At 69.3% G+C, this 458,596-nt stretch carries 411 protein-coding genes, 4 tRNA genes, 21 pseudogenes and 1 riboswitch (2 of these 437 running past the window's edge); of the genes and pseudogenes, 237 read left to right on the top strand and 199 right to left on the bottom strand.

Translation table 11 applies throughout. The features are described 5' to 3' along the window. A protein-coding gene (locus OHT21_RS23775; RefSeq protein WP_328774199.1) for an ABC transporter ATP-binding protein crosses the window boundary here: on the bottom strand, nt 1–212 show its 5' portion. 763 nt of this gene lie to the left of the window's left edge; 212 of the gene's 975 nt are visible here — the first part of the coding sequence; it begins with the start codon at nt 210–212; its stop codon lies off the left edge, out of view. Between the two features lie 378 nt (nt 213–590). Here OHT21_RS23775 and OHT21_RS23770 point away from each other — a divergent pair, with 378 nt between their 5' ends. Then, a complete protein-coding gene (locus OHT21_RS23770) occupies nt 591–1,166 on the top strand; it encodes an RNA 2'-phosphotransferase (RefSeq protein ID WP_328770368.1) in 576 nt (191 codons plus the stop codon). A 70-nt stretch (nt 1,167–1,236) separates the two neighbouring features. Continuing rightward, entirely contained in the window at nt 1,237–2,121 is an 885-nt protein-coding gene (locus tag OHT21_RS23765) for a Cof-type HAD-IIB family hydrolase (protein WP_328774198.1), read from the top strand. 23 nt (nt 2,122–2,144) lie between these two features. Here OHT21_RS23765 and OHT21_RS23760 read toward each other — a convergent pair whose 3' ends face one another. The 5 genes from OHT21_RS23760 to hisC form a co-directional block, all read right to left on the bottom strand. Then, complete coding sequence (locus OHT21_RS23760; RefSeq protein ID WP_328770366.1) at nt 2,145–3,194, bottom strand: M23 family metallopeptidase; 1,050 nt, start codon at nt 3,192–3,194, stop codon at nt 2,145–2,147. 162 nt (nt 3,195–3,356) lie between these two features. Beyond that, entirely contained in the window at nt 3,357–6,854 is a 3,498-nt protein-coding gene (gene cydD / locus OHT21_RS23755; RefSeq protein WP_328770365.1) for a thiol reductant ABC exporter subunit CydD, read from the bottom strand. A gap of 108 nt (nt 6,855–6,962) precedes the next feature. Then, entirely contained in the window at nt 6,963–7,967 is a 1,005-nt protein-coding gene (gene cydB / locus OHT21_RS23750) for a cytochrome d ubiquinol oxidase subunit II (protein WP_328770364.1), read from the bottom strand. Nucleotides 7,968–7,987: 20 nt separating this feature from the next. Then, nucleotides 7,988–9,496, bottom strand: a complete 1,509-nt coding sequence (locus OHT21_RS23745) for a cytochrome ubiquinol oxidase subunit I (protein WP_328770363.1) — start codon at nt 9,494–9,496, stop codon at nt 7,988–7,990. 277 nt (nt 9,497–9,773) lie between these two features. Continuing rightward, complete coding sequence (hisC, locus tag OHT21_RS23740) at nt 9,774–10,853, bottom strand: histidinol-phosphate transaminase (RefSeq protein WP_328770362.1); 1,080 nt, start codon at nt 10,851–10,853, stop codon at nt 9,774–9,776. A 395-nt stretch (nt 10,854–11,248) separates the two neighbouring features. On the opposite strand from hisC, the gene OHT21_RS23735 reads away from it, so the two are divergent. The 3 genes from OHT21_RS23735 (at nt 11,249) to OHT21_RS23725 (ending at nt 14,739) form a co-directional block, all read left to right on the top strand. After that, nucleotides 11,249–12,361 carry a LacI family DNA-binding transcriptional regulator gene (locus OHT21_RS23735; RefSeq protein ID WP_328770361.1) on the top strand — a complete coding sequence of 371 codons (1,113 nt, stop codon included), beginning with the start codon at nt 11,249–11,251 and terminating at the stop codon, nt 12,359–12,361. 188 nt (nt 12,362–12,549) lie between these two features. Then, nucleotides 12,550–13,689, top strand: coding sequence for a metallophosphoesterase (locus OHT21_RS23730; RefSeq protein ID WP_443050654.1), 1,140 nt, complete (start codon nt 12,550–12,552; stop codon nt 13,687–13,689). A gap of 183 nt (nt 13,690–13,872) precedes the next feature. Beyond that, complete coding sequence (locus OHT21_RS23725; RefSeq protein WP_328770359.1) at nt 13,873–14,739, top strand: hypothetical protein; 867 nt, start codon at nt 13,873–13,875, stop codon at nt 14,737–14,739. Between the two features lie 145 nt (nt 14,740–14,884). On the opposite strand, the gene thiC is transcribed toward OHT21_RS23725, so the two are convergent. Beyond that, a complete protein-coding gene (gene thiC / locus OHT21_RS23720) occupies nt 14,885–16,687 on the bottom strand; it encodes a phosphomethylpyrimidine synthase ThiC (RefSeq protein ID WP_328770358.1) in 1,803 nt (600 codons plus the stop codon). Nucleotides 16,688–16,908: 221 nt separating this feature from the next. Here thiC and OHT21_RS23715 point away from each other — a divergent pair, with 221 nt between their 5' ends. Next, a complete protein-coding gene (locus tag OHT21_RS23715; RefSeq protein WP_328770357.1) occupies nt 16,909–18,339 on the top strand; it encodes a YibE/F family protein in 1,431 nt (476 codons plus the stop codon). Between the two features lie 30 nt (nt 18,340–18,369). Here the strand turns inward: OHT21_RS23715 and OHT21_RS23710 are convergent, their stop codons facing one another. The 4 genes from OHT21_RS23710 to OHT21_RS23695 all read right to left on the bottom strand — a co-directional run bounded on the left by OHT21_RS23710 (nt 18,370) and on the right by OHT21_RS23695 (nt 20,669). Beyond that, the gene (locus OHT21_RS23710; RefSeq protein WP_328770356.1) at nt 18,370–18,810 is read right to left on the bottom strand and encodes an SsgA family sporulation/cell division regulator; all 441 of its coding nucleotides are present in this window, start codon (nt 18,808–18,810) and stop codon (nt 18,370–18,372) included. 99 nt (nt 18,811–18,909) lie between these two features. Further along, entirely contained in the window at nt 18,910–19,623 is a 714-nt protein-coding gene (locus OHT21_RS23705; RefSeq protein WP_443050653.1) for an IclR family transcriptional regulator, read from the bottom strand. A 355-nt stretch (nt 19,624–19,978) separates the two neighbouring features. Next, complete coding sequence (locus OHT21_RS23700) at nt 19,979–20,191, bottom strand: DUF5326 family protein (RefSeq protein WP_328770354.1); 213 nt, start codon at nt 20,189–20,191, stop codon at nt 19,979–19,981. 160 nt (nt 20,192–20,351) lie between these two features. Next, nucleotides 20,352–20,669 (bottom strand): cupin domain-containing protein, encoded by a 318-nt coding sequence (locus tag OHT21_RS23695; RefSeq protein ID WP_033321271.1) that lies wholly within the window; start codon nt 20,667–20,669, stop codon nt 20,352–20,354. Between the two features lie 48 nt (nt 20,670–20,717). On the opposite strand from OHT21_RS23695, the gene OHT21_RS23690 reads away from it, so the two are divergent. The 5 genes from OHT21_RS23690 (at nt 20,718) to OHT21_RS23670 (ending at nt 24,428) form a co-directional block, all read left to right on the top strand. Next, nucleotides 20,718–21,095 (top strand): phage holin family protein, encoded by a 378-nt coding sequence (locus tag OHT21_RS23690; protein WP_328770353.1) that lies wholly within the window; start codon nt 20,718–20,720, stop codon nt 21,093–21,095. A 9-nt stretch (nt 21,096–21,104) separates the two neighbouring features. After that, nucleotides 21,105–21,641 (top strand): low molecular weight protein-tyrosine-phosphatase, encoded by a 537-nt coding sequence (locus OHT21_RS23685; RefSeq protein ID WP_328774197.1) that lies wholly within the window; start codon nt 21,105–21,107, stop codon nt 21,639–21,641. After that, nucleotides 21,638–22,780 carry a cystathionine gamma-lyase gene (locus OHT21_RS23680; RefSeq protein WP_328770352.1) on the top strand — a complete coding sequence of 381 codons (1,143 nt, stop codon included), beginning with the start codon at nt 21,638–21,640 and terminating at the stop codon, nt 22,778–22,780. Before OHT21_RS23685 ends, OHT21_RS23680 begins: the two co-directional genes overlap by 4 nt. Before the next feature lie 217 nt (nt 22,781–22,997). Then, nucleotides 22,998–23,903 carry a LysR family transcriptional regulator gene (locus OHT21_RS23675; RefSeq protein WP_328770351.1) on the top strand — a complete coding sequence of 302 codons (906 nt, stop codon included), beginning with the start codon at nt 22,998–23,000 and terminating at the stop codon, nt 23,901–23,903. Nucleotides 23,904–23,945: 42 nt separating this feature from the next. After that, nucleotides 23,946–24,428 carry an NUDIX hydrolase gene (locus OHT21_RS23670; RefSeq protein ID WP_328770350.1) on the top strand — a complete coding sequence of 161 codons (483 nt, stop codon included), beginning with the start codon at nt 23,946–23,948 and terminating at the stop codon, nt 24,426–24,428. A gap of 23 nt (nt 24,429–24,451) precedes the next feature. Here OHT21_RS23670 and OHT21_RS23665 read toward each other — a convergent pair whose 3' ends face one another. Continuing rightward, nucleotides 24,452–25,927 carry a globin domain-containing protein gene (locus OHT21_RS23665; protein ID WP_328770349.1) on the bottom strand — a complete coding sequence of 492 codons (1,476 nt, stop codon included), beginning with the start codon at nt 25,925–25,927 and terminating at the stop codon, nt 24,452–24,454. Nucleotides 25,928–26,550: 623 nt separating this feature from the next. Between OHT21_RS23665 and OHT21_RS23660 the strand changes: the two genes are divergently transcribed. The 3 genes from OHT21_RS23660 to OHT21_RS23650 all read left to right on the top strand — a co-directional run bounded on the left by OHT21_RS23660 (nt 26,551) and on the right by OHT21_RS23650 (nt 28,518). After that, nucleotides 26,551–27,087: a DUF2269 family protein gene (locus OHT21_RS23660; RefSeq protein WP_328770348.1), complete on the top strand. Its 537-nt coding sequence runs from the start codon at nt 26,551–26,553 to the stop codon at nt 27,085–27,087. Nucleotides 27,088–27,092: 5 nt separating this feature from the next. Next, nucleotides 27,093–27,959, top strand: a complete 867-nt coding sequence (locus OHT21_RS23655; RefSeq protein ID WP_328770347.1) for a GNAT family N-acetyltransferase — start codon at nt 27,093–27,095, stop codon at nt 27,957–27,959. Between the two features lie 106 nt (nt 27,960–28,065). Next, nucleotides 28,066–28,518 (top strand): GNAT family N-acetyltransferase, encoded by a 453-nt coding sequence (locus OHT21_RS23650; RefSeq protein ID WP_328770346.1) that lies wholly within the window; start codon nt 28,066–28,068, stop codon nt 28,516–28,518. Nucleotides 28,519–28,636: 118 nt separating this feature from the next. Here the strand turns inward: OHT21_RS23650 and OHT21_RS23645 are convergent, their stop codons facing one another. Both OHT21_RS23645 and dnaB read right to left on the bottom strand, forming a co-directional pair. Next, entirely contained in the window at nt 28,637–30,022 is a 1,386-nt protein-coding gene (locus tag OHT21_RS23645) for a serine hydrolase domain-containing protein (RefSeq protein ID WP_328770345.1), read from the bottom strand. 92 nt (nt 30,023–30,114) lie between these two features. Further along, nucleotides 30,115–31,587: a replicative DNA helicase gene (dnaB, locus tag OHT21_RS23640; RefSeq protein ID WP_328770344.1), complete on the bottom strand. Its 1,473-nt coding sequence runs from the start codon at nt 31,585–31,587 to the stop codon at nt 30,115–30,117. A gap of 459 nt (nt 31,588–32,046) precedes the next feature. Between dnaB and OHT21_RS23635 the strand changes: the two genes are divergently transcribed. Beyond that, entirely contained in the window at nt 32,047–33,384 is a 1,338-nt protein-coding gene (locus OHT21_RS23635; RefSeq protein WP_328770343.1) for an MATE family efflux transporter, read from the top strand. Between the two features lie 239 nt (nt 33,385–33,623). Here OHT21_RS23635 and rplI read toward each other — a convergent pair whose 3' ends face one another. The 4 genes from rplI to rpsF form a co-directional block, all read right to left on the bottom strand. Then, complete coding sequence (rplI, locus tag OHT21_RS23630; RefSeq protein ID WP_033321283.1) at nt 33,624–34,070, bottom strand: 50S ribosomal protein L9; 447 nt, start codon at nt 34,068–34,070, stop codon at nt 33,624–33,626. An 18-nt stretch (nt 34,071–34,088) separates the two neighbouring features. Next, nucleotides 34,089–34,325, bottom strand: coding sequence for a 30S ribosomal protein S18 (rpsR, locus tag OHT21_RS23625; RefSeq protein ID WP_003949403.1), 237 nt, complete (start codon nt 34,323–34,325; stop codon nt 34,089–34,091). A 45-nt stretch (nt 34,326–34,370) separates the two neighbouring features. Next, nucleotides 34,371–34,964: a single-stranded DNA-binding protein gene (locus OHT21_RS23620; protein WP_328770342.1), complete on the bottom strand. Its 594-nt coding sequence runs from the start codon at nt 34,962–34,964 to the stop codon at nt 34,371–34,373. 78 nt (nt 34,965–35,042) lie between these two features. Next, nucleotides 35,043–35,333 (bottom strand): 30S ribosomal protein S6, encoded by a 291-nt coding sequence (rpsF, locus tag OHT21_RS23615; protein WP_033321285.1) that lies wholly within the window; start codon nt 35,331–35,333, stop codon nt 35,043–35,045. 275 nt (nt 35,334–35,608) lie between these two features. Here rpsF and OHT21_RS23610 point away from each other — a divergent pair, with 275 nt between their 5' ends. The 3 genes from OHT21_RS23610 (at nt 35,609) to OHT21_RS23600 (ending at nt 38,354) form a co-directional block, all read left to right on the top strand. Continuing rightward, nucleotides 35,609–35,911, top strand: coding sequence for a hypothetical protein (locus tag OHT21_RS23610; protein WP_328770341.1), 303 nt, complete (start codon nt 35,609–35,611; stop codon nt 35,909–35,911). Nucleotides 35,912–36,135: 224 nt separating this feature from the next. Next, entirely contained in the window at nt 36,136–37,257 is a 1,122-nt protein-coding gene (gene femX, locus OHT21_RS23605; protein WP_328770340.1) for a peptidoglycan bridge formation glycyltransferase FemX, read from the top strand. A gap of 65 nt (nt 37,258–37,322) precedes the next feature. Beyond that, nucleotides 37,323–38,354 (top strand): alanine racemase, encoded by a 1,032-nt coding sequence (locus OHT21_RS23600; protein WP_328770339.1) that lies wholly within the window; start codon nt 37,323–37,325, stop codon nt 38,352–38,354. A gap of 78 nt (nt 38,355–38,432) precedes the next feature. Here OHT21_RS23600 and OHT21_RS23595 read toward each other — a convergent pair whose 3' ends face one another. Together OHT21_RS23595 and OHT21_RS23590 are read right to left on the bottom strand one after the other, a co-directional pair. Beyond that, the gene (locus tag OHT21_RS23595) at nt 38,433–39,947 is read right to left on the bottom strand and encodes a glycosyltransferase family 87 protein (RefSeq protein ID WP_328770338.1); all 1,515 of its coding nucleotides are present in this window, start codon (nt 39,945–39,947) and stop codon (nt 38,433–38,435) included. Nucleotides 39,948–40,142: 195 nt separating this feature from the next. Beyond that, nucleotides 40,143–42,851: a transglycosylase domain-containing protein gene (locus OHT21_RS23590; RefSeq protein ID WP_328770337.1), complete on the bottom strand. Its 2,709-nt coding sequence runs from the start codon at nt 42,849–42,851 to the stop codon at nt 40,143–40,145. A gap of 374 nt (nt 42,852–43,225) precedes the next feature. On the opposite strand from OHT21_RS23590, the gene OHT21_RS23585 reads away from it, so the two are divergent. The 4 genes from OHT21_RS23585 (at nt 43,226) to OHT21_RS23570 (ending at nt 46,988) form a co-directional block, all read left to right on the top strand. Beyond that, the gene (locus tag OHT21_RS23585) at nt 43,226–43,909 is read left to right on the top strand and encodes a PadR family transcriptional regulator (protein WP_328770336.1); all 684 of its coding nucleotides are present in this window, start codon (nt 43,226–43,228) and stop codon (nt 43,907–43,909) included. A gap of 45 nt (nt 43,910–43,954) precedes the next feature. Next, on the top strand, nt 43,955–45,037 hold the full coding sequence (locus OHT21_RS23580; RefSeq protein WP_328770335.1) for an inositol-3-phosphate synthase: 1,083 nt from the start codon (nt 43,955–43,957) through the stop codon (nt 45,035–45,037). Between the two features lie 77 nt (nt 45,038–45,114). Continuing rightward, nucleotides 45,115–46,395: an MFS transporter gene (locus OHT21_RS23575; protein WP_328770334.1), complete on the top strand. Its 1,281-nt coding sequence runs from the start codon at nt 45,115–45,117 to the stop codon at nt 46,393–46,395. 101 nt (nt 46,396–46,496) lie between these two features. After that, nucleotides 46,497–46,988 (top strand): LppU/SCO3897 family protein, encoded by a 492-nt coding sequence (locus tag OHT21_RS23570; RefSeq protein WP_328770333.1) that lies wholly within the window; start codon nt 46,497–46,499, stop codon nt 46,986–46,988. A 114-nt stretch (nt 46,989–47,102) separates the two neighbouring features. On the opposite strand, the gene OHT21_RS23565 is transcribed toward OHT21_RS23570, so the two are convergent. Further along, a complete protein-coding gene (locus OHT21_RS23565; protein ID WP_328770332.1) occupies nt 47,103–48,569 on the bottom strand; it encodes a CCA tRNA nucleotidyltransferase in 1,467 nt (488 codons plus the stop codon). A 231-nt stretch (nt 48,570–48,800) separates the two neighbouring features. On the opposite strand from OHT21_RS23565, the gene OHT21_RS23560 reads away from it, so the two are divergent. The 7 genes from OHT21_RS23560 to trxA all read left to right on the top strand — a co-directional run bounded on the left by OHT21_RS23560 (nt 48,801) and on the right by trxA (nt 58,515). Next, nucleotides 48,801–51,209, top strand: coding sequence for a DUF6049 family protein (locus tag OHT21_RS23560; protein ID WP_328770331.1), 2,409 nt, complete (start codon nt 48,801–48,803; stop codon nt 51,207–51,209). A 46-nt stretch (nt 51,210–51,255) separates the two neighbouring features. Further along, entirely contained in the window at nt 51,256–53,502 is a 2,247-nt protein-coding gene (gene murJ, locus OHT21_RS23555; protein ID WP_328770330.1) for a murein biosynthesis integral membrane protein MurJ, read from the top strand. A 117-nt stretch (nt 53,503–53,619) separates the two neighbouring features. Then, a complete protein-coding gene (locus OHT21_RS23550; RefSeq protein ID WP_328770329.1) occupies nt 53,620–55,320 on the top strand; it encodes a protein kinase family protein in 1,701 nt (566 codons plus the stop codon). 20 nt (nt 55,321–55,340) lie between these two features. Then, nucleotides 55,341–56,057: an RNA polymerase sigma factor SigM gene (sigM, locus tag OHT21_RS23545; protein ID WP_328770328.1), complete on the top strand. Its 717-nt coding sequence runs from the start codon at nt 55,341–55,343 to the stop codon at nt 56,055–56,057. Beyond that, nucleotides 56,054–56,983: a hypothetical protein gene (locus OHT21_RS23540; RefSeq protein WP_328770327.1), complete on the top strand. Its 930-nt coding sequence runs from the start codon at nt 56,054–56,056 to the stop codon at nt 56,981–56,983. The genes sigM and OHT21_RS23540 overlap by 4 nt, the downstream gene beginning before the upstream one ends. Nucleotides 56,984–57,167: 184 nt before the next feature. Continuing rightward, the gene (gene trxB / locus OHT21_RS23535; RefSeq protein ID WP_328770326.1) at nt 57,168–58,139 is read left to right on the top strand and encodes a thioredoxin-disulfide reductase; all 972 of its coding nucleotides are present in this window, start codon (nt 57,168–57,170) and stop codon (nt 58,137–58,139) included. Nucleotides 58,140–58,182: 43 nt separating this feature from the next. Next, on the top strand, nt 58,183–58,515 hold the full coding sequence (trxA, locus tag OHT21_RS23530; protein ID WP_033321301.1) for a thioredoxin: 333 nt from the start codon (nt 58,183–58,185) through the stop codon (nt 58,513–58,515). 88 nt (nt 58,516–58,603) lie between these two features. Here the strand turns inward: trxA and OHT21_RS23525 are convergent, their stop codons facing one another. The 9 genes from OHT21_RS23525 to rpmH form a co-directional block, all read right to left on the bottom strand. Next, nucleotides 58,604–59,221, bottom strand: coding sequence for a GNAT family N-acetyltransferase (locus tag OHT21_RS23525; RefSeq protein WP_328770325.1), 618 nt, complete (start codon nt 59,219–59,221; stop codon nt 58,604–58,606). A 325-nt stretch (nt 59,222–59,546) separates the two neighbouring features. Beyond that, entirely contained in the window at nt 59,547–60,650 is a 1,104-nt protein-coding gene (locus tag OHT21_RS23520) for a ParB/RepB/Spo0J family partition protein (RefSeq protein ID WP_328770324.1), read from the bottom strand. Beyond that, nucleotides 60,647–61,720 (bottom strand): ParA family protein, encoded by a 1,074-nt coding sequence (locus OHT21_RS23515; protein WP_328770323.1) that lies wholly within the window; start codon nt 61,718–61,720, stop codon nt 60,647–60,649. Before OHT21_RS23515 ends, OHT21_RS23520 begins: the two co-directional genes overlap by 4 nt. A gap of 301 nt (nt 61,721–62,021) precedes the next feature. Further along, nucleotides 62,022–62,738, bottom strand: coding sequence for a 16S rRNA (guanine(527)-N(7))-methyltransferase RsmG (rsmG, locus tag OHT21_RS23510; protein WP_328770322.1), 717 nt, complete (start codon nt 62,736–62,738; stop codon nt 62,022–62,024). A gap of 139 nt (nt 62,739–62,877) precedes the next feature. After that, a complete protein-coding gene (locus tag OHT21_RS23505) occupies nt 62,878–63,390 on the bottom strand; it encodes a Jag family protein (protein WP_328770321.1) in 513 nt (170 codons plus the stop codon). Nucleotides 63,391–63,405: 15 nt separating this feature from the next. Beyond that, on the bottom strand, nt 63,406–64,719 hold the full coding sequence (yidC, locus tag OHT21_RS23500; RefSeq protein WP_328770320.1) for a membrane protein insertase YidC: 1,314 nt from the start codon (nt 64,717–64,719) through the stop codon (nt 63,406–63,408). Nucleotides 64,720–64,722: 3 nt separating this feature from the next. Next, on the bottom strand, nt 64,723–65,088 hold the full coding sequence (gene yidD, locus OHT21_RS23495) for a membrane protein insertion efficiency factor YidD (protein WP_328770319.1): 366 nt from the start codon (nt 65,086–65,088) through the stop codon (nt 64,723–64,725). Beyond that, on the bottom strand, nt 65,085–65,456 hold the full coding sequence (gene rnpA, locus OHT21_RS23490; RefSeq protein WP_078491857.1) for a ribonuclease P protein component: 372 nt from the start codon (nt 65,454–65,456) through the stop codon (nt 65,085–65,087). The genes yidD and rnpA overlap by 4 nt, the downstream gene beginning before the upstream one ends. 19 nt (nt 65,457–65,475) lie before the next feature. Beyond that, entirely contained in the window at nt 65,476–65,613 is a 138-nt protein-coding gene (gene rpmH / locus OHT21_RS23485; RefSeq protein WP_003949374.1) for a 50S ribosomal protein L34, read from the bottom strand. Between the two features lie 418 nt (nt 65,614–66,031). Between rpmH and dnaA the strand changes: the two genes are divergently transcribed. The 9 genes from dnaA to OHT21_RS23440 all read left to right on the top strand — a co-directional run bounded on the left by dnaA (nt 66,032) and on the right by OHT21_RS23440 (nt 78,928). Then, on the top strand, nt 66,032–68,005 hold the full coding sequence (dnaA, locus tag OHT21_RS23480; protein WP_328770318.1) for a chromosomal replication initiator protein DnaA: 1,974 nt from the start codon (nt 66,032–66,034) through the stop codon (nt 68,003–68,005). Nucleotides 68,006–68,951: 946 nt separating this feature from the next. After that, complete coding sequence (gene dnaN / locus OHT21_RS23475) at nt 68,952–70,082, top strand: DNA polymerase III subunit beta (protein WP_033321309.1); 1,131 nt, start codon at nt 68,952–68,954, stop codon at nt 70,080–70,082. A 138-nt stretch (nt 70,083–70,220) separates the two neighbouring features. After that, the gene (gene gnd, locus OHT21_RS23470; RefSeq protein ID WP_328770317.1) at nt 70,221–71,096 is read left to right on the top strand and encodes a phosphogluconate dehydrogenase (NAD(+)-dependent, decarboxylating); all 876 of its coding nucleotides are present in this window, start codon (nt 70,221–70,223) and stop codon (nt 71,094–71,096) included. 106 nt (nt 71,097–71,202) lie between these two features. Further along, on the top strand, nt 71,203–72,327 hold the full coding sequence (gene recF / locus OHT21_RS23465; RefSeq protein ID WP_328770316.1) for a DNA replication/repair protein RecF: 1,125 nt from the start codon (nt 71,203–71,205) through the stop codon (nt 72,325–72,327). Beyond that, nucleotides 72,324–72,866 (top strand): DUF721 domain-containing protein, encoded by a 543-nt coding sequence (locus tag OHT21_RS23460; RefSeq protein ID WP_328770315.1) that lies wholly within the window; start codon nt 72,324–72,326, stop codon nt 72,864–72,866. The genes recF and OHT21_RS23460 overlap by 4 nt, the downstream gene beginning before the upstream one ends. A gap of 390 nt (nt 72,867–73,256) precedes the next feature. After that, complete coding sequence (gene gyrB / locus OHT21_RS23455) at nt 73,257–75,323, top strand: DNA topoisomerase (ATP-hydrolyzing) subunit B (RefSeq protein ID WP_328770314.1); 2,067 nt, start codon at nt 73,257–73,259, stop codon at nt 75,321–75,323. 42 nt (nt 75,324–75,365) lie between these two features. After that, nucleotides 75,366–77,957 carry a DNA gyrase subunit A gene (gene gyrA, locus OHT21_RS23450; protein WP_328770313.1) on the top strand — a complete coding sequence of 864 codons (2,592 nt, stop codon included), beginning with the start codon at nt 75,366–75,368 and terminating at the stop codon, nt 77,955–77,957. A gap of 18 nt (nt 77,958–77,975) precedes the next feature. Then, entirely contained in the window at nt 77,976–78,689 is a 714-nt protein-coding gene (locus OHT21_RS23445) for a DUF3566 domain-containing protein (protein ID WP_328770312.1), read from the top strand. Nucleotides 78,690–78,854: 165 nt separating this feature from the next. After that, a tRNA-Ile gene (locus OHT21_RS23440) sits at nt 78,855–78,928 on the top strand. Between the two features lie 115 nt (nt 78,929–79,043). On the opposite strand, the gene OHT21_RS23435 is transcribed toward OHT21_RS23440, so the two are convergent. Then, nucleotides 79,044–79,373, bottom strand: coding sequence for a DUF6344 domain-containing protein (locus OHT21_RS23435; RefSeq protein WP_328770311.1), 330 nt, complete (start codon nt 79,371–79,373; stop codon nt 79,044–79,046). Nucleotides 79,374–79,699: 326 nt separating this feature from the next. On the opposite strand from OHT21_RS23435, the gene OHT21_RS23430 reads away from it, so the two are divergent. Together OHT21_RS23430 and OHT21_RS23425 are read left to right on the top strand one after the other, a co-directional pair. Continuing rightward, the gene (locus OHT21_RS23430; protein WP_003999697.1) at nt 79,700–79,828 is read left to right on the top strand and encodes a DLW-39 family protein; all 129 of its coding nucleotides are present in this window, start codon (nt 79,700–79,702) and stop codon (nt 79,826–79,828) included. A 235-nt stretch (nt 79,829–80,063) separates the two neighbouring features. After that, on the top strand, nt 80,064–81,491 hold the full coding sequence (locus OHT21_RS23425; protein ID WP_328770310.1) for a hypothetical protein: 1,428 nt from the start codon (nt 80,064–80,066) through the stop codon (nt 81,489–81,491). 82 nt (nt 81,492–81,573) lie between these two features. Here the strand turns inward: OHT21_RS23425 and OHT21_RS23420 are convergent, their stop codons facing one another. Continuing rightward, complete coding sequence (locus tag OHT21_RS23420; RefSeq protein WP_328770309.1) at nt 81,574–83,238, bottom strand: serine/threonine-protein kinase; 1,665 nt, start codon at nt 83,236–83,238, stop codon at nt 81,574–81,576. Nucleotides 83,239–83,369: 131 nt separating this feature from the next. After that, nucleotides 83,370–83,918: a helix-turn-helix domain-containing protein gene (locus OHT21_RS23415; RefSeq protein ID WP_328770308.1), complete on the bottom strand. Its 549-nt coding sequence runs from the start codon at nt 83,916–83,918 to the stop codon at nt 83,370–83,372. A gap of 177 nt (nt 83,919–84,095) precedes the next feature. Here OHT21_RS23415 and OHT21_RS23410 point away from each other — a divergent pair. Continuing rightward, nucleotides 84,096–84,168, top strand: a tRNA-Ala gene (locus tag OHT21_RS23410). Between the two features lie 243 nt (nt 84,169–84,411). Here the strand turns inward: OHT21_RS23410 and OHT21_RS23405 are convergent. Next, nucleotides 84,412–85,125: a DUF5324 family protein gene (locus tag OHT21_RS23405; RefSeq protein ID WP_328770307.1), complete on the bottom strand. Its 714-nt coding sequence runs from the start codon at nt 85,123–85,125 to the stop codon at nt 84,412–84,414. A 331-nt stretch (nt 85,126–85,456) separates the two neighbouring features. On the opposite strand from OHT21_RS23405, the gene OHT21_RS23400 reads away from it, so the two are divergent. Both OHT21_RS23400 and OHT21_RS23395 read left to right on the top strand, forming a co-directional pair. Beyond that, nucleotides 85,457–85,984 (top strand): peptidylprolyl isomerase, encoded by a 528-nt coding sequence (locus tag OHT21_RS23400; RefSeq protein WP_328770306.1) that lies wholly within the window; start codon nt 85,457–85,459, stop codon nt 85,982–85,984. Nucleotides 85,985–86,128: 144 nt separating this feature from the next. Next, nucleotides 86,129–87,022: a rhomboid family intramembrane serine protease gene (locus OHT21_RS23395; RefSeq protein WP_328770305.1), complete on the top strand. Its 894-nt coding sequence runs from the start codon at nt 86,129–86,131 to the stop codon at nt 87,020–87,022. Between the two features lie 283 nt (nt 87,023–87,305). Here the strand turns inward: OHT21_RS23395 and crgA are convergent, their stop codons facing one another. After that, on the bottom strand, nt 87,306–87,560 hold the full coding sequence (crgA, locus tag OHT21_RS23390) for a cell division protein CrgA (protein WP_165338852.1): 255 nt from the start codon (nt 87,558–87,560) through the stop codon (nt 87,306–87,308). Between the two features lie 142 nt (nt 87,561–87,702). Here crgA and OHT21_RS23385 point away from each other — a divergent pair, with 142 nt between their 5' ends. From OHT21_RS23385 to OHT21_RS23360, 6 genes are read left to right on the top strand one after another with little or no spacing between them, the layout of a single operon-like run. Beyond that, the gene (locus tag OHT21_RS23385) at nt 87,703–88,482 is read left to right on the top strand and encodes a DUF881 domain-containing protein (RefSeq protein ID WP_328770304.1); all 780 of its coding nucleotides are present in this window, start codon (nt 87,703–87,705) and stop codon (nt 88,480–88,482) included. A gap of 18 nt (nt 88,483–88,500) precedes the next feature. Beyond that, nucleotides 88,501–89,196 carry a class E sortase gene (locus OHT21_RS23380; RefSeq protein ID WP_328770303.1) on the top strand — a complete coding sequence of 232 codons (696 nt, stop codon included), beginning with the start codon at nt 88,501–88,503 and terminating at the stop codon, nt 89,194–89,196. 31 nt (nt 89,197–89,227) lie between these two features. After that, complete coding sequence (locus OHT21_RS23375) at nt 89,228–89,389, top strand: hypothetical protein (protein WP_328770302.1); 162 nt, start codon at nt 89,228–89,230, stop codon at nt 89,387–89,389. Beyond that, nucleotides 89,386–90,024, top strand: a complete 639-nt coding sequence (locus OHT21_RS23370; protein WP_328770301.1) for an aminodeoxychorismate/anthranilate synthase component II — start codon at nt 89,386–89,388, stop codon at nt 90,022–90,024. The genes OHT21_RS23375 and OHT21_RS23370 overlap by 4 nt, the downstream gene beginning before the upstream one ends. After that, nucleotides 90,021–91,262 carry a class E sortase gene (locus OHT21_RS23365; RefSeq protein ID WP_328770300.1) on the top strand — a complete coding sequence of 414 codons (1,242 nt, stop codon included), beginning with the start codon at nt 90,021–90,023 and terminating at the stop codon, nt 91,260–91,262. The genes OHT21_RS23370 and OHT21_RS23365 overlap by 4 nt, the downstream gene beginning before the upstream one ends. Before the next feature lie 13 nt (nt 91,263–91,275). Next, on the top strand, nt 91,276–92,016 hold the full coding sequence (locus tag OHT21_RS23360) for a class E sortase (protein WP_328770299.1): 741 nt from the start codon (nt 91,276–91,278) through the stop codon (nt 92,014–92,016). Between the two features lie 123 nt (nt 92,017–92,139). Here the strand turns inward: OHT21_RS23360 and pknB are convergent, their stop codons facing one another. From pknB to OHT21_RS23330, 6 genes are all read right to left on the bottom strand, one after another. Continuing rightward, the gene (pknB, locus tag OHT21_RS23355; RefSeq protein ID WP_328770298.1) at nt 92,140–94,173 is read right to left on the bottom strand and encodes a Stk1 family PASTA domain-containing Ser/Thr kinase; all 2,034 of its coding nucleotides are present in this window, start codon (nt 94,171–94,173) and stop codon (nt 92,140–92,142) included. A gap of 172 nt (nt 94,174–94,345) precedes the next feature. After that, the gene (locus tag OHT21_RS23350) at nt 94,346–95,815 is read right to left on the bottom strand and encodes a peptidoglycan D,D-transpeptidase FtsI family protein (RefSeq protein ID WP_328770297.1); all 1,470 of its coding nucleotides are present in this window, start codon (nt 95,813–95,815) and stop codon (nt 94,346–94,348) included. After that, entirely contained in the window at nt 95,812–97,260 is a 1,449-nt protein-coding gene (locus OHT21_RS23345) for an FtsW/RodA/SpoVE family cell cycle protein (protein ID WP_328770296.1), read from the bottom strand. Before OHT21_RS23345 ends, OHT21_RS23350 begins: the two co-directional genes overlap by 4 nt. Before the next feature lie 32 nt (nt 97,261–97,292). After that, complete coding sequence (locus OHT21_RS23340) at nt 97,293–98,837, bottom strand: Stp1/IreP family PP2C-type Ser/Thr phosphatase (RefSeq protein ID WP_328770295.1); 1,545 nt, start codon at nt 98,835–98,837, stop codon at nt 97,293–97,295. 120 nt (nt 98,838–98,957) lie between these two features. Beyond that, nucleotides 98,958–99,476, bottom strand: coding sequence for an FHA domain-containing protein FhaB/FipA (locus OHT21_RS23335; protein ID WP_328770294.1), 519 nt, complete (start codon nt 99,474–99,476; stop codon nt 98,958–98,960). 10 nt (nt 99,477–99,486) lie between these two features. Then, on the bottom strand, nt 99,487–100,341 hold the full coding sequence (locus tag OHT21_RS23330; protein WP_328770293.1) for a DUF3662 and FHA domain-containing protein: 855 nt from the start codon (nt 100,339–100,341) through the stop codon (nt 99,487–99,489). 490 nt (nt 100,342–100,831) lie between these two features. On the opposite strand from OHT21_RS23330, the gene OHT21_RS23325 reads away from it, so the two are divergent. The 4 genes from OHT21_RS23325 (at nt 100,832) to OHT21_RS23310 (ending at nt 104,145) form a co-directional block, all read left to right on the top strand. Next, nucleotides 100,832–100,915 (top strand) — tRNA-Leu (locus OHT21_RS23325). A 244-nt stretch (nt 100,916–101,159) separates the two neighbouring features. Next, on the top strand, nt 101,160–102,602 hold the full coding sequence (locus tag OHT21_RS23320) for a DUF2252 domain-containing protein (protein ID WP_443050421.1): 1,443 nt from the start codon (nt 101,160–101,162) through the stop codon (nt 102,600–102,602). 102 nt (nt 102,603–102,704) lie between these two features. Further along, the gene (locus OHT21_RS23315; RefSeq protein ID WP_443050420.1) at nt 102,705–103,715 is read left to right on the top strand and encodes a J domain-containing protein; all 1,011 of its coding nucleotides are present in this window, start codon (nt 102,705–102,707) and stop codon (nt 103,713–103,715) included. A gap of 100 nt (nt 103,716–103,815) precedes the next feature. Continuing rightward, a complete protein-coding gene (locus tag OHT21_RS23310) occupies nt 103,816–104,145 on the top strand; it encodes a rhodanese-like domain-containing protein (RefSeq protein ID WP_328774195.1) in 330 nt (109 codons plus the stop codon). Between the two features lie 25 nt (nt 104,146–104,170). On the opposite strand, the gene OHT21_RS23305 is transcribed toward OHT21_RS23310, so the two are convergent. The 6 genes from OHT21_RS23305 to paaA all read right to left on the bottom strand — a co-directional run bounded on the left by OHT21_RS23305 (nt 104,171) and on the right by paaA (nt 109,176). Then, complete coding sequence (locus OHT21_RS23305; protein WP_328774194.1) at nt 104,171–105,307, bottom strand: acyl-CoA dehydrogenase family protein; 1,137 nt, start codon at nt 105,305–105,307, stop codon at nt 104,171–104,173. 198 nt (nt 105,308–105,505) lie between these two features. Continuing rightward, on the bottom strand, nt 105,506–106,579 hold the full coding sequence (locus tag OHT21_RS23300) for a 2Fe-2S iron-sulfur cluster-binding protein (protein ID WP_328770291.1): 1,074 nt from the start codon (nt 106,577–106,579) through the stop codon (nt 105,506–105,508). After that, a complete protein-coding gene (gene paaD, locus OHT21_RS23295) occupies nt 106,579–107,172 on the bottom strand; it encodes a 1,2-phenylacetyl-CoA epoxidase subunit PaaD (protein WP_328770290.1) in 594 nt (197 codons plus the stop codon). Before paaD ends, OHT21_RS23300 begins: the two co-directional genes overlap by 1 nt. Then, entirely contained in the window at nt 107,166–107,885 is a 720-nt protein-coding gene (gene paaC, locus OHT21_RS23290; RefSeq protein ID WP_328770289.1) for a 1,2-phenylacetyl-CoA epoxidase subunit PaaC, read from the bottom strand. The genes paaD and paaC overlap by 7 nt, the downstream gene beginning before the upstream one ends. After that, nucleotides 107,882–108,169 carry a 1,2-phenylacetyl-CoA epoxidase subunit PaaB gene (gene paaB, locus OHT21_RS23285; protein WP_165338871.1) on the bottom strand — a complete coding sequence of 96 codons (288 nt, stop codon included), beginning with the start codon at nt 108,167–108,169 and terminating at the stop codon, nt 107,882–107,884. The genes paaC and paaB overlap by 4 nt, the downstream gene beginning before the upstream one ends. Next, the gene (paaA, locus tag OHT21_RS23280) at nt 108,166–109,176 is read right to left on the bottom strand and encodes a 1,2-phenylacetyl-CoA epoxidase subunit PaaA (protein WP_328770288.1); all 1,011 of its coding nucleotides are present in this window, start codon (nt 109,174–109,176) and stop codon (nt 108,166–108,168) included. The genes paaB and paaA overlap by 4 nt, the downstream gene beginning before the upstream one ends. 270 nt (nt 109,177–109,446) lie before the next feature. Between paaA and OHT21_RS23275 the strand changes: the two genes are divergently transcribed. From OHT21_RS23275 to OHT21_RS23265, 3 genes are read left to right on the top strand one after another with little or no spacing between them, the layout of a single operon-like run. Then, on the top strand, nt 109,447–110,313 hold the full coding sequence (locus tag OHT21_RS23275; RefSeq protein ID WP_328770287.1) for a DUF5819 family protein: 867 nt from the start codon (nt 109,447–109,449) through the stop codon (nt 110,311–110,313). Beyond that, complete coding sequence (locus tag OHT21_RS23270) at nt 110,310–111,581, top strand: HTTM domain-containing protein (protein ID WP_328770286.1); 1,272 nt, start codon at nt 110,310–110,312, stop codon at nt 111,579–111,581. The genes OHT21_RS23275 and OHT21_RS23270 overlap by 4 nt, the downstream gene beginning before the upstream one ends. After that, entirely contained in the window at nt 111,578–112,375 is a 798-nt protein-coding gene (locus OHT21_RS23265) for a TrmH family RNA methyltransferase (protein WP_328770285.1), read from the top strand. The genes OHT21_RS23270 and OHT21_RS23265 overlap by 4 nt, the downstream gene beginning before the upstream one ends. 18 nt (nt 112,376–112,393) lie before the next feature. Here the strand turns inward: OHT21_RS23265 and paaN are convergent, their stop codons facing one another. Further along, nucleotides 112,394–114,088, bottom strand: a complete 1,695-nt coding sequence (gene paaN, locus OHT21_RS23260; RefSeq protein WP_328770284.1) for a phenylacetic acid degradation protein PaaN — start codon at nt 114,086–114,088, stop codon at nt 112,394–112,396. A gap of 201 nt (nt 114,089–114,289) precedes the next feature. On the opposite strand from paaN, the gene OHT21_RS23255 reads away from it, so the two are divergent. Continuing rightward, nucleotides 114,290–115,804, top strand: coding sequence for a 3-hydroxyacyl-CoA dehydrogenase (locus OHT21_RS23255; protein WP_328770283.1), 1,515 nt, complete (start codon nt 114,290–114,292; stop codon nt 115,802–115,804). Continuing rightward, a complete protein-coding gene (locus tag OHT21_RS23250; RefSeq protein ID WP_189322030.1) occupies nt 115,801–116,391 on the top strand; it encodes a TetR/AcrR family transcriptional regulator in 591 nt (196 codons plus the stop codon). The genes OHT21_RS23255 and OHT21_RS23250 overlap by 4 nt, the downstream gene beginning before the upstream one ends. A gap of 46 nt (nt 116,392–116,437) precedes the next feature. Here the strand turns inward: OHT21_RS23250 and OHT21_RS23245 are convergent, their stop codons facing one another. Then, entirely contained in the window at nt 116,438–116,923 is a 486-nt protein-coding gene (locus OHT21_RS23245) for an Lrp/AsnC family transcriptional regulator (RefSeq protein WP_328774193.1), read from the bottom strand. A gap of 187 nt (nt 116,924–117,110) precedes the next feature. On the opposite strand from OHT21_RS23245, the gene pdhA (OHT21_RS23240) reads away from it, so the two are divergent. Genes pdhA (OHT21_RS23240) through OHT21_RS23210 form a run of 7 tightly spaced genes read left to right on the top strand, consistent with a single transcriptional unit; the run spans nt 117,111 to nt 125,303 of the window. Next, a complete protein-coding gene (gene pdhA, locus OHT21_RS23240; protein WP_328770282.1) occupies nt 117,111–118,262 on the top strand; it encodes a pyruvate dehydrogenase (acetyl-transferring) E1 component subunit alpha in 1,152 nt (383 codons plus the stop codon). After that, nucleotides 118,259–119,263 carry an alpha-ketoacid dehydrogenase subunit beta gene (locus OHT21_RS23235; RefSeq protein WP_328770281.1) on the top strand — a complete coding sequence of 335 codons (1,005 nt, stop codon included), beginning with the start codon at nt 118,259–118,261 and terminating at the stop codon, nt 119,261–119,263. The genes pdhA (OHT21_RS23240) and OHT21_RS23235 overlap by 4 nt, the downstream gene beginning before the upstream one ends. Further along, entirely contained in the window at nt 119,263–120,840 is a 1,578-nt protein-coding gene (locus OHT21_RS23230) for a dihydrolipoamide acetyltransferase family protein (RefSeq protein WP_328770280.1), read from the top strand. Before OHT21_RS23235 ends, OHT21_RS23230 begins: the two co-directional genes overlap by 1 nt. Before the next feature lie 42 nt (nt 120,841–120,882). Beyond that, on the top strand, nt 120,883–121,842 hold the full coding sequence (locus OHT21_RS23225; protein ID WP_328770279.1) for an NTP transferase domain-containing protein: 960 nt from the start codon (nt 120,883–120,885) through the stop codon (nt 121,840–121,842). Then, nucleotides 121,839–123,122, top strand: a complete 1,284-nt coding sequence (locus tag OHT21_RS23220; RefSeq protein WP_328770278.1) for a molybdopterin molybdotransferase MoeA — start codon at nt 121,839–121,841, stop codon at nt 123,120–123,122. The genes OHT21_RS23225 and OHT21_RS23220 overlap by 4 nt, the downstream gene beginning before the upstream one ends. Nucleotides 123,123–123,161: 39 nt before the next feature. After that, on the top strand, nt 123,162–124,313 hold the full coding sequence (locus OHT21_RS23215) for a potassium channel family protein (RefSeq protein ID WP_328770277.1): 1,152 nt from the start codon (nt 123,162–123,164) through the stop codon (nt 124,311–124,313). Between the two features lie 9 nt (nt 124,314–124,322). Continuing rightward, nucleotides 124,323–125,303 carry an NAD(P)H-quinone oxidoreductase gene (locus OHT21_RS23210; RefSeq protein ID WP_328770276.1) on the top strand — a complete coding sequence of 327 codons (981 nt, stop codon included), beginning with the start codon at nt 124,323–124,325 and terminating at the stop codon, nt 125,301–125,303. 30 nt (nt 125,304–125,333) lie between these two features. Here OHT21_RS23210 and OHT21_RS23205 read toward each other — a convergent pair whose 3' ends face one another. Continuing rightward, entirely contained in the window at nt 125,334–125,810 is a 477-nt protein-coding gene (locus OHT21_RS23205; protein WP_328770275.1) for a hypothetical protein, read from the bottom strand. A 150-nt stretch (nt 125,811–125,960) separates the two neighbouring features. On the opposite strand from OHT21_RS23205, the gene OHT21_RS23200 reads away from it, so the two are divergent. Then, a complete protein-coding gene (locus OHT21_RS23200) occupies nt 125,961–126,500 on the top strand; it encodes a bacterial proteasome activator family protein (RefSeq protein ID WP_328774192.1) in 540 nt (179 codons plus the stop codon). Nucleotides 126,501–126,665: 165 nt separating this feature from the next. Here OHT21_RS23200 and OHT21_RS23195 read toward each other — a convergent pair whose 3' ends face one another. Continuing rightward, nucleotides 126,666–128,327: a protein kinase domain-containing protein gene (locus OHT21_RS23195; protein ID WP_328770274.1), complete on the bottom strand. Its 1,662-nt coding sequence runs from the start codon at nt 128,325–128,327 to the stop codon at nt 126,666–126,668. Nucleotides 128,328–128,662: 335 nt separating this feature from the next. Here OHT21_RS23195 and OHT21_RS23190 point away from each other — a divergent pair, with 335 nt between their 5' ends. From OHT21_RS23190 to OHT21_RS23170, 5 genes are all read left to right on the top strand, one after another. Then, nucleotides 128,663–130,237, top strand: a complete 1,575-nt coding sequence (locus OHT21_RS23190) for a protein kinase domain-containing protein (RefSeq protein WP_328770273.1) — start codon at nt 128,663–128,665, stop codon at nt 130,235–130,237. 484 nt (nt 130,238–130,721) lie between these two features. Continuing rightward, complete coding sequence (gene pdhA / locus OHT21_RS23185) at nt 130,722–131,888, top strand: pyruvate dehydrogenase (acetyl-transferring) E1 component subunit alpha (protein WP_328770272.1); 1,167 nt, start codon at nt 130,722–130,724, stop codon at nt 131,886–131,888. A gap of 2 nt (nt 131,889–131,890) precedes the next feature. Further along, complete coding sequence (locus OHT21_RS23180; RefSeq protein WP_328770271.1) at nt 131,891–132,871, top strand: alpha-ketoacid dehydrogenase subunit beta; 981 nt, start codon at nt 131,891–131,893, stop codon at nt 132,869–132,871. A 10-nt stretch (nt 132,872–132,881) separates the two neighbouring features. Continuing rightward, complete coding sequence (locus OHT21_RS23175) at nt 132,882–134,381, top strand: dihydrolipoamide acetyltransferase family protein (RefSeq protein WP_328770270.1); 1,500 nt, start codon at nt 132,882–132,884, stop codon at nt 134,379–134,381. A gap of 163 nt (nt 134,382–134,544) precedes the next feature. Then, a complete protein-coding gene (locus OHT21_RS23170) occupies nt 134,545–134,925 on the top strand; it encodes a YciI family protein (RefSeq protein WP_328774191.1) in 381 nt (126 codons plus the stop codon). A gap of 152 nt (nt 134,926–135,077) precedes the next feature. Here OHT21_RS23170 and OHT21_RS23165 read toward each other — a convergent pair whose 3' ends face one another. Then, nucleotides 135,078–135,911, bottom strand: a complete 834-nt coding sequence (locus tag OHT21_RS23165; RefSeq protein WP_328774189.1) for a D-alanyl-D-alanine carboxypeptidase family protein — start codon at nt 135,909–135,911, stop codon at nt 135,078–135,080. 279 nt (nt 135,912–136,190) lie between these two features. On the opposite strand from OHT21_RS23165, the gene OHT21_RS23160 reads away from it, so the two are divergent. The 3 genes from OHT21_RS23160 to OHT21_RS23150 all read left to right on the top strand — a co-directional run bounded on the left by OHT21_RS23160 (nt 136,191) and on the right by OHT21_RS23150 (nt 139,256). Continuing rightward, nucleotides 136,191–136,901 carry a GntR family transcriptional regulator gene (locus OHT21_RS23160; protein WP_328770269.1) on the top strand — a complete coding sequence of 237 codons (711 nt, stop codon included), beginning with the start codon at nt 136,191–136,193 and terminating at the stop codon, nt 136,899–136,901. After that, on the top strand, nt 136,898–138,211 hold the full coding sequence (locus OHT21_RS23155) for an MFS transporter (protein ID WP_328770268.1): 1,314 nt from the start codon (nt 136,898–136,900) through the stop codon (nt 138,209–138,211). Before OHT21_RS23160 ends, OHT21_RS23155 begins: the two co-directional genes overlap by 4 nt. A 265-nt stretch (nt 138,212–138,476) precedes the next feature. Continuing rightward, complete coding sequence (locus OHT21_RS23150) at nt 138,477–139,256, top strand: hypothetical protein (RefSeq protein ID WP_328770267.1); 780 nt, start codon at nt 138,477–138,479, stop codon at nt 139,254–139,256. Between the two features lie 187 nt (nt 139,257–139,443). On the opposite strand, the gene OHT21_RS23145 is transcribed toward OHT21_RS23150, so the two are convergent. Then, nucleotides 139,444–140,268, bottom strand: a complete 825-nt coding sequence (locus tag OHT21_RS23145; protein ID WP_328770266.1) for a maleylpyruvate isomerase family mycothiol-dependent enzyme — start codon at nt 140,266–140,268, stop codon at nt 139,444–139,446. Nucleotides 140,269–140,405: 137 nt separating this feature from the next. Between OHT21_RS23145 and OHT21_RS23140 the strand changes: the two genes are divergently transcribed. Further along, a complete protein-coding gene (locus tag OHT21_RS23140; RefSeq protein WP_328770265.1) occupies nt 140,406–141,215 on the top strand; it encodes a carbon-nitrogen family hydrolase in 810 nt (269 codons plus the stop codon). Here OHT21_RS23140 and OHT21_RS23135 read toward each other — a convergent pair. The 5 genes from OHT21_RS23135 to OHT21_RS23115 all read right to left on the bottom strand — a co-directional run bounded on the left by OHT21_RS23135 (nt 141,155) and on the right by OHT21_RS23115 (nt 148,179). Beyond that, nucleotides 141,155–141,496, bottom strand: a complete 342-nt coding sequence (locus OHT21_RS23135) for a hypothetical protein (protein WP_328770264.1) — start codon at nt 141,494–141,496, stop codon at nt 141,155–141,157. The two genes, OHT21_RS23140 and OHT21_RS23135, sit on opposite strands and share 61 nt — an antisense overlap. 130 nt (nt 141,497–141,626) lie before the next feature. After that, a complete protein-coding gene (locus OHT21_RS23130) occupies nt 141,627–144,296 on the bottom strand; it encodes a SpoIIE family protein phosphatase (RefSeq protein ID WP_328770263.1) in 2,670 nt (889 codons plus the stop codon). Nucleotides 144,297–144,491: 195 nt separating this feature from the next. Next, nucleotides 144,492–144,746 carry a DUF6458 family protein gene (locus OHT21_RS23125; RefSeq protein WP_328770262.1) on the bottom strand — a complete coding sequence of 85 codons (255 nt, stop codon included), beginning with the start codon at nt 144,744–144,746 and terminating at the stop codon, nt 144,492–144,494. A 133-nt stretch (nt 144,747–144,879) separates the two neighbouring features. Then, the gene (locus OHT21_RS23120; RefSeq protein WP_328770261.1) at nt 144,880–146,178 is read right to left on the bottom strand and encodes a M18 family aminopeptidase; all 1,299 of its coding nucleotides are present in this window, start codon (nt 146,176–146,178) and stop codon (nt 144,880–144,882) included. A 174-nt stretch (nt 146,179–146,352) separates the two neighbouring features. Then, nucleotides 146,353–148,179, bottom strand: a complete 1,827-nt coding sequence (locus tag OHT21_RS23115; protein ID WP_328770259.1) for an acyl-CoA dehydrogenase — start codon at nt 148,177–148,179, stop codon at nt 146,353–146,355. Nucleotides 148,180–148,385: 206 nt separating this feature from the next. On the opposite strand from OHT21_RS23115, the gene OHT21_RS23110 reads away from it, so the two are divergent. The 3 genes from OHT21_RS23110 (at nt 148,386) to OHT21_RS23100 (ending at nt 150,267) form a co-directional block, all read left to right on the top strand. Further along, nucleotides 148,386–148,859, top strand: coding sequence for an SseB family protein (locus OHT21_RS23110; RefSeq protein WP_033320399.1), 474 nt, complete (start codon nt 148,386–148,388; stop codon nt 148,857–148,859). A gap of 111 nt (nt 148,860–148,970) precedes the next feature. Next, nucleotides 148,971–149,942 (top strand): pirin family protein, encoded by a 972-nt coding sequence (locus OHT21_RS23105; RefSeq protein ID WP_328770258.1) that lies wholly within the window; start codon nt 148,971–148,973, stop codon nt 149,940–149,942. A 58-nt stretch (nt 149,943–150,000) separates the two neighbouring features. Continuing rightward, entirely contained in the window at nt 150,001–150,267 is a 267-nt protein-coding gene (locus tag OHT21_RS23100; RefSeq protein ID WP_328770257.1) for a hypothetical protein, read from the top strand. Between the two features lie 14 nt (nt 150,268–150,281). Here OHT21_RS23100 and OHT21_RS23095 read toward each other — a convergent pair whose 3' ends face one another. Beyond that, nucleotides 150,282–152,501, bottom strand: coding sequence for a SpoIIE family protein phosphatase (locus tag OHT21_RS23095; protein ID WP_328770256.1), 2,220 nt, complete (start codon nt 152,499–152,501; stop codon nt 150,282–150,284). Nucleotides 152,502–152,772: 271 nt separating this feature from the next. Between OHT21_RS23095 and aspS the strand changes: the two genes are divergently transcribed. Both aspS and OHT21_RS23085 read left to right on the top strand, forming a co-directional pair. Beyond that, on the top strand, nt 152,773–154,536 hold the full coding sequence (gene aspS, locus OHT21_RS23090) for an aspartate--tRNA ligase (protein WP_328770255.1): 1,764 nt from the start codon (nt 152,773–152,775) through the stop codon (nt 154,534–154,536). A gap of 132 nt (nt 154,537–154,668) precedes the next feature. After that, nucleotides 154,669–154,905 (top strand): annotated as a pseudogene (locus OHT21_RS23085) (dioxygenase); the annotation flags it as partial. Between the two features lie 39 nt (nt 154,906–154,944). Here the strand turns inward: OHT21_RS23085 and OHT21_RS23080 are convergent. Together OHT21_RS23080 and OHT21_RS23075 are read right to left on the bottom strand one after the other, a co-directional pair. Beyond that, on the bottom strand, nt 154,945–156,396 hold the full coding sequence (locus OHT21_RS23080) for an ATP-binding protein (protein WP_328770254.1): 1,452 nt from the start codon (nt 156,394–156,396) through the stop codon (nt 154,945–154,947). Nucleotides 156,397–156,587: 191 nt separating this feature from the next. After that, nucleotides 156,588–157,337 (bottom strand): aminoglycoside 3'-phosphotransferase, encoded by a 750-nt coding sequence (locus OHT21_RS23075; protein ID WP_328770253.1) that lies wholly within the window; start codon nt 157,335–157,337, stop codon nt 156,588–156,590. Nucleotides 157,338–157,555: 218 nt separating this feature from the next. On the opposite strand from OHT21_RS23075, the gene OHT21_RS23070 reads away from it, so the two are divergent. The 5 genes from OHT21_RS23070 (at nt 157,556) to OHT21_RS23050 (ending at nt 163,287) form a co-directional block, all read left to right on the top strand. Further along, nucleotides 157,556–158,158: a DUF4956 domain-containing protein gene (locus OHT21_RS23070; RefSeq protein ID WP_328770252.1), complete on the top strand. Its 603-nt coding sequence runs from the start codon at nt 157,556–157,558 to the stop codon at nt 158,156–158,158. Beyond that, entirely contained in the window at nt 158,155–158,952 is a 798-nt protein-coding gene (locus tag OHT21_RS23065; protein WP_328770251.1) for a polyphosphate polymerase domain-containing protein, read from the top strand. Before OHT21_RS23070 ends, OHT21_RS23065 begins: the two co-directional genes overlap by 4 nt. Next, complete coding sequence (locus OHT21_RS23060; RefSeq protein ID WP_328770250.1) at nt 158,949–160,811, top strand: carbohydrate-binding domain-containing protein; 1,863 nt, start codon at nt 158,949–158,951, stop codon at nt 160,809–160,811. Before OHT21_RS23065 ends, OHT21_RS23060 begins: the two co-directional genes overlap by 4 nt. A gap of 189 nt (nt 160,812–161,000) precedes the next feature. Further along, the gene (locus tag OHT21_RS23055) at nt 161,001–162,335 is read left to right on the top strand and encodes a pectate lyase family protein (protein WP_328770249.1); all 1,335 of its coding nucleotides are present in this window, start codon (nt 161,001–161,003) and stop codon (nt 162,333–162,335) included. A gap of 235 nt (nt 162,336–162,570) precedes the next feature. Continuing rightward, the gene (locus tag OHT21_RS23050; RefSeq protein ID WP_328770248.1) at nt 162,571–163,287 is read left to right on the top strand and encodes a class E sortase; all 717 of its coding nucleotides are present in this window, start codon (nt 162,571–162,573) and stop codon (nt 163,285–163,287) included. A gap of 20 nt (nt 163,288–163,307) precedes the next feature. On the opposite strand, the gene OHT21_RS23045 is transcribed toward OHT21_RS23050, so the two are convergent. The 5 genes from OHT21_RS23045 to OHT21_RS23025 all read right to left on the bottom strand — a co-directional run bounded on the left by OHT21_RS23045 (nt 163,308) and on the right by OHT21_RS23025 (nt 166,869). Beyond that, on the bottom strand, nt 163,308–163,592 hold the full coding sequence (locus OHT21_RS23045; RefSeq protein ID WP_328770247.1) for a hypothetical protein: 285 nt from the start codon (nt 163,590–163,592) through the stop codon (nt 163,308–163,310). Between the two features lie 89 nt (nt 163,593–163,681). Then, the gene (locus OHT21_RS23040) at nt 163,682–164,611 is read right to left on the bottom strand and encodes a hypothetical protein (protein ID WP_328770246.1); all 930 of its coding nucleotides are present in this window, start codon (nt 164,609–164,611) and stop codon (nt 163,682–163,684) included. Beyond that, nucleotides 164,608–165,192, bottom strand: coding sequence for a DUF6932 family protein (locus OHT21_RS23035; RefSeq protein WP_443050419.1), 585 nt, complete (start codon nt 165,190–165,192; stop codon nt 164,608–164,610). Before OHT21_RS23035 ends, OHT21_RS23040 begins: the two co-directional genes overlap by 4 nt. Nucleotides 165,193–165,252: 60 nt before the next feature. Further along, nucleotides 165,253–166,170 (bottom strand): helix-turn-helix domain-containing protein, encoded by a 918-nt coding sequence (locus tag OHT21_RS23030; protein ID WP_328774187.1) that lies wholly within the window; start codon nt 166,168–166,170, stop codon nt 165,253–165,255. A 138-nt stretch (nt 166,171–166,308) separates the two neighbouring features. Beyond that, entirely contained in the window at nt 166,309–166,869 is a 561-nt protein-coding gene (locus tag OHT21_RS23025; RefSeq protein ID WP_328770244.1) for an ATP-binding protein, read from the bottom strand. 154 nt (nt 166,870–167,023) lie between these two features. Between OHT21_RS23025 and OHT21_RS23020 the strand changes: the two genes are divergently transcribed. Both OHT21_RS23020 and OHT21_RS23015 read left to right on the top strand, forming a co-directional pair. Further along, nucleotides 167,024–167,899, top strand: coding sequence for a helix-turn-helix domain-containing protein (locus tag OHT21_RS23020; protein ID WP_328770243.1), 876 nt, complete (start codon nt 167,024–167,026; stop codon nt 167,897–167,899). Further along, complete coding sequence (locus tag OHT21_RS23015; protein WP_328770242.1) at nt 167,896–168,168, top strand: DUF397 domain-containing protein; 273 nt, start codon at nt 167,896–167,898, stop codon at nt 168,166–168,168. Before OHT21_RS23020 ends, OHT21_RS23015 begins: the two co-directional genes overlap by 4 nt. A 55-nt stretch (nt 168,169–168,223) precedes the next feature. Here the strand turns inward: OHT21_RS23015 and metG are convergent, their stop codons facing one another. Next, nucleotides 168,224–169,840, bottom strand: coding sequence for a methionine--tRNA ligase (gene metG, locus OHT21_RS23010; RefSeq protein ID WP_328770241.1), 1,617 nt, complete (start codon nt 169,838–169,840; stop codon nt 168,224–168,226). 127 nt (nt 169,841–169,967) lie between these two features. Next, complete coding sequence (locus OHT21_RS23005; RefSeq protein WP_443050418.1) at nt 169,968–171,782, bottom strand: VWA domain-containing protein; 1,815 nt, start codon at nt 171,780–171,782, stop codon at nt 169,968–169,970. Nucleotides 171,783–172,058: 276 nt separating this feature from the next. Between OHT21_RS23005 and OHT21_RS23000 the strand changes: the two genes are divergently transcribed. Continuing rightward, the gene (locus OHT21_RS23000) at nt 172,059–174,137 is read left to right on the top strand and encodes a PhoX family protein (RefSeq protein ID WP_328770239.1); all 2,079 of its coding nucleotides are present in this window, start codon (nt 172,059–172,061) and stop codon (nt 174,135–174,137) included. A 3-nt stretch (nt 174,138–174,140) separates the two neighbouring features. Here the strand turns inward: OHT21_RS23000 and OHT21_RS22995 are convergent. Next, nucleotides 174,141–174,656 (bottom strand): annotated as a pseudogene (locus tag OHT21_RS22995) (LysR substrate-binding domain-containing protein); the annotation flags it as partial. Between OHT21_RS22995 and OHT21_RS22990 the strand changes: the two are divergent. Further along, a pseudogene (locus tag OHT21_RS22990) lies at nt 174,633–174,872 on the top strand (snapalysin family zinc-dependent metalloprotease); the annotation flags it as partial. The pseudogenes OHT21_RS22995 and OHT21_RS22990 overlap by 24 nt on opposite strands. A gap of 144 nt (nt 174,873–175,016) precedes the next feature. Here OHT21_RS22990 and OHT21_RS22985 read toward each other — a convergent pair. Both OHT21_RS22985 and OHT21_RS22980 read right to left on the bottom strand, forming a co-directional pair. After that, nucleotides 175,017–176,042, bottom strand: coding sequence for an endonuclease/exonuclease/phosphatase family protein (locus OHT21_RS22985; protein ID WP_328770238.1), 1,026 nt, complete (start codon nt 176,040–176,042; stop codon nt 175,017–175,019). A 396-nt stretch (nt 176,043–176,438) separates the two neighbouring features. Next, nucleotides 176,439–177,227, bottom strand: coding sequence for an alpha/beta fold hydrolase (locus tag OHT21_RS22980; RefSeq protein WP_328770237.1), 789 nt, complete (start codon nt 177,225–177,227; stop codon nt 176,439–176,441). A gap of 87 nt (nt 177,228–177,314) precedes the next feature. Here OHT21_RS22980 and OHT21_RS22975 point away from each other — a divergent pair, with 87 nt between their 5' ends. Then, on the top strand, nt 177,315–178,760 hold the full coding sequence (locus tag OHT21_RS22975) for an aminotransferase-like domain-containing protein (RefSeq protein WP_328770236.1): 1,446 nt from the start codon (nt 177,315–177,317) through the stop codon (nt 178,758–178,760). Here the strand turns inward: OHT21_RS22975 and OHT21_RS22970 are convergent. From OHT21_RS22970 to OHT21_RS22945, 6 genes are all read right to left on the bottom strand, one after another. Continuing rightward, entirely contained in the window at nt 178,675–179,511 is an 837-nt protein-coding gene (locus OHT21_RS22970) for a hypothetical protein (RefSeq protein WP_328770235.1), read from the bottom strand. The genes OHT21_RS22975 and OHT21_RS22970 overlap by 86 nt on opposite strands. Before the next feature lie 212 nt (nt 179,512–179,723). Then, the gene (locus tag OHT21_RS22965; protein ID WP_328770234.1) at nt 179,724–180,575 is read right to left on the bottom strand and encodes an ABC transporter permease; all 852 of its coding nucleotides are present in this window, start codon (nt 180,573–180,575) and stop codon (nt 179,724–179,726) included. After that, nucleotides 180,572–181,600: an ATP-binding cassette domain-containing protein gene (locus OHT21_RS22960; RefSeq protein WP_328770233.1), complete on the bottom strand. Its 1,029-nt coding sequence runs from the start codon at nt 181,598–181,600 to the stop codon at nt 180,572–180,574. Before OHT21_RS22960 ends, OHT21_RS22965 begins: the two co-directional genes overlap by 4 nt. A gap of 172 nt (nt 181,601–181,772) precedes the next feature. Then, nucleotides 181,773–182,165: a hypothetical protein gene (locus tag OHT21_RS22955; protein WP_328770232.1), complete on the bottom strand. Its 393-nt coding sequence runs from the start codon at nt 182,163–182,165 to the stop codon at nt 181,773–181,775. A 210-nt stretch (nt 182,166–182,375) separates the two neighbouring features. Beyond that, a complete protein-coding gene (locus OHT21_RS22950; RefSeq protein ID WP_328770231.1) occupies nt 182,376–182,897 on the bottom strand; it encodes a hypothetical protein in 522 nt (173 codons plus the stop codon). A gap of 214 nt (nt 182,898–183,111) precedes the next feature. Then, the gene (locus OHT21_RS22945) at nt 183,112–184,446 is read right to left on the bottom strand and encodes a hypothetical protein (RefSeq protein ID WP_328774186.1); all 1,335 of its coding nucleotides are present in this window, start codon (nt 184,444–184,446) and stop codon (nt 183,112–183,114) included. Between the two features lie 423 nt (nt 184,447–184,869). Between OHT21_RS22945 and OHT21_RS22940 the strand changes: the two genes are divergently transcribed. Continuing rightward, entirely contained in the window at nt 184,870–186,123 is a 1,254-nt protein-coding gene (locus OHT21_RS22940) for a molybdopterin-dependent oxidoreductase (protein WP_328770230.1), read from the top strand. A 382-nt stretch (nt 186,124–186,505) separates the two neighbouring features. On the opposite strand, the gene OHT21_RS22935 is transcribed toward OHT21_RS22940, so the two are convergent. The 3 genes and pseudogenes from OHT21_RS22935 to OHT21_RS22925 form a co-directional block, all read right to left on the bottom strand. Continuing rightward, nucleotides 186,506–187,318, bottom strand: a complete 813-nt coding sequence (locus OHT21_RS22935; protein WP_328770229.1) for a class I SAM-dependent methyltransferase — start codon at nt 187,316–187,318, stop codon at nt 186,506–186,508. Then, on the bottom strand, nt 187,315–188,055 hold the full coding sequence (locus tag OHT21_RS22930) for a TIGR04282 family arsenosugar biosynthesis glycosyltransferase (protein ID WP_328770228.1): 741 nt from the start codon (nt 188,053–188,055) through the stop codon (nt 187,315–187,317). The genes OHT21_RS22935 and OHT21_RS22930 overlap by 4 nt, the downstream gene beginning before the upstream one ends. Before the next feature lie 226 nt (nt 188,056–188,281). Beyond that, a pseudogene (locus tag OHT21_RS22925) lies at nt 188,282–188,975 on the bottom strand (glycosyltransferase family 2 protein); the annotation flags it as partial. 374 nt (nt 188,976–189,349) lie between these two features. Between OHT21_RS22925 and OHT21_RS22920 the strand changes: the two are divergent. Next, nucleotides 189,350–190,111 (top strand): response regulator transcription factor, encoded by a 762-nt coding sequence (locus tag OHT21_RS22920; protein ID WP_328770227.1) that lies wholly within the window; start codon nt 189,350–189,352, stop codon nt 190,109–190,111. Nucleotides 190,112–190,134: 23 nt separating this feature from the next. Continuing rightward, entirely contained in the window at nt 190,135–191,247 is a 1,113-nt protein-coding gene (locus tag OHT21_RS22915; protein WP_328774185.1) for a sensor histidine kinase, read from the top strand. Between the two features lie 234 nt (nt 191,248–191,481). On the opposite strand, the gene OHT21_RS22910 is transcribed toward OHT21_RS22915, so the two are convergent. Further along, nucleotides 191,482–192,096, bottom strand: a complete 615-nt coding sequence (locus tag OHT21_RS22910; RefSeq protein ID WP_328770226.1) for a hypothetical protein — start codon at nt 192,094–192,096, stop codon at nt 191,482–191,484. A 167-nt stretch (nt 192,097–192,263) separates the two neighbouring features. After that, on the bottom strand, nt 192,264–193,010 hold the full coding sequence (locus OHT21_RS22905) for a response regulator transcription factor (RefSeq protein ID WP_328770225.1): 747 nt from the start codon (nt 193,008–193,010) through the stop codon (nt 192,264–192,266). A 225-nt stretch (nt 193,011–193,235) separates the two neighbouring features. Here OHT21_RS22905 and OHT21_RS22900 point away from each other — a divergent pair. Beyond that, nucleotides 193,236–194,024, top strand: a pseudogene (locus OHT21_RS22900) (hypothetical protein); the annotation flags it as partial. 1,345 nt (nt 194,025–195,369) lie between these two features. On the opposite strand, the gene OHT21_RS22890 reads toward OHT21_RS22900, so the two are convergent. Further along, a complete protein-coding gene (locus OHT21_RS22890) occupies nt 195,370–196,374 on the bottom strand; it encodes an NAD-dependent epimerase/dehydratase family protein (protein ID WP_328770224.1) in 1,005 nt (334 codons plus the stop codon). 147 nt (nt 196,375–196,521) lie between these two features. Here OHT21_RS22890 and OHT21_RS22885 point away from each other — a divergent pair, with 147 nt between their 5' ends. Next, nucleotides 196,522–198,447, top strand: coding sequence for a TerD family protein (locus tag OHT21_RS22885; RefSeq protein ID WP_328770223.1), 1,926 nt, complete (start codon nt 196,522–196,524; stop codon nt 198,445–198,447). 177 nt (nt 198,448–198,624) lie between these two features. Here OHT21_RS22885 and OHT21_RS22880 read toward each other — a convergent pair whose 3' ends face one another. The 3 genes from OHT21_RS22880 to OHT21_RS22870 form a co-directional block, all read right to left on the bottom strand. Next, nucleotides 198,625–199,623 carry an RNA polymerase subunit sigma-70 gene (locus OHT21_RS22880; RefSeq protein ID WP_328770222.1) on the bottom strand — a complete coding sequence of 333 codons (999 nt, stop codon included), beginning with the start codon at nt 199,621–199,623 and terminating at the stop codon, nt 198,625–198,627. Nucleotides 199,624–199,738: 115 nt separating this feature from the next. Further along, nucleotides 199,739–200,983: an amidohydrolase gene (locus OHT21_RS22875; RefSeq protein ID WP_328770221.1), complete on the bottom strand. Its 1,245-nt coding sequence runs from the start codon at nt 200,981–200,983 to the stop codon at nt 199,739–199,741. 202 nt (nt 200,984–201,185) lie between these two features. Beyond that, nucleotides 201,186–201,359 (bottom strand): ATP-binding protein, encoded by a 174-nt coding sequence (locus tag OHT21_RS22870; protein WP_328770220.1) that lies wholly within the window; start codon nt 201,357–201,359, stop codon nt 201,186–201,188. A gap of 347 nt (nt 201,360–201,706) precedes the next feature. On the opposite strand from OHT21_RS22870, the gene OHT21_RS22865 reads away from it, so the two are divergent. Then, complete coding sequence (locus OHT21_RS22865; RefSeq protein ID WP_328770219.1) at nt 201,707–202,555, top strand: helix-turn-helix domain-containing protein; 849 nt, start codon at nt 201,707–201,709, stop codon at nt 202,553–202,555. Then, nucleotides 202,533–202,703: a DUF397 domain-containing protein gene (locus OHT21_RS22860; protein ID WP_328770218.1), complete on the top strand. Its 171-nt coding sequence runs from the start codon at nt 202,533–202,535 to the stop codon at nt 202,701–202,703. The genes OHT21_RS22865 and OHT21_RS22860 overlap by 23 nt, the downstream gene beginning before the upstream one ends. An 88-nt stretch (nt 202,704–202,791) precedes the next feature. On the opposite strand, the gene OHT21_RS22855 is transcribed toward OHT21_RS22860, so the two are convergent. Then, on the bottom strand, nt 202,792–203,403 hold the full coding sequence (locus OHT21_RS22855) for a dihydrofolate reductase family protein (protein WP_328770217.1): 612 nt from the start codon (nt 203,401–203,403) through the stop codon (nt 202,792–202,794). Between the two features lie 176 nt (nt 203,404–203,579). Further along, nucleotides 203,580–203,744, bottom strand: a complete 165-nt coding sequence (locus OHT21_RS22850) for a hypothetical protein (RefSeq protein ID WP_328770216.1) — start codon at nt 203,742–203,744, stop codon at nt 203,580–203,582. Between the two features lie 211 nt (nt 203,745–203,955). Here OHT21_RS22850 and OHT21_RS22845 point away from each other — a divergent pair, with 211 nt between their 5' ends. From OHT21_RS22845 to OHT21_RS22835, 3 genes are all read left to right on the top strand, one after another. Next, entirely contained in the window at nt 203,956–205,299 is a 1,344-nt protein-coding gene (locus OHT21_RS22845) for a helix-turn-helix domain-containing protein (protein WP_328770215.1), read from the top strand. A gap of 101 nt (nt 205,300–205,400) precedes the next feature. After that, entirely contained in the window at nt 205,401–206,453 is a 1,053-nt protein-coding gene (locus OHT21_RS22840; RefSeq protein ID WP_328770214.1) for an ABC transporter substrate-binding protein, read from the top strand. Nucleotides 206,454–206,541: 88 nt separating this feature from the next. Beyond that, complete coding sequence (locus tag OHT21_RS22835) at nt 206,542–206,994, top strand: luciferase domain-containing protein (RefSeq protein WP_328770213.1); 453 nt, start codon at nt 206,542–206,544, stop codon at nt 206,992–206,994. A gap of 96 nt (nt 206,995–207,090) precedes the next feature. Here OHT21_RS22835 and OHT21_RS22830 read toward each other — a convergent pair whose 3' ends face one another. The 5 genes from OHT21_RS22830 to OHT21_RS22810 form a co-directional block, all read right to left on the bottom strand. Next, nucleotides 207,091–207,828, bottom strand: coding sequence for a L,D-transpeptidase (locus OHT21_RS22830; protein ID WP_328770212.1), 738 nt, complete (start codon nt 207,826–207,828; stop codon nt 207,091–207,093). Continuing rightward, the gene (locus OHT21_RS22825; RefSeq protein ID WP_328770211.1) at nt 207,818–208,327 is read right to left on the bottom strand and encodes a SigE family RNA polymerase sigma factor; all 510 of its coding nucleotides are present in this window, start codon (nt 208,325–208,327) and stop codon (nt 207,818–207,820) included. The genes OHT21_RS22830 and OHT21_RS22825 overlap by 11 nt, the downstream gene beginning before the upstream one ends. Nucleotides 208,328–208,531: 204 nt before the next feature. After that, nucleotides 208,532–209,308 carry a TIGR03943 family putative permease subunit gene (locus tag OHT21_RS22820; protein WP_328770210.1) on the bottom strand — a complete coding sequence of 259 codons (777 nt, stop codon included), beginning with the start codon at nt 209,306–209,308 and terminating at the stop codon, nt 208,532–208,534. Next, nucleotides 209,305–210,330 (bottom strand): permease, encoded by a 1,026-nt coding sequence (locus OHT21_RS22815; RefSeq protein WP_443050417.1) that lies wholly within the window; start codon nt 210,328–210,330, stop codon nt 209,305–209,307. The genes OHT21_RS22820 and OHT21_RS22815 overlap by 4 nt, the downstream gene beginning before the upstream one ends. A gap of 107 nt (nt 210,331–210,437) precedes the next feature. Beyond that, nucleotides 210,438–211,103 (bottom strand): TetR/AcrR family transcriptional regulator, encoded by a 666-nt coding sequence (locus OHT21_RS22810; protein WP_328770209.1) that lies wholly within the window; start codon nt 211,101–211,103, stop codon nt 210,438–210,440. A 94-nt stretch (nt 211,104–211,197) separates the two neighbouring features. On the opposite strand from OHT21_RS22810, the gene OHT21_RS22805 reads away from it, so the two are divergent. After that, a complete protein-coding gene (locus OHT21_RS22805) occupies nt 211,198–212,091 on the top strand; it encodes an SDR family NAD(P)-dependent oxidoreductase (RefSeq protein ID WP_328770208.1) in 894 nt (297 codons plus the stop codon). Between the two features lie 57 nt (nt 212,092–212,148). Here the strand turns inward: OHT21_RS22805 and OHT21_RS22800 are convergent, their stop codons facing one another. The 3 genes from OHT21_RS22800 to OHT21_RS22790 form a co-directional block, all read right to left on the bottom strand. Further along, nucleotides 212,149–213,093, bottom strand: coding sequence for a C45 family peptidase (locus tag OHT21_RS22800; RefSeq protein ID WP_328770207.1), 945 nt, complete (start codon nt 213,091–213,093; stop codon nt 212,149–212,151). 634 nt (nt 213,094–213,727) lie between these two features. Then, complete coding sequence (locus tag OHT21_RS22795; RefSeq protein ID WP_328770206.1) at nt 213,728–214,438, bottom strand: response regulator transcription factor; 711 nt, start codon at nt 214,436–214,438, stop codon at nt 213,728–213,730. Nucleotides 214,439–214,688: 250 nt separating this feature from the next. Next, a complete protein-coding gene (locus OHT21_RS22790) occupies nt 214,689–215,750 on the bottom strand; it encodes a PucR family transcriptional regulator (protein ID WP_328774183.1) in 1,062 nt (353 codons plus the stop codon). A gap of 423 nt (nt 215,751–216,173) precedes the next feature. On the opposite strand from OHT21_RS22790, the gene OHT21_RS22785 reads away from it, so the two are divergent. From OHT21_RS22785 to OHT21_RS22765, 5 genes are all read left to right on the top strand, one after another. Next, the gene (locus tag OHT21_RS22785; RefSeq protein ID WP_328770205.1) at nt 216,174–216,689 is read left to right on the top strand and encodes a hypothetical protein; all 516 of its coding nucleotides are present in this window, start codon (nt 216,174–216,176) and stop codon (nt 216,687–216,689) included. Nucleotides 216,690–216,792: 103 nt separating this feature from the next. Further along, entirely contained in the window at nt 216,793–218,211 is a 1,419-nt protein-coding gene (locus tag OHT21_RS22780; RefSeq protein WP_328770204.1) for a flotillin family protein, read from the top strand. 141 nt (nt 218,212–218,352) lie between these two features. Next, nucleotides 218,353–218,838 (top strand): cation:proton antiporter regulatory subunit, encoded by a 486-nt coding sequence (locus OHT21_RS22775; protein WP_328770203.1) that lies wholly within the window; start codon nt 218,353–218,355, stop codon nt 218,836–218,838. A 7-nt stretch (nt 218,839–218,845) separates the two neighbouring features. Beyond that, nucleotides 218,846–220,078, top strand: coding sequence for a cation:proton antiporter (locus OHT21_RS22770; RefSeq protein ID WP_328770202.1), 1,233 nt, complete (start codon nt 218,846–218,848; stop codon nt 220,076–220,078). A 197-nt stretch (nt 220,079–220,275) separates the two neighbouring features. Continuing rightward, the gene (locus tag OHT21_RS22765; protein WP_328770201.1) at nt 220,276–221,295 is read left to right on the top strand and encodes an FkbM family methyltransferase; all 1,020 of its coding nucleotides are present in this window, start codon (nt 220,276–220,278) and stop codon (nt 221,293–221,295) included. Between the two features lie 268 nt (nt 221,296–221,563). Here OHT21_RS22765 and OHT21_RS22760 read toward each other — a convergent pair whose 3' ends face one another. Further along, the gene (locus tag OHT21_RS22760) at nt 221,564–222,763 is read right to left on the bottom strand and encodes a CaiB/BaiF CoA transferase family protein (RefSeq protein ID WP_328770200.1); all 1,200 of its coding nucleotides are present in this window, start codon (nt 222,761–222,763) and stop codon (nt 221,564–221,566) included. After that, nucleotides 222,760–223,317 carry a MarR family winged helix-turn-helix transcriptional regulator gene (locus OHT21_RS22755; RefSeq protein ID WP_328770199.1) on the bottom strand — a complete coding sequence of 186 codons (558 nt, stop codon included), beginning with the start codon at nt 223,315–223,317 and terminating at the stop codon, nt 222,760–222,762. Before OHT21_RS22755 ends, OHT21_RS22760 begins: the two co-directional genes overlap by 4 nt. Nucleotides 223,318–223,435: 118 nt before the next feature. Here OHT21_RS22755 and OHT21_RS22750 point away from each other — a divergent pair, with 118 nt between their 5' ends. Continuing rightward, the gene (locus OHT21_RS22750; RefSeq protein WP_328770198.1) at nt 223,436–223,951 is read left to right on the top strand and encodes a YceI family protein; all 516 of its coding nucleotides are present in this window, start codon (nt 223,436–223,438) and stop codon (nt 223,949–223,951) included. Nucleotides 223,952–224,044: 93 nt separating this feature from the next. Continuing rightward, nucleotides 224,045–224,887, top strand: a complete 843-nt coding sequence (locus OHT21_RS22745) for a hypothetical protein (protein WP_328770197.1) — start codon at nt 224,045–224,047, stop codon at nt 224,885–224,887. Between the two features lie 19 nt (nt 224,888–224,906). On the opposite strand, the gene OHT21_RS22740 is transcribed toward OHT21_RS22745, so the two are convergent. Further along, a complete protein-coding gene (locus OHT21_RS22740) occupies nt 224,907–225,482 on the bottom strand; it encodes a TetR/AcrR family transcriptional regulator (RefSeq protein WP_328770196.1) in 576 nt (191 codons plus the stop codon). Nucleotides 225,483–225,650: 168 nt separating this feature from the next. Here OHT21_RS22740 and OHT21_RS22735 point away from each other — a divergent pair, with 168 nt between their 5' ends. Both OHT21_RS22735 and OHT21_RS22730 read left to right on the top strand, forming a co-directional pair. Further along, the gene (locus OHT21_RS22735; RefSeq protein WP_443050652.1) at nt 225,651–227,522 is read left to right on the top strand and encodes an ABC transporter ATP-binding protein; all 1,872 of its coding nucleotides are present in this window, start codon (nt 225,651–225,653) and stop codon (nt 227,520–227,522) included. Nucleotides 227,523–227,575: 53 nt separating this feature from the next. Further along, nucleotides 227,576–227,818, top strand: a complete 243-nt coding sequence (locus tag OHT21_RS22730; protein ID WP_187823539.1) for a type II toxin-antitoxin system Phd/YefM family antitoxin — start codon at nt 227,576–227,578, stop codon at nt 227,816–227,818. 229 nt (nt 227,819–228,047) lie between these two features. On the opposite strand, the gene OHT21_RS22725 is transcribed toward OHT21_RS22730, so the two are convergent. The 3 genes from OHT21_RS22725 to OHT21_RS22715 all read right to left on the bottom strand — a co-directional run bounded on the left by OHT21_RS22725 (nt 228,048) and on the right by OHT21_RS22715 (nt 230,683). Next, nucleotides 228,048–229,553 (bottom strand): MFS transporter, encoded by a 1,506-nt coding sequence (locus OHT21_RS22725; RefSeq protein WP_328770194.1) that lies wholly within the window; start codon nt 229,551–229,553, stop codon nt 228,048–228,050. Nucleotides 229,554–229,798: 245 nt separating this feature from the next. After that, the gene (locus OHT21_RS22720) at nt 229,799–230,257 is read right to left on the bottom strand and encodes a peptidase M23 (protein WP_328770193.1); all 459 of its coding nucleotides are present in this window, start codon (nt 230,255–230,257) and stop codon (nt 229,799–229,801) included. Nucleotides 230,258–230,296: 39 nt separating this feature from the next. After that, complete coding sequence (locus OHT21_RS22715) at nt 230,297–230,683, bottom strand: hypothetical protein (RefSeq protein ID WP_328770192.1); 387 nt, start codon at nt 230,681–230,683, stop codon at nt 230,297–230,299. 422 nt (nt 230,684–231,105) lie between these two features. Between OHT21_RS22715 and OHT21_RS22710 the strand changes: the two genes are divergently transcribed. Beyond that, nucleotides 231,106–232,005 carry a helix-turn-helix transcriptional regulator gene (locus tag OHT21_RS22710; protein WP_328770191.1) on the top strand — a complete coding sequence of 300 codons (900 nt, stop codon included), beginning with the start codon at nt 231,106–231,108 and terminating at the stop codon, nt 232,003–232,005. Nucleotides 232,006–232,025: 20 nt separating this feature from the next. Here OHT21_RS22710 and OHT21_RS22705 read toward each other — a convergent pair whose 3' ends face one another. Continuing rightward, nucleotides 232,026–232,580, bottom strand: coding sequence for an AAA family ATPase (locus OHT21_RS22705; RefSeq protein WP_328770190.1), 555 nt, complete (start codon nt 232,578–232,580; stop codon nt 232,026–232,028). Between the two features lie 86 nt (nt 232,581–232,666). After that, nucleotides 232,667–233,320, bottom strand: a complete 654-nt coding sequence (locus OHT21_RS22700; RefSeq protein WP_328770189.1) for a TetR/AcrR family transcriptional regulator — start codon at nt 233,318–233,320, stop codon at nt 232,667–232,669. Nucleotides 233,321–233,400: 80 nt separating this feature from the next. Between OHT21_RS22700 and OHT21_RS22695 the strand changes: the two genes are divergently transcribed. Together OHT21_RS22695 and OHT21_RS22690 are read left to right on the top strand one after the other, a co-directional pair. After that, the gene (locus OHT21_RS22695; RefSeq protein WP_328770188.1) at nt 233,401–233,808 is read left to right on the top strand and encodes a RidA family protein; all 408 of its coding nucleotides are present in this window, start codon (nt 233,401–233,403) and stop codon (nt 233,806–233,808) included. 217 nt (nt 233,809–234,025) lie between these two features. Next, the gene (locus tag OHT21_RS22690) at nt 234,026–234,976 is read left to right on the top strand and encodes an SMP-30/gluconolactonase/LRE family protein (RefSeq protein WP_328770187.1); all 951 of its coding nucleotides are present in this window, start codon (nt 234,026–234,028) and stop codon (nt 234,974–234,976) included. 186 nt (nt 234,977–235,162) lie between these two features. Here the strand turns inward: OHT21_RS22690 and OHT21_RS22685 are convergent, their stop codons facing one another. Together OHT21_RS22685 and OHT21_RS22680 are read right to left on the bottom strand one after the other, a co-directional pair. Then, complete coding sequence (locus OHT21_RS22685) at nt 235,163–235,822, bottom strand: response regulator transcription factor (RefSeq protein ID WP_328770186.1); 660 nt, start codon at nt 235,820–235,822, stop codon at nt 235,163–235,165. Continuing rightward, nucleotides 235,810–237,084, bottom strand: a complete 1,275-nt coding sequence (locus tag OHT21_RS22680) for a sensor histidine kinase (RefSeq protein ID WP_328770185.1) — start codon at nt 237,082–237,084, stop codon at nt 235,810–235,812. Before OHT21_RS22680 ends, OHT21_RS22685 begins: the two co-directional genes overlap by 13 nt. A 204-nt stretch (nt 237,085–237,288) precedes the next feature. On the opposite strand from OHT21_RS22680, the gene OHT21_RS22675 reads away from it, so the two are divergent. From OHT21_RS22675 to OHT21_RS22650, 6 genes and pseudogenes are all read left to right on the top strand, one after another. Further along, complete coding sequence (locus OHT21_RS22675; RefSeq protein ID WP_328770184.1) at nt 237,289–237,639, top strand: hypothetical protein; 351 nt, start codon at nt 237,289–237,291, stop codon at nt 237,637–237,639. Then, nucleotides 237,636–238,409, top strand: a complete 774-nt coding sequence (locus OHT21_RS22670; protein WP_328770183.1) for an ABC transporter ATP-binding protein — start codon at nt 237,636–237,638, stop codon at nt 238,407–238,409. The genes OHT21_RS22675 and OHT21_RS22670 overlap by 4 nt, the downstream gene beginning before the upstream one ends. Nucleotides 238,410–238,611: 202 nt before the next feature. Next, nucleotides 238,612–238,779, top strand: coding sequence for a hypothetical protein (locus tag OHT21_RS22665; protein WP_328770182.1), 168 nt, complete (start codon nt 238,612–238,614; stop codon nt 238,777–238,779). A 5-nt stretch (nt 238,780–238,784) separates the two neighbouring features. Beyond that, entirely contained in the window at nt 238,785–241,328 is a 2,544-nt protein-coding gene (locus OHT21_RS22660; protein ID WP_328770181.1) for an ABC transporter permease, read from the top strand. A gap of 39 nt (nt 241,329–241,367) precedes the next feature. Then, on the top strand, nt 241,368–243,116 hold the full coding sequence (polX, locus tag OHT21_RS22655; RefSeq protein WP_328770180.1) for a DNA polymerase/3'-5' exonuclease PolX: 1,749 nt from the start codon (nt 241,368–241,370) through the stop codon (nt 243,114–243,116). 265 nt (nt 243,117–243,381) lie between these two features. After that, nucleotides 243,382–243,792: pseudogene (locus OHT21_RS22650) on the top strand (GtrA family protein); the annotation flags it as partial. Here the strand turns inward: OHT21_RS22650 and OHT21_RS22645 are convergent. Then, on the bottom strand, nt 243,790–245,439 hold the full coding sequence (locus tag OHT21_RS22645; protein ID WP_328774182.1) for a serine/threonine-protein kinase: 1,650 nt from the start codon (nt 245,437–245,439) through the stop codon (nt 243,790–243,792). The pseudogene OHT21_RS22650 and the gene OHT21_RS22645 overlap by 3 nt on opposite strands. A gap of 358 nt (nt 245,440–245,797) precedes the next feature. Here OHT21_RS22645 and OHT21_RS22640 point away from each other — a divergent pair, with 358 nt between their 5' ends. From OHT21_RS22640 to OHT21_RS22610, 7 genes are all read left to right on the top strand, one after another. Next, nucleotides 245,798–246,166 (top strand): hypothetical protein, encoded by a 369-nt coding sequence (locus tag OHT21_RS22640; protein ID WP_328770179.1) that lies wholly within the window; start codon nt 245,798–245,800, stop codon nt 246,164–246,166. A gap of 90 nt (nt 246,167–246,256) precedes the next feature. Beyond that, on the top strand, nt 246,257–246,940 hold the full coding sequence (locus OHT21_RS22635) for an ABC transporter ATP-binding protein (RefSeq protein WP_328770178.1): 684 nt from the start codon (nt 246,257–246,259) through the stop codon (nt 246,938–246,940). A gap of 68 nt (nt 246,941–247,008) precedes the next feature. After that, nucleotides 247,009–249,024: an FtsX-like permease family protein gene (locus OHT21_RS22630; RefSeq protein WP_328770177.1), complete on the top strand. Its 2,016-nt coding sequence runs from the start codon at nt 247,009–247,011 to the stop codon at nt 249,022–249,024. Nucleotides 249,025–249,216: 192 nt separating this feature from the next. Continuing rightward, nucleotides 249,217–250,041, top strand: coding sequence for an SAM-dependent methyltransferase (locus tag OHT21_RS22625; protein ID WP_328770176.1), 825 nt, complete (start codon nt 249,217–249,219; stop codon nt 250,039–250,041). Continuing rightward, nucleotides 250,038–250,433, top strand: coding sequence for a GNAT family N-acetyltransferase (locus OHT21_RS22620; protein ID WP_328770175.1), 396 nt, complete (start codon nt 250,038–250,040; stop codon nt 250,431–250,433). The genes OHT21_RS22625 and OHT21_RS22620 overlap by 4 nt, the downstream gene beginning before the upstream one ends. Before the next feature lie 343 nt (nt 250,434–250,776). Then, the gene (locus tag OHT21_RS22615; protein WP_328770174.1) at nt 250,777–251,133 is read left to right on the top strand and encodes a DoxX family protein; all 357 of its coding nucleotides are present in this window, start codon (nt 250,777–250,779) and stop codon (nt 251,131–251,133) included. A 230-nt stretch (nt 251,134–251,363) separates the two neighbouring features. Continuing rightward, on the top strand, nt 251,364–253,412 hold the full coding sequence (locus OHT21_RS22610) for a flavin monoamine oxidase family protein (protein WP_328770173.1): 2,049 nt from the start codon (nt 251,364–251,366) through the stop codon (nt 253,410–253,412). Nucleotides 253,413–253,515: 103 nt separating this feature from the next. On the opposite strand, the gene OHT21_RS22605 is transcribed toward OHT21_RS22610, so the two are convergent. Continuing rightward, nucleotides 253,516–254,196: a class I SAM-dependent methyltransferase gene (locus OHT21_RS22605; protein ID WP_328770172.1), complete on the bottom strand. Its 681-nt coding sequence runs from the start codon at nt 254,194–254,196 to the stop codon at nt 253,516–253,518. A gap of 113 nt (nt 254,197–254,309) precedes the next feature. On the opposite strand from OHT21_RS22605, the gene OHT21_RS22600 reads away from it, so the two are divergent. From OHT21_RS22600 to OHT21_RS22570, 7 genes are all read left to right on the top strand, one after another. Further along, on the top strand, nt 254,310–255,434 hold the full coding sequence (locus tag OHT21_RS22600; protein WP_328770171.1) for a radical SAM protein: 1,125 nt from the start codon (nt 254,310–254,312) through the stop codon (nt 255,432–255,434). Beyond that, nucleotides 255,427–256,353, top strand: a complete 927-nt coding sequence (locus tag OHT21_RS22595; RefSeq protein ID WP_328770170.1) for an Rv1678 family membrane protein — start codon at nt 255,427–255,429, stop codon at nt 256,351–256,353. The genes OHT21_RS22600 and OHT21_RS22595 overlap by 8 nt, the downstream gene beginning before the upstream one ends. A gap of 46 nt (nt 256,354–256,399) precedes the next feature. Further along, on the top strand, nt 256,400–257,332 hold the full coding sequence (locus OHT21_RS22590) for a putative selenate ABC transporter substrate-binding protein (protein WP_328770169.1): 933 nt from the start codon (nt 256,400–256,402) through the stop codon (nt 257,330–257,332). Then, on the top strand, nt 257,329–258,087 hold the full coding sequence (locus OHT21_RS22585) for a phosphonate ABC transporter ATP-binding protein (RefSeq protein WP_328770168.1): 759 nt from the start codon (nt 257,329–257,331) through the stop codon (nt 258,085–258,087). Before OHT21_RS22590 ends, OHT21_RS22585 begins: the two co-directional genes overlap by 4 nt. 65 nt (nt 258,088–258,152) lie before the next feature. Next, nucleotides 258,153–260,384, top strand: a complete 2,232-nt coding sequence (locus tag OHT21_RS22580; protein ID WP_328770167.1) for an ABC transporter permease subunit — start codon at nt 258,153–258,155, stop codon at nt 260,382–260,384. Between the two features lie 284 nt (nt 260,385–260,668). Next, complete coding sequence (gene putP / locus OHT21_RS22575) at nt 260,669–262,375, top strand: sodium/proline symporter PutP (protein WP_328770166.1); 1,707 nt, start codon at nt 260,669–260,671, stop codon at nt 262,373–262,375. Nucleotides 262,376–262,468: 93 nt separating this feature from the next. Next, nucleotides 262,469–262,696: a hypothetical protein gene (locus OHT21_RS22570; protein ID WP_328770165.1), complete on the top strand. Its 228-nt coding sequence runs from the start codon at nt 262,469–262,471 to the stop codon at nt 262,694–262,696. Between the two features lie 54 nt (nt 262,697–262,750). Here the strand turns inward: OHT21_RS22570 and OHT21_RS22565 are convergent, their stop codons facing one another. Beyond that, nucleotides 262,751–263,614 (bottom strand): helix-turn-helix domain-containing protein, encoded by an 864-nt coding sequence (locus OHT21_RS22565; protein WP_328770164.1) that lies wholly within the window; start codon nt 263,612–263,614, stop codon nt 262,751–262,753. Continuing rightward, a complete protein-coding gene (locus OHT21_RS22560) occupies nt 263,611–264,408 on the bottom strand; it encodes a peptidoglycan-binding protein (protein WP_328770163.1) in 798 nt (265 codons plus the stop codon). Before OHT21_RS22560 ends, OHT21_RS22565 begins: the two co-directional genes overlap by 4 nt. Before the next feature lie 368 nt (nt 264,409–264,776). Between OHT21_RS22560 and OHT21_RS22555 the strand changes: the two genes are divergently transcribed. Together OHT21_RS22555 and OHT21_RS22550 are read left to right on the top strand one after the other, a co-directional pair. Further along, nucleotides 264,777–265,229, top strand: a complete 453-nt coding sequence (locus tag OHT21_RS22555) for a peptidoglycan-binding domain-containing protein (RefSeq protein WP_328770162.1) — start codon at nt 264,777–264,779, stop codon at nt 265,227–265,229. 254 nt (nt 265,230–265,483) lie between these two features. Next, complete coding sequence (locus OHT21_RS22550; RefSeq protein ID WP_328770161.1) at nt 265,484–266,584, top strand: peptidoglycan-binding domain-containing protein; 1,101 nt, start codon at nt 265,484–265,486, stop codon at nt 266,582–266,584. Between the two features lie 207 nt (nt 266,585–266,791). On the opposite strand, the gene OHT21_RS22545 is transcribed toward OHT21_RS22550, so the two are convergent. Then, nucleotides 266,792–267,772, bottom strand: coding sequence for a CPBP family intramembrane glutamic endopeptidase (locus OHT21_RS22545; protein WP_328770160.1), 981 nt, complete (start codon nt 267,770–267,772; stop codon nt 266,792–266,794). 319 nt (nt 267,773–268,091) lie between these two features. Between OHT21_RS22545 and OHT21_RS22540 the strand changes: the two genes are divergently transcribed. Next, nucleotides 268,092–269,408 (top strand): MFS transporter, encoded by a 1,317-nt coding sequence (locus OHT21_RS22540; RefSeq protein WP_328770159.1) that lies wholly within the window; start codon nt 268,092–268,094, stop codon nt 269,406–269,408. Between the two features lie 73 nt (nt 269,409–269,481). Here OHT21_RS22540 and OHT21_RS22535 read toward each other — a convergent pair whose 3' ends face one another. Beyond that, nucleotides 269,482–270,207, bottom strand: coding sequence for an alpha/beta fold hydrolase (locus OHT21_RS22535; protein WP_328770158.1), 726 nt, complete (start codon nt 270,205–270,207; stop codon nt 269,482–269,484). A 135-nt stretch (nt 270,208–270,342) separates the two neighbouring features. Here OHT21_RS22535 and OHT21_RS22530 point away from each other — a divergent pair, with 135 nt between their 5' ends. The 7 genes from OHT21_RS22530 (at nt 270,343) to OHT21_RS22500 (ending at nt 279,798) form a co-directional block, all read left to right on the top strand. Then, nucleotides 270,343–271,149, top strand: a complete 807-nt coding sequence (locus OHT21_RS22530) for a PaaX family transcriptional regulator (protein WP_328770157.1) — start codon at nt 270,343–270,345, stop codon at nt 271,147–271,149. Between the two features lie 179 nt (nt 271,150–271,328). After that, nucleotides 271,329–272,396: a cupin domain-containing protein gene (locus OHT21_RS22525; protein ID WP_328770156.1), complete on the top strand. Its 1,068-nt coding sequence runs from the start codon at nt 271,329–271,331 to the stop codon at nt 272,394–272,396. After that, complete coding sequence (locus OHT21_RS22520; protein ID WP_328770155.1) at nt 272,393–273,229, top strand: fumarylacetoacetate hydrolase family protein; 837 nt, start codon at nt 272,393–272,395, stop codon at nt 273,227–273,229. Before OHT21_RS22525 ends, OHT21_RS22520 begins: the two co-directional genes overlap by 4 nt. A 2-nt stretch (nt 273,230–273,231) precedes the next feature. Continuing rightward, entirely contained in the window at nt 273,232–274,833 is a 1,602-nt protein-coding gene (locus OHT21_RS22515) for an FAD-dependent monooxygenase (protein ID WP_328770154.1), read from the top strand. A gap of 89 nt (nt 274,834–274,922) precedes the next feature. Then, on the top strand, nt 274,923–277,358 hold the full coding sequence (locus OHT21_RS22510) for an acetate--CoA ligase family protein (RefSeq protein ID WP_328770153.1): 2,436 nt from the start codon (nt 274,923–274,925) through the stop codon (nt 277,356–277,358). Then, nucleotides 277,358–279,040 carry a (2,3-dihydroxybenzoyl)adenylate synthase gene (locus tag OHT21_RS22505; protein ID WP_328770152.1) on the top strand — a complete coding sequence of 561 codons (1,683 nt, stop codon included), beginning with the start codon at nt 277,358–277,360 and terminating at the stop codon, nt 279,038–279,040. Before OHT21_RS22510 ends, OHT21_RS22505 begins: the two co-directional genes overlap by 1 nt. Then, a complete protein-coding gene (locus OHT21_RS22500) occupies nt 279,037–279,798 on the top strand; it encodes a maleylpyruvate isomerase family mycothiol-dependent enzyme (RefSeq protein WP_328770151.1) in 762 nt (253 codons plus the stop codon). Before OHT21_RS22505 ends, OHT21_RS22500 begins: the two co-directional genes overlap by 4 nt. 31 nt (nt 279,799–279,829) lie before the next feature. On the opposite strand, the gene OHT21_RS22495 is transcribed toward OHT21_RS22500, so the two are convergent. Next, complete coding sequence (locus OHT21_RS22495; RefSeq protein ID WP_165343202.1) at nt 279,830–280,381, bottom strand: tellurite resistance TerB family protein; 552 nt, start codon at nt 280,379–280,381, stop codon at nt 279,830–279,832. A 323-nt stretch (nt 280,382–280,704) separates the two neighbouring features. Between OHT21_RS22495 and OHT21_RS22490 the strand changes: the two genes are divergently transcribed. Together OHT21_RS22490 and OHT21_RS22485 are read left to right on the top strand one after the other, a co-directional pair. Beyond that, the gene (locus OHT21_RS22490) at nt 280,705–282,228 is read left to right on the top strand and encodes an ABC transporter substrate-binding protein (protein ID WP_328770150.1); all 1,524 of its coding nucleotides are present in this window, start codon (nt 280,705–280,707) and stop codon (nt 282,226–282,228) included. Nucleotides 282,229–282,238: 10 nt separating this feature from the next. Then, complete coding sequence (locus OHT21_RS22485) at nt 282,239–284,089, top strand: ABC transporter permease subunit (protein ID WP_328770149.1); 1,851 nt, start codon at nt 282,239–282,241, stop codon at nt 284,087–284,089. 108 nt (nt 284,090–284,197) lie between these two features. On the opposite strand, the pseudogene OHT21_RS22480 reads toward OHT21_RS22485, so the two are convergent. The 4 genes and pseudogenes from OHT21_RS22480 to OHT21_RS22465 all read right to left on the bottom strand — a co-directional run. Further along, a pseudogene (locus OHT21_RS22480) lies at nt 284,198–284,329 on the bottom strand (LuxR C-terminal-related transcriptional regulator); the annotation flags it as partial. Nucleotides 284,330–284,337: 8 nt separating this feature from the next. Next, a complete protein-coding gene (locus tag OHT21_RS22475; RefSeq protein WP_328770148.1) occupies nt 284,338–284,553 on the bottom strand; it encodes a type II toxin-antitoxin system VapB family antitoxin in 216 nt (71 codons plus the stop codon). A gap of 3 nt (nt 284,554–284,556) precedes the next feature. Then, the gene (locus tag OHT21_RS22470; RefSeq protein WP_328770147.1) at nt 284,557–285,168 is read right to left on the bottom strand and encodes a PIN domain-containing protein; all 612 of its coding nucleotides are present in this window, start codon (nt 285,166–285,168) and stop codon (nt 284,557–284,559) included. A gap of 3 nt (nt 285,169–285,171) precedes the next feature. Next, nucleotides 285,172–285,630, bottom strand: a complete 459-nt coding sequence (locus OHT21_RS22465; protein WP_328770146.1) for a helix-turn-helix domain-containing protein — start codon at nt 285,628–285,630, stop codon at nt 285,172–285,174. A gap of 173 nt (nt 285,631–285,803) precedes the next feature. Here OHT21_RS22465 and OHT21_RS22460 point away from each other — a divergent pair, with 173 nt between their 5' ends. From OHT21_RS22460 to OHT21_RS22435, 6 genes and pseudogenes are all read left to right on the top strand, one after another. After that, nucleotides 285,804–286,259: a GNAT family N-acetyltransferase gene (locus OHT21_RS22460; protein WP_328770145.1), complete on the top strand. Its 456-nt coding sequence runs from the start codon at nt 285,804–285,806 to the stop codon at nt 286,257–286,259. Nucleotides 286,260–286,378: 119 nt separating this feature from the next. After that, a pseudogene (locus tag OHT21_RS22455) lies at nt 286,379–286,516 on the top strand (isopenicillin N synthase family dioxygenase); the annotation flags it as partial. Between the two features lie 225 nt (nt 286,517–286,741). Further along, complete coding sequence (locus OHT21_RS22450; RefSeq protein ID WP_328770144.1) at nt 286,742–287,536, top strand: hypothetical protein; 795 nt, start codon at nt 286,742–286,744, stop codon at nt 287,534–287,536. Continuing rightward, the gene (locus tag OHT21_RS22445) at nt 287,529–287,933 is read left to right on the top strand and encodes a GntR family transcriptional regulator (RefSeq protein WP_328770143.1); all 405 of its coding nucleotides are present in this window, start codon (nt 287,529–287,531) and stop codon (nt 287,931–287,933) included. Before OHT21_RS22450 ends, OHT21_RS22445 begins: the two co-directional genes overlap by 8 nt. Before the next feature lie 7 nt (nt 287,934–287,940). Beyond that, nucleotides 287,941–288,777, top strand: a pseudogene (locus OHT21_RS44730) (IS5 family transposase); the annotation flags it as partial. Nucleotides 288,778–288,867: 90 nt separating this feature from the next. After that, complete coding sequence (locus OHT21_RS22435) at nt 288,868–289,419, top strand: GNAT family N-acetyltransferase (protein WP_328774181.1); 552 nt, start codon at nt 288,868–288,870, stop codon at nt 289,417–289,419. Between the two features lie 254 nt (nt 289,420–289,673). Here OHT21_RS22435 and OHT21_RS22430 read toward each other — a convergent pair whose 3' ends face one another. Continuing rightward, complete coding sequence (locus tag OHT21_RS22430) at nt 289,674–291,200, bottom strand: transcriptional regulator (RefSeq protein ID WP_328770142.1); 1,527 nt, start codon at nt 291,198–291,200, stop codon at nt 289,674–289,676. Between the two features lie 211 nt (nt 291,201–291,411). Here OHT21_RS22430 and OHT21_RS22425 point away from each other — a divergent pair, with 211 nt between their 5' ends. Then, nucleotides 291,412–292,185, top strand: a complete 774-nt coding sequence (locus OHT21_RS22425) for a DUF4232 domain-containing protein (protein WP_328770141.1) — start codon at nt 291,412–291,414, stop codon at nt 292,183–292,185. A 112-nt stretch (nt 292,186–292,297) separates the two neighbouring features. Here OHT21_RS22425 and OHT21_RS22420 read toward each other — a convergent pair whose 3' ends face one another. From OHT21_RS22420 to OHT21_RS22400, 5 genes are all read right to left on the bottom strand, one after another. Beyond that, a complete protein-coding gene (locus OHT21_RS22420) occupies nt 292,298–293,068 on the bottom strand; it encodes a DUF3105 domain-containing protein (protein ID WP_328770140.1) in 771 nt (256 codons plus the stop codon). Nucleotides 293,069–293,135: 67 nt separating this feature from the next. Next, complete coding sequence (locus tag OHT21_RS22415; RefSeq protein ID WP_328770139.1) at nt 293,136–293,660, bottom strand: hypothetical protein; 525 nt, start codon at nt 293,658–293,660, stop codon at nt 293,136–293,138. A gap of 126 nt (nt 293,661–293,786) precedes the next feature. Then, nucleotides 293,787–294,842 (bottom strand): ABC transporter ATP-binding protein, encoded by a 1,056-nt coding sequence (locus OHT21_RS22410; RefSeq protein WP_328770138.1) that lies wholly within the window; start codon nt 294,840–294,842, stop codon nt 293,787–293,789. A 4-nt stretch (nt 294,843–294,846) separates the two neighbouring features. Then, complete coding sequence (locus OHT21_RS22405; RefSeq protein ID WP_328770137.1) at nt 294,847–296,370, bottom strand: ABC transporter permease; 1,524 nt, start codon at nt 296,368–296,370, stop codon at nt 294,847–294,849. 41 nt (nt 296,371–296,411) lie between these two features. Beyond that, nucleotides 296,412–297,467 carry an iron ABC transporter substrate-binding protein gene (locus OHT21_RS22400; RefSeq protein ID WP_328770136.1) on the bottom strand — a complete coding sequence of 352 codons (1,056 nt, stop codon included), beginning with the start codon at nt 297,465–297,467 and terminating at the stop codon, nt 296,412–296,414. A gap of 231 nt (nt 297,468–297,698) precedes the next feature. On the opposite strand from OHT21_RS22400, the gene OHT21_RS22395 reads away from it, so the two are divergent. The 7 genes from OHT21_RS22395 to OHT21_RS22365 all read left to right on the top strand — a co-directional run bounded on the left by OHT21_RS22395 (nt 297,699) and on the right by OHT21_RS22365 (nt 305,765). Beyond that, nucleotides 297,699–298,946: an AAA family ATPase gene (locus tag OHT21_RS22395; protein WP_328770135.1), complete on the top strand. Its 1,248-nt coding sequence runs from the start codon at nt 297,699–297,701 to the stop codon at nt 298,944–298,946. Nucleotides 298,947–299,395: 449 nt separating this feature from the next. After that, nucleotides 299,396–301,024: a VWA domain-containing protein gene (locus tag OHT21_RS22390; RefSeq protein ID WP_328770134.1), complete on the top strand. Its 1,629-nt coding sequence runs from the start codon at nt 299,396–299,398 to the stop codon at nt 301,022–301,024. 125 nt (nt 301,025–301,149) lie between these two features. Continuing rightward, on the top strand, nt 301,150–301,710 hold the full coding sequence (locus tag OHT21_RS22385; protein ID WP_328770133.1) for an RNA polymerase sigma factor: 561 nt from the start codon (nt 301,150–301,152) through the stop codon (nt 301,708–301,710). Beyond that, on the top strand, nt 301,707–302,525 hold the full coding sequence (locus OHT21_RS22380; protein WP_328770132.1) for a zf-HC2 domain-containing protein: 819 nt from the start codon (nt 301,707–301,709) through the stop codon (nt 302,523–302,525). Before OHT21_RS22385 ends, OHT21_RS22380 begins: the two co-directional genes overlap by 4 nt. 464 nt (nt 302,526–302,989) lie before the next feature. Further along, a complete protein-coding gene (locus OHT21_RS22375; protein ID WP_328770131.1) occupies nt 302,990–303,799 on the top strand; it encodes an ABC transporter ATP-binding protein in 810 nt (269 codons plus the stop codon). Further along, nucleotides 303,796–305,193, top strand: coding sequence for a hypothetical protein (locus tag OHT21_RS22370; protein ID WP_328770130.1), 1,398 nt, complete (start codon nt 303,796–303,798; stop codon nt 305,191–305,193). The genes OHT21_RS22375 and OHT21_RS22370 overlap by 4 nt, the downstream gene beginning before the upstream one ends. After that, the gene (locus OHT21_RS22365) at nt 305,190–305,765 is read left to right on the top strand and encodes a hypothetical protein (RefSeq protein ID WP_328770129.1); all 576 of its coding nucleotides are present in this window, start codon (nt 305,190–305,192) and stop codon (nt 305,763–305,765) included. The genes OHT21_RS22370 and OHT21_RS22365 overlap by 4 nt, the downstream gene beginning before the upstream one ends. A 134-nt stretch (nt 305,766–305,899) precedes the next feature. On the opposite strand, the gene OHT21_RS22360 is transcribed toward OHT21_RS22365, so the two are convergent. Then, nucleotides 305,900–306,469: a TetR/AcrR family transcriptional regulator gene (locus OHT21_RS22360; protein WP_328770128.1), complete on the bottom strand. Its 570-nt coding sequence runs from the start codon at nt 306,467–306,469 to the stop codon at nt 305,900–305,902. 85 nt (nt 306,470–306,554) lie between these two features. Further along, nucleotides 306,555–307,664 (bottom strand): 4Fe-4S binding protein, encoded by a 1,110-nt coding sequence (locus OHT21_RS22355; protein ID WP_328770127.1) that lies wholly within the window; start codon nt 307,662–307,664, stop codon nt 306,555–306,557. Between the two features lie 283 nt (nt 307,665–307,947). Between OHT21_RS22355 and OHT21_RS22350 the strand changes: the two genes are divergently transcribed. The 3 genes from OHT21_RS22350 to OHT21_RS22340 all read left to right on the top strand — a co-directional run bounded on the left by OHT21_RS22350 (nt 307,948) and on the right by OHT21_RS22340 (nt 310,239). Continuing rightward, entirely contained in the window at nt 307,948–308,649 is a 702-nt protein-coding gene (locus OHT21_RS22350) for an SDR family oxidoreductase (RefSeq protein WP_328770126.1), read from the top strand. A gap of 28 nt (nt 308,650–308,677) precedes the next feature. Then, nucleotides 308,678–309,556 carry an alpha/beta fold hydrolase gene (locus OHT21_RS22345; protein ID WP_328770125.1) on the top strand — a complete coding sequence of 293 codons (879 nt, stop codon included), beginning with the start codon at nt 308,678–308,680 and terminating at the stop codon, nt 309,554–309,556. A gap of 143 nt (nt 309,557–309,699) precedes the next feature. Then, a complete protein-coding gene (locus OHT21_RS22340) occupies nt 309,700–310,239 on the top strand; it encodes a GNAT family N-acetyltransferase (RefSeq protein WP_328770124.1) in 540 nt (179 codons plus the stop codon). 859 nt (nt 310,240–311,098) lie between these two features. Here the strand turns inward: OHT21_RS22340 and OHT21_RS44725 are convergent. After that, the gene (locus OHT21_RS44725) at nt 311,099–311,401 is read right to left on the bottom strand and encodes a transposase (RefSeq protein ID WP_443050416.1); all 303 of its coding nucleotides are present in this window, start codon (nt 311,399–311,401) and stop codon (nt 311,099–311,101) included. 62 nt (nt 311,402–311,463) lie between these two features. Between OHT21_RS44725 and OHT21_RS22330 the strand changes: the two genes are divergently transcribed. Further along, nucleotides 311,464–311,931, top strand: a complete 468-nt coding sequence (locus tag OHT21_RS22330; RefSeq protein WP_328770123.1) for a MarR family winged helix-turn-helix transcriptional regulator — start codon at nt 311,464–311,466, stop codon at nt 311,929–311,931. A gap of 315 nt (nt 311,932–312,246) precedes the next feature. Here OHT21_RS22330 and OHT21_RS22325 read toward each other — a convergent pair. Then, nucleotides 312,247–312,435: pseudogene (locus OHT21_RS22325) on the bottom strand (hypothetical protein); the annotation flags it as partial. Between the two features lie 68 nt (nt 312,436–312,503). Here OHT21_RS22325 and OHT21_RS22320 point away from each other — a divergent pair. Further along, the gene (locus OHT21_RS22320) at nt 312,504–312,707 is read left to right on the top strand and encodes a hypothetical protein (RefSeq protein WP_328770122.1); all 204 of its coding nucleotides are present in this window, start codon (nt 312,504–312,506) and stop codon (nt 312,705–312,707) included. Between the two features lie 164 nt (nt 312,708–312,871). Here OHT21_RS22320 and OHT21_RS22315 read toward each other — a convergent pair whose 3' ends face one another. Both OHT21_RS22315 and OHT21_RS22310 read right to left on the bottom strand, forming a co-directional pair. Next, on the bottom strand, nt 312,872–313,417 hold the full coding sequence (locus tag OHT21_RS22315) for an AAA family ATPase (RefSeq protein WP_328770121.1): 546 nt from the start codon (nt 313,415–313,417) through the stop codon (nt 312,872–312,874). A gap of 105 nt (nt 313,418–313,522) precedes the next feature. Beyond that, nucleotides 313,523–314,314, bottom strand: a complete 792-nt coding sequence (locus OHT21_RS22310; RefSeq protein WP_328770120.1) for a CAP domain-containing protein — start codon at nt 314,312–314,314, stop codon at nt 313,523–313,525. A 549-nt stretch (nt 314,315–314,863) separates the two neighbouring features. On the opposite strand from OHT21_RS22310, the gene OHT21_RS22305 reads away from it, so the two are divergent. The 6 genes from OHT21_RS22305 (at nt 314,864) to OHT21_RS22280 (ending at nt 318,762) form a co-directional block, all read left to right on the top strand. Next, nucleotides 314,864–315,223, top strand: a complete 360-nt coding sequence (locus OHT21_RS22305; RefSeq protein ID WP_328770119.1) for a PadR family transcriptional regulator — start codon at nt 314,864–314,866, stop codon at nt 315,221–315,223. A gap of 83 nt (nt 315,224–315,306) precedes the next feature. Then, a complete protein-coding gene (locus OHT21_RS22300; RefSeq protein WP_328770118.1) occupies nt 315,307–315,885 on the top strand; it encodes a hypothetical protein in 579 nt (192 codons plus the stop codon). A 149-nt stretch (nt 315,886–316,034) separates the two neighbouring features. Then, nucleotides 316,035–316,526, top strand: a complete 492-nt coding sequence (locus OHT21_RS22295; RefSeq protein WP_328770117.1) for a hypothetical protein — start codon at nt 316,035–316,037, stop codon at nt 316,524–316,526. After that, complete coding sequence (locus OHT21_RS22290; protein WP_328770116.1) at nt 316,523–316,843, top strand: transcriptional regulator; 321 nt, start codon at nt 316,523–316,525, stop codon at nt 316,841–316,843. The genes OHT21_RS22295 and OHT21_RS22290 overlap by 4 nt, the downstream gene beginning before the upstream one ends. A 261-nt stretch (nt 316,844–317,104) precedes the next feature. Continuing rightward, on the top strand, nt 317,105–318,004 hold the full coding sequence (locus tag OHT21_RS22285; RefSeq protein ID WP_328770115.1) for a hypothetical protein: 900 nt from the start codon (nt 317,105–317,107) through the stop codon (nt 318,002–318,004). Nucleotides 318,005–318,138: 134 nt separating this feature from the next. Further along, nucleotides 318,139–318,762: a TetR/AcrR family transcriptional regulator gene (locus OHT21_RS22280; RefSeq protein WP_328770114.1), complete on the top strand. Its 624-nt coding sequence runs from the start codon at nt 318,139–318,141 to the stop codon at nt 318,760–318,762. A 241-nt stretch (nt 318,763–319,003) separates the two neighbouring features. Here OHT21_RS22280 and OHT21_RS22275 read toward each other — a convergent pair. After that, a pseudogene (locus tag OHT21_RS22275) lies at nt 319,004–319,273 on the bottom strand (hypothetical protein); the annotation flags it as partial. A gap of 233 nt (nt 319,274–319,506) precedes the next feature. After that, nucleotides 319,507–319,845, bottom strand: coding sequence for a helix-turn-helix domain-containing protein (locus OHT21_RS22270; protein WP_328770113.1), 339 nt, complete (start codon nt 319,843–319,845; stop codon nt 319,507–319,509). Between the two features lie 748 nt (nt 319,846–320,593). Here OHT21_RS22270 and OHT21_RS22265 point away from each other — a divergent pair. Further along, a complete protein-coding gene (locus tag OHT21_RS22265; protein WP_328770112.1) occupies nt 320,594–320,968 on the top strand; it encodes a hypothetical protein in 375 nt (124 codons plus the stop codon). 88 nt (nt 320,969–321,056) lie between these two features. Here OHT21_RS22265 and OHT21_RS22260 read toward each other — a convergent pair whose 3' ends face one another. The 4 genes from OHT21_RS22260 to OHT21_RS22245 form a co-directional block, all read right to left on the bottom strand. Next, nucleotides 321,057–321,365 (bottom strand): SCO5918 family protein, encoded by a 309-nt coding sequence (locus tag OHT21_RS22260; protein WP_328770111.1) that lies wholly within the window; start codon nt 321,363–321,365, stop codon nt 321,057–321,059. A gap of 152 nt (nt 321,366–321,517) precedes the next feature. Next, complete coding sequence (locus tag OHT21_RS22255) at nt 321,518–323,059, bottom strand: DEAD/DEAH box helicase (protein WP_328770110.1); 1,542 nt, start codon at nt 323,057–323,059, stop codon at nt 321,518–321,520. Nucleotides 323,060–323,450: 391 nt separating this feature from the next. Next, entirely contained in the window at nt 323,451–323,654 is a 204-nt protein-coding gene (locus OHT21_RS22250; RefSeq protein WP_006136369.1) for a cold-shock protein, read from the bottom strand. A gap of 258 nt (nt 323,655–323,912) precedes the next feature. Next, on the bottom strand, nt 323,913–325,466 hold the full coding sequence (locus OHT21_RS22245) for a serine hydrolase domain-containing protein (RefSeq protein ID WP_328770109.1): 1,554 nt from the start codon (nt 325,464–325,466) through the stop codon (nt 323,913–323,915). Between the two features lie 109 nt (nt 325,467–325,575). Here OHT21_RS22245 and OHT21_RS22240 point away from each other — a divergent pair, with 109 nt between their 5' ends. From OHT21_RS22240 to OHT21_RS22230, 3 genes are all read left to right on the top strand, one after another. Then, nucleotides 325,576–326,796: a sensor histidine kinase gene (locus OHT21_RS22240; protein ID WP_328770108.1), complete on the top strand. Its 1,221-nt coding sequence runs from the start codon at nt 325,576–325,578 to the stop codon at nt 326,794–326,796. Next, complete coding sequence (locus OHT21_RS22235) at nt 326,787–327,434, top strand: response regulator transcription factor (protein WP_328770107.1); 648 nt, start codon at nt 326,787–326,789, stop codon at nt 327,432–327,434. Before OHT21_RS22240 ends, OHT21_RS22235 begins: the two co-directional genes overlap by 10 nt. Nucleotides 327,435–327,582: 148 nt before the next feature. Then, nucleotides 327,583–328,023 carry a VOC family protein gene (locus tag OHT21_RS22230; RefSeq protein WP_328770106.1) on the top strand — a complete coding sequence of 147 codons (441 nt, stop codon included), beginning with the start codon at nt 327,583–327,585 and terminating at the stop codon, nt 328,021–328,023. A 246-nt stretch (nt 328,024–328,269) separates the two neighbouring features. Here OHT21_RS22230 and OHT21_RS22225 read toward each other — a convergent pair whose 3' ends face one another. Then, nucleotides 328,270–329,961, bottom strand: a complete 1,692-nt coding sequence (locus OHT21_RS22225) for a lysyl oxidase family protein (RefSeq protein ID WP_328770105.1) — start codon at nt 329,959–329,961, stop codon at nt 328,270–328,272. A 258-nt stretch (nt 329,962–330,219) separates the two neighbouring features. Here OHT21_RS22225 and OHT21_RS22220 point away from each other — a divergent pair. Then, nucleotides 330,220–330,765, top strand: a pseudogene (locus OHT21_RS22220) (L-tyrosine/L-tryptophan isonitrile synthase family protein); the annotation flags it as partial. 156 nt (nt 330,766–330,921) lie between these two features. Continuing rightward, on the top strand, nt 330,922–331,317 hold the full coding sequence (locus OHT21_RS22215; RefSeq protein ID WP_328770104.1) for a nuclear transport factor 2 family protein: 396 nt from the start codon (nt 330,922–330,924) through the stop codon (nt 331,315–331,317). Between the two features lie 31 nt (nt 331,318–331,348). Here OHT21_RS22215 and OHT21_RS22210 read toward each other — a convergent pair whose 3' ends face one another. Further along, entirely contained in the window at nt 331,349–331,723 is a 375-nt protein-coding gene (locus OHT21_RS22210; RefSeq protein WP_328770103.1) for a winged helix-turn-helix transcriptional regulator, read from the bottom strand. A 156-nt stretch (nt 331,724–331,879) separates the two neighbouring features. Further along, nucleotides 331,880–334,561: an RICIN domain-containing protein gene (locus OHT21_RS22205; RefSeq protein WP_328770102.1), complete on the bottom strand. Its 2,682-nt coding sequence runs from the start codon at nt 334,559–334,561 to the stop codon at nt 331,880–331,882. Nucleotides 334,562–334,844: 283 nt separating this feature from the next. On the opposite strand from OHT21_RS22205, the gene OHT21_RS22200 reads away from it, so the two are divergent. The 3 genes and pseudogenes from OHT21_RS22200 to OHT21_RS22190 form a co-directional block, all read left to right on the top strand. Next, nucleotides 334,845–336,218: a DUF418 domain-containing protein gene (locus tag OHT21_RS22200; protein ID WP_443050415.1), complete on the top strand. Its 1,374-nt coding sequence runs from the start codon at nt 334,845–334,847 to the stop codon at nt 336,216–336,218. 310 nt (nt 336,219–336,528) lie between these two features. Then, complete coding sequence (locus OHT21_RS22195) at nt 336,529–336,816, top strand: transposase (protein ID WP_328770101.1); 288 nt, start codon at nt 336,529–336,531, stop codon at nt 336,814–336,816. Next, nucleotides 336,804–337,589, top strand: a pseudogene (locus OHT21_RS22190) (IS3 family transposase); the annotation flags it as partial. The gene OHT21_RS22195 and the pseudogene OHT21_RS22190, both read left to right, overlap by 13 nt. A 206-nt stretch (nt 337,590–337,795) precedes the next feature. Here the strand turns inward: OHT21_RS22190 and OHT21_RS44720 are convergent. Beyond that, nucleotides 337,796–337,893, bottom strand: a pseudogene (locus OHT21_RS44720) (IS5/IS1182 family transposase); the annotation flags it as partial. A 100-nt stretch (nt 337,894–337,993) separates the two neighbouring features. Here OHT21_RS44720 and OHT21_RS22185 point away from each other — a divergent pair. Continuing rightward, a complete protein-coding gene (locus OHT21_RS22185; protein WP_328770099.1) occupies nt 337,994–340,297 on the top strand; it encodes an ATP-binding protein in 2,304 nt (767 codons plus the stop codon). A gap of 75 nt (nt 340,298–340,372) precedes the next feature. Here the strand turns inward: OHT21_RS22185 and OHT21_RS22180 are convergent. Then, nucleotides 340,373–340,785, bottom strand: a pseudogene (locus tag OHT21_RS22180) (DUF1152 domain-containing protein); the annotation flags it as partial. A 26-nt stretch (nt 340,786–340,811) separates the two neighbouring features. On the opposite strand from OHT21_RS22180, the gene OHT21_RS22175 reads away from it, so the two are divergent. After that, nucleotides 340,812–341,228: a hypothetical protein gene (locus tag OHT21_RS22175; RefSeq protein ID WP_328770098.1), complete on the top strand. Its 417-nt coding sequence runs from the start codon at nt 340,812–340,814 to the stop codon at nt 341,226–341,228. Between the two features lie 250 nt (nt 341,229–341,478). Here the strand turns inward: OHT21_RS22175 and OHT21_RS22170 are convergent, their stop codons facing one another. Next, on the bottom strand, nt 341,479–341,889 hold the full coding sequence (locus OHT21_RS22170) for a DUF6069 family protein (RefSeq protein ID WP_328770097.1): 411 nt from the start codon (nt 341,887–341,889) through the stop codon (nt 341,479–341,481). Then, nucleotides 341,886–342,497 carry a TetR/AcrR family transcriptional regulator gene (locus OHT21_RS22165; RefSeq protein WP_328770096.1) on the bottom strand — a complete coding sequence of 204 codons (612 nt, stop codon included), beginning with the start codon at nt 342,495–342,497 and terminating at the stop codon, nt 341,886–341,888. The genes OHT21_RS22170 and OHT21_RS22165 overlap by 4 nt, the downstream gene beginning before the upstream one ends. Before the next feature lie 328 nt (nt 342,498–342,825). Here OHT21_RS22165 and OHT21_RS22160 point away from each other — a divergent pair, with 328 nt between their 5' ends. The 6 genes from OHT21_RS22160 (at nt 342,826) to OHT21_RS22135 (ending at nt 348,460) form a co-directional block, all read left to right on the top strand. Further along, nucleotides 342,826–343,869 (top strand): alpha/beta fold hydrolase, encoded by a 1,044-nt coding sequence (locus tag OHT21_RS22160; RefSeq protein ID WP_328770095.1) that lies wholly within the window; start codon nt 342,826–342,828, stop codon nt 343,867–343,869. A gap of 182 nt (nt 343,870–344,051) precedes the next feature. Continuing rightward, a riboswitch (cobalamin riboswitch) is annotated at nt 344,052–344,240 on the top strand. A 38-nt stretch (nt 344,241–344,278) separates the two neighbouring features. Further along, nucleotides 344,279–344,698 carry a (2Fe-2S) ferredoxin domain-containing protein gene (locus OHT21_RS22155; protein ID WP_328770094.1) on the top strand — a complete coding sequence of 140 codons (420 nt, stop codon included), beginning with the start codon at nt 344,279–344,281 and terminating at the stop codon, nt 344,696–344,698. 69 nt (nt 344,699–344,767) lie between these two features. Continuing rightward, nucleotides 344,768–345,757 carry an ABC transporter substrate-binding protein gene (locus OHT21_RS22150; protein WP_328770093.1) on the top strand — a complete coding sequence of 330 codons (990 nt, stop codon included), beginning with the start codon at nt 344,768–344,770 and terminating at the stop codon, nt 345,755–345,757. Nucleotides 345,758–345,816: 59 nt separating this feature from the next. Continuing rightward, the gene (locus OHT21_RS22145) at nt 345,817–346,908 is read left to right on the top strand and encodes a FecCD family ABC transporter permease (RefSeq protein ID WP_443050651.1); all 1,092 of its coding nucleotides are present in this window, start codon (nt 345,817–345,819) and stop codon (nt 346,906–346,908) included. After that, a complete protein-coding gene (locus tag OHT21_RS22140) occupies nt 346,905–347,762 on the top strand; it encodes an ABC transporter ATP-binding protein (RefSeq protein ID WP_328770091.1) in 858 nt (285 codons plus the stop codon). Before OHT21_RS22145 ends, OHT21_RS22140 begins: the two co-directional genes overlap by 4 nt. Further along, on the top strand, nt 347,759–348,460 hold the full coding sequence (locus OHT21_RS22135) for a (2Fe-2S)-binding protein (protein ID WP_328770090.1): 702 nt from the start codon (nt 347,759–347,761) through the stop codon (nt 348,458–348,460). Before OHT21_RS22140 ends, OHT21_RS22135 begins: the two co-directional genes overlap by 4 nt. Nucleotides 348,461–348,608: 148 nt before the next feature. Here the strand turns inward: OHT21_RS22135 and OHT21_RS22130 are convergent, their stop codons facing one another. From OHT21_RS22130 to OHT21_RS22115, 4 genes are all read right to left on the bottom strand, one after another. Then, nucleotides 348,609–350,729 (bottom strand): MMPL family transporter, encoded by a 2,121-nt coding sequence (locus OHT21_RS22130; RefSeq protein ID WP_328770089.1) that lies wholly within the window; start codon nt 350,727–350,729, stop codon nt 348,609–348,611. A 188-nt stretch (nt 350,730–350,917) separates the two neighbouring features. Continuing rightward, nucleotides 350,918–351,232: a hypothetical protein gene (locus OHT21_RS22125; RefSeq protein ID WP_165338678.1), complete on the bottom strand. Its 315-nt coding sequence runs from the start codon at nt 351,230–351,232 to the stop codon at nt 350,918–350,920. Further along, nucleotides 351,229–351,600 carry an ArsR/SmtB family transcription factor gene (locus OHT21_RS22120; RefSeq protein ID WP_328770088.1) on the bottom strand — a complete coding sequence of 124 codons (372 nt, stop codon included), beginning with the start codon at nt 351,598–351,600 and terminating at the stop codon, nt 351,229–351,231. The genes OHT21_RS22125 and OHT21_RS22120 overlap by 4 nt, the downstream gene beginning before the upstream one ends. Before the next feature lie 270 nt (nt 351,601–351,870). After that, nucleotides 351,871–352,098, bottom strand: a complete 228-nt coding sequence (locus OHT21_RS22115) for a hypothetical protein (RefSeq protein WP_328770087.1) — start codon at nt 352,096–352,098, stop codon at nt 351,871–351,873. A gap of 164 nt (nt 352,099–352,262) precedes the next feature. Here OHT21_RS22115 and OHT21_RS22105 point away from each other — a divergent pair, with 164 nt between their 5' ends. Both OHT21_RS22105 and OHT21_RS22100 read left to right on the top strand, forming a co-directional pair. Beyond that, nucleotides 352,263–352,673 (top strand): sensor histidine kinase, encoded by a 411-nt coding sequence (locus OHT21_RS22105; protein ID WP_328770086.1) that lies wholly within the window; start codon nt 352,263–352,265, stop codon nt 352,671–352,673. Beyond that, nucleotides 352,670–352,843 (top strand): annotated as a pseudogene (locus OHT21_RS22100) (response regulator transcription factor); the annotation flags it as partial. The gene OHT21_RS22105 and the pseudogene OHT21_RS22100, both read left to right, overlap by 4 nt. A gap of 269 nt (nt 352,844–353,112) precedes the next feature. Here the strand turns inward: OHT21_RS22100 and OHT21_RS22095 are convergent. From OHT21_RS22095 to OHT21_RS44715, 4 genes are all read right to left on the bottom strand, one after another. Further along, nucleotides 353,113–353,391: a twin-arginine translocase TatA/TatE family subunit gene (locus OHT21_RS22095; RefSeq protein ID WP_328770085.1), complete on the bottom strand. Its 279-nt coding sequence runs from the start codon at nt 353,389–353,391 to the stop codon at nt 353,113–353,115. Nucleotides 353,392–353,468: 77 nt separating this feature from the next. Then, nucleotides 353,469–354,053, bottom strand: a complete 585-nt coding sequence (locus OHT21_RS22090) for a TerD family protein (protein ID WP_328770084.1) — start codon at nt 354,051–354,053, stop codon at nt 353,469–353,471. Nucleotides 354,054–354,243: 190 nt separating this feature from the next. Next, entirely contained in the window at nt 354,244–354,819 is a 576-nt protein-coding gene (locus OHT21_RS22085; protein ID WP_328770083.1) for a TerD family protein, read from the bottom strand. A 179-nt stretch (nt 354,820–354,998) separates the two neighbouring features. Continuing rightward, the gene (locus OHT21_RS44715; RefSeq protein WP_443050414.1) at nt 354,999–355,154 is read right to left on the bottom strand and encodes a hypothetical protein; all 156 of its coding nucleotides are present in this window, start codon (nt 355,152–355,154) and stop codon (nt 354,999–355,001) included. A gap of 114 nt (nt 355,155–355,268) precedes the next feature. Between OHT21_RS44715 and OHT21_RS22075 the strand changes: the two genes are divergently transcribed. Continuing rightward, nucleotides 355,269–355,658, top strand: a complete 390-nt coding sequence (locus OHT21_RS22075) for a BlaI/MecI/CopY family transcriptional regulator (protein ID WP_328770082.1) — start codon at nt 355,269–355,271, stop codon at nt 355,656–355,658. 6 nt (nt 355,659–355,664) lie between these two features. Next, nucleotides 355,665–356,597, top strand: a complete 933-nt coding sequence (locus OHT21_RS22070) for a M56 family metallopeptidase (RefSeq protein ID WP_328770081.1) — start codon at nt 355,665–355,667, stop codon at nt 356,595–356,597. 192 nt (nt 356,598–356,789) lie between these two features. On the opposite strand, the gene OHT21_RS22065 is transcribed toward OHT21_RS22070, so the two are convergent. After that, nucleotides 356,790–357,245: a tellurite resistance TerB family protein gene (locus OHT21_RS22065; protein ID WP_151484836.1), complete on the bottom strand. Its 456-nt coding sequence runs from the start codon at nt 357,243–357,245 to the stop codon at nt 356,790–356,792. Nucleotides 357,246–357,386: 141 nt separating this feature from the next. Then, entirely contained in the window at nt 357,387–358,370 is a 984-nt protein-coding gene (locus OHT21_RS22060) for a sporulation protein (RefSeq protein ID WP_328770080.1), read from the bottom strand. A gap of 392 nt (nt 358,371–358,762) precedes the next feature. Here OHT21_RS22060 and OHT21_RS22055 point away from each other — a divergent pair, with 392 nt between their 5' ends. Next, entirely contained in the window at nt 358,763–360,100 is a 1,338-nt protein-coding gene (locus OHT21_RS22055; protein WP_328770079.1) for a hemolysin family protein, read from the top strand. Continuing rightward, nucleotides 360,097–361,119 carry a hemolysin family protein gene (locus OHT21_RS22050; protein ID WP_328770078.1) on the top strand — a complete coding sequence of 341 codons (1,023 nt, stop codon included), beginning with the start codon at nt 360,097–360,099 and terminating at the stop codon, nt 361,117–361,119. The genes OHT21_RS22055 and OHT21_RS22050 overlap by 4 nt, the downstream gene beginning before the upstream one ends. A gap of 127 nt (nt 361,120–361,246) precedes the next feature. On the opposite strand, the gene OHT21_RS22045 is transcribed toward OHT21_RS22050, so the two are convergent. After that, a complete protein-coding gene (locus OHT21_RS22045) occupies nt 361,247–362,500 on the bottom strand; it encodes an alpha/beta hydrolase family protein (RefSeq protein WP_328770077.1) in 1,254 nt (417 codons plus the stop codon). Nucleotides 362,501–362,682: 182 nt separating this feature from the next. Between OHT21_RS22045 and OHT21_RS22040 the strand changes: the two genes are divergently transcribed. From OHT21_RS22040 to OHT21_RS22020, 5 genes are all read left to right on the top strand, one after another. Next, nucleotides 362,683–363,309 carry a TetR/AcrR family transcriptional regulator gene (locus OHT21_RS22040; RefSeq protein WP_328770076.1) on the top strand — a complete coding sequence of 209 codons (627 nt, stop codon included), beginning with the start codon at nt 362,683–362,685 and terminating at the stop codon, nt 363,307–363,309. A gap of 232 nt (nt 363,310–363,541) precedes the next feature. Then, entirely contained in the window at nt 363,542–364,903 is a 1,362-nt protein-coding gene (locus tag OHT21_RS22035; protein WP_328770075.1) for a hemolysin family protein, read from the top strand. Further along, entirely contained in the window at nt 364,900–365,910 is a 1,011-nt protein-coding gene (locus OHT21_RS22030; RefSeq protein WP_328770074.1) for a hemolysin family protein, read from the top strand. The genes OHT21_RS22035 and OHT21_RS22030 overlap by 4 nt, the downstream gene beginning before the upstream one ends. Before the next feature lie 140 nt (nt 365,911–366,050). Next, complete coding sequence (locus OHT21_RS22025; RefSeq protein WP_328770073.1) at nt 366,051–366,665, top strand: TetR/AcrR family transcriptional regulator; 615 nt, start codon at nt 366,051–366,053, stop codon at nt 366,663–366,665. A 40-nt stretch (nt 366,666–366,705) separates the two neighbouring features. Then, on the top strand, nt 366,706–367,926 hold the full coding sequence (locus OHT21_RS22020) for an acyltransferase family protein (protein ID WP_328770072.1): 1,221 nt from the start codon (nt 366,706–366,708) through the stop codon (nt 367,924–367,926). Nucleotides 367,927–368,561: 635 nt separating this feature from the next. Here the strand turns inward: OHT21_RS22020 and OHT21_RS22015 are convergent. From OHT21_RS22015 to OHT21_RS22005, 3 genes are all read right to left on the bottom strand, one after another. Next, nucleotides 368,562–369,617: a carbohydrate kinase family protein gene (locus OHT21_RS22015; protein ID WP_328770071.1), complete on the bottom strand. Its 1,056-nt coding sequence runs from the start codon at nt 369,615–369,617 to the stop codon at nt 368,562–368,564. A 1-nt stretch (nt 369,618) separates the two neighbouring features. Next, complete coding sequence (locus OHT21_RS22010; protein ID WP_328770070.1) at nt 369,619–370,539, bottom strand: SAM-dependent methyltransferase; 921 nt, start codon at nt 370,537–370,539, stop codon at nt 369,619–369,621. A 75-nt stretch (nt 370,540–370,614) separates the two neighbouring features. Then, nucleotides 370,615–371,829 carry an FAD-dependent oxidoreductase gene (locus tag OHT21_RS22005; protein WP_328770069.1) on the bottom strand — a complete coding sequence of 405 codons (1,215 nt, stop codon included), beginning with the start codon at nt 371,827–371,829 and terminating at the stop codon, nt 370,615–370,617. 388 nt (nt 371,830–372,217) lie between these two features. On the opposite strand from OHT21_RS22005, the gene OHT21_RS22000 reads away from it, so the two are divergent. Genes OHT21_RS22000 through OHT21_RS21970 form a run of 7 tightly spaced genes read left to right on the top strand, consistent with a single transcriptional unit; the run spans nt 372,218 to nt 377,381 of the window. Further along, a complete protein-coding gene (locus tag OHT21_RS22000) occupies nt 372,218–372,577 on the top strand; it encodes a SchA/CurD-like domain-containing protein (RefSeq protein ID WP_328770068.1) in 360 nt (119 codons plus the stop codon). Beyond that, nucleotides 372,574–373,329, top strand: a complete 756-nt coding sequence (locus tag OHT21_RS21995; RefSeq protein WP_328770067.1) for an SDR family oxidoreductase — start codon at nt 372,574–372,576, stop codon at nt 373,327–373,329. Before OHT21_RS22000 ends, OHT21_RS21995 begins: the two co-directional genes overlap by 4 nt. Continuing rightward, complete coding sequence (locus OHT21_RS21990) at nt 373,326–373,706, top strand: antibiotic biosynthesis monooxygenase family protein (protein WP_328770066.1); 381 nt, start codon at nt 373,326–373,328, stop codon at nt 373,704–373,706. Before OHT21_RS21995 ends, OHT21_RS21990 begins: the two co-directional genes overlap by 4 nt. Continuing rightward, complete coding sequence (locus OHT21_RS21985) at nt 373,703–373,954, top strand: acyl carrier protein (RefSeq protein WP_328770065.1); 252 nt, start codon at nt 373,703–373,705, stop codon at nt 373,952–373,954. Before OHT21_RS21990 ends, OHT21_RS21985 begins: the two co-directional genes overlap by 4 nt. A 15-nt stretch (nt 373,955–373,969) precedes the next feature. After that, nucleotides 373,970–374,854, top strand: coding sequence for a cupin domain-containing protein (locus tag OHT21_RS21980; protein WP_328770064.1), 885 nt, complete (start codon nt 373,970–373,972; stop codon nt 374,852–374,854). Continuing rightward, the gene (locus OHT21_RS21975; protein WP_328774179.1) at nt 374,854–376,137 is read left to right on the top strand and encodes a beta-ketoacyl-[acyl-carrier-protein] synthase family protein; all 1,284 of its coding nucleotides are present in this window, start codon (nt 374,854–374,856) and stop codon (nt 376,135–376,137) included. The genes OHT21_RS21980 and OHT21_RS21975 overlap by 1 nt, the downstream gene beginning before the upstream one ends. Continuing rightward, nucleotides 376,134–377,381 carry a beta-ketoacyl synthase N-terminal-like domain-containing protein gene (locus OHT21_RS21970; RefSeq protein WP_328770063.1) on the top strand — a complete coding sequence of 416 codons (1,248 nt, stop codon included), beginning with the start codon at nt 376,134–376,136 and terminating at the stop codon, nt 377,379–377,381. The genes OHT21_RS21975 and OHT21_RS21970 overlap by 4 nt, the downstream gene beginning before the upstream one ends. Nucleotides 377,382–377,753: 372 nt before the next feature. On the opposite strand, the gene OHT21_RS21960 is transcribed toward OHT21_RS21970, so the two are convergent. Together OHT21_RS21960 and OHT21_RS21955 are read right to left on the bottom strand one after the other, a co-directional pair. Further along, nucleotides 377,754–379,220, bottom strand: coding sequence for a sensor histidine kinase (locus OHT21_RS21960; protein ID WP_328770062.1), 1,467 nt, complete (start codon nt 379,218–379,220; stop codon nt 377,754–377,756). Continuing rightward, nucleotides 379,217–379,990: a response regulator transcription factor gene (locus OHT21_RS21955; RefSeq protein ID WP_443050413.1), complete on the bottom strand. Its 774-nt coding sequence runs from the start codon at nt 379,988–379,990 to the stop codon at nt 379,217–379,219. The genes OHT21_RS21960 and OHT21_RS21955 overlap by 4 nt, the downstream gene beginning before the upstream one ends. 77 nt (nt 379,991–380,067) lie before the next feature. On the opposite strand from OHT21_RS21955, the gene OHT21_RS21950 reads away from it, so the two are divergent. Next, nucleotides 380,068–382,290 carry an MMPL family transporter gene (locus OHT21_RS21950; RefSeq protein WP_328770060.1) on the top strand — a complete coding sequence of 741 codons (2,223 nt, stop codon included), beginning with the start codon at nt 380,068–380,070 and terminating at the stop codon, nt 382,288–382,290. A 61-nt stretch (nt 382,291–382,351) separates the two neighbouring features. Here the strand turns inward: OHT21_RS21950 and OHT21_RS21945 are convergent, their stop codons facing one another. From OHT21_RS21945 to OHT21_RS21900, 10 genes are all read right to left on the bottom strand, one after another. After that, entirely contained in the window at nt 382,352–382,699 is a 348-nt protein-coding gene (locus OHT21_RS21945) for a TcmI family type II polyketide cyclase (RefSeq protein WP_328770059.1), read from the bottom strand. Between the two features lie 145 nt (nt 382,700–382,844). Continuing rightward, complete coding sequence (locus OHT21_RS21940) at nt 382,845–383,504, bottom strand: response regulator transcription factor (protein ID WP_328770058.1); 660 nt, start codon at nt 383,502–383,504, stop codon at nt 382,845–382,847. A 131-nt stretch (nt 383,505–383,635) separates the two neighbouring features. After that, nucleotides 383,636–384,235: a sensor histidine kinase gene (locus tag OHT21_RS21935; RefSeq protein WP_328770057.1), complete on the bottom strand. Its 600-nt coding sequence runs from the start codon at nt 384,233–384,235 to the stop codon at nt 383,636–383,638. 1,022 nt (nt 384,236–385,257) lie between these two features. Continuing rightward, nucleotides 385,258–385,848, bottom strand: coding sequence for a GTP-binding protein (locus OHT21_RS21930; RefSeq protein WP_328770056.1), 591 nt, complete (start codon nt 385,846–385,848; stop codon nt 385,258–385,260). After that, the gene (locus OHT21_RS21925; RefSeq protein ID WP_328770055.1) at nt 385,829–386,215 is read right to left on the bottom strand and encodes a DUF742 domain-containing protein; all 387 of its coding nucleotides are present in this window, start codon (nt 386,213–386,215) and stop codon (nt 385,829–385,831) included. Before OHT21_RS21925 ends, OHT21_RS21930 begins: the two co-directional genes overlap by 20 nt. Before the next feature lie 8 nt (nt 386,216–386,223). Then, a complete protein-coding gene (locus OHT21_RS21920; protein ID WP_033320527.1) occupies nt 386,224–386,658 on the bottom strand; it encodes a roadblock/LC7 domain-containing protein in 435 nt (144 codons plus the stop codon). Nucleotides 386,659–386,660: 2 nt separating this feature from the next. Continuing rightward, the gene (locus OHT21_RS21915) at nt 386,661–389,063 is read right to left on the bottom strand and encodes a sensor histidine kinase (protein ID WP_328770054.1); all 2,403 of its coding nucleotides are present in this window, start codon (nt 389,061–389,063) and stop codon (nt 386,661–386,663) included. Between the two features lie 547 nt (nt 389,064–389,610). Beyond that, complete coding sequence (locus OHT21_RS21910; RefSeq protein WP_328770053.1) at nt 389,611–391,041, bottom strand: phytoene desaturase family protein; 1,431 nt, start codon at nt 391,039–391,041, stop codon at nt 389,611–389,613. Then, nucleotides 391,038–392,801, bottom strand: coding sequence for a DUF3556 domain-containing protein (locus OHT21_RS21905; RefSeq protein ID WP_328770052.1), 1,764 nt, complete (start codon nt 392,799–392,801; stop codon nt 391,038–391,040). The genes OHT21_RS21910 and OHT21_RS21905 overlap by 4 nt, the downstream gene beginning before the upstream one ends. Before the next feature lie 114 nt (nt 392,802–392,915). Beyond that, nucleotides 392,916–394,427: a class I adenylate-forming enzyme family protein gene (locus OHT21_RS21900; RefSeq protein ID WP_328770051.1), complete on the bottom strand. Its 1,512-nt coding sequence runs from the start codon at nt 394,425–394,427 to the stop codon at nt 392,916–392,918. A 145-nt stretch (nt 394,428–394,572) separates the two neighbouring features. Between OHT21_RS21900 and OHT21_RS21895 the strand changes: the two genes are divergently transcribed. The 3 genes from OHT21_RS21895 (at nt 394,573) to OHT21_RS21885 (ending at nt 398,913) form a co-directional block, all read left to right on the top strand. Continuing rightward, nucleotides 394,573–395,829 carry a PucR family transcriptional regulator gene (locus OHT21_RS21895; protein ID WP_328770050.1) on the top strand — a complete coding sequence of 419 codons (1,257 nt, stop codon included), beginning with the start codon at nt 394,573–394,575 and terminating at the stop codon, nt 395,827–395,829. Between the two features lie 520 nt (nt 395,830–396,349). Continuing rightward, entirely contained in the window at nt 396,350–398,035 is a 1,686-nt protein-coding gene (locus OHT21_RS21890) for a serine/threonine-protein kinase (protein WP_328770049.1), read from the top strand. Beyond that, complete coding sequence (locus OHT21_RS21885; protein ID WP_328770048.1) at nt 398,032–398,913, top strand: hypothetical protein; 882 nt, start codon at nt 398,032–398,034, stop codon at nt 398,911–398,913. Before OHT21_RS21890 ends, OHT21_RS21885 begins: the two co-directional genes overlap by 4 nt. Before the next feature lie 412 nt (nt 398,914–399,325). Here the strand turns inward: OHT21_RS21885 and OHT21_RS21880 are convergent, their stop codons facing one another. Next, nucleotides 399,326–400,492: an FAD-dependent monooxygenase gene (locus tag OHT21_RS21880; RefSeq protein ID WP_328770047.1), complete on the bottom strand. Its 1,167-nt coding sequence runs from the start codon at nt 400,490–400,492 to the stop codon at nt 399,326–399,328. Further along, nucleotides 400,492–401,076 carry a TetR/AcrR family transcriptional regulator gene (locus OHT21_RS21875; protein WP_328770046.1) on the bottom strand — a complete coding sequence of 195 codons (585 nt, stop codon included), beginning with the start codon at nt 401,074–401,076 and terminating at the stop codon, nt 400,492–400,494. The genes OHT21_RS21880 and OHT21_RS21875 overlap by 1 nt, the downstream gene beginning before the upstream one ends. Before the next feature lie 184 nt (nt 401,077–401,260). Here OHT21_RS21875 and OHT21_RS21870 point away from each other — a divergent pair, with 184 nt between their 5' ends. The 4 genes and pseudogenes from OHT21_RS21870 (at nt 401,261) to OHT21_RS21855 (ending at nt 403,844) form a co-directional block, all read left to right on the top strand. Next, on the top strand, nt 401,261–401,629 hold the full coding sequence (locus OHT21_RS21870) for a poly-gamma-glutamate hydrolase family protein (protein WP_443050412.1): 369 nt from the start codon (nt 401,261–401,263) through the stop codon (nt 401,627–401,629). A gap of 215 nt (nt 401,630–401,844) precedes the next feature. Beyond that, nucleotides 401,845–401,919: a hypothetical protein gene (locus OHT21_RS21865; protein WP_328774178.1), complete on the top strand. Its 75-nt coding sequence runs from the start codon at nt 401,845–401,847 to the stop codon at nt 401,917–401,919. Nucleotides 401,920–401,961: 42 nt separating this feature from the next. Beyond that, nucleotides 401,962–402,042: pseudogene (locus OHT21_RS21860) on the top strand (VapC toxin family PIN domain ribonuclease); the annotation flags it as partial. Nucleotides 402,043–402,389: 347 nt separating this feature from the next. Continuing rightward, a complete protein-coding gene (locus OHT21_RS21855; RefSeq protein WP_328770044.1) occupies nt 402,390–403,844 on the top strand; it encodes an FG-GAP repeat protein in 1,455 nt (484 codons plus the stop codon). Nucleotides 403,845–403,983: 139 nt separating this feature from the next. Here the strand turns inward: OHT21_RS21855 and OHT21_RS21850 are convergent, their stop codons facing one another. The 6 genes and pseudogenes from OHT21_RS21850 to OHT21_RS21825 all read right to left on the bottom strand — a co-directional run bounded on the left by OHT21_RS21850 (nt 403,984) and on the right by OHT21_RS21825 (nt 409,589). Next, nucleotides 403,984–404,145, bottom strand: a complete 162-nt coding sequence (locus tag OHT21_RS21850) for a hypothetical protein (RefSeq protein ID WP_328770043.1) — start codon at nt 404,143–404,145, stop codon at nt 403,984–403,986. 203 nt (nt 404,146–404,348) lie between these two features. Further along, nucleotides 404,349–405,182 (bottom strand): PIG-L family deacetylase, encoded by an 834-nt coding sequence (locus tag OHT21_RS21845; protein ID WP_328770042.1) that lies wholly within the window; start codon nt 405,180–405,182, stop codon nt 404,349–404,351. An 846-nt stretch (nt 405,183–406,028) separates the two neighbouring features. Further along, on the bottom strand, nt 406,029–407,084 hold the full coding sequence (locus OHT21_RS21840; protein ID WP_328770041.1) for a fatty acid desaturase family protein: 1,056 nt from the start codon (nt 407,082–407,084) through the stop codon (nt 406,029–406,031). An 87-nt stretch (nt 407,085–407,171) separates the two neighbouring features. Then, the gene (locus OHT21_RS21835) at nt 407,172–408,266 is read right to left on the bottom strand and encodes a ferredoxin reductase (RefSeq protein ID WP_328770040.1); all 1,095 of its coding nucleotides are present in this window, start codon (nt 408,264–408,266) and stop codon (nt 407,172–407,174) included. Nucleotides 408,267–408,938: 672 nt separating this feature from the next. Further along, a pseudogene (locus tag OHT21_RS21830) lies at nt 408,939–409,121 on the bottom strand (PRC-barrel domain containing protein); the annotation flags it as partial. A gap of 194 nt (nt 409,122–409,315) precedes the next feature. Continuing rightward, nucleotides 409,316–409,589: pseudogene (locus tag OHT21_RS21825) on the bottom strand (hypothetical protein). Nucleotides 409,590–409,862: 273 nt separating this feature from the next. On the opposite strand from OHT21_RS21825, the gene OHT21_RS21820 reads away from it, so the two are divergent. The 3 genes from OHT21_RS21820 to OHT21_RS21810 all read left to right on the top strand — a co-directional run bounded on the left by OHT21_RS21820 (nt 409,863) and on the right by OHT21_RS21810 (nt 411,561). Beyond that, nucleotides 409,863–410,360, top strand: coding sequence for a DUF5994 family protein (locus tag OHT21_RS21820; protein WP_328770039.1), 498 nt, complete (start codon nt 409,863–409,865; stop codon nt 410,358–410,360). A 211-nt stretch (nt 410,361–410,571) separates the two neighbouring features. Continuing rightward, nucleotides 410,572–410,778 (top strand): hypothetical protein, encoded by a 207-nt coding sequence (locus tag OHT21_RS21815; protein ID WP_328770038.1) that lies wholly within the window; start codon nt 410,572–410,574, stop codon nt 410,776–410,778. A 381-nt stretch (nt 410,779–411,159) separates the two neighbouring features. Next, a complete protein-coding gene (locus OHT21_RS21810; RefSeq protein ID WP_328770037.1) occupies nt 411,160–411,561 on the top strand; it encodes a DUF5994 family protein in 402 nt (133 codons plus the stop codon). A 256-nt stretch (nt 411,562–411,817) separates the two neighbouring features. Here the strand turns inward: OHT21_RS21810 and OHT21_RS21805 are convergent, their stop codons facing one another. Further along, a complete protein-coding gene (locus tag OHT21_RS21805) occupies nt 411,818–412,396 on the bottom strand; it encodes a DUF5994 family protein (protein ID WP_328770036.1) in 579 nt (192 codons plus the stop codon). A 486-nt stretch (nt 412,397–412,882) separates the two neighbouring features. On the opposite strand from OHT21_RS21805, the gene OHT21_RS21800 reads away from it, so the two are divergent. Together OHT21_RS21800 and OHT21_RS21795 are read left to right on the top strand one after the other, a co-directional pair. Next, the gene (locus OHT21_RS21800; protein WP_328770035.1) at nt 412,883–414,025 is read left to right on the top strand and encodes a hypothetical protein; all 1,143 of its coding nucleotides are present in this window, start codon (nt 412,883–412,885) and stop codon (nt 414,023–414,025) included. After that, on the top strand, nt 414,026–414,178 hold the full coding sequence (locus OHT21_RS21795) for a hypothetical protein (protein WP_319125193.1): 153 nt from the start codon (nt 414,026–414,028) through the stop codon (nt 414,176–414,178). It begins immediately after the preceding gene. 299 nt (nt 414,179–414,477) lie between these two features. On the opposite strand, the gene OHT21_RS21790 is transcribed toward OHT21_RS21795, so the two are convergent. Further along, entirely contained in the window at nt 414,478–414,834 is a 357-nt protein-coding gene (locus OHT21_RS21790) for a carboxymuconolactone decarboxylase family protein (protein WP_328770034.1), read from the bottom strand. 445 nt (nt 414,835–415,279) lie between these two features. On the opposite strand from OHT21_RS21790, the gene OHT21_RS21785 reads away from it, so the two are divergent. From OHT21_RS21785 to OHT21_RS21775, 3 genes and pseudogenes are all read left to right on the top strand, one after another. Beyond that, complete coding sequence (locus OHT21_RS21785) at nt 415,280–415,540, top strand: hypothetical protein (protein ID WP_328770033.1); 261 nt, start codon at nt 415,280–415,282, stop codon at nt 415,538–415,540. Continuing rightward, nucleotides 415,540–415,785 (top strand): annotated as a pseudogene (locus OHT21_RS21780) (DUF2637 domain-containing protein); the annotation flags it as partial. The gene OHT21_RS21785 and the pseudogene OHT21_RS21780, both read left to right, overlap by 1 nt. Before the next feature lies 1 nt (nt 415,786). Further along, nucleotides 415,787–416,518: pseudogene (locus tag OHT21_RS21775) on the top strand (tyrosine-type recombinase/integrase); the annotation flags it as partial. A 422-nt stretch (nt 416,519–416,940) separates the two neighbouring features. Here OHT21_RS21775 and OHT21_RS21770 read toward each other — a convergent pair. Beyond that, nucleotides 416,941–418,497: a PH domain-containing protein gene (locus OHT21_RS21770; RefSeq protein ID WP_328770032.1), complete on the bottom strand. Its 1,557-nt coding sequence runs from the start codon at nt 418,495–418,497 to the stop codon at nt 416,941–416,943. Between the two features lie 316 nt (nt 418,498–418,813). Between OHT21_RS21770 and OHT21_RS21765 the strand changes: the two genes are divergently transcribed. After that, nucleotides 418,814–420,220 (top strand): APC family permease, encoded by a 1,407-nt coding sequence (locus tag OHT21_RS21765; RefSeq protein ID WP_328770031.1) that lies wholly within the window; start codon nt 418,814–418,816, stop codon nt 420,218–420,220. A gap of 525 nt (nt 420,221–420,745) precedes the next feature. Continuing rightward, nucleotides 420,746–421,054, top strand: a complete 309-nt coding sequence (locus OHT21_RS21760) for a hypothetical protein (RefSeq protein WP_328770030.1) — start codon at nt 420,746–420,748, stop codon at nt 421,052–421,054. Between the two features lie 449 nt (nt 421,055–421,503). Here the strand turns inward: OHT21_RS21760 and OHT21_RS21755 are convergent, their stop codons facing one another. Next, nucleotides 421,504–421,881: a hypothetical protein gene (locus tag OHT21_RS21755; protein WP_328770029.1), complete on the bottom strand. Its 378-nt coding sequence runs from the start codon at nt 421,879–421,881 to the stop codon at nt 421,504–421,506. 381 nt (nt 421,882–422,262) lie between these two features. On the opposite strand from OHT21_RS21755, the gene OHT21_RS21750 reads away from it, so the two are divergent. Then, the gene (locus tag OHT21_RS21750; RefSeq protein WP_328770028.1) at nt 422,263–422,724 is read left to right on the top strand and encodes a hypothetical protein; all 462 of its coding nucleotides are present in this window, start codon (nt 422,263–422,265) and stop codon (nt 422,722–422,724) included. 49 nt (nt 422,725–422,773) lie between these two features. Here the strand turns inward: OHT21_RS21750 and OHT21_RS21745 are convergent. After that, nucleotides 422,774–422,847 (bottom strand) — tRNA-Gly (locus OHT21_RS21745). Between the two features lie 561 nt (nt 422,848–423,408). Between OHT21_RS21745 and dcd the strand changes: the two genes are divergently transcribed. Next, nucleotides 423,409–423,984 carry a dCTP deaminase gene (dcd, locus tag OHT21_RS21740; protein WP_328770027.1) on the top strand — a complete coding sequence of 192 codons (576 nt, stop codon included), beginning with the start codon at nt 423,409–423,411 and terminating at the stop codon, nt 423,982–423,984. A gap of 42 nt (nt 423,985–424,026) precedes the next feature. Here the strand turns inward: dcd and OHT21_RS21735 are convergent, their stop codons facing one another. The 7 genes from OHT21_RS21735 to OHT21_RS21705 all read right to left on the bottom strand — a co-directional run bounded on the left by OHT21_RS21735 (nt 424,027) and on the right by OHT21_RS21705 (nt 428,817). Beyond that, on the bottom strand, nt 424,027–424,269 hold the full coding sequence (locus OHT21_RS21735; protein ID WP_328770026.1) for a DUF5988 family protein: 243 nt from the start codon (nt 424,267–424,269) through the stop codon (nt 424,027–424,029). A gap of 33 nt (nt 424,270–424,302) precedes the next feature. Then, complete coding sequence (locus tag OHT21_RS21730; protein ID WP_328770025.1) at nt 424,303–425,625, bottom strand: sulfite oxidase; 1,323 nt, start codon at nt 425,623–425,625, stop codon at nt 424,303–424,305. Nucleotides 425,626–425,806: 181 nt separating this feature from the next. Next, nucleotides 425,807–426,709: a Yip1 family protein gene (locus OHT21_RS21725; protein WP_328770024.1), complete on the bottom strand. Its 903-nt coding sequence runs from the start codon at nt 426,707–426,709 to the stop codon at nt 425,807–425,809. A 222-nt stretch (nt 426,710–426,931) separates the two neighbouring features. Next, nucleotides 426,932–427,327 (bottom strand): nuclear transport factor 2 family protein, encoded by a 396-nt coding sequence (locus OHT21_RS21720; protein ID WP_328770023.1) that lies wholly within the window; start codon nt 427,325–427,327, stop codon nt 426,932–426,934. A gap of 139 nt (nt 427,328–427,466) precedes the next feature. Then, entirely contained in the window at nt 427,467–427,817 is a 351-nt protein-coding gene (locus OHT21_RS21715; protein WP_189325573.1) for a hypothetical protein, read from the bottom strand. Next, nucleotides 427,814–428,299, bottom strand: a complete 486-nt coding sequence (locus OHT21_RS21710; RefSeq protein WP_328770022.1) for a prevent-host-death family protein — start codon at nt 428,297–428,299, stop codon at nt 427,814–427,816. Before OHT21_RS21710 ends, OHT21_RS21715 begins: the two co-directional genes overlap by 4 nt. A 119-nt stretch (nt 428,300–428,418) precedes the next feature. Further along, on the bottom strand, nt 428,419–428,817 hold the full coding sequence (locus tag OHT21_RS21705) for an ATP-binding protein (RefSeq protein ID WP_328770021.1): 399 nt from the start codon (nt 428,815–428,817) through the stop codon (nt 428,419–428,421). Nucleotides 428,818–429,054: 237 nt separating this feature from the next. On the opposite strand from OHT21_RS21705, the gene OHT21_RS21700 reads away from it, so the two are divergent. Continuing rightward, nucleotides 429,055–429,900 (top strand): helix-turn-helix domain-containing protein, encoded by an 846-nt coding sequence (locus OHT21_RS21700; protein WP_328770020.1) that lies wholly within the window; start codon nt 429,055–429,057, stop codon nt 429,898–429,900. A 10-nt stretch (nt 429,901–429,910) separates the two neighbouring features. After that, complete coding sequence (locus OHT21_RS21695; protein ID WP_328770019.1) at nt 429,911–430,093, top strand: DUF397 domain-containing protein; 183 nt, start codon at nt 429,911–429,913, stop codon at nt 430,091–430,093. Between the two features lie 85 nt (nt 430,094–430,178). Here OHT21_RS21695 and OHT21_RS21690 read toward each other — a convergent pair whose 3' ends face one another. Then, a complete protein-coding gene (locus OHT21_RS21690) occupies nt 430,179–430,763 on the bottom strand; it encodes a hypothetical protein (RefSeq protein WP_328770018.1) in 585 nt (194 codons plus the stop codon). Nucleotides 430,764–431,117: 354 nt separating this feature from the next. On the opposite strand from OHT21_RS21690, the gene OHT21_RS21685 reads away from it, so the two are divergent. Both OHT21_RS21685 and OHT21_RS21680 read left to right on the top strand, forming a co-directional pair. Continuing rightward, nucleotides 431,118–432,686 carry an alpha/beta hydrolase gene (locus tag OHT21_RS21685; RefSeq protein WP_328770017.1) on the top strand — a complete coding sequence of 523 codons (1,569 nt, stop codon included), beginning with the start codon at nt 431,118–431,120 and terminating at the stop codon, nt 432,684–432,686. A 61-nt stretch (nt 432,687–432,747) separates the two neighbouring features. Then, entirely contained in the window at nt 432,748–433,095 is a 348-nt protein-coding gene (locus OHT21_RS21680; protein ID WP_328770016.1) for a hypothetical protein, read from the top strand. Between the two features lie 213 nt (nt 433,096–433,308). Here OHT21_RS21680 and OHT21_RS21675 read toward each other — a convergent pair whose 3' ends face one another. The 5 genes from OHT21_RS21675 to OHT21_RS21655 form a co-directional block, all read right to left on the bottom strand. Continuing rightward, the gene (locus OHT21_RS21675) at nt 433,309–433,692 is read right to left on the bottom strand and encodes a hypothetical protein (RefSeq protein WP_328770015.1); all 384 of its coding nucleotides are present in this window, start codon (nt 433,690–433,692) and stop codon (nt 433,309–433,311) included. A gap of 56 nt (nt 433,693–433,748) precedes the next feature. Then, nucleotides 433,749–434,234 (bottom strand): hypothetical protein, encoded by a 486-nt coding sequence (locus tag OHT21_RS21670; RefSeq protein ID WP_328770014.1) that lies wholly within the window; start codon nt 434,232–434,234, stop codon nt 433,749–433,751. Further along, the gene (locus OHT21_RS21665) at nt 434,234–434,563 is read right to left on the bottom strand and encodes a hypothetical protein (RefSeq protein ID WP_328770013.1); all 330 of its coding nucleotides are present in this window, start codon (nt 434,561–434,563) and stop codon (nt 434,234–434,236) included. The genes OHT21_RS21670 and OHT21_RS21665 overlap by 1 nt, the downstream gene beginning before the upstream one ends. 85 nt (nt 434,564–434,648) lie before the next feature. Further along, nucleotides 434,649–435,026: a hypothetical protein gene (locus tag OHT21_RS21660; protein ID WP_328770012.1), complete on the bottom strand. Its 378-nt coding sequence runs from the start codon at nt 435,024–435,026 to the stop codon at nt 434,649–434,651. A 131-nt stretch (nt 435,027–435,157) separates the two neighbouring features. After that, nucleotides 435,158–438,517 (bottom strand): hypothetical protein, encoded by a 3,360-nt coding sequence (locus tag OHT21_RS21655; RefSeq protein WP_328770011.1) that lies wholly within the window; start codon nt 438,515–438,517, stop codon nt 435,158–435,160. Between the two features lie 546 nt (nt 438,518–439,063). Between OHT21_RS21655 and OHT21_RS21650 the strand changes: the two genes are divergently transcribed. Beyond that, complete coding sequence (locus tag OHT21_RS21650; RefSeq protein WP_328770010.1) at nt 439,064–439,564, top strand: hypothetical protein; 501 nt, start codon at nt 439,064–439,066, stop codon at nt 439,562–439,564. A 48-nt stretch (nt 439,565–439,612) separates the two neighbouring features. Continuing rightward, nucleotides 439,613–441,829: a S1 family peptidase gene (locus OHT21_RS21645; RefSeq protein WP_328770009.1), complete on the top strand. Its 2,217-nt coding sequence runs from the start codon at nt 439,613–439,615 to the stop codon at nt 441,827–441,829. Between the two features lie 182 nt (nt 441,830–442,011). Here OHT21_RS21645 and OHT21_RS21640 read toward each other — a convergent pair whose 3' ends face one another. From OHT21_RS21640 to OHT21_RS21630, 3 genes are all read right to left on the bottom strand, one after another. Beyond that, nucleotides 442,012–442,413: a hypothetical protein gene (locus tag OHT21_RS21640; RefSeq protein ID WP_328770008.1), complete on the bottom strand. Its 402-nt coding sequence runs from the start codon at nt 442,411–442,413 to the stop codon at nt 442,012–442,014. A 39-nt stretch (nt 442,414–442,452) separates the two neighbouring features. Beyond that, nucleotides 442,453–442,866 (bottom strand): hypothetical protein, encoded by a 414-nt coding sequence (locus tag OHT21_RS21635; RefSeq protein WP_328770007.1) that lies wholly within the window; start codon nt 442,864–442,866, stop codon nt 442,453–442,455. Nucleotides 442,867–442,928: 62 nt separating this feature from the next. Further along, nucleotides 442,929–446,192 (bottom strand): ALF repeat-containing protein, encoded by a 3,264-nt coding sequence (locus OHT21_RS21630; protein ID WP_328770006.1) that lies wholly within the window; start codon nt 446,190–446,192, stop codon nt 442,929–442,931. Between the two features lie 658 nt (nt 446,193–446,850). On the opposite strand from OHT21_RS21630, the gene OHT21_RS21625 reads away from it, so the two are divergent. Together OHT21_RS21625 and OHT21_RS21620 are read left to right on the top strand one after the other, a co-directional pair. Further along, nucleotides 446,851–447,348, top strand: coding sequence for a hypothetical protein (locus OHT21_RS21625; RefSeq protein WP_443050411.1), 498 nt, complete (start codon nt 446,851–446,853; stop codon nt 447,346–447,348). A gap of 82 nt (nt 447,349–447,430) precedes the next feature. After that, nucleotides 447,431–449,623 (top strand): trypsin-like serine protease, encoded by a 2,193-nt coding sequence (locus OHT21_RS21620; RefSeq protein WP_328774176.1) that lies wholly within the window; start codon nt 447,431–447,433, stop codon nt 449,621–449,623. A 147-nt stretch (nt 449,624–449,770) separates the two neighbouring features. Here the strand turns inward: OHT21_RS21620 and OHT21_RS21615 are convergent, their stop codons facing one another. Together OHT21_RS21615 and OHT21_RS21610 are read right to left on the bottom strand one after the other, a co-directional pair. After that, nucleotides 449,771–451,273 carry an FG-GAP repeat domain-containing protein gene (locus OHT21_RS21615; RefSeq protein ID WP_328770005.1) on the bottom strand — a complete coding sequence of 501 codons (1,503 nt, stop codon included), beginning with the start codon at nt 451,271–451,273 and terminating at the stop codon, nt 449,771–449,773. A gap of 134 nt (nt 451,274–451,407) precedes the next feature. Then, a complete protein-coding gene (locus tag OHT21_RS21610; protein WP_328770004.1) occupies nt 451,408–453,687 on the bottom strand; it encodes a (Fe-S)-binding protein in 2,280 nt (759 codons plus the stop codon). A 622-nt stretch (nt 453,688–454,309) separates the two neighbouring features. Here OHT21_RS21610 and dnaK point away from each other — a divergent pair. The 4 genes from dnaK to OHT21_RS21590 all read left to right on the top strand — a co-directional run. Next, nucleotides 454,310–456,187, top strand: coding sequence for a molecular chaperone DnaK (dnaK, locus tag OHT21_RS21605; RefSeq protein WP_328770003.1), 1,878 nt, complete (start codon nt 454,310–454,312; stop codon nt 456,185–456,187). Beyond that, nucleotides 456,184–456,891, top strand: coding sequence for a nucleotide exchange factor GrpE (grpE, locus tag OHT21_RS21600; RefSeq protein ID WP_328770002.1), 708 nt, complete (start codon nt 456,184–456,186; stop codon nt 456,889–456,891). Before dnaK ends, grpE begins: the two co-directional genes overlap by 4 nt. 75 nt (nt 456,892–456,966) lie before the next feature. Next, complete coding sequence (dnaJ, locus tag OHT21_RS21595; protein WP_328770001.1) at nt 456,967–458,163, top strand: molecular chaperone DnaJ; 1,197 nt, start codon at nt 456,967–456,969, stop codon at nt 458,161–458,163. A gap of 7 nt (nt 458,164–458,170) precedes the next feature. Continuing rightward, nucleotides 458,171–458,596: the 5' portion of a heat shock protein transcriptional repressor HspR gene (locus tag OHT21_RS21590; protein WP_328770000.1), read on the top strand. It continues 24 nt past the right edge of the window; only the first 426 of its 450 coding nucleotides appear in the window; it begins with the start codon at nt 458,171–458,173; its stop codon lies beyond the right edge, outside the window.

Below are 458,596 nucleotides of genomic sequence, written 5' to 3'. Positions count from 1 at the left end.
ATGTCGCCGCCCTTGGTGGCGACATCGAGGCCGAGCACTTCGGCGCGGCCCTCGGTGGCGGGGGACAGACCCAGCAGGATCTTGATCAGTGTGGACTTGCCGGCTCCGTTGGCTCCGACGAGTCCCGTCACACCGGGCCCGACGTCCACGGAGAGCCGGTCAAGCGCGGTTACCCTCGGGAACCGCTTGCTCAGGCTTTCGGTCGCGATCACAGTCACGATTCGAAGGTAGTGGCGCAGGCCACAGCAGGACGTCACCCCAGGGAGCTGTATCCGTGTCACTCTCCGGTATTACGGGCCCGTAAGGGTCCCCCTGAGGTCGAACAACCGACGGCAGTTGTCCCGTGGTGCCTGTGACTCCCGAGGCCCGTGGGGCCCACCTCATGGCCCGCTTCGTCCCCAGGGCACTGCGCCCGATCGGACGGATGGAGCCACCGCCGTGAGGAGAGGGCTGAGGAAAACACGGAAAGCGACGGAGAGTTGTCCACAGGTAACACCAACTTGCCCTGTGGATAACGCACTTGGCTGTGGATCAAACCTCCGCACGCAAATAAAATGCGTGATCAGCGTCTCGCCAGGCACCCTGGCGCCATGAACGAATCCGAGACCGAAGGCGAGATCGATGAACGCCGCACCGTGAAGGTGTCGAAGTACCTCTCCAAACACCTGCGGCATCAACCCGACCGGATCGGGCTCACCCTCGACGAAGGCGGCTGGGTCGAGATCGAGACGCTGATGGCCGCGGCGGCAGCGCACGGCTTCCGGTTCACGCGGGCCGAGCTCGACCACGTGGTGGCCACCAACGACAAGCGGCGCTTCGCGATCGAGGGCATCCGGATCCGCGCCAGCCAGGGCCACTCCATCGAGATGGACCTCGGTCTGCCCCCGGCGACACCACCCGCGTACCTCTACCACGGGACCGTCGCCCGCAACCTGGACGCGATCCGTGCCGAGGGCCTGAGGCCCATGAACCGGCACGACGTGCACCTCTCCCCGGATCGCGAGACCGCGACCCGCGTCGGCGCCCGCCGCGGCCGCCCCGTCGTGCTCTCCATGGACGCCGCCGCCATGCACCGCGACGGCCATATCTTCCGGGTCAGCGCCAACGGCGTCTGGCTCACGACCGCCGTTCCCCCACGCTACCTGCGGTTTCCCGAGCGGCACTGACCTGCCGCATCGGCAGCCCGCTGGGCGGCGTGGGCCGTAAGTGCGGTCCGTCGCACGGTCGTGCGGGCATCTGCGGGACAATGGCGGCGTGACCTCAGCGACCCGCCGGCCCCAGACTCCGGCCCCCACCGTTCCACCCCGGCTGATCGCAACGGATCTGGACGGCACCCTGCTGCGCGACGACCACTCCGTCTCGCAGCGCACGGTCGCCGCTCTGGCCGCCGCCGAAGAGGCCGGCATCGAGGTCTTCTTCGTGACCGGCCGCCCCGCCCGGTGGATGGATGTCGTCAGCGACCATGTCCACGGTCACGGCCTCGCCATCTGCGGGAACGGCGCCGCCGTGGTCGACCTGCACGGCGGCGCCGGCAACCACCGCTTCGTCAAGATCCGCGAGTTGGCACGGGACAACGCACTCGATGCCGTACGACTGCTCCGCGAGGCCGCGCCAGGAACGGTGTTCGCCATCGAGCAGACATACGGCTTCCACCAGGAGCCGTCGTACCCGAAGCTGCACATGGAGATCCCGGACAACCTCGCGCCCGCTGAGAAACTCCTGGCGCCGGACGGTCCCGGCGCCGACGAACCGGTACTCAAGATTCTCGCGTACCACCACGAGATCGACCCCGACGACTTCCTGATGACCGCCCGCCTGGCCATCGCCGACCGTGCGGGCGTGACCCGTTCCAGCCCCAGCGCCCTGCTGGAGATCAGCGGCCCCGGCGTCTCCAAGGCCAGCACGCTCGCGCTGTGCTGCGCCGAGCGCGGCATCTCGCACGAGGAGGTCGTCGCCTTCGGGGACATGCCGAACGACGTGGAAATGCTCACCTGGGCAGGCACGTCGTACGCGATGGGCAACGCACATCCCGACGTGATCGCCGCGGCCTCCGGACGCACGGTCGCCAACAACGAGGATGGGGTGGCCGTAGTGATCGAGCGGATGCTGGGTCTCTCCTAGTCGAGAGATGCCGGCTCTCGCTCTTAGTAGAGCTGCACCCCGCGCTCGGCCAGCCACCCCACCGGGTCGACACCCGAGCCGTGATACGGCGTCAGGCGCACCTCGAAGTGGAGATGCGGGCCGGTCGAGTTGCCGCTGGTGCCCGACTGGCCGATCCACTGCCCGGTTGCCACCCGCTCCCCCTGGTCGACGGCGACCGTCGCGAGGTGCGCGTACTGCGTGTAGTAGCCCCCGGCGTGCCGCACCACGGCCTCGATGCCGAACGGGCCGCCGCACGAAACCTTGACCACGCGCCCCTCACCCACCGACCGCACCGGCGTGCCGATGTCCACCGCGAAGTCCTGCCCCGTGTGCCGGCTCGCCCAGTGCTCACCACCGCTGCCGAAGCCCGCGGAGAGTTCGTACGTCTCCAATGGCGCGACCCACTGCGTCGTGAGGCCCGTCTCCGGCTGGTCGAGCCGGACGGCGCCCCGGCACGCACCCGCCGCGACCGAGGCGTCCGCCTGCCCTTGAAGCGTCGACTGCGCCGCCTCGAGCTTCTGCTCGATCCTCTGCTTCATCTCGGCGAGCCGTGTATTCCGCCGTTCCAGCGCCAGCCAGGCCTTTGCGGCCTTCGCCTCGTCGGCGGCGAGCCGTGCCTCGGCGCGGCGGCTCTTGGTGACGGCGTGGTTGACCGCCAGGTCCGCCTGCCACACGGCACGCTGACCACGCATCAACTCCTCAGGGCTGTCCGCGAGCAACAACTGCACGGTGTACGGAAGCCCCCCGCCGTTGCGGTACTGCTCGCGCGCGATCCGGCCGAGGTCCCCGTGCAGTACGGCGATGTTCCGCCGCTCCCGCGCGAGAAGCCGCTCCAGCCGCTGCGCCCGGGCCCGCTGCACCTCGGCCTCCCTGCGCCCTGCCTCGTACCGCCGCGTCGCAGCGGACGCCTCTTCGAAGAGCCGTACCACCTCGGTGCTGAGGCCCTCCGGATCACCGGAGTCGCCCTTGGCCGCCGTGGGCCCGGCTGCCAGAAGGGCCAGCGCGCACAGCAGCGCCGGTAGGAGCAGGGGATGGCGGCGAGATGGGCGCATGCAACGGATCGTGTCCCGCGCCGGAGCCGCGGTCCTGTTCAAGTCGTACACCTGAGGGACCGAATGCCACGGACGGACCACTCAGCTGCTCCGAACAGCGGCCTGGTTCATGGCACTTGAGTGGCCCGTCAGCGGGGCGGTACGTACGGCGGCTGCACCGCCTCAACGAACCGCCACCAGCAGCTCCGATGCCTCCTCCCGCTCCCGCATCTCCCGCAGCGGACCGTCCACGGCGGCCAGTTCCTCGTACGGGCCCCGCTGCACCACACGCCCGTCCGCCAGCACGATCACCTCGTCCACGGCCTCCAGACCCGCCAGCCGGTGGGTGATCAGCAGTGTCGTACTGCCCTCGGTCGCGGCGAGCAGATCTGCGGTCAGCGCGTCGGCCGTCGGAAGGTCGAGGTGCTCCGCTGGCTCGTCGAGGACGAGGACCGGGAAGTCGGCGAGCAGTGCACGGGCCAGCGCCAGCCGCTGCCGCTGCCCACCGGACAGCCGCGCCCCGTGCTCGCCGATCAGGGTGTCGAGCCCCTCCGGCAGACCGTCGGCCCAGTCGAGCAGCCGGGCCCGCCCGAGTGCGTCACGCAGGTCTTCCTCGGTCGCGTCCTTCCGGGCAAGCAGCAGATTCTCGCGCACCGAGCTGTCGAAGAGGTGCGCGTCCTGCGCACACAGCCCGACCAGGCGTCGTACGTCGTCACCGCCCAGGTCGTACGCGTCCATGCCGCCCAGTGTGTACGTCCCCGCGCCCGCGTCCAGCAACCGCAGCAGCACCTGCGCGAGGGTCGTCTTGCCGGACCCGGACTGCCCGACGACGGCGATCCTCTGCCCTTGGGCGAGCGTCAGGTCGAGCCCGGCCAGCGCGTCCCGGTCCTGCCCGTGGTGGCGGGCGGACAGTTCCTGGAGGACGAGCGGGAACGGCGACGCCGGTGCCTCTCGCGGCCTCTCCGGTTCGCGTACGGGATCGGGGGCGTCCAGGACCTCGTACACGCGCTCCGCGCTCTTGCGCACCCGCTGCCGGTACTGGACCGCGAGCGGCAGGCTCAGGACGGCCTCGAACGCGGCGAGCGGGGTGAGGACGACGACGGCCATCAGCACTCCGCTGAGGCGTCCGTCGGCGACCGCTTGGGCGCCGACGAGCGCGGTGGCCGCCACGGTGAGTCCGGAGACGAGCGCGATGAGGCCGTCGCCGAGCGCGGTGGCGGTCGCGGTGCGCGACGCGATGCGGGTCAGCGCGGCATCGGCCCGCCGCGCTTCGGCGGTGCGTGCGGGCAGCGCCCCGGCGACCGTCAACTCGGCCGTCCCCGTGAGGAGATCGGCAACGCGGGTAGCCAGGACGCCGCGGGCGGGGGCCAGCCTGCGCTCGGCGCGGCGCGCGACGGCACCGGTCACCAGTGGGACGCCGGCTCCGGCGGCAAGCAGTCCGAGGGCGAGGGCGGCACCGGCCTCGGGCAGTAGCCAGGCCGTGAATCCCACGGATGCGGCCGACACGACGACCGCTGCCGATGCGGGCAGCAGCCAGCGCAGCCAGTAGTCCTGCAGCGCGTCGACGTCGGCGACCAGCCGAGAAAGCAGGTCACCACGCCGGGTGGTCCGCAGCCCGGCGGGAGCGAGCCGCTCGAGCCGCCGGTACACGGCGACGCGGGTGTCGGCCAGCATCCGCAGCACGGCATCGTGCGACACCAGCCGCTCGGCGTACCGGAACACGGCCCGCCCGATCCCGAACGCCCGCGTGGCCGTGACGGCGACCATCAGATACAGCACGGGAGGCTGCTGAGAGGCCCGCGAGATCAGCCACCCAGAGGTGGCCATCAGCCCCACGGCACTGCCGAGCGCGAGGCTGCCGAGCACAAGAGCGAGCGCGAGCCGGCCGCGCCTGGGTCCGGCCATGGCGCGGACGCGGCCGAGGACGCCACCCCGGTCCTCAGTGGTGAGCGGCGGTTCGTCCTGGTCGACCGTGGAGACTGCCACCGCTCCGGTGCGGCGCGCCTCCGTACCGCCGGTGTGTGTAGGTCCGGCTCCCGCGTCTGGCACTGCGGACTCCAGCCGCACCACCCGATCCGCCACCCGCAGCAACGCCGGCCGATGCACCACGAGCAGCACCGTCCGCCCCACCGCCAAGCGCCGGACGGCTTCTACCACCTCGCCCTCGGTCTCCCCGTCCAGCGAAGCCGTCGGCTCGTCGAGCAGCAGCACGGGCCGGTCCGCGAGAAACGCCCGGGCCAGCGCGAGCCGTTGCCGCTGTCCCGCGGAGAGCCCGGCTCCGTCCTCGCCCAGTTCGGTCCGTATCCCGTCGGGCAGCGCGTCCACGAACTCGAGCGCGCCAGCGTCACCCAGCGCCCTGGTCACTTCGGCATCGTCCGCGTCCGGACGCGCCAGCCGTACGTTCTCGGCGATGGCCCCCGCGTACAGATGGGGCCGCTGCGGCACCCAGGCCACCTGCGAACGCCACGTGGCCAAGTCGGCCTCGGCCAGATCGACTCCCCCGATCCGCACCCGGCCCGCGGTCGGCTTCACGAACCCCAGCAGCGCATTCAGCAGCGTCGACTTGCCCATGCCACTGGGCCCGACGAGCGCCACCGTCTCGCCAGGTTCGACCGTGAACGACACATCCGACACGGCATCGGACGACCGCTCCGGGTACCGGACCGTCACCCCCTCGAAGCGAATCCCGCCGGAGGCGGGCACGACCGCGGTCCCGGAGTCCGGCACCGGCGTCTCCAGCACAGAGAAGATCTCCTCGGCGGCGGCCAGCCCTTCCGCCGCCGCGTGGTACTGCGCCCCCACCTGCCGCAGCGGCAGGTACGCCTCGGGCGCGAGAACGAGGATGACCAGCCCCACGTACAGATCCATCTCGCCATGGACGAGCCGCATCCCGATGGTCACCGCGACCAGGGCGACCGAGATCGTGGCCAGCAGTTCCAGCGCGAAGGACGAGATGAAGGCGATCCGCAGGGTCCGCATGGTCGCCCGCCGGTAGTCGCCGGTGATCCGCCGGATCGACTCGGCCTGTGCCTTCGCCCGCCCGAACACTTTGAGCGTCGGCAGACCGGCGACCACGTCCAGGAAGTGCCCCGACAGCCGTGACAGCAGCCGCCATTGACGATCCATCCGGGACTGCGTGGCCCAGCCGATGAGCACCATGAAGACGGGGATGAGGGGCAGCGTGCCGGCGATGATCGCCGCCGACACCCAGTCCTCCGTGACGATCCGCGCCAGCACCGCCACGGGCACGACCACCGCGAGCCCCAACTGCGGGAGGTAGCGCGAGAAATAGTCGTCGAGCGCATCGACTCCGCGGGTGGCGAGCGCGACCAGCGACCCCGTCCGCTGCCCGCCCAGCCAACCCGGTCCTAGCGCGCCAGCACGCTCAAGCAGCCGCCCCCGCAGCTCCGACTTGACCGCCGCACCAGCCCGGTGCGCGGCGAGTTCCGTAAGCCATGAGACGAGCGCCCGACCACCTGCGACCGCCACCAACAGCAGGAGTGGGGTACGGAGTTCGGCGACCTCCAGCCCGTGCTGGAAGGCCCCGACCACTATCTCGGCGATGAGCATGGCCTGGGCAATGACCAACGCCGCCCCGGCAACGCCCAGCACTACGACCGCCACCAGGAAGAGGCGAGTGGCGCGGGCGTACCGGAGCAGTCGCGGGTCGATCGGTTTCACGTGAAACACACCCTCGGGTCAAGCAGGTGTGTTTCACGTGAAACACACCTTCTCCTCGACAGGCACGTTTCACGTGAAACATGCCCCTGGATTCAGTGGCGAGCGAGCTCAGTGCGCGGCCTCAGCGATGTGCTGCGTACCGATCCGCTTCCGGAACACCCAGTACGTCCACGCCTGGTAGACCATCACGACCGGCGTCGCGATCACTGCACACCAGGTCATGATCTTCAGCGTGTACGGGCTGGACGAGGCATTGGTGACCGTCAGGCTCCAGTCGTCATTGAGTGAGGACGGCATGACGTTCGGGAAGAGGGTCAGGAAGAGCATCGCCACGGCGGTCACGATGGTGATACCGGACAAGGTGAACGCCCAGCCCTCGCGCCCCGCCTGGTTCGCCCCGATCGCCGCGACCAGCGCGACCACCGCCACGATCAACGCGACCAAGCTCGTACTGTCGCCCTTGTCGGCCTGAGTCCAGCCCAGGAAGACCAGCGCGAGCACAGCCGTCACCACACCGAGCCGCAGCGCCAGTTTCCGCGCCCGCTCCCTGATATCGCCCAGCGTCTTGAGCGCGGCGAACACCGCCCCATGGAAGGTGAACAGCGTCAGCGTGACCAGGCCGCCCAGGATGGCGTACGGGTTGAGCAGGTCCCAGAGGTTGCCGACGTACTCCATGTCCTGGTCGATCTTCACGCCCCGCACAATGTTGCCGAAGGCCACACCCCACAGGAACGCGGGGATCAGCGAGCTCCAGAAGATCGCGCTCTCCCAGTTGCGCTGCCAGCTTTCCTCGGGCCGCTTCGCCCGGTACTCGAAGGCGACTCCCCGGACGATCAGGCAGACCAGGATCAGCAGCAGCGGCAGATAGAAGCCGGAGAAGAGCGTGGCGTACCAATCGGGGAAGGCTGCGAAGGTCGCACCGCCCGCGGAGAGCAGCCAGACCTCGTTGCCGTCCCAGACCGGCCCGATGGTGTTGATCAGCACCCGCTTCTCGGCCCGGTCACGGGCGAGCAGCCGGGTGAGGACGCCGATCCCGAAGTCGAAGCCCTCCAGGAAGAAGTAGCCGATCCACAGGACGGCGATGAGGACGAACCAGACGTCGTGAAGTTCCATGACTCTGCAGCTCCCTGGGCCTAGTAGGAGAAGGCCATCGGCTTGTCGGCGTCACGGGAGTCGCCGCCGATCTTGGTGGGCGGATTGAGGTCGGCCTCGGTGAGTTCGGGCGGTCCGGCCTTGACGTACTTCACGAGCAGCTTCACCTCGATGACGGCGAGGATCGCGTAGAGAGTCGTGAAGACGATCATCGAGGTGAGGATCTCGCCCTGGGATACGCCGGGGGAGACCGCGTCGCGGGTTTGCAGTACGCCGTACACGACCCACGGCTGGCGGCCCATCTCGGTGAAGATCCAGCCCCAGGAGTTGGCGATCAGCGGGAAGCCCAGGGTCAGGATCGCGATGCGCCAGTACCACTTGGTGAGCGTCGGGCCGAGTGCCTTCTTGGGCAGCAGCACGAGATGCGGCACCTCGTCGTCCCCTATGCGCAGGTGCTGTGGCAGCAAGAACTTCTTCCGTGTCAGCCAGAGCCCGACCAGACCGATGGTCAAGGACGTCATACCGAAGCCGATCATCCAGCGGAAGCCCCAGTACGCGACCGGGATGTTGGGGCGGTAGTCGCCCGGGCCGTATCGCTCCTGTTCGGCCTTGTTGACGTCGTTGATGCCGGGGACGTACGAACTGAAGTCGTCCTTGGCGAGGAAGGACAGCAGTCCCGGAATCTCGACGGCCACCTTGTTGTGGCCCTTGTCGACGTCCCCGTAGGCGAAGACCGAGAAGGGCGCGGGCGCCTCGCCGTCCCACAGTGCCTCGGCCGCCGCCATCTTCATCGGCTGCTGCTCGTACATGATCTTGCCGAGGACATCTCCGCTGATCGCGGTGAACATGCCGCCGATGACCACGGTGACCAGGCCGAGCCGCAGCGAGGTCTTCATCACGGGGATGTGCTTCTTGCGGGTCAGATGGAAGGCGGCGATGCCGACCATGAAGGCGCCACCGGTGAGGAAGGCCGCGGAGAGAGTGTGGAAGGCCTGGGCGAGCGCGGTGTTCTGAGTCAGGACCAACCAGAAGTCGGTGAGTTCGGCACGGCCCCGCTGTTCGTTGATCCGGTAGCCGACGGGGTGCTGCATCCAGGAGTTGGCGGCGAGGATGAAGTACGCCGACAGGATCGTGCCGATCGAGACCATCCACATGCACGCGAGGTGGATCTTCTTCGGCAGCTTGTCCCAGCCGAAGATCCACAGACCGATGAACGTGGACTCGAAGAAGAACGCGATCAGCGCCTCGAAGGCGAGCGGGGCACCGAAGACGTCACCGACGAAGCGCGAGTAGTCGGACCAGTTCATGCCGAACTGGAACTCCTGCACTATGCCTGTCACGACACCCATCGCGATGTTGATCAGGAAGAGCTTCCCCCAGAACTTCGTCGCCCTGAGGTACTTCTCGTTTCCCGTACGCACCCAGGCGGTCTCCAGCCCGGCGGTGAGCGCGGCGAGCGAGATGGTCAGAGGCACGAAGAGGAAGTGGTAGACGGTGGTGATGCCGAACTGCCATCGCGCCAGGGTCTCCGGCGCCAGAGCCAAGTCCACGTCGTCAGTCTCCTTACGTCGCCGTGGTCACAGCGGCAGTTTGACCCGCTTGTCACACACATCACGGGATCAACCGGGCATGCTTGTGAACGCGTTCACATTCACAAGCAATTATGACGCATGGCTGTTCGGAGCGTGAGGGGTGGGGGGTCCCTAAGCATGGACCATCCGGGCCCTGCCACGAAGGCGCAGGTCAGAGCGTAGTGACACGGAAGATAGGGGACGCAGACCACCGGCAGAGCCCCGTCCACGACGGAACCCTGCCGACCGCCAGAGGCTAGAGCTCCTTGCGGAACCCCTCCGTCGTCTTCAGGAAGATGTCGTTCGCCTCGGTCTCGCCGATCGTCACGCGCACGCCCTCCCCCGGGAACGGCCGCACAACGACTCCGGCCTGCTCACAGGCCGCCGCGAAGTCGACCGTGCGCTCGCCGAGCCGCAGCCAGACGAAGTTCGCCTGCGTCTCGGGCACTGTCCAGCCCTGCCCCCGCAAGGCCTCGACGACGCGCGTGCGCTCGCACACCAGCGAGCCCACCCGGCCGAGGAGCGCGTCCTCGGCGCGCAGCGAGGCGACCGCCGCGTCCTGCGCGAGCTGGCTCACACCGAAGGGCACGGCGGTCTTGCGCAGTGCCGCCGCCACCGGCTCATGGGCGATCGCGAAGCCGACCCGAAGCCCGGCGAGTCCGTACGCCTTGGAGAACGTACGCAGTACGCAGACGTTCGGCCGCTCGCGGTAGATCTCGACACCGTCCGGCACCTGGGGGTCGCGGATGAACTCCCGGTACGCCTCGTCGAGGACCACCAGGACGTCGCTCGGCACCCGGTCGAGGAAGCGCTCCAGCTCGGACCGGCGCACCACGGTTCCGGTGGGGTTGTTGGGGTTGCAGACGAAGATCAGCCGCGTCCGTTCGGTGACCGCGTGCGCCATCGCGTCGAGGTCGTGCACATCCCCCGGCGTCAGCGGCACCTGCACCGACGTCGCCCCGCTGATCTGCGTGATGATCGGGTACGCCTCGAAGGACCGCCAGGCGTATATGACCTCGTCACCGGGACCGCTCGTGGCCTGCACCAGCTGCTGGGCGACGCCGACCGAGCCCGTTCCGGTGGACAGATGCGTGAGCGGCACCGCGAACCGGTCCGCCAGCTCACTCATCAGCCCCGTGCACGCCATATCCGGGTACCGGTTGAAGGACCCCGCCGCCGCGGCCACGGTCTCCATCACCCCGGGCAGCGGCGGATACGGGTTCTCGTTGGAGGACAGCTTGTACGCCACCCGCCCGGCTGCCGCGGCGGGCTTGCCCGGCTTGTACGTGGGGATACCCTCCAGCACGGCACGCAGCTTGGGGCTCGTCTCGCTCACCGCAGTCCTCCTCATGACCACCACCGGCTTCCAATACTCCTCACCTTAAGAGGATTCGGCGCCGCTGCGTATGGCTCAGGACCGACCACATAGACGGCCCGTCGGGCGTCGGCCCACGGAGGCGTACGAAGAGGGGGGCGCGCCGCTGTCCGGTTCAAGCGCCGGTGGCTCACGCCGTGGCGCGCATCCCCCGTGCAGGTGAGTTGAGACCTCTTCGAAACATGACCCCTTCGGCAGGCTCATACGCCCCGACAAGTGACGTACTGTCATTGAATCGCTCAACTACCTTCCGTTCCAAGCCAATTGAGTGTGGTCGACCTTGCAGAAACGTGCCTGTCAACGAGTGCATATGCGTCCGCACTACCCCACCGCATGAGCCCTACTATCGGCTCGCCATGACAGCAGCAGGGAAGCACCAGGTGAGCCGGGCGGAGACCTCCCGTCGAAGCAGCCGGCCGGGCCGGGCAGGCATCAGAGACGTGGCCGCCGCCGCCGGGGTCTCCATCACGACCGTGTCCGACGCACTCAACGGCAAGGGCCGGCTCCCGGACGCCACCCGACGCCATGTCCGCGAGGTCGCCGACCGGCTGGGCTATCGCCCCTCCGCCGCGGCCCGCACGCTCCGTACCGGAAAGTCCGGCCTCATCGGCCTGACCGTCACGACCTACGGGGATGAACCTTTCACCTTCACGGAGTTCGCGTACTTCGCGGAGATGGCCAGAGCCGCCACCTCGGCAGCGCTCGCCCGGGGCTACGCCCTGGTCATCCTCCCCGCCACCTCGCGCCACGACGTGTGGTCGAACGTGGCCCTGGACGGAACCGTGGTCATCGACCCCTCCGACCAGGACCCCGTCGTCAGCGAACTGGTCCGGCAGGGTTTACCGGTGGTCTCCGACGGCCGCCCCGCCGGCTCGCTGCCGGTGACCGCCTGGGTGGACAACGACCACGAGGCCGCGGTCCTCGGCATCCTCGACCACCTGGCCGACGCGGGCGCCCGCCGGATCGGCCTGCTCACCGGGACCTCGACCGATACCTACACGCATCTGTCGACGACCGCGTACCTGCACTGGTGCGAGCGCGTCGGCCAGGATCCGGTGTACGAGGCCTACCCCGCGCACGATCCCTGCGCAGGGTCCGCCGCCGCCGACCGACTGCTCGCCCGCCCCGACCGGCCCGACGCCGTGTACGGGCTCTTCGACCCGAACGGCACCGACCTCCTCGCGGCCGCCCGCCGCTACGGTCTGCGCGTACCGGAGGATCTGCTGCTCGTGTGCTGCAGCGAGTCCGCCGTATACGCCAACACCGAGCCTCCCCTCACCACCCTTTCACTCAAGCCGCGCCACATCGGCACGGCCGTGGTCCAGCTCCTCATCGACGCCATCGAAGGGGTCGAATCGGACCAACCGGTCCAGCAAGTGATACCCACGGAGTTGATCGTGCGGTCCTCCTCCGATCGACGGCCGCCGCGTACGACCGTCAGCCCGCCCCGATCACCGGAGGAGAGATGACCTCAGGCGGTGACATCCGGTGAGAACGCCCCTCCCAATTCGGGAGAAAACCACGGTGAACTGCGGTCCTGCCCCGATTCACCACCCCTGGGTCATCACATGGCGCGATCCGCATTCCTATGATGGGCGCACGACACCGCGGGCCGCTGCGACCAGGCAGTCCAATGCGGTGCAGATGCGGCGCGATGGTGGTGGAGGGGTCGATGACTCAGGGGGCCGGTCAGGGACCCGAGGTGCGAACGCCGACGGTGCGCGACTTCCGCGTGCCCGCGTACGTCCACGAAGCCGATCCGTATGCGCAGCCCTCCGGCCCGTACGCCCAGCCCGGACCTCGTCCGCAACTGGTGCCTCATGTGCAGCAGATGCTTCCCGGTGAGGGCACCAGACCGGTAGAGGACGCCGAGGGCTACACGCCGACGCAGCGCGATCTGCCCGTCATCAACCGCGGTGACACCCTTCAGGTGCCGGTCAGCCCCGAAGCCGCGACCGTCCCGCAGTCCACCGCCGGGCCGGGCCCGCTGTACGTCGTCGGCGACGTACACGGCTACCTCGACGAACTCGTTGCCGCCCTGCGCGAGAAGGGCCTCATCGACATCGACGGAAATTGGTCGGCGGGCACCGCACGGCTGTGGTTCCTCGGAGACTTCACCGACCGAGGGCCCGACGGCATCGGCGTCATCGACCTCGTGATGCGGCTGTCCGCCGAGGCCGCCGCGGCCGGCGGCTACTGCAAGGCGCTGATGGGCAATCACGAACTGCTGCTCCTCGGCGCCAAGCGATTCGGCGACACCCCCGTCAACTCCGGTGCCGGTACGGCTACTTTCCAGGCCGCCTGGCTGCTCAACGGCGGCCAGAAGACCGACATGGAACGCCTCGAAGATCACCATCTGCAGTGGATGGCCCGTCTCGACGCGATGGAGCTGGCGGACGATCACCTGCTCGTGCACTCCGACACCACCGCCTATCTCGACTACGGCGACTCCATCGAGGCCGTCAACGACACCGTCCGCGAAGCCCTCACGCGCAACGACGCAGATGAATGCTGGGACCTCTTCCGCAAGTTCACCAAGCGCTTCGCCTTCCGCGACGACGGGGGCGCGCAGGCCGTGCGCGAACTCCTCGACATGTACGGCGGCTCCCGAATCGTCCACGGTCACAGCCCCATTCCGTATCTTCTCGGCGAGGTCGGCTCGGAGGACGACGACGATTCCGCGGGCCCGGTGGTCGAAGGACCGCATGTGTACGCGGACGGGCTGGCCATCGCCATGGACGGCGGCGTGACCATGGCCGGAAAGCTACTGGTCCAGCAACTGCCCCTGGATAGCTGACCCCTTTCCGGGCAGGCGTTCTTCCATCCAGTACGGGGCGTACCTAGGGGCAATTTCTGGAAACCCCCTGTCACCTCGTGCCGTCTCCGCTCTACCATCGGCTTATCCGTAGCAGGCTCCCCTCCGTTTCTGCCCGACGGCTCGTCAGCATGCCGAGCCCCAAGCCCTACGGAGCATCGGGGGATGCACATGAACAGCGTTCCGCAGCACCTGCTGAGCGAGGACCGCCAAGAGTACGAGCGGATCCTCGATGAGGCGCTGCGCTCCGCACCCAACCGTCCGGAACTCGCCGCTGTCGGCCAGCGCCTCAACCCTGAACAACTGCGCACCATGGCGCTCAACGCATCCGCTCTCATCACGGCGGCCGCGGCGACCGAATATCAGCACTACGTGAAGGTCCGCGAGGAACTGCGCCAGCCGGCGCCCACTCCACGCGTCCACGAGGAATCCAGCTCCACGGACCCAGGCACGGGCGCGGTAGGGCTCACCGCCACGGTGGAGGAGGCCGCCGAGACCTCCGGGGCGGGCGCCGTCGCCGTCGCCGCGGTGCTCACTCCCGTCCTCGCCGGCACCGCCTCGGCGATCTTCCTGCTCGTCGGCTACCTCCTGAAGATGCTCAACCCGGAGCCGGCATTCGCCCAGACCCTGCTCAACACCGGGTGGGTTTTCGGCGCGGTGACCGCGGCCGCGATCCTGATCGCCGCGGTCGGTCTGCTACTCACCGCCCTGCGCAACGGAGAGAGTTCGCTGCAGGCCGCCGCGCGGGGTGAGGGCAGCGAGGAGCTGACCCGGGCCAGGGAAGCCTGGCGCGAGGCCCTTCTGGAGCGCGGCATCATGCCGTTCCTCCGAGAGGCACTCGCCGACCCGGGCTCAGCGGCCCTCGGCCGTACGACACCGCCGCAGCCGACCAGCCGAATCCCCCACCTCGGCTACAACCGCCCGGGCTTCAGCAGCCCCGACGGCGGCCCCGCGGCAGGCCCCCGCCCCACCTACTCGAGCCCGGACTTCTCAAGCCCGGACTTCGGCGGCCCGGAGCATCAACCGGAGTAGGTACGGCCAGGGCAAGACCAGAGGCAGCCGAACCGGGACCCCGAACTCCCGGCCAGAGACAAGCCGCACGGTCGCTCCGGCCCACGACCACGAAGTCGAGGGCCGGAGCCCGGAGCGGTCTGCCGCCACCGTGCCCGGACCAGGTTCAGTCCGCGAGCGGCAGATACACCCGGTTCCCGCTGGCCGCGAACTCCTTCGACTTCTGCGCCATACCTTCCTCGATCTCTGTCTGCGTACCACCGTGCTCGCGGCGGATGTCCTGGGAGATCTTCATCGAGCAGAACTTCGGCCCGCACATCGAGCAGAAGTGAGCCGTCTTTGCGGGCTCGGCCGGGAGAGTTTCGTCGTGGAACTCCCGGGCCGTGTCGGGGTCGAGGGCCAGGTTGAACTGGTCCTCCCAGCGGAACTCGAAGCGGGCGTCGGACAGCGCGTCGTCCCATTCCTGCGCACCTGGGTGCCCCTTGGCGAGGTCGGCTGCGTGGGCGGCGATCTTGTAGGTGATGACGCCGGTCTTGACGTCGTCACGGTTGGGCAGGCCCAGGTGTTCCTTGGGCGTGACATAGCAGAGCATGGCCGTGCCCCACCAGGCGATCATCGCGGCACCGATGCCGGAGGTGATGTGGTCGTACGCCGGCGCGACGTCCGTCGTCAGCGGGCCGAGCGTATAGAACGGAGCTTCATCACAGATCTCCTGCTGAAGGTCGATGTTCTCCTTGATCTTGTGCATCGGGATATGTCCCGGGCCCTCGATCATGGTCTGTACGTTGAAACGCTTGGCGATCGTGTTGAGTTCCCCGAGCGTCCTCAACTCCGCGAACTGGGCTGCGTCGTTGGCATCCGCGATCGAGCCGGGCCGCAGCCCGTCGCCGAGCGAGTACGTGACGTCGTAGGCGGCCAGGATCTCGCACAGCTCTTCGAAGTTCTCGTAGAGGAACGACTCCTTGTGGTGCGCCAGGCACCAGGCCGCCATGATCGAGCCGCCGCGCGAGACGATGCCGGTCTTGCGGTTCGCGGTGAGCGGTACGTACGGCAGGCGCACGCCCGCGTGCACGGTCATGTAGTCCACGCCCTGTTCGGCCTGCTCGATGACCGTGTCCTTGTAGATCTCCCAGGTCAGCTCCTCGGCGCGACCGTCGACCTTCTCCAGCGCCTGGTAGAGCGGAACCGTACCGATGGGGACGGGGGAGTTGCGCAGCACCCACTCGCGGGTGGTGTGGATATTGCGTCCGGTGGACAGGTCCATGACCGTGTCGGCGCCCCATCGGGTCGCCCAGGTCATCTTCTCTACCTCCTCCTCGATGGAGGAAGTCACCGCCGAATTGCCGATGTTGGCGTTGACCTTCACCAGGAACCGCTTGCCGATGATCATCGGCTCGATCTCCGGGTGGTTGACGTTCGCCGGCAGGACGGCCCGTCCCGCAGCGATCTCTTCGCGTACGACCTCGGGGTCGACGTTCTCGCGGACCGCCACGAATTCCATTTCCGGTGTGATCTCGCCACGTCGTGCGTACGCGAGTTGTGTGACGGCCGTACCGCTGCGGCCCCAGCGCGGCTGGCGCGGACGCCCAGGGAAGACAGCGTCGAGGTTACGCAGTCCGCCACGTGGCGAGGTGTGCTTGATCCCGTCGTCCTCGGGGCGGATGGGACGGCCCGCATACTCCTCGGTGTCGCCACGGGCGATGATCCAGTTCTCGCGCAGCGGCGCCAGGCCCCTGCGAACATCGGTCTCGACGGTCGGATCGGTGTATGGGCCGGAGGTGTCGTACAGGGTGACTGACTGCCCGTTGGTGAGGTGCACCTGACGGACCGGCACCCGTAGGTCGGGGCGCGAGCCCTCGACATACGCCTTGTGCCAGCCGATGGACTTCCTGGCCTCGCCGTTCCCGGACGAGGCAGAGTCCCCGTCCGTCTGACTGGAGGCAGGCGTGCGTACGTCCTTGTTGGTCATAAGACCTACTCCCTACGCCGGCATTACCCGGTAACAGGTTCAGCGGTCGACGCAGCGGTTTCCGTACGGCGATGTTCCACGTGAAACATCGCTGGGACGGAGGTCAGCGCCCTCTCAGCCCGGTGCTCCGAGCTCCCGCGTGTGCAAAAGGTCCCTCCACGCTAGCGTCATATTGGGCGCGCTGAACAGTGGGCCCCTTCCGTTCTTGCGATGATCGGTCGGTGACTACAACGCATCAACCCCCGCTTCCCCCGTCCGAACCGCCTCACGGGCCCGGCCCCGGCGACAACCACGGCTCCGGTGACGGTCATGGCCACAACCATGCGCACAGCCATGGCCATGGCCCTCCAGCCCCCGTCTCCAAACACCTGCGCAAGGTCATCGCCGCAGTGCTGATTCCCTTCGCCACGGCGGTCATCGTGGGCCTAGGCGTGCTGTGGCCAGGCGGTGCCCCACCCCACGAACGCACCGGCGTCGGTTTCGACCGGCAGACCCAGCAGGCCACGGTGACCAAGGTCGACGAGGTGGACTGCAAGTCCGTCAACGCCTCGGGTGGCACGCCGACCGGCGACACCTCGACCGCCGAGGGGTCCTCCGCTCAGCAGCAGGCGAACGGCGTCTGCAAGAAGGCGACGGTCCGGGTCGACACCGGCAAGGACAAGGGCCGTACCTTCACGGAGATCGTCCAGCCGGACTCGTCTCGGCAGCTGAGCCAGGGGCAGGAGGTGATCGTGGCGTATGCGCCCGACGCCCCCAGGGACCTCCAGTACTCGGTCACCGACGTGAACCGTAGGCTTCCGATGGCCCTGCTTGCAGGGATCTTCGCGCTCGCCGTGGTCGTGGTGGGTCGGATGCGCGGCGTCATGGCGCTGATCTCGCTGGCCGTCAGCTTCCTTCTTCTGACGTTCTTCATCCTGCCCGCGATACTTCAGGGCTCGAATCCCCTGGTAGTGGCGGTCGTCGGGGCCAGCGCGATCATGCTGATCGCGCTCTACGCCTGCCATGGGCTCTCCGCCCGGACATCGGTCGCGGTGCTCGGAACCCTGCTCTCTCTCCTGCTGATCGGGATTCTCGGGTCACTGTTCATCGGCTGGTCCGCGCTCACCGGCAATACGGACGACAACACCGGTCTGATCCATGGTCTGTATCCGACCATCGACATGAGCGGTCTGCTGCTCGCGGGCGTCATCATCGGTTCGCTCGGTGTACTCGACGATGTGACGGTGACGCAGACGTCGGCGGTCTGGGAGCTGCACGCGGCCAATCCGTCGATGGGCCGGCGCGGGCTGTACCGCGCGGGCATCCGTATCGGCCGGGACCACATCGCGTCCGTGGTCAACACGCTCGTCCTCGCGTATGCGGGCGCCGCGCTTCCCCTGTTGTTGCTGTTCTCGATCGCGCAGAGCAGTGTGGGGACGGTGGCCAACAGTGAGCTGGTCGCCGAGGAGATTGTGCGCACGCTCGTCGGCTCGATCGGCCTGGTCGCCTCCGTGCCGGTCACTACGGCCCTGGCCGCTCTCGTGGTCTCGGCGGACCGCCCCGGCTCTGCGTCTGAGGCGCAGACGCCTACGCCAGCACGACCGCCGGAGCAGGCACAGGCGGGCGTCAGGACGCCGGTACTCGGGGGGAAGGGCCGCCGCCGCAAGCGCTGAAGCGTTACGGCACCCTGTGCACCGTACGATTCAGCCCGTGCTCTGTTCCTCCGCCAGGATGCGGTCCAGGGCCTCATCGAGATGTGTGTCGAAGTCGGCGAGGGAGTGCTCCTGGCCCAGTGGCACCAGCTTGTCCGTGCGGTCGAGGAACGCCACGAGCGGCACCGCACCGCAGCGGAACAGCGCCTGATCGGCGCCCACTTGGAGCCGGATCAGCACATCACCGAATCCCTCGGAGCCGGCGGGCGCAATGTGCACATCACCGACCCCACACGGTCGCCCCACTCCGTCGATCAGCAGCTCCCGGCCGAACGCCCAGGTCACCGGAGCATCGCCGGGCAGGTGGAAGGTCAGCCGCACGGCGTAGGGATCACAGGTCTCGTATCGAAGCTCCACCGGAATGCGGAAGGAGAGCTCCTCCGACACGAGAAAGCTCATCATGATCTCTGCCTGCACTACTGACTCGCGCATCGCCTACCCCGCCGTCTGACGTCGACTGGCCAGGAACCATCCACCTGACACTGCTGGCATCTTGCTGAACGTACACATCAGATCACAAGGAGTGAGTTTTCAGATGCTGATAGAGAGGGCGAGCGTCCCTGGCAGCCTGCCGATCTCGCTCTGCAACTGACGTGCCGCGGGCAGAAGTCGGTCCGCCTGGTGGGCGGGCAGGGAGATGGCCATCGAGCCGACTGTGGTGCCCGCGATGATCGGAATCGCGGCGCAGACCGTTCCCAACGCGTATTCCTGACGCTCGATCACGGGCTGCATGCGTTTGGTCCCGTCCAGGCGCCGCAACAGGATGCGATCGTCACGCACTGTGTACGGAGTGATCGACTGCACGGGATACCGGTCGAGGTGGTCGCGACGGGCCTCCTCGTCGAGCTGGGACAGCAGACACTGGCCGATCGCGTGGGCATGCCCGGTCTCGCGGAAGTCGGCCCATTCCTCGACCGCCGGATTGGCCGGGGTGTCGGCGACACACTGGACGTCGATCTCGCCCTCTCGGTAGACCGCGTAGTACACGGGCACCCCGATCGAATCGCGCCACTGCGCGAGCGCCTCGACAACCGTGCTGCGACGTTTCTGCCGGGCGGCGCTGCTGCTGAGCCGCTCGGCCGCCTCACCGAGGAAGAACAGACCCTTGTCGCGGCGTAGATACCCTTCGTGCGCCAGGGTGCGCAGCAGGTGGTACGCCGTGGGCAGCGCGAGGTGGGCCTCGCGGGCCAGTTGCTTGGCGGGGGCCCCGTGTTCGTGCTGGGCGGCGGATTCCAGGAGGCGCATCGCACGCTGCACGGATCCGATGAGTGTCGTGGGGTTCGGCTCGGTGGAGGGGGCGTTCGGTCCTGGGGATGCGGTGTCAGTAGTGGCCAAGGGTCACTCCCTACGCGCGAGGGGGCCACCCGTGCGGGGTGTCACGGGAGGGGGCTGTGCGCCGCCCGCGGGGATCAACCCCGCGTCGAATTCCGGACTTTAACCGTCCGCCACCGCTCGCGGACGGCCTGGCCCGAAACTTCCCTCCCCCGAGGGAATCGTTGATTCCTGTTATTGCCGACCGGTTGTCGGCAACCCCTGCGGAAGCCCCGCCGCCCGCTTCCGCCACACCCGACCTACTGCACGACCTGCTCCACCAGGCGCTCTACCAGTCGCTTCGTGATGAGGAGCTCGTCATGAACTTCCGTACGACGTACATGACTCCGCCGACCAGTGCCACGAACACCAGCACTTTGAAGAGCAGGCCGATCACGAACCCGACGACGCTCGCTATCACTCCGCCGAACACGACCAGAGCGATGACCGGCACCACGACCCACTTCACCCACCACGGCATCCCCGCGAAGATTTCACGCATCGCCCTTGTTCCTTGTCTCTCTGCCCGCCGCCCCCTGCTGAGGGGGCGACGAGTCTCGAATGTCCTGCCTTCGATGCTAGGCGCGGCAGGGGTGCCGGCGGAGGCTCGGCATCCCTTGTCCTCCCCTGATCGTTCCCCTAGGGAACCCTGAGACGGGACCTCAGCTCTCGGGCGGAGAGAAGACCACCAGAACCCGCAGATCCTCGCTGATGTGGTGGAACTTGTGGGCCACCCCCGCGGGCACATAGACGACGCTGCCGCGCGCCACCTGCGTCGTCTCCATGCCCACCGTGATCGCGGCACGGCCGCTGACGACGAAGTACACCTCGTCCTGGCGGTGGGGCTGCTGCGGGTCCTGCGTGCCCGCGTTCAGCGCGTACAGGCCGACCGACATGTTCTTCTCGCGTAGAAACTGGAGATACGCACCGTCGTTGGCGGCGCGCTCCGCCTCCAGTTCGTCCAGCCGGAATGCCTTCATCGCCCTCGTCCGCACTCGTTACCGATCTCGTCTGCCACGATCAGACACATGATGAATTTCGTAGTCAAGACGATCGCCAACGCGGGCGCTCTCGCCGTCGCCGTTTGGCTTCTCGACAAAATCACCCTGACCGGCGACAGCACGGGCAAGGAGATCGGCACTCTGCTCCTTGTGGCGCTGATCTTCGGCGTGGTGAACTTCCTGGTCAAGCCCATCGTGAAGGTGCTGACCTTCCCGCTGTTCATCCTCACGCTCGGTCTGATCACCCTGGTGATCAACGCCCTGATGCTGCTGCTCACCTCATGGCTCGCGGACAAACTCGACCTGAGCTTCCATGTCGAGGGATTCTGGACCGCCGTCCTGGGCGGCCTGATCATCTCCATCATCTCCTGGGCGCTGAATGTCGTCCTCCCCGACAAGGACTGAGCGATCGTGATGCCCTATCGCGTGTGCTTTGTCTGCACCGGCAACATCTGCCGCTCTCCGATGGCCGAATCCGTCTTCCGCGCGCGTGTGGCGGAGGCCGGGCTCGACGGACTGGTCGAGGTGGACAGCGCCGGCACCAGCGGCTGGCACGAGGGTGACGGCGCCGACCCGCGTACAGTCTCCGTTCTGGAGGCGAGCGGCTACGACTGCGACCACACTGCCCGCCAGTTCCGGGCGTCGTGGTTCGCCTGGCTCGACCTGGTCATCGCGCTCGACACTGGCCATCTGGAGGCCCTGCGACGCCTCGCGCCGACCTCGGCGGACGCGGAGAAGGTCCGGTTGCTGCGCTCGTACGCCCGCCCGTCGCCCGACCACGTCCCCGGTGCTTCGAACGCCCCCTCTGATTCCGCAGGCCACGACCTCGACGTACCGGACCCCTACTACGGCGGCATGGACGGCTTCGAGGAGTGCCTTGAGATGGTGGAGGCGGCGAGTGTGGGACTGCTCGCCGCGGTTCAGGAGCAGGTGGAGGGACGGGCGGCATGACGGATCTCGGTACTGGGGTGGGTGACGGCACGCGCGCGGTGCGGGCCGGGCTGCCCGACCCCGTCAAGCACGAACCGGCTCTCCCGGGGCCGGTCTTCGCCGCCCACTACCACCTGCCGGGCGAGGCCACGGGCCCGTACACGTACGGCCGCGACGAGAACCCGACCTGGAACGACCTTGAGCGCGCCATCGGCGAGCTGGAGGCGCCTGGACAGGACGGCGTCGAAACGCTTGTCTTCGCCTCGGGTATGGCGGCCATCTCGGCGGTCCTCTTCTCGCAGTTGCGCGCGGGCGACGCGGTCGTGCTGCCCAGCGACGGTTACCAGGTGCTGCCGCTCATACGCGCGCAGCTCGAGGCGTACGGCATCGAGGTGCGCACCGCGTCGACCAGCGGCGACGCCCAGCTCGAGGTTCTCGACGGCGCGAAGCTGCTGTGGCTCGAGACCCCGTCGAACCCAGGGCTCGATGTGTGCGACATCCGGCGGCTGTCCGAGGCGGCACGCGCGCGTGGCTGCCTGGTCGCTGTCGACAACACCCTCGCGACCCCACTCGGGCAACGCCCACTGGAGCTCGGCGCCGACTTCGCGGTGGCCAGCGGCACCAAGCAGCTCACCGGGCACGGGGACATCCTTCTGGGGTACGTCACCGGTGGCGACGCCTCGGCCATGACCGCCGTACGGCGCTGGCGCAAGATCGCCGGAGCGATTCCGGGGCCGATGGAGGCCTGGCTCGCACACCGCTCCATCGCCACGCTCCAGCTGCGCGTCGACCGGCAGAACGCGACCGCCCTGGCACTGGCCGAGGCGCTGCGCGGCCGGGACGAGGTGGTGACGGGGCTGCGCTATCCGGGGCTGCCCGACGATCCCTCGTACAAGATCGCCTCACAGCAGATGCGGCGCTACGGGTGTGTGGTGTCGTTTTCGTTGCCCACGCGCGCGCGTGCCGAGCGTTTCCTCGAGGCGCTGCGACTGGTGGACGATGCCACGAGCTTCGGCGGGGTGCGGTCCACGGCCGAGCGGCGCGGCCGCTGGGGCGGGGACGCGGTCGGGGAGGGCTTCATCCGGTTCTCGGTCGGCGCTGAGGATCCCGGTGACCTGGTGGCGGATGTGCTGCGCGCCCTCGACGAATCGGCGCGGTGAAGGACTCCGGAGCGACCGGTCAGTAACACGGATGTGGACAGCGGACGGTCCGAGCCTCCCCCCTCGTGGCTCGGACCGTCCCGGTTCTGCGCGCGAAGAACCGCGCGAACAAGGCTAGTTGACTCTGTGTCAGTGTCCAATCACAGTAGCGACAGAGACCTATCGACTTATTTATAGTTGAGCGCTGCCGTGGGGCTGGAGAGAGGGGCAACACACCATGGATCTGGCCTTGCTACGGACCTTCGTGACCGTGCACCGGGCCGGCTCCTTCACCCGCGCCGCCGCGCTGCTCGGCCTCTCGCAGCCGGCCGTCACCTCCCAAATCCGCACCCTCGAACGTCAACTGGGACGGCCTCTCTTTCTGCGCCAGGCCCGCGGCGTGACCCCTACGACCATCGGCGACGAACTCGCCCACAAGGCCGCCCCGCATCTGGACGCTCTTGTGGAGATCGCCGAGACCGGAGTCGACGAAGCCTCGTCCGTACGCACCCTTCACCTGGCCGGGCCACCGGAGTTCACCGCCGAGCGCGCCCTGCCCGCGTTGACCGAGCTGACCGGAGACGACGGCCAGGGCCTCGCTTTGCGGGCCTCCTTCGGCAATGCGGAGGAGACATTGGAAGGGCTCGCCGCCGGACACCACGATCTGGCCATCAGTACGGCCCGTCCCCGCGGCGCCCTGCTCACGGCGACTCCGCTCTGCGACGAGGAGCACGTCCTGGTCGCCTCGCCGCGCTGGGAGGCCCGTATCGGCTCCGACAAGCTGCTCTGCGAGGGCGCGCCCGCGCTGGAGAACTTCCCCGTGGTGGAGGTGCACGAGTCGCTGCCGTTCGTCGCCCGCTACTGGGCCGCCGTCTTCGACTCCCGCCCTGCAGCGTCGGGCACGATCATCGTCCCAGACCTGCGCGCGGTCCTAGCCTGCGCGATCACCGGCGCGGGGCTCGCGGTGTTGCCCCGCTATCTGTGCGCATCGGCGCTGGAGTCCGGCGACGTGGTGGCACTGCTCGAGCCCGCGGTGCCCCCGCTGCGTACGTACTTCCTGGTGGTACGCACCGGCACGCTCGCCATGCCGCATATCGCGCGGGCGCACGAATGGTTGCTGGAGGCCGCCACTGACTGGTCCTGAGGGCGATGTTTCACGTGGAACCAGCCGGGCCACATTCCTTCCATGACCGTCCGACCCGTGGTCAAGCGCACCGCCCGCGCCGTCCTGCTGGACGGCGATGACCTGATCCTGATCAAGCGCACCAAGCCCGGCGTGGATCCCTACTGGCTGACGCCCGGCGGCGGGGTCGAGCCGGAGGACACATCCGTCGTCGACGCGCTCCACCGTGAAGTCCACGAAGAGCTCGGCGCCAAGATCACCGACGTGGTGCCCTGCTTCGTCGACACTGTCGAGCACATCGGTGCGGACGCCAGCACCACTGGCGTGAAAGTCCAGCACTTCTTCGTGTGCCGGCTGGAGTCGATGGACCCCGCCCAGCGCCATGGCCCCGAGATCGACGAGCCCAGCGGCGAGTACGAGATCGTACGCATTCCCTTCACCCGTGTCGGGATCGCCTCCGTCCATCTCGTACCGCTGTCGCTGCGGCACTATCTGGACGGCAACATCGAGGGCGTACGGGCACTGCAGGCGCCTGACCTGGGCTGACACCCCGCTACTCAGGCAGCGGGTCAGTCCACGGCCGCGACGAGTTCCTCGACCGAGTCGTGGCGTATCCGCTCGGACGGGATTCCGATGTCTCTCAGCGTGTGCACACCGCTGCGGATCATGCCGGGCGGGCCCGAGAGATATGCGTCGAACTCGTTCCAGGGCCCGTACTCCCGTATGGCGTCGGGGAGCTGGACATGCGCCTGCTGGTCGACGACCGGGCGGACCGCGAGCCAGGGGTGGATCTGCTGGAGCCGCAGCATCGTGTCGATGTCATACAGGTCGTGATCGGTTCGGGCACCGTAGAAAACTTCGACCGGACGCCGCTCGCCATGCTCGGCGACGTCCTCGACGAGTGCTTTGATCGGGGCGATCCCGGTGCCGCCGCCCAAGCAGAGCAGCCCGCTGTCGGTGGTGTGATCGACGGTCATCGAGCCGGCCGGCGGGCCGAGCCGGATGATGTCGCCGGGCCGGGCATGGTGCACGAGCGCATTGGAGACCCAGCCTGCCGGGACCGCCTTCACATGGAAGGACAGCAGGCCGTCGGAGCGGGCTGCCGAGGCGAAGGAGTAGTGCCGCCAGATCCGCGGCCACCAGGGAGTCTCCAGGCTGGTGTACTGCCCGGCGAGGAAGGGGTACGGCTGGTCGGGGCGGACGGTGATGACGGCGACGTCGGGGGTTCTGAGGTCGTGCGAGACGACCTCGGCGTGCCACCAGGCCGGAGCCAGCAACTCGTCCGCGGCCGCGGCATCGATCATGACCTGCGAGATCGTCGTATACGTCCGGATCCACGCCGCCTCGGTCTCCTCGTCCCAGACCGCCGAGGCGTACCGGCTCAGGGAGCCGATGAGGCACTCACCGACAGCCGGGTAGTGCTCAGGACGGGTGCCGTACTTGCGGTGTCCGCGACCGAGGTTCTGCAGATACGCGACCAGGACCTCGGTGTTGTCGATGTGTTCGGCCGCGGTCAGCAGCGCCTTGAGCAGCCGGTCCCGCTGGGTGTCCATCGCGGCCGGGAACAGCGGGCGCAGATCGGGGTAGCGCACGAAGAGCAGGGCGTAGAAGTACGAGGTGACCTTGTCGGCAATGGGGGCCACCTCGGCCATGGTGCGTCGGACACGGACTGCGTCGGGGGATGCAGGGCGGGAGGGGGCTGACCTCTGTTCGGGGACGCGGGGTTGAGGGTCTGGCTGGGCTGGAGTGCGGGGCTCGCCGGGGGGCTCGGCAGGGGAGGCGTTGGAGGTGCCGGCTCTGGCTTCGGTGGCACCGGCGTCGGCTGGAGCGGCTTCCGCGAGGGGAGTTATTCGTTTCTGCGCTGCCTCGCCGTGGTCCGTCGCGGGCCTGCCCACGGGGCGCAACGCGGCCAGGCGGCTGCCCTCGGTCGTCTCCTGCTCGCCGCCCGCGGGCGGCTCCGGCTGCCTGCGCGGCGTGAACCAGCCGCCCTCGCCGCTGCCCCCTGAAGTGCCGTTGTCGGCCGACGTGGTGGTCGGAGCGTCCATGGTGTGCCTCGCCTCGAACATCTTTCGGTCGGTCTGCGCACTTCCTCGATCGGAAGATGCCTGCTTTCCCCCGCAGACGGCTTGTTTTTCCGTTCTGTCCCGCTGGCCAATTCGGGCACATTCAAACCCGAAATCCCGCCCTCTACGGACAAGTAAGGCAAGAGTGTGACAATGGCCGCAGTACCGCCATGGCAGCGTCCCACCCTTCACCAACACCCTGGCCGCATTACGGAGAATGCGGGTCTTCGATCTCTCCGTCCCGTTAGGCTGCATTGACCTGCGCTCGTTCCCTGCGGGATCTGCACGCGAGACGCGCACACATCACACCGGAACCGGAGTCGACCCTACCGGTCCCGGTCCGCCGCACAAGTCCCCAGTTCCTTGCGCCCAGAATTGCGCGGGGCGAACCATCAATTCCTTCAATTACCGGGAATGCCGGACCAGTTGATAGGCATCCACCAGATCACGCGCCCCACAGAGGAGTGCGTGGTCAAACCCGTCAGATGCTGATCCGCATTGACGGATCGAAGAGATGAAGTCCCGCTTTGTACGCCGAGGCTAGTACGTGGAGTTACTCCCGCTGTCAGACGTCCTCGACGCTCGCGCCCGGCACGGTGTTTCACGTGAAACTAACCCGCCCCGCACGCCGGGCCACCCTCGTTGTCCATGTAGCCGCCTCAGCATGCTGGCTCGGGCTCACGCTCGGCCTGCTCGCGCTCGGAATCACCGCGACCACCACCGGTTCCGCAGTGACCGTGGAGGCTTCCGTCCGCGCCATGAAGCTCTTCGCCGACTGGCTCCTGCTCCCCCTCGCGTTCCTTACGTTCCTCAGCGGTCTGGTGCTGGCTCTGGGCACTCCGTGGGGTCTGGCGAAGCACCGATGGGTCTACACGAAGTTCTGGCTGACTCTGGCCACGATGACCGCCACGTTGTTCGCGCTGCGCCCTGGGGTCAACTCCGCGGTCGCCGCCGTCTCAGCGGGAGGCCCCCTGCCCGACGTCAGCGAGGTACTGGCCGGGCCGATCGTGTCGCTGTCCGCCTATGTCTTCATGACGGTGATCTCGGTCCTCAAGCCCTGGGGACTGACTCGGCGTGGTCAAAAACTACGTATGGCTGCCCGGAAATCGGTGGACGCCGAGCGCGCCCGTCAGACAGCCTGACCAACGTGCCGAGTCCTTCCCTTGCCGACCTGCCCATCCGCCGTCTGACGCCCCGTGACCTCGCCGCCTGCGCCGACTTGTCCGAGGACGTGGGCTGGCCCCGTGAAGAGCACAAGTGGGGTCTGCTCCTGGCGGCGGGCAGGGGTTACGGCATCGACGACCCGGACGGCGGTCTCGTCAGTGCCTGCGTCGTGACCTCCTACGGACCGCGGGAGCGTCCCGAGCTGGCCGCGATCGGCATGGTGCTGGTCGCCCAACGACACGCACGGCAAGGCGTCGGCCGCCGCCTGATGCGTCATGTTGTCGCTGAACAGGGCACCACCGCGCTGACCCTGCATGCGACGCCGTACGGCCGCCCGCTCTACGAGGAGTTGGGCTTCAAGACCACTGGCCGAGCCGAGATGGTCCGCGGACATTTCACGCTCGGCGGTCCGGAGCCGGAGGCCACCACGCGCACGGCCACGGCCGAGGATCTTCCCGCAATCCTCCGGCTCGACCAAGAGGTCTTCGGCACCGACCGCACGCACATGATCACGCGACTGCCGGCCTTCGCCGACCAACTTCGCGTCGCCGAGGAAGACGGGCAGATCACCGGGTACGCGGCCGCCTGGCCCAATCTCGACAACCATGTCGTCGGTCCGCTGATCGCCCAGGACACGGAGACGGCGAAGGCGCTTATCGCCTCGCTGGCAGCCCACACCTCCCGGGTACTGCGCACCGATATCGACGTACGGCACGAGGAACTGCTGGCGTGGGTCAAGGCACACGGCCTTGCCTCTGTCAGCTTCAACACGGTAATGACGTACGGCATCCCGGACCTCCCCGGCGACTGGACGCGCAGGTTCGCTCCAGTGACAGTGGCGGCGGGCTGAGTCGCCCCTGTAAGAGACCGCCTGGGCAGCGGACCCGTGGTGGACGGCCATGCCCACGCCCGCCTCGGACACGTCTGCGCAGGACGTGCCCACATAGGCTGCCCCCATGGGAGACCTTGAGATACGACCCGCTGATGCGGACGACATCCCGGTCATCGTCGCCATGCTTGCCGACGACCCGCTGGGTGCCCAGCGCGAGTCACCGGACGACCTGGCTCCGTACCTGACCGCGCTGAAACGCCTGAGCGGTGACCCGAACCAGCACTTAGTCGTCGCCGAACGCGAAGGCCGCGTCGTCGGCACTCTCCAGCTCACGATCGTTCCTGGCCTGTCCCGTAAAGGAGCGACCCGCTCGATCATCGAAGGCGTTCGCGTTCACGCCGACGAGCGCGGCAGCGGCCTGGGCTCCCAGCTCATCGAATGGGCCATCGACCAATCCCGGCGCGAGGGCTGCCAGTTGGTCCAACTGACCTCCGACGCCACCCGCACCGACGCCCACCGGTTCTACGAACGGCTCGGGTTCACGGCCTCCCATGTGGGGTTCAAGCTTCCTCTCTGAAGCGGTATATGCATCCTGCCGCCGCGTCGTGTTTCACGTGAAACACGACGCCCCCGTGTGGAACGCTCTCGGTCGGGACGCCCTTGTCGCGCACCACGCTGCTCGTCCGATGCCGCGGCTACCGAATCCCGCGCCACCCCTCCGGATCCACCCCGCCCGGCACCGGCGCCCCCTCGTCGTACGGCTGCCGCGTGAAGACGAACGACCCCAGGTCCAGATGACTCACCGATCCGTCGGGGCGCCGCACGGCCCGCAGAAGTTCCCCCGCGTAGTAGCCGTCGAGCCCCGTCCACGTCCCGTCGCCATTGGCCCGGAAGCGCGAGCGACGGCCATTGCCGGACAGGGGTCCGAGCGAGACGCCTCCATCGGCGGTGAGACGCAGTGCGGAGGCCTGCGTGCCCCAGTACCACGGCCCCGCCAACTCCAGTACGGATGCGTCGACTTCCGGCAACGGCCGCCACGGCTCGGGGCCCCGGGGTTCGGCCTCGGCGACGATTCGCACGAGGTCCGCGGCAACCGTCATCACCAACGGGCCCGAGGTGCAGTTGGCGAGCACGACCGAGGCCAGATCGTCCTCGACGCTGATCACAAGACCGGCGAGGAAGCCCGGCAGGGATCCCGAATGCCCCACAAGGATCCGCCCGTCCCGGTGCAGAATCTGCATGCCGAGGCCATAGGCCGCGCCGGCCGCCACCTCATCGGCCTCAGGCGGCGCCGCGGGCGTACGCATCTCCTGCACCGACCGTGCACTCAGCACACGATCGTCCCCCTCGGCCAGGAAGGCGGCGAAGCGCGCCAGATCGCCTGTGGTCGACCAGAGCTGACCGGCCGGCGCCATCCGCCCAAGGTCCTCAGCAGGCTCCGGCAGCATCACATCCGCCCAGGGATGCACGGCCCAGCCGCCCGCGTGCGGTGCCTGTGGGCGGCTGCTCGTACGGTGCAGTCCCAAGGGCTCGAGGACCTCACGCCGCAGGACCTCCTCCCAAGGCGCGCCCCTCAGCTCCTCGACCAACGCGCCCAGCAACGTATAACCGGGGTTCGAGTAATGGTGCCGCCGCCCCACGGGATGCCGGTGCGGCTGTTCGCCCAGCACATCGGCGAGCTCCGGGCGCAGCGAGCCCGGCGTACGCTCCCACCAGGGCGCGGGCGACTCGGCCGCCAACCCACCCGTATGCGCGAGCAGTTCGGCGATCGTCGCCTCCCCCGCTCCGGTGCCCGGCAGATACTTCTCCAGCGGATCACCGAGGCCCAGTACTCCCTCGTCCCGCAACCGCATCATCAGCACCGCGGTGAACGTCTTGGTGATCGACCCGATCCGGTACTGCACGTTCTCGTCCGGCCCATGCCCGTCCACCGAGGTACGCGCCCCGTGCCACACCGCCTCCCCGCCCCGCACGACCACCGCCACCATCGACGGCGCCCGGCCCTCGGCCTGAGCGGTGGCAATACGGTGCAGCAGGGCCCGGCGCGTTCCGAGCAGCAGCTCTTCCTGAGATGTCGTCATGAGCCCAGTCCACCTGGTCGGAGGCCCGGCGTCGAGCGCCGACAGGAGCACGACCGGACCGAAAGCAAGACGCAGCGACAACAGCTGAAGACTCAGGCCTGCATATCCACAAAGCGCGAGTAGTGGCCCTGGAAGGCGACCGTGATCGTCGCCGTCGGACCGTTACGGTGCTTGCCGACGATGATGTCCGCCTCACCGGCGCGCGGCGACTCCTTCTCGTACGCATCCTCGCGGTGCAGCAGGATCACCATGTCCGCGTCCTGCTCGATCGACCCGGATTCACGCAGGTCGGAGACCATGGGCTTCTTGTCCGTACGCTGCTCGGGGCCACGGTTCAGCTGCGACAGCGCGATGACCGGAAGCTCCAGCTCCTTGGCCAGAAGCTTCAGATTCCGCGACATGTCGGAGACCTCCTGCTGGCGGCTCTCGGCCCGCTTGGAACCGCCCGACTGCATCAGCTGCAGATAGTCGATGACCACGAGCTTCAGGTCGCTGCGCTGCTTGAGTCGACGGCACTTGGCGCGGATCTCCATCATCGACAGGTTCGGGGAGTCGTCGATGTAGAGGGGAGCGGCCGAAACATCCGGCATCCGGCGCGCGAGACGGGTCCAGTCCTCGTCCGTCATAGTGCCCGAACGCATGTGATGCAGAGCCACCCGCGCCTCCGCCGACAGCAGACGCATCGCGATCTCATTGCGGCCCATTTCCAGCGAAAAGATCACACTCGGCATGTTGTGCTTGATCGAGCACGTCCGCGCGAAGTCCAGCGCCAGCGTGGACTTACCCATGGCAGGTCGCGCGGCGATGATGATCATCTGGCCGGGGTGCAGACCATTCGTGAGCTGGTCGAGATCGGTGAAGCCAGTCGGCACACCGGTCATCTCCCCCGAACGCGAACCGATCGCCTCGATCTCGTCGAGCGCACCCTCCATGATGTCGCCGAGCGGCAGATAGTCCTCCGTGGTGCGCTGCTCGGTCACCGCGTAGATCTCTGCCTGGGCGCTGTTGACGATCTCGTCGACGTCACCGTCGGCCGCGTACCCCATCTGCGTGATGCGCGTACCAGCCTCCACGAGGCGGCGCAGCACCGCACGTTCGTGGACGATCTCCGCGTAGTACTCGGCGTTGGCCGCCGTCGGCACCGTCTGAACGAGGCCGTGCAGATACGAGACGCCGCCGACCTTACTGATCTCACCGCGCTTGGTGAGCTCGGCGGCGATCGTGATCGGGTCGGCCGGCTCGCCCTTCGCGTAGAGGTCGAGGATCGCGCTGTAGATGGTCTCGTGCGCCGGCCGGTAGAAGTCATGGCCCTTGAGCAACTCGACGACATCGGCAATGGCGTCCTTGGACAGCAGCATGCCGCCGAGGACGGACTGCTCAGCGTCCAGATCCTGGGGCGGCACACGCTCGAAGGACGAACCTCCGCCGTCCCAGACGCCGTTGTCCCGTCCACGATCGTGTTGCTCGTCGCGCCCCCTGCCACCATCACGCCGACGGGAGGCGGGCAGACGATCACTGGGACCGCTGTCGGCCCACGGATCGTCCAAGGGCTCGGAAATACTCACCGAGCCACCTCCTCCCGTCCGCCGAGCGGACCTAGCCGTGCCTCATCTTTCTACGGCACGGCACTGACAAATGAGAGGCCCAACTCCGGTTCTCACCCGTCGCTTTTGCGAGGTTTCCGAGGACGGAAGAGGAGCAGGGCGCCGGACCACGTTAGGCCTGCGGGCACCGTCCGCCAATCTGGTTATCCACAGGCCATGTGGACGACCGCCCGGATGCTGTGGAGAACCTCGCAAAACCTGTGCACGACCCGGTGGACAGACCTGTGAACAAGCCTTGGCCTCCTCCTCCAAACAAGCCATGACCTGCAAATATCCCGTCCACCGGCTGTGCAGAAGAAAAACTTCCACAGCAGAATCAAGATCGTTACGAACGCCCCGCAACGGCACTTCACACAAGAAGAGACGTAAGGGCCTATCAAGCATTGCATCTCTTACCTGTGGAAGATTAGATTGATGTGCATGACACAGGCCTCAGCGGAGCCCAAGGCTGCCCGGCGCCGGCACGACCGAGAGATCGTCTCACTGGCCGTCCCGGCCTTCGGCGCACTTGTCGTCGAGCCCCTCTTCCTCATGGCCGACAGCGCCATCGTCGGCCATCTCGGCACTCCGCAACTCGCCGGTCTCGGTGTCGCCTCCGCCCTCCTCACCACAGCCGTCAGCATCTTCGTGTTCCTGGCGTACGCCACCACAGCCGCCGTCGCGCGCCGGGTCGGCGCGGGCGATCTGCAAGCAGCGATCCGTCAGGGCATGGACGGCATCTGGCTCGCGCTCCTGCTGGGGGCAGCCATCATCGCCATCGTCGTGCCGATGGCCCCCGCCATGGTGGAGCTCTTCGGCGCCTCGGACACCGCCGCCCCCTACGCCACCACGTATCTGCGGATCTCGGCGCTCGGCATCCCCGCGATGCTCGTCGTTCTCGCCGCCACTGGAGTCCTGCGCGGACTGCAGGACACCAAGACACCGCTGTACGTCGCCATCGCGGGCTTCATCGCCAACGGTGCCCTCAACGTCGGCCTCGTCTACGGCGCGGACCTCGGCATCGCCGGCTCTGCCTGGGGCACTGTCATCGCCCAGTGCGGTATGGCCGCGGTGTATCTCGCCGTCGTCGTTCGTGGAGCACGTAAGCACGGTGCCTCGCTGCGGCCGGATGCCGCCGGGATACGCGCCTGCGCCCAGGCCGGAGCGCCTCTGCTGATCCGTACACTCTCGCTGCGGGCCATCCTGTTGATCGCCACCGGCGTGGCGGCGCGACTTGGCGACGCGGACATCGCCGCGCACCAGATCATCCTGGGGCTGTGGAGTCTGCTCGCCTTCGCCCTGGACGCGATCGCCATCGCCGGTCAGGCGATCATCGGTCGCTACCTAGGCGCCGGTGACGCCCAACGCGCCCGTGAGGCCTGCCGCCGCATGGTGCAGTGGGGCATCGCGGTCGGCGTCGTACTCGGTGTGCTGGTGATCGTCACCCGGCCGCTCTTCGTCCCGCTGTTTACCAGTGACTCGATGGTCAAGGACGCGGCGCTGCCCGCTCTCGTCGTGGTGGCCCTGTCCCAGCCGATCTGCGGCATCGTCTACGTCCTCGACGGCGTTCTGATGGGCGCCGGGGACGGCCCGTACTTGGCACGGGCGATGCTCGTGACACTCGCCATCTTCACTCCCGTCGCCCTGCTCGTACCTGTTCTCGGCGGCGGCCTGACAGCGCTGTGGGGAGCGATGACCCTGATGATGGCTCTGCGAATGCTGACCTTGTGGCTGCGCTCCCGCTCGGGTCGCTGGATCGTCACTGGCGCCACGCGCTGAGAAAAGCCGATCCAGCACCAGGTGAAGCAGAATCGCCCCCAAGCTCGCTCGGTTTCACGTGAAACGGCGGACCAACTCGAGGACTGATGCACGCCGTTTCACGTGAAACATGCTCTCCATGCCTCCCCGCCACCGACACGTCAGCCGCCAAGGGACCCACCAGCCAACAGTCGACGGGCAAGCATGTGGGGCCGCACCCCGAAAGGCACGGCCCCACACTGCTTCAGCGATCGCAGCACTCAGGCAGCGACGACCTCGATGTTGACCTTGGCGGCAACCTCGGGGTGCAGACGCACGGACGTCTCGTGAGCGCCCAGCGTCTTGATCGGCGAGCCCAGCTCGATACGGCGCTTGTCGACCTCGGGGCCACCGGAAGCCTTGATCGCCGAGGCGATGTCGGCCGGGGTGACAGAACCGAAGAGCCGACCGGCGTCGCCGGAGCGGACGGCCAGGCGGACCTTGACGCCTTCGAGGCGGGCCTTGATCTCGTTGGCCTGCTCGATGGTCTGGATCTCATGGATCTTGCGAGCACGACGGATCTGCTCGACGTCCTTCTCGCCGCCCTTGGTCCAGCGGATCGCGAAATTCCGCGGGATCAGGTAGTTGCGAGCGTAACCGTCCTTGACGTCAACGACGTCGCCCGCGGCGCCGAGGCCGGAGACCTCGTGGGTGAGGATGATCTTCATGTGTCGGTCACCCTTCCCTTATCGCGCGGTGGAGGTGTAGGGCAGCAGCGCCATCTCACGGCTGTTCTTGACGGCCGTGGCGACGTCACGCTGATGCTGCGTGCAGTTGCCGGTCACGCGGCGGGCACGGATCTTGCCGCGGTCGGAAATGAACTTCCGCAGCATGTTCGTGTCCTTGTAGTCCACGTACGTGACCTTGTCCTTGCAGAAAGCGCAGACCTTCTTCTTCGGCTTGCGCACAGGCGGCTTCGCCATGGTGTATCTCCTGTGTGATCAAGAAGTGTGGGTGCGAACCCGCCCTTAGAAGGGGGGCTCGTCCGAGTAGCCGCCGCCGGAGCCGCCGGAGCTTCCGCCCCAGCCGCCACCGCCGCCACCCTGCTGGCCGCCGCCGGCCGGCGCACCGGTCGCCCAGGGATCGTCGGCGGGAGCGCCGCCGCCCTGCTGCTGACCGCCACCGGGGCCTGAGCCCCAGCCGCCGCCCTGCTGGCCGCCTCCGCCACCGCCGCTGTAACCACCCTGGCCGCCTCGGCCGGTGGTCTTGGTGACCTTGGCCGTGGCGTTGCGCAGGCTCGCGCCGACCTCGTCGACGTCGAGTTCGTAGACCGTGCGCTTGACGCCCTCACGGTCCTCGTAGGACCGCTGCTTCAGCCGACCCTGCACGATGACGCGCATGCCTCGCTGGAGCGACTCGGCGACGTTCTCCGCCGCCTGACGCCAGACCGAGCACGTCAGGAACAGGCTCTCGCCGTCCTTCCATTCATTGGTCTGACGGTCGAAGGTGCGGGGAGTGGACGCGACACGGAACTTCGCGACCGCCGCACCGGAAGGGGTGAAGCGCAGCTCGGGGTCGTCGACAAGATTGCCGACGACCGTGATGACGGTCTCGCCTGCCATTGGGGGAACCTCTCGGCGGGTTTGCTGCTGGCTGCTTGTGCTGCTACTCGATGCCCGAGATCAACTGAGCGGGAGAGCTCAGTGCATCTCGGGGCGAAGGACCTTGGTCCGGAGGACCGACTCGTTCAGGTTCATCTGGCGGTCGAGCTCCTTGACGACCGCAGGCTCGGCCTGCAGGTCGATGACCGAGTAGATGCCCTCGGGCTTCTTCTTGATCTCGTACGCGAGACGACGACGGCCCCAGGTGTCGACCTTCTCCACCTTTCCGTTGCCCTCACGGACAACGGAGAGGAAGTTCTCGATCAGCGGGGAGACAGCGCGCTCCTCGAGATCGGGGTCGAGGATGACCATCACCTCGTAGTGACGCATGTGGAACCCACCTCCTTTGGACTCGGCGGCCACGGTCGTTCCGTGGCAGGAGGGTTGTGATGCGTACGCAACGGTATCGGCCACCACTGACAATCGGACCCGCCACTCAGTGAACTGAGTGGGAGCCGCGTCATGGCCTGGACAGACACCGGTGCAGACGGTACAGACTACCCGGACACCGGCTTCCGGTTGAAATCCGGGGGTGGAGGCCGCCAATCTGTACACATCGGGTGTGCAAGGCGCTACGATGCGCCGCTTTCCGCAGGAGGTGCCCTATGGCACAGACATTGCGACCCAACATCGCCGGATCCCTGTTCGCCACCGACCACAAGCCCCACCCGCTCCAGGACACGCTGCTGGCCGTGACGCTGGTGCTCGGGGCGACGGCCTTCACCACGGGGCTGTTCGACGACCTCCATCTGGTCAGCTCATGGACGGGTCTGGTGGGAATCATCACCGGGGCAAGCGGGCAGTTCGTCTCCGAGACGACACGGCAGCGCTTCGGGCTGGTGCTGGGTCTCGGTGCGGCGGGGGTCGGCTTCTTCCTCGGCATGGCACATGGGGGCCTTTTCGGCTGAGCGACTCCCCGGCGCGTCCGGACTGGCGCGGCGACCACAGGCCCACGACCTTCCCAACACCCGGTCCTACAGCCGGATAACACCTCAAGACGCTCCGGCCGCGTATCGGTCGGGGCCCAGGTTCCGTACGGCCAGACGGGGCGCTCGCAGGGCGCAGTAGGCTTCGGCGCGAGAGCCGGAGCCCCTGTACCCATGGGGACACACCAGCCCGAGGAGCGCCCCGTATGAGCCTGACCCTGAGGACCATCAGTCGAGAGCAGCATCTGGCGTACATCCAGAGCCTGCCCGCGGCGAGCCACATGCAGGTCCCGGCCTGGGCAGACGTCAAGGCGGAGTGGCGCGCCGAGAATCTCGGATGGTTCGACGACAGGACAGGCGAGATGGTCGGGGCGGGCCTTGTGCTGTACCGGCAGCTGCCCAAGATCAAGCGCTACCTCGCCTATCTGCCCGAGGGCCCGGTCATCAACTGGTTCGCGCCAAATCTGACCGAGTGGCTGGATCCGATGCTCGCGCATCTCAAGCAGCAGGGCGCCTTCTCCGTGAAGATGGGCCCGCCGGTCATCATCCGGCGCTGGGAGGCCGCTTCGATCAAGAAGGGCATCCAGGATCCGGATGTGAAGCGGCTGCGCGACATCGAGGCCGACTTCATCGAGCCGCGCGCCTTCGAGGTCGCCGACCGGCTGCGTCGCATGGGCTGGCAGCAGGGCGAGGACGGCGGGGCCGGCTTCGGCGACGTACAACCCCGCTATGTCTTTCAAGTGCCGCTGGCCAACCGGTCGTTGGAGGACGTCCACAAGGGCTTCAACCAGCTGTGGCGGCGCAACATCAAGAAGGCCGAGAAGGCGGGCGTCGAGGTCGTCCAGGGCGGTTACCAGGACCTTGAGGAGTGGCAGCGTCTCTACGAGATCACGGCCGTACGCGACCACTTCCGGCCCCGCCCGCTCTCGTACTTCCAGCGCATGTGGACGGCCCTCAACAACGAGGACCCCAACCGCATGCGGCTGTACTTCGCCCGGCACAACGGTGTGAACCTGTCCGCCGCGACGATGCTGGTCGTGGGCGGGCATGTCTGGTACTCGTACGGCGCCTCGGACAACATCGGGCGTGAGGTCCGGCCCTCGAACGCGATGCAGTGGCGCATGCTGCGCGACGCCTACGCGCTCGGTGCCACGGTCTATGACCTGCGGGGCATCTCCGACTCGCTCGATGAGACCGACCACCTCTTCGGCCTCATCCAGTTCAAGGTGGGCACGGGCGGCCAGGCCGCCGAATACCTCGGCGAGTGGGACTTCCCGCTCAACAAGCTGCTCCACAAGGCGCTCGACATCTACATGTCGCGCCGCTGACGCATCAGAATTTGCCTTCATACCTCTGATACACCGCAGCCACGAGAAAGGTTCCAGGTCCGGCCATGGCGCTCACGCTCTACGTCGACACCGCACGCTGGCGGGCGCACCACAAGCAGGTGTCCGAGCAGTTCCCCGGACTCGTCCCTGTGTGCAAGGGCAATGGCTACGGCTTCGGCCATGAGCGGCTGGCGGACGAGGCCACTCGGCTGGGCTCGGACATCCTCGCCGTCGGCACAACGTACGAAGCCGCCCGGGTCAAGGACTGGTTCGGCGGTGACCTGCTGGTGCTGACGCCGTTCCGGCGGGGCGAGGAACCCGTGCCGCTGCCCGATCGCGTGATCCGCTCCGTGTCGTCGATCGACGGGGTCTACGGCCTCGTGGGCGCCCGCGTCGTCATCGAGGTCATGTCCTCGATGAAACGGCACGGTGTGAACGAGCACGACCTGCCCCAACTCCACGCCGCCATAGAGAACGTACGGCTGGAGGGCTTCGCGATCCATCTGCCGCTGGACCGCACCGACGGCTCGGACGCCGTCGAGGAGGTCATCGGCTGGATGGACCGGCTGCGCGCGGCCCGGCTGCCGCTGCACACCATGTTCGTCAGCCACCTCAAGGCCGAGGAACTCGCCCGGCTGCAGCAGCAGTTCCCGCGGACCCGCTTCCGCGCCCGCATCGGTACGCGGCTGTGGCTGGGAGACCACGAGGCGACCGAGTACCGCGGAGCCGTCCTGGACGTCACTCCCGTCGCCAAGGGCGACCGCTTCGGCTATCGCCAGCAGAAGGCCGCCTCTGACGGCTGGCTGGTGGTCGTGGCGGGCGGTACGTCGCACGGGGTGGGCCTGGAGGCCCCTAAGGCCCTGCACGGCGTCATGCCGCGCGCCAAGGGCGTCGCCCGGGCAGGCCTCGCCACGGTCAACCGGAACCTCTCGCCGTTCGTCTGGGGCGGCAAGCAGCGCTGGTTCGCGGAACCTCCGCACATGCAGGTCTCGATCCTGTTCGTGCCCTCGGACGCCCCGGAACCGAAAGTCGGCGAGGAACTCGTTGCCCATCTGCGCCACACCACCACGCAGTTCGACCGGGTCGTCGAGCGCTGACCACCCGAACCTCAGTGGAAAGGCCGTACACGGAATCCGTGTACGGCCTTCTCTGTGGTTCCCCTACACCCTGTTCGCTCAGGGCGAACCGCCGCCGGCCGACGGCCCGTGGTGACCCCACTCCACCTGCGGCCTGTCGAAGTGCGCTGCATGCTGCGGCGGATGGGCCGCGGCTCCCAGTACGAAGCGGTCCTCCGCGCCATCCAGTACGCCACCCGTCGGGTCGTCGTCCCCGGCCCGGCGTACCACGTCCTGTTCCGGCATGAGGATGTCGCGTACGACGACCGCACACAGGTAGAGCGTCCCCAACAGGTGGATGACGATGGCGACGTGATAGCCGTCGGTCGGCAGTCCCTTGTGGGCGTCTCCGCTGGTCGTGTACGCGAGGTACATCCAGATCCCTAGGAAGTAGGCGACCTCGCACGCCTGCCAGATCAGGAAGTCCCGCCATTTGGGGCGGGCCAGCGCGGCGAGGGGGATCAGCCACAGCACGTACTGGGGTGAATAGACCTTGTTGGTGAGGATGAAGGCCGCGACGATCAGAAAGGCGAGTTGGGCGAAGCGCGGCCTGCGCGGGGCGGTCAGCGCGAGTCCCGCCACACCCAGGCAGGAGACCAGCATCAGCACTAGGGCGAGCGTGTTGACGGTGTCCGTGGTGGGCGGGCTGTCCATGCGATGGGACAGGACGAGCCAGAACGAACCGAAGTCGACGCCGCGCTCCTGGCTGAATGTGTAGAACTTCGACCAGCCCTCGGGGGCGAGCAGCATCACGGGGAGGTTCACGACCAGCCAGGCGCCCCCCGCCCCGCGCAACGCGGTGCCGAACTCCCGCCACCGGCCCGCGCGCCAGCACAGCACGAGCAGTGGCCCGAGGATCAGGAAAGGATAGAGCTTGGCGGCGGTGGCAAGCCCCAGGAGGACGCCGAAGGCGAACGGGCGGTTCCGCGCCCACATCAGCATCGCGGCGGCAGTCAGGGCGACGGCCAGCAGGTCCCAGTTGACGGTGGCCGTGAGCGCGAAGGCGGGTGCGAGGGCGACCAGCAGACCGTCCCAGGGCCGCCGGCGGTGGGTGCGGGTGACGCAGACGGCGATGATCGCCGCACACGCCATCAGCATCCCGCAGTTGACCATCCAGTAGACCTTTGCCTGTTCCTGGATGCTGCCGCTGCCCGGTGTCAGCCAGGAGGCGACCTCCATGAACACGCCGGTCAGGACCGGGTATTCGAGGTACTCCATATCGCCGCTGAGCTTGTCGAAGTACGGCACGAGCCCCTCGGCGAAGCCGCGGCCCTGGTAGAGATGCGGGATGTCTGAGTAGCACGCGTGCGTGTACTGCGAGCTGGCCCCGAAGAACCAGGCGCCGTCGTAGCACGGCAGCTTCTGCACCATGCCAAGGGCGAACATGCCGATCGCGACGAGCGCGATGACACGTACAGGGGTCCACCAAGACGTGCCGAGCAGCGCGCGGCGTCCGATGGGGCCACCGATCAGCTCGCTGCCGGTTGCGGCGACCGCGTCCTCCTTGGTCGGCCGTACCGTGTCCGGCTCGTACGAGCTGGCTCGCTTCGTCTCTGCGCTGGGCATGCTGACCATCCTGCCGTACGTAGCTGAGAGTGTGCTGGGTCGTCGAGTCGCTGTGGCCGGTCGCATGGCTGAAGGCGCTGCCCCCGTCTACGACAAGCGGCCGCTACAACAAGGGCCGCCGCACCCTGTCGGTGCGGCGGCCCTTGTTTCACGTGAAACAGCGTGTTTCACGTGAAACACACACAGTGACGGCTACTGCGTGTCCTACCCGAAGATGCCCCCATTGTTGTTATCGCCGTTGTTCCCGGGCGGATCGGACTCCGTCGGTGAAGCGCTGACACCTCCGTCAACTCCGCCGTTGTCAGCACCACCGTTGTCCTCTCCGCCGGTGTTGTTGCACTCGAAGTCGAAGGGTTCGCAGGTGTTGCTCGGCGAGGGCGTGGGACTCGTCGTCGGCTCGCTGGGCGTCGGGCTCGGCGTCGGGGTGTCATCCTCGGGCTCGGGCTCAGGGGCGGAGGGCGTCGGAGTCGGAACCGGGATGTCGTTGACGACCTCACCGATGGGCTCGGGCGTCGGGAACTCCTTCGCGGGCTTGCCCTTGAGCGCGTCATCCATGTAGTCGTGCCAGATCTCGGCCGGGAACGAGGCACCGTGGATCTTCTTCTGGCCACCCGTCCCGAACATCTCCAGGAACTCGCGCTTCTTGCTGTTCTCGTCGTCATCCATGCGGTACATGGAGATCGCGGTCGAGAGCTGCGGGGTGTAGCCGACGAACCAGGCGGACTTGTTGCCGTCGGTGGTACCGGTCTTGCCCGCCACCTCACGGTCACCGAGCGCCGCCGCGGTACCAGTGCCGTCTTCCACGACAGTCTTCAGAACGTCGGTCACGTTGTCGGCGACCTGGGAGGTGAAGGCCGTTTCAGGATTGGCGACGTCCGCGTGCCTGAATACCGTTCCGTCCTTGTCTTCGATCTCCTTGACCGAGTATGGATCGTTCTGCTGGCCGCTGGCCGCGAAGGTGGCGTACGCGCCTGCCATACGGATCGCGCTGGGGTCGGATGTGCCGAGCGAGAAGGACGGGTAGTTCGCGCTGGCCAGACTGCCCTCCAGGACGCCCGCGCTGACCGCTGCCTCCTTGACCTTGTCCAGTCCTACGTCCATGCCGAGCTGCACATAGGCGGAGTTCGCCGAGACTCTCATCGCTTCACGGAGGTCGATCCGGTAGCTCGGGGCGTTGTACGACTCATCGCCGTCGTTCCTCTGCAGCCACACCTTGCCCTTGTTGTCCTGCCAGACGGTGCCGTCGTAGTCCTCGATCTTGAGCTTGTTCTTGCCGCTGTAGAAGCTCTCGGGCGAGACGATCGTCCGCTCGTCCTGCGCCTGGATCGGGTCGCCATCGGGGTTGCGCGCACCCCACTGCATCGCGGACGCCAACACGAACGGCTTGAACGTCGACCCGACCTGGGCGCCGGTCTGGTCAGCGTTGTTGGTGAAGTGCTTCGTCGCGTCCTCGCCACCGTAGATGGCCTTGATCGCGCCGTCCTTCGGGTCCACCGAGGCGCCGCCGAACTGGACGTGCGTGTCCGTGTCGGGACGCTCCTTCGGCTTGATGTTCTCCTTCTGGACCTTCTTCACCGCGTCTTCGAGCTGGTTGACCATCTTCTTGTCGAAGGTCGTGTGGATCTCGAGTCCGCCTTGCTGAAGCCTGTCGGCCGTGATCCCGGTCTTCTCGCTGTTGTTGACGATGTACGACTTGGCGAGGTCGACGAGGTAGCCGGTCTGCCCGCTCAGCTGGGCATTCGACCGCGGGTTCTCGGTCTTGGGGAGCTTCGTGTACTTCGCTCGCTCCGTTGCCGACAGGTGACCGTACTCGACCATCTTGCTGAGCGTGTCCTGCATCTGCCCGAGGGCCCGCTTCTTGTTAGCGTCGGGCGTGGCGGCCGGGTCGATGGAGGTCGAACCCGCTGGATCGTAGTAGGTGGCGCCCTTGAGGGTCGCCGACAGGAAGGCGCATTCGCCCGCATTCAGGTCGACGGCATCCTTGTTGAAGTAAGCACGTGCCGCTGCCTGAATTCCGTAGGCTCCGCGACCGTAGTAACCGGTGTTCAGGTAGCCCTCGAGGATCGTGTCCTTGGGTTCGGTGGTACCCACCTTGACAGAGACGAAGATCTCTTTGAACTTCCGCGAGAGCGTCTGCGACTGGTCATTCAGCATCGCGTTCTTCACGTACTGCTGGGTGATCGTGGAACCGCCCTGCGTCTCACCGCCCCGGGCCATGGTGAGTACGGCGCGGGTGATGCCCTTCGGGTCGATGCCGCTGTCGTCGTAGAAGGTCTTGTTCTCCTGGGAGATGACGGCGTTCTGCATCGCCTTGGGAATCTGCGAGAGGTTGATGATCTGGCGGTTCGTCTCACCACCCGTGGCGACCATCTCGGTGCCGTCAGACCAGTAGTAGACGTTGTTCTGCGCCGTCGCGGCCTCGGCGACGTTCGGAACGCTCACCATGGCGTACCCGATGCCCGCAACGGCCACCAGGCTGCCGAGGAAGCCGATGCACAGCCCAGAGACAAGCCTCCACGAGGGCACCCAGCGCGCAGCGCCGTACTTGCCCGCGCGCGGATAGTCGATGAGGCGCTTCCTGGGCGGCTCGGCCCCGCGGCCCCTGCCACGCCCGGGCCCGTTCGGCCCGACGGGACCGCCTCCGCGGCCGCCACCACCGTGGCCGCCGCGTCCCGCGCCGTCGGCCGCTCTGCGCCGGCCACCGCCGCTCGTACTTCTCTGGGCGGCCCTTCGGGCCTCTGCGCGGCCACCGTACGGCCGTTCCTCGCCTCCCGAGCCGTAGGAGGCGGAAGGAGACCCGGTGGCGCCTCGCGGTGCCGCGCGGCGACCGGAGGACGAGCTGGTAAGGCCGCGTCGGGCCGCGGCACGTCCGCCGCCTTGCGGCTGCGGCGGTTTGCGACGGTGCTCGCTCATCGAACGGTTACTCCTCGGGCAGGCGCACCTTTGCGCGCCTGGAAACGGCGGCTGGTTTCCCGGTCCCCCCGAAGTACGGATGCGGTCGTTCTGTCATTCACCCGTACCGCACCGAGGACGAGGACGTCCCCAAACGTCACTTGGTTCCCGGTGATGTGCATGGCGCACAGACTACGCACCGGCAAAACCCCCTGAGGGCCGAAGGTCACCCCAAAACAGGCAACTTGCTTCCCACGAATCGGTGATGTGACGCCGTTCACCGTGCTCCCTCTTGTCGCGTACGGATGGCCGTTCTATCGTGCTGATGTATCGAGTCGATACATCAGCTCGGCATAACGACCGTCACGGCAAGACTCTGCTGAGAGGAGGCGACCATGAGCCGGCGCTCCGGGATCCTCGAGTTCGCCGTACTCGGCCTGCTCCGCGAGTCCCCGATGCACGGCTATGAGCTGCGTAAACGTCTCAATACCTCACTGGGGGTGTTCCGTGCGTTCAGCTACGGGACGCTCTACCCCTGCCTCAAGACGCTGGTCGCGAACGGCTGGTTGATCGAGGAATCGGGGGGTGCCCGCGATGAAGCACCTGCCGCTCCACTCGCAGGGCGCCGCGCCAAAATCGTCTATCGGTTGACGGCGGAAGGTAAGGAGCACTTCGAGGAGCTGCTCTCGCAGACGGGTCCCGACGCGTACGAGGACGAGCACTTCGCCGCTCGCTTCGCCTTCTTCGGACAGACGTCGCGGGATGTACGTATGCGGGTCCTCGAAGGCCGCCGCAGTCGTCTCGAGGAGCGCCTGGAGAAGATGCGCGCCTCCCTGGCACGCACCCGGGAGCGCCTCGACGACTACACCCTTGAGCTCCAGCGGCACGGGATGGAGTCCGTGGAGCGCGAAGTGCGCTGGCTGAACGAGCTCATCGAGAGCGAGCGGGCCGGACGGGACCAGCGGCGTCCCGCCGCGGACGGCTCCGCTCAGCACGACAGCACATCTGGAGAGTCGGGCGGCCTGCCCCGGCACGGGGACACCTCCCGGCCGGATCCGTCCGACGACACCGACACGTGAAGTCCGCTCAGGACTTTCACCGAGAACACACAGGGAGCAACCGGAATGGGTTCGGTTCGCGTAGCCATCGTCGGCGTGGGCAACTGCGCCGCCTCGCTGGTCCAGGGCGTCGAGTACTACAAGGACGCCGACCCGGCGGGCAAGGTGCCGGGTCTGATGCACGTCCAGTTCGGCGACTACCACGTCCGTGACATCGAGTTCGTGGCCGCCTTCGACGTCGACGCGAAGAAGGTAGGCCTCGACCTCGCGGACGCCATCGGTGCCAGCGAGAACAACACCATCAAGATCTGCGACGTCCCGAACTCCGGTGTGCCCGTGCAGCGCGGCCACACACTGGACGGGCTCGGCAGGTACTACCGCGAGACCATCGAGGAGTCGGCCGAGGCCCCGGTCGACGTCGTCAAGGTCCTCAAGGACCAGCGGGTCGATGTCCTCGTCTGCTACCTCCCGGTGGGCTCCGAGGACGCGGCGAAGTTCTACGCCCAGTGCGCCATCGACGCCAAGGTCGCCTTCGTCAACGCCCTTCCGGTCTTCATCGCCGGCACGAAGGAGTGGGCGGACAAGTTCACCGAGGCCGGCGTCCCGATCGTGGGCGACGACATCAAGTCGCAGGTCGGCGCGACGATCACGCACCGCGTCATGGCGAAGCTGTTCGAGGACCGGGGCGTCGTCCTGGACCGCACGATGCAGCTGAACGTCGGCGGCAACATGGACTTCAAGAACATGCTCGAGCGGGACCGCCTGGAGTCGAAGAAGATCTCCAAGACCCAGGCCGTCACCTCCCAGATCCGCGACCGCGACATGGGCGCGGACAACGTCCACATCGGCCCGTCCGACTACGTGGCCTGGCTGGACGACCGCAAGTGGGCGTACGTCCGTCTCGAGGGCCGCGCTTTCGGTGACGTCCCGCTGAACCTGGAGTACAAGCTCGAGGTCTGGGACTCCCCGAACTCCGCGGGTGTCATCATCGACGCCCTGCGCGCCGCGAAGATCGCCAAGGACCGCGGCATCGGCGGCCCGATCCTCTCGGCGTCGAGCTACTTCATGAAGTCCCCGCCGGTCCAGTACTTCGACGACGAGGCCCGGGACAACGTCGAGAAGTTCATCAAGGGCGAGGTCGAGCGCTAAGAGCTTCGCTCAGACGACTGTTGAGGGTCTCCGGGGCGTACGCCCGGGGACCCTCCTCGTATGTGAGGCTGTGCCCCATGGCTGTCGTACGTGACCTGCGCGTACTCCTGCGCGTCCGGAACTTCCGGCGCCTGCTCGCCGTACGGCTGCTGTCCCAGGGCGCCGACGGTGTCTACCAGGTCGCGCTCGCCACGTACGTCGTCTTCTCGCCGGAGCGGCAGACCTCGCCTGCTGCGATCGCCTCGGCGATGGCGGTGCTCCTCCTCCCGTACTCGCTCGTCGGCCCCTTCGCGGGCGTGCTGCTGGACCGCTGGCGACGTCGGCAGGTTTTTCTGTACGGGAACCTCCTGCGGGCGTTGCTGGCCTCTCTGACGGCCGTGCTGATCGTGAGCGGTGTCCCGGACTGGCTCTTCTACGCCTCCGCGCTGAGCGTCACCGCGGTCAACCGCTTCGTCCTGGCGGGTCTGTCCGCCGCGCTGCCGCGTGTCGTCGACTCCGAGCGCCTGGTGATGGCCAACTCCCTGTCGCCCACGGCCGGGACGCTCGCCGCGACCGCGGGCGGCGGCATCGCCTTCGTCGTACGTCTCGTCATCTCGGACTCCGACGCCGCGGTCGTCCTCGTCGGAGCGGCGCTCTATCTGTGCGCGGCACTCGCCTCGCTGCGTATGGCGCGAGAACTGCTGGGTCCCGACCAGGAGTTGGTGCAGCCGCATCTGAAGGCGGCCCTGGCGGGTACGGCACGTGGCCTGGTGGCCGGTGTGCGCCATCTGGCCGAGCCCGCACGCCGTGAGGCCGCCTGGGCGCTGACCGCGATGACGCTGATGCGGTTCTGTTTCGGCGCCCTGACGGTCATGGTGCTGATGCTCTGCCGGTACGCCTGGTCGTCCGGCTCGGACGACGACGGACTCGCCCTCCTGGGCCTTGCCGTGGGGATCTCCGGGGCCGGCTTCTTCGTGGCGGCGGTGGTGACCCCGACGGCGGCCGGGCGGCTCGGGCCGGGCGGCTGGATCGTCGTCTGCGCCGGTTCAGCCGCGGTCCTGGAACCCGCGCTCGGTCTGTCGTTCACCGAAGTGCCCGTACTGATCTCAGCCTTCGTCCTCGGCCTCACCACCCAGGGCGCGAAGATCGCCACCGACACCGTGGTCCAGTCGTCCGTCGACGACGGCTTCCGCGGCCGGATCTTCTCCGTGTACGACGTGCTGTTCAACGTCGCGTTCGTCGGCGCCGCCGGGGTGGCCGCCCTGATGCTGCCTCCTGACGGCCGCTCAGTCCACCTGGTGGTCACAGTGGCCGTTGTCTACGCGGCAGTTGCTGCGTCTATGGCCCGCTTTGAACGGCGTCGAGTGTCACATCAGTGACACAGAGCGTCTCCGGTGCACTGAGTTGCCAGTGGGGGCCGATAACTTACGTGGGTCTTATTTCGCGCTTCGCGCTCCCAACGTTCCAGGGGGACCCACAAGTGACCACTCCGCCGCCCCAAGGCCAGAACCCGTACGCTCAGGGGCAGCCGCCTCAGGGCCAGAATCCGTTCGCCCAGGGCCAGACGGCACCTCAGGGCCAGCCTCAGTTTCCCGGCCAGCCCGGCTACCCGCAGCAGCCGAACGCGCCGTACGCCCCGGTCCCGCCCCAGCAGCGGAAGCGCGGAGTCAAGTTCTACCTGCGCATCGCGGTCGTCGTTGCCGCCGTCATCGCGGCGGGCATCGGCTTCATCGCGAGCCGGGACGACGCCGCCACCGCCGAGGTCGGCGACTGCATGAGCGTCGGCAACCCGAATAGCACCACCGATCCGGAGCTCGAGGTCGTGGACTGCGGCGACTCCAAGGCCGCGTACAAGGTCGAGCAAAAGAAGACCGACGACTCCAGCTGCGACCGCACCAAGTACGCCCAGTACACCGAGACCGGTAGCAGCAGCGAGTTCACCCTCTGCCTGTCGGAGTACCCCGCCAAGTAGAAGCTCATCTGACGCGCGAGGGCCGTTGTTTCACGTGAAACAACGGCCCTCGGCGTATCCGGATCCAGTCGTGTCGGGCCATGTTTCACGTGAAACATGGCCCCGTTTCACGACTCAGCTCTGCGCGGCCCACCACTCCTTGAGGGCCGACACCGCCGCATCGTGCTCCATCGGCCCGTTCTCCAGGCGCAGCTCCAGCAGGAACTTGTACGCCTGGCCGATGACTGGGCCGGGGCCGACACCGAGGACCTCCATGATCTGGTTGCCGTCGAGGTCGGGCCGGATGGCGTCCAGTTCCTCCTGCTCCTGGAGCTGGGCGATGCGCTCCTCCAGGCCGTCGTACGCGCGGGAGAGCGCCGCGGCCTTGCGCTTGTTGCGCGTGGTGCAGTCGGAGCGGGTCAGCTTGTGGAGGCGGTCGAGGAGCGGGCCTGCGTCCCGTACGTAACGGCGGACCGCCGAGTCCGTCCACTCCCCGGTGCCGTAGCCGTGGAAACGCAGGTGCAGCTCGACTAGTCGCGAGACGTCCTTCACGAGATCGTTGGAGTACTTGAGGGCCGTCATGCGCTTCTTGGTCATCTTGGCGCCCACCACCTCGTGGTGGTGGAACGAGACCCGGCCGTCCTTCTCGAAGCGGCGCGTGCGCGGCTTGCCGATGTCATGCAGGAGCGCGGCGAGTCGGAGGGTGAGGTCGGGACCGTCCTCCTCCAGCTCAATCGCCTGCTCGAGGACGATCAGCGAGTGGTCGTAGACGTCCTTGTGCCGGTGGTGCTCGTCACGCTCCAGACGCAGCGCGGGCAGCTCGGGCAGCACATGCGCGGCGAGACCGGTGTCGACGAGCAGCGTCAGTCCCTTGCGTGGATGCGCGGAGAGGATCAGCTTGTTCAGCTCGTCCCGGGCGCGCTCGGCGGAGACGATCTCGATGCGCTCGGCCATGGCCTTCATCGCGGCGACAACCTCCGGTGCCACCTCGAAGTCGAGCTGCGCGGCGAAGCGGGCGGCCCGCATCATCCGTAGCGGATCGTCGGAGAAGGACGCCTCGGGAGTACCCGGGGTACGCAGCACACGCTCTGCCAGGTCCCGCAGCCCGTCGTGCGGGTCGATGAACTCCTTCTCCGGAAGAGCCACAGCCATCGCGTTGACCGTGAAGTCGCGGCGCACCAGGTCTTCCTCGATGGAGTCGCCGTACGAGACCTCGGGCTTGCGCGAGGTCCGGTCGTACGCCTCCGAGCGGTACGTCGTCACCTCGATGTCGAAACGCTGAACAGCGTCCCCGACACGGGCTTCCTTCTGCGCCCCGACCGTCCCGAAGGCGATCCCGACCTCCCATACGGCGTCCGCCCAGGGCCGCACGATCTTCAGTACGTCCTCGGGACGGGCGTCGGTCGTGAAGTCCAGGTCGTTTCCGAGCCTGCCCAACAGGGCGTCCCGGACCGAGCCGCCGACCAGGGCGAGGGAGAACCCGGCCTCCTGGAAACGGCGGGCGAGATCGTCGGCGACGGGGGACACTCGCAGCAGTTCACTCACCGCGCGGTGCTGCACCTGGCTCAGGGCGTTGGGATTGTCTTCGTTGGCGTTCGGCACAACAGAAAAGGGTACGTGGCGCGGGCGACGGTGAGCGCCTCCATTAAGTGTGCAGGCGCTTACCCGATCCCAGTTGGGGCGCCTCCCTCAATACGTGCACATAGGCGACAGCCCGGCCCGGCCCCCCGATCTTGTGGGGCGGACCGCGGCACTTCCCCTCAGCGCGCATCGTTACCATGCGTGGACGCACATTCCGACGACCACTGACGACGACGAGGGACGGACGAGCGCGTGGCCCAGGCGGCAGACTTCCAGGGGACGAGTGCCTCACCTGCCCGCCGGTGGCTGCGGCGCACCGGAGTACTGCTCGCCGGAGCGCCTCTGCTGGCCGGCCTTCTCCAGCTGCCCGCCTCGCCGTCCGCGGACGCCGCCGAGCGCACCGCCGTGGCCGCCGCCACGGGCTCCAAAACGGTTGACATCTCCCTGCACTCACTCAGCCCGAGCGTTCCCTCGGACGGCGACACGCTCACCGTCTCGGGCCGGATCACGAACAACGGCAAGCAGTCGGTCACGGACGCCCAGCTCGGTCTGCGCGTGGGACCGACGATGAACGGCCGCTCGTCGATCGACACGGCCGCGAAGAACAACCCTTATGCGGGCACCGAGGTCGACGGCTCATACGTGCAGGATTTCGCCAAGCTGGCGCCGGGCGTCCCGCAAGGCTTCAGCCTCTCCGTCCCTGTGGACGAGCTGGAACTCGGTGCCGACGGCGTCTACCAGCTCGGGGTCACGCTCACCGGGGAGACCGCCGCCCAGCCGTACGAGCGGATTCTCGGTATCGAGCGGACCTTCCTGCCCTGGCAGCCTGACGCTGCGGAGAGGAAGAGCAGGACGACGTACCTCTGGCCCCTGATCTCCACCCCCCATATGACGGCCGAGACGGGTTCGAACGAGCAGCAGACTCCCGTCTTCAAGGACGACGACCTGGCCGCGGAGCTCGCGCCCGGCGGTCGGCTGCAGCAGCTCGTCACGCTCGGCAAGGAGCTGGACGTCACGTGGGTGATCGATCCGGACCTCTTGGCCTCCGTGGTCGCGATGGTGGGCGGCTACGAGATCCGGACCGGCACCGACACCACCACAGCGGGCACCCACAAGGAGGTCGCCAAGCAGTGGCTCGCCGAGCTGGAGAAGGCGGTCGAGGGCAAGGAAGTCGTCGCCCTCCCCTTCGCCGACCCAGATCTGGCGTCGTTGGCTCACAAGGGCACGAAGATCGCCGGGTCGCTGAGCCACCTCAAGGACGCCACAGAGGTGGCCGCCACCACGGTGGAGTCGATCCTCCATGTAACGCCGAGCACGGACTACGCCTGGCCCGCGAATGGAGCGATCGACCCGTCGATCGTCAAGGTCGCCACCTCCGCCGGCGCCGACAAGGTGATCTCCCGCAGTGACAGCCTCCAGGAGACCGGCGGTCTGTCGTACACCCCCAGTGCTGCCCGGCCCATCGGCGGCGGCACGACGGCGGTGGTCGCGGACGCCCGCCTGTCGACGGCGTTCCAGGGCGACATGGCGGTGGCCGGCAACTCCACGCTCGCCGTGCAGGAATTCCTCGCCCAGACCTTGATGATCAACCTGCAGCAGCCTGGGAAGCAGCGCAGCATCGTGGTCGCCCCGCAGCGCATGCCGTCAGCCAGCCAAGCCCAGGAGATGGCGCAGGCGCTCACAGCCCTCCAGGGCGCGAACTGGTCGGAGTCGGCGGAGCTGTCCGCGGCCACCGAGGCCAAGCCCGACCCCGGCGCCACCACGCGGGTCCCCTCGGAGTCGGAGTACCCCTCCTCGCTCAGCAAGCAGGAACTGCCGCCGAAAACCTTCGAGCATGTCGAGGAGATTCAGCGGAAGATCAACAAATTCCGGGTGATCCTCACCGAGGAGGACCGGGTGATCACCCCCTTCGGGCGTGCCCTGAACCGGGCGATGTCCACGTCCTGGCGCGGTCATGAAGCCGAGGAAGTCGTGTACCGCTATGGCGTGGATGCGTATATCGACGAGCTCACCGAGCAGGTCGCACTGATCAAAAAGTCCGAGGCGAAGCTGTCGGGCCGCAGCGCCACGATTCCGATCACCGTGCAGAACAACCTCGTCCAGGGCGTCGACCATCTGGTGCTTCGCCTGACGTCGAAGCATCCGTCGCGCCTGAGCATCGGTGAGCGTGAGCGTGCCTACTGGGAACAGCGGGTGGAGGTGTCGGGCGGGCACAGCGAGTCGGTTAAGTTCACCGCCAACGGCCGGGCCAACGGCCGGTACGCGGTGACCGCCCAGCTCTACACGGAGGACGGCCAACCGTATGGCGAGGAAATCACGTTCGACGTGAGCGTCACCGAGATCACCCCCACAGTGATGCTCGTCATCGCCGGCGGTGTGCTGCTGCTCGTGCTCGCCGGGTTCCGGATGTACACCCAGCGCAAGCGCGCGGCCGCCAGGCGGGCCGAGGAGGGGCCGGACGACGGCGCTGAGGACGACGCCGAGGCTGGTCGTGAAGCGGCGTTCCACCCGGAGTCGGGGCCGAGGTCCGATGCGGAATCCGCGTTGGCGTCGCCAGTGGGATCCAGGGAAGACGACCCGGAGCAGCCGAGTGACCCTTCACCGGACACCGCACCGGAAAGCACCGACCCGTCCGGCACGGGTGAGAGAGTGGACCGTTGAGCGAAGTCGTGGCCGGTGGGCCCGGGGACGATGAGGTGGGGTAACCATGAACGCGCCGTACGACGGTGACCGCGGTCAGGGCGCGGGGGGCTCCGGCTACCCCGACGACCCGCCGCAGGGACCGCCGGAGCCCGGACAGGTGCCGCCACAGCCCCCCGCCGACGCGTACCTCCAGGACGCCTACGGACAGGATCCCTACGGGGTTCGGGATCGCGCCACCCAGGATCCGGTCGACGAGGCGTTGTACGACCGCGCCGCGCATCCCCCGCCACCGCCCGGCACATACCCCCCGCCGCAGCAGCTCTACGCCCAGCCGCCGCAGCCGCCGCACGCTCCCGATCCACGTGTATGGGCGCAGACCCCGGCGCCCGAGCCAGACGGCCTGACGCAGCACCTTCCCTACGGTGACGACGCCCGTACGACCCAGTTCGTGGGCGTGGACGACCTGGTGACCCAGGCCGGCGAGCAGCGCCACGAGCCTGATGCCTTCGCGTATCTCTTCCGTGACCAGCAGCAGGGCGGCGCGTATCCCCCTGCGGGTTCGCCCGGTGTGTCTTCTCCGCCTGGTGTGCCGTCCCCCACGCCCGAGCCGGCTCCCGCGGCCCCTCAGTCTCCGCCGCCTGCGCCCGCGTCGGCGCCCACGGCCGCGCCGCAGAAGTCTGCGGGCCGCGCGTCGAGTCTGCTGAAGTCGAGCGCGGTCATGGCGGCGGGCACGATGGTGTCCCGCCTCACGGGCTTCATCCGGTCCGCGCTGATCGTCGCCGCACTGGGCACCGCCCTCCTGGGCGACACCTTCCAGGTCACGTACCAGCTGCCGACGATGATCTACATCCTGACGGTGGGAGGCGGCCTCAACTCCGTCTTCGTACCGCAGCTCGTGCGCGCCATGAAGGAGGACGACGACGGGGGTGAGGCCTATGCGAACCGTCTGCTGACCCTTGTCATGGTGGCGCTCGGCGCGCTGACCCTGCTCGCGATGTTCGCCGCACCGCTCCTGGTCAGCATGCTGTCGGTGCCGGTGGCCAATGACGCCGCAGCCAACGAGGTTGGCATCACCTTCACCCGCTACTTCCTGCCCTCGATCTTCTTCATGGGCATCCATGTGGTGATGGGCCAGATCCTCAACGCCCGCGGCAAGTTCGGCGCGATGATGTGGACTCCGGTCCTCAACAACATCGTCATCATCGTGACGCTCGGCATGTTCCTCTGGGTGTACGGTACGTCGGCGAACTCCGGGATGACCGCGGGGAACATCCCGCCGGAGGGCCAGCGGCTGCTCGGTATCGGTGTCCTGCTCGGCCTTGTCGTCCAGGCCCTGGCGATGATCCCGTACCTGCGCGAAACTGGGTTCCGGCTGCGGCTGCGCTTCGACTGGAAGGGCAACGGCCTCGGCAAGACGGCGATGCTCGCCAAGTGGACGATCCTGTTCGTCCTCGCCAACCAGGCGGGCGTCCTTGTCGTCACCCAGCTGGCCACCGCTGCGGTCACGGACACGGGAACCCCCGGAACGGGCTACAGCGCCTACGCCAACGCTCAGCTCATCTGGGGACTCCCGCAGGCCATCATCACCGTCTCGCTGATGGCTGCCCTGTTGCCGAGACTCTCGCGTTCGGCCGCCGAAAGCGATGCGGGTGCCGTCCGCGACGACATCTCCCAGGGCCTGCGCACCACGGCCGTCGCGATCGTGCCGATCGCCTTCGGCTTCGTCGCACTCGGCGTCCCGATGTGCACCCTGATCTTCGGCTCCTCCGGCACCGACGCGGCCACGAAGATGGGTTACATGCTGATGGCCTTCGGGCTCGGCCTCATCCCGTACTCCGTGCAATACGTCGTGCTACGCGCCTTCTACGCGTACGAGGACACCCGGACTCCCTTCTACAACACGGTCATTGTGGCCGCCGTCAACGCGAGCGCCTCGGCGCTCTGCTACATCCTTCTGCCGCCCCTCTGGGCGGTGGCGGGCATGGCCGCGTCCTACGGTCTCGCGTACGCGATCGGCGTGGGCGTGGCCTGGCAGAGGCTGCGCAAGAGGCTGGGCGGTGACTTGGACGGAGCTCGCGTCCTGCGTACGTACGCCCGGCTCGGCATCGCCTCGGTACCGGCGGCGCTGCTGGCCGCCGCGGCCTGTTACGGAATCACCCAGGGGCTGGGGCAGGGTGTCCTCGGCTCCCTGGCCGCCCTCCTCGGCGGGGGCATCGCCCTGCTCGGCGTCTTCTTCGTCGCGGCTCGGCGTATGCGCATCGAGGAACTGAACGGAATGGTCGGCATGGTCCGCGGGCGCCTCGGGCGCTGAAGCGGGGTACGCGCACAACCATCGTCCGGGACCGTGTGTCGTGCATAGCGGTGGACTGTGGGCACAATTGGCTTTGGCGTCGGACAGCGGGCAACGGATGGGGAGGCAGGAACGACGGTGGCGGAACGGAGCACGGCTGCCGTCGACGTGGCAGACAACAGCGGTGATGAGCCGCTGACCGCCAAGGCGGACCAGTCCACGGCCGACGGGGTGGCCCAGAACCGGGAGCGGGACACGGAAATCTCGGAGAGCGAAGAGGCACAGGGGAGCGGCGGGGACGAGAGCCCCGACAGGACCTCACCGCCCGAGTTGCACAGCGGCCACAAGCTCGCCAGACGCTACCGGCTCGAAGAATGCGTCACCCGTCTGGACGGTTTCAGTAGTTGGCGTGCCGTGGACGAGAAGCTGCGTCGTGCCGTCGGCGTGCACCTACTGCCCGCAGACCATCCGCGAGCGCGCTCCGTCCTGGCGGCGGCCCGTTCCGCCGCCCTCCTGGGCGATCCCCGCTTCGTCCAAGTGCTGGACGCGGTCGAGGAGAACGACCTGGTCTACGTGGTGCAGGAATGGCTGCCCGACTCCACAGAACTGACGACGCTTCTAGCCGCCGGCCCGCTGGAGGTGCACGACGCGTATCAGATGGTCAGTCAGGTCTCCCAGGCGATGGCGGCCGCGCACCGCGAAGGGCTGGCGCATCTGCGGCTGACCCCGGGCGCGGTGCTGCGCTCCTCGTCCGGTCAGTGGCGTATCCGCGGGCTCGCCGTGAACGCCGCGCTGCGCGGCATCAGCTCCGACACCCCCCAGCGCACCGACACTGAAGGGATCGGCGCGCTGCTGTACGCCGCCCTCACCCAGCGGTGGCCGTATGAGAACGACGCATACGGCCTCTCCGGGCTGCCGAAGGGCGTCGGGCTCATCGCGCCCGACCAGGTGCGCGCCGGAGTGCACCGTGGTCTGGCGGAACTCGCGATGCGCGCACTCGTCAACGACGGTGCTACGGCCTCCCGCCAGGAACCGCCGTGCACCACGCCGGAAGAGCTGGTGAAGGCGATCGGCGAGATGCCGCGCATCCGCCCGCCCGAGCCCGCGTTCACCGGGCCGCCGGACTACCAGCGCACCACGTACCAGCAAGGCTCGTACGGGCGTCAGGCACCGGGGTCCGGCGTCACGCAGCCGGTGCCGTCGCCTCCGCCCCCGTTGCAGAGCCGTACCGGCAAGGCCCTCAAGTGGGGTGTGTCCGCGTTGCTCATCGCCGCGCTGGGCCTTGGCAGTTGGCAGTTGGCAGACGCCCTCATGGAGCGTGGGAAGTCCGACGACACCGACAAGACGCAGACGACGGACGACAACGACAAGGGTGCGAAGAAGCCGGCCAGCAAGCCGATCGCCATCCAGGGTGCCCGCGCCTTCGACCCGTTCGGCGCCGACGGATCCGAGAATCCGGAGGACATAGAGAAGGCCCACGACAGCAGTCCGGGCACGTACTGGGAGACGAGCTTCTACACGAGCGCCGACTTCGGTCGTCTGAAGTCGGGCGTGGGCGTCATTCTCGACCTCGGCAAGGTCCAGCAGGTCGGGAAGGTGACCGTCTCCTTTGTGGGCGACACGTCCGTCGAGCTCCGAGCCGCCTCCGGCGAAGCGGGCGCGGAGCCCCCATCCTTTAATGCCTTCTCCAAGGTCGCCCAAGGATCCGGTACGACCGGAGTGCTCAAGCCCGACGAGTCCGTCGAGACCCGCTATCTCTTGATCTGGCTGACCGAACTGCCGCTGACCGACGAGGGTAACTACCGTGGCCGAGTAGCGGACATCAAGGTGACCAGCTGAAGCCGAGGGGAGGGGGTCCGATGGCAGACGATGCCGGATACGACGGGACGAGCGATCAGGATCTCCTCGCCCGCCATGTCGAGGGTGACCCCGACGCCTTCGGTGAGCTTGTGCGGCGCCACCGCGACCGGCTCTGGGCAGTGGCCCTGCGGACTCTGGGAGACCGTGAGGAGGCCGCTGACGCGGTCCAGGACGCCCTCGTCTCCGCTTATCGCGCCGCCCACACCTTCCGCGGCCAGTCGGCCGTCACCACGTGGCTGCACCGCATCACGGTGAACGCCTGCCTCGACCGCGCACGCAAGGCGGCCTCCCGCAAGACGTCTCCCGTCGATGACACGGAGCGCCTAGAGCAGCTACTGGAGCCGCATGAGTCGGCGTCCGCGCCGGCCGAGCGCAACGATCTGCACCGCGAGCTCCTCGAAGCCCTCGGCACCCTGCCGCCCGATCAGCGCGCCGCCCTCGTCCTGGTGGACATGCAGGGCTACCCCGTGGCGGAGGCCGCCCGCGCGCTCGACGTGCCGACCGGCACAGTCAAGAGCCGTTGCGCACGTGGCAGAGCCCGGCTCCTCCCGCTGCTCAGACACCTGCGTACGGACGCCGGAGGTGGCGAGGACAGCAAGAAGTCGGGCGAAGAACGGAACCGCACGCAGGGGACACCCGTCCCACCCGCAGCGGGAGTACCGGATGCAGGGCCAAGTGATTCAACTGCTGTGAAGGGCGGAGGTGGGCGAGCGTGACATCGACCGACACGGCCGGGCACCCGGAAGTCACGGAGATCTCCGACCTCACCGAAGGTCTGCTCCCGCCTTCCCGTACGGCAGATGTGCGCCGGCATCTGGAGGATTGCGTTCTCTGTGCCGACGTGTACGCATCGCTGGAAGAGATCCGAGGCATGCTCGGCACACTGCCGGGCCCCTCGCGCATGCCTACCGACGTCGCGGAGCGCATCGATGCCGCTCTCGCCGCGGAGGCACTCCTGAATGCCAGGGAGCCGGACGCGGATACTGCGGACGGCCGGGAGCCCGTGGGCGCCTCCCGTCTCATGGCAGGCGAGAGCGACGGCGCGCGTGTTTCACGTGAAACATCGACCGCGGCCGACCGTCCCGCAGGACGCCCTCGCGCTGCCACCGGACCGGGACGTACTACGAAGCGCACGCGGCGAGGCCGTCGCGGCGCGGTCGTCCTCAGCGCCATGTTCACGGCCGCAGCGCTCGGGTTGGGCGGCCTTCTTCTCCAGTCGATGGGCGACGACACTCCGGGCACCACTCCAGAGCAGGAGCGCGCCGACGCCGCGAACACCTTCACCGAGGGGAAGCTGGAGAGTCAGGTCACGGAGCTCCTCGCCGACAGCGAGGGCGAGGACGGCGGCAGTCGAAAAGAGCAGTCACCCTGGGGTTCCGCGTCCGACTCTGACGAGCCGAGCACTCTGCGGGAGCCCAAAGTCGCGGTGCCCAAATGCATCCAGCAGGGCATCGGTCGTGACGAAGCCGCCCTCGCCTACAGGACAGGCACCTACGAAAGCACGAAGGTCTATCTCGTGGTGCTGCCTGACGCCTCCAACGCGACGCGGGTCACCGCTTATGTTGTCGACTCCGCCTGCATCGCCAAGTCCCCGGACTCGGCTGGCAAGGTGCTGCTGCGGCAGTCCTACGAGCGACGCTGAGCGAGCTTCACTCCGGTACTCCGGTCCATGGCATCCATGCTGTCGCCGTGCGGACATCCCGCCGCCGTGTGCCCGGACACAGTCGGGAATGCACGCCCCGTAGGATCCGTTGGGTGGGGTGAGAGTTGTGAGACAGGCTCCCACCGGTCGTACGAAGCAGTCGTCAGAGACGAGGAATCAAGCCGTGAGCGACGTCCGTAACGTGATCATCATCGGCTCCGGGCCCGCCGGCTATACGGCGGCGCTCTACACCGCCCGCGCGTCGCTCAAGCCACTGGTGTTCGAGGGCGCCGTCACCGCAGGTGGCGCGCTGATGACCACCACCGAGGTGGAGAACTTCCCCGGCTTCCAGGACGGCATCATGGGCCCCGAGCTCATGGACAACATGCGGGGCCAGGCCGAGCGCTTCGGTGCCGAGCTCGTTCCGGACGACATTGTCGCGGTCGACCTCACCGGTGAGATCAAGACGGTCACGGACACGGCTGGCACCGTGCACCGCGCCAAGGCCGTCATCATCGCCACGGGCTCCCAGCACCGCAAGCTTGGTCTGCCCAACGAGGACGCGCTCTCCGGACGCGGCGTCTCCTGGTGCGCGACCTGTGACGGCTTCTTCTTCAAGGACCAGGACATCGCTGTGATCGGCGGCGGTGACACCGCGATGGAGGAGGCCACCTTCCTCTCCCGGTTCGCCAGGTCCGTGACGGTCGTCCACCGCCGTGACACTCTGCGCGCCTCGAAGGCGATGCAGGAGCGCGCGTTCGCCGACTCGAAGATCAAGTTCGTCTGGGACAGCGAGGTCGCCGAGATCCAGGGTGACCAGAAGCTCTCCGGCTTGAAGCTGCGCAATGTGAAGACGGGGGAGCTCTCCGAACTGCCGGTGACGGGTCTGTTCATCGCGATCGGCCACGACCCGCGCACGGAGCTGTTCAAGAGCCAGCTCGACTTGGACGACGAGGGCTATCTCAAGGTCGACGCGCCCTCGACCAGGACGAAAATCCAGGGTGTCTTCGCCTGCGGCGACGTGGTGGACCACACCTACCGCCAGGCGATCACCGCGGCCGGCACCGGCTGCTCCGCCGCCCTCGACGCCGAGCGCTTCCTCGCGGCCCTCGCGGATGACGAATCCGCGGCCGAGCCCGAGAAGACCACCGTCTGACCCCCCAACCACCCCACCGCACCAACCAGTTAAGGAGCCCGCAGTGGCCGGCACCCTGAAGCATGTGACCGACGACTCCTTCGAACAGGATGTCCTCAAGAGCGACAAGCCCGTCCTGGTGGACTTCTGGGCCGCCTGGTGCGGTCCGTGCCGTCAGATCGCGCCCTCGCTCGAGGCGATCGCCGCCGAGTACGGCGACAAGATCGAGGTCGTCAAGCTCAACATCGACGAGAACCCGGGTACGGCCGCCAAGTACGGCGTCATGTCCATCCCCACCCTGAACGTCTACCAGGGCGGCGAAGTAGCCAAGACCATCGTCGGTGCCAAGCCGAAGGCCGCAATCGTCCGGGACCTGGAAGACTTCATTACCGAGTAGTCGGCTGTGGCGCTGCACGGACGCGGCGTTGTTTCACGTGAAACACGAATGGGCCAACCCGGAGGGGATGGCCCATTCGCATGAGCGCCTATAGCGGCCGCAGGGCCGGCTCCTTCTGTACGGCCCCCAAAAGCCGGTCGAGCGCGAGCTCCACGTCCTCCTTCCAGGAGAGCGTGGTGCGCAGCTCCAGCCGCAGTCTCGGGTACGTCGGATGGGGCCGGACCGTCTTGAAGCCCACCGCGGTCAGATGGTCGGCGGGCAGGACACAGGCCGGTTCCTTCCACCGGGCGTCTCCGAAGGCCTCGATCGCCTTGAAGTCCCGCCGCAGCAGGTCCTTGGCGACCGTCTGGACCATCACACGTCCGAGTCCCTGTCCCTGATAGCCCGGCATGATGAAGGCCGTCATCAACTGGACCGCGTCAGGGGAGACCGGGCTCGTGGGAAACGCCGTGGAGCGCGGCACGTAGGCGGGCGGCGCGTAGAGGACGAAGCCCACCGGCACCTCGTCCACATAGACGACCCGGCCACAGGATCCCCACTCCAGCAGGACGGCGGAGATCCACGCTTCCTTCTCCAGCTCTGGTGTGCCTGCCTTTACCGCGGCCTGACCGCTGACTGGGTCCAACTCCCAGAAAACGCACGTGCGGCAGCGCTTGGGAAGGTCCTGGAGGTTGTCCAGCGTGAGCGGTACGAGCCGACGCCCCATGAAGGCAGTTCCTCGCTTCCTTCGCCCGCGGCATCACGAGCGGCAGTCAGAGCGCTCCTTTCCCTGAGCAGGCTGCCGACGAAGCCGCCGACCGCGCCAAGCCCCAGGCCCGCGCTCACCAGTCCGGTGCGGTTCATCGCCCGCATGGCTTCCGCCTCCCCACAGAAGGTGCTGCCAGGTGGATGCGCCATACTCGATCGCATCGTATCCACGATGCGATTCCATCGATACCGCCAGAAAGCAAAGAGCGGGCCGTGTTCCGGTACACACCGGACACGGCCCGCTCTGATGGTCGGCCGAAAGGAATCGTGACCACCCCTGAGGCTCAGGCTTCGGAGCCCTCGGCGTCGTCGTCCAAGAGGCTCTTCTGGAGGACCGGCCCTTCACCCGGCGCCAGCTGGCCGAGGATTCGTTCCAGATCATCTATTGAGGCGAACTCAACGGTGATCTTTCCCTTCTTCTGGCCGAGGTCGACTTTCACGCGGGTCTCGAAGCGGTCCGAGAGGCGCGTGGCGAGGTCGGTCAGCGCCGGAGAGACCCGTGTGCCGGCCCGCGGCCCCTTGGAGCGCGGAGTGGACTTGGGGCGCGATCCCATAAGGGTGACAATTTCCTCGACCGCCCGCACCGAGAGTCCCTCGGCCACGATGCGGTGAGCCAGACGGTCCTGCTCCTCCGAGTCGTCGACAGAGAGCAGGGCCCGCGCATGGCCTGCAGAGAGCACTCCGGCGGCGACACGACGCTGGACCGCGGGCGACAGCTTCAGCAGACGCAGCGTGTTGGAGACCTGCGGACGCGAGCGGCCGATCCTGTCTGCCAACTGGTCGTGCGTGCAGTTGAAGTCCTTCAGCAGCTGATCGTAGGCAGCCGCCTCTTCCAGCGGGTTCAGCTGAGCGCGGTGCAGGTTCTCCAGGAGCGCGTCCAGGAGAAGCTTTTCGTCCTCCGTGGCCCGCACAATCGCCGGGATGGCCTCGAGCCCTGCCTCACGGCAAGCCCGCCAGCGCCGTTCGCCCATGATCAGCTCGTAGCGGTCTGGGCCCAACTGCCGTACGACGACGGGTTGGAGAAGCCCGACCTCCTTGATGGAGGTGACGAGTTCGGCGAGAGCGTCCTCGTCGAACACCTCGCGAGGCTGGCGTGGATTCGGCGAAATGGAGTCGAGGGGCAGCTCGGCGAAGTGCGCCCCGACGGGAGCCGCGGGCGCTTCCGCGAAACCGTTCGCCGAAGGCTCCGCTGTTTCATGTGAAACATTGCCCGGCGGAAGCGTGGCGACCTTCGCCGCCGCCACTCCGCGCTCCGCGGTGAGTACGGGCACTGCGGCCGGAGAGGTAGATGCTCCCCCCGCCGCCGGAGGCGCCGTCTTCTCCCCTGCCGGGGCCGCCGGGATCAGTGCGCCGAGACCACGGCCCAACCCCCTCCGTCGCTCGCTCACTGGATCCCCTCCACCATGCTCTGATCGTTGTGTGCGCCCAAGTGGGCATGCTGCGCGTCATACGTCACGCCGACGCCGCGCAACGCGAGTTCCCGTGCCGCCTCAAGATAGGAGAGGGCACCGCTCGACCCCGGGTCGTAGGTCAGCACTGTCTGCCCGTAGCTCGGCGCCTCGGAGATGCGGACCGAGCGCGGAATGCTCGTCCGCAGCACCTCCTCGCCGAAGTGGCTGCGCACCTCGTCCGCGACCTGGGACGCCAGTCGCGTCCGGCCGTCGTACATGGTGAGCAGAATCGTCGAGACATGCAGCGCGGGGTTGAGATGCCCTCGCACCAGGTCGACGTTCCGCAGCAGCTGACCCAGACCCTCCAGCGCGTAGTACTCGCACTGAATCGGGATCAAGACCTCCGCACCGGCGACCAGTGCGTTGACCGTCAGCAGGCCCAGCGACGGCGGGCAGTCGATGAGGATGTAGTCCAGCGGCTGCTCGTACGACTGGATCGCTCGTTGCAGACGGCTCTCCCGTGCCACCAGAGAGACCAGCTCGATCTCCGCACCGGCGAGATCGATCGTGGCAGGTGCACAGAAAAGACCCTCGACATCGGGGACCGGCTGGACGACCTCGGAGAGCGGCTTGCTCTCGACCAAGACGTCGTAGACGGACGGGACTTCGGCGTGATGGTCGATGCCCAGCGCAGTGGACGCATTGCCCTGAGGGTCGAGGTCAATCACCAGGACCCGCCCGCCGTGCAAGGCAAGCGACGCGGCGAGGTTGACCGTCGTCGTGGTCTTGCCCACCCCGCCCTTCTGATTGGCAACCACCATCACACGGGTCTGCTCAGGCCGTGGCAGGCCCTCGCCGGCGCGGCCTAGAGCCTCCACCGCCAGTTGGGCAGCACGACCGATGGGAGTGTCGTCCATCGGGGGCGGTGTTTCACGTGAAACATCGTCCCCCATCGACTCGGTACGGGGACCGGGGACCGGATCGGTCATCGGTCCCGCGATGTTGGCGTCGGACCGCAAGGATTCACTCTCCTCGACTTCAGGCTCGCAATGAACAGAGCCTCCCATGCCTTCGGGGTCGTGAACCAGCGAGGCCCGTGCTTCTGTGGAGAAATCCACCTCTGTGGACAACTCCGCACCCTCTCCGGGGGAGCTGTTGCTGCTCGGAGAAGGTCTCCCCTTGAGGGATCCGAGGGGATTGCGGTCGCGGGGTTCGGCCGCAGCGCGGCCGCGACTGATGATGCCATGCAGGAGTGAGCGACGTTTCACGTGAAACACGATGCACAGCGCCCGAGACAGCGCCTGCGCGACACTCCGACATGCGTAGTTTTGCCAGCTTGTGTGGAGTACGTCTCGTCGTCAGGACGGATCAGCGACGACGACGCGCCCGTCCGATCCGAGCAGCCTTGGCACGCTTGGCCGCGAAGCGCACACCCCCTGGGCTTTCCCCGACCTCCACCCGCACCACAGTAGCGAGCGGACTCACCACACCCTCACCGACGTGGAGCACGGAGGTCTCCACGGCACCGAGCTTGCTCAGCGCGGCCCCGGCACCCTTGACCTCTTCCTCCGCGGTGTCGCCCTTGAGTAGAAGCATCTCTCCGTACGGACGCAGGAGCGGCACTCCCCATGCTGCGAGGCGGTCCAAGGGCGCCACGGCCCGCGCCGTCACCACATGGACGGGAGGCAGCTTGCCCAGGACCTCCTCGGCACGGCCGCGGACCACGGTCACATGGTCGAGGCCGAGCAGCTCTACGACCTCGGTGAGGAAGTTCGTACGCCGCAGCAGCGGTTCGAGCAGCGTGATCTTCAGGTCCGGGCGGACCAGGGCCAGTGGGATGCCGGGCAGCCCGGCGCCGGAGCCGACGTCACACACGGTCACACCCTCAGGCACGACTTCCGAGAGCACCGCGCAGTTCAGCAAGTGCCGCTCCCACAGGCGAGGCACTTCGCGGGGACCGATCAGTCCGCGCTGTACTCCTGCGTCCGCCAGCAGTTCCGTGTACCGAACCGCGTTTGCGAAGCGATCGCCGAATACCGCCCGGGCCTGCTCAGGCGCAGGGGGGAGCTCCGCTGCCTCCGTCACGGGGAACCGTCCTTCCGTACCGCACAAGCGCACTGGGCGCTGATCACCAGGGCCACAAGGAACCAACAGGCACTACCAGGCTGACAAAGCTCGGCCCCGCCTGCGCAACAGACGGGGCCGGAGGAACGTACGTACCGATTCAAGCGGGAAGCACGACGACGAAGCGCTGCGGCTCCTCGCCCTCGGACTCGCTGCGCAGACCCGCGGCCTTGATCGCGTCATGCACCACTTTGCGCTCGAAGGGCGTCATCGGCTTCAGCTTCACTGCCTCGCCAGAGCTCTTGACCTCGGCGGCGGCCTTGGCGCCCAGCTCGGACAGCTCCTCCCGCTTCCTGGCGCGGTAGCCCGCGATGTCCAGCATCAGCCGGCTACGGTCCCCGGTCTCCCGGTGAACGGCCAGCCGCGTGAGCTCCTGAAGAGCCTCGAGCACCTCGCCGTCACGGCCGACCAGTTTCTGCAGGTCACGGCTGCCCGTGTCGCTGATGATCGAGACAGCGGCGCGGTCGGCCTCGACGTCCATGTCGATGTCGCCGTCGAGATCCGCGATGTCCAGCAGACCCTCGAGGTAGTCCGCCGCGATTTCACCCTCCTGCTCAAGGCGGGTCAGGGTGTCGCCACCCTCGGTGGCGGCGGAGGTGGTGCCTTCCGTCACGGGATGGACTCCTTCTTACTTCTTGGAGGGGGACTTGGGCCGCTGCGGACCCTTGCGTCCGGACTGGGCCTTGCTGCGTGTGCCACCGGAAGTGGACTTGCCACCCGAGGCAGGCTTACCGCCGGAGGCGGGCTTGCCCCCCGTCGGCTTGGCGTCCTGTGGCCCGTCGGACTTGCTCAGGGAGGTCTTCGCCCCGGAGTCATCCGTCGTCTTGGCGCCACCGGCACCGCCATGGCTGGCGCCCGACTGACGCCGGGACTTGCTCTGGCGCTTGGGCTGCTGACGCTTGGGGGTGCTGGTCGCCGGGGTGCCGTCCTCGGTCTCGGCGACGGTCGTGACCTCGCTCTTCACCACCGTGCCATCGGCCTGGGCCGCGAGGCCCGCCTTGATCAGACCGTTGATGAACTTGCGCTCGTACTCATTGCGGTCACGGCCCTTGGCGACAATGGCCTTGACGATGGCCTTCTCACCGCGGCCGCGCGTCTTGCCGTGGTGCGTGACGCGCTTGTACAGACGCTCCAGGTAGGAGGCCTGAGCCTTGGAACCCGGGGTCGGGTTGTTGTGGATCACGTACATCTGCTGGCCCATGGTCCACACGTTGGTGGTCAGCCAGTAGACGAGGACACCGACGGGGAAGTTGATGCCGAAGACGGCGAACATGATGGGGAAGACGTACATCAGCATCTTCTGCTGCTGCATGAACGGTGTCTTCACCGTGGTGTCGACGTTCTTCGTCATCAGCTGGCGCTGCGTGTAGAACTGCGACGCCGACATCAGGAGGATCATGACCGCGGTGACGATGCGGACGGTGGTCAGCGAGGCGTCGAGCGCGGCGACATCCGACGAGCTGTCGGTGAACTTCGCGGCAAGCGGCGCACCGAAGATATGCGCCTGCTGGGCACTCTCCAGCAGACGATCGTTGATCACACCGACGGTGTCGTTGTTCGCGATGCTGTTGAGCACGTGATACAGGGCGAAGAAGAACGGGGACTGCGCCAGGATGGGAAGGCACGAGGAAAGCGGGTTGGTGCCCGTCTCCTTGTACAGCTTCATCATCTCTTCGGACTGACGCTGCTTGTCGTTCTTGTAGCGCTCCTGGATCTTCTTCATCTCGGGCTGGAGCGTCTGCATGGCCCGGGTCGCCTTGATCTGCTTCACGAAGAGCGGGATCAGGCAGATTCGGATCAGGATCACCAGGGACACGATGGAAAGGCCCCAGGCCCAGCCGGTGTCATCGCCGAAGAGGGCGCCGTACACCGTGTGGAACTGGACGATGACCCAGGAAACGGGTGTCGTGATGAAGCTGAAGAGACTGGCAATCGTGTCCACTAATCAGGCTCCTTGAGCATGGGACGGGGTCTCGGCGGCCGGGCTCGAGGGCTGGTCGGACATACCGTGCCCTCCGGTGGCCGGTTCGGCGGCGGAGTTCCCGCCCTTGCGTGCGCTCCAGGTGTGACGAAGCATTTCGTGCCACCGCGGACGCTTGCGCGGCGGTACGTGATCCACGCCGCCCAGCGACCACGGATTGCACCGCAGGATGCGCCAGGCAGTGAGCGCCGTTCCCTTGATCGCGCCATGACGGTCGATGGCCTGGTACCCGTAGTGGGAGCACGACGGGTAGTACTTGCACACCGGCCCGAGCAGCGGGCTGATGGTCCACTGGTACAGCTTGATGAGAGCCAGCAGTGGGTACTTCATCGCGCGCCCCCTCCCAGTAGCCGCCGCAGAGCGGCATCCAGGTCTTGGGCCAGCTGTGCATGGTCGGCGTCACCCGCACCGGGCAGCGCTCGTACGACTACCAGGCTACCGGGGGGCAGCAGGGCCACTCGATCGCGCATCAGATGACGAAGTCTGCGCTTCACCTTGTTGCGAACGACCGCGCCCCCCACCGCCTTGCTGACAACGAAACCCGCACGCGACGGGGGAGCGCTCTCCCCAGGCGCGTGCGGGTCCATTGCACCACTACGCAGGTGGACGACGAGAAGCGGGCGTCCGGCCCGGCGCCCCCGGCGTACCGCGGTCGCGAAGTCCTCGCGCCGCCTCAGCCGATTCTCGGTAGGCAGCACGTCATGACCTGTACTGCGATCAGGCGGACAGGCGGGCGCGACCCTTGCCACGGCGGGACGCGAGAATCGCGCGGCCGGCACGGGTGCGCATGCGCAGCCGGAAGCCGTGGGTCTTCGCGCGACGACGGTTGTTCGGCTGGAAGGTGCGCTTGCTCACTCGGGGGCTCCAGAAAGAATCGGTAGATGGCGGGGTGCCGTCATGGCTGTCACCGTGCGCCCACGAGTAGCTCGCTTACGCCCGAGTGCACCGCTTCCCGATCACTCGTACGTGATCTATGCCCATCGGAGGCAGGCGGCAGCAACCATCGACAACTCGACCTGGCAACGGTACGCGCGGCTACGCCATCCGGTCAAACCAGCGGCGACAGGAGACACTATCCACAGGCTGGGGACAACAACTTGAACCGCAGCGGTCGCCCTGACTACCGTGGCTGGACTTCGATTCGTTCCCTTCTCCTGACCCATCCGATTCGTTCGCCCCGCCCCAACCGCCTCGTTCCACCCGCCCACCCGAGTGACAACCCGACCCGTCCCGCGAACCACACGTTCGAGGGACCCGTGAGAGAGCGTGCCCTGTGGCTGACGTACCTGCCGATCTTGCCGCAGTGTGGCCACGCGTACTGGAGGAACTCCTCGGTGAAGGGCGAGGGCAGGGCGTCGAGGCGAAGGACGAGCACTGGATCAAGCGCTGCCAGCCGCTGGCACTGGTCGCGGACACCGCGCTGCTCGCGGTCCCTAACGAATTCGCGAAAGGTGTGCTCGAGGGCCGCCTGGCGCCGATCGTCAGTGACACGCTGAGCCGCGAGTGCGGCCGACCGATCCGTATCGCGATCACCGTCGACGACTCCGCCGGCGAACCCCCGCCGACGCCCCCCGCCCAGCGCCGACCCCGCTATGAGGAGACCGAACTCCCGTCCGCGCAGAGCGGCAGGGACGGATACGAGGGACGAGACGGAAGAGACGCGTACGAGGGGCGCGACGGATACGACGGGTACGGCCGCCACCGCGACGACGACCGACCGCGCGAACGCAACCACGACCAGGGCCGTCCCGACCAGCTTCCCGCTGCCCGCGCCGACCAACTCCCCTCCCCCCGCGCGGATCAGCTTCCCACCGCCCGCGCGGATCAGCTTCCCACCGCCCGCCCTGCGTATCCCGACTACCAGCCGCGCCCCGAGCAGGGCAGCTGGCCACGGCCCTCGCAGGGCGACGACTACGGCTGGCAGCAGCAACGGCTCGGCTTCCCGGAGCGGGACCCCTATGCCACGCCTCAGCAGGACTACCGGCCACAGTCCCTGGAGCGCTCCCGCTACGAGCAGCAGAGGGCCGACTACGACCAGCCGCGCTCCGACTACGACCAGCGGCCGGACCGCCGCCAACTGCCCGAGCAGCCGTCGCCGTCCGGCAGCGGTCACGTCCACCGCGGCGGCCCCGTCGGCTCGACCCTGCCCGCCCCCAGCGGCGCACCCGGCCCGCTGGCCGCGCAGCCGGCCCCCGCGACAGGTCCGGGCGAGCCAACCGCCCGCCTGAATCCGAAGTACCTCTTCGACACGTTCGTCATCGGAGCCTCGAACCGTTTCGCGCACGCGGCCGCGGTCGCCGTCGCCGAGGCACCAGCGAAGGCGTACAACCCCCTCTTCATCTACGGGGAGTCGGGACTCGGCAAGACACACCTGCTGCACGCGATCGGCCACTACGCCCGCAGCCTCTACCCGGGCACGCGCGTCCGGTATGTGAGCTCGGAGGAGTTCACCAACGAGTTCATCAACTCCATCCGCGACGGCAAGGGCGACAGTTTCCGCAAGCGCTACCGCGAGATGGACATCCTTCTTGTCGACGACATCCAGTTCCTCGCGGACAAGGAGTCGACGCAGGAGGAGTTCTTCCACACCTTCAACACGCTCCACAACGCGAACAAGCAGATCGTGCTGTCCTCGGACCGGCCGCCCAAGCAGCTGGTGACCCTGGAGGACCGGCTGCGGAACCGTTTCGAGTGGGGGCTGATCACCGATGTCCAGCCGCCCGAGCTGGAGACGCGTATCGCCATCCTTCGTAAGAAGGCGGTGCAGGAGCAGCTCAACGCCCCTCCGGAGGTACTGGAGTTCATCGCCTCGCGGATCTCGCGGAACATCCGCGAGCTGGAGGGCGCGCTGATCCGCGTCACGGCGTTCGCCTCGCTCAACCGGCAGCCGGTCGACCTCGGCCTCACGGAGATCGTCCTCAAGGACCTGATCCCGGGCGGCGAGAACGCGGCTCCTGAGATCACGGCGACGGCCATCATGGCCGCGACCGCCGACTACTTCGGCCACACCGTGGAGGACCTGTGCGGAGCTTCGCGCAGCCGCATCCTGGTGACGGCCCGGCAGATCGCCATGTACCTGTGCCGGGAACTCACCGACCTGTCGCTCCCGAAGATCGGCGCACAGTTCGGCAACCGTGACCACACGACCGTCATGCACGCCGACCGCAAGATCCGCGCCCTGATGGCCGAGCGCCGCTCCATCTACAACCAGGTCACCGAGCTCACGAACCGCATCAAGAACAGCTGACAGCTCTTTCCATACGTCACTGAGGGCGCCCCGGGGCACGTCCCCGAGGGCGCCTTTCGCTGCTCTCGTACGGCTCCGGCCGGGTTCTCGTACGCATTCTGCGGTCGTCCTCCGCCGATGCGGGCCGTGTTTTGCATCGAACCGCGGTCACCCGAGGAGCACCCGCTGTTCGAATACGCGCCGCGTTACGGCCACCCTCCACAGATTCCGGTATTTTCTCGAGTCCACACCCTGGGGACCGGGAAGTTGTCCAGAACGTGTCCACAGGGTGCACTGCTAAAAGAGGATCAAGCCAGGTCAGCCGACTGTGGATTCGTGGACAGACGATCTCCACAGTCTGTGGACGACGAGAAGATCCACAGGCTGTGGGGAAAGTTGTCCACCGGTGGCCCACAGGCTGAGGCCGGTTGTCCCCAGCGATCTCCGGTTTCTCCACATCACTGTCCACTGTTCGGCAACCTGACGTGCTCATTCACCGCCCTGAGTGAACCGCGTCACACCAAGGTGTCCGGTTGGGCTGTGGGGAACCTGGGTAAACCTGGGGACGCCGCTGGGGAGAACTGCCCCGATCCTGTGCATCGGGTGTGCAGAACTTTTCCCCGTCCACAGCGAACCCCGGTTGTCCACCGCCTCCACCCACAGGGCCAGTGGACAAAAAACCGGCGCTGACCTGCGTATACGAGGTTATCCACGGTATCCACAGCCCCTACTACTACTCCCAACTAGAGAGAGCTGGGAATTCGTTTCGAAGAGGGGGCTGTGCACAACTCGCGTTCGGCGCCTCAGGTGCCGCTCGGAACGACTTGACCCCGAGGGGCACCGACTGTCAGTGCTGTGCGTCAGACTGGTCCCCGGTGTCCTTCCCCTGAGCGGACCGAGCGACACCGAGTCAGACGACGAACGCGAAGCAGGGCGAGAGCGCCGGCAACAGACGGAGGCGGCAACGGTGAAGATCCGGGTGGAACGCGACGTACTCGCGGAGGCAGTGGCCTGGGCGGCACGCAGCCTCCCGGCACGACCGCCGGCGCCTGTGCTCGCCGGCCTTCTGCTGAAGGCCGAGGAGGGCGCGCTGAGCCTGTCCAGCTTCGACTACGAGGTCTCGGCTCGCGTCTCTGTCGACGCCGAGGTCGACGAGGAAGGCACGGTGCTCGTCTCCGGCCGCCTGCTCGCCGACATCTGCCGCGCCCTGCCCAACCGGCCGGTGGAGATTTCCACAGACGGTGTACGGGCGACGGTGGTCTGCGGTTCCTCGCGCTTCACGCTCCACACCCTGCCTGTGGAGGAGTACCCCGCGCTGCCGCAGATGCCGTCGGCCACGGGCACCGTCCCCGGTGAGGTCTTCGCCTCCGCCGCCGCCCAGGTGGCCATCGCCGCCGGCCGCGACGACACGCTGCCCGTCCTCACCGGCGTACGCATCGAGATCGAGGGCGACACGGTCACGCTGGCGTCCACCGACCGCTACCGCTTCGCGGTACGCGAGTTCCTGTGGAAGCCGGAGAACCCGGAGGCGTCCGCGGTCGCCCTGGTGCCCGCCAAGACGCTCCTGGACACCGCCAAGGCGCTCACGAGCGGTGACAGCGTGATCCTGGCGCTGTCCGGTTCGGGCGCGGGCGAGGGCCTGATCGGCTTCGAGGGCGCGGGCCGGCGTACGACCACGCGCCTGCTGGAGGGCGACCTCCCGAAGTACCGCTCGCTGTTCCCGACAGAGTTCAACTCGATCGCCGTCATCGAGACCGCCCCCTTCGTGGAGGCCGTCAAGCGCGTGGCCCTGGTCGCCGAGCGGAACACGCCGGTGCGGCTCAGCTTCGAGCAGGGTGTGCTGATCCTGGAGGCCGGCTCCAGTGACGACGCACAGGCTGTGGAAAGGGTCGACGCCCAGCTGGAGGGCGACGACGTCTCGATCGCCTTCAACCCGACGTTCCTCCTCGACGGCCTGAGCGCCATCGACTCCCCGGTGGCCCAGCTCTCCTTCACGACGTCCACCAAGCCGGCGCTCCTCAGCGGCAAGCCGGCCGTGGACGCGGAGGCGGACGAGGCGTACAAGTACCTGATCATGCCGGTGCGGCTGAGCGGCTGAGCTACTGACGAGAGTCCGCAGGTGAGGGCGTACGTCTGAGCGGCTATGCCCACAGATGTGCGGGAGCGTCCGGGTTTAGGCTCGGACGCAGGTACGAAAGTGCCCCTCACGCCACGTCGTCAGTGAAGGAACACCCTGATGGAGCTCGGTCTCGTCGGTCTCGGCAAGATGGGCGGCAATATGCGCGAGCGCATACGCCGCGCAGGCCACACCGTCTTCGGATACGACCGCAATCCGGACCTCGCCGATGTCCACAGCCTTGAGGAGCTTGTGGGCAAGCTCGATGCTCCGCGCGTGGTGTGGGTGATGGTCCCGGCCGGGGCGGCGACCCAGTCCACCATCGATGAGCTCGCCGATCTCCTGGAGCCCGGCGACGTCGTCGTGGACGGCGGCAACTCGCGCTGGACGGATGACGAGCGGCACGCCGAGGAGCTGGCGGCCAAGGGCATCGGCTTCGTCGACTGCGGTGTCTCGGGCGGCGTCTGGGGCCTGGAGTACGGCTACGCGCTGATGTACGGCGGCGACGCCGAGAACGTAGCCAAGGTGCGCCCGGTCTTCGACGCGCTCAAGCCGGAGGGTGACGCGGGCGCCGTACACGCGGGCAAGGTCGGCGCCGGGCACTTCGCGAAGATGGTCCACAACGGTATCGAGTACGCGATGATGCAGGCCTACGCCGAGGGCTGGGAGCTCCTGCAGGCCGTCGACTCCGTCACCGACGTACGCGAGGTCTTCCGCTCCTGGCAGGAGGGCACGGTCATCCGCTCCTGGCTGCTCGACCTGGCGGTCAGCGCCCTCGACGAGGACGAGCACCTGGAGCAGCTCAAGGGTTATGCACAGGATTCCGGAGAGGGCCGCTGGACTGTGGAGGCCGCCATCGACAACGCGGTTCCGCTGCCGGCGATCACCGCGTCGCTCTTCGCGCGCTTCTCCTCCCGGCAGGACGATTCGCCGCAGATGAAGATGATCGCGGCGCTGCGGAACCAGTTTGGCGGCCACGCGGTCGAGAAGAAGTAATCCACGTCCCAGGTTCTCCACACCTGGGGTGACCTGGTTGTCCACAAGCAGGGGACAGGCCGGGGACAACCGGAAGCAACACGTTGGGGGAGGTCGGCGAACGACCATGCACGTCACGCATCTGTCGCTGGCCGACTTCCGCTCGTACGCCCGGGTCGAGGTCGCGCTCGATCCGGGCGTCACCGCCTTCGTGGGCCCCAACGGGCAGGGCAAGACGAACCTTGTCGAGGCGGTCGGCTATCTGGCGACCCTCGGAAGCCACCGCGTCTCCTCCGATGCGCCTCTGGTGCGGGTGGGCGCGGACCGAGCGATCATCCGGGCGCAAGTACGGCAGGGCGAGCGCCAGCAGCTCGTCGAGCTGGAGCTGAACCCCGGGAAGGCGAACCGCGCCCGTATCAACAGGTCGTCGCAGGTCAGACCCCGTGACGTACTCGGCATCGTACGGACCGTGCTGTTCGCGCCCGAGGATCTCGCACTCGTCAAGGGCGACCCGGGCGAGCGTCGGCGCTTCCTGGACGAGCTGATCACCGCGCGCGCCCCGCGCATGGCGGGCGTGCGCTCCGATTACGAGCGCGTGCTCAAGCAGCGCAACACCCTCCTCAAGTCGGCGGCGCTGGCCCGTCGCCACGGCGGCCGCTCCATGGACCTGTCCACGCTCGACGTATGGGACCAGCATCTCGCGCGCGTGGGCGCCGAGTTGCTCGCGCAGCGGCTCGATCTGATCGCCGCGCTCCAGCCGCTGGCCGACAAGACGTACGAGCAGCTGGCGCCCGGCGGCGGCCCCGTGGCCCTGGAGTACAAGCCCTCCTCGCCCGAAATCGTCGGCCACGCGCGCGAGGAGCTGCACGAGCAGCTGATGGCGGCTCTGGCGGAATCCCGCAAGCAGGAGATCGAGCGGGGCGTCACCCTGGTCGGCCCGCACAGGGACGAACTACTGCTGAAGCTTGGCCAGATGCCCGCAAAGGGATACGCGTCACACGGCGAGTCCTGGTCGTACGCGCTGGCGCTGCGTCTGGCCTCGTACGACCTGCTGCGGGCCGAGGGCAACGAGCCGGTGCTGGTCCTCGACGACGTGTTCGCCGAGCTGGACACCCGGCGCCGCGAACGTCTCGCCGAGCTGGTCGCGCCGGGTGAGCAGGTCCTGGTGACGGCGGCGGTCGACGACGATGTACCGGCCGTACTGACGGGCACGCGGTACGTGGTGGCGGAGGGCGCGGTGGAGCGCGTATGAGCAAAAACACACCCGAACCGGAGAAGACCCCCAAGTCTCCCGAACCGTCCGGCGTCGACCTCGCGCGCGTGGCCCTGCGCGCGGCGAAAGAACAGGCACGCGCGCGTGGAGACGCGGCACAGCAGAAGAAGCAGGCGCGGCGCGGTGGTCTGCGCTCCGGCGCGCGCGCCGACGGCCGCGATCCGATGGCGCTGGGCGCCGCCATCAACCGGCTTATCAACGAACGGGGTTGGGAGACCCCGGCCGCCGTGGGCGGCGTGATGGGCCGGTGGCCGGAGATCGTCGGCGAGAAGCTGGCCCAGCACTGCGTGCCGCAGGGGTACGACGAGGACGAACGCGTGCTGACCGTGCAGTGCGACTCCACGGTCTGGGCGACGGAGCTGCGCCGTCTCACTCCGGCTCTGGTCGCGCGCCTCAACGAGGACCTGGGCCATGGCACCGTGCGGATGATCAAGGTGCTCAATCCCGCCGGCCCCTCCCGTCGCTACGGCCCCCTGCGCGCCCCGGGCAGCACCGGGCCCGGCGACACCTACGGGTGACCGGAGCGGACCCCGTAATCCACAGGTGACTGACATCACATCAGCAGCCGCCAAGGGCCCTTTCGTGGCGTCGGCGCACCACCCGTCGTAGCACCGGACGCGGTTGCGAATCGCGACATGACTCCGAAGTAGCCATGGGTTGACGGCTCGAAGCGCTGAGTGGCGTTGTGAGCCTCCTGGAGCCCCCATCCGCATATCGGGAGTCGGCCGATGATGGTTCAGGGCGGCACATGCGTACTCAGGTACCGGCAAACGCCCATCACTGTCGGCGCTACCGGTAGACTGGAGGCTAATCCCGCCCCACTTGTGGGACACACCGAGCAACGCTGACTAAGGCTTACCAACGCAACACGCCGCAGCCGCTCCGGCCATCCGCTGAGAGCTTGGCCTGTGCTGTGCCAGAAAGGGCGCTTCGTGGCCGATTCCGGCAACCCCAACGAGAACATCCCGTCCACCGACGCCGGCGCGAACGGCGAGGTCACAGCCTCGTTGTACGACGCCAGTGCCATCACCGTCCTCGAGGGTCTGGACGCGGTCCGCAAGCGACCCGGCATGTACATCGGCTCGACCGGTGAGCGCGGACTGCACCACCTCGTACAAGAGGTCGTCGACAACTCCGTCGACGAGGCGCTGGCCGGCCACGCGGACACCATCGACGTCACGATCCTCGCCGACGGCGGCGTGCGGGTTGTGGACAACGGTCGTGGCATCCCGGTCGGCATCATCCCCTCCGAGGGCAAGCCGGCCGTCGAGGTCGTGCTGACGGTGCTGCACGCGGGCGGAAAGTTCGGCGGCGGCGGCTACGCGGTCTCCGGCGGTCTGCACGGCGTGGGTGTCTCCGTCGTGAACGCCCTGTCGACCAAGGTCTCCGTCGAGATCAAGACCGACGGCTATCGCTGGACGCAGGACTACAAGTTGGGGGTCCCGACGGCCCCGCTCGCCAAGCACGAGGCCACGGACGAGCACGGCACCTCGGTCACCTTCTGGGCCGACCCGGACATCTTCGAGAGCACCGAGTACTCCTTCGAGACGCTCTCGCGGCGTTTCCAGGAGATGGCGTTCCTCAACAAGGGGCTGAGGATCAACCTCACCGACGAGCGCGAGTCGGCGAAGGCCACGGCCGGGGCGGACGAGGCGGGCGAGGACGAGAAGCACGAGGTCAAGAGCGTCTCGTACCACTACGAGGGCGGCATCGTCGATTTCGTGAAGTACCTCAACTCCCGTAAGGGAGACGTGGTGCATCCCACCGTGATCGACCTGGAGGCCGAGGACAAGGACAAGAGCCTTTCCCTCGAACTCGCCATGCAGTGGAACAGCGGTTACAGCGAGGGTGTGTACTCCTTCGCCAACATCATCCACACGCATGAGGGCGGTACGCACGAAGAGGGTTTCCGTGCTGCGCTGACGAACCTGGTCAACAAGTACGCGCGCGACAAGAAGCTGCTGCGTGAGAAGGACGACAACCTCACGGGCGACGACATCCGCGAGGGTCTGACCGCGATCATCTCGGTCAAGCTGAGCGAGCCCCAGTTCGAGGGCCAGACCAAGACCAAGCTGGGCAACACCGAGGTGAAGACCTTCGTCCAGAAGGTCGTCTACGAGCACCTCAACGACTGGCTGGACCGCAACCCGACCGAGGCCGCGGACATCATCCGCAAGGGCATCCAGGCGGCCACCGCGCGCGTGGCGGCCCGTAAGGCGCGGGACCTCACCAGGCGCAAGGGCCTCCTTGAGACGGCGTCCCTGCCGGGCAAGCTCTCCGACTGCCAGTCGAACGACCCCACCAAGTGCGAGATCTTCATCGTCGAGGGTGACTCCGCCGGCGGCTCGGCCAAGTCCGGCCGCAACCCGGAGTACCAGGCGATCCTCCCGATCCGAGGCAAGATCCTCAACGTCGAGAAGGCGCGGATCGACAAGATCCTGCAGAACCAGGAAATCCAGGCGCTGATCTCGGCCTTCGGCACCGGAGTCCACGAGGACTTCGACATCGCAAGGCTCCGCTATCACAAGATCATTCTGATGGCGGACGCCGATGTCGACGGCCAGCACATCAACACCTTGCTGCTGACGTTCCTGTTCCGCTTCATGCGGCCGCTGGTCGAGGCGGGCCACGTTTTCCTGTCGCGTCCCCCGCTCTACAAGATCAAGTGGGGCCGGGACGACTTCGAGTACGCGTACTCCGACCGCGAGCGCGACGCGCTGATCGAGCTGGGCCGCCAGAACGGCAAGCGCATTCGCGAGGACTCGGTCCAGCGCTTCAAGGGTCTCGGTGAGATGAACGCCGAGGAGCTGCGCATCACGACCATGGACCAGGAGCACCGCGTTCTCGGCCAGGTCACGCTCGACGACGCCGCCCAGGCCGACGACCTGTTCTCGGTCCTGATGGGCGAGGACGTCGAGGCGCGCCGCCAGTTCATCCAGCGCAACGCCAAGGACGTCCGGTTCCTCGACATCTGAGTCGGTCTCAGCTGACCGCACCAGAAAGGATCTTCACCAGCAATGACCGACGAGAACATTCCAGTCACGCCTGAGGAAGAGGGCCTTGCCCTGCGCGTCGAGCCCGTCGGGCTCGAGACGGAGATGCAGCGCTCGTACCTCGACTACGCGATGTCCGTCATCGTGTCGCGCGCCCTGCCGGACGTACGGGACGGTCTCAAGCCCGTCCACCGCCGCGTCCTGTACGCCATGTACGACGGCGGCTACCGGCCCGAGAAGGGCTTCTACAAGTGCGCCCGCGTCGTCGGCGACGTCATGGGCAACTACCACCCGCACGGCGACTCCTCGATCTACGACGCGCTGGTCCGCCTCGCGCAGCCGTGGTCGATGCGGATGCCGCTGGTGGACTCCAACGGCAACTTCGGCTCTCCGGGCAACGACCCGGCGGCGGCCATGCGGTACACCGAGTGCAAGATGGCGCCGCTGTCCATGGAGATGGTCCGCGACATCGACGAGGAGACCGTCGATTTCACGGACAACTACGACGGCCGCTCCCAGGAGCCGACCGTCCTGCCGTCCCGCTTCCCGAACCTGCTGGTCAACGGCTCGGCGGGGATCGCGGTCGGCATGGCCACCAACATCCCGCCGCACAACCTGCGCGAGGTCGCGGCCGGCGCCCAGTGGTACCTGGAGAATCCCGACGCCTCCCACGAAGAACTGCTCGACGCCTTGATCGAGCGCATCAAGGGCCCCGATTTCCCGAGCGGCGCCCTAGTAGTGGGTCGAAAAGGCATCGAGGAGGCCTACCGCACGGGCCGCGGCTCCATCACGATGCGCGCGGTCGTCGAGGTCGAGGAGATCCAGAACCGCCAGTGCCTGGTGGTCACCGAACTCCCCTACCAGGTCAACCCGGACAACCTCGCGCAGAAGATCGCCGACCTGGTGAAGGACGGCAAGATCGGCGGCATCGCGGACGTACGCGACGAGACCTCGTCCCGTACCGGCCAGCGCCTGGTCATCGTCCTGAAGCGCGACGCGGTCGCCAAGGTCGTACTGAACAACCTGTACAAGCACACCGATCTGCAGACGAACTTCGGCGCCAACATGCTGGCGCTGGTGGACGGTGTGCCGCGCACGCTGTCGCTCGACGCGTTCATCCGGCACTGGGTGGCGCACCAGATCGAGGTCATCGTCCGGCGTACGAAGTTCCGGCTGCGCAAGGCCGAGGAGCGCGCGCACATCCTGCGCGGCCTTCTGAAGGCCCTGGACGCCATCGATGACGTCATCGCACTGATCCGGCGCAGCGACACCGTCGAGATCGCGCGAGAGGGCCTGATGGGCCTCCTGGAGATCGACGAGATCCAGGCCAACGCCATCCTCGAGATGCAGCTGCGGCGCCTCGCCGCCCTGGAGCGTCAGAAGATCGTCCAGGAGCACGACGAACTCCAGGCGAAGATCACCGAGTACAACGCGATCCTCGCCTCGCCGGTCCGCCAGCGCGGCATCATCAGCGCGGAACTCACCGCGATCGTCGAGAAGTTCGCCGACGACCGCCGCTCCAAGCTGGTGCCCTTCGACGGTGACATGTCCATCGAGGACCTCATCGCAGAAGAGGACATCGTCGTCACCATCTCGCGCGGCGGCTACGTCAAGCGCACAAAAACCGACGACTACCGATCCCAGAAGCGCGGTGGCAAGGGCGTACGCGGCACAAAGCTCAAGGAAGACGACATCGTCGACCACTTCTTCGTGTCGACGACGCACCACTGGCTGCTGTTCTTCACCAACAAGGGCCGCGTCTACCGGGCCAAGGCGTACGAACTGCCGGACGCCGGCCGGGACGCGCGCGGCCAGCATGTCGCGAACCTGCTGGCCTTCCAGCCGGACGAGGCGATCGCCGAGATCCTCGCGATCCGCGACTACGAAGCGGCGCCTTATCTCGTACTGGCCACCAAGGGCGGCCTGGTGAAGAAGACGCCTCTCAAGGATTACGATTCCCCGCGTTCCGGCGGCGTCATTGCGATCAACCTCCGTGAAACGGAGGACGGTTCCGACGATGAACTGATCGGTGCCGAGCTGGTTTCAGCAGAGGACGATCTGCTTCTGATCAGCAAGAAGGCGCAATCGATCAGGTTCACGGCGACGGATGACGCACTGCGCCCCATGGGCCGCGCGACCTCGGGTGTCAAGGGCATGAGCTTCCGTCAGGGAGACGAGCTGCTCTCGATGAATGTTGTTCGAACCGGTACGTTTGTGTTCACTGCCACCGACGGTGGGTACGCGAAGCGGACACCCGTCGACGAGTACCGCGTCCAGGGTCGCGGTGGCCTCGGCATCAAGGCCGCCAAGATCGTGGAGGACCGCGGATCGCTCGTCGGCGCGCTGGTGGTCGAGGAGACGGACGAGATCCTCGCCATCACGCTGTCGGGCGGTGTGATTCGTACGCGAGTCAACGAAGTCAGGGAGACGGGCCGTGACACCATGGGCGTCCAACTGATCAATCTGGGCAAGCGCGATGCCGTCGTCGGTATCGCTCGGAACGCCGAGGCCGGTCGCGAGGCCGAGGAGGTCGACGCTGTGGACGTCGACGAATCGGACGAAGCCGACACGGTCGTCGGCACGACGGACGGGGGCGACGAGTCCACGGCCGAGTAGCGCGAGGAGTGAGTCATCGTGAGCGGAGCCACGGGCGCCGGATCGACCGGTACGGAGACGGACGGCGGCCGTGGCCCCGCCAAGGACGCGAAGGACTCCCAAGCGCCCAATGACTCTCAGGGACCCCAGGGGGGAACTGTGACGGACACCCGAGGCGCGCAGACGCCGCAGTACGCGGCGGGCGCGGCGCCGGGCAGCGCGCCGGCGCCTCCGGCCTCCGGTTCGCCGTTGCCCGGCGAGCGGCAGCCCCAGCAGCCCGCACAGCCGTACCACCCGCCGCAGGCGTACCCGACACAGCCGCCGCCACCGCCCGCGGCCGGCGCCGTCCGCCGGCCGCGCACCGGAGCGAGTACGACACCTCGCACCCGCAAGGCGCGCCTTCGGGTGGCCAAGGCCGACCCTTGGTCGGTGATGAAGGTCAGCTTCCTGCTCTCCATCGCGCTCGGCATCTGCACGATCGTCGCGGCCGCGGTGCTGTGGATGGTCATGGACGCCATGGGCGTCTTCTCCACGGTGGGCGGCACGATCTCCGAGGCCACGGGCTCGAACGAGTCCAACGGCTTCGATCTGCAGTCCTTCCTGTCGCTGCCGCGCGTGCTCATCTTCACGTCGATCATCGCGGTCATCGACGTCGTCCTCGCCACCGCGCTCGCCACCCTCGGCGCGTTCATCTACAACCTCTCGGCTGGATTCGTCGGCGGCATCGAACTGACGCTCGCGGAAGACGAGTAACCGTCTTCAACGCCTCTTGACGATGTGAGCGCATCCTTGTCAGGGATGCGCTCGAACGCCGTCCGGGCAGGCAAGAGGCCACCTCGGATATCGATTTTGGGACTGACCCGGAGGTGCGCTAATCTTCAGAGGTCAGCGCGCGGGACGTACACCGCAGAGCGCGGCGGGGCTATAGCTCAGTTGGTTAGAGCGCATCCCTGATAAGGATGAGGCCACAGGTTCAAATCCTGTTAGCCCCACACTACGAAGACCCCCAACCAGTTGCGGTTGGGGGTTTTCCGTGTCCGGCGGCGCACGCAAGTTCGCCCGGCTGTGATCGTCATCGAGGGGTAGTCGGCGGCTGCGTCGTCTATGTCAGGTCGTGCACGGAGTGGCGGAGTCGGCCTCCTCCCCGTCCTGGGAGGCTGTGTCGTCCGTCGGTGGGCGGTGGCGGCAGCTGGGTGAGGAGCCGTGGGCCTCGGCGTGGATGCGTTGCTTCATCGTGGGAGGCAGGGTGTGGCTGAAGGACAGGGCCCAGGGGGACATCGCGGGGGCCGTGACCGTGGGGCTCGCCTTGCGGGCGGGCTCGGTCTGGGGTACCGGGGTGGCCGCGGCGGCTGTCGTGACCAGTCCGAGTGTCGTGCACAGTGCGATGAAGGCGGTGATGACGGCGGTCCACAGCTTCATGACCTTGTTCCTGACCATGGTCCCTCACTTTCGGGTTGGGCGATTTGCGTACTTTCCTCATGATGTGTATGAGGGCCGCGAAGTGGTGGACCGACGCTCGCGGGGCGTCGCTCTTCAGATGAACACCACCCGGATGGACCCAAGAGATCCGTAAAGTGGAAGAAGGTGCCGAAAACTGCAGAATCCAGTGAGTTGTCACTCTGCGGTCGGAGCCGTGGCATCCGCTTCTACGGCTGTGTGCCGGGCGGGAGTTGAGGGCCGACGCAGGTCACCGATCGGTATCGGTCGGTGTGTATAGTCGGGCGCCAGAGGTCCCCTACGTCAAGGAAAGACGAGGTCGCGCGGTGAAGAAGCTTCTCCTGGTCGCACTGGCCGCCATCGGCGGGCTCCTCGTGTACCGCCAGATCCAGGCGGATCGCGCCGAGCAGGATCTGTGGACGGAGGCGACTGACTCCGTGCCCACGGGTTCGTGAGTAGCGACGACAGTCTCAGTACAGACCCCGACCGCCCTCGCGGTCGGGGTTTTTTGTTGGCTCCAGGGCCGTTTCCAAGTCTGTGGCCATGTCTTCGCGCCCCGTCTTTGTGGCGCCATGCACAGGAAGCGCTTGTGTCGCTGAAGCAGGGATGGCGCGGCGGCGGGCGGGGCAGGATGGTCGGGGCTTCGCGGTGTTCGGGGCGGGATGATGCCGGTTCGCGACAGCCCGAAGAGTGACGATCCGGGGCTACGACGAGGGGTGGCGCGTGATGGGGCGGCGCACGGAGTGGTGGTGCGGCCGTACGGTCATGACCTGCATGGCAGCGCTGTGCGCGGTCGCGGTGCTGCCCGGGCCGGCGCGAGCACAAGCGCGCGAGCAGGGGATGGCGGCCGGTTCCCCTGTTCCGTACGCCTTTGCCGACGACGCCCGGCAGGTCGAGGGCGCGTCGAACAGGACCGAGGCCGTACAGCTCGCCCCGGGCGGGACCTACCGGAGCTCCCTCCAGAACAACGAGAAGGCCTACTACCGACTCCGGCTCGACAGCGCCTCCAACGCGTACGTCTCGGCCACCGCAGTCCCTAGGGCGGGGACGACGGTCGCCTCCTCGGACGGCATCAAGGTCTCCCTCCAGGACTCCGCCGGCCGCACCTGCTTCTCCGGAGACGCCGATGAAGCCCGGTTCGGGCCTACCGGGAGCCCGCGCCCCCTCACCGCCTGGGCGTCACGCAGGGCCGGCCCCGACGGCTTGGCCTGTCAGACGGCAGGGACGTACTACGTGGCCGTGGAACGCACCAGCCGAGCAGATTCCTCGCCGGACGACTGGAGTCTGGAGCTTCAGTACGTGTCCGAGCCCGCCCTCGAGAAGACCGGCCCTACGACGGCCCCCGAGACCTGGAACTCCGCCTCCCCAGAGCCCGTCAGCGGCACGGCGCAGCCCCGCAGGGGCGGTACGAGCTTCAACGATGCGCGCGCCCTCGAGGAGGGCGTCTGGAAAGGCGGCATCAGGGCTGGGCAGACGCTCTACTACCGGGTCCCGGTCGACTGGGGGCAACAGCTCTACGCCACCGCCGAACTGGGCGCGGCCGACGGCGATGGCTTCCTTGGCACCGCCCTCGTCATGTCGCTCCACAACCCCGTACGCGCCTTCGTGGGCAACGCTCGCACCGAATACGACGGCACGCCGAGGGCGGCTGTCCTGGAGCCGTTGCCCGCGGTCGCGTACGAGAACCGGTACACCGTCGACGACCAGGTCGGTGGGATGCGGTTCGCCGGCTGGTACTACCTTGCCGCGCATCTCGCCGCCGAGACGGCCGACAAGTTCGGCGACGGGGCGATCGAGCTGCTACTGAGCGTGCGGGTGAGCGGTGCGCCGGGCGCCGAGCCGGCGTACGCGGGAGCGGCCGAGCCGCGCGGTGTGTTCGAGGTCACCGAGGAGGATACGGACGCGGCGGCAAGCGGTGCCACGGCAGCGAGCGGGCGCGAGGGTGGTGACAGCGACGCCACGATGAAGCTCGTGGCCGCTGGCGGGATCGGTGCGGGGAGCGTGCTCGTGCTGGGGCTCGGGGTGTGGACCGTGGTCGCCCGGAGGCGGGCGGGGGGTTCGTCGGCGATGGCTAGCGGTGCGGTCGCGCGGGGATACGAGCCGCCGCGGGCACCGTAGGCGGCTGACCCAGGCCAGGGCTCACAGGCTGGGGTTCGGGCGCCACGGGGGCTCTCGTGCTTTCAGTTGTCGGGCTCTTGGCTCAGATCTGAGTCAGGGCCCAGAACCCGACCGCGAAGCAGACCAACGCCAGCAGCAGCACCGGAATCGCCACCTGCGCGGGCGGCCCGGGGCGCCGGAGCGCGCGCCTGCCGCGGCGCCGCGCAATTGGCTGTGGCTGAGGGGGAACCTGGACGTCGCGAGCGGTGTATGAAGCAGTAGAGGCAAATGCGTACGGCTGCGACGCGGGGGCCGCGACCTGGGGGGAGGGCACATGGGCGGGTCCGTACGACGGAGCGTGGGCGGGAGCCGGGAGCGCGAACGAGTTGGGGGGAGTGGGGGCTTGCTCGGGCTGGGGCTGAGCGGGCTGCTGGGGCTGTGGGGCGCGCTGTGGGTGTGCCTGCTGGTGCCGCTGCGTGTAGGAGGTGGCCGTCCGGGGTTGAGGCGGAGGCGGGAGGTGGAAGCTGCCGGTGTCCGACATCGTGGACGCCGGGGAGGGCTGTGGGGTTACGGCATCGGGGGCGGGCGGAGGCGGTACGGCGTCGGACGTGGGGGAGCCGACAGGGGGTACGGCCGTGGAGGTGCCGTCAGAGGGTGCGGCGCCCGCGTCGGCCGGGGACGAGACGGCACCCGTCTGCGGATGCGGCGGCGCAGTGCCCGCGCTGGGGTGGTCAGCCGAGCTGTCGTGGCCCGGGTTGGGGTGCTGGGGAGCGCTGTTGTGCCCCCGGCCAGGAGCGGGAGGGAGTGGTGCGTTTGGGCCGGAGCCCGTCTGCAGCCTGTCGTCCGGGCCGGACCCTGGCGGCGGTCTGTCCGGTTCGAACCCCGCTGGGAGCGGACCCTCCGGGCCGAACCCCGCCGGGAGTGGGCCGAGTTGGTCGAAGATTTCGATCACTTCGTCGTCGGGGCCCGGGTCCGGCAGGAGCTCCCTGGCCGCGCCAAGGGCCTTGCGCGCCCCCGTGGCGGTGCGGAACCGCGCTTGTGGGTCCGGCTGCACCAAGGCGGCCACGACCTGCCACAGCGGCTCGGGAACGCCCTTGGGAGCACCCGGAGTGCCATGAGCCGCGAAGTGCTCGATGAGTGCCCTGGCGTCGGGCTTGGCGCCTTCCAGCAGATAGAGGGCGACCAGACCCACGGCAAACAGGTCGGCGGGGAAGTCCGGCTCCTCGCCGAGCAGTTGCTCGGGTGCGAGGTAACCGGGCGTACCCACAACGTAGTTGGTCTCCGTCAGCCGCGGCTCGCCCAGACGCATCGCGATGCCGAAGTCGGACAGCCGCAGCCGCGGACGGGCCGTTCCGGTCGCCTCCAGCAGGATGTTGGCAGGCTTGATGTCGCGGTGCACGACCCCCTCCGCGTGCACCGCGGCGAGCCCCGACAGCAGCTGGTCGAGCAGGGTGCAGACGAACACCGGCGGCAAGGGACCGTAGTCCCCGATCAGATGGACCAGCGAGCCTCCGCCCACCAGGTCCATGGTGAACAAAACCTTGTCGTCGTCGGCCGCCCAGCTGGCCGGAGCGAGCACATGCGGGTGATCGATCCGCAGCGCCTGCTCCCGCACAAAGCGCAACAGCGCGTGCGCGTCGCTCTGTTGCAGGACCTTGGCGGCCACATACCGGCGCCGCCGGTGGTCCCAGGCGCGCCAGACCGCACCGACTCCCCCGCGCCCGATCGGATCGGCCAGTTCGTACCGGCCGGCGAAGACCTCACCCATGGTCGTGCGTCGCTCCCCCTTCGGCAGTCGGTACGGCGGCCTCATCGAGAGGCCCGGCTGCCTCGCTCCCCGCAACCAGCAGGCTCAACAGACCTGCGGAGTACGGGAGGTTCAGCGGCCGGGCGGTGGGCTCAGCTCTGGTGGGACTGGTAGTGCGCGACCGCGTCAGAGGTGCGGCCCGCTCCGTAGACCCGGAGGAACTCTGCCAGTTCCGGGTGGCTCGGGGCGAGGGTGTCCGCCGCCTCGATGATGTCCCCCGCGGCCGCCACGGAGCGGAGCAGCGACTGTATCTCGCGTACCACCCGCTTGACCGTGGGAGCACCCGAACTGCTCGTCGACTGCGTGCTGTTGCTGAGCACCGAGCCCCCCTGCGACTTCTTTATCTCGTCCATGCGCTCGGTGGCCTCGGCGGCGCTCACGCTGCCGTCGGCGACCTGACCGGCGAGGTCCTGCAGCAACTGCACTCGCTGCACCACCGCCGGGTTACCGATTTTGGCGCGCTGACCACTCATCAGCTGCGACAACATCGGTGCGGACAGTCCCAATACCCCCGCCAGACGAGCCTGGTTGAGCCCCAGGTCGTCTATGAGCCTACGGAAGAGCGCCCCCAGCGGCTCTCCGTACCAATTCCGCTGAAGCTCCCGCGCTCTTGCGGTTGCTTCCTGCTGTGCGGCGTCCATTCGCGTCTCCCCATCGCTACGTACCGCGGTTCGCTGAAGCGAACCACGTCGAGCATCTTATGGAGAGTGGTCGTTCGCCGGGACCCCAATCCTTTTGCAGGATCCTGGGGGTAACCCGGTACTCTGGGCTGCGACGCTCTTCCGGGAGAAGATTCTCACGGCGGACGCTTCCCATCCGGGGCCTTAGCTCAGTTGGTAGAGCGCTGTCTTTGCATGGCAGATGTCAGGGGTTCGACTCCCCTAGGCTCCACACCCGGAAGGCCCCTCCGACCTGCGGAAACGCGGTGGGAGGGGCCTTTCTGTACCGGCTTTGCCTGATCCATGCGCCTCGGTCGCCTCGGCTGTTTCCACAGGCCCTCGGTTCCACGTGAAACATCGCTGTGGGCCGGAGACCTCAGGCCTCCGGCCCACAGCGATATTGAAACCAAGCGACGTTGAATCCAGTCGATGAAGGCCGCCACGAACCGCGGCGAACTGACATGAACCAGCTACGTCAGCCGCGTTCGTCGCGCTCCGCCGCCTCCGCCTCGGCCTGCTTCGCCTGGACCTCCGGGTCGAGCGCGTCCTGGCCGCTGCCGTCGACCGAAGTCAGCTGACCGGTGTCCGGCACCTCCGTGGCGGCCGGCGGCTCCACCAGCCAGTCGGGGTTGGCCTGCTTGTCCCACCACTTCCAGGCGGCGAAGGCACCGCCCGCCAGGACGCCCAGAACGGCCAGTCCCTTCGCGAGGCGTCCGACCCTGGCCCGCCGCTGATGCTTACGGGCCAGCTTCTCGATCTCCTTCGGCGAGACCTGGCCGCGCAGCGCCGCCAGAGCCGCCGTGCTACGGGCCGCGGCCTCCTCGCGGACCGGCCCGGCCGCCGCCCTGGCCTGATCGATCCTCGGCCGGGAGTACTCGGCGGCCTGCCGGGCGGCGACGCGGGCGCGCAGCGCAGCCTCGTGGGCGGCGTAGTCGACCTTCGGCGGCACATGAGTGCGTGCCTGCTCCAGCCGCGGTGCGAGATGGGCGTCGTACTGCGTACGAGCCTGATCGGCGGCCTGGTGAGCGGCTGCCGACACCTTCGGCGCGAGCCGTACGCGTGCTTCATGCGCGTAGTGCGCGGCCCGGTCCTTGGCCGTGTCGGCGTAAGGCGCCACCGCTTCCGCGGCGTGCAGCACGCTGCCCTTCGCCGAGCCGGTCGCGGCGCGCACGCTGTCGATGCGGGTCACGGGAATCCTCCTCCTCGGTGGCGTACGGGGGGAAGTGCGGAGATCCCCCAGAAAGACACAGTTCACCTTTCCACCCTTATGGGGATCATGCCTGTCGGAGCGCTCCGGGGCATTCGCGAGCGAGCATCCGGGTCATGCGAACCGACTGCATGCGCACGCGGGGCAATAACTGATCAATACGGTGCAACAAGGGCTTGTCGACGACAATGCCACGGATTCACCGGCCATGCCCCCCTTAGGTACGAAGCAGCTCAGAACGGTGGCGACGCACGACGGGCAGCGCCGACCGTGCGAGGATCGAGACGTCACAAAGGACAACGGAAGGCAGATCGTGGCTGAGCAGCTCTACGCCACCCTGAAGACCAACCAAGGCGATATCGAAGTCCGGCTCCTGCCGAACCACGCGCCCAAGACGGTCCGGAACTTCGTCGAGCTCGCCAAGGGCGAGCGTGAGTGGACCAACCCCGAGACCGGGGAGAAGACCACGGACAGGCTCTACGACGGCACGGTCTTCCACCGGGTGATCAGCGGATTCATGATCCAGGGCGGTGACCCCCTGGGCAACGGCACAGGCGGCCCCGGCTACCAGTTCGAGGACGAGTTCCACCCCGACCTCGCCTTCGACAGGCCGTACCTGCTGGCCATGGCGAACGCCGGCCCGGGCACCAACGGCTCACAGTTCTTCATCACCGTCTCCCCGACGGCCTGGCTGACCCGGAAGCACACCATCTTCGGCGAGGTCACCGACGCGGCCAGCCAGAAGGTCGTCGACGCCATCGCCTCGATGCAGACCAACCCTCGCACCGACCGCCCCGTCAACGACGTGGTCATCGAGTCGGTCGTCGTCGAGACCCGCTGAGACCCGAACCTCCGCTCACAACCGCCAAGGCCAGGGAACCAATGTGCCCCGCCCGTCCGTAGAAGGAAGGGCGGGGCGGTGCATTGGGGTACGCGTCCCAGGGACACCGCCGTGTGCCCGTCGTACGGAGAATGAGGGGACCCCATGGACCAGGTGCCAGGCAGCCCGCAGGGACCGCAGGACGCCCAGAGCCTGCCCACCTGCTACCGGCACCCCGACCGGGAGACCGGCATCAGCTGCACCCGCTGCGAGCGCTCCATCTGCCCCGAGTGCATGATCAGCGCCTCGGTCGGCTTCCAGTGCCCCGAGTGCGTACGAAGCGGATCCGGCACAGGCCACTCACCGACCGCCAGCCAGCCGCGCACCCTCGCAGGCGGCACGCTCACCGAAGACCCGAGGCTCGTCACCAAGATCCTCCTCGGCCTCAACCTCGCGCTCTTCCTCGTGCAGCTCTCCATCGGCGACCGCTTCACCGACAGCTTCGACCTCATCGGCCGCGCCCTCGTGCCGGGCCTCGGCCTCGAAGGCGTCGCCGAAGGACAGTGGTACCGCCTCGTCACGGCCATGTTCCTGCACGGCAGCGTCATCCACATCGCCTTCAACATGCTCAGCCTGTGGTGGATCGGCGGCCCCCTCGAAGCAGCCCTCGGCCGCGCCCGCTACATCGCCCTCTACGCAATCTCCGGCCTCGCAGGCAGCGCCCTCACTTACCTCCTCGCCGAACCCAACCAGCCCTCGCTCGGCGCCTCCGGCGCCATCTTCGGCCTCTTCGGCGCCACCGCCATACTCATGCGGCGCCTCAACTACGACATGCGCCCCGTCATCGCCCTCCTCGTGATCAACCTGATCTTCACCTTCGGGTGGAGCAACATCGCCTGGGAAGCCCACATCGGCGGCCTCGTCGGCGGCGTAGTCATCGGCTACGCGATGGTCCACGCACCCCGTGGACGGCGGGCTCTGATCCAGTACGGCGTCTGCGCACTGGTGCTGATCGCGGTTGTGGTCATGACACTCGTCAGGACCGGTCAGCTCACCTGAGGGACGGCGTTGTCCACAGACTGTGCCGGATCTTGTGCATGCTGTGTGGGAACAGGTGTGCCCCTTGTCGCTGACCTGCGTTTTCCCAGGCAGGACAAGGGGCGAACAGACTTCTGGGTCCCAGTGGGCCAGTCACACCGGTGTCAACTCCCGATGGGTTATCCACAGATCTTCGGATGTTTTCCACCGCCCCACTGTGGACGGTTGTGGATGGCTGTGGATAACTCTCATGGGCAGGGAGAGCCAGCACTTGCGTACAGCTCCCCGACACCTTGGGGCCGCGTTACTTCCACTGCGTAGAAACGGCGAATCCCGCGGCGATGAACCCGAAGCCGACCACGATGTTCCAGTTGCCGAACGCGTCGATCGGCAGTGAGCCGTCCGTCACATAGAAAACGACGATCCAGGCCAGGCCGATGAGGAACATGGCCAGCATGACCGGAGCGACCCAGCTGCGGCTGGTCAGCTTGATATTGGTTGCCTGCTTCGCCGGGGGCGGCGTGTAGTCGGCCTTCTTGCGGATACGTGACTTCGGCACGAGGGTCTCTCCTGTCGATGCGCTGCGTGGCCGCGCAGGGAACGTTGGCTGGCTCCGGGGCAGCGTACAAGGGGACTCTTAGCGCTCCCCCGGGCGTCCGTTAGCGTAGTGCTTCCGCGGCGCCGAAGGAGATAAGGGTACGTTGAGCAATTCTGCCGACTCGTCCCAGGCGAGTTCCAGCCCTGTGCGTATGCGGCGATTTCGGCCGGTGCGTGTGCTGACGGCGGCTGTGTTCGCGCTCGCCGGGTTGATCTTCTTCACCAGTTTCAATACGGCCAAGGGCACCAATATCCGGACGGATGCCTCGTTGCTGAAGCTCTCCGATCTCATTCACGAGCGCAGTCACAAGAACGGCCGGCTCGACGAGAGCAACGCGACCTTGCGTGAGGACGTCGAGGCGCTGGCCGACCGTGATGACGGCAGTACGAAGGCGGAGGACGACAGGCTCGCGGCTCTGGAGAAGAACGCGGGTACGCAGAAGCTCAAGGGCGAGGCGCTCACGGTCACGTTGAACGATGCTCCGCCGAACGCCACGGCCAAGCTTCCCGGTTATCCCGAGCCGCAGCCGGACTACCTGGTCATTCACCAGCAGGATCTGCAGGCCGTGGTCAACGCCATGTGGCAGGGCGGTGCCAAGGGGATCAAGGTCATGGATCAGCGGTTGATCTCCACCAGTGCCGTTCGCTGCGTGGGCAACACCCTGATCCTTCAGGGCCGGGTCTACTCGCCCCCGTACAAGATCACGGCGGTCGGTGACCCGGAGAAACTGCAGAGGGCCCTGACCGCGTCGCCCGCTATCCAGAACTACATGGTGTACGTCAACGTCTATGGGCTCGGCTGGAAAGTCGAGGAGGAAGGGCCAGTGACTCTTCCCGGCTACTCGGGCACAGTGGATCTCCACTACGCGAAGCCTGTGGAGTAAGCGCGCCGGGAGCCGCCGATGCGAGTGATCATCAGGACGTTGAGCGAACTGTGTATCACCGGTGGCAGCGTGATCGTGCTGTTTGTCGCCTACGTGCTCTTATGGACGGGCGTGAAGGCCGACAGTGCGATGGACGACCAGATCGCCAGCCTCCAGGACCGGTGGTCGAAGGGGACGGTCGCGGCCGAGTCCGAGGCGTCTGGGGCCCCTACTCCCGAGAATCCCGAGCCGCCGGCGCCGTACGAGGACGGCGATCCCTTCGCCGTCATGTACATCCCGAGGCTCGGTTTCACGTGGAACAAGCCCGTCCTCGAAGGCACGAAGACCGACACCCTCAAGAAGGGCCTCGGCCACTACGCGAGCACCGCGCAGCTCGGCCAGGAGGGCAACTTCGCCGTCGCGGGCCATCGCCGCACCTACGGGGACCCGTTCAAGGACTTCCCCAAGCTGCGCGCCGGCGACGCGGTGGTGCTGACCGACGGCACGACATGGTTCACGTACCGGATCGACAAGGGGCCCTACAAAACAGTGCCCACGGACATCGCCGTGATCGACCCTGTGCCACCCAAGTCCGGATACACCCGCGAGGGCCGCTATCTGACGCTGACGACCTGTGAACCGGAATGGGGCCGCAGCCACCGGCTGATCGTGTGGGCGCACCTTGATGCCACACAGCCCGTGGAGGCTGGGAAACCTGAGGCGCTGCGCCGTTAGTCTGGTGTGGTACGGCGACGGAAGGGACGGCATGTACGGCTGGATCTGGCGGCATCTGCCGGGAAACACCTTGATGCGGGCGCTGATTTCGCTCGTGCTTGTGCTCGCGGTGGTCTATGTGCTGTTCCAGTACGTCTTCCCGTGGGCCGAACCGCTGCTTCCCTTCAACGATGTGACGGTGGACAACCAGTGAGCGCGCGGATTCTCGTCGTCGACAATTACGACAGCTTCGTCTTCAACCTGGTCCAGTACCTGTATCAGCTGGGCGCCGAGTGCGAGGTGCTGCGCAACGACGAGGTGTCGACGGCGCATGCCCAGGACGGCTTCGCGGGTGTGCTGCTGTCGCCCGGGCCCGGCACTCCGGAAGAGGCCGGTGTCTGCGTCGACATGGTGCGGCACTGTGCGGCGACCGGTGTCCCCGTCTTCGGGGTCTGCCTGGGCATGCAGTCGATGCAGGTGGCGTACGGCGGCGTGGTGGACCGAGCGCCCGAACTGCTGCACGGCAAGACCTCCCTCGTCGAGCACGCGGAGCGGGGTGTCTTCGCGGGGCTGCCGTCGCCCTTCACGGCGACGCGTTACCACTCGCTGGCCGCCGAGCCGGGCACCGTTCCGGCTGAGCTGGAGGTCACGGCCCGTACGCATGACGGGATCATCATGGGGCTGCGGCATCGTGAACTGCCCGTCGAGGGTGTGCAGTTCCATCCCGAGTCGGTGCTGACCGAGCACGGTCACCGCATGCTGGCCAACTGGCTGGCCGAGTGCGGTGACCCGGAGGCCGTGGCCAGGTCGACGGGGCTTGCCCCGGTGGTGGGCAGGGCCACGGCGTGACCGCCCTGCGCCCCGAGCGCGACAGTGCCGCCCCGTACGGTGAGGACACCGTGTACGGGGCCGCTGCCGCGTATGGCGGCGCTGCAGGGCCGGAGCAGGAGTGGTACGACCCGCAGGGGTATGCGCGGGACTGGTACGGGGAGCAGACGGCTTCGTCGTACGCGGAGCCGCAGTCTTCACCGTCGAACGAGCCCTCGCACGAGCCTTCGTACGACGAACCCTCCCCGAGGCCGAGGCTCGATCACGGGGAGCCGTCGTACGGAGAGGCGTGGCAGGAGGAGGCGTACTCCCAGCCGTACGTGCCCGCTTCGTCGCCCCCTCCGATGCCCCCGATCGATGAAGAGACCGTCGCGCTGCGGGTACCGGACAGCGAGTCCATGCGGGCTGCCAGGTCTGCCACGCACGCCCGTTCCCATGCCCCGGATGCCGGTGGCCGTGCGGCCCGCCGTAAGGCCGCCAAGCGGCATGGGCGGCATGGCGGGCCGACGCACGAGCAGTCGGCGGAGGAGCACGGCGCGACGCCGCGCTCGCGCGTGGAGGCGCGGCGGGCGGCTCGGGCGCAGAAGCCCGGAATGGCGGTGATGGCCAGCCGGGCGATCGGTGAGGTGTTCATCACCACGGGCGTGCTGATGCTGCTGTTCGTGACGTATCAGCTGTGGTGGACGAACATCCGGGCGGAGGCCCAGGCGGGCAGTGCGGCGAGCAGTCTGCAGAACGACTGGGCGGCCGGCAAGCGGAAGCCGGGGGCGTTCGAGCCGGGGCAGGGCTTCGCCCTTCTGCACATTCCGAAGCTGGATGTGGTCGTGCCGATCGCCGAGGGCATCGACAAGAAGCGGGTGCTGGACCGCGGCATGGTCGGTCACTACGCGGAGGACGATCTGAAGACGGCGATGCCGGACGCGAAGACGGGCAACTTCGGGCTTGCCGGGCATCGCAACACGCATGGCGAGCCGTTCCGGTACATCAACCGGCTCCAGCCGGGCGATCCGATCGTCGTGGAGACGCAGGACCAGTACTTCGTCTACACGATGGCGTCGATCCTGCCGGTGACGGCGCCGAGCAATACGGCCGTCCTGGACGCGATTCCCAAGGGGTCGGGTTTCACCACGGCGGGCCGCTACATCACTTTGACGACCTGCACTCCCGAGTTCACCAGCAAGTACCGGATGATCGTCTGGGGCAAGATGGTCGAGGAACGGCCGCGCAGCAAGGGCAAGCCGGATGCGCTCGTCAGTTAAGGACAGATGAAGAGTGGCAGCGACGACCGACCACGAAGAGCAGACCGCGGCATCGGCGCATTCGCCCGCACCGCGCCGTCGCGGCCCCGGCCGGATCGCGATGGCCGTCAGCGTCTTCGGTGAACTGCTCATCACGGCGGGCCTGATCCTCGGCCTGTTCGTGGCCTACTCGCTGTGGTGGACGAACGTCGTCGCGGACCGCAAGGCCGACAAGCAGGGCGACAAGGTGCGCGACCACTGGGCCGAGGACCGCGGTCCGATCGGCCTGGACACCAAGGACGGCATCGGCTTTCTGCACGTACCCGCGATGAAGAACGGCGAGGTACTGGTCAAGAAGGGCACCGCCGCCAAGTCCCTCAACGACGGCACCGCCGGCTACTACACCGACCCGATCAAGTCCGCGCTCCCGCAGGACAAGAAGGGCAACTTCTCGCTGGCCGCGCACCGCGACGGGCACGGCGCGAAGTTCCACAACATCGACAAGCTGAAGAAGGGCGACCCGATCGTCTTCGAGACCAAGGACGAGTGGTACGTCTACAAGGTCTACGAGACCCTCCCCGAGACCTCCAAGTACAACGTCGATGTCCTCGCCCCCGTCCCCAAGGAATCCGGCAAGAAGAAGCCGGGCCGCTACATCACGCTGACGACCTGCACCCCGGTCTTCACCTCCACGTACCGGTACGTGGTGTGGGGCGAGCTGGACCGGGTGGAGAAGGTGGACGACGAGCGGACGCCGCCGGAGGAGCTGCGCTGATGTGACTGGGGTCCTGTGGGACTCAGTCGTAGTACTCGTGAAAGAGGTCCGGCACCCTTCGTACGAAGGGTGCCGGACCTCTTTCACGAGCCGTATGCGGGCCCTATGAGGACGGGGTGGGTGTCAGTCCTCGGTGCGGGCGGAGGCGCCGTTGACGCCGCCGAATATGCCGCCGCCTCCGTTGTCTCCGCCGCCGTTGTTGTTGCCGCCGTTGTTGTTGAAGCCGATGGTGTTGAGGGTGATCGTTGTGCCGGCCGGGTCGTCGACCTGCTGGCCCGGGTCCGGGTCCTGGTCCTGGACGAGCGCGGTGTCGCTCTGGTCGGCGCCCGGCTGGAACTGGATGTTCGTGAAGCCGGCCTGGTTCAGGATCTGCTTGGCCTGGCCCACGGTCCGGCCGACCACCTGCGGGACCTGGACCTTCTCCTCGTCCTCGGCTTCCTTGCCGATCTGGATGTTCACCGTGGAGTTCGGATCGGCCTGGGAGTTGGCCTCGGGGTCGGTGGCGATGACCTTGCCGACCAGGTTGTCGTCGTCCGTCTCCACGTCGACGCAGACGCCGGTGAGGTTGTTGGCCTCCATCTGGGCCTTGGCCTCGTCACAGGTCCTGCCCGTGACGTCCGGAACGGTTTCCTGCTCCTGCTCCTTGGCGACGGTCAGGGTGACGGTCGAGCCCTTCTCCTCCTCCGAGCCGCCTTCCGGATCCTGGGCGAGGACGATGCCGGCAGTCCGGTCCGACTCCTCGGTCTTCCTCTGGACATCGAAGCCCTTCTCCGTGAGCGTGGCCTCAGCCTTCTCGAAGGGCAGATTCTTGACGTCCGGCACAGCGATCTTCGGCGCCCCCGTCGACACCGTCAGCGTGACCGTGTCGCCCTTGTTGACCGGGTCCTTCGCCTTCGGGGTCTGGTCGCAGACACTGCCCTTCGGGGTGTCATCGCAAGGCTGTTCCTTCGTCGCGACCTTCAAGTCGACGTTCTTCGCCATGTCTCTGGCGTCCGGCAAGGTCCGGTTGACGAAGTTGGGTGCCGGGAACGACTCGTCGCCCGCACCGCCCGTCGAGCTGAACACCCACCGGCCGATCAGGACCGCGCCGACCAGGACCAGGATGCCCGCGACGACCAGGAGGATCGTAGAGGCGTTGCTCTTCTTCGGGCGGCGGCGGTCGCCTCCGTCGAAGCCGTAGCCGCCGTCGTCCGGGTTCATCGGGGGGAGCATGGACGTCTGCTGGCCGCCGGGGGTGGGGCGCAGGGCGGTGGTCGGCTTGTCGTCGGGGTAGCCGCCGTAGCCGACGGAGCCCATAGCCGCGGTGGCCGCGACGGGCTGGCCGTCGAGGCAGGCCTCGATGTCGACGCGCATCTCGTCGGCGGACTGGTAGCGGTAGTCCGGGTCCTTGACCAGGGCCTTCAGGACGATGGCGTCCATCTCGGGCGTGATCTCGGGGTCGAAGTTGCTCGGCGGCTGCGGCTCCTCGCGTACGTGCTGGTACGCGACGGAGACCGGGGAGTCGCCCACGAAGGGCGGCCGGACCGTCAGCAGCTCGTAGAGCAGGCAGCCGGTGGAGTACAGGTCGGACCGGGCGTCGACCTGCTCGCCCTTGGCCTGCTCCGGTGAGAGGTACTGGGCGGTGCCGATGACCGCGGCGGTCTGCGTCATCGTCATGCCGGAGTCGCCCATGGCGCGGGCGATGCCGAAGTCCATGACCTTGACCTGGCCGTTGCGCGTCAGCATGACGTTCGCCGGCTTGATGTCGCGGTGGACGATCTGGTTGCGGTGTGAGTACTCGAGGGCCTGGAGGATGCCGATGGTCATCTCCATGGCGCGCTCGGGCAGCAGTTTGCGCCCGGAGTGCAGCAGCTCGCGCAGCGTGGACCCGTCGACGTACTCCATCACGATGTACGGGATGGAGATGCCCTCGATGTAGTCCTCACCCGTGTCGTACACGGCGACGATCGCGGGATGGTTGAGCGAGGCGGCCGACTGGGCCTCCCGGCGGAACCGGGCCTGGAAGGACGGGTCGCGCGCGAGGTCCGCGCGCAGCGTCTTCACCGCCACGGTGCGGCCGAGCCGTGTGTCATGGGCGAGATGTACCTCCGCCATGCCACCACGGCCGAGCACCTGGCCCAGCTCGTACCGGCCGCCGAGGCGACGCGGCTCTTCCATAGCTACCTACCAGCCCTCTCCGTCGGTTCCGACCGCACCCAGTTGTGTGGTCCGGCGGTGTGCTGTCCGGGCATACCGTACCCGGCTCGCCTTTACTGACCTGGCCACAACCGTCACCCGATACAGGACCGGTATCGCAACGTGCACCGATGTGAAGGGGACGTGAGCGGGGTCACTTGCTGTCGAGTACTGCCTTCATCACGTCCTTCGCGATCGGTGCGGCGAGACCGCCGCCGGAGATGTCGTCACGTTCGGCCTGGCTGTCCTCGACGACGACGGCGACGGCGACAGGCGAGCTGCCGTCGTCGGCCTTCGCGTACGAGATGAACCAGGCGTACGGCGCCAGCTCGTTCTTGACGCCGTGCTGGGCGGTACCGGTCTTGCCGCCGACCTTGACGTTCGGGATCTGCGCCTTGGTGCCGGTGCCCTCGTCGACGACGGTCTCCATCATCGACTGGAGTTTCTGGGCGTTGTCCGGGGAGAGCGGCTTGCTCATCTCCTTCGGTTCGGTCTGCTCGACGACGTCCACGTTCTGGCCCATCAGCCGGTCGACCATGTACGGCTTCATGAGGGTGCCGTCGTTGGCGATGGCCGAGGCCACCATGGCCATTTGGAGCGGGGTGGTGGCGGTGTCGAACTGGCCGATGGAACTGAGCGCGGTCTGCGGCCTGTCCATGGCGGTGGGGAAGACGGAGGCGCTGGCGCGGACCGGTACGAACTGCTCCTCGTTGAAGCCGAACTTCTTGGCGGTCTCCAGCATCTTGTCCTTGCCGAGGTCGGAGCCGACCTTGCCGAACACGGTGTTGCAGGAGAACTTCAGGGCGTTGCGAAGTGACGCGTCCTTACACGGGATGTTGCCCTCGTTCGGCAGCTCGGTGGTGGTGTCCGGCATGGTCCACGGGTCCGGCGAATCGGTCTTCGCGTCGGGGTCCTCGACGAGGCCGTGCTCCAGGGCCGCGGCCGCGGTGACCGCCTTGAAGGTGGAGCCGGGCGGGTAGGTCTCGCGCAGCGCCCGGTTGAGCATCGGGTCGTCGGGGTTCTGCTTCTTCTGGAGTTTGGTCCAGGCCTTGGTGTCGGTGTCCGTGGAGTTCCCGGCGAACGTCGACGGGTCGTACGACGGCGTTGAGGCGAGCGCCAGGATCGCACCGGTGGATGGGTCGATGGCGGCGACGGCGCCCTTCTTGTCACCGAGGCCCTCGAAGGCCGCCTTCTGGGCGGCGCCGCTGAGGGTGGTGACGACGTTGCCGCCCTTCTGCTTCTTGCCGGTGATCATGTCGAGGGTGCGGCGGAAGAACAGCCGGTCGTCGTTGCCGGTGAGGATGCCGTCCTCGATGGATTCCAGCTGCGTCGCGCCGAAGGCCTGCGAGGCGTAGCCCGTGACGGGGGCCCACATCTCGCCGTCCTTGTAGGTGCGCTTCCACTTGTAGTCGCCGCTCGAGGTCTCGGTGGAGCCGGTGATCGGCTTGCCGTCGACGATGATGTCGCCGCGCGGCTGGGCGTAGCGGGAGATGGTCACCCGGCGGTTTTCTTTGTTGGTCCTCAGTTCGTCGGCCATGACGTACTGGAGCCAGTTGTCGCGGATCAGCAGCGCCATCACCAGGAGTCCGCAGAAGATCGCAATCCGGCGCAGGGGTTTGTTCACGGTCGGACCACCTGGGTCATCTCGGCGTCGGGGTTCGGGGCGGGCGACGGCGCCGGTCGGCGTGCGGTGTCGCTGATCCGGAGCAGGATGCCGATCAGTGCCCAGTTGGCGATCACCGATGAACCGCCGTATGCGACGAACGGCAGAGTCATACCGGTCAGCGGGATCAGGCCCATGACGCCGCCGGCGACCACGAAGACCTGGAGCGCGAAGGCGCCGGAGAGGCCGACGGCGAGCAGCTTGCCGAAGGGGTCGCGGGCGGCGAGGGCGGTGCGTACGCCGCGTTCCACGATCAGGCCGTAGATCAGCAGGATCGCCATGACGCCGGCCAGGCCCAGTTCCTCGCCGAAGGTGGCGAGGATGAAGTCGGAGTTGGCGGCGAAGCCGATGAGGTCGGACTGGCCCTGGCCGAGGCCGGTGCCGAGGGTGCCGCCGGAGCCGAAGGCCCAGAGGGCCTGCATCGCCTGCTCGGAGTGGAAGACGCCGTCGTAGGTCCCGGCGCGGCTGAGCTGGTATTCGCGCATCGGGTCGAGCCAGGCCTGCACACGCGTCTGGATGTGCGGTTCGAAGCTCGCCACGGTGACGGCACCGACTGCGGACATCAGCAGACCGAAGACGATCCAGCTGGTCCGCTCGGTGGCGACGTACAGCATGATGATGAACATTCCGAAGAACAGCAGCGACGTACCGAGGTCCGTCTCGAAGACCAGAATGAGGATCGAGATTGCCCAGACGACGAGAATCGGGCCGAGATCGCGGCCGCGCGGCAGGTACAGGCCCAGGAAACGGCGGCTGGCGAGGGCGAGGGCGTCCCGCTTCACCATCAGGTACCCGGCGAAGAAGACGGCGAGGGCGATCTTCGCGAACTCGCCGGGCTGGAGGCTGCCGAGGCCGGGGATCCTGATCCAGATCCTGGCGCCGTTGATGTTTGAACCGAGACCCGGCACCAGCGGCAGCACCAGCAGGAACAGGGCCCCGGCCATGGAGATGTAGGTGTAGCGCTGAAGGACGCGGTGATCCTTGAGGAAGATCATCACCACCGCGAACAGGGCGAGCCCCATCGCGGAGTACAGCAGCTGGCGGGGGGCCGCCTCGACGAACGTGTTGCTCGCCTGCAAGCGCTCCGACTGGTCGAGCCGCCAGATGATCACCAGCCCGAGTCCGTTGAGGAGCGTCGCCAGCGGCAGCATCAGCGGATCCGCATACGGCGCGAACTTCCGTACGACGAGATGGCCGACCGCGGCGAGCAGGCCGAGCCCCAGGCCGTAGCCGAGCAGGCCCGAGGGGACCTGGTCGTTGACGGCCAGGCCCACATTGGCGTAGGCGAACACCGGGATGACGACGGCGAACACCAGCAGCGCCAGCTCGGTGTTGCGCCGGCTGGGCGCACCGATGGCGCCGATCGTGGACGTATGGTGCGTCGATGGGTTCGTAGTACTGCTCATCGCGTAACGGGGCCTCTCACAGCGTGCGTTGCTTACTGCTTACCGCACAGCGAGACCAGCTTCTGCTCTTCCTCCGAGAGGCTGGGACCGGGTGTGGGAGTGGGTGCGGTGGGGGACGGGTCGGCGGACGGTGATGCCTGCGAGGTCGGGCTCTGGGTCGGTGATGGTGTCGCCTTCGACGCCACGGACGTCCTTGTGGTTCCCGTGGTGCCGCCTGCTTCGCCTTCACCTGTCTGAGAGTTATTACGGCTCTCGGCCTGCCTGCGTTCGGCGTCCTTCTTGCAAGCTGACGCCTGCGTGGCCAACTCCTCGATTTTCGACCTGGCGTCGCTGAGGCCGCCCTCGGCGATCGTGGCCTCGACCTGCTTCTGCTGATACGGCGGCAGGTACTTGAGTTCGATCTCGGGGTGGTCCTTTTCCACCTTCGACAGCGAAACCCAGGCCAGATCCTGGCTGATACCGCGGTACAGCGCGACGTGCTCGCCCTTGGTGCCGACGTAGTACTGCGTCTGTGTCCAGCGGTAACCGCCGTACAGCCCGCCGCCGATGACGGCGAGCGCGAGCACGCCGTAGAGGGATCTCTTCAGCCACTTGCGTCCGCGGCGCGGCTTGACGAAGTCGTCCTCGGTGTAGTCGCCGAAGCCGTCCGTCGGTACGTATCCCGTCGTGTCGCCGCTGCCGGGCGGGCCGAACTCGCCGCCGCCCCCCGAGGGCGCGGGACGGCCGAGGCTGGAGGCGCGGCCCGCGGGCGTCTGCATCGTGCCGTCGTCGTGCAACTGCTGCTGCTGGTTCTCGGCGACCGCGCCCACGACGACCGGGATGTCGGACATCTGCCCCGCGAGGGTGTCCCCACCGTCGATGTCGAGTACGTCGGCCACGATCACCGTGATGTTGTCCGGGCCGCCGCCGCGCAGCGCGAGCTCGATCAGCTGCTGCACGGTCTCCTGCGGGCCCTGGTAGCTGGCGAGAGTGTCCTCCATCGTCTGGTGGCTGACCACCCCCGACAGACCGTCGGAGCAGATCAAGTACCGGTCGCCTGCTCGGACTTCACGGATCGACAGATCCGGCTCGACATGGTCGCCGCTGCCCAGCGCACGCATCAGCAGCGAGCGCTGCGGGTGCGTGGTGGCCTCGTCCTCGGTGATACGTCCCTCGTCGACGAGCCGCTGCACCCAGGTGTGGTCCTGGGTGATCTGCGTCAGCACGCCGTCCCGCAGCAGGTACGCACGGGAGTCGCCGACATGCACGAGACCGAGCCGCTGCCCGGTCCACAGCAGTGCCGTGAGGGTCGTCCCCATGCCCTCGAGCTGGGGGTCCTCCTCGACCATCAGCCGAAGCTGGTCGTTGGCGCGCTGCACGGCCGTGCCCAGCGAGGTCAGGATGTCGGAACCCGGCACGTCGTCGTCGAGTGCGACGATGGTGGAGATCACCTCGGAACTGGCGACCTCACCGGCGGCCTGGCCGCCCATCCCGTCGGCGATCGCGAGCAGGCGCGGACCGGCATAACCGGAGTCCTCATTGCCCTCGCGGATCATGCCTTTGTGCGATCCGGCGGCGAAGCGCAGTGACAGACTCATGCGCACCTCGCCCGTCGGCTCCGGGTACATCCGCACGGTGCCCACCCTCCGGTCGGGAGCGCGCCGGGGTCCGCCCAGGGGACCGCCGCTGCGTGCTCGCTCCGCTCGCTCATTGTCGTACTACTTCCGCAGCTCGATGACGGTCTTGCCGATGCGGATCGGCGCGCCCAGCGGAATCGGCGTGGGGGTCGTCAGCCGGGTCCGGTCGAGATACGTACCGTTGGTGGACCCTAGGTCCTCCACGATCCACTGGCCATCACGGTCCGGGTAGATCCTGGCATGCCTGCTGGAGGCGTAGTCGTCATCCAGGACGATCGTGGAGTCGTGCGCACGCCCCAGCGTGATGGTCTGCCCCTGCAGCGCGACCGTCGTTCCCTCGAGGATGCCCTCGGAGACGACGAGCTTGGTGGGCGCGCCACGGCGTTGACGGCCGCCGCCGCTCGCCTGCTGGCGCTGCTGCGGAGGTGCGTCCTGCCGCCGGGCGGCCGCTTGCGGCCGTCCGCTCTCCCGGCGCGAGCCGCGCTGTGTGACACGCGTTCCGAACAGATCGCTGCGGATGACCTGCACGGCCACGATCACGAACAGCCACAGTACGGCCAGGAAACCCAGCCGCATGACCGTGAGGGTCAGCTCTGACATTGCCCCCGCTTCACCCTTCGGCTTGCCGGTAAATGATGGTGGTGCTGCCCACGACGATCCGCGAGCCGTCGCGGAGCGTAGCGCGGGTGGTGTGCTGCCCGTCCACCACGATGCCGTTGGTGGACCCGAGATCCTGGATCGTCGAGGGCGTTCCGGTCCGGATCTCACAGTGCCGGCGCGAGACGCCGGGGTCGTCGATCCGCACGTCGGCGTCGGTGCTGCGGCCCAGCACGAGCGTCGGGCGGGAGATCTGATGGCGAGTGCCGTTGATCTCGATCCAGTGCCGTACGCGCGCACCGGGCAGCGGGCCGGGAGCCGCCGCGCCACGGCCCTGGGCCATCGGCGCCGCGGGGCCGGGACGGCCACCGGGCGGCGGCGCTGACGGCATGGGCGGAGCGCCCGCAGGCGAGGCCGCCTGCGGGAAGCCGTAGGCCTCGCGGCGGCCGGCCGGACCTCCCGCGGGAGCGCGCTCCGGAGCCTGCTGGCTGGCGGAGGAGGCGAGCGTACGGCTGCGTACCCGGTACAGACCGGTGTCGAGGTCGTCCGCCTTCTCCAGATGGACCTTGATGGGGCCCATGAAGGTGTAGCGCTGCTGCTTCGCGTAGTCGCGCACCATGCCGGCGAGCTCGTCGCCGAGCTGGCCGGAGTAGGGGCTGAGACGCTCGAAGTCCGGCGTACTCAGCTCCACGATGAAGTCGTTGGGGACGACGGTCCGCTCACGGTTCCAGATCGTCGCGTTGTTGTCGCACTCGCGCTGCAGCGCTCCCGCGATCTCGACGGGCTGGACCTCGGACTTGAACACCTTGGCGAAGGTGCCGTTGACCAGACCTTCGAGACGCTGCTCGAACTTCTTCAGGACTCCCATGGGGCACCTCCTCCTTCGTCGCTGTCCTGGTACTGCTTACTGATCGTATCCACGCGCCGGGAAATCGGCTGGTTCCCCCTGTGGGCACCGTCGACGGGTGTCGACGCCCACTGAAGTCCCCTCCCGAAGTTCCCTTCGGAGCTCCTCTTCGAACTCCCCCTGGGCACTCCCATGGGAAGGATCGTAGAGGTGGCTTCACCACAGTGTCCCGCACCCGACTGTGGTCCCTGTCCGCCTCCTGGGGAGATGGCCGGGACCGGTACGAGGTTGATACGTGAACAGGTTCTGGCCGATACGTATCGGGTGGCAGCGATGGGGCACAAGGCACCGTGAGGGGCGGCTGCGCAGGTGATCCCGGGGTCTGCCGCCCCGCCCCTGCCTCGTTGCTGCCCCCGGAAAGGGATGTGAATCCACCCTTGGCAGCGTGCTAATCTTCTGCATGTCGCCAGGCGCTCCCACCCCTCGGTGAGAGACGGACGACACACCCAATGCGCGGGTGGCGGAATAGGCAGACGCGCTGGATTCAGGTTCCAGTGCCCGCAAGGGCGTGGGGGTTCAACTCCCCCCTCGCGCACAAATGAAGCCCCGCAGGTCTTGGACCTGCGGGGCTTTCGCGTTGTCCGGGGTTCAGGCCGGGCGGGCCCGGGTGGCCTCGGGCTCGCCCCGGATCGCGCCGGGGCGTCTTGGGTGAGGACAATCACAGGGCGGGCCTGGGAGTTTTCCACAGGCGCGGGGTTGTCCACAGGCCCTCACACGGATCGGCGCCCGGCGGTACCGTCGTGGCAAGTTGATGTTCGTGCACGGGGGAGGCGGTCCAAGTGAGCGAGAGCGGTGGCGCGGTGGCAGCACGGGCTGAGCAGACGGAGCAGACGGGACGGGCCAGAGTCGCCGATGTGCGCGGGTTCGCGCAGTGGCCGGCACAGGGGTCTCCCAAGGAAGAGGGCAAGGCCCTGCGGGAGCGGGTCTCGAGGGCAGCGCACGCCTCCCTGGACGGGAACGGTGACCGGCCGAGCGCCGTGACCGCCGTCGAGGAGTCCAACCGCGGCCGCATCCCCGAGCTCACGGCGATACGGGTCGGACGAATGGCCGCCAGCCCCTTCGCCTTCCTGCGCGGCTCGGCCGGACTCATGGCATACGACCTGGCGCGTACGCCCATGACAGGCATCGGCGCGCAGATCTGCGGGGACGCGCACGCGGCGAACTTCGGCCTCTACGCGGACGCGCGCGGCGGCCTCGTCATCGACCTGAACGACTTCGACGAGACCGTGTACGGGCCCTGGGAATGGGACCTCAAACGGCTCGCGACCTCGCTGGTCCTCGCGGGCCGGGAGGCGGGAGCGGGCGAGGACACCTGCCGCAAGGCGGCGCACTACGCGACCGGCTCTTACCGGCGCACCATGCGGCTGCTCGCCAAACTCCCGGCCCTGGACGCCTGGAACGCCATCGCGGACGAGGAACTGGTCTCGCACACCGACGCCCACGACCTGCTGGGCACCCTGGAACGGGTCTCGGAGAAGGCGCGGGCCAACACCAGTGGCCGCTTCGCCGCGAAGTCGACGGAGCCGGTCGAGGGCGGCGGGCGCCGCTTCGTCGACGCGCCACCGGTGCTGCGGCGCATACCCGACGCGGAGGCCGCCGGGGTGGCGGCGTCGCTGGAGGAGTACCTGACCACGCTCTCCGAGGACCGCCTCCCGCTCCTCGCGCGGTACGCGGTGCAGGACGTCGCGTTCCGCGTGGTAGGCACGGGAAGCGTGGGCCTGCGCTCGTACGTGGTGCTCCTGCTGGACCACCGTGGCGAACCTCTCGTCCTCCAGGTGAAGGAGACCCGCCCCTCCGCCCTGGTGCCGCACCTGAGGACGGCGGGCCTGACGGTGCCGGAGGTCGAGCACGAGGGCCGCCGTGTCGTCCTCGGCCAGAAGCGCATGCAGGTCGTGAGCGACATCCTGCTCGGCTGGACCTCGGTCGACGGGCGGCCCTTCCAGGTACGTCAGTTCCGCAACCGCAAGGGCAGCGTGGACCCGGCGGCCCTGGCCGCCGACCAGATCGACGACTACGCCCGGATGACAGGCGCTCTGCTGGCCCGCGCGCACGCCCACAGCGCCGATCCCCGCCTGATCGCGGGCTACTGCGGCAAGAGCGAGGAACTGGACGAGGCGATCGCGTCCTTCTCGGTGGCTTACGCGGACCGCACGGAGGCGGACCATGCGGAGTTGGTGGGGGCTGTGAAGGCGGGGAGGGTTGTGGGGGAGTTGGGGGTTTGAGGGGGAGGGGCGGGGTGGGGGCGGGGGGAGGGGGAGCCCCCCGAGAGGCCTGTCCAGCTAAGTACTCCGGTCGGCGGGCGGCTCGTGACCTAGGCTGGGTGGGTGATGACGCCGGAAGCTGAGCAGTCGCAGTCCGAGCCGCCTGTTGAGGAGGGGGCCCCGGGGCCGTGGGCGGATGATGTTCCGTCGGCTGGGGGCGAGGGATCGGCTGGTGAGGGTTCCGCCGACGAGCGGTCTACGAGTGGGGATTCCGCGGATCAGCAGTCCACGAGCGGGGATTCTGCCGCGAAGGATTCCATGAGCGGGGATTCCGCCGACGAGGCTTCCGGTGAGGAGCAGGTGCGGCCCGAGGAGCGGCTGGAGCGGGCCGTGCGTGCCGCTGAGCAGGCGTTGATCGAGTACGAGATCGCGGTGGAGACCTTCCGCGTCGAGGTGGAGAACTTCTCTCGGTTGCACCACCAGAAGCTCGGGCCGATGTACGCGAGGCTCGACGAACTGGACGCGCAGATCGCCGAGGCCCGGGCAGCCCGCACCGGCGACCCGGAGGACATGCGCAAGGCGCAGGAGGCGCGGGCCAGGGTCATGCCGATGCCGGGGGTCGAGGAGCTGTTCCACGGTTGGCTCGACTCGGACGGGCTGTCCCCGGAGGCCTCGGCCATGCTGACCGAGCAGCCGGTTCGGTCACCGCAGCGCGTGCGCCCGAGCGACGAGGCCCGCAAGCTCTACCGCGAACTGGTCCGCAAGGCGCACCCCGATCTGGCGCAGGACGATGCCGAGCGCCGGCGGCGGGACGAGTTCATCGCCCGGGTCAACGCCGCGTACGCCCGCGGGGACGAGGCCCTGCTCCAGGAGCTGTCCGAGGAATGGGCAGCCGGGCCCGTACCCAAGGAATGGCGCCCGAGCCGCGCCGAGGAGCTGTACGCCCGCCTCGAGTGGCTCGCCGAGCGCAAGGAACTGCTCAGCGTTGTGGCCCGTGACCTGGAGGAGAGCGCGATCGGCGCGATGCTCAAGCTCGCCCCGGAGGACCCCGACCGGCTGCTGGAGGAGATCGCCGAGCAGTTGCTGACGCAGCTGAGCGAGCGCGAGGCGGAGCTGGCGGGCTTGCTCGGCTAGTTTCACCGGCTGTCGGCCGGCCTCACTGGGGTACACGGTGCCCCGGGCGCAGGTGGTGGGCGGGTCGGGTAGCGTCGGGCGTATGCAATTCGGAGCTGGTGTGCCCACGGTCGAGGTCGGAGATCTCGCGGACGGAGACTTTCTGCTGGACGTCCGGGAGGACGACGAGTGGCAGGCCGGTCACGCGGCGGGGGCGCTGCACATCCCCATCAGCGAATTCGTGGCGCGCTACGGCGAGTTGACCGAGGCGGCGCCGCAGGACGGCAGGATCCACGTGATCTGCCGCTCGGGCAGTCGTTCCGCGCAGGTCGCGATGTACCTCGTCCAGCAGGGCATCGACGCGGTGAACGTCGACGGCGGTATGCAGGTCTGGGCCGCGGCCGGGCGCCCTGTCGTGGACGACAAGGGCCAGCCGGGCTTCGTCCTCTAGCGGGGCGTCGCGTTCTAGCGAGGCGTCACGCCAGTGCGTGCGCCGCCAGCAGGTCGCCCAGCGTTTCCTCGTGGGCTGCTGCCGGGCCCAGGGAGAGTTCCAGGTGCTTGGCCCAGGCGTGGTAGCGGTGCAGGGGGTAGTCGGTGTCGGCGCCGAAGCCTCCGTGCAGATGTTGCGCGGTCTGGACGACGCGTCGTACTCCCTCGGAGGCCCAGATCTTGGCCACGGCTATGTCGCCGGACGCGGGCAGCGCACCGCCCGCCCCGGTGCTTATCCGCCACGCGGCCTGCCAGAGGGTCGCCTCCATCGCGCGTAGATCGACATAGCGGTCGGCGGCCTGCACGGCCACCGCCTGGAAGGTGGCGACCGGGAATCCGAACTGCTCTCGTTTGCTGGTGTATTCACTCGTCATCCCGAGAACGCGCTCGCCCAAGCCGAGCGCCAGCGCACACGTGCCGGTCGCGAGCAGATCCCGTAGCGACTCCCAGGCGCCGTCGGCGTCGATGACGTTGCGAGCGGTGAGGCGTACGGAGTCCAGCCGGAGTTCGCCGAGCCGCTCTCCTGTCGTGGAGACCTGCTCGGCGAGCGCGGTGCCTTCGTGGCCGCGCGGTACGAGGGCGAGCACGGCGCGGCCTGAGCCGGTGCTCAGCGCGGGTACGACGACGAAGTCCGCGTTGCAGCCCCAGGGAACCGCCGTCTGCACCCCGTCCAGTACCCACACGTCGCCTTCCCGGCGTGCGGTGACGGCCAGTTCGGCGCCGTCGTGTCCGGTACGGCCGTTCGCGGCGACGGTCAGCACCGTCTCGCCCTGCCCGGCCCGCGCCAGTAACTCCGCCTTCAACTCCTCACCGCCGTACGTCTGCACGGCCAACGCCGCCGCACTGCTCTCCAGCAGCGGCACCCGCGCGAGGACCTTCGCCGACTCGCGCAGCACCAGGCACAGCGCGATGGCGTCCAGCCCCGCCCCGCCGTAGCGCGCGTCGAGCAGCAGGCTCAGCAGGTCGGCGTCGGCGAGCTTGCCCCACAGCGTCCGGTCGAAGTCGTCCGCGACGGCGCCCGCGGTGAGTGCGGGTGAGGGCACCCCGTCCGGCGCGACTCCGGCGAACACCGCCCGGGCCGCTTCCACGGCCGCCTGCTGCTCCTCGCTGAAGCTGAAGTCCACAGCCTGTCCTCCCACGCGTACCTGATCCATCGGACGGAGCGGATAGGCCCGTCGATGGATCTGACGGAGCGTCAAGGTAGAACAAGTTCTATGAAAAGGGAACGGTGCGGCAGCCCGGGAGCTGTCGGCAGGCTGAGCTCAACACCCCCGAAACTCGCCACCGCCACAGCTCACCCACCACAGCTCACCCGCCAAAGCTCACCGGTCGAAGTCCAACTCCACCTTTTCCGTTGCCGGATGGGACTGGCATGCCAGCACATACCCCGCTTCTGTCTCCTCCGGCTCCAGCGCGAAGTTGCGGTCCATGCGCACCTCGCCGGAGACCAGGAACGCCCGGCAGGTCCCGCACACCCCTCCCCGGCAGGCATACGGGGCGTCGGGGCGGTTGCGCAGCACCGTCTCCAGGAGCGGCTCGCCGTCCCGCACCGGCCAGGTGCCCGCGCGCCCGTCGAGCCGTGCGGTCACCGTGCTGTGTGCGGGAGTCGGCACGGGGGCAGCTAGTGCGGCCCCGTCGTCCACATGGAAGATCTCCTCGTGGATACGGCTCCGTGAGACCCCGAGGTCGCGCAACGCCCGCTCCGCCCCCTGCACCAGCCCGAACGGCCCGCACAGAAACCAGCCCGACACCGCGTCGACCGGCAGCAGCGCCGGCAGCAGCCCTGTGAGCCGCTCGCGGTCGAGCCGACCGGAGGGCAGACCGGCCTGCTGCTCCTCGCGGGAGAGCACCGTCACCAGCTGGAACCGCTCCGGGAAGCGGTCCTTCAGATCGGCGACCTCCTCGAGGAACATCGTCGAGGCGGACGTACGGTCGCTGCGTATGAGGCAGAACCGCGCCTCGGGCTCTCGGGCCAGCAGTGTCGTGACGATCGACAGCACGGGTGTGATGCCACTGCCGCCGACCACCGCCGCGTACAGCCCGGGCGCCGGTTCGAGTGTGAAACGGCCTGCTGGTGTCATCACCTCCAACTCGTCGCCGACACCGATCTCCTTGAGGGCGTACGTCGAGAAGGACCCGCCCTCGACGAGCCGCACCCCTACCCGCAGCGTCCGGGGGCCGTCGCCCTCCCCGGCAGCGGGGTCGGGCGCCGGCGAGCAGATCGAGTACGTGCGCCGTATCTCTGTGCCGTCGACCGTGCGCCGCAGCGCCAGGTGCTGGCCCGGTGCGTACCGGTACTCCTCGCGCAGCTCCGGCGGTACCGCGAAGGTCAGGGCGACGGAGTCGTCGGTCAGCTGGTCGACCGCGGCCACCGGGAGTGTGTGGAAGCGGGCCATCACAACTCCTTGAAGTGGTCGAACGGTTCACGGCAGGACAGACATCGCCGCAGCGCCTTGCACGCGGTGGACGAGAAGCGGCTGAGCAGTTCGGTGTCGGCGGAGCCGCAGTGCGGACAGCGCACGGGGTCCGCCTGAGAGCCCGCATCCGGTGGGGCTTCGGCCACCCCGTCCGGAGTGTGCGCGGCAGGCCGCGTCGGGCCGAGCGATATCGGAACCGGCCCCTTCGCCCGCTGCGTACGCGGCGGTGCTATCCCGAACTCCCGTAGCTTGCGGCGTCCTTCGTCCGAGATGTCGTCCGTGGTCCAGGCAGGGGAGAGCACGGTCTGTACGGTCACCTCGGGCACCCCGTGTTCGTACAGCACCCTCTCGATATCCGCCGACATGGCCTCGATGGCCGGGCAGCCGGTGTACGTGGGCGTCAGCTCGACCTCGACCGCACCGCCCCCACGGACGTGGACCGCGCGGAGCACGCCCAGCTCTTCCAAGGTCAGGACCGGCAGCTCGGGATCGGGCACGGAACCGGCGAGCCTGTGCAGCTCCTTCTCAAGGAGCGTCGTCTCCCCTTCGGGGGGTGTCGTCCTGGTCACCATGACGCCCCCGGGTGGCTGCGGTGCAGATGCTGCATCTCGGCGAGCATCCGACCGAAGGGTTCCGTATGCAGCCCCTGGCGTCCGGCACCCGCGGTCCACGCCCCGGTTCGTGGGCCTTCCGGCACGTCGAGGGTCGCCCGGCGCAGAACGGCGGAGACGGACTCGAGCCAACTGGTTTCCAGCTCCTTCCAGTTGACGTCCACCCCCTCGATCGGCTGGAACATCTCACCGGTGTACCGCCACAGCCCCTCGCAGGCCTTTCGCATCCGCTGATGGCTCTCGGCAGTGCCGTCGCCCAGTCGCAGCGTCCACTGTTCGGCGTGGTCCTGGTGGTAGGCGACCTCCTTGACGGCCTTGGCCGCGAGCGGGGCGAACTCGCCGTCTCCGGAGGCCAGTTCCGCGTACAGCAGTCGCTGATAGGTGGAGAAATACAGCTGGCGGACGATCGTGTGGGCGAAGTCGCCGTTCGGCTGCTCGACCAGCTGGAGGTTGCGGAAGTCGCGTTCCTCGCGGAGGTATGCCAGCTCGTCCTCGTCGCCTGCCATCGACAGGAGGACCCGTGCCTGGCCGAGCAGGTCGAGGGCGATGTTGGCGAGGGCCACTTCCTCTTCGAGTACGGGCGCCTTGCCCGCCCACTCCCCCAGTCGGTGCGAGAGCACCAGGGCGTCGTCGCCGAGGGCGATGGCGGCCGCGGAACCGGCGGTGACCGTCACAGGTGCTTCACCCCTTCCGGAATGTCGTAGAACGTGGGGTGGCGGTACGGCTTGTCGGCGGCCGGTTCGAAGAAGGGATCCTTCTCGTCCGGGGAGGAGGCCGTGATCGCGGTGGAGGGGACGACCCAGATGGAGACGCCTTCGCCGCGCCGGGTGTACAGATCGCGGGCGTTGCGCAGCGCCAGCTCGGCGTCCGGAGCGTGCAGGCTGCCGGCGTGGGTGTGCGAGAGTCCGCGGCGCGAGCGTACGAAGACCTCCCACAGCGGCCAGTCGTTTGTGGTCATGCTCGCGCCTCCCCGTTGCCTGCGGCGTGTTTGCCGGCGTAGGCCGCCGCCGCTTCCCGTACCCATGCGCCCTCTTCGTGTGCTTGCCTGCGCTGGTCTATCCGCTGTTCGTTGCACGGACCGTTGCCCTTGAGGACCTCCCAGAACTCCGTCCAGTCGATCGCTCCGAAGTCGTGGTGCCCCCGCTCCTCGTTCCACTTCAACTCCGGGTCGGGGAGCGTGAGTCCGAGGGATTCGGCCTGGGGGACGCAGATGTCTACGAAGCGCTGGCGCAGTTCGTCGTTCGAGTGCCGCTTGATCTTCCAGGCCATCGACTGCGCGGAGTGCGCGGACTCGTCGTCGGGCGGGCCGAACATCATCAGTGAGGGCCACCACCAGCGGTTCACCGCGTCCTGTGCCATCTCGTGCTGCTCCGGTGTGCCGCGGCTGAGGGTCAGCAGAAGCTCGTATCCCTGGCGCTGGTGGAAGGACTCCTCCTTGCAGATGCGGACCATCGCGCGCGCGTACGGACCGTATGAGCAGCGGCACAGGGGCACCTGGTTGGTGATCGCCGCGCCGTCCACCAGCCAGCCGATGGCGCCTACGTCCGCCCAGGTCAGCGTCGGGTAGTTGAAGATCGATGAGTACTTCTGGCGGCCGGTGTGCAGCTTGTCGAGCAGTTCTTCACGGCTGGTGCCGAGCGTTTCCGCCGCGCTGTAGAGGTAGAGCCCGTGTCCGGCCTCGTCCTGGACCTTGGCCATCAGGATCGCCTTGCGGCGCAGAGAGGGTGCGCGCGTGATCCAGTTGGCCTCGGGCTGCATGCCGATGATCTCGGAGTGTGCGTGCTGCGCGATCTGCCGGACCAGCGTCGAGCGGTAGGCGTCGGGCATCCAGTCGCGCGGTTCGATGCGCTCGTCGGCGGCCACGGCGGCGTCGAAGACAGCCTCGTACGCCGCTGTCCGCGCGGCCTCGTCCGCCATCCCGTCCGCCTGTGCGCGGGCGGTGCGGTGCTCGGCTGCTGTCGCCATCTGGTCCCCCTCGACCTTGATCAAGCTACCGACCGATCGTTCGGTTCGTCCGATTCAATGGTGGGACGAGGGCCGTAAGGTGTCAACCGCTGTGGATAACCCGCTGTGGACAACGTCATGGTCGTGGCCGCTGTGTTCGCCGGGGCTGTGCCGGGAGGGCGGGCTTAAGTACCGTGCCGGTGCGAACGTCGCGGCGCGGCACCCCGCGGGCGGTACGGCAGCGGTCCGGCCGGCGACAGAAATCAGGCGGACATCGGGAAACGGGGCGGAATGGATGCGTACGACGAGGGCTCGAACCCCCGGCACGAGCAGCCGGACGAGCCTGAGCCCGCCGCTGCCGACTCTCACCCACCGAACGACCGCGCAGCGCCTGCCGGTTCCCCGCCGGACGATCACGCAGCCCCCACCGCACCCCCGCCGAACGACCCCGCGCCCCCGCAGTACGACCCCACACCCCCTCCCCCCACCGGCATAGCCGTCCTTTCCCTCCGCTACCAGATCGCCTTCGCCCTGGCCCTCGCCGTAGTCACGGTCGCCGCCTGTGTGCACCTCGGCATGATGTTTCTGCACGTCGCGCCCTCGAACACGGTCACGAAGCAGCACGGGCAGGCGATCGACGAGTGGGTCTATCCCGAGTTCGAGCAGAACTGGAAGCTCTTCGCCCCCAATCCGCTGCAGCAGAACATCGCGGTCCAGGTCCGCGCCGAGGTACGGGCCGCGGACGGCGGCACCCGGACAACCCGCTGGTACGACCTCTCCGCACTGGACGGCGCAGCCATCGACGGCAACCTGCTGCCCAGCCACACCCAGCAGAACGCCCTGCGCCGCGCCTGGGACTTCTACGTGGGCACACACGACAACGAGAACCGTCCCGACGGCCTGCGCGGCGACCTCTCCGAGCGCTATCTGCGCCGCCTTGTCGTGCTGCGCCTGGACCGAGAGCAGGCGGGCGGCAAGGGCGCGGTCGTCCAGCAGGTCCAGGTCCGCTCCCGTACGACCAATGTGCCGCCTCCGGCATGGAGCACGGAGAAGGTGTCCGAAAAGCCGGTCTTCCGCGAGCTGCCTTGGTGGCCGGTGACCGAGGCCGACCGGGCGGCAGGCACGCGCGACACGAGGACAGAGGCGGGGGCCCAGTGAGCAGCGACGACCGCACCGGCACCCTCGAGCACAAGTCCCACCTCGACCGGAAGCTCGCACGCGGCATCTCCCGGATCACCGGTTCGGCGCTCGGCCCGTATCAGAGCGCCGTCATACGCATCGGCTTCGCCGCCACCTGGCTGCTGTTCCTGCTGCGGGAATTCCCGCACCGCCGGGACATGTACGGGCCCGACGGCCCCTGGAGCTGGGACCTCGCCCAGCAGCTCATAGCGGACAACCACGCCTTCACGGCCCTCATGTGGTCCGACAGCCAGATCTGGTTCGAGATCGTCTACGCACTGGCCGTGCTGTCGAGCGCCCTGCTGATGCTGGGCTGGCGAACCCGCGCCATGTCCGTGCTCTTCATGATCGGCGTTCTCTCGCTGCAGAACCGCAGCGTCTTCATGGGTGACGGCGGCGACAACGTCATCCACCTGATGGCGATCTACTTGGTGTTCACGCGCTGCGGCCAGGTGTGGTCCCTGGACGAGCGGCGCGAACGTCGCGGGCGTGAGGCACGCGCGCGTGGAGAGCGTTCTGGGCCGGACAGGGTGGGTCCCGCCCTGTGGGGTGTGCTCGGATTCCTGCTGGCCGCGGCCACGCTCGCGGGGAAGATCGACGGCGGCTTCCTGGGCGGCTGGCTGACGTTCTTCTGGGGGCTGTGGGTGGCGCAGGGCCTGTGGTGGGTGGTGGCACGCCGGGCGCGGAGCGCCGAGCCGCGGATCTTCCTGGATGTCCTCGCCAACCTCAGCCACAACGCCGCCCTGTTCATGATCATGGCGGAGGCGTGCCTGATCTACGCGACCGCCGGCTGGTACAAGATCCAGGGCTCGCGCTGGCAGGACGGCACCGCCGTCTACTACCCGCTCCACCTCGACTACTTCTCGCCCTGGCCCGCCCTCTCCGACCTGCTGACCGCGAACGGCACCCTGGTGATGCTGGTGACATACGGGACGGTCGCGGTGCAGGTCGCCTTCCCCTTCACGCTGTTCAACCGGAGGGTGAAGAACGTCCTGCTGGCAGCCATGATCACCGAGCATGCCGTGATCGCCGTGGTCCTCGGCCTGCCGTTCTTCTCGCTCGCCATGATCGCGGCGGACGCGGTCTTCCTGCCGACGTCCTTCCTGCGCCGCCTCGGCGGATGGGCGGCACGCGCGCGCGTGCGGCTGTTTTCCCGCGGCCGCCGCCCTACGATCCCGGGGCCCCGCAAGGGTGATCAGCGCACCCCGGAGGAGGCCGAGCAGGCGCACGTAGGCTTCACCGCATGACGGCCCCCGACGACCCCGTACGCGCCTGGCACCGGCTCGCCGGCACCTCCGTACTGCTCGACGGCTTCCACGCCCTCAAGCACGCCGTACGCTTCCACGCTGAGGTCCCGGTGGCCGTCACCGCCGACCGGCGGGCGGCCCTCGCGCTGGCCGAGGAACTGGCCCCGGACGTACGGGACACGCTCGACCGGCTCCTGGTTCAGGTCCCGGAGGAGGTCTTCAAAGCCTTCGTCCCCCGGCCGCACCCCACCGCGGTGGCCGCTTTGGCGGTACGTCCCTCCCGTGCGGCCAACCTGGAGACGCTGGCCCGCACGCCGCGCCCCGCCCCCGTCGTGGTGCTCGACAATCCGCGCAACCTGGGCAACGCCGGAGCCGTGATCCGTCTCGCCGCCGGCTTCGGGGCGACCGGTGTCGTCACGACCGGCACCCTCGATCCCTGGCACCCCACGGTCGTACGCGGCGGGGCGGGGCTGCACTTCGCAACGGCCGTGGAGCGGCTCGCCGTGCACGAACTGCCCTCGGGCCCGGTGTTCGCCCTCGACCCGGAAGGCGAGGACATCCGTGGCCTCAAGCTCCCGGACGACGCCCTGCTCGCCTTCGGCTCCGAACGCAGCGGACTGTCGCACGAACTGCGTGCCCGCGCCGACCACTTGGTGTCCCTGCCGATGCGCCCCCAGGTGTCCAGTTACAACCTCGCCACCAGCGTGGCCATGACCCTGTTCCACTGGAGCGCAGCCGGGGGCGCGGCCGGAAGTGGGCCCCTGCCGGGCGGCCCTGACGCCCGCCCGGCCTGACCCTCCGGAGGCGCAGGCTCACGCCTCCCGGCGCACCTCCACCACCCGGAAACGGTTCGCCACGAACGCCCCGTCGCACAGCGCCGCGTTCGCCGCCCGGTTGCCGCCCGAGCCGTGGAAGTCCGAGAAGGCCGCCGTCTGGTTGACGTACACCCCGCCGGTCAGGTTCAGCGAAAGCTGGGCGCACTCCTCCAGGCAGGCCTCCTGGACAGCCTGCTCGACCTCCTGGGAGGTCGTGTACGCGCCGACCGTCATCGCGCCCTTGTCCCTGATCGTCCGCCGCAACAGCTCCACGCCCTCATCGGCCGAGTCAACCGCGACCGCGAAGGAGACCGGCCCGAAGCATTCGCTCATGTAGGCCGCCTCGGCGTCGGGCTTGGCACCGTCCAGCTTCACGATCACGGGCGTACGGACGACCGCATCCGGGAACTCCGGGTTGCGGATCTCCCGTGAAGCCAGGGCGACCTCACCAAGGCCAGACGCGGCCTCCAGGCGGGCCTTCACGTCCGGGTTCACGATCGCGCCGAGCAGGGCGTTCGCGCGGGCGTCGTCCCCGAGGAGTCCGCCGACCGACTTGGCGAGATCGGCGACCACCTCGTCGTACGACTTGGGGCCCTCCTCCGTACGGATGCCGTCGCGGGGGATCAGCAGGTTCTGCGGGGTCGTGCACATCTGGCCGCTGTAGAGGGACAAGGAGAAGGCGAGGTTCGACAGCATCCCCTTGTAGTTGTCGGTCGACTCCACGATCACCGTGTTGACGCCGGCCTTCTCCGTGTAGACCTGTGCCTGCCGGGCGTTGGCCTCCAGCCAGTCGCCGAACGCCGTCGAGCCTGTGTAGTCGATGATCCGGACCTCGGGGCGGGTGGCCAAGGTCTTGGCGATGCCTTCGCCGGGGCGCTCGGCGGCCAGCGCCACCAGGTTCGGGTCGAAGCCCGCCTCGGCGAGCACATCGCGCGCCACCTGGATGGTGAGGGCGAGCGGCAGCACCGCGCGCGGGTGGGGCTTGACCAGGACCGGGTTGCCCGTGGCCAGGGAGGCGAACAGGCCCGGATAGCCGTTCCACGTCGGGAAGGTGTTGCAGCCGATCAGCAGGGCGATGCCGCGCGGCACCGGCATGAACTGCTTGTTCAGCGCGAGGGGCTCACGCTTGCCCTGAGGCTTCGTCCACTCCGCGGTGTCCGGGGTGCGGACCTGCTCCACAAACGCGTACGCCACCGCCTCCAGGCCGCGGTCCTGGGCATGCGGGCCGCCCGCCTGGAACGCCATCATGAAGGCCTGGCCACTGGTGTGCATGACCGCGTGCGCGAACTCATGTGTGCGGTCGCTGATCCGCTTGAGGATCTCCAGACACACCACAGCGCGCATCTCAGCGCCCGCGTGGCGCCACGCGCGCTGCCCGGCCTTCATGGCGGGCAGCAGGACGTCGATGTCCGCGTGCGGATAGGTGACCCCCAACTCGATTCCGTACGGGGACACTTCGCCGCCCACCCAGTCATCGGTGCCGGGCTGGCCCAGATCGAGGCGGGTCCCCAGGAGGGCATCAAAAGCGGCCTTGCCCTCCGCCAGGCTCAGGCTGCCGTCCTCGCCGTACGCCTTGGGGTGCTCGGGGTGCGGGGACCAGTACGCGCGCGTGCGGATCGTTTCCAGCGCCTGGTCGAGGGTGGGCCGGTGCTGGGCGATCAGCTGGTGCGCGGTGAGTTCGGCGGCGGCCATCAGGGACCAACTCCTCGTCTCTAGAGCTCCTCGTTGAGCTCGCGACCTGGGCAGACATATTGATAAGTGTGGCGCGAAGCGTCTCGTTCAGGGTGGTGGTGGGCGACGGGTGGGTAGTCAGAGTTAGAGTAACCGAACGATCGGTCGGGACAAGGGGGTCCGCCGAAGCTGTGGAAAACCCCGTGCGGGAGGATCGCGAGCATGACAGCACTCGACCTCGCCGCGCCGGTGGCCGTCGTCGGCACGGGCACCATGGGCCAGGGCATCGCCCAGGTCGCACTGGTCGCTGGCCACCCCGTGCGGCTGTACGACGCCGTCCCCGGCCGGGCCCGGGCCGCGGCCGAGGCCATCGGAGCCCGCCTCGACAGGCTGGTCGAGAAGGACCGGATGACCGGCGCCGACCGGGACGCCGCGCGCACCCGCCTCAGCCCCGCCGAGAGCCTGGCCGACCTGGCCGACTCGCATCTCGTCGTCGAGGCCGTACTGGAGCGGCTCGACGTCAAGCAGCAGCTGATGCGCGAGCTCGAGGAGATCGTCACGGACCACTGCCTGCTCGCCACCAACACCTCCTCCCTGTCGGTGACCGCCATCGGCGGCGCTCTGAGCAACCCCGGCCGCTTCGTCGGCCTGCACTTCTTCAACCCCGCGCCGCTGCTGCCGCTCGTGGAGGTCGTCTCCGGGTTCGCGACGGACGTCACGTCGGCCACGCGCGCGTATGAGACGGCACGCGCCTGGGGGAAGACCCCGGTCGCCTGCGCCGACACCCCCGGCTTCATCGTCAACCGCATCGCGCGGCCCTTCTACGCCGAGGCCTTCGCGGTGTACGAGTCCCAGGCCGCCGACCCCGCCACGATCGACGCCGTCCTGCGTGAATCCGGTGGCTTCAAGATGGGCGCCTTCGAGCTGACCGACCTCATCGGACAGGACGTCAACGAGGCGGTCACCCGCTCCGTATGGGAGGCCTTCTTCCAGGACGTGCGGTTCACGCCCTCGCTCGCCCAACGGCGGCTCGTCGAGTCGGGCCGGCACGGCCGCAAGACCGGACGCGGCTGGTACGCGTACGGGGACGACGCGGAGCGGCCCGAACCGCACACCGCGGAGAAGGCCCAGCCGCCCGCGTACGTCGTCGCCGAGGGAAGCCTGGGCCCCGCGGCCGAACTGCTCCCGCTGATCCGCGAGGCGGGCATCCAGGTCCGCGAGGACGAGGAGGACCACGGCACCCGCCTGGTGCTGCCCAGCGGCGGACAGCTGGCCGTCGCGGACGGCCAGACCTCCGTCGAGTTCCGAGACGTCGTCTACTTCGACCTGGCGCTCGACTACCGCAAGGCGACCCGGATCGCCCTGTCCGCCTCGCAGGACACCCAGCCGGGGACCCTCGCCGAGGCCACCGGGCTCTTCCAGGCGCTCGGCAAGGACGTCAGCGTCGTCGGGGACGTACCCGGGTCGATCGTCGCCCGCACCGTGGCCCGCATCATCGACCTGGCGCACGACGCGGTCACCAAGGGGGTGGCCACCGAGGAGGACATCGACACGGCGATGCGCCTGGGCGTCAACTACCCGCTGGGGCCCTTCGAATGGAGCCGCAAGCTCGGCAAGAGCTGGGCGTACGACGTCCTGGACGAGCTGAATCTGCGGGACCCATCCGGACGGTACGCGCCATCCCTCGCGCTCTACCGCCACGCGTACGCCTCCGAGAAGCGGGAGGGCACCCCATGACCACCGCCAAGCGCGACACGTACACCCCGGAGACGCTGCTCTCCGTCGCTGTGCGGGTCTTCAACGACCGCGGCTACGACGGCACATCCATGGAGCACCTCTCCAAAGCGGCCGGTATCTCCAAGTCGTCGATATACCACCACGTCGCGGGCAAGGAGGAGCTGCTGCGGCGGGCCGTGAGCCGGGCGCTGGACGGCCTCTTCGGGATCCTCGACGAGGAGCACGCGCGCGTGGGGCGTGCCGTGCGGCGACTGGAGTACGTCACCCGGCGCATGGTGGAGGTGCTCACCGCCGAACTGCCGTACGTGACGCTCCTGCTGCGGGTACGCGGCAACACCGGCACCGAGCGCTGGGCCCTGGAGCGGCGCCGGGAGTTCGACCACAGGGTGGCCGAGCTCATGAAGGAGGCGGCGGCCGACGGCGACGTCCGCGCGGACGTGGAGTTCGGGCTCGCCACCAGGCTGGTCTTCGGGATGATCAACTCGCTCGTCGAGTGGTACCGGCCCGACGGCCGGGGCGTGAGCGAGCGTGAAGTCGCCGACGCGGTCGTACGGTTGGTCTTCGAGGGGCTCCGCAAAGAGGAATGAGGGCCGGGCCGCACGCCCCGAAGCAGCCGGGCCGCGGGCGGGAAGATCAGCCCTCCGGCTCCACGTCCTCCTCCTCGAAGACGAGCAGCGTCCGGGTGCTGAGCACCTCCGGGATGGACTGGAGGCGGGTCAGCACCAGGTCGCGCAGATTCCTGTTGTCCGGCGTGTGCACCAGGAGCAGTACATCGAAGTCCCCGCTGACCAGGGCGATATGGGCCACCTCAGGGAGCGCGCGCAGCTGTTCTCGCACCGTGCGCCAGGAGTTCTGCACGATCTTCAGGGTGATGTAGGCGGCGGCGCCCTTGCCGGCCCGCTCATGGTTGATGCGGGCGCCGAAGCCGAGGATCACGCCGTCCTCGATGAGCCGGTTGATGCGCGCGTAGGCGTTGGCCCGGGACACATGGACGCGCTCGGCGACGGACCGTATGGAGGCGCGGCCGTCCGAGCGCAGCATCTGGAGGATGTCCTGATCGATGGCGTCCAGCGGACGCGGAGGCGAGTCGGCACGGCCGTCCTCCGGTCCCTCGGCCATTTGTTCAGGTGCCATGTCCCCCCGCCTCCATACCATGGACGTACTGCATCCATCCCAGGCTGTGGAGAACCGTTTGTCCACAGCCTGAAGCTGCCTGTAGCCAAAATGTGCCGACGACCGAACAATCGGTAGGTGAGGCGCATCACACCGGTGTGCCGCCGAACCACTCCCACGAGGAGGTGCCGTCATGACGGTCATGGAGCAGCGGGGCGCCTATCGGCCCACCCCGCCGCCTGCCTGGCAGCCCCGCACCGACCCCGCCCCACTGTTGCCGGACGAAGTTCCGTACCGCGTCCTCGGCACGGACGCGGCGGCCGAGGCCGACCCGGAGTTGCTGCGCCGTCTGTACGGGGAGCTGGTGCGCGGCCGTCGCTACAACACGCAGGCCACCGCACTCACCAAGCAGGGCCGGCTGGCGGTCTACCCCTCCTCCACCGGCCAGGAGGCCTGCCAGGTCGCCGCCGCGCTCGTCCTCGAAGAGCGCGACTGGCTCTTCCCCAGCTACCGCGACACGCTCGCCGCCGTCGCCCGCGGCCTCGACCCCGTCCAGGCCCTGGGCCTCCTGCGCGGCGACTGGCACAGCGGATACGACCCCCGTGAGCGCCGTATCGCGCCCCTGTGTACCCCCCTCGCGACCCAACTCCCGCACGCCGTGGGCCTCGCGCACGCCGCACGTCTCCAGGGCGATGACGTAGTAGCGCTCGCCCTGGTCGGTGACGGCGGCACCAGTGAGGGCGATTTCCACGAGGCACTGAACTTCGCCGCCGTCTGGCAGGCCCCGGTCGTCTTCCTCGTCCAGAACAACGGCTTCGCGATCTCTGTCCCGCTCGCCAAGCAGACCGCCGCGCCGTCCCTCGCCCACAAGGCGGTCGGTTACGGCATGCCGGGCCGCCTGGTCGACGGCAACGACGCGGCCGCGGTGCACCAGGTCCTCGGCGAAGCCGTGGCCCACGCGCGCGCGGGAGGTGGACCGACGCTCGTGGAGGCGGTGACGTACCGCATGGAAGCCCACACGAACGCCGACGACGACAAGCGCTACCGCGCCGACTCGGAGGTCGAGGCCTGGCGGGCACACGACCCGATCGCCCTCCTGGAGCACACATTGACCGAGCGCGGGCTCCTCGACGAGGCCGGCATCCAGGCCGCCCGCGAGGACGCCGAGGCCATGGCCGCGGACCTGCGAGAGCGCATGAACCAGGACCCGGCGCTCGACCCGATGGACCTCTTCGGGCACGTCTACGACCAGCCCACGACCCAACTCCTGGAGCAAGAGGCACAGCTGCGGGCCGAACTGGCCGCCCAGGAGCGGCATCACGAGTCGGAGGGAGCGCCGCGATGACCACGGTCGCCGTGAAACCGGCCACCATGGCGCAGGCCCTCGGCCGTGCCCTCCGTGACGCGATGGCCGCCGACCCGGCCGTCCACGTCATGGGCGAGGACGTCGGCACCCTAGGCGGGGTCTTCCGGGTCACCGACGGGCTCGCCAAGGAGTTCGGCGAGGACCGCTGTACGGACACGCCGCTGGCCGAGGCGGGCATCCTGGGGACGGCCGTCGGCATGGCCATGTACGGGCTGCGGCCGGTCGTGGAGATGCAGTTCGACGCCTTCGCGTACCCGGCCTTCGAGCAGCTGATCTCGCATGTGTCGCGGATGCGCAACCGCACCCGAGGGGCGATGCCGCTGCCGATCACGATCCGTGTCCCCTACGGGGGAGGCATCGGCGGCGTCGAGCACCACAGCGACTCCTCCGAGGCGTACTACATGGCGACTCCGGGGCTCCATGTCGTCACGCCCGCCACGGTCGCCGACGCATACGGGTTGCTGCGCGCGGCCATCGCCTCCGACGATCCCGTCGTCTTCCTCGAACCCAAGCGCCTGTACTGGTCGAAGGACTCCTGGAACCCCGAGGAGCCACCGGCCGTTGAACCGATAGGCCGCGCGGTGGTGCGGCGCTCGGGCCGGAGCGCCACGCTGATCACGTACGGGCCGTCCCTGCCCGTCTGCTTGGAGGCGGTCGAGGCGGCGCAGGCCGAGGGCTGGAACCTCGAAGTCGTCGATCTGCGCTCCCTGGTGCCGTTCGACGACGAGACGGTCACCACGTCCGTACGGCGCACGGGGCGGGCCGTGGTCGTGCACGAGTCCGGGACCTTCGGCGGACCGGGCGGGGAGATCGCCGCGCGGGTCACCGAGCGGTGCTTCCACTACCTGGAGGCGCCGGTACTGCGGGTGGCCGGGTTCGACATCCCGTACCCGCCGCCGATGCTGGAGCGGCACCATCTGCCCGGCGTCGACCGCATCCTGGACGCGGTCGCGCGGCTGCAGTGGGAGGCGGAGAACTGATGCCCCAGGTCCTCGAATTCAAGCTGCCCGACCTCGGCGAAGGGCTCACCGAGGCGGAGATCGTCCGCTGGCTCGTCCAGGTCGGCGACGTCGTCGCCGTCGACCAGCCAGTCGTCGAGGTCGAGACGGCCAAGGCGATGGTCGAGGTGCCGTGCCCGTACGGCGGCGTGGTCACGGCCCGCTTCGGCGAGGAGGGCACGGAACTGCCCGTCGGAGCACCGCTGTTGACGGTGGCGGTCGGAGCGCCCGCCTCCGGTGACGCGGACGAGGGGTCCGGGAACGTACTCGTGGGATACGGCACGGGAACACCGCCCGCACGGCGCGGAAGGGTGCGGCCGACGGGCCCGGCGTCTGCCGGGCGACGGCCGCCGGGCCGGCCCGCGGAGGGGCCTGGCAGCGCAGATGTGGCGTCGGCCGGTCGCAGTGCGGACGTGGCGTCCGACTGGCGCGGTGCGGAGACGACGTCCGCAGCTCGCGCCGCGGACACGTCGGCCGCCGACCGAGGCACGGACAGCGGTGCCATGGGAACGGCGGCGCACGAAGCCGCCGCCCGCCGCCTCGCGCAGGACGTCGCCACCACCGAGGGCCGGCCGGGCGACACGAACGGAAGCCGTGGCGACGGCCCGGTGCCGGTGATCTCTCCGCTCGTACGGCGGCTGGCCAGGGAATACGGCCTGGATCTGCGGGAGTTGGCGGGGTCCGGCCCCGACGGACTGATTCTGCGGGCAGACGTGGAGCACGCGGCGCGTGCGGCCGGTGCACGCGGGGGCCGGGCGACGGAAGCCGGGGCTGTGGCGTACGCGCCCACAGGGCCGGAGCCCTCAACCGCCCCCCACGCGCGCGTGCCTGCCGTGCCCGCCGATGAGGCCGCCCCGGTACCGGCGGCCCCCGGCACCCGCATCCCCCTGCGAGGCATACGCGGTGTCGTCGCCGACAAGCTCGCCCGCAGCCGTCGTGAGATCCCCGACGCGACCTGCTGGGTGGATGCCGACGCGACGGAACTCCTGAACGCGCGCGTCGCGATGAATGCCACCGGCGGACCGAAGATCTCCCTCCTCGCACTGCTCGCCCGCATCTGCACCGCCGCCCTCGCCCGCCATCCCGAGCTCAACTCCAGGGTCGACATGGACGCCCGGGAAGTCGTACAGCTCGACGAGGTGCACCTCGGGTTCGCGGCGCAGACCGAGCGGGGGCTCGTCGTGCCGGTGGTGAAGGACGCGCACGGGCGGGACGCCCAGTCGCTGAGCGCGGAGTTCGCGCGGCTCACCGAAGTGGCGCGGACCGGGACGCTCACGCCAGGGGAACTCACCGGCGGGACCTTCACGTTGAACAACTATGGCGTGTTCGGCGTCGACGGCTCCACGCCGATCATCAACCACCCCGAGGCGGCCATGCTCGGCGTCGGCCGGATCGCACCCAAGCCCTGGGTGCATCAGGGCGAGCTGGCGGTGCGGCAGGTCGTCCAGCTCTCGCTCACCTTCGACCACCGGGTGTGCGACGGCGGCACGGCGGGCGGATTCCTGCGCTATGTCGCGGACTGCGTGGAGCAGCCGGCGGTACTCCTGCGTTCCCTGTGATCGCCCGTTCCCTGTGATCGCCGTGGCACGCATACTCGTGGGGTGACCGCGTACCAGCCCTCCGGCGATCCCGGCGATCCCGGCGCTCCCGGCGCTCCCGGTGACGACGGCGTCGAAGTACACGACGCCGTCGTCCTCGCCGGAGGCGCCGCCCGGCGGCTCGGCGGCGCCGACAAGCCTGGTGTGCGCGTGGGCGGTCGCCCGCTGCTCGACCGGGTCCTGGCCGCCTGCTCCTCCTCCGCCACCACCGTGGTCGTCGCCGACCGCAGGCCCACCGCGCGCCCGGTGCTGTGGGCACGAGAGGACCCGCCCGGCGCGGGTCCGCTGGCCGCGCTCGACGCGGGGCTCCGGCGGACCTCGGCGGCGTATGTCGTGGTGCTCTCCGCCGATCTGCCGTTCCTCGACGAGGAGACGGTACGACGGCTGCTGGCCGCCCTTCGGTCGACCGACACGGAAGGCGTGCTGCTCACCGACCCCGACGGCCGCGACCAGCCGCTCGTAGCCGCGTACCGGAGTGCGGCACTGCGCCGTGAGCTGGCAGCGCTCGGCGCCGCGCACGGTGGTCTGGCCGGGCTGCCGCTGCGGCTGCTCACCGCTGCGCTCGACCTGACCCGTATCACCGACCCCGTCGCGTCCTTCGACTGCGACACCTGGGACGACATCTCTGCCGCCCGGGCACGTATCAGGGAGCATGGACACGTGCTGGATGAATGGATTTCCGCAGTCAAGGAAGAGCTGGGCATCGACCTCGAGGTCGACACCGGCGCCCTGCTCGATCTCGCCCGCGATGCCGCACACAATGTGGCCCGGCCCGCGGCCCCGCTGACGACGTTCCTGGTCGGATACGCGGCGGCGCAGGCCAAGGGTGGCCCGGAGGCAGTGGCCGAGGCCGCCCGCAAGGCGACAGCGCTCGCGCTGCGCTGGGCGGAGGAGGATGCCTCCGCGGCTCCGTCCGACACCGGGTCCGCCACCGCCACCGAGGCCCGCCCGGACGCCGGATGACCGCTCACGGGCAGTACGAGGACGTCGACCTCGACGTGGAGGAGGCCCTCGCCTTGGTCAACGACAGCGATGCCCACCGGCCCGGCGAGGCCGCCCCCTGGCCGCAAGCACGCGCCACCGCCGCCCGTGCCCCCCGCACCCCGGCCGCCCCCGTCTCTGTCCCGCTCGACGCCGCGCTGGGCCTCGTCCTCGCCGCCCCCCTCACCGCCCTCACGGACCTCCCGTCGTTCGACACCTCCGCGATGGACGGCTGGGCGGTCGCCGGACCCGGCCCCTGGCACGTACGGCCCGAAGGGGTGCTCGCCGGGCACTCCGAGCCGGCGCCGCTCACCGACGGCGAGGCGGTCCGGATCGCGACCGGCGCACGCATCCCGCAGGACGCCACCGCTGTCCTGCGCAGTGAACACGGCCGCACCGACGACAAGGACCGGCTGCACGCGACCCGGGACGTCGTGCACGGCCAGGACATCCGGCCGCGCGGCCAGGAATGCCGCTCCGGTGACGCCCTCCTGCCTCCCGGGACGCTGATCACCCCGCCCGTGCTCGGGCTGGCGGCCGCCGCCGGATACGACACCGTCTCCGCCGTCCCGCGCCCAAGCGCCGAAGTCCTCGTGCTGGGCGACGAGTTGCTCACCGAGGGCCTGCCCCACGAGGGCCTGATCCGCGACGCGCTCGGCCCGATGCTGCCGCCCTGGCTGCGCGCGCTCGGCGCGGACGTCATCGCGGTGCGCAGGCTCGGCGACGACGCCGAGGCCCTGCACAAGGCACTGCAGCACTCCGAAGCCGACCTCATCGTCACCACCGGCGGCACCGCCACAGGCCCGGTCGACCACGTCCACCCCACCCTGCGCCGCATCGGAGCCCAGCTCCTCGTGAACGGCGTCAAGGTGCGCCCCGGCCACCCCATGCTGCTGGCCCGTACCAGGAAGAACCAGCACCTCGTCGGTCTGCCCGGCAACCCCCTCGCCGCCGTCTCCGGCCTGCTCACACTGGCCGAACCCCTGCTGCGTACGCTCGCGGGACGCCCGGCCCCGGAGCCGTACACGCTGCCGCTGGGGGACGCGGCGCACGGGCATCCGTACGACACCCGGCTGATCCCCGTCGTGTTGCGCGAGGAGCGGGCCGTGTCGCTGCACTACAACGGCCCGGCCATGCTGCGCGGCATCGCCGTGGCCGACGCGCTCGCGGTCGTCCCGCCCGGCGGTGGCCGCCCCGGCCAGGAGCTTGAGATCCTCGAACTGCCGTGGGCGACAGCCGGAATGGCGGCAGGCCTCGGATGAACCGGCTCGGGGTGACTCTCATATGAACCGGATCGGGGAGTGTTTCACGTGAAACTTCCGGGCCATGACGCGATCGCCCGCCAGGCCGACGAACGTCTCGTGACCCAGCGGGTGAGGCTTCCCCGCCGAACCGTGGAACACCCGTTTCGCCAGGTCGCCAAGCGCGTCGTCATGGCGCTGCTGATCCTGGTCTCGACCGGTTTCCTCGTCTACCTCGGACGCGACGGCTACACGGACAGCTCGGGCGACGGCGTCGACCTGCTCGACGCCTTCTACTATGCGACGGTCACCCTCTCGACCACCGGGTACGGCGACATCGCCCCGGTCAGCGACGGCGCCCGGCTCACCAACATCTTTGTGATCACGCCGCTGCGCGTGCTCTTCCTGATCATCCTGGTCGGCACCACTCTCGAGGTCCTCACCGAGCGCACTCGCGAGGAATGGCGACTGAACCGCTGGAGGACCGCATTGAGAGACCACACCGTTGTCATCGGCTTCGGGACGAAGGGGCGGTCGGCGATTCAGACCGTGTGTGCGACGGGGCTGAAGAAGGAGCAGGTCGTGGTCGTCGACCCCAGTACGAAGGTGGTCGACGCGGCGACGGCGGACGGGTACGCCGGTGTGGTCGGCGATGCCACGCGCAGCGACGTATTGCTCAGGGCCGAGGTACAGAAGGCGCGGCAGATCATCATCGCGACCCAGCGCGACGACACAGCCGTACTGGTGGCGCTGACGGCCCGGCAGCTCAATCGCGGAGCGAAGATCGTGGCCGCGGTTCGCGAGGAGGAGAACGCGCCGCTGCTGCGCCAGTCCGGTGCCGACGTCGTCATCACCAGCGCGAGCGCGGCCGGACGGCTGCTCGGGCTCTCGGTGCTCAGCCCCAGCGCGGGCATGGTCCTGGAGGACCTCATCCAGCAGGGCAGCGGGCTCGACATCGTCGAACGGCCCGTCGTGAAGGCCGAGGTGGGGCGCGGGCCGCGGGAAGTGGACGACCTGGTGGTCAGCGTCGTACGAGGGCATCGGGTGCTCGGATACGACGATCCGTCCCTCGGGAAGCTCCAGTTGACGGACCGTCTGATCACCATCGTGCGGAAGACGCCGCATACGCAGGTCGCGCCCGACACCAAGCGCCTGCCCGGGCCCGAGCCGTCCGCAGGAGGGGCCATCGGCCGGCCGAAACCCCGGGAGTAGCCTCGCCGCATGCGTGCGATCACGATTCCAGAACCTGGTGGACCCGAGGCACTGGTATGGGACGAGGTCCCGGATCCGGTGCCCGGAGAGGGCGAAGTGCTGGTCGAGGTGGTGGCCGGGGCGGTCAACCGCGCCGATCTCCTCCAGCGGCAGGGCTTCTACGATCCACCGCCCGGCACCTCCCCGTACCCGGGACTCGAATGCTCCGGACGCATCGCCGCGCTCGGCCCCGGCGTCTCGGGATGGGCCGTCGGCGACGAGGTGTGCGCGCTGCTCGCGGGCGGCGGGTACGCCGAGAAGGTCGCCGTACCGGCCGGACAACTGCTGCCCGTGCCCGAGGGCATCGGGCTTCAGCAGGCGGCCGCGCTGCCCGAGGTGACCTGCACCGTCTGGTCAAACGTCTTCATGATCGCCCACCTCCGCCCCGGCGAGACCCTCCTCGTGCACGGCGGAGCGAGCGGCATCGGCACCATGGCGATCCAGCTGGCCAAGGCCGTCGGCGCGAAGGTCGCCGTCACGGCGGGCAGCAAGGAGAAGCTGGAACACTGCGCCGAGCTGGGCGCGGACGTGCTGATCAACTACCGCGAGCAGGACTTCGTCGAGGAGATCAGGACCGCCACGGACGGCGCGGGCGCGGACGTCATCCTCGACATCATGGGCGCCAAGTACCTGGACCGGAACGTCAAGGCGCTCGCCACCAACGGCCGCCTCGCGATCATCGGCCTCCAGGGCGGCGTCAAGGGCGAACTGAACCTCGCCGCGCTCCTGGGCAAGCGGGCCGCCATCACCGCGACCTCGTTGCGGGGCCGGCCCGTCGCCGAGAAGGCGGCGATCGTCGCGGCCGTACGCGAGCACGTCTGGCCGCTGATCTCCGGCGGGCATGTACGTCCCGTCGTCGACCGTGAGCTGCCGATGAGCGAGGCGGCTGCGGCGCACCGCGTGCTGGAGGAGAGCGGGCACATCGGAAAAGTGCTGCTGACGCTCCCGTAAGACGACTTCAGCGCCCTCCCGTACGGCGTCTCAGCCGCGCCGTACGCGCAGGCCGAGGAACGCGAGTCCCAGGCCGAGCCCGATGAGGACCAGGCCGCTGCCCAGGGAGAAGACGTGCCACAGGGGTTCCGAGGAAGAGGACGGTGGCGCGGCGTGCTGTGACGGCTCGGGGGCCACGTCGGGTCGTACGCCTGCGTCGACGCCGGTCTCCGGGGCGACCGGGATATCCGGCACCTCGGGGACGCCGGGGTCGAGCTCCTCGCGTATGGCGGGGGCTTTCTCCCCCGGCCTCGGCCGCCCGACGCCCGCACTGCTGCCGGCGCGCGACTCCGCGGGGCGGGGCTCGACGGCGTACGAAGCGGTCGGCGGGGCGACGCGCAATGCGAGCGAGGCGGACGCGGCAGACAAGCGGGGCGGCGCCGACGACGCGTACGAGACAGGTGCGGGTGCCGTCGTCAGGACCAGCAGCAGGCCCGTTGTACTCAGCGTGCGAAGCCTCGGAGTCATGTCGGTGACCCCCTCCCGATGCTCGGGCGCCCAGACGCATCAAGCGTCACACGCGCCCCGCAATCCGGCATCTGGTCGCATTCGGTGATGGATCTCTTTCGCGAGGGGGCACCAGGGTGGTGAGGTGTACGCGTGCGAGAGAATGGCGGCATGGAGATGCCGAGGAACGAAAGGTCGCCGGAGAACCCACAGATCCTGGTCGTAGGCCAGGACGGCATGGCTCTCGGCGGCGGAGGAGACGACGACTCCCGCGAGGTCCCGGTGACGGAGATGGTGGAGCAGCCCGCCAAGGTCATGCGCATCGGGAGCATGATCAAGCAGTTGCTGGAGGAGGTGAGGGCGGCACCTCTGGACGAGGCGAGCCGGGTCCGCCTCAAAGAGATCCACGCCAGCTCGGTGAAGGAGCTGGAGGACGGTCTCGCTCCGGACCTCGTCGAGGAGCTGGAGCGGCTGTCCCTGCCGTTCACGGAACAGGCGGTCCCCTCCGACGCGGAGCTGCGTATCGCGCAGGCCCAGTTGGTGGGCTGGCTGGAGGGCCTCTTCCACGGAATCCAGACGACGCTGTTCGCCCAGCAGATGGCGGCCCGTGCCCAGCTGGAGCAGATGCGCCGCGCCCTGCCGCCGGGGGTCGGCGGCGAGGGTGACGAAGAGCCGCCCAAGGGCGGCCGCTCGGGCGGGCCGTACCTGTGAGCGCGGTACTTGTAGAGGCGTACTGCTAGATCCGTACGCGAAAAGCGGCGGCGCGCAGACGAAAGGGGCCCGGCACGGATGCCGGGCCCCTTCGCGTGGCCGTTCGTGTGTCAAGCCGACTGCGTGTCCGGCCTGTCTCTCCAGAGGATCAGGCTGCCCGGAGTATCAAGCCGGATTGCCCGTCGAGACCCCGAGTTCGATCTTGGGCATGTCGTTGGGGTCGACGTCCGTGTCCTTCGCGGGGAACTGGTTCATGATCGTGCCGTCGCCGTAGGTGTTCTCTTCGACCGGCTTTTCCGAGTACTGCCAGCCCGCCTGTTGCATGCACTTCTTCACCGAGTCGATGTTCTTGAAGGTGAAGTCGGGCAGCTTGATCTTGTTGGGGTCGTTGTACGACTCGTCCGGCTCCGTGCACTCCTCCGGATCGATCGTCTTCGACGGGTCCGGCCCCTTGTACCCGGCCTCCTGCTGCTGCGTCGGCGACGCGCTGGCGTCCCCGCCACCACCCTCCTCGTCGCCGCCCATGTTCAGCGCCACGATCAGGCTGACCACGGCGGTGAGCGCGACGACGGCCGAGCCGACGATCACCGGCAGGTTGCTCTTGCTGCCGCCGCCACCCGGGGAGGGGGCCGAGGGCTGCTGCGGGGAGATCGTGTACGGCGGCGGGGTCGACATGCCCTGCTGCGGGGAGTACGCCGCGGTCTGCGGAGGCGTCGGGTAGCCGCCCTGCTGCGGATAGCCGTAGGCCGGGGACTGCGGCGCGGGCGAGGGCGTCGGCGGGCCGTACGGACCGGGCGTGTACGGCGTCTGGACGTTCCCCGACGCGCTCGGGCCCGTCTGGCCGACCGGCGGGAAGACCGCGGAGCCGACGCCGGCGCCGCTCGACGTCTGCGCGCCCGGGACGATGCTCGGCGCGGCCGCGTGCAGCGACTGGGCCACGCGCTGGCACTCGTCGCGCATCGCCTCGGCGCTCGGAAAGCGCTCGTTCGGGTTCTTCTTCAGCGCGCGGGCGATCAGCGAGTCCACGGCCGGCGGCAGCGAGCGGTTGATCGAGGAGGGCGCGACGGGCTCCTCCTGGACGTGTGCGTACGCGATCGCCAGCGGCGAGTCCGCTTCGAACGGCAGCCGCCCGGTGACCAGTTGGAAGAGCATGATGCCGACGGAGTACAGGTCCGAGCGGGCGTCCACGCCCCTGCCCAGCGCCTGCTCCGGCGAGAGGTACTGCGGGGTGCCGACCACCATGCCGGTCTGGGTCATGGAGGTGACGCCGGACTGCATGGCGCGGGCGATGCCGAAGTCCATCACCTTGACGACGTTCCGCTTCGTCATCATCACGTTGCCCGGCTTGATGTCGCGGTGGACCAGGCCCATCTCGTGGCTGATCTCCAGCGCCGCCAGCACATCCGCGGTGATCTTCAGGGCCTTGTCGGAGGGCATCGCGCCGTACTGCGCGATGTCCGCCTCGAGGACGGAGCCGAGCGGCTTGCCCTCGATGTACTCCATGACGATGTATGGAGTGGGCGCGCCGGAGCCCGCGGCGGAGCCGCTATCGAGCAGCGTGTCCTCGCCGGTGTCGAAGACCGAGACGATGTTCGTGTGAGTGAGTTTCGCCACTGCCTGGGCCTCGCGGCGGAAGCGCTCACGGAAGGCTTGTTCGCGTCCCAGCTCTGTGTGAAGTGTCTTGATCGCTACTTGCCTGTCGAGCACCGCGTCGTATGCGAGATGGACCGAGGCCATGCCGCCCTCGCCGAGCAGATCACGCAGTTGATAGCGGCCGCCGGCGACCGCACGCCCCGCGTACCGGCCCTGTGCGCCGTCCTGGCTCATGTTCTGCGTCCCCCATTGGCGTGCGCCGTCGCGCGGGCGAAAGCTGCTGATGTGCTCCCGCGGTCGGTGATCCTTTGACCCATTCCCGGCCAAGTCTGCCGGAGGGCACTGACACGTCAAGCGCGGTGCCCGATCCGTGACCGTACGCGAAAGAAGCGTCGCGGAAGCGTTACAGGTGGCGTGCGGCCGGTACACAGAATTTGCACCCGGAGACCAGCTACGGGTTTCATGACCCGTCCATCTCGGACCGGCGCCTCGTGTGGAGGCTGTAGCGTGGCCCGTTGGAGACGGTAGCAACCACCGCGCGGACGCGGGTGAAACGACGGCGAGGACTGATGGCACAGCAGCAGCGCGCTCAGGGCCCGTCCGACCCCGAGGCGACTGGCGGCGGTATGTCAGATGCGCCGGACATGTGGGGTAACGGCGGGCTTGTCGGGGATGGCCGGTATCGGCTGACCCGCAGACTCGGCCGGGGTGGCATGGCCGAGGTGTTCGCGGCCGAGGACGTACGCCTGGGGCGGACGGTCGCGGTCAAGCTGCTGCGTTCCGACCTGGCCGAGGACCCGGTGTCCAAGGCCCGCTTCACGCGCGAGGCCCAGTCGGTGGCGGGCCTCAACCACCATGCGGTGGTGGCGGTCTACGACTCCGGCGAGGACGTGATCGCCGGCAACACCGTGCCGTACATCGTCATGGAGCTCGTCGAGGGCCGTACGATCCGCGATCTGCTGATCAACGCCGAGGCCCCCGGCCCCGAGCAGGCGCTGATCATCGTCTCCGGTGTGCTTGAGGCGCTGGCGTACTCGCACCAGCACGGCATCGTGCACCGCGACATCAAGCCCGCGAACGTGATCATCACCAACACCGGCGCGGTGAAGGTGATGGACTTCGGCATCGCGCGCGCCCTGCACGGCGCGCAGTCGACGATGACCCAGACCGGCATGGTCATGGGCACGCCCCAGTACCTCTCCCCCGAGCAGGCGCTCGGCAAGGCGGTCGACCACCGCAGCGACCTGTACGCGACGGGCTGTCTGCTGTACGAACTTCTCGCGCTGCGGCCGCCGTTCACGGGTGAGACCCCGTTGTCGGTGGTCTACCAGCACGTTCAGGACATTCCGGTGCCCCCTTCCGAGGCTTCGGACGTGGCGCCGCCGGAGCTGGACGGCCTGGTCATGCGCTCCCTCGCGAAGGAGCCGGACGACCGGTTCCAGACCGCCGAGGAGATGCGCGGCCTCGTCCAGTACGCGCTGCAGATGCTGTACGACCAGGGCGGCCACACCGGCACCTGGAACACCGGCCCCGTGATGCTGCACGAGACCGGCAGCACCCCGTCGATGGGCATGGCGGGCACGAACGTCATGCCGCACCAGAGCGACTCGGGCACCTCTCAGATCCCGGCGCCGATTCTGCCGAACCGCGGGGGCGACGACGGCGGCTTCGACGGCAACGGCCACGGCAACCGGGGCGGCGGGCGCGGCAAGCTGTGGATCCTGGCCGTACTCGCGGTGATCGCCATCGGGGCGGGCGTCGCGCTGGCCCTCCAGGGCACAGGGGACGACAGCGGTGGCGGGGGCGACGGCACCACGCAGTCGCCGACGACCTCGCAGACCGAGAAGGACCCGACGCCGAGCGAGAGCCCCTCGTCCGAGGACGCGGAAACGCCTTCGCAGGACGACGGCGCCGGCACTGGTGGTGACTCGGACTACACGCCGTCCAGGGATCCGGAGCCGTCGGACGAGCCGACGGACGAGCCGACGGCGACGCCGAGCGAGCCCACGGCCGACCCCTCGACTCCGCAGCCCTCGGCGTCGGATCCGGCGGACGAGCCGTCGGCGGATCCGTCGGACGTGGATCCCTCGGTGCCGTCGGCGGATCCGTCGGAGGAAACCGTCGGCGGTAATACCGGCGGCTAGGCGCTAGGCCTGAGACCGGCCTCGAAGCACCCTCTACGCGCGCGTGCGGCCCGAAAACGGGCTCCACGCGCGCGTGCCGTTTCGGGAGGCTCCCCGGCACCCAGGTGGGGTGCGAGGGAGGGGGCGAGGCCAAACGTGCTCACTGCTCCACCAAGGCGAACTCTTCCCGTCCCCAGGGTGACCGGGATAACGTGCCGGTGTTCCGGCCCCCTGCAAGGCTGTGACCAGCGGCTGCTCCCGACCTGAGTGATCTGTTAGGAAATCCGACTAAAAACTACTTGGATATCCAAGCAAAAACGCAGGTCAGGAGGGGTTTCCCACGGGTGTGGGGCACTGGGTAACGTGCTAGTTGCAGGGCGCTCGCCGGGGCACCTGTCACGCCTGTTCCCGGCCGAGGGCACCTACCCGTGCACGGGTACCGGAACAGGCGAGCCGCACTGGTCACCCGGCAATCCCGGGGGGCCGGACCGACGGAGGAGCACACGTGACCGTGGAGAGCACTGCCGCGCGCAAGCCGCGACGCAGCGCCGGTACGAAACGCACCAGCGCCAAAAAGCCGGCGAGCAAAGGCACCGAACTGGTGCAGTTGCTGACGCCGGAGGGCAAGCGCGTCAAGCACGCCGAGTACGACCCGTACGTCGCCGACATCACCCCCGAAGAGCTGCGCGGTCTGTACCGCGACATGGTGCTCACCCGCCGCTTCGACGCCGAGGCGACCTCTTTGCAGCGCCAGGGCGAGCTGGGCCTGTGGGCCTCGCTGCTCGGCCAGGAGGCCGCCCAGATCGGCTCCGGGCGGGCCCTGCGCGACGACGACTACGTCTTCCCGACCTACCGCGAGCACGGCGTCGCCTGGTGCCGCGGCGTCGACCCGACCAATCTGCTCGGCATGTTCCGCGGCGTGAACAACGGCGGCTGGGACCCCAACAGCAACAACTTCCACCTCTACACGATCGTCATCGGCTCGCAGACCCTGCACGCCACCGGCTACGCGATGGGCGTGGCCAAGGACGGCGCGGACTCGGCCGTGATCGCGTACTTCGGGGACGGCGCCTCCAGCCAGGGCGATGTTGCGGAATCGTTCACCTTCTCCGCGGTCTACAACGCCCCCGTGGTGTTCTTCTGCCAGAACAACCAGTGGGCGATCTCCGAGCCCACCGAGAAGCAGACCCGCGTCCCGCTCTACCAGCGGGCGCAGGGATACGGCTTCCCGGGCGTACGCGTCGACGGCAATGACGTACTGGCTTGCCTGGCCGTCACCAAGTGGGCCCTGGAGCGGGCCCGGCGGGGTGAGGGACCCACGCTCGTCGAGGCCTTCACGTACCGCATGGGCGCGCACACCACCTCCGACGACCCGAGCCGCTATCGGCACGACGACGAGCGGATTTCCTGGGAGGCGAAGGACCCGATCCAGCGCCTGCGCAGCTATCTGGCGTCCGAAACTGACACGAATGAGGGATTTTTCGGGGAACTCGAAGCCGAGAGCGAGGCGTTGGGCAGGCGAGTGCGCGAAGTGGTCCGTGCCATGCCGGATCCGGACCACTTCGCCATCTTCGAGAACGTGTACGCGGACGGGCACGCGCTCGTCGACGAGGAGCGGGCCCAGTTCGCCGCCTACCAGGCGTCGTTCGTAGCGGAAGGGGAGGGCGAGTAGCGATGGCGGCAGAAAAGATGGCGCTGGCCAAGGCGATCAACGAATCGCTGCGTACGGCCCTCGACGCCGATCCCAAGGTCCTGATCATGGGCGAGGACGTCGGCAAGCTCGGCGGTGTCTTCCGGGTCACCGACGGTCTGCAGAAGGACTTCGGCGAGGACCGGGTCATCGACACCCCGCTCGCCGAGTCGGGCATCGTCGGCACGGCGATCGGCCTCGCACTGCGCGGCTACCGCCCGGTGGTGGAGATCCAGTTCGACGGCTTCGTGTTCCCGGCGTACGACCAGATCGTCACGCAGCTCGCGAAGATGCACGCGCGGGCGCTCGGCAAGATCAAGCTGCCGGTCGTCATCCGCATTCCGTACGGTGGCGGAATCGGCGCCGTAGAGCACCACTCGGAGTCCCCGGAGGCGCTGTTCGCGCATGTGGCGGGCCTGAAGGTGGTCTCGCCGTCGAACGCGAGCGACGCCTACTGGATGATGCAGCAGGCCATCCACAGCGACGACCCGGTGATCTTCTTCGAGCCCAAGCGGCGGTACTGGGACAAGTCCGAGGTCGACGCCGAGGCGATCCCCGGGCCGCTGCACAAGGCCCGTGTCGTGCGCGAGGGCGGCGACCTGACGCTGGCCGCGTACGGCCCGATGGTGAAGGTCTGCCAGGAGGTCGCGAACGCTGCCGAGGAGGAGGGCAAGTCGCTGGAGGTCCTGGACCTGCGCTCGGTCTCGCCGATCGACTTCGACACCGTCCAGGCCTCGGTCCAGAAGACCGGCCGCCTGGTCGTGGTCCACGAGGCCCCGGTGTTCTTCGGCTCCGGTGCGGAGATCGCCGCGCGCATCACGGAGCGGTGCTTCTACCACCTGGAGGCACCCGTTCTGCGGGTCGGCGGCTACCACGCCCCGTATCCGCCGGCACGCCTGGAGGACGAGTACCTTCCGGGCCTGGACCGGGTGCTCGATGCCGTCGACCGCTCGCTGGCGTACTGAGGAGAGGGTCGTGACGACGATGACGGAAGCGTCCGTGCGGGAGTTCAAGATGCCCGACGTGGGCGAGGGACTCACCGAGGCCGAGATCCTCAAGTGGTACGTGCAGCCTGGTGACTCCGTCACGGACGGGCAGGTGGTCTGCGAGGTCGAGACGGCGAAGGCGGCCGTCGAGCTGCCGATTCCGTACAACGGGGTCGTGCGGGAGCTTCGGTTCCCCGAAGGGACGACGGTCGACGTAGGCACGGCGATCATCACGGTCGACGAGGGGGGTGGGGCTGCCGGGGCCGGTGGGCCTGCTCCGGCGGCGGAGTCCGAGACGCCTGCGGAGACTCCGGCCACGACCCCGCCCGCTCAGGAGGCGCCGAAGCCCGAGGGGCGCAAACCGGTCCTGGTCGGATACGGCGTGGCCGAGGCGTCGACGAAGCGGCGTCCCCGTAAGGGGGTTCCGGTTCAGCAGGCCCAGGCCCAGACCCGGGCAGGGGCCCAGCAGCCCGAGGCTGCGGCTGCGGCCGCGGTCCAGGGCGAGCTGAACGGGCACACGAGTCCTGCCGACCGCCCGTCTCCGGTGGGCACTCCGCCATCGGCCGGTAGTGCGGCTCCGGCGGCTGGCCGCCCGCTGGCGAAGCCGCCCGTGCGCAAGCTGGCCAAGGACCTCGGCGTGGACCTGGCGACGGTCACCCCGTCCGGGCCGGACGGGATCATCACGCGCGAGGACGTGTACGCGGCGTCGGCGCCCCCGGCCCCCGAGCCGGTGCAGACACCTGTCGCCGCTCCCGCACAGGCACCGGCGGCGGTGTCGCACGAGGGCGCCCGTGAGACCCGTATCCCCATCAAGGGCGTCCGCAAGGCCACGGCGACCGCGATGATCGACTCGGCGTTCACGGCACCGCATGTCACGGAGTTCGTGACGGTCGACGTGACCCGCACGATGAAGCTCATCGAGGAACTCAAGCAGGACAAGGACCTCGCGGGCCTACGCGTGAACCCCCTCCTGCTCATCGCCAAGGCCCTCCTGGTGGCGATCAAGCGGCACCCCGAGGTGAACGCGTCCTGGGACGAGGCGAACCAGGAGATCGTGCTCAAGCACTACGTGAACCTGGGCATCGCGGCGGCCACCCCCCGCGGCCTGATCGTCCCGAACATCAAGGACGCCCACACCAAAACGCTGCCCGAACTGGCGCAATCCTTGGGCGAGTTGGTGTCGACAGCCAGGGAGGGCAAGACGTCCCCGGCAGCAATGCAGGGCGGCACGGTCACGATCACGAACGTCGGCGTCTTCGGCGTCGACACCGGCACGCCCCTGCTCAACCCGGGCGAGTCCGCGATCCTCGCCGTCGGCGCCATCAAGCTCCAGCCGTGGGTCCACAAGGGCAAGGTCAAGCCCCGCCAGGTCACCACGCTGGCGCTGAGCTTCGACCACCGCCTGGTGGACGGCGAGCTGGGCTCCAAGGTGCTGGCGGATGTGGCGGCGATCCTGGAGCAGCCGAAGCGGCTGATTACTTGGGCGTGAGGCCTTCGGCCGGACGGGTTCAACGATGAGAGGGGCGCCGCAATCTCGGATTGCGGCGCCCCTCTTTTTTTCTCCGCTGAGCCGGGCGATGAGTTCCCGCACCCGAATCGGTCAATAAGAGCGAGCGGTTCAGTGAGGGAATGGGAGGACCGGCGTGCAGTACATGGTGCAGATGTTGTCCAAGCGCGATGACTGGGACGCGATCATGGGGTCGCTGACCGGGGAGGACGTGCAGCGGCTGGTGCGGTACAACGTCGAGCTCGACGAGGAGTTGCGCAAGCGGGGTGAGCTGCTGGAGGACCGCGGTCTTGCCGGTCCCCAGGCGGTTACGACGGTGCAGGCCGTCCCCGGTGGTGAACCTCGGGTCACGCAGGGGCCGTACCGGCCGGACGAACAGTTCCTGGTCGGTTACTGGGTGATCGAGGTGGACAGCATGGAGCGCGCGGTGGAGATCGCCGCTCGGATTTCCGTGTCCCCCGGCCCGGGCGGCGAGCCCGTGAACATCCCGGTGGAGCTGCACGCCGTGCCGCCGCGCCCTGCGTGAGTGCCTGCGTCTGCGTTCAGGAACGGGTGGCTCCGGCGCCGCCGGCCGGTGCCGGGGTTCGGAGAGGGCCCGTCGCGTGCCGTGTAGGCGCTGGCGGGCCCTCTCCGTCGTATCTCTGGAGCCGACGCTCTGACGTCGGCCTCCAGGGCGCTCTACCGCCTGAACGCGTAATCCATCATCTTCTTCGCATCCGATGCCCGACTCGTCGACGAAGTCGACGCCAGCACCGTGCCGATGACCGTCTTGCCGTTCCTCGTGGCGGCGAAGACCAGGCAGTACTTGGCCTCCGGGCCGGAGCCGGTCTTGACGCCGATGGCGCCGGTGTAGGTGCCGAGGAGGGGGTTCGTGTTCGTCCAGGGCGCCATCGTGCGGGTGCCGCCGGTCCTCGTGGTCGTCTTCGCCGTGTACTTCTTCGTCTTGACGATCGAGCGGAACGTGGGGCTCTTCATCGCGCTGCTGGCGAGCTTCGTCAGGTCGCGCGGCGTGGAGTAGTTCGCGCCCCTGCCGATGCCGTCGAACGAGTCGAAGTGGGTGTTCGTCAGGCCGAGGTCCCTGGCCTGCTTGTTCATCTTGCCGATGAACGACTTCACGCGGGCGGCCCGCGTCGAGCCGGAGCCGAACTTGTCGGCGAGCGCGTACGCGGCATCGCAGCCGGACGGCAGCATCAGCCCGTACAGCAGCTGACGGACCGTGACCTTGTCTCCGACGATCAGCTTGGCGTTCGAGGCCCAGTTGTTCTGGACGATGTAGTCGCTGTATGCCTTCTGGACCGTGACCTTGGCGTCCAGGTTGAGGTTCGGCTGCGACAGTACGACCTTCGCGGTCATGATCTTCGTGGTGGAGCCGGTGGAGCGGCGGGTGTCCGCGGCCTTTGTGTAGAGCGTCCTGGCCGTGCCGTTGTTCATCACGTAGCCGCCCTTGGCGGCGATCGTGGGCTTGGTGAGGGCCTGCGCGGGCGCCGCGGTGAGGGCGCCGGTCGCGAGCATGGCTCCGGTGGTGATGACCACGGCGGCGGCTCTGCGAACCCCTGCGCTCCAAATGCCGGTTTTCAAGTTAAGTACCCCGATTACGTCGTATGCCCCAAATGCCCCTAGGGGGGCGTCACTTGGCGGCGACTGAGCGGATCGCCTGCCCCTGCGACACGTATGACACGTAAGTAGCACAGGTGGTTGCACCATCCGTGAGGCGGGGTGTCCTTAGCGCCGTACGTCCCGAATCCTGGACGGCCCGCGACGATGCGTACGTGTTGTATCTATGCTGTGCGCATGCCTGCAGCACCCTCCCCGACCTCGACCGGGACCGCGTCGTCCGCGGCCCGCTCCGCCAAGCAATCGCCCGCCAAGCAGCCCCCCGCCGCCGAACGCGTCTACGCGCACGTCAAGCAGGGCGTCCTGGAGCGCCGTTACGAGGGTGGGACGCTGCTCACCGAGGGCGAGCTGGCCGAGGCGGTCGGGGTTTCGCGCACCCCCGTTCGCGAGGCGCTGCTGAAGCTCGAGGTCGAGGGGCTGATCAAGCTCTACCCGAAGAAGGGTGCGCTGGTCCTGCCCGTCTCCGCTCAGGAGATCGCCGACGTCGTGGAGACCCGGCAGCTCGTCGAGGAGCACGCGATCCGCAAGGCGGTGCCGGCCTCGCCCGCGCTCATCGAGCGCCTCACGCAGCTTCTCGAGAAGCAGAAGGAGCAGGCGGAGGCCGGGGATCTGGCGGGCGCCGCCGTCACCGACCGCTGCTTCCACGCCGAGATCGTCCGCAGCGGCGGGAACGAGATTCTCTCGCGGCTCTACGACCAGCTCCGCGACCGGCAGTTGCGCATGGGCGTCGCCGTGATGCACGCCCACCCCGACCGCATCACCAAGACGCTCACCGAACATCGCGAGATCCTCGAAGCGCTGCGCTCCGGAGACGCGGAGGCGGCCGTCGACCTGGTCCACCGGCACGTCAGCTGGTTCTCCAACCTGGCCCGGGGTGAGGTCCGATGACCTCTCGGGCACGCTCCACGCCCGCCGCCCTCCCCGGCGACCCGCCGGGCGGCCGTCGCGCCGTCCTCGTCTGGTCCGTCGGCGTCTCCGTCTACTTCGTCGCGGTCATCTTCCGTACGTCCCTGGGGGTGGCCGGACTCGACGCAGCCGACCGCTTCGACGTGGGCGCCTCCGCGCTGTCCACCTTCTCGATCCTCCAGCTCCTCGTCTACGCGGGCATGCAGATACCCGTCGGCCTGCTGGTGGACCGGCTCGGCACCAAGAAGGTGCTGACCATCGGCGTACTCCTGTTCACGGCAGGTCAGCTGGGCTTCGCCTTCTCACCCTCGTACGGGATGGCCCTGGCCGCCCGCGCACTGCTAGGCCTCGGCGACGCGATGACGTTCATCAGCGTGCTGCGGCTCGGCGCGCGCTGGTTCCCCGCCCGGCGCGGCCCGATGGTCGCGCAGATGGCGGGCCTGGTGGGCATGGCGGGCAACCTCGTCTCGACGCTCGTCCTGGCCCGGCTGCTGCACGGCGTCGGCTGGACCGCGGCCTTCGCGGGGAGCTCGCTCGCGGGCGTCGTCGTCCTCGTACTGATGCTGCTGTTCCTCAAGGACCACCCCGAGGGGCACGAGCCGGAGCCGTTCCCGCACCGGGGCGGCGCGTATGTGCGCCGGCAGATCGTCGCGTCCTGGCGGGAGCCCGGGACGCGGCTCGGGCTGTGGGTGCACTTCACGACGCAGTTCCCGGCGATGGTGTTCCTGCTGCTGTGGGGGATGCCGTTCCTCGTCGAGGCGCAGGGTCTTTCGCGGGCGACGGCCGGTGAGCTGCTGACGCTGGTCGTGCTCTCCAACATGGTCATCGGCCTGGTGTACGGGCAGATCGTCGCCCGGCACCACGCGGCACGGCTTCCGCTGGCGCTCGGCACGGTGCTGTCGACGGCGGCCGTCTGGGCCGCCACGCTCGCCTATCCCGCCGACCACGCACCGATGTGGCTGCTGATCGTGCTCTGCACGGTGCTCGGCGCCTGCGGCCCCGCTTCGATGATCGGCTTCGACTTCGCCCGCCCCGCGAACCCGCCCGAGCGTCAGGGCACGGCCTCCGGAATCACCAACATGGGTGGTTTCGTGGCCTCGATGACGACGCTGTTCGCGATCGGTGCGCTGCTGGACGTGACCGGCGACGACTACGGCATCGCCTTCTCCGCCGTGTTCGTGCTCCAGGCCCTCGGCCTCGGCCAGATCCTGCGGCTGCGCCGCCAGGCGGCTCGCCGTGAGCGCGAACGGCTGGTCGCGAGCCGGGTGGAGACGGTGCACGTGCCCGCGTGACCGGCGCACGTGTCGGCCTGATGCGGCGCACGGGTCGGCCTGACGCGGCCCGGTTGTCTGCCTGACGCAGCGTGGTTGTCCGTAACTGCCCTTCGCAGCCGAGATGTTGCTCTGTCATGGGCGCGTGACAACGGTGTCGTGAAGCGGGGACGAGCGTGACCTGCGGGGCTTTCGGGACCTCATAGTGATCACACAGCGGGGCACGGCGGAAGCGCGCCGACGCCCCACCAGGTCCCGCAACTCCGCGCCCCAGGAAGGGTTTTCCATGATGAACCGCCACCTGCGCAAGGCCTTCGTCGTCACCGCCGCGATCACCACCGCCGGATTAATGATGACGGCGTGCCAGAACGACTCCTCGTCCGGCACGTCGAAGTCCTCCGGCAGCTCGTCGTCCAAGGCCTCCAAGGACTCCGGGACCTCCAAGTCCTCGACGGACCAGGACTCGGTGGACTCGGCACCGGTCGCGAACAACGGCTCGGGCGCCAAGTCGGGCGTCAGCGGGACGTTCAAGAACGGCACGGTCAGTTACCTCGCCCCGGGCAAGTACACCGTGACGGTCCCGGGCAAGACGGAGCAGGCGTTCTTCGTCGCCGAGGACACGCTCGTATACGGCGCGGGCCAGGTGTGCGGCAGCCCGCAGTCCGAGGAGCGCCCGCAGTGCACGCTCGACGAGCTGGAGACCGCCACCAAGCAGAAGGCCGTCACCGCCGACGTGACGATGAAGGACGGCGTCGCCACCGTGGTCCGCGAACGGCACGACGCGCAGAACGGCACCCCCGGGGGCGTCAACGGCACATGGTTCGGCAACGTCAGCTACCTCGCGCCCGGCAAGTTCACGGTGTCCGACATGAAGGGCGTCGAGCAGGCCTTCTTCATCGCCGACGACACCCTGATCTACGGAGCGGGCACCATCTGCGGAAGCCCGAACTCCGCCGAGCTGACCCAGTGCACCCCGGCCGAACTGGAGGCCGCCGCCAAAAACGGCGTCTCCGCCGAGGTCAAGCTCACCGACGGCATCGCGACCACCATCACCGAGGACCGCTGAGCCTGGCCGCTGGCCGCTGGCCGCTGGCCGCTGGCCGCTGACCGCGGAGCCCCGAGCATCGACCGTACGACGGCGGGCCTCCCACGGCGGGCCGCGAGGCGAACACTCCGCGCCCGCCGGGGCCCGATCCCCGCTCAGACGCCCGGCGCACCCGCGGCCCTCGCCAATGCGTGAGCTACTGCGCGACCTACTGCGTCACCAAGAAATGCCGCAGGATCGCCGCCGCCAGCTCCGGATCGCCCTCCGTCTTGATGCGGTCCGCCACCGCTTCGATGGTGACCCGGCCGCAGGCCAGCCGGAAGTACGTCTCCCAGTCGAGCGTGAGCGTGGCCGCCGGACCGAGCGACGGGGCGCCGTCTATCGTCCCGTTGCCCTCGGCGTCGACGCGGACCGTGCGCAGGAAGTCGACCGGTCCGTGGACGTCGAAGACGACCGCGGAGTTGGCGGGCGCGCCCGCCTCCTTGGCGACGACCTTCGGCAGTACGGCGAGCAGTTCGTCGCGCACGATGTACGCACCCGGCGAGTCCAGGTTCCCCGGCCGGCCGAGCGCGGCGCGCAGGTCCTGCTCGTGCACCCAGACGTCGAACGCCCGGTAGCGCATGGACTGTTCGAGGGTGATCTCCGTACCCAGCGGACCGCGTACCTTGGCGTCCGGCTCGCGCGACTCGTTCCGCAGCTGCCGGTTGCGGCGGATGATCGTGTACTCCAGCTCGGACGTCATCTCCGGTGCCGTGTGGTGACGGCGTACGTCGACCTGCATCTCCATGTACCGCTGGTGCTCGTTCGTCACGTGGTACAGATCGCGCGGCAGCGTGTGGATCGGGCGCGGGTCGCCGAGCATCTCGCAGTCCATACCGATCACATGCGAGACGATGTCCCGGACGGACCAGCCCGGGCAGGGAGTCCGCCGGTTCCACTCACCCTCCACGAGCGGCTGCACCAGCTCGGATATCGCTTCCACTGAGTGGGTCCAGGCGTCGGCATAGTTCTGAAGGCTGGGATGGAGACTCACGGGACCCCTCGGGCGGTTCGTGCGCGGGCATGGGTGTCTTGGACCGCTAAGTTACGCTGCTGCAAGGCACCCCGGCAGTGCTTTCGTGTGACGATCGTAGGCCCGTTTCGCGGGTCGAATGCCAGGACGGTGGTAGTGTGCGCGCCTCCCTCATCCAGATCGGTGTATACGACGACGAAGGGGGCGAATCGATCGAAGCGCGCCGAGAGCGCGTGGCCGCCCTTGTCCGCGAGCAGTCCGGTGCCGATCTGGTGGTGCTGCCCGAACTGTGGACGACGGGCGCGTTCGCCTACGAGTCCTTCGGCACCGAGGCAGAGCCGCTGCACGGACCGACGTACGAGGCGATGGCCAAGGCGGCGAGCGACGCGGGCGTATGGCTGCACGCGGGCTCCATCCCCGAACGGGACGCCGACGGCCTCCTCTACAACACCTCACTCGTCTTCTCCCCCTCCGGCGAACTGACCGCCTCGTACCGCAAGATCCACCGCTTCGGCTTCGACAAAGGCGAGGCGGTGCTGATGAGCGCGGGCGCGGATGCCGTCACCGTACGACTGCCGTCGACCACGCTCGGCCTCGCGACCTGCTACGACCTCCGCTTCCCCGAACTCTTCCGCCGTCTCGTCGACGTCGGCGCCGAAACCCTCGTCATCCCCGCCGGCTGGCCCGAACGCCGCCGCTCCCACTGGACGCTGCTGGCCCAGGCCCGCGCGGTGGAAAACCAGTCGTACGTCCTCGCGTGTGGAACGGCCGGTACGCATGCGGGAGTTCCGCAGGCCGGTCACTCGATCGTGGTGGATCCCTGGGGCGAGGTACTGGCCGAGGCGGGCCCGGACGAGGAGGTGCTCACGGTGGAGTTCGACCCGGCGAAGGTTGGCGTGACCCGGGATCAGTTCCCGGCGCTGAAGGACAGGATGCTGGGGCTGGAACCGCCGCGGCGCGAGCGCTGAACCGGACGTTCGCGGACGCTGAACCGGAAGACGGCCGACCGCTCCGGCTCGAAGCCGGGACCCGCCGCGGCGCCGGCGCTGAACCGGAAGACGGCCGACCGCTCCGGCTCGAAGCCGGGACCCGCCGCGGCGCCGGCGCTGAACCGGAAGACGGCCGACCGCTCCGGGTCGAAGCCGGGACCCGCCGCGGCGCCGGCGCTGAACCGGAAGACGGCCGGCCACTCCGGGGCGATACCGGGACCCGCCGCGGCGCCGGCGCTGAACCGGACGTTCGCGGGCACTGAACCGGAAGACGGCCGACCGCTCCGGGGCGATACCGGGACCCGCCGCGGCGCCGGCGCTGAACCGGACGTTCGCGGGCACTGAACCGGACGACGGCCGGCCGCTCCGGGTCGAAGCCGGGACCCGCCGTCACTCTCCCAGCACCTGCTCCGTCCAGATCACCTTCCCGCCCCCCGTGTACCGCGTCCCCCACCTCTCCGCGAACTGCGACACCAGGAACAGGCCCCGGCCGCCCTCGTCCGTCGTGGCCGCCCGGCGCAGATGCGGGGCCGTACTGCTGGCGTCCGAGACTTCGCAGATCAGGGAGCGGTCGCGGATCAGGCGGATGCGGATGGGGGCGGTGGCGTGGCGGAGGGCGTTGGTGACCAGTTCGCTGAGGATCAGCTCGGTCGTGAACGCCTCCTCCGACAGGCCCCATTCCTCAAGCGTCCGGGTCGCCGCCGCGCGGACCCGCGCCACCGCCGACAGGTCGGCCGGTACCTCCCAGGCCGCCGTACGGTCGGCCCCGAGGGTGCGGGTGCGGGCGACGACCAGGGCGATGTCGTCGCGCGGCCGGTCGGGCAGCAGGGCATCGAGGGCCGCGTCGCAGGTCTCCTCCGGCGTCCGGCCGGGCCCGGTCAGCGCGTGTCGCAGCAGCTCCAGGCCCTCGTCGATGTCCCGGCGCCGGCCCTCGACGAGCCCGTCCGTGTACAGGACGAGCCGGCTGTCCTCGGACAGTCGTACCGTCGTCGCCTCGAAGGGAAGCCCGCTGCCGAGGCCCAGCGGAGGCCCGCCGGGGACGGAGAGGAACTCGACGCTGCCGTCCGGGCGGACCACCGCGGGCTCCAGATGACCGGCGCGGGAGACGGTGCACACCCCGGACGCGGGGTCGTACACCGCGTACAGGCAGGTCGCCCCGGTGACCGGCGCACCCTCCTCCGCATCTCCGTCCCCGCTCTCGTCCTGGTCGATGCGCGCCACCAACTCGTCCATGTGCCACAGGAGTTCGTCGGGCGGAAGGTCCAGGGTCGAGAAGTTGTGGATCGCGGTCCGCAGCCGGCCCATCGTGGCCGCCGCATGGAGGCCGTGCCCGACCACGTCGCCCACGACCAGTGCCACTCGCGCGCCCGGCAGCGGGATGACGTCGAACCAGTCCCCGCCGACCCCGCCCCGCGCGGCCTGCGCGGGCAGATAGCGGTACGCCACCTCCAGGGCGCTCTGGTCGGGCAGGGCCCGCGGCAGCAGGCTGCGCTGCAGCGTTACGGCCATGTCGTGCTCGCGGGTGTAGCGGCGGGCGTTGTCGATGCTGACGGCGGCGCGGGCCACCAGCTCCTCGGCGAAGGAGAGGTCCTCCTGGTCGAACGGCTCCGGCCGGTCCGCGCGCCAGAACGTGGACACGCCCATGACGACGCCGCGGGCGCGCAGCGGGACGGTGAGCATCGAGTGCATCCCGAACTCCACCAGCACCCGGGAGTGTTCCGGGTCCTGCACCTGCCAGCCGGAGAACGCGGTCAGATCCGCCTCGACCACGGCCTCACCGGCGAGGAACCCGGCGGCCTGCGGAGTGTCCCGTACGAAGTGGATCAGCTTGCCGAGCCGGTAGAGGGGGCTGCCCTCCTTGACGCCGTGGAACGCGACCCGCCGCATATCCGTGTCGCCCTCCTTCGGCTCCCCGCCCCGCAGCACGGGATCCGCCAGGTCGACGGTGACGTAGTCGGCGAACCGGGGGACCGCGAAGTCCGCCAGTTCCTGCGACGTACGCGTCACGTCGAGGCTGGTGCCGATCTCCAGGCCGGCGTCGTAGAGCAGCCGCAGCCGCTCCTGGGCCGCCTCCGCCCGGCCGGTGACGGCCTGCAGTTCGGTGGTGTCGCGCAGGGTGACCACGGTGCCGGGCGGCCCGCCGTCCCGCGCGGTCGACCGCTGGCTGACCGCCAGCAGCCGGTCCCGCGTCACGTGCACCTCGTCGGTGGCGTCCCGCCCGGAGGCCAGCAGCCGGGCCAAGTCGCGGCCGAGCCCCAGATCGAGCGCGGCCCGGCCCTCCGCGTCCGGCCCCAGCTCGAGCAGCCGCCGCGCCTCGTCGTTGGCCAGCGCCAGCCGCCCGTCGCCGTCCACGATCAGCACGCCTTCCCGTACGGCATGCAGAACCGCGTCGTGATGCTCGTACATCCGGGTCATCTCGGCGGGCCCCAGCCCGTGCGTCTGGCGCCGCAGCCGCCTGCTGACCAGGGCGGTGCCGGTGGTGGCGACGGCCAGGGCCACGGCGGCCGAGCCGAACAGCACGGGCAGCTGGTGCTCGACCGCCCCGCCCACGCTGGCCAGCGTCACACCGGCGGCGACCAGACCGACGATCTCGTCGTCCGCGTCCCTGACCGGGACGACGGCGCGCACGGACGGCCCTAGCGTGCCGGTGAAGGTCTCCCGTACGACTTCGCCCGCGACGGCGCGATCGATGGTGCCGATGTAGTGCTTGCCGATCTGTTCGGGGTTGGGGTGGGTGTAGCGGATCCCTTCCGTGGTCATCACCACGATGAAGTCCACGTCGGACGCCCTGCGGGCGGCTTCCGCGCGCGGCTGGAGCACGGCGGTCGGATCCGGGCCTTCGAGGGCCGCCGCGACACCGGGCGCGTTCGCGAACGACCCGGCCACGGCGAGCGAACGATTCCGGGCCTCGCGCTCGCTGTCGCTGCGGACCTGAAGCAACACGGCTGTCACCGCGGCGACGACGAGGAGCACCACGATCGCCACCTGAAGCACGAAGACCTGCCGGGCGACGGTGCGGACGCTCAGCACCGAACGCAGGCGGCCGATAAATCCGGCCATGCCTCTTTTGTCTCACACGCGTCGGCGCTCCGCTGGTGGGTGCAGAGATTGGCCGTCGATCATCTGCGAGTCCGCTGTGGCTGGTCGCTCCCCCACTCTCGAATTCGCTCGAGCGGGGGGACCCCCATCGCGGCGGAGCCGCAAATCAATACGGCCCCGCGCCCCTTCGGGGCGCAGCCCTGACGTGGTGGACTATCAGACGCCGTAACCGTCGGTGTATCCGTCCCGGTGCCGATGGTGGTGCCCGTCGTCCTCGACGACCGGTGTCGAAGGCGGCACCACCACGCGCCTGCGCTTGGCGACGCTGCTGAACGTCGCGACGCCGATCAGGCCGACGACGATCAGGATGATCCCGACCAGGTCGAGGTTGACTCCCTGCATGTCCCAGTCGGTCGCGAACGTGAGAATGGCTCCTACCGCGATCAGAATGATGCATCCACCCAGACCCATGAGTCTGGCCTCCCTGTCCTGTCCGTGTTCTGTCGCCGTTCGCACGGCTGTTGCGGACCCGGGCCGGGTACCCTCCGCCGGACCGGCCATGCGGAGGCAACTCACTTGAGGAGACAGGTTCGGGACTCGGCTTCTAACCCTCCAGGAACGCCACCATCGCGTTCGCCAGCAGGAACGGGTCCTCGGCGCCGCACAGTTCGCGGGCGCTGTGCATGGACAGGATGGCCACGCCGATGTCGACCGTCTTGATGCCGTGGCGGGCGGCGGTGATGGGGCCGATGGTGGTGCCGCAGGGCATCGAGTTGTTGGAGACGAAGGACTGGAAGGGCACGGCGGCCTTCTCGCAGGCGGCGGCGAAGACCGCGCGGCCCGAACCGTCCGTGGCGTAGCGGTTGTTGACGTTGACTTTGAGGATGGGGCCGCCGCCCGCGCGCGGGTGGTGCGTCGGGTCGTGCCGCTCGGCGTAGTTCGGGTGGACCGCGTGGCCCGTGTCGGAGGAGAGGCAGACCGTGCCGGCGAAGGCGCGCGCCCTGTCCTCGTACGTACCGCCGCGGGCGAACACCGAACGCTCGAGCACACTTCCGAGCAGCGGACCGTCCGCCCCCGTGTCCGACTGCGAGCCGTTCTCCTCGTGGTCGAACGCCGCCAGCACCGGGATGAACGGGAGGGCCGAATCGCAGGTCGCGACGGCCGCCAGCGCGGCCGTACCGGCGTGCACGGACAGGAGGTTGTCCATGCGCGGACCCGCGAGCAGCTCCCTGTCCCGGCCCAGGTACGACGGCGGCTCGATGGAGTGCGTCATCAGGTCCCAGCCGGTGACCTCGCCCTCGGCCAGCCCGGACTCCTGCTCGAGAAAACGGATCAGATCCCCGTCGCGTACGTCGTTGCCGAGCCCCCAGATCGGCTGCAGATGCCGCTGCTTGTCGAGCTTGAGGCCCTCGGAGGTGACCGATCGGTCCAGGTGGATGGCGAGTTGGGGGACTCGCAGCAGGGCGCGGTCGATGTTCACCAGGCGGGTCGTGCCGTCGCGCAGCGAGAGCCGGCCGGCCAGGCCCAGGTCGCGGTCCAGCCAGGAGTTGAGCAGCGGGCCGCCGTAGATCTCGACCGCGACCTGGCGCCAGCCGTGCGCTCCGCTGTCCGGCTGCGGCTTCACGCGCAGATTGGGGGAGTCCGTGTGCGCTCCGACGATCCGGAAGGGCGTGTGCGGATCGGCGCCCTCGGGCACGTACCAGGCCACGAGCGCGCCCCCGCGCACCACGTACTTCCCGCCGTGCGCCCCCTCCCACGCGTCCGTCTCGGCGACCTGCCGGAAGCCGGCCTTCTCCAGCCGCTCGGCCGCGTTCGCCACCGCGTGATACGGCGACGGGCTGGCCGTCAGAAAGGACATGAGGTCGTCGGTATGGCCGCGATCAAAGCGTGGGGGTGTGCGCATGGGTTCACCTTAACGACGTACGAGGGCCCGCTCCCGGCGATGGGGAACGGGCCCTGGTATGGGGTATGTGGAGGGGGCCGCCTACCGGAAGGTGACTTTCCGGTAGGGCTCCGGTATGTACGTGGACGCTCCTGGAAGGCCGCCTCGTATGTGCCGAAGCGTACGGAAGCGTTCCTAGAAGGCCGCTTCGTCCAGCTCCATCAGCTCCAGGTCGGTGCCCTCGGCGAGCTTGCGCGCACCGGTGACGCCCGGCAGGACGTTCGCCGCGAAGAACTTGGCCGCGGCGATCTTGCCGGTGTAGAAGGCCTTGTCCTTGGCCGGCGCCGTCTCCAGCTTCTCGGCGGCGACCGCGGCACCCTTCAGCAGCAGGTAGCCGACGACCACATCACCGGAGGCCATCAGCAGGCGGGTGGTGTTGAGCCCGACCTTGTAGATGTTCTTGACGTCCTTTTCGGTCGCCGCGAGGTCCGTGAGCATCAGGCCGACGATGGCCTCCAGCTCGACGGCCGCCTTGGCGAGCTGCTCGCGGGCAGCCGACAGCTCCTCGCCGCCCGTACCGATCGCCAGGAACTTCTTGATGTCCTCGGCGAGTGAGTTCAGCGCCGCACCCTGGTTGCGGACGATCTTCCGGAAGAAGAAGTCCTGGCCCTGGATCGCAGTGGTGCCCTCGTAGAGGGTGTCGATCTTGGCGTCCCGGATGTACTGCTCGACCGGGTACTCCTGCAGATAGCCGGAGCCGCCGAACGTCTGCAGCGACTGCGACAGCTGCTCGTACGCCTTCTCGGAGCCGTAGCCCTTCACGATCGGCAGAAGCAGGTCGTTCAGGGCCTCGAGGGCGGCGGTGTCCTCGCCCGCGGCCTCCTTGACCATGATCTCGTCCTGGACCGACGCGGTGTACATGACGAGGGAGCGCATGCCCTCCGCGTACGCCTTCTGCGTCATCAGCGAGCGGCGCACGTCTGGGTGGTGCGTGATGGTGACCTTGGGGGCGGTCTTGTCCATGAAGTTCGCGAGGTCCGGGCCCTGGACGCGCTCCTTGGCGTACTCAAGGGCGTTCAGGTAACCCGTCGACAGCGTGGAGATCGCCTTCGTGCCGACCATCATCCGGGCGAACTCGATGATCCGGAACATCTGGCGGATGCCGTCGTGCTTGTCGCCGATCAGCCAGCCCTTGGCGGGGTGGCGGTCGCCGAAGGTCATCTCGCACGTGTTGGAGGCCTTGAGACCCATCTTGTGCTCGACGTTCGTGGCGTACACGCCGTTGCGCTCGCCCAGCTCGCCGGTCTCGAAGTCGAAGAGGTACTTCGGTACGAGGAAGAGGGACAGCCCTTTGGTGCCGGGACCGGCACCTTCCGGCCGCGCGAGCACGTAGTGAAGGATGTTCTCCTCCATGTCGTGCTCACCGGACGTGATGAACCGCTTCACGCCCTCGATGTGCCAGGAGCCGTCCTCCTGCTGAACCGCCTTGGTGCGCCCGGCGCCCACGTCCGAGCCCGCGTCGGGCTCGGTGAGCACCATGGTCGAACCCCAGGTCCGGTCCACGGCTATCTGGGCGATGTGCTTCTGCTGCTCGGTGCCCTCGTCGAAGAGGATGCGGGCGAACGCCGGGCCGGAGGAGTACATCCACACCGCCGGGTTGGCGCCCAGAACCAGCTCCGCGTACGCCCAGATCAGGGACGGCGGGGCGGTCGTGCCACCGATCTCCTCGGGCAGGCCGAGCCGCCAGTACTCGGAGTCCATGAAGGCCTTGTAGCTCTTCTTGAAGCTGGCCGGTACGGGTGCGGTGTTGGTCTCCGGGTCGAAGACCGGCGGGTTGCGGTCCGCGTCCGCGAAGGACTCCGCCAGCTCGTTCTCCGAAAGTCGGGTCAGCTCTTCGAGGATGCTCTTGGCGGTCTCGGCGTCCATCTCCGCGAACGGGCCGCTGCCGTACAGCTTGTCGCGCCCGAGCACCTCGAAGAGGTTGAACTCGATGTCGCGGAGATTCGACTTGTAGTGCCCCATGGCGACGGCTCCGTTAAGGGATCGGGTGAGGTGGTGAATCCTCGGACCTAGGTTCGTGTACCAACAAGTAGCCACGATGATGCTACCCGTCGGTAATAAGAATCAACCCCTAGCGGCTCAAGTGTGAGCTAACCCTCCGGGTGGGGTGGGGTGGGTTTGTGGGGGTTGGAAACAGTCGGAGGCGAAGGGCGGCTACTCTGACCCCCATGTACGGCTACGACCAGACCGCGGGCCCCGGCCAGCAGCAGTATGCGCAGCCTCAGCCGCCGCCCCAGCCCGGAGGGTACGGGCAGCAGAGCGGCCCGCTCTACCCCGAGCCGTCGCCGCCCTCGCTCGCGGACGCGGTGCGCGCGTTCACCACGGGGGCGATCTCCGCCGAGGACTTTCAGCAGGTCTTCGCCACGTCCAAGGTCTACTGCCCGCGCGGTGACAACCCCGGCTTCCTCGCGCTGCACAACACCCAGCAGCCCGTGATCCCGATGTTCACCTCGCTCAAGGAGCTGCGCCGGTACGCCGGCAAGGAGTCCAAGTACTTCGTGATCACCGGTGCCGAGGTGATCGACCTGCTCCCTACCGGCTACGGCTTCGTCCTCGACATGGAGGGCGAGCACCGCATGGTCTTCGACGCGAAGGCGGTCGAGCAGATGGTCGACTTCGCGATGCGCCGAATGTACGGCTGACGTGCCCCGACACCACGAGGCGCCCGGAGGGAATTCCCTCCGGGCGTTCTCTGTTCCGGGTGGCAGGAAGTTCAATAGTCAACTAAACTCGGAGCACAAGGAGGTACCGACATGCCTGCAGTGACCGTCGAGAACCCGCTGACCCTGCCCCGTGTGGTGGCGTCGGCCGAGGCCGTGGCCCGCCCGGTGCTGGCGGTGACCAGCGCGCCAAGTGGGTTCGAGGGCGAGGGCTTCCCCGTCCGCCGGGCCTTCGCGGGGATCAATTACAAGTACCTCGACCCGTTCATCATGATGGACCAGATGGGCGAGGTGGAGTACGCACCCGGGGAGCCGAAGGGCACGCCTTGGCACCCGCACCGCGGCTTCGAGACCGTCACCTACATCATCGACGGGATCTTCGACCACCAGGACAGTCAGGGCGGCGGTGGCACCATCACCAACGGTGACACCCAGTGGATGACGGCCGGTTCAGGCCTCCTCCACATCGAGGCGCCGCCGGAGTCGCTCGTCATGTCCGGCGGTCTCTTCCACGGCCTCCAGCTGTGGGTGAACCTCCCGGCCAAGGACAAGATGATGGCCCCGCGGTACCAGGACATCCGTGGCGGTCAGGTGCAGCTGCTCAGCACCCCCGACGGCGGCGCGCTGCTGCGTGTCATCGCCGGTGAGCTGGACGGTCACCAGGGCCCCGGCATCACGCACACGCCGATCACGATGGTGCACGCGACGCTGGCGCCGGGCGCCGAGATCACCCTGCCCTGGCGTGAGGACTTCAACGGCCTCGCGTACGTACTGGCGGGCAAGGGTGCCGTGGGCGCGGAGCGCCGCCCGATCCATCTGGGCCAGACCGCGGTGTTCGGCGCGGGCTCCTCGCTGACCGTCCGCGCGGACGAGAAGCAGGACTCGCACACGCCTGACCTGGAGGTTGTCCTCCTCGGCGGCCAGCCGATCCGTGAGCCGATGGCGCACTACGGGCCGTTCGTGATGAACACCCGTGAGGAGCTGCAGCAGGCTTTCGAGGACTTCCAGAAGGGACGACTGGGTACGATTCCGGCCGTGCACGGGATGTCCGAGGGCGGTCTCTGACGCACAGGACGCGGAACGCGTCTCTGTCGATGGGACACGGAGCGGAAGGACGGCGGGTATGGCGCAGGAGAATCCGGAAATCCACCTCGTGTTCCATCCCGTCGTCGGGGAGCCGCTGGCCGTCAGGAGCCGGGACTTCGAGTCGCTGGAGGCGGCGGAGGACAGCGTGATTGAGGCGCTGGAGCAGGAGCGCACCCTGCGCTTCGAGCTGAACGGCCGTGACGGCGTCGACAGTGGGACCCTGCTGGTCAACTGTTCCAACGTCGTCGCGGTCAAGGTGCGGCCGGTGTCGGACGAGGGTGCCGACGACGGCCAGTACCTCTGATCACGTACGGATGATCACGTACCGATGATGGTCTCGGCCTCTCGGGAGCCGTCCGATTCGGAACCGGACGGTTCGGAGCCGTCCGGTTCGGCGCCGTCCGGCTCGTAGAGCTCGAACCAGATGCTCTTGCCCTCGCCCCGCGGGTCCACTCCCCAGGCGTCCGAGAGCAGCTCCATGAGCATCAAGCCCCGCCCGGAGGACGCCAGTTCTCCGGGCTGACGCTTGTGCGGCAGGGCGTCGCTGCAGTCGGTGACCTCGACCCGGATTCGGCGGGCGCCCGCATCGCCCGTCATCTCGGCGACGAGCAGCGCTTCGGCGTCCGTGTGCACGAGTACGTTCGTGACCATCTCCGAGACCAGGAGCACCGCCGAGTCGATCTGGTCCTCGGAGGACCAGTCGTGCAGCAGCTCCTTCAGCTGGCGGCGTGCGTCAGCGACACGCTCGGGTTCGGCCTGGGCCACGGTCAGCACGGTGCGGCGTACGGACGTCCGGGCCGCCGGCTGGTCTCCGCAGCCGCAGCCCTCCCCCTGCCGGCACAGCAGCAGGACCGCGATGTCGTCCTCCCGGCGGTCCACGAGCGGTCCGGTCATGTGGTGCGAGGAAGGCCCGTGCACGGCCTGGACGAGCGCGTCGGCCAGGGCCTCCAGGTCGCTCGTCTCGCCGTCGTGGCTCTCCAGGATCTTGCGGATCCGGAGCCAGCCGGTGTCGAGGTCGTGCCCTCCGGTCTCGATGAGCCCGTCGGTACAGATCAGCATGGTCTCGCCGGGTTCCAGGGCGAGCCGTGTCGTCGGATAGTCCGCGTCCGGGTCGATGCCGAGCGGCAGTCCGCCCGCGGTCGGCCGGGTCAGCACGGTCCCGTCGGCCATCCGTATCGCCGGGTCCGGGTGCCCGGCGCGGGCGATGTCCAGTACGCCGGTCTCGGGGTCGACCTCCACGTACAGGCAGGTCGCGAAGCGCAGGTCGGCGGACTCCTCCTCGGACGTCATCCCGTACAGGAACCGGGAGGCGCGCGACAGCACGGCGTCCGGGCGGTGCCCTTCGGAGGCGTACGCCCTGAGCGCGATCCGCAGCTGGCCCATCAGTCCGGCGGCGCGTACGTCATGGCCCTGGACGTCGCCGATGACCAGGGCGAATCTGCCGCCGCCGGGCTGCGTCCGGGAGGTGCCCCCGGGCAGCGGGATCATGTCGTACCAGTCGCCGCCGACCTGGAGTCCGCCGCCGGTGGGTACGTACCGCGCGGCCACGGTCATGCCGGGGATCTGCGGCCCCAGGTTGGGCAGCATCGAGCGCTGGAGGCCGTCGGTCAGTTCGCGTTCGGACTCGGCGGCGCCGGCGCGGGAGAGGGCCTGCGCGAGCATGCGGGCCACGGTCGTGAGGACGGAGCGTTCGTCGGGTGTGAAGGAGACGCGGTAGGTGAAGGCCGCCATCCACGCGCCTATCGTGCGGCCCGCGACGACGAGCGGCAGAAACGCCCACGACTGCCGGCCGAAACCCTGGGCGAGCGGCCACCAGGCGGGGAAGCGTTTCCGGTAGTCCTTCGGGGAGGAGAGATAGACGGCACGGCCGGTGCGTACGACCTCCGCGGCCGGATGGTCCGTGTCCACGGACATCGCGGAGGACGGTCCTTCGTCGTCGGACTGGTGCCCGTGGTGGCCGATGAGTGTCAGCCGGTCGCCCTGGGTGCCGTAGACGGCCAGGCCATCCGGTGAGAAGCCGGGCATCGACAGTCCGGCCGCGACCCGCAGCACCTCCGCCGTGGACCGGGCCTCGGCCAGTGCGCGCCCCGCGTCCAGCAGGAACGCCTCGCGGGAGCGGCGCCAGTCACCGGTGACGGGGGTGCGGGCGGCGGCGCCCGGCGGGGGCTCGGAGACCTCCTGGAGGGTGCCGACCAGCTGGTAAGAGTGCGATTCAGTGTCGTATGACGGCTTGGAGCGGCTGCGCACCGTACGCAGTACGCGTCCCTGCTCGTCCATGACCCGCATCCGGAGTTCGGCGATGGTGCCCTCGGAGGCGGCGAGCTGGACGACCGGTTTGACCTCGTTCCAGTCGACCGGGTGGAAGCGGGCGCGGGCGCCGGCCTCTGTCAGCGTGACCGCCTCGGCGGGCAGTCCGAGCAGCCGTGCGGCCTCGGCATCCAGAGTGACCAGTTCGGCCGCGTTGTCCCAACGCCACAGGCCGGTCGCGAGGGCGGCCAGGACGTCCCCCACGGCGGGCAGGGGCTCACCAGTGCGCATTGGGCCACTGTAGGAAGAGGTGATCGTGAGAAGCCACCAAAGGGAGAAAGGCCACCCTTCAGGGGGTCGGACCGTGACCGGCCCGTGATGGTCGTGACCCGGCCGTAATGGTGGGGAGGCAGGTTGTGGCTCCCCGGTACGCTTGGGTCTGTGTTTCACACGGTCTGTGTTTCACGTGAAACACAGACCGTGACGCACAGGCCGGCACACAGGCTGTGGCACACAGACTGCGACACCAAGACCCCGATCCGCGAAGGCTGGATGAACGACGATGCATCGGTACAGGTCCCACACCTGCGGCGAGCTCCGCGCCTCTGACGTCGGCAGCGACGTCCGGCTGAGCGGCTGGCTGCACAATCGGCGCGACCTGGGCGGCATCCTCTTCATCGATCTGCGCGATCACTACGGCATCACGCAGCTGGTCGCCCGTCCCGGCACGGCCGCGTACGAGGCGCTGGACAAGCTCTCCAAGGAGTCGACCGTCCGCGTCGACGGCCAGGTCGTCTCGCGCGGCGCCGAGAACATCAACCCGGACCTGCCGACCGGCGAGGTCGAGGTCGAGGTCAGCGAGGTCGAACTGCTCGGCGCCGCCGCCCCGTTGCCCTTCACGATCAACACCGAGGACGGTGTGAACGAGGAGCGGCGCCTGGAGTACCGCTTCCTGGACCTGCGCCGCGAGCGCATGCACCGCAACATCATGCTGCGTACGGCGGTCATCTCCGCGATCCGCAGCAAGATGACGGCGCTCGGCTTCAACGAGCTGGCGACCCCGATCCTCACCGCCACCTCGCCCGAGGGCGCCCGCGACTTCGTCGTCCCGTCCCGTCTGCACCCGGGCAAGTTCTACGCCCTTCCGCAGGCCCCGCAGCAGTTCAAGCAGCTGCTGATGATCTCCGGCTTCGACCGCTACTTCCAGATCGCGCCCTGTTTCCGAGACGAGGACGCGCGGGCGGACCGTTCGCCGGGCGAGTTCTACCAGCTCGACGTGGAGATGTCCTTCGTCGAGCAGGAGGACGTGTTCCGGCCGATCGAGCAGCTGATGACGGAGCTGTTCGAGGAGTTCGGCAACGGCCGTCATGTCACCTCCCCCTTCCCGCGGATCCCGTTCCGCGAGGCGATGCTGAAGTACGGCTCCGACAAGCCGGACCTGCGGGCCCAGCTGGAGCTGGCCGACATCACCGACATCTTCGAGGGCTCGGAGTTCAAGGCCTTCGCGGGCAAGCACGTACGGGCGCTGCCGGTGCCGGACGTGTCCTCGCAGCCCCGTAAGTTCTTCGACCAGCTCGGTGACTACGCCGTCTCGCAGGGCGCGAAGGGCCTGGCGTGGGTGCGGGTCGGTGAGGACGGCTCGCTGACCGGCCCGATCGCGAAGTTCCTGACGGAGGAGAACGTCGCGGAGCTGACCAAGCGGCTGTCTCTTGCCGCCGGGCACGCGGTGTTCTTCGGCGCGGGCGAGTTCGACGAGGTCTCGAAGATCATGGGCGCGGTGCGGGTCGAGGCCGCTCGTCGCTCCGGTCACTTCGAGGAGGACGTCTTCCGCTTCTGCTGGGTCGTCGACTTCCCGATGTTCGAGAAGGACGAGGAGACGGGGAAGATCGACTTCTCCCACAACCCCTTCTCGATGCCGCAGGGCGGCATGGAGGCCCTGGAGACGCAGGACCCCCTCGACGTCCTGGCCTGGCAGTACGACATCGTCTGCAACGGCGTCGAGCTGTCCTCCGGCGCGATCCGGAACCACGAGCCGGACATCATGCTCAAGGCCTTCGGCATCGCGGGCTACGAGGCGGAGACCGTCGAGCGCGAGTTCGCGGGCATGCTCCGGGCGTTCCGCTTCGGCGCGCCCCCGCACGGCGGCATCGCGCCGGGCGTCGACCGGATCGTGATGCTCCTGGCCGACGAGCCCAACATCCGCGAGACGATCGCCTTCCCGCTCAACGGCAACGCGCAGGATCTGATGATGGGGGCGCCGACGGAGCTGGAGGAGACGCGGCTGCGGGAGCTGCACCTTTCTGTGCGGAAGCCGCAGCCGAAGTAGCTCCACTGGAGGGGCAGGTATTCGGCTGCGGGTACGTCGTGGCTGGTCGCGCAGTTCCCCGCGCCCCTTACGGGGCGCGCTACCGCACCGGACTTCGGCCCGGAACCGACGCCGGTTCCGGGCCAACCTGTGAGCGCCCCGTGGGAGCCGTACTCGACGTCGACGACGGAACGCACGGCCCTCGACGAGGACACGATCTACGACCAGAGCGGCACCACGGGCGGCCTGCTCAAGCTGGACTACAAGAAGGCCGCCATCGCCAAGAGCGTCCTCGGCACTATCACGGTGGGCGTGGACCCGGAGGCGACGAACACGGGCACGGGCGACTCCGTCCGGCCGGGAGCCCCGGCGTCCGCTTCAGCGAGCTGACGCCGGCCTCCTCTCCGGCGACGGGCGAGGCCCGGTGACTCACGAACGCCACGCGGAGATCACGTCCCGGGCGTCCCACACCAGCCCGACCCTGTCGTCGTCCACTTTCCCGGATGTGCCGGAGAGAGACACGACGGCCAGACCGCTGGTGCCCGGGGTGAATCCGGGCACCTGGGCGGCGCCCTGCTCGAGCGCGGCCAGGTCGTGCTGGTCGAAGGGGGAGGCCAGCCACTTCACAGAGCCCGCGAAGAAGACGGTCCCGGCGACGGGAGCACGGTCGGCGCCGACCAGGTCGATCTCGGGCGAGAACTGCCGGTTCCACCAGCCGCCGACGACTTCCGTGTCCGGCCAGGGGAACTCGCCTGTCACCGCGGCCAGTTCAAGTGCCTCACGGATCAGGGGCTCGACGGCCCGCCCTCGCCAAGCCGCCCACCGTCGCTCGACCACGCGGTACGCGGCATCGGGACGACCACGCCTGGACAGCTCCGCGGCGGACCGCGTCGCGGCCAGATAGAGACGCAGATTGCTGTCGGCCACGCGGTACAGCGCAGGTTTGCCGGGGTTGGTGGCGAGCGGGGTGTCCGAGGCGAGCACTCGCTTCTCGTTGGTGAGGCGGCGCAGCAGCGGGGACAGTATCCCGGAAGGCAGCGCACCGCTCTGGCTGCCGGCCGTCGCGGCGATGTTGGCGTGCGTACGGTCTCCGCTGCCCACCGCCTCCAGTACCCGGCGGGCCTGGTCCGGCGCGGGGAACTCGGCCATGAGGGCCGCCTCCGGTACACCGAAGAGCGGTGAGGCCGGGTCGGCGCACTCCGTCTTGATGAAGTCGAGCGCCGGCGTGCCGTGCGGCCAGGCACGCAGAATGCCCGGCAGCCCGCCCGAGACGAGGTGCGCGTCGATGGCGTCGGCGGCGTCCAGGCCCAGTGCGCTCCCAGTCTCGGCCGGATTGAGCGGACCGAGCACGAACGAGTCGGCCCGCCCGTAGAACGGCTGGTCGTACGCCGTGAATCGCTCCATCATGTGAAGATCACTGCCGAGCAGCAGCAGAAGCACGGGCCGGCTTGACAGCAGCCGGTCCCAGGCAGTCTGGAGCGCTCCGTCGAACACGGGGTCCTGTTCGGCGAGCCAGGGCAGTTCGTCGAGGACGACGATGGCGGGCGAGGAGGGCAGCACAGCGGCGAGCGCCCGCAGGGCGTCGGGCCAGTTCGTGGGGGCGGTCTTCGGTACGAGTTCCGGGTCGGCCGGCAGCGAGGACTCCCTGAGCTCGGCCATGAAGTCGGCGATGCTCTCCACGGGGGACGCGCCCTTGGTCGCGGTGAAGAAGACGTACGGCCGCTGAGTGCGGTCGCAGAACTCCTGCACAAGCCGCGATTTTCCGACCTGCCGCCGACCCCTTATGGCGACGGCGACCCCGACGCCGTCGGTGGCAACCCGGCTGAGGCGCTTGTCGAGGAGGGCCAGCTCAGCCTGACGGCCTACGAAAGGGGTGGGCATGGGATCTCCGCGCTCATTGTAGATATCTTCTACGTAGATTACTTCTACATAGCCCAGACATGGCGGGCCGATTCGAGGGCGGGATAGGTGGCGTGCTTGGAGGCGTGGGGGTGGGTGGCCTGGGTCCGTGTCCCGGACCCCGATGCGGCGTGCGCTGATCCGTCGGCCACAAGCCGACGTCAGCTACGGGTTCACGTCACGCTCCAGAGGCGCCGGTAGAAGTCGGTCCGCTGCGGGTCGGGCTCGATGCCGTACCCGTCGAGGAGCGTGTCGTCCCAGCCCGGGCCGTAGTTCCACTCCGTGCTCCACGTGGCGACGGCCAGGTCGGCCCAGCGGTCGGCCAGGCCGAGGGCGCCCATGTCCACGTGGGCGGACCAGGAACCGTCGTCGTGCAGCAGGGTGTTGGGCGCGCAGGCGTCGCCGTGGCAGACGACGAGGCGGTCGATCGGCGGGGCGTCGGGCAGGTCGGACGGTACGGCGAGGCCTGACCGACGGGCCCGTTCCAGACGGTGCTCCACCGACCAGCTGAACGGGCAGTCGGCGACGGGCAGTTGGTCGTGCAGGGCGCGCAGCCCCGCCCCCAAGGCGCGTACGGCCGTGGCGGGATCCGCCTGCCACCGGGGGCTGACGGCGCTCTCGCCGGCCAGTGCGTACGTGACGAGCCAGGCTCCGTCCGCATCGGCTCCGTACTCGCGGACTCGAGGTACGGGCGTGAAGTCCCGTGCCCAGCACAGCCGTTCCACCTCGGCGGGCAGGTCCAGGCCGGAGCCCGTCGGTGCCCACTTGGCGAACAGCCGCCCCTGATCGCGGTCGTCGCCGATGCGGAAGGTCAGGCCGCCCAACTGGTTCAGCCAGACGGGCAACAGCGGCCGGTCTCCGGCCAGTTCGGCGATCGGGGCGGGCACGCGTACGGCTGAGGTCGGCGGTCCGGCGTGGGGCATGGGCGCATGGTCTCCTGCGGTACGGCCGACGGGCGAGCGATTTTCCCCCGTCCCATTACGGGCACCGCCGGTTGCGAGTAGTTCACCTCACATCCGCCTCGCGTACTTCTCAAGCCTCCTTAAGAAAACCAAAAGGAACCTCACAGCCGGCCCACCGATCGTGTGGTCATGAGCGCATCCATCGCAGATGACCAGAGACCCGGGAAGAGGCAACGGCCATGAACCAGCTGGTACTTGTCGGGGCCGACCTGCTTGCCATCGCCGTCCTCACCTTCGCCGTGTACTTCCCGCGCCACCACCGGCGCGACCTGATCGCCGCCTTCCTCGGTGTGAACGTCGGGGTGCTCGCCGTGGCGATGACGCTCAGTTCCGCCTCGGTGGGGCTCGGTCTCGGGATGGGCCTGTTCGGAGTGCTGTCGATCATCCGGCTGCGGTCGTACGAGATCGCGCAACACGAGATCGCGTACTACTTCTCCGCGCTGGCCATCGGCCTCCTCGCCGGGCTCCCGGAAACCGTGACCCTGATGAACACCGGGCTGATGGCGCTCATCGTCATCACCCTGTACGTCGGAGATCACCCCCGCCTGTTCCCGCGGCACCGGCAGCAGAGCCTGCGCCTCGACTCCGCGTACACCGATGAGGACGCCCTCCGCTCGCACCTCGAAGTGCTGCTCGGCGGGCGGGTGGTGAACCTGTCGGTGCAGGACATCGACCTCGTCAATGACACGACGCGCGTCGAGGTGCGGTACGTCGTGTCCGGGGCCGGCACGCGGGTTCCCGAGGAGCTCAAGTCGCCTGCCCCGCAAGGCGTTCGGCCATGACCGCCGCCATCGATCGCTTCGTGGCCGCGCTGCCGCCGATCGGGCTGGACGAACTCGTCGAGCGGGCCGAACTGCTCACCCGCCTGGACCGCAAATACATGCTCCCGGTCGCCGATCTGCCCTTCGTGCTCGGGGGCCTGGACGGCGACGTCCGGGTGCTCGAAATGGGCCGGGGTCAGAGGGAGTTCGGGTATCGGTCCATCTACTTCGACACCCCTGAGATGGACGGGTATCTGGCGGCCGCGCGCCGCCGCAGGCGACGGTTCAAGCTCCGCATCCGTACGTATCTGGATTCCGGTCTGGATTCCGGCCGGCACTTCTTCGAAATCAAGACGCGTGGCCCGCGCGGCACCACCGTCAAGCAACGCATCCCGTACGAAGGGGACTTCCGGCGGCTCGGGGGCGAGGCCCGGGCGTACGCCGACACGGTGCTCGCCGAGGCCGGGATCAACTCCGCCGGGCTCCGCTTCGTCCCCACGCTCACCACGTTCTACCGGCGTACGACGCTGTTCTTCCCGGCCACCGGGAGCCGGCTCACCGTAGACACCGGGCTGACCTGGACCCTGCCCGACGGCACCGCCCTGCGGACCGACGACCGGGCCATCGTCGAGACCAAGTCGGGCCGGGCGGGCTCGGATGCCGACCGGCTGCTCTGGTCGCTGGGGCACCGGCCGTGTCCCGTGTCGAAGTACGGCACCGGGCTCGCCGCCCTGCGCCCCGAACTCCCCGCCAACCGCTGGCTGCCCGTCCTGCGGCGCCACTTTCCCACCGCACTCCACGGGAGCCTCGCATGAGCAAAAAAACGATCAGCCGGAGCGGGCGTACGGTCCGTCGAAGCGGGCGTACGGGCATGAGATCGGCACGGCAGTTGCGTACGAAAGTGGCGGGCGCCCTCGCCTCGATGGTGCTGGCCACGGCGGCGCTGGCCGGGTGCTCGTCCGGTGAGAGCGACTCCTCGTCCGGCTCGGGGTCGAGTTCGAGCTCTGGCTCGTCGGGCGGGGTCGCGGACGGTACGCAGACCGCCGCCGCCGTCCTCGCGGACAACCAGAAGCACCACGCCACGGACGGTGACGCGGAATGGGACGAGTCCGAGGCCGTGGACATCGAGCTGGAGGGTGAGTCGGCCTCCGCCGAGGCGGACGGGGTCACGGTCGACGGGGCCACGGTGACCATCACCGCAGGTGGCACGTACCGGCTGAGCGGGAGTCTCAGCGATGGTCAGGTCGTCGTCAACGCCCCTGACGCGACGGTGAAGTTGGTACTGGACGGGGTCGACATCGCCAGTTCCTCCGGCGCGGCGATCGCCGCCACCGAGGCGGAGAAGCTCGTGGTCGTGCTGGCCGACGGCAGCGAGAACACGCTCGCCGACACCGACTCGTACGCCGAGGACGCTGACGCCAACGCCGCCCTGTACAGCGCCGGCGACCTCACCGTCGCGGGCGGCGGAACGCTCACCGTGCACGGCAACGGCAACGACGGCATCGCGAGTACGGACGGCCTGGTCATCGCCTCCGGGACGGTCACGGTCGACGCCGTGGACGACGGGATCCGCGGCAAGAACTACCTCGTCGTGAACGGCGGCAAGGTCACCGTCACCGCGAAGGGCGACGGGCTCAAGGCCGACAACTCCGAGGACGCGGACGCGGGCTATATCGCCGTCGACGGTGGCACGGTGGCGGTGACCGCCGAGGGCGACGGGGTCGACGCGGTCACCGATCTCGTGCTGACGGGCGGATCGCTGGACGTCACCAGCGAGGCCGCCGACGACTCCTCCGCGCACGGGCTGAAGTCGGGGGTGATCGCGGTTCTCGAGGGCGGCACCGTCAGCGTGGACTCGTCCGCCGACGCCGTCCACAGTGAAGCGGCCGTGCACGTCAGCGGCGCCGACGTCAGCGTCTCGGCGGGCGACGACGGTGTGCACGCGGAGGGCGAACTGGTCGTCAGCAAGGGAGAGTTGCAGGTCACGGCGTCAACCGAGGGACTGGAAGGCAAGGACATCACGGTCAGCGGCGGCAGGGCGACCATCACCTCCAGCGACGACGGCATCAACGCATCCGGCGGTACGAACACCTCCGACAGCGTCGGCGGACGGGGCGGCGGCCCCGGAGGCGGCGGTGGCGGTGAGACGGGCGACTACACCGCGAACATCACCGGCGGCACCCTCGTCATCAACGCCGACGGCGACGGCTTCGACTCCAACGGCACCGCCGAGATCAGCGGCGGCACGGTCGTCGTCAACGGCCCGGAACAGGGCGGCAACGGCGCCCTCGACGTCAACGGCTCCTTCACCGTCAGCGGCGGCACCCTCCTCGCCGCCGGCAGCGCGGGCATGGCCGTCGCCCCCGACACCGAGTCCAAACAGGGCTGGGTCTCGGCCACACTCGACTCGCCGGTGGAGGCGGGCACGACCCTCCACATCGTGGAGGCTGACGGCGAGGTCGTGGCCTCGTACGTCACCTCGAAGTCGATCGAGAACCTCGTCTACTCCGGTGACGGGATCGAGAGCGGGGAGGAGTACACGGTGTACGCGGGCGGCGAGACCTCGGGCGACAGTACGGGGGGCCTGGCGGCCGGCGGCGAACTGGGCTCGGCGGAGGAGATCGCGACGGTGACGGCGGGCGAGGCGCCGGAGGGGGGCTTCGGCCGGAGGTGAGGAGCCGGAAGGGGCGCTTCGGCTGGGGCGAGCTCCTGCAGCTCAACACCCGCTCTGTCTCGCCTACTTGGCGGCAACCTTTCTTGTGCCCGTGACCACAGATGAGTCAGGAGCCCCGTTCACGCGGGGCTCCGCGAACCTCGTGCACGTTCCGCTTCGCGTGCACCTGAACCACGTAAGGACTCATCCGTGGCATCCACTTCCCACCGCCGGTCCCATCGCAGACGGCGCACCGCGCTGGTGTCGGCCGCCGCCGTGGCGGCAGCCGGGCTCGGCGCGGTTCCCTTTGTGATGAACGCGAACGCCACCCCGCCCGCCGTCGAGCCGGCCCGCCAGTCGCTGCCCGCGAAGGACGGCTGGGCGGCGAGCGGTTCCGGTACGACGGGCGGCTCGAAGGCCGACTCCAAGCACGTCTACACCGTCAGCACCCGCGCCCAGCTGGCGAAGGCGCTCGGCAACGGCTCCGACTCCACGCCGAAGATCATCAAGATCAAGGGCACGATCGACGCGAACGGCGGCAAGAGCTGCGCCGACTACGCCGCCGGTACGGGTTACTCGCTGGCCGCCTATCTCAAGGCGTACGACCCGAAGACGTACGGCAAGAAGATGCCGTCCGGCAGTCAGGAGAACGCCCGCGAGGCCGCCGAGGCCAAGCAGAAGAAGAACATCGTCTTCAAGGTGCCCGCCAACACGACCATCGTGGGCGTCCCCGGCACGAAGGCGGGCATCAAGGGCGGCAGCCTTCAGGTGCAGGACGTGAAGAACGTCATCATCCGCAATCTCACGTTCTCCGCCACCGAGGACTGCTTCCCGCAGTGGGACCCGACGGACGGCTCGTCGGGCGAGTGGAACTCCAACTACGACTCGGTGACCCTGCGCGGCGCGACGAACGTCTGGGCCGACCACAACACGTTCACGGACGCGCCGAACTTCGACAAGTCGCTGAAGACGTACTTCGGCCGTAAGTACCAGGTCCATGACGGCGCCCTGGACATCACCAACGGCTCCGACCTGGTGACCGTGGAGCGGAACCAGTTCACGAATCACGACAAGACGATGCTGATCGGCAGCAGCGACTCCGACACCAAGGGCAAGCTGCGCGTCACCATCCACCACAACGTGTGGAAGGGCATCACCCAGCGCGCCCCGCTGGCCCGCATCGGCCAGATCCACCTCTACAACAACTTCTACGACACGACGACCGTCAACGGTTACGCCCCCAAGTACAGCCTCGACTCCCGTGCCAAGGCGCAGGTCGTCGCCGAGCACAACGCCTGGACGGTGCCCTCCGGAGGCAAGATCGCCAAGCTGCTGAGCGGCGACGGCACGGGTTCGGTCGCGGGCAGCGGCAACCTCGTCAACGGCAAGGTGTGCGACATCGTCGCGGCGTACAACTCCGCGTCGTCGAAGAAGATCAAGACGACGGTGAACTGGAAGCCGACGCTGACGGCGGGGCTGCAGACGTCGGCGAAGAGTCTGCCGGCGGAGCTGCTGAAGTCGGCGGGGGCGGGGGTTCTTCGCTGAGGAATCTTTACTGACCTCGCGCTTGTCCCCTCGGCCGGGTATTTGCTGCGAAAAGCGTGAACACTCTCCCGGAGAGTGTTCACGCTTTTCACGTTGGCTCTCTGCTGGCCTTCTGCGGTGAGGGCCGAAGGCCGAGGGCCGGGAACCATGAGCCGTGAGCGGGGAACGCCTCGTCCGTTCTGGGCGTTGTTCTCTGTGTTGAGTCGTTGAGTCCCGGCTACCGGTTCCGAGTGCTATGTCCCGTTCCCGAGCTTTCTCCGTCGCGCTCACCGGCGCTGTCGTCGCCGTGCTCGTCGGCTGCTCCACGGGCGGCGCGGATGCGGACGCAGGCGCCGACGCACGCGCCCCGAGCACAGCCTCCACCACGACCGAGCCGACGACGCCCCCCGCCGAGCCCTCACCCGAGAGCCCTTCCCCCACCCCGACTCCGTCCAAGCCCAGCACCCGGACCCAGCAGGCCTCGCTGACGATCCCGGAGATCGGCCTCAAGGACCTACGCGTCGTCCCGTACGAGGGCACGACCGACGACTGGCCCGGCACACGGATCCAGAACGAGGGCGTCGCAGCCAGCCCGTACGGCAGCCGCGGCGGCGTAGGCCCCGGCGAGATCGGAAACTACCTGGTCACGGCCCACCGCCTCTCCGCAGGCGGCCCCCTGCGCGAGCTCCCGTCCCTCGACGAGGGCGACACGGTGACCGTCACGGCAGGCGGGAAGGTCTACGAGTACGAGATCACCGACACCAGAAGCACGTCCTTCCGCTCCGAACGCTCCCTGGCCGAACAGCGCGCCGCCGTCCCCGGCCACCCGGGCCGCCAGCCAACCGAAGCCATGATCACCATTTCCACCTGCGCGACCCCCGAGGACAACGCAGCCGGCAACTTCTGGCGCGACGACAAGGGCAACCCCGAACACCGCATAGACAAGGTCGGCGTCTTGACTTCGACAAGGTAGGAGAAACGGAGTCGCCCGGATCAGCGCTCCTCGTCACCTCTCCAGGTTCTCGCCTTCCCCGGTGGCGGTTTGTTCCAGACGACCTCGGCGGCAGATGTGGCAGTGAGGGCACGAATGAGCCAGGTGCGCAGGAGATCGGGGCACATGCAGTATCTGATCCGCTGGCGGACGAAGAAGGGGACTTCGATGCCGCGGTGCTCCAAGACGACCATGATGGATTCGAAGCGGACTTCGTTACGGCCTTGTTCGCGGGCCGAGTCCAGGTGGTCCTGCAGAGTGCGCACCTTGAAATGCGAGGGGTCCATGGTCTGCGGCTACTCGCCTTCGAAGAGAGATGTGCACCGTCGGCCCGATGGTCAGGAACGAGAGGCCGCGGTGCTTGGTGGGGGTGCTTCTACGGTTCAAGAGGAAGTGACGTCTGTTCCGCCGCCGGTCCCAGGTAGGTGTACTCGGTGGACCGTGCGATGCCCACGGAGTCCAGCCGTTGCCGAAAGCGGACTCGGAAATGCACGTTGTCGCCCAGACCGGGGCGCATCCGCAGCAGTACCTCGGGCTCCTCGAAGCGAACGTCGTAGGCGTACGCGTTCTTGGCAGTCCCTGTCTTGACCTTCACCCAGCCGCTTTCGCGCAGTTCCGTGATGCGGCCGGAAATCATGATCTCTTGGTCGCGGTCCCTGGTCTCCCGGAGCCGATCCACATAGCGCCTGCCTCTTTCGGTCAGCTGGGCCCGGCGCATGCCCCCGTCGGCCCCGTACCAAGTCACGCCCAGGTCGAGGCTGTACTTGCTCAGGGCACGGGACAGTGCCTCCACCGCGTCGAAGAGTCGTGCCCACTCGCGGACGTCGCTCTCGGACTCCAGTGCAGCCAGCAGTTTGGTGAGCGTGCTCATGCCGGTGCCCGCTGCGGACGTGGCGAGGGTGTCCAGGGCGTGCGGCTCCGGAGGGACGGCAGGAGCGATCGGGCGGGCGTGCACGACTGTGCTGCCTGCTGAGATGCCCGTGAGTTCCAGCTGGACAGGTGTGCCTGCGGCCACGGAGACCGCCGTCTCCATGGGGTGGAGGAGGGCGTCACCCCATTGGAAGCGGAGAGCGCCACCCTCCGTGTCCGGACCCGTCAGTCGGAGCTGGAGTTCTTCGTCGAGCTGGGCATCCGGAGCGTACTCGCGTGCCGCAGCCAGGCGGCTTGCCCGGTGCTCAGCCTCGATCTCCTCGTGGTCCCTGTTCTCAGTGCCCAGCTCTTGGAGAAGACGTGCGGCCTTGTCGGCCGCTGCGGGGTCGTTGCCCAAGAGCGCGCGCCTGCGCTCGCGCCAGCTGTCGCCGGTCACAGTCGCACCTCCAGGTATCCGCGTGCCGGGGTAGCACTCTGTTCCGACGGCGAGCGGTCGGCCTGGTCGGGCAATCGACAACGCTGCCACCAGTCATCCCACACACCGCGTTGTGTGAAGTATGTCCGTTCCTCGGAGGTGAAGCGCTCCGGTTCGAAGATATGGGCAACGGGCCGGTACCCGATCCTGAGGGGCGAGACGCCGAACTTTTCCTTCATCCGGTCCCGGCTTTGAAAAGCGGTGGTCAGCCACTTGGATCCGGGTTTGCCGCGCACCGCACGTTCGGCTCGCGTGTCGATCAGGAGGCTCGCGTCGATGTTTCCGGGGTCAGGTTTCGCACTGACGAAGCTGCCGCCGAGCCATACCCGGTGGACGAGCGTGCGGCCGTCCAAGGCGTCCGCGTAAGTGTCCTCAAGGGTGAGGAAGCGATCGACATAGCTGAGAAAGCCGTCCCACAGTGTCGTGCGCGTTGCGGAGTCCCGGAACTCGGGGGCGCTGACCAGCATGGACTCCGCCTCGTCGAGAGAGACGGAGTACCGGCCCAGAGGAAGGAATCCGTTGTCGGCGAAGGAAGGCAGCACGTGAGGTCCTGTCGGGTGCGGGAGAAAGTCCTCATAGCGATCATGGCGGGGCAGTGCAGGTCACCTTGCCGGTACGGCCTCGGCGACGCTGTGGATTCCGGCAGATGCACCCGCTGACGCGCACGCTCGGCACGTGCCCGGTTCCGGGCCACGGAAGGCGCGGTCGCAGCCTTCGCAGTTGCGGAGGGGGTGCCTGACGGGCGGGGGGCGTTCGGGGGTGCGGTACGGCGGGAGGGGTGGGAGTTGGGCGGTGAGGCGGTGGGCCAGGAGGGCGGCCGGGCGGTGTAGGGGGTCGGGTGGGAGGTTGGTGGTCAGGGCTTGGCGTACGGCGGTGGGGGTGAGGTCGCGTTCCAGCCAGGCCGCTACGCCGGGGGCGAGGTGTTCGGCGTCCGTGGCGGAGAAGAGGAGGCGGGGGTCTTCGCGGCGGAGGGTGGCGAGGACGTCGACGGCTGTTTGGAGGAGGGCCGGGGCGGCGTATGCGGGTTTCGGTACGGCGGGGAGGGCTCGGCGTGAGGGTTTCTTCCGCTGCTCGGCAGCCCGCCGGGCCGGGGGCTTGGCCGGGCCGTTGGGCGCATCGTCGTTCGCGTCCCCGTGCCGGCCCGGCTGGTTGCAGGAGACGGTACGGGTGACGATCCGGCCGCTCTCCGTGCGTACGCGGGTGCGGCGCAGGTAGCCGTGGGTTTCCAGTTCGCGCAGGGCGGCGGCGATACGGGTCGGGCCCTCGGGGAAGCGGGCGGCGAGGGTCTTGATGTCGGCACGGGCACCGGCGGGCAGCGACTGGATGTGCACGCCGAGCCCGATGGCCAGCGCGGACAGCTCCGGGTGCTGGGCGAGGTGGTTGCCGATCACCGTGAAGCGCGTGGTGTGACGGGAGTTGTCGTGGATCACGCCGCCCGCGTGGGCGTTCCGGTGCCGTTGGTTTTTGCCCGTGGTACGGGTCTGGGCGTGCGGCTGCACGCTAGGGTTCTGCGTATCCATCAGGAAGGTCTCGACTTCCTCGGTGGTCAGGCCCTCGCACTGGGATTGCCGTCCCGGCGGGGGCCGTCGCATGTCTGCTGTTGTCGCGCTGAGCGTAGATCAGGCAACCCCTCCCGAAGCCAGCCGAGTTGGCGATGTTCACTCGCGCGAGTGAGCGTGCGCCGTGGGAAGAAGGGGTGGGGTTTGGTCAGGTTTCTTTCCCTCTCGTGGTTCTTTGGGAAGAGCGCCAGGTCCGCCGGAGCACACGGCGCCAGGTTCCGGTGAGTGCGGTGCCTGTGTCAGGTCGAGTTCGGCCCATACGGTTTTTCGGGGGACGGGGCCCAGTTCGACGCCACAGCGGTCCACGAGGGCTTCGACCAGGAGCAGGCCGCGGCCGGACTCGGTTTCGGGGGTGGGCGGTTGGAGGCGCGGGAGGTTGTCGCCTCGTGTGTCCGTCACCTCGATGCGGAGGGTCTCGGCGTGGGCCAGGAGCGCGAGGCGGAAGTCCCGGCCGGTGACGCGGCCGTGGGTGGCGGCGTTCGCGCCGAGTTCGGCGACCACGTGTGCGGCCCGGTCGGCGACTCCGTACGGCAGGTCCCAGGTGCGTAGCCACTCGGTGGCGAGGAGGCGGGCGAGGCGGGCGCCGCGTGGGGTGGGGGACAGCAGGACGCTGAAGTGGCGAGCTGGGGCGGCGAGTTGGGGGGTCTTTTTCTCGTTCACGTCACTGAGCGTGGCGGTGCATGTTTACCGTGAACAGTGACGACGCCGGTGCGTACGGTGACTGTCCGGGCCTTGTCCGCTGTTGTCCAGGCTGTCGGAACGGGCCGTGCGGGTACGGGCGTTGCGGCACGGAGGTACGACGGAGGGGCGCGGTATGTCGGTGGACGGCGAGGTACGACGGCTCAAGAGCGAGGCGGATGAGCCGGGTTGGGAGGTCGACCCGGACGACGACTGGGGTTTGGCGGTCATCGCGACCGTGGGGCGGCAGCTCAGGCTGCGACGGGAGGCGGTGGGGATGCGGGCCGCCGAGTTCGGGGTGGCCGTGGGGTACGGGGAAGACCTTGTCTACAAGATCGAGGGAGGGAAGCGGATCCCTCGGGGTGAGTATCTGGACAAGGCCGACGAGGTGTTGGACGCGGGTGGGCTCATCTCCGCGATGAAGGAGGACGTGGCGAAGGTCCGGTATCCGAAAAAGGTTCGGGACCTCGCACAGTTGGAGGCCAAGGCGGTTGAGATCCTCTCGTACGCCAACCACAACCTGCACGGGCTGCTGCAGACCGAGGAATACGCGTGGGCGCTACTGAGAACTCGGCGCCCCTCGCTCTCGGAAGACGAGCTGGAGCGAGCGGTGGCGGCGCGCATGGCTCGGAAGGAGATCTTCGAGCGGTCGCCGGCCCCTGAGCTCAGCTTCGTTCAGGAAGAGGTGACGCTGAGGCGCCCCGTCGGAGGCAAGATGGTGAGGCGTCGGCAGTTCGAACACCTCCTGGAATTGGCGCAATTGCGGAACGTCGAAATTCAGGTGATGCCGATGGACCGCTGGGACCATCCTGGTACGGGAGGACGGATCCAGGTGCTGAAGTTCGGGGACGGAACGGCGGTTGGTCGCATGGACGACGAGTTCGGTGGCCGTCCCGTCTCCGACCCGAGGCAGCTGAGGGTCCTCGAACTGCGCTATGGCATCATCCGAGCCGAGGCTCTGACCGCACGGGAGTCACTGGGCTTCATCGAACACCTGCTGGGAGAGACATGATCCGCAAGGCCTCTGCCGGAGACGCTTCCGAGCTGGCGTGGTTCAAGAGCAGCTACAGCGACAGCAGCAACCCGAACGACTGCGTCGAAGTGGCGCTGGACTGGTTCAAGAGCAGCTACAGCAGCGGCACTGAAGGTGACTCCTGCGTTGAGATCGCCACCTGCCCCGCCACGGTGCACGTCCGCGACTCCAAGAACATCGAAGGCCCCCAGTTGGCGCTGGCCCCGGACGCGTGGGCGGACTTCGTCACGTACGCCTCAGGAAGCTGAGCTTCCAAACGCAAGGGCCCGGTCACGTCGTACGACGTAACCGGGCCCTTTTGCGCTACGCGTTCGGCTTCTCCTCCAGGCGCGGGAAGAGGACCGCGCCCTTCGTCACCGTCGAACCGGCCGGGAGTTTGCCCCACTCGCCCGCCTCCTGGACCCTCTGGTCCGCGAGGGCGCCGAGGGAGGCGTCCGCGCCCAGGGAGTCCCAGAGCTTCTGGGAGGTGTCCGGCATGATTGGGTTCATGAGGACCGCCACCGCGCGCAGGGATTCCGCGGCCGTGTAGAGGATCGTGGCGAGGCGAGCCCGGCCCTCCTCCGACTGGTCCTTGGCCACCTTCCACGGCTCCTCGTCCGAGATGTAGCCGTTGACCTGCTTGACGAAGTCGAACGCCGCCAGGATGCCGCCCTGGAAGTCCAGCTCGTCGCCGATCTTCCGGTCGGCCTCCGTGACCGCCTTGGCGAGGCCGTCGTGGATCGCCGCCTCCGCCTCGCCCGCCGCCGTCGCCTCGGGCAGGGTGCCGCCGAAGTACTTGCCGACCATCGCCGCGACGCGGGAGGCCAGGTTGCCGTAGTCGTTCGCCAGCTCGCTCGTGTAGCGGGCCGTGAAGTCCTCCCACGAGAAGGAGCCGTCCTGGCCGAAGGCGATGGCCCGCAGGAAGTACCAGCGGTACGCGTCCACGCCGAAGTGCGAGGTCAGGTCCTGTGGCTTGATGCCCGTCAGGTTCGACTTGCTCATCTTCTCGCCGCCGACCATCAGCCAGCCGTTGGCGGCGATCTTGCCGGGCAGCGGCAGGCCGTTCGCCATCAGCATCGCGGGCCAGATGATCGCGTGGAAGCGGAGGATGTCCTTGCCGACCAGGTGGACGTCGGCCGGGAAGGTCGAGTTGAACTTCTCCGGGTTCTCGTTGTAGCCGACCGCCGTGGCGTAGTTGAGCAGCGCGTCGATCCATACGTAGATCACGTGCTTGGTGTCCCACGGGACGGGGATGCCCCAGTCGAACGTCGAGCGGGAGATCGACAGGTCCTGCAGACCCTGGCGTACGAAGTTCACGACCTCGTTGCGCGCGGACTCGGGCTGGATGAAGTCCGGGTTGGCCTCGTAGTGAGCCAGCAGCTTGTCGCCGTACTCGCTCAGCTTGAAGAAGTAGTTGTCCTCCTTGAGGAGCTCCACCGGCTTCTTGTGGACGGGGCAGAGCTTCTGGCCCGCGTACTCACCCTCGCCGTCGAGCAGCTCGCCGGGGAGCTTGTACTCCTCGCAGCCCACGCAGTACGGGCCCTCGTAGCCGCCCTTGTAGATCTCGCCCTTGTCGTGGAGGTCCTGGACGAACTCCTGCACACGGTCCGTGTGCCGCTTCTGCGTGGTGCGGATGAAGTCGTCGTTCGCGATCTCCAGGTGCTCCCAGAGGGGCTTCCATGCCTCCTCGACGAGCTTGTCGCACCAGTCCTGCGGGGAGACGCCGTTCGCCTCGGCGGTGCGCATGATCTTCTGACCGTGCTCGTCCGTGCCGGTGAGGTACCACACCTTCTCACCGCGCTGGCGGTGCCAGCGCGAGAGCACGTCGCCTGCGACGGTCGTATAGGCGTGGCCCAGGTGAGGAGCGTCGTTGACGTAGTAAATGGGGGTGGAGACGTAGTACGCCTTCTCACCCTGCTTCTCGGATCCAGTGGCCGCCATGGTCGAAATCCTACTGGCCCCATGGAGATCGACTCACACGCGTTTCGGGGGGCGGACAGGATGCCGGTTCCCCGGTCCTGTCCGCCCCTCGGCGGCTGTGCGACGAGTGTGCGGCGCGCGTGTGGAGTTACGGGCGCCAGTTCGCCAGTACGCCCTCGTAGAGCTCCTGGTCGGTCAGCTCGAGTGGGGTTTCGCCGGCCAGGAAGTGGGCCGTGTTGTCCGTCTTGAGCTTGCGGAGGTAGTCGAAGGCCTTGTTCTCCGGGTCGCCGAAGGCGACGAAGGAGAAGAAGACGGCGGGGTACTTCTTCGCCGCGTCCGTGAGGGACTGGGTGGCGGGGGTACGGGCGTCCGGGGCGCCGTCCGTTTGGAAGATCACGAGAGCCGGGTCCTTGGTGCCGGACTTCTCGTAGTGGCCTACGACCTCCTCGACCGCTGCGTGGTAGCTGGTACGGCCCATGCGGCCCAGCCCTGCGTGCAGGTCGTCGATCTTGTTCTCGTGGTCGGTGAGGGTGAGTTCGCCTGTGCCGTCGAGTTCTGTGGAGAAGAAGACGACGTGGACCTTGGCCTCGGGGTCGAGGTGGGCGGCGAGGGCGAGGGCCTGTTCGCCGAGGGCCTGGGCGGAGCCGTCCTTGTAGTACGGGCGCATGGAGGCGGAGCGGTCCAGGACGAGGTAGACCTTGGCGGTCGTGCCGGTGAGCTTGCGGGTGGTGAGGGTTTCGCGGGCGGCGTTGTAGGCGGTGACGAGCGCCTGCGGCAGCTGGGCGGTGTCTACGGCCTCGGCTTCGCGGAGCGCCTGCGGCAGCGGGGCGTCGTCTGCGTCCTCGGCTTCGCCATCGGCCGCGACTGCGGGTACGTCCGCCTTGACGGCCTCGGCATCGCCATCGGCCTCGTCGTTCCCACCCGCACCCCCCGTGGTGGCTGCAGGTTCGTCCGCCTGCGCGGCGACCGGAGCCACCTCGACAGCGGCAGGCTCCGGCTCGGGCTCCGGGCTGACGTCTGCGACGACAGGCTCGGGCGCGGCCGCGGATTCCGGGGTCGCCTCAGCGACGACCGGTTCGGCCTCCGGCGCGGGTGCCGGGGTCGCCTCGGCAGCGACGGGCTCAGGCTTGGTCTCGGCTTCCGGAACCACCTCGGCGGCGGCCGGCACCGGCTCCGGCTCGGGAGTGGGTGCCGGGATCGCCTCGGCGGCGGGCGCCTCCTCGGCCTCGGTTTCCGGAGCGGCCTCGGCCACGACGGGCTCTGGCTCAGGCGCAACGGGCCCGGGCTCCGGCTCGACGACCGGCTCCGGCTCGGGAGCCGCCTCAGCCGTCGCAGGCTCCGGCTCGGGAGCCGCCTCGGACACCGGCTCCTCAGCGGCAGCCTCAACCTCGGGCTCCGCCTCTGCCACCGGGGCCTTCTCCGCAACAGGCTCCGGCTTCGCCTCCGGTTCAGCTGCCGCAGGCGTTTGCTCGTGCTCCACCTCGGGCTTGGCCGCAACGGGCTCGGCCTCCACCTCCGGCACAGCCGCCGCAGCCTGGGCCTCCGGCTCAGCCGCACCCTCCCCGTTCCGCGCCGCAGGCACCGGCACCGTCACGTTGTCGAACGCCGCCGACACCAGGTCATCCACAGCGGAGCCCTTGGCGGAGCCGTTGGGCTCACTCGCCGGTGCGGGCGCCGAAGCCCGCGCCTCGGAAGCCGCCCGTTCAGCCGCCGGAGGCACCTGCTCGGAAGCCGCCCCTTCAGGCCCCCGAGGCGCCGCCTCGGAAGCCGTCCGCTCAGCCGCCGGAGTCACCCGTTCAGCCGCCGGAGGCGCGGGCTCGGCTGCCGGTGCCGGCTCCGCAGCTGGAGCCGGGACCGAAGCCGGCGCCCCCCGCTCAGCTGCCGCAGGCACATCGGCACCCTCGGACGTACGCCCCTTGCGTGACTTTCCGAATGCGTTTCGCAGGAGGTTGAGAATGCCCATGAGCGCAACCCTTCGCATGAGTTGTTTCCGTCAATCCCTGGCCAGGACGGACACGTAAGGTTAGCCGCCAGATTTGGAGATCTTCTTCAGGGCCGGAACTCGATCCGAACTCGATCGGGTATCGACCCGGACTGCCGACGTCAGCACATCAGCAGCGTCACATCAGCAGCGTCCCGCCAACTCCCCCACATTCACTCCGTGTTCACCTTGCGGCAGCCTTGCCGAACGCGCGTGCCCCTAGCGTCACGCCCGACCCAGGAAATATTGGGAGGGACCGTGCGCAACCTGCTGCCACTGATCGGCTCCACCGGATCGCACCCCGGTGGCCGTTCTGCGATGACTTGTAGATTCCGGTGTGGTGACGCCTGCTTCCACGAGGTGCCCAACACCACCACCAACGAGTACGTCGGCGATGTCATCGCCGGTGCGCTCAGCCGCCGTTCCATGATGCGGGCCGCCGCCGTGGTGACGGTCGCGTCGGCAGCCGGGGGTGCGGTCGTCGGCGCCGGTGCCCCGGAGGCCGCCGCGCAGACCGGCGAAGGCGTGGCCCCCGCCGCGTACAACAAGGGCGGTAAGGGAGCGCGCGGCCTGCGGTTCACGCCCGTCGCGCCGAACACCGCCGACACCGTGACGATCCCCGAGGGCTACGCCCAGAACGTGGTCATCCGCTGGGGCGAGCCCATCCTCCGCGGCGCCCCCGCCTTCGACCCGGACAAGCAGAGCGCCAAGGCGCAGGCGGGCCAGTTCGGCTACAACTGCGACTACCTCGGCCTGCTCCCGCTGCCGGGCGAGCGCGGCCGTCAGGTGCTCGTGGCGAACCACGAGTACACCGACGAGATTCTGATGTTCAAGGGGTACGACGACGCCGCGCCCACCCGTGAGCAGGTCGAGATCGCCTGGGCCGCGCACGGTCTGTCCGTCGTGGTCGTGGAGGAGGAGCGGAAGAGCGGCAAGCTCACCCCCGTTGCCCGTCACCCCCTGAACCGGCGCGTTACCGCGACCACCGAGTTCAAGGTGACCGGTCCGGCCGCCGGATCCGACCTCCTCAAGACCTCCGCCGACCCGACCGGCACCAAGGTCCTCGGCACGCTCAACAACTGCGCGGGCGGCGAGACCCCCTGGGGCACGACGCTGCACGGCGAGGAGAACTTCAACCAGTACTTCGCCAACAGCAGCCGGGCGACGGACAAGCGCTACGGCATCGGCACCGCCGCCTCCGAGCGCAAGTGGGAGCTGTTCGACAAGCGGTTCGACGTGGCCAAGGAGCCGAACGAGGTCCACCGTTTCGGCTATGTCGTCGAGCTCGACCCGTACGACCCCACCTCCACGCCCCGCAAGCGCACCGCGCTCGGCCGCTTCAAGCACGAGGGCGCGACCGTCCGTCTCACGCACGACGGCCGTCCGGTCGTCTACTCCGGTGACGACGAGCGCTTCGACTACTTCTACAAGTTCGTCGGCAGCAAGCGGATGGCCCACGGCCACAGCCGCCGGGCCCGCGAGCACAACCTGACGCTCCTCGACGAGGGCACGCTGTACGTCGCCAAGCTCACCGGCGACTCCCCGGCGATCGAGATCGACGGCACGGGCAAGCTGCCGAAGGACGGTGAGTTCGACGGCAGCGGTACGTGGATCCCGCTGGCCACCGCCACGGCGAAGGGTGCCGTCTCGCACGTCGAGGGCATGACCGCCGAGGAGGTCTTCGTCTTCACGCGCCTCGCCGGTGACAAGGTCGGCGCCACGAAGATGGACCGGCCCGAGGACATCGAGCCGAACCCGCACACCGGCAAGGTGTACGTCGCCCTCACCAACAACACCAACCGCGGTGTCGGTACGAACGCCAAGGCGGACGAGGCCAACCCGCGCAACGCCAACAAGCACGGCCACGTCCTTGAGCTCACCGAGCGCTGGAACAAGGCCGACAGCACGAAGTTCGCCTGGTCGCTGTTCCTCGTGGCCGGCGACCCGAAGGACCCGGCGACCTACTTCGCCGGCTTCCCGAAGGACAAGGTCAGCCCGATCTCCTGCCCGGACAACGTGGCCTTCGACCGGTACGGCAACCTGTGGATCTCCACCGACGGCGCCCAACTCGGCTACCACGACGGCCTGTTCGGCGTAGCTACGCGCGGTGACCGGCGCGGTGAGCTGAAGCAGTTCCTGACCATGCCGAAGGGCGCCGAGACCTGCGGCCCGATCATCCAGGAACGCCGTGTCCTGGTCGCGGTCCAGCACCCGGGCGAGATCGACGGCGCCACCGTCGAGGACCCTGCGAGCACCTGGCCCGACGGCCCGGGCACGTACGTCCGCCCGTCCGTGGTCGCGGTGTACCGCAAGGACGGCCGCGACATCGGCGCCTGAGCGTCAAGTTCTCGCGTGTACGTGCATGGGGCGCCCCTCTCCGGAGGGGCGCCCCCCTTTGTTCGAGGGCTTCCCGGTCGTTTCCCGCCACTCCCGATACCCGGGTGCCTGCAAGGCGACCTCTTCGTACGCCTCCTCCAGTTCCGGATAGACGGCGTCCAGCTCCTCCTGCGTACGGGCCGCGAGGAGCAGCCGTACGCCGAGGGGGTCGCCGTGGATGCGGCGTACCGCCATCGTGGGGCCGTCGACGTGGGTCGGCTGGCAGACGGCGACGACCTCGCCGGTGGCGACCAGTGCGTCCGTCGTGTAGTAATCGCCGTGCAGGACATGCGGGTTGACGCCGACCGCGCGGAACATCCGCTGCACGGCCTCCCACTCCCCGTCGACCGTCGGGTCGACCACCCAGCGGTCGTCGGCCAGATCACGCAGGCTGACCTCTGGCTTCGCCGCGGCCGGATGGTCCGGTGGCAGCGACACGAACTGCGGCTCGCGTTCTTCCTCGATTACGCGCAGAACGAGAAGTACGACTCCACCCGCGTGACCGCCCACGAGACCGGCCACGTCCTCGGCCTGCCGGACCACGACGAGGGCCCCTGCAGCGAACTCATGTCCGGCGGCGGCCCCGGCCCGTCCTGCACCAACGCCAACCCCGACGCGAACGAGCGCGCCGAGGTGGAGCGCCTTTGGGCCAACGGTTTGGCGAAGGCCCTGCACAAGGTGAACCAGGGCCAATAGGACCTGCGGTTCCATCAGCGCCCCTATCGGGGGCGCGGGGAACTGCGCGACCAGCCACGACGCACCCGCAGCTTCGAGACCGCATGTCGCCACCCCCCACTGGTGTGGGCCGCCCCTCCTGCACAGGGGCGGCCCACACCGCGTTCAGTCACGTTCGTGGAGGGTCACGTCGAGGAGGAGCGAGCGGTGGTCCGTGTTCTTCAGGTCCAGGAAGCGGGCCTTGTTCGCCGCGAAGTCCTCGGAGACCAGGATGTGGTCGATCTGGGTGCCGAACGCCGGGACCGTTCGGGTCGGCCAGGTCGGCGTGCGGGCGTCGCCGGTGAGACGGGCGCCGTCGCGCAGGCCCGTGTCCAGGATGCGGCGGAACGCGGCGTGGTCCTGGGAGGCGTTGAAGTCGCCCGCGAGGATGGTGGGGCGGGTCTTGTCGGCGGCGGCGTAGTCGCGGAGGGCGCGCAGTTCCCGTTGCCAGTCGTCCACGTGGGCCGGGAGCGGGGGCATGGGGTGGGCGAGCTGGACCCGCACCTCGCGGCCCTTCACGTCGGCGATCGCGCCGGGCATGCCCATGGTGCCCTTGACGCCGGGGGCGGGCTTGAGGGGGTACCGGCTGAGGATGACGGAGCCGTCCGAGCCGTACCCTTCCACGGCCTGCCGGTAGGGGTACGTGCCTCTGGCCCCCTCCGCTTGCTTGCCGCCGAAGGCCCGCGTCAGCTTCTCGTCGCAGGTCGTCTCGCACTCCTCGACGAACACGAGGTCCGGCTTTTCGCTCCGTACGATCTCGATCAGTTCGTCGGTGGCCTGGCCGTACTCGACGTTCGACGTCAGCACGCGCAACTCCGCGACCGGGGTGCCCTTCGGGTCGCTCGTCTTCCCGTACGGCTCGATGAACCAGGCGACCGCCGCTGCCGCGAGCACGCCCCATACGAGGCCTACGCGCCAGCGGGCGAGGGCGGCGAGGAGGAGGGCGAGGCCGGTGGGGGCGAGCAGCCAGGGCAGGAATGCGATGACTTGGGGGACGGGGGTGATGCCGTCCGTGTCGGCGATGCGGCAGCCTACGACGATGCTCACGCCGAGGAGCAGCAGGGCGGCGATCCAGGCGCCGGCCGTGCGCCCGGGGCGCCGGGCCGCCGGCGCGTCGGCCCATTCGTCTGCCTCAGCGGTAGCAGTACTCAAGTCCGCACCTTCCGTTCTGCCTGAATCCTCCCTCAAAGACGGGGTGGGTGGGCGGAGGGTTCATTTCCCCGGCCCCGCCCCTTCCCGGCTGTAACAATTTGCGGCTCCGCCGCGTGGGGGGCTCCGCCCCCAGACCCCCTGGAGGTCGTGCGTCGGCTGCGGGCCGTCCGTGGCTGGTCGCGCCCACGCGGCGGAGCCGCAAATCGACACAGCCCCGCGCCCCTGCGTTTAAGGGGCGCGGGGAACTGCGCGAGCAACCCAACACAACCCGCACCCGCGCACAATCGCCAACGCCCCACCCCGCTAGGCGCCCACCCGCCGGAGGCAGCGGGGCCGGGGGGGGCGCAGCCCCCCCGTTTCGGGAAGGGGCGGGGCGGGGCTGGGGAAGGGAACCGCTCAAGCCGAGCCGTCGACACGGCCCAAGAACCTCGCCAACGCCTCGTTGAACTCCCCCGGGCGTTCCAGGTTCGGCATATGGGCCGCTCGCGGGATGACCTGGAGCGTGGCGTCGGGGAGGGTCTCGGCCATTGTCTTCGCGTCGGAGACCGGGGTGTATTCGTCGTCCTCGCCGACCACCACCAGGGATGGGACCGTGACCCGGGTCAGGAGGTCGCGGTAGTCGGGGCGTTCCGCCCGGCCTCGTAGGGCTGCTGCCGCGCCTGCCGGGGGCGTGGCGGTCATCATGTTGTGGACGTGGGCGGACACCGACGCGTCGGCGTACGGGGCGACCATCTTGTGGAGGACCTCGTCCGCGTAGCCGTGCATGCCTTCCTTCAGGAGGCGGTCGGCCATGTCGTTGCGGGACTTCTTGCCTGCGGGGGTCTCCGGGGAGGCGAAGGTGTCGGCCAGGATCAGGCCTCGGATGCGGTCGGGGAACTGGGCGTAGCACTCCATGGCGATCTGGCCGCCCATCGACAGGCCGGCCAGGACGAAGTGGTCAACGTGCAGTTCGTCCAGGAGGGCCGCTATGTCCTCGGCGAACGTGGAGAGTTGAGTGACGCCGGGGACGACCGGCGAGGCGCCGTAACCGCGTAGGTCCGGGGCGATCACCCGGCGGGTCGGGGAGTAGGCCCGCACCTGCGGCGTCCACATCGTGTGGTCGAACGGGTGGCCGTGGATCAGGACAAGAGGCAGGGGACTTGAGAGTTTCGCGCCTTTGTCCTCGTATGCGAGGTAGGGAGCCATGAGTGGACCCTAGGCGGCATCGACTACTCGGTGCAATGAGAACTTTGCCCTCGGTGCAATCCCGAGGGTGAGGGGAGATGAGCGTTCGTGGAGGACTACCGGCGGATCGCCGACCGGCTGGCCGAGGAGATCCTCACCGGGCGGCTCAAGCCCGGTGAACGGCTGCCGCCGCAGCGGGTGTTCGCGCGACGGCGCCGTATCGCCGGGTCCACGGCCGGGCGCGTCTACGCCGAGTTGGTGCGGAGAGGGCTCGTGGTCGGCGAGGTGGGGCGTGGGACCTTCGTACGGGCGGGACCGCTGCCTTCGGGGCGGGGGCTGGCCGAGGAGGGGGACGGGGAGGGCGAGACCGCCGGGCCCCGTTTCAATCTGGAGCTCAACTACCCGTTCGCGGAAGGGCAGTCGGAGCTGCTCGCCGTCGGGCTCGCGCCGCTGTTGCGGGCCGATGTGCTCGCGGAGGCGACGCGTACGGCGCCCGCCACCGGCACGCCCGCCGCGCGCGAGGCCGCCGCCGGGCTGCTCGGCGGTCCGGGGTGGCGACCCGACCGGGAGAGGGTCCTCTTCGCCGGGAACGCCCGGCAGGCCATCGCGGGCGCCCTAGCCTCCCTCGTACGGCCCGGGGGCCGCGTCGGCGTGGAGGCGCTCACGTATCCGCTGGTCAAGGAGATCGCGGCACGGCTCGGCATCACCCTCGTACCGATTGCGATGGATGAGGAGGGGCTACGGGCCGATGGCCTCGCCGCCGCCCATCGCGCCGCACCGCTGTCCGCCCTTTACGTCCAGCCGACGCTCCACAATCCCACCTCCGTGACGATGGGGGACGGGAGGAGGCGTCAACTGGCCAATGCCCTAAGGGAGTTGGATCTTCCGGTCGTGGAGGACCGGATCTGGTCCTTCCTCCGGGAGGGCCGGATGGACCCCACTCCCCTGGCCTCGTACGCCCCTGAGCGCACGTACCTCGTCGACGGGCTGTCGAAGCGCGTCGCGCCCGGGCTCACGGTCGGTTTCCTGGTCGTGCCGCGGGGGCGGGTGGACGCGGTCGCGGAGGCGTTGAGGTCGGGCGGGTGGACGGCGGGGCGGTTCGCGCTGGAGGCCGCGGTGCGGTGGATCGGCGACGGGACGGTCGAGCGGCTCGTCGCGGCCAAGCGGGCGGACGCGCGGGCGCGGCAGCGGGTCGTCGGGGAGTGGCTGGGGGAGTTCGCCGTACGGGCCGATCCGTACGCGTACTACACCTGGTGGGAGCTGCCGCCGCCCTGGCGCGCGGACACGTTCACGGCCGCGGCGGCGGCGCACGGGGTGGCGCTCACGCCGGGGCGGGCGTTCGCGGTGGAGCCTCAGCGCACGCAAGCCCAGCGCATCCAGGCCGAGCGCGCGCAGGCCGCACCCACACCCGCTGCACGCACGCAGGCCGCCGCGCCGCCCGCCACGCCCGTCTCCCCGGCGGACGCCGTCAGGCTCGGGCTCGCCTCTCTTCCCGTGCCCGAGCTGGAGGAGGCTCTGCGGATCGTGCGCGATGTCGCGCGACACGGCCCGTGAGCCAGGCCGTCGCGGCCACCGTGAGGCCGAGGGCGAGGATCGTCCACGTCGCCGTGCGGAGGGTGGACGTGAGGGCGTCGTAGACCGCGGCCGCCGCGGCGCGGGAGACGTGCGGCGGCAGGTCGGCGAGCGTCAGGGCGCGGACCACCGCCGTGGCCAGGGCGAGGAGGGCCGCGCCCAGCGCCGCGCCCAGGGCCGTCGCGATGATCGCGCGGCGGCGGCGTACCGCGAGGAGGATGCCGCCGACGGCCAGCGCCAGCGCCGCGACCGGGAGCCAGAAACTCGCGAACTCCAGCATGCGGAAACCCTTCCGGAGCGCGGCCACTTCCCGGCCCTCGAGCACCGTGATCTCGGTGTGCGTCACGGGGATACGGTGCGCCAGCGGCACCCGGTCCTCGGCCAGCCGGTCCCTGAGCTGCTGTGTGACGGGCGCGAGGTCGAGCGTGACCGCGTCGTCGCGCTCGCCGCGCAGGGCCCGTAGGACGGCGTCGTGGGCGGCCCGGTTCGCGGTGTCCCAGGCGGTGCGGAAGGCGGGCGTACTGGTGAAGGACCGCGCCGCCTCGCGTACGAACTGCCGGAGCTCGCCGTCGAGTCGCCCTGCCTCGACCTTGGTCATGATCCCGTGGGTGAGGGTGTCCGCGACCGCCCCGCGCACCTCGGGGCCGGTGGCGAGCGGCCCCATCGTGGCGACGTACCGCCGGGTGTCGCCGATCTCGTACTTCGCCCACACCGAGAGCCCGCCGAGCGGCACGAGAAGACAGCCGAGGACGATCAGTACCGCCGAGAGGACTTTCCGGACACCGACATTCCGACCAGCGAGTTTCCCAACACCGACTCTGTGCACAGCTCAAGAAAGAACCCCGGTCGTGCCCCGAATTCATCGGGGCACGACCGGGGTGACTGCATCCGGACGCGGATTGCGTTCTTCCGGGGGACGCCGTCCCCCCAGGACCTGTCTGGGAACTACTTGCGGTTGTACAGCCGCATCGTCACCGGCCCCAGCACCGCCACGAACACCGCCGACCAGCCCAGCGTCCACGCGATCTCCTCGGTCGGCCAGGAGCCGGCCATCAGATCGCGGACCGCGGAGGCGACGTGGGTGATCGGGTTGTTGTTGACGAAGGCCTGCAGCCAGCCGGGCATCGTCTCGGGCTTGACGAAGATGTCGCTGAGGAACGTCAGCGGGAACAGCACCATCATGCTGACGCTCATCACGCCCTTCTCCGTGCGCATCAGCAGACCGACCATCGTCCACACCCACGAGAAGGCGAAGCAGAAGATGATCAGCAGCACCACGCCCGCCACGACGCCGGTGAAGCCGCCGTCCGGGCGGAAGCCCATGATCAGGCCGACCGTCAGCATCACGATCGACGCGAGCGTGTAGCGCAAGGCGTCACCGAGCAGATAGCCGACCATCGTCGACGGCCGCCAGATCGGCAGGGAACGGAAGCGGTCGAAGACGCCCTTCTCGATGTCGATGTTGATCGCGAGGCCCGTATACATCGTGATCATGGACACGGACATCACGAGGATGCCGGGCAGCAGATACTGGATGTACTCGCTGGGTGAGCCGGCCAGGGCGCCGCCGAACAGGTACGTGTACATCAGGATCATCATGATCGGGAACGCCGTCACATCGAACAGCTGCTCCGGTACGTGCTTGATCTTGAGCATCGCCCGCCAGCCGAAGGTCAGCGAGGTCTGCAGCGCGTTCGGCCGCGGCGGCCGCTCCTTGGCGACGAGCAATTCGGCCAGGCTTTCGGTGCGGACCGGGGCGAGTTCCGTGCTCTCGGTGGTCTGGGTCGCGGTGCTCATGCCGTGGCCTCCTTGGTCTGTGCCTCGGTCGTCCGGTCGTGGTCGGTCGGGCTGCCGGTGAGGGCCAGGAACACCTCGTCCAGGCTCGGCTGTCCCAGCGAGAAGTTGTCGACGATGATGCCCGCGCGGGCGAGTTCGGCGAGGGCGCGGGAGGCCTTTTCGGAGGGCCCGCAGCCGTTCATGTCGCCGTTGCCGCCGACCCGGGCGGTCAGGGCCACCGGATCGGGTTCCAGTTGTACGTCCGCGTCGAGGGCCTGCCTGAGCAGGAGCTCGGCGTCGGGGCGCTTGTCCGCGTCCCGCAACCGTACGTGTACGGCACCGGCGCCGACCGAGGCCTTCAGCTCGCCCTTGGTGCCCTCGGCGATGACCTTGCCCTTGTCGATGACGGCGATCCGGGACGCGAGCTGGTCGGCCTCGTCGAGGTACTGGGTCGTGAGGAGGACCGTCGTGCCTTGAGCGACGACCGCTCGTACGATCTCCCAGACCTGGTTGCGGCTGCGCGGGTCCAGGCCCGTCGTCGGCTCGTCCAGGAACAGCAGGTCCGGGGTGTTGAGGATCGACGCGGCGATGTCGATACGGCGCCGCATGCCGCCGGAGTAGTTCTTCACCTGGCGGCCCGCCGCGTCGGAAAGGCCGAATGCGGCGAGGAGTTGGGCCGCGCGGTCGTACGAGGCCTTCTTGCTGTGCCCCGTCAGACGGCCCAGGAGTACGAGGTTCTCGGTGCCGGTGAGGTCCTCGTCGACGGAGGCGTACTGTCCGGTGAGGCTGACCCGGCTGCGGACCGCGTCGGCCTCCCGTACGACGTCGTGGCCGAAGACGTGGGCCTCGCCGCCGTCGGGGCGGAGCAGGGTCGCCAGCATCCGCACCGTGGTCGTCTTGCCCGCGCCGTTCGGACCGAGCAGGCCATACACCGTGCCCCGCTCGATGCGCAGGTCTACGCCGTCCACGGCGCGGTTGTCGCCGAAGGTCTTCACCAGGCCGGCGGTCTCGATGGCCGGCCCTCCGGCTAGGTGGTCGCTTTTCATGTCCGCCCCATCCAGTCCTCTACGAGTGCTGAGCTGTCGTTGAGATGTAGACCCCCACCGGGCAGCAAACTCATCGTAGATTTCGGCACTGGATTCGTCCTGGGCTTTTTGTCCTAGTCCCGCGGTCGCCCCGGAGGCCTAAGTCCTCCGCCGCGCGGACGTCAGTCCTCCGTCAGTCCTCCGTTGTGTAGAAGCGGTAGAACACGACCGCGAAGACGCCCGCCGCCACCGCGAACGCCACGGCCGCCGACCTCAGGACGCTCGAGCCGGTGAGGCCGTGCAGGAACCCGACCGCGGCACCGCCGAAGCCCGCCCACGCGGCGGCACGCAGCTCGCGGGGCAGATGCGTACCGAGCAGGCGCAGCCCGAGGTACGCGACCACGAAGGCGACCGCGGCCACGACGCCCAGCAGGACGTTCCAGCCGGTGATCGGCCCCGCGTCCCGCCCGATGGCGGCGGCCCACAGACCGAAGACGATCCCTCCGAGCACGGGGGCGGTGAGCTTGGTTGCGACCCGCGCGGGACTCCCGTACCACCGAGCGGCACGTGGCGCTGCATGAGCCATGACCCCACTCCTCTCTCCTCGCCCCTGCCTCCAGAGCACACCGGGGGGGCGGGGCGGGCAAGTCGAAGGCCTTGGTAAAGCCACGCTTGACGGCCACCGAGAAGCCCACCATCGCCCGCCCACCTTCGTCGTCGACGCCGACGAGCACGGTAGGCCGCCCCTACGGGACCCCTCCCGACAGGCATCGAGCACGCCCAGGTGCGTCCTTGTTCAGACGTCGTCCGGAGCAGGGTCGTCCTCGGCCGCGGGTTCACCTCGGCCGATGGTCATGGACCAGCGCACGGTCGAGGGTGCTTCGACGGAGACGGTGCCCTCGTTCTCGACTCCGGAGACGCCGACCTGGTTGTAGGCGGTGCTCACCTCGTCGTCGAGGCAGTGCAGCGGAAACAAAACCTCAGCGGGGCGCACGGTGACGTCGATCGTCCCCTTGCCCTGACACCGCACCGCGATGATCAGCGCGTCGCCTTTCTTCCCCTTGTCGAACTCGATACTGCGACTGCCGTACGTCACACCCTGCTCGGCAGCAACAGTCTCGGTCCCGTCCAGCTCCGGAGGCTGATCCACCGAGGGTTGCGCAGAGTCGACGGATGGGGTCTCGATGGCTGCGTCCGGGCTGGGCCTGGACGACTGGGTCGGCTGCTCGGGCTTCGCCGCGGAGTCCTCCGCCGAGCAAGCCGTCAGAGAGATGAGCGCGGCCGCAAAGCTCAGGCCGGCAAGGGTTCGCCGGGACACGTCACTTCTCCCGCACGGTCCAGCCAGCGCGTCGGGGCGTGTAGAGCGTCGAGTTGTACTTATGAGGTCGCCCTCCTTGGGCTGAGCTGGATGCGGCCGACTACTCGCTCACAACTGTTGCGATCATGACAGTGCGTTGAGCTGGGGCAAAGCATTCTCGTAAGTGCTGAGGAGAACCTGAGGTTTCACGTACGCGAGAAGAAACCCTCCGCGCTCACCACCCCGTGTGGAACAGATGGTTGACCGTAAGCGCCACCGTCACCTGGGCGGCCAGCCACGCCCGCTGTCCGCCCCGCGGCAGCAGCGCCGTCGCGGGCAGGAGCCAGAAGGCGAAGGGGAGCCAGATGCGTTCCGTCTCCGCCTTGCTCATGCCGGAGAGGTCGGCGACCAGGACCATGAGGAAACCGGCGAGGACCAGGCCGAGGAGACGGTCGGTGGAGGTCACGGTGCCGGTGCGGAGCCGGCGGAAAGCGGACGGGACGGTGGCCAGCGTGCGGCGCAGGCCCGTCACTCCCGCCAGCCCCACGAGCAGCACCGTGCAGGCGAGGTTGGCCCACACGAAGTACCAGTACGGGCGGATGGAAGCCGCGCCCTGGTAGTAGCGCTCGACCAACAGGTGGTACGCCTCCCACCAGTTGAAGCCCGCGAGGGTGAAGGCGACGGGGGCTACGGCCGCGCCCGCCAGCAGGGGGAGGAGGAGCGTGGGTGGCCACCGGCGCCAGGTCAGCAGGAGCACGGCTGCGGCGATGATCGCGAACAGGGTCAGGCCGTAGGAGAGATAGACGGTGAAGCCCAGTAGCAGGCCGGAGCCGAAGCCGTACGTGAAGGCCGGAACCCTGCGGCCACCCGTCGCCGCCAGTGCCAGCAGCGCCACCGCCCATGCCGTCACCCCCGCGAAGTAGCCGTCCGCCGAGGCCCCGACCCAGATCGCCGCGGGGGCCAGGGCGACGAACGGCGCGGCCCGGCGGGCCAGCGTTTCGTCGGCGAGGGAACGAACGGCGATGAGTACCGCCGCGGCGGCCGAAGCGCCGACCGTGATGCAGAAGACGCCCGCCCAGCCTCCGCCCCCGAGGCCGATCCGGTCCAGCCAGACGAAGGTGAGGGTCGCGGCCGGTGGGTGGCCGGCGATGTGCGGGGGCCAGTGGTCGAGGGAGTCGAGCAGGATGTGCTGGGTGAAGCCGCGCAGGGTCGCGCCGATGTTGTCGAAGCGGTCGATGACGGTCAGGTACTCGTAGCGGGTGGTGAGGCGCCGCTCGATGCCGTAGTACCAGCCGTCGATCAGGGCGAGCGACCACGTCCAGGCCATGGCCACGAACCAGGTCAGCGGGACCAGCGCTCGCCATGGCAGGCGGGCCGCGAGTGAGGGGCCGTACGCGATCACCGCCACGGCCACCGTGATCGCGGCCGGAGTGCCGGGTCCCACCTGCGGTGACCACCAGGCGTACAGCGGCGCCCAGGCGAGGTGAAGGTTGCCGTAGGTGTTCTCGAGGATGTGGCCGACGACGGCGGCTGTGGCGAAGAGGAGGACGGCGGTTCCGGCGGCGTACAGGTCAGGACGAAGGCCTCGGCGGGCGGCACGGGAGCCGCGGGAGCCGCGGCCGGCGTCCTGCCCGTTGCCTGAGTCGACGGACTGCCCGACATCCTGGCCGGTTTCCAGGCCGATGTCCCGGCCGAGGTCGTCGGGCACGCCGGTACGGTCGTCAGGCAGGCCGGCACGGTCGTCAGGACGGCCGGTACGGTCCTCAGGGCGGCGGCCGCCGCGACCGTCGCGGCCGCCGCGACCGTCGCAGTCGTCTCGGTGCCGGTCGTCGTCCTGGTTCCGCTTTTGGCCGAGGTCCCGGAGAAGGTCACGGTTCACAGCGGAAACGCTAGGGCCGGGGCCACGCCTCGGCGTCCCGGCCAGCACGAACGTCAGCCTTTCGTCATGAGTCGAGCCGCCCTCGGCCCGCCCGTACCGGCCTACGGTCGGGGCATGAGCGAACGGCTCCCCATCTCCCCCACCTCCCCCGCCTTCTGGCGCAGCCCTCTGCGTGGCCCTCGGCTCACCTCGCTGCTCGGTGTCGTGCTGCTCGCCGGGATCACCGTCCTGTTCGTGACGGGCCTCGTGTCGTACGCCGCGTACAACCCGAACCTCTCGTCCGTGAACGACAAGACGCCGGACAAGGGCCTCCTCGGCTTCTACCTCTTCGCCTGGCCCACCGACCCGCCCTGGCTGTACCGCCTCAACCAGGGCACGCACGTCACGCTCGGCATCGCCCTGATCCCCGTACTCCTCGCCAAGCTGTGGTCGGTCATCCCGAAGCTGTTCGAGCTGCCGCCCGCGCGCTCGCTCGGGCACGCGCTGGAGCGGCTCTCGCTGCTCGTACTGGTCGGAAGCGCGCTGTTCGAGTTCGTGACGGGCGTGCTGAACGTCCAGCTCGACTACGTCTTCCCCGGCTCCTTCTATCCCCTGCACTTCTACGGGGCCTGGGTGTTCTTCGCCGCCTTCGCAGCGCACGTGGCGCTGAAGACGCCGACGGTCCTGCGCAATATCCGACGCGAACGAGGCGGAGAGGCAGGGGAGTTGGTCGAACCCCGGCCCGAAGCGCCAACGTCCGACCCGCCCACCGTCTCCCGGCGCGGCGCGCTCCAACTCGTCGGCGGCTCTTCGCTGTTCCTGTTCGCCACGACCGCGGGGCAGAACTTCGACGGCCCCCTGCGCCGGACGGCGATTCTCGCGCCGCACGGCGGTCCGGAGCCCGGCTCGGGACCCGGCGGCTTCCAGATCAACAAGACGGCTGCGGCGGTGGGGATCAAGGCGGATGAGACGAGTGACGAGGCATGGCGGCTCGTCGTCGAGGGGCGTCGTACGGTCCGGCTCAGCCGGGAGGAGCTGCACGAACTGCCGCTGTACAGCGCCGCGTTGCCCATCGCCTGCGTGGAGGGCTGGTCGACGGGCGACCAGTGGTGGCGGGGCGTACGGCTGCGGGATCTGGCGGAGTTGGCGGGGTACGAGCACGGCCAGGAGCCCGATCTGTTCGTGGAGTCGCTCCAGCGTGCGGGTTCCTTCCGGCGGGCCGCCCTGCGCGACAACCAGGTCCGCGACCCGCGCTCGCTGCTCGCCCTGTACGTCAACGGCGAGCCGCTGACCCCCGACCACGGCTACCCGGCGCGCATCATCGTTCCCGCCGCACCCGGAGTGCTGAACACCAAGTGGGTGTCCCGGTTGACGTTCGGAGACCTGTGAGGAGCCCTATGAAGAGCCCTGTGATGCGCGTACGGAGGACGAGCGGGCGAATGACGAGCGTACGGAACCGGTGGCGGCGCTGGTACGGCGAGAGTCCCCTCCAACTCCTGCTGCTGGCCTGCTCGTTCGCGCTCGTCGCGTATGCCGGCGTACAGCTGCTCGCGGGGGACTGGTGGGGCGTGCTGATGTGGATCGTCGGGGCGGCGCTGTTGCACGATCTCGTGCTGCTGCCGTTGTACGCCGCTGCCGACCGGCTCGTCCGGGCCGTGCTCGGGGCGGTCGGGCGCCGGGAGTGGCTGATGTTCGTGCGTGTCCCGGCGGCCCTGTCCGGACTGCTGCTGCTGGTGTGGTTTCCGCTGATCAGCGGGCGGGTCGAGCGGCGTTACGAGGCGTCCACCGGCTCGTCCGGCGATGTGTTCCTGGGGCGCTGGCTGCTGATGACGGCGGTGCTGTTCGGGGTGTCGGCGCTGTGGATGTTGATCCGTTCGGTACGGGCGCGGCGCAGGGCCACGAAGCAGCGGCCGTCCGCCGTCCACTGACTGTCTGTACCGTCCGTACGCCAGCCGAGCCGGCGGGCGCGCCTCAGGAGGGCGCGGCTGCCGAGCCGGGCCCAGGGGAACGGGGTTCCGGCGGCGCCCTGGGCGTCGGTGACGTGCACCTGGACCTGCTCGTCGACGTCCACGGGCGCGGTCTCGGCGATCAACAGGCCGCCTGGGGCGAGGAGTTGGGCGATACGGCGCAGCAGGGCGTCCGGGTCGCCGCCGATGCCGATGTTGCCGTCGATGAGCAGCGCCGTGTTCCAGCGGCCCTCCCCCGGCAACGGGTCGAACACCGAGCGGCGCAGCGCCTGTCCGCCGAGCTCCACGGTGTGGTTGACGGCCGCCTCGCTGATGTCTATCCCGAGGACCGGTCGGCCCTGTAAGGCGAGGGCCGCGACCAGCCGACCGGGCCCGCAGCCCACATCCAGTACGGCCCCTTCGCACTGCCGCAGCGCCGACAGATCGGCGGCGTCGGCTCGTGCGCACCACCGCTCGACCTCGAGCGGGAGCAGCCAGCCGTCGTTACGGCGCAGGAAGAGCGGACCGCGTCCGTCGCGGAGGGCGTCGGCGTACGGGTCGACGCACCACTCGGACGCCGCCCCCGTACCCGTACTCGCATCTGTATCCGTCGCGCTCGCCGTACTCGCCGTGCTCATCGCCCCACGACCGAGCGCTCGACGACGGAACCTTCGGCGACGGATCGCGCGGCGACGGACTGCTCGACGGCAGATCGGTCGGCGACGGATTTCTCCACGTCCGACCGCCGTACGCCCGCCGCCAGCCGGTCGAACTCCGCCGCGAACCTGCCCCCCTGCCCCTGAACCATGACCTGCTCGGCGACCAGCCAGGCGTCATACGCCGTGTCTACGTCCCGCAGCCGCGGCAGATCGCGCACGCGTAGTCCGGCGCCCGTGAGCCGGTCCCGTTGCAGGGCTCCTGTCGTGGGCGTCGACATCGGCACGCCACGCAGCAGGGCGGGGTCGGGCTCGGCGAGCCCCAGCGCCCAGAAGCCGCCGTCCTCCGCGGGCCCGAACCAGGCGTCGCAGTCCGTGAAGTCGGCCCCGAACGTGAGGAGTTCGGCGGTCACCTGAGGCGTGTCCATGCCGATGAGCAGCGTCGGTCCCGTGCAGTCCGCGAACGCCGCGGCCAGCCGTTCGTCGAGCCCGCCCGCGCACTGCGGGACCACCTCGACGCCGGGCGGCAGCCACGGCCCCGGCGCCCCGTCGAGCACCAGGACCCGCCGGTCGGCGGGCGTCGCGAGCACCGCGCTCAAGGTGTCCGCCAGCGCGGCCTCCGCGAGCGCCGCCGCCTCCTCGGGCGTGAACGGCGGGGTCAGCCGCGTCTTCACGCGCCCGGGTCGCGGTTCCTTGGCGATGACGAGCAGGGTGGTCATCGGTGGGCTCCTCCTTGGACGGGTCCGGGGGCGGTTCCTTGGCCGGGGCTTTGGTCGGTTGCGGGGCCGGGACCTTGGCCGGCGTCCGGGCCGGGACCTTGGCCGAGGCTTCGGCCGACGTGCGGGCCAGGGACTTGGCCGGCGTCCGGGCCGGGACCTTGGCCGAGGCTTCGGCCGACGTGCGGGCCAGGGACTTGGCCGGCGCCCGGCCCGGTTCCCCGCCCGGTGGCGTACGCCGGCTCCGTCAGCACCCGGCGCATGTCCCGTACCGCGTGCCACGTGCCACGCCAGGTGCCGGTGACCTTGGAGGTGCCGGTGCGTGGCAGGTACGGGACGTCGTGTTCGGCGATGTGCCAGCCGGCGTCGGCGGCGCGGACGACCATCTGCAGGGGGTAACCGCTGCGGCGGTCCGTGAGGCCGAGGCCGAGCAGGGCCTCGCGGCGGGCGGCGCGCAGGGGGCCGAGGTCGTGGAGGCGTACGCCGGTGCGGCGGCGGAGCATCCGGGACAGCGCGAGATTGCCCGCGCGGGCATGTGCCGGCCAGGCGCCACGGCCCTGCGGGCGCCGCCGCCCGAGCACCAGATCGGCCTCGCCGTCACGGATCTCGCGCACGAAGGGCACCAGCAGGGACGGGTCCAGCGAGGCGTCGCAGTCGCAGAAGCAGACGATGTCCGCGGTGGCGGCGAGCAGCCCCGCGTGGCAGGCCGCGCCGAAGCCGCGCCGCTCCTCGTGGATGACGGTCGCGCCGAGGTCACGGGCCACGTCGGCGGAGCCGTCGGTGGAACCGTTGTCCACGACCAGCGCGCGCCAGCCCTCGGGGATGAGGGCCAGCACCCAGGGGAGCGCGGCGGCTTCGTTCAGGCACGGCAGGACGACATCGACGTCGGGTTTCGTGGTGGGATTCGGGTACACGGCTTTCACAGTACGAACGTGAAGCGGACATAACGGACGGTGCGTCCTTACGAAACGCGGACGTCGGTCCACCGCCTCGGTACACCCGCCTTCTGCCGGGTTCGGATCGCCCCCTTTAGGGGCGCGGGGCTGTGTCAATTTGCGGCTCCGCCGCGATGGAGGTCCCCCCGCTCATGGGGGTCCCCCAGCTCGAGCGAAGCCGAGAGTGGGGGAGGAGCCGAGAGTGGGGGAGCGACCAGCCACAACGAACCCGCAGCGTCGAACCGACCGAACAAATCCCGCACCCCAGCGGAGCGCCCCGTCTCCTTACGAATCAAGGACGCCCGAGCCCTCCACCCCCCGGACGCAGGACATCCGCGCGCCCGCAGTGCGACCCTGGCGACATGCACCAGCAGCAGCCGCAGCCGTACGACACCTCCGGCACCCGTGTTCTCGTCGTCGACGACGACCCCACCGTCGCCGAGATCGTCTCGGGTTATCTCGACCGGGCCGGTTACGTCGTGGACCGGGCCGTCGACGGCCCGTCCGCGCTGGCGCAGGCCACCGCGCACTGGCCCGACCTGGTCGTACTGGACCTGATGCTGCCCGGCATGGACGGCCTGGAGGTGTGCCGCCGGATGCGCGGGCGGGGCCCCGTACCCGTGATCATGCTGACCGCCCGCGGCGACGAGGACGACCGGATCCTCGGCCTCGAGGTGGGCGCCGACGACTACGTCACCAAGCCGTTCAGCCCGCGCGAGCTGGTACTGCGCGTCGAGTCCGTACTGCGCCGGAGCCGACCCTCCGCCGAACCGCGCGGACAGCTGCGCGCGGCCGGCCTCAGCGTGGACCCGGAGGGCCGCCGCGCCACCAAGGACGGTACGGAACTCGCCCTCACCGTCCGCGAGTTCGACCTCCTCGCCTTCTTCCTCCGGAACCCCGGACACGCGTACAGCCGCGAAGAGCTGATGCGCGAGGTCTGGGGCTGGGACTTCGGCGACCTCTCCACGGTCACCGTCCACGTCCGAAGACTGCGCGCCAAGATCGAGACCGATCCGGCGCGGCCCGCGCTGATCCAGACGGTGTGGGGCGTGGGATACCGGTTCGACACGGCCGGTGCTGACGCGGCCGGTGTTTCCGAAGGGGAAGGAGGGGAGGACCGGTGATCGCCATGGAGGAAATACCCCCCATGCAGGACATGCTCCTCATCGCGGCCTGCGCCCTTCTGGGTGCCGTGGTCGCAGGCCTGTTGGGGGCCTTCGTACTGAGACTGGTCCGGCACCGGTCGCTCACGGTCTCGCTGCACGTCGTGGTGTTCGTGGCCGTCACCGCGATGCTGGCCGGGACGCTCATGGTCGCGCAGGGGATGTTCCTGAACGAGCACGACCTCGCCGTCGTGACGACCGTCGTCGCGATGGCGGCCCTGGTCTCCGTGCCGACGGCGATGCTCCTGGGCCGCTGGGTGGTCGCCCGCAGCCGGGAGCTCACGATCGCCGCCCGCTCTTTCGGCGACGGCGGTGACTTCGCCGCCCCCGCCGGTGGCGGAACCGCCGAACTCGCCGCGCTGAGCCGGGAGTTGGCGGCCACCAGCGCGAAGCTCCATGAGTCCCGGGAACGTGAGCGCGCCCTGGAGACCTCCCGGCGCGAACTCGTCGCCTGGATCTCGCACGACCTGCGCACCCCGTTGGCCGGACTGCGCGCGATGTCGGAGGCGCTGGAGGACGGCGTCGCGGCGGATCCGCACCGGTATCTGCGGCAGATCCGTACCGAGGTCGAGCGGCTCAACGACATGGTCGGCGACCTCTTCGAACTGTCCCGCATCCACGCCGGCGCGCTGGCGCTGAACCCCTCGCGGATGTCGGTGTACGACCTCGTCGGGGACGCGCTGGCGGGGGCGGACGCACTGGCCCGTGAGCACGGCGTGCGGCTGGTGGGGGCCGGGATCGAACCGGTGCCGGTGGAGGTGGACGGCAAGGAGATGAGTCGCGTACTGGGGAATCTGCTGGTCAACGCGATTCGGCGGACGCCGTCCGATGGGACGGTGGCCGTTTCGGCGCACCGGTCGCCGGAGGGGGTTGTGTTGTCCGTTACGGACAGTTGTGGGGGGATTCCTGAGGAGGATCTGCCTCGCGTGTTCGACACGGGGTGGCGCGGTACGCACGCGCGGACGCCTCCGGCGGGGGCGGGGCTGGGGCTCGCGATTGTGCGCGGGATTGTGGAAGCCCACCGGGGCCGGGCGATCGTACGGAACGTGTCCGGGGGCTGTCGGTTTGAGGTGACGTTGCCGACCGTGGAGGTGTAGCGCTTCCGCAGGTGGGATTGACGCTGCGGGTGCGCTGTGGCTGGTCGCTCCCCCACTCTCGGCTCCTCCCCCACTCTCGGCTCCTCCCCCACTCTCGGCTTCGCTCGAGCGGGGGGACCCCCATGAGCGGGAGGACCCCCATGAGCGGGGGGACCCCCATCGCGGCGGAGCCGCACATCGACACAGCCCCGCGCCCCTCACAGGGGCGCGGGAACTGGCATCTCGCCCGCCGGCTCAGCAGTCGCCGGAGCCCGTCGCCGCCTCGCGGAACACGGGGCTCTCGCCGTACGTGTTGTCGGGGTCGATGCCGGTCATCGTCACGTCGTTGACGTACCAGATGTAGTGGCCGTAGTAACGGTCGCCGAAGTTGAGCTGGTAGTAGCCGTGCGACCTGACCATGTGCGCCCGGTGGGTGAGCCAGCCCTTCTTCTGCGGGCCGATCCACAGGCTCTCGGTGTGCGTCTCGGTGTGGGACTTCTCCCAGGTCTTCCCGGTGGCGCTGCTGAACCCGGCGGTGAAGGCCTCGAAGGCGCCGCCGAACTCTATGGTCTGGGTCGTCGAGGTGCCGGTCGACGTGGTGTCCGACCACGTCTTGGACAGGTTCTGGTTGACGCTCGTGCAGTTGTACGCGTCGGAGGTGACCCGCTTCTCCGGGCCGAGGTACTTCTCGACCGACTCGACGTGGAACTCGCACCGGTCCGTGCCGTTGTTGCACTGCTCGAGGAGCTGCGCGACGGTCGGCTGCTCCTCGTGGTCGGCCATGGCGGTGCCGGGGGTGGCCACGACGAGGGCGGCCAGGGTGATCGCGGAGCCCAGGGCGGCCGCGATTTTCTTCCGTACGGAGTACATGTTGCTGTGCTCCCTGTGGGGGTGGGAAAGAAGGGGCAGCCCCGAGCGGAGGCCGCGGCCTCAGTGAAGCGAGCGCGGATCCGGAACCGCTCCGTACGGGATAAGGATTTGATGAAGGTTGCGGCGCGACATGGACTTCGGCGGTCCGGGCTACCGGACGCTGACGGTCAGACCGCGGACATCCGGTAGCCCACCCCGCGGACGGTACGGATGAGTGACTGGTCCTGGTCGCCCAGCTTGCGCCGCAGGTAGTAGACACAGGTGTCCACGATGCCGGAACTCTCGTCGCGGTGGTTCCAGACGCGCTCCTGTATCTGGGAGCGGGTCAGTACCCGGTCGGAGTTCTCCAACAGGTAGCGCAGCAGGGCGAATTCGGTGGGAGTGAGCCGGACCGGGCGCCCGGCCGCCCACACCTGGTGTGCGTCGGGATCGAGTTGTACATGACCGACGCTCAGGCAGCGGCGCGGCGTGGGCCGTTCGGCGGTGCGGCGCAGCAGGGCGCGGATACGGGCCGCCACCTCCTTCAGCTCGAACGGCTTGGTGACGAAGTCATCACCACCCACGTCCAGTCCGTGCACCCGGTCGTCGACCCCGCTGCGCCCGGAGAGGAACAGCACGGGCATGGTGAGGTCCCGTTCGCGCAGGGTCCGGCATACCTCGAAGCCGTCGAGGTCGGGGAGGTTGACGTCGAGCAGGACGAGGTCGGGGATGCGCCGTGTGACGAGGCGCAGGGCCTGGTGGCCGGTGGCTGCGCAGGTCACCTCGAAGCCGATGAATTCCAGGGCCGTGGCAAGCACGTCGCGGACTCCGACGTCGTCCTCCACCACGAGGAGATGGGTGGCGGGGGCGGCGCCCGAGGGAGTGGAGGGCGAGGAGACAGCGGTTGTACGGGAGTTGGGGACAGGCTTGGTCATGTCCTGTTCCTTTGCTGACTTTTTGAGACCTCAAAGCTTCACAGGCGCACCCATGGTCACACGTACCCGTAGGTAGGGTGAGCGACTTCGTCCACTTGCTCGAATCCACCGTCTTCGGACTCCCATGGCTCCATCCGTCCCTGCTCTGTCCCTGCCCTGTCCCCGCTTTGCACGCGCAGCGGTTACGGTGCTGACGTGCTGGTCGATGGAGAGGGGGCGGGAGTTATGCCGGGAACCGTGCTGCTGCTGGCGGCCGCGCCGGTGGGCAAGAGGTCTCTGGTGGACGCGGCGTCGGTGCTTCCCGTGCTCGCGGCGGTGGCGCCCGCGGTGCTCTCCGGCACGGACACCGCGAACGTTGTCGAACTCGCCGACCCTCTGGAGCCCCAGGCCGTCCTGACCCGCCTGCGCGCCGCCGCCACGGCCCCCGGCCCGCTGACGGTCTTCGTCACCGGCCAGCTCCAACTCGACCGCCGCCAACGGCTTCCGCACCTGGCCCTGGCCCGTACGACCCCGTCGACCGTCCGCTACACCGGCTTCCCCTGGCACTGGATCCGCGAGGAGCTTCGGCTGCGGGCGCCAGGCGGTACGACGGTCTTCGCCGACCTGCACGCCGACGCGGAGACCTGGCAGCACCTGGTCACGCAGCCGCTCGCCGTCGGGCCGGGGGTCCGGCTGTACGGCCGGGTCGCCCCGCCCCCGCCCCGGCGGACGCTCGCCCTGCCGACGTACATGAAGTCCGTCGCCACGATCCTGCGCAGCGGCCACCGTCCGGCGCCGCACGAGTTGCACCAGCAGGCGCTGACACGGGTGGCCGGCGAGGAGCCGGACGCCGTCCGGCGGGACCTTGTGCTGGCGGTGGAGTCGTCGGGGGCTGCGGCTGCGGCGCCGTTCGCGGAGGCGGCGCGGGCCGCCTACGCCGTCCCGGCGGGGGGCGCGCCTGCGTCGGCCGTACCCGTCGGCTCACCGCGGGAGGGGTCTGCGTCGACGGTCCACGCCGCCCCGGCACGGGACGCGCCTGCGTCGGCCGTACCCGTCGGCTCACCGGGGGAGGGGTCTGTGTCGGCGGTTCACGCTGCCGCGTCGGGGGAGGCGTCTGGGCCGTTCGTCCCTGCCGGCTCGCGGTCGGTGACGTCCGCATCCCTGGCTCCGGCGGCCGCGTCGGGGGAGGGGTCTGCGTCGGCGGTTCACGCTGCCGCGTCGGGGGAGGCGTCTGGGCCGTTCGTCCCTGCCGGCTCGCGGTCGGTGACGTCCGCATCCCTGGCTCCGGCGGCCGCGTCGGGGGAGGGGTCTGTGTCGGCGGTTCACGCTGGCGCGTCGGGGGAGGCGTCTGGGCCGTTCGTCCCTGCCGGCTCGCGGTCGGTGACGTCCGCATCCCTGGCTCCGGCGGCCGCGCCGCGGGAGGCGTCTGCGCCGCGGGAGGCGTCTGCGTCGGCGGGCCACGCTGCCGCGCCAGGGGAGGTGCCTGCGCCGTTCGTCCCTGCCGGCTCGCCGACGGAGTCGCCCGTATCCCTTGCCCCGGCTGCCGCATCGCGGGAGGAGTCTGAGTCGGCGGTCCACACCGCGTCACCTGGAGAGGTGCCTGCGCCGTTCGTACGCGCCGGCTCGCGGCCGGAGTCACCCGCGGGTCTTGCCTCGGCTGCCTCACCGCCGAAGGTGCCCGCGCCGTTCGTCCCCGCCGTGCCGCCGGAGGCGTCCGCGCCCTCCGTTTCTTCCGCCGCATCGCCGGAGGCGTCCGTCTCCTCCGACCCCCATGTCGAGATTGCCTTCGCCGTGGAGGACGGGCGGCATGGGGACGCCGATGGGCTGGCCGCTCGTTGGGAGCAGGATGCGTTGCGGGTGTACGGGGCGGGGTCGGATGAGGTTGTGCACTGGATGGAGGTGCGGGCTGATCTGGCCATGTTCGCGGGGGATGCCGTGCGTAGTTGTCGGACGTGGATGGCCGTGGCCGATGCGCGGCTCGGGGCGGGGCAGTCTTCTGACGCCCCCGCCGTCGAGGCGGCTGTCGACCGGGCCCATCACCAGTGGGGGCGTATCGCCGACGCGGGTGCTGCTCGCGAACTGGGTGGCGCCCTGGTCGAGTTGCGGGGCCGCGTGCCGGGGCGTCGTGAGGGGGCGCTCGAGCATGTGCACCAGCGTCTGGAGCAGCTTCGGGCTGCTCAGCGAGTGGGCTGAGCTTCGCCGGGGGCGGGGTTTCTTTCCCCAGCCCCGCCCCTTCCCGAAACTGGGGGCTGCGCCCCCAGGCCCCCCTTGGGCGTTGTATCTCGGCTGACGGTGCGTTGTGGCTGGGCGCGCAGTTCCCCGCGCCCCTTACGGGGCGCACCCCCCGGCGCCTCTTACGAGGCGCACCCCCCGGCGCCTCTTACGGGGCGCACCCCCTCAGCCCCGCCGCCGTCGCGAATTCCCGCACCCCCTCCTCGAAACCCACCTCCGGCTTCCAGCCCAACTCCCCGCGCACGCGCGCCGAATCGGCCGTGATGTGCCGGACGTCGCCTAGCCGGTACTCACCGGTGACGACGGGCGCGGGTCCGCCGTGGGCGGCGGCCAGTGTTTCGGCCAGGTCGCCGACCGTGTGTGGATCGCCGCTGCCGACGTTGTACGCGCGGAACGGGGCCGCGTCCGAAAGGGCCTCCAGTGCCAGCACATTGGCGGCAGCCACATCGCGTACGTGTACGAAGTCCCGGCGCTGGCCCCCGTCCTCGAAGACCCGCGGCGATTCCCCGCGTGCCAGCGCGGAACGGAAGAAGGAGGCGACCCCGGCGTACGGGGTGTCCCGCGGCATCCCCGGCCCGTACACGTTGTGGTACCGAAGCGAAACCGTCCGCCCGTCCACCGCCCGAGCCCAGGAGGCGGCCAGATGCTCTTGGGCGAGCTTGGTCGTGGCGTACACGTTCCGCGGATCGACGGGGGCGCCCTCACTCACCAGCCCAGGTGCCAATTCATCCCCGCACACAGGGCAGTTGGGCTCGAAGCGTCCGGCGTCCAGGTCGGCGACATCCCGCGGACCGGGCCGTACGACCCCATGCCGCCCGCACTCGTACCGCCCCTCCCCGTACACCACCATCGACCCCGCGAGCACCAGCCCCCGCACCCCCGCGTCCGCCATGGCCGACAACAGCACAGCGGTACCGAGATCATTGCTGCTCACATACGCGGCCGCGTCCTCGAACCCCTTCCCCAGCCCCACCATCGCCGCCTGATGACACACGGCGTCGATCCCGTCGAGCGACCGCCCCACGGCGTCCCGATCCCGCACATCGCCCCCGGACACGAGGTCGTACACCACCCCCTCATGCCCCCGCGCCCGAAGCGCGGCCACGATCGCCGACCCGATGAACCCGGCTCCGCCGGTGACCAGTACTCGCATACGAAAACGCTAGGCCCGCCAACCGCCGGAACGGCGGTTCCGCGCCCAACACGTCACGGCTCCGTAAGAAGCACAACGTCGCACCGGACCAGGGCAAAACGGCATACAGGTTGAAGGAGTGGTGAATAGCCCATCATCCTTGGCGCCATGACTCTCGCCTCCGCGTCGTTCGACGCACGCGCTATGGGCGACTACGCCCACGACTGGGCCCTGGTCGACGTGGAGACCTCCGGACTCACTCCTCGGCGGGACCGGGTGCTGTCCGTCGCGGTGGTGACGATCGGTCCGGACGGCGAGCAGACGGGGGAGTTCTCCACGCTGCTCAACCCCGGATGCGACCCGGGACCGGTGGACGTGCACGGGCTGACGCCTGAGCGGCTGCGGGGTGCACCGACCTTCGACCAGGTCGCCGGGCGAATCGGCGCGATGCTCCAGGACCGGGTCCTGGTCGCCCACAACGCCCAGTTCGACTACGACTTCCTGGCCTACGAGTTCGCCCGTGCCCGGATGTGGCTGCCGGTGTCACGGCGGTTGTGCACCCTGGCCCTCAATCGCCAGGTGGATCCGCCGACGGCGGACATGAAACTGGGCACCCTCGCCGCTCACTACGGCGTACCGCAGCTGCGGGCGCACGACGCACTCGACGACACCCGCGTGCTGGCGGGAATCCTGCGGGCGACTCTGCGCGAGGCGGCACGGCTCGATCTGCCGTTGCCGCTGGTGAGCTGCCCGCCGCGGGCAGAATCCACGTTCACGCCGCAGCCGCCCAAGACGCCCTGCGCGTACCGGAACCCGGGACGGCTCGTTCCCGGCGGACCTCTCCAGCAGGGGATGAAGATCGCGATCACCGGGGAGACCGCCCTCGCCCGGGCGGAGTTGGTCGGTCGGGCTGTCTCCGCCGGGCTGAACATGATGCAGTCCGTCAGCCGGCACACCAGCGCACTGGTCACCAACGCCCCGACGTCCGATTCGGCAAAGGCCCGACGCGCGATCGCCGACGGCGTACCGGTCATCGATGAGCCCACCTTCCTGCGCCTGCTGACCGACGTACGAACCGGGACAGCGCATGAGGCGACGGCTGCCACAGCCACAGCCGCTGCAGTGCTCGCACCGGTGACGGAGCCGGTGACGCCACAAGCCCCGGCCGACGCGCCCGTATCCCCCACGGGCTCTGCCACATCCACACCGGTCGAGCCTGTCCTCCCGGTGCTCTCACCCAGCGGGTCCGTTCCCGCTCCCCGCCCGCCCGCGAGCCCGGTGAGTACGTCGGATGAGCCGCTGAAGGGCCGCCGGGTCCTCGTCGTCGGCGGTGTCCATACCGACGCCGTCGCGGCCCGTACCCGCGTCGTCGAACTGGGCGGATCCGCGGCCATCAACCTGTCGGCGAGCGTCACCGATGTCGTCCTTCTCGTCGGCGGCCCCAAGGACCGCCGCATGAACCGCATCACCGCCCTTGAGCTCCCCGTACACGACGCACACTGGCTCACCGCACCGACAGTGGCCGACCAGGGCACGGCGGCCGTCCGGGCGCAGGAACCACAGGTCGTGCCGAGGGGCGGCGTCATCGACCTGCCCATCCAGAACGGCGCACCCGCGCCCGAGTGCTACGTCACCGCGAGCTGGGCCCCGCAGGCCGACTGCGAGATCGACGTCGTCGCCTTCATCCTCGACGAGGACGAACAGGTCACCTTCGACGAGGACTTCATCTTCTACGGCGCTCCCGAGAGCCCCTCCGGCACAGTACGGCTCCTCACCGGCGGCCCGGCCGAACAGACCATCGCCCTCGACCTGGCGTCCATGCCGCCCGCGACCCGCAAGGTCGTCGTCGCCGCGGCCATCGACAGCGCCGCCACCTTCGGTACGGTCGGCGCGATCCAGATCGGTGCGGCCCTAGGCAGCAGCGGGGCACCACTCGCCCGGGCCACCCTGGACGCCGCGACAACCGAACGCACCATGCTGCTCGCGGAGATCTACCGCAGGGGCCCGCTCTGGCGGCTGCGCGCCGTCGGCCAGGGCTATGACCACGGGCTCGGCGCCCTGGCACGCGGATACGGGGTCGACATCGCCGACTAGCGGGACGTGACCGTCCTGGCTGTTGGGGTGACGATGCGCACGCTCGCCCTGCGGCGGCCGGGGTTCCGCAGGGCGCGGACGCCCGTGCCGCGGAACCAGTACCCGGCGCCGAGTCCGAGGACCGGCCCGGGCTCGCCCCCCCGCACAGCGCGAGCGTCCGCGCCTGGACTACCGGGACTACTCCGTGCCGTCCGCCGGCAGGCGCTCCGGCAGCCCGAGGCGCGGGAACTGGTCGTCATGGAACGTGACGATCTCTGTGATCGCCCCGCCGGTGACGCGCAGGACGTCGATCGTCAGCGGCAGGTACGCGCCCTCCTGCTTCTGCCAGAGGTAGAAGGCGGCGGCGGGCTGCCGGTTCACGGAGGTGAGGACGGCGCGCAGGCCCTTCATGCCCTCGAAGCCGCCCTCGACCCAGTCGTTCACCACCGCGTCGCGGCCGACGTGCAGGCCCGGCGTGGGCGGCATCGAGCAGCGGACGTCGTCCCGCAGCATCGCGGTGAGCGCCGGGATGTCCGTGGCCACGCTGGCGTCGGTGTAGCGGCGTACCAGCTCGCGCGTCCCGGCGTCCTCCTCGCCGCCGGTCCAGTCCTGCCGGTCGGCGGGCAGGTGCTCCCGCAGGCCGGCGCGGGCCCGCTGCAGCGCGCTGTTCACGGAGTTGACGGAGACCCCGAGGGCTTCCGCGACGTCCTTCGCCCGCCAGCCGAGCACGTCCCGCAGGATGAGCACGGCCCGCGGGCGCGGCGCGAGGTGCTGGACCGCGACCAGGTACGCCAGCTCGATCGTCTCCCGCGCGACGGCGACGCTCTCCGGCTCGTCCGCGTCGCCCGCGGGCAGCTCGTCGAGCAGCCGGTCCGGGTAGGGCTGCAGCCACAGCACCTCGCCGCCGGTCGCGGGCTCCGGGCGGCCCTTGGCGATCAGGTCCAGGCAGGCGTTGGTGGCGATCCGGTACAGCCAGGCCCGGAACGTCGACCGCCCCTCGAAGGTCTCCCGCCGCCGCCAGGCACGCAGGAACGTCTCCTGCACGGTGTCCTCGGCGTCGTCGAACGACCCGAGCATCCGGTAGCAGTGCACATGCAGCTCCCGCCGATGCCGCTCCGCCAGCCCCGAGAACGCCGCCTCATCGACCTCCCCCAGCCCGCTCCCGCCCAGCTCCTCCACCCACGTGTCCGCACTCATCACGTCATCCTTCCGCCTCGTCGTGTCCCGTCGTACGTGTGACGGGCGCGGGCGCGAAAACTCATCACCGGGTCTGTGGCAACGACGGAAGCGATCCCAGGGAAAGCTGGTCGAATCACCGGTCCGCCAGCATCTCCAGTGCCCCCGAGACCAGCGTCCGTACGCCCGGACCCACCGTCGTCAGGTCTGGGGCGAAGTGGGGGCTGTGGTTGCTGGGGACCTCTGCGAGTTGTTGCAGTAGGTCGCCGGCCTTGGATGCCTCGTTCCAGACGTCGGTGGGGGTGCTGGTCACGAACCAGTACGCGTAGGGGAGGTTGCCGTCGGCGAGGACGGGGAAGTCCTCGCTGCCCATGACGGGGCCGAAGTCGAGGATCGTGTCCGGGCCGAAGACCTCGCCGTGGACGGCGGCTACGCGGCGGTCGGTTTCCAGGTCGTTCACGGTGACCGGGAAGCTGCTGCCGATCGTGATCGTGGGTTCGGTCGGGCAGCCCGCTGCCGCGCATTCGCCCGCCGCGACGCGGCGGATCGCGGCGAGCATCTGGTCGCGTACGGCGGCGGACTGCGTACGGAGGTTGAGGGCGATGTGCGCCTCGGACGGGATGATGTTGTGCCGGGTGCCGGCCTCGATCTTGCCCACCGTCAGGACGGCGGACTCCCGGGCCGCCAACTCCCTTGATACGACGGTCTGGAGGCGCGTCACGATGTACGCGGCCGTCACCACCGGATCGACCGTCGCCTCCGGCCGGGACCCGTGGCCGCCCACCCCGTGCACCACGATGTCGACGTCCGTCGCGGCGGACATGATCAGGCCGGGCGAGTGCGCGTACAGCCCGGCAGGCCCGGGCGTCGCGTGCTGCGCGAGCAGGACGTCGGGGCGCGGGAAACGTTCGTACAACCCGTCCCCGACCATCGCCGCCGCCCCCTCGCCCGTCTCCTCGGCGGGCTGGCCCACCACGAGCAGCGTGCCGGACCAGGTGTCCCGCCCGTCCGCCAGCGCGGACGCGGCGCCCGCCAGCCAGGTGACGTGCAGATCGTGTCCGCAGGCGTGCATGACGCCGGGAGCCTCGGAGGCGTACGGCAGCCCGGTCTCCTCGGCGACCGGCAGCGCGTCCATGTCGCCGCGCAGCAGTACGGTCGGGCCGTCGCCGTTGCGCAGCAGCCCCACCACACCCGTACCGCCGACGCCCTCGACCGTCTCGTACCCCGCCGCCCGCAGCCGCTCCGCGAGCCGCCCCGCCGTGCGGTGCTCGGCGAGCGACAGCTCCGGATGGCGGTGCAGGTCACGGTAGAAGTCCTCTAGCGCCGGGAGCGGGAGGTCGGCGGTGAGGTCCAGCGCGGTACGGGCGGCGGCAGAGGTCACGAATGGCAGCGTACGGGTCCCCCCGGGGCGGGGCAGGTTTTCTGGGGCTGCGCCCCAGGCCCGCATTAAGAGGTCATACCTCGGCTGCGGGTTCGTTGTGGCTGGTCCCGCCCACGCGGCGGAGCCGCCAATTGACACAGCCCCGCGCTCCTGACGGGCGCGCTTGCAGTCGCCCACCGGTTCACGGCCCCCACCGTGCCGGTCAGGCGTTCGCCTTGGCGTCGCACTCGAACCACACGGTCTTCCCGGTACGGCCGCCGCCCGTCAGCGGCAGCCAGCCCCAGCGGTCCGTGACCGCCTCGGTGATCAGCAGGCCCCGGCCGCCCTCCGCCAGTTCGTCGTCCACAGCTGTGGACGACGAACTGGCGGAGGGCACGTGTCCGTCACCTCGACCCGCAGCCCCTCGGGTGTCCGCAGCATCAGCAGCGAGCAGCGCCGCCCCGGTACGTGCCGTACGACGTTCGCGATCAGTTCCGTGAGCGCGAGGCCCGCCGCGTCGATCAGTTCGGGCATCTCCCATGCCATGAGATACGCCCGGAGGATGCGGCGCAGGTGCCGGGCCGAGTGGTCACCGACGGTGAAGTTGCCGCCATACCTGGCGCCAAGACCCGCCTCTTGAAGGTCAGTTGCGTGATTAACGTCACCAGAGTGGAGTGATCCGATTACGCTCGGCTACACCCGGAACGAAACGATGTGCCGTGTGCACTTGAGAGTTGGCGCCACATGGTGAATATCCGCCACCTCGACCCCAGCGCGAGCCCGCTGGACTACTACGGCGCGGAACTCCGCCGCTACCGCGAGGCCGCCGGGCTCAGCCAGAAGCAGTTGGGCGCCGCCGTGTTCTGCACCGGGTCCCTGATCGGGCAGATCGAAACGGCGCACAAGGTCCCGACGCGGGAGTTCAGCGAACGGGTGGACGTGGCCCTCGAGACGGAGGGCGCCTTCTCGCGGTTGGTTGGGCTGGTGCTGCGGTCGCAACTGCCGAGTTGGTTCCAGCCGTTCGCCGACATGGAGGCGCGGGCCTCCTACATCTGCACGTACCAGGCGCAGTTGGTGTACGGGCTCCTGCAAACGGAGGAGTACGCCCGCGCGGTGCTGGCAACGGGCATGCCGAGCAAGCTCGAGGAGCTGGTGGCGGCCCGCATGGAACGCCAGCGCACCCTGTCCCGGGAGCACCCGCCGCTGACTTGGGTCGTACTGGACGAGGCCGCACTGCACCGGCCGATCGGTGGCCGGACGGTCATGCGCAACCAACTCGCCCACTTGTTGGGCTGCATCGACCGCCGGTGGGTGCGAATCCAGGTGCTGCCGTACGAGGCTGGTGAACACGCAAGCCTCATCGGATCGTTCACGAGCATGCGCTTCGAGGATGACCCGGACATCATCTACACGGAAGACCTGATCTCGGGGCACATGACTGCCAACCCGGAGACTGTCCGGGAAGCCGCACCCCGTTACGCTCACCTGCAGGGTGCCGCCCTCTCCGTGGAGAACTCGGCGGCACTGATCACCCGCGTAATGGAGGAACGCTATGGAGACCAGCGAGGGCGTGACCAACACGCGGTGGCGTAAGTCGAGTTACAGCGGCAACACCGGTGGCGAATGCGTGGAGGTCGCCGACCTCACCCCCCACATCGCCGTCCGCGACTCCAAGAACCCCGAAGCCGGCGCCTTCACCGTCACCCCGGACGCCTTCGCCGCCTTCGTCACCTCCCTCTAGCCCCCCAGGCACGTAGTCACGGAAATGTGACACTCGACCCACCGAGTGTCACATTTTCTCGCAACAGCCCCCGCACCCCCCTACCCCCCTACCCCTCAGCCCCGTACGTTCCGTACTCCGGAAGCCCCGTCGCTTCCAGGACCAGGATCGTCAGGCCGCCCGGTGTCGTCTCGTTGCTCACCAGGCGGAAGCCTGCCGGGGCGCCGCCGTCCGGGAACAGGCGGCGGCCGGTGCCCACGACGACGGGGGCGATCGCGAGGCGGAGTTCGTCGATCAGGCCGGCGGCCAGGAGTGACTGGCCGAGGCGGGCGCTGCCGTGGATCTGGAGGTCGCGGCCGGGTTGGCGTTTCAGTTCGGCGACCTGGGCGGAGACGTCGCCGGAGAGGATCGTGGTGGGGTTCCAGTCGGCTCGGGTGAGGGTGTGGGAGGCCACGTATTTCGGCCGGCCGTTCAGGATGGCGGCGGCCGGGTGCTCGGTCATCTTCGGCCAGTCCCGCGCGAAGTTCAGATACGTACGGCGGCCGAACAGAAACGCGTCCGCCTGCTCGATCCACGTACCGGCCAACCGCTCGAACGTCTCGTCCAGATGCGGTACGAACCATCCGCCCCGCGTGAATCCGTCACTCGTGTCCTCGTCCGGGGCGCCCGGCCCCTGGGAGACACCGTCCAGCGACAGAAACTCCTGCAGTACCAGTTTCATCACGCATCACTCCCGCTTCGGCATCCGGCATTCGCATTTCGGCAGGGGACGCAATCCGCGCCCGTTCCCTCAGACCGTATGCCGAGCGGAAACTCATCGGTCCGAACGGTCCGAACGGTCCGGACGGTCCGAACCGGACTGAGCCGATCGGTCCGAGTCGATCGGCCGGCGAACCGTCAGTGATGCGCCCCCGCCGCCCCCGCGCTGATCAGCGCCGCGCAGGCGACGATCGCGGCGCACAGGGCCGGGAGGTAGCGGACGGAAAGATCGCGGGCCGAGAGGTGGCGGGTCGAGACGTGGCGGACCGTGACGTGAAGCGCCGAGACATAGCGCGTGGACATGCGTCGAAACACGGCGACAACCTCGCATCGTCAGTGCGTTAAGTGGGGGCAATCGTAGGTTTAACGCGCCGCTTAACGTAGAGCGGAACGGGCCGTGGGGCAAGAGGTATCGGAGTTCTCCTGCCCGCTTTCCATGAGCACTAACTGGCTTGTTACGAACGGAAGTTGGGTTACCAGTAGAGGTAAGTCGACTTACTGGCATGCTTGGGCCATGGCCGAGCGTGACGACCCGGGAATCATCGGGCGCCGAGTCCAGCAGCTGCGTACCGAACGTGGGCTGACCCAGAAGCAGTTGGCGGAGGGAAAGTACACGCCGGCCTACATCTCCACGCTGGAGGCGGGGCGCGTACGGCCCTCGGAGGAGGCGTTGCGGCATATCGCCGCCCGGCTCGGCGTCGCGTACGAGGAACTGGCCACCGGCCGTCCCGCCCACCTCGCCACGACCCTGCGGCTGCGGCTCACCGACGCGCAGCGCACCCTCGCCACCGGGGAGGCGGAGGCCGCGGCAGAGCAGTACGCGGCGCTGCTGATGGAGGCAGAGGCGCACGGGCTCGACGCCGAGTGCGCCGCCGCGCTGCTGGGGCTCGGCGAGTGCGCCCTGGAGTCCGGCGATCTGGTCGCCGGCCGGCTCCGGTTCGAGGAGGCGGAGAAACGGCTCGCGGACGCACCGTTACCGATCCGGGTGCCGGCCCTGCGCGGACGGGCGGTCGCCCACTACCTGGCGGGCGAACTCCGGTACGCCTGCTACCTGTTGGAGTCCGCCCTCGACGAACTCAACCGCACCGGCCTGCACGACCCCGGCGCCCTGGTCCTCCTCTACGCGAGCGTGATCGGGCCGTACATGGACATGGGCGCCCACGCGCGCGCCGCCCAGGCCGCGGAGTTCGCCCTGGCGCTGGCTCCGCAGGTGGAGGATCCGGCACTGGTGGCCCGTATGCACCGCTCGGTCGCCCGTACGCTGCTCGCCGAAGGCAGGATCGCGGAGGCGGACGCATCCCTGGCGAAGGCGGCGGAACTGTACCGCCAGCTCCAGACCCGTACGGAACTCGCCAACTGCCACTGGATGCGCGGCTACGTATACGCCCAGAACGGCCAACTGGACCGCGCCGAGAGCGAGTTGCGTGAGGCCCGTGCGATCCTCGCCGCGAAGCGCGCGACGCTCTACACCAGCCAGGTGGTGGTGGAACTGGCCGACGTCCTGCACCGGCGGGGCAAATCGACCGAGGCGGCGGAACTGCTGCGCGATGTGCTGGGGGATCTCAACTCGGAGCGGGGTGCCGTTCATGCGGCGGCGGCTCATCGGCTGCTGGGGATCATCGCCGAGGACGCGGGGGACACGGAGTCGGCCGAGGAGCACTATGTGCGGGCGCTGAGCCTGTTGGAGCGGGCGGGCGCGGCGGGGGATCTGGCGGACCTGTGCCGGATGCTGGGCGACCTGTTCCGGCGTACGGGCCGGGTGGAGGCGGCGCTGGACGCGTACCGGACGGGTCTGGGCCACCAGACCGCGCCGGGGACCACGACGCTGGGGCCGGCACCGGCGCACCCGCCGCTCTGACACGACTCCGATCCGGGGGGCGCGGCTGTGATCCCGGCTGGGTTCCCATCGCCCTTCCCGGGGACTGTTGGGCAGCAGGGCCCTTAGGTTAGCCTCACCTAATGCGCAGTGTCGTCCCTTCACGCAACCCCCTGACTCCGCACAGCATTTCCCGTCGGCGGCTTCTCGCAGTCGGCGGCGTACTCGCCCTCGGTCCGCTGGTCGCCGCCTGCGGTGGGGACGACGGCGAACCCTCGCAGGCCGGGAACAGCGGAAGCGGCGGGCCCTGGACGTTCAAGGACGACCGGGGGAAGAACGTCGAGCTCGACAAAGCGCCGGAGCGGCTCGTCGCGTTCGTGAGTACCGCAGCCGCGCTCTACGACTACGGCATCGAGTGCGAGGGCATCTTCGGGCCCAGCAAACCGGTCGGGGGCAAGCCCAATGCGCAGGCCGGCGAGATGGACGTATCGAAGCTGACCAGCCTCGGCACGGCGTTCGGCGAGTTCAACATCGAGAAGTACGCGACGCTGAAGCCGGACCTGCTGATCAGCAACATGTTCCCGGCGCCCGACCTCTGGTACGTACCCGAGGAGAGCAAGGACAAGATCGAGGCCCTCGCACCCACCGTGGGCATCAACGTCGCCCGCACCTCGCTCCTCGACCCCCTGAGGCGTACCGCTGAACTCGCCGAGGCGCTCGGCGCGGATCTGAAGGTGAAGAAGGCCACCGACGCGAAGGCCCGCTTCGACAAGGCCGTGGAGACCTTGAAGGCGGCCGCCGAGGCGAACGGCGGGCTCAAGGTCATGGCGATGACGGGGGACGACCAGCAGATGTACGTCGCCGTCCCCGACTCGTACTGCGACCTCAACTACTTCAAGAGCCTCGGCGTCGAGTTCGTCGAGGGGAGGAAGTCCGACGAGTGGGGCTTCTGGGAGTTCCTGAGCTGGGAGAACGCCGACAAGCACCACGCCGACCTGATCATGGTCGACAACCGCTCACACGCCCTCCCCGCCAAGGAACTCAACAGGAAGCCGACTTGGCGCGAGCTGCCCGCCATCAAGGCCGGACAGACCACGCCGTGGTCGATGGAGGAGCGCTTCAGTTACGCGGGCTGGGCCCCGGTGGTCGAACGGCTCGCGGCGGCGGTGCGGACATCGAAGAAGCTCTCCGCCTAGGCTTTCCGGCTCCGCCCACCGGGTGATCGGCCGAACCGGCGGAAGCGGGGGGTGGTCTTCCAAGTGACGAGTGCGTAAGTATGTGGTTATGACCGCGGCCCATCGCGCCATGACTCTCCTGGAGAGCTGGCCGAACCTGGTAAGTGGCCCGCCCAAGTGCACCGTTGGGCAGGCCTTCGCTTCGGCGGGACACGAGATCGTCCATTTCCACACCGCCGATTCCGCCGACCTCCACCTCACGCGCACGGCGGTCGAACGCCTGCTCCCCCAGCTCCGCCACAACAGCGCCATCCGCGCACGCCCTGGCGCCTCCTGGATCACCGTCCTCCTCGACTGCGACGCCGACGTCGAACTCCTGCTGGGCCTCGTGAGCGTCGCCCTGAAGGAACACAGCGAGGATGCCGGCGGGGACGCCCGGAGCCGCCCCTCCCCGCCCTGCGACTGGGAACGCCCGGCCGAACTGCCCCCCGTCCCCGCCGCCCGTCCGGGAGCGGCCCGCCGCATGGTCGACCGGCTCATGCCCCACGGGCACGGGCACTGACGTACGCATGGGCACAGAGGTTCGTACGGCCACAGAGGTTCGTACGGACAGAGACGTACGTATCCGTCACAGGCGTACGTACCGACACGGCGGACGTCACGACGTCGAACCGCGCGGCATCGTCGTCCGCACCGGCGCGGGTGTCGCGGGTACCGGCGTCGGCGTGGGCGCCGCTCCCACCACGGCCACCACCGCACCCCGATCGAGCCGCCGGTACAGCCACTCCGCGTCGCCGCGGCGGAGCCCGATCCATCCCGTCGTGCTGTCGTAGTTGCCGGGAGCCTTCTCGTCCGGGGTGAAGGCGACGATGTAGTTCGTACGGTTCTGGGGCGTACGGAGCTGGATCACCCACGGCGCCTTCATCTCGTACCGACGCTCGAGTCCGAACATGTCGGTGGGCAGCGCGGCGACCTTGTACTTGCCGGTGACCGTCATACGGCCGGTCGGCGTCGGCGTCTTGGCCGACCCCGTGGAGATGGGCAGGACGCGCCCTCCGACGACCAGTTCACGCCGGGAGAGGTTCACGGTCGCGGCGGGAACCGAGCCGGCGGCGGACGGCGGCCCCGGTGCCTTGAGGGTGGCCGCGGGTGGCCTGGAGTGGTGGGGGCCCTCCTTCCCGCCGGTGAACGCCATGCTCAGGACCACCGACACGGCCGCCACCACACTGGTGCCGACGGCGGCCAGGGAGGCGTGACGGCGACGTCGGCGGCGTACGGCACGACGGCGGATCTCGGCGCCCGGGACGGGCGGCGGACTCTCGTGATCGTCGGCCCACTTGCGGAGGGCGCCGGCCAGTGCGCGGTGGGACTCGGCGGGCCGGGGGTCATCGGACACGGTCGTCCTCCCTCTCAGCCAGTTCATCGGCCTCGCTCAGCCACCGCGCCAGCGCCGCGCGGCCACGGGACAGCCGGGCCTTGACCGTGCCCACGGGCGCACCGGTTTCGGAGGCTACCTGTTCGACACTGAGGTCGCACAGATGGTGAAGTACGACGGCTTGGCGCTGCACCTCGGGCAGCTCCCGCAAGGCCTGGACCAGCGCGGTGCGCTCGGGACCCGGCCCCGGCATGTGCTCCGGCGGCGCGGTGCGGCGCACCAGTTCCAGCCAACGCCTCGCCCGCCGCCAGCGGCTCACCGCGAGCCGCATCGCGACGGTGCGGATCCACGCCTCGGGAGCCCCCTCGGCCAGGAACTCCCGCCGCCGGTCCCAGGCACGTACGAACGCCTCCTGGACGACGTCCTGTGCCTCGCCGTGATCCCCGGTGAAGGCGTAGAGCTGGCCGGTCAGCCGCGGGAACGCGGCGGCGTAGAACGCGTCGAACTCTTCCTCGGTCATGCCCCCCGCCGGAGTCTGCGGGACGCCGTGCAACCCGGTCGTCTCTGCCGTGTGTACGGGTCGGGGACGGGTTGTTCACGGGTCCCTGGGTCGGGTTTACGGGTCCCTGGGTCGGGTTTACGGGTCCCTGGGTCGCGTACATCGAAGCACAACACCGTAGTTGACCGAGAGTCAGTAAGGAGTCAGGCAGGGGCCGGCCAGGGTTCAGCGCTTCTCGTACGGGTTCGACGGCTGGTCGACGCGTTCCACCGAGGTGGCGTTCAGGACCGGGCGGGCCTCGTCCGAGCCGGGTTTGCCGGTGCGGTGCCAGGTGCCTGTGACGGTGACCCAGGTGTCGCGGGCGGGGGCCTTGGCGCCGCGGACCTGGACCTTCAGGGGCGCGGCGTCGGCGGCGCAGCAGTTGACGAAGAGGCGGGCGACGTACCACTTGCCGTCGTCGTCCTTCGTCACGAAACCGGTCAGCCGGAGGGTGCGCCCCTTCATGGAGGCGCCGCTGTCGAACTGCGCACGCGACGCGAACGCGCCCAGCGTCAGCTCGACCGGATCCCCCGCCGGGAGCTTGGGGAAGGTGCCGACGCTCTGCGCCGCGACCTTCGCCGCCTCGCGCTCGGCGCTGTACGAGCCGAGGGCGGGGGGCGGGTAGATGAGGAGGGCGAGGGCGGGGGCGGCGAGGAGCCAGGCGATACGGGGGCTGCGGGTGTGGTCATGGCCGTGGCCGTGACCTGGACGGTCATCGTGCCCGTGGTCGCCGCCATCCTGATCACGACTGTCGCGCTCGCCGTGATCACGACTGTCCCCGTCGCCGTTCTCACGCCTGACGAGGCCCAGCACGCCGAGCACGAGCAGCAGCACGCCCGAGATGACCAGATAGGGCCGCAGCCCCTCTTTCACATACCGCAGATACAGCTCGCTGAAGAGGGCCACCCTCAGCAGCGCCGCCCCGCACAGAAGCAGCAACACCCCCTGCGTACGGAACCTCATAGCAGCCACCACCCCACGCCCACACTGCTCGCCACGGCCACGACCCAGGTCACGGACGAGAACCGGATGGCGAAGGCCCGCCCGAAGGTACCTGCCTGGAGGGCGAACAGTTTCAGGTCGACCATCGGTCCGACCACCATGAAGGTGAGCCGCGCGGTGGGCGAGAACCCGGTCAGCGAGGCCGCGACGAAGGCGTCTGCCTCGGAGCAGACGCACAGGATGACGGCGAGTACGGCGAGTAGCAGCACCGACAGCCACGGGGAGTCGGTGAAGACGTCGAGCACGGAACGCGGGACGAGGATGTTGAAGGTCGCCGCGGCGGCCGCGCCCAGTACGAGGAAGCCGCCCGCGTGCAGAAAGTCGTGCTGGAACCCGTCCCGGAAGCCGCGCCACCCGGTAGGGGACGAGCCCTTTCCGGTCGTACGCCGCTGGGGCAGCCACTCCTCCTTCCCGAACCGGACCCACAGCCACCCCATCACCACGGCGGTGCCGAGCGAGGCGACGAGCCGGGCGCCGACCATGGCCGGGTTGCCCGGGAAGGCGATGGAGGTGGCGACGAGTACGACGGGATTGATGGCGGGCGCGGACAGCAGAAAGGCGAGCGCGGCGGCGGGCGCGACTCCGCGCCGCATCAGACTGTCGGCCACGGGCACGGAGGCGCACTCACACCCGGGCAGCACGACCCCGGCCGCCCCCGCGACGGGCACGGCGAGTGCCGGTTTCTTGGGCAGTACGCGGCTGAAGACCCGCTCCGGCACGAACGCCCCGATCCCCGCGGACACCGCCGTCCCCAGCAGCAGAAAGGGCATCGCCTGCACGGCGATGGACGTGAACACGGTCCACCAGGCCGCCATGGCAGGCGTAGCGAGATCGAGCGCGAACATCGGCCCGAGCACGGACCCGACGGTGACGATCGCCACGAGGGCGACCCCGCCCACGACGAGATACACAACCCCCCGCGCGACCAACCGCGCACCGTCGGCCAGACTCCCTCTCTCCTCCAGACTCCCTCTCTCCTCCACGCCCCTTGCTTCCCGCCTCACCCGGTCGTACGTCCGTACCTCCGTACGCTCCGGGCAGATTAACCGGTACCGCTGTGCGGGCTCCTCGGCGCCTCGGTGCCTTGGTGTCAGGGGCGTGCCAGTGTGCCCGCGATCAGCGTGGCGGTGGCGTGTTCCAGGGTGGTGCGCAGGTCCAGGCGGAGCACGCTCACGGCGGGGTCGGCTTCGTAGGCGGCGGCAGCGCTGGCGGAGGGCCGGCAGTAGGCCGAGAGGGCGCCGGCCAGGATCATCGTCATCATGGCCACCGTCCGGGCGTCGTCGCCGAGTTCCGGCACGTACTGGCGGATGAGGTCGGCCGTGTTCGTGAGGCCGGCGATGGCCGACCGCTTGTGGCGCACCACCACGTCGACGGACACGTTGTGCTCCAGCACATTGGGCTGCGCGTTGATGAGATCGAGCAGCACCGTGTGGCGGGCGAGGGACGCGCCGAGTACCGCGGCCACCTGGTCACCGCGTTCGCGCGCCGACAGGTGTGGGTCGACGCCCTTGGTCAGTTCGTCCGGCAGCTCCGCCAGGCATCTCGCCATGGCGCGCTCCAGCAGTTCGAACAGCACCGCCTCACGGGACTCGAAGTAACGCAGCACGTTCGACTTGGCCAGCCCGACCCGACGGCTCAGCTCGTTGAGGCTCAGGTCGGCCACCGGCATCTCGTCGAGCATCGCCGCCGCCGTGTCCAGGATCGTCTGGCGCCGGATCTCGCGCTGCTCCTTGCTGCGCGCCCGCTGGAATGTCATGCGCCCAGTTTACAAACCAGCGGTCTCTTGACAGTAGACCACCGGTCTCTTACCGTCGAGTCATAACAGACCAACGGTCTATAAGGAGACTGTCATGAAGTGGACCGAGCGCGACATCCCCGATCAGAAGGGGCGGGTGGCGGTGGTGACCGGCGCCAACACCGGCCTTGGCTTCGAGACCGCCCGTGCCCTGGCGGAACGCGGAGCGACGGTGGTGCTGGCCGTGCGGGACGTCGAGAAGGGCAGGCAGGCGGCCGCCCGCATGTCCGGCGACGTCACCGTGCAGCAGCTGGACCTGACGTCACTGGAGTCGATCCGCACCGCCGCGGCCGACCTGCACGGAACGCACACGGGGATCGACCTGCTGATCAACAACGCCGGTGTGATGTACCCGCCGAAGCAGACCACGCGTGACGGCTTCGAGCTGCAGTTCGGCACCAACCATCTCGGCCACTTCGCGTTCACCGGGCTGGTGCTGGACCTGCTGCTCCCCGTGCCGGGCTCGCGCGTGGTGACGGTCAGCAGCCTCGCCCACCGCGTACGGGCCGGCATCCACTTCGACGACCTGCAGTCGGAGCGGTCCTACAGCCGCGTAGCGGCCTACGGGCAGTCGAAGCTGGCGAACCTGATGTTCACCTACGAGCTGCAACACCGCCTCGCCTCGCGCGGCACCACGATCTCGGTGGCCGCACACCCGGGTCTGGCCAACACCGATCTCATGCGCAACCTCCCGGCCGCGATGCGGGTGATCAGCCCCGTGATCGCGCCCTTGATGAGCCAGAAGCCGGAGATGGGCGCACTACCGACCCTGCGCGCCGCCACCGACCCCGCCGTCCACGGCGCCCAGTACTACGGCCCCGACGGCATGGGCGGCTCCCGAGGCCACCCGAAGCTCGTCGAGTCCAGCCCGGAGTCCTACGACCGCACAGTCCAGCAACGCCTGTGGACAGTCTCCGAGAACCTCACCGGCGTGAAGTTCCCCGCCTAGGACGTGGTGAGGCTGTCGCCCGAACCCGACGGTGACGGCTGACGCGGTCGGTAGTCCTTACTCCGACCGTCCCATGGTCACCGTGCGTGTGCCCGGGGTGAAGTCCGCGAAGGACTGGTGCCAGCTTTCGGTGGGCCAGTGGTAGGTGACCTGGCCCTCGGTGGGGCGGTAGTGGGCGGTGTACAGGGTGCCCAAGCCCGACTCGTACGCGGAGTTGTACAGCGGTGGCTTCAGCAGTGCCGCGAGATCCAGGCCCGCCGCCCGGACCGTGGCCAGGCGTTCCTGGGTGCGGCTCTGCTGTTCCTGCTCGTCCGGGACCGGCAGGTGCTGGTGGTTGGTGGCGCAGGCGTCCGGGGCTTCGGTGAGGGGGATGTCGGGGCCGACGTACACGGTCGTGGCGCGGTCGGCGTCCACGAGGGTGACGTTCTGCGGGATGCCGATCGGGATCGTACGCAGCCTGTCCACGGCCTCGTCGACCGTCTCGCAGGTCTCGAGGAGGTACCGCAGCACGAGGAGGATCGCGAACCCGGGCCCGTGCACGAAGCGTCCGCCGAAGGTGAGCGACACGGCGAGGCCGGCGTCGTTCATACCGTCCAGCAGGCCCCAGCCGGCGTCCTGCATACCGATCACGGGCCGGAGGAAGTGCGAGGCGACGATGGTGCCTTCGCAGTCGGCCGGGTCGAAGTCGTAGTTGCGCAGCAGGGTGCCGCCGACGCCGATCTGGCTGCAGCCCGCGTAGAACGGCCGTATACCGGCGAGGGTGAGGAAGGTTTCGCCTCGGGGCCGGTCGAGTTGGGCCGCCAACCGGTCGAGTACCGGCACCAGTTCCGGCATATGAGCCTCGAACAACTCCCGCGCCCGGGCGGCCCCTTTTGGAGTCTTGCTCTCCTCGGTCAGCCACTTGTCGGCGGCCGGCCACAGGGCCTGCGTATGAGCGGCCCAGATCCCGTCGGTGCCGTCACCGATGTCGATGGCACGAAAGGTCTTCGGCTGCTGGGGCATGGGTGCGGCTCCCTTGGCGGGGTGGGGTGGTGCGGGTGAAGTGCGGTCAACTTACTGAAATTTAGGGCGAATTCACCAGAGTTACGCCGACGCGGTTGGGCGGTTGGGTTCGTTTTCGGCTGCGGCGCCGTTGTGGCTGGTCGCTCCCCCACTCTCGACTCCGCTCGAGCGGGGGGACCCCCATCGCGGCGGAGCCGCAAATTGACACCGCCCCGCGGGGTGCCTCCGGCGGTTGGGCGGGTGCGGGTGCGTTGTGGTTGCTCGCGCAGTTCCCCGCGCCCCTTGGGTGGTTGGTGGGTGCGGGGCCGCGGTCCGGTGCGTCAGCCCGTCGCCAACAGGGCATACGGCCCCTTGCTCCCACAGGGCGAAGCTGTGCCCAGACCGAAGCTAAGCGACGGGCATAGGACGCACCGGCCCACGTCCCCTCCCGCCGACGGGAAGCTGCGGGTAGCAGGGGGCCGGGCACGTGGTGGCTGGCGAACACGGTGGCTGCTGAGCCTTGTGGCTGGCGGTTCCGGGAGCGCCCTTCAGGGGCGCGGGGCTGTATCAATATGCGGCTCCGCCGCGTGGGCGCGACCAGCCACGACGCACCCGCAGTCGAAACACGCACCCCAAACCCCACGGCCCCAACCGCTCAACCGCCGGAGGCATGCGCGTTGCCCGTCTGCCACGCCCACGCCGCGATCTCCACGCGATTCCTCGCCGCCAGTTTGATTTGAACGCTGGCCAAGTGGGTCTTGACCGTGGACAGGGACACGTACAGGTCCGCGGCGATCTCGGCGTTCGTGCGGCCCAGCGCGACCAGGCGTACTACGTCCAACTCGCGGTCCGTGAGCGGTTCTTGGGGCTGGGCCGGAGGTGGCGCGGCCGGTGTGGGGGTCGCCGTGGGGGCCGTTACGTGTTTGAGGAGGCGGACCGTGATGGAGGGGGACACCAGGGAGTCGCCGGCCGCGGCGGCACGGACCGCTTCCGCGAGGAGCGTGGGGCCGGAGTCCTTCAGGAGGAAGCCGCAGGCTCCTCCGCGCAGGGCGCCATAGACGTACTCGTCGAGGTCGAAGGTCGTCACCACGACGACCCGCATCGGGTCCGGAACCTCCGGACCCGCCAGCAACCGCGTCGCCTCCAGCCCGTCCATCTTCGGCATACGGATGTCCAGCAGGCACACGTCCGGCCGCGCCTCACGCGCCAGCGCGACGGCCTGCTCCCCGTCCGCCGCCTCGGCGACCACAGTGATGTCAGGCTGCGCGTCCAGGAAGAAACGGAACCCGGTACGCACCATGTCCTGATCGTCGGCGATCAGAACGCGGATGGGGCGGTCGCGCTCGGTCGTGGCTCGCTCGGTCATGGCCCGAATCCTGCCGCATGGGGATGAGGGGCGGTGACTCCCCTCGAGCTGTGCCCCGAACTCCAGCTCAGACCTCTGAGCAGCCTTGGTGAAGTCCGGTGCGGCATCGCGCCCCCCCACAAGGGGCGCGGGGCCATGACAAACGCGGCTCCGCCGCGATGGGGCCCCTGCTCGGGCGGGGCCGAGAGTGGGGGAGCGACCCGCCCCCAACGGCCCGCGGGTTCACTGTGCTTCCAGCGGAGCGCTCAGCTCAGAAGTCCTTCTCCGGCCAGTCCAGCAGCCGTGCCCCGATCACCGCCGTCTGCAGCGTGTACCGGTGTACCGGGTCCGCCGGATTCGCGCCGGTCAGGCGGTGGATCCGGTCCAGGCGGTACGTGAGGGCCCGCACGCTCAGTGACAGCCGGCGGGCCGCCTCCGCGGCTACGCAGCCCGCGGCGAAGTACTCGGTGAGGGTGTCGAGGAGGGGCCGGGCTCCGCCACGGGCCTGCCGGAGCGGGCCGAGGGCGCTGCGCACCAGGTCCGCCATGGCCTGGCGGTCGCGGGTGAGGACGGGGTAGACGAGGAGGTCGGCGGCGCGGAGTACGGGGGCGTCGAGCTCGAGGCGTTCGGCGAGGTCGAGGGCGTTCAGGGCCTCCTCGTACGACTGGACGACCCCGCCGGGGCCGGGCTGCGGGCGGCCGATGGCGACCTGGCCGCCGTCGGTCGCCGCGTACGCCTGCTTGGCGAAGAAGGTGACGACCTCGTCCTGGTCGCCGGGGGCGATGCAGACGAGGCGGCCGTCCTTGGTGGTGACCAGGATGCTGCGGTCGCCGAACCGGCCGATCAGCGCGCGCTCCACCTCGCGGGAGACGGCGTCGCCCTCGTCGTACCCTGCCTTGCCTTGCGCCACGGCGACGGCGTGCGCGTGAGACAGGCGCAGCCCGAAGCGTTCGGCGCGTTCGGCGAGCCGGCCCAGGTCGCTGCGTCCGTACAGCAGATCGTCGATGAACTCCCGGCGCACCGCCTCCTCTTGGCGTACGGCCTGGCGCTGGGCCCGCTCGTACCCCTCCGCGAAGGCGTCGACGGTCTGCTCGACGGCGGCGAGCACACTGTCCGCGGAGGTGAGGCCCGCGGCCGTCCCGTGCACGCGGGCGGCGGCCAGATGCGCGCCGACGAGGGCACGGAGCCCGTAGCCGGCCTCGGCGGCACGTTCGCCCAGCGCCCGGCGGGAGTCGAGTTCGTCGCGGGTCAGCCGGCGGCCGGTCGCCGAGGCGTCCGCGAGGATGACGGCGAAACCGTCCAGATACTCCTCGGGTACGTCCCGCCCCGCCATCAGCGCCCCTTGATACGTCATCAGCCCATACGTCATCAGCTCTTGACGCCTTTCTAACGCATAAACGGCTGGGGCGGACCGCCAGGGAGTGGTTCACTGCCGAGACAGGCACGGGACAGGCACGGGACAGGCACGGGACGGCGCACCGGACAGCGCACATGACTGGGCCCCGGTGCCGGTGTCTTCCCCCTCGACGCTCCGGCACCGGGGCCCGTATCCGTCCCCCGTAGCTCCCCCGTGCTCTCCTTTTCCTGCCCGGCCATCGTGGCCCGCGGTCGCGCCCCGGCGCATGGCCCGGAACCGGCATCAAGGCGGTGTAAAGACTGCCGGAGTACGGCAATGTGTGGGGGGTCACCCGCGTGAGAGGATCCCTGCACGCCGAGGTGAATCGGCATACACGGGGGACACGGGGAGGCGTACCGCATGACCTTCTTTCTCGGTCTCGGCATCGCGGGGATCGTCCTGCTCGTCCTGGCGCTCGTCTTCGACGGGGTGCTGGAAGGGCTGTTCGGCGGGGCCGGGGTCCTGGACGGGCTGTTCGACGGGCTGCTGTCGCTGCCGGTTATTGCCGGGTTCATCTCGATGCTCGGCTTCGGCGGGGCGATCGTGCTCGGCACGACGGGCCTCGGAGCCGGACCTGCTACCGCCGTCGGCGTCGGCGCGGGTGCCGGGGCGGGCTGGCTGACCTGGAGGCTCAGCCGGGCCCTGATGCGGGACGAACCCGCCGTCACGCCGCGTAGCGAGGACCTGGTGGGCTCCTCCGGCTCCGTGGTCACCGCGATCCCGGCCGACGGCTATGGCGAGGTGCTGCTGTATCTCGCGGGCCAGCCGGTGAAGTACGCGGCCAAGAGCGCCGCTGCGATCCCGCGGGGCGCCGAGATCTGGGTCGAGGGCACCTTGTCGACGACGTCGGTGACGGTCCGCCAGGTCGAACGGTGACCCACACCTCAGACCTCGTACGGCACCGCCCGTACAGCACACCCCGCACATCATTCGTACGTACCGATCTGCCGTCCCCTGAGACGGCAAGGGGGAAGTCACCATGAGTCCAGTCCTCATCGCCGTCGTCGGAGTCGTCGTACTCCTCGTGTTGCTCGCGCTCGTCGTCGTCACCCGGTACAAGGTGGCCGGGCCGAGCGAGGCGTTCATCGTCACCGGGCGGCGTGGCAAGAAGGCCACCGATCCGTCGACCGGGCGGGTGTTCACCGACAACAGCGGGCAGAAGGTCGTGGTCGGCGGCGGCGTGTTCGTCGTGCCGTTCGTGCAGCAGAAGTTCACCCTCGATCTGTCCTCGCGGCACATCCCGATCGCGGTCCGCGGCGCGGTCACGCTGCGCGGCGTCAAGGCCAACCTCGAAGGCGTGGCCATCGTCAAGGTCGGCGGTTCCGAGGACTCGATCCGGGCGGCGGCGCAGCGGTTCCTGATGCAGCAGGGCGGGATCGTCGGCTTCACCCAGGAGGTGCTGTCCGGCGCGCTCAGGTCCATCGTGGGCCGGATGTCGGTGGAGGACATCATCCGGGACCGGGCCGCGTTCGCGGGGCAGGTCGCGGAGGAGGCCGAGGCCAGCCTGTCCGGGCAGGGCCTGGTGCTCGACGCCTTCCAGATCCAGGACATCACCACCGAGGGCTCCTACCTGGAGGACCTGGGCCGCCCGGAGGCCGCGCGGGCCAAGCAGGAGGCCGACATCGCGGAGGCGGTGGCCCGGCGGGCCGCCGAGCAGGCGCGGCTGAAGGCGGAGGAGGAGATCGCGATCGCCCAGCGGACGTTCGCGCTCAAGCAGGCCGAGATCAAGGCGGAGACCGACGAGGCCGCCGCACGTGCCGCTGCCGCGGGTCCGCTGGCCGAGGCCGCGCGCAGCCAGGAGGTCCTGAGCGAGCAGGAGAAGGTCGCCGAGCGGCAGGCCGCGCTGACCGACCGTGAATTGGACACCAAGGTCCGCAAGCCCGCCGACGCCGCCCGCTACCAGGCCGAGCAGGAGGCCGAAGCCCGCCGTATCGCCCTGGTCAAGCAGGCCGAGGCGGATGCGCAGCGGTCCCGGCTGACCGGTGAGGGTGAGAAGGCGCACCGCGCCGCTCTCGCCGACGCGGTGCGCATCGAGGGCGAGTCCGAGGCCGCCGCGATCGGTGCGAAGGGTGCCGCCGAGGCTGAGGCCATGCGGAAGAAGGCGGACGCGTTCGCGCAGTACGGCGACGCGGCCGTGCTCCAGATGCTCGTCGAGGTGCTGCCGCAGGTCGTCGCCAAGGCGTCCGAGCCGCTCAGCGCAGTGGACAAGATGACGGTGATCTCTACGGACGGCGCCAGCCAACTGTCCCGTACCGTCGCCGACAACGTCGCGCAGGGCATGGAACTCCTCAGCTCCACCACGGGAGTTGACCTGGCCGAGCTGCTGAAGGGGATCACGGCGGGCAAGACGGCCGTACCCGCGGAGGCGGCCAACGGGAAGATCGAAGTGACCGGCTGACCGAGGACCGAGTGACCGGCTGACCGTGGAGGCCGGCGTCCGCCCAGGGGCGCCGGCCTTCATGCGGGTTGCGTACGGTGCGCATGTGGGGCTGAGTATGCCCCGTGGACACGTACGTACGGATCGGACAGGGGATCAGCCATGGGCACACCACGCCTGAGCAGTACGCCGTTGCCGGGGATCGGGGTGCGCTACGACATGACGACACGTGAGCGGCGCCGCCTCTCGGTGGTCGCGCACCGGGACGGTGACCGGACGTTCAGCGCGTACCGCACGGATGACCCGGACGCCTGCTCCCTGTCCGTGCATCTGACGCCGAAGGAGGCGGCGGCCCTCGTCGACGCCCTGCTGCCCACGCACCACAGCCCGAATCTGCTGTCCACCACCGAACTGGGCCTGGTGGCCGAACGCCTCGAACTGGCCGGCACCTCGTACTGGAACGGACGGCTGCTCGGCGAGACCAAGATGCGTACCGAGACCGGCGCGTCGATCGTCGCCGTGCTGCGCCGGGCGGAGGCGATCCCCTCGCCCCCGCCGGATTTCCGGCTGGCCGGCGGGGACACCCTCATCGTGATCGGCACCCGCGAGGGCGTGGAAACGGCGGCGACGATACTCGGACGGGAGTGATCCGGACGTGCACGGTTCCGCGGTCTTTCTGATCGAGTTCGGCGCCATCATCCTCGGCCTGGGGCTGCTGGGCCGTATCGCCGGCCGTTTTTCGTTCTCGCCCATCCCGCTGTATCTGCTCGCCGGACTGGCCTTCGGGGAAGGCGGGTTGCTGCCGCTGGGCACCAGCGAGGAGTTCGTGGCGATCGGCGCCGAGATCGGGGTCGTACTACTGCTGCTCATGCTGGGGCTCGAGTACACGGCGAGCGATCTGGTCACCAACCTCAAGACCCAGTACCCGGCGGGCCTGGTCGACGCCGCCCTGAACGCCCTGCCCGGCGCGGCCATGGCGCTGCTGCTCGGCTGGGGTCCGGTGGCCGCCGTGGTCCTCGCCGGAGTCACCTGGATCTCGTCCTCCGGAGTCATCGCCAAGGTCCTCGGCGACCTGGGGCGGCTCGGCAACCGTGAGACTCCCGTGATCCTCAGCATCCTGGTCCTCGAAGACCTGGCGATGGCCGTCTATCTGCCGATCGTCACCGCCCTGGTGGCCGGCGCGGGCCTCGCCTCGGGCAGCCTCACGCTGGCCATCGCGCTCGGCGCGGCGGCGCTCGTACTCGTCGTCGCTGTGCGGTACGGGCGCCTCATCTCCCGTTTCGTCTCCAGCGACGACCCCGAGAAGCTGCTCCTGGTCGTCCTCGGTCTGACCCTGTTGGTCGCCGGGCTCGCCCAGCAGCTCCAGGTGTCGGCGGCGGTGGGCGCGTTCCTGGTCGGCATCGCGCTGTCCGGGGAGGTGGCGGAGGGCGCGCACAATCTGCTCTCCCCGCTCCGGGATCTGTTCGCCGCCGTGTTCTTCGTCTTCTTCGGCCTGCACACCGACCCGGCCAGCATTCCGCCGGTGCTGCTGCCCGCGCTCGCGCTGGCCGTGGTCACCGCCGTCACGAAGATCGCCACGGGTTACTGGGCCGCCGGGCGGGCCGGGATCTCGACGAAGGGGCGCTGGCGGGCGGGCGGCACGCTGGTGGCGCGCGGCGAGTTCTCGATCGTGATCGCCGGGCTCGCGGTCACGGCGGGCATCGAACCGTCGCTCGGGCCGCTGGCCACGGCGTATGTGCTGATCCTGGTGGTGATCGGGCCGCTGACGGCTCGCTTCACGGAGCCGGTGGGTACGCGCCTGACGGCGGTCGTCCGTCGTCAGCGGGCCGCGACGCCGCCCGAGGCGGAGGGGGCGCCGGAGCCGGCGGGGCGGGGGCCGGGGGCTTGACGTTGTGGGGACTGAGGGACTGCGGAGTGGGCATGCGGGCGCCAGGGCGCGAGCACCCTGTGTTGGCGTCCTGCGTGAGGGCCCTGCGTGAGCGCCTGCGCGGCTCGGTTCCGGTACCCGCGTGAACGGGACGTTACTGGAGCAGGAAGTTCTGCGATCGCTTCAACGAACGGGTGCTCGCATGTAAGGGTGTCTGGATGCAGACCCTTTACAGGCGACTACTCAAGCTGCTTCCCAAGCTCGGCGTGCAGGTGCTCGATCTTGGTCCGGGAGAGGCGTTGGTTTCCCGTCGACGTGGGCGTGCTCCGATCTCTCTCGAGGCGGGCACTGATCTGCTGGCCCGCCGAAGTAGCGGTTACACGGTGACGTCCGTGGGCGAGGACGCGTGGCTGGTGGCCCGCGGTCGCACCGAGGGGTCCAAGGCCAAGCCGAAGCCGGCGAAGTGGAAGAGCGCCGCGCTCGGGCAGACCGGGGCGCACCTGCTGTTCGACCCGGAGGCGACGAAGGGCGACGAGCGCGTCCTCCAGCTGGCCGCCGCCGATTACCTGTGCGCCCACCATGTGAACGCGGTGCTGGACAAGTACCAGGTGAACTGCGTCTTCGACGTGGGCGCCAACGCCGGCCAGTACGGCAGGCGCCTGCGCCGTCACGGTTACACCGGCCGCATCGTCTCCTTCGAGCCGACCGCCGAGCACTTCGCCAAGCTCCAGAAGAAGGCGGAGAACGATCCGGACTGGCACGTCTACAACTTCGGCCTCGGCCGTGAAGAAGCCACCATGGAGATCCACGCCAACTGGAACTCCATGAACTCCCTGCTCCCGCCCACCGAGTACGGCAAGGGCCGCTACAAGCGGTTCGCCAAGGCGACCATGGAGCAGATCGAGATCCGCCGCCTCGACGCGGTGATGGACGAGGCCCTGGACGGCCTCACCGACCCCCGCCCCTACCTCAAGATGGACACCCAGGGCTACGACCTGGAGGTCTTCGCAGGCGCCGGCAAACGAGTCGACGACTTCGTAGGCATGCAGTCGGAGGTCGCCCTCCTCCAGCTCTACGAGGGCAGCCCCCGCATGCACGAGGCAGTCGCCCTGTACGAGGAGGCCGGCTTCGAGATCACAGGCATGTACCCGGTGACCCGCGAACCGGCTACGGGCCGGGTCGTTGAGTTCGACTGCGTGATGGTCCGCCCGGCAGCGGCGGGTACCTCCGGCGGTTGAGCGGTTGGGTTCGTTGTCGGCTGCGGCGCCGTCGTGGTTGCTCGCGCCCACGCGGCGGAGCTGCACATTGACACAGCCCCGCGCCCCTTGGGTGCGTGGTGGGCGCGGGCTGCGGGGAGCTGCGGGGTTCGTCGTGACCATGGCTGAGTGGAGCCGCAGGCTTTCAGGGGCGCGGGGAACTGCGCGACCAGCCACAATGCACCCGCAGCCGCGACACGCAGTGTCACCCACCACCCCCTGGCGGGGGGCCTGGGGGCGCAGCCCCCGGTCAGATGACCCCCGCAATGCGAAGGTCATCAACAGCCTCCGCGCTGTGCCCAAGCTCCGCCAGGATCCCCTCCGTGTGCTCCCCGACCGCGGGCACCGGGTCCATACGGGCCGGGGCCCCGGCCAGGTCCACCGGCGGCAGGAGTGCCGGCACCGCGCCCCCGCCGGGCAGGCGTACGTCCTGCCACCGCCCGCGCGCGGCGAGTACGGGATGGGCGAGGAACTCCTCTACGTCATTGACCCCGGCGTTCGCGATGCCCGCCTCGTCCAGCAGCTTCTCCACCTCGCGGCTGTCCGAGCGGCCGAAGCGTTCGGCGACGATCGCGTTGATCTCGTCGCGGTGCGCCACCCGGTCCGAGCCGGTGGCGAAGCGCGGATCGTCGACGAGTTCCGGGCGCTCCAGGAAGCGCTCGCACAGCGCGACCCACTCGCGTTCGTTCTGGATCGAGAACAGTACGTCCTTGCCGTCGGCCGCGGTGAAGGCGCCGTACGGGGCGATGGTGGCGTGCTGGGTGCCGATGCGGGGCGGCTGGGTTCCGCTGTGACGCGTGTAGTAGGCGGGCTGGCTCATCCACTCGGCCAGCGCTTCGAAGAGGGAGACCTCCACGGCGCGGGCGGCGCCGGTGGTCGCGCGGGTGTAGAGGGCGGTGAGGATGCCCGAGTACGCGTACATCCCGGCGGCGATATCGGCGACGGACACCCCCGCGCGGGCCGCCCCGTGCTCGTTCCCGGTGAGTGAGACAAGGCCGGTCTGGCACTGTACGAGCAGGTCGTACGCCTTTCGGTGCGCCCACGGCCCGCTGCTCCCGTAACCGGAGATGGAGCAGGGGATGAGGGAGGGGTGCCGTTCGGCCAGGTCCGCCGCGCCGAGGCCCAGCCGGGCGGCCGCGCCCGGGGCCAGATTCTGTACGAACACGTCGGCGCCGCCGAGCAGTTGCTCCAGGATCTCCCGCCCCTGTGCCGACTTCAGGTCGAGGGTCAGGGATTCCTTGGAGCGGTTGAGCCACACGAAGTAGCTGGACTCTCCGTCGACCGTGGTGTCGTACCGCCGCGCGAAGTCCCCCTCCCCCGGCCGCTCCACCTTGATGACCCGCGCCCCGAGATCGGCCAGCTGGCGCGTGGCGAACGGGGCGGCGACGGCCTGCTCGACGCTCACGACGGTGATGCCGGTGAGCGGGAGCGGTGCGCAGTGACCGGTCACGGGGCGCTCCTGTCCGGCGACTCGGCGGGCTGCTGGTCGTCGTCCGCGATGCCCGGCAGCAGGCCGCACAGGGCGGCGCGTTGCTCGGGGCCGAGGGCGCGGGTGACGGCGTCGGTGATGGCGTGGGCGAGTGGGGGCGAGGCGTCGTTCAGGAGCCGGCGTGCCTTCTCGGTGAGGGTCACTTCGATGCCGCGCCGGTCGCCGCAGACCGACCCCTTGGTGACCAGTCCGGCGTGCTGGAGGCAGGCGACCTGGTAGGTCAGCCGGGTTTTGGGGCGGCCGAGGAGTTCGGCGATGCGGGTCATGCGCAGGCCGCCTCCGGGCTGGTCGGCCAGCAGGCACACGATCAGGAACTCGTCGTGCGAGATCCCGAGGGCGTCCTTGACGCGGGCGCGCAGCTGCTGCTCGACCGCGCCGGCCGCGGCGAGCAGGTGCATCCAGGCGCGGAGCTCCGCCGGCAGCAGCCCGCTGTCACCGGCGAGACAGCCCGAGGGCTGCTCACCCGAGGGCTCGGGCAGGTCGGACAGGTCCGTGGGAGCGGTGGAGTCGGCCATGATGCTCCACTCTATCCGACTGGTTGTCCAATTTTGGATTACGCGCTAGCGTGTGGCTGTCCAAATTTGGATAACCATCGCCCCTTTCCGTTACACACGCCCCGTCAGGAGAAACGTCATGTCCGTCGCAGTCGAAACCGGCCTCTGGCAGCTCGACCCCGCCCGCTCCACCGTCGCCGTCCGGCAGAAGACGATGTGGGGCATGGTCACCGTCAACGGCACCTTCGCGGGCGTCACGGGCGACGGCGAGGTCCGTCCCGACGGTTCCGCCAGTGGCACGGTGACCATCGACGCCGCCTCCCTGGACACCAAGCACACCAAGCGCGACAAGCACCTGCGCTCCGCCGACTTCTTCGACGTGGACCGGCACCCCGCCATCACCTTCGCGGTACGCAGCTGCGCCCCGCGTACGGACGACACCGCCGAGGTCTCCGGCCAGCTGACCGTACGCGGCATCAGCCGCCCCGTGTCCTTCACCGCCCGCGTCACCGACTCGTCGGCCGACGCGGTCACCCTGGCCGCCGAACTGACCGTCGACCGCGCCGAGTTCGGCATGACCTGGAACCAGCTGGGCATGATGCGCGGCCTGACCACCGTCACCACCACCCTCCGCTTCGCCCGCGCGACGGCCTGACGGGCGGCAAGACCGAGCTTCGGGGCGGGCAACCTTGCCCGCCCCGGCGGCGACCCCTGTGTGAACCCCCGTCCCCCACCGGGAGGAATCACCATGGGCAAGTACCTTGCTCGTCTGGTCACCTTGTTAGCCGTGCTGGTCGCGGCGGCCGGTGCGTTCGCTCCGCGTACCGAGGCCGCCGAGGAGTGGGATCCGCCCGCGGAACTGGTGCAGCCACTGGATGAGGTGTGGAAGCACGTCGAGTCGACCTATCCCGACCTGTACGGCTTCCGTAATTACGGGTGGGACCAGATCATGGCCAACAAGGGGAGCGTCAACTACTGCGTCCGCTGGGAGTCCGACGCCCCCGTCAGCGCCGCGCTGCGCGACCGGATCCACGGCGCGCTGAAGAAGCAGTTCGGCAAGTGGATGGCCGCCATGGTCGAAGGCGGTACGGGACACAATGCCTGGCCGTACACCGAGGTTCCCGTCAACATCGTCGGCTGGGCCGTCAAGGACCGCTCCACCCTCCAGTGGAGCGACAACTCCGTCGACATCTACACCGGAATCCTGGACGAGGGCGGAGCCCCGCAGTGCGCGCCCGGCTGCGGCCGCTTCTTCCACCAGGACGGCGACTACTCACAGTGCCCCGGCGGCCCCGCCCGCCACTACGACCAGTCACTGTGGCTGACCAAGGGCTTCCAGGGCGGGGCCGGCGGTGACTGGGGGCAGCGCGTCGGCCAGGAGTACTTCACCGGCGCCCTGGACCAGGAGAACATCCACGTCTACCTGCACGAGGTCGGCCACACCTTCGGCCTCGACGACTTCTACGACTGGACTCCGACCGGCCAGTGCTGCTTCCTGATGAAGGCGGGCAGCGCCGGCCAGATCACGGAGTTCGACAAGTGGATGTTCCGCGACTTCTGGCGCCATCTGAAGAGTCGGTACGGCTACTGAGGAGCGGGCCCCTTGCGGATCACGGGGATACGGCCTTGCGGAGTGTGTGCAGGCACAGGGTCAGGGCCGTATGCCTGGGGGTTTCGTAGTCGCGGGACTGTTCCCAGGCCGTGTAGAGCAGGGCCCACAGGACGTTCTGGATCCAGTAGGCGTCGGGTTCGGGGTCGAGCGTGCCCTCCTCCTGGCCGCGGCGGATCAGGCGTAGGAGCGCCTTGTCGGCGGGGGTCTCCTCCTCCCAGCCGGACCAGTTCCTGAACTGCGGCATGTCGAACAGCAGCATGAGGCGGTCGCCGAGCTCGAAGAGCTGCTGGCAGAGCCGTTCCAGGGCCTTGAGGGCCGGGCCGTCTTCGAGCCGGGCCCGCTCGGTGGCGACCGCGACACTGTCGAGGACGTCCGTGCCGATGGCCGCCAGCAGGGCGGACCGCTCGGGGAAGTAGCGATGAACGGTGGTACGCCCCACACCGGCGGCGGCCGCGACGTCGGCGAGCGACGCGGACTGGTCGGTGGACAGGAGCGAGACGGCGGCGTCGAGGATGGCACGCCGGGTTCGCGCGCGCGTCCCGCTCTCGGTCACCGCGGTGCGGTCGTCACTCATGCCCATACGGTAGCGCCCCATTCCGGAGTGAAACTCGCTTGCCCTTAGTGGAACAAGAGTGTTCCACTCGGTGTCATGACTGTTCCCAAAACCACTGAGGAATCCACGGAGCAAGCCGCGGAGCAAGCCACTCCGCACTCGACTCAGCGGGACGCGGTCGCGCCCCGCCTGCGTGTGCTGTGGTCGTTCGCCCGGCCCCACCGAGCCGCCCTCGTACGAGGACTTTTACTGGCTCTGGTCGGTTCGGCGATGGGCCTTGCCACGCCGATGGTCACCAAGTGGGTGCTCGACGCGCTGGACGACTCGGCGTCGCTGACCGGCCCTGTCGTCGTCCTGCTGGTGCTGCTCGCGGTCGGCGGCGCCGTCGGGTACTGGCAGTGGTCCATGCTCGGCGCGCTGGGGGAGCGCGTGGTGCTGGAGGCCCGCGAGTCGATGGTGCGGCGTTTCCTGCGGGCCACGGTGCCCGCCGTCACCCGGCGCCCGACCGGCGAACTGGTCACCCGCGTCACCTCCGACACGGTGCTGCTGCGCGAGGCCGCCACCAATGTGCCGATCGGCCTGATCAACGGCACGATCATGCTGATGGGGACCCTGGTCCTGATGGGCGTACTCGACCTCGTACTGCTCGGCACGACCGTGGCGGCGGTCGCCGTGATCGCCGTACTGTTCGCGGTCCTCATGCCGGGGATCGCCACGGCACAGCAGCGGGCCCAGGAGCACATCGGGCGGCTCGGCGGCGTACTGGAGGGCACGCTGCGGGCCATCCGTACGGTGAAGGTGAGCCGCGCAGAGGAACGTACGGCCGAGCGGATCGTGGCCGACGCGCGCTCGTCGGCCGAGTACGGCGTACGCGCGGTCCGCCGCGAGGCGCTGGCCTGGACGATCTCGTGGTCGGGCATCCAGTTGGCGATCATCGCGATTCTGGCGGTGGGCGCCTGGCGGGTCGGCGAGGGGCAGCTGGAGGTGTCCAGCCTGATCGCTTTCCTGCTGTACGCGTTCGGCCTCATGGAACCCATCACCGAACTCAGCCAGAACCTCACCGCACTCCAGTCCGGCATCGCCGCCGCGGAACGCATCCGCGAGACGGACGACTTGCAGACCGAGAGCTTGCGGGCCGAGAGCTTGCGGGCCGAGAGCTTGCGGGCCGAGAGCTTGCGGGCCGAGAGCTTGCGGGCCGAGAGCTTGCGGGCCGAGAGCTTGCGGGCCGAGAGCCTGCGGACCGAGAGCCTGCGGACCGAGAGCCTGCGGACCGGGGATGTGCGGTCCTCCGGTCAGAGGCTTGGGGACGGTGACGACATCCCCGTACTGGAACTGAGGCAGGTCACCGCCGCCTACGGCCCCGACGTCGAGCCCGCTGTACGGGGCGTCGACCTGGCCGTCCCCCGACACGGGCACACCGCGATCGTCGGCCCCTCGGGCGCGGGCAAAACGACCCTCTTCTCCCTCATCCTGCGCTTCCTGGAACCGACGGGCGGCGAACTCCTCCTGGACGGCCGCCCGTACCGCGACCACACCCACGACGACATCCGGGCGCGACTGGCGTACGTCGAGCAGGACACCCCGATCGTCCCCGGCACGATCCGCGACAACCTGCTGCTCTCCCGCCCCGACGCGACGGACGACGAACTACGCCGGGTCCTGCACGACGTCCGCCTGGCCGAGAAGATCGACACCCTCGACGAGGGCCTCGACACCCTCTTGTCGTCCACGACCGTCTCGGGCGGCGAACGCCAGCGCATCGCCCTGGCCCGAGCCCTGCTCCGCACCCCCGACGTCCTCCTCCTGGACGAGGCAACCGCCCAACTCGACGGCCTCACCGAAGCCGCCGTCCACGACTGCATCCGCTCCCGCGCCGCCACGGGCGCCGTGGTCACGATCGCCCACCGCCTGTCGACCGTGATCGACGCGGACACCATCGTGGTGATGGAGGAGGGCCGAATCCGAACCCGAGGCACCCACGAGGACCTCCTGACGACGGACACCCTCTACCGCGACCTGGTAGAGGCCCTGCGCATCGCCGCGACCACGGCCGCGCGGTGAGCTACTCCTAGTCCGATGCTTAGTCCACCTGGTGATCGTGTGGAGAGGCGGCCATGGAAGCAGCACGGCAGTACAACGTTCATGAAGCAAAGACGCACTTCTCACGGATCCTGGAGCAGGTCGCGACCGGTGAGGAGATCGTGATCAGCAAGGCGGGGGAGCCGGTGGCCAAGGTGGTGCCGCTGCGCCCCAAGGTGAAGCGGACCGGCCGGGGCTCGCTTCGGGGGCAGATCCACATCCCCGATGACTTCGATGAACTGCCCGACGACATTGCCGACGCTTTCGGGATGCACTGATGCGACTGCTGCTCGACACCCATGTGGTCCTCTGGTGGCTGGACGACTCCCCTGAGTTGTTCCGGCGAGATCAAGGACCTGCTCGACCTGGCGTCGGCGGTCCGTTCGCCGTCGCGGCCGGCCGAACTAATCGCCGTCGTGGGCGAGTCCCGTACCGTCGTCGCCCAGAGTCGCCTTGTCCAGAGGTCGGCGGGGCCGCGGAACGGTGACCGGCGCGCCTGAGTCGGCGTCAGCGTCGGCGGGGAATGGCCGCGAGGGCGGCGTCGCCGGTGCCCCCGTCCACCTCCCCGGCCGATGTCCCGGACGTCTCGGCCGCGACCGGCTGCCGCCGCGGAAGGAACGAGGCGAGCAGGAACGCGAGAAGGGCCGCGCCGACACCGATCGCCAGGACCGCCTTGAAGCCGTCCTCGGAGGGGAGGGCGGTGGAGCCGAAGGTGGTGGTCATCTGCGCCAGGATGACGCCGGCGACCGCGCTGGCGACCGACGTACCGATGGACCGCATCAGGGTGTTGAGGCTGTTCGCGGCGCCCGTCTCGGACATCGGTACGGCGCTCATGATCAGCGCGGGCATCGAACCGTACGTGAAGCCGATACCGGCGCCGATGACGCAGGACACCAGGATGAAGTGCCAGACCTCGTCCATCAGCACGATGTTCAGCCCGTAGCCGCCGGCCACGATCAGGGAGCCGATCATCAGCGTCACCTTCGGGCCCTTGGCCTTGGAGACGGCCGCGGAGACCGGGGCCAGGGCCATCATCACCAGGCCAGACGGTGCCATGACCAGACCGGCGGCGAGCAGCGACTGACCCAGACCGTATCCGGTCGCCTCAGGCAACTGCAGGAGCTGCGGAATGACGAGGGACATCGCGAACATCGCGAAGCCGACGGCTATCGAGGCGAGGTTGGTGAACAGCACCTGACGACGCGCGGTGGTCCGCAGATCGACCAGCGGCTGCTTGGTACGCAGCTCGAAGACGCCCCACACCAGCAGGATCACGACAGCCGCACCGAACAGGCCGAGGATGGTGCCGCTGCCCCAGCCCCAGTCCCCACCCTTGGAGATCGCCAGCAGCAGGCACACCAGCCCCGCCGCCATCCCGACCGCACCGACCAGGTCGAACCGTCCTCCCGTGCGCACCTTGGACTCCGGTACGAGGGCCAGTACGAGCAACAGGGCGACGACACCCATGCCGGCCGAGGCCCAGAACAGTACGTGCCAGTCGAAGTTGTCGGCGATGAGCGCGGCGGCGGGCAGGCCGAGGGCGCCGCCGACGCCGAGGGAGGCGCTCATCAGCGCGGTGGCGGAGCCGAGCCGTTCGGCGGGCAGTTCGTCGCGCATGATGCTGATGCCGAGCGGGATGACACCGGCCGACAGACCCTGCAACGCGCGCCCCACGATCATCGGGGCCAGGGACTCGCTGAGCGCCGCCGTGACCGACCCCGCCACCAGCATCACCACGCTGACCAGCAGCATCCGGCGCTTGCCGTACATGTCGCCGAGCCGCCCCATCATCGGCGTCGCGACGGCGGCGGCGAGCAGGGTGGCGGTGACGGCCCAGGCGGTGTCGGACGCCGGGGCGTTCAGGAGGCTGGGCAGCTCCGGAACGATCGGAATGACAAGGGTCTGCATCAGCGAGACCACGATCCCGCCGAAGGCCAGCACCGCCACGACGACGTTCGGCCGCGGGGGCGCTGCCGCGCCGGGGGCGGCGGTGCGGGGTTGGGCGTGGGACATGGTCGGGCCTCCGGGTGAGCGGCGGTGCGGTCGGTATGCGCGGTTGGATAAAATGTAAGTACGTTGATTTAGTTAAGCAAGTTAAGGCGGGCTCGGGGCGGCGTGCTTGGCGAAGATTTGGGGCGGCGGGTGCCGGGGCCGGTGTCCCGGCACCGCATGAGAGCAGCGGGACCCGTAGCCGGATCCCGCTTCTCGTCTTCTCGGTCTATGTCTCGTCTACTCGTCTATGCGTGCCTGTCAGGCGGTCAGCAGTCGGGGATGCCCTCGCTCTTTTCGCCGCCCACCAGGTAGACGTTGCTGATGAACAGGCTGTCGCTGCCGCCCGGCTTCTCGACGAGCGTCCACCAACTGCTGGTCCCCTGGCCCGGTTCGGTGACCGTGTCGCCCTGCTTCTGGCAGAAGCCGACCAGCGTCTCTTGGGACACCTTCGCCGGCGAGGGCGAGTTGACGTAGGGCTCCACGTGCAGGCGGACGTTCGTCGCCCAGACGTAGACCTCCTTGGCCTCGGCGGACGCCGGCCGGGTGTCCGCGGCGATGGCCTGCGGGCCGGTCAGGGTCAGCGCCCCCGCGGCGGCGATCCCCGCCGTGACGGCGGCCTTGCGGCCGAGGGTTCCCTTGGTGCGTGCAGTGCGTGCAGTGCGTGCAGTGCGTGCAGTGCGTGCAGTGCGTGCAGTGCGTGCAGTGCGTGTCTTCAGGGTGCTCATCCCCCTTCGTTCTTGCTTCGTTCTTGCTTCGCTCTTCGCTTACATCCCGCATTCCGGAACGTTCGGCAGCTTGTTGTCCGGGTGATCGACGTAGTAGCTCGCCATCCAGCCGAGCATGTCGCCGCGCTCGACGAGCACCCACCACTCGTTGCCGCCCACGACCTGCCCCTGGTTCTGGCAGACCGCCTCGAACGGCTGGTTCGGCTGCAACTTCCCGACGACACGCGGGCAGTTGGCGGTCGACGGGTTGTTGTCGCAGGTGGCGACGTCGTTCGGGTTGTCACGGACGTTCACGTCCGTGGCCCAGACGGTGAAGGTGGCCTGGGCGCCCGTGTCGGCCGCGGCGGCGGGCCCTGCCGCGGCGACGGAACCGGCCAGGAGCGCAGCGCCGGCTGCCGCGCCGGCAAGTGCGGTACGTACCTTCATGTGCTTCTCCCCGTTGGTCGTTGACCGGGTGTGCCTTGCGCAGGGGACACGACGGGGGAGGACTTTCCGTATGACACGGGCGGTTGTGACCTGCGTCACCCATCCTGAGTTGACGTGCCTTGCAGGGCGGGCGCATAGGTGCGCCGATATGGCACCACGACCGCCTTCGGTCTCTCGCAACAACTAGCTTCTGGCGCAGGCGACTTGTTCTGCCGTAGCCGACAGCTTTTGGGCAGGTTGAGTTGCCCGGCACCCCCAAGAACCCCGGCAACGCGGCCCGACGTATCGCCCAGGCGGCCAGTCGCTGCCCCCTCCCGGACGGTGATCCACGCCGGACCGTGAGGCCTGTTGTCAATTGACAACAGGAGCTCGCTGCCCAAGACTGGCACTCTGGGGCGCCGAGTGTGGTGGGAGCGACGGCGATGGAATTCGAATTCAGCTTTATCGTCGACGGCATCTCGGTCGATGATGAAAGCGCGGTGAGTGCGCTATATGAGAATTATGACGCTCTTCTTCTGGCGCAGTCGGGGAGAGTGGTCCTTGTGGTTACCGGGGAAGGGCCTAATAGTGTCATTGCCGCCCACGGTCTGATCAATTCACTCAAGAATGACTTCCCGCAAATCTCCGTGTTGCGGATTGACGGCGATTTGGTTGGTGTGTCTGACATTGCGGCTCGGGTTGAGAGGACGCGTCAGAATGTTGATCAATGGGTCAGGGGTGTGCGGCATAAAGGCGATGGGTCGAGTTTTCCCGCAAGCGAAGGGGTTGTTGGGCGGTCCCTTGTTTGGCGCTGGGCGGAAGTGAATGAGTGGTTGGAAACTCAAGGGCTCGGTGACGGGGTTAACCGTCCAAAACGTGATGAAGCTCTGATGATCGACCTCCTTGTTTCTCAGTCGTTGCAGGCCATGCAGCAGGGTCGGCCTGCGCTCGAGGTTGTGGCTGAGCAGGACGAACGCGTCAATGACCGGATGGCCGTGATGCATCTCCTCGGTGAGGCGGTTCAGGACCGTGATTTCCTTGATCGGTTGCAGGCTTTGCCGCGAAAGGACAGTCACCGCCTCAAGGTGGTCTGCTCGGTTTTGCTTGATCCATTGAGTAAGGTGGTCGAGCAGCTTGGCCCTGAGGAGCTGTCCGGGGCTCTGGCTGCAATTTCGCCAGAGGGTGAGCTTCACCTGACGCCGATCGCCGCCACGCGGCTGCCTGGGACTGTTCCGATTCAAGAACTCGGGCTCGGTAAAAGCGCAACCGTGGGTGACCTCATCCTGCTGCAGAGAAATGGGCGTATTGATCGCGGAACGCCGCTTGCGCTGAGTTTCGCCTGACGGTGGGCCCGTCGGCACGATCACGGATTACTCGCGGAGTGCCGCCCGGTCCAGTCGGTGGCGGCCACCACTTCGCGGGCGATGTCCACGACAGACCGCCCGTCCGTCACCAACCGCACGGTGTCCGCGGGGGCCCGCTGGTCCAGCCGTCGCGCCTTGCGGGCACTGCCCGCCAGCTCGTGTTCCAGTTCCGAGCCCAGTTCCCGGCGTACCAGGCGCTCGCGGGTGGTGGCGTCGGAGGCGGTGAGGAGGACCCGTACGATCCGCACCCCCGGGCCCAAGGCGCGCTCGAACATCCCCGTCGACTCGGGCAGCACGCTCAGAGTGTTCGTATAGATCAGTCGGCGGTAGCCGCGCTGGGCGTAGTTCGCCCACACCGCAGTCAGATTGCTCTCCGTGATCTCCGAGCGGTGAGGGTCCCCCTCCGGGGCCGGATGTACCTGCCCCATGAAGTCACCGTCGATGACCGCATGTGGGACCACCGCAGCCCGCAGCAACGCAGAAACCTCCCACCCCACCGTCGTCTTGCCGACTCCGGCCCGCCCTCCGATGAGCAGTACTTCCGCGTGATCCATGCAGGCAGCGTGCCAGCGTGCACCTGTCTCACGCGATCCGATATCGACCGGCCCATGACCACAGGCGCCACCAGCGAGATCACGATCTACGAAGGCCCGTCGCTCCGATCGCGAGAACCGGGCGTGGCTCGGTGGATCCGTCCCCAGCCGCGCTCGACCGACTGGCGGCATCGGTCAGGTTCGTCTCCTGCGCTCGTGAACAGCGCGGTCAGCATGGGTGCGCCGTGCGTGAGTGCCTGGGGTGGCAGGGGGCCTGTGGCGATGAGGGAGGCTAGTCCGTGGCCGATGGTCCAGCTTTGTGTTGCCAGTTCCAGGGGGTCGATCTCGTCGCGGAAGCGGCTGTTCGTCTTGGCGCGGTTGACGGCGCGGACGAGGCCGTCGAGGGTTTCGTCCGCGGCGCCGGTGTCTTCGAGGTCGAAGCTCGCGTCGAACATGACGCGGTAGAGGTCGGGGTTCTCCAGGGCGTTGGTCAGGTAGGCGGCGCCCAGGGCGGCGAGGTCTCGTACCGGGTCCGGAGTCATTTTGACGGCTGCGAGTTGGGCGGCCAGGCGTGTAAAGCCTTCTTGCCGCAGTGCCTTCCACAGACCGTCCATGCCGCCGAAGTAGGTGTAGACGGCCATCGTTGACACGCCGGTTCCGGCGACCAGGGTGCGGAGGGTGACCGGTTGCCTCGTACGCAGCATGTGTGCGGCCCGGTCGAGCAGCAGGGAGCGGACCGCTGGGTCTTTCGTCCTCGCCATGGCTCCATATTACATAACGCTGCTATGTTTTCAGGGGTTGCTGATCCTGCGCCCCTGATGCCAAGAGGAAGAGGCCGATCATGTCCGTGACGCTGGTGAATCCCGAGGGGTTGCCGAAGCCCGAGGTCTACCGGCAGTTGTCGGTTGCCACCGGATCGAAGCTGGTGTTTCTGGCGGGGCAGGTTGCCCGCGACGCCGACGGGCGGCCCGTCGGTGACGGAGACTTCGCTGCTCAGGTCGAGCAGTGCTATCTCAATGTCGCCACCGCTCTGGCCGGGGTCGGCGGCTCCTTCGACGACGTGGCGAAGTTGACCATCTACGTCGTCGACTGGAGTCCCGAGAAGATGCCGCTGCTTGGTGAGGGCGTGGGCCGGGCCTCGGCGAAGCTCGGCATCGATCCCGTCAAGCCGATCACTCTGCTGGGCGTTGCGGCACTGGGCGAGCCGGACCTGCTGGTCGAGGTCGAAGCCACCGCGGTCATCGAATAGCCGTAACAGCGGTCAGAGCCGTATCGCTGCACGCAGGGGGCTGAGGGCCGGGGTCTGGTCATGCTGTGGGCCACAGGCGGTACACAGGGAAATCACAGGGGAACTCTGGTCGAGGGTGGGGCGTTCGAGCGGGCAGAGCGTTCTCAAGTGCTGTGTCAGTTTGATGAGTTGCTGAGGTCTTAGCGTTTCACCGCCGCTTTTATGGAGGTACGGAACCATGTCCCCGAACCAAGGCCGGGTGTCCCGGCGTGCCGTTCTCGGCGGGGCTGCCGCCGCTCTCACGCTGGCTGCTGGTGCCGGTACGGCCAGTGCCGCTGCCGGGGTCGTCAAGAGTGCGTGGCCGGACGAGTTTCCGTTGCCGGACGGGTGGTTGCCCGAGGGCATCACCATCGGGAGAAAGCCGTACGCCTATATGGGGTCCCGTGCGAACGGTGCCGTCTATCGCACCGATCTGCGGACCGGCAAGGGTGGTGTTCTGTTCGAGGGGGCTGCCGGTACGGCGTCCATCGGGCTGAAGCTGGACCATGACGGGCTGCTCTATCTCGCCGGAGGCGCCGGGGGCACCGCGCGCATCGTCGACTCGCGCAGCGGCAAGCTCAAGGCCACGTATCAACTGACCGACAGCGCCGCGCCGTTCGTCAACGACGTCATTCTGCTCGGCGATCGCGCCTGGTTCACCGACTCGCGTCAGGCCGTGCTGTACGGCGTACCCCGTGGCCGGGGTGGCGAGGTGCGCAGTCTGCCGCTCGGCGGGGACTGGGTGCAGTTGCCCGACGTGAACAACGCCAACGGCATCGTCGACACCCCTGACGGCCGGGGGCTGATCGTCGTCAAGAGCACGCCGGGAGAGCTCTACCACGTCCACATCAAGACCGGCGAGGCGAAGAAGATCGCGCTGAAGGGGCAGGCCGACGTCGCCAACGGCGACGGGCTGGTTCGTATAGGCCGCACCTTGTACGTCGTGCAGAACCGGCAGAACCTGATCAGTGTCTGGGACCTCGACGCGAAGGTCACCACGGCCACGTTGAAGCGGACGATCACCGATCCCCGGTTCGACGTGCCGGCCACGGCCGCTCGTTGGGGCGACCGGCTGTATCTCGTCAACGCGCGGTTCACCAGCCCTCAGACGCCGGAGACGACGTTCAACGGCGTTGCTGTGCCTGCCTAGGCGCTCCGCTGGAGATGCGGTGAGAAGCTGCGGGTCCGTCGTGGCTGGTCGCTCCCCCACTCTCGGCTCCGCTCGAGCGGGGGGACCCCCATCGCGGCGGAGCCGCACATTGATACAGCCCCGCGCCCCTGAAGGGGCGCGGTACCGCACCGGTCTTCGGCAAGCCGCCTAGCCGGACACGGGTGCTCAGGCTCGGTGGCGTACGTCCTCCAGGTACTGGAGGACCGCGGCGACGCGTCTGTCCACCTGGTCGGTGGGGGACAGGTCGAGCTTGGCGAAGATGCTGCGGATGTGTTTGTGGACGGCGCCGTCCGTGACGACCAGGCGTTCGGCAATGGCGGAGTTGCCCAGGCCCTCGGCCATGAGGGCCAGTACGTCGCGTTCGCGGGGGCTGAGGCGTTCCAGGCGGGAGTCGTGGCGGCTGCGGGTGAAGAGCTGGGCGACGACCTCGGGGTCGATGGCGGTGCCTCCGTCCGCCACCCGCCGCAGGGCGTCCAGGAATTCCTCGACCCGCCCGACTCGCTCTTTGAGGAGATAACCAAGGCCGGTTACGCCGCCGGTGAGCAGTTCGTGGGCGAAGCTCTGCTCGACGTATGCGGACAGGACGAGCACGGCCAGGTCCGGGCGGCGGCATCTGGCCTCGACGGCCGCGACGATGCCCTCGTCCGTGTGGGTCGGGGGCATCCGTACGTCGAGGATGGCGACGTCGGGCTTGTGTTCGTCGATGGCGTCGAGGATCCCGTCGGCCGTGCCGGCGGTGGCCACCACGTCCAGCGACTCCGCCCGCAGCAGCAGGGCGAGTCCTTCGCGCAGCAGGGGGTCGTCCTCGGCGATCACGATCCGCATGGGAGGTCCACCTCGAGGGTTGTGGGCCCGCCGGGCGGGCTGGTGAGGGTGAGGGTGCCGTCGTGGGCGGCGATGCGGCGGCGCATGCCGGTCAGGCCGGAGCCGCCGGTTTCGTCCGCGCCGCCCCGGCCGTCGTCCCTGATGCGCAGGTTCAGTCGGCCGTCGTGGCTGTGGACGGTGACGGTGGCGTGCTGGGCGTGGCTGTGTTTGGCGATGTTGGTGAGGGCTTCGGCCACGATGAAGTAGGCGGTCGCCTCGACGGAGACCGCGCATCTCGCGGGTGTGTCGACGTCGACGCGGCAGGGCACCGGGCAGTCCGCGGCAAGACCGTTCAGCGCGCCTTCGAGTCCGCGGTCGTCCAGGACCGGCGGCAGGATGCTCCGGGACACCGAGCGCAGTTCGGCCAGCGCGCCCTCGGCGGCGCTCTGCGCGCGTTCGAGGATTTCGTCGGCGCCGGCAGGGTCGCGGGCCACCATACGGCGGGCGGCGCCGAGCAGGACGGTGACGTTGACGAGCCGGTTCTGGGTGCCGTCGTGCAACGAGCGCTCGATACGGCGCAGTTCGGTGGCGTGGGCGTCGAGGGCGGCGGCCCGGGTGGCGGTCAGCTCGGCGACCCGTAGCGACAGGTCGGCGTCGGGTCCTGCCGACAGCAACCGGCGCCCCGGCAGCGCCTGCAGCTGTGCCATGCCTGGCCCGAGCCCCACCATGATGGCGATCCAGGCCAGGCCCAGCGGGGTCACGGCGAGGGCCTCCCCCAAGGTCTGCGCGTTGCCCAAACCGATGGACGTGCTGTTGGCGTCCTCAGGCGCGAACGGCCACAGCAGCGGGAACGCGGTGTCGCGGATCGCGACGAGCGGCAACAGCACGCCGATCAGGCCAAGGAGCAGCCCCAGTGTCGCGTGCGTGGCCAGCCAGCCCAGCTCCCGCCGGGTGCCGGGGTCGGCAAGGGCCGGGCGCAGCTCGGTCGGTGCGGTTCCCGGGCTGATCAGCTCCGGGCCCCAACGGGTGAGCCGGTCACGTTCGCGGTCGGCGACGGCGTGCAGGGCGCGCAGGGCGGCGGGCGCCATCAGCAGCCCCACCCCGACCAGGGAGGCCACGGCGCTGACGGTCACCAGGAGGAGGACGGCCAGCGCCAGGACGGCGGTGCCGAATCCGCCGGCGAGCTTTTCGAGCGCCATGAGGGCGGCGCCGGCCGACCGGACAACGATGTCCCGGATACGGGCCTTTGGGGTGCCGTCAGATACGTACTGCTGGCTCGGCATGGGCTCCTCCTAGGGCAACGACCATAGGCGGCCGATCAGTCGGCCGTCAGCTCGAGGCGAGGGAAGTCGCGGAAAGTACAGCAGGCTGTACCTCGAACCGGGCGGCAGGCGGGCTCGGCCGTGAGGGGTCGCGATTCATAGCGTCGGTGACGACAACGCAACCGGCCGCAGACCTCCGCGGCGACCAGGAACAGGAGCCCGAAAATGACCGACCCCTACCGCCTCACCACCGCCTCCGGGACGTACGCCAACCAGTCCGGCAACACGTCCGCGAGCCCGTCCGTCGACCACAACGCCGAGACCATCGGCGGGCCGGTCCCCGCCTCCCAGCCGCGCCCCGCCGTCGAGGCGCACCCCGCCGCCGAGCCGCTCACCGTCGTCACCGGGAGCGGAATCGCACGCGTCCTTCTCTGGGTGCTGCTGGTGATCAGCGCGATCGGCAACATGGTGGTCACTTACGCCGCCCTCGGCACCCCGGCCCACCTCGCCTGCGGTTCCGTCACCGCCCTCTGCCTGATCGCGCTGGTCGTTCAGCGCCTGCGGGGTCGTCGATGAGCAAACTCGTCAAGGGAGGTGAGGCCACTTCGGCGGCCCCGGCCTCGGAGCACACTCCCGCCATCGCGCTCGCGCACCTCGGCAAGACGTATCCAGGGGGCGTACGGGCCCTCGACGACGTGTCGCTGACCGTCGAACGCGGCACCTTTCTCGCCGTGATGGGCCCGTCCGGGTCCGGCAAGAGCACGCTGATGCACTGCGCGGCGGGTCTGGACGCCCCGACCGTCGGCAGTGTCCGTATCGACGGTTACGAGATCGCCGGCCTGAACGAGACCCGCCGGACCGAACTGCGCCGTGAGCGCATCGGCTTCGTCTTCCAGTCGTACAACCTGGTGCCCTCGCTCAGCGTCGCCGACAACATCACGCTGCCGCTGCGTCTCGCGGGCCGGGCCCCGGACCACGAGTGGCTGCGGACGCTGATCCAACGCGTCGGTCTTGCCGACCGGCTGACGCACCGGCCCGCCGAACTGTCCGGCGGGCAGCAGCAACGGGTCGCGATCGTACGGGCGTTGGCGGCCAAGCCCGCCGTCGTGTTCGCCGACGAGCCGACCGGGGCGCTGGATCTGCGCAGCGCCCACGAGGTCCTGCATCTGCTGCGTGACCTCGTCGACGAGCTGCGCCAGACGGTGGTCATGGTCACCCACGACCCTGCCGCGGCCGCCCAGGCGCACCAGGCCGTGGTGATGGCCGACGGGCGGGTCGTGGACACGCTGCACACGCCCACCGCCGGCGAGCTGGCCGCCCGTCTCGTCGCATTGGGAGAGGGCTGAGGAACATGCTGCAGCTCGCGGTGCGTAGGGCTCCGGACGCGGCGCGCAGGGCTCCGCAACGGATCGCCGGGTTGCCGGCGGCGGCGTGGGCGGTGCTGGGTGGGGCGGGGTTGAGCCCCGATGCCGGGGTGGTGGCCGGGGCCGGGTTGGGGCCGTATGTGTCGGCCGGTCGGCTTGGCACGAGGGGAGAGGGCTGAGGGCCATGTGGTACTTCGCGGTGCGCAGGGCTCCGCACGGGATCGCCGGGGCGCCGGCGGCGGCGTGGCCGGTGCTGGGCGGGGCGGGGTTGGTCGTCGGGGCTGGGGTGGTGACCGGGGTCGGCCCGGGGTCGTTTGTGTCGGCCGGTCGGCTCGGCATGCTGGAGGGCTGAGGGGCATGTGGTACTTCGCGGTGCGGATGGCCCGGCATCGAGTCGCCGCGTTGGTGGCGGTGGCGTGTGCGGTGCTCGGCGGTGCGGTGCTCGTTACCGGGACCGGAGTGCTGGCCGAGTCCGGTCTGCGGTCGCAGTTGCCGGCCGGGCGGCTCGCCGGGGCGGACGTCGTGGTGTCGGCGGATCAGACCTTCCGGCCGGGCGGGGATCTGCCGATCGCGTTGCCGGAGCGGGGGACGGTTCCGGCCCAAGTAGCTGACCGGCTGGGCGAGTTGCCCGGGGTTACGGACGTGATCCGCGACGTCAGCTTCCCCGCGGCGCTCGTCGACGGGGACGGTGGGGTCGTACCGGGTGAGGATCCGAAGACGGCCGGGCACGGCTGGTCCTCCATCGGGATGCTTCGGGATGCGCCGGTCGACGGCCGGAAGCCGGACGGTTCCGGTGAGGTCGCCGTGGACCGTGACATGGCCGCCGCCGCGGGGGTGCGGGCGGGCGACCGGGTCGAGGTCGTCGCGGCCGGGCGGGACGCCACCGAGTACCGCGTCTCCGGAGTCGTCGACGCGCCCGGAGCCGGTGTCTTCTTCGCCGACGCGACGGCCGAGCGGCTGGCCGGGCGCGACAGCGGAGCCCGCGCCGGGACCGTAGACCTGATCGGGCTGCGTACCGAGACCGGCGCCGCGGACTCCGTCGCCACGGCCGTCCGCGACCAACTGCGCGACACCGAGCTCGTGGTGGCCACCGGCGAAGACCGGGGCGACCTCGCCGCGCCCGACGCCGTGGCCTCGCGCACCCTCCTCATCCTGCTCGCCGGCTCGCTCGCCGGGATCGTCGTGCTGATCACCGGATTCGTCATGGCCGGCGCGCTGGGCGTCGCGATCGCCGGACAGCGCCGCGAACTGGCCCTCATGCGGGCCGTCGGCGCCACTCCGAAACAGATCCGCCGGCTCGCCGCGTCCCAGGCCACGGTGATCGCGGCCGTGGCGCTCGTGCCGGGGGCCGCCCTCGGCTATCTGCTGGCCGGACAGTTCCGGCAACAGCTCGTCGAACGCGGCGTGCTCCCCGACGCCCTGCCCCTGACCTTCAGCCCGCTGCCCGCGCTCGCCACCGCACTCCTGCTGGCCGCCGCCGTCCAGCTGTCCGCGCGGGGCGCCGCCTGGCGTACGTCGCGGCTGCCGGCCACGGAGGCGGTCGCCGAGTCGCGCAGCGAACCCCGTGAGCCGTCCCGCATCCGGACCCGTGGCGGACTGCTGCTCATCCTCGCCGCGACGACCCTGTCGGTCGTACCACTGCTGTCGCGGACCGTGCTCGGCGCGGCCGCGACCTCCATCGCCGGCGTCATCGGCGCGATCGGCCTCGCGCTGGTAGGCCCCGCCCTAGTCAAGCGCGTCGGCGACACTCTTGCGCGGCGCCTGCGGCCGGGTATCGACGCGCCGACCTGGCTGGCCGTGGCCAACGTCCGCGGTTACGCCCTGCGCATCGCGGGCATCGTCAGCACCCTCGCGATGGCGGTCGTGTTCGTCCTGACGTACACCCTCGCCCAGACGACCGTGATGACGGCCACCTCGGACGACGTCCGCACGGGCACCCTCGCCCAGCAGCGACTGACCGCACCGGCCCTCGGCGCACTGCCCGAGGGCACGCTCGACGCGGTACGGGAGACCTCCGGCGTACGGGCGGCGGCGCCCGTCGGCAGTACGACCGTGGTCTGGCCCTACAAGCTTCTCGGCGAGGACGAGGTGGAGGCCTCCTCCGGGATGATCCTCACTCCGGACGCGTGGAGTGTCCTGGACCTGGACGTACGGTTCGGCAGCCTGGCCGGGCTCAGCGGCGACACCGTCGCGGTCAGCAGCGACGTCGCCCGTTCCCGTGGCGCCGGACTGGGCAAGCGGGTCGGCCTGATCCTCGGCGACGGCACCCGCGTGAAGGCCCAGGTCGTCGCCATCTACGACCGCGGCCTCGGCTTCGGCCCGGTCGCGCTCTCCCGGGACCTCGCCGCGGGCCACACCACGACGGGCCTCGACGAGAGCATCCTCGTCCGCACGGACGGTACGGATTCGGCGCAGCGTGAGCTCACGGCGCTTGCCGGGTCCCGGCCGGGCCTGACGCTCGAGCCCACCGACACCGGAACCGGCGGCGGTCTGAGCGACGCCCCGCCCGAGGTGTGGGTCAACCTCGCCACCATCGTCGTCCTCCTCGGCTACCTCCTCCTCAGCATCGCCAACAAGCTCGTCGCCACCACCGTCCAGCGCCGCGCCGAGATCGCCACCCTCCGCCTGAACGGCACCACCCCGCGGCAGATCCGCGTCATGATGCGCCGCGAAGCCGCCGTGATCGGCGCCGCCGCCCTCACCGCGGGCCTGGCCCTGGCCGCGATCCCGCTCACCCTCCTGGGCATCGGCTTCCTGCACCGCCCCTGGCCCGCGGGCCCGGTCTGGCTGCTGCCCGCCACGGCGCTCACGATCATCAGCCTCGCCTTCGTCACCATCGAGCTGCCCACCCGGCGGGCCCTGCGCACGGCTCCCGCCGAAGCACTCGCGGGCCGTGAATAGACCATGAATAGTCCGGCCGTGGATGCCTACTCTGAAGGTGTGGCTCGTTCCAACGACGAGGTCGCCGCCCTCTTTCAGGAGTACGCGGACCTGATCTCGATCACCGGAGGAGACGCGTACCGCACGCGCGTCTACGAGAAGGCCGCGCGCTCGATCGGCGGCTACCACGCCGACGTGTCCACCCTTGACCTCAAGGGCCTCCAGGAGATCCCCAACGTCGGCAAGTCCACCGCCGAGAAGATCCTCGAGTACTTCCGCAGCGGCCGCGTCTCCGCCGTCGAGGAACTGCGCTCGCGGATCCCCGCCGGGGTCCGGCGGCTGACGGAGATCCCCATGCTCGGCCCGAAGAAGGCCTGTGTCCTGTACGAGGAGCTGGGGATCTCCTCCGTCGAGGAGCTGGCCGACGCCATCCACGAGGAACGGCTGCGCGACCTGAAGGGCTTCGGGCCGAAGACGGAGGAGAACATCCTCCACGGCATCGAACTTCTCCAGTCCTCCGGCGACCGCGTTCTGCTCGACGTCGCCATGGACGTCGCCGACGACATCGTCGCCGAGCTGTCCGCCATCACCGGCTGCCGGCGCTGCACGTACGCCGGCTCGCTGCGCCGCTTCCGCGAGACGATCGGCGACATCGACGTACTCGCCGCGGCGGACAGTTCGGCGCGGCTGATGCGGGCGTTCACCGAGCTGCCGTACGTCTCCGAAGTCATCGCGCACGGCGAGAAGAAGACGTCGATCCGCACCACCAAGGGCCTGTCCGTGGACCTGCGCGTCGTACCGCCGGACTCGTGGGGAGCGGCCCTGCAGTACTTCACCGGCTCGAAGGCGCACAACATCCGCACCCGCGAACGGGCCGTGCACCACAAGCTCAAGCTCTCCGAGTACGGGCTGTTCGACGCCGAGAGCGGCGAGAAGATCGTCTCCGAGACCGAGGAGGAGGTGTACGCCCGGCTCGGCCTGCCCTGGATCCCGCCGACGCTGCGTGAGGACCGCGGCGAGATCGAGGCGGGGCTCCACGGTGAACTGCCCGACCTGGTCGAGGAGTCGGACATCAAGGGCGACCTGCACACCCACACCGACCTCACCGACGGACTCGCCCCGCTGGAGGAGATGATCGAGGCAGCGGCCGGGCGTGGTTACGCGTATTTCGCGATCACCGACCACGGTCCGAACCTGTACATGCAGCGGATGACCGACGAACGGATGCTGGCCCAGCGGGAGCGCGTACGGGCCCTGGACGGCACGTATCGCACCCGTGGCCGACGCGGGGGACTGCGCCTCCTGCACGGAGCCGAGTTGAACATCGACCCCGAGGGAGACGTGGACTGGCCCGCGGAGTTCCTCTCCGGCTTCGACCTGTGCGTGGCCTCCGTGCACTCGCACTTCAACCAGGGGCGCGAGGCGCTGACCCGACGCCTCGTCCGGGCCTGCGAGAACCCGTACGTCAACATCATCGGGCACCCCACGACCCGCATCATCGGGAAGCGGCCGGGGGTCGACGCCGACCTCGACGCGGTTTTCGCCGCCTGTGCGCGCACGGGTACGGCCCTGGAGATCAACGCCCATCCGGACCGGCTCGACCTGCGGGACGAGGACATCCTGCGGGCGCGGCGGCATGGCGTGAAGTTCGCCGTGGACAGCGACGCACATGCCGCTCTCCACCTGGCCAACATGCGTTATGGCGTGGGCACGGCGCAGCGGGGCTGGCTCACCAAGGACGACGTGATCAACACGTGGCCGGAGGCGCGGTTGCGGCGGTTCTTGCGCAAGGAGGCGGCTGGGCGCTGAGGCGGCTGGGCGCTGAGGTGGCGGGGCGCTGAGCTGGTCGCGGATGCCTTGCGGCGCCGCTTGGGCGGAGTGCCCCCGGCTTGGGGGTAGTGCCAGCCCTACCTTCGGTTCGGGAGTGGGCGTCATCGTGCTTGTGGGCTGGTGGCGGCAGGGTTGGAGCAGTTGATCCCAGAGGTTCAACGCTCCCGTCCGCCGGAAGGAAACCGCTATGAACGCGGCCGATATACGCACGAGTTCGGCCGCGCCCGTATCGCCGGTTTCGTCGGTGTCGCCTGTGTCGCCGGTACGCCCCGGCCCTCTCGCTTCTTTCGCCCGCTTCGTCTTGTGCGGTGGCGGGATCGGGGTCCTCTCCAGTGGTGCCGTCGGACTGCTGGCCGAGCTGATGCCGTGGGCGCTGGCGAACGCCCTGGTCACCGTCGGCTCCACGCTCCTGTGCACGGAGTTGCACGCGCGGTTCACCTTCGGGGGCCGGCGGCGTGCCGGATGGCGTCAGCACTGGCAGTCCGCGGGATCGGCGACGGCCGCCTATCTGGTGACCTGTGCGGCGATGTTCGCTCTCCACACGGTGCAGTCTTCGCCCGGGGTGGTGACCGAGCAGGCCGTGTATCTCGGCGCCTCCGGGCTCGCCGGTATCGGGCGCTTCCTGGTGCTGCGGCTGTACGTCTTCGCCGCCTCAGCCCGTCGTGGTGAAGCCGTCCCTGACCTTGTCGAAGACGGGGCGGAAGGTCGTCCACTGGGCGTCCGGGGCCGAGAGGTAGATGTCGTACTCCTTGGCGCCCTCCCGGCCGTAGCCGAGGTCGATGGCGCGGAAGGCTCGGGCGCGGCCCTGGAAGGTGAACTCCCAGATCGCTGCGGGCTCTCCCCGGAACGTCGTCTTCTGCATGCGCAGCTTCCGGTACGACGTCGGGTAGTTGACCTTGGTGTTGGCCTCGATGGTCTTGAAGTGCTCGACGGGGTGCGAGCCGGCGGGGTCCACGACGCCGAACGTGATCTCGGCCTTCTTGGTCGGGTCGATGTAGGTGACCCCCTCGGGGGTCGTCTTGTTGAGCTTCCAGCCGTCCGGGATGGGGAAGGAGACGCCGTGGCGCTCGTCGCGGACCACGTGGTAGCCCTCGGGCACGGGCGGCGGCTTGTACGGCGGTGCGCTGGTCGTACCGGGGCTCGGCGTGGCGTCGTCGGTCGCCCCGCCCTCGTACGCCGTCACGTAGAGCGTGCCTGCGACGGCCGCGCCCGCCACCGTCGCGCCCACGGTGCTCCAGAGCAGGGCGCGGCGCTTGCGTCCGCGGCCCCGGTCCTCGCCCCGGCTCCGGTTCCGGCCGCGGCCGTCTCCGCCGTCCTCGGTCCTGGTGGGCACGCGCGGCGCGTCCGTCGCCCCTGACGCGTCCGACGCCCGGCCCCGACCGGCCGCCGAGCTCGTCGCCGAACCGGTCGCGGAGCCCGTGACCGACCCCGACCCCGACCCCGTCCGCGTGCCCGTACCCGCGAACGCATGCACCTCCGTCGGCTCCCCCGCCCGTACGGTCCGCAGCGCCCGCTCCGTCTGTTCCGCCGTAGGCCGCTCGTCCGGGTCCTTGACCAGCAAGGCCTCGATCAGCGGCTCCAGCGGACCGGCCTGCGTCATCGGGCCCAGGGGGTCGGTGGCGATGGCGTACGCCGTCTCCATCGCCGTGTCCTTGCGGAACGGTGGCCGTCCCTCCAGCGCCTGGTGGAGCGTGGCGCCCAGCGCCCACAGGTCCGAGGCCGGTCCGGGGGTGTGGCCCCGCATCCGCTCGGGCGCCATGTAGTCGATCGAGCCGACCATCTCGCCGGTCTTCGTCAGCGTCGAGGTGCCGTCCGTCATGGCGATGCCGAAGTCGGTGAGGACCACGCGGTCGTCGTGGGCGAGCAGTACGTTGCCGGGCTTGACGTCGCGGTGCAGCACTCCGGCGGCGTGGGCGGCGCGCAGGGCGGCGATCATGCCGAGACCGATCCGGGCCGCCTCCTCGGGCGTCAGGGTCCGGTCGTCCTTGAGCAGGTCACCGAGGGTGACCGAGGGCACGTACTCCATGACGATGCAGGGCAGGCCGTCGTCGTCCACGACGTCGTGTACGACGACCACGTTGGGGTGGGTGATACGGGCCGCGCTGCGCGCCTCGCGCCGCATGCGCTCGTACAGCGTGGCGAGCTCGTCGTCGGACAGGTGGTGGTGTGCGTGCAGTCGCTTCAGCGCGATCTGGCGGCCCAGGACCTCGTCCTCGGCGCGCCATACCGTGCCCATGCCGCCCCGGCCGATCCGTTCGGCCAGCCGGTAGCGCCCGGCGATGAGCCGTCCCTCGTCCGACACGTCCCAGCCTCCGCCAACCTTGCTCACGTACATCACGTACATCACGTTCGATTTGCTTCGCCACGATAACCGTCGCGCATGACGCGGCCACGACCTCGAGCACGTGGTCAACAGCACATGAACCCCGGGGCGTCCGCGGCCGTCCGGCCCCCTGCGGTCACCGTAAGTGAGGGCCGTCGGCGCGAGCCTCGGCCGAATGGCCGAGGAGCTGACGCGTGAAGCCCGACGGCTTCTGACCGTTCGGCTGAGGCGCGCGCCCGGGCCCGCGGGCGAGAGTGGAGCCACTTCCTCCCCACGGCCAGCAGGGACCAGCCCCCGGCCAACTGGGGCTCCATTCCTCTGAGTTCAGGAGTACGTCATGCAGCGCAAGGCCCTCGTCAGCCTCGTCGGTGGGGCGGCCGCCGTGGTCGCCGTCGGCGGTATCGGCACCTATCTGCTGGCCGGCACCGAGTCCACCACCGCTCTCGACCACCCCACGATGGAAGCGAAGGTGAACGGTCACAAGGCGCTGTCCGGCACCATCGTCGGCGCCCGCACCGAGAACAAGTACCACCCGCTGCCCTGGGTCGGCGGCGACGTGTCCGGGGTGAGCTGCCCGGACCTGAAAGCCGTGACCGGCACCAAGGTGACCTGCACCGGCAAGGGCGAAGACGGCAAGAAGGTGTCCATTCCCGTGTCCGTGGTGAAGGCGTCGGACTCGTCCGTCACCTGGAAGTTCGAGCGCTGAGAAGCCGGCCCCGGGGGATGACCGATCACGCACCCCGATCACGCACCCCGATCACGCACCCGATCACGCATCCGAGAGGGCTGACGCATCATGAGCACCGTCCTGGCCGGTTACGGCCTCATCAAGAAGTACGGCTCCACCATGGCCCTCGCGGGCGTGGACGTGGAGGTCCGCGAGCGTGACTCCCTGGCGATCATGGGGCCGTCGGGTTCCGGTAAGTCGACGCTCCTGCATGTCCTCGCCGGGGTCATCCGCCCCGACGGCGGCCGGGTGATGTTGGGCGACGAGCGCATCGACAACCTCGGCGAGAACCGGCTCAGCGCCCTGCGCCGTAAGCGCTTCGGCTTCGTCTTCCAGTTCGGCCAACTGCTGCCGGAGCTACCCGCCGAGGAGAACGTCGCGCTGCCGCTGATGCTGGAGGGTGTCCCCCGTAAGGCGGCCGTCGAGCGGGCCCGTCGCTGGTTCGCGCCGCTCGGGCTCGAGGGCCTGGAGCGCCGGCGCCCCGGTCAGCTTTCTGGCGGCCAGGCGCAGCGCGTCGCCATCGCCCGCGCGCTCGTCGTCGAACCGGACGTGGTCTTCGCCGACGAGCCGACCGGCGCCCTGGACCAGAACACCAGCACCGAGGTCATCCAGCTCCTCACCTCCGTGACCCGCGCCCAGGGCGCCGCCCTGGTGATGGTCACGCACGATGCGGACGTCGCCGCCCACTGCCACCGGATCCTCCAGGTACGGGACGGCCGGATCAGCAACTACAGCCAGTACACGGTGGCTTGACCGCCCAGCCCACCCCAGGGGACCGCGAGTAGCCGGTCGCCCGCCGATGCCACCCTCCTGGAGACCCCATGCGTTCCCCCGTTCTGCCCCTGACCTGGCATCTTGCCCGGGCGTCCGGTCGTCGTGGCCTGCAGAGCCAGTTGCTGGCCGCTGTGGTCGCCGCCGTCAGCGCGTTTGTGCTGTTGATGATGATCGCCGTCAGCCTCGGTTCCGGCGAGCGTGCCGACCGCACTGACTGGCGTACGCCCGACGCCGTACCGGCGAAGCAGGCCACCGCCGTCCAGGCGCTCGCCACGACGTACGTACGCCACAAGCCCGTCACCGTCGTCTCGTTGGCTCAGCTGCCCGACCGCAAGGCCACGCCCGCCCCGCCCGGCCTGAGCAGCTTCCCGAAGCGGGGCGAGGTGTACGTATCCCCGGCGCTGGCCGAGCTGATGCGCGAGCTGCCCGCGAACCAGCTGGCCGACCGGCTCCCGAAGCCCGCGTCGTACGGCACGCTCGGCGCGGCCGGACTCGCCTCCCCCGACGAACTCGTCGCCGTCGTGGGACGGGCATCGTCCGACGAGGCGGTGTCCAAGGCGGCCGAGGGCGGCAACTTCTTCGACGAGGGGCAGACCGAGCGCGCCGAGGTCGCAGGATTCACCTCCACCAGGGCGAGCCTGTTCACCTCCTTCGACCAGCAGATGGCCGTACTCGGCGTGGCCCTGCTGGTGATGCCCGTGATCGTGCTCGCCGCGGCGGCCGGACGGCTGGGCGCGGCCCGGCGTGAGCAGCGGCTCGCCGCACTGCGGCTGGCCGGGGCGACCCCGCGGCAGATCATCGCCATGACGGCCGCCGAGGCGGCGGCCGTGGGCGGGGCCGGAGCTCTGACCGGCGCCCTCGCGTACGTGGCGCTGCTGCCCGCGCTCGCCGAGATCCCGTACGGCGTCGGCGGCTGGTACACGGGTCAACTGTGGGTGGGGCTGCCCTGGTTCGCGGCCGTGGTGCTAGCGGTGACGGCGCTCATCACGGTCAGCGCGGTGACGATGCTGCGCCAGGTCGCCACCTCCCCGCTGGGCGTCGCCCAGCAGGCCAACCCGCGCCGCACCCGCATGATCCGGCTCGTACTGTTCGCCGGGACGCTGGGCTATGTCTTCCTCACCACAAAGGGCGGCCAGCTCGGTCCCCGCCAGATGCTCGCGCTGCTGGCGCTGTTCTACGGCGCGTTCTGGGTCTTCGGCCCCTGGGTCGTGGACCGGCTGGGCCGCGTTGTGGGCCGTTACGCCCGCCGCCCGGCGACCCTGCTGGCGGCCCGTCGGCTCAGCGACGACCCCGGCGGCGCCTGGCGCACCGTCAGCGGCCTGGTCCTGGCCGGCTTCGTCGCCGGGTTCTTCTCGGTCAGCCAGCTGCAGTTCGACGGCGGCCCCGACCGGCAGGGCCAGGTCGCGGTGCTGACCGCGGACTCCGCGGCCACCCAGCGCGCCGTCACCGAAGCCCGCACGCTGCTGCGCGAGGCGGGCGTCAAGGCCACGGTCACCGCCCCGTCCGAGGACGACTACCTCACCCTGCTGAGCGGCAGCCCGGGCCTGATCGCCCAGGTCTCGGGCGGCGAGGACCAACTCGACGCCGCCGCCACCGCGTTGACCCCCGTCGCGGCAGGCCGGCCGCCGTTCACCCAGGACTACGCCGGCGCCTTCGACAACGTCCCCGTGAACCGCATCGGCATGGTCAGCACCGCCACCCTGGCCATGAGCTTCCTGGTCGCCGCCGTCTCCGCCGGCCTGACCGCCGCCGCGAACGTCCTAGACCGCCGCCGCGTCTACGGCCTCCTGCGCCTGGCCGGCACCCCCCTCAAGCTCCTGGACCGCGCCCGCACCCGCGAAACGGCCCTCCCCCTGGCCGTCCTGGCCGGCGGCACCACCGGGATGGGCGTCTACGGCGCCTTCCAGTTCAACGAGGCATTCGGCAGCACGATCAACGCCTCCGGCGCCCTGCAACTGACCCTCTGCGTGACGGTAGGCACCCTCGCGATGCTCGCCACGATCGCCGCCAGCAGGCCACTGCTGCGCAGGGTCACGGCGAACCCGGCGCAGACGGCGGACTGAGGTGGATTGACGCAGGCTGACGCGGATCGATGACTGGCGGACGGTGAGGGCCCGTGCCCTCGCCGTCCGCCGCGCTTGTCGTCTCAACTCGGCGCTGCGCAACGGAAGTTGTTCGGGTTAGCCTCGGTAGGCCCGCGCCGCCCGCGGTACTGACCCGCCACGGGCGGCTGGACCGACGGGGAGGAGTCCGACATGAGCGCCACCGATCTCACGGATCTGCGCACTGATCAGCCGCACAGCGCCCGCATGTACGACTACTACCTCGGGGGCCGCGACAACTACGCCGCCGATCGCGCCGCAGCCGGCCGGGCCATCGCCGCCTTCCCGAGCATCATCGTCATCGCCCGCACCAACCGGGTATGGATGCACCGAGCCACCCGCTACCTGGCCGAACAAGGCATACGCCAGTTCCTGGACATCGGCACAGGCATCCCCACCAGCCCGAACCTCCACGAAATCGCCCAGCAGGTCGCACCCGACTCCCGTGTGGTCTACGTCGACCGCGACCCGGTGGTCCGCGCCCAGTCCGCCCGCCTCCTGAACGGCACGCCCCAGGGCCGTACGGCATACGTGGAGGCAGACGCCGCCGACCCCACCACACTCCTAGCCTCCCCGGCCCTGACCGCCACCCTCGACCTGACCCGCCCGATAGCCCTCAGCCTGAACGCCGTCCTGCACTTCTTCCCCGACGCCCGAGACCCGTACGCCCTGGTCACCCACCTGACGACAGCCCTGGCCCCCGGCTCCCACCTGGTCCTGTCCCACGTCACAGCAGACTTCGACCCCGAGGGCATAGCCCGAGCGATCCAGGTGTACGCCTCCGCCGGCATCCCAGCGCAAGCCCGCACGAAGCCAGAGGTCGAACGCTTCCTGGACGGCCTGGACCCCATCCCGCCCGGTGTGGCCCTACCCCACCACTGGAACACCGACGGCCAGGCCGAGTCCAGCAGAGTAACCGCCGACATCTCGGACGCCGAGGTGTCGTGCTACGTCGCGATGGCCCGCAAGCCGACATGACGATCACGTACGAGTGGCGGGGCGACTTCGACAACACGGCTCTCAATGCGTTACATGCGGCGGGGTTTGGCTATCAGACCTTGGATGTCGATTGGCTGGCCAGGGTGCGGCGGCACAGCCTTGGTTGGGTCTGCGCTCGCTATGACGGTGACCTCGTCGGCTTCGTGAACGTCGCGTGGGACGGCGGCGTCCACGCGTTCATCCTGGACACCGTGGTCGCACTCGGCCACCGCCACTCCGGGATCGGAGCGGGGCTCGTCGCCGAGGCCGCCCGACAAGCCCGTACGGCCAAATGCGAATGGCTGCACGTCGACTTCGAGGACGACCTGCGGTCGTTCTACTTCGACGCCTGCGGGTTCAAGCCGACGACCGCGGGTCTCATCGCGCTCTGAGCTGTGGCGGTCGACCGCGGGTGCGGTTGGGGAACCTGTCGGGGCCGGGCACCCGGGTATGCGGTCGCGGGAATGTGACAGTGCGACCCTTCACTGTCACATTCCCGTGAGTGGGCCCCTGGCTGGGGAGGGTTCGCACCCCGTCCAGGCACGACAGGGGCCGCTCGGTCGGGGGGGCCTGCGGAGCTCAGACGGGGAACGTGTCGTGATCAAGGACGGGGCCCGGTGAGGTCTTTGACCCAGATCTACTGATGTCACAAATCGATTCGCCGGCTCGTCATCCAGAGAACGGCATTCCACAACGGGGCGCCCAGCAACATCGCCCCCACAGAGCGGAGAGACCGTGTTCGTCGCCTTCGTCACGGTCACCATCCTCGGCGCGGTCTTCAACGGTGCCGCCGCCGTCACGTACCTGATCGGCCATGAATACCCCAAGACCCAGGCGGACATGAAGGGCATACCTCGGAAGTATGTACCGGTGCTGGGCACGTTGCTGGCAGTGGGCACCGTGGGGCTGCTGGCCGGGCTCGCCGTGCCGCTACTGGGAACTCTCGCCGCCTCCGGCCTCGTGCTGTACTTCATCGGCGCAATCGTCGCTCACCTGCGGGTGGGCTCCCGCAACATCGTAGGCGGGATCGCGTTCCTGGCCACAGCGGTGGCCGCCCTCACCCTGGGCCTGCTCTACCACGGCCCCTCGTGACCCGCGGGATCCACAAGTTTTGTGCCCGCCACCACAGTGGCCGTCGCCGTGGCGGAACCACGATGCAAACCTCGGGTGCCTGATCGGTGATGGTGTTCAGGGTCGTGATGAAGCGTCACGTGCGCTCGGGCGGTGGGCGTGGCAGTGGGCGTGCCCCGTGCGCTCGCACGTTCAGGTGATCAACCGGGATCGTGCTGTTGGGCGTACGGTTGCGCGCTTATCCAGGACCCATGGATGAAATCCGCACCGCAGCCAGCCCTCATCGTCCGTTCTCCCGGCGGGAGTTCACGGCCACCGTCACCGCCGTGGCCGGTACCGCCGCGACCGCGGCGGCGCTCGGTCCGGCCGCGGCGGGCGAGGCCGTCGCGGCGCCCGCTCAGCCTCAACATGCGCCCGCCGGGCCTCAACAGGCGCCTGCGCCCTGTCCGCCCAGATCCACCGCCGACTGGGCCACCTGTCTCGCCGTCGCCCGTGCGCTGCTGGTCGTCGACGACGACAACCGGGCGCTCGTGCCGACGTACGAGAAGATTCTCGACTCCGGTCTGCCTCGGCCGAAGACCAAGGACCCCAAGAAGGTCCTGGTCGTCGGTGCGGGCCCGGCCGGGCTTGTGGCGGCCTGGCTGCTCAAGCGGGCCGGGCACGACGTCACGCTGCTGGAGGCCAACGGCAACCGTGTCGGGGGACGTATCAAGACCTTCCGCACCGGCGGGCACGAGCAGGCGGCGCAGCCTTTTGCCGATGCGCGGCAGTACGCCGAAGCCGGGGCCATGCGGATCCCCGGCAGCCATCCGCTGGTGATGAGGCTGATCGACCAACTCGGGCTCGAGAAGCGGCGGTTCCATCTCGTGGACGTCGACGGTGAGGGCAAGGCCGTCAACAACGCCTGGCTGCACGTCAACGGCATTCGCGTACGCCGCGCCGAGTATGCCAAGGCGCCGCGGAAGGTCAACCGGTCCTTCGGGGTGCCGCGGAAGTACTGGGACACGCCGTCCGCCAAGATCCTGCGCGACGCCCTCGACCCCGTACGGGACGAGTTCAGTACGGCCGGTCCTGACGGCAAGCGCGTCGACAAGCCCATGCCTGAGCGGGTGCGCGGCTGGGCGCGGGTGATCCAGCGGTACGGGGACTGGTCGATGTACCGGTTCCTGACCGAGGGGGCAGGCCTCGACGAGCGCACCATCGATCTCGTCGGCACCCTGGAGAACCTGACCTCACGGCTGCCGCTGTCCTTTGTGCACAGCTTCATCAGCCAGTCGCTGATCAGCCCGGACACCGAGTTCTGGGAGCTGGCCGGCGGCACGGCGACGCTCCCGGACGCACTGCTGCGCGAGGTACGCGACCTGCTGCGCCTCGACCGGCGCGCGACGCACATCGAGTACTGGGATCCGGACCGGCAAGATGACCTGTCACACGTCCGCGCCGGTGGCCCGCGCGTATGGATCGACACCGTGTCCGAGGGGCGCGACGGCAAGGTCGTACGGGAGGAGTTCACCGGTGACCTCGCGATCGTCACCGTGCCGTTCTCCGGGCTGCGGCAGGTGCAGGTCCGCCCGCTGATGTCGTACGGCAAACGCCGTGCCATCGCCGAGCTGCACTACGACAGCGCGACCAAGGTGTTGCTCGAATTCGCCCGTCGCTGGTGGGAGTTCGAGGAAGGTGACTGGAAGCGGGAGCTCGAGGCCGTACGTCCCGGGTTGTACGAGGAGTACCGGCGCGGGAAGGCGCCCGCAGACGGGAGTCTGCTGGGTGCGTACCCCTCCGTCCCCGACGGGCACATCAGCGACGCCCAGCGCGCTTACTACGCCGCCAACCGCTGGGCCGGCCGCGACCAGCCCGAGGCGGCGCACATCATCGGCGGCGGTTCCGTCTCCGACAACTCCAGCCGCTTCATGATCAACCCCTCCCACCCGATCCCCGGCAGCAAGGGCGGCGTCGTCCTCGCCTCCTACAGCTGGGCCGACGATGCCTCCCGTTGGGACTCCCTCGACGACGACGCCCGCTATCCGCATGCGCTGCGCGGACTTCAGCAGGTGTACGGGCAGCGCGTCGAGGTCTTCTATACGGGAGCCGGGCGCACCCAGAGCTGGCTCCGCGACCCGTACGCGTACGGCGAGGCGTCCGTTCTCCTGCCCGGCCAGCACACCGAACTCCTCGCCGCCATCCGCGCCCCCGAGGGGCCGTTGCACTTCGCCGGCGATCACACGTCGGTCAAGCCGTCATGGATCGAGGGGGCGTTGGAGTCGGGCGTACGGGCGGCGCTTGAGGTGCACCTGGCCTGACTGTTCCGTGTGGGTGGGGAGGCTGTTGCAGGGAAATGTGACACTTGGCCCCTCAAGTGTCACATTTTCGCGCAACAGCCTGCCCACCCCCCCGGCTCGCGACTCAGCGGCGGCGCATCAGGATCGCCGTGAACTGCTGGGACGTACCCCAGGGGGTGACGTGTTCTTCGCCCGCCGTGTCGACGAGTTCGTAGCCGGGGAACTCGGCGGCCAGCTCGGTGTGCGTGTAGCGGACGATCGGGAGGCCGCTGCAGGTGGTGGGGCCGTCGGGGCCGAACGTCGCCACTACGAGCGAGCCGCCGGGGCGCAACGACCGGTTCAGGGAGGTCAGGTAGTCGGCGCGTTCGTCGGGCTCGGTGAGGAAGTGGTAGACGGCGCGGTCGTGCCACAGGGCGTACTCGCGGCCCATGCGCAGGTCGAGGACATCGGCCACGGTGAGGGTGACGTCCGCGCCCGCCGGGCCGAGGCGGTCGCGGACCGTTTGGAGGGCGGTGGTGGACAGGTCCACTGCCGACAGGTCGCGGTAGCCGTGTTCGAGCAGGTGGTCCACCAGGGTCGACCAGCCGGCGCCCACGTCGATGATCGGCTCGTCGAGGCCGACTCCGGCCTTGTCGACCAGGCCAAGGGAGAGTCCCGGGACCGACTGCCACCAGGAGACTCCGTCGACGTCCTTGCTGTGGTGGACGCCTTCCCAGAAGTCCGTCCGGGCCGCCGGGTCCTCGGGGCGCTGGATGCCGTGGCCGGTGCCGTGGCTGGTGCCGTGGCTGGTGCCGTGGTCGGTCATGGTTCGACCGTAGACCGGGTGGGGCTGCCCCGGCAGCCCGGACGGGCGCCGTCATGGTTCGGTAAGGATCTAGCCACTGCCCGTCGTGCCCGGCCATGGCTACGGTCGGAACCATGGTCGAACTGACAGGCCCGGACCGGGCGTCCACTTCGCCGACTCCCCTCGGCGCAGTCGACGCCCTGGTCGACGGCGGCGACATGGACTGCGGCAGCGGTCTGCTGCTGCTGATCACCCGCGCGATGCGGCGCCTCGAGCCTGGTCAGCGGCTCGGCGTGCGCAGCGCCGAGGCGAGCGTCGACGTCGATCTGCCGGTCTGGGCCGAGCTGGTCGGGCATGACGTCGTCACCCGGGTGGCCGAGTCGGAGCAGGGGCCTTGGTGGTTCGCCGTGAGCAAGGCCGGCGGGGGAGGCGGGAGCGGGCGTACGGAGCAGCCGGGCACCGTTTTCAGCCAGGGCGAGCGGACACCGGTCGGCCGACGCCTGTGGATCTACACCAACTTCGACTGCAACCTCGCCTGCGGCTACTGCTGCGCCGAGTCCTCCCCGAAGGCCGCCGCCCGGCGCTTCCAACCGGCTCTCGCCACCGAGGTGTTCGAGGAGTTCAGGGCCCAGGGCGGTCGCGAGGTGTTCCTCACCGGCGGCGAGCCCTTCATGCACCCGGAGCTGGACTCGCTCATCGAGGCGGCGGAGGGCCTGGAACGTACCGTCCTGACCAACGGAATGATCTTCGCGAAGGGCACCCGCCGCAAGACCCTCGAAAGCCTGGACCGCGACGTCGTCCTCCAGATCAGCCTCGACTCCGCCACCCCCGAACTGCACGACCGGCAGCGGGGCGCGGGCTCGTGGGCGCGCGCATTCGACGGGATCGAGCTGGCCCGTTCGCTCGGGTTCCGCGTACGAGTGGCCGCCACGCTGTACGACGAGGACCCGAAGGGTGCCGAAGCGCTGCACCGGCGCCTCGACGACGCCCGGATCGCCCCGCCGGACCGGATCATCCGGCCGGTGGCCCAGGAGGGCTTCGCCGACACGGGCGTACATGTGGCGCTCGAGAACCTGGAGCCCGAGCCCACGCTCACCGTGGACGGCGCCTGGTGGCATCCGGTGGCGGTCACCAACCCGCATCTGCGGATCGCCGACGCCCCGTTGCCGCTGGCCGAGGTCTTCGGAGTCGTACGGGACACGCTCGCCGTCCAGGACGCCGCCGACCGGTCGGGACGAGAGGTGTTCCGCTGTGCCTGATACGAGAACGCGTACGCCCGGGCTCGCGCCCCTGCGCTGGCTCCTCGCCCCCGCGACCGACCCCGTCCCTCGTCAACAGGCCGTCGCCGCCGCCTTCCTGCGCATCCTGCTCGGCCTGATGTGGCTCTACAACGTGGCGTGGAAGCGGCCGCCCGACTTCGGGGAGAACACGAAAACCGGGCTCTACAAGTTCACCGAGTTCGCCGTGAACGACCCGGTGTTCCCGCCGTACAGCTGGATCGTGGAGCACGTCGTACTGCCCAATATCGAGGTCTTCGGGTGGGGGGTGCTCATCGCCGAGACCGCGCTCGCGGTGCTGCTGCTGACGGGTGCGTGGGTGCGGCCTGCCGCGCTGCTCGGCATCGCCCAGTCGCTGGCCATCGGGCTTTCGGTCGCCTATGGGCCGCACGAATGGCCATGGGCGTACTGGCTGATGATCGGCGGTCATGTGGTGATCCTGTTCTCCTCGGCGGGGCGGGTGTTCGCCGTCGACGCGGTGCGTTCGCGCGTGGGTTCCGCCCGGGGTCTCGGCCTGGTGTGGGGCGCGGTCGCGGTGATCGCGGGCGCCGTCACCGTGCTGGGCACGGCGGGCGACGATCCGCTCGACCCGCGCGGCTACATCCTCGGGTCCGCCGATCCGTCGGTCAGCCTCGGCGCGTACAACCTCGTCGGCGGCCTTGTGCTGTTGGTGGCCGGCGCGTCGGTGCTCGTGGCCACGTTCGGCCGGGTCGCCTTCCTCGGCTGGGTGGCGGCGGTGGTCGGGGTGGGCGCCGCGCTGTCCCTGTACGCGCAGATCGGTTTCACCGACCCGTCCCTGGGTGGCACCGCGACTTCGGCGGCCTTTCTGCTGACGCTCGCTGTGGTCGGCGGGACGGTCGCCGCCGCGCCGGGACGGGCGTCGCCGTCGCCCCGTGACTGAGCCCACTCAGCACCATCAGGAACGTCAGGAAGGCCAGGAAGTGTCCATGCCGGTACGACCGTTGACCCGCCGTACGTTCCTCCTCGGCGCCGGAGCCACCGGAGCGACCGCCCTGCTGAGCGCCTGCGGGGGCAGCGCGAACGGGAGCGGCAGCGGGTCCCGCTCGCGGCAGCTCGGGATCTCCGCCATCCCCGACCAGGACCCCGAGTTGCTGAACCGGCTCTATCCGTCGGTGGCCGAGCGGTTCGCCGACGCGACAGGGCTCAAGGTCGCCTATCGCCCCGTCACCGACTACACCGCCGTGGTACGGGCCTTCGAGATCGGCGACATCCACCTGGCCTGGATGGGCGGACTGACCGGCGTCCAGGCGCGCGAGCGCGTACGGGGCGCCGACGCCATCGCGCAACGCGATATCGACGCCGATTTCCACAGCCTGTTCATCGCCCACAAGGACTCGGGGCTGCGGCCGTTCGCGAAGGCGGACGGACTGCGCGGCCTCGCGGGGCACACGTTCAGCTTCGGCAGCGAGACGTCCACCTCCGGGCGGCTGATGCCCCAGTACTTCATGCGGCAGGCCGGGCTAGAGCAGAGCGAACTGCGGGGGAAACCGGGGTTCTCCGGCTCCCACGACGCCACCATCGAGGTCGTCGCGCAGGGCAGCTTCGAGGTCGGCGCCGTCAACGAGCAGGTGTGGAAGGCCACGGTCGAGGCGAAGGAGGTAGACCTGAGCAAGGTGGTCGTGCTGTGGCGCACTCCTGGTTACGCCGACTACCACTGGCTCGTACGTCCCGATCTCGACGACACCTTCGGCGCCGGTACGCGGAAGAAGGTGCGCGACCTGCTCCTCGGGCTCGACGAGCGGAAGCCCGAGGACGCCGAGCTGCTGAAGCTCTTCGGCGCCAAGTCCTTCGTACCGGCCAGGAATTCGGCGTACGACCGGATCGAGGACGTGGCCCGTGAGCTGGGGCTGCTGCGATGACTTCAGGTGTGCCCGTCGCTCAACTCCGCGGTGCGGGGCGCCGGTTCGGCTCGCATGAGGCGCTGCGCGAGCTGGACCTGACGATCCATGCCGGGGAACGGGTCGCCGTGCTCGGTACGAGCGGCGCCGGCAAGAGCACGCTGCTTGCCCTGCTGGGCGGCTCGCTGGAACCGACCACGGGCACGGTGGAGGTCTTCGGTGAGGACCTCGCGGGCCTGACTGCCGCGCGGCGACGGCTCCTTCAGCGGCGTATCGGCTCGGTGAGCCAGCACCTCGCCCTGATCGAGCAGGTCCGGGTGCTGCACAACGTCAACGCGGGCCGGCTCGGCCAGTGGAGCACCGCCCGCGCGCTGGCCTCGCTCGTCTGGCCGCGCTCGCTCGACGTCGTCCGGGACGCCCTCGACCGGGTCGACCTGGGCTGGGCCCTCCACGAACGCACCGAGCGCCTCTCCGGCGGCGAACGGCAGCGGGTGGCGATCGCCCGGCTTCTGGTGCAGTCGCCGGAGTTGGTGGTGGCCGACGAGCCGGTCTCCAGCCTCGATCCGGTGCGGGCGGCGGGGATCCTCGACCTGCTCGGCGCCAGTCCCAGTACGTCGTCGACGGTACGGACGCTGGTCGTCAGCCTCCATCAGCCCGCGCTCGCCCGCGAGCACTGCACGCGCGTGGTGGGCCTGCGCGAGGGCCGGATCGTCCTCGACCGTCCGGCCGCCGAGGTGCAGGACTCGGCCCTGCACGATCTCTACGAGCTCGTATGACGCTCCAGCTCGACGCCCCGCCCACGCCACCGGCCGAGTCTTCGTCCAGGCCGGGGCGAAAGGCCGTGAGCGGGAGGCGAGTACGGCTCCGAAGGCTCGTGACGGTGGTGGCCGTGGCCGCGCTGCTGGTCTGGGCGACGTGGCGCGCCGTCCCCTCCGGTGGCGAGTTGGTCAACCGAGGCGGGCTCGCCCTGCTCGACGATGTCGCGGCGAGTGCGCTGCATCCCTCCCTGGAGGGCGAGTTCCTCAGGGTGGTGCTGGAGGCGACGGCGACGACGTTGGCTCTGGCGTTGCTCGGGACGGTGGGGGCGCTGGTACTGGGCCTGGTCGGGGGCCTGGTGCTGAGTGATGTGGCGTGGGGTGGCGGCCGTCTGCCGTGGCCGGTAGGTGGGGCGCGGCTGGTTCTGCGCGGCGTACTGGTGGCCGTCCGCTCGGTGCACGAGCTGGTGTGGGCGTTGTTCTTCGTCAGTGTGCTCGGTCTCGATCCGCTCGTCGCCGTTCTGGCGCTCGCCCTGCCGTTCGGTGCGCAGAGCGCCCAGGTCTTCGGGGAGACCTTCGACGCGGTACCGGACGCCCCGCTGCGTTCGCTGCGCGCGGCCGGCGCCAAGCGGTGCTCCGCACTGGCCTACGCCCTGCTGCCCGCCACCGCCCCGCTGCTCCTGTCGTACTCCTTCTACCGGTTCGAATGCGCCCTCAGGTCCGCGGTCGTGCTCGGGGTCGCGGGCGTGGGAGGGCTGGGATTCGAGCTGACGGTGAGCCTTCAGTCCCGTAACTGGGACGAGGTCTGGACGCTGGTCGCGGCCCTGCTGGCACTCGCGGCGGTCGTAGAGCTGTGGAGCAGCCGCGTGCGAGCCGATGTCGCGGTGGTGACGTGTGCGGACTGGTCGGTGGGGCGCGAGCGTTCGCGCGGGGCGAGCGGGTCCGTGGGACGCGGGCGCTCCGGCGAGGCGGGCCGGTGGGTCGGGCTCGGGCGGTCCGGTGAGGCGGACGTGTCAGTCGGCCGCGACCCGTCCTGCGAGGCGCGCGGTTCCGAGGGACGCGAGCGTTCGCGCGCGGCGGGGCGGTGGGTCGGGCGCGGGCGCTCTGGCGAGGCGGGCCGGTCGGTCGGGCGCGCCCCGTCCTGCGAGGCGGGCGGTTCCGAGGGACGCGAGCGTTCGCGCGCGGCGGGGCGGTGGGTCGGGCGCGGGCGCTCTGGCGAGGCGGGCCGGTCGGTCGGCCGCGACCTGTCCCACGAGGCGGGCGGTTCCGAGGGACGCGAGCGTTCGCGCGCGGCGGGGCGGTGGGCCGGGCGCGGGCGCTCCGGCGAGGCGGACCGGTCGGTCGGCCGCGACCTGTCCCACGAGGCGGGCGGGTCCGTGGGGCGCGAGCTCTCCCGCGCCGCGGGCCGGTCGCGTTGGGGGCGGCGGCTGCTGGCGGCCATCGGGCACGAGGCAGGGCGGTCGCCGCGTGGCCGGTCCGTGGGGCGCGAGGCCGCCCGCTCGTCACGCGGCCTGTCCCGTACGACCCGCTGGTCGCTCGCCCTCGTGGTGCCGGCGATCGCCGTCGCCTGGTGGTGGTCCGGCCTCTCACCGGCCGGACTCGCCTCGGCCCGCACCCGCGAACTCGGCGGCCGGCTGCTCTCCGACCTGTGGCCGCCCGCACTCCCCGAAGGCGGCTGGCGGGCGCTGACCGGCGCCGCCCTCGACACCGTGGCCATGGCCGTACTCGCCATGCTCGTCGCGGTCGTGATCACCCTGGTCGTGGGCCCCTGGGCCACCCGACCGCGAGCCGACCGACGCGGCGCGAAGGGGCGAGCGGCGGCAGTCTGGGCCCGGCGGGCGGCGTGGTGGACCACCCGCCTCCTGCTCCTGATCCTGCGGTCGATCCCCCCGACCGTATGGGCGATCGTCGCGTTGCTTGCGCTGTTCCCGGGCGTACTGCCCGGCGCCCTCGCCCTCGGCCTCTACACCGGCGGCATCCTCGCCCGCCTCGTCGCCGAAGCCTGGGAAACCATGGACCTGGCCCCCCGCGATTCCCTGCTCGGCGCCGGCGTCCCCCGCGCGGTCGCGGCCGTCGCCACCATGGCCCCGCCCTCCGCGAACCACCTGATCACCTACACGCTCTACCGCTTCGAGATCTGCGTACGCGACACCGCCGTGGTCGGCGTCGTGGGCGCCGCGGGCCTCGGCGTACTCCTCGGCGACCGCCTCGCGTCCTTCGACTTCCCGGTGGTCACGAGCGTCCTGCTGGCCTCGCTCGTGCTCAGCGTCGGCGTCGAACTGCTGGGCCGCCGACTGCGCCGTGGCCTCCGGGCCTGAGCCCACGCCACCTGCACGACCTTCCGCACAACCCTCTGCACAACCCTCTGCACAAACTTCTGCACAAACTTCGAAGGATCTTCGCAACCGCGTATCCCCGCTGCACCCCGCCGTATGCCCGTCACGATCCGGAACCGATGGAGCCGCTTGCCCCTGTCAGTGCTCTCGCCGATACGGACCGTAGCCCCTACACTGCGCCGTTCCGGCCCGAAAAGGTGAGTGTGCGCACCTTTGGCATATGCCGCCGTGGGTGCGCTCGTCGCCGTATCGCAGGGAGAAAGTGCATGATCACCCTGACCATCCCAGCCATGATCACCTTTGGAGTATTTCTGATCGCGATGGTCATGATCGGGGTGATGGCTCATGGAGAGACCAGCACCTTCGAAGACTTCTCCGTCGGCGGACGCCGGCTCAGTGCACCGGTGGCGGCCCTGTCCGCCGGAGCGAGCGACATGTCCGGCTGGTTGTTCCTGGGCCTCCCCGGCGCCGTGTACATGACCGGGATAGGGGCGACATGGATCGCCGTAGGCCTGATCATCGGTACGTATCTGAACTGGCGGCTCGTCGCGCCCCGCCTGCGCACCTACACCGAGCAGGCCGGTAATTCCGTGACCTTGTCCTCGTATCTGGAGGAACGTTTCGAGGACCGCAGCCACGTGCTCCGCTCGCTCTCGGCCGTCGTCACGGTCGTGTTCTTCACCGTCTACGTCGCCAGCGGCCTGGTCGCCGGCGGCCTCCTCTTCAACGAGATCTTCGGCGCCGACTTCGAGACCGGGCTCACCATCTTCGCCGTGGTGATCGTCGTCTACACCATCCTCGGCGGCTTCACGGCCCTGAGCATCACGCACTCCGTCCAGGGCGCCCTGATGTTCCTCGCGGCGGTCGCCCTCCCTCTGATCGCCCTCTGGAAGGCAGGCGGCCCCGGCGCCCTGAACGACGCGATCCGCGACGCGAGCCCGGCGCTGCTCGACCCGGCCGCCGAGGCATCGTTCGCGGACAACGTCTGGACGACCGGCGGCCCGCTCGGCACCATCGCGATGATCTCCCTCCTCGCCTGGGGCCTCGGCTACTTCGGCCAGCCCCACATCCTGAGCCGCTTCATGAGTATCCGCAGCACCGCCGACATACCCCGGGCCCGCCGGCTGGGCGTGAGCTGGGCGGCCGTCGTACTGGCGGGCGCCTCGTTCATCGGCCTGGCCGGGATCGCCGTACTCCCCGACCCCCTCGACAACCCCGAGACCGTCTTCATCGAACTGGCCACCCGCCTCGTCAACCCCTGGATCGCCGGAATCCTGCTGGTCGCGGTACTGGCCGCAATCAAGTCCACCGTGGACAGCCAACTCCTGGTCTCGGCCACCTCCCTCACCGAGGACTTCTACCGGGCGTTCATCAACCGCCGGGCCTCCGACACTTCGCTCCTGCTCGTCGCCCGGCTGAGCGTGGTGGCCGTCGCAGTCGTCGCGTACGTCATCGCCCTCAGCGGCGGCGCGGTGCTCGACATCGTCGCGTACGCCTGGGCCGGCTTCGGCGCCGCCTTCGGCCCGGTCGTCCTCCTCTCCCTGTACTGGCCGGGAATGACGGCGGCCGGAGCGAAGGCCGGCATGGTGACCGGCGCCCTGACGGTCTTCCTGTGGGACGACATCGACCCACTCCTCGGCCCGCTGGAGACGGGCATCTACGAGATGGTGCCGGGTGTGCTGGCCGCCACGGCCGCGGCCGTCGTCTTCGGCCGGTACGCCGGTCGTACTCCGGCCCGCACCTGGAAGGGCACGATGGAGCATGCGACGCCGCTGCCGCGGGTGGGGCAGCCGGAGACGGCGACGGCTTATGACGCGACTCAGGGTTACGGAGCGGGGGGTTACGGCTCGGCGGGTGGGTACGGTCCGGCGGGCGGCTACGGCACGGGGGCGTACGGGACTCCGGGCTACGACGCACCGGACTACGGTCCTTCGCAGGGGGCGCCGCAGAGTCAGGACTGGTGGCGCTCGTAGCGTTCTGCGCTGATACGGGAACCAGCTCGGCGAGGGCGCAGTCCCTGTCTATACGGGACTTATCGGTTCACGGCGCACGGGGGAGAAGCGCTGATGAAGCTCAAGCGGCCCTCACTCGATGATGCCTTTTTTGCCCTGCTCGGCGTGGGGCTTTTCGCGTTCATCGTGCTGGCCATCCTGAATGACATGGGGGTCATCGACATCTCCTGGCTGGACCTGGAGGGGTCGTCGTCCGGCGACAATCCCGGCGGGTACAACCAGGGCCCCAACAATGTGCCCGCTCGCCCGGGCTCGGGCGCCGGGGGCGCGCGTGGTCGCTGAGTACGTACCACTGCACCTGACGTGGGGTACCAGGGCGACGGCCTCCGGTGCCGTTCAAGTAGGCGGCCGGGTCGTGGTGACGGCCTCGCCCACCCGGGCCTCGATGCACTCCTGCTCGCCGTCGGCCGACGCGGGCCGGAAGCAGGCGCGGACCGTGCTGCCGCGACGGACCTCGGTCATCTCCGTATAGATGAAGGTTGCCGCGTCGTCCTTGTTCTTGATGCGCACGCTGTGGGTCGGGCCGCCTGCCGTGACGTCCAGCCGGTCGCCGATCGCGGTCCCCCAGGTCCGGGCCCAGCTCGCGCCGCACTTCTTGCTGTGGCGCAGCTCGACGTATGCGCCGGTGGCCGTGCGGTGCGAGGCGAGGGTTTCGGGGCCGATGCCGCAGATCAGGCGCATCGGGTCCCGGCCCTCGCAGGCGGCTCCGTGGCATTCGGGAGCGAGGGAGAACGGAACGGAGGCCGGCGGCGGTCCGTCCTCCTGAGCCTCCGAGTCCGGCAACAGGAGGAACAGCAGGGCCGCGGCACCACCGACGATCACGGTGTACGCCGACGCCAGCGCCACCAGGAGCCTGCCCCTGTGGAGTCGCCGCCACCCGGTCCCGGCGGGCGGCGGCGACTCCTGCGGATGTGGCCGCGGCGACTCGTCCCCTGGAGGCTCGGGCGCGGGGGCCCCCGCGCGTCCGCTCCAGTGCGACTCGGCGATCTCCCACAGGGCCAGCAGCCGCCCGTCCGGTTCGTTCGCGAGTCGGCACAGTTCCTGTACGGCCTGGCGAGGAGGCAGGCTCTTGCCGTTGAGGTAACGCTCCCACGAGGACTTGCTGTACGCCGTCCGCTCCGCCAGCGCCGCCAGGCTCAGCCCCGCACCGGCCCGCAGCTCCCGCAGTGCCGCGGCCAGCCGGGTGTGTTCCGCGGTCACTTGGCATCCGCCGACCGCAGGGCCTGCCAGGTGGGCGGGTCGATGACTCCGTTCACGATCAGCCCGTTCTGCTTCTGCATGCGCTCGACCGCCCGCCGCGTCTTCGGGCCGAAGACGCCGTCGATCTCCCCTGGTGCGGTGCCCGCCCGGTCCAGCAGGCACTGCGCCTCGGCCACTTCGAGCCCCACTTGGGTGTTGGACAGGAGGATGTCCGTGGTCCGGCTCAGGCCCGCATACCAGCGGCCGTCACGCTGCTCAAGGCGGCAGGTGTAGATGACCGGCACCAGGGACGCCGACACGGTGGCCGGGGTCGTCGCGGCAACATCGCTGCGGTCGTTCGCTAGCTGGGCGCGGGCCTCGGTAAGTCGTACGGCCAACAGCAGTGCCGCGGAGACGGACAGCACCGTGACCACGGCTCCCGCCGCGACTGCGGCGCGCAGGTGACGCCGGTACGGCTGCTGATCCGTCGGCGGGTGTGCCGGTGTCGCGGCGACGTCCTCGGGGGCGTCGGTGGTGACCGCCCGTCCCTCCGCCCAGCGTTGGGCGGCGATCTCGTGCATCACCAGCAGCCGGGGCGGATCGTCACCGGCGACGCGGGCCATCGCCTCGACGGCCTCGCGGGGCGGCAGAGACCTGCCGTTCAGATAGCGCTGCCAGGACTTCGCGCTGTACCCGGTCTTCGCGGCCAGTTGACGGGTGCTCAGTTCGCTGCGGTCCTTCAGTCTGCGCAGTCGCACGATCAACTGGCGGACGTGTGGATGCAGTTCAGCAGGCAGCTCTTTCCAACGCGACATGTTTCCCCCGCTCGCGCCGGGGACCGCGATCCCGGCCCCCGTGTCCCGGGCTCATTCTGCATCAGCTGTCACGGGGATCACAGCGCAGGACCCCGCCTGCAAGTGGCGTTCTTCGGAAGGCAGTTCCGGAGAACGCCACTTGCGTGTGCGGCCCCGCCCTGGCGCCGAATCAGCCATTCCCTTTCGTGGCAGTCCCGCCGCAGGGACTCGGTGAGCGGCATCTCAGCAGGTCAGCGCGCGGGACGTCCCGGGACGAGGTCACTTCTCCGTCAGCTGTGGCCGGGCATGCCACCGAACCCGCAGTCTCGTTGCCGGAGCCGGCCGGTGCGGTCGGCTCCGCCCATCGCACGTCAATCGAGGGGAACAGCATGCGAACTCTCACGAAGGCACTCGTCAGTGTCACCGCCGCGATCGGGATCGCCGCCGGCGGCCTGGCCACCGCGGGCACGGCCATGGCGGCTCCCGCCTCCGCACAGCAGCAGGCGGCGAGCGCCGAGGTCGCGCCGCTCGCGGTGGTGAACCTGGGGTTGAACACCACCCGGGCCAAGCACTGGCAGTGCTTCCTGCGCGACGTGGATTACAACCCCGGCACGATCGACGGGCAGCTGGGCACCAACAGCTGGAAGGCGGCACAGCGCCTGTTCAGGGACCTCGGCTACTACAGCGACTCCATCGACGGAATCGTCGGCCGCAACACGGTTGTGGCGCTGCAGCTCTTCCTGAACCGCTTCGGCAACTACAACCTTGACGTCGACGGGAGCGCCGGACCGGAGACCAAGGACGCGTTCTGGGACTTCAACGGCCCGAACTTCTGCGCCTGAGCGAACGCCGCGGCCCGTCCTCCCTTCGGGGGAGAGGACGGGCCGCGTGCGTCCCCTCCGGTCCACCCAGTGACCCGGACGAAACCGCCTGGCTGGTCCCGGCCTTCACACCAACGCCGGGCCCGGCAGCAGTCCTTGCCGTCCTGATAACCCGTCAAGGGCCGCAGGCGGCACTCGATGAACGACAAGCATTCCAAGCCCGTCGGCCCACTCGGCTCGGCGTGCCACAGCAAACAAACGGAATACGGGGAACCATGTCTCTTCGCAGCCGACTCGCGCGCCGCGCGCGGGTCACTCTCATAGGCGTCGCCGCCGGAGGTGTCGCGGCCACAATCGCCGTCACACCGTCGTTCGCCGCCACCGACTCCTCGAAGCCGGCGACGGTCGCCGCCCAGAAGGAGACCGGCTACGGGCCCGAGCCCGAGGCCGACAGCAAGCTCGTCACCCAGTCCAGCGAGCTGTCGACCATGGCCACGGCCGCGGCGACGCTCTCGCCCGACACGATGATCAACCGGGCCCGTACCTGGCTCACGGCCAACAACGGAAGCCCGGTTCCCTACAGCATGGAGCGCAATTGGACGGACGGCTACCGCCAGGACTGCTCCGGCTATGTCTCCATGGCGCTCGGACTGGGGAAGCCCGGCCTGAACACCGTCGGGCTCGCCGACTCGAGTGTCACCACGCGGCTCAGCAGCACGAGTCAGCTCAAGAAGGGTGACCTGCTGATCGACTACAGCACCTCGGACGGCGACTTCCGTCACGTAGTGATCTTCGAGAAGTGGGCGAACGCGTCGCACAGCGCCTACTGGGCGTACGAACAGCGCGGTACGTACGGCACGACCCACCGGCAGCTCAAGTACGGGATCGGCAGCGACAACTACGACCCCTTCCGCCCGGTCAAGCTGGGTGATGGCGGTGGCGGTGGCGGCGGGGAGGCCCCGTCCCCCGGTGCCTCCTGGCCGATCCTCCAGAGCGGTTCCAAGGGTGCGGACGTACGGTCCGCCCAGCAGCTGCTGACCGCGCACGGCTACAGGCTCGAGGCCGACGGCATCTTCGGCCCGGACACCCGCTCGGCGGTGATCCAGTTCCAGAGGTCACAGTCCCTGGCCGCTGACGGCGTCATCGGCCCGGACACCTGGTCAAAGCTGATCAAGACGGTGCAGCACGGCTCGTCCGGCCAGGCGGTGAAGGCAGCGCAGACGCAGCTGAACGTCTACGGCTACGGCCTCACGGCCGACGGCGAGTTCGGCCCGAAGACGAAGTCGGCGACGGAAGCCTTCCAGCAGAACCACCACTTGCAGGTCGACGGCATCATCGGCCCGAACACCTGGCGCACCCTACTCGGCACCCGCTGACACGACCGCTCCCCCCGACCGCCCGACGGCTCCTTCCCACTGCACCCGCAGCGGGAAGGAGCCGTACCCGGTGGGGTTGCCGGGGCCATCCGACAGCTGCGCCTGCCTCGTACGCCGAACCTCCCCGGTCACATCCACGGACGTGACGGGGAGGTTCGGCGTATGGGCCCTCCGACCCGGCTGCTGTGGCGGTCAAGCGGGCCCGGCTCACGGGCGGTGCGGCTGGTGCGGGGACACCTCCGTGAGCGGCTTCGGCGCGGTCGTGGCCTCCGGCACGTAGCCGAGTCGGCCCCGGGTGGCGAGCAGCAGGACGAGGGCCGAGACGGTGGAGGTGAGCAGGAGGGCGTGGGTCGTGGCGTCGGCGGACAGGGAGGGGAACATGTCCGACCAGGCGATGGAGATGTAGTTGTTGATGCCGCAGTGCAGCAGCATCACCAGCGGCATGCTCCCGCCGGAGCGGTTGAACACCCAGGTCATGACGAAGCTGAGGGCGATCGCGGAGACCACGAACGCCAGCGGCTTCGTGGCGTCCACGTCCGGCCCGCCGCCCCAGTCGCTCAGGAACAGCGGCAGGTGCCAGCAACCCCAGAGGACACCGACGACGAGGGTGGCGATCACCGGGCCGTAGCGGCGCTGCATGCGCGGCATGGCGAACTCGCGCCAGCCGGGCTCCTCGGCGAGCCCTGTCGTGATCATCTGCAGGATCAGGCCGGGCAGGAACGCGGCCAGCACGATGGCGGACGGCAGTTCGGGGCCGCGGCCGGCGAGCGCGGCCGACGCCAGGATCAGCGCCGCGGGCACCGAGACGAGCACCACGGCGTACCAGCGCCAGCTGACCTTGAACTTGGTCATCCGCCGGCGCCAGGCCCGTAGTCCGTTACGTCCCTCGGTGACGCCGGTGACCAGCAGGGCCGACGCGATCGGCCCGAGGTAGGCGCCGGGCAGCACGCCGAGCAGTTGGGAGCTGCCGGCGGCCCCGGGGAAGGTGAAGTCCCAGACGCCCAGGCCGTTCTCGGACAGTACGTACGGTGTCCACGCCGCCCAACTCAACACATAGGCCAGCGAGAAGAACCAGGTCAACGGACGGCGACGGATGCTGTCCCGCAGACTGCCGCGGTCGCCCTCCGGGCCGGCGGGCGTCGGTCGGCTGGCGGTGGTGACGGGTGCGACCTGTGCTCGGGAACTCATCGCGGGGCCCCTTCGGAGACGGCTGATGTGACGTGTCCAGCACACCAACCACAGGCCCGCAGATCATTGCCGCGCACGCCCCAAGCAGGGGTACAGCAGGCACTACCTGGAGGGTGTGAGGCCTGGCGGACGGCCTGCTCGTACCGGCTAATCGATCACGGTCGTCTCCTGGTTGTAGCGAAACGAAATCGTTTCGAATCAGTAACCACAGGCCAGAGACAGTAATTCGTGTCAGATTCTTGACGTTCGTTTTGTATATGGCACATACTCCCCGGCATCGGTGACCTCCGCTCAAGAGCCGTACAGGATGGTGGTGGCAATGACGCCAGGAGACGTCCGTTCCAGAAGCCGCAGTGAACTCATGGTCTTGGGGCTGTGCTTCGCGGTGATCATGTTCGACGGGTATGACCTGATCGTTTACGGGGCCACGGTGCCGGCCCTGATGCAGTACGAGCCCTGGGGACTGACCGCGCCCGAGGCCGGGGTGATCGGCAGTTACGCCCTCGTCGGGATGCTGGTCGGCGCACTGGTCGCCGGTGTGGCCACCGACGCCGTCGGCCGGCGCAAGGTGATGCTGATCAGCGTCAGCTGGTTCTCGCTGGCCATGGCGGGCTGCGCGCTGGCACCGAGCGCCGAGCTCTTCGGGCTGTTCCGGCTGCTCGGCGGGCTCGGCCTCGGCGGTGTGATGCCCACCGCGATCGCCCTGACCGCCGAGTACTCGGCGTCCCACCGGCGCAGCCTGAACAACGCGCTGATGTTCGCCGGCTACCCGGTCGGCGGCATACTCGCCGCCACGCTGGCGCTGTCCCTCATGCCGGCGTTCGGCTTCCGGATCATGTACTGGATCGGCGCCGCACCGCTCCTGATCGTCGTCCCGCTCCTGTGGCGTCACCTGCCGGAATCCCTCAGCTACCTCGTCGCCAAGGGCCGTACGGACGAGGCCGCGCGACTGGCCGAGAGGCTGGGCACGCACGTGCCGGAGGCGGTGCCCTCCGCGCCCGGTGCACGCGCGAAGAGCCCGGTCGCCGTCTTGTTCAGCAGGCGCCACTTCGGGCCCGCCGTGCTCTTCGCGATCACCAGCTTCTTCGGTCTGCTGCTGGTGTACGGGCTCAACACCTGGCTGCCGCAGATCATGAAGTCGGCGGGCTATCCGCTGTCGAGCTCGCTGCTGTTCCTGGTGATGATGAACGTCGGCGCGGCGGTCGGATCCATCCTGGTGGCGCCGGTCGGCGACAGGCTGGGCATGAAGCCGGTGACCGCGGTGACATTCGTCGCGGCGGCCCTGTCCATCTCCCTGCTGAGCTCGCCGACGGCCTCCTGGGTGATGTACGGGCTTGTGGCGATCGCGGGGTTCGGCACCATCGGCACGCAGATCATGGTCAACGCGTATGTCGCCATGCACTTCCCGCCCGAGGTCCGCGCGACCGCGCTGGGCTGGACCCTGGGCATCGGACGGCTCGGCGCGGTCGTAGGACCGACCTTCGGCGGCATCCTGCTCGCGTCCGACCTGGCCACGGAGTGGAACTTCTACGCCTTCGCGATCCCGGCGGCCGCCGGGGCCCTCATGGTCCTCCTGCTCCCCAAGGGCCAACGGGCCGCCGCCCCCGCGCCGGACGCGGTGCCTGCACGGGCCTGACGTGAGTGACAAACGAACCGCCCCGGCTGCGTCCCCACGCAGCCGGGGCGGTTCGTTTACGGTCGCGCGGCGCTCATGCCTTGAGCAGCGCCGCCGTCAGCTCGTCGGGCCGCGTGAACTGGGCCTCGTGAGTGCCGGCGAACTCGATGACCGGGGTGTCGGGGCCGAGGCGCTGCGGGAAGCGGGGCGTCCAGCCGTACTCGCCGGGCGGCAGGGCCAGGTCTTCGGTGCCGACGACGTAGGACGCGGGGACGCCGAGCGCGGCCGGGTCGATGGGGGCGACCGTCTCGGTGAAGTAGCGCAGGGGCTGCGGCACCAGCAGTTCGTGGACCAGGCGCTGGGTGCTCTCGTCGCCGTCCTGCATGAAGGCTGCCGTGAAGACCTCGTACGGGAAGACGATGCCGTCGTTGCCGGAGGCGGCGGCGGCCTGGCGGAACATTGCGGTGTAGTGCGGCGGGACCTCGTCCAGCAGGCATCGCCCCTCCGCCGGGACGAACGCGCTCCAGTAGATGAGCTTGCGCAGTCGCGGGGCCAGTCGCGGTGCCGCGGCGGTGAGCGGGTAGCCGCCCCAGCTGTGTGCGACCAGGGTGACGTCGCGCAGGTCGTGCCGTTCGACGAGGTCGACGATGAAGTCGCCGACGTCGGCCAGGCTGTGCGCGCGGGGGTCGGCGCCGTCGGTGAGGCCGGGCAGGTCAGGGGCCAGTACTCGGTGACCGGCGGCGCGCAGCCGTTCGGCCACCAGACGCCAGGTCCAGCCGCCGTGACTGGCGCCGGAGATGAGAACGAAGGTGTCTGCCATGGCGTCTCCTTTGACGCGAAGGGTGCCGCCACGGTGACGGCCGTCGTATGGGTGAAATATCCTTCGCTTGTGAGACGATCGTCAAGAGGTTGACACGTATAGGGGCAGGGCCCGCAGGGGTCCGAGGAGGTGCTTGTGAAACCGCGGTCGCTGGTCTTCGACTTGTTCGGCGACTATCTGCGCTATCGGGGCGGCGAGGCCCGGCTGCGTGCTCTGGTCGCGCTGATGGACTGCTTCGACGTGCCCGAGAGCACGGTCAGGGTGGTCGCCGCCCGGATGCGCAAGGAGGGCTGGCTCGATGCCCGAAGGGAGGGCAGGGAGACCGTCTACGTCCTCACCGACGCCTCGTGGCGGCTCCTCGACGAGGGCCGGGAACGGATCTTCGCCCGGGCGCCCGGGCCCTGGGACGGGCAGTGGCACATGGTCATCTACTCGGTGCCCGAGGCCGACCGGGCGCTGCGCGAGCAGCTGCGCAAGAAGCTGTCCTGGCTGGGCTTCGGCATGCTGTCGGCGTCGGTGTGGATCAGTCCGCACGACCGGATCGCGGAGGTCAGGGAGAGCTTCGCGAACGAGTCCGCGGTACGGATCGACGCGCTGCACGCCCGTTCCGAGTCCGCCGCGGCAGACCGGGACATGGCGGCCAGGTCCTGGGATCTGACGGGCCTGAACAAGGAGTGCGGCGAGCTGCTCGACCGCTACCGGCCCCGCCTCGCCGACTACCGCGCCGGGGTGCCGCGCGGCCGGGACGCGCTGGTCGAGCGTATGCGCCTGGTCCACGACTACCGCCTGCTGCCGTTCCGGGACCCGGACCTGCCTCCCGAACTGCTCCCCGAGGACTGGGCCGGCCGCCGCCTCCACGAGGTGTTCCTGGAGGCCCATGGGTTGCTGCGGGCGGAGGCGGAGGGCTACGTCGACGAGGTGATCGGCGCGGCCGGCGGCTGACCGGGTGCGCGGCGGGCGCTCCAGGGCTGGGCGGCGGCGGGTCGAGGGGCGGTCCGCGCGGGCTGCGTCGCCTGTGGCGCAGAGGTGCGTCGGCGAAGAAATGCGTTTCAGAATCTAGACGGCCGTTATTTCAATGTCGTACGTTGGGCTCAGGTATCCCGAAGGAGTGAGTCCACCCCGTGACGATCACCGACGAACGCGCCGCGCTGGAGAGGCTCTACGCCGACTTCGAGGCCGCGCATCTGACACCCCTGTGGACCCAGCGCGAGGGTCTGATGACCGAGCAGCCGCGTCCGGACGCCGTGCCGGCCCTGTGGCGCTGGTCGGTGCTCCACCCGCTCGCCGCGCGCAGCGGCGACCTGGTCCCCGTGGGCCGGGGCGGCGAGCGGCGGGCGATCGCGCTGGCCAATCCGGGCCTGCCCGGCACCGCGTACGCCACCCCCACCCTGTGGGCCGCGATCCAGTACCTCGGCCCCGGTGAGGAGGCCCCGGCCCACCGGCACACCCAGACCGCGTTCCGCTTCGTGGTGGAGGGCGAGGGCGTGTGGACCAACGTGGAGGGCGACCCGGTGGCGATGTGCCGCGGCGACCTGCTGCTCACGCCCGGCATGCACTTCCACGAGCACCACAACACCACCGACCGCCCGATGGCCTGGATCGACGGCCTGGACATACCCCTCGTCCGCCAACTGGACGCCGGATTCTTCGAGTTCGGCCCGGATCAACTGGGCACCCGCGCCACCCCGGCCGCCTCCCGCAACGAACGCCTGTGGGGCCACCCGGGCCTGCGCCCCGTCGGCGCCCCCGCCACGCCCTCCTCCCCGCTCATGGCCTACCGCTGGGAGCACACCGACGCCGCGCTCACCGCCCAACTGGAGCTGGAGGACGAGGGCTACCCGGGCGTGGTGGACCCCGGCCACGCGGTCGTACGGTTCACCGACCCGGCCACCGCTCGGGACGCGCTGTCCACGATCCGCACCGAGATGCACCGGCTGCGCCCCGGCGCCCGTACCGCGACGACCCGCGTGGTCGGCTCCTCGGTGTGGCAGGTCTTCGACGGCACCGGCACGGTCGAGGTGGGCGGCGAGCGCTACGACGTCGCCAAGGGCGATCTGTTCGCTGTCCCCTCCTGGGCCCCGCTGACCCTGTCCACCGACAGCGGCCTGGACGCCTTCCGTTTCTCCGACGATCCCGTCTACGAGGCGATCGGTCTGGCCCGCACGCACCGAGAGGAGCCTTCCGCATGAGGCTCGCGACCATCCGTACGACCGAGGGCACCCGGGCCGTCCGTATCGACGACGACTTCGCCGTCGAGCTCGGCCACCCCGACCTGGGCGCGCTGCTGCGCCGCCCCGGCTGGCGGGCCGAGGCCGCGAGCGCCGACGGTCCGCGCCACGAACTGACCGCCGTGGACTACGCGCCGCCGGTCCCGTCCCCCGAGAAGATCGTGTGCGTCGGGCTCAACTACCGCAACCACATCCTGGAGATGGGCCGCGAACTGCCCGAACACCCCACGCTGTTCGCCAAGTTCGCCCGCGCCCAGGTCGGTGCGTACGACCCGGTGGCGCCGCCCGCCGGATCCGACGCGGTGGACTGGGAGGCCGAACTCGGCGTGTACATCGGCACCGAGGTCCGGCACGCCACGCCCGAGCAGGCCCGCGCCGCGATCGCCGGATACACGGTGGTCAACGACGTGACCGCGCGCGACTTCCAGTACCGCTCTCCGCAGTGGCTGCAGGGCAAGACCTTCGAGGCGAGTACGCCGGTGGGGCCGTGGCTGGTCGTCACGGATGAAGCGGACACGGATGAACAGCAGCCGTTGGCACGGGAGTTGACCTGTTCCGTCGACGGGGAGCTGATGCAGAAGGCCGACACCGGCGACCTGGTCTTCGACCCGGCGGCCCTGGTGGCGTACATCTCGCGGATCGTCACCCTCGTCCCCGGCGACCTGATCGCCACCGGCACGCCCGGCGGTGTCGGTCACGCCCGTAAGCCCCCGCGCTATCTGACCGAGGGCAGCGAACTGGTGACCCGCGTCGAGGGCGTCGGCGAGTGCCGTAACACCCTGGTGAGGGGCTGACCATGCGCATCGCTGTCGTCGGCGGCGGACCGGGCGGGCTGTTCTTCGCCGCCCTGATCCGGCAGGCCGACCCGTCCGCCGAGGTGACGGTCTTCGAACGCAACCGGGCCGACGACGCGTTCGGCTTCGGCGTGGTGTTCTCCGACCGGACGCTCGTCGGCATCCACGAGGCGGACCCCGTGCTCCGTGAGGCGCTGGACGCGCACGGCCGGCACTGGGAGGACATCGAGGTACGGCTGAAGGGCGAGCGGATCCGCTGCGGCGGCAACGGCATGGCGGCGATCGCCCGCCGTACGCTGCTGGGGCTGCTCCAGGAGCGGGCCCGTGACCTGGGCGCGGAGCTGCGGTTCGAGGCGGAGAAGTCGCTGTCCGAACTGGAGGGTTACGACCTCGTGGTCGCGGCCGACGGCACGTCTTCGCGGATCCGTACGGCGATCGAGCAGCGTCTTGAGCCCTCCGTCGAGACGGCAACGGCGAAGTTCATCTGGTTCGGCACGGACTACATGTTCGACGGGCTCACCTTCGTCCACGAGCGCGGTCCTCACGGCGTGTTCGCGGTGCACGGCTACCCGATCAGCGCGGACGTGAGCACGTTCATCGTGGAGACCGACGAGGCGACGTGGCGGGCGGCGGGGCTTGACGCGTTCGACGTGACGCAGCCGCCCGGACCGAGCGACGAGGCGACGAAGGCCTACCTGGAGGAGCTGTTCGCCGAGCAGATCGACGGACACCGGCTCCTGGTCAACAACTCCCGCTGGGGCAACTTCCGCACCCGGCGCACCCGCCACTGGTACGTCACCGAGCCGCGCCCCGTCGTCCTGCTCGGCGACGCCGCACACACCGCGCACTTCTCCGTGGGCTCCGGCACGAAGATGGCCATGGAGGACGCGATCGCGCTGTCCGCCGCCCTGGCCAAGCACGGCGACGACCTCCCGGCCGCCCTCGCCGCGTACGAGTCCGCCGCCCGCCCCTCGGTGGAGGCCATCCAGAACGCGGCCCGCCCCAGCCTCGGCTGGTGGGAACACTTCGGTGAGTATCACGACGCCTTCGAGCCCTGGCAGTTCGCGTACCACTTCCTGTCCCGCAGCATCACGGACGGCCGCCTGGCGCGACGGGCGCCGGACTTCGTCCGTACCAGTCACGACGAGTGGCAGGCACGGCACGGCGGCTCCGACCCGCTGGACACCCCGTTCGACCTCTGTACGTGGCAGCTGCCGAGCCGGGTCATGCTGGTGGAGCCCGACGGCACCGCGGCGGTGGGCGGCACCGGGGATCCGCTGCCGCTGCGTGTGTCGGTGTCGGACGCGCCGGGGCCCTGGGGGGCCCGGATCACGGCTCCGGACGACGAAACGGGCCTGGCCGCCTCGTACGCGCGACTGGCCGACCTGGCGGCCGTGGGTCCCGTCCTGGTCACCGTGGAGGGCGGTACGGCCCACACCCGCGCCCTGCTCACGGAGCGGGCCCGCCTGCACCACGACCTGCCCGCCCTGTTGGTCGACAACACGCTGGACCGCGACCGCGCGGTCACGGCCGTGCTGTCCGGGCGGACGGATCTGGTCGGTGCTGCTGCCGACACCGTGGCGGCTTGGGAGGTGACCCGGTGAACGGGGCAGTGGGAGGTGGAGCGCCGGAGGCGGCGACGGCTGATGGTGGAACCTATAGCCCTGCCTCTGCCGGGCCCGATCGGGCACCGGTGGGTGCTACCCACCCGGTCCTGCCGGAGTCCGGCCCGGACGCGTGGCCGGGCACGGGGCGGATCTGGGGCGAGGCGTTTGCCGAGCCCGCCGGGTCCGCCGAGCTCGGTGCGCTCTTCGCCCCCCGCGGTATCGCCGTCATCGGTGCCTCCCGGGACCCGGCGAAGCTGGGGGCCGCGCTGGCCCGTTCCGTTGCCGGGTTTCCGGGGTACGTGGCGCTCGTCAACGCGCGTGATCCGGAGCCGGGCTCCGGGGTCTATGCGTCGGTCGAGGAGGCCGCCGAGCACGGCCCGATCGACCTCGCCCTGGTCTGCCTGCCGGCCAGGGTGTGCGCGGATGCCGTTGCCGAGGCTGCCAAGGCCGGGGCTCGGGCCGCCGTTGTCTACGGGGGCGGGTTCGCCGAGGCCGGAGCGGACGGTGAGCGGTATCAGCGCGAGCTGGCCGATGTGGTCGAGCGCACCGGTATCCGGCTGCTCGGTCCGAACACCTCCGGGTTCCTCGCGCCCGGCCGGGGCCTCACCGCCAGCTTCGTACCCGGTGCCGCCGACGTGCCGACCGGCCGGGTCGCCGTCGTGGCGGCCAGCGGCGGTGTCAACCACGCGCTGGCGTTCCTGCTGAGCGAGGCCGGGCACGGCGTGAGCCTTGCCGTAGGGCTCGGCAACTGCGTGGACGTCACGGCCGCCGACGTACTGGAGCACCTGGCCGGCGATCCGCACACCGGCGCCGTGGCGCTGCACATCGAGTCCGTCGCCGACGGGCGGCGACTGACCGGCGCGGTCGCCCGGCTCGCCGCCACCCGCCCGGTCGTCGCGCTCGTCGTCGGCCGCCACGATGTCGGCGCCTTCGCCGCCTCCCACACCGGCGCCCTCGCCACCTCCTGGCGTACGACCCGCGCGGCCCTCACCCAGGCCGGTGCCGTGCTGGTGGACGACGAACGTGAACTGGTCGACGCGGTGGGCGCGTTGTCGCTCGTACGCCTTCCCGCAGCCGTCGACCCGGGGGTGGGCGTGGTGACGGCCCAGGCCGGCCCCGGCCTGCTGCTCCTGGACGAGCTGCGCGGGCGCCGCGCCGCCGTGCCCGAGCTGACCGCGGACACCCGGCGCGCACTGGCCGAGGTGCTGCCGCCGCTGACGTACCAGGCGAACCCGGTCGACACCGGCCGGCCCGGCCCCGGTTTCGGCGCCGTACTGAACACGGTGGCCGCCGACCTGGCCGTGGACCTGATCGCCGGGTACGCGCTCCACGAACCGGCCGCCTTCGACCTGCTCGAGGCCGTGGACACGGCCGGTCACAACGTGCCGCTGCTGCTCGGAGTCGGCGGCACGGGCGACGACGTACGACGCGTCCGCCGCGCCCTGCTGGAGCGGGGCGTACCGGTGGCCGCCGACCCGCAAGGCCTCGCCGCCATGACCGGCGCGCTACTGGCGGACGCCCGCGCCCGGCACCGTACGGCCGCCGGGGCGGGTGCGCCTCGGGTGGCGGTGGCTGTGGAGCCAGGCCCGGGACCCTGGGACGAGGACCAGGCCAAGGCGCTCCTGGACCGGCTGGACATACCGACCATGCCCCGCCGAGCCTGCATGGATCGCGCCGCCGCCCACCGGGCGCTGGCCGAACTACCCGGCCCGGTCGCGGTCAAGTTGCTGGACGCAGCCGTACTGCACAAGACCGAGATCGGCGGAGTCCGCCTCGGCGTAAGCACCCCGGCCGAACTGGACGCGGCCCTGGACGCGATCGAGGCGGCGGCCAGGTGCGCCGCCGGCGCGAGCGGCGGGGCGGTTGACGGCGGCAGCGCGGCCGGGGTCGCCGGAGCGTCGGGTCCCCTCGCCGCGGCGGTGGACGGCGTCGTGCCCGTCGGGCCTGCCGGGGCCGACCACGGACGCACAGCCGCCGACGGCGAGCCCGCCCCACCAGGGCCACCCGCACCCGACCATGAATCCCGCACGGGTGGTGCGGGTGGGAAAGACACCGCCGAAGGCGAAGCCGTGGCGGCGGCCCCCGAAGCGCCGCAGGTACTCGTCGAGGCGATGGCCCCGCCCGGCGTGGACCTCGTGGTCGGCGCCCGCAGGGACCCCGTGTTCGGCCCGGTCGTCCTGGTCGGCCTCGGCGGCACCACCGCCGAAGCGCTGGCAGACGTCAGCATCCGGCTCGCCCCGCTCACCGCGACGGAAGCCGCGACGATGCCCGCCGACCTGGCCGGACACGCCCTCCTCGACGGCTGGCGCGGCGGTCCCGTACTGGACCGGGCCGCCCTCGGCCAAGTGACGGCGGCCCTCGGCGCTCTGCTCGCCGCCCACCCCGAACTCGCCGAGATCGAAATCAACCCACTACGGATCACCGCTCACGGCCTCGTGGCGCTGGATGCTGTGTGTATCGCCGCTAGAGCTGCTGGACCTGCCGGACCTGCCGGAATGGCACAAGAAGAAGGTGGTGACTGATGGCCGCACCCATCAGTGAGGGCACCGTCCCCTGGCCGAAGCCCGACGCCGACCGCTACACGGCGGCCGGGTACTGGGCCGGCCGCCCGATGGGCGACCTGCTGCGCGAGAGAGCCGACCTCATACCCGACGCGACCGCACTCGTCGACGGCGAGCTCCGCCTCACGTACGCCGAACTCGCAGCCCGCACCGACGCGTTGGCGACACGGCTGCTCGACCGCGGACTCGCCCCCGGCGACCGGATCGTGGTCCAGCTCGCCAACAGCTGGGAGTTCACGGTCCTGACCTGGGCCTGTCTGCGCGCAGGGATCGTGCCGGTGATGGCGCTCCCCGCGCACCGCCGCCTCGAACTGGCCTACCTGGCCGCACACTCCGAGGCCGCCGCCATCGCCGTACCCGACCGGCTGCGTGACTTCGACCACCAGGCGCTCGCCCACGAACTCGGCAAGGAAGCACCCGGCCCCTGGCACGTACTGGTCGCGGGTGACGAGGTCGGCCCCGGCAGCGTGGACCTGCGCGCCCTGTGCGCGCCGAGCACGGACCCCGCCGCCGACCGCGCCCGCCTGGACGCGGAAACCCCCGGCAGCCGCGACGTCGCCGTGTTCCTGCTCTCCGGCGGCACCACCGGCCTGCCCAAACTGATCGCCCGCACCCACGACGACTACGCCTACAACTCCCGCGCCAGCGCTGAGGTCAGCGCCGTCGACGCCGACACGGTCTACCTCGTGAGCCTGCCCGCCGGGCACAACTTCCCGCTGGCCTGCCCCGGAATCCTCGGCACCCTGCTGGCCGGCGGCCGGGTCGTGATGCTGCCCAGCCCAGAACCGGTTCGCGTCTTCGCCACCGTCGCCGCGGAGCGGGTCACCCACACCGCCGTCGTACCCGCGGTCGCCGGACGCTGGCTGGAACACGCCGAGCAGCACGGGGCACAGCAGATGAAGAGCCTGCGGGTGCTCCAGGTCGGCGGCTCCCGGCTCGCCGACGAACTGGCCCGCCGTATCCGCCCCGTACTCGGTACGACACTCCAGCAGGTGTTCGGCATGGCAGAGGGCCTGCTCAACTACACGCGCCTCGACGACTCCGAGGACGTCATCTGCACCACCCAGGGCCGCCCCGTGTGCCCCGACGACGAGGTACGGCTGGTCGACGAACTCGACCGGGACGTCCCCGACGGCGAGCCCGGCTCCCTGCTCACCCGCGGCCCCTACACCCCGCGCGGCTACTACCGCGCCCCCGAGCACAACAAGCGGGCCTTCACCGAGGACGGCTGGTATCGCAGCGGCGACATCTGCCGCCGTACGCCCGAGGGCAATCTCGTCGTCGAGGGCCGCGACAAGGACATGATCAACCGGGGCGGGGAGAAGGTCTCCGCGGAGGAAGTCGAGAACCTCGTCTACGAGTTGACCGACGGCGTCAGCCAGGTAGCGGCCGTGGCCATGCCCGATCCCGTCCTGGGCGAGCGCGTCTGCCTCTACGTCGTACCCGCACCCGGTCGCCCCGCTCCCACCCTGGACACGATCCGCGCCGCCATGGAGGAGGCCGGGGTCGCCCGCTTCAAACTCCCCGAACGCATCGTGTGCGTAGAGGAGTTGGCCGCTACGAAGGTCGGCAAGATCGACAAGAAGGCACTGCGCGCGGACATCGCGGCCCGCCTCGCGTCCCCCGGGAGCAGTACGTCATGACCAGTCCGTACGCCATGACCAGTCGCCACGATCTCACCGTCACCCTGCCGTGGATGCGCGAGGGCACAGCCCTGCTGCTGGGCGCGACCGACCGCCTCAGCGACCCCGACCTGCGCGCCCCCAGCAGCCTCCCCGGCTGGACCCGCGCACACGTCATCGGTCACGTCGCCCGCAACGCCGAGGCCCTCGTCCGGCTGGCCACCTGGGCACGTACGGGCGTCCCCACCCCGATGTACGCCAGCCGCGAGCAGCGCACCGCCGAAATCGACGCCTCGGCCACCCTCCCGCCGGACGTCCTGCGCGAGCAGCTGAAGTCGACGGCCGCGGAACTGGACGACGCCCTGTCCGCCCTGGACCCCACGGCTTGGGGGACCGAGGTGCGCAGCGCCCTGGGCCGCACCATCCCCGCCGCCGAGATCCCTTGGATGCGGGTACGGGAGGTGTGGCTGCACACCATCGACCTCGCGGCGGGCGCGACCTTCACCGACCTCCCCGCCGCGCTGACCGACGCCCTCCTCGACGACGTCACCGCCACCCTGTCCACCCGCCCCGGCTGCCCACCGGTCCACCTCAACCCGACCGACCGGGGCCGCACTTGGCGCTTCGGCCCGCCGACGGCCGAAACCACGGCGGAAGCTACGGCCGCGGCACAGGCCGAGACCCCGACCATCGTCGAGGCCCCGGCCGCGGAGCTGCTGGCCTGGACCACCGGCCGGGCACAACGGGCCGAGCCGGTGACCCTGCCACCCTGGCTGTGACCGTCCGCTCGTCAGGACCCCTAAGGCGCCGTCAGAGGCCGAACTCCTGGGCCGACAGCCCGAGTACCGAGCACGCCTCGCGCAGGACCTGCTCCTCGGCGGGTGCGATGTAGCCGTCCGCGCCCGCGACGACGAAGCCGGTCTGTACGACCGCCCTGGCCTCCGTCGGCTTCTTCGCGGCCTTGGCGATCTCCTGAAGGACCTCGGTCTTGCCCTGCTGGAAGTTGAACGCGAGCTGGTCGACATGCTTGTTGAAGCGCTGCCGGAGCTGCTCGGGCGGGAAGTTCTGCAGGACGTCGTTCTGGACGATCAGCCCCTCCACGTGCTGCCGCTCGGCCGGGTCGACGTTTCCGTCGGCGGCGGCGACCAGGGCGCACATCGCCATGCTGGCGTCGCGGTAGGAACCGCTCTTCAACTCCGTCTTGAGGGAGGTGAGCTGGGACTTGAGCATGCTCACCATCTGAGCCTTCGAACCCCCGGAGGACCGTGAGCCGCTCGGCCGGTGTCCACCGGAGCCGCCCCGCGCCCCCTGGGCCTGCTGCAGACCCTTGGCCTGGTCCTTGATCTTGTCCCACATAGCCATCCGTGCCACCTCGGCGTAAGCCCATGTCGTTTGTCGCTACGGTCGTTCGCGTGCGTTCGCGTGCGTTCGCACGTCCTTATCGCCAACTCCTCCCCGCCCGGCGAAGTTCCATGACGTGACTCGGACGGCAGAGGCGTAACGATCTCAATGGTTAAGAATTCACCCACCCGGTCGGACTTTGGTAAGGCTTGCCTCATATGCTTGCGTGGCCCCGTCGCCGTAAGCCGTACGCCATGCGCCGGGGCGTAACCCACATCGACCCGCCCCGACCCGCCCCGATCCGCCCCGATCGCCCTCCCGCACGACGTACGACAGGACCCACCATGCGCACCACCACCCGCGGCCTCCTCGCGGCGCTCGCTCTCGGCCCGCTGCTGACCGGCTGTTTCGTGTCGGACGAGGGCGGTTCGGCCACCGACGGCGCGGGGGGATCGGGCGGCCGGCTGAAGATCGCCCTCGCGGTGCCGCCCGTGCAGGCCCTGTCCCCGTACAGCAATGACGCCACCGTGCTGAGCAAGCTCTCCGTGGCCGAAGGCCTCACCGCGCTGAACAAGGACGGGGCTGCCGCGCCCGCGCTGGCGAAGTCCTGGAAGCAGGTGAACCCCACGACCTGGAGCTTCGAGCTGCGCAAGGCCACGTTCCAGGACGGCACCGACGTCACCGCCGAGTCCGTGGTCAACGCCCTCGACCGTGCGGGCAAGGCCGCGCCCAAGCCCCGCGTCCTCAGCGATGTGACGCTCACCGCCAAGGCCGACGACGCCGACACCGTCACGCTCACCACCAAGGCCGCCGACCCGGTGCTCCCACTGCGGCTCGCCAGCCCCGCGCTCGGCATCCTCGCCCCGAAGGCGTACGCGAAGGACGGCACCGTCAGCCCGGTCGGCACCGGCACCGGGCCGTTCGAGATCACGAAGCTGACCGGGAAGAGCAAGGTCACGCTCGACCGCTTCGACGGCTACTGGGGCGGCAAGGCCAAGGCGCCCGGCGTCGACGTGACCTGGATCCTGGACGGTACCGCCCGAGCGAGCGCCCTGCGCGGCGGCGACGTCGACATCGCCGAGTGGATCCCCACGGCCCAGGCGAAGTTGCTGGACAAGGACACCCGGCACGAGGTGCCCTCCGTACGGACCGACAGCCTGGTCCTCAACACCGGCAGCGGCATCTTCACCGACGCCACGCTGCGTGCCGCCGCTCGCGAGGCCGTGGACGGCGGTGCCCTCGTCGACTCCGTCTTCGGCGGGTACGCCGACCCGGCGCAGGGCCTGTTCGGGCCCGCCGTCTCCTGGGCGGACGACAACCGGGTGGCCGTGAACGGACGCGCGCAGGCCGCGAGCGCCGCCGACGTCAAGACGAAGACCAAGGGCACGACCCTGCGCCTGGCCACCTACACCAACCGCGCGGAACTCCCCGAGGCCGCCACCGTCCTCCAACAGCAGCTGGAGAAGGCCGGGTTCACGGTCAAGCAGGACGTACGCGAGTACACGCAGATGGAGGCCGACCTCCTCGCGGGCAAGTACGACGCGCTCGTCTTCTCCCGGGTGACGCTCCTCGACACCGGGGACGCGGTCGCGTACCTCGCCAGCGACTACACCAGCGACGGCGTCTACAACATCGCCGGGCTCAAGGACCCGAAGGTCGACCAGGCCATCAAGTCCGCCGCCGAGGAAGGCGATACGAAGCGACGTCAGCAGCAGATCATGCGGGCCGAGGCGGAGATCCTGCGCACCGACGCGGTCGTACCGCTGGTGTACGAGAAGGTCGTCCAGGGCATCGCCACCGACGTCGAGGGCGTGCTTCTCGACCCGCGCGAGCGGTCGTTGGTCGACGTCGACACCCATGTGAAGTAAGCAGCGCCGGATGAGCGTCAAGTCCGCCGGTGCCGACTCCCGCCCGTCCCGGTGGCGCGCGGGGGTCGGCCGCCTCGTCGCCGGGACCGCGCTGCTGACGGCCGTCGCCCTGCTGCCGTGGCTGTCCGGGACCGACCCCGCCCTCACGGTCCTGCGCGCCCGCTCCGCCGACGCCGATCCGAGCCCCGCGCAACTGGCTGCCGTACGAGAGCAACTGGACCTGGACGAAGGGCCGTTCGCGCATCTCGTGCAGTGGCTGGGCGGACTGCCGCGCGGCGACGCGGGCACCTCGTGGGTGTCCGGCGAACCGGTCCTGCCGGAGGTGACCACTGCCTTCGCGGTCTCCCTGACGCTGATGCTCGGCGCCCTCGTGGTGACGATCGCGGTGGCCGCGCTGGTCTGCGCCCGCACCCTGCACCTCGGCTCCCGGCGACGGCTGCGCCAGGGGCGGGCGGGCACCGGCGCCGCCGTACTCGCCGCACTGCCCAAGTTCCTGCTCGCCTCGCTGCTCGCCACCGTGTGCGGGGTGTGGCTGGGCTGGTTCCCGTCGAGCGGCTGGGCGGGACCGATGTCGATGGTGCTGCCCGCGCTCGCCCTCGGCGTACCGTCCGGCGCGGTGATCGGCGGCCTCCTCGACCAGTCGCTGCCCGCCGCCTTCCAGGAGCCGTGGGCGCGGACCTGGCACGCGTACGGGTTCTCGCCCCGTCATATCGCCCGGCACGCGCTGCGCCGCACCCTGGCCGGTGTACTCCCGCAACTCCTGCCGTCCGTCGTCGCCCTGGTCGGCGGCGCGGTCGCGGTGGAGAAGATCTTCAACATCCCGGGGCTCGGCCGACTCGCCCTGGACGCCGCCATCGCCCAGGACCTGCCGCCGCTGCAGACCGCGACGCTGGTCCTCGTCCTGCTCGGCGTCGTCGCGGGGCTGTTGATCCAGGCCCTGCGCCGCGTACTCCTCGGCCCAGCCCTGCGGGACGGCGCTCTGCCCGCCCTGCATCCGCCGGCGCTCGCGGGGCGACGCTCCACGCGCTGGGTCGCCGGGTTCTGTGCCGCCGCCCTGCTCACCCTGGTCGTAGCCGGCCTTCTGCGCGACCCGCTCCAGGTGGACACGGCGGCTCGGCTGCTCCCGCCGTCAGCCGCGCACCCGCTGGGCACGGACTCGCTCGGCCGCGATCTGCTGGCCCGGCTGGGTCACGGGGCGCTGCGTACGGCGGGCGTGGCCTTCGCGGTCACGGCGGTCGGCGTCGTCCTCGGACTGCTGATCGGCATGGCGACACAGGTGGGCGCGGGCCTGACCGAAGTGGTGTCCACACTGCCGGCCGTACTCGCCGGACTGCTGACCACCGCGGTCACCGGGCCGTCCGTGTGGGGCGCCGCGGGCGCGGTGTGCGTGGTCGCCTGGACTCCATACGCCGCCCAGACCGCGGCCCTGCTCGAACAGGAACGGGCCAGCGGCCACCTCCTCGCATCCCTCTCCTTCGGAGCCGGACCCCGGTACCTGCTACGCCACCACTACCTCCCCGCCGTACTCCCGTCCGTCCTCCGCAACGCCCTCCTCCGGCTGCCCACCACGGTCCTCGTCCTCGCCTCCCTCGGCTTCCTCGGCCTGGGCGAACAGCCGCCGACCCCGGAGTGGGGCCGCCTGCTGTCGGAGAACCAGCCGTACGTGGAACTGGCGCCGTGGACGGTACTTGGCCCGGCCTTCGCGCTCGTACTGCTGTCGGTTCTCGCCGTCGCTGTGTCGTCCGGTTCGGCGTCGCGAGCGGGTAGGTCCCGACGCCGAACCGGCCGACACGGCGGGCACGACGTGCGTCACGAAAAAGACGTACGCCTCGAAAAAGTGGAGGCCTACTCGCCCGCGTAGGCGATGTCCGGCCGGGCGGCCGGGCTCCTTGGAGTTCACCGGCGGTGACGCGTCGAACCGTATGCGCGACTGCCGTATGGAAACGCTTCCACATGACTGCCGCGGGTGTCAGCGATCGCGCGGGGCCACCAGGCCGGATTCGTAGGCGATGACCACGAGTTGGGCGCGGTCGCGGGCGTGGAGTTTGGTCATGGCCCGGTTGATGTGGGTCTTGGCGGTCATCGGGCTGATCACCATGCGGCCGGGGTTCACCGGCGGTAGCTCCCCTTGCACTCGAAGAGGTCCAGGTCAAAAGCGCCCTCTTCCACCGCGGCACGCAGCCGGGCCAGCGCCAGAGGGCGCCGCCGGTTCCCCAGCACTTCGCGCAGGGCCGCGTTCACCGTGTCCTCCTCGGTACCGGTACCAAGGGCCTTGGCCACATCCGCGACCAGCTGGTCATCGAGGTCGATCACGATCCGGGTCATCGACTACGCCTCCGCGAACATCATCGACAACTGGCCTGCTGCACGTACGGCAACGGTGTTCAGGGCGTGACTGCAAGCGACCGCAGTGCCGCCGCCGAAGCGACCAGGCCCTGCCTCTCCAGCCTGGTGATCACGTCGATCACAGTGCCGGGTGGTTTCCGCCAACTGTCCGCGATCGCCGTAGACGACCTGCGGGGCCAGATCGATCTGTGCTTCGAGGAAGGCGTCCGGGTGCACAGCTTCGACGTCCCAGCGTGCCAGGGCATCGGTAGGGAAGTCCTTCAGGTTGAAGGTGACGATGACCTGTGCCTTGGCTCGGACTGCCGCGGCCAGGACATGCCGGTCGTCCGCGTCCGGCAGTTCCACGGCATTGATCAGCGGCTCGTATCCCTTGACCAAGCAGTCCCGGACTGCGCCATTCATCAGTGTGCGCAAGCGGTCGAGCCTCTCGGACGGAATGTCCGGGCGGTCCTTGAGGAGGTTACGGAATGTCTCGTCGAGGATCTGATCCGTCCACTTGCCCTGGACGAGCCCGCTCTGCGCGACGCGGATAAGGACGTCGCGCAGGGTGCTGGGGTAGAGGACGTCGGCGTCGTAGACAGCGACGAAGGACATGCGCTAGATCATTCCCATGTCCTGGCCGAGCTGGGTGAGCTCGTCGGCGGCTTCGCGGCGATGCTGGTCGTCCTTGCGCTTGTACTCCAGCAGGGAGGATGCGGTGATCCGTCGGTGTGTGCCGACGGTTCGGTACTCGATTTCCCCGGCCTCGAGCAGCCCGATCAGGAAGGGCCGCGACACGTTGAGCATGTCCGCCGCCTGCTGTGTGGTCAGCTCGGCGTCAGACGGGACGATCGAGACGGCGCGGCCGGCCCCAAGGTGGGCCAGCATGCCGGCAAGCAGTTCCACCGCTTCTCGTGGCAGCGCGAGGGGTTCGCGCTCTCCGTCCTCGACCGTCACATTGATCTGCGTGATGTCCTGATGCGATGCCAGGTAACTGCGTACCCGCGTAAGGGCGTGAGTGGCGGCTGCGACCCTTTCGGGTGGCAGCTTCACGGGCCGGATCTCTGTCCTGGTCATGGTGCGCCCCTGTCGGTGCGGGAAGGTGGGCGTCGCATCTACACGCGGCCATTATTCGAAACAAACGAAATAAGTGCAACAGGTGGAGGGTGCGGGCTCCCGGATCAGCACGCGCAGTCCGGGGAACGTGGCAGCATCGGCCGCACCGAGACTCCCGGAGAAGGGCGGGCAGCGTGGAGATCGTGGTGGACGACCTTTCCGGTTCAGAGATCGCCGAGTTCCTCGACGAGCATGTCCAGCAGATGCGGGCCATCACTCCTCTGGAAAGCAAGCACGCCCTCGATCTCGACGAGCTTCGCAAGCCCGAGGTCACGTTCTGGTCGGTCAGGGACGGGGACGCCGTGGTGGGCTGCGGGGCGATCAAGAGGCTGGACGCGGGGCACGCGGAGCTGAAGTCGATGCGTACGACTCCGGCGCGTAAGCGCAGTGGAATCGCGTCGGCGCTGCTGGAGCACGTCATCGCCGAGGCCAAGCGCATGGGGTTCGCGCGGCTGAGTCTCGAGACCGGCTCGGCCGACTTCTTTCTCCCTGCCAGGAAGCTGTACGAGAAGTTCAGCTTCGTGTGTTGTGCGCCGTTCGCCGACTATCAGCCCGACTCCAACAGCACGTTCATGACGAGGGTTCTGTGAGCCGCCGATGCGGTTAGGCGCGTCGGGGCGTCAAGACGGCTCGTACGGCGGCTTCATCTCCTTCGATGTCTACGAGTCCACGGGCGTCGTCGAGGGTGAGTACACCCGCTGCCAGTCCGTCGCTGGTCCACTTCGGCGAGTGCACCCCGGGCACGGTCGTCGAGTCGGTGCCCGCACCGATCGGGCGGGTGGCGCACCCTCCGGTGGACTTGCACGTCTACCTGCGGGCGCAGCCGGACTCGATCACCGTCGACTGACCGGTCGCCGTTCGGCCGACAGCCTCCCTGTCGGCCGACCACCTCCCTGTCGAACCGACCGCCTCCCCGTCCGCCGACCGCTTCCCTGTCGCGTCACGGGAACCGCCCCGCTCCGGAACCCGTCTTCCCCTCGCACCACCTTGTATCGAACGTTTGACACAAGATCCCCGGCCACGGCATCTTGTACTCACCGCTTGATACAAGATGATCCGGGGGGATCTCCGCATGCTCGACACCGCCCCGCCCCAGTACCGGTTGCTCGACCACGCCGACCACTACGCCCGCTGGTCCGGTCTGGCCATCGGCCTCGTGGTCGCGCAGGCGCTGTCCACACTGGGGGACGTCGAGTTCGAGCAGCGCGTCGTGTTCTGCCTCACGGCCTTCGGCCTGTGCGCGGTGGCGGGTGTCCTGCTCGCCGACGCCCTGACCCTGCGCCCCCAGGAGGCGGTACGCACCGCGAGTCTCGCACCACGCCTGGTCAGAGACCATGTGCCGCCGCACATGGGTCCCCTGATCGCCCTCCAGGGGCTCTCCCTCGTCGTCCTGCTGGTGATCACGGCCGCCACGGCCTCCGTCGACCCCGACCGCGTCTTCAGCACGGGAAAGGTCCTCACCCTCACCTGCAACGGGATGCCGGCGACCACCGGCCCCTGGCCCGGCCTGTACTACACCCTCCCGATGTTCGGCGCGCTCGCCATAGCCACCCCCACCTGCGTCTGGGCCCTGCGCCGCATCGCCCACGGTCCGGGTGAGGAGCAGCAGCGCCGCGACCGCGCGTGGGCGGTCACCGGCGCCTGGGGCCTGTTGGTGTCCAGCCAGCAGCTGTACGCCGTGCTGATGGTCTCCCTCGCGCTGACGGAGACGGGCTGCGCCGGCGCGCTGGGCGTGCTCACCTTCTGGGTGTTCTACCCGCTGGCCCTGCTGAACCTGTTCACCGCCGTCTGGTCCCTGGTCACCGTGGTGGCACCGCGGGCCGTCGCCGACGAGGCGGCGGCAGAGGGGTCCTACGACGATGAGTGAGGCCGCCGTCCGCGTCGACACCACCAGCCAGGTCCCGCCGTACGAGCAGATCCGCGCGCAGCTCGCCGCGCTGATCGTCACCGGGCGGCTGGCCGAGGGCGACCGGCTGCCGACCGTGCGCCAGCTGGCCACGGACCTCGGGCTGGCACCGGGCACCGTCGCCCGCGCCTACCGTGAGCTGGAGGCCGGCGAGCTGATCCGCACCCGTCGGGGCGCGGGCACCCGGGTGGCGGCGTCGCCCACCGGCCCGACCCGCCCGCACACTGTCCAACTCGCCACTCTCGCCCGTGACTTCACTTCGTCCGCCCGCGCCCTGGGCGCCGACACCGAGGCCATTCTGACCGCCGTCCGCGACGCCCTGGGCCCGGACCGTGCCCAGGACCTGTCTGATAATTGATCTTGTATTGGGTCGTGGTGAGCTGACGGATGCGGCATGGGAGCGGATAGCGCCTCTGCTGCCGGGTGTTGATGGGCGAGGGCGTCCGTGGCGGGATCACCGGCAGGTGATCAACGGGGTGTTGTGGCGGTCGCGGACCGGTGCGCCGTGGCGTGACCTGCCGGAACGCTAGGGTCCGTGGCAGACCCTATGAGCGGTTCGCCCGCTGGGAGGCGGACGGCACCTGGGCCCGCCTGCTCGAGCAGGTCCAGGTCCGGGACGACTCCATCGGAACCGTGGAGTGGACGGTGTCGGTCGACTCCACGATCAACCGTGCCCACCAGCACGCCGCCGGAGCCCGCAAAAAGGGGCTGCGGCGGGGGAGGAACTGGAAGATCCGGCATGCACGACGGCTGGCCAGGCGCTCGGCCGGTCCCGCGGCGGGCTGACACGGCCGGACGTGGACGGCATCGCCTCCCACAAGCCGGGACAACTTCCAGTGGCGGCGGCGCGCGGGTTCCGTACGCCCCGGTCGCTGATCACTACGGACCCGGAGAGAGCCCGGAAGTTCTGCCACGACGTGGGCGGCCCGGTGATCTGCAAGCCGCTCATGGGCGGCCCGCTGGAGTACCCGGACGGGCGCCGCACCGGGGTCCCCACGCACGTGGTCGACCCCGGCACCATCGACGACTCCGTATCCCTGACAGTGCACCTGTTCCAGGAGTGGGTGCCCAAGTCGCACGAGGTGCGGCTGACCGTCGTGGGCACGGAGCTGTTCGCCGCCGAGATCCACGCGGGCAGCGACGCGGCCCGGGTGGACTGGCGCAGCGACTACGACGCCCTGACCTACGACGTGTGCAAAGTTGCCGTCCCGTGCCCCATGTCCCTGTCGTGGGCTAGGGGGTGCGGCGAAAGTCGATGGTCACTGGCCTTCGGGTTGTGTTGCCATGTCGCAGTGAAGAGCGAGAGCGCGTCCGGCGCGGACGTACGCCCGAGTGTCCGACAGCGGACTGATCGCGACCTCGGCGACTGTGTGTGGGTGCTGGCAGAGGTCCATGAGCACGACGGCTATCCGGTGAACTGGCCCGACTTCCCGGGTACATGGCTCACACCGCCATCGCTCATGGCTTCATGGGTAGCGGAACTGGATGGTCGCATGGCCGGCCATATCGGCCTGTCGCAGAGCGACGTGGGAGACGCGGCTCCCGGGCTGTGGAGCGCTCGCACAGGGGTGAGCACCGACGCAATCGCCGTGATCAACCGATTGTTCGTCGCCCCGTGGGCCCGCGGCCATGGGATCGGTGCGCTGCTGATGACGCAGGCTGTCACAGAAGCACAGGATCGCGGCTTGCATCCGGTGCTCGACGTGGTGGCCTCGGACACTGCGGCGGCAGGTCTGTACGAGCGGCTCGGCTGGCAGCTGCTGGCCACAGTCGAACAGCAGTGGAGCCCGGAGCAGAAGGTGGCCGTCCGGTGTTATGCGGCGGCAAGCTGCCGTACGCCCTAGGGGAGCCGCCGGGCCTCAAGCGGTGGCGGGCTCGAGTGGGGTAGCTCGGCTTCGGCTACAGCAACCACGCCTGCGCCGCCTGGCCCGGCTCGAAGTCCACGCCGTACTCAAGGCGTTGGCGGCCTGCGTACGACGGATCGAACTCACCGGCGACCCCGTCCGCTGAACTCAGCTGAGAAGAGTTTGAGAAGAGTTTGGGAAGAGCTACTGACCTCGCGGCCGGCGCCGATCAGCCACGCGTCTCTGTCGGGTACTCAGCCGGGAATCTCGGAGTCCTGCAGATCCCGGCCCCACTCGGAGCTTCCGAGGGGACGGGTGTACGCGGGCCGGCCCACGTTCCCGCTGGTCCGGAAGGGCTGGCCGTGGTCGTCGACGCGTAGCGTGCCCTGCTGGTCGCCGCTGGACCATTCCAGCTCCAGGTACCAGCTCACGTTGTGCGCGCGGGCGTCCGCGAAGATGTAGAAGACCTCGGGATCGGACTCGCTCACCTTGTACGGGAAGTCGCGCTGACCGGCCTTGGGGGAGACCGCGGGCCTTCCGGCGTCGAGGTTCACACCGAAGGCCGTCGTGTTCACGCCGCCACCGCAGCCGACGCCCATCGCGAAGTCGTTCCAGTCGAGCGGCGCACTCTTCTCCACCACTCGCACATGGAGCACGTCCAGGACGACGGTGGACTTCCCGGTGCCCTGCACGTTCAGCCTGAGCATCTGCTGCCCGCCGGCGACCCCGCCGAGCGCGGTGACCCACCCGCGCGCCTCGGGCTCAACCGGCGGCGGAGGTACTTCCTCGGGCTTCTTGTCGAGCAGGTAGTGCTGGCTGCACTGGTTTTCCCACTGGTACGGATCGACGGTGACGCGGGGCGCGGTGGCCGTGTCCTCGGCACCGCCGCCGCCCTGGTCCGCACCGGACCCACCGTTCCGGGAGCCGGCGCCGGAAGCGGAGTCGGACGGGGAAACCGTAGGACTGCCGCTGCGTGAGCGCGACGGCGAGGGTGAACTTCCCTTGTCACCGGGCGACTTGGAGGTCCCGGGGCTTTCGCCGACGGGCGGGGCGGCGGCCCCGACGGACCCCTTCCCGCCCTGGTCGTCCTGGCCTTCGCCCCCGCCGGGCACAAGATTCACCACGAGCGCGACCGACACGAGGGCGGCGGCCACGGCCGCTCCGGCGAGGACGACGGTACGCCGCCGCCGGGCCGCAGGGACCTCCGCCAGGTGCGGCCGCTCGACCTCGGGAAAGTCCTCGGCCGCCGCTCCGGATCCGGCCGGCGCTTCGGATCCGGTCGGACCTTTGGAGTCGGCCGCTGCTTCGGATCCGGCCGGCACGTTGGAGCCGGTCGCCGCTCCGAACCTGTCCGCGGCTCCGGACCTGTCCGCGGGTTCGGACCCGGCCGCGGGTTCGGGCAACCCGGCCGATGCGGATCCCGCCGCCCCGGTCCCGCTCCCGGCCTCCGCCGCCCTTTCCGTCGTACGCGCCTGCCGTTCCCCCTCGGCCGTACGCGCCTGCCGCTCATCCTCCGCAGGACTCCCGGCCGCCTTCTGCCTCCGCCGGGCATCCGCGAGCACCCACCGCCGGTGCAGCTCCACCAGTTCCTCGGGCGTCGCCTTGCATACCCGCGCGAACCGCTCCACGGGTGCGTAATCCGTCGGTACGGCATCCCCGTTGACGTAACGGTGAAGCGTGGACGCACTCGTGTGCAGCCGCTTGCCGAGCACCCCGTAACTGAGCCCGGACCGCTCCTTCAACCGGCCCAGCAATTCCGAGAATTCGTCCCCCGCCGTCATTCCGCCCTCTCTCCACGTCCCGGACCCCCATTCCAGGGGGAGGTCATTCCCCCAGGTCAGAGCTATCGCAAGCGTTCCAGCGTCCCGGATACCCCGGCAGTTGTGGCGGGCGGGACGGATCACCTCACAAGCTTGGGCCATCCAAGCACGCCGCTCCCGGGACCGGGTCGAGCGGCCCATGCCAAGCCACGTACCGCACAGGGGGATTCACATGTCCACACGCTCCAACCGCACCCGCATGCTCGTCGCCGCCGCACTCACGGCCGCCACGTTGACGATGACGGCGTGCAACAACGGCGAGGACGGCAACAACGAAGGGGCGGCACCGGCGGGATCCGCGTCCACGGCCTCCACCAAGCCTTCCGCGTCTCCGTCGAAGGCGAACGGCGGGACCTCTGCCGGGTCGGGTCAGACCGTCTCGGCGGGCTCGGGCTCGGGATCGGGCTCCGAAGTCTCGACGGGCGGCGCGGCCGGTTCAATCGGCACGACGGGTTCCAATGGTTCGTCCGATTCCACGGGCGGCACCTCGGGCACCAAGGGCTCGAACGGCTCGAACGACGACTCGGCGTCTGCCTCCTCCCGATGCTCCGTCGAGTCCACCCGTACGACCGCCACGGAGGTCTCCCGCCCCCTGAACCACCTGCTCCTCACCGTCACCAACACCGGCGCGGGGAACTGTGACCTGGTCGGCTACCCGGCCGTCCGTTTCGACGAGGCCCAGTCCGTCCCGCCGGCCATCGAGGACTCCAAGCCGCAGGCGGTGGTCACGCTGGCTCCCGGCGAGTCCGGTTACGCGAGCGTCCTTCTCTCGGCCGCGGACGGCAGCGGCTCGGGCGGCTACAAGGCCAAGTCCCTCGCGGTCTACTTCGACCTGGAAGCGAGCGCCGCCGCCCGCCCGTCACTGCCCGCGAAGGGCGTGCACATCGACGACTCGCTCCGAGTCTCGTACTGGCAGTCGACCATGGCAGACGCCCTGACCTGGTAACGCGGTAACGCGTCAGTACGCGGAAAACACAGTGGCCCCGAGCCTCAGGAGGGGGAGGCTCGGGGCCACCGTCAGGTACAGCCGAGTGACGGGTTGCTCGCCCCGGCGAGGCCTACGCCGAGATTCCCCCGGTGCAGGCGGCACCCGGCTCAGGCGTCTGAGGCCCCTGGACGTACTTGTCGAAGAACTCGTCCACGCGCGGGTCGGACGCCTTTTTGATGTTCAGCTGGCGTCCCCAGGCCGTCAGCGTGATGGGCGACGACTGGTTCTCGTACGGGCTCATCAGGCTGTACGGCGTCCTGGACACCTTGTCCGTCAGCGTCTTCACGTCGGCCTCGGCGGCCTTGTCGTTGTACGTGACCCAGACGGCGCCGTGCTCCAGGGCGTGTACGGCGTTCTCGTCGCGGATCGGCTGTGTGTAGACGTCGGCGTTGCAGTTCTGCCAGGTGGCGTCGTGGTCGCCGCCCGCGGCGGGAGTCATCGGGTAGTCGACCTCGGTGTCGACGTGGTCCTGGCCCAGTTTCTTCCAGCTCTTCTCGCCCTTGACCGGGGCTGCCTGAGCCTGTTCCTTGTCGTTCGCGGCGTTGATCAGATACGCGCCGCCGCCCACCAGACCGGCCAGGATCGCGGTGGCCGCGACGAGCGTGATGATCCGGCTGCGGCGCTCCCGAGCGCGTTCGGCGCGGCGCTGCTCCTCTATACGGGCGCGGCGGGCGGCGGTCCGCTCCTTGCCCGAGCTCTTGTTCGCGGTCTTGGTGGGGCTCTTGGTCGGGGACTTGGCCGAAGTCTTGGGCGCGGTGTTCTTCGCAGCCTTGTCCGTGGTTTTCGGGTTCTTAGGGTTCTTGGAGTTCTTGGGGTTCGTGGATTTGTTGGCGGACGCCATGACGAACTGCCTCTCGTGCAGGGAGATCGGCGGATTTCGGTGATCGGGTGCGGTAAGGCATCCGGATCTAGGTCCGCAGCACCTGCAGCATGTGGAGGTTCGGGGGACGAGCCGCAGGCTGGCCCCCGACCGGCGCCGGGACGGCGGCGGGCCGGGGCTCCACGCGCGCGGAGGTCGCCTGAGGAAGCGGGTGCGATCCAGGCCCCGTCGATGGCGTGTCCGCCGCCGCTCGGCCCTCGCACTCGTCATGGTCCGGTACGGGACAGAGGTGCTCGCGCGCTTCGGGGCCCAGCGAGTCCCACGCGTCCGATGGAGGCTCGGCGTCTGAAGGAGCCGGGACGCCCAACGAGGTCTCGACGTACAACGAGGTCTCGACGTCCAACGAGGCCCGGACGCCCAGCGAGGCCCGGACGCCCAGCGAGGCCCGGACGCCCAGCGAGGCCCGGACGCCCAGCGAGGGCTGGACGCCCAGCGCCTCACGCGCATCCGGCGCCGACGAGATCGCGGCGACAGTGTGCGCCGCCTGATCATGAGTCCCGTAGCCGACCATCCCCAACACCGTGACCAGAGCCGCCAACAGGCCAAGGACCACAGACGCCCCCCGCCGCCGACTCACCGCCACCGAACTCTCGGTGACGCCCCGATCACGACCAGTCGCGCGCCCCGGGCGTACGCACCCGCGAACGCCAGTCGCCGCGAACTTGAGCACTCAACTAGCTTAGAGGGCTCTGCCGGGCGGAAAGGCGCGAGCGGTCCCACGCACCCGCAAGGCGACCTCATCGCCAACCGCCGGCGGCAGAGCGGCAGGGTCGAAGACCCGCGCGGCCACCGGCGTACCGTCCGCCAGGCGCAGGGCCAACACCGCGTCGTGGCCGTAGAAGTCGCGCCGCACCACGGTCGCGGTGACCGCGTCGCGGGTTCCCGGCGAAACGAGCGTGATCTGTTCGGGCCGTAGCAGCACGCGCGTCGGACCGTTCGGCGCGCCGCCCTCAAATCGGGTGAGGCGTACGGTGCCCAGCGGCGTGCGGGCCCGGTCGCCGTCCAGCACAGCGGGCAGCCACACCGCCTCGCCGACGAACCCGGCCACCCACGGGTCGGCCGGTGACCCGTAGAGGAGCTCCGGCGGGCCGCTCTGGACGACCCGGCCGTCCCGCATGACCGCGATCTCCTCGGCCATCGACAGGGCCTCCGCCTGGTCATGGGTGACCAGGACCGCCGTGGCGCCGTCGGCGTGCAGGGCCTGCCAGACGTCGCGTCGCACTTCGGCGCGCAGCGCGGCGTCGAGAGCGTTGAACGGTTCGTCGAGCAGCACGACCGGCGGGCGCGGTGCGAGCGCCCGGGCGACCGCGACGCGCTGCTGCTGCCCGCCGGAGAGATGGTGCGGCATCCGGTCCTCGAAGCCCGCGAGGCCCACCAGGTCAAGAACGGCGGCCGCCCGCCCGGCCCGCCGCGCGGCCCGGCCGAGCCCGTACGCGACGTTGCCCAGGACGGACAAGTGCGGGAAGAGCGCGCCCTCTTGGGGCACCACGGCGATCCGCCGCCGCTCCGGCGGCACCGATACGCCGGGGCAGGCGACACGTCGGCCGTCGATACGGATCTCTCCCGCGTCCGGCGCCTCGAAGCCCGCGATGCAGCGCAGCAGCGTCGTCTTGCCCGAGCCGGAGGGGCCGAGGACCGCGAAGAGCGCTCCGGAGCGGACGCCGAGGTCCACGCCCGACAGCGCCTGGACGCGGCCGTAAGCCTTGTGGACGCCGGAAATCCGCAGTTCCGCCATGTCATCAGCCGCCCGTCCGCGTGAGGACGCCTGTGCGGGCCGACAGCCACCAGGTAGGCACGGAGGCGATGAGCACCAGTAGGGCCGCATAGGGTGCGGCGGCCGCGTACGCGGCGACCGAGGTGTGCTTCCACAGACCGGTGGCGAGGGTGTCCATGCCGGTGGGGCGCAGCAGGAGTGTGGCGGGCAGCTCCTTCATGCAGGTGAGGAAGACCAGTGCCGCGCCGGCGCCGATACCGGGCGCGGCCAGCGGCACGGTCACCGTGCGGAGTACGTACGCCCGTCGCCGTCCGAGCGAACGGGCCACCTCCTCCAGTCCGGGCGGTGCCTGTGCCGCGGCCGCGCCGACGGCCGCGACCGCGAGGGGCAGGAACAAGGCCGCGTACGCGAGGGCGAGCAGCCACACGCTCTGGTAGAGCGGGTAGGCCACATTGATGCCGAAGAACACCAGCGACAGCCCGATGACCAGGCCGGGCAGCGCATGCGAGAGATACGCCAGCCGGTCCAGGGCCACGGAGAGCAGCCCGGGAGCGCGGGCGGACAGCAGCCCGACCGGCAGCGCCAGCACCATGGTCAGCGCCGTCCCGAGCAGGGCGACCTGCAGCGAGTTCCCGGCGGCGTCGGCGAGTTCGCCCAGCGACCCGGGCCGCGAGACGCCCACGCCGAACCACCGGACCAGACTCAGCGCAGGCACACCGAGCGCCGCCCCGATCACACCGGCGAGCCCGAGTACGGCCGCCCTGCGCGACCGGCCCAGGCGCAGTCGCGTAGGCGGCCGGGGAGTTCCACCGCCGAGGCGGGCGTAACGGGCCGCACGCCGTCGGCTGAGCTGCTCGGCCAGCAGCACCAGCGCCGTGAGGGCGACGAGGGCGATGGCGAGTACGAGCGCCCCGGTGCGGTCGAAGCCGAGGTTGATCGAGGTGAAGACGGCCCGGGTGAGGACCTCCACCCGCAGAATCGACACGGCGCCGAAGTCGGACAGCACGTACAGCGCGACGAGCAGCGCGCCGGCCGCCACCGCGGGCCGTACCTCGCGCAGTGTCACACCGACGGTCGTACGCCACGGACCGCGTCCCAGCGACCGGGCCACCTCCTCCTGCGCCGGATCCACCCCGACCAGCGCGGCCGCGACCGGCAGATAGACGTACGGGTACGACACCAGCGTGAGCACCAGGGCCGCCGCCCAGAAGCCTTCAAAGCCGCCCACCGTGGACACCCAGGCGAAGGTCGCGACATAGCTGGGAACCGCCAGCGGAAGCGCGGCGAGCACCCCGAACAGCCGCCGGGCCGGCAGATCGGTGCGGGTGACCAGGAACGCCGCGGCCACGCCCAGAACCGTGCAGGCCGCGGTGACGACCGCGGCCAGCGCCACGCTTCGTACGACCAGTTCCCCGGTACGCCCGGTGATCAGCTCGCCGGCGATCCGGTCCCCGCCCGCCTCAGCGGCCCGTATGCCCAGGTAGGCCAGCGGAAGGAGGGCGACGCCGATGGCGAGCAGCGCCGCGCAGGCCAGTGCCGGTCGCGGCATCAGTCGCCGCGCCCGGCGCAGGACGAGGGTCGGCGTACTGCTCAGACGAGCCCCGATTCCTTGATCATTTCGACGGTGGTGGCCAGGTCGTCCAGGTCATCGAGGTCGATGTCCGGTGCGTTCAGCGACGACAGCGAGGGCAGGCCGGGGGCCGTGCGGACGCCGTCGATCAGCGGGTACTCGTACGTGTCCTCGGCGAAGTAGGTCTGCGCCTGGGTGCCGAGCAGATAGTCGACGAACTCGCGTACGTCGGGATCGTCGTCGGCCTTGTCCAGTACGCCCACACCGGAGACGTTGACCAGGCTGCCGATGTTCTTGTCCGGGAAGAAGTGGTTCTTCGCCTTGAGGGCCTCGACGGAGGTGCCCTCCTCCTTGGCCAGCTCGTACACGTAGTAGTGGTTGACCAGCCCGGAGGCGAGCTTGCCGGAGTTGACGTCGGCGACGATCGGGGCGTTCCCCTCGCGGATCTGCGCGTCGTTGGCCTTCAGCCCCGCGAGGAACTCCTCGGTCCGCTGGTCGCCGTGCTCCACCCGCATCGCGGTGATGAACGCCTGGAAGGAGCCGTTCGTCGGCGCGATGCCCACCCTGCCCTTCCACTCGGGCTCGGTCAGCTCGAAGACGGACTCGGGCAGATCGGCCGCGGCGACCCGGTCGGTGTCGTAGACCATCGTGCGTACGCGGCCCGTCACACCGACCCACTCGCCGCCCTCGTCCCGATAGGCCGCCGGCACCTTGTCCAGCACCTCGCCGGGCAACCTGGCGAACAGGCCCCTCCCGGCCACGGCCCCCAGGGCTCCCGCGTCCTGGGCGAGGAAGACGTCCGCCGGGCTCCGGTCGCCCTCTTCCTGCAGCTGGGCGGCCATCTGCGCGGTATCGCCGTAGCGCACCTCGACGGTGATGCCGCTGGCCTTCTGGAAGTCGTCCAGCACCGGCTTGACGAGGTCCTCGCTCCGGCCGCTGTACACGGTGATCTTCTCGTCCGACACCGCTTCGGCCTCGGCCTGCGCGGCGTTCTCCGCCGCGCAGCCCGTGGCTCCCAGGGCCAGCAGGCCACCGAGGGCCGACGCCAGCAGGGGCCTCATCCGGGACGTACTCACGATGCCGCTCCTCCGTTGCCGGGCACGCCCGGACCCGTGGTTAGGTCAGGCTAAGCTTCTCAAATCAGGCTAATCACGCAAATGGTGCGCATGCACACTCTTGTACGGCAGTGGGGGTGCCGTACGTGAACGAGTGCGCCCTTGTGCGCCGCGATGATGTGCCCTCGTCGTACCGTCGAAGGGAAAGGGCCGTCTCGCGCCCAACAAGGCCTTGTCGTCAGGGAGTTGAAGATGGGCGCACCGGACGTGCAGGAGACGCACGAGACGCAGGACGCGCAGGACACGGCCGAGAGGCTGCGGGCGATCAGCGACGAGCTGTCCGACCGTTTCTACGAGCGGGCCGACGTGGTGCGGACGCTGGTCGTGACGCTGCTGGCCGGACAGCACTCCTTAGTGCTCGGCCCGCCCGGAACGGCGAAGTCCGAGCTGGCCCGGGAGCTCACGGGCCGTGTCGAGGGGGCGTCGTACTGGGAGATCCTGCTGTCGAAGTTCACCGCGCCGACGCGGATGTTCGGCCCCATCGACGTCGCCGCCCTGGCCCGAGGCGAGTACCGCCAAGTCTACGAAGGCCGCGCCACGACCGCCCACGTCGCGTTCATCGACGAGATCTTCAAGTGCTCCACAGCGGCGCTGAACGAGACGCTGGGCTACCTCAACGAGCGCATTTACCACCCCGAGAACGGCGGCGAGCCGATCCGCTGCCCCCTGATCGGCGCCATCACCGCGAGCAACGAACTGCCCGCCGAAGAGGACGCCGCCGCGATCTACGACCGCCTGCTGGTACGGATCGAGGTCGGGTACCTCGAGGACCCCTCGAACTTCGCCGCACTGGTCCGCTCAGCCGTCAGCCGCCCGGCCCCACCGACCCGCACCACCATCGAACTGGCCGAGTTGCAGCACGCCGTGACCGAAGCCGTCCCGGCCGTGGACGTCCCCGACGCGATCGTGGACGCGGTCTGCACGCTGCGGGCCGCCCTGCGCCGCAAGGAACTCGTCGCCTCCGACCGCCGCTGGCGGCAGGCGGTGGGCCTGCTCCAGGCATCCGCGTACCTCGACGGCCGCCCGGCGGTCGCCGAGACCGACCTGTCCGTGCTGACGCACGTGCTGTGGAACTCCCCCGCCGAGCGCCCGACCGTCGAGCGCGAGGTGCTGCACCTGGTCAACCCCGACGCCAAGGAGGCCCTCGACCTCGCCGACACCATCGAGGAACTGGAAGCCCAACTCGACGCCATGGCCGGTCAGTCCCGCGAGGCGCTGAGCGAGTGGGTCATCAAGAAGGCCCACAATCAGCTGGCTATGGCGGGCAAGCGCCTGGAAAAGCTGCGCGAGGAGGCAGCGGGCGCGGGCCGCTCCACCGCAGCCATCGACAGGGTCACGGGCCGCCAGCGCGCGGTTCGCGCGCGCGTTCTTACGGAGGCGTTGGGGGTACCACCCGCAGCCGAGAAGTGCGCACGAGGGCGGATTACCTCGATCGTGTGATGGTCGGCTTCCGGACTTGCGGCAGTGTGGGCTGTTCGGGCTACGGCGATCGTGCGATCTGGGACGCCGGGTACGGTGCCTGGGGGCACCCCCAGCGGTAGCTGGGGGAGTGCGGGGCCCCCGCTCCACCGGAGTGATGGTTCGGGGCCTCCCCGTCGCCTCTGGCCGTACCCATATGGCCGGGTCGTGAGGGATCCGGCCTCCCGGGCCCGGACCACGCACAGGATGCGTGTCGCCGACCTGGGGTTGAGTACGCCGGGGACCTGGGGGTCCCCCCGGACGGAGTCTGGGGGAGCGCCCAAGACCGTTCGGGGCGTACGGCTGAGCGGACTTACTCCTGCTCAGTCCCCAGGAACGGTGGACGCGAGCATGGTGGAGGCGCAGCTCTGAACACAGGGCAGCAGGGCCAGGTAGTCAGGGTCAGGTAATCAGGACCAGGGGCCGGGACCATGGGCGAGACACCGAGCAGGCTCGACGAGTTGGCGAGCCGGGCTGCGACGTGGCTCGCCCGTTCCGACGTCGCCCCCGAGCGGCACACCACGGCCGTGATCGCCGACCGGTTCGACCGCATCACATGGCGCGACACGTACGAGCAGTCGGCCGGACTCCGCGATCTGGCCGAGGAGTTGAAGGACCGCTACGGCCACACCGCCAACCCCGCCACCGACTTCACCACCGACCTCCTGACCGACGCCTTCCTGGCCGCCTACAAGGTCAATCCCCGGTTGCGCGAGCGCGCCGAAATGGACCCCTCCCGGCTGGTCAACCACCAAGCGACCACCGCGCTGTTGGAGTCCCCGGAGTTCGCCGAACTGCACCGGGAAACGGCCGGTGACCCCTACGCCGCCGCCATGGCCGTACTCGCCCAGGCCTCCGCCCTGCGCCGGATGCTGGAACACTCCCGGGACGCCCAGGCACAGGCCGAGCAAGCGAGGAAGGCCCAGCAGGACGCCGACGACGCGGCGACCGCCGTAAGCGAGGCGCTTCAACAGGCCGACGAGGACGGCAAGTTGTCGGCCGACGCCGACGCCGTACAAAAGGCGATCGAGGCGGCCGAGTCAGCCGAGGCCACCGCGCGTCAGGCTGGCCAGACCGCCACGCAGGCCCTCGCCGCGACCGCCCCCGGAATCCGTACCACCGCGCGTACCGCGGCGGCGAAGGCCGCCGAGGCCGTACGAGACGAAGCCGCCCTGATGCGTGCATGGGGCGTCGGCCCCGGCCAGTTGGAGCGGATGCCGTACGACCAACGCGCCCGGCTCGCCGAGCGGCTGCGCACCAGCCGTCTCGCCGAGTGGGCCGAACTGATCGGCCGCTTCCGGCAGATGGCCGGCGGCGAACGCGCCCGCAAGGTGGAGAACGCCACCGGCGAGCTGGTCGGCGTCACGCTCGGCAACGACCTCTCCCGCGTGATCCCCTCCGAACTGGCGGGCCTCGGACTGCCCGCACTGCGCGCCGTGTTCGCCGCGCGCTACGCCGCCGGCGAGCTGATGCTCTACGACAGCCAGGGCGATCAGGCCACCGGCCGGGGCGCCGTCATCGCGTGCGTGGACACCTCGCACTCGATGTACGAGGCCGGGCCCGGCGGCGTCACCCGGGAAGCATGGGCCAAGGCGTGCGCCCTGGCGCTGCTGGACCAGGCCCGCGACGCGGGGCGTGACTTCGTCGGCATCCTGTTCTCCGCCGCCGACAAACTCCGGGTCTTCCGCTTCCCGGCCGACGAGCCCGCCGACGTGGCCCGCGTCCTCGACTTCGCGGAGAGCTTCCTCGGCGGCGGCACCAGCTACCAGCGGCCGCTGTCGGCGGCCGGCGAACTGCTGGAGGAGGAGTTCAACGACGCCGCCCGCATGCGCGGCGACATCGTGATGCTCACCGACGACGACTGCGGCGTCACCGAGGACTGGATGCGCGGCTGGAACGACGCCAAGCACCGGCTGGGCTTCCGTGTCTTCGGCGTGGCCATCGGCGCCCCACGCGTAGCCGAAGCCGACTCGGTCCTGGACGCCCTCTGTGACAACCTCCGCGCCATCGAGGACCTCACCGACGTCCACGCCGCCGCGGACCTCTTCCGCGTGATCTGACCCGTCCGCCTCCCTCGCACCCCGACAGTCGGTATACGGGGAGGTGGCCCAGTGGCCCCTTCATGCGTGTGACGGGGATCACTCCGAAGGGAAAACCTGCCGTCCGGGCCGGGCGTCTAGAGGGTGTGAGATCAGTCAGGAAGGCACCGGGCGAGCTGGACGAGGAGCGTCTCGTCCGGCTGGTGGCCAGGGGCGACCGTGCCGCGTTCGAGGAGCTGTACCGGCGTACGTCGCCGTGGCTGGCGGTGCGGTTGCGCCGTCGCTGCGCGGACGAGCAGATCGTCGCCGAGGTCATGCAGGAGACGTATCTGGCGGTGTGGCGCGCGGCGGGCGCGTTCGCCGGGGCCGCCGTCGGAGGGACGGCCGTCGGCTGGCTGTGGACGATCGCGGCGCGCCGCCTCGTCGACGCCTTCCGGCGCAGGGCCCACCACGCGGAGCCGCCGCCCGCGGCCGCCTTGCTGCCCCCGGCGCCCGCCGCCGAGGACGAGGTACTCGCGGCCACCGTCGGCGGTGACGTCGGGGACGCGCTGCGCCGCCTCGCGCCGGAACTCAGACAAGTACTGCAGGCCATGGTGCTCGACGGGCTGTCCGTCCGGGAGACGGCCGTCCTGCTCGGACTGCCCGAGGGCACGGTCAAGACCCGTGCCCGTCGGGCCCGGATCGCGATGCGGAAGGCGCTGGCATGAGCGTGGAGCACGCGTCGATGCGGATCATCGACGGTTACGCCCGCGGCGGCACGGATCTCGCCACCGACGAGTTGTGGGCCCTGGAGGCCCATCTGGAGGCGTGCGGAGTGTGCCGCGACCGGCTGTCGGCCGCCGTCACAGCCGAGGCGCCCGCCGTGGCGGCGCTGGTCGACACCGTGTGGTCCGGCCTCGAACCCCACCTGGCCGCCACCGCCACGATGCCGCGCACGCGGCGCTGCTCGGCGCGGCTTTCGACGTGGCTGACGCCCGCGATGGTGCCGTGGCTGGCCATGGTCGGGAGCATGACACTGCTCGCGCTGCTGCTCGACCTGGTCAGCCCCGGCTTCGGCGAGGTGTCGCTGGTGCTGCTGTTCGCCCCGGTCCTGCCCGTACTCGGCGTCGCGGCGTCCTGGTCCCGCGGCCTGGATCCGGCGTACGAACTGACGGCCTCGGTGCCCATGGCCGGGTTCTATCTGGTGCTGCGCCGCACCACGTCCGTGCTCGCCGTGGTCGTCCCCGCGCTGCTGATGGCCGGATGGGTTACGGGGGTGACGGCCGCCCAGTGGCTGCTGCCCTGTCTGGCCTTCACCTCTACGACCCTGGCGCTCGGCGGTGTCATCGGAGTGACCCGTGCCGCCGTCGCGCTGACGGCCGTATGGGCCGCCGTCATCGTGGCGCCGACGCTCGCCACGAGCCGTACGGCCTTCGCTCTGCAGTCGGGCGGTCTGCCCGTGTGGGGGCTGATCCTCGCGCTCGGCATCGGTGTCGTGATCGCCCGCAGGGGCGCGTACTCCGCGCTGGGAGCCCATCGATGACCCACCGAACCCAACGGACCCACCGGACCGATGGAACCTATCGATCCCAACGGACCCACCGGACCGATGGAACCTATCGATCCCAACGGATCCACCGGACCGATGGAACCCATCGAACCCGCCGGATCCACCGGACCGATGGAACCCATCGATCCCATCGGACCGACCGGACCGCCGGACCGACCGGACCGACCGAACCGACCGAACCCGTCGAACCCATCGGACCGGTGTGCGCATCGGACCGACCGAACCCATCGGATCCATCGGACCGACCGGACCGACCGGACCGACCGAACCGACCGAACCCGTCGAACCCATCGGACCGGTGTGCGCATCGGACCGACCGAACCCATCGGATCCATCGGACCGACCGAACCGACCGAACCGACCGAACCGACCGAACCGACCGAACCCATCGAACCCATCGGACAGGTCCGCGCATCGGACCGTCGGAAAGGAACCGCATGATGCCCGCGGTAAGCGCGGCCGACATCGCGCCCACGCCCTATGCCTGGGAGATCCGGGCCACCGGTCTGAAGGTCAGGGCCGGCCGGAAACGGATGGCCGTCGACGGGCTCGACCTGTCGTTGGGCACCGGCGTCCACGGCCTCCTCGGACCCAACGGGGCGGGGAAGACCACTCTCATCCGGGCGCTGGCCACCGTACTGCGCCCCGCCGAGGGGAACTTGGAGTTGCTCGGTGAGTCCGTGGGCGGCAGGGGCGAGCACCGTGCGCTGCGCCGCCGGATCGGCTATCTGCCGCAGGAGTTCGGCTACTACAAGCGCTTCACGGTGCGCGAGTTCGTCGAGTACATGGCGTGGCTGAAGCAGGTCCCCAAGGCGGACATCCCGGGGGCGGTGCAACGCGCCGTGGAACGGGTGGGTCTGGCGGACCGCGCCGATGCGCGAATGAAGACGCTGTCGGGCGGCATGGTGCGCAGGGTCGGCATCGCCCAGGCCATCGTCAACGATCCGTCGATCCTGCTGCTGGACGAGCCCACGGTCGGCCTGGACCCGGCGCAACGGCTGCGCTTCCGCGAGCTGCTGCAGGAGCTCGGTACGGACACCTGCGTGGTCGTCTCCACCCACCTGGTGGAGGACGTCGCCGCCGCCTGCACCGACGTGGTGCTCTTCGCCGAGGGCCGGCTGGTCTTCCAGGGCCCTCCGGACGAGCTGGCCTCGGTGGGCGGCACGGAGCACGAGGGCGACAGCCCGCTGGAGCGCGGCTATTCGGCCATGCTGCTCAAGCCCCAGCAGGGAAGGGGCACTTGGTGAACGTCAGTGTCCTGCGCATCGAGCTGAAGCGCTCCATCGCCCCGTGGGCCGGCGCCGTGGTCCTGACGACCGCGCTGGCGTTCCTGTACCTGATCAACGTCGCGTCGTGGACGGGCACCACGGCGTGGACGGCCCAATGGACACCCCTGGCCCTGTGGACCCGCGGCCTGCTGTTCTACCTGTGGCCGCTCGTCGTGGGACTCGGGGCGCTGCAGGGCCTGCGCGACCACCGCTCGAAGATGTCCGAGCTGCTGACGAGCACGCCGCGGCCCGCCTGGCACCGCGCGGCCACGCTGGCGGGCGCGACGGCGATGACGCTGGCCTCGGCCTTCGCGCTCCTCGTCCTCGTGGGTGGGGTCCAAGTGTTCGCCAACGCCGGGTACGCGCACCTCGGATGGCTGCCGATCTCGCTGGTGGGGGCGCTCTTCCTCGTCGCGGGTGCCGTGCTGGGCATGGGGGCCGGGAGGGCCCTGCCGTCCGCGCTCACCCCGCCCGCGCTGGCCATGACCGCCTTCGTGTTCACGGCCCTCATGCACATGTCGCTGGGCCGGACACGGACGACCGCGATGGAGGGCGTCGAGATCACAGAGCCGAACCGGATCTCCCTGCTGTCACCGGCGGTGGAAGCGGTGCGCGATGTGCTCGTCACGCTCTCCGCCTCCGTACACGTCGGGCAGACGATCTGGCTGCTCGGCATCGCCGCGACCGGCTTCGCGCTGCTGGTCGCCGCGACCCTGCGCGCCCGGCTGATCGCCCTGACGCCCGTCCTGGCGTGCGCGGTGCTCGCCCTGCTCGTCCTCCCCTCCGACCCGCGCCGGATGTACGTCGTAGACGAGGCCGCGGCGGCGCTGGTGTGCGACGGCCCGGTGTGCGTGACGAAGACCCACCAGGCACGACTCGACGACCTGGCGGGTCCCGGCAAGGAGGCGCTGCGCCTGCTGCACGATGCCCTGGGCAGCCGGGCGCCGGTCTCGGTCCGGGAGAACGCCGCCGTACTGCCGGAGGGCTCCACGCCACAGTGGTCCCGCCACACCGTGCTCTTCGACTTCGACGACGAGATCATCGCCGCGGCGAAGGGCGAGGAGCTGACCCGGGCTCTGGTCGCCAAGGGGATGGTGCCCGGGTGCTCCCCCGTCGGCTGGAGCGGCACCGGGGGAGACCAAATAGCGCAGACCGTCGCGGCGGGCTGGGTCCTCGGTGACCTCAGGTCGCTCACCGGCGGAGAGTCGGCACGTTTGCGCCCCGGGGGCGAAGCCGAGACCCGCACGGTGTGGAAGGAACTCAACGCGCTTCCGCGGGCCGAGCAGCTCTCGCGGATCAACGCGATGCGCGCCGTCGCGCTCTCCTGCAAGGGCGACGCGTTCTCCGTGCTGGAGGGCGGTGCGCCCCGGTGAGATGGCTGATGCTGTACGCGCGCTCGCGTCAGGTACCCGCCTCGCTCGCCGCAGTGGTGATCAGCACGGTGGCGGCGTGGGCACTCGCCAGGGACGGGGGCGAGGGAGCCGGTGATCCGCGGATGCCCGTGCTCGTCCTCGCTACGGGGGCGATGGCAGCCTCGATCGGGCTGAGCGGGCAGGACCTCGCGCTGGACCGGACGGCCGCGATCCGCTGGGTGACCCGCAGAGCGGCGCACGTGCTGCTCGCCGGCGCGGTCGTCGCCGCCGTGCTGCTGACAGCGCAGACGATGGGGGAGGACATGGCCACCACCGCGTTCGTCGTCCGGGGCAGCGCGGGTCTGATGGGACTGGCCGCCCTGGGCGCGGCGCTGTCGGGCGGCCAGTACGCATGGACGCTGCCGTTCGCCTCGCTCTCGCTCTCGCTCGTCGCCCCGCCCGCGACGGATACGCCGATGCAGGTGGCGACCTGGATGCTGCTGCCGCCCGGCACGACGGCGGGCACCTGGACGGCCGTCGTCCTCGCGGTCACCGGCACCGCGGCCTACGCCATCGCGGGACCGCGCCGCTAACGGGTCCACGCAGCGGCGCCAGGGAGCGCTTCTGCGTCAGCCGGCCAGCTTGTTCATCCTGCGGAGGCGGGGATAACGAGGTTGGACTTCCCCCGAGTACGGGACGCAAGGGGGCGTTTCGGAAAGGTGACGCGTCAGCGCACGCCCGCCGCATCGAGCAGCGTGGTCACCGTGGGCGCGACAAGCCCCGTAAGTTTGTCGGCCCCGATTCCCGCGCGGGCGCTCGCGCCGTCGAAGACGAGGCTGAGCTGCCGGGCCAGCAGGTCGGAATCGCCGGCACCGCCCTGCTCGGCCTCGGCGCGGAAGAAGGCAGTCAGGTTCGCCTTGACCTCGTGGGCCACCCAGCTCGCGGGATGGTCCTGATCCTTGAGCTCGATCTGCGCGGCCAGGAACGGGCAGCCGCGGAACTCGGGCGTGCCCGCCTGCGCTTCCACCTGCTCGAAGACATGCATGATCCGTTCGCGAGGCTCACGGTCATCGCCCGCCGCGGGCAAGAGCATCTCCACGTACGCGGAAGTACGCCGCTCGAGACTGGCCGCCAGCAGCTCGTCCTTGCTCGCGAACAGCTGGTACATGGAGCGCTTCGACACCCCCGCCGCCTTGCACAGCGCCTCGACGCCGATACCGACACCGGCTCGATAGGTGAGCGTGGCCGCTGCCTCCAGCAGCCGCTCGCGGGGACTTGGCTTCGCCTCGGTGGTCATGCTGCGAGGTTAACTCGATTCCAACAGATTGAAAACTGATCGGTTTCCCGAGGTTGCAGGTTGTCCGCTGAGCCGGAACGGCCGGTCAGTCGGACGCAGAGCGCTTGGCCGGGGGATGCCAGCCGCCGGTGACTTCCTTGAGGGGCTTGTGAGGGAAGCGGCGTTGGGCGTACTCCTGCGCGTGCGAGCCCGGCAGGACGTACAGGGTCTCCTTCTTGTCCTGGAGCGGCCGCAGCACGGTGTCCATGAACGTCTTGCGGTCATCGAGGTAGGGGCCCAGAACGTCCTCGCCGGCGGGGCAGACGGCAAGGCAGTAGCCGGACTTGTAGCCGGGAGGTGAGCTCAGGCTCTGCCACATCGAGGCGTTCTCCGAATCGCTGACCCGGGAGCGGTAGTCGGCGGCGTCCTCGCTGTCGGCCACGGTCTGCGCCCAGTCGGTGAACCCGCTCATGAACTCGCGGTAGTTGTGCGTGGTGCAGGCCGGCGCGTCGAAGGAACCGTCCTTGGCGATGGCGCCGACCGGGCAGGCGGCGACGCACAACTTGCAGTCGATGCACGGGTTGTAGTCCAGCGGCTGCCCGTACTCGCTCACCTCCGCGTCCACCAGGACGGTCACCAGCAGGATGAAGCTGCCGAACTTCGGGTGGATGACATTGCGGTGCAGGCCCATCACACCGAGCCCGGCGGCCACGGCGACCGTCTTGTGCGCCACCACCCAGATCCGCTCACTGGGAAAGCGATCCATCTCCTGCGGGAAACCGACGGACGGATTGAGCGCGCGGTAACCGGCGTCCTGCAACGCCTGAGTGACGCTACGGGCGGCGTGGTTGGCCTGCTCGTCGGCCTGGTGGAACTCCTGGTTGGCCACACTGCGGGCCGGCGAGCGGCAGTTGTCGCGATTCATCCGCACCGCCATCGCGATCAGGGTGCGGGTGCCGGGCAGCGCGGACTGCGCGTACTCACGCTCGCCGACCAGGTCAGGGTGGTCCAGGCTGACCGCGGCGGCGTCGCCCGCCCCGGCCGCCAGGCACAGTTCGCGCAGCCAGGCCGCGTCGATCACCGCCGGCGGGCTCGCGACGCCACCGGCCGCGCGCCGGGCGAGTACGGCCCGTACGGAGGGGTGGGCGGCCAGCTTCGCCGGTAGCCGGGGAGCTGGGGCCGTGGGTTGCCCTTCGGCGTCGCGCGCGGCAGTCATCCGTACTCCTGACTCCTGGGGATTCGGGTTCGAGACTCGCCTCCACGGCGAGGAACCGATCGGTTTCACCACCGTAAACTGATCGGTTTCGGCATGCAAGGCCGGGCTGCCGGTCGCCCCCGATCCGCCCTCACCGTCCGGTGGATGGCGGAAGTTGAGCACTCCGGACCCGTTGCCGTCTTCGCGGACGGGGTGGCGGCGGTGCAACGTGGGCTTGCGCAGTGAAACCGATCGGTTTACGGTATGCGGAAACCGAGCGGTTTCCCACTCTCTGGAGGCAGTCATGACCGCACTGAAGGGCGCCAACGTCTTCGTCACCGGCGGCAGCCGAGGCATAGGCAAGGCCCTGGTGGAGGAGCTGTACGAGCGCGGCGCCAGCAAGGTGTACGCCACGGCCCGCGACCCGCGCAGCGTGACGCACCCCGACGCCGTCCCGGTAGCGCTGGAGGTCACCGACCCGGCGTCCGTGGCGGCGGCCGCCGCACAGGCGCAGGACGTCACCGTACTGATCAACAACGCCGGCGCGTCGGTCGGCGCCTCCTTCCTCGACTCCCCGCTCGACGACATACGCCGGGAATTCGAGACCAACTTCTACGGCCCCCTGCTGCTCACCCGGGCCTTCGTACCGATCATCGAACGCAACGGCGGCGGCCACGTGCTCAACGTGCACTCCGTGCTCTCCTGGCTGGCGCTCGGCGGCTCCTACAGCGCGTCCAAGGCCGCCCTGTGGTCGCAGACCAACTCCCTGCGCCTGGAACTGCAGCCGCGCGGCATCGTCGTAACCGGACTGCACGTGGGATACGTCGACACGGACCTCGCGGCCGGCGTCGACGCACCCAAGTCCGACCCGCGCGACGTCGCCGCCCTCGCCCTCGACGGCGTCGAGACAGGCGCGTACGAGGTACTCGCCGACGACATCACACGCCAGGTCAAGGCGGGCCTGGCCGACGACCTGTCCGCTCTGTACGCCCAACTGGCCAAGTAACCCCTTCACATACAAGGAGCCCGACGAGATGCCCAGACCCGAGTCACGTCCCACGATCCACATCCCGGGGACCACCAGCCACACCATCACCCCGCGCGCGGGACTTGAGGGACGCGAGGGAGCTCTGCGCTACCTCAAGGCAGGCACCGGTGCCCCCCTGGTCCTGCTGCACACCGTGCGCACCCAGGCCGAGCACTTCCGCCACCTCATCCCGCTGATCGCGGACCGCTACACGGTGTACGCCCTCGACCTCCCCGGAATGGGCTACTCGGAGATCGTCCCCGGCGCCTCGTACGACGAACCGGCCATGCGCGCGGGCGTCAAACGCCTCCTCACCGAACTCGACCTCCACGACGTGACGTTGGCCGGAGAATCCATGGGCGCGGTACTCGCCCTGACCACCGCGGCCGACCTCCCGGAGCGCGTACGACGCGTCGTCGCGATCAACGCGTACGACTTCCGCGACGGCATCGCCCGCTCCAGCCTCCTCGCCCGCGTGGTGGTCACCGGCGTCCTCACTCCAGGAGTAGGCCAGGTCATCGCCGGCGTGGAGCCCAAGCCCGCCCTCCGTAAAATCCTCGAGGGCGGCCTCGGCGACAAGACCGCACTACGGGAGGACTACCTGGACGAACTCCTCCAGGTAGGCACCCGCCCCGGCTACGCGACGGTCGCCCGGTCCGTCTACCAGGCCTTGCCCAGCCTCATCGCGTCCCGCTCCCGCTACCCCGAGGTCAAGGCCCCCATCCACCTCATCTACGGAGAGAAGGACTGGTCCCGCCCCTCAGACAGGCAAGTCAACAAGGACCTGCTACCGACCGCCGACTTCATGCAGCTGCCGAAGGCCGGCCACTTCATCGCCCTGGAACGGCCGGACGTACTGGCCGACTTGTTGAACAGGATGGCGTGACGGCGTGGAGACGGGCCCGCGCCGGCGCTGCGTAATGGCTGGCGGGGCTGCTGGGCATCTGACTGGGAGAAGACCAAGCTCAGACGGCCGGAGATGGCCATCTTTCGGATCCCTGGGCAGGGGCGTGGGATAGCTTGCCCGCCATGATTGAACTCGGGCCCGTCGCCTGGCCACCCGCCCCCATCAGAACCCAACGGCTCGTGCTCCGCGAGCCGTTGGCCCAAGACCGTGCGACGTTCATCGAACTCCTCGCCTCACCCGAGGTGCATACGTACCTCGGCGGTCCCCGGCAGCGTGAGGAACTCGAGCTCGAGATGCCCGAGGTGCCCGCACGGTGGCCCGGGAGCTTCGTCGTCGAGCTCGACGGCGCGATGATCGGCCAAATCCTGCTCAGAAGAGCACCGGAGCACCATCGCCCGACTGCCGCGGGAAAGGCCGATCTCGGCTACCTGTTCCTGCCACGGTCGTGGGGACACGGATACGCCTTCGAGGCGTGCACAGCAGCACTCGACTGGCTCACCGCCGCCCTCCCCGGCGAACCAGTGGTCCTCACCACCCAGACCGCCAACACCCCCTCAATGCGCCTCGCAGCAAGGCTGGGTTTCACCGAGGCAGAACGCTTCGAGGCCTGGAACGCAGAGCAGTGGCTCGGCATACGGTCCTCGGTCAGGCCGCCCGGTTGAGCCATGGCGCCCAGGCCTTATGGTGCGACTGTTGCGCCCCGCCCGCAGGAATAGACGATAAACAACCCCCGGTCTCTGACCTGGGGTTTGTCGTGGAGCGGGTGACGGGCGCACTCGCGCTCTCAGCATGGGTAGCTGCGATCATCCACCAGGTCCGTCGTCAGTGCCTGCGGCTATGGTCTCAAGCGCGCGGTCGGCTTCCGGGGGTTCCAGCTCTGAAGGGAATGGTTGCATCCCTGGCCTGTCTGGGGGCGGCCCGGAGACTCGTCCGGGACCTAACCGACGGCTGGGCTTCGTCGATGGCCAGGCAATGACCTGTCAGCGCCGACCGCGCACACCTCTGACCCAGGTCGATGACAGGCGCACGCTTTCCAACTGTGGTGGTGGGGCGATCGGCTGTGTGTAGGGGCGTTCACGTGGGGTCATGGGGTCGCCCGACCTCGCGAGTTCCCGTCGGCAGGTACCCCCCGCGGTAAGGACGGTCGGCCGCCAGTCGACGGGCCAGCCCAGGTCCGATCTGAACGGCCGTGAGCGGTGCTGAATGAGGCGGAAAGTGAGATGGGCCGGTGCCGCGCCGAACTGCCTTGGGGACGGGCTTCCTTCGAGGAAGCATGCACTGGAGCGGCGTTCAGGGGTGTAGATGATCGCGAGTGTCGTGGCTGGGGTGGTGTGGGTCGGTCGTGACGGTCCACCCGCATTCATGAGTGGTTGGCCTTCAGGGAGAGCGCTGGCGCATGGGCCTGTCTGGACGGCCGTGGCCGGGTATGAACGAGACGGTGACGCTGGATCAGATCTCTGCCCTTCCCCGGTGGGATCGGGCGATCACCGCTCGCGGCGTCATCGTTGACGACGCACTTGCCTACCGGAGCTCGTGCAGGCGGGCGATGCCGAGGATGGCGTGGTGGACGCCGTCGCCTTTGAGTCGGCCGTCGCGCAGGATCTTCCAGTCCTTCATGCGGGCGAAGGTGTGCTCGACGCGGGCCCTGACCTGCTTGTGCGAGCGGTTGTGCTCCTCCTTCCAATCCGGGAGTTGATCGGTCCGTGGCGGGGGTCGACGCCTCAAGTAACCCTTAGCTGCCGGGCCAGAGGCAAGGTTCCTCCTTCCCGCACCCACAGTCGCCCGGAAGATCACCTGCTTGCCCTCAACCGAACTTGAGGTCATACGGTCTCACCACGACCTGCACGGTGTGCGGGCTCCACACTGAAACACGGAGGGGATACCCCATGACGACACAGCAGATCCTCGACGCCGAACTCGCCGGACAGCCCGCCGCGTACTGGACCGGTGTCGCCTACGAAGCGCTCATCGCGTACACCCGTGCCCAGCAGGCCGAAAAGGGCTACACCCAGCCCCAATTCTGGCTGCTGCGCAACCTATCGGTGAACGACATCTCGCCCGACGGCGAGGGGATGACCCTGTCCGAGCTGCGGGAGGCAATGACCTCCTACATCCGTCCAGAGGACGACCTGGCGGCGGAAGCAGAGAGGCTCCTTGAACGCGGCTGGCTGACCCAGGACACCGAGGACCGGCTGTGGCTCACCCCGGAAGGGGAACAGGCCCGCGTCGATCTGGCCCGCAATGCCCCCGCGATCCGCGCCGCCCTCCACGAGGGCATCGACGACGCGGACTACGTCACCACGGTGAAGGTGCTCCAGCAGCTGATCCAAAACGCGGGTGGAGCGGTCGCCTGATTGACCGCAAGCCCGGGGTCAAGCGCCCCGGGCCACTCAAACCGATCTTTGCGGGACAGCCCTTAGGCTCGGTTGAGCCTGAGTGGCGCTCGTCGAACTGCCGCCTTGTGTCCGCTGCGATCCTGCGCCCTTGTTCCGCGGCCTGTTGAAGGGCTTGGGCTACCTGGTCGGCGTCGTCCGGGGACAGCAGGATTTCTTGGGTCCAGAGGATCGACAGTCTGATGTCGCCGTTCAGCAAGTTGGTTGCCACGTCGAGTTCGGTGCCGTTGCCGGTGGTGTCCTGCACGCTCAGGCCGAGGTCGCTGCTGAATGCGCTCATGGTGTCGGTTCCCCATGGTCCGTCGGGCCACTGGCCGTGATGCTCCACAGCGGCGGCGTGTACTGCTGCGGGCGGTTGCTGATGAGCAGTTGGCGCAGGTCCTCGCGCAGGGAGCCGTTGAGATTCAGTGCCTCGGTGATGCGGCGGAAGGTCGTGTGGGTGACTCCGCGCTTCCGGGCTTCGGCAACCGAGCCCGGCCCCGATGGGCTGCCGCGGCCACACCGGCGACACAGGCGATTGACGAGGAGCAGGCATGCCCAAGAAGGCCCCGCAGGACTGGGAGACCCTGGAGCAGGAGCTGTACTCGGCCGGAGTGGAGCCCGCCGAGGTGGAAGCCGGATCGCGCCGCCTTCTGGCGGAGGCCCGTGGGCATCAACTGGCTGAGGCGCGCAAGCAGTACGGGCCGGCCCAGAAGGACAGGGGAGGCAGCGGCAAGACCGAAGCTCCAGGCCACTGACCTGGGGTTTCGCATGGAGCGGGCGACGAGCATCGAACTCGCGCTCTCCGCTGTCGCGCGTTCTGACGTGAACCGATCCATGCGATCGCCGGGCCGGAACCCCTGGGCCCCTTCCTTCGAGACCGAGCGACGCTCCAGTGGCCGACTGTCGGCGAGGTCCCGGATTACCGGGCCGGGGCCGCGCCGACGCGGGCCAGCACGCCGTCGGCCAACTCCCGCGGGCTCAGCTCGCCGTCCAGGAACACGGTGTCACTGGGCAGCGAGTCCACTGCGGCCATACAGGACTCGATCTTGGACTTGCACCACCCGCGCACCCGTTCATCCTGCGCGGGATCGTCAGGCGTGAAGCTCCGCCCTTCGATCCGCTTCACCAACACGTCCTCGGAGACCTTGAGGAAGAAGTGGTGGACAGCTATCCCCGCGTCCTTCAGGGCGCCGAAGATCTCCTCGACATAGCCGGGGTTGACCAGCGTCATGGGCACCAGAACGGGTCGCTCATACTCCTCGACGAGTCCCACGGCAAGGTCCGCGACCTGCCGCCTCCACAGCCGCAGATCCTGAAAGTCGCCGGTTGGTCCTTCAACGATCTCGCGCAGCACGTAGCCGACCATCTCCGGGTCATAGACCAGCGCCTCGGGCCAGCGCGGACGTAGTTCATCCACCAGCGTGCTCTTCCCGCTGCCGAATGCACCGTTCACCCAGACGATCACAGACGTCTCCCTGCAGATGGATGCCCTCAACCGGCCACGGCGGCCCCCCGAACCACACACCGTGACGCGGCGGGCAGGTCGGCCCATGCCAGGGATGCCGTCCGGCTACGACCCGAAGTTCTGCGTCCAGTAGTTGCCCGGCTGGGCCAGGCCGATGCCGAGCTCCTTGAAGCCGCAGTTGAGGATGTTGGCCTTGTGGCCGGGGCTGTTCATCCAGCCGTCCATGACGCTTTCGGGGGTGCCGTATCCGGCGGCGACGTTCTCGCCGGCCGACCTGAAGTTGTATCCGACGCGAGCGAGCCGCTCGCCCATGTCCGAACCGTCGGAACCGGTGTGCGACATGTTCTTGTGGTCGGCCATGTCCTGGCTGTGGTTCTGGGCAGCCTTGGTGAGCTTGGCGTTCGTGGTCACCGGGCCGCAACCTGCCTTCTCGCGTTCTGCGTTGACCAGAGCCAGCACACGACTCGTGGGGCCGGAATCCGCAGGGCTGGCGGGGGCGCTCGGAGCTTTGCTGGGACGCGTGGTCTTCGGAGTCGGCGTGCTTGGAGGCGGAGCAGGCCTGTCGGGCTTGGTGCGGGGACGCGTCGGGGTGGGACTGGGGCTCTTGGACGCCGAGGGGGAGGCTTTCCGGGTTTTCGCCGGAGTGGTACGAGGAGAAGGGCTCGCCTTGGGGGTGTCCGGGGACGCGGAGGGCGTCCGCGAGGGCTCCGCGTCGGCTACTTGATCCGATGTGCCGCCGCCCCATCCCAGCCAGGAGGACGCCACACTGCGCAAGCCTCCCAGCTCGCTGCCGCTCGCCAGTGCGACCGAAGGAATACCCACGGCGCCCGCAGCCACCACGATGACTGCGGTACGGGATATCTTCCGGCGCTTCTTTTTCTGGCGATGCTTGTTCATACGTGGCCTCACTCAGTGGTCCGGCATTGGCAGCAAAGCAGCGCAGCGCTGGCGAGCCCGGTCATTATGGGGACCGGCGAGCGCACCGGGCAATGAACGTCCGTACTACCGCCGACCGGCCCTGACGAGGTCCGCCCGGCCCATAAGGACGTACGGATTCAGCCGTCGGCACACAATCTCCGCCACCCGCACACACCAGTGACCAGGACGAAGAGGCTCTCCGGCCGTCGCGGGTGCTAATTTCGCCGACCTCGAGAATCGGTTGAATTGCCACCTGTGGTGGAGAATGCCCGATTGAGATTCAAAAGAGTGCAGCTGTTACCAGCAGTAATCAGTCAATCAATCCCATTCGGTAAAATTCCGGCGTGATGTATATCACTCTGATTCGAAGTGTGGGAATTGCCGAGCCGGGACGGGTCGGGACCGAGCCGGGACGGGTCGGGACCGAGCCGGGACGGGGCCGGATCGACTGAGTTCCTGCGTGGTGGCTGGCTGCCCTGCGGCGCAAGTGTCTTGCGGTGCATGGCAATGCCGACTACCTTGTACCGCATGATAAAGGGGGCGCCCGAATCGGATGACCAGCGGCGCAGTCAGCTCCTGCGTGGGGTCCTTGATTTGTGTCTGCTGTCGCTGATCTCCAGTCGGCCGCGGTACGGCTACGAGTTCGTGGAGGCGCTGGCGGACAGTGGGCTTGAGTTGGTGAGCGAGGGCAGCATCTATCCGCTGCTCGCCCGGATGGAACGGGCGCGGCTCATCTCCTCGTACCGCGCGCCGTCCTCGAGCGGCGGCGCCCCGCGCAAGTACTACCGCCTGACCGAGGCCGGGCGCGCCGAACTGACCAGCGGCCAGGCCGTGTGGCGCGCCTTCACCGGGCAGGTGGACCGAATCCTGACGGACACCGAATCCTGACGGACACCGAAACCTGACGGACCGAAACCTGACGGACACCGAAACCTGACGGACACCGAATCCATCACGGGGGAGAGCGCGCCATGACGCACGCCATGACGAACGAGCAGATACTCGCGGTCTGTCGCAGCAACTGGGAGTACAGAGGGATCGATGACGCATCCGTACGGGAGATGCTCGACGAGCTCACGGCGCACCTGGAAGACGCGGAGGCTGCGGGCCGTACACCTCAGGACGTCGTCGGTGGCGATGTCAGAGCGTTTGCCGCGACGTGGGCACGGGCCCGCGCTCCGCTCGCCCTCCGGGTGCTGCGTATGGTCGCGATGACCTGCTCCGTATTCGGCGTCGTGCTGCTGTTCTCCTGCCTGTTCCATTGGACCGGGCAGGTGGAGCTGACCGTCGATCGCATAGCCTTCTACGTGCTTCTCGCGGCCGTCACGGTCGTCTGGGAAACGCGGCGCGGCAGTCTGGGCATAGTCAAGAACTGGGCGCTCACCCTCGTCGTCGTCCTGCCTGCAGCACTGCTCACCAGATGGCTGGTCGGGGATGAGGTGTTGTTCACGCTTCAGGTGTGGTTCATCGCGGCTCTGCTTCTTCCCGGACTCGCCTACGTGGTCAGCGACAAACGGAACGCGAAGGCCGCCACGGCCGACAGTGAGTGAGGCCTCGTGCGGCAGGCAGTACGGGCGGTTGTGTACGACTCTGTACGACCAGCGGTGTCCGGCACTCGCCGAAAGTGCCGGACAGGTCACTTGCCGTGCTGGAAACTCGTCTCTTTCCATGCCGGAAACTGGCCGCTACTCTTTCCGGTATGGAAACTAACGGGGTGCGACTGACGCCCGAGCAGGCCCATGCCGCCCTGGCCGACACCGAGCACGTACGGGCCTCCGCCGCGGCGCTGTCGGCCACACCGTGGCCGAACTGGTTCTTCATCACGCTCACGCTCTACATCGCCGCGCTCCCGATCACGTTCGGAGGCTTCATGGCCGACCCGGAGTGGCTGCTGCCGCGTTCCGCGTGGATGACCATCCTCGTGACGAGTGCCGCGGTGTACCTGGCGCTGTTCGTCGTCGCGGGGAACGCGTGGCGCGCCAAGACCGGGGTGGCGCTGCGGTTGGACGTACTGCCGAAGCGGGCGACCGTGCCGCTCACCATCGGCCTGCCCGTGCTGCTGGTGGGAGCGGGGTTCGCTTTCCGCGCCACTGGACGGCCGGTGTGGCTGTTCGCGGCCTCGCTGATCGGTGTCGCCGTGTCCGTCGGCTTCCACCTTGCCTTCGTACGCCTGCACCGGAAGACGCCGTGAGCGCCGAAATCCACGACCGGCTGGAGGGGTTCGACACCACCATCCACGCCCCGAACCGGCTGCGCATCTGCGCCCTCCTGGATGCTGCGGGCGAGGCGGAGTTCGGTCTGGTCCAAAAGCAGCTCGATCTCTCTGCCTCCGTGCTGAGCAAGCACGTCACCGTGCTGATGGACGCCGGCTACGTCGAGCAGCGGAAGGCCGTACGCGACACCCGGCAGCGAGTGTGGCTCCGGCTGACCCGGCGCGGCCGGGATGCGTATCAGGGGCACCTTGCGGCGCTGCGGGCGATCGTGGGGCCGTCGGATCCGGCTCTCTGATCATGATCGGAGCCGGATGAGGAGCGCGGCTGCGGCCGTCGCTGCAAGTAGCGAGGGCGACAGGTGACGCGCGCGTCGCCGACCCGACCTTCGCCGACCCGACCCCCGCCGGCCGTACCGAACGAACCCCTCCGCCAATCAAATCCTCACCCGGCGCGAATTGATTTCCCTGATGAAACGGGGGTGACCATCAACTCTCCCCTCGCCAGCCTCGGTGCAGTCAGGCCGGACAACGGCAGACCGAGCACTGGAGAACCACGTATGCCCCACTCACACACAGTGGCGGGCCCCCAGCGCGGCGCGCCTCGGTGGCGGACGCAGCGCCGACTGCCGAAGCCCTTCCATCTCGTCCTGCGGTTCCTTCTCGTGACGCTGATCGCCACCGGTGCGCTCGTGACGACCACCGGTTCCGCGAGCGCGCAGGACGAGCCCAACGGCGCGCTGTCGCAGAGACCGACGCCCGGTGTGGTGTACCGCGGCGACTCCCGGCACCCGAACGACATCTTCGCCAACGGCTTCACAGCCCGGGGAACGAACTACGACCTCAGGAACCATGTCCACGGCGGACACGGGTCCAACGACAGCGGCTACATCTCCACGTCGGGTACGCGGGACGTCGCGGTGCCGTTCGCCCGGAGCCAGGGGCAGATCACCCTCGCGAACCAGGCCGCTGAGCCGCGTTGCCAGGGGCCGGGCTGGACGATCGGCGAGAGCATCCCGGTCGTGGGATGGCTCGTCATGAGCCACTGCATACACTCGACCCACGAAGTCAGGACCTTCGTCTACACGATCGACCCGCGGTTCGTGACCGGCGTCCCCCTGTACGTGCCCGACCAGCTTCGTGGGGACCCGGCCATGTACGAGCACTACCGGAGCCAGGACGAATGGGCCTTCTTCCACAGGATTCCGCCCCAGGCGATCACCGGCGTGCAGATCTACCGCCTGACGGGGCGGGCGGTCAACGGCCGGCTCGAGATGCAGAGCGTCACCTTCGACGAGGAACGCTGGGTGCCGAACCCCAACTACGTCCCCAACTACCGCTACGACCCGATTGCCGACCCGACCGCCGACCTCGACCTGGACCAGGACCTGAACATCCCGGCGCTCCCGGCGAACGACTACAACCGGGGCTGCAGCGCGGCCCAGCAGTGCAGGGGCTGAGCCACTGATCCCGCCCGCCCATCCCGGCGCAGGGCAGGCGACACGAGGCGGCACCACCGGTCCACGCGGTGGTGCCGCCGCCGCAATTTGGTCGTACGACTTGATCGCTGGACAAAGTCGATATGATGTTCCCCATGGCTCATGTTTCCGCGGCGGAGCGCCGCCCTCAGCTGATCAAGGCCGCCATCGACCTCATGACCAGGGAGGGGGTGGCTGCCGGAAGCACCCGTGCCATCGCGGCCGAGCTGGGCGTGGCCCAGGCGACGGTGCACTACACCTTCGGCACCAAGGAAGATCTGTACCGGGCTGTCATGGAGCAGCTCACCCATGATCTGGTCGCCCAGGTCGAACGGGCGGCGCCCGCGGACGCCGGCTTCGAGGAGTCGATCGCGGCGCTCGCCACCGCCCTGTGGCGGACCCTGCGCGAGCAGCCGACCACCCACCAGCTCCTCCACGAACTGTCCATGTTCGCGCTCCGGACACCGCGGCTGCAGGAAGCCCTTGAGAGCCACTCCCGCGAGACGATGGCCGTGACGACGAAGCTGGTGACCGAGGCGGCCGAGCGCACCGGTCACCAGCTCGCCCAGCCGGCGGAGACCCTCGCCCGGTTCTTCCTGGCCGGCTTCGACGGCCTCTCGGTGCAGCATCTCTCACTGCCCGACGAGGAGGCCGAGCTCATCTGTCTGCAGGCTCTGGTCTCCGCTGTCGTCGCGCTCGCCGGCGGCCGAATGGAGCTCATGGCCCTGCCGACGAAGTGACGGCGGGGCGGAACAGGCCGACCTCGCCGTTGCCGCCGTCACCGCCACTGTCACCGTCACAGCAGCGTCCGCGCCCCGTTTCGTAGAAGACAGGGCCACGGACATGGGGGGAGGGGGCGTCCGTGGCCCTGTCGGTCGGCGGGCCCGGCGGGCCCGGCAGGCTCGCCGGGCTCGGCGGGGAGTGCGGTGGGCGTCGGCGCCGCACCCTGGGTGGTCAGCCGGACCAGCGCACTCTGGGTGGTCAGCCGGCCCAGACGTCTTCCACGTACTGGCCAGACTCGATCAGGGCGTTCAGCCAGGCGCCGGCCTCGTCGCCGCCCGCGCCGGTGTGCTTGCGGTAGATCGCCATGAACGCATCCCGCACCGCGGGGGCCATGCGGCGGCCGTCCCCGCAGATGTAGACCCGGCCACCGGCCTCCAGTACGGCCCAGATCTCGTCGCTCTCCTTGGCGATGCGGTCCTGGACGAAGCGGGCGCCGTCCTCGGGGGCGCAGGAGAAGGTGGGCCGCAGCCGGTGAACAAGGGGATGAGGCAGTTGACCCGACGAGCCCCTGGCCGAACCGCAGCGATGGACCGGACCGGCCTGCGCCGCTCCGGCGCGTCTCTCTCCAGCGTCGCCTACGTTCATTCCCCAGCCGTTGGCCGGATGGCCTCCCGGCGCGCTCCAATACACGATCCAGCGCCGAAAGTTGCCACCCCACCCGGGCCCGTCGCCCATAGGGAAGTGGGCCTTGGCCGAAGTACTCAGCTGGAACTGTCGGACTCGTCCTTCGCGGCGCGGCGGTACTCGGCGTTGATGCGCTGCGCTTCCTCGAGCTGGTCCTCGAGGATGACGATGCGGCAGGCGGCCTCGATCGGGGTCCCCTGGTCGACGAGTTCGCGGGCGCGGGCGGCGATCCGCAGCTGGTAACGGGAGTACCGGCGGTGCCCGCCTTCCGAGCGGAGCGGAGTGATCAGACGGGCCTCACCGATGGCCCGGAGAAAGCCGGGGGTGGTGCCGAGCATTTCGGCGGCCCGGCCCATGGTGTACGCGGGGTAGTCGTCGTCGTCCAGACGACCGCTGAGCGGAGTATCTGCTGTCATTTACACCTCGTTGTACGACGCGTCGAGGGGCCCTGGTGCCGTGCGGCACCAGGGCCCCGAAGGGATTGAACACCATCTGTCGGCCTTACTGCTCTGCCGACCTGCTGTTTCCGCTGCCCGGCCCGGGAGAGGGCCGGAAATGCGGGGATCGCGGATTCGTGACCGGGGACCACCTTCCAATCCGGGTCTTGCGGTACCCGACCGGATGATGCTTCCCGGGCCGGGCGATCCTGATGGCGTCTGCTCCCTCCGTCCTTCCTCTGAGTGATGCGAACTGCTGGTACTGCTGTCGGCGGCCCCTCAACCTGCGAGCCGCCCAGTGCGACTGTCAGCCCCGTCACCGTCCTGCGAACAACCTGGCTTCGGAACTCCACAGTCGCCCTGACCTGCGAACTTCATGTACCGCTGCCTGGCAGTTCGTGTCTGCCGGGCCTTCTTGACCGTGTCTACGAAAGGAACCTTAACCAGATCACCAGCCAATGTCTACTCCGGCGAGCATAGATTTCGGTGCTCTCGAGGCGTAGGTATTTTGCGCCGACTGACAGTGGCGACCGACAGCGGCGGCACGGTGAACCATGCGCTCCAGCGCCCCGGTCTCCACCGCTCCAGCGCCCCGGTCCCCACCGCTCCGGTGCTCGGCTCCCCACCCCCCCCGTGCGCCGGCATCGCGTCGGCGCCGGAGATCCCGTACAAGGTCACGTACAGGAAATGGGCACAGAGGACCGACCGCTGCATAAAATCGGCTCTCATGTCGAAACCTGACGACCTGCTCGCGGACATCGCCGCCAAGGTGGAGTCCGCGCAAAGCAATCAGATGTCGCTGACCGTGGTGGTGGGCGGAGCCGTCATCACCGGCCGGCTGGCGCCCGAAGCCGTGTGGAGGGAGCGCGTGTCGGAGGTACTGAAGGACTCGGACCGTCTCGGCCAGTTCTCCGGTGTCTTCGATGCCGATCGGTCAGAGGACCGAACCGACCGCGGTGAGGCGCCCACGCACCTGCACTTCCATCTCGCCCGGATCCTGCAGGGCAGTGTCGGGATCCCCGAGACGGGTGGCATGTACCGAGTCGCGATCAGCGACGTCAGTGCCTGGACCGTGGGCGACTTCAGCTACTCCGAACCCTGAGACGCTCACGACGAGAGCCCTGCCGACGTGTGTCGGCAGGGCTCTCGTCGCTGCTGTGATGCCGCCGGCTTCGGCCGGTCCTCATTGCTCAGGAGGCGGGCGTACCAAGCAGGGCCGATGCGGCCTGCAGCGGTGTCAGGGCGGGGGCGGCGGGCGCGCTCTCCTCGCCGTCGCGGCAGGTGAAACCGAGGCGGCTCATGGCGCGGGTGACTTCCCCGCTGGTGAAGTCACGGCGGTCCTGCCGGGTGATGACTTCGCCCACTTGCTTGACGGGATAGTGGCGGCGGCCGATGAGCACGGACTCACCCGTGATGGCCTCGGGCTTGATGCCCTTCATGGAGTCCACTACCTCTTGCTTGGTGAACTCGAACGGGAACCGGGCGATGACACAGCGCATGATGCCTCACAGGGATGGAGTACGAGTACGGGGCTGACCGGCCGGCTGACGCGGGTCCGCGGGAGTGGGCGAGCACGCCCAGTGGTCCACCGGCGCCGAGGACGTCCCGTAGACGACCCGGTCCGTGTACGTGGAGGGTGGAGCTGTCGGTTCTAGGCCGCCGGGTTGGAGGCGGGCGGCCGCTGTGCCGTGCGGCGTGCCGCCTCGCCGGTGGGTCGGCCCTGGGCGGGGCGACCGCGGCGGCGGCCCCGGGACGGGGACGAGGAAGAGGCGCCGCGCCGGGGGCGTTCCGCGACCGGCACCGTGATGGTGACCGGGACACCCGAAGGGGCCTGAGCGCCTGTGATGCGGGTCAACTCCGCTTCACCCGAGTTCACTTGGGTTGTCTGGGGCGTGATGCCGGCGGCGGCCATCAGCCGGCTCATGTCGCGGCGCTGGTTGGGGGTCACCAGGGTGACCACGCTGCCGGACTCGCCCGCGCGTGCCGTACGGCCGCCACGGTGCAGATAGTCCTTGTGGTCGCTGGGCGGATCGACGTTCACGACCAGATCGAGGTTGTCGACGTGGATTCCGCGTGCCGCGACATTGGTCGCCACCAGCACCGTCACATGCCCGGCCTTGAACCGGTCCAGGGTCCGGGTGCGCTGCGGCTGGGACTTGCCGCCGTGCAGGGCGCCGGCGCGGACGCCGCTGTTCAGCAGATGCTCGGTCAGCCGGTCCACCGCGTGCTTGGTGTCCAGGAACATGAGCACCCGGCCCTCGCGGGCCGCGATCTCGGTGGTGGTGCGGTGCTTGTCCGCGCCGCGTACGTGGAGTACGTGATGCTCCATGGTGGTGACCGCACCCGCGGACGGGTCGACGGAGTGGACCACCGGGTCGTGCAGATAGCGGCGGACCAGCAGGTCGACGTTACGGTCCAGGGTGGCCGAGAAGAGCATCCGCTGACCCTCGGGACGCACCTGGTCGAGCAGCGCGGTGACCTGGGGCATGAAGCCCATGTCGGTCATCTGGTCGGCCTCGTCGAGAACGGTGATGGCGACGCGGTCCAGCCGGCAGTCGCCGCGGTCGATGAGGTCCTTGAGCCGGCCAGGCGTGGCGACGACGACCTCCGCACCGCCCCGCAGTGCCCCGGCCTGCCTGCCGATCGACATCCCGCCGACCACGGTGGTCAGCCGCAGCCGCAGAGCTCGGGCGTACGGAGTGAGCGCGTCGGTGACCTGTTGGGCGAGCTCGCGGGTGGGTACGAGGACGAGGGCCAGCGGCTGCCGGGGCTCGGCGCGCTGACCGGCCGTACGGGCGAGGACCGCGAGGCCGAAGGCGAGCGTCTTGCCCGAACCGGTGCGGCCACGGCCGAGGACGTCGCGGCCGGCGAGGGAGTTCGGCAGAGTCGCCGCCTGGATCGGGAACGGTGCGGTCACGCCTTCGTGGCCGAGCGCGGCCAGCAACGGCGCAGGCATGGAGAGTTCGGCGAACGTCTCGACGGCACCGAGCGCGGGGGTGATCGTCTTCGGCAGCGCGAACTCACCCTGAGGCGCGGCCTGTCGACGTCCGTACCCTTCGGGACGGCGCGGAGTACCGGAGCGGCCGGGGACTGCGCTTCCGGCCCCGGCTCCGTAGCGGCTGCCGCCCCTCTTGGAGCCGGAACCTCCGGCGCGAGTGCGGGCGAAGCGATCGTTTGTACGGGTGCGGTTCATGCGGAACCTTCCTTGATATGGCACGAATCAAGGAATTCCCGCAGCAATTGAGCAGCGCAGAGAATCGCGAGAACGAGCCGATGGCGATGCGGGATCGGATGGGATCCCGAAGGGAATGTGCGAGGCATGCGTGGTGAATGCGCAGGGATACGCGTGAGATTTGTCTCTCACGAGAATAGTGAGATCCCGGCAGCAGAGGATGCAGTAAGGAATGCAGCAGGAGATGAATGGGGGATCAAGGGGGCCATGCCCTGGGCCATGCCCCCTGGATCACGCTGCGGCTGAAAGTGCGAGGGGAGGACGGGCTGTCAGATGGCCCGCGCCCCGAAAATCGACCAGCTGGGGCCCGCACCCCAAGGTGCGGGCCCCAGCTGCGAAGTACGTGCCGGCGTCAGGCGGGAACGATGTTCTCGGCCGTCGGGCCCTTCTGGCCCTGCGCGATGTCGAAGGTGACCTTCTGGCCTTCCAACAGCTCACGGAAGCCCTGAGCGGCGATGTTCGAGTAGTGAGCGAAGACGTCGGCGCCGCCGCCGTCCTGCTCGATGAAGCCGAAGCCCTTTTCCGCGTTGAACCACTTCACGGTGCCGGTAGCCATATTGAATCTCCTTTGGGGCGGTGTTCGGAGTCCACACTGTGCGGACTCCGCGTCGTCGCGATGATCACCCCGCCGGAAATTAACCGGAGATGTAAGGAGCTCCACCGGCGTATAAAACCGGCGAGAACACTCCCAAGCGTTCGGGAACCACAACTGCAACTGGGATCGACAGTATCACGGTGCGATCGACGGTGTGCCCTGAGTAATTCTGTTCCACCTGCCGAGTGAGGAATCTTCATCGAGCGTGGCGTCTATTTCTCATTTCGCGGTCACAGATATTGCCTGTTGGCGGCAGCGGAACAAGGCGAGAGCCCGGGCGCTGACGACCGCGACGGAGGCGAGGCTCCCGACTGCCGCGCATACGACAAGGGCCGGCCAGGCGTAGGTGGTCTGCGCCAGGGTTCCGGAGCGGTTCATCAACAGGCCGAGCAGCGCGGCGAGTTGAGCGAGGAAGAGGATCGGGAGCGTCTGGGGCAGCAACCGCAGGGCCGTACGCCACCATGGTCGCCGTGCGGAGCGCCGCGCCCATCGGGGCGCGCGCAGGACACCGCGGATGCCGAGACCCGCCGCCAGCAGAGTCAGGGCCGCCAGAACCCAGTCGGCCGTCATCGAGAAGGGCTTCGCCACCTCGGGCTTCTTGCCCCGCGCGAGGTCGACGAGGCCCTGCGAGATCTGGGCGGCGTCGTCTCCGGAGATCAGGCCGGTATTGGTGACGACCGCGATGCCGATCCGGCTGTCGGGCAGCAGTGTGGCCATGGAGTTGTGGGTCAGGAGTTGGCCGCTGTGCTGGATCTGCTCGGGCCCGTCACCCTGCCGATTCCGCCGCCAACCCATCCCGTAGTCCGTGTCCTTCGGCGCCTTCGGTGGGGTGTGCGTCAGCTCGATGGTGCGTGCGGTGGCGATACGGCGGTCCTCGGCGGACACGCCCTGGTTGTTCTGGGCGATGAGCCACCGGGAGAGGTCGTCGGCCGTGGTGACGACACCGTGGCCGCCCGCGGTGAACCAGCGCGGGTGCGGACGGGACAACACGGTGCCGTAGGCGCGGACGTAGCCGCGCGCCCGGTCGGGCATCTCGGTGGTCGTGTCGAGGGAGGCGGTGTGCGTCATGCGCAGCGGATCGAAGAGATTGACGGAGAGGTAGTCGGCGAAGGGCTGTCCGCTGACCACCTCCACCAGGCGTGCCGCGACGAAGTAGTTGGGGTTGTGGTAGCGGTACCGGGTTCCTGGCTCGGCGGCGAGGGGCGCCTCGCGCATCGCGGCGACGGCCTCTTTGAGGGTGTGCGGCTGGGCGCGGGTCAGATCCGGGTAGGCGGAGTCGGCCATACCGGAGGTCTGGGTCAGGACCTGCCGGACGGTGATCTCCCGGGAACGCCGGTCGGCCAGGGTGAACTCGGGCAGATAGCGGTGCACAGGCTGGTCCAGGTCGACTTTGCCCGCCTCTACCAGTTGCATGACGGCGAGTGCGGTCATGGACTTCGACAGTGACGCCACGGGTAGGCGCGTCCGCTCCGTCATGGCCTGACCGGAGGCGGTGTGCCCGTATCCCGCGGTGTGGACGACCCGGTCGCCCTCGGTCACGGCGACCACCGCGCCCGGCAGCCGGGTCTGCTCCAGGTAGTCGCGTACGAATCGGTCGATCGAGGCCGGATCCGGGGCGGCGTACGACCCCGAGGCGGCGGTGGACTCCAGGGCGACGGTGGACCGCGGGGCCGAGGAGGCCGGTACGGCGGTGGCCGCGACCGCGATGCCGAGCGCGGCCAGCACGGTGCCGAGTCGGCGACGCATGCCGGTAGGGACGGTGATCAGCTTCATGCAGGCCAGTGCACCGGTCCATCCCCTGCCGGCGCACGGGCGCGCACGCGAGTTCAGAGGTAGTGCATGCACTACTGCCCCAAGATCCCCGGCTCGGTAGGTTCGAGGGATGCGACATCGGACCGCCTGGCAGGCGCTCGGTCAGAACCCGCTGAAGGTGCTCGGCTCCAGCTGGCCCTGGCGGTCCTTCGCCTATCTGCTGTCCGGTGTGGTCTTCGGTGCCGTTGCCGGCGCGGTCCTCGTGGTGGCGCTGGTCGCAGGGGCCGTATCGCTGGTGGTGTTGGCGGGGGTGCCGATCCTGCTCGGTGTGGCGCTGTCCGGTGTCGCCGTCACCCGCTTCGAGCGGTGGCGCCTGCGCCTGGTGGACCTCGACCCGGTGCCGGACCCGCACCGGGCCCCCGAACGTCCGGGACTCGTCGGATGGGTACGAACCCGGCTGCGAGAGCCCGCGACCTGGCGTGAGCTGGGCTTCACCGCGGTGTCGGCGACCGCTCTGTGGTGGATGGACTTCCTCGTCCTGGGCTTCGCCCTGGTCGTCCCCGTACTGGTGATCATGTCGCCCCTCGACGACGCCGGCGCCTGGCCGCTGGTGATCGTCGGTCTCTGCCTGCTCGCCGCCGCGCCGTACACCATCACCGCCTGGGCCGGCGCCAGGGCGGCCGTCACCCGTCTCATGCTGGCGCCGCGCGACAGCGAACTGGGCCGTGAGCTCACCGACGTACGGGCCTCCAGGGTGCGGCTGGTCGATGCCTTCGACGCGGAGCGGCGCCGGATCGAGCGGGACCTTCACGATGGGGCACAGCAGCGGCTGGTCTCCCTGAACGTGATGCTCGGTCTGGCCGCCCTCGACACCGAGCCGGACTCACCTATGGCCGGCCGGCTCGCCAAGGCACAGGAACAAGTGGCGCTCGCTGTCGACGAGTTGCGTGAGCTCAGCCGCGGCGTCCACCCGAAGGCCCTCACCGACCACGGTCTGGCCGCCGCGGTCGAGAACCTGGCGGGGCGCTCCGTACTGCCCGTCACGGTCGACATCCGCCTGCCTCGTCGGCTGCCACTCTCCGTGGAGACAGCGGCGTACTTCGTGATCGCCGAGGCTCTGACCAACGCCGTCAAGCACAGTCAGGCAACCCGAGTCGAGGTGCACGCCCGCCTGCACACCGACCTGCTGGACCTGTCCGTCAGTGACGACGGCATCGGCGGCGCCACACCGGAGGCGGGCACCGGACTCGTCGGCCTGGCCGACCGTGTCGCCGTGGCGGACGGCAGACTCCGCATCTCCAGCCCACAGGGCGGGCCTACCCTGATGCACGTGGAGTTGCCGTGCCGTTGACCGTCGTACTCGCCGAGGACTCCCCGCTGATGCGGGACGGCCTGGTCGGCGTGCTCACCCGCTTCGGCCACCAGGTGCTTGCCGCCGTCGGCGACGCGGACGCCCTGATCGCGGCGGTCCGGGAACACGCTCCCGACATCGTCGTCACCGACGTCCGCATGCCACCGGACAACACCGACGACGGCCTGCGCGCCGCCGTCGCCCTGCGCCAGGAACGCCCCAGCCTGCCGGTCCTGGTACTCAGCCAGTACATCGAGCAGTCCTACGCAGCCCATCTGCTCGATCTCGGCAGCGACACCGGGGTCGGCTACCTCCTCAAGGACCGCGTCAGCGCCGTCAGCGAGTTCGTCGACGCGGTCGCCCAGGTCGCCGCGGGCGCGACGGTCGTGGATCCCGAGGTGGTCCGCCAACTTCTCAACCGCCGCCGCGATCCCCTGCAGCGCCTCACGCCCCGAGAGCGCGAGGTCCTCGCCCTGATGGCCGAGGGGCGCACCAACACCGCCATCGCCCGCGAGCTGTACGTCACCGAGGCAGCGGTCAACAAGCACGTCAGCAACATCCTCCAGAAACTCGAGCTCCACCTCGACGGCCACGGCCACCGCCGCGTCCTCGCCGTCCTCACCTACCTCCGCGGATGACCGGCGACGAGCGGTCCAGATTTCTCCGAGTTCGGCGGTCTGCGGATGTCGAGAACGTGCCACCGGCTGCGTCCCAGGGGCATCAGCGGCCACCACCGGCCGTACGAGGATGAAACACGCGGAAGAAGCGGAAGAAGGGGAAGCCAGCATGGCGATTCAGCGGATGGACAACGTCGGCATCGTCGTCGGGGACATGGATGCCGCCGTCGCGTTCTTCGTGGAACTCGGTATGGAGCTGGAGGGCAGGGGGGAGGTCGAGGGCCCCGTCGCCGATCGGTGCACCGGACTCGACGGCGTCCGCTGTGACATCGCGATGCTCCGTACCCCGGACGGTCACAGTCGGCTCGAGCTGGCGAAGTACCGCAGTCCCGCGGTGATCAGCGCCGGGCCGCGCAACCGGCCGCACAACATTCTGGGCACGCACCGCGTCATGTTCGCCGTCGACGACATCGCGGACACCGTCGCCCGCCTGCGCCCTCACGGCGCCGAACTCGTCGGCGAGATCGCCAAGTTCGAGGACAGTTACCTGCTCTGCTACCTCCGCGGCCCGGAGGGCATCATCGTCGGACTGGCCGAGCAACTGCGCTGAGAAGGGATCCGATCCCTTGTGGGACAGCTAAAAAGCCCAGGTCAGCGACTACGCGCTGGAGGCGGCCGGACTCAGGGCGCGCCATGAACGCGCGGGCATCCGGACTCCCCAGGTATGGGACATCGGCGCACCGTAGCAAGGGACTCTGTTGCTCCTCTACGAGAGCCGCGGTGACCACCGGGACGCGGTGCCGGTGCCCCTGAGGCCCGCGCCGGAGCGACGGGTCCCAGGAGCACCGCGGACTCCTTACGGGGCGTCGATCAGATGGTGCGGCGGCACGGTCACCGAGCGTGCGCCCGGCTCACCGCTCAGGACGACCTTGCGCAGCGCGACGTTGTTGCCGGTGTTCGTCTCCTTGAGGCGCTTCTCCGGGTTGGCGATGACCTGGATGTAGTACGTGCCGTTCGGCACGTCGCTGATGTCGAAGGACTGCCCGGGAATGTCCTGGGTGTACGTGTCACCGGAGCCGACGTCGAGGACCTCCCGTACGGAGATGGAGTTCTCCTCGCCGCAGGCGGTCGACAGATCGGTGTTGAACGGCTTCCAGTTGGCGTTCTTCACCGTGTAGTCGACGGCGTCAGTGTTGGCCAGGCAGAACGCCTCCTTGCCGCTGCGGATCTCCTTCGTCTGGTCCGCGCTGAGCAGGCGGTAGCTGGCGAAGTCGGTGAAGTGCCAGTGATCGTGGCCCTCGCGCGGGTCCCACTCCATGGTGCCGGTGGGGGTGTAGCCGACCTGCTTGCCGGCCGCGTCGTAGAAGTACTGGTAGGCGTCCATCAGGTCCTTGCCGGGGCTGCGGAAGCCGTCCACGACGAGGGGGGCGGGGCCCGCGTTCCAGACGTTGGCGCTGAAGGCGAGGTAGTCCTTGTCGGCCACGTCGCCGTCCGCACCGTCGCTGATGGCGATGTTGAAGGCGGGCAGGGACCGCAGGTCGGGCTTGGGCACGTCGGCCGGGACGCTCGCCCGGCCGGTGGGCCGCTTGGTGGCCGGCTTCAGTGCGGGCGCGATGCGGGAGCCGTCGGTGTGGCCGGGTCCGTCGCCCAAGTGGTGGGCCAGGCCCCGGTCCTCGAGGGCGTGCGAGAGGGCGCCCGGGGTGGGGGCGTCGGGGCCGTGGTGGCCCGCGCGGCCGGCGGCCTGATGCCCGGAGTGCCCGGAGTGGCCGGAGCGGGCGGTCAGTCCCGCGCCGCCGCCCCCGTCGTTCTCCTCACGCACCGTCACCTTGATCGTCGGCTGGTCGTTGGGGATGCCGAACAGGTCCCGGTACTTCTTCGCCACCCGCACCTTCGCCGTGTACTCACCGACCGCCAGGTCCACCGGCTCGTCGTAGCCGTAGGCGCTGGAGTTGGACGCCCAGCCCCTCTCCACGCCCCACACCGAGCCCAGCGTGAACGGGTTGGTCGGGCAGCTCTGCGGATAGTGGGAGGTCGCCGCGCCGTCGGGGCGGATACGGCCGGAGGCGTTGTTCGGGCAGAAGTTGCCCTTGCTCTTGGCCACCTCCTGGCCTGCCGCGTCCTCGAAAGACACCTCCAGGAAGCCGGGCAGCCCGGTGAAGTCCTTCACCAGGCCGGCGGGGAGGGTCTTGGTCGTGGTCTTCGTGCCGTCGCGCAGGATCTGCTGGGCGACTATGGGGTCCTTGTACGACTTGCGCTTGACCTTGATCTCCAGTGGCGCGTTGTCGACGGTGACGTACGTCCCCAGGTCCAGGTCGACGCCGGTCTCCCCCTCCCACTCCCAGCGTTCGGCTGTCACCGCGTTCGACGCGGCGATCAGCTTGAGCTTCGGCTTGCCTGCCGTGCCCTCCTCGGCCGCCCCGGCTCCGGGAGCGGCTCCCGCCCCGGCGACGGCGACGGTGAGCGCGGCGCCTGCGGCTAACGCCGAACGCTGCAGGCGACTGCGGTGGTGCTGCTGTCTGGTCATCTGATCCTCGTCTGTGAGCGCCATGATCAAGTCTGTGAGCAACCTGTGAGAGAGGTGAAAAGGGCGTGTGGTTGCCTGTTGACGAAGAACTCAATTCAGGGGCGTACGGAACTCGCTCCTTGTGTGAGCCGACTCCTCTATCGGTACGGCCGTAGGGGATCCAGCCGTGGTTCCCGTGTCCGAGCTGTCCGAGCAAGGTCAGGAGGCCGGTGATGGAAGAAGCCCAGCAGTCCTCCACCGAAGCGGGTTTCGCGTTGCGGAGACTGGTGCCGCCGCCCGCTCTCTGACGAACTCCGTGCAGTCATACGGACGTTGGACCTGCACCACCTGTCCGTCCTCGACCTGCGCGACGTCCTCGGCGACCTCCCCCACGACACCAAACGCGCCCGCGTCCACGACCAGTACGCCCCCACCCTGGAGGCCCTGCGCGCCGAGGTCCGCGCCGACGCCCCCACCCTCGCCCTGTATCGGGGCATCACCCGCTTCCTCCTCGACGACACCACCGACTTCACCGGCAGCCGCTCCGCCCTCCAGCGCGAACGCCGTAGACGCGCCTACGGCGTCATCCAGCGCAGCCGCGCCTGGGGCGACCTCATCGCCGAGCACCACCCCCGCGCCGTACGCCTGTCCATCCATCCCCAGCCCATCGGCGCCGCCAAGTTCGGCATGCGCCTCCTCGACGCACCCGATGCTTGGACCACCCCCTGGCACTCGGCCGCCCTACGCGATTCCGACGGCAGGTGGACGCTCATGCCGCGGGCGAGGGCGGAGCGGCTCGGCCGCCTGGTCCACCGGAACGGCAGACCGAGCCACTTCGAGAGGGGCTGAGATACGCGCGCCGAAGTCGTGTGTGGCGTGCGTCACATTGGCCCATTGGTTACGTTGAGGTGACTGGTTACTGATGGTGAGTATGGAGGTACAGCAGGGCGAACCCGTAACGGCAAGTCGTATCGCCTCTACGTCAGGGGCGTAAGGAGTGTTGTCATGACCGGCAAGAACGTCGACATCGCGAGTGAGTACTTCCAGGCCGTGCAGAAGGGCGACCTGGCCAAGGTGGGCGAGCTCCTGGCCGAGGAGATCGTCTGGCACCAGCCGGGCGCCAACCGGTTCTCCGGCGAGCACAAGGGGCGCGACGCCGTCTTCGCGATGCTCGGCGGAATGATGGAGGCCAGCCAGGGCTCCTTCGCCATCGACACGGTCCACACCCTGATGGGCAACGGCGACATGGTGGCCGCCTCGATCCACTTCGCCGGCGAGCGCGAGGACGCCTCCATGGGCATGGACGGCGTGGATGTCCTGCGCCTCAAGGACGGCAAGATCGTCGAGATGTGGCTGTTCTCCGGCGACCAGGTCGCCGAGGACGCCTTCTGGGGACAGTAGGCCACCCGCATCGTTGACCTCTGGTGACCAGTCACGGCCGCTGGCGGGCGTCGTAACTCTCGCGTGCCGCGAGTACTTCGGTGATGTGGTCCTCGGCCCAACTGCCCAATGCCTGAAGCGGGGCGTGCAGGGTGCGACCCAGTTCGGTGAGCTCGTACTCGACCCTGGGCGGGACCTCCGCGTACACATGCCGGGTGACGAGTCCGTCCCGTTCCAGGTCCCGGAGGGTCTCGGTGAGGACCTTGGCGCTGATGCCGTCGACGGTGGCGCGCAGCTCGCGGAAGCGCATGCGGCCGGAACTGAGGGCGATGACCACCATGGCCGTCCACTTGTTGGCGATGCGAACCAGTGAGGTGCGGGACGGGCAGGTCGCCGTCATGACGTCGAAGGCCGGCAGCTGTGGCATGCGAGACATCCCCTCATCGGTTACGTGAAGGCGATTGGTTACCGGTGGTGAGTGTAGGGCCCCAGTAGGCAGTACTCGACTCCACAACAGCGCCGGGAACTACCGGCGGGGCCGCAGGCCAATATGCATGCCTGCGGCCCCGCTCGGGCGTCTGGGTCAGGACGGGTCGCCGTACTGGAGGCCGCGTCCGTTGGTGCCGATGTAGACGCGCCCGTAGGTGTCGGGGTCGCCGGTGACGACGCCGCCGCCGCTGATGTTGCCCCACTGGTGGGCGTCGTCGTTGACGCGGAGCCAGGTGGCGCCCTTGTCGGTGGAGCGGAAGACGCCGGTGACGTCCTTGACGGTGCCGATCATGTACAGGGCCTGGTAGGAGGCGTCCGGTGCGGCCTTGCCGAAGCCGAGGGCGGAGGCGGACTTCACCGTGTCGAGCGTGGTGAAGGTGCGGCCGCCGTCGGTGGAGTGCAGCAGCCCCTTGTCATGGCCGGAGATCCACAGGTCACCGGCGATGCCGGGGACGGCCGTGAGCCGGCCGGAGGGCAGGTTGGTGGCGCGGGCGGTGAAGGTCGTGCCGCCGTCGGTGCTGGCGTAGAGCGTGCCGCCGGACAGTGAGTAGAAGGTCTTGGCCGAGGAGCGGTCGGCGACGACCACGGCGCCGTTGCCCAGGCCGCTGACCTTCGACCAGGTCGCGCCCTTGTCGGTCGAGCGGTACGGGGCCTGACCCTCCTGGGTCCAGACGATGGCGGAGCCGTCCGCCGCGAGCGCGACCTGGCCACTGTCGGCGCTGCCCACCGGCTCCGACTTGAAGCCGTTCCAGCTGCTGCCGCCGTCGGTGGAGTAGGCGCCGTCCTGCTCGCCGCCACGGCCGACGCGGACCATCACCGAGGGGTCGGACTGGGCGAAATCGATGTCCGTGCTGGTGATCATCATCGGGTTCTTCAGCCGCCCGTCGGGCACCTTGGCCAGGGCGGTGGAGGCGCCGTAGTGGAAACCGCCGAGGTCGCCCATGGAGGAGATGACGGTGGCACCGCCGGGCGGGGCGACCGCGTCCAGCACCGCGGTCTCCTCCAGCCCCCGGGCCCCCACGGTCCAGTGGCTGGTGCCGCCGCTGTCGGTGGCGCCCGCGTCCTTGCTGCGCCAGATGCCGCTGCCGGTGCCGTACAGCACGTGCCCGGAGTCGAAGGGATCGATGGCCAGGGCGGTCATCCAGTGCCCGGTGCCGGTACCGACGTAGGGAGCGGCGGAGGCGTCCCGCTCCGACTTGTCGGCCAGTGCCTTCCAGTTCGCGCCGCCGTCGGTGCTCCGGTAGATCTCGTCCTCGGGCCACCAGCGGTCGAGGGTGGTCACCATCACCGTGGACGGCTTCTGCGGGTCGACGGCCAGACCGGAGAACCCGTAGCTGCCCTGGGACGGAGAGATGTTCTTCCACGCCCCGCCGGCCGGCGTGTACTTCCACACCGAGCCCGCCGTCGCGTCCATGGGGCCGATGCTGTTGCTGTACGTCAGGTACAGCGAGCCGTCGCCGGAGAGCACGCCGTGCTGCGGCATCTGGCCGGTGGGCTGCCCGGAGACGGCCTGCCAGGTGCTGCCGCCGTCGGTGGAGCGATACAGGGAGGTGGACTTGTCGTTGACGCCGACGTAGATCGTCTTGCTGTCGGCCGGGCCGTACGTCACGAAGGAGATGCCCGCGCCGCTGCTCGCCCCGTCCTTGACCGGGAACGAGGAGACCTGGTTCCAGGTCACGCCGTGGTCGGTGCTGCGCCACAGGCCGTTCTTGCGGGTGCCAAGCAGCAGGGTGCCGGGGTCCGAGGGGTTGATCACGAGCCGCTCGCCCGCGCCGCGGCCGGGCTCGTTGGCGCCCAGCTTGAAGGGCAGGTCGGTGCGCTGGAAGGTGCGGCCCCGGTCCTTGGAGCGCAGGATCTCGCCGTTGCCCGCCCAGCTGTTGGTGTAGGTGCCCGCTGCGAGATAGAGCCGGGCGGGGTCGACGGGGTCGGTGGCCACCGAGTCGATGCCCAGCAGGTTCCAGTCCTTGTCGCCGACCCAGTCGGTCAGCGGGATCCACTGCTCGGCCGCGACGTCCCAGCGGTAGGCGCCGCCCATGTCGGTACGCGCGTACAGCAGGCCCTTCTCGCGCGGGTTGAACACCAGCCCGGTGACGTAACCGCCGCCCACCACCTGGACGTTGTTCCACACATACGGTCCGGCCGCGGCGGTGGCCGGGGTCTGCGCGGTGCCGGTCCCTGTTTCCTGGGTCCCTGCCGCCTGGGTCTCGGCCGTTTTCACCAGCTTCCACTGCTGGTTGGTGCTGCCCTTGCCGGGATACTGGATGACGGCCCCGCCGTCGGCCCTGGAGCCTCCGGAGACGTCCAGGACCTGGCCGCTCCTGCGGGAGGTGAAGGTGACGGCGTCGGAACCGCTCACCTCGTCGAGCCGCCACTCCTGGGAGGCGGAGGAGCTGTCGGTCTGCTGCTCGGCGGCGGCTGCCCGGGCGGTCGAATCGCCCGCGATTCCCAGCACTTTGCCGCTGTTTCGGTTCACCAGCTCGTAGTAGCCGTCCCTGGCGGGTCTCAGCTTCCACTGCTGGTTGGCGGTGTTCTGGTCGGTCCACTGCTGGATGCGGGTGCCGTCGGCGGTGGAGAAGGCGTTGACGTCCAGCACCTTGCCGCTGCGTACGGAAACCAGCCGGTAGTAGGCATCGCCGTCGACCGTCGCGGCCTGCGAGTCCTCCTGCGCGAACAGAAGGTACGGCACGAGGACGGCGGGTACGCCGAGCAGCAGGCCGGTGGCGGTCCAGCGACGGCGGTGGCGCCCGCGGCGCCCGCCGTTCGTGGGGTTGTTCATGGGGAGGTGCTCTCCTTGCATGCCGTACACCAGAGGAATGGCGGATTGGCGTATTCAGGCACTGAAATGGCCAGATCCGAATCCTTGTGGTCACAGGCTTCGCAAAGGGTTGCCTTGAGCCGGGAACTTCTTTGACGTCACTTCGTGGTGAGGCAGGCGTCGTTCAACGTTCAGGTGACGTCGGCCCCCGTCGATCGGCGGGGGCCGTTCAGCCGACCGGCGGGGCAACTCCCGTAGCCCGTCGGATGGTTGACCGCCCCTACGCTCAGGCAACGTCGTCCCAGTGACTGAGATCGACAGCGCCAAGAAGGCGCCTCCGCGTTCCTTATCCGCACCCGAGTCCGCCACGGCGCATTCCTTACCCGCGCCCGCCACAGTGCGTGCCGCACCCGAGTCCGCCACGGTGGGTTCCGCACCCGAGTCCGCCACGGCGACGGAACGGCCGACGCCGATGGCGCGGCTGGTCGGGGTGGACCTCGCCCGTGCACTGGCCGTATTCGGAATGTTCGCCGTGCACGTCGGCCCCTTCCCCACGCCCGGCGGCGGCGTCGGCGACTGGTTCCTGGGCCTGGCGAGCGGCCGGGCGTCGGCGCTGTTCGCCACCCTCGCCGGGTTCTCGTTGATGCTGATCGCCGGCCGCCGCGAGCCGAAGACCGGACTGGCCGGCCGGCAGGCGAAGGCCCGGATCGTGATCCGGGCCGTGATCCTGCTGGTGCTGGGCAGCGCATTGGCGATGACCAACTTCGGCGGCGCCGGAATCCTAAACTTCTACGCGCTGTACTTCCTGCTGGCCCTGCCCCTGCTGCGGTTGCGGGCCAGGACGCTCGCGATCACCGCGGTCGCACTCGCGGTCGTCACACCGCAGCTGGCGTACGGCCTCCGAGCGCTGCTCACCGAGTCGATCGTGAACACCATCGACTCGTACGACCCGATCGCGCGACTCTCCGGCGTGGGCGTACTCGACCTCCTGCTCACCGGCCTCTACCCGGCGATCACGTGGATGACGTTCGTGGTCACCGGCATGGCGTTGGGCCGACTGGATCTGACCTCCGGCGCGGTGCAGCGGCGGCTCGCCGTGGTCGGTCCCGCGCTGATCGTGTTCGGATACGGCGTCTCGTGGCTGGCGCTCCGCTTGTCCGGCGGCGCTCAGAAGATCGCGGCGAAGGTGGCCGACATGAAGGACCCTGGTGCCATGAAGGACCCCGGCATGGCACCTGGATCGGGATCAGGCTCGGCATCGGGATCATTCGACATGCCGGTCGGTGGTGAGTTGCGGGGCCCCGACGCATGGTGGCTGCTGGCAGCCGAGCCGCACACCGGCTCCACGTTCGACCTCATCGGCAGCATCGGGATCGCGATCACCGTGCTCCTGTGCCTGACGCTGGCGATGGACCGCCTCCTGTGGCTGCGCCGGCTGGCAACTCCGATCATCGCCGTCGGCACGATGTCCCTGACCCTCTACGTGGCCCACATCCTGGCCATCCTCGCCCTCCCCGGCGAAGCGGCCACCCCACCGCAGTCCGCCTCCGCCGCACTGCTGCTCTGGTTTATCGCCGGGGCCACCCTGTTCGCGGCGATCTGGTCCCGCTTCCTCCGCCGCGGACCGCTGGAGCACCTGCTCAACGGCGCCACCAAGGTGGCGAATCGCGTCCGATGAGCCTTGGACGGGTACCCCGGGAGGGGCCAGCCCGAGGTCGCAACGACACTCTCCGACAACGGGCCTGACTCGGAGGCGGGCCTAACTTCCTCCCGATCCGGACCACTTCGCCTCGCGTTGCGGAGCGGCAAGGACCACCCGGCGGGGAACGCTTCGGGTCGACGCCGGCAAGGCGGGGATGCCGGGTGGTACGGGGAGGCCGGCCGTGCACGTGAACCGGCCCCCGTGGTCCTCGCCGTGGCGGGGGCTGGTCGTCCTTGTCCCTCCCCTCGTAGCGTGAAGACCCTGACTGCAGGGGAAGTTGGGAGTCATGGCAGAGAAGCGGCGGAAGTTCGACGCGGAGTTCCGTGAGGGGGCCGTACGGATCGTCACCGAGACCGGCAAGACCATCGCCGAGGTCGCGAAGGATCTGGGGGTCAACGAGACCACGCTGGCCAGCTGGGTGTCGCGGGCTCGCCGTGCCGGGAGCACACCGGGTGGCGGCGGTGACGAGATGGAGCGGCTGCGGAGGGAGAATGCGCAGCTCAAACGGGACAACAAGGAACTGGCGATGGAGCGTGATGTCCTCAAACGCTGCATGGTCCTGTGGGTGAAGTAGCCGTGGCGGACCCGGCGTCCGTCGTCGGGACGATCAGCGACCAGAGGACCCTGCCGCACGGCATCCCGCACCGCGTCTCCTGCCGCGCGTTGGGCGTGAGTGAGTCGTGGTTCTACAAGCACCGCAACCGCCGGCCCACCAGCCGTGAGGTCCGTCGTCAGCAGGTGGTGGAGGCGGTGAAGGCGGAGTTCGCCAAGTCGGGCGGCACCTACGGGTCCCCGAAGATCTGGATCACGCTGGTGCGTCAGGGCTGGCGGGTGTCGGTGAACACCATCGCCAAGCTCATGGCCGAACTCGGCCTGGTCGCCCGCAAGGTCCGTCGTCGACGGGGGCTGACCCGGCCCGGGAAGCGGCCGGCGAGCCCGGACTTCGTGCGGCGGGACTTCACCGCCGAGGCGCCCGACCTGGTCTGGTGCGGGGACATGACGGAGATCGAGACCGGGGAGGGCAAGTTGTATCTGGCCACGGTCATCGACCTGTTCTCCCGCCGCCTGCTCGGCTATGCGATGGGCGCCCGTCACGACGCTGGCCTGGTCGTCGCCGCCCTCAACATGGCCGTGGCCACCCGGGGCGGCGACGTGCGCGGCGTCATTTTTCATAGTGATCGCGGGAGCGAGTACGGCTCCCGCAGGTTCAGGCGGGCTTGCCGCAGGCTGGGCGTCCTCCCGTCCATGGGCCGGGTCGGATCATGTTTCGACAACGCCGTCAGCGAAGAGTTCAACAGCGTCCTGAAGGTCGAGTACGTCCACCGGCACACCTTCGCCACCCGTGCCGAGGCGCAGATACGGAGCGCGACCTGGATCACGGACTTCTACAACGTGCGGCGGCTACAGCGTGTGCGGGTTCAAGAGCCCGATCGACTACGAACACGACTACTGGGCCGGTCTCTCCGAAGAGCTGGCTGCACAGGAACGTCTCCACGTTCGGAGGGGATTGACACTTCAACGTTCCCCCCTCTGGTAGGTGGCCGCTATCCAGGGTATGTCGCCGCCAACAACACCCAGTCCTTTAGCAGCAGCCCCACGGCCAGCCGCGCTGCACGTCACCGCCCTGACGTCGAATCAACGCCACCAGTTGCCTGGGCAGGCAGCATGGTCACCGGCCGTGATGCGCTGAACGGGGGACGCGCGGATGGTTTCGGGCTGATACTGGGACCTCTCATTGTGAGGGGGACGCGTTGGAAACGTTCGAGTTGAGCCGCCTGACAGACTTCGACTTCGAAGCGGTCTGTAAAGACGTGTTCGAGGAAGAATTTGGGCTCCGGTTCGAAATCTTCACCTCGGGCGCCGACGGTGGCGTAGATCTGCGTCATACCTACCCCGATGGCTCATCGCTAATAATTCAATGCAAACATTGGCACAGGTCTACGCGCGCCAAACTCGTGGAGCATGTCACCAAGGTTGAGTCCGTCAAGGTGGCTCATCTTAACCCTGCGAGGTACGTGTTGGCCACCTCTCTAACGCTTACGAGGGGCTCCAAAGATAAACTTTTTGCTGCCCTGCAGCCGTATGTGAAATCTCCCGACGACATTTACGGAAAGGACGAGATAGACGCTTTGCTGCGCAAGCATGAACTTGTTGTGCGTAGGCACCTGCGTCTATGGCTAACGAGTGCATCCGTGCTGAACTCGCTGCTCGTTAAAAATATCGTTACTCGATCTCAAGCGCTGGTTCGAGAGCTAGAACAGACGCTCCTCACCTATGCGGTTAACCCAAGCTACGTACGGGCGCTAGAGATTCTGGAGACAAAGCGCGTCTGCGTGATTGCGGGCATACCTGGGGTCGGCAAGACAACACTCGCCCACATCTTGTGCGCTCAGTACCTCAGGGATGGGTATGAGCTGGTTGAAATATCGGAAGACGCAGAGGAAGTGAATCACATCTGGGACGATGAAGTGAAGCAGGTCTATTACTATGATGATTTTCTGGGACAGACAACGCTGGATGAAAAGCTGGGAAAGAATGAGGACGGTCGCCTTCTGTCACTCATGAAGAGGGTGGCACGCGATCCTAGCAAGAGGTTGATTCTGACCACGCGTGAATACATTCTGGCTCAGGCTAAACAGCGGTACGAGAGGCTTGACAGGCATTCGTTCGACCCGCAGATGTATGTTCTCGATCTAAAGAACTACACCTTTCGGTGCCGTGCATCCATCCTCTATAATCACGTCTACAATTCCCCGTTGCCCGCGAGCGTCAAGGCATCGTTTGCATCTCCGGAGATTTACCGACCCATCATCGAGCATCGCAACTTCAATCCTCGGATCGTGGCCGCAACACTTGCTGAGGCGGAGCTACTTTCGGACCAGCCCGACCTGGCGCCCAGCGATATCCTTGCCAATCTGGAAGATCCCCATCGACTCTGGGACCATATAGTCACGCACCAGCTCAGCGACACCGACGTAAAGTTGTTGAAGGTCATATTTTCATTCCTCGCCAATATTCGACTCAAGGATTTGCAGGATCTTTGGGGGATGTACGGGGAGTCTCTGCGTGACCTCAAAAAGACGCTGAGTATTCTAGACGGCACCATGCTTAAAACATCGCAGAGGCTTGGGGAAATCCATGTAGGCTTCCATAATCCGTCTGTGCGCGACTATTTCGTTAACCTCATTCAATCCGATAGTGCAGAGCTCGTCTCGCTAATGAGCCTCGTCAGATATTACGAGCAATTTGAGGCTCTGTGGCTGCAATTTCCAGCCCCCGGCAATGGCCCCATGCTCTCGACGTACAAGGAGCTCAAACGTGAGTTGGAGGAGGCTGCGGTTACTGCATTTCGCGCTATACCGTTTGACGCTCATAGTCGTCGAGGGGCGCCAGTTATCGACTTTGCCCGGCGAGCTTGGGTGTACTTGGAGATTGGGCGAGATGTCGGCTCTGCCGTAATCCGTGGCATGGGACTTGAAGCGGTTGCTGAGAATAAGGAGAGGATGAATGCAGCGAACGGGGCGGTGGACTATAACGCGTTGCTGCAGATTCTCGACGAGGATGAAACGCCGGAAGGTCGACATGCCTTCGCTGACGCCGTCACCTCTGCTATTGAGTGGGCTTTGGCGGACATCAGTGATTGGACACTGATCGATGAGGCTGAGCGTGTGCTACTTAATGTGGAGCACTATGCTCCAGGGGCGGAAGTCGAAGAGGCCCTGGAGACACTTGAGTCAGTGCGCTACGAATACGCCAAAGATGCCATTGATGACTGGTCGCAGCCGCACGAGGGGCCGGTTTCGTCCGCGGCAGAAATGAAAGAGATTATCGACTACTACCGCGCTATCCCGGATGCTCCTCATTTTGACGGTTTCGAGACAGCGGAGGAGGCCGTATATGGGATCGACTGGGAGCACCTGTCGGCCTTTAGCGGTAGGCGATCGGATCAGGAGAATAGGCCGACTTGGGCAGCGGCAAGGGAAGTCGAACACATGATGCAAACGCTGCGAAACGCGAATAGCCCGGATAGTGAGTTCTTTCAGCGTGGCCACTGATCGAGTGACGACGTCGGCGATGCGGCGGAGGGCCGTGTGAGTGACTCCGCGGCCTCGGGCTTCGGCCTCGAATTGATCGACGTCCAGGAGATCGATCGACGCTGGCGACAAGTGGCTGACGAGTTCTTCGAGTTGGCGGGTGATGCCTTCGGCGCCGTGGTGCGGGTCGATCAGCGCGAAGGTGTGTGGGAGCTCTGTCGCAAGGCGGGGGAGGGTGGAGCCTGCCGGAGCGATCGGGTGGGCATTGGCCGGCACTGCCCACACGGCCAGAGTCATCGGTTCGAGGCTGGTGAAGTTGTCCGGTCCTCGGGGCCCGGTACCGGGTCGATCAGGAGGCGGTCCCACGCGTAGGTGAGGATCACGGCTTGGTCCTCGTCGCCGTAGAGGGCGGCGTGGAGCATGGAGGGGGCGACTGCGTCGCCCCCTCCTTTGGTGTGTGAGCGCTCATCGGTTGGGCACTTCGACGGCTTCTGTAGCCTGGCGTTGATCGTGTGCCGGGGGAGCTGAGCTGACCGTGGTGAACATCCTGTCCGTGGCCATTGGTGCCGGTTTCGGCCTCATAGGGGCCGTGTTCGGTTCTTGGTTCACCGCGCGCCGACAAGACCGCATGTGGCTTCGCGAACAGAAGCTCAAAGCCGGGATCGGCTTCAACACTGCCGTGACTCAGCTGATCGACTACCTCCGGGAATCACAGCTGAGTGACGACGGTGCCGGGGGCAACGAGCTGTCGGGCCGGATGCAGGAAGCCCGGTCGGCCCTCTACCTGGTGTGTGCCGACGACACCGTCGAACTCGCCGACACTCTCGCGCGTCGGGTCTGGAAGTCCCGGCCCAGTGAGGGCGGGGACGATCGCAGGGCCGAGCACCAGGAGACGTTGGACCTACTTCGCCGCTTTACCCGTCAGCTCCGGCGAGAGATCGCCAGGACGTAGTCTCAGGCGCATCAGCGATCGGACCAGAGGAAGATGCCTGCGATGTGGAGTCCGGTCAGGTAGATGGCGCGGTCTTCTCGTAGCGAGTGGCGATGCCACGCCACTGCTTCAGGCGGTTGGCCGGTGGTGCGGTTGCATCGCTGTTCATCTCGTCGTCGTGGTGGACACTCTGCCGGTCATCCCCCACCGCGCGACGCTTTGGCAGGCTGCTTCCCTCTGGCGCTGTTCGCGGCGTACTTGGTGCTGGCGGTCATCCCCCAGCGGCACCGGCTCCCGCCCCGGGGGATCTGCCGCCCAGTCCCGGGATCAGGACCGCCGCCACCGCCAGGTGCATCAGCGCGAGGGAGACCCGGGTGCCGCCGTCCATGCCGTCGCCGATGAACGGCAGGAAGGACACGGCCAGTACGGCGCCGGCCACCCCGGTCCAGATGGCGTGGGCGCGCCGCGCCACGAACCGCTCCAGGGCGGCCAGCAGTCCCCAGCCGGAGAGCGACGCGAGCAGTGCGACGACCGCCACGGGCACGGCGCCGATGTCGAGCGTCTGCTCGCCGTCGGCGATTCGCAGCCGGTGCCCCAGCAGTGGGTCCGCGACCAGCCACACCAGGACGGGGGCCAGGACGGCCAGGGCCGTAACTCCCAGGCGCCTTCTCCGCGCGCTCACTTGGCGCCCCCCGAGAGCGCCCCGCGCAGGAAGACCTCGACCAGCTCCTGCGGGGTCAGGTCGGGCTCGTCCTCCGTACGCGGCTGGGTGAAGAGCAGCCCGAAGAAGAGGGCCGCGATCTGCTCCGGCGGTCGGCGCAGGGCCGCCTTGTCTGGTTCCAGCAGCTCCGCGAGGGCCGCGCGGATACGGGTCATCGACTCGTCGCGGCCCGCGCCGCGTACCGTGCCGGGGTGCTTGCCGCCGCGATGCCCCAGCGAGCCGAGGATCGCGCCCATCCTGTCCATGTGTGCCTGCAGTGCCTCGGCCGCCTCCGTGAGCCGGTCGGGCAGCGGCTGGGATACGTCGATCGCGTCGAGCTCGCGGACCGCGTGCTCGGGGGAGAGCGCCTCGGCCATGCAGGCCTGCAGCAGCTCGTCCTTGTCGGCGAAAACCCGGAAGATCGTGCCCTCGCCGATGCCCGCGGCGCGGGCGATCTTCGCGGTCGTCACCGCGGCGCCGTACTCGGCGATCAGCGGGATCGCGCTCTGGATGATCATCGCGCGCCGCTCCTCCGGCGACATGCCGGGAGCGCGGCGGCGGGTGGTCTGGTTCTCCTTAGGTGCTGTCATGACCGCAAGAGTACGGAGTGAGTGCTCACTCCGTCAATGAGTGAGCACTCACTCCGCCCACTTTCCCGCATTCGGCTGCTTGTCGATGGCGGCCTATCAAGATCCATAACTACGGGTGGAGTGCTAGGCGCGCACGGTCGCCTGCGTCCAGCTGTCACTCGACGATCCAGCTTGTCGTCCGCCACTGACAATGCCCTTTCCGTACATGTCGGTTCGCGCGGTTAGCGGAGGCGAAACCTCACCGAAATCCCTTGTGAGACAAGGGCCCTACGCTGGAACCGAGCGCCTGGAGCCGTATTTTCTGCGGCCCGGAACGGGAGGTGAGCCGGTGGTCGACGTCCCGCGCGAGCGCCCGCAGCGCATCAAGCGGCTGCGCCCGGTGGGCGACGGAGAACTACGGCTGCACCACCGCGTCGTGCACGGCTACCGCCGTGCCTACCGCATGGCCGGCCAGGGCCCGGTACTCGTCCTGATCCACGGCATCGGCGACTCCTCGGCGACCTGGGCCGAGCTCATCCCCGACCTCGCCCGCACCCACACGGTGATCGCCCCCGACCTGCTCGGCCACGGCGCCTCGGAGAAGCCCCGGGCCGACTACTCGGTCGCCGCGTACGCGAACGGGGTGCGCGACCTGCTGTCCACGCTCGACATCGAACAGGCCACGCTGGTCGGGCACTCGCTCGGCGGCGGCGTCGCCATGCAGTTCGCGTACCAGTTCCCGGAGCGCACGGAGCGGCTGATCCTGGTCAGCGCGGGCGGCGTGGGCCGCGAGGTGAATCCGGTCCTGCGGGCGGTGTCGCTGCCCGGCGCCCATCTGATGCTCTCCGCGCTGCGCCTGCCCGGCATGGGTGTGCAAGCACGCCTGTTCGCCCACCTGATGCGACTCCTCGACACCGATCTGGGCCAGGACGCACCGGAGTTGCTCACCCTCGTGGACGCGCTTCCCGACGCGACCTCGCGCAGCGCCTTCATCCGTACCCTGCGCGCCGTGGTCGACTGGCGCGGCCAGGTGGTGACCATGCTCGACCGCTGCTACCTCACCGAGGGCATGCCCACGATGCTGATCTGGGGCGACCGGGACAGCGTGGTGCCCGTACGGCACGCGTACGGGGCGCACGAGGCGATGCCCGGCAGCCGCCTGGAGATCTTCGAGGGGGCCGGGCACTTCCCGTTCCACACCGACCCCGCGCGGTTCCTCTCCCTCGTCGAGGAGTTCACGCGTACCACCGGCCCGGCCGACTGGAGCCGGGAGAACTGGAGCGGACTGCTCCGCGCCGGACGTCCGGGCAGCGCGGCGGGACAGCCGGACACCGCGCAGAACCGGGCCGTGGAGCGGGACATGAGAGAGGCGAGCGAGCGCAGCGCGACGTGATGCCGCGCGGCCCGGTCTCCTCCACGGGCGTTCTCCTCCAGCCGGTCCAGAGACGCCTCGACGCCGAACCGGCAGTGGTGTTCCCGGAAGCGCCGCAGAGGGCGCGTCGGCTTCGCCTGTCGGGCAAGAGGCTGTCGGGCAAGAGGCGTAACGCCCCCTGGGTACCGCCCTGATGACGCGCCGTGCCTCAGATGCGATGATGCTCGGCGACAAGGCGACGGCGGACGAGGAAGCCGGTGTGAATCCGGCGCGGTCCCGCCACTGTGATCGGCGAGCGGATCCCGAACAGGCCACTGCCCGGAGACGGGTGGGAAGGCCGGGACGAGCTTCGACCCGAGAGCCAGGAGACTCACGCGGTCGCCTCCTCGACGAACCCGGGGCGGATTTCCCCGGAGGAGGGTGGTTCGGCATGCCCGTGAGGCCGGCCGAGGGGGCGTACGAGAGCCCGGGGGGCAGGGGACCGGTCGAGGCGATACCGCCCGGCCAGGTGCCGTGCCGGGTCGTCGTGTGCCGGGACTGCTGCTGCGGCAGTCCCAAAGTGACCGGCGTCGATCACGCGGCGCAGACCGCGCGCCTCCGTGAGGCCGCCCCCGTACGCGTCTCCGCATGCCTGGACGTGTGCGATCAGGCCAACGTGATCGTCGTGCAGCCCTCCGCCGCCGGACGGGCCGCCGGGGCGCGGCCGGTCTGGCTGGGTCTGGTCAACGACCCGGCCGCGACCGAGGACATCGCCGCCTGGGTGAGGGCGGGCGGCCCCGGCATCGCTCCCCGGCCCGAGATCCTCGACCTCTACGCCTTCACCCCGCCTCGGCGCCGCGCGGTCTCCTGAGACCGGCAGCCCGCGCGCCGACCGTCCGCGCGCCGACCGTCCGTAGCACCCGTACGAGAGGAACCTCCCATGACGGGCACACGCCCGCTGTCCTATCTGCTGGCCATGGCCACAGCTCTGCTGATCTCCGGATGCGGCGCAAGCGCCCAGGACGACGCCGGTGGCGCCAACGGCCCGGCCGCGAAGGGCTTCCCGGTCACCGTGTCCAACTGCGGGGTGAAGACGACGTTTCAGCGCCCGCCGCAGCGCGCGGTGTCGCTGAACCAGCACGCGACCGAGGTGATGCTGGCGCTCGGGCTGGAGAAGTCGATGGTCGGCACGGGCTACCTCGATGACGAGATCCTCCCCGACTACCGGGCCGCCTACGACAAGGTCAAGGTGCTGTCGAAGGAGTACCCGTCGTACGAGACGCTGCTGGCCGCCGAGCCCGACTTCGTCTACGGCGGCTGGTCCTCCACCTTCGACGAGAAGGAGGGCCGCTCCCGTGACGCCTTCACCAAGGCCGGCGTCAACACGCGCCTCAACCTCGAGGAGTGCCCGTCCGGGCCGGTGACCATGACCTTGATGGACAAGGAGATCCGCGAGGTCGCCAAGGTCTTCGGCGTCCCGGCGCGGGCCGAGCGGCAGATCGAGCGGCTGCACGCCACCTTGGACGAGGTGGAGGAGCGCCTCGACGGCGTCGAGCCGGTCAAGCTGTTCGTCTACGACAGCGGCGACAAGACCGCCTTCACCGCGGGCGGCGCGGGCATCGGCAACGACATGATCGAGCGGGCCGGCGGGGTCAACCTCTTCGCCGAGCTCGACAAGCCCTTCGGCGACGTGTCGTTCGAGCAGGTGGCCGAGCGGGCGCCCGAAGTCATCGTCATCTACGACTACGGCGACCAGACCGTGGCCCAGAAGAAGGAGTTCCTGCTCGCCAACCCGGCTCTGAAGGACGTACCCGCCATCAAGAACCAGCGGTTCGCGGTGCTGCCGCTGTCCTCCACCGTCCTGGGCGTACGGGTGCCCGCGGCCGTTTCATCGCTGGCCCGTCAGCTTCACCCGGACCGCTTCCGGTGACCGGTGTGACGGAGCCGGCCGCCGCCGGCCGAGACGCCGACGGGGCCGACGCGGGCAGGATGCCAGGGACTGCCGAGGCGGTCGGCAAGAGCGCTCCCGGGCCCGGGGCCGCGCAGTCCGTGACCGGCCGCCGCAGGCTCCCCTACGCCCTGGTGCTGGCCGGGCTCGGCGCCCTGGTCGCGGTGGCGGCGACGTTCGGGATCGCGGCCGGTTCGGTCACGATCCCGGCCGGGGAGGTGTGGGGCATCCTGCTCCACCAACTGCACCCCGCCCTGGCCGAACCGACGTGGCCCCCGGTGCGCGAGACGATCGTCACCGACGTCCGGCTGCCCCGGGTACTGCTGTGCGCGGTGGTCGGAGCCGGACTGTCGGTGGCGGGGATGGCGTTGCAGGCCCTGGTGCGCAATCCGCTCGCCGATCCGATGCTGCTGGGGGTCTCGTCGGGCGCGAGCGTCGGCGCGGTGCTGGTCCTCGTCTTCAACGTGACGCTGTTCGGTGCCTTCTCGCTGCCGCTGGCGGCGTTCTGCGGCGCGCTGGCGGCCCTGGTCGCGGTGTACTTCCTGGCCCGCTCCGGCGGACGGATGACCACCGTGCGGCTGGTGCTGGCGGGCGTGGCGATGGCCGAGGTGCTGTCGGCCGTGGCGAGTTTCCTCGTGGTCACCTCCAACGACCCCCACAAGACGCAGTCGGCGCTGCGCTGGATGCTCGGCGGACTGGCCGGCACCACCTGGACGATGGTGTGGATCCCGGCCGGCGCGGTCCTGCTCGGCACGGCCGTCCTGCTCGGTGTGAGCCGTCCGCTGAACCTGCTGCTCGCCGGGGAGGAGGCCGCGGCAGCCCTCGGCCTGGACGTCCACCGCTTCCGGGCCGCGCTGTTCACCGTGGTCGCGCTGATGATCGGCACGATCGTCGCGGTCAGCGGCCAGATCGGCTTCGTCGGCCTGATCCTGCCCCACGTCGTACGACTCCTGGTCGGGGCCGACCACCGCCGTGCGCTCCCGGCCGCGGCCCTGCTCGGCGCGGCCTTCCTGATCGCCGCCGACCTGGCCGCACGCACCCTCATGAACCCCGAGGAGATCCCCGTCGGCATCCTCACCGCCCTGGTCGGCGGCCCGTTCTTCCTCTGGCTGATGCGCAGGAGGGCACGATGACCGTACGACCGGAAGCGGCACCCGGGGCCTTGGACATCGACGACGTGTCGGTGGTCGTCGACGGCAGGCCGCTGGTGGACCAGGTCTCCTTGAGGGTGTCTGCCGGGGAGGTGGTCGGGCTCGTCGGCCCGAACGGCGCCGGCAAGTCCACCCTCTTGCGGACCGTCTACCGGGCGCTGCGTCCCACCTCGGGACGGGTGTTGCTGGACGGGACGGACGTCTGGCGGATGCCCGGCAAGCGGCTGGCCCGTCACCTGGCGGCTGTCCTGCAGGAGCACGCCGGGGACTTCGAGCTCACCGTGTACGAGGTGGTGGCCATGGGCCGCACCCCGCACAAGCGCGCCTTCGCGGGCGACGACGCCGATGACCGCGCCATCGTCATGGCGGCCTTGTCGGAACTCGACGCCGCCGACCTGGCCGACGCGCCGTTCGAGCGGCTGTCGGGCGGGGAGAAGCAGCGCGTCCTGATCGCCCGCGCACTCGCCCAGCGGACCGGGACGATGGTGCTGGACGAGCCCACCAACCACCTCGACCTGCGCCACCAGCTCGACGCACTCCGGCTCGTCCGCCGCCTCGGAGTCACCGCCGTCGTCGCGCTGCACGACCTCAACCTCGCCGCGTCGTTCTGCGACCGCCTCTGTGTGATGGCGGCCGGACGTGTGGTCGCCCACGGCGCACCACGGGACGTCCTCACCCCCGCCCTGCTGGCCGACGTCTACCGCGTCGAGGCGGACGTCACCGAGCATCCCCGTACCGGCCTGCCCCAGGTGACGCTGCTCACCGGCCACGACCTGACCGGCGACCGCCCGCCCGGACACAGACCCGGACACAGACAGGGAGCCGCGCAGACATGACCGCACCTACACCCGCATCCGCTCGCGCGCCCGCCGAGGCCGTCGCCGCAGCCCTGGAGGACGTGGCGGCTCTCGGAGGATTCTTCACCCTGGCCGTGGGCGGCCCTGGCCAGGGCTGGCATCCGGTCACCGACGCCTACGCCCGCGGTTTCACCGACCTCGCGGAGGCGGTTGCCGACCGCTACGACACCCGCGAGGCACGCATCGGCGTCTCCATCGCGCAGCTCGGACACGCCGCACGCCTGTGGTCCCCGGTCCTGGCCTGCACGCTCCTGCACGGCATCGTCCCCGACCTGGCCGGGCTGCACCGCGCCGACGACGGCCCCGCCCTGTGGCTGCCCGCCCTCACCGGCTGGTACGCCGACCGGATCCCACACCTCACCGAGGCGCTCTACGAGTTGGTGGTCGAGCAGCACCTGAACGCACTGGCCGCCGGGCTCCGCGTCAAGATCTCCCCCCGCCTCCTGGACGGAAACACCGCCTCCGCACTGGCCGGGACAGCCCAGGTACTCCTGCCGGCACGGCCGGCCCTGCGCGGCCCGCTCACCGAACTCACCACCGGCCTCCTGGCCACCGGACGCCTGGCCGGCACCGGCCACTTCACCGGACCCGACCTGACCTTCCGCCGCCGCAGCTGCTGCCTCTTCTACCGCACGCCCACGGGCACGAAATGCGGAGACTGCTGCCTGGCTCGGTGAAGCATGTGGGCGCGACCGGGCAGCGCAGTCGGTGGGGGGTTGCCCGACAGCTTCTGGCGTGCCACCCACCTGCGCGGGCGGCGCCGGCGAATGCGCACCCTTGCGGGTGCGCATTCGCTCTCAAACAGGCCGCAACCGACGAGGTGCCTCACGCGACCTCGTGGGCCCGGTCCCGCGCCGAGGACGAGCCGGCGCTCTCGGAAGCGTCCGGTTCGGTGTGCGGGAGCCCGCGGAACAGGCGGCCCGGCCACCAGAACCAGCGGCCCAGGTCCAGGGCGAGGGCTGGGACCAGGACCGTACGGACGAGGAAGGTGTCCAGCAGGACGCCGATGCCGACCAGGACACCCATCTGGGCCATGGTGACCAGTGGCAGACCGGCGAAGACCGCGAAGGTGGCGGCGAGGACGATGCCGGCGGAGGTGATGACGCCGCCGGTACTGGTCAGTCCTTCCAGGACGCCGTGCGTGTGGCCGAGGCGGGCGGCCTCCTCCTTCACACGGTGCATGAGGAAGATGTTGTAGTCGATGCCGAGGGCGACCAGGAAGACGAAGCCCATGAGCGGGATCGACCAGTCGACGCCGGCGAAGCCCAGGACGTGTTCGAAGAGCAGGTTCGAGGCGCCGAGGGCGGCGAAGTACGACAACACCACGGTGGCCAGAAGCAGTAGCGGGGCAACGAGGGCCCGCAGCAGCCAGATCAGGACGGCCAGGACGACCAGGAGCACGATCGGGATGACCGTGGTCAGGTCGCGGTCGGCGGCCCGCTGGGTGTCGAGGGTCTGCGCGGTGGTACCGCCGACGAGGGCGTGTGCGCCCTCGACCTGGTGCACGGCGTCGCGGAGGTCGTCGATCGTGTCCTTGGCGGCCTGGCTGTCCGGGGTGTCCTGCAACACGACGGAGAGGGTGGTGAGTTGGCCGTCTGGAGTGCGATCGCCGTCGTTCTCGACGCGGGCCACGCCGTCGACCGCGGCCGCGGCGGTCCGGACCTGGCCGGTCCGGTCGGTGCTGGTGACGATCTTCGCGGGGTCGGAGGCGCCGGACGGATAGTGCGCCGAGATGCGTTCCTGGGCGACGACCGACTCGGGCTTGTCCTGGAACATCTCGGCCTGCGTCAGGCCCATGGAGATGCCGACCGCGCTGAGGGCAAGGACGCCGGTGGCGGCGACGGACATCATCCACGACCAGCGGGGGCGCCGGGCGACGGCCGTTCCGATGCGGGACCAGACGGTGCGCGGCTTGCGGGCGGGGGTGCCGTGGTGCGGTACGAACGGCCAGAACACCCAGCGGCCGGTGATGACGAGCAGCGCCGGAAGCACCGTAACCATCGCGAGGAAGGCGCAGACGACGCCGACCGCGCCGACCAGTCCCAGCGAGCGGGAGGAGTTGATGTCGGCGAAGGCGAGGCAGGCCAGGCCGACGGCGATGGTGCCGGCCGAGGCGAGGATCGCCGGTCCGGAGCGGCGGAGCGCGATGCGCATCGCCTCATGGCGGTCGGCGTGACGGTGCAGTTCCTCGCGGTAGCGGGCGATGAGCAGCAGCGCGTAGTCGGTGCCGACGCCGAAGACGAGCACCATCAGCACGCCCGCGCTCTGCGGGTCCACCGGAAGTCCGGCGTGCTTGGCCAGCAGGTAGGTGGTGACCTGGGTGAGGACGGCCGCGAAGCCGACGGAGAGCAGGGGCAGCAGCCACAGGAACGGGCTGCGGTACGTGATCAGCAGCAGTGCGGCCACGACCAGGCCGGTGGCGAGCAGCAGCGTCGAGTCGAGGCCGTCGAAGACCGCGACGGAGTCCGTGAGGGAGCCGGCGGGTCCGCCGACCTCGACGTCGACACCCGGCGGCGCATTGGCTCCGGCGACCTTGCGCAGCTCGTCGATCTTGCTAGTGATGTCGTCCTCGCTGTCCAGCGGGACGACGGTCATCAGGGCTTCCCGGTCCTCGGACGGGATCGGCTGCGAGACCTCCTCGCCAGGCGGGACGAACTGCGCGAAGGCCGTCCGGTCGGCGGCCGCCTTCTCGTCCGCGCCCTCGCCGGTGTAGACGACGACAGCGGGCATGACCGTGTCCGTACGGAACTTCTCCAGCTCCGTGTTGACCCGCGCGGACTCCGCGCCACGCGGCAGGAAGGCGTTGGCACTCGAGTCCTCGACGTCGCCGAGCTTCCCGGCCAGCGGGCCGAGTGCGACGGCCACGATCAGCCAGGCGGCCAGGACGAACCATTTGCCACGCCGCCCGCCGGGCGCACGGGCGACGCGCTTGAGCAGCGCACGCATGAGTAGTCTCCTTCGTGGGGAACGCGCCACCGGTAGCCAGTGCGGCGACCGGCACAGGGCGCACGGGGCCCGCACCACGGCGCATGAGGTGTGACGACCTGCCGTGGCGAACGGGATGTGTGTCCGGGGTGTGTGTTTCTCGGTACGGCCGGGAGTTGGCGCTCCCGGCCGTACACCTGTGGCAGCTGCTATTCGATCTCGCGCATCATCTTCTCCATCGAGCCGACCGCCAGCCGGGTCTGCGTCAGCTCGTCCAGGGTCTGTCGCTGTTCCTCGACGGTGCGGCGCTGCAACTCCACGGTGTCTTCGAGGAGTTGGGCGTACTTCGTCGCGAGCTCCTTGTACTGCTCCTCGCGCGCTGCCAGCATCCGGGCTCGCCAGGTGGCGGCGAGCTGCCAGACGATCACGATGAGCAGGGCGAAGACTCCGGCCGCGCCGACGGCGCCGACCAGGGCCTCCACCTCGGATCCGTCGGCGGCGAGCGTCACCAGTTCCTTGTTCACTTCACTTCCTCTTTCGCGGTCCGGTCAGCGGTCTCGGTGATGGTCGTCGCCGCCTGGGCGATGGCGTGGGGCGTCAACTCGTAGAAAAAAGCCGTGACTTCGAAGTACTTCATCGCTTTGCCGTCCTCCGCGAGTTCGAGCGTGCCGACGACCAGTCCGGCGGCCTCCAGTCGCTGCAGATGCATGTGCAGCAACGGTCGGCCCATACCGATCTCGCGCGCCAGCGCGCTGACGTAGTTCCGGCTTTCCATGAGCGCCGCGACGATCCGCATCCGGTGCGGATTGCCCAGCGCGGAGAGCACCTTCAGCAACTCGTCGCCCGTCGGTGCCGGAGGCGGTACGCCGTCGTCATCAGCGACCTCGGGCATCGCGCCCCTTCCCTCGTACCTGTCAGAAAAGGCTGACAGCCCTAGCGAGCACCTGTCAAAGATTCCTGACACATCTCAGGGTCGGATGGGGGATGTCTCAGGGTCGACTCCAGGGAGTCGCCTAGGGGCCGCCCGAAGCGGCCGTGCGGCAAAGCGCTTCCTGCTTCCCGGGGCTGGACGCCGCCCCTGGTTCTTCCTGGATCGGCCCGGTGCGGCGCGTCGGGGCGTATGCGGGTACTCCCGCTGTCGTACGCGCTCGGGCATGGGCGCTCATACGGCAACGACGTGGTGAACCCGCAGGGGCTGGCGGTACTGGAGATGCTGTGGCCGCTGGTGCCGCTGCTGCTGGGTGAAGTGGTGCGTACGCGGCGGCAGTTGCAGGCCGAGTACGCCGCCCGGGCCGTCCGTGCGGAGGAGGACCGGGAACGGGAGGCGGCGCGTCGGGTGCGTGAGGAGCGGGTGCGGATCGCCCGTGAGCTGCACGACGTCGTCGCGCACACGGTCGCGGTGATGACCGTGCAGGCGGGCGTGGCGCTGGACGCGTTCGACGTGAAGCCCGAGGTGGCCCGGGCGGCGATGCGCCAGGTGCGGGAGGCGGGCAAGGAGGCGTACGGGAGCTGCGGGCCACCGTCACCGTCCTGCGCGAGCCGGAGGGGGATCCGGTGGAACCGGCGCCGGGGCTCGAGCGGCTCGCCGAGCTGGTCGACCGGTTCGCGGGGGGCGATGTGGAGATCACGCTCCGGCGGGAGGGAGAGCCGGACGGTGTATCGCCGGTGGTGGGGCTCGCCGTGTACCGGATCGTCCAGGAAGCACTCACGAACGTCGTCAAGCACTCCGGCGCCCGGCACGCGGCGGTGTCCGTCGTCCGGAGGGACGGTCGGCTGACGGTGGAGGTCGTCGACGACGGTCCGTCGGCCACGCCACCGGCCTCGGGCGGTTTCGGGCCGGCAGGGATGCGGGAGCGGGCGGCGGCGGCCGGGGGCAGGATCGACTACGGGCCGCTGCCCGGCGGCGGTTACCGGGTACGGGCCGAACTCCCGGCCCGCGGCGACAACGGAGGGGAGCGACCGTGACAGTGCGTGTGGTCCTCGCGGACGATCAGACCGTCGTACGGGCGGGCTTTCGCGCCCTGCTGGACCTGACCGACGACCTGGTGGTGGTCGCGGAGGCGGCCGACGGGCGGCAGGCCGTGGAGGCGGTGCGGCTGACCCGGCCCGACGTCGTCCTGATGGACATCCGCATCTGGCCAAGCGCCTGCGCCACACCCCCGTCTACCTCTCGACCGGGAACGGCACCCCAGGCCCGCTCGACCCGCCGGGCAGCGCGTACGACCCGGCGGAAGCCGTCATCCACGACCTCACCCGGTCCCTGGATGCCCGGCTGCGCCGGCTCGGCGCCCCGGTGACCGGACACTTCCACTCCGGCACCCACCATCCGGCCTACGGAGAACGGGAGTTGCACCACTCCCTGCCGATGCTGCTGCGCGCCCTGGGTGTATGAACACCGTGTGCGTCAGCCCTGGGCGCGCGGAGGCTCTTCGCCGCCCGGTCGCGTGGCGGACCGGGGCGCATCGGTGGCCGCTGGGCCGGGTGCGCCGGTCTCGCCCTGGATCACGCGAGGGGCCGCCTGCTCCCCGGCCGTACCCTGCTCCTCCTCCTTGAGCGCCCTGGCCTCCGCCTTGAGGATGCGCGCCGACTTGCCCGCCGAGCGGGCGAGGTCGGGGAGTTTCTTGGCGGCGAGGACGGCTATGACGACGATAAGGATGATCGCGAGCTCGCTGAGTCCGAACATGCGGGTCCTTTCTGCTGTGTGGCCCGGTCCGGGGACGGCCCTGGGCGCATCGAGGGAGGCGGGCGGGCAGCCCTGGTCTACAGGTGGGGTGCGATGGACGGCAGCAGGTCCTGGAAGGTGCGGCCGGTGGCGGGTTCGCCGATGGCCTTCATCTGCCAGCTGCCGCCGGTGCGGTGGACCTTGGCCATGATCTGGGCGGTGTGCTTCCCACCGCCGGTGAGCGTGTAGCGGGCCAGTTCGGCTCCGGTGGCCTCGTCGACCAGGCGGCAGAACGCGTTCTGCACTTCGGCGAAGGTCTGGCCGGTGAAGGAGTTGACGGTGAAGACGATCTGGTCGACGTGTGCGGGGACGCGGGCCAGATCGACGAGGACGGCCTCGTCGTCGCCTCCGGAGCCGGCCCCGCCGGTGAGATTGTCCCCGGTGTGCCGGACGGAGCCGTCATCACTGACCAGGTGCTGGAAGAAGACGACGTCCACCGGCTGCCCGGCGGCGAAGAGCACGGCCGAGGCGTCCAGGTCGATGTCTCCGCCTCCGGCGAGCTTGGCGAGGAAGCCCTTGCGGGGCGCGGCCTGCCAGCCCAGGCCCATCCGGACGGAGGTCAGGGCGCTGCCGTCGGCCTTGTTCAGGCTGATCTGCTGACCCTTGGTCATGTTGACCGACATGGGGGGGGTGCCTCTCCTTCGGGGTTTGACGCTGTTGATGGATCTGTCCGGGAACCGCTGCAAGCCCGCCCGGACCGGCACGGCTGCCGGCCGGCGAGCGGGGGGCCGCTCTTGGAGTCGGTGATGCGCGTGGCGGGGGACGGTTCCGGGCCCGCCCCTGGGGATCAGGCCCGGGGGCGGGCTGCCTGTGTCAGACGTTGACGCCGAAGTCGGAGGCGATCCCGGCCAGGCCGGACGCGTAACCCTGACCGACCGCGCGGAACTTCCACTCCGCACCGTTGCGGTACAGCTCGCCGAAGACCATCGCGGTCTCCGTCGAGGCGTCCTCGGAGAGGTCGTAGCGGGCCAGTTCCTGGCCGTCGGCCTGGTTGACGACGCGGATGAAGGCGTTGCGGACCTGGCCGAAGCTCTGGCCGCGGTTCTCGGCGTCGTGGATGGACACCGGGAAAACGACCCGGTCGATCTCTGCGGGCACGGTGGCGAGGTTCACCTTGACGGCCTCGTCGTCGCCCTCGCCCTCACCGGTGAGGTTGTCGCCGGTGTGCTCGACCGAACCGTCCGGGCTGGTCAGGTTGTTGTAGAAGACGAAGTGCTGGTCGGAGAGCACTTTGCCGGAAGTGTCGAGCAGCAGCGCGGATGCGTCGAGGTCGAAGTCGGTGCCGGTGGTGCTGCGCACATCCCAGCCCAGACCGACCAGGACGGCGGTCAGACCCGGCGCCTCCTTGTTGAGCGAGACATTGCCACCCTTGGCCAGGGAAACTCCCACTGCGTACTCCTTCTCGATGCGTCAGGTCAGGGCCCGGCGGACCCGGCGGACCCGGCGGACCCGGCGGACCCGGGATAAAAATCTACAACACTGTAGAAGGCGAGGAAGGGGTTACGTAGCCTCGAAGGTTGGCCGTGTCGCGTATGGCCGAGAAGTGGTGGGCGCGGTGAAGTGGCCGGTCATTCACGGGAGTTGCCGAAGAGGATGCGGTAGCCGATCAGCGGGACGAGTGGGCCCGCGATGGCCGAGCCCCAGGTGGCGGCGTCGAATCTCCTTGTGTTGTTGCCGTCGGTGGGGCAGGGAAGTTGCCCAGGTGGCGTAACTTCTACAGTCATGTAGATGTTGTGGTGAGGGGCGATGGAGCACCGGTCGTGGCGCGGTGGCCGGCTGTGGGTCGTCGATACGATGGACCGCCCGTGAATTCGGGGTCGGCGGAAGGGAGACAGAGCGTGACGGATCAGCGGCAGCGTCCCCGCCGGCGGGGGCAGGGTGAACTCGAGGCGCTCGTCCTGTCGGCCCTGAGCGAGGCGGACGGCCCGGCGAGCGCGGGCTGGGTGCAGGAACGCCTCGGCGAAGACCTCGCCTATACGACGGTGATCACGATCCTCACCCGGCTGCTGGCCAAGGGCGCGGTCACCCGCGAGCGCGCCGGCCGGTCCTTCGCCTGGACCCCGGCGTCGGACCAGGCGGGCTTGGCCGCGCACAAGATGCGCAAGGTGCTCGACGCCGAAAGTGACCGGGAGGCGGTGCTGGCCAGCTTCGTCACCTCCCTGCAACCGGACGACGAACGACTGCTGCGCGAACTGCTGGGTCGAGCCAAGGGCGAGAGGGAAGACTGAAGCCTCATGGGGGTGTTCGTCTTTCTGCCGCTGGTCCTGCCGTTGACGGCATGGCCGATCGCCCGCCTGGCCGAGCAGCGGCTGCATCCACGGACCGCCACCCGGCTGCTGACCGGGCTGGCCGTGGTGATGGCGGTGTGCAGCACCGTGTGCCTGGGGCTACTGATGGTGGTCGGTACCGCGCAACTGCCCGGCAACCCGCTGCCCGACGGCTGGTCGGACCCCGAGGTGCGCGAGGCGGTGCCGTACGACGAGGTCGCCGGCAAGGCGGCCATTCCGGCGCTGCTCGCGGTGCTGCTGGCCTGCGGCCGCACGCTGTGGCGGCACGGGCGGGTGCGCCGCCGCGCCCACCGGGCACTCGCCGGCCTGCCCGGCGCCGAGGTGGCCGTACTGCCCGACGAGGTGCCGTACGCGTACGCCCTCCCCGAAGGGCGACGGGGTCGGGTGGTGGTGACCACCGGCCTGCTGTCCCGCCTCGAACCGGCCGAACGGCGCGCGCTGTTCGCCCACGAGCGCGCCCATCTCGCCGCCCGGCACCATCGGTTCCTGCTCGCCGTCCAACTGGCCGCGCGCGCCAACCCGTTCCTGCGGCCGCTGCGCACGGCCGTGTCCTACACGGCGGAGCGGTGGGCGGACGAGGAGGCGGCCCACGCCGTCGGCAGTCGCAGGGACGTGGCATGCGCGATCGGCAAGGCGGCCCTGGTCTCCCGGGCCACCCCGGTACCCACGCTCGCGTCTCTTGCCGCGCCGGGCCCGGTGCCGCGCCGGGTCGCCGCCCTGCTCGGCCCTCCGCCCGCGATGCGCAGCTGGCCGTCGGTGTTCACCTCGGTGGGCCTGGCCGCCTGGGGCGCGGCGGCGGGAACCGCGGTGTCCGCGCTCTCGTCAGCGAACTCCGCGGTGACGATGGTCCTCATCCTGCACGCGGCGACACCGCTCTGACCCGCTCGGCGACGAGTGCGCGGTCGAGGCTGGGCCGGAGGGGAGGCCGAGTTCGGTGAGCAGGGCCTTGGCGGTGACCGTGCCGGGACAGGCCGGGCGAGGGTCGGGTAGGCCGGGGCTGAGATGCTCCGGGCTACCCGACCCCGGGCCGAGGTCTCCGTGACATCGGCCCGGCACGCATTCCGCCTTCGCTCAGAGGTCGAACTCGTGCGGCGGCAGGTCGAGCGTGAAGCACGCCTCGCGGACGATGGCCTGCTCGGTCTTGTCGAAGTCGCCGTCGGCGCCGCCGATGACGATGCCGATCTGGATCACGGCGCGCGCCTCGGCGGGCTTCTTCTTCGCCTTGGCGATCTCCTGCAGGACGCTGACCTTGCCGAAGTCGAAGTCGGCGACCAGTTTGTTGAGGTTGTCGTCGAAGCGGCGCTGGAGGTCGTCGGCGGGGAAGTTCTGCAGTACCTCGTTGGTGGCGATGAGCTGGGCCACCCGGCGGCGCTCGGCCGGGTCGATGGTGCCGTCGGCGGCGGCCACCAACGCGCACATCGCCATGCTCGCGTCGCGGAAGGCGCCGCTCTTGAGGTCGTTCTTCTTCGCCATCAGCTGGGTCTGCATCGTCGATGCAGAATCCTTGATGCGGTCCCACAGGGCCATGAGAACTCCGTACGTGTCAGAGGTGGGTCCGGGCCCGGAGGGGCCCTGACCGCCGCATTCTTCTACAGCAATGTAGAAGTTATCAGGGTGGGGTGACGAGGAAGGGGGCGAGCGCCTCGGGCTTCGCCCCCTCCCTCCTGATCACTCTTCCTCTTCCTCATCGCCCTCGAAGAAGTCGCCGACCTCGTCGACGACTTCGGCCGCGACCATGCCGCCGGCGACACCGACCGCGAGACCCGCCGCACCGGCGGCGACGGCGGTGCCCATGCCCGGCCCGGAGCGGTGGCCGTCGTGGTGCTCGTGGTGGCCGTGGTGGTCGTGGTAGCCGTACGCGGCGTGCGATCCGTACGAGGCCCTGTGCTCGGCCAACTGCCGGATCCAGCCGTCGACTTCCGTGTTCCAGTCCCGGTGCTCGACATCGTGGTGGCCGACCGTGAAGCGAGTGAGAGCGTCGTGTCCCTCGGAGGAGAAGCCGCCCCGCTTGTCCGCCTCCAGGACGACCTCCATGCCGCCCGGTGCGGCGAGGAAGGTCAGCTCGATCTCGTTGATGACGTGCGCGTACTGCGGCGCCGGGGTGAGCTCGATCTCCTGGTAGAAGGGCAGTTGCTGCCCGGTGCCGCCGATGCGGCCGTACTCCAGGTCGGCGGACCGGAAGCCGAAGCCGAGCCGGCCGAGGGCTTCGAGGATCGCCTCCTGCACGGGCAGCGGGCGCACCGTGAGCTGGTCGAGGTCGCCCTTGTCCTTCGCGCCGGCCACCGCCAGCTCGGTGCGCACGCCGAGCACGATGCCCAGCGGTTGCCCGTACAACTCGGTGATCGGGGTCTCCCAGGGCAACGTCACGCCGAACGGCACGCTCTGCTGCTCGCCCGCGGCCAGCCGGAAGCTGCCGCCGACGCTGAACCGGTCGAAGGAGACTGCTCCTTCGCTCTCCCCGTCCTCGTGTTCGGCCTCGACCCGCGCCACCAGTTCCAGGGTGATGTGCTCGATGTCGAAGTCGGCGTCGCCGCCCTTGAGATGGACCTGACCGGTAAGGCCGGCACCGGGCAGGACCGGGCCCGGGTCGAGGGTCGTGTCCACCGTGGGTCCGCCCACACCGAGCGAGCCGAGCAGCCGTTTGAACACCATCGCGGCGTCCACTCCTTCATGTGCGTGTGTTTCTCGTGACGAGGGGGCGGATGGGTGTGCGGGTGCATGGGAACAACCCGGGTAGCCCTCACGTTCTCCCTCTACAGCCGAGTAGAAGCATAGGGTTCTCGGGGCCGGTCCAGGCTGTTTCCTGAAGCCTGTGGCGGGAAAGTCCGAAAGAAGCCGCCCGTCAGGTCGGCAATGGACATGACCTGGAAGCTTTGCCCGTCTTTTACGATGGCCCGGAGGGTGTGTCAGCCCTCCCGACCCCCGAGGGTCTGCCCGACCCTCCGAGCCGAGAAGGAGCGACGTCCCGCAATGGGTGAGCCTCCCAGTACCAGCCGTGCCACGACCCGCCCGAGACACATGCGTGAGGGAGCGGGGGTGGCACGGTGACCGAGATCCTGCTGCTTCTGCTTGCCCTGCTCCTCACCCTCGCCTGCGCCCTGTTCGTCGCCGCCGAGTTCTCCCTGACCACCGTCGAGCGCGGCGACCTGGAGCGCGCCGCCGAGGCGGGCGAGCGCGGCGCGGACGGCGCGCTGAAGGCCGTACGCCGTCTGACGTTCCAGCTGTCCGGCGCCCAGCTGGGCATCACGGTCACCTCGCTGGTGATCGGCATGCTCGCCGAGCCGTCCCTCGCGGCGCTGCTGCGCGGCCCGCTGAAGGCGATCGGCCTGGGTGGTGCCGCCTCGTCGGTGGCGACCGTGCTGGGCGTGGTCGTCTCCACCGTGGTGCTGATGGTGGTCGGCGAGCTGGTGCCGAAGAACTGGGCGATCTCCCGCCCGCTGGCTGTCGCCAAGGTGGTCGCGGGACCGCAGCGCGGCTTCACGGCGGCGTTCGGCCCGTTCATCCGCCACCTCAACAACACCGCGAACCGGTTTGTACGCCGCTTCGGCCTGGAGCCCGCCGAGGAGCTGGCCTTTGCCCGCGGCCCCGAGGAACTCGTCGCGCTTGCCCAGCACTCGGCCGCTGAAGGGGCGCTGGAGACGGACTCCGCCGAACTGTTCGTGCGCACGCTGCACTTGAGCGAGCTGACCGCGGAGAACGTGATGACCCCGCGGGTCGACGTCCGCGCCCTCGAAGTGCACGCGACGGCCGCCGACGCCGCCAATCTGACCTATGCGACGGGGCTGTCCCGTTTCCCGGTCTACCGCGACAGCCTGGACGAGGTGGTCGGCACGGTCCACATCCGTGACGTGCTGGCCCTGGAGCCCGCCGAGCGGGCCGTCACGCCGGTCACCGAGCTGGCCACCGCCCCGCTGCTGGTGCCCGACAGCCTGCCCGCCGACCGGCTGCTGGAGCGGATGCGGGCCAGTCGCACCATGGCCGTGGTCATCGACGAGTACGGCGGTACGGCGGGCGTGGCCACGGTGGAGGACATCGTCGAGGAGGTCGTCGGCGAAGTCCGCGACGAGCACGACCCGATCGAGGTCCCTGACCTGCTGCCCGCCCCCGCCGCGGCGGACGGCCGCGCGGTGTGGGAGGCGGACGGCAGCGTCCGCATCGACCAGCTGACCGAGATAGGACTCGCCGCGCCCGAAGGCCCGTACGAGACGGTGGCCGGCCTGGTCGCCACCCGGCTGGCGCGGATCCCGGCCAAGGGTGACGTGCTCGACCTGGACGGCTGGCGCCTGGACGTCCTCGACGTCGAGCACCACCGTGCGGACCGTGTGCGCATCACGGCGCCGGTCCAGGTGTCCCTTCAGGACCGGCAGGAGGCCGTCCGATGACTGTTCTGCAACTGGCCATCGGCGCCTTGACGCTGCTGACCAACGCGTTCTTCGTCGGCGCCGAGTTCGCCCTGATCTCGGTGCGCCGCAGTCAGATCGAACCCCGCGCGCAGGAAGGCCACAAGCGCGCCCGGATGACGTTGTGGGGCCTGGAGCACCTCTCCGCGATGATGGCCACCGCCCAACTCGGTATCACCGTCTCCTCGCTGGTCCTCGGCGCGGTCGCCGAACCCGCCATCGCGCACCTGCTGGAGCCCGCCTTCGAGACGGCGCACATCCCGCACGCCCTCGTCCACCCGGTCGCCTTCGTCATCGCGCTCACCGTGGCGACGTATCTGCACATGCTGTTCGGCGAGATGGTCCCCAAGAACATCGCGCTCGCCGCGCCTGCGCAGACCGCGCTGCTGCTCGGCCCGCCGCTGGTCGCCCTCACCCGGGCTCTGCGGCCGGTGATCTTCGGCATCAACGCCTTCGCCAACGCCCTGCTGAAGCTCCTCAGGGTCGAACCGAAGGACGAGGTGGAGGCCGTCTTCACCGACGACCAGCTCGCCCGCATGGTGCTCGACTCCAGCCAGGCCGGACTGCTCTCACCGGAAGACGGCGAGCGTCTGCGCGACGCACTGGAGCTGGGTACCCGCCCCGTCGGCGAGATCCTGGTCCCGGCCCAGCAGATGCACACCGTCGACCACGCGATCACCCCGGCCGAACTGGAGCGGACGGCCGCCCGGGCGGGCTTCTCCCGCTTTCCCGTCACCGGCCCGGACAAGGCCCTGCTCGGCTACCTCCACATCAAGGACACCCTCGGCATCGCCGACCGGGACCAACCCTTCCCGCGCACGGCCCTGCACCCCGTCACCAAGGTCCGCATCGACACCCCGCTGGACGACACTCTCACCGCGCTGCGGGCCGACGGCAGCCACCTGGCCGCGGTCACCGGCGAGACGGGCACCGTGCTCGGCTTCGTCACCATGGAGGACGTCCTGACGGAACTGGTCGGCCCGACCCCGGCCGCCGCGTGACCGCCGGGCCGTCCTGTGCCCGCCCACGCACAGGACGGCCCGGCATACACAGTCCCGTATCCAGCTCAAGCGGTGGGCGGGCAACCGACGGCTCCGGACTCCTTGCGGAGCCACGCCTCGCTCGGCGTTACGGGCGCGTCGCGAACCAGCGGGCGACGGCCGGGACCGCGTGCTGCTCGGAGGTCACGTGGTCGATGTCGCCCAGATCGACTATCGAGGCGTTCCCACCGTGGCGACGCAACGCATCCCGGCAGCGCTCGGTGTTGATGGGCAGGTTCGAGGGGTCGCCGGCGGCGGCATAGAGCCGGGCAGGCGCCCGGAGGCCGAAGGCGCAGGTGGCGTCGTTCTCCCGGAATGCCTCGGCCACGGTCCCGGTCGGATGGGCGAGCCGCTGGATGAACTGCGGGGTGAGCAGCTCCTGCGGGGTGCCGGGCAGCTCGGCGAAGATCTCGTCCAGGGTGTGCTCGCCGTCGAAGAGCTTCTCGACGATTTGGTCGTACGGAGCTTGGAACGCCTCGGACGGGTCGGCGTAGAAGCGGTAGACGGCGTTCCAGGCGACGGTCCACTGCGCGACGCCGAGCGTGGCCTCGTAGGGGTCGAGCCGCCCGCCCAGCATGGCCGGCAGTTGCACCCCGCCCATGTCGTACGGGCCGCTTATGGGCGCGACGGCGCCGAGCTTGAGGGACCGGTCGGCGCCCTCTGCCAGCTCCCGGGCGAGGGCCATCGCCGCGTGGCCGCCCTGCGAGAAGCCGCTGACCTGTACGCGCCGGTCGAGGACCCGGCCGTGTGTGAAGGCGAAGGTGCGGCCTGCGCGCAGCAGGTCCAGTGAGGCGCTCGCCTCGGTCTTCGCGTGCATGTAGGGGTGATTGCCGGGGCCGAGGCCCAGGCCCAGGTAGTCGGGGGCGAGTGCGGCGGCTCCGGTGGTGGCGAAGGCGAGGGCCGCGGCGCGCTCGGTGGTGCCCGCCTTGACCGACGGGGCGTCATGCCGGTTCCAGATCGTGCCGTGCGCGTAGGAGACGGTGCGCAGCCGCGTTTCGGACCCGCCGCGGGGGAGTACGACCAGGCCGCTGGCGGTGGTCGGCCGGCCGGACGCGTCGACGGTGCGGTACACGAGCCGGTACGCGTCGATGCCGTGCCGGGCGTCTCGGGCGTCGAACCCTGCCTCCTTAAGCGTGGTCGCGACCTGCCTGGCCGACAGGCGCTGGATGTGCTCGGCCGCCACCAGGGCGCCGCGCCGCTCGGGGCTGCGGCTGCTCGCCGTCATGCGCGGCTGGTCGTCGCCGTGACCGTCAGCAGCGACGACCGGCGTGCTGATCAGTAGTCCGGCGCCGAGTAGGGCGGTCAGGGCGATGCGGGACAGGCGGTTCGAGGGCTTGCGCACGGTGGCCTCCTCCGTGGCGTGCAATGACGCCACGTTCAGTGAATGTTTATTCAGTGAATGTAGATTCAGATTGAGATGCGCACCGATCCGGCGTCAAGGGCTCGTGGTAAGTTGGCTGAAAGTTAGTTCACTGAATCTGGATTCATGTCTGTTGAGTGTGTCCCGGAGCAGGGAGGGGAGGCATGGCCACCCGTCGCAAGGAGCAGGCCGCCCAGACCGAGGCAGCGCTGAAGGAGGCCGCCCGGCGCGTCTTTGACCGGCAGGGCTACCTCGCCACCAAGATCACCGACATCACGGCGGAGGCGGGCCGCGCGGCGGGCTCCTTCTACAGCCACTTCAAGAGCAAGGACGAGCTGCTGGAGGCGCTCCTGCTGGACTGGCTCGCTCAGCCGCAGCAGGAGCAGCCCGAGCCCGGTCCGGCCGATCTGTCACAGCGGACCGTGCTGCGCGAGCGGGTGGTGGCCGCGTACTGGCGTGTCTATACCGCGCACCGGCCGGAAATCCGTGCGCTCCACCAGGCCGCCATGGTCAACGCGGACTTCGCGCAGCGGCTCATGCAGATCCGGCACGCCCAGCTGGGCCTCATGCGTGCGAACCTGCAGCAGATCGCCGATGCCGGCCACACCCTGCCCGGTGACCCGGCGGTCGTGGCCTCCGCGGTGAACGCGATGCTGGAGCAGTTCTGCCACATCTGGATCATCCAAGGTGGCGAACCGATCGGCAGAGAGCTTGAGGCCGATGAGGCCATCGACACCCTCACCGACCTGATCCTGCGTGGCATCACGGAGCCGAAGCAGCCGGAGTCCTGACCGGCGAGCCGCCGCAACGGAAGGCGGGGCTCAGGGATCGGATACGGAGCGTGTCGTCCCGCGGACACGGCGGGCGGACCGGGAACGCGGAGTCAGCTCCCATCGTTCACCCACTGCACATCAACCCAAGGAGCAAGCCCGTGTCCGCCAGACCGACGGACCCTCCGGGGCACAGTCCCCGACCACCCCGCCACCAGAAGCGTGATCGCGGCACACGGCGGGGTGGTGTTCAGTGAGTGCCGCACTGGGCCTGCTGGCCGTTCTCGTCCTGACCGTCGGCACCGGTTACTTCGTCGCCCAGGAATTCGCCTACGTCGCCGCCGACCGGCTCGCCCTCGCCCGTGAGGCCGAAGCGGGCGACAAGCGCGCCGCCCGCGCCGTAAAGGTGCTGGAGCGGCTGTCGTTCATGCTGTCCGGCGCCCAGCTCGGCATCACCGTCACCGGCCTGGTCGTCGGCTTCCTCGCCGAGCCGTCCGTGTCCGCGCTGCTCAGGCCCGTCCTGACGGGCATCGGCGTTCCCGACGGCGCCGTCTCCGGGATCTCGGTCGTCCTGGCCTTCGTCCTGGCGACCGTTCTGCAGATGGTGATCGGCGAGCTGGCGCCGAAGAACCTCGCGCTCGCCGTGCCGGACCGGCTGGCCAAGTCGCTGGCCGCCTCCACCCTCGGGTACCTGAAGATCGTCGGCCCGGTGGTGCACCTCTTCGACAGTGCGGCGAACAAGCTGGTCCGCAAGGTCGGCATCGAGCCGGTGGAGGAGCTGCACCACGGCGCCACCCTGGAGGAGCTCAGCCATCTCATCGGCGAGTCCCACGAGCAGGGTGAGCTGCCGCCCCGCACTGCCCAACTCCTCGACCATGCCCTGGAGTTCAACGAGCGGACGCTGGACGAGGTGATGGTGCCGCGCGCGGACGTGGCCTTCGTACGCAAGGACGCCTCCGCCGCCGAGACGGTGGAGCTGATCGCCCAGCACGGCCACTCCAACTACCCCGTCCTCGACGACCACCCCGACAACGTGATCGGCGTGATCGGTGTACGCGAGCTGACGCCCCTGTCCGCGGACCACTTCCACGGTGGCCTCGCCCCGACTGCCGGTGGCCTGGCCCCGACTGCCGGTGACCTGGCCCGGATCCCGCTGCTGCTGCCCGACACGCTGCAACTGCCCGATGCGGTGGACCAGATGCGCGAGCGCGACGACGAGTTCGCCGTCGTGCTGGACGAGCACGGCGGCGTGGCCGGCATCGTCACGTACGAGGACATCGCCGAGGAACTGGTCGGCGACATCGCCGACGAGTCCGACCAGGTCGTGGAACTCGCCGTGCCCGACGGGGACGCCTGGCTGGTGGACGCCGGCCGCCGCCTTGACGAGGTCGCCGAGGCGACCGGCATCGAGCTGCCCGAGGAGGAGGACTACGACACCGTGGCCGGCCTGATCGTGGACCGGCTCGGACGCTTCCCGGCCATCGGCGACCGCGTCACCGTCGATCTGCCCGACGGCGGCCGTGCGGTGATCGACGTACGCACGCTCGACCGTCACGTCCCCGAGCGCGTACGGCTGCGGCAGCTGGCGCAGAGCCGTGAGGAGGAGCAGGCATGAGTTTCCCGATGGCGCTCTTCGTCACCGTGCTGCTGCTGATCGGCAGCGGGTTCTTCGTCGCCGCCGAGTTCGCCCTGGTCGCCTCCAAGCGGCACCGCATGGAAAAGGCGGCGGCGGAGGGGCAGCGCGGTGCCAAGGCGGCTCTCGCCGGGATGCGTGAACTGTCGCTGATGCTCGCCGGCGCCCAGCTCGGCATCACCGTCTGCACGCTGGGCCTGGGCTCGCTCTCCAAGCCCGCGATCTCCCACGAACTCGACCCGCTGCTGGAGAAGTTGGGCCTGCCGAGTGGCGTGAGTTACGGCATCGCGTTCGCCGTCGCGATGATCATCGTGGTGTTCCTGCACATGGTGGCCGGCGAGATGGCGCCCAAGTCCTGGGCGATCGCCCACCCCGAGCGTTCCGCGATGCTGCTGACCCCGCCCTTCCGGGGCCTGGTGAGGCTCGTACGCCCCCTCATCTCTGTGCTCAACACGGTGAGCAACGCCCTCGTGCGGCTGTGCCGGGTGACCCCGCGCGACGAACTCACCTCGGTCCACAACCGCGAGCAACTCACCCACCTGGTAGCCGAGTCCGAGCGGCTCGGCCTGATCACCAAGGACGACTCCGAGCTGATCACCAGCTCGCTCACCGAGCCCCAGACCCCGGTCGGCGACCTCCGGATACCCGCGGACCAGATCACCTCCGTGCCGGCGCAGGCGGGCGTCGACGACGTCCTCGCCACGGCGGCCGCGCACGACCGCAGCCGCCTGCTGGTGCGCGACGGGTCTCTGGTCGTCGGCTCCGTCCACGCGCGCGACGCGCTGATCGCCCGCGCCCGCGGCCGGGCCGTCACCGCCCGCGAACTCGCCCGCCCGGTACCGGAACTGGCCGCACACGACACCGTCGGCCACGCCATCGAGCAGCTGCGCCGACACCGCGCCTCCCTCGCCGTCGTCTCCGACGAAAGCGGACGGCTCACCGGCATGGTCACCCTCGACGACCTGCTGGCCCGCCTTTTGGACCCATAGACGAGGTAGGGGGGCCTCGGTCCCCTACTCCGATGCAGACCGACGCAGATCGGCCCGGCTGCGCTGGGCGTCGCCGCTGGACCGGGCCAAGGCGCGCCGCCGCTGACCGGGCCACTGCGGCCGGTGGATACGCTGCCGCCATGCGGGCGGTGGCGAAGAGCGATCTGACGGGGCGGGCACGGCTGCGCGAGGCGGCCCTGGAGCTGTTCGCCGAGAACGGTTTCGAGGCGACCTCGACACGGGCGGTGGCGGCCGCAGCCGGGCTGTCACCGGCGCTGGTGACCCGCCACTTCGGCTCCAAGCAGGGCCTGCGGGCGGCCGTCGACGAGTACGTGCTGGACCGCATCACCGAGCAACTGAGGGACCTGGACCCTGACAAGGGGCTGATGGCTTCCCTCGGCGAGGTGTCCGCCCGGGTCTTCGGAGCGGATCCGGTCCTGCGCGGCTACCTGCGGCACGCACTGCTGGAGGACAGCGAGGCGAGCGCGGCCCTCTTCAGCCGCCTGTTGTCCGGCGCCCGCGCGGAACTGAAGCGACTGTCCGCGGTCTACGGAGAGCACGGCCCCGACGCGGAGTGGGCTCCGTTCCAGATGCTCTCCCTGATCCTCGGCCCCCTCTTGCTGGAACGCGTCATGCAGCCCAACCTCGACGAGCCGATGTTCGCCCCCGAGGTCCTGGCCCGCCGCAGCGCGGCCAACCAGCAACTCCTGCTGCGCGGCTACTACGGCTTCCTCGAGGGCGCGGACGGGGGCTAGCACCAGTGCGGAGTGTGCACGTGTTTACAAGAATGAACACATGGACACTCCCTCTTCCTTACTTTCCGAGCAGTCGCGTTCACCAGCCCCGGCGGCCCACCGCCTCGCCTGGCTGGACAACCTCCGCATCGCCCTGACCATCCTGGTCGTCGTCCACCACGCCGCCCAGCCCTACGGCCCCGCCGACTGGTGGTACGTCGAAGGCCAGCCGCGCACCCGCGCCCTTGCGACGCTGTCCGCGGTCGACGGGGCGTTCTTCATGAGCCTGTTCTTCTTCGCATCAGCGGTCTTCGTGCCCGGCTCGTACGACCGCAAGGGCCCCCGCCGCTTCCTGACGGGCCGTCTGCTGCGTCTCGGGGTGCCGCTGCTCGTCGGTGCGCTGACGATCGTGCCGGCCTTGATGTACGCGTACTACGTCCACTACCGCGGTTACCCGCCGATCTCCTTCCCCCGCTATTTCACCGACGTGTACCTGGGGTTGGGCGACAAGCCCGCGGACTGGTCCGGCCCGTCCTGGCCCGACCTGCAGTTCGGCCACCTGTGGTTCATCCAGAACCTGCTCGCCTACAGCGTGCTGTACGTCCTGTGCCGCCAGACGGCCCGGCTCCTGAAGAGCCGATCGGGCCGCCCGCGCCGTGAGTGTCGCGGGATGCCGGTCCCGGGCCACCGGGCCCTGCTCGCTCTCACCGCCGCGATCGCCGCCGCCACCTTCGCCATCCGCCTGCGCTACCCGCTGGACACCTGGGTCCCGTTCCTGGACTTCCTCCAGATTGAACCCGCCCGACTCCCGCAGTACGCCGCCTTCTTCACCCTCGGCGTCCTCGCCCACCGCCACGGCTGGCTCGAACGCTTCGATGCCCGCACCGGCTGGGTGTGGCTGACCGGCGGACTCGCGGGAGTGGCGTTGCTGTTCGCCCTCGGTGCGGACGCGCCCTGCTTCGGTCCCGGCGGGCTCGATGCCCCCTCCGCACTGTGGGCGGTGTACGACAGCGCCCTGTGCGTGGCGCTGGGCGTCGGCCTGCTCACCCTGTTCCGCGAAACGGTCACAGCATGCGGCCACTTCTCGCGGGAGCTGGCCGCCGACTCGTACGCCGTCTACATCATCCATCTGCCGCTCGCGGTGACTCTGCAGTACTACCTCGTGGGGCGGGGCCTGACCGGGGCGGCAGCGTGGGGTGCGGTGTCCGTCGCCGCGGTACTGTCCGCCTTCCTGCTCGCTGCCGTGCTGCGCCGACTGCCGGGATTGCGGCGGGTGCTGTGACGCAGGGTCAGTCCTTGTCATGTGGCAGAGCAGGTGCTCGGCGCCGAGGCGGCGGGGGAAGGGCTCGTGGTGCGGGCCGGGTCCGTTCGAGGGGGCTCCGCCGAGCAGCGGTCGGGTGCGAACCACGCCATGCCGACCGGTGCCGCCGCAACGAAGAGCACCGCTGCTCGGAGGGCGGGCGCTGATCACTTGGGAACGCTGCGCTCAGTTCACACTCGACCAGGGAAAGCGTCTCTGGAACTCTTAAGGATCCTGGGTTATCGCGTGACCCGAGGGGCGGAAGCGTAACGAGCGCGGACGAGTCCGGGCCGATCCTTGGGCAGAGCCCGCATGCAGCGTCACTGGCGGTGACGCATTGCCGGTATCTGGACTCCCCATGGCCCTTCCGGGTCAGGGGCACCCAATACCGCCCCGCCGGACGCTGGGCCGGTCACCTCGGCGAAGCCGTGGCACCGGCGGCGGAGACCGCGCACATTTCGAGCACGCGGCGGATGTACCAGTAGAACGACAGGCGGCTCATATGGTTACGCCCTGGCCTTTCTCACACCATCACGGAGCTTCCTGAAGCCGATCACTGTGCTGCTGAGTACCCTGCCCACTGCGGGGTGTGACGTCGACGGACCGGCCGTACCGCGTCAACTCGATGTCGCCACGGCCGACGCCCGACGAGCGTCGGCCATGCCCCGGCGGTCGTCCGTCGTCCGCGTCCGTCCGACGTGCCGCAGATCCCGTACGAGCCCTTGCGCCGTCCGGTGGTCGTAGGCGGAGGCCAGGGTGGTGAGCAGCCGCCGCGGCGTGAGTTCGTAGTCCTGCGATCCGAGGCCGCCCAGCGACTCGGCCGCCAGCACGCATCCCAGGCGCGCTGCGACGGCGGGGGGATGACCCCAGCCACAGGCGGCCAGGAACCCCGCGCGAAAGGCGTCGCCCACACCCGTGGGATCCGCCACCGGCACTCCGGGGACGGTGGGCACCGTAGTGCTGCGCCCATCGGCGCTCTCGATGCGGACGCCGCCCGGGCCGAGGGTGGTGACCCACGCGCCGACCCGGTCGAGCACCTCTTGGCCGCACCATCCGGTGCGCTTCAGAAGGAGGGCGGATTCGTACTCGTTGGTGAAGAGCCAGCGGGCGCCGTGTACGAGGTCACGCACTTCGGCGCCGGTCAGGAGGGCGAGTTGCCGGGACGGATCCGCGGCGAAGGGCACGCCGAGTTCCCGGCACTGCTCGGTGTGGAGCCGCATGGCTTCGGGGTCATCGGGCGAGACGACGACAAGGCCGATGTCCTGATCTCCTGTCAGGAGCTGCCGGAGGTCGATGTCGCGTGCCTCGGCCATAGCGCCGGGATGGAAGGAGGCGATCTGGTTGGAGTCCTGGTCCGTCATACAGACGAAGCGGGCTGTTGGCTGCCGGGTCGACACCCGCACTCCGGAGGTGTCGACGCCGTGTTCCTTCAGCCAGATCTCGTAGTCGGCGAAGTCGCCTCCCACTGCGCCGACCAGCAGGGGATCCAGGCCGAGCAGGCCGAGCCCGAAGGCGATGTTGGCCGCGGCCCCGCCACGGCGCATCTCGAGGCTGTCGACGAGAAACGACAGTGACAGCGTGTGCAGCCGGTCAGGGATCAGCAGCTCTGTAATACGGCCGGGAAAGGTCATCAAGTGGTCGGTGGCGATGGACCCGGTGACGGCGATACGCATGTCAGCCTCCTGCCGCGGCGCGCAGCGCGCCGGCCCGGTCGGTCTGTTCCCCTTCACTGACCTGGTCGGCGGGGGCGGCGCTCTCCGCCTCGTCGGTTCGGACCGCCTCGACCAGCCACATCCGGGCGGCACCGACACGTTCCGGGTCGGTCAGCTCGGGGACCGGACGCCCGTGCCGGGCGGCGAGTTCGGTCTGCGGTACCACGGTCGCGGCCCACCCGTGCCGGCCGAGCCACGAGCGGGGGTCCTCGACCGTGGAGCGCCATGCGGCGCCGACCTTGCGCAGCCGCTCGTGCACCGCCCTCATCTGCGGAAGTTCGGTGTAAGCCTGGTTGATGTGCTCGATCGCCAGTCGGCTGCCCGGAGCCGAGAGCGATCCGATGCGGTCGAGCAGAAGGTCGTTGTCGGCCGGTTCCAGATACATCATCAGGCCCTCGACCAGCCAGGCGGTCGGCTGCTGCGGATCGAAACCGGCGGTGAGCAGCGCGGCGGGCCAGTCGTCGCGGAGGTCGGCCCGTACCGCTGTCCGGTCGCAGGCCGGGCGGGCCTGGCGCACTCCCAGTACGGCCTCCTTGAAGGCCATCAGTCCGGGCAGATCGATCTCGAAGAGCCGGAAGCCGTCCGGCCAGTCGAGGCGGAAGGCCCGGGTGTCCAGGCCCGCCGCGACCAGGACGGCCTGACGGCAGCCGGCCTGCGCGGCGCCCCGGAAGTAGTCGTCGAAGAAGCGGGTGCGCAGGACGAAGTGTCCTTGGTTGAGGCGGCCCGCCTCGGCGACCTGGATCCATCCGACGGCATCGACGAAGGACTGCGCGTACGGGTCGGTGAACAGCCGGTCGGGCCGGGCGTCCTCGGTCGCCCGAGCCTGCGCGATGATGACGGCGGTCCGGCTGACCCCACTGGTGGGGCGGACTTGGGTGGTCATGGGTGTCCTCCTGTTGCCTGGGGCCCGTTGTCTGGGGCCTGTTGTCCGGGGCGCACCGGCTGTGCAGGCGAGGGCTCACGCCGCCGTCTGTGGTCCTGGGACCAGGTCGGTGTCCATGGTGAGTTCGTAGGTCTTGCGGTACACCAGCCGGTCGAAGGCCACCCGCATGAAGGCGTCGCGCAGCAGGCACACGGCCGGGTTCTGCCAGCGGCTGAGCACTCCGTTGGCCCTGGAGCGGCGGGCGATGCGTACGGCGCGGTCCCTGCGGCGTCGCTCATATTCGGCAAGCGCGGCGGGCACGTCGTCGACGGGTGTGCCGGACAGGCACTGGGCGAGAACGACCGCTCCTTCGATGGCCTGGTTGGCCCCCTGGCCGAGGTTGAAGGTCATCGGCTGCGCGGCGTCGCCGACCAGCGTGACGCGGTCGGTGCTCCAGCGGGGTACCGGGTCCCGGTCGAAGATGTCCACGGGCAGGATCTCGGGTTCCGCGGTGGCTTCGATCAGAGCCGGTACGGGGTCCGGCCAGGGGCCGAACTCCCGTAGCAGAGCTTCCCGGACGCCGAGTCCGAGGGAGGTGGCCGTCCGGCCCAGGTCGCGTCCGATGCGGTCGCTGAGAACGGCGTCCCAGTAGACCGCGTTGTCGTCGAGGCGGTAGTGGACGAAGAAACTTCCCTCTCCGAAGGTGTTGACGAACACTCCGGCAGGAACCTGGTCGAGAGGCAGGTCGACAATCCCCTGACAGGCCGTCATTCCCGCGTAGCGGGGCGGTGGCTCGTACGGCATCAGGCGGCGCCGGACCGTTGAGCGCAGGCCGTCGGCCCCTATGAGCAGCGGGCCGCGGATCGTACGGCCGTCCTCGAACCGCACCGTCACCCCGTCGGTGTCCTCGGTGAAGTCCGTACACCTGGCGCCGAGCACCAGGTCGTCGCCGACCAGGTCGGTGAGCATGCCGTGCAGAGCGGGACGGCTCACGGTATAGGCCGGGGCACCGTACCGACGGGCACCCTGCTCGATGGACCAGTCGGCGAGAGTGCCGCTGCGCCGGGACCGGAACCGGTAGCGGCGGAGTTCGGCCCCGATGGCGTCCAGGTGTTTGTCCAGGCCGATGGTGCGCAGCGCGAGCACCGCGTTGTGCCAGACGACCAGACCGTTGCCGGCCGCCGCCGCGCCCAGCGCCGGGGCCCGTTCGTACGCCTTCGCGGGGATGCCGGCGGCTCGCAGGGCCAACACGGTGGTCAGCCCGGCGATTCCACCGCCCATGACGATGACCTCGTCGCGGTCGTCGGCCATTGCGTCTCCTCATGGGGAATCGGCACGGGATGCAGCACGCGGCCGCAGGCAGAGGCAGTACGGCGCGTGCAGGCAGAAGCAGTACGGCGCGACGGGGGGAAGGCCGCGCCGCACTGCCCCGAACGCTAGGGCGACGGCACGACCGGCGTCTTCCCGCGCGGGGACGAACCGGCCGACCACCGCCGGGAGGAGAGCCCCGCCCAATGGTGGAGGACCCCGTGCGGAGGGAGGAGAGCTCCTCCCGGGTGGGGAGAGCGAATCTCGCCCGGCCGCCGGAAGACCCGGGCGCGGCCCGAACGGCAGGCTGGCCGCAGCCGGTTACCCGCCGGTCGGCACATCCCTTTCCGTGTCATCTCGTTCCGTGTCATCTCGTGAGGAGAGATCTGCGATGGAGCGTTACGCGATCAGCTTCCGGGTCAAGCCAGGCACCGAGGCCGTGGTCAAGGACCTGCTCGCCAACTACACGCCGCCGGAGTGGGTCACGCCCGACGGGGCGCGGCTGCTCGGTACCTCGATCTTCATGAAGGACGGCCTGGTCGTCCGCATGATGGAGATCGACGGCAGCCTTCCCAGGGTGATGGCGCACCTGGCCAGGCAGCCCGCCATCCAGGAACTGGAGCGCAAGCTCGACGAGTTCCTGGTCGAGCCCCGCGACATGAGCTCGCCGGCCGGGGCCAGGGCGTTCTTCCAGAAGGCGATGATGGAGCACGTCACCACCCGGGTCGCCGTCTTCGAGCAGGACGCGTGAGCGCCCCCCGGGCCCTGCTGGTCACCGGCGCGACCGGCCGACTGGGCGAGGCCACGGTGCGGTGCCTCGCCGACCGCGGTGACCAGCTGCTGCTCACCGGCCGGAACGAGAAACGGCTCGCCGAACTGGCCGCCACCTTCGGCGGTTCCGGAACGGTCGGGACTCTGCCGGCCGACGCCACGGAGCCGGAGGGCGCCCAGCACGCGGCAGCCGAGGCGGTGCAACGGTTCGGCCGGCTGGACGGCCTGGTGCATCTCGTGGGCGGCTTCTCGGTGGGCCCGGTGATGCTCACCGACGTGTCCGCGTACGAGGAACAGCTGAAGGCCAACTTCCTGTCGGCGGTGGTCGCCACCCAGGCGGTCCTGCCCCACCTGAGCGAGGGCGGACGACTGGTCTACTTCGGCACTCCGCTGGCTGGTGAGCCGCTCGCCGCGATGTCCTCGTACGCCGCGAGCAAGGCGGCCCTGACCACCTGGATGCGCTCGATGGCCCACGAGGTCAAGAACCGTGGCATCCACGCCAACCTGATTTCGCTGACCCTGGTCGACACCCCCGAGATGCGCAAGGAGATGCCGCACGTCGACCCCGCGCTCACGGTGGAGGCCGAACTGGTCGGCCGCGCCGTCCGGTTCCTCACCGGCACGGAGTCCGACGGACTGTACGGCGGTGTGGTGCCCGTCGTCGGGAAGTTCGGCTTCAGCTCCGCACTGGCGGGCGGGCCGCCTCCCGGCGCCGGAAGGCCGGCCCGGTGAGCGTGCCCAAGGCCCGGGTGGTCTTCCTGATCCGCGTCCCCGCCGAACGGCGGCAGGAGTTCCTGGACGCCTACGACAAGATCCGGTTCCTGGTGGCCACGGGCGTTCCCGGTCATGTGAAGGACCAGGTCTGCCAGTCCACCACCGATCCGGAGCAGTGGCTCATCACCAGCGAGTGGCGCGACATCGCGGACTTCGAGACCTGGGAGAGGTCCCAGGAACACCGGGATCTGGTGAAGCCGATGCGCGACTGCTTCACGGAAGCCCGCTCGCTGCGCTTTCACATCCATGCGTCGACCGCTTCGGCCTCGTCGACCGAGCACGCCGTATCCACGACACCGTCAGCCGGCCCGGCCGGCGAAGGAGAAGAGACATGAGTGCCTCGGAAACCGTACGAAATGAACTGACCGCCATGCTCGCCGCTGTCGGCCTCGACCCGGGCCTGGGGGAGTCGGCGTTCGGCAAGTCCTTCGAGGCCCTCGACCTGGACTCGCTGGCCCGCGTCGAACTGGCCAGCCGGATCAAGAGCCGCTACGGCGTCGACATCGAGGAGGAGATCACGCCGGAGAGCACGCCCGCCGACGTCGAGCGACTTCTCGACGCCCGCCTTTCCGCAGCGGCCTGAGGACGGAGACACGTAGTGATCGGCCACACCGACAACTTCATCGACATCGACGCCCCCTTCGGCTTCGTCTGGGACCGTACGAACGATCTGCGCCGCTGGCCGGAGCTGTTCTCCGAGTACGCGAGTGTCGACATCCTGGAGGAGACCCCGACCTCGGCCACGTTCCGGCTGACCATGCACCCGGACGAGCAGGAACGGGTGTGGTCCTGGGTCTCGGAACGCCACTGGGACAAGGACGCACGGACGGTCAGGGCCCGACGGGTGGAGACCGGACCGTTCGAGTTCATGAACATCACCTGGACCTACGAGGAGCTGGGACCGGACAGCACCCGGATGCGCTGGGTCCAGGACTTCCACATGAAGCCGGACGCCCCGGTGGACACGGCGGCGATGACCGAGCGCATCAACCGCAACTCGGCGGTACAGATGCAGCTGATCAAACAGCGGGTGGAGCGGGCCCGGTGCCGCGTGGTGGGCATGGACGACGTGCCGTCGAACACCCGGCGCGGCGGCGACCTGCGCACCCTGCTGGCGCCGCCGAACGCGGGAACGTCCGCCGGCTTCTGCGGTGCGGTCCGCCTGAAGCCGGGCGAGGGCGTCTCGGAGCACTACCACCCCTACTCCGAGGAGTACCTGTTCGTGGCCCGCGGTGAACTCCGGGTCGACCTGGACGGCGAGCCCGTCACGGTAGGCGCGGAACAGGCGCTGCACATACCGCGCAACGTCCGGCACCGGCTGACCAGCACGGGCGACGAGCAGGCACTGGTCGTCTTCCAGATCGGCCCGCTCGCTCCGGAGCCGCACCTCGGCCATGTGGACACCGAGCCGGGCCCGGGCGACCCGGCGCCGTCCGCGGACGGCGCCCTCACCGCGGCCCTCACCGGTCCGGGGGCCACATGATGTCCGGTGAACGGACACGCAGGGCCGTCGTCACCGGCATCGGCGTGATCGCCCCCGGCGGTGCGGGGAGGGAGGAGTTCTGGGACCGGATCGTCAGCGGAAAGTCCGCGATCCGTACGGTCACCGCCTTTGATCCGAGTCCCTTCCGGTCGCGTATCGCCGCGGAGTGCGACTTCGACCCGGCCGGACACGGGTTGACGCCACGAGAGATCCGCCGCACGGACCGGTTCGCCCAGTTCGCGCTCGCCTCGGCCGCGGAGGCCGTCGAGGACTCAGGGCTCGATCTCGCGGCGGCGGACGCGGAACGGGTCGGGGTCTGCCTCGGGTCGGCCGTCGGCGCCTCGATCACCCTGGAAGAGGAGTACGTGGTCGTCAGCGATCACGCCCGGGAGTGGGAGGTCGACCCGCAGCACGCGATGCCCTTCCTCTATCAGGCGCTGGTGCCGTCCAGCGCCGCCACCGAACTCGCCGTGCGATTCGGCGTGCACGGACCGGCGGCGGTGGTGTCCACCGGCTGCACCTCGGGGATCGACGCCATCGGGCACGCTCTGCGGTTGATCGAGGACGGCGAGGCGGATGTCATGATCGCGGGCGCCTCGGATGCCCCGATCACGCCGATCACCGTGGCCTGCTTCGATGCGATCCGGGCCACCAGCCCGCTGAACGACACTCCCGAGCTGGCATCACGGCCCTTCGACGCCGGCCGGAAGGGCTTCGTACTCGGCGAGGGCTGCGCGGTACTGATCGTGGAGGAGTACGAGCACGCCAGGGCCCGCGGGGCGCGGATCTACTGCGAGATCGCCGGCTACGCAGCGCGGGCCAACGGCTTCCACATGACAGGGCTGCGTCCGGACGGGTTCGAGCTGGGCGAGGCGGTCAAGGACGTCATGGGGCAGGCGCGGCTGAACTGCGACGACCTCGGGTACATCAGCGCCCACGGCTCCGGTACCAAGCAGAACGACCGGCATGAGACGGCCGCCTATCTGTACGCGCTCGGAGATGCCGTCCGGCGGGTGCCGATCAGCTCGATCAAGTCGGTGATCGGGCACTCGCTGGGGGCGATCGGCTCGATCGAGATGGCGGCCTGTGCGCTGGCCATCGACCGCGGGGTGGTGCCGCCCACGGCCAACCTCACCACGCCCGATCCCGAATGCCCTCTGGACTACACACCGCTGACCGCTCGGGAGACCAGGGTCGACCACGCGTTGTCGGTGGGCAGCGGCTTCGGCGGCTTCCAGTCGGCGATGGTGTTCTCGAAGACGGTGAAGGGCGGTGCGGCATGACCGTACGGCGCAGTGTCATCACCGGGATCGGTGTGGTCGCCCCCACCGGTATCGGCGTCACCGAGCACTGGAAGAACACCTTGGAACGGGTCTGCCGGATCGGCCCGATCCAGGAGTTCGACACGTCGAAGCTGCCCTCGCCGCTGGCCGGCCGGGTGACCGGGTTCGACGAGAGCGCGTCGGTCGAGAGCAAGTTGCGGGTGCAGACCGACCGGTGGACCTGGATGGCCCTGGCCGCCGGCCGGCTGGCCTTCGAGGACGCCGCGCTCGATCCGCACCGGCACGACCCCTTCGAGCTGTCCGTGGTCACGGCCAGCGCCTCCGGCGGGAACGCCTTCGGCCAGCGGGAGATCCACAACCTGTGGAGCAAGGGGCCCAGCGCGGTCACGGCGTACCAGTCGATCGGATGGTTCTACGCGGCGAGCAGCGGCCAGCTCTCCATCCGCGACCAGCTCAAGGGCGCCTGCGGGGTGCTTGTCGCGGACGGCGCGGGCGGGGTCGACGCCCTGGCCCAGGCGCGGCGGCTGATCGCGCGCGGTACGGGAGCGGTCGTGGTCGGCGGGACGGAGGCCCCGCTGTCCCCGTACGCCATGGCCTGTCAGGCGAACAGGGCCACGCTCAGCCGGGATCCGGAACCTGCGACGGCCTACCGGCCGTTCGCGGCGGACAGTCCCGGGCACGTGCCGGGCGAGGGCGGCGCGATGCTCGTGGTCGAGGACGCCGAGTGGGCCGCCCGCAGGGGCGCACCCGCGCCGTATGCCGAGGTGCTCGGTACGGCGTCGACGCATGACGCGCACCATCCGACACAGCCCGCGCCGGACCACCGGCAGCTGGCGCGGGCGATCCGCGAGGCGGTCGTACGGGCCGGTCTGACGCCGGAGCAGATCGATGTGGTCTTCGCCGACGGAGCGGGCGAACCGCTGCTCGACCGCCGGGAGTCGGACGCCCTGGTGGAGGTCTTCGGCAGGCGGGGTGTGCCGGTCGCGGTGCCCAAGACGGCCACCGGCAGGCTGTGTTCGGGGGGAGCCGCACTGGATCTGTCCTGGGCGGCTCTCGCCCTGGCGCACGACACCGTCCCGCCGTCGGTGAACCTGACCGCGCGGCCCGGCGACGACCTGGAGCTGGTCACCGCCGCCCGGGAGAACGCCGGCCTGCGCACCGCTCTCGTGGTGGCCAGGGGCGAGGGCGGCTTCAACTCCGCGGCGGTCCTCGGCCTGCCGGGAAGCGGCAGGCGCACGCTCTGAGTCGGAGACACGGTTGCCGGCCACGACCAGGCCGTGGCCACCGCGGGCCGTGAGGCGGGATGCCCCTCACGGCCCGCGGCGGCATGCCCGTCGGGCTCAGGAGACGATGTCCTTCTTCGTCCTCCCCGCCGTCGTGGCCGCCGGAGATCCAGTCCACGGCTACAGGAGCGCCACCCGCGGCGACGGCCCGTGCGATCGCGTCGCCCTGGTCGAGCGGGAACAGTTAGTCGGTCTGCCCCTGGACCACCAGGGTGGGTACGGAGATCCGGCCCGCGTACGTCGCCGGGCTGAGCCGTCGAGCCGGCCCCCGTCCGCGCCGGGCAGGAAGCGGTCCTCCCGGTTCACCGGCGTGGTCCACGCGGACCTGCACGTTCAGGAGTGCTCGAGCGGCAGGTGCACGCGGAAGGTCGCGCCCTTGCCTGGGGCCGAGTCGACCTCGGCACTGCCGCCGTGGGCCTTGGCCACCGCGGCGACGATGGCCAGCCCGAGGCCGACCCCCTCCTTCGGCCCTTCGTCGGACGTCTGGACGCGGGCGCGGGAGGCATCGACGCGGTAGAAGCGCTCGAAGACGTGCTGGGCCTGCTCCTCGTCGAGGCCCGGTCCGCTGTCCGCCACTTCGATCACGGCCTGCCCGTCCCGGCTACCGACCCGTACCTGGGCCTCGGTCCCGTCCGGAGTGTGCTGCCGAACGTTGGACAGCAGATTCCCCAGGACCTGCCGCAGCCGGTCCGCGTCGCCCCGGACGACCACCGGGCCCGAGTCCGTCTCGGTCTCCAGCAGCAGCAGACGATCGGGGGCGAGGACCCGGGCGTCGTCGACCGCCTCCGCGGCCAGCGCTCCGAGGTCGACCGATTCCCTGGCCAGCGGCAGGCCCTGGTCCAGCTTGGCGAGGAGCAGCAGCTCCTCGACGAGGGATCCCATACGGCGGGCCTCCGACTCGATCCGGGCCATCGCCTGGGCGAGGTCGTCGGGCCGATGCGCGGCGCCCCGCCGGAACAGCTCCGCGTAGCCGCGGATGGTGGCGACCGGTGTGCGCAGTTCGTGCGAGGCGTCGGCGACGAAGCGGCGCAACCGCTCCTCCGTACGGCGCCGTTCGTCGAACGCAGACTCGATCTGGCCGAGCATCGCGTTCAGCGCGCTGCCGAGCCGGCCGACCTCGGTGCGCGGTCCGGCGGCCGGGATCCGACGGGCCAGATCGCCGTCACCGATCGCCCCGGCCGTCTCCGCGATCGACTCCAGCGGACGCAGTCCGGCGCGGACGGCACGCCACGAGAGCAGGATCACCGCCAGCAGGGCGACCACGGCGGAGGTGGCCGCGACCATCGCGGTGCGGTGCATCAGTTCGCCGGCCACGGTCGTCTTCATGCCCACGAGCAGGATTCCGTCGGAGAGCCGGGAGGAGTGCAGCAGCCACTCGCTGCCGTCGGGGCCCTGAACCGGGTGGAACGCGCCTCCGGAGGGGTCGTCGGCCGTGGCCCGGTCCGGCCACAGTTCGGAGGGCAGGGTGCGCGGCAGATCCGGCCGGGCGCCGAAGTCGGAGGTCTGGCGCACCTGGCCGTCCCGCGACCGGAGCTGGAAGAAGGAGGGGAGGTCGCCCTTCTCGGCGGATGCCCGCCAGATGCCGGTCAGCTGGTCCTGAGAGCGGGGCAGAGCTAGCCCTCCGCCGCTCCGCTCCGCGGCCAGGTCATCGCGCAGTTGACCCGACACGGCGGCGAGCACCTCGTCGTTCTGGTCGTGACGCCAGTCCTGGAGCGCGCCGAAGGTGGCACCGACGGAGAGCGCCATGCCCAGGGCCAGCAGCCCGGAGAGCACCAGGACCAGCCGGGTGCGCAGGGTCATCGGCCGACCTCGGAGTCCTGCTGCCCGGTCTTCCGCCGCCGGGTGTCCGTCTCCTGGATCCGTACGACGTAACCGATCCGCGGCACGGTCTGGATCAGGGTGGGTTCGAAGGCGTCGATCTTCCGCCGCAGATAGGAGACGTACGTCTGCACCACGGCGTCGCTGCCTCCGAAGTCGTACTCCCATACGTGGTCCAGGATCTGACGCTTCGACAGGACGCGCCCCGCATGCGCGACCAGGTAGCGCAGCAGCTTGAACTCGGTCGGCGTCAGATCCACCCGCACCCCGTGCCGGCGCACCTCATGTGCCTCGTCGTCGATCTCCAGGTCGGCGAAAGTGAGCTTGGTGCGTTCCTCCGGACGCGAGGTCCGGCGCAGCACCGCGCGGATCCGCGCGATGAGCTCCTCCAGGCTGAACGGTTTGGTGACGTAGTCGTCGCCGCCCACCGTCAGCCCGGCGATCTTGTCCTCCGTGGCGTCACGGGCCGTCAGAAACACAACGGGGGCCTGGCAGCCGTCCTGCCGCAACCGGCGACAGGCATCGATGCCGGAGCCGTCCGGCAGCATGACGTCCATCACGATGAGATGCGGGCGGAACGCTTCGACGAGTTCGGCGGCGGCTCCTCCGGTGCCCGCCACCGCGGTGTCGAACCCTTCGTAGCGCAGAGCGGTGGCGACGAGGTCCGCCAGATAGTTCTCGTCGTCAACAACCAGGACACGCAGCGTCGTTGAGGTCACACCGTAAGTGTCACCCGATTCGTGCCGGTCCATAGGGCCGCCGTCACATTGACAGAGTTCTCTAAGAACGGTCGATGAGCGGCCTAAGAACTCTCTGATGGCCTGGTGGCATGGAGAAACTCTGCGGATTCGTTCTCGGACGGAAGCGACTCGTTCGGATGCTCGTCATCCTGCTGCTGCTCGCCGGAGGGGGAGCCATCGGCCTGCTGATCCCCAACATGGACGAGCGCAACGCCTACCCCGGCCTGCCCGGGTACGAGGCGAACCAACAGATCATGAAGACGTACGGAAACGGCGGCTACGAACGGCCCTTCGTGCCTGTCGTGACCCTGCCGGAGGGGCAGCGGGCCGACAGCCCGGAGGCGAAGGAGGCCCTCGGCCGGGCCTTCGACGCGGCGGCCGAGAAGGTCGACGCGCGCGTCGCGTCGTATGCCAACACCGGGGACGAGGCGTTCCTCGGCGAGGACGGCAGGACGACGTTCGGGCTGGTCTTCGGCGGTCCCGTCGAACAGGGCGGGCTGCCGGGCAGCGCGCTCGGAGAGGCGCCCGCGCTCGGCCCGCTGATCGTGGATGCCATGCGCGACGAGCTGCCGAAGGATTCCGAGGTCCAGGTCACCGGGCTCGACACGCTGGCGACCGGCTCCGACCAGGGCGGTCTCAACGTCCCGGTGAAGCTGCTGGTCACCATCGGCGCCGCGATCGCGGTGCTGCTGTACGTCTTTCGGTCCGCCCTGGCCTTCGTACCGCTGCTGACCGCGTTGGTCGCGGTGCCCGTCTCGTTCCTGGGGCTGCTCGCCGTGAGCCCGTTCATCAGCGTTCACGAGACGACGGTCATCATGCTGCCGCTCCTCGGCGTCGGCATCGCGATCGACTACGCGCTGATCCTGGTCACCCGCTGGCGTGAGGAGGAGGCCAAAGGCCATCACGGCGACGACGCGGTCCGTCGCGCCATGGCCACGTCCGGGCATGCCATCGTCTTCTCGGCCGGCGCGGTCGCCATCGGCCTGGTCACCATGGTGCTGCTGCCGATTCCGCTGATCCGCAGCCTCGGCATCGGCGGCATGATGGTCACCGCCGCGAGCGCCCTGATCTCGCTGACCCTGCTGCCGCTGCTCCTCAGTTCCTCGGGCCGACGCCTCCAGCGCCGCCGGGAGGCCGGGCGCGCGGACCGCCCCGCACTCGAGCGGGAGGCGTCCGCCGGACGCTTCTGGACCGCGGTCGCCCGGAACGTGGTGCGCTTCCGGTGGCTGACGGCCGCGGCGAGCGGTGCGGTTCTGCTGGCCCTGTCCGTCACGGCGCTCGGTCTCAATCTGTCGGTACCGACCACCGACCGGCTGGCCGACTCCGGTCCGGGCCGGGCGGGGCTCACCGCCCTGACGGACAGCGGTGTGCCATCGGGCACTCTGACATCCTTCGACGTCTACGTGCCCCAGGGCACCGATCCTGCAGAGGTCGCGGCCAGCCTCCGTACCACGGACGGGGTGTACGCGGTCACCGCGCCCGAGGACGAGGAGTGGCGCCGGGACGGCTCCGCGGTCCTCACCGTGCTGCCGAGCGACGAAGGCGGCTCGGCCGCGGGCGAGGACACCATCGCCCGGGTGGTCGACCGAGTGCCGGACGGCACTCTGGTCGGTGGCAACGTCACCCAGCAGATCGACTACGTGGACGTGACCTACTCGGCCTTCCCCTGGATGCTGGCGGTGCTGTCGCTGGTCACCTTCGTGATGCTGGCGCGGGCATTCCGGTCGCTGCTGCTGCCCCTGAAGGCGATCCTGCTGAACCTGCTGTCGCTCGGGGCGGTACTGGGCGCGATGGTCATCCTCTGGCAGTGGGGGTGGGGCACCGAGACCGTGCTGGGCATCCAGCCGGACGGCTCCATCGGAACCTTCGTACCAGTGACGATCTTCGCCTTCCTGTACGGGCTTTCGATGGACTACGAGGTGTTCATCCTGTCCCGCATCCGGGAGGAGTACGACCGCACCGGTTCCACTCGGACCGCAGTGGTGGACGGCGTCGGACGGACCGGCAGGCTGGTCACCTGCGCCGCACTGATCCTGTTCTCCTCGTTCGCCTCGATGGCCGCCGGCGGGGAACTGGACGTGTCGATCTTCGCCTCCGGTATCGCCCTGGGCATCCTCATCGACGCCACTCTCATCCGCGGCCTCCTGGTGCCCGCCACGGTGGCGATGATGGGCAAGTGGAACTGGTGGCTGCCCGCCTGGGCCGCCCGCCTGCTGCGGGTCGAGCCGTCACCGCTGCGTGAGGAGGCGGTGCCGGACGAGCGGCCGGCCGATCCGCAGCCGGTCAGCCCGGCGGGTGCGGCGCGCGGCTGACACGCGCATCGGAGCCGCGGCCCGCCGCAGGGGGCGGGCCACGGCTCCGAAGCGGCGCCGGTCAGGAGTGCTCCACTCCTTCCTTGGCGGTCCACCGGTAGAAGGAAGTCGCCATGGCATCCGCCGGACTGCGCCATGTCGCCGGGTCGTAGGGCGAGATGAGAGGGTCCAGATCGGCGCAGAGCTGCTGGAAGTCCTCCCGCACTCGGGCGGCGGCCATGGCGCGGTCCGCTTCTCCCTCGAACTCCACCAGATGGAAATAGAGGTCGTCGTGATAGTGGAAGAGCTCGCGGCGGGTCACTCCGAGGTCCGTAGGCAGCGAAGTCCGGTCGGAAGCCTCGAACAGGGCGGCGACTTCCCGAGCTTTCTCCGGTTCCATGCGGGCGACGATAAGGATCCGATCGGCCATGAGGAATCTCCTGTTCCGTGGCGGCGGGCACAATGACACGGCCACAGTAGAGATGAGCGAAGGGGATCGTCTTCCTCACTCGGTGGGAATTCCTCCTCCCTCGTTCGGAGGAGGAGTCCATAAATCCACGGCATCCACGGAACCGTCAGACCAAACCGTTCTCGTAAGCGTAGATGACCACCTGCACGCGATCCCGCACACCCAGTTTTCGGTACAGATGCTGTACATGCGATTTGACGGTGCTTTCCCCCAGGACGAGCTTCTCCGCTATCACCGCGTTTCCGTATCCCTGCACGAGCAGGCGGAATACATCGAGTTCCCGGCCGGTCAGGGACTTCAGTTCGGCACCGGCGGCAGAGGGAAGAACGGGCCGACGGACGAACTCTCTGATGAGCTGCTGGGTGACCGTAGGAGACAGCAGCGCACCGCCGTCGGCCACTGCCCGCACCGCCTCGACGAGCTGCGCCGGAGAGGAGTCCTTGATCAGGAAACCGCTGGCCCCGGCCCTGAGAGCCTCGAAGACATACTCGTCCTGGTCGTACATGGTGAGGATGACGATCTTGGGGGCGGTGTCGTGCGAGCCGCCGGCGAAGATCCTCCTGGTCGCCTCCAAGCCGCTCATCCACGGCATGTTCACATCCATGAGCACGACGTCCGGGGTGGTCCGCCGCACCAGCTCCAGTGCCTCGGCGCCGTTCGCGGCCTCTCCGAGAACAGTGATGTCGTCGAGCGGCGTGAAAACGGCACGCAGCCCCTGCCGCACCAGCGGCTGGTCATCGACGATCAGTAGACGTATCGGGTCCATGAGCCTTCCTGCGCGCTATCGATCCAAATGCGAACGAGCAACGCCGACGCACAAGTTGGGGCCTTCGGCGAATCCGGGGCACTCGGCGAATCGACGTCGGCTCGCGCGCTGTGCCATCCCGCTCGTCCTGGCTAAGCGGTTGCCTCCACGGGCCGGCCGGGGCGGCTGGGCAGGGTCGCCATGATCCGTACGCCGCCGCCGGGGAGCTCCTGGTAGCAGAAGGACCCGCCGAGTTCGGCGGCGCGTCGACGCATATGGAGAAGTCCCTGGCCGGAGCCGGGGACCAAGGGGGCGACGGTGCCCCCGCGGAGCCGGGAACGCGCGACGGCGCCGTTGCCGGGGGCAGGCCCGTTGACGATGCTGACGTGGAGCTGCTCGCCGAACTCGACCCGTACGTCGATGGGTCCCTCGCCGTGCTTGATGGCGTTGCTGACGCCCTCCTGGATGATCCGCAGCGCAGCGTGTCGTGTGCTCGCGTGCAGATTCTCCTCCGCTTCGACACCGCTGAAGTGAAGGGTGAGATCGACTTCCGGAAGATCGACGCCGAGGGCAGTCACCCGGTCCGACAGCGGGGCGTCGTCCGACGCCTGCTCGGACCGCGGCAGGCGACCGAGAGCCGCACGGATCTCGCGCTGGGCTTCCACGGCCAGTTCTTCGATGGCATGCGCCGCCTTTGGCGCATGGACGGATTGCGCAGACAGCTGACGAGCGTGCATGACGATGGCGAGCATTCGATGACCTGCACCGTCGTGCAGCTCAGCGGCTATGCGAGCGCGTTCACGGAACTTCTCATTCCGGACGGATTTCTCGAGAGCGCGGTACTTTAGTTTTGTACGAAATAAGATGCCCGCGGTAACAGTGGCTACCATGATCTCGAACAGGAATGCATCACGCGCGTACTCGACAACGGAAAACAATATTCCGCTTTCCAATGTGGATCATCCCCCGTATGAACATCCACAGCACTTTCGGTCACTGTAGCACGGTTCATAGAAGGTCGAGAGAAAAGCCTTGGCGAACCCTGAGCAGCTCGTCGCGAGCGCCTGTGAAGTGACTCTCAGGATGTCAACATTCCGGTGCAGTATCGAGAACTTAATTTGTTGAATAATGCTCACAACAGCTTCTGACGCGATCTTGGCGGATCAGCGAGGGCGAACTGCGTTTCCCCTTCGCTGCTCACACTGTTCCGCGAGACGGTGACCCGTCGGGCCCGCCGGTCGGCGGAGCCGGCGGCCGACTCGTACGCCGGCGAGTGTCCACGGAGACAACAAAGAGGCCCAGGTCGCTGACCTGGGTCTTGATCGTGTAGCGGGTGACGAGAATCCAACTCGCGCTCTCAGCTTGGGAAGCTGCGATCATTTGAGGGTGGCCTGCATGCTGACCTGGCCGAACGGTCGGATCACGGCCGTGTCGGGCGGGTTGCTTTCACCGTGATTCCCCGCTGTTCCCCGCTCGTTCTGGTGCGCTTGTGGTGCGGTCGAGCAGCAGCCCACCGGGGGCGCCCGAAATTGGTGAGCGCCCGGGGCGTGGTTGTCGGCGCCCTGGGGGCCATGAGCCGTTGGAAGCTCTACGACAACTGGTATGCCGATCTCGCCGGACCACGCCCTCGCCGCGTGACAGAACCGTGTTCAAGAGCACGGGGAAACTTCAGCCACCCCCTCACCCCGAGGTTCGGACCACTTGATGGCAACCGCGCACGGTCACGCCGCGCCCGAAAAGCCTGAACCTTCAGGCACACAGAGTTCCCGAGACGCTATCGGCCGGTCGCAATCAGGTACTCGACGAGGGACACCAGCAGATCGCGGCCGACCGACTTCTGCCTCATGTCCCCCATCACCAGGGGCACTTCGGGACCCAGGTCCAGCGCTTCACGAACCTCCCGCTCGTCCCGGTCCATCCGGCCGTGGAAGCAGTTGACGCCGACCACGAACGGGATGCCGCGGCTCTCGAAGAAGTCGATGGACGCGAAACTGGACTCCAGTCGCCGGGTGTCGGCCAGGACGACCGCGCCGAGCGCGCCCTGCACCAGGTCGTTCCACATGAACCAGAAGCGCTCCTGGCCGGGCGTGCCGAAGAGGTAGACCACCAGTTGACTGTTCACCGTGATGCGGCCGAAGTCCATGGCCACGGTGGTGGTGGTCTTGTCCTCGATGCCTCCGACGTCGTCGACGCCCACACTCGCGACGGTCATGTACTCCTCCGTACGCAGCGGAGTCACTTCACTCACCGCCGCGACGAGCGTCGTCTTGCCCACGCCGAAGCCACCGGCCACGAGGATCTTGACCGCCGCGGGCGACGTGACTGCGCGCGCGCCGCCGATCGGGTCAGATTCTACGAAGACCATCCCTCACCGCCCGCAGAAGTGTCATGTTCGATTCGCTTCCTACCGCCATGGCGATCGGTGGTCGGGTTGTCACCCTGCCGAGTGCGACCAGATCGTCGATCAGGATCTTCGTCACCGCCACGGGCAGGTTCAGTTCGGCGGCGATCTCCGCCACCGCCGCAGGCCGGAGGCACTGCTGGAGTATCGAGCGGTGCTCGGGCTGCAGACCACGGGTGCCGGCCCGGCCCGGCGGCGGTTCGACGGTCGTCACGATGGTGATGAGGGTGAGGTCGTCGCGCACCGGAGCCGTCCGGCCCTGGGTGATGGTGTACGGCCTGACGAACAGGGATTCCGCGTCGTCGGCGTCCTCGGCCTCCATGTCGTCCATCCAGTGACTCACTCACGTACACCGCCCTCGACGGGTGGCGCACCGACGCGGGCCTCGGCGCCCAGACGCTGGCCCACCTGCTGCATCAGGGTGTGCATGGCCACGGCCATGAGCTCGGCGTCCACCTCCTGGGAGGCGACGACAGCCAGGTGGGTACCCCTGCCCGCGGCGGATATGAACAGCCAGAGGTCGCTCATCTCGACGATCACCTGGAGCACCGGACCACCGCCGAACAGGCTCCCGGCGCCTCGGGCCAGGCTCTGCTGGCCGGTGGCCACGGCGGCGAGGCGCTCCGCGTCCCGTCGGGCGATGGTGCGGGACTGGCTGACCACCAGCCCGTCGTCGGACAGCACGATGGCGTGCTGGGTGCCGGGCACCTGTTCGACCAGGCCGTCCAGCAACCAGTCGAGGTCCTGAAGGGTGGCGGTCGTTCGCTGTGTCATGGTCAGTCTTCCGTCGGGGTCCGTCTGCGATACGGGAGGGCTTCGGTGCGGTCGCGTTCCCCGGTGCCGCGCTCCACGGCTCCCGGGTCCGCGCCGCCGTGTGCTCCGGCACTGCTGAACACGGCGCCGGTGTGGTGGGCGTCGCCCCGGGCCAGGCGGGACTGGCGCTGGAAGGCGCCGATCGTCGCCCCGGAACGGGCCGGAGCGGCCGGCCGGTCAGGGGCCTGCGCGCCGGCCGGGTGCGCCCGCACATTCGCGTCGGGGTCCCGCAACTCGTCGGCGAGGCTGGCCATCCGCACCCGCTTGGGCAGCGGCTGCGCCGTCGGGTCGTGGTGCACCGGCGGCACAACGTGGTGCGGCTGCCACCCGGCGGACGCGTCACCGTGGTGAACCGCGGACCCGGCCCCGGCGCGGGAGAGCGGGGTGAACACGTTGATCACCGGCGTCGTGCCGTGGGCCGGGCCCGGCTCGGCCGTCGTGACTGGATCCGGGGTGGGCCATCCCGGGGCGGCGACCGTCGCCGGCACGGGCTCGGGACCCCCGAAGCCCTCGGCATCCGCGGGGTCCTCGACGACGAAATGGTCGGGGATCAGGGCGACCACCCGGGTGCCGCCGAACGACGAGGGCCGCAGCTCCACCTTGATGCCGAGCGACTGGGCCAGCCGGGATACGACATAGAGGCCGAGCCTGACGTCGTCGGCACGCGACAGGACGTCCAGCCGGGGCGGGTCGGCCATCAGCCGGTTCGCCTCGTCGTACTGCTCGGGGTCCATGCCCACGCCGCGGTCTTCGATCTCCACCGCGAGGCCGCGTCCCACTCGGGCGGCGTACACCTCGACGGGGGTCGGCGGCCTCGAGAACGTCACCGCGTTCTCCATGAGTTCGGCCAGCACATGCACCACCAGTCCGACCGCTCGTTCGGAGAGCCAGACGCGGCCCTCGACCTCGATCTGGATCCTGCGGTAGTCCTGGACCTCGCTCTGTGCGGAGCGGAGCACATCCAGCAGCAGCACGGGTTTGCGCCAGCGCCGCTGCGGCTGGCCGCCGCCGAGGATCACCAGGTTCTCCTCGTACCGCCGCAGCCGGGCGGTGAGATGGTCCAGGTCGAAGAGGCCCTCCAGGACCTCCGGGTCCTCGTGCCGGCGTTCCAGCTCGCTGAGCTTCTTCATCTGGAGCCCGATGAGCAGCTGAGTGCGGCGGGCGATGCGCTGGAGGAGTTTCTCGAATCCGCGGAACTGCCCCACCTGCGCCATGGTGGTGTCCAGCGCGCTGTGCCGAGCGAGGTTGAGCGCCTGGCCCAGTTGGCCGAGTTCGTCGTGACCGTGCTGGATCGGCGGGAGTTCGGCGTCCGCGTCGACGGCCTCCCCCCTCCGCATGCGTTCGACCACGTCCGGCATCCGGGTCTGCAGGTCGAGGGCTGCCTGCCGGAGGGCGAAGATCCGGCGGCGCAGCATTCGGGTGAGCAGTGCGCTGACGACGATGACCACGACCACCGCCCCCGCGCCCATCGCGCTGGTGAGGACCAGCTTCGTCACCATGGAGTCGAGCTCCCGGTCCGTGGCCGCCGTGAGAGTGGCCGAGTAGTCGCCGTTGAGCCCCTGGAGCGGGCCCATGACCTGTCCGACGCTGCGGCTCCAGGTCTTGCCCAGTTCGGCGGAGAAGGCGTTCGACCCGGACGAGGAGCCACGCAGCACGTCCTGTTCGGCGTCGGTCTTCGCTTTCCACGCACTGCCGGCCATCAGCTTCCGGTACCGCGTCGCCTGGTCGCTGGGGAGAAGGGCCGTGACCTTGTTGTCGTAGATGAAGCGTTCGGAGCCGATCCACTCGGCCAACTGCCCGCGTTCGCCGGCGGAGAGGCGCCCGGTGACGGTGCCGCGGGTGATGATCGCGCTCTCGCGCGAGATCATCTCCATGCCCCAGACCGAGTCGATGGCCGGCCGGGCGAGGTAGTCGATGTCCGCGATGCCGACATTGCTCAGTACGGTGAACAGCTTGAGGTCGGTGGCGATGAGTCCGGTGTAGTCGTCGAACGTCTGCTGCTGGGAGGCGGCCCGCCGGTCGACGGCGGTCCGGTAGTCGGCCAGCTTGTCCAGGTCCTTGCCCACCTGGACGACGTTGCGGCGGATGTCGTCCGGCGCGTCCCATCCACTGCCGGGGAGCGCCTGGACGGTCTTGACGGCCGCGTCGGTTCGGCCGCGCTGCTTCTGCAACTCCGCCTTGTACGACCGGGAGTCGCCCAGTGCCGCACCGCTGAGCCGCCGTTCCTCCTGGAGGCTGAAGAACGCGGCCATGATGGGCCGCGCGGCCTCGGTGGACGCCTCGTTGCGCTGCCGCTGCTGCTGCCACTCCGTGTACAGCTGCACGGAGGTCGTCGCCCATAGGGCGACCAGAGTCACGCTGGGCACCAACGCCAGGATGAGCAGGGCCGTGCGAAGTGACGGCTGCCGCCTGGCTCCTCTCTCCGGAGGGCCTTGCTTTTTCGACGCACGTGCATGCACTGCCACGGAAGTTCCCCAGCGCTGCTCTGAGTGACGGGCCGCCTACGGTCCGCTCGACGACGCCAGACTCTACCGCGAAACAGTTAGCCAAATATATCTATCTAATTTCGATTGAGCCATGACGAATTGTTGGACCGTGCTCCATAGATGACACATCACCAGCGCATCTCAGGACCCGTCCTGCACGAACCTGCGGGACATGGCCGGGTCAGCTATGGCGGGGCCGCAGGCCAATATGCATGCCTGCGGCCCCGCTCGGGCGCCTGGGTCAGGATCGCCGTACTGGAGGCCGCGTCCGTTGGCGCCGATGTAGACGGGGCCTACCTCCTCCCGACCGGCGGACGGCCGGGTGCGCGCGGACAGTCATCGATCCTTTGCCGCAGGGCCGGGCGGGGCAGGCAGACGCGTACATGCTGCGGCTTCTTCACCCCCGGTGCCGCTCCCCGCCTCGGCGTCACGGGTCCCAGGTCTGCCCTTGGAGGTGGCGCAGAGCTCGTGCGGCGGCGTGGGCTCCGCACATTCCGTGTGCGCCGGGGCCGGGCGGGGTGGCCGCGGAGCACAGGTAGTGGCCGGGCAGACCTGTGTCGTACGGGTGCAGGGTGGGCCGCGGGCCGAACAGCAGCTGGGGGATGTCCTTGGCGCCGGTCATGATGTTGCCGCCGACGTAGTTCGGGTTGTATGCGGCGAATTCGGTGGTTGTGTGCACCGCGGTACCGACGATCCGGTCCCGGAACCCCGGGGCGAACCGCTCGATCTGGGAGGTGATCGCTACTGTGGCGTCGCCGGACCAGTCGGCCGGTACGTGGGCGTAGGTCCACACCGGGTGCACGTCGCCGGCCGACCGCAGGGGATCGGCCAGATACTGCTGGCCGACCAGGACGAACGGCCGCTCGGGCATCCGTCCGGCGTGGATGTCCCGCTCCGTGGCGGCGATCTCGGCGTACGTGCCGCCGACGTGCACCGTGCCGGCCCGCCGCGCCGCTTCGGCGGTCCAGGGCACGCCGCCCTCGACCGCGAAGTCGACCTTGAACGCCCCCGGGCCGTACCGGAACCGCCGGTAGGCACGGGCGACCCGGGGCGGCAGCCGGTCACCCAGGATGTCGGCCAGTGCGGTGGGCGCCACATCCCAGAGGGTTACGTCCGTGGGCGGCAGTTCGGAGGCCGACCGCACCCGTACGCCTGTCTCGACCTTCCCGCCGAGATCGGTCAGCAGCGCGGCCATGGCGTCGGTGATGCGGCGTGATCCGCCGACGGCCACGGCCCAGCCGTGCCGGTGCCCCGCGGTGAGGATGCCGAGTCCGATGGCGGCGCTCAGTGGCCGCTCGAGAGGGTGGAAGGCGTGTGCCGCCACCCCGCCCCACAGCGCCCGCGCCTCCTCGGTCGCGAACGCCTTGCCCAGCAGCGACGCGGGGGCCAGCGCGGGGACGCCGAAGCGGGCGAGTCGGACGGGGTGCCGTGGGACGCGGAGCAGCGGGCCGAGGATGTCGGCGTCGAAGGTGTCGTATGCCGCCGACGGGCCGTCGAACAGCCACCGCCAGCGTCGGCCGTCGCCGCCGAGACCGGCCGCGGTCTCGGTGACCGAGCGGTGCAGCACCCCTGCCGCGCCGCTGTCCAGGGGATGTACGCAGTCGATCTCCGGCAGCGCCCACCGCAGCCCGTAGCGGTCCAGGCCGAGCTCGCGCAGGAACGGTGAGCCGACGGTCATCGGGTGGACGGCCGAGCAGTGGTCGTGCAGCAGCCCGGGAAGGATCGCCTCACCGGAGCGGGTGCCGCCTCCGATCTCGTCGGCCGCCTCGAGGACGGTGACCTGTACGCCCTCCCGGGCCAGGGCGATGGCGGCGGCCAGCCCGTTGGGGCCGGCGCCGACCACGATTGCCTTACTCATGTGGTCAAGCTTTCCACCGTGTCCTGCCCCACCACCGGCGGCACCTGCTCGCGGGTCCAGGTCACGTCGAGCGGGATCGGGCCGTTCGGCAGCCACGGCTGCTCCTTGACCGCGTCGGCGACCTTCCACGTACCCCGCTCGACGACCCCCAGCGCGGCGTCGATCACCTGGTAGTGCTGCACCTTGCGGTGAATGGCCTGCGACTCCACCCATACGACGATCCACTCGCCCGGGGCGAACCCGACCCGGGACTGCACGGCGTTGACGAGGTCGATGTTGTGCAGGTGGCCGTCGCCGAAGTTGAACCCGATCAGCGAGTTGCACGCGAACTCGGCTTCGCGCACGGTCCGTTGGTCGAGGTCGGGAAGGTTCTTCATGAGGACGGAGAACAGGCCGCGGCCCTGGCTGTGCATCGACCGCCAGGCGATCGTCTGCTGCATGGTGATCTCGGCGACAGCCGCCGGGTAGCCCATCGCCTGGAGCTGGTCGACCTGGTTGGTGGTCGGGCGGTGCGGCAGCGAGTTCAGCTTCTGCTCCGCGCCCGGCGCGAAGACCCACAGCGCGGAGGCCCAGTTGCCCGCGTACTGGCGCATCGAGGGCAGGAACGACACCAGGTCCGGGCGCAGATTGCCCAGTACGGGAAAGAACAGAAGTGCGGCGGCGATCCCGGCGGTCAGCCACGGCGAGGACATGTCGCCGACGCCGTAGCCGTCCTGGGCCGGGAAGCCTAGGAACAGGAAGACCGACAGGTACGCGAACAGGATGTTCCACTCCAGCGGCACCGCCAGCGGGAACGTCGAGACGATGAAGAGGTGGAAGACGACCATCAACGCCACGCCGGCGACGGTCAGCCAGTGGTTCGTGGAGAAGAGCAGCACCAGCGGGGTGACGATCTCGACGGTGGTGCCACCGATGTGCGCCACGAGGGTCGCGGCCTTCGACGGGCGGATGTCATGGGGAAAGTCGCGGTAGTGGAGCCGCTTGATCCGCCTCGACGGGACACAGGGGCTGTTGGAGACCATCGGCGACACCACGCTGGTGAAGTGAAGGCCGAACTTCGACACCCCGGCGCCGATCCACACCACGCAGATCAGCAGCTTCGCCGCGACGATCATGTCGGTGAGGGACAGGGCGGCGAAGAACACCAGCGCGGGCAGGTACTGCTCCCCCCGGGCGGCCAGGAAGAGCGTCTTGTCCCGCAGGCCGCACGCGACGTACAGCACGATCGGCGCGATCAGCAGGGCCGGGCGCACCAGTGAGTCGGTGGGCACCGCGACCGCTGTCAGCAGGGACGCCAGGAAGGCCAGGTAGAGGACGACATCGGCCACCGTGCGGCGGTCACCGTCGGTGAACGGCACCCCCTTCCAGGGACGCAGCCGGATGGTGCCGGGCCGGGCCCAGAACAGAATGCCGCCGGTCATCGGCTTGAACTTGCCCGCGATCGGGCCCCAGGAGCCGGCCACGCCCAGCGCCTCCAGGAAGGCCGTCCAGAGCAGAAGCTTCTGGTAGACGTCCGGCTGGTCCCACCAGTGGGCGACGTCCCAGAACGGTCCGGCGTCCGAGGTCCAGGTCACCAGGGCCGTACCGGCGAGGACGTACAGGAAGAGGACCTTGACCACGTACGTGGTGGGAATCATCTTCGGCGAGCCGAAACCGTACTCCACCCAGTGCAGGGCCAACGTTTTCATGCGTTCCTGAAGAGGCTTGTGCAGGAATGTTTCCGGATCGACCGGCGGGAAGTCACCTGTTTTGAACCCCATTGTTCTCGCCTTTCTCGTACCGATTTTCGGGCGTGCTGATCCACACCAGGAATGCACATGAAAATTTCCGGGTGATGTGGAGTGGTGTGGAGCGATTGACGTGGGGTGATCGCTTTACGAGCTCACGGTGAATGAGCGCAGGCGGGGTTTGTCGATCTTCCCCACCGGATTCTTCGGCAGCGACTCGGTGACCACGACCGACACCGGTACCTTGACGCGGGCCAGCGAGCCGCGGCAGTGCTCGACGAGCTCCTCGGCCGTGGCGGCGGCACCCGGCAGCAGCGTGACGTACGCGACCGGCACCTCACCGAGCACCGGTTCGGGCGCGCCGACCACCGCCGCTTCCAGCACCGCCGGGTGGCTGTGCAGGACGTTCTCGATCTCCTTGGGGTAGATGTTCTCTCCGCCTCGGATGATCATGTCCTTGATCCGGTCGACCAGAACGAGATGGCCGTCCGTGTCGAAGCGCCCGACGTCGCCGGTGTGCAGCCAGCCGTCGACGACGGTCCTGGCCGTCTCGTCCGGCAGCCCGAGATAGCCGCGCATGACGTTCGGGCCACGGACCACCACCTCGCCCACCGACCCGGCGTCGAGGAGATGGCCCTCGGCGTCCATCACGGCCACCGTCTGCCCCGGCAGCGGGAGCCCGACCGTCCCCGGCTTGCGCGGCCCGGCGAGCGAAGCGAGATGGGGGTCCCCCCGGCCGGAGGCTGGGGGAGGGTTCAGCGTCGACGCGCAGGTGCCCTCGGACAGCCCGTAGCCCTCGACGACCGGCACCCCGAACCGGTTCTCGAACCGGGCGATCAGCTCGGCGGGCATCGGCGCGGCCCCGCAGATCGCCCGGCGCAGCGACGAGGTGTCCGGGCGTACGTCGTCCGGCAACGAGACGAGCATGGCGTAGATCGCCGGTACCGCCGAGAAGTACGTCGGCCGCGCGGCCTCGACCGAGGCGAAGAAGACCTGCGCCCGGAAACGCCCCGCGATCGTCGCCCGCCCACCGGCCAGCAGGGGCGACAGCACGCTCACCACGATCCCGTTGACGTGGAACAACGGCAGAACCAGCAGACTGTGATCGGTCTCGTCCAGACCGATGCCGTGGACGATCATCCGGCACATCGCGGCGATGTTGGCGTGGTCGAGCATGACGCCCTTCGGGCGCCCGGTGGTCCCGCTCGTGTAGATGATCAGAGCGAGGGCGTCGGAGGCGGGGGAGACGGCGTCCGGGGACCGGTCAGCGGGAGTGTCGGCGAACGCGGCCACGTCCAGGGTTCCCATGCCGCGGTCATCGGTGATCACCACCTTGGCTCCGGAATCCTCGATCTGATGGCGGGCCTCGGCATCGGTCAGCCCGGGATTCACCGGCGTGACCGCGGCGCCCAGCCGCCATGCCGCGAACATGATGACGACGAGTTCCAGACGGTTCGGAAGAGCCACCGCGATCACATCGCCGATACCGATTCCATGAGTGCGGAGGACACTCGCCGCGGACCGGACCCGTTTCAGAAAAGCGTCGTTGTCCAGCTGCTCGCGATCATCCGCGATACAGGGTCCGGTGGGATTCCGGCCGGCCCGGACGTCCGGCAATTCGGCGATGTGCTGCACGATTTCCTCACCATTGAGTCGCACCGTGACGAAGGTAATAGACCAACGCAATAACTGAAAGGTAGGCAGGGAGTACGCGTCCGACCATGGGCTCGCGTCCCAGCCCGAACCCGCCTTTTTGTGCCGCCGTCACAAAGCGGGAGGCGGACGTCTCGGGTACGGTCCGGCCATGAGCGCCGCCAACGTCAACGTCGACATGATCGTGCGGGACGTCGCCAGGCGCACCCAGGCCGATCTCGAGAACATCACCGCGGAGATGACCTCGATGTTCGTCGACGTCATCCCCGAGTTCCGTCACGACGACGCCGTGCGACGGCTGATGGTCGCCAGCACCGCGTCGAACCTGGCGGCGATCGTCGACATGCTGGCGCTGAACATCTCCATCGACGACATCACCGTCCCGCCGGCCGCGGCGGAGTACGCCCGCCGCTTCGCCCAGCACGGCCTGTCACTGGAGGCACTCCTGCGCGCCTATCGCCTCGGCGAGCACATGGTCGTCCAGCGGGCCATGACCACCCTTGGCCGTCTCGACCTGCCCACCGACGCCGCCCTGGCCGCGACCAGCCAGATCGCGCGACTGACGAACAGGTACATCGACCAGGTCATCGAGGGCATCATCGACATCTACGAGGACGAGCGCAGCCGGTGGGACGCCCGTTCCGACGCGGCCCGCGCCGCCCAGGTCCGCGCGGTGCTCGACACCGAGGGGCTCGACCTCGCATCGGCCGAGAAGATGCTGTCGATGTCTCTGCGTGGCTGGCACCTCGCCGCGATCATCTGGTCGCGGCCTGGTTCACCCGACCCGGACGCGGCCCAACTGCGTGCCGGCGCGGCCATGTTGTCGGCGGCCACGGGCAAGGCCCCGCTGACGATCTCGGCCGACGAACGGACGTACTGGGCATGGATCTCATCCACCGCCGAACCGACCCTCAACCTCCCCCTGCTCGAACATGAACTGGGCAAGCACCCGGCACTCCGGATCGCTGTCGGCGACGACCCGTCCCCCGGGCTCGACGGCTTCCGACAGACCTTCCGGGACGCGCAGCGCGCCCGCACGGTCGCCGTCACCGCGGCCGACCCGCACCGCGCGCTCGTCCTCCACTCCCAGGTCGCACTCGCCGGCCTCCTCGTCGATCACCTCGCCGACGTCAGGGCGTGGGCCGGACGCGTCCTCGGGGACCTCATGAACGATGACGGCGCCACGGTCCGCCTGCGCGAGACCGTGCAGGTGTTCCTCGACGCGCAGGGCAGTTTCACCGACGCCGCCGCACGTATGCACGTCCACAAGAACACAGTCCACTACCGCATACGCAAGGCCGAGGAGATCCTCGGCCACCCGCTCACCGAGAACCGACTGGACATCGAGGTGGCTCTGCTGGCCTGCGCGCAGCTCGGACTCGGAGGAGCGGACACGCATCCGGCGTGAGGCAACTGATCAGGTCCTGCAGGCCGCGCGGAGGGACGCGGAACGCGTAGTCCCGATCTTCGTCCGAGCTCGGACCGGCTTCCGGGGACGCGGCGGGTGCCGTGACTGTGCCTCATGGTGCTGTGGGGGCAGCCGACACCGCACCGCCGTGCCGCTCTTCTTCTGGGGCCGGAATTCCGGTCACCGGTGGCGCCTCCGCTCGACCCGTGTGATCTTTTCAGCCATCCGCGATTCACTCCGCAGCCGCGGCAAAAGCGGCAGGAAACGGGTCGGACCGGTCGGGCACCCGCGTGGGACGTGGGCCGTGCACCGGACTGTTACCGGCGTTCCGGGCCGATCTGTGCAGGTTCTGAGGCACTATCCAGTGGTGCTCCCTCCGATATCCCGGCTGCCGGTGTCCGGAACGGGGATACCGGATACCGCACCGCAACCGCAGTGGCTGAAAACGTGTCTTTGAATGCGTGGCCGAAGCTCCGGGGCGGGTGGGCTTCCGGTAGCACGTGCGGCCTTGGGGGCTGGGATGAACACATGGGGAGTGCCCGGATACACCGAGTCACTGGAGCTCGGATCAGGGGCGAGCGGGCGGGTCGTCCTGGCCGTGCACGAGGAGACGGGCGTGCCGGTCGCGGTGAAGTACCTCAGCGAGTCACTGCGCACCCGGCCGGACTTCGTACGCGACTTCAGGGCGGAGGCGCGGCTGCTCGGCGGCCTGGAGAGCCCGTACGTCACCGGGTTGTACGAGTACGTCGAGAGCCCGGACGGCGCCGCCATCGTGATGGAGCTGGTGGACGGTGTCTCGTTGCGGACCCTGCTGACCAGGGAGAGTCCGCTCGATCCCGAGGCCGCGCTCGTGGTCCTCAAGGGGTCGTTGCTCGGCCTGGCCGACGCGCACCGCATCGGCGTCGTCCACCGCGACTACAAACCGGCGAACGTCCTGGTCGTACCGGACGGATCGTCCAAGCTGGTCGACTTCGGGATCGCGGTGGACGCCGGCACCAGCGTCGGCGCTGCGGGAACCCCCGCCTACATGGCCCCGGAGCAGTGGACCGGCGCGCCCGCCTCTCCCGCCGCCGACGTGTACGCGGCCACGGCCACCTTCTTCGAGTGCCTGACGGGCCACAAGCCGTACTCGGGTGACAATCTCGCCGAACTCGCGCTGCAGCACGTCGACGCGCCCGTCCCCGCCGAGGAGGCCCCCGAGGCGGTGCGGGAGCTGGTCAGGCGCGGTCTGGCCAAGGACCCGCGGCAACGGCCCACACACGCCGAGGAGTTCGTCACGGAACTGGAGGCGGTGGCCGGCGCCGCCTACGGGCCCGACTGGGAGGAACGCGGCCGCGGTCGGCTCGCCGCGCTGGTGGCCCTGCTGCCGCTGCTGCTGCCCTCGGCACGCAGTGCCCCGCGTACCACGACGGACACCGCACGCACGGTCCTGAGCCGCGAACCGGGCCGCGGCTGGGCGCAGTCGTGGCGTCCCGGCCGGCCCGGGGTGCTGGTGGCCGGTGCGGCCGTGCTTCTGGCTGTCGTCCTGACCTACGGCATCCAGCACACTCCGCTGGGCGCGGATCCGCAGCAGGCGGCGCAGGCCCTGGCCACCACCAGAGCCCAGCCCGGTGTGGAGTCGGGAGAGCTCATCGCTCCGCCGACGGCGTCGGCGAACTCGTCCCCGCCGTCCCCGACGTCCACCGTGTCCCCCAGTCCGTCGCCCTCGGACTCGGCGACGGACGGCACCGGCGAGCCCTCGGCATCCGCCGCCACCACGGACCCGGCCCCTGAGACGACGACACCCGGCGCGGCGACCACCGAGGCGACGCCGACGACCGCTGCCCCCACCTCGCCGGCCGACCCCACCGCGCCGGACGCCCCCACCGGGCCGGCCGCTCCCGCCGTCAAGGACGTCGCGGTGTCGGGCTTCCGGCAGACGGGTCCGACGACCGCATCGGCAACGATCGACATCACCACGGACGGCACCGGACCGCTCTCCATCACCGTCTCGTGGTCCACGGGCGACACCGGGGGACAACTCGGCCTCCCGGACGGTGCGTCCCAGACGTTCGAGCGCAGCGGCGCCACCCAGTACACGCTCACCGTCGACCACACCTTCCAGGGCAACGGCTGTTACTGGACGGTGCAGGCCGCGACCACCCCGGCTTCCGCCGACGGCGGCGCCTCGCAGCAGCTTCTGACCAGGCGGTGTGTCCTCCGATGAGCGCTCACAACGACCGCACTCCCGCGTCGTCTGCCGAAGACTGGGAGCCCACCCAGGTGTTCGGCTCCGCCGACGAAACCCGGGTGCTCGACCCGGCCGACGACCACACTTCCACCCTCCACCTCGGCCCCACCGACGACCACACCTCCACCCTCCACCTCGGCCCCACCGACGAACACGCCCCGAGCGACGAACACGCCCCGAGCGACGAACACGCCCCGAGCGCCGAACACGCCCCGGGCGACGAACTCGGCTCCGCCGACGCCGAGTACAGCGCCACGGTGCTGGCCAGCCACTGGATCCAGAGGCCCGAGCCGGGGACCACCTTGGGCGGGCCGCCCTCCACGGGGATCCTGCCGCCGCCGCCGACGCTGCCCGACCGTGCCGAAGGCACTGTGCTGCGTTTCGGCCCGGGGGTGACAGCCGCCGTCGCGCACCGTACCCACAGGACGCTGTCCGCCGTGCCGCCGCCTCGCGTGCCCCCGCGCCGACGTCTGCGAAGACACGCTCTGCCCGCGCTCGTGCTGATCGCCGTCATCGCCTTCCTCGCCTGGCAGCGCCTCGGGCCCTCCGTCGCGGTGCGTACGGCGGCGGTCACGGCCCGGCCGACGGTTCTGGGATGCGACGGCACAGCGGACATAGTGGCCCTCGTCGCCACGAACGGCCGGCCGGGCACGCTCTCCTACCGCTGGATCCGAAGTGACGGCACCGCCTCGGGCGTCCTGCACGAAGTGGTGGTCCGGGGCCAGAGACAGGCACGTCTGCACCTGCTGTGGACCTTCCAGGGCAAGGGCCACTACACGGCAAGGGCCGAACTACGGATCCAGTCCCCCACCCACCGCACGGTCACCACCCACTTCACGTACGACTGCCCCTGAAGAGACCACGGCGATCCAGATCCGCTTCGCCGCCGTGTTCGTCTTCTACACCGGCGGGGCTCTCCTCCTGCTTCGGCGGCTTCCCGCGGAGCGCGGTCGGACCAAACCTCCCTGGCCCGGGCGCTGCGCCTGTCGAGCCCGACGTCAACGTTCTGGCGCGAATCCGGTCCCGTCAGCAGCCTGTGGTGTTCCCTCTGCGGTCCTGTGCCGCCGCCCGGGCACTCGGGGCATGCAGGTGGGCGAGGTTGTTGGCGGGTGGCTTCGTCGACCCCCGTGCTTCCCCGCTGTTCGCCGCTCGATCCGCTGCGGCTATGGTGCCCTCACTGGCTGTCCGGAGACGGGTGGCCTGGGCCTCCGAATACTGCCCTGCTCTCCTGATCCCCTTCGAGTGTTGGCTCGTGCCGCCGCGCGGTCAGGCGCTCAGCTCGGCCACGGTCCGGTGGTTCTTCGGGAACAAGGGGCCGATCAGCAGCCGGTCGAGGCCGGGCAGGCGCATAGCGCGGAACCCCCAGCGCCGCAACAGGAGTCTGGCCGACGAGGTCGGCAGGAACCACTCGGTTACGCGATCCCGGGCCGCCTGCTGGACTTCGGTCGCCACCGGACGCCAGCGCCGCTCGTAGTCGGCGAGCGCTTCGGGAACCGAGGGCGCCGCGTGCAGCCGTTCGGCCAGCACGTAGGCCCCCGCGATGCCGAGGGACGCGCCTTGTCCGGCGATGAGCGAGACCGCGTGGGCGGCGTCGCCGACCAGCGCCACCCGCCCGTCGGTCCAGCGCGGCATGTCGGTCTGGGCGACCTGGTCGTAGTAGATCTCCTCGGGAGGCGGGCATCGCTCCAGGGCGCGCTGTGCCAGGTAGCCCATGCCGGTGTATGCGCGACGCAGTTCTTCGCGCGGGTCATCGGGCAGCTTCGGGTCGGTGCTGCGGCGCACGGCGAAAACCGCGACGCGGCCTTCCCCGAGCCCGTAGAAGCCCATCTGGCGGTTGAGGGTTTCGGTGAGTATGAACCGGCCGCTGACCTGCTCGAAGACCTCTGGATCCGTGAAGACGAAGGCGCCGGTCTGCAAGCCGAGGTACCGGAGGTATCCGCGTTCGGGACCGAAGGCCAGTGAGCGGACGCGGGAGTGCACGCCGTCCGCGCCCACGATCAGATCGGCGTCGAGCGCGGTGCCGTCGGAGAGCGTGACCTTGTCGTCGTCGATCCGGTCGACGGTGGTGCCGTAGCGGAGGTCGATCTCATCGGTGACGCGCTCACGGAGCAGGCGTTCGAGCTCCGGGCGCATGATGCTGACGATCTCGCCGTTCAGTGCCTTCGAAAAGAGGGCGTAGTCGACGCTGACGGTCACGCGGCCACGGCCGTCGATGTAGCGGAGCTCTTCGACAGGGCTGGCGAGTTCCCGTAGCCGCGCTTGCAGGCCCATCGCGGTCAGGGCCTCGTATCCGGGGCCGAAGAAGTCGATCATGTACCCCTGGGTGCGCGGCCCGGGTGCGCGGTCGACGACGTGGACCTCCCACCCGTGGTGACGCAGGCGGTGGGCCAGGGCCAGGCCGGCGATGCCGGCACCGCAGATGACGGCTTTCATCAGTCTGCTCCGTTCTGGTCGGTGCTGGTGAGTCGGCGCAGGAGCGGGGCGATACGAGCGGCCGACAGTTCCGGGTCAAGACCTTTGTGGAGTACGAAGCCGTCGAAGACAGCCATGATCACGCTCGCCGCGTGCTCCGGGGTGCGGTGCCCCGAGCGGGCCAGTGCCGCGGCGAGGGAGGTGCGGAAGCCGGTCATGAGTTCGCTCATGCGCTCGTGCAGCCGGGCATCGCGTGTGGCGGCGAGGTACGCCTCGGTGAACAGCAGAGATGCGGGGTCGGCGCCGTTGTGCTGGTCGAGTTCGTACAGCACCGCCTCGACGCCGTCGGCGGGGCTCGCCGCCTCGACGAGGAGTGAGGCGGTGGCGTCGAGCATGTGGCTCATCTCTTCCAGTGCGGCCTGGCGCAGCAGCGCCTGGAGCGACTCGAAGTGGTAGTGCACGAGTCCGGAACGCACACCGGCTCGCTCGGCCAGGACTCGTGTGCTCACGGCGTTCCAGCCGACTTCGCCGATGAGCTCCCTGGCGGCCGCCAGCAGCTGCGCGCGTACATTCCGGCCGCGTTCGGCGCTGGTCCGACCGGGCATTCCCTCTCCTTGGTCGATCGTATTGGGCGACTGACCAAAATGTAGCGCGTGCGGCTGCCCTGTGCCAAGCGGCCTTCTTTCGCCGGTACTCGGTCAAACCTCGGGGACGCAGCCCGGGAGGAGCGTCACCTCCACCCATTGCGACGACCGGATTGCCCGCTCGCTGTGCGCGGGCGCCCTCAACGTGGTCTCCCTGCACGGCTGCACCACGTCTCGGGCCGGCCTCCCGGACGGCACCCAGGCGGTGTTGGTCGGCGGACTCAACACCACGCTGAAGCAATATCTGATGGAGAGCCTCGCAGCAGTCGGCATCCAGGCCGAGGACGCCTCCGGCAGCGAAGGACTGGGCGGGGTGAACCCGGCCAACATCATGAACCGCACACTGCTCGGCCAGGGCGCCCAACTGGAGATCACCACGCCGCTGCGTACCGTCATGTTCGGCACCAACACCCGGGCGGGCCGCAAGAACACCACGACGCAGGTCTTCTGGGACGTCGTGCACGCGGTCCGTCAGGCGGTGGGCAGGATCGAGGCCGAACAGATCGTCGCCTGAAGCCCCGCCCCGGTGGAACTCCGACGCACGCTCGCCTGTGGACGGCGCCCGCTGCGGCGCGGTGCCGGGGGCACGCCGTCGAAGAGAGCCGGGGCGACGGCCGTCCAGTCTCCTGACGGGACGGCGCGGAGGAGGGACATCTCCTCCACTCCTCCACAGCCATCGCCAAGCTCGCTCAGGAGACCCCGGCGGCGCAGAGCGCGAACATCGACACGGTGTCAGGCGCCACGTACACCGGCGCGGGCTGCGAACAGTTCCTGCAGAATGCCCTGGATCAGGCCGGCGTCTGAGGACATCAACCTGACGTATGCACTGCTCGAGCCCGTGAACCCCTCGACCGCCGCGACGCCCGCGCCGTATGCCTGCTGGGCCGCCACGCGGTGTTCCGGGTGCTGCCCGACGACCTGCCACTTCCACGCGGGTATCCCGGTGCCGAAGTCCCAGTGCCGAATCCGAGCTGGGGTGGGCGGCGGGCAGCGACGGCGGCACGTTCGGCATCGCGCTGCCGCGCTGATACGCGAGGCTCCTGGGCCCTGCGCTCCGCGACGGCCGGGTCCGCCCGCCCGTTCTGCGTTGCCCCTCTCCCGCGTGGTGCCCCGCAGATTCCCGAAATTCACGTGCAACCCTCGGCCCTCACTCCGAGTCTCCTGAACGCCAACTGTTCGCAAAGCCCAGGGAAATTCCAGGCGAATGCGGATGGTGTGTCGCTTCGTCGAGGGGATGCCCGCCAGGCTCCCCCGCCTGCCGCAGGAGAATCCGTATGCACAAGCGCACCCGTACCGCTGTGGCCGTCGCCGCGGTTGCCGCCCTCACGGGCGGACTGGCCGTGACCGCCACGGGAACGGCGTCGGCTGCCGACCACCCGGCCATCGCCCAGGCCGACTTCAATGCCGACGGCTACGGTGACGTGGCCGTCTCCGCCGGGCCCGCCTACGTGAACGGCCGGTCCGGAGCCGGAACGGTCACGGTCGTCTACGGTGGCGCCTCCGGCAACCGCTACGCCACCATCAGCCAGAACACCACCGGCGTCCCGGGCACCGCCGAGCAGGGCGACTACTTCGGAGCCGACACCGCGTACGGCGACTTCGACGGCGACGGCTACGACGACCTGGCCGTGGGCGCCCCGGGCGAGGACGTCAGCGGGGACACCGACGGCGGCACCGCGGTGATCCTGTGGGGCTCGGCGACCGGTCTGAAGGGCGGCACCACCCTCACCGACCCGCGCCCGACCAAGCACGACTTCTTCGGCCGCACCCTTGAGGCCGGTGACTTCGACGGCGACGGCAAGGACGACATCGCCCTCGGCTCCAGTGGCTCGACCATCGACATCCACCGTGGCGGCTTCGGCCGCACCAAAGGCAGCACGGGGGGCCGCTACACCGCGCAGGCAGCCATCTACGCCGGTGCCGCCGACGGCGGCGGCCCGCTCCACCTGCACTCCGGCGACATCAACGGCGACGGCACCGACGACCTGATCGTCAACGGCTACGCCACCGACGACGACTACAACGCCAACTACTGGCTGCCCGGCGGCGCGAGCGGCGCCACCGGAAACGGCGCCCAGAGGCTGCCCGCCGGCATCATCACCGACATCGGTGACACGGACGAGGACGGCTACGGCGACATCGTCATCGGCCTCCGCTGGGATGAGGGCGTCGCGGGCGCCAACAAGGGCGGCACGGCGCACATCGTGCACGGCACCGCCGACGGCCCCGCCTACGGCGACACCCAGACGTTCACCCAGGACAGCTCGGGTGTCCCGGGCGCGAGCGAGACCGGCGACTCCTTCGCCGACGAGATCGACCTCGGCGACATCAACGGCGACGGCCACCTCGACCTGGTCGTCGGCGCCCCGGGCGAGAACCTCGCGGGCGTCGCCGACACCGGTGCGGTCACCGTCCTGTACGGCGCGGCCGACGGCTCCGGCATCACCGGCCAGGGCGCGAGGTTCCTCAGCCAGGACACCCCGGGCGTACCCAACTCCAACGAGACGAACGACTTCTTCGGCTCCGACGTCCGCCTCACCGACCTCGACGCCGACGGCCGCGCCGACGTGATCGTCGGTGCGCTGGGCGAGAACGGCGGCAACGGCGCCGTCTACGCCCTGCGCTCCGGCGCCGACGGCACACTGTCCGCCTCCAGCGGCATCTACACCTCCACCGTCGGCATCTCGGCCAGCGGCTCCCCGCAGTTCGGCCACAACTTCGCCGACTGACCCGACCACTCCTCGACGGGCCCGCCCGGCTCACGGGCGGGCCCGTATCCGCGTCGGAAGGAGCCGCCCTGCGCGCACGATCCTTCACACTGCTCACCGCCGCTCTCGTCGTGGCGGCCACCGTGCCGCAGGCGAGGCATCATGCTCGCGGGCCGGTAGGCAGCAAGGCCGGTACGTCCGCACGGAACTCGGCGGTGCCGACGGCACCACCGGCGCGAAGGGCGACTTCGACGGCGACGGGTACGGCGATCTCGTCCTCGGCGACACCGACACCCCGACCGCCGAGAAGCTGGGCGGTCATGTCGGGGCGAGGTCTCGGTCTGGTGCGGAGGTCCGGCAGGGATCGACCCCGGGCAGCGGCCCACCCGTATCAACCAGGACACCCCCGGAAAGGGCATGGACGCCGGCTGCCGGAGCGGAACTCACTGACAAGCCTCCGGATGTGTGACCCGCTCGATCGTGCCGTGCGGTCGATGCGCTTTCCCGGCCGGCCGGACGGGCGGATCAGCGCAGTCCGGCGAAGAGATCGTTCTCGGGTACGGTCGCGCCGGTGGCGTCCTGGACACGTACGAAGGTCTCCATGCCCATCAACTCGCCGAACCTCTCCTTGCCCATCTTGAGGAAGAAGATGTTCTCGCCCTGACTGGAGTGCGCGGCCAACGCGTCGAACTTCTGACCGCTGAACGCCGTGGTGTCCACCCACGTGGTGATCTCATCGTCGGGGAGCCCGATCTCGGCCATCGCGGCGGCCTCGGCAGGATCCGGCTCCGGCATGTCCGGATGAAACTCGCGCATGATCTCGCCGAACCGCTGCATCATCGAGCGGGGCATCGTCGTCCAGTACACCTTCGGTGTCAGCTCGGTCATCTCCAGCGCCGCCATCGTGATGCGATGGGCCTGAATGTGGTCGGGGTGACCGTAGAAGCCATTCTCGTCGTAGGTGACGACCACATCAGGACGGTAGTGCCGCATGAGTTCCGCGAGTCGTGCCGCGCCTCCCTGCACGGAGGTCTGCCAGAAGGATCCGGGGGCGTCGTTGCTCGGCCAGCCCATCATCCCGGAGTCGGCATAGTCCAGCATCTCCAGATCGCTGACCTTCAGGACGTCGCAGCTCGCCTCAAGTTCTTGACGGCGCATCAAGGCGACCGCCGCCGGATCATGTCCGGGATCGCCCGGCTTGACACCCCCCGGACCGTCACCGCAACCGCCGTCGGTACACGTCACGAGAACCGTGCGAATGCCTTCCGCCGCGTACCGCGCGAGGACACCTCCGGTTCCGGTGGCCTCGTCGTCGGGGTGGGCGTGTACTGCCATGAGCGTCAAGGGCCGGTCAGTCATGAAAACAGTCCTCCTGCGGAAATACTTATTGGTCCGAGTGCACGTCGGGCGTTTCGCGATCCTGGGGCCCGAACCCTGGTGGGGCGGACGACCTTGTGGTCTCCGTGTTCCCCGCCCGTGTGGGGCCGGTCCCTCGGTCGAGGTAACCGTGCCGGCCCGACCGGCTGTTCCCGGTGCGGCCGTTTGGCCGTCCAGGCGTCGGCGTTGCAACGCGAACGAGGTACAGGCGCGACATGTATGTCTCAGCGCCATGTCGCTCCTTGGAGGCGACAAAGCGGGGAACTGGGAGCGCTGGTACCGAGGCAACGTTCCTCTGGCTGAGCAGCTCTACCGTGACCACACCGGCGACACAGAGGATTGAGGAGGAGCAGGCATGCCCAAGAAGGAACCGCAGGGCTGGGGGCCCTGGAGCAGGAGCTGTACGCAGCCGGCGTGGACACGGCGAGGTCGCCGCGTATGCCCGGTCCTGTGGTCCCGGCCCACCGAACCGGGCACTGGCGTCACGGTGATACCCAGGGGGACCGACGCTCGCCGGCACGCGGAATAACGTCGTAGGGACCGAGATTGGGCAAGGCCCGGGTGCGGGGCCGAGGGCGGTTGGAACGTCCACGCGGCCCCTGTGGCACAGCCTGTGTACAGGGCGGCGTATGCGAGGGAGTCGCAGGTCAGGCCGGTCTCAACAGCCATGTTGATGGCGACAGCCGTGCGGGCCTCGAATGCACAACCAATGGATGACAAGGGCTCGCGGAGTCGTGACAGGTGACCGCCCAGCGCCGGTTCGACAGGCCGCGGGCCCCTGTGCGGGCCACGGCCCCGTGCGTCGGCGAACCGGCTGGTACGGGGGTGTTACGGGAGCGCCATGTGCCAGATACGCGCCCAGGTGGAGGCGTACTGCCGCAGCAGCGGGCCAGTGGTATAGGGGATGCCGTACTTCTCGCACAGCTTGCGCACCCGGGGCGCGATCTCAGCGTAGCGGTTGCTGGGCAGGTCGGGGAAGAGATGGTGCTCGATCTGGTGGCTGAGGTTGCCGGTGAGGACGTGCAGGAGAGGGCCGCCGTCGATGTTCGCCGAGCCGAGTGCCTGCCGTACGTACCACTCGCCGCGCGACTCGCCCTCGATCTCGTCCTCGGTGAAGGATTCCGCGCCGGCGGGGAAGTGGCCGCAGAAGATCACGGTGTGCGCCCAGATGTTGCGGGCGGTGTTGGCGGTGAGGTTGCCGAGCAGGCACGGCAGGGCGGACGGGCCGGCCAGCAGCGGGAAGAGGACGTAGTCCTTGGTGAATTGCCGTGCGCCCTTGCGGGCCATCCCGGCGAGGTCGCCCAGGAACGCGCGTACGGACTTGCGACCCTGGACGACGGCCTCGGGCTCCAGGTCGTACAGCGCGATGGCCCACTCGAAGAGCGGTGCCAGCAGCGGCCCGCCGTAGAGGGGCTGGAGGAGATGGACGGGGCGCCAGGGCTGGTCCTCGCTCATCCGCATGGCCACGTAGCCGAGGTCGCGGTCGCGGCCCACCACGTTGGTCCAGGTGTGGTGCAGGTCGTTGTGGGTGTGCTTCCAGGCGGCGGCCGGGGTGGGGAAGTCCCATTCCCAGGTGGTGGAGTGGATGGCCGGGTCACGCATCCAGTCCCACTGGCCGTGCAGGATGTTGTGGCCCAGTTCCATGTTCTCCAGGATCTTGGCGGTGGTGAGCATCGCCGTCCCGGCCATCCAGGCGGGCGGCAGCAGGGAAACCGCCAGTGAGGCCCGGCCGCCGGCTTCCAGGGCGCGGTGCACGATGATGAGGGTACGGATGTAGCGGGCGTCCTCGGTGCCGCGCTCGGCCAGCACCTCGGCGCGGATGCGGTCCAGTTCCTGCCCGAAGGCGTCGGCTTCGGACGGCGCAAGAGCAAGCGCAGCGGCCACTGGTTCTCCCTTCCCAAAGGCTCGAGGCTCGACAGGCATCGAGGCTCGGCAGATGGTCTTTACAGGTCGATGTGCGCGGGTGGGTCTCTACAGGTCGATATGCACGGGGCCGCAGACGGCCGACACGCAGGTCTGGATCACATCGCCCGGCTCGCCGTGTACGTCGCCGGTCCGCAGGTCGCGGACCCGGCCGGCGGACAGCGGGCTGAGGCAGCTGCGGCAGATGCCCATACGGCAGCCGCTGGGCATGACGACACCCGCCGCCTCACCGGCATTCAGCAGGGACGTGGCCGGGCCGGCGTCTGTCTCGACACCGCTGCGGGTGAAGCGCACCCGCCCGCCGTGCCCGCCCGGTCCCCTGCCGGGCACGGCCGGTGACGGCGGCCGGAACCGTTCCAGGTGCAGCCGGTGCCGGGCATCCGCGTCGCGCCAGGCCCGCTCGGCGAACGCGAGCAGCCCTTCCGGCCCGCAGGCCCAGCTCTCGCGCATCTCCCAGTCGGGGCACAGGGCGCCCAGGCGTACCCGATCCAGCCGCCCTTCTTGGCGGGTGTGGTGTTCGTGCAGCGTCAACCAGCTTTCGCGGGTGGCCATCGCACGCAGCTCACCGCCGAAGACGACCCGGTCGGCGTCCGGCGCGCTGTGCACCAGCACGGTGTCCGGACGGCGGCCCGTGCGCCTGGCGAGCGCGCGCAGCATGGCCACCGCGGGAGTGATGCCGATACCGCCGGTCAAGAACAGCAGGCGCGGAGGCGGCGGGCCGGGCAGCACGAAATCCCCCTGGACAGGACCGAGGCGCAGTCTCTCCCCGCACCTGACCCGGCGGGCCAGGTGCGGGGACACCCGCCCGTCCGGGACTGCCCGTACGGTGATCGCGAAACGCCCGGAGCCGTCCGGCGGCGTCGTGATCGAGTACGTCCGCCAGTGCAGTGCGCCGTCGATCCCCACCCCCACCGGCACGTACTGCCCGGCGGCCCGATGCCCCGACCAGCCACGCCCCGCCCGCACGGTCAGCGTCGTCGCGTCCGCCGTCTCCGCCCAGACCGCCTCCACCCGGCCCGCCGGCCACTTGGCCGACCACAGGGGATCGACGACGGCCAGAAAGTCGTCAGGCAGCAACGGGGTGGTCAGCCGCCCGGCGCCCTGCCAGACGGGCCGCGCCAGGTGCCGGAGCACACCGACCATTCCGTCTCTCCGTTCCTCGTCACTCTCCAACCACCTACGCTCACGCAGCCGTGGACGACCGGCAAGCCGGGTTGCTCCGTCCCTGACGGGCATGACCCTGGCGAACCGGCGGCTGCCGCCCGCACTGACGACGACCTTGCGGCGCCGGTGTGGACACGCATGCAACGCGATGCGCATCCCGGCCACGGCTTGCCAAGCCCTCATCCCCGGTATGTCCGACCGCCGACTGGTCGGCGGTACCTGCGGTTCCGGTGTTCGATCCCTGGCATGGCGTCGTTGCGGCCAAGGTCCGCGATCCGTGCGTCATGCCAGTGCTGAGCCGGCGGATCAGGGCGATTCCGGCAGGGCGACCGGGACGCGATCATGGCGAGGATCACCGCCAAGGTGACCGATCTGAGTGGTCCTCAACTTCCTCGGCCCGAGGGCAAGGGCCCCGTCGGGTGTGCCCAGCGCGGACTTACCGCGCTCTGCGCGGCGGCCCGGCGGCCAATCGACATCGAACCCGAGGGCGCGGGCGATTCCGTCCGCCCAGCCCCGGCCGAGGCGCCGGCCGAGCAAGCCGTACGGACACCGACCGCTCGCCTCGGTGAGGAGTGCTGCTGGGGTGGGGCCTCGCCTCCCGGGATGGCCGCAGGATCATCGCAGCGGCCTGCGGATCCACACCTCCCGGGCAGCCGTCTCTCGTGGGACGAAGACCAGCCGCTGGCGGGTGGGAAGCCCGGTCCTGACGGTGGCCACGGCTGGTTCGTCGGTGGTCGTGTCCACATAGATGGCTTCGAGCATGCCGATCTTGTGCTGTTTCGGGTCGACCACGTCATGGTTGCGCCACTCGCGGATGTCGGCTGAACGGATCATGTCCTGCTCCCTGCCTGCGCGCCACCGGTTGTGCAACGGCCCCGGCGTATACACACCGGGGCCGCTCTTCCGGGCCATTGCACGTGAGAGTGCGCCGACCCATTTGTCATCGTATGGCTGAAACGCCCTTCTGGCATAGGCGGTTTCGGGAAATACGGCCCCTGGCTCCGGTGTCCTGAAGTGGCACTGTCGCGTCAGTCGCGCTCCCCCTCATCGGCCTCCATGAGCCGAATCCCCTGATGCGTCAGCGTGACCATCGCGGGTGCATTTCCCCGGCGTCCAGTCGGCCGTGACAAGTCCTTCGCCCACCAAATATGTGCAGGCCGCGGCGAGATCCTGCTCGGGGATCCCCAAGTCGTCACGCAGCTTCGCCCCGGTGACGCCGAGGAGGCGATTGCCTTCCGTGGCCTCGTACAGGGTTTTCATGATTGCTTCGCGGTAGTGCTTCCGCTCGTGCAGTGTTGCCATGATTGCCGCCACTCGCGCCGAGCACCGACGAAACGTCAGCTGGGGTACGAGGAACTCCTGGTGTTCACTGTACTCCGGGCCGGGCCCCGAGCACCTGCGTTGACCTGCGGTTTTCTTGGGTACCGGACCATTGGGCGGCAGCGTCTGGGCGAGCCTCGTCGTGGCCGGTGCGGAGTATCGTGGACCCAGGAAGCGTCTTTGCTTCCCCGGCGGCGACGCCGACATCGCCCCAGGCGGTCGGCGAACCGGCGAACCCGCAGACAGGCGATGACGATGCCCGACCCCGATCTCTCACGTGAGGCGAAGCTCCTGCCGGACGCGATCCACCAGGCCGTCCGGCCCGGAACAGCCATCCTGCGGTTGCAAACGACACACGACCGCGCGGGAATCCTCGACGGTGCGTGGTGGCCACGGTCCCGCGACATCGGCGCCGAGCTTCCCAGCCTGATCGCCGCGGTGACCGAACACCTCGGGCCTGTCACGCGCGTCGGCCTGGACTCCAGTGCCTGGGAAGAACTGCCGACGCGGTTGATCATCGACGACCGTGTCGTGCACATCGACTCCTCTCCGGTCGGCGACGACACGGTCCTCGTCACCCGGGGCGATCAAGATCTCTTCTCCCTGCTCGTGGTACCGCCGCACGCGACACCCGACGCGGCGCGCGACGCGATGGCCAGGGCCGTCCGCGCCGACAACCTCACACAGGCGGCGCAGATCCTCATCGACACCGGCACCGGTCGAGTGCTTCCGATCGCCACGGAAGCCTCGTAGCCCGGCCAGGATCACCACCACCCGCGTGCGGCGCCCGGTGATGCGGTGCGAGACGCCCGGCGATCGGCCGCGCGAGCCGGGTCCGCCTCCTTTCGCGGCATGCAGGAGTACGGTGGAGCAGGCGAGGCCCCTTCGTATGCCGGTGCCAGGCCGGTTTCGGCCTCGCGGTTCCACGACAACGGGTGCTCGCGCTCGAGGCAGGTTCCGCCAAATGACCGCCGAAGCCCTGCCGTTGCCCGACGGGCCGTCGGCCGAGGTCCGATTCGTCTCCCCGTACCCGGAAGTGACACGACAAGTCGCCGATGCGCTCCGCTGGTTCTTCGCCTTCGACGAAGGCGGCAGCTACCCGGCAGGCCTCAAAGCCACGGACCTGCGCCAGCGCCTGCCCCTGGCTCCCTCGTACTCTCCGCGCTCGTAATCATCGCGCTCCTCGCGCCCATTGCCGCCCGTATCGAGACCAGCAGGCGGCCGACGGACCGTACGCACCGAACGAGAACACCTGACCGTCCCTGAGCAGCAAACCACCCGTCCACACAGGACCAGCCCCGGACCCCGGCCGCGCCACCCGCACCGAGGTCAAGGAGCTCCGCATGTCGCTCAGTTCCGCCAAGTCCATGGCCGAACCCCCTCAACGGCCGTCCCGTTGAACGCCGTCCAGCCGCCGTCATCCGCCTCCTCGAACGCCTCAGCTGGGTGTACGACGTGCGCTGGCCGGCACCGGACCGCGTCGCCGCCCGCCGCGTGTGGACCCGGCCTTCCCCTTTTCTCGCGTTTCTCATGGCAGTTGACAGGAGCCTTCATGACGACCGCACTGCAGCCCCCGCTTCCCTCGTCCCCCCTCCTCCGTCTGCGTCTCGCACCCCGCGCCGGCATGCCGCGCCGCATCGACGGAGCGTGGTGGCCTCGCTCGTACGAACTGCTGGTGGAACTCCCGCGGTTGCTCGCCGGGTTGCCGCAGGCCTGGGGACACATCAGCAGTGTCACGGTCAACGGGGCGACGTGGTCCGCGACCCCCGGCCGGATGCTCGTCTTCAACCAGGTCGTGCGCCTGCGCAGGTCCACCACTATGTCCGCCCCGGACACGGTCTGTCTCCTTGCCCCCAGCCGGGGGCGCTGGGACTTGCTGGTCGTACCGCCCGACACCCTGCCCGATACGGCCGAGCCGCTCATGGCCGCTGCCGTGGGCGACGACCCCATCTGATCGTGAGCGGTGTGCGGGGAGTGCCGTCCGTATGGCGAAGCTGCGCGATGGGCCTCGCCCACCCTGGCCGGCTGTGGTTGCCTGAGACAGCACCGGTCGCCGCTGGTCATCCTTGCCGAGACGGAGCACCATACGGCAGCTTCACCAGCCAGGGTCGTCCCAACAGTCCGTTCTGCGGCGGTGGGGCGTCATCGGGCCCGGCCGCTGTCCGGTTGTCGCGCCGAGGGCCGGAGCGCGGCAACGATCAGGATCACGGTCACATCCCTGTGATCAGCCGCCTCGGCCCGGTCGGGGTGGCCGGGTGACACGAGGAAGTGCCCTCCCTGCCCTCCGACGCCTCCTCAGGAACCTGTGCCCGATAACCCGTCGGGCTGCCGGGGAGGGCATGTTCCGTCGCCATGAGCTCGCTCGCGGTCATCGGAGGGCAGGAGCCGTCGCTCGCGGCGGCCATCAGCCGGGCGGCTGCCAGGGGGCTGACCTCCGGCGGTATCACCAGCAGGTCCCACCGGCCGGCGGTGTAGGACAGCAGCATGATCTTGTACGGGTCCAGCTCCCGCGCGAACCAACCGACCTTCACCACATGACCGTTGACGGGCAGCTTGCGCGGGATGATCGGCCAGTACTGAGGGTTGACGGCGATCCGGGTGATCCGTCCCCACAGAGGATCCAGCACGTCGGCCAGAGCGGAGAGTTCGCCTGGCAAGTCCCGGGAGCGGGGCCACCAGGCGCCGTCCAGGCCCCCTCGGGACGTGCTCATGGGCTTCAGCGCGAGGCGGGTGCTCGGAACCCTGAAGGGCACCATCCGCAGCGGGGCAAGGTCGGTGGTCGCGGACATCGCGCGAACCCGTCTCCAGACCGTTGCCACAGGCTCGGCCCGGTGTCGAACGGGAGTGGTGAGAGCGGTAGCTTCCACGAAGCCTCCAGGTGAGCCACGGGCTGACAGCCGCAGGCTACTTGCTGATGCCGACACAGCACGCGGTCTCACGGTTGCGTGGGCCCTCGGCTTGGGAAGCTCATGGCGTCTAGAGCGTCCTACAGGCCTGACCTGCGGCGGCGCGACGTAGACGCGCGGTAGACGGTCGATTGGTTCCCCCGCTGTTCCCTGTGGTTCCCCGCACGATCTGGCACGCGTCTGGCACGAGTCATTCGTCGCTGCACCGCTCCAAGACCAGGCCTATGGAGCGGCGGGCCGGAGACATCAGCACGACCTCCGGTGCTGTGATGCGGATCACTCTGAATTCCGGGGTGAGGATTGCCGGTTCGGGGCGATCCGGGGCCCGAAAGGGGACAGGCTCGCCCATCAACTGCCGGAGGACCACCCATGACGCCCGAAGCTCCCGAAGAACCGCAGGCACAGGAAGTGGCGGCATCGCCTAAGACCGTCCCGCCCCGCGAGGCGAACGTGTCGGAGACGGAGGAAGCCGAGGATCTCGACGCCTTATACGCACGCTACGGCCTGGTCAGGCGGTGGCGGGTTCTTCCCGAGCCGAAGTCCGTACCCATTGATCCACAGTCCACTCGCCGCCTCCCCGTACTGGGTGAGGGCGACCTCATTGCGTACGGGGGCGATGGGGGAGTCCGCGACAGCTCCTACTTCTACTTCGGTAACGAAAGGGACGGTGGACGACTGCTGGCAGGGCGCCTGTTCCGGGACAACTCCAAACTCGAACCCTGGCAGATCGTGCAGACCTGGACCGAGGGGGAGATCGACAGCCCATGGGCTAGAACGGCCACCACCGCCAAGCCCACTTCTCCGGAGGCTAGTGCGGAGGCCCGTGAGGCCAGACTCGCGGCACGCGCCGTGGAAGCACGGAACGAGGCGGCGCTCGGCAACACTGAGCTCATCGAGAAGTTCATGGCCGCTGACCTCGGCCTGTGGCGTGGAGCCCGCTGGCAGGAACCGGTGACCACGGCTCTCCTTGGCGACTGGGCGAGCACCCTGTACACGCACGGCACCATCCGCCGGGGGGCTCTCTCCCGGCTGATGCATGAGGTGAGGGAGATCCACCGACAGCTCACGCCACTGTGGCGTCGGCGCTGTGCCGGAGAGCGGCTGCTCAGCCTGGATGTCCCCGTTCTGGAGAATGGGCTGACTCTCGCCGACCTCGTCGCTGGAGGGCCCGACCCGGCCGACATCCTTACCGGGACGCTGCCTGATGATCCGCGTGTGCTCGTCGTGCTGGAGCAGATGTTCCCGATCGAGAGGGCAGTCGCGCTCGCCTGGAGCCGTTCGGGGACGTCGAGTTGGACCGAGGCGGCCGCCACGGTATTGGCCCTCACTTCGCAGGCATACGTGCAGGGTGACGCCGAGGCTCTGGGTGAGCGAGTACGCCGCAAACTCAAGCGGCTCGGTCGCCGTGCGCGTCACAGTCGGGATGGCGAGGAGACGTCCCGTTTCCGAGCGGCTCAGTCGCCTGTTGTCGGTCGAGTCGATGACCGCGCAGCGGCCGGGCGGGAGGCGTGAATGCCTGACGCATTGACTCTCGCCCTGATCGCCCTGGTCGGCTGCTTCGTTGTGCGTGAATCTCGGCGCGACGAACGGCTAGGCGCTGCGCTCTTGGTCGGCGTTGCCGTTGTGGCACTGATGCTGACGCTCTACGGGGCGGGTCCTGACTGACAGCGGTTGGCTGTAGGCCGCTTGTAGGCTGGCGCGAGGCCGACAGGGGTCTGACCCGCGATGCGGGTCAGACCCCTGTCCTGGTGTTTCAACTGTTGGGGTGGCGGGATCTGAGCCCACGACTTCTTTGTCCCGAAGTAACTTGGGCGGGCGTCCGACCTTGGGCTTGCGTGCCTCTCACCTGTTGCGATGGTCCGCAGGCGTCCGCGCTTGTCCGCCGCTGCCCGTCGGCGTTGTCACGCAGTTAGACACTCACCTCTGTCGCGAGGCGAAGGGCCGTACGCCTCATCGGGCTTCGCTCAGGACTTGCTCCGGCTCTGGGCTTCCGCCTCGGCCATTGTTTCGGCTTCCGCCTCGGCCAATGCGATGGTGATGCCGAGTGCCTCGGTGATGTGGGTTGCGGCCGACATGACGCGTGCCGTGCCAACAACGGGGGCGATGGCAACGAGAACGTCTTGTAGTTGCTCGGCCGTCAGGTTGGCCCTGATGGCAGGGTCGACATGCGCGAGGTAGGAGATTGCCGGTGCGTCCATGGCCGCGAGCGCGGCAAGGCGGATGAGAATAAGCGTGTTCTCGTCCAGGCCGCAGCGCTCGATCGAGTCGACTGTCATGGCAGCGAGCGTGTCGAGAACGGGGGTGTCTGACCTTGTGACCATGTCCGGTCCGCCTTCCGGTGCCGTGCGGGGCCGACACGCGCCACCCGATGAAGCGGGTACCCCCCCCGGCGTCGACCTTGACTTTTCCACGGTAGGAGCCGCGAGGATGGAGCGCATGTTGGGCTGAGCAGGTGAATCGGGGGATGAGCGGGAGCCCGTAGCGAATAGGTCGGCGAAGCGACTTTGGCCAGGAGCTGCTTTGGCGCGAGTGATCATGGCCCCGTAACCTTCCGGCGCGTCGGGCAGTCTGTGGACCTGCCCGGCAAAGCACGACGTTGGGGCCATGCCCTTCCGGCCCTACGTCCCGCCCGTGCCCGTGAAGGAGTCCGGGCCCGTGGCCGCCCCTCGCCCCGTCACCGAGTAAGCGCACCCGCTCCAACTGCCGGCGCGGCCGTCTTGCGCCAAGTCCCTACTCCGCCATGCCTGAACACCGAGAGGAAACCTCGTGACCGCCTCGATGTCCTTCTACGCGGACGCCGGTACCAACGTCCACCTCAGCCAGTACGGCACTCGCCGAACCCCGATCCTCACTCTCAACGGAGAGGACTACTCCCTGACCGTCTCGGTTTTCGACCGGATTCCCATCGCCGATCACCTGGCCTTCGCCCGCGACCTGGCCGCCGCCTGCACCGACTGCGTCAAGGCGCTGGAGATCTACGCCGCCGCCCTGACCGGCGGCGACCAGGAGCCGGACGAGGATCGGTGATGCGGCTGCCCATCCGCGTTGACGCCGTACTCGTCCAGGCGGTGATCGCTGCCGCGCTGTCCTTCGCCCACCTGCACGACCTGGCCTACGCCGCCGGTCAGCAGGGCTGGAAGGCGTGGGCCTACCCGGTCTCCGTCGACCTGCTGTTGGTGGCGGCCTGGCGGCGGCTCAGCTCCGGCGGACCGAAAGCAGCCGGATGGTGCTGGTTCCTCGTCGCACTGACCGCGTCACTGGGCGCCAACGTGGATCACGCGGAATCCGTGCCGGATCAAGGGCGCCGGTAAAGAGAAGGCGTCTGAGCGGCGCATCGCCACCGTCGCCCAGGTCGACGCGCTCGCCAACGCCATAGGGATGCGGTGGCGGCTCATGGTCTACCTCGGTGCGTACGGTCCGATGCGGCCGGAAGAGCTGGCCGGCCTCCGCCGCCGGGACGTCGACCTCGACAACCTGCGCGTCCGGGTCCGCCTCGCCGAGCCGGAGCGGATGAACGGGCGGCGCGTCCAGGGCGACACCAAGTCTGAGGCAGGAACTCGGTCTGTGATTCTTCCCGCGTTCCTCCGCCGGGAGCTCCGCTGGCACCTGGAGAGCTACGCCGAGCCGGGCCCCGATGGGCTGCTCTTCGTCGGTGAGAAGGGCGCTCCCTTCCGGCGCAGCACGTTCGGGCGGCGGTGGCGCAAGGCGCGTGAGATCGTCGGCATGCTTGAGGGCTTCCGGTTCTACGACCTCCGGCACACCGGACACACCCTGTCCACGCGCTCCGGCGCTACCCTCAAGGACACGATGGTCCGTGCCGGGCAGTCCTCGGAGAAGGCGGCGCTGATCTATCAACACTCCGATGAGGAGCGACAGCAGGAAGATGCTGCCGGGCTGGACGCGACCGTACGCAAGGCACGCCAGGAAGCTGCGGTCGTGCCAGAAGAACAGGCGGCCAAGCCGGACGATCAGCGTTCTGGCACGAATCTGGCACGCCGCGAGTGATCCACGGGGACAACAAAGAGGCCCAGGTCGCTGACCTGGGCCTTGATCGTGGAGCGGGTGACGAGAATCGAACTCGCGCTCTCAGCTTGGGAAGCCATGGCGCTTGGGCGGGATCTGGGGCTCTGACCTGGGCAGACGCATGATCCTTGCGGTGGTGGTTCTGGTCGGATCGCACTGTTGTCGACCGTGGTTGTCCGCTCTTACGGGCACGCTGTGGGCACGGGCGCCGTCGGCAGCCGGGACATACGCGCGCACGGTGCTCGCACCGACCGGACCGCGTCGTCTCTCGGGCTGACCCGGGGTGTCCGTCGCGACTGCGCATGGACCCTCGACGGTGCCGGCTCACGCGGTCCTTGAAGCCCTGTTCATCCTCCTGGGAACCAGCACCCTGGGCCGTTGCCGTCGTAGGCGGCCCGAGGCGGTCATGGCTCGGGGTTCGTGGTGTTCGCGGGGGTTCTCGCAGGGTCCAGCGCGCGGATGACGCGGGTCAGGTCAGCCGGGGCGGCCGCGAGGCGGACCGGCTCGCCCGCGTCGTCGAGTTCGGCGATGTGCCAGCTTCTGGGGACGGTGTCGCCGTCGCCGTCGCCGTCGCGCAGGCGCCGCACGTCCTTGACGGTGAGCCGCTCCACCGGGATCCGTTTCGCCGCGAACCGCCCCGGGCCGGAGTGGGGTGTGACGGCGGGCGGGCCGCCGCCGAGGACGATGTGGGTGCCGAAGCCGTGCGGGTTGTAGTCGGTGGGCTCCAGGAAGCGGGCGGCCAGGAACACCTCCTCGTCGGGGGACTCCTTGGGCGTTGCGGTCTCGTGGGGCGTACGGATACGGGTCGCGCGCCAGGCCCAGGTGAAGAGGCCCAGCGTGGTCAGCGAGCCCGCGGACGCCCACATGAGGGCCACGGGAGAGGTGGGCAGGGGCGTGGGGTTGAGGTAGCAGAGCGGCAGCAGCCACAGGGCCGTGGCGACGAGCGCGCCCGCGAACGGAAGCGTCGACGGCAGGACCTCGTCGTCGGCCAGTCGGCGCCCGCGTCGGCGCAGCAGAGCCTGGGCGCCGGGATAGCCCGCGGCGAGGACGCACCCGGCCGCGACGACGGCCACCTCTCCGGCGCCGGTGAAGTGCTCGCGCCACACATGGTGTTCTCCGGTGACCTCTCTCACCTGGTGGCGCCAGACGGTGAGTTCGACGCGATCGCCGGGCTCGAACCCCTGGGCTCCCTCTTGCGAGACCGAGAGTCGCTCCAGAGGCCGACTGTCGGCGAAGTACAACCAGCTGCGCTGCTTCGCTGTGCCGGCCTCCTTCCGCGCGATAACGGCAGGCAGGCTGGTCAGGCACTCTCCACGTTCCGCGGCGGGCGTCTCGGCGGTGCACGGGGCAGCCGACGCCCACGCCTGCTTCTCCGACTCGACGATCGGCACGAACCATGCGGCCAGGCCCGCGCCCGCGAGCAGCAGCGCGCACAGGCCCAGTGACACCGCAGAACCGCGCCCGGCGGTGTGTTTCGAGATGACGAGGACATGCCTCGACTCCGGGGCTCCGTAACGGCGGTGCAGCGCGCGGAACGCGTCCAGTTTCGCGTCGAAGTCCGGTCGGTCCTCGGAGGACCCGCTCAGCGGCAGGAGAAGGCGCCGTGTGCGTCCGTCGCGCAGTACCACGCCGACACGGCGGAACTCCTGCCCGTGGCGCCCGTACTGCAGGTGTACGCGCAGGTCGGCGATGTCGTGCCACGGCACGCTCCGGCGGCGCAGCGGCGCCCGGGAGTGCAGCCCGTACGCGTCGGCGCGCACCTGGACGAAGTTCCCCCACAGGCACGTGATGCTCACCAGCGCGACGAACAGGCCCACGTACGCCCATCCGTCCACGAGCCCGCCCCAGAACACCATGCGTACCGCGGTCAGGGTCGCCCCAGCCGCCCCGAGTCCGACGAGGAACCACAGGGCGCGCTTCTGGAGCGGAGAGTGGCAGGTCACTTCCCGGCCATCGGTCATGTGCGGAATCGTGCCGTCAGCCGGGCCGCACCCGCTTGTGCGGCGTGCGGCAGATTTCCGGCCCGCGACACTGCCGGATTCGGGTACGTCGTGAAGCCCGGTTCGCCAAGTGCCGCGCGTGTTACGGAAGCAGGTCCCCGGGGTTACATGTGTGTGGCTCGCTTGATGGAGTCAAGCGGCTGACCGGGGATTTCATCGATCTGGATAGATACACGGTGAAAGTTGTACACCCTGATTCTGGTGCTCATGTCCTGACGTCCGGTCCACTGCTGTCTCTCCTGACGCGAGAAACCCCCCAGACAGGCAGGATCGGCGAATGACGGACAACAACGGCGGATTCCTCAGAGTGCTCGGCAGAGGAGACGTTCTGGCACTGGCCTTCGGGGCCATGATCGGTTTCGGGTGGATCGTTCTCACCTCCGGTTTCATCAGCGACGCGGGGCCGGTGGGCGCGGCCATCGCCATCACCATCGGCGGCGTGGTCGTCACGCTCGTCGGGCTGACGTACGCGGAGTTGGTCTCCGCCATGCCGCACGCGGGCGGCGAGCACCACTACGCGCTGCGGGCACTCGGTGGCCGGGGTGCCTTCCTGGCTTCCTGGGCCATGGTCCTCGGCTATGTGTCGGTCGCCGCGTTCGAGGCCGTCGCGCTGCCGCACAGCATGGTCAACCTCTTCCCCGACATGCTCGTGGGGCACATGTGGACGATCGCCGACTACGACGTCTACGCGAGCTGGGTCGCCGTCGGCGTGATCGCGGCGATCGCGATCACGGCCGTGAACTACATCGGCATACGTCCCGCGGCGGTGTTCCAGACCATCGCGGTGCTGTTCCTGCTCTGCGCGGGCGCCGCGCTGCTCGTCGGAGCCCTCAAGGGCGGTTCGACCGCCAACATGGAGCCGATGGTCAGCGGGGGCATGGACGGCATCTTCACGGTGCTGGTCGCCGTGCCGTTCCTCTTCGTGGGATTCGACGTGATTCCGCAGTCGGCCGGCGAGATCAAGCTCCCGTACCGCCAGGTGGGCAGGCTTCTGGTGATCTCCGTGCTCTGTGCGACCGCGTGGTACGTCATGATCATGCTGACCGTGGGCTCCGGTCTCAGCGCCTCGGCCCTCACCGAGTCCAACCTCGCCGCAGCCGACGCCATGACCGCCCTGTGGAACAGCCAGGCCATGGGCAACGTCCTGGTCATCGGTGGCATCGCGGGCATCCTGACGAGTTGGAACGCCTTCCTCATCGGCGGCAGCCGACTGCTGTACGCCATGGCCGAGTCCCGCATGATCCCCGCCTGGTTCGGCACGATGCACCCGAAATACCGCACCCCGGCCAACGCCGTGGTCTTCATCGGCGCCCTCTCGGTACTGGCCCCGTTCTTCGGACGGCCGATGCTGGTCTGGCTGGTCGACGCGGGCGGCATCAACATCGTCGTCGCCTACGTCGTCGTCGTGCTGTCCTTCCTCGTGCTGCGTCGCCGGGAGCCGGGCATGGAGCGCCCGTTCCGTACCCCGGCCGGACCGGCTGTCGGTGTCGCCGCGCTGGTGCTCAGTCTGGGGCTCGGCGTGCTCTACCTGCCCGGCATGCCCGCGGCCCTCGTCTGGCCTTCGGAGTGGGCGATCGTCGGCGTGTGGTGGCTGGTCGGCGCGCTCTTCATGTGGCGGCTGCCCAAGGTGGCGGCGGGCGAGGACGCCGAACAGCGCCTCATCGCCGCCGTCGCCGCCCGCTGACCGGGATCCCTTCGCGCCCGGTGACGACCGGGTGCGAAGGGGAACTCGTGAGCATGCGGGACGAGGGCGGCCCACCAAGTACTTCCGCGGCATGTCCGCGGACGGCTGGGCTGCATCGCCACTGGAGCCACATCGCCAGTGACGCCTTTCCCGAGCGTGGACCCCGGCCACGGGTGAGCAGCAGTCGGCGCCGGCCCATCTCGGTATGCTCCCCGCCCCTGGCCGCCTCGCCGTCCACACTGTCGTCCGTGTGGCCGATCACGGTGTTCGGACTCTGCGGGCACCTGACCGCCGTACTCGCGCTTGTCACCTGAACCCCGAACCCCTGAGCGCCGTGCCGGTCGGCGGCGGTGACCCGCCGCCGACCGGCACGCAACGGCGGGACCTCCCGCCGTCACCATGCAGGTGAGAGGCGTGCAAGGCTGCCGGGACCCGGCATGGTGACCGCCACTGTATGGCTCTATCGTTCACGGCGTCGCGCGGTGGCCACTCCGTGCGACGGGACAAAAGAGAGGGAGCGGGCTCGTGCATGGCAACCCGCTGTACCACTGGATCGCACTGGGGTTCGTCAGCGTGCTCCTGCTGCCGCTGTCGACAGCGATGCTGCGCGGTTGGGTTCCGCCGTGGATGCGCGAGCGCACCGGCGGCTTGCGGCTGCGCGCCTTCGGACTGCTGTCCCTGTACGCGGGCACGCTGGCCAACGGCGTACCCCGGCTCTCGAACGCCTCGTACGACACGGTCATGGTCGGTATCGCTGTCAGTATCGGATGCTCCGTGCTCGCGGGCCTCTTGTTTGTCCTGGCCGGGAGAAGCGACGCCCGAGTCCCGCGATGAGCACAAGGGGAGCAACGTGGACAAGGGGTGGCCCGAGCGCTGGTGGACGACGGCTCTCCTGGCTGTGGTGCTGACCGGCATCGTGGCCTACGACGTCTGGTGGGCCGTGGAGGTGCTTGCGAGGCCGGTAGTGGACTGGTGGGGCCTTCTTGGGCCGTGCCTGGGGGGAACCTGGCTTGCGCTCATGGCGGTTCAAGCCGCCGGCCGGGCGATCACCCTCCACAGGAGGACACGAGCCGTAGGCCGGTGACACGCGGGCCGACTACTGACTGGTTCTTCCGGCTCTTGCGACCGAGCTGTGGCGAGCTGGGTTCTGAGCTGTTGTCATCAGTCGTCGCTGGCCGCTGCCGACACACTCGGTACGAAGATCACCACCCACAGGGCCCAGCTGAGGGTGCTGTCGGGTAGCTCGGCCGGCCGCGCCACAGTGCATCTGGACGGTGTCATGGTCACCCGCTGACCGACCACGTCGGCAGGAGCCCCGAGACGCGCGGTGTGGTCTGGAGCTCCGCGCCAGACCACGCGACCCAGGTCGGCACAGCGCAGGAACAACCCCTGAGTAGCCGGTTCGGCCGCCTTGCCGCCGGCGGGTGGCCGGTCAGGGATTCGCAGGGTGCAAGGCCGACGGCCACGCCGTCGGCGATGGCGATGCGGACCTTCCCGTCGCGTCCTTCAGTCGGGACGTGGGTGGTGGCGAGAGCGTCGCAGGCGGAACCCTTCGCTTCCGCGCGGGGCACGTAGGTGCCGGTGTCGGGTACCGCCCCGTCCTCCGGCGCGGGCAACGGATCGTCACCCCAGCCGAGCTTCTCGGTCACCACGTTCGTCATCCGCACCGCGAGCCACCGGAGCCCGGACCGAGAACCCGACGATGACCAGGACGAGCACCGTGCAGGCAGAGCCCCCACAGCCACTTACGGTGCCGCCGTGCTCGGTCCTCCCCCGTTCCCCCCCGTTCCCTGTATGTCACTTCCGCACTGGAGTGCTCAGCTTCGCCTATTGCCTACGGCCCGGTCCGAACCGGTCGGCCGCAGGCCGGGTTCACGGAGCTGCTCCGCCGGATGCGCGGTCTCCTTGCGGAGGCTGCTGGTGGTGGCCTACACAGGTGCTCGGCCCCGCCGACGAACACGCTCCGAGTGACGAACCCAGCTCCGCCGACCCCGAGTACAGCGCCACCGGGCAACGAGGGCGGGGTAGACCGCCGTGTGCGTGTGGATGACAAGGCCTCGGCGGGCTCGTCGTTCGCGCTGAGCCAGGCCGTGTACGCGGGTGAGGCGTCCGCGTGCTATGGCAACGGCGACTTCTACGAGTTCACCGTGCTCGCCGCCGGCGGCGAGCCGGGCGAGGACTCCGAGCCGAACGGCGAGAAGCCCGACGTCACCGAGGGCGCGAAGCCGCAGGGCGATGCCAAGGAGATCACCGGCAACCTCGCGAAGACGGGCTCCGGCTCCGCGCTTCCCAATGGTTGGGATCGTCGGCGGGGTGGCCGTGGTAGCCGGTGCCGGCGCGATGTTCGTCGTACGCCGCAGGAAGTCCGGCGCCCAGGTGTAGGCAGGAGCACTACGCCGCCACAGACGGAGAGGGTCCGTGCTCGGAGGGCGCAGGCCCCTCTTCCGCTCGGGGCGGTTGACCGCCGGGGCGCTTCTGGCACGAATCCGGTACGCGACAACTGATCACGACGCACAGCAGAAAGGCCCGGGTCTCTGACCTGGGCCTTAGTCATGGAGCGGGTGACGAGAATCGAACTCGCGCTCTCAGCTTGGGAAGCTGATGTTCTACCATTAAACTACACCCGCGTAAGACGGCCGCTGGGCGGCGTCGGAAACGCGGGTTCACTGTACCTCATGCCAGGCCCTGGGCGTCGAAAATGCCCTGGGGCCTGTGGTCGTTTCGGGGGTGGCCCGGTGGGTGGACGGGGCTGCGTGGGGCGGGAGTTGGGGCGTACGGTGGAGGGGTGGGAGAGGCGTTGGGCGGGATCGGAGTGCCGCCTGGAGGGCCGTTCTGATCGTCCCGTAATGTGGCGGTTTACGTCAGTCAGACGCGGCTCTTGGGGAAGGGACTCTGAGGACTTGATGGAACGCAGCACCGTTGTCCGTTGTGCCGAAGGACATGTGTTCAGCACCGCCCAGCTTCCGATGCAGCAGGCCGACCGCCTCGGCCCCGGCCGGTTGATCCGCTGTCCGCGCTGCGCCCGGCTTCGGAACGTCGTACCCGTTCCCGTATCCGTGGCCATGGACAAGCGGTAGCGGCCGGACCACGGCTTCGGCTTCACCTCGTAGGGGCCATAGGGGCCCGTCGCAGTCCTCGGATACTCGGTGGATTGTGGCGGGCCCCTACGCCGTGCGTATCCTCAGGTCGTGCTTCTCTCTGACAAGGACATTCGGGCCGAGATCGACTCCGGGCGGGTCCGGATCGCTCCGTACGACGATTCCATGGTGCAGCCGTCGAGCGTCGACGTGCGGCTCGACCGGTACTTCCGGGTGTTCGAGAATCACCGTTACCCGCATATCGACCCCTCCATCGAGCAGGCCGATCTGACGCGGCTGGTCGAGCCGGACGGGGACGAGCCGTTCATCCTGCATCCCGGGGAGTTCGTGCTGGCGAGCACGTATGAGGTGATCTCGCTGCCCGATGATCTCGCGTCCAGGCTCGAGGGGAAGAGTTCGCTGGGGCGGCTCGGGCTGGTCACGCATTCCACCGCCGGGTTCATCGACCCCGGGTTCTCCGGGCACGTAACCCTTGAGCTGTCCAATCTCGCCACGCTGCCCATCAAGCTGTGGCCGGGGATGAAGATCGGGCAGTTGTGCATGTTCCGGCTGAGCTCGCCTGCCGAATTCCCTTACGGGTCTGAGCGGTACGGGTCCCGTTATCAGGGTCAGCGTGGGCCCACCGCCTCGCGGTCCTTCCTCAACTTCCACCGGACCCAGGTGTGATCCAGAACCGGACCCAGGCCCGGACCACGTACTGAAGAGGGCCTACTCGGCGATCTCCGTGCGCTCCCACCACTCGTAGACCGGCAGCTTCCCCTTCTCCGTCTCCTGGCGGCGTGACGTCGGGCGGAAGTGTTCGTAGCCGCCGCGGTGCAGGATCTTCAGGTCCTCGCCCGCCGGGGCCGTGGCGGGGACGATCCGCTCGGGCAGGTCGTCGGGGCCGCCCTCGAGCGCGGCCAGGGCGGCTGTGTCCGACGTAGTGCCCTTGTTGCCTGTCTTCGTGGCCATGTCTCCAGAGCTCCAGTACGTACGTGAACGTCTTCAGTCGCCCGGCGGCAGGCAGATCACCGGGATCCGCTGGACGAGGTTGTTGCCGAAGCCACCGCGGTTCCAGGGCTGGTCGAGGGGTTGGGTGTGGTCGGCGGCGTCGGTGGCGCGGGCGGACAGTACGTGGGTGCCGGGGGAGGCCTCCCATGTCGTACGCCAGCTCCGCCACGCCCATGCGCTCTCCTTGAGCCCCTCGTCGAGGGCGGCCTCGGTCCACGTATCGCCGTCGTCCGTGCTCACCTCGACCTTCGTCACCGGGGCGTGGCCCGACCAGGCGCGGCCCTCCAACTGCACAGGACCGGGGCGTACGACGCGAGTGCGGGACATGAAGTCGGGGAAGCCCGGCGGGATCATCAGGGCCCGCGGGGCGATGCGGGTGACCGGTTCGCCGGGGTCGTCCGGGTTGTCGGCCGAGCGGCGGTAGCGGTAGGCGACCGCCTGCTGGAATCCCGTGAAGGGTGTGCTGGTCAGGGCGATGTCGCGGAGCCATTTCACATGGGCCATGCCGTACCAGCCGGGCACCACCAGGCGTACGGGGTGGCCGTGCTGCGGGGGCAGTGGGGCGCCGTTCATCTCGTACGCCACCAGGACCTCGGGGTCGTCGGCGGTGGCGTCGGAGAGGGGGAGGCTGCGCTGATAGTCCTGCTCTACGCCCCGTTCCACGCCGTGGTCGGCGCCGGTGAACACGGCCTCGACGGCGTCCGGTTCGACGCCGGCCTCGGCGAGCAGCGTACGCAGCGGGACCCCCGTCCAGTCAGCCGTGCCGACCGCCTCGACCAGCCAGGGCTGGCTCACGGGCCGCGGGTTCAGCCGGGCCCGGCCGTTCCCCGCGCACTCCATCGTCACCCGGTGGGTGACGGCCGGGAACGAGCGCAGGGTCGCCAGGTCCAGGGACAGCGGGTTGCGTACGCGGCCCCGCACGGTGAGCGTCCAGTCGCCGACCTCGCCCGCGCCGACGGTGGGGATGTCGTAGTGGACCAGTACGTAGTGGAGTCCGGGTGGGGTGACCTCGTAGCGCAGCGCCTCCAGCGGCAGCCCGTGGTTGCGGGCCGCGAGCGCGAGTTCCTCCGTGCTGATGCCCTCGGCGGGCTCGGCCACGCGCGACGGTGCGCTGACGGCCCGTAGCGCGCTGATGTGTGCGTCGGCGACGTGCGCGGCGTGCGCGTCACCGGCGTGCTCGACGCTCGCGTGGGCGGCGCCGATGGGCCCGTCGTGCGGCACGATGCGCTCGGCCTGCTCTGCCGGTTCGGCCTGCACTTCGCGCCGGTTCTGTACGTCGCGATGGTCCTGTACGTCGCGTGCGTCGCGTCCGTCCATGGGTCCATCGTGCGCTTGCGAGCCGTACGACGCGAGACCAACCGGACCGGAAAATGCCGGACCGGGAAATACCGGACCGGGAAATACCGGACCGGGAAATGCCGGCCTGGAAATGCCGAGGCGCAGCACACGTGCGTACGTGTACTGCGCCCGTCGTACCGCCTACGTGCTCGGGGTCCGCTTAGAACGTCCCGAGCTTGATGATCGACAGCAGCGCGACCAGTTGGATCGCCGAGGCGCCCAGCGCCTTCGGCCACGGCAGGTCGTGGGACTTCTTGACCATCAGCGTGAACAGGGCGGCGGCTCCCAGCCAGGTCGCCCAGCCCAGCATCTGGACGAACGGTGCGTCGCCGCCCATGAACAGGGCCACGACCAGGCGGGGTGCGTCCGTGAGCGACATGATCAGCATGGAGAGGCCGACCGTGGGCTGCCAGGCGCCGTCGCCGCCGAGCTGGCGCGCGAGGGTGTGGGTGACCACGCCCAGGATGAAGGCGCTGAGCACGATCGCGACCGCCGTCGTCAGGACGATGGGGACGGCGTTGGAGAGGGTCGCGTTGATCGCGTCCTCGCGCGCGCCGTCGAAGCCGAAGACCGCCAGCAGTCCGTACAGGAACGTCACGATCAGGGCCGGGCCCCACATCGTGTAGTCGCGCATCTGCAGGAACGTCTGGTTCGGGCGCATGATGACGCCGCTCAGCAGTTCCTTCCAGTGCAGCCGCGGGCCCACCGGGGGCGCCGCCTGGCCGGCGCGGTAGGTGCCGCCCTGGCTGTACGGGTCCTCGCCGACGCCGAACGCCTGGGTGTGGCCCGGGTTGTTCGCCGCGTACGGGTCCGGGCCCTGGGCGTGGTGATCGTGGTCACCGAAGTACTCCGGCTCGCCGTGGCCGTTCGCCTGGGGCCACTGCTGTCCGCCGCCGTTGCCGTACTGCTGCGCCTGCGGCGGGTACGGCTGCTGCGCAGGCGGATAGCCGTACGACGGGCGGCCCTGGGGCGCCTGCTGTCCGTACGGTTGCTGCCGCCCGTGCTGTTGCGGGCTTGCTTGGGTGCGGTTGTCCCGGCCGCGTCCGATCCTGAATCCAGCCACGATTCGAACGTACCTGGTCTCACAGAGCCGTGCGCCGGGCCCGGGAGAACGGACCCGGCTTTGACGCTGAGCTGTGACATCCCCTAAGGGGTTGTCCAGCCGATTTTCCGTGGCTGCTCAGGGTCGGCTCAGGGTTGCGGTACGTGGCTGCCGTTGCCGTCGCTTTACCGTGCGACGTGCGGGACGGGGGACGGGACCTGCGAGAGGTACCGAGATACGGCGTCACGACCAGAAGGCATTGCTCCTCTCGATGTCCTCGATGCATTCGTCGATGTCGGTGAACTTGTCCCCGACGATCCGGAAGATGAGGCCACCGTTCTCGTCGAGCTGCTTGCCGCCCCGCTCGGCCGTGAAGCGGTGCAGGGTGACCGCGTGGCCCCGGCCGTCGATGAGGACATGGAGCAGTTCGACGCGCATGGTGCCGTTCGTCTCTTCATTGAGCCGGCGGTACATGTCGATGATCGAGTCCTGGCCCTTGAAGTCGCCGGACAGGGGGTGGTCGCCCGGCACGTGGTGCGCGGCGTCCCCGGATATCAGCCCGCGCAGGGTGTCCATGTCACCGCGCTGAAAGGCCTCGTAGCCCTTGCGTACCAGTGCTGCGTGCGGGTGCTCAGCCATGATGCTCGCCACCTTCCGTGGCTTGGGTCGGTTTGTGGCTTACGTAGGCAATTGTTCGCCTCTGCCGCCGGGTGAGCCACTGGGGGTGAGGAGCCCCCGCACATCAGCCCTCGCACATCCTGCGGTACGGAATGTGAGGCTATTCGGTGTCCTTCGGGTGACGCGGTGAGGCATACACCAGGATCACTGTGGAGGTCTCTGGGCTGACCAAGTAGCGAACCCGGCCGCCACTGGTGATCTCGTACTCCCACTGCTCCAGTTCGGAGCCCTTCCATTCCCTGGTGGCATGCCTGCCGCGGAGCTGGTGCTGACGGTTCCAGTTGGCGCGCGACAGCGGTTCTGTGCGAAGGGCTTCCAGGCAGCGATGCGCGCTCGGCAGCGCCACCCGGCACAGCTCCTCCCAACCGGTCGCAGCGTCCGTGGTCCCGTGGATGACGTTCCAGCCGCTCAGTGGGGGGACACTGACCCGATCGCCTTTCTTCGGGCTCACTCGTGCACCTCGACCGGGCCGAGGTCGACGTCGCCCAGCGGACGAAGTGCTTCCCTGAGCTGGTCAGGGTCGGCGTTGATGCGGGCGGCTGCCCGCCACGAGACGATCGCTCGGTGCACGGCATCCCTCGCCCCCAGCTCGGCGGCGTCGGACAGCGCATCCAGAAGCTCGACAGTGAATCCCCGGACTTCCTCGTCGTTCAGGTGCCGCACCCACGGGAACACCTCGGGGAGCGCGAGCAGAACTGACCTGGCGCCGTCATCTCGCTTCATCAGGGCTAGAAACAGCCGGGACGCGGTGGTCAGGTTTTCTTCGGTGCGCTCTGCGTGTATGGCTGTGGTCAGCACCATGTCGGGCGCGTCCCGGTGCGTGACGCGCAGGCATCCCAGAGCAGCAGCCCTGGCAGCTACGGCCTTCGGGTTCCGGGACAGATCGGTGAACGAGACAGATTCCGATTCGGATGCCACCTGCGCGATGCTCATACTCAGACCGTACTCTGATTGTGCTCTGATTTCCATCATGAAACGAGGCCATCCAAATGGATGGGCGAACGCGGCGCGGCCTGTGTGAGGACCCGGCCCGTACCGACTCCGCGCAGGGGTCACAACTGAGGTCCGGCTTCGGCTCCGAGTTCGCACCAGATGAACTTGCCGCCGGAGCCGTTGACTTTGAACCAGCCCCAGTCGTCGGCGTACGCGTCCACGATGCGCAGTCCGTGTCCCGACGTACTCGGGTTGGGCGTGGTCACCGGAGGCGTCGAATCCGTGTCCCAGGCGCCCAGGCGGAATGAAGGGCCCGACTGTCTGATCTTGAGGGCAGCGGGCCCTTCGGTGTGCCGGATCGCGTTGGAGAGCAGTTCGGAGGCGAGGAGTTCGGCGGGTTCGATGAGGGTGGGGAGGTGGTGGGAGGTGAGGATGTCGCGGAGGGCGCGGCGGCTGATGGGGACGGCTCGGGGGTCGTTGGGGATGTAGAGCGTGTACTCCCAGAGGGGTTTTGGCATACGGGTCTCCCGGAGCGGTGGCGGTGGAAGTGGAGCGGAAGTGGAGGGGTGAGGCGCGCGGCGGTGTCGGGCGGTGTCATTGCCGCGGCCGCCATGGCAGGGCGGGGCGGTGCGCTTCCGGTGGTCCCGGCGTTCCGCAGCGTGTGCGGCGCGTCACTGAAGGTAGGGGTCGAACTTGACCTGGGTCAAGCTCGTCCCCGAATATCGTGTCCTCAACTTGCGGGAGAAGAGGGGCAGATGGTTGCGAGAAGCGTCATCACCGTTCGCCAGGAGCGCCTGGGCAAGGAGCTACGTAAGCTCCGGGAACGGGCAGGGCTGGGCCTTCGGGAGGCGGCCCGTGCGACGGGCATCAACGAGGGCAAGCTCTCCAATGTGGAGGCAGGTCGCGTCGGGGTGAGCGCGGAGCGCGTACGGTTCCTGGCCACCCACTACGGAGCGGGCGACACCCCGCTCGTCGACGCCCTGGAGGTCATGGCGACCGAGCGGGTGCGCGGCTGGTGGGAGGAGCATCGCGGCCTGGTCCCACGGGGGTTCGTGGATCTTGCTGAGCTGGAGCACCACTCAACGCACTTGAGGTCGTTCGAGATCGTGCACATCCCCGGATTGCTGCAAATCGAGGAGCACGTACGAGCGCTCTACAGCGAACCGAGCTGGGGCATGGCCGAGGAGCAGCGCGAGGCTCGTACGCGGTTCCGTCTGCGGCGGCAGGAGGTCTTGGGCCGGGATGACCTCCCTTGCGAGGTGGTAATCCATGAGGCGGCCCTGCGGATCCGCAGGGCTGACCGCGGAGTTACGCGGCGACAGCTCCTACACATCCTGGAGCAGTCCGAACGGCCGCACGTCACCGTACGTGTGGTGCCGTTCGACCGAGACGGCTTCACGTTCAACAGCGCTGTGTTGATCCTTGGCGGTCCTGTTCCGCAGTTGGACACCGTCCTGGTGGACACCCCGCACGGCGGCAACTGCCTGGATGCGGAAGCACAGTTGGAAAGGTATCGGTGGGCGTTCGTGCAGGTGCAGAAGTCGGCACTGGGAGTCGTAGAGTCGAAGGACTTTCTCCACCAGCTCGCGCAGCACGTATGAAAGGCCCGAAATGACAGACGCCGTCGTATGGCAGAAGTCCTCGTTTTCCGGTGAGGGTGAGGCGCCCAACTGCCTGGAGGTCGCCGCCACCCAAGGAGCCCTGCGGCTCCGCGAAAGCGACGAGCCCGGAACCGTAATAACAACCAGCGGTACTGGACTCGCCGCCCTCATCCGCCACCTACGAACCGGCTGACCGGCTGCTCCGCCAGCGCGCGATCAAGTCCATCGAAGGAACCGCACTCACCACGGTGATGAGCACCCCCATCACCAGCAGTTCCTCATTCGCCCCGGCGTCGCAGGTCCAGCACGCCAGCCGTGAGTACGGTCAAACTCAGGCCGCTGAAGAGCAGTAGGAGCACCCACTCCAGACCGGCGGGCCGCCCGCCGTCCTCGACGTCCGGTACGTCGTCCCTATCCGCCTTGTGCGACACCGCACTTCCCCAGCGCGACCGAATGTCGCTGACCAGCAGCATGGCAACGATGGCGAGAACGAACCCGCCAAAAACAAACGTAACCAGCTGGTACGACAGCGACTGCCCGGCGAACACCCCGATCAGGACGGCGCCCACCCCCAGAGCAGCCACCCCCACCCGAAGCCCGAACGCGGCCAGCGGCGGAACGAGGGACCACTCGACCCACTCTCCGGCCCGGACGAGGGACTGAGGCGTCGTCCCAAGCCGCCGCCCGCCCCGCAGCACCACCCACCCCACACCCGCGACGATCGCACTCACCCCGGCGAGGCCGACCCCGTCCAGCCACGGCGCATCAAGCAACAGCAGCAAACCGAGCGGGACACCGAGGCCACCGACCCCCACCAGCAGCCGCCCGACGCCCCGCAACAGCAGCCCCAGCCACGCAGTCATGGTCCTTGACGGTACGTAGCCGACTGGGGACCCGTCCCAAGCCGGTTCGCGCGGATCAATTGACGGTCCTCGCCACCAGCCAGTCCCACAGCCTCAGCGCAGAGGAAACGGTGCAAGGTACTGGTCCCATTCCTCCGCTGCCCGCATCAACGTGGCCCGGTCCGTCTCGATCTCGACCACGTATTGATGGTGCTGTGACCGCATACGTTCACCGGGTTCGGGATCCGTGACGCCAGGAGCTGAGCTGCTGTCAGAGACGGCTTGTACTCTGCACTCATTCGACGATCGGACGATCACGAACACGGGCATGCGGGCACGGGGCGGGCGTCCAGGGGCGGGAGCGCGGGGATTTCGATGAGTGACGCACATCCGATACGAAGCCGCAGACCGGGCCTCTCGGTCGGTGTGCGGATCCTCGCCGTGGTCGTCCTCGCCGTGATCGGGGCCGTCGGCGCCTGGTTTCAGCGCGACGCTCCCGGCCACGACGTTCCCGGCCGGAGTGCGGAGCCGCGTACGGAGTTCACCGCGAGCAACCCGCCCGCCGGTCTGCCCACCGCGCTCACCACCGGCCAGCGCCTGCACTGGTCCCGCTGCACATCGCCGCCCACCGCGCGCACGGGCTACGACTGCGCCACCATGAAGACCCCCCTCGACTACCGGAAACCAGAGGGCAGGACGATCGACGTCGCCCTGATCCGCCGCAAGGCCACCGGCCCGAACGCCCGGCGCATCGGCTCACTCGTCCTCAACTTCGGCGGCCCCGGCGAGTCCGGCGTGAACGGATTGCCCGAATACCTCAACGAGTACAAGCCGCTCCTCGACCGCTACGACTTGGTCTCCTTCGACCCGCGCGGCGTTGGCGCGACCATCCCCGTGCGCTGCGGGAAGACCGCGGACGACACCGGCTACGAGGGGGCCGACGCCTGCGCTGAGCACTCCGGGGCGCTCCTCCCGTACATCGGCACCTCGCACACCGCGCGCGACCTCGACCTGATGCGCTACCTCCTCGGCGACGAGCGGCTGCACTACTTCGGCGTCTCGTACGGAACGACGCTCGGCGCGGTCTACGCTCACCTGTACCCGTCGCACGTCGGACGGCTCGTCCTCGAAGCGCCCGTCGATCCGACCAAGGACCTCAACGAGCGGCGGGTGTCGCGGGTCAAGGCGGTCCAGGCGGCGTTCGACCGGTTCGCTGCGCACTGCGCGGCCCGTATCCGCGACTGCCCGACCGGCGATGGGCCCGAGGAGGCCGCGCGACGCATGGCGCGCCTGGCCGACCGCCTGGAGAAGAAGCCCGCCCCGGCCGGCGGCGGAAGGAACCTCGACGCCGACGACCTCGCGTACACCGTCGGCGACCATCTCGACCTCGGCACAGACGGCTGGGCGCCGCTCGCCAAGGCTCTCACCGCGCTGATCGACCACAACGACGGCGGTCCGCTGAGCAAGGGCGCGGACGACATCGGCTCCGCCGAACGCGCGCCGGCCCCGCGCGACAACAGCCGCGTCGCCCGAACCGCGATCACCTGCGCGGACTCCAACCTGCGCCCTGGCTCCGAACGCCTCGACAGGGACGAGGCCCGCGTCAAAGCCGCCTCACCTGTCTTCGGCGCGGCCTGGTCCACCGGCGTCTACCTCTGTTACGACTGGCCGTTCGACGGCGAGCGCGCCACGCCCCAGGTGAACGCCGACGGCGCGGCCCCCGTCCTGGTGGTCGGCGGCACCGGCGACCCGACCACCCCATATCCCGGCGCCCGCCACATGGCCCGCGCCCTGGGCGACGGTGTCGGCGTACTCCTGACGGCCGAGGAGGAGGGCCACGGCACGTACCCGTACAACCGCTGCGTCACGGAGGCGGTCGACACCTACCTCCGCACGGGCCGCACCCCGGCCGAGGGGACGGTGTGCCGGGGCAACATGTCCTGAGGCCCGTACGGATCCGCCGGGCGGCCGTCAGCACAGCGGTTCGCTCGCAGGGGCCCAGGGCGTGCATCACCACACCGTCCGGTCCGAGACCGCCGTCGACCTCGCGGTAGAACTGAACCCCGCCACCAAAGCCACCGGCGCCTACCCTCTGGTCGAGATCGGCTACGCCCTCGTCTGCACCAAGGGCAACAATCCGCAGCAACTCCCAGTACTGCGCTCCTTCCTCGACTACGTCATCAGTAAAGAGGCACAGAAGTCAGCCGCCAACCTCGGTTATGCCCCCGTCCCGCCGAACTGGCCACGCGCGTACGGACAGCGGTACGCGGGCTCACGTGACCGCCGACCGTATCGGCTCCGATACACCCCTCGCCGCGGCAGGATCCACGCTGCCGAACACCCTGGGACGTAAGCCCGTCCCGAGCGGATCGCAGGCATCAAGCGCCGTACGGCCGATGCCCCACCGGTCCGGCGGCGAGCGGCACCCAAGGCGACGGATCGCCATCACGGGGCAGGGAATTACTGCCGGGACATGGGGATGCGGCGGCTTCCAGCAGCGGCCTGATCACCCGGTCTGGGACGTGGCGCCGGCACTCGCCCTGGGGCGGCGCGTCCCGTACGCGGCTCAGCGGGTCAGCGCGAAACCGACGAGCGAGACGGCGACCACGCAGACAGCCAGGAAGACCTGGTGCCGGAGCGGGGCCTTGAGGTGGTCCGTGGGCTCGCCTCTGCGCCACAGCTCGCCCACCTCCCTGAACAGCTTCCGCTGGGGGAGCAGGCCGAGTGTCAGGCCGATGTGGGCACACGAGTACCCGACGAGCGCCCCGGTCAGGCCGATGCCGTTCAACCGACAGACGACGATCAGGACCGCGCCGCAGGAGACCATGCTCACCGGGTAGGCGATACGGGCCTTCCGCAGGGGGACCATGCTGCCCATGAGGCAGCTGGACAGGACGGTGGACGCCGCGGCCAGCAGCCACAGCCATCCGATGGATACGGACGCGAGCATGGGGGGTGCCCTTCTGCTGAACGGTGTCGGCGCGGCCGCGTTGTTTTACGACCGTTTCACAGCACGTCGAAGGCCCACCGGGCCGCAGCCGCGCCCGCCACCGGAAGCACCAGCAGCGCCACACCCATCAGTGGCGGGAACGGCCCCCGCGCCCTCACCACCTGGCGCACCGCCAACGCCTTCTTCATCGCCGCGTCCGTCCGCGTCGTCGACAGAGGAGTCAGTGCCGTCGGCACGAGCAGGACCACCTCGCGCCAGCGCAGCCGGGCCTCGCCGTGGACGGGGAGGGTCCATGAGGAGATCCAGCCTCGGAAGGGGAGCAGGGCCAGGGCGATGCCCCAGAGGAATCCGGCGCAGGCGGTGAGAGTGGCCGGCCAGGGGGTGCCGGTGATGAAGTGCAGGGTGACGGCGAGGGCGGCGATGGCCGGGATGAGCGTGAGGGGGATCCAGCGTTCGTGTTTCGCGGGGAGCCAGCGCATCAGGACGCAGGATACGAGGACTTCCGGGATCATCACTGCGACGATCCAGAGGGAGATCGGCATCAAGGGCTCCGGCCGGACTTACAGGGTGACGGCGATGGCCATGATGATGACCACGAGATGGAGGGCGAAGAGGGCGATCTGACCGCCCGTCGGTACTGGTACGGGCTGTCCGGAACGGGCAGCCCGATCTGGCGTCCGATGTAGCGCGCGAAGACGACTCTCGTCAGGGTCAGGCTGAGGGTGGCCATCGTGTACAGCGCCAGCGGGGTGTTTCTCCCGTACTCCCGCACCGCCGAGTCCAGCGCGATGCCGAGTGCGGCACCCAAGGGGAGCACGATAGCTTTCCACTTGTTGTTCTTCTTCTCGAGGATCAGGGACTGGATCGCCACCGCCGCCGCGGTGCCCGCTACGAAGGCGGCGATCCACCGGTCGGTGCGGGAAAGTGGGAAGTCAGCACCGCAGGTCGTCCGGTGGTCACAGGAAGGCAGCCATGGCAGCCACGACCGCTGTGAAGGTGAGGAAGAAGACCGTGGTCTGCATGCCCGTCAGCTTTTCCATGGGGCGGCCCGAACGCACCAGCTCCATCTGACGCCTGATATGTCCGGCGAAGATGACTCGCGTGAGCGCCAGGCCGAGAGCAGTCGCGGTGAACAGCATCAGCGGGGTGTTTTCTTCGTACTCCCGTACCGCCGAGTCGAGGGCGATGAAGACCGCGGCGGCCAAGGGTGGCAGGAATGCCTTCCACTTGTTCTTCTTCTCGAGGATCAGGGACTGGATCGCCACCGCCAGGGCGAGGCCGGCCACGAAGGCCGCGATCCACCATTCGGTACGGGAGAAATGGGAGGTCAGCACGGGCTTCCTTCTGCTGGCGGATCTGCTGGTAGGCGTGTTGGTGGATGTGCGGGCACAGGTCTGACAGGGCGGGGTGGTGCGTGCGCACTCACGTGACGGTACGCACGCGCCACCCCAGGGCACGACGGTACTTACCAGGTGAGGACGCCGATCACCCCGGTCACAGTGTCACTGACGAGGCCGGACACTTTGGCGCCGATCTGCTCGTCCAGACCGCTTCTCTTGAGGACTGCGGCCTTGCCGATGAAGGCACCGCCGAGGATGAAGATGCCAAGGGCCTGGTGGAAGTCACTGCTGCCCCAGCCGTATCCCCTTCCAGTAAAGATGGTGCTCACCCCCTGGAGGCCCCAGGAAATGAGTCCGGCTCCGATAGCGAGCGGGCCGAAGATAGCGGCGGCCGGCCCGGAGACCAGGGCGGCCGCTCCGAACACGACCGACGCCGCTCCGAACACCGTGCTCCAATGCCCGGTGGCCTTCGCCCAATCCTTGTCGTCCCCCATGTCCTCCGGCCACATGCCCCAGTACTTGGTGTCTCCGGTGCCGTCGTCGTTGTCGGCGGTCTGGGAGGGGTTGGTGCCGTTCTGTGCGTGCTGCCGAGCTTCCTCGGCCACCTTGCGTGCGGCCTCGGCGGCCTCCACCCGCCGCTTCGCGGCGGCTACCGAGCGGGCCTCGCTGGCGGCGGCTGCCGCCGTCTTCGCGTCCTGCCCGGCTTGTTGGGCTGAAGCCGCCGCGGCGGAGGCGGAGGCCTGGGCGGAGGTGGCGGACGTCACCGCCTGCTTCGCGGACGTCACCGCCTGCCGCATCGAGTAGTTCGCGGTACGTGCGGCGCTGCGCGCGGTGACCGCCGCCGACTGAGCAGCCTTGGCAGACTGGGCGGCGGCGGCAGCCGACTTGTCAGCGTCGTCCGCGTTCGCCTTCGCTTCCTTCGCCGAGTTCACTGCGTCGGTGGCGTAGCCCTGCGCCTTTAGCGCCCACTCGGACGCCTCCTCCGCCGCCTCGCGGGCTTCCGCCGCGGCCTTGGACGCCAGGGCGGCGTCCTCCCGGGCCTTCGCAGCGACCTTCGCGGCGTGTGCGATGGCGGCGCGGATGGCGGCGACGTGGGTGGCGTGGTCATGGTCGAGGCGGGCGACGTGGAACTTGTCGCGGATGACGAAGGCGCGCCGCATGCGGGCGGAGCCCTCCAGCACTATCTGCGCCGCCGACTTCATGTACGGGCCGCCGGAGTTGAGGAGGCGGAAGACCTCGATGCTGTCGTCCTCCTTAGCCGCCTCCGCCAGCTCGATGGTGATGAACCGGTGCAGGGCTCGGGGGCTTCCGTCCTTCAGCGCCGCCTCTGCCTTCGCCTTTACCGCCGGCCCCGGGTTCTCGTTCAGGATTCCGAAGGTCAGGACGCGGTTCTCTTCGGCTGCCGCCTCGAGGACCCCGGTGTCGAGGAAGTCGCGTGCCGCGTTCGGGTCGTCGGCGGCCAGTGCTCGGTGCGCGGCCTCGGCGACGGCGGCGGGGGCGACCGATGCGATGGTGAGGACGTTCTCTCGGTCGTCCTGGCCTTGGGCGAGAATACGGTCGGTGCCGATCCAGTTGACGACATCCTCGTCGGTGCCGGCGAGGGCGAACTCGGCGGCCTCTCGGGTCCAGCTGCCGGTGGCGTCAAGGAGCTTGATGGCGGCCTTCCGGCCGGTCGCGACGGCGGTGGCGGTGTCTCCGGAGTTCAACGCGGTCTTGGCGGAGGCGATCAGGTCCTTGATCTCCGAGGAGGTCATGTCCGACTGGGTGCGCTGCCGGTCGGCCCGGGCGGCGTCGTCGGTCTCGGCCTTGGCCCTGGTACGGGCCTCTAGGACGCCGATTTCGGTGTCCTCGGCGATCCTCGCGGTCTCCGCCTCGCGGGCCGCCTTCTCCACCGCCTGGGCTTCCTTGACGGCGTTGGAGGCTGTGGTGGCCGCCTGAACCGCCGCGTTGGCGTAGTCGGTGGACCGCTTGGCGTACTCGATTGCCTTGCCCGCGTTGGCGGCAGCATCGTCGGCCGCGTCGGCGGCCTTAAGAGCGTGGGCGGCGGCGCTGTTCGCGGCGTCACGCGCCACGCGGGCAGCGGCGGCTGCCCTGTTCGCCAGCGTCTGCGCGGTGCCCGCGGCGCGGGTGGCCCGGGCCGCGGCGGCATCCGCCTCAGCGGCGGCGGCCCGGGCCCTCGCGGCCTGGGATTGGGCGGCGCCCGCGCTGGAGGCAGCGCTCGCGGCTGCGTTGGCGGCAGCTGCGGCGTTCTGCGCGGCGCTCGCGGCGGCAGATCCGGCAGCGGAGGCGTTCTGGGAGGCGATGGCGGCCTGGTCGGCAGCCTTGGCGGCGGTGGTCGCTCGCTTGGCGGCGTCCCGGGCTCCCTGGGCGGCCTGGCGGGCGGCTGAGGCCTTAGACGCGTCCTTGGAGGCGGCGATGGCCGCGTTGTAGGCGCGGGAGGCGGCGCTTCCGGCCGATGCGGCGGCGGCAGCGGCGGCTTGGGCGGCCTGGGCGGCGCGGCTGGAGGCGGCCTGGGCGGTGCGAGAAGCGGAGATCGCCGTATTGGCGGCGTCGGCGGCCCCCTCCGCGGCGCTCGCGGCCTTGTTCGCGGCGACGGCCGACTTGCGGACGTCTTGTTGGGCGGCGCGCGCCTCCTCCGCCGCCTGCAGCGCGGCGGCCTTGGCTTTCTCAGCGGCTTTCTTCGCGCGGTCGGAGGCCGCGACGGCCTGTTCCGTCTGGAGCTGGGCCCGCTTGCCCTCGCGTTGCACGATCGCCACCAACTGGTCGATCGTCGCAGCCTCTTCGTCCCGAGCACGAGCGATGAACTGGCCGGAGACCAGGAACTGGTGGATCGCCTGGGGGGTTCCGTCGTTCAGGGCGCGCTCCGCATACAGCTTCACCTGGGGGGAGGCGGTGTTGAGGATGGTGAAGACCGCTACCCGTTCGTCTTCCTGCCGAGCTGTGTACTGAGTCTCTTCGAGGAACTTCCGCAGGGCCGCCTGGGTGCCTGTGTTGAGTGCTTTGTTGGCCTCCCGCTTCACAGCAGTGCCGCTGTTGTTCAGGATGGTGAACACCGCGACCCGCAGGTCCGTCACCAGGGGCTGTGCGAACCCGTCGAGCAGGTAGTCGGCGATCGCGTCGTCCCCTGCGGACAACGCCGTCTCAGCCGACTCACGGGTGGACGGGCCGGCGTAGGAAAGACCAGAAAAGATGGCGAAGCGGTTGTCGTCCGTGGTTGTCCGCTGCAGTTCGCTGGTGAGGAAGGTCGATACGGCAGCCGAAGAGCCGGCAAGGGCGATAGCGGCGGCTTCGCGGGTGGACCGGCCGCCTGTCTTGTACGCCCACACGGCCTTGCCCCGGTCGGTGTCTGGCAGACCGGTATCTGTGGGATCGGCGGCGTAGGCGGGTGTGGCGCCCAGGGTGAGAACCGAGGGCAGAACGGGGACCGCCGCAATGCCGGCGACGCTCGTGAGTATCCGGCGTCTGCTCCACAATGACGCTGACAAAGTGCAAATCCTCCCGTTTGGCCGTAATGGGATACGGCTGTCGAAAACATGAGGCGGCTCCCCAACTCGCGTGATTCACGCGGGGGTTGAGGAGCCTACGGAATTCGAAGGTACGGATGAAATTTTGCCGAGTCAATATCAATCCGCTATCCGTTCCCGGGGTGTCGGGAAGCCGCAAAAAAGCGGAATGTTACGTACCTGATATCTTTTCTTTTCTAAACTTCGATAGTTTTCCGTACAACCCTTATTGGATGTGACGCAGGTCACGATCCATCTATCGCGTCTGACCATTTTGCGAAGCTATTACCTATGGACAAGCTTTAGGTGAACGGCTTTGTATGCATGAAGCTGCGGATATGGGCGGGGGGTGATTCCGTTGGCATGCGTACTTTTCGTCGTGCTGAAGTCTCTAAAAAGAATCGCGGACCCTGGCGTGTCGCAGCTTTCACGCCCGTTTTTGGATCCGTTCCGGGCCTTTGGCCGGAACCGATGATTAGGACCGAGATGAAGGCACGTAGCACCACCGCACCAAGGACCAGACGCTTCGTGGCGCGCACCCTGGCCGCCTCCGTGGCCGCGGGTGCCCTGGCGTGGCTCGTGATGACGGGGGGCCCGGCGGGAACGCCCGCCGACAAGAACTCCACCTCGGTCGAAGCCGCCGCCGACGAGGCCCCGGGCTACGCGGTCGAGGACTTCAACTACCCGCAGGCGGACAAGATCCTCGAAGAGCAGGGCGTCGTCCTCAAGCGCGGCGACGGCCGCATCACCCTGGCCGAGTGCGTCAGCGGGACCGGTCAGCTGGAGATCTACTCCCGCGCGAATCAGAAGGTCTGCTTCAGCGTCACCGGTGATGCCGGCTGGCTGACGCTGGAGATCGCCTCCGTCTACGGCGTCCAGACCAACTCGTACGACACCGAGCTCGACCTGACCGTCGACAGCAAGGAGACGTCCGTCGACGTCCCCGCGAACTCCTTCCAGGCAGTGGGCGAGAGCGCCGACCCGGAGGGTCGCGAGCACATGCTCGTGGAGATCAGGACCTCCAAGTAGCGCCCCGTTCAAGCCCGTTGCCCGCTCTGCCTTCAAGGAACTGAACTCATGCGACACACCAGACCCGTGCGCCTTGCCGCACTGGCCTCATCCCTGATCGCGGGATCCGTTGCGCTGACCGCCGCGCCCGCCGCCGCCGTGACCGGCCCCGAGGTCGCCTCCGGTGACACCACCCACGCCTACACCGCGCAGCTGATCGTCGGTGACCACGCCCGTGGCTGCTCCGGCGTTCTGGTCGACCGGGAGTGGCTGCTCACCGCGGCCAGTTGCTTCGCCGACAACCCGGCCGCCAGTCTCGCGGTGCCCGCCGGCAAGCCGGCGCTGAAGACGACCGCGACCATCGGCCGCTCCGACCTGGCCGGCACCGGCGGTGCCGTGCGCCAGGTCGTCGAGCTCGTCCCGCGTACGGACCGTGATGTGGTCCTGGCCCGCCTGAACCGGCCGGTCACCAATGTCGCCCCCGTTGCTCTGGCCACCACCGCGCCCGCCGCGGGCGAGGAGCTGAAGTTCGCCGGGTACGGGCGTACCAAGACCGAGTGGGCGCCGCTGAAGCTGCACACCGGGGCGTTCTCGGTGGACGCTGCCGCCGCCACGACGGCCACGGTCACCGGCAAGGACGGCGCGGCCGCCTGCATGGGTGACACCGGCGGCCCCGTGGTCCGCGTGGCGGGCGGCGCGCACCAGCTGGTCGCTGTCAACAGCCAGTCGTACCAGGGCGGTTGCTTCGGCATCGACGCCGCCGTCACCGACACCGGCGCCATCACCGCCCGCGTGGACGACCTGGCCTCCTGGGTGGACTCCAAGGTCGGCGCCAACCGCGTCACCGACTTCAACTGCGACGGCGTCGAAGACATCGCCATCAGCGACCCGCAGGCCACCGTCGGCGGCGACGCCAACGCCGGACTCGTCCGCGTCATGTACGGCGGCGGTAAGGGCACCGCCGAGATCACCCAGGATCTGGACTGGGTGACCGGCAACTCCGAGCCCAGTGACTGGTTCGGCCAGGAGATCGCCACCGTCGACTGGGACGAGGACGGCTGCACCGAGCTGGTCGTGGGCACCGCCGGCGAGGACATCGGCAACGTCGCCGACCCCGGCGTGGTCGACATCCTGCACGGCGCTCCGGGCGGCCTGGGCACCGGCGCGAAGAAGGGCACTCACCTCGAGGAGGGCCAGGGCGCCGGAGCCATCGGCGACTCCGGCGTCGAGGCCGGTGACCGCATGGGCGACTCGCTGGCCGCCGGTACCACCGCCGCGGGCGAACCGTTCCTGATCATCGGTGTGCCCGGTGAGTCCATTGGCAGTGTCGCCAGGGCGGGCGACTTCTTCTATCTGCGTGGCGCCACCAATATCGCCGTCCACCAGGACAGCACGGACGTGCCGGGCACCGTGGAGGCCAGCGACGGCTTCGGCAGCACCATGACCGCCGACGGCAACCGCTTCGCCATCGGCTCCCCCGGCGAGGCCATCGGCTCCGACGCGGGCGCCGGCATGGTCACGGTCTTCGACCACACGCTGAATTCCGAGGGCAGGCCCACCCCGCGCTTCGCCCTCGAACAGGACCTCGACACCGTCTCCGGCAGCGCCGAGCCCAACGACCAGTTCGGCTCCGCCCTGGCCATCACCCCCTACCGCCCCTCCGGCGCGGCGGCGGCCACAGAGTCGATCCTCACCGTCGGCGCCTGGGGCGAGGACCTGACCATCGGCGGCGCCAACAAGTCCGACGCCGGCACCGCCCTGACCTTCCGCATCCCCACCGCGGGCGGCAGCTTCACCCAGCTCAACTCCTACAGTCAGGGCGTCGGCGGCGACGACGTGACCGGCACCGCCGAGACCGGCGACCGCTTCGGCTGGAGTGTGACCGCCGTCAACACCGCACCCCGCGCGGTGAGCACCACGGCGACGATGAAGTTCGCGGTGGGCGTCCCGGAGGAGACCGTCGGTACGGCAGCCAAGGCGGGCACCATCCACACCTTCTCCCTGCTGGGCGCCCCCGGCGCCAACGACAGGTTGGTGGAGCCCGGCAACAACGCCGGCCTCCCCGGCACCCCGGGCGCCAACCAACTCGTCGGCCGCAGCCTCCACTTCACCGGCACCCACCTGTACGTCGGCATGCCGTACGGCCCGGGCACCCACGGCGCCCTGCACGCCCTGCCGATGGCCAACGTGACCGCCGGCGCCACGTCGACCGCGATCACCACCTACCAGCCCGGCCAGGGCGGCCTCCCCGCCACCGGCACCCGCTTCGGCTACGCGGCGCGGTAACCCACGAGCAGGGCCCTGCCCTGAGCGGTTCGTACGAAAGGCGCCTGACCGGGAGAGTTCCCGTCAGGCGCCTTTTCGGTCACCCAAGGTCCAGGTCCTCCTCCGTGACATCGAAGCGGGCCCAGAGGGTGCGCTCAGCACTCGATGCTGTTCACGGTCAGCCCGCGCCGCCAGGGCCTGGATCAGGCAGTGGCGGCGAACCACACACCGAGACTCAATATGGTGGCAAAAGACGCCGTGGCCTGAAGGGCCAATGGGCGAGACATGCGCACGTTCTGATCTCCCGATTCCGCGCTGATTCTGTACAGTTCGCGCAGCTCCGGCCGGTGTCCCAGACCGGCGAACCAAAGCGCTGCCACGGCGGAGCTGTACATCGGTAGCAGCTGTCCCAGGTGAAACCTGTTCGAAGCAGCGAAAATGATCACACCGAAAACCATCACCAGGATTCCTGCGACTGACATCATCTCTTGTGCGCGATTTGCGGCTACCGATCGGTAAAACGTAACGCATCCTACGGATACGCCGATGGCGACAACCCACCAGAGCACCAGGGGGAGCTCCGGGGCGGAGGAAATGCTGGACACGCTGTACTCCATGGGCCGTGATGCCTGAGGGCCGGCGGATCAGGCACTGGCGGCGAACCAGATTCCCAGGCCGCAGAGGATCAGCAGACTTGCGGTGAACTGAAGGGTCAGCAAAGGAGAGATGCGGACGTTCTCATCTCCTTCTTCGGCGCTGGTCCGCCACATCTCACGCAGTTCCTTGCTGTGTCCCACGCCTGCGAGCCATGTCGCCGCGATCGTGCAGCCGTACATCGGCAGGAGTTGGCCGAGATGGAGTTTGTAGGCGGCACCGAAAAGGACTGCTGCGACGATTCCGGCCAGAGGCCCGGCGATGGCCATGATGCGCTGTGCCCGGTTTGTGGCAACTGACCGGTACAGGGTGGTGAATCCTACTGATGCGGCGATGGCGACAACCCACCAGAACACCAGGGGGAGCTCCGGGGCGGAGGGAATGCTGGACACGCTGTGCTCCATGTGGGAGATCTGACGCGGGGGGCGGGGTGACACGACAGCTCACCCCGCCCCGTAGGGCGAACTTATCCGAACAGGCTGCCGACGATCGACGCGCCACCTGCGGCCAGGCCACCGAGCGAGTCGGTGACCTGCTTGGTCGCGTTGCCAACTGACTGGGCTGCGGCGGAGATTCCGTCGTCGACATAGCTCAGGCCCCACTTCGCCACGGAGCCCTGGCCGGCGAGGATACCGGCGACCGCGAGCCCGCCGACTGCGGAGATGAACTTGTCGCTGGTCCAGCCGTACTTGGCGCCGGTCAGCCCGGCGGCCAGGATTCCGCTGCCCCAGGAGAGCGCGGTGAGGACCGGCACCGCGACAGGAGCGAACGGTGTGAAGGCGGACACGGCGGCGGCGACGCCGAACACACCGCTGGCGATGTTGAGGTACTTGATCGCGTCGTCCGTGCTCTCGGCCTGGGCCAAGGAGGGCTGGACATCGCGCCACTGGGTCGAGTCGGCGGACGGGTCCGTGCCGTTCGCGGCGTCCGCTTCGGCCTTCGCCTTGGCCTCGGCCGCCTTCTGCGCCTGTTCCTGGCGGTACTTGTCCCGCGCGACCTTCTTCGCCTCGTCCGAGGCCGCCTTGGCAGCGGCGGCGTCCTCCCCGGCAGCGATCTTGTCGGCGTAGGCCCGGTCCGCGGCGGCCTGGGCGCTCGCTGCGGCTTCGGCGGCCCTGGTGGCGGAGGCGAGCGCCTGGTTCGCGTAGTAGTTGGCGCGGCGTCCGGCCTGGCGGGCGGTGGCAGCCGCGTCGTTGGCCTTCTTGGCGGAGTTGAAGGCCGCGTCCGCGGACTGCTGCGCCTGGTTCGCCGAGGCCAGCGCGTCCTTGGCATAGTCCGAGGCCTTGAGCGCATACGTACTGGCCTTGTCGGCCCAGTCCTGGGCGTCATCGGCCGCATCGCGGGCTTCGGCGGCGGCCTTCTGCGCTTCGGCGGCGCTCTGCTGTGCCTCCCAGGCGACCTGGGAGGCCTGCGCGATCAGCGTCCGTACGGCATTGACGTGCGTTGCCGTGTCCTGGTCGAGCAGCGTGGCCCGGATGCCGACGCGCTCCACGAACGAGCGGACCATCCACGCGGGGCCTTCGAGGGCGGCCTGCGCGGTGGCCTTGTACCAGTCGCCGCCCTGGTCCAGCGTGGCGAGGATGGTGACGCGGTCGTCCTCCGCCTGCGCAGCGGCGTAGCCGCTGCTGAGGAAGTCGTGCAGGGCCTTCGGGCTGCCGTCGTCCAGGGCCGCGTTGCCGGCCGTGGTCACGGCCTTGCCGGCCCCGTTCATCAGACTGAGGATGTGCACGCGGTAGTCCTCGGCCTGCGCCTCGTATGCGCCGGTCGTCAGGAACTTCTCGACCTGAGCGGCGTCGTTCGCCGCCAGGACGTTCTGCGATGCCGTGGCCAGGTGGACGTTGCCGGACTCGGCCAGACCGACGACCTTGTCCCGGTCGTCCATCTGCGCGGCCTTGACCCGTGCGGTCTCCAGCCACTCGAGCAGGTCGGCGTCGGCGCCGGAGAGGGCCTGTGCCGCGGCCTCCCCGGTCCACACGCCGGTGTCCTGCAGCTGGATCGCCACCGCGGCCTGCCTGCCGAGGGTGACTTTCTTGGCCTGGTCCGTCTCCGCGGCCGCCTGCGCGAGGAGGTCGGTCGCCTCCTTCGCCAGCGCCGCCTGCTCGGTCTGCACCTTCTCTGCCCGTGCCCGGGCGGCGTCGTCGGCCGCCTTGAGCTCCCGGGCCTCCAGCACCGCGCGCTCAGCCTCGGCGGCCAGCTGCTCCGCCTCGGCGTCCCGGGTGAGCTGCTCGATCGACTGCGCCTGCAGTACGGCGTCGGTGGCGTTGTCGGCCGCTTCGGTGGCGGCGTTGGCGTGCGTCGTCGACTTGTTCGCGTAGTCGAGTGCCTCGCCGGCGTGGTCGGCTGCGTCGTTGGCGTAGCCGGCGGCCTTCTCGGCGTGGTCCGCAGCGCTGTTGGCGGCATCCCGGGCAGCGCGGGCGGCCGTTGCCGCCCGGCCGGCGAGGGTGGTGGCTCGGCCGGCCGCCGCGGTCGCGGTGTCTGCGGCCCGCTGCGCCACGGCGGCGGCCTGACGGGCTTCCTGCGCCTTGGCGGCGGAAACACCCGAGTACTCGGCCGCCGCGGCGGCGGCCTTGGCGGCCGCGGCGGCGTTCTGCCCGGCGGAGGCGGCCGCGTTGGCGGAGTTGCTGGCCTCGTCGGAGGCGGTCGCCGCGTGGTCGGCGGCGGCGGCGGCCGTACGGGCGTTGTTCGCCGCGGCGAGAGCGGCCTTGGCGGCGTCGCGCGCGGCCTGCGCCTTGCCGGCGTCCTTCGAAGCGGCGGTCGCGGCACCGTTGGCGCGGGCGGCGGCGCGCCCCGCCGCGGCGGCGGCCGCCGCGGCGGCGCTCGCGGCGGACGCGGCCCGCCGGGAGGCGGACACCGCGGTGACGGAGGCGCCGATGGCGGTCCGTGCGGCCTGCGCGGCACCGGTCGCGGCGGAGGCCGCACGGCCTGCGGCAGCGCTGGCCTTGGCCGCATCCCCCTGAGCGGCCTCGGTCTCCTGCTGCGCCTTGAGCGCGGCCTCCTTGGCCAGCCGCGCGGCCTCCTTGGCCTGGACGGAGGCCTCCTTGGCCGCATCGGTCTCGGCCTTGGCCCGCGCGCTCTCTTTCTCCACCAGTTTCGCCAGCTCGGTGATGGAGAGCATCTCCTCGTCACGGGCGCGCGCGATGTGCTGGCCGGTCTCGAGGAACCAGGCGACGTCCGCGACGCCGGCGTCCAGTGCGCGGTTCGCCTGCTTCTGGACCTCGGGTCCGCCCGCGAACATGACCGTCAGGGTGTCCACCCGGTTGTCTTCGGCCCGGGCGGTGTGCTGACCGGTGGTCAGGAAGTCGTCAAGGGCCTTGGCGCTGCCGTCGTCCAGAGCCTTCTGGCCGGCGGTCTTCATGGCTCGCCCGCCGTTGTTCATCAAGGTCAGCACAGCGACCCGGCGGTCCTCCGCCAGCGACGTCTGGTAGCCGGAGGCCAGGAACGTATGGATTTCCGCTCCCGTGCCGGACAGCGCCGTCTGCGCGGCGGCGTAAACGCCCTTGCCCGCATACGGCAGCATCGTCAGGACCGCGACCCGCGCGTCCTCCACCTGCAGTCGGGCGAGGTCGTTGGCCACGAAGCTTGCTACGTCGGCGTCGGTGCCCACCAGCGCGCGGGCGGCGGCTTCGCGGGTGCCGCGCCCACCGGTCCGGAGGGCTTCAAGTGCCTTGCCGCGGTCGGTGATGGGTACCCCGTCCGCAGTCCCGGCAGCGTACGCGGCTCGCGTGCTGAGCAAGGATCCGGCGGCTGCGGCAACACTTCCCCCGGCGAGCATCCGGAGGAAGGTTCTACGGTCCCAGTCTTTCACCTGCATAGTATTCAATCCCCTCCCTGGGCTGATATCTGAATTGCCGTGCGTTGCGTCCCGAAGGATCCTTGCATAGGCATTTCCAATTGATCCAGGGGGGGAGATTGGGTGTCCAAATTTTCCAGATTCCGCCTGAGCTGCCAGACGTGCGGCTATTTTCGATGCGCGCAACCCCGGATATTTATCGGCCCGTTATCGGGCCCCGTACAACCCTTTCGCGAAGTGGCACGGATCACATTTGAGGTGGCCCTTCTATGTCCTAATGTCGGATTTTTGCGGTGGACATCCGCCTGCCTCGCGTTCTCCAATGGGTCCGCCGCCGGGAGTCTGTAGGGAAATTCAGTGGACCGCAGGGGGGCTTCCTGTCCCCATTTCCTCTGTCAATTGACGTCGGGTGGATGCGTCCTTTAATGAGATGCGCGCTCCCCGCCGGCGGGCTTGTGCGTAGTGCTGTCCGCCTGCCCGCCAATCGCGACCGCACCCGAATGAGGCACGCCGCAGTTGACGTGTGCCCTCGCGTCGCAGCGTGTGCGGCCGAATGCCATTTCGGCCCGGTGGCAGTTCATTTACGAGACGGAGTAATGGCATGAAAAGAAACAGGCGCGCCATAGCGACGGCCTGTGCCGCACTCGCAGCAGCCGCGGCGATGTGGTCGACTTCGGCGGCAAGCGGGGCGGATGAGGTCATCCCGGCTGCGGAGGGGACTCCTCGGTATGCCGTGGAGGACTTCAACTACCCAGGGGCCGACAAGATCTTCGAGGAGACGGGGATTCTCCTCAAGCGCGGTGACGGGCACATCTTGCTCACGGACTGCACGGGCGCGGCAGGTGAACTGCAGGTGCTGTCGCGGTCCAACGCGGACCCGACGTGCTTCCTTGTCACCGGCAAGGGCGGCTTTCTGACGCTGGAGATGAAGGCGGTCTACGGCATCCGCGGCAACGACTACGACACCCAGGTCGACATGACGGTCGATGACGAGGAGAAGTCCTTCGACATCGCCAAGAACGCCTGGACCTCTGTCGGTGAGACGGCCGATCCCGACAAGCGCGACCACTTGCTGGTCGAGATCCGCTCCAGTAAGTAAAGGACCTTCCGTGCGCATATACATCAAGCGTGGTCAGTCCGCTGCCGCGGCGCTGCCCGCCACCCACGGGACCTCCCGGACCATCAGCCGTGCCGCGCTGGCCACGTCCCTGATCGCCGGCTCGCTCGCCCTGGGTATCGCCCCTGCTTTCGGCGTCACCGGCACTCCGGTCGCCGACGCCGACACCACGTACGCCTACACCGCCCAGTTGATCATCGGTGCCCACGACCGCGGCTGCTCCGGCGTCCTGGTCGACCGGGAGTGGCTGCTCACCGCGGCCAGCTGTTTCGCCGACGACCCGGCCGCCAGTCTCGCGGTGTCGGCCGGCAAGCCGGCGCTGAAAACGACCGCGACGATCGGCCGCTCCGACGTGACCGGTACCGCGGGTGCGGTGCGCGAGGTCGTCGAGCTCGTGCCGCGTACCGACCGTGATGTGGTCCTGGCCCGCCTGAACCGGCCGGTCACCGATGTCGCCCCCCTCGCCCTGGCCACGACCGCACCCGCCGCGGGCGAGGAGCTGAAGTTCGCCGGGTACGGGCGTACCAAGACCGAGTGGGCGCCGCTGAAGCTGCACACCGGCGCGTTCTCGGTGGACGCTGCCGATGCCACCACGGCCGCGGTCACCGGCAAGGACGGTGTGGCCGCGTGCATGGGTGACAGCGGCGGGCCGATGGTCCGCGTGGCGGGCGGCACGCACCAGCTGGTCGCCGTCAGCAGCCAGTCGTACCAGGCCGGTTGCTTCGGTATCGACGCGACCGTGACCGACACCGGCGGCATCGTCGCCCGCGTCGACGACCTGGCCTCCTGGGTGAACTCCAAGGTCGGCGCGAACCGCATCACCGACTTCAACTGCGACGCCGTCGAGGACATCGCCATCGCCGACCCCAAGGCGACCGTCGGCGGTGCCGCCGACGCGGGTGTGGTCCGCATCGTGTACGGGGGCGGCAAGGGCACCGCCGAGATCAACCAGGACCTCGACTGGGTGCCGGGCGGCTCCGAGGCGGGCGACTGGTTCGGCGAGTCCATCGACACCGTCGACTACAACGAGGACGGGTGCACCGATCTGGTCGTCGGCACCCCCGCCGAGGACGTCGGCAGCGCCACGGACGCCGGTTTCGCCGACATCCTCTACGGCGCGGCGGGCGGCCTCGGCACGGGTGCGACGAAGGCCACCCACTTCGAGCAGGGCGCCGGCAACGGTTCTCTGGCCGTCTCGTCCCCCGAGGCGGGCGACCGCATGGGCCACGCCGTCGCCGCCGGTACCAGCGCGTCCGGTGAGCCGTTCGCGGTGATCGGCGTGCCCGGCGAGGGCCTCAGCGGCGCCGCCAAGGCGGGCATGGCCGTGTACCTGCACGGCTCCACCAACATCGTCACCCACCAGGACGCCACGGGCGTGCCGGGTGGCGTGGAGGCGAACGACGGCTTCGGCAGCACCGTCGCGGCCGACGCCAACCACGTCGCCGTCGGCGCTCCCGGTGAGGCCATCGGAGCCGACGCGGACGCCGGAAACCTGGCGGTCTTCAGCCACACGCTGAACTCCGAGGGCCGCCCCACCCCGCTGTTCGGCCTCGACCAGGACCTGGACACGGTCTCCGGCGGTGCCGAGGCCGGTGACGAGTTCGGCAAGTCCCTGGCCCTGGCTCCGTACCGCCCGTCGGGCGCGGCGACCGCAAACGAGTCGATTCTCTCGGTCGGTTCACCCGGTGAGGACCTCACCATCGACGGCACCAACAAGGCTGACACGGGCAACGTCATCACGTTCCGCATCGCCGCCTCGGGCACGTACACCCAGACCAACGCGTTCTCGTCGGGCACCGCGGACGACGACGTGTCCGGCACCGCCGAGGCAGGCGACCGCTTCGGCTCGACCCTGACCGCCGTGAACACCGCGCCGCGCGCGGTGAGCACCACGGCGACGATGAAACTGGCCGTCGGCGTCCCGAACGAGGCTATCGGCACGACCGCGAACGCGGGTGCGGTCCAGACCTTCTCGCTCCTGGGTGCCCCCGGTGTCAACGACAGGTGGCTGGAGGCCGGCGACGGCGACGGCATCCCCGGCGCCCCGGGAACCAACCAGTACCTGGGCCGCAGCATCCACTTCACCGGTACCCACCTGTACGTCGGCATGCCGTACGGCCCGGGCACCGGCGCCGTTCACGCCCTGCCGATGTCCAACGTGACCGCGAATGGCGCGGTGGCCGCGGTCACCTCCTTCCGGCCTGGCCAGGGCGGCCTCCCGTCGGTCGGCGCCCGCTTCGGCTACGCGGCGCGGTAACCCACGTGTCCTCCGGGGGCGGCGAGAGCCGGCCCTCGGAGGACCGGCGTCCGTGGATGTCCATGAGTGGCGCAACAGGGGTCTGGCCCTGAGCGGTTCGTACGAAAGGCGGCGGATGGGGAGCGTTCCCGTCAGGCGCCTTTGCGGTCACTCAAGGTCCAGGTCCTCCTCCGTGACATGCCGTGAGGCATCGGTGTCCAGGCCGTCCGGGGAGCCGGGGAAGACCCAGAAACCGGTCGTCTTACGGCGCGTGGCGGAGCCGTCCTCGGTCCTCCGATTGCCGGAGGCGGCGACCACGTCGAGGCGGCCGTCGCCGTTCACGTCCAGCAGCGGCGGCTTCGAGATCAGGCGGTGGCGGATGTACTCCCTGTTGCCGCCCTTGCCGGGCTCGCGGTTCGCCCCGTCCACACCTGTGGATTCCAGGTCCACTGCTTGGGGTTCGGTGGCTTTCGTGACATGGGCGATATCAGGTATGAGAAAGATGAGCCCGTGGGCACTGTTCATCGCCGGCGCGCTCAGTACGAGATCGGGCCGTCCGTCGCCCGTCACGTCACCGACCGCTCGGCCCTCGGTGCCTCCGCAGCAGCGGGACTTGAGGCCGGGGAGGTCGGTCAGGGTGACCGGCGACGCGGAACTCGCCCTCCCTGGCGTTGAGTTGACGCTGATCGTGATCTTCTGGTCGAAGGCGGCGAAATTCGCCGTATACAGCTCGTCGTCGCCGTCTCCGTCCACATCCCCGGGATGTCCCGCGAACTCCTCGCCGCGCTCGGACTCCTGCGCTTGTACGAGCCCATGTGCCGTACCGCGGAAATGGTGCACCCCTTGCACGGTCAGGTCGCCGTCCCCCTCGCTGTCGGGGTCGGTCCACTCGAACCACACGGTCAGTTCGGCGCGGCCGTCGCCGTCGTAGTCCTCGGAGGTGGACTGGTAGGGCGCGCTGTCGGCGGGGATCGGGTCGGTGAGTTCGGTCTGGCGGGACGGTTTGCCCGTACGGCGGTTGAAGGGGCCGTGGAAGACGACCCCTGCGGAACCGGCGGACGAACCGGCGGGGCGGCCGAGGCGGAAGACGTCCCCGCTGCCGTCGCCGTCGAAGTCGGCGACGCTGCCGAAGTCGCCGCCCGCGGGGCCGAGTTCGCCCAACTCCTCGCCACCGACGGCGAGTTGACGTATCCCCGTGATGCCGCGCGCCCCGCCCCACAGCGCGTACTGCTTGCCGTCGTTCACCGTGACCAGCAGATCGGTGAACCCGTCGCCGTCCAGGTCGGCGCGGTGCAGCCGGGGCATGTTGTCGGCGTCACGGCCCGGGTGGCCGCCGCCCACGGCGAGGGTCGTACGGGTGCGGGGGTCGGGGCCGTCCGCCGAGCCGTACACGACGTAGACGGCGCCGGTGCGGGCGAGGGCCACGTCGTCGTATCCGTCACCGTTGAGGTCGCCCTCGCGGGGGCGGTCCTGGGACTTACCGGCTGCGGGGCGGTCGGGGCCCTGGGCGAGGGCGCCGAGCGTGAAGCCCGTGGAGGTCGAGGTGGCGTTCGGGGGCTTGGGAGCGGAGGGCGCCCCCGGACCCGTACCCCTGCTTCCGCCGTCCCCGGAGCCCTCGCCCGCCGCGTCGCATCCGGTGGCGGCGGCGCCCAGCAGGACGGCGCAGGTCAACAGAACCGCACCTCTTGTCACTCTCATCTCACGACAACACCCCATGCTCCCGGTTTGAACCAGGGACATGGGGTGCTTCGTTATCCAGCCGTACCCGTTGCCGACGGGCTGCCGTTACCTGCGTACCCGAGCCGCTACTTCACCGGCTGCGGCTCCGGCTCGCTCTCCGCGTCCGTCTCGCCCGCCGGCGGCTCGTCGTCCTCGGCCGGCGTCTTCACGGACTCCAGCAGCAACTGGGCCACGTCCACGACCTGGATGGACTCCTTCGCCTTGCCGTCGTTCTTCTTGCCGTTGACCGAGTCGGTCAGCATGACGAGGCAGAACGGGCAGGCCGTCGAGACGATGTCGGGGTTCAGGGACAGGGCCTCATCGACGCGCTCGTCGTTGATGCGCTTGCCGATCCGCTCCTCCATCCACATCCGCGCACCACCGGCGCCACAGCAGAAGCCGCGCTCCTTGTGGCGGTGCATCTCCTCGTTCCGGAGGCCCGGGACCTTGCCGATGATCTCGCGCGGGGGCGTGTAGATCTTGTTGTGGCGGCCCAGGTAGCACGGGTCGTGGTACGTGATCAGGCCCTCGACGGGGGTTACGGGGATGAGCTTGCCGTCGTCGATGAGGTGCTGGAGCAGCTGCGTGTGGTGGATGACCTCGTAGTCGCCGCCGAGCTGCGGGTACTCGTTGCCGAGGGTGTTGAGGCAGTGCGGGCAGGTCGCGACGATCTTCTTCGCGGACTTGGGCTTCTTGGTCGAGGGATCGTCCTCGTCCTCGCCGTAGGCCATGTTCAGGGCCGCGACGTTCTCCATGCCGAGCTCCTGGAACAGCGGCTCGTTGCCGAGCCTCCGCGCCGAGTCGCCGGTGCACTTCTCGTCGCCGCCCATGATCGCGAACTTGACGCCCGCGATGTGGAGGAGTTCGGCGAAGGCCTTGGTGGTCTTCTTGGCGCGGTCTTCGAGCGCGCCCGCGCAGCCGACCCAGTACAGGTACTCGACCTCGGACAGGTCCTCGATGTCCTTGCCGACGACCGGGACCTCGAAGTCGACCTCCTTGAGCCACTCCAGGCGCTGCTTCTTGGCGAGCCCCCAGGGGTTGCCCTTCTTCTCCAGGTTCTTGAGCATCGTGCCCGCCTCGCTCGGGAACGCGGACTCGATCATCACCTGGTAGCGGCGCATGTCGACGATGTGGTCTACGTGCTCGATGTCTACGGGGCACTGCTCGACGCAGGCACCGCAGGTGGTGCAGGACCACAGGACGTCCGGGTCGATGACGCCGTTCTCTTCGAGGGTGCCGATCAGTGGGCGCTCGGCCTCCGCGAGAGCGGCCGCGGGGACGTCCTTGAGCTGCTCCTCGGACGCCTTCTCCTCGCCCTCCATGGTCTTGCCGCCGCCGGCCAGCAGGTACGGGGCCTTGGCGTGCGCGTGGTCGCGCAGCGACATGATGAGCAGCTTGGGGGAGAGGGGCTTGCCGGTGTTCCAGGCGGGGCACTGCGACTGGCAGCGGCCGCACTCCGTGCACGTGGAGAAGTCCAGCAGGCCCTTCCAGGAGTACTGCTCGACCTGGGAGACGCCGAAGACGTCGTCGTCGCCGGGGTCGGTGAAGTCGATGGGCTTGCCGCCGGACGTCATCGGCAGCAGGGCGCCCAGCGCGGTCGAGCCGTCGGCGTTGCGCTTGAACCAGATGTTGGGGAAGCCCAGGAAGCGGTGCCAGGCCACACCCATGTCGGTCTTCAGGGAGACCGTGATCATCCAGATGAAGGAGGCAGCGATCTTCACGCCGGCGAAGAGGTAGGTGAGGTTCTGGAGCGTGGCGAGATCCAGCCCCTCCAACGCCGAGACCACGGGGTACGAGATGAAGAACGAGGCCTCGTAGCTCTCGACGTGGTGCTGGGCGCCCTCGAGCGCGTGCAGCATGAAGATGCAGACGCCGACGATGAGGATGATCGTCTCGACGAAGTACGCCTGGCCGGTGTTCGAGCCCGCGAAGCGGGACTTGCGGCCCGCCCTGCCCGGCCTGGACAACTGCCGGATGGCGATCAGGACCAGGATGCCGAGGACCGTCATCGTGCCGATGAACTCGACGAAGACGTTGTACGGCGCCCAGTCACCGATGATCGGCAGCACCCAGTCGGCCACGAAGAGCTGGCCGATGGCGTTCACGATCGTCAGGAGCAGCGTGTAGAAGCCGATCGCCACGAACCAGTGCGCGATGCCGACGATGCCCCAGCGGTTCATCCTGGTGTGGCCGAGGAACTCCTTGGCCAGGGTGATGGTGCGCAGGACGGGGTCGTTGGTCCGGGCGCCGGCCGGGAGGGGCTGGCCGAGCATCATGAAGCGGAAGATCTGCGCGATGGCACGGCCGAACAGGGCGACGCCGACTGTCATGAGGACCATCGACACGACGATCGCGGCGAGTTGCATTTCGGGGCTCCTCGGGCCTGCGAGGGGTCTTCGAGCTTGGCTCGAAGGTCATTACTAAGCGGTAACTTATGCGGTCCGTCTGAGACTACCCATATCTTCCGCCGCACTGTAGCCAGGTGCGCGGTGATCTGTGTCGCTGAGGGTCGCCTCAGCGCTCCGCCGGTGCGCTCCGCTCGGTTGTGCGGGGCGCCTACGGTGTGGGTGGGTTCGGTTCGTCGGCGACTGCGGGTCCGTCGTGGCTGGTCGCTCCCCACTCTCGGCTCCGCTCGAGCGGAGCCCCATCGCGGCGGGGCCATGTATGCCACGGCCCCGCGCCCCTGCGGTCCGTGGGTGGTCGGGCTGTGGGCAAGTACGGGTACTTGGTGGCTGGCGGCTCCAGTGACGCGCCCTTCAGGGGCGCGGGGCTGTATCAATGTGCGGCTCCGCCGCGTGGGCGCGACCAGCCACACTCGACCCGCACCCGCCCAACCGCCGGAGGCACCCGCCCCGTAGGCGAAAAACCGGCTCCTGAAGGTAAGGTTCCTATAAAAGTTGAGCCGGGCAGACTCAGCCCTTTTGACCCAGCGGTCAGCGTCGTGCACACTTGAGCCTGTTCCACTCAAGTCAGCTGGAGGAATCAACCATGGCACGTGCGGTCGGCATCGACCTGGGCACGACTAACTCCGTCGTCAGCGTTCTGGAGGGCGGTGAGCCCACCGTCATCACCAACGCCGAGGGCGCCAGGACCACGCCGTCCGTCGTCGCCTTCGCCAAGAACGGTGAGGTGCTCGTCGGCGAGGTCGCCAAGCGCCAGGCGGTCACCAACGTAGACCGGACCATCCGCTCCGTGAAGCGGCACATGGGTACGGACTGGAAGATCGAGCTCGACAACAAGCCCTTCAACCCCCAGCAGATCTCCGCGTTCATCCTGCAGAAGCTGAAGCGGGACGCGGAGTCGTACCTGGGCGAGAAGGTCACGGACGCGGTCATCACCGTCCCGGCGTACTTCAACGACTCGGAGCGCCAGGCCACCAAGGAGGCCGGCGAGATCGCGGGCCTGAACGTCCTGCGGATCGTGAACGAGCCGACGGCAGCCGCCCTGGCCTACGGCCTCGACAAGGACGACCAGACGATCCTCGTCTTCGACCTCGGTGGCGGCACCTTCGACGTCTCGCTGCTCGAGATCGGCGACGGCGTCGTCGAGGTGAAGGCCACGAACGGCGACAACCACCTCGGTGGTGACGACTGGGACCAGCGTGTCGTCGACTACCTGGTGAAGCAGTTCGCCAGCGGTCACGGCGTGGACCTGGGCAAGGACAAGATGGCCCTCCAGCGCCTGCGTGAGGCCGCGGAGAAGGCCAAGATCGAGCTGTCGTCCTCCACGGAGACCTCGATCAACCTGCCCTACATCACGGCGTCCGCCGAGGGCCCGCTGCACCTGGACGAGAAGCTCACCCGCGCCCAGTTCCAGCAGCTGACGGCCGACCTTCTGGAGCGCTGCAAGACGCCGTTCCACAACGTCATCAAGGACGCCGGCATCCAGCTCAGCGAGATCGACCACGTCGTTCTCGTCGGTGGCTCCACCCGTATGCCCGCCGTCGCCGAGCTCGTCAAGGAGCTGACCGCCGGCCAGGACGCCAACAAGGGTGTGAACCCGGACGAGGTCGTCGCCATCGGCGCCGCGCTCCAGGCCGGTGTCCTCAAGGGCGAGGTCAAGGACGTACTGCTCCTCGACGTGACCCCGCTGTCCCTCGGTATCGAGACCAAGGGAGGGATCATGACGAAGCTCATCGAGCGGAACACGACGATCCCGACCAAGCGCTCGGAGATCTTCACCACCGCCGAGGACAACCAGCCGTCCGTCCAGATCCAGGTCTACCAGGGCGAGCGCGAGATCGCGGCGTACAACAAGAAGCTCGGGATGTTCGAGCTGACCGGTCTGCCGCCGGCCCCGCGCGGTGTCCCGCAGATCGAGGTCTCCTTCGACATCGACGCCAACGGCATCATGCACGTCACGGCCAAGGACCTTGGCACGGGCAAGGAGCAGAAGATGACCGTCACCGGCGGCTCCTCGCTGCCGAAGGACGAGGTCGACCGGATGCGCCAGGAGGCCGAGCAGTACGCGGACGAGGACCACAAGCGCCGCGAGGCCGCCGAGTCCCGTAACCAGGGCGAGCAGCTCGTCTACCAGACGGAGAAGTTCCTCAAGGACAACGAGGACAAGGTCCCCGGCGAGGTCAAGACCGAGGTCGAGACCGCCGTCGAGGAGCTGAAGACCGCGCTCAAGGGCGAGGACACCGCCGAGATCCGTACGGCCACCGAGAAGGTCGCCGCGGTCTCGCAGAAGGTGGGCCAGGCCATGTACGCCGACGCTCAGGGCGCGCAGGCCGCGGGCGGTCCGGGCGGTCCTGAGGGTGCCGCCGAGGGTGGCGCGCAGGCCAAGGCCGGCGGCTCCGAAGATGACGTGGTCGACGCCGAGATCGTCGACGACGAGAAGGACCGGAAGGGTGGTGCCGCGTGACGGAGGAGACCCCGGGCTTCGACGAGCAGCAGCCGCAGCAGGCGCAGCCTCAGCAGCAGCCCGACGTCCCTTCCGGCGCCACCTCTGATGACGCGGAGCCGAAGGCCGCCCCTCAGGAGGGGGCGGCCCCGGCCGGGGACGCGGCAGCAGCCCAGCAGGCAGCCCAGCAGACGGCGGCTCTGACGGCGCAGCTGGACCAGGTGCGTACGGCGCTCGGTGAGCGCACGGCGGACCTCCAGCGGCTCCAGGCGGAGTACCAGAACTACCGCCGCCGGGTCGAGCGGGACCGGATCCAGGTCAAGGAGATCGCCATCGCGAACCTCCTGACCGAGCTCCTGCCCGTACTCGACGACATCGGGCGCGCGCGGGATCACGGCGAACTGGTCGGCGGCTTCAAGTCGGTGGCCGAGTCGCTGGAGACCGTCGCGGCGAAGCTGGGCCTCCAGCAGTTCGGCAAGGAGGGCGAGCCCTTCGACCCGACGATCCACGAGGCCCTGATGCACAGTTACGCCCCGGACGTCACGGAGACGACGTGCGTGGCGATTCTGCAGCCGGGGTATCGCTTCGGCGAGCGCACCATCCGCCCCGCGCGGGTGGCGGTCGCCGAGCCGCAGCCGGGCGCGCAGACCGTCAAGGCCGACGAGGCGGAATCCTCGCAGTCGCCGGCCGAGGACAAGGAGAACGGTGGCCCGGACGAGGGCTGACGTCGGCGCCGTACGGGGCGTACGAATGAACGTACGGACCGTACGGCGCGTGAGATGGAAGGAGGGACGTCGAGGATGAGCACCAAGGACTTCATCGAGAAGGACTACTACAAGGTCCTCGGCGTCCCCAAAGACGCCACCGAGGCCGAGATCAAGAAGGCGTACCGGAAGCTCGCTCGCGAGTACCACCCGGACGCCAACAAGGGGAACGACAAGGCCGAGGAGCGCTTCAAGGAGATCTCCGAGGCGAACGACATCCTCGGGGACCCCAAGAAGCGCAAGGAGTACGACGAGGCGCGCACCCTCTTCGGCAACGGCGGCTTCAGGCCGGGCCCCGGCGCGGGCGCCGGCGGCACGTTCAACTTCGACCTGGGCGACCTCTTCGGAGGCGCACCCGGCCAGGGCGGGGCGGGCGGCGCCGGCGGCGGATTCGGCGGCGGCCTCGGTGACGTCTTCGGGGGCCTGTTCAACCGGGGCGGCGCCACGGGCACCGGCACGCGTACGCAGCCCAGGCGCGGCCAGGACATCGAGTCCGAGGTCACGCTGAGTTTCACGGAGGCGGTGGACGGCGCGACCGTTCCGCTGCGGATGTCCTCCCAGTCACCCTGCAAGGCCTGTTCCGGCACCGGCGACGCGAACGGCACACCGCGCGTGTGCTCGACGTGCGTCGGCACGGGTCAGGTGGCGCGCGGTTCGGGCGGCGGTTTCTCGCTCACCGACCCGTGCCCCGACTGCAAGGGCCGCGGTCTGCTCGCGGAGACCCCCTGCGAGATCTGCAAGGGCAGCGGCCGCGCCAAGTCCTCGCGCACGATGCAGGTACGGATCCCCGCGGGCGTCAGCGACGGCCAGCGGATCCGGCTGCGCGGCAAGGGCGCTCCGGGCGAACGGGGCGGTCCTGCGGGCGACTTGTACGTCATCGTGCATGTGGGAGCCCACCCGGTCTTCGGCCGCAGGGGCGACAACCTCACGGTGACGGTGCCGGTGACGTTCGCCGAGGCGGCGCTGGGCGGGGAGGTCCGGGTGCCCACCCTGGGCGGGCCGCCGGTCACCCTGAAACTGCCGCCGGGCACGCCCAACGGGCGGACGATGCGCGCCCGCGGCAAGGGCGCGGTCCGTAAGGACGGCACCCGCGGGGACCTGCTGGTCACCGTCGAGGTCGTGGTCCCCAAGGATGTGTCGGGCAAGGCGCGTGACGCGCTCGAGGCGTACCGCGAGGCGACCGCGGGCGAGGATCCGCGGGCCGAGCTGTTCCAGGCGGCGAAGGGAGCATGAGGAGACCATGGATGGCCGTCGACGCAACCCGTACGAGCTGACCGAGGAAACCCCGGTGTACGTCATCTCGGTGGCGGCCCAGCTCTCCGGTCTGCACCCCCAGACCCTGCGCCAGTACGACCGCCTCGGCCTGGTCTCCCCCGACCGCACGGCCGGGCGGGGCCGGCGCTACTCGGCCCGCGACATCGAACTGCTGCGCACGGTCCAGCAGTTGTCGCAGGACGAGGGCATCAACCTGGCCGGCATCAAGCGCATCATCGAACTGGAGAACCAGGTCGCCGCGCTGCAGGCCCGCGTAGCGGAAATGCAGGCGGCCCTGGACGGCGCCGCCGCGGCGATGCAGCAGCGAGAGGCCGCGGTCCACGCCTCGTACCGCCGCGACCTGGTCCCGTACCAGGACGTCCAGCAGACGAGCGCGCTGGTGGTCTGGCGC

Source organism: Streptomyces sp. NBC_00286 (assembly GCF_036173125.1).
Lineage (GTDB): Bacteria > Actinomycetota > Actinomycetes > Streptomycetales > Streptomycetaceae > Streptomyces.
The sequence above is the reverse complement of the archived record's forward strand: the minus strand, read 5'-3'. Positions and strand labels throughout refer to the sequence as shown.

Coding starts and splice junctions, on each gene's coding strand:
- OHT21_RS22025 (WP_328770073.1), top strand. CDS start 366,051: ATGCGGGCGGTGGCGAAGAGCGATCTGACGGGGCGGGCACGGCTGCGC.
- OHT21_RS23195 (WP_328770274.1), bottom strand. CDS start 128,327: ATGAGCCAGGACGGCGCACAGGGCCGGTACGCGGGGCGTGCGGTCGCC.
- OHT21_RS22920 (WP_328770227.1), top strand. CDS start 189,350: ATGCACCAGCAGCAGCCGCAGCCGTACGACACCTCCGGCACCCGTGTT.
- OHT21_RS22620 (WP_328770175.1), top strand. CDS start 250,038: ATGACGATCACGTACGAGTGGCGGGGCGACTTCGACAACACGGCTCTC.
- OHT21_RS22710 (WP_328770191.1), top strand. CDS start 231,106: ATGGAATTCGAATTCAGCTTTATCGTCGACGGCATCTCGGTCGATGAT.
- OHT21_RS23065 (WP_328770251.1), top strand. CDS start 158,155: ATGACCGCCGCCATCGATCGCTTCGTGGCCGCGCTGCCGCCGATCGGG.
- OHT21_RS21790 (WP_328770034.1), bottom strand. CDS start 414,834: ATGGTCACAAGGTCAGACACCCCCGTTCTCGACACGCTCGCTGCCATG.
- yidD (WP_328770319.1), bottom strand. CDS start 65,088: ATGAAGTACCCACTGCTGGCTCTCATCAAGCTGTACCAGTGGACCATC.
- OHT21_RS23110 (WP_033320399.1), top strand. CDS start 148,386: ATGTACGGCTACGACCAGACCGCGGGCCCCGGCCAGCAGCAGTATGCG.
- rpsR (WP_003949403.1), bottom strand. CDS start 34,325: ATGGCGAAGCCGCCTGTGCGCAAGCCGAAGAAGAAGGTCTGCGCTTTC.
- OHT21_RS22560 (WP_328770163.1), bottom strand. CDS start 264,408: ATGTCGCGTTGGAAAGAGCTGCCTGCTGAACTGCATCCACACGTCCGC.
- OHT21_RS22590 (WP_328770169.1), top strand. CDS start 256,400: ATGCCGGTACGACCGTTGACCCGCCGTACGTTCCTCCTCGGCGCCGGA.
- OHT21_RS22205 (WP_328770102.1), bottom strand. CDS start 334,561: ATGAACAACCCCACGAACGGCGGGCGCCGCGGGCGCCACCGCCGTCGC.
- OHT21_RS44725 (WP_443050416.1), bottom strand. CDS start 311,401: ATGACCTCAAGTTCGGTTGAGGGCAAGCAGGTGATCTTCCGGGCGACT.
- OHT21_RS22610 (WP_328770173.1), top strand. CDS start 251,364: ATGGATGAAATCCGCACCGCAGCCAGCCCTCATCGTCCGTTCTCCCGG.
- OHT21_RS21920 (WP_033320527.1), bottom strand. CDS start 386,658: ATGACACAGCGAACGACCGCCACCCTTCAGGACCTCGACTGGTTGCTG.
- OHT21_RS23680 (WP_328770352.1), top strand. CDS start 21,638: ATGACGGATCTCGGTACTGGGGTGGGTGACGGCACGCGCGCGGTGCGG.
- OHT21_RS21945 (WP_328770059.1), bottom strand. CDS start 382,699: ATGGCCGATCGGATCCTTATCGTCGCCCGCATGGAACCGGAGAAAGCT.
- OHT21_RS21720 (WP_328770023.1), bottom strand. CDS start 427,327: ATGGCTGAGCACCCGCACGCAGCACTGGTACGCAAGGGCTACGAGGCC.
- OHT21_RS22145 (WP_443050651.1), top strand. CDS start 345,817: ATGCCAGGGACTGCCGAGGCGGTCGGCAAGAGCGCTCCCGGGCCCGGG.
- OHT21_RS22695 (WP_328770188.1), top strand. CDS start 233,401: ATGTCCGTGACGCTGGTGAATCCCGAGGGGTTGCCGAAGCCCGAGGTC.
- OHT21_RS23160 (WP_328770269.1), top strand. CDS start 136,191: ATGCCTGCAGCACCCTCCCCGACCTCGACCGGGACCGCGTCGTCCGCG.
- OHT21_RS23100 (WP_328770257.1), top strand. CDS start 150,001: ATGGCGCAGGAGAATCCGGAAATCCACCTCGTGTTCCATCCCGTCGTC.
- OHT21_RS21835 (WP_328770040.1), bottom strand. CDS start 408,266: ATGGTCGGTGTGCTCCGGCACCTGGCGCGGCCCGTCTGGCAGGGCGCC.
- OHT21_RS21710 (WP_328770022.1), bottom strand. CDS start 428,299: ATGAGCATCGCGCAGGTGGCATCCGAATCGGAATCTGTCTCGTTCACC.
- OHT21_RS22750 (WP_328770198.1), top strand. CDS start 223,436: ATGTCCGTCGCAGTCGAAACCGGCCTCTGGCAGCTCGACCCCGCCCGC.
- OHT21_RS21925 (WP_328770055.1), bottom strand. CDS start 386,215: ATGGACGACATGGAGGCCGAGGACGCCGACGACGCGGAATCCCTGTTC.
- OHT21_RS23255 (WP_328770283.1), top strand. CDS start 114,290: ATGACAGCACTCGACCTCGCCGCGCCGGTGGCCGTCGTCGGCACGGGC.
- OHT21_RS23070 (WP_328770252.1), top strand. CDS start 157,556: ATGAACCAGCTGGTACTTGTCGGGGCCGACCTGCTTGCCATCGCCGTC.
- OHT21_RS22030 (WP_328770074.1), top strand. CDS start 364,900: ATGAGTTTCCCGATGGCGCTCTTCGTCACCGTGCTGCTGCTGATCGGC.
- OHT21_RS22360 (WP_328770128.1), bottom strand. CDS start 306,469: ATGACCACCGAGGCGAAGCCAAGTCCCCGCGAGCGGCTGCTGGAGGCA.
- OHT21_RS22570 (WP_328770165.1), top strand. CDS start 262,469: ATGAAGCTCAAGCGGCCCTCACTCGATGATGCCTTTTTTGCCCTGCTC.
- OHT21_RS22930 (WP_328770228.1), bottom strand. CDS start 188,055: ATGACCACCCTGCTCGTCATCGCCAAGGAACCGCGACCCGGGCGCGTG.
- OHT21_RS22765 (WP_328770201.1), top strand. CDS start 220,276: ATGCAGACCCTTTACAGGCGACTACTCAAGCTGCTTCCCAAGCTCGGC.
- OHT21_RS22465 (WP_328770146.1), bottom strand. CDS start 285,630: ATGACCAGGACAGAGATCCGGCCCGTGAAGCTGCCACCCGAAAGGGTC.
- OHT21_RS23690 (WP_328770353.1), top strand. CDS start 20,718: ATGATGAATTTCGTAGTCAAGACGATCGCCAACGCGGGCGCTCTCGCC.
- OHT21_RS22790 (WP_328774183.1), bottom strand. CDS start 215,750: ATGGCGGGGCGGGACGTACCCGAGGAGTATCTGGACGGTTTCGCCGTC.
- OHT21_RS21960 (WP_328770062.1), bottom strand. CDS start 379,220: ATGACCCTGCGCACCCGGCTGGTCCTGGTGCTCTCCGGGCTGCTGGCC.
- OHT21_RS23415 (WP_328770308.1), bottom strand. CDS start 83,918: ATGGACGCCGCACAGCAGGAAGCAACCGCAAGAGCGCGGGAGCTTCAG.
- OHT21_RS23770 (WP_328770368.1), top strand. CDS start 591: ATGAACGAATCCGAGACCGAAGGCGAGATCGATGAACGCCGCACCGTG.
- OHT21_RS22260 (WP_328770111.1), bottom strand. CDS start 321,365: ATGCGCTGTGTCATCGCCCGGTTCCCGTTCGAGTTCACCAAGCAAGAG.
- OHT21_RS22135 (WP_328770090.1), top strand. CDS start 347,759: ATGACCGCACCTACACCCGCATCCGCTCGCGCGCCCGCCGAGGCCGTC.
- metG (WP_328770241.1), bottom strand. CDS start 169,840: ATGGCGGCCACTGGATCCGAGAAGCAGGGTGAGAAGGCGTACTACGTC.
- OHT21_RS22265 (WP_328770112.1), top strand. CDS start 320,594: ATGTCGAAACCTGACGACCTGCTCGCGGACATCGCCGCCAAGGTGGAG.
- OHT21_RS21815 (WP_328770038.1), top strand. CDS start 410,572: ATGACCGCCGAAGCCCTGCCGTTGCCCGACGGGCCGTCGGCCGAGGTC.
- OHT21_RS23610 (WP_328770341.1), top strand. CDS start 35,609: ATGGCACAGACATTGCGACCCAACATCGCCGGATCCCTGTTCGCCACC.
- OHT21_RS22310 (WP_328770120.1), bottom strand. CDS start 314,314: ATGAACAAGCATCGCCAGAAAAAGAAGCGCCGGAAGATATCCCGTACC.
- OHT21_RS21770 (WP_328770032.1), bottom strand. CDS start 418,497: ATGACCGATGGCCGGGAAGTGACCTGCCACTCTCCGCTCCAGAAGCGC.
- OHT21_RS22320 (WP_328770122.1), top strand. CDS start 312,504: ATGCCCAAGAAGGCCCCGCAGGACTGGGAGACCCTGGAGCAGGAGCTG.
- OHT21_RS22485 (WP_328770149.1), top strand. CDS start 282,239: ATGAGCGTCAAGTCCGCCGGTGCCGACTCCCGCCCGTCCCGGTGGCGC.
- OHT21_RS22340 (WP_328770124.1), top strand. CDS start 309,700: ATGATTGAACTCGGGCCCGTCGCCTGGCCACCCGCCCCCATCAGAACC.
- OHT21_RS22065 (WP_151484836.1), bottom strand. CDS start 357,245: ATGGCCCTGTGGGACCGCATCAAGGATTCTGCATCGACGATGCAGACC.
- OHT21_RS21645 (WP_328770009.1), top strand. CDS start 439,613: ATGCGACACACCAGACCCGTGCGCCTTGCCGCACTGGCCTCATCCCTG.
- OHT21_RS22230 (WP_328770106.1), top strand. CDS start 327,583: ATGGCGATTCAGCGGATGGACAACGTCGGCATCGTCGTCGGGGACATG.
- OHT21_RS23675 (WP_328770351.1), top strand. CDS start 22,998: ATGGATCTGGCCTTGCTACGGACCTTCGTGACCGTGCACCGGGCCGGC.
- OHT21_RS22820 (WP_328770210.1), bottom strand. CDS start 209,308: ATGAGGTTCCGTACGCAGGGGGTGTTGCTGCTTCTGTGCGGGGCGGCG.
- OHT21_RS21735 (WP_328770026.1), bottom strand. CDS start 424,269: ATGGCCACGAAGACAGGCAACAAGGGCACTACGTCGGACACAGCCGCC.
- OHT21_RS21625 (WP_443050411.1), top strand. CDS start 446,851: ATGAAAAGAAACAGGCGCGCCATAGCGACGGCCTGTGCCGCACTCGCA.
- OHT21_RS22395 (WP_328770135.1), top strand. CDS start 297,699: ATGGGCGCACCGGACGTGCAGGAGACGCACGAGACGCAGGACGCGCAG.
- OHT21_RS23575 (WP_328770334.1), top strand. CDS start 45,115: ATGGCTGTCGTACGTGACCTGCGCGTACTCCTGCGCGTCCGGAACTTC.
- OHT21_RS22405 (WP_328770137.1), bottom strand. CDS start 296,370: ATGCCGCGACCGGCACTGGCCTGCGCGGCGCTGCTCGCCATCGGCGTC.
- OHT21_RS23205 (WP_328770275.1), bottom strand. CDS start 125,810: ATGACTCCGAGGCTTCGCACGCTGAGTACAACGGGCCTGCTGCTGGTC.
- OHT21_RS23060 (WP_328770250.1), top strand. CDS start 158,949: ATGAGCAAAAAAACGATCAGCCGGAGCGGGCGTACGGTCCGTCGAAGC.
- OHT21_RS22250 (WP_006136369.1), bottom strand. CDS start 323,654: ATGGCTACCGGCACCGTGAAGTGGTTCAACGCGGAAAAGGGCTTCGGC.
- OHT21_RS23155 (WP_328770268.1), top strand. CDS start 136,898: ATGACCTCTCGGGCACGCTCCACGCCCGCCGCCCTCCCCGGCGACCCG.
- OHT21_RS22585 (WP_328770168.1), top strand. CDS start 257,329: ATGACTTCAGGTGTGCCCGTCGCTCAACTCCGCGGTGCGGGGCGCCGG.
- rpsF (WP_033321285.1), bottom strand. CDS start 35,333: ATGCGTCACTACGAGGTGATGGTCATCCTCGACCCCGATCTCGAGGAG.
- OHT21_RS22890 (WP_328770224.1), bottom strand. CDS start 196,374: ATGCGAGTACTGGTCACCGGCGGAGCCGGGTTCATCGGGTCGGCGATC.
- OHT21_RS22755 (WP_328770199.1), bottom strand. CDS start 223,317: ATGGCCGACTCCACCGCTCCCACGGACCTGTCCGACCTGCCCGAGCCC.
- OHT21_RS22840 (WP_328770214.1), top strand. CDS start 205,401: ATGCGCAGTGTCGTCCCTTCACGCAACCCCCTGACTCCGCACAGCATT.
- OHT21_RS21755 (WP_328770029.1), bottom strand. CDS start 421,881: ATGACGAACGTGGTGACCGAGAAGCTCGGCTGGGGTGACGATCCGTTG.
- OHT21_RS22140 (WP_328770091.1), top strand. CDS start 346,905: ATGACCGTACGACCGGAAGCGGCACCCGGGGCCTTGGACATCGACGAC.
- OHT21_RS23245 (WP_328774193.1), bottom strand. CDS start 116,923: ATGGCCGAGGGACCGGAGGACGGCCGTGCCGACTCGCCTCCGCGTCCG.
- OHT21_RS23735 (WP_328770361.1), top strand. CDS start 11,249: ATGACAGCAGCAGGGAAGCACCAGGTGAGCCGGGCGGAGACCTCCCGT.
- OHT21_RS22095 (WP_328770085.1), bottom strand. CDS start 353,391: ATGTTCGGACTCAGCGAGCTCGCGATCATCCTTATCGTCGTCATAGCC.
- thiC (WP_328770358.1), bottom strand. CDS start 16,687: ATGACCAACAAGGACGTACGCACGCCTGCCTCCAGTCAGACGGACGGG.
- dnaK (WP_328770003.1), top strand. CDS start 454,310: ATGGCACGTGCGGTCGGCATCGACCTGGGCACGACTAACTCCGTCGTC.
- OHT21_RS22445 (WP_328770143.1), top strand. CDS start 287,529: ATGAGTGAGGCCGCCGTCCGCGTCGACACCACCAGCCAGGTCCCGCCG.
- OHT21_RS23525 (WP_328770325.1), bottom strand. CDS start 59,221: ATGGGGCGTCGGCTCGTACCGCTCACGCTGGACAACCTCCAGGACCTT.
- OHT21_RS22550 (WP_328770161.1), top strand. CDS start 265,484: ATGTCTCTTCGCAGCCGACTCGCGCGCCGCGCGCGGGTCACTCTCATA.
- OHT21_RS22520 (WP_328770155.1), top strand. CDS start 272,393: ATGAGGCTCGCGACCATCCGTACGACCGAGGGCACCCGGGCCGTCCGT.
- OHT21_RS21635 (WP_328770007.1), bottom strand. CDS start 442,866: ATGGAGCACAGCGTGTCCAGCATTCCCTCCGCCCCGGAGCTCCCCCTG.
- OHT21_RS23080 (WP_328770254.1), bottom strand. CDS start 156,396: ATGCCCACCCCTTTCGTAGGCCGTCAGGCTGAGCTGGCCCTCCTCGAC.
- OHT21_RS21705 (WP_328770021.1), bottom strand. CDS start 428,817: ATGCCAAAACCCCTCTGGGAGTACACGCTCTACATCCCCAACGACCCC.
- OHT21_RS23375 (WP_328770302.1), top strand. CDS start 89,228: ATGTACGGCTGGATCTGGCGGCATCTGCCGGGAAACACCTTGATGCGG.
- OHT21_RS22270 (WP_328770113.1), bottom strand. CDS start 319,845: ATGACAGCAGATACTCCGCTCAGCGGTCGTCTGGACGACGACGACTAC.
- OHT21_RS23130 (WP_328770263.1), bottom strand. CDS start 144,296: ATGGCCGGATTTATCGGCCGCCTGCGTTCGGTGCTGAGCGTCCGCACC.
- OHT21_RS23515 (WP_328770323.1), bottom strand. CDS start 61,720: ATGGGAGGCTCTGTTCATTGCGAGCCTGAAGTCGAGGAGAGTGAATCC.
- OHT21_RS22470 (WP_328770147.1), bottom strand. CDS start 285,168: ATGTCCTTCGTCGCTGTCTACGACGCCGACGTCCTCTACCCCAGCACC.
- OHT21_RS21970 (WP_328770063.1), top strand. CDS start 376,134: ATGACCGTACGGCGCAGTGTCATCACCGGGATCGGTGTGGTCGCCCCC.
- OHT21_RS22165 (WP_328770096.1), bottom strand. CDS start 342,497: ATGACAGCACCTAAGGAGAACCAGACCACCCGCCGCCGCGCTCCCGGC.
- OHT21_RS22330 (WP_328770123.1), top strand. CDS start 311,464: ATGACGACACAGCAGATCCTCGACGCCGAACTCGCCGGACAGCCCGCC.
- OHT21_RS22295 (WP_328770117.1), top strand. CDS start 316,035: ATGGAAACTAACGGGGTGCGACTGACGCCCGAGCAGGCCCATGCCGCC.
- OHT21_RS23580 (WP_328770335.1), top strand. CDS start 43,955: ATGGGTTCGGTTCGCGTAGCCATCGTCGGCGTGGGCAACTGCGCCGCC.
- dnaJ (WP_328770001.1), top strand. CDS start 456,967: ATGAGCACCAAGGACTTCATCGAGAAGGACTACTACAAGGTCCTCGGC.
- OHT21_RS22965 (WP_328770234.1), bottom strand. CDS start 180,575: ATGAGCACCGCGACCCAGACCACCGAGAGCACGGAACTCGCCCCGGTC.
- OHT21_RS22245 (WP_328770109.1), bottom strand. CDS start 325,466: ATGAAGCTGATCACCGTCCCTACCGGCATGCGTCGCCGACTCGGCACC.
- OHT21_RS23095 (WP_328770256.1), bottom strand. CDS start 152,501: ATGCGCACTGGTGAGCCCCTGCCCGCCGTGGGGGACGTCCTGGCCGCC.
- OHT21_RS21910 (WP_328770053.1), bottom strand. CDS start 391,041: ATGAGTAAGGCAATCGTGGTCGGCGCCGGCCCCAACGGGCTGGCCGCC.
- OHT21_RS23180 (WP_328770271.1), top strand. CDS start 131,891: ATGGCGGCAGAAAAGATGGCGCTGGCCAAGGCGATCAACGAATCGCTG.
- rplI (WP_033321283.1), bottom strand. CDS start 34,070: ATGAAGATCATCCTCACCCACGAGGTCTCCGGCCTCGGCGCCGCGGGC.
- OHT21_RS23230 (WP_328770280.1), top strand. CDS start 119,263: ATGCCCCAGGTCCTCGAATTCAAGCTGCCCGACCTCGGCGAAGGGCTC.
- OHT21_RS22705 (WP_328770190.1), bottom strand. CDS start 232,580: ATGGATCACGCGGAAGTACTGCTCATCGGAGGGCGGGCCGGAGTCGGC.
- OHT21_RS22150 (WP_328770093.1), top strand. CDS start 344,768: ATGACGGGCACACGCCCGCTGTCCTATCTGCTGGCCATGGCCACAGCT.
- OHT21_RS21985 (WP_328770065.1), top strand. CDS start 373,703: ATGAGTGCCTCGGAAACCGTACGAAATGAACTGACCGCCATGCTCGCC.
- OHT21_RS23600 (WP_328770339.1), top strand. CDS start 37,323: ATGGCGCTCACGCTCTACGTCGACACCGCACGCTGGCGGGCGCACCAC.
- OHT21_RS22490 (WP_328770150.1), top strand. CDS start 280,705: ATGCGCACCACCACCCGCGGCCTCCTCGCGGCGCTCGCTCTCGGCCCG.
- OHT21_RS23265 (WP_328770285.1), top strand. CDS start 111,578: ATGACGGCCCCCGACGACCCCGTACGCGCCTGGCACCGGCTCGCCGGC.
- OHT21_RS22825 (WP_328770211.1), bottom strand. CDS start 208,327: ATGACCGAGGAAGAGTTCGACGCGTTCTACGCCGCCGCGTTCCCGCGG.
- OHT21_RS21935 (WP_328770057.1), bottom strand. CDS start 384,235: ATGCTCGCCATCGTCATGCACGCTCGTCAGCTGTCTGCGCAATCCGTC.
- OHT21_RS22000 (WP_328770068.1), top strand. CDS start 372,218: ATGGAGCGTTACGCGATCAGCTTCCGGGTCAAGCCAGGCACCGAGGCC.
- OHT21_RS23650 (WP_328770346.1), top strand. CDS start 28,066: ATGGGAGACCTTGAGATACGACCCGCTGATGCGGACGACATCCCGGTC.
- OHT21_RS23635 (WP_328770343.1), top strand. CDS start 32,047: ATGACACAGGCCTCAGCGGAGCCCAAGGCTGCCCGGCGCCGGCACGAC.
- OHT21_RS22305 (WP_328770119.1), top strand. CDS start 314,864: ATGATAAAGGGGGCGCCCGAATCGGATGACCAGCGGCGCAGTCAGCTC.
- OHT21_RS22805 (WP_328770208.1), top strand. CDS start 211,198: ATGAAGTGGACCGAGCGCGACATCCCCGATCAGAAGGGGCGGGTGGCG.
- OHT21_RS22640 (WP_328770179.1), top strand. CDS start 245,798: ATGCAGCGCAAGGCCCTCGTCAGCCTCGTCGGTGGGGCGGCCGCCGTG.
- OHT21_RS23700 (WP_328770354.1), bottom strand. CDS start 20,191: ATGCGTGAAATCTTCGCGGGGATGCCGTGGTGGGTGAAGTGGGTCGTG.
- OHT21_RS22155 (WP_328770094.1), top strand. CDS start 344,279: ATGCCCGTGAGGCCGGCCGAGGGGGCGTACGAGAGCCCGGGGGGCAGG.
- OHT21_RS22730 (WP_187823539.1), top strand. CDS start 227,576: ATGGAAGCAGCACGGCAGTACAACGTTCATGAAGCAAAGACGCACTTC.
- OHT21_RS23050 (WP_328770248.1), top strand. CDS start 162,571: ATGTCCCGTTCCCGAGCTTTCTCCGTCGCGCTCACCGGCGCTGTCGTC.
- OHT21_RS22225 (WP_328770105.1), bottom strand. CDS start 329,961: ATGGCGCTCACAGACGAGGATCAGATGACCAGACAGCAGCACCACCGC.
- OHT21_RS23685 (WP_328774197.1), top strand. CDS start 21,105: ATGCCCTATCGCGTGTGCTTTGTCTGCACCGGCAACATCTGCCGCTCT.
- OHT21_RS23170 (WP_328774191.1), top strand. CDS start 134,545: ATGGTGCAGATGTTGTCCAAGCGCGATGACTGGGACGCGATCATGGGG.
- OHT21_RS23670 (WP_328770350.1), top strand. CDS start 23,946: ATGACCGTCCGACCCGTGGTCAAGCGCACCGCCCGCGCCGTCCTGCTG.
- OHT21_RS23420 (WP_328770309.1), bottom strand. CDS start 83,238: ATGGGTGAGGTCTTCGCCGGCCGGTACGAACTGGCCGATCCGATCGGG.
- OHT21_RS22720 (WP_328770193.1), bottom strand. CDS start 230,257: ATGAGCACCCTGAAGACACGCACTGCACGCACTGCACGCACTGCACGC.
- OHT21_RS22745 (WP_328770197.1), top strand. CDS start 224,045: ATGGGCAAGTACCTTGCTCGTCTGGTCACCTTGTTAGCCGTGCTGGTC.
- OHT21_RS23235 (WP_328770281.1), top strand. CDS start 118,259: ATGACCACGGTCGCCGTGAAACCGGCCACCATGGCGCAGGCCCTCGGC.
- OHT21_RS23200 (WP_328774192.1), top strand. CDS start 125,961: ATGGAGATGCCGAGGAACGAAAGGTCGCCGGAGAACCCACAGATCCTG.
- OHT21_RS21850 (WP_328770043.1), bottom strand. CDS start 404,145: ATGACCGCCCAGCTTCTCGGCGGTCGGGGTGTCGGTGTCGCCGAGGAC.
- OHT21_RS21805 (WP_328770036.1), bottom strand. CDS start 412,396: ATGTCCGCGACCACCGACCTTGCCCCGCTGCGGATGGTGCCCTTCAGG.
- OHT21_RS22780 (WP_328770204.1), top strand. CDS start 216,793: ATGAGTCCAGTCCTCATCGCCGTCGTCGGAGTCGTCGTACTCCTCGTG.
- OHT21_RS22715 (WP_328770192.1), bottom strand. CDS start 230,683: ATGAAGGTACGTACCGCACTTGCCGGCGCGGCAGCCGGCGCTGCGCTC.
- OHT21_RS23665 (WP_328770349.1), bottom strand. CDS start 25,927: ATGGACGCTCCGACCACCACGTCGGCCGACAACGGCACTTCAGGGGGC.
- pdhA (WP_328770282.1), top strand. CDS start 117,111: ATGACGGTCATGGAGCAGCGGGGCGCCTATCGGCCCACCCCGCCGCCT.
- OHT21_RS23020 (WP_328770243.1), top strand. CDS start 167,024: ATGTCGGTGGACGGCGAGGTACGACGGCTCAAGAGCGAGGCGGATGAG.
- OHT21_RS23705 (WP_443050653.1), bottom strand. CDS start 19,623: ATGCGCCTCCTGGAATCCGCCGCCCAGCACGAACACGGGGCCCCCGCC.
- OHT21_RS22545 (WP_328770160.1), bottom strand. CDS start 267,772: ATGAGTTCCCGAGCACAGGTCGCACCCGTCACCACCGCCAGCCGACCG.
- OHT21_RS22885 (WP_328770223.1), top strand. CDS start 196,522: ATGACTCTCGCCTCCGCGTCGTTCGACGCACGCGCTATGGGCGACTAC.
- OHT21_RS23710 (WP_328770356.1), bottom strand. CDS start 18,810: ATGCGCGAGTCAGTAGTGCAGGCAGAGATCATGATGAGCTTTCTCGTG.
- OHT21_RS22675 (WP_328770184.1), top strand. CDS start 237,289: ATGACCGACCCCTACCGCCTCACCACCGCCTCCGGGACGTACGCCAAC.
- OHT21_RS22700 (WP_328770189.1), bottom strand. CDS start 233,320: ATGGCGAGGACGAAAGACCCAGCGGTCCGCTCCCTGCTGCTCGACCGG.
- paaD (WP_328770290.1), bottom strand. CDS start 107,172: ATGGTGACCAGGACGACACCCCCCGAAGGGGAGACGACGCTCCTTGAG.
- OHT21_RS22380 (WP_328770132.1), top strand. CDS start 301,707: ATGAGCGTGGAGCACGCGTCGATGCGGATCATCGACGGTTACGCCCGC.
- OHT21_RS22540 (WP_328770159.1), top strand. CDS start 268,092: ATGACGCCAGGAGACGTCCGTTCCAGAAGCCGCAGTGAACTCATGGTC.
- sigM (WP_328770328.1), top strand. CDS start 55,341: ATGGCAGACGATGCCGGATACGACGGGACGAGCGATCAGGATCTCCTC.
- OHT21_RS23590 (WP_328770337.1), bottom strand. CDS start 42,851: ATGAGCGAGCACCGTCGCAAACCGCCGCAGCCGCAAGGCGGCGGACGT.
- OHT21_RS22905 (WP_328770225.1), bottom strand. CDS start 193,010: ATGACCAAGCCTGTCCCCAACTCCCGTACAACCGCTGTCTCCTCGCCC.
- OHT21_RS22420 (WP_328770140.1), bottom strand. CDS start 293,068: ATGGCGTCCGCCAACAAATCCACGAACCCCAAGAACTCCAAGAACCCT.
- OHT21_RS21695 (WP_328770019.1), top strand. CDS start 429,911: ATGACAGACGCCGTCGTATGGCAGAAGTCCTCGTTTTCCGGTGAGGGT.
- OHT21_RS23620 (WP_328770342.1), bottom strand. CDS start 34,964: ATGGCAGGCGAGACCGTCATCACGGTCGTCGGCAATCTTGTCGACGAC.
- OHT21_RS22665 (WP_328770182.1), top strand. CDS start 238,612: ATGTGGTACTTCGCGGTGCGCAGGGCTCCGCACGGGATCGCCGGGGCG.
- OHT21_RS22350 (WP_328770126.1), top strand. CDS start 307,948: ATGACCGCACTGAAGGGCGCCAACGTCTTCGTCACCGGCGGCAGCCGA.
- OHT21_RS21975 (WP_328774179.1), top strand. CDS start 374,854: ATGTCCGGTGAACGGACACGCAGGGCCGTCGTCACCGGCATCGGCGTG.
- OHT21_RS22685 (WP_328770186.1), bottom strand. CDS start 235,822: ATGCGGATCGTGATCGCCGAGGACGACCCCCTGCTGCGCGAAGGACTC.
- OHT21_RS22070 (WP_328770081.1), top strand. CDS start 355,665: ATGGGGGTGTTCGTCTTTCTGCCGCTGGTCCTGCCGTTGACGGCATGG.
- OHT21_RS23045 (WP_328770247.1), bottom strand. CDS start 163,592: ATGGACCCCTCGCATTTCAAGGTGCGCACTCTGCAGGACCACCTGGAC.
- OHT21_RS22505 (WP_328770152.1), top strand. CDS start 277,358: ATGGCCGCACCCATCAGTGAGGGCACCGTCCCCTGGCCGAAGCCCGAC.
- OHT21_RS22015 (WP_328770071.1), bottom strand. CDS start 369,617: ATGCGTATCGCCGTCACCGGGTCCATCGCCACCGACCACTTGATGACC.
- OHT21_RS22430 (WP_328770142.1), bottom strand. CDS start 291,200: ATGACGGCGGGGGACGAATTCTCGGAATTGCTGGGCCGGTTGAAGGAG.
- OHT21_RS22090 (WP_328770084.1), bottom strand. CDS start 354,053: ATGTCGGTCAACATGACCAAGGGTCAGCAGATCAGCCTGAACAAGGCC.
- OHT21_RS22690 (WP_328770187.1), top strand. CDS start 234,026: ATGTCCCCGAACCAAGGCCGGGTGTCCCGGCGTGCCGTTCTCGGCGGG.
- OHT21_RS22410 (WP_328770138.1), bottom strand. CDS start 294,842: ATGGCGGAACTGCGGATTTCCGGCGTCCACAAGGCTTACGGCCGCGTC.
- OHT21_RS22060 (WP_328770080.1), bottom strand. CDS start 358,370: ATGGTGTTCAAACGGCTGCTCGGCTCGCTCGGTGTGGGCGGACCCACG.
- putP (WP_328770166.1), top strand. CDS start 260,669: ATGATCACCCTGACCATCCCAGCCATGATCACCTTTGGAGTATTTCTG.
- OHT21_RS21880 (WP_328770047.1), bottom strand. CDS start 400,492: ATGAAAGCCGTCATCTGCGGTGCCGGCATCGCCGGCCTGGCCCTGGCC.
- OHT21_RS22670 (WP_328770183.1), top strand. CDS start 237,636: ATGAGCAAACTCGTCAAGGGAGGTGAGGCCACTTCGGCGGCCCCGGCC.
- OHT21_RS22810 (WP_328770209.1), bottom strand. CDS start 211,103: ATGACATTCCAGCGGGCGCGCAGCAAGGAGCAGCGCGAGATCCGGCGC.
- OHT21_RS22130 (WP_328770089.1), bottom strand. CDS start 350,729: ATGCGTGCGCTGCTCAAGCGCGTCGCCCGTGCGCCCGGCGGGCGGCGT.
- OHT21_RS21800 (WP_328770035.1), top strand. CDS start 412,883: ATGACGCCCGAAGCTCCCGAAGAACCGCAGGCACAGGAAGTGGCGGCA.
- OHT21_RS22795 (WP_328770206.1), bottom strand. CDS start 214,438: ATGACCGAGCGAGCCACGACCGAGCGCGACCGCCCCATCCGCGTTCTG.
- OHT21_RS22775 (WP_328770203.1), top strand. CDS start 218,353: ATGGGCACACCACGCCTGAGCAGTACGCCGTTGCCGGGGATCGGGGTG.
- OHT21_RS23435 (WP_328770311.1), bottom strand. CDS start 79,373: ATGGTCAGGAACAAGGTCATGAAGCTGTGGACCGCCGTCATCACCGCC.
- OHT21_RS22255 (WP_328770110.1), bottom strand. CDS start 323,059: ATGAACCGCACCCGTACAAACGATCGCTTCGCCCGCACTCGCGCCGGA.
- OHT21_RS22680 (WP_328770185.1), bottom strand. CDS start 237,084: ATGCCGAGCCAGCAGTACGTATCTGACGGCACCCCAAAGGCCCGTATC.
- OHT21_RS22040 (WP_328770076.1), top strand. CDS start 362,683: ATGGCCACCCGTCGCAAGGAGCAGGCCGCCCAGACCGAGGCAGCGCTG.
- OHT21_RS21730 (WP_328770025.1), bottom strand. CDS start 425,625: ATGGACGGACGCGACGCACGCGACGTACAGGACCATCGCGACGTACAG.
- OHT21_RS22495 (WP_165343202.1), bottom strand. CDS start 280,381: ATGGCTATGTGGGACAAGATCAAGGACCAGGCCAAGGGTCTGCAGCAG.
- OHT21_RS22450 (WP_328770144.1), top strand. CDS start 286,742: ATGCTCGACACCGCCCCGCCCCAGTACCGGTTGCTCGACCACGCCGAC.
- OHT21_RS22500 (WP_328770151.1), top strand. CDS start 279,037: ATGACCAGTCCGTACGCCATGACCAGTCGCCACGATCTCACCGTCACC.
- OHT21_RS23190 (WP_328770273.1), top strand. CDS start 128,663: ATGGCACAGCAGCAGCGCGCTCAGGGCCCGTCCGACCCCGAGGCGACT.
- OHT21_RS22935 (WP_328770229.1), bottom strand. CDS start 187,318: ATGAGCACGGCGAGTACGGCGAGCGCGACGGATACAGATGCGAGTACG.
- OHT21_RS22355 (WP_328770127.1), bottom strand. CDS start 307,664: ATGACTGCCGCGCGCGACGCCGAAGGGCAACCCACGGCCCCAGCTCCC.
- OHT21_RS21810 (WP_328770037.1), top strand. CDS start 411,160: ATGACGACCGCACTGCAGCCCCCGCTTCCCTCGTCCCCCCTCCTCCGT.
- OHT21_RS23330 (WP_328770293.1), bottom strand. CDS start 100,341: ATGGGAGTCCTGAAGAAGTTCGAGCAGCGTCTCGAAGGTCTGGTCAAC.
- OHT21_RS22850 (WP_328770216.1), bottom strand. CDS start 203,744: ATGTCCACGCGCTATGTCTCGGCGCTTCACGTCACGGTCCGCCACGTC.
- OHT21_RS23125 (WP_328770262.1), bottom strand. CDS start 144,746: ATGGGTCTGGGTGGATGCATCATTCTGATCGCGGTAGGAGCCATTCTC.
- OHT21_RS22940 (WP_328770230.1), top strand. CDS start 184,870: ATGAGCGAACGGCTCCCCATCTCCCCCACCTCCCCCGCCTTCTGGCGC.
- OHT21_RS22955 (WP_328770232.1), bottom strand. CDS start 182,165: ATGGCTCATGCAGCGCCACGTGCCGCTCGGTGGTACGGGAGTCCCGCG.
- OHT21_RS22725 (WP_328770194.1), bottom strand. CDS start 229,553: ATGTCCCACGCCCAACCCCGCACCGCCGCCCCCGGCGCGGCAGCGCCC.
- gnd (WP_328770317.1), top strand. CDS start 70,221: ATGGAGCTCGGTCTCGTCGGTCTCGGCAAGATGGGCGGCAATATGCGC.
- OHT21_RS22635 (WP_328770178.1), top strand. CDS start 246,257: ATGAGCACCGTCCTGGCCGGTTACGGCCTCATCAAGAAGTACGGCTCC.
- OHT21_RS22280 (WP_328770114.1), top strand. CDS start 318,139: ATGGCTCATGTTTCCGCGGCGGAGCGCCGCCCTCAGCTGATCAAGGCC.
- paaB (WP_165338871.1), bottom strand. CDS start 108,169: ATGACCACAAACGACTGGCCGCTGTGGGAGGTCTTCGTACGCTCGCGC.
- OHT21_RS23345 (WP_328770296.1), bottom strand. CDS start 97,260: ATGAGCAGTACTACGAACCCATCGACGCACCATACGTCCACGATCGGC.
- paaN (WP_328770284.1), bottom strand. CDS start 114,088: ATGGCCGCCGCCGAACTCACCGCGCACCAGCTGATCGCCCAGCACCGG.
- OHT21_RS21690 (WP_328770018.1), bottom strand. CDS start 430,763: ATGACTGCGTGGCTGGGGCTGCTGTTGCGGGGCGTCGGGCGGCTGCTG.
- OHT21_RS23725 (WP_328770359.1), top strand. CDS start 13,873: ATGCACATGAACAGCGTTCCGCAGCACCTGCTGAGCGAGGACCGCCAA.
- OHT21_RS23120 (WP_328770261.1), bottom strand. CDS start 146,178: ATGCGCACACCCCCACGCTTTGATCGCGGCCATACCGACGACCTCATG.
- gyrA (WP_328770313.1), top strand. CDS start 75,366: ATGACCGACGAGAACATTCCAGTCACGCCTGAGGAAGAGGGCCTTGCC.
- OHT21_RS22195 (WP_328770101.1), top strand. CDS start 336,529: ATGGCAGAGAAGCGGCGGAAGTTCGACGCGGAGTTCCGTGAGGGGGCC.
- OHT21_RS21905 (WP_328770052.1), bottom strand. CDS start 392,801: ATGGGGTTCAAAACAGGTGACTTCCCGCCGGTCGATCCGGAAACATTC.
- OHT21_RS23030 (WP_328774187.1), bottom strand. CDS start 166,170: ATGGATACGCAGAACCCTAGCGTGCAGCCGCACGCCCAGACCCGTACC.
- OHT21_RS21890 (WP_328770049.1), top strand. CDS start 396,350: ATGAACACATGGGGAGTGCCCGGATACACCGAGTCACTGGAGCTCGGA.
- OHT21_RS21765 (WP_328770031.1), top strand. CDS start 418,814: ATGACGGACAACAACGGCGGATTCCTCAGAGTGCTCGGCAGAGGAGAC.
- OHT21_RS23210 (WP_328770276.1), top strand. CDS start 124,323: ATGCGTGCGATCACGATTCCAGAACCTGGTGGACCCGAGGCACTGGTA.
- OHT21_RS23340 (WP_328770295.1), bottom strand. CDS start 98,837: ATGAGTCTGTCACTGCGCTTCGCCGCCGGATCGCACAAAGGCATGATC.
- OHT21_RS22050 (WP_328770078.1), top strand. CDS start 360,097: ATGACTGTTCTGCAACTGGCCATCGGCGCCTTGACGCTGCTGACCAAC.
- OHT21_RS23335 (WP_328770294.1), bottom strand. CDS start 99,476: ATGTCAGAGCTGACCCTCACGGTCATGCGGCTGGGTTTCCTGGCCGTA.
- OHT21_RS22605 (WP_328770172.1), bottom strand. CDS start 254,196: ATGACCGACCACGGCACCAGCCACGGCACCAGCCACGGCACCGGCCAC.
- OHT21_RS23395 (WP_328770305.1), top strand. CDS start 86,129: ATGGACCAGGTGCCAGGCAGCCCGCAGGGACCGCAGGACGCCCAGAGC.
- paaA (WP_328770288.1), bottom strand. CDS start 109,176: ATGGCGACAGCAGCCGAGCACCGCACCGCCCGCGCACAGGCGGACGGG.
- OHT21_RS23760 (WP_328770366.1), bottom strand. CDS start 3,194: ATGCGCCCATCTCGCCGCCATCCCCTGCTCCTACCGGCGCTGCTGTGC.
- OHT21_RS22240 (WP_328770108.1), top strand. CDS start 325,576: ATGCGACATCGGACCGCCTGGCAGGCGCTCGGTCAGAACCCGCTGAAG.
- pknB (WP_328770298.1), bottom strand. CDS start 94,173: ATGGAAGAGCCGCGTCGCCTCGGCGGCCGGTACGAGCTGGGCCAGGTG.
- OHT21_RS22555 (WP_328770162.1), top strand. CDS start 264,777: ATGCGAACTCTCACGAAGGCACTCGTCAGTGTCACCGCCGCGATCGGG.
- OHT21_RS22960 (WP_328770233.1), bottom strand. CDS start 181,600: ATGAAAAGCGACCACCTAGCCGGAGGGCCGGCCATCGAGACCGCCGGC.
- OHT21_RS23075 (WP_328770253.1), bottom strand. CDS start 157,337: ATGCCCCACGCCGGACCGCCGACCTCAGCCGTACGCGTGCCCGCCCCG.
- OHT21_RS21700 (WP_328770020.1), top strand. CDS start 429,055: ATGGTTGCGAGAAGCGTCATCACCGTTCGCCAGGAGCGCCTGGGCAAG.
- OHT21_RS23150 (WP_328770267.1), top strand. CDS start 138,477: ATGATGAACCGCCACCTGCGCAAGGCCTTCGTCGTCACCGCCGCGATC.
- OHT21_RS22425 (WP_328770141.1), top strand. CDS start 291,412: ATGTCCACACGCTCCAACCGCACCCGCATGCTCGTCGCCGCCGCACTC.
- cydB (WP_328770364.1), bottom strand. CDS start 7,967: ATGGAACTTCACGACGTCTGGTTCGTCCTCATCGCCGTCCTGTGGATC.
- OHT21_RS23380 (WP_328770303.1), top strand. CDS start 88,501: ATGCGAGTGATCATCAGGACGTTGAGCGAACTGTGTATCACCGGTGGC.
- OHT21_RS22215 (WP_328770104.1), top strand. CDS start 330,922: ATGACCGGCAAGAACGTCGACATCGCGAGTGAGTACTTCCAGGCCGTG.
- OHT21_RS22910 (WP_328770226.1), bottom strand. CDS start 192,096: ATGTACTCCGTACGGAAGAAAATCGCGGCCGCCCTGGGCTCCGCGATC.
- OHT21_RS22740 (WP_328770196.1), bottom strand. CDS start 225,482: ATGAGTGACGACCGCACCGCGGTGACCGAGAGCGGGACGCGCGCGCGA.
- OHT21_RS22915 (WP_328774185.1), top strand. CDS start 190,135: ATGCAGGACATGCTCCTCATCGCGGCCTGCGCCCTTCTGGGTGCCGTG.
- OHT21_RS23005 (WP_443050418.1), bottom strand. CDS start 171,782: ATGGGCATTCTCAACCTCCTGCGAAACGCATTCGGAAAGTCACGCAAG.
- OHT21_RS23460 (WP_328770315.1), top strand. CDS start 72,324: ATGAGCAAAAACACACCCGAACCGGAGAAGACCCCCAAGTCTCCCGAA.
- OHT21_RS22800 (WP_328770207.1), bottom strand. CDS start 213,093: ATGCCCCAGCAGCCGAAGACCTTTCGTGCCATCGACATCGGTGACGGC.
- OHT21_RS22855 (WP_328770217.1), bottom strand. CDS start 203,403: ATGAAACTGGTACTGCAGGAGTTTCTGTCGCTGGACGGTGTCTCCCAG.
- OHT21_RS21940 (WP_328770058.1), bottom strand. CDS start 383,504: ATGGACCCGATACGTCTACTGATCGTCGATGACCAGCCGCTGGTGCGG.
- OHT21_RS21930 (WP_328770056.1), bottom strand. CDS start 385,848: ATGGTCTTCGTAGAATCTGACCCGATCGGCGGCGCGCGCGCAGTCACG.
- OHT21_RS23645 (WP_328770345.1), bottom strand. CDS start 30,022: ATGACGACATCTCAGGAAGAGCTGCTGCTCGGAACGCGCCGGGCCCTG.
- OHT21_RS21610 (WP_328770004.1), bottom strand. CDS start 453,687: ATGCAACTCGCCGCGATCGTCGTGTCGATGGTCCTCATGACAGTCGGC.
- OHT21_RS22285 (WP_328770115.1), top strand. CDS start 317,105: ATGCCCCACTCACACACAGTGGCGGGCCCCCAGCGCGGCGCGCCTCGG.
- OHT21_RS22515 (WP_328770154.1), top strand. CDS start 273,232: ATGCGCATCGCTGTCGTCGGCGGCGGACCGGGCGGGCTGTTCTTCGCC.
- OHT21_RS22660 (WP_328770181.1), top strand. CDS start 238,785: ATGTGGTACTTCGCGGTGCGGATGGCCCGGCATCGAGTCGCCGCGTTG.
- OHT21_RS22845 (WP_328770215.1), top strand. CDS start 203,956: ATGGCCGAGCGTGACGACCCGGGAATCATCGGGCGCCGAGTCCAGCAG.
- OHT21_RS21885 (WP_328770048.1), top strand. CDS start 398,032: ATGAGCGCTCACAACGACCGCACTCCCGCGTCGTCTGCCGAAGACTGG.
- OHT21_RS22020 (WP_328770072.1), top strand. CDS start 366,706: ATGGACACTCCCTCTTCCTTACTTTCCGAGCAGTCGCGTTCACCAGCC.
- OHT21_RS23695 (WP_033321271.1), bottom strand. CDS start 20,669: ATGAAGGCATTCCGGCTGGACGAACTGGAGGCGGAGCGCGCCGCCAAC.
- OHT21_RS22010 (WP_328770070.1), bottom strand. CDS start 370,539: ATGACCACCCAAGTCCGCCCCACCAGTGGGGTCAGCCGGACCGCCGTC.
- OHT21_RS22390 (WP_328770134.1), top strand. CDS start 299,396: ATGGGCGAGACACCGAGCAGGCTCGACGAGTTGGCGAGCCGGGCTGCG.
- OHT21_RS23220 (WP_328770278.1), top strand. CDS start 121,839: ATGACCGCTCACGGGCAGTACGAGGACGTCGACCTCGACGTGGAGGAG.
- OHT21_RS22835 (WP_328770213.1), top strand. CDS start 206,542: ATGACCGCGGCCCATCGCGCCATGACTCTCCTGGAGAGCTGGCCGAAC.
- recF (WP_328770316.1), top strand. CDS start 71,203: ATGCACGTCACGCATCTGTCGCTGGCCGACTTCCGCTCGTACGCCCGG.
- OHT21_RS22475 (WP_328770148.1), bottom strand. CDS start 284,553: ATGACCCGGATCGTGATCGACCTCGATGACCAGCTGGTCGCGGATGTG.
- OHT21_RS23250 (WP_189322030.1), top strand. CDS start 115,801: ATGACCACCGCCAAGCGCGACACGTACACCCCGGAGACGCTGCTCTCC.
- OHT21_RS22005 (WP_328770069.1), bottom strand. CDS start 371,829: ATGGCCGACGACCGCGACGAGGTCATCGTCATGGGCGGTGGAATCGCC.
- aspS (WP_328770255.1), top strand. CDS start 152,773: ATGCATCGGTACAGGTCCCACACCTGCGGCGAGCTCCGCGCCTCTGAC.
- OHT21_RS21950 (WP_328770060.1), top strand. CDS start 380,068: ATGGAGAAACTCTGCGGATTCGTTCTCGGACGGAAGCGACTCGTTCGG.
- femX (WP_328770340.1), top strand. CDS start 36,136: ATGAGCCTGACCCTGAGGACCATCAGTCGAGAGCAGCATCTGGCGTAC.
- OHT21_RS23275 (WP_328770287.1), top strand. CDS start 109,447: ATGGATGCGTACGACGAGGGCTCGAACCCCCGGCACGAGCAGCCGGAC.
- OHT21_RS23115 (WP_328770259.1), bottom strand. CDS start 148,179: ATGGGGCACTACAAGTCGAATCTCCGCGACATCGAGTTCAACCTCTTC.
- OHT21_RS21675 (WP_328770015.1), bottom strand. CDS start 433,692: ATGCTCGCGTCCGTATCCATCGGATGGCTGTGGCTGCTGGCCGCGGCG.
- OHT21_RS23015 (WP_328770242.1), top strand. CDS start 167,896: ATGATCCGCAAGGCCTCTGCCGGAGACGCTTCCGAGCTGGCGTGGTTC.
- OHT21_RS23300 (WP_328770291.1), bottom strand. CDS start 106,579: ATGGCCCGCTTCCACACACTCCCGGTGGCCGCGGTCGACCAGCTGACC.
- OHT21_RS21845 (WP_328770042.1), bottom strand. CDS start 405,182: ATGACTGACCGGCCCTTGACGCTCATGGCAGTACACGCCCACCCCGAC.
- OHT21_RS21670 (WP_328770014.1), bottom strand. CDS start 434,234: ATGCCGATCTCCCTCTGGATCGTCGCAGTGATGATCCCGGAAGTCCTC.
- OHT21_RS23165 (WP_328774189.1), bottom strand. CDS start 135,911: ATGCTCGCGACCGGCGCCCTCACCGCGGCGCCCGCGCAGGCCCTCACC.
- OHT21_RS23595 (WP_328770338.1), bottom strand. CDS start 39,947: ATGGTCAGCATGCCCAGCGCAGAGACGAAGCGAGCCAGCTCGTACGAG.
- OHT21_RS22300 (WP_328770118.1), top strand. CDS start 315,307: ATGACGCACGCCATGACGAACGAGCAGATACTCGCGGTCTGTCGCAGC.
- OHT21_RS22600 (WP_328770171.1), top strand. CDS start 254,310: ATGGTCGAACTGACAGGCCCGGACCGGGCGTCCACTTCGCCGACTCCC.
- OHT21_RS22880 (WP_328770222.1), bottom strand. CDS start 199,623: ATGAGTGCGGACACGTGGGTGGAGGAGCTGGGCGGGAGCGGGCTGGGG.
- OHT21_RS21795 (WP_319125193.1), top strand. CDS start 414,026: ATGCCTGACGCATTGACTCTCGCCCTGATCGCCCTGGTCGGCTGCTTC.
- OHT21_RS23105 (WP_328770258.1), top strand. CDS start 148,971: ATGCCTGCAGTGACCGTCGAGAACCCGCTGACCCTGCCCCGTGTGGTG.
- OHT21_RS21820 (WP_328770039.1), top strand. CDS start 409,863: ATGCCCGACCCCGATCTCTCACGTGAGGCGAAGCTCCTGCCGGACGCG.
- OHT21_RS22980 (WP_328770237.1), bottom strand. CDS start 177,227: ATGGCTCCCTACCTCGCATACGAGGACAAAGGCGCGAAACTCTCAAGT.
- murJ (WP_328770330.1), top strand. CDS start 51,256: ATGAACGCGCCGTACGACGGTGACCGCGGTCAGGGCGCGGGGGGCTCC.
- OHT21_RS22630 (WP_328770177.1), top strand. CDS start 247,009: ATGCGTTCCCCCGTTCTGCCCCTGACCTGGCATCTTGCCCGGGCGTCC.
- OHT21_RS22535 (WP_328770158.1), bottom strand. CDS start 270,207: ATGGCAGACACCTTCGTTCTCATCTCCGGCGCCAGTCACGGCGGCTGG.
- OHT21_RS22625 (WP_328770176.1), top strand. CDS start 249,217: ATGAGCGCCACCGATCTCACGGATCTGCGCACTGATCAGCCGCACAGC.
- OHT21_RS44715 (WP_443050414.1), bottom strand. CDS start 355,154: ATGACTGTAGAAGTTACGCCACCTGGGCAACTTCCCTGCCCCACCGAC.
- OHT21_RS22865 (WP_328770219.1), top strand. CDS start 201,707: ATGGTGAATATCCGCCACCTCGACCCCAGCGCGAGCCCGCTGGACTAC.
- OHT21_RS21875 (WP_328770046.1), bottom strand. CDS start 401,076: ATGCCCGGTCGGACCAGCGCCGAACGCGGCCGGAATGTACGCGCGCAG.
- OHT21_RS22785 (WP_328770205.1), top strand. CDS start 216,174: ATGACCTTCTTTCTCGGTCTCGGCATCGCGGGGATCGTCCTGCTCGTC.
- OHT21_RS22375 (WP_328770131.1), top strand. CDS start 302,990: ATGATGCCCGCGGTAAGCGCGGCCGACATCGCGCCCACGCCCTATGCC.
- OHT21_RS21855 (WP_328770044.1), top strand. CDS start 402,390: ATGCACAAGCGCACCCGTACCGCTGTGGCCGTCGCCGCGGTTGCCGCC.
- OHT21_RS23585 (WP_328770336.1), top strand. CDS start 43,226: ATGAGCCGGCGCTCCGGGATCCTCGAGTTCGCCGTACTCGGCCTGCTC.
- OHT21_RS22210 (WP_328770103.1), bottom strand. CDS start 331,723: ATGCCACAGCTGCCGGCCTTCGACGTCATGACGGCGACCTGCCCGTCC.
- OHT21_RS21955 (WP_443050413.1), bottom strand. CDS start 379,990: ATGGACCGGCACGAATCGGGTGACACTTACGGTGTGACCTCAACGACG.
- OHT21_RS21685 (WP_328770017.1), top strand. CDS start 431,118: ATGAGTGACGCACATCCGATACGAAGCCGCAGACCGGGCCTCTCGGTC.
- OHT21_RS22345 (WP_328770125.1), top strand. CDS start 308,678: ATGCCCAGACCCGAGTCACGTCCCACGATCCACATCCCGGGGACCACC.
- OHT21_RS22120 (WP_328770088.1), bottom strand. CDS start 351,600: ATGCCCGAGGTCGCTGATGACGACGGCGTACCGCCTCCGGCACCGACG.
- OHT21_RS21895 (WP_328770050.1), top strand. CDS start 394,573: ATGAGCGCCGCCAACGTCAACGTCGACATGATCGTGCGGGACGTCGCC.